A 461,373-nucleotide genomic window follows, 5' to 3' on the forward strand; every position below is an offset into this window, starting at 1 on the left:
ATATCAAGGAAGGCCATTCGGCGCTGGCCAGAGTTAAAGGCTGGTTCAAAGGAAATTTCTGACAGGGCCGCAAGCGCGGTTCAGGAGACGGGGCTTATGTTCGAATTGGTAGATAACGCACCCTCGAGTAGTGCGGTCATCAAAGTAGTCGGTGTTGGTGGTGGCGGCGGTAATGCCGTCAACCATATGGTTGAAAGTAATATTGAAGGCGTTGAATTCATTTGCGCCAATACCGATGCCCAGGCGCTTAAACGCGTATCCGCGAAAACAGTATTACAGCTCGGTGGTGAAATCACTAAAGGGCTAGGCGCTGGTGCTAACCCAGAAGTGGGACGCCAGGCTGCAATGGAAGACCGGGATCGGATTGCCGAGTTATTACAGGGCGCCGATATGGTCTTTATCACTGCCGGTATGGGCGGTGGTACAGGCACCGGTGGTGCTCCCGTGGTTGCTCAGGTGGCCAAGGAGCTAGGCATTCTGACCGTGGCAGTGGTTACACGGCCTTTCCCGTTTGAAGGCCCCAAGCGTATGCGCGCGGCCGAAGAGGGCATGAAAGAGCTCTCTGAGCATGTCGACTCGCTGATCACCATTCCCAATGAAAAGCTGCTTTCCGTATTGGGTAAAAACGCTACGCTACTCACGGCGTTCAGCGCTGCGAATGACGTACTGCTAGGTGCCGTACAGGGTATTGCTGAGCTGATTACCAGCCCCGGCATTATCAACGTCGACTTTGCTGATGTGCGCACCGTTATGTCTGAAATGGGCATGGCAATGATGGGCACAGGTGGTGCTACTGGTGAAAACCGTGCCCGCGAAGCAGCCGAAAAAGCTATCCGCAGCCCGCTGTTGGAGGATATCGATCTGCATGGCGCACGGGGTATTCTGGTCAATATTACTGCTGGCCCGGATCTTTCGATTGGCGAGTTCAACGACGTGGGCGCCACGGTTCAGGAATTTGCGTCGCAAGAAGCCACCATCGTGGTCGGAACTTCCATCGATATGGAAATGTCCGATGAGCTGCGTGTGACAGTTGTTGCCGCCGGCTTGGATGGTAGCAAGTCTTCTAAAGCATCAGCAGCGCGCGAGCCTGTGCGCCGCTCCGCTACGGACTCTTCTGATTACCGCAAGCTGCAGCAGCCGACAGTAATGCGCCAGCAGGCAACCGCTCGTGCAGAAGCGCCTGAACACGCGCCTAAGCCGCGGCCTGAAAAAAGTCGTTCAGCCGATGCTGATGACTATCTGGACATTCCAGCCTTCTTGCGCCGTCAGGCTGATTGATTGTTTCAATCGGTGTCATACTGCCAGCAAACGAGTGTTTTATTGGTTAAAACGCTCGTTTGCTGTTAAAGTGAACACTGTTTGATAACTTCCCTTTCCTTACGGTACTACCGTCATTAGAGTTCGACCACTGCCCATGATCAGACAACGCACCCTACAAAACGTCATCCGCGCCACTGGAGTGGGTCTGCACTCCGGCAAAAAAGTCCATTTGGCTTTGCGTCCGGCGCCGGCAAACACCGGGATTGTGTTTGTTAGAACCGATCTGGATCCCGTGGTACACGTCCCCGCACGTGCTGAGCTTGTCGAAGATACAAAGCTTTGCACTGCGCTTTCGTTTGAAGGCGTTAAAGTGGCAACGGTCGAGCACCTGATGTCTGCATTTGCAGGCTTGGGTATCGACAATGCGTACGTTGACTTAAGTGCGCCTGAAGTTCCAATTATGGACGGTAGTGCCAGCCCGTTTGTGTTCCTGATTCAATCGGCGGGTATCCTCGAGCAGGATGCCCCGAAGAAATTTATCCGCATCAAGCGTCGCGTTGCGGTTAGCGATGGCGATAAAGAAGCCGTTTTTCTTCCGCATCAGGGATTTAAAGTCTCTTTTGCGATTGATTTTGATCATCCGGTATTTGAGCAGCAGAAACAAACGGCCCTGATTGATTTCTCGACCACGTCTTTTGTGAAAGAAGTTTCCCGGGCGCGTACTTTTGGGTTCATGAAGGATTTGGAGTTTTTACGCTCTAATAACCTGGCTCTTGGCGGCAGTCTTGACAATGCAATCGTTGTCGATGATTACCGTATCGTCAACGAGGGCGGACTGCGCTACGAAGACGAGTTTGTAAAACACAAGGTGCTGGATGCTATTGGTGATCTGTATCAGTTGGGCCACAGCCTGATTGGCGAATTCCATGGTGTTAAGTCCGGTCATGCGCTGAACAATCAGCTGTGTCGTGAACTGATGGCGCAGCCCGATGCTTACGAGATTGTGACGTTTGAAGGCGAGAAAGCCGTCGCGCCTATTTCGTACGCGGCACCCGCAATGGCCTGATGGCTTAAGTATTAGCGCTATTTGAATCTGAATGAACGGTTTAGGTTTGATGTGAAGCACCGCTTTGGCGGTGCTTTTGCATTTCTGAGTCTTGTGTTTCTAGGTCTTGTGTTTCTAGGTTTTGTATTTCTAGGTCTAGGTCTAGGGAATAGCGTTATTTTTCTGGCGCGTGAGATGCCAGCCGCTCAAGCGCTTTGCGAAGCGCGGGGTTCTGCATGTCGCTTGCGCACTCCGTCAGGGTTTGACCTGCGCTGGCTGATAGCTTGCGCGTGTTGCGAAGTGGCGCTTCAACCGGGTGTACGGGGCGAACTTTAAAGGTAAAGCCGCTTACGGCTTCAAAACCGGGTAGCTGATGAAGTAGCGTCAATAAACGCCGCTGCTCAAAGCGTAGCCACGTCAGCCAGCTGGCTTGGCCGCTGATAAGGGTCAGGCGACCTTCACGAAAGCCGCCTACAAAAATATGCTGGCGCATTTCTTCAGGCAGATGCGCGCGTAGGTGGCTCTGGGCCTGGTCAATAAGACGAGATTGGCGCATTAACTGGCCAATATCGCCAGACTTGTTTAGCAGGCGGGCGATGGGCTGGGCCTGAGAACGCTTAACCTTTATACTCATACGCTTGAATCCTAGGATAACCCTCTCAATATTACTAAGTAGCCCTGTAAATTTTTTGACGAGCTACTTATCAGCAGAGCCTAACACGCTCAGGAGCCAACCCACAGCATGTCCTCAACGCTTAATGCCTTTTATGCTTCGCCGCGACGTTACCGTCGTTATGGCCTGGCGCGTTGGTGGCTGGCGGGTCTCCTAGTAAGCTGTCTTTTACCCAGTAGTCTAGTGCCTTCTGATGCTTTTCGCGGTACTGAGCGCAGCGTTAGCGTCTGTCTGTGGGTGCCCGCTATTTTACGTGCCCAGTCTCAATGGATCGCCAGAAGGCGACGCGCCTTAAAGCGTTGGCAGCGGCGCATCAAGCAGGTGAGGGTGCTGCGCCACTGCTTGCCTGCGTACCGCTTTATAAAGCGCCAGGTGGCCGCGCGCGATGTGCTTACCCAGCGTGGCCCGCCTGCTTATTTCACGGTTCACTAAAAACGCACTCTATTTGCCTTATATGGAACAGGGCGAAACCCATTGGGTCGCTCATGATGATGTGGATATTTCATGATTAATAATTTGTTACGTAAAGTAGTTGGTTCTAAGAATGACCGTGAAGTAAAGCGCATGCACAAAAACGTTCACGGTGTGAACGCGCTTGAGGCAGAGTTTGAAAAACTGAGTGATGAAGAGCTTCAGGGCAAAACGTCAGAACTACGCCAGCGGCTGAGCAATGGTGAAGCGCTGGATAACCTGCTACCCGACGCCTTTGCAATCGTACGTGAGGCGAGCAAGCGCGTAATGGGGATGCGTCATTTCGATGTGCAGATGGTCGGGGGCATGACCCTGCATCGCGGGCGTATCGCCGAAATGAAAACCGGTGAAGGTAAAACGCTGGTCGCAACGCTTGCGGTTTATCTGAATGCGCTGCCCGCCAAGGGCGTGCACGTTGTGACGGTGAACGACTATCTGGCGCGTCGTGATGCCGAGTGGATGCGTCCATTGTATGAGTTCCTCGGACTCTCCATCGGCGTTATCTTTTCGGGTCAGACGGGTGAAGAGAAGCGCCATGCCTACCGGTGCGATATCACCTACGGCACCAATAACGAGTTTGGTTTTGACTACCTGCGCGACAACATGGCGTTCTCCTTGGAAGACAAGGTGCAGCGTGGCCTGCATTACGCCATTGTCGATGAGGTCGATTCCATCCTGATTGATGAAGCGCGTACGCCGCTGATCATCTCTGGCGCGGTGGATGAAAATACCAATCTTTATAACGTCGCGAATCAGCTCTCTTTGCAGTTAGAGCAAGGCGAGGTGTCAGAAGACGACGATGTGCCTGCTACCGGCGATTTCGTGCTGGATGAAAAGCAGAAACAGGTTGAGCTGACCGAGCAGGGGCATAACAAGGTAGAAGAGCTGATGCAGGCGGAAGGCCTTCTTAAAGAAGGCGAGTCGCTCTATGCGGCTCAAAACCTTAACCTGCTTCAGCATATGCACTCTGCACTACGCGCGCGCTATCTGTATAACCGCGACGTGGACTACATCGTTTCGGAAGATCAGGTGGTCATCGTTGATGAGCATACCGGCCGGACGATGCCGGGCCGCCGCTGGTCTGAAGGCCTGCATCAGGCCGTTGAGGCCAAAGAAGGCGTAACCGTTCAGCGTGAAAGCCAGACGCTGGCATCCACGACCTTCCAGAACTATTTCCGCCTGTATGAAAAACTTGCAGGTATGACCGGTACCGCCGATACCGAAGCGTTCGAATTTCGCCAGATTTACGGCCTTGACGTTATCGTTATTCCGACCAACCGCCCGTTGGCACGGAAGGATCTCAACGATCTGGTCTACCTGAGCGCTGAAGAAAAATACGAAGCGATTATCAAAGATGTTAAGGCCGAAACCGAAGCAGGGCGCCCGGTGTTGGTAGGTACCGCTTCAATTGAAACGTCAGAATATCTTGCCCGCCTGATGAATGATGCAGGTCTCAAGTTCAGCGTTCTGAATGCCAAGCAGCACCAGAGTGAAGCGGAAATTATTGCTCAGGCGGGTCGCCCTGGCGCTATTACGATTGCCACCAATATGGCTGGTCGGGGTACTGACATCATGTTGGGCGGTAACTGGGAGGCGGAAGCAGCCAAACTACAGAACCCAAGCCAAGCCCAGATTGACGCGTTAAAAGCCGAATGGCAACAGCGCCATGACGGCGTGCTGGCAGCCGGTGGTTTGCACGTTATCGGCTCTGAGCGCCATGAATCCCGGCGTATTGATAACCAGCTGCGTGGCCGTGCTGGTCGTCAGGGCGACCCGGGTTCGACTCGCTTCTTCCTGTCGCTGGAAGACAGCTTGATGCGCCTGTTCGGCTCTGATCGCGTCAAACGCCTGATGCAGGCGCTAGGCCTTGAGCGCGGTGAAGCCATCGAGCACAAGATGGTATCTAATGCGGTTGAGCGGGCGCAGAAAAAAGTTGAAGGCCGTAACTTCGATATCCGTAAGCAGCTGCTTGAATATGATGACGTCGCCAACGATCAGCGCCGGGTTATTTACGAACAGCGCAACGAAGTCCTGGCCTCTGACGATATTTCAGAAGCGATCGTGGGGATCCGTGAAGAAGTGATGGAAGACTCCATCAGCGACTTCGTACCACCGCAAAGCCTGGCTGAACAGTGGGATTTGTCTGGCTTGGAAGCGCATCTCAAGGCGGAATTTAACCTGGATGCTCCGGTGGTTGAGTGGGCGGCTGAAGATGAGCGTTTCAGTGAAGAGAAACTGCGCGAACGTCTCCAGACCATGCACCGGGAAGCCTATGCAGCCAAGGTGGATGCAGCCGGGGCTACTCTGATTCGTCGCTTTGAAAAGCAAGTGATGCTGCAGGTTCTGGATACGCGTTGGAAAGAGCATTTGCAGTCTATGGATCACCTGCGCCGTGGTATTCACCTGCGCGGTTATGCCCAGAAAAATCCCAAGCAAGAGTACAAGCGCGAATCCTTTGAGCTGTTTCAGCACTTGCTGACCAATATCAAAGCGGACGTTACCCGTATCTTGAGCCATGTCCAGGTACGCCAGCCTGAAGAGGTCGATGCGCTGGAGCAAAAACGTCGTGAAGAGCTGGCCCGTGAAAAAGCGGCCGCCGCTACCCGTCACGATGACGCTTCATCGAATGAGAATGCAGCCGGAGCGGAAATGAATGGCGTCGATGACAACGACGCTGACATGGATGCACGCCCTGTACGTCGCGAAGGGCCTAAAGTCGGACGTAACGATCCGTGTATTTGCGGCTCAGGTAAGAAGTACAAGCAGTGCTGTGGAAAATTAAGCTAACGAAGCGGGCTGAATAAAGGTAGAGGAGACGATCATGGCGGTGGGTAAAAGTCCCTTTCCGGTGATGCCACCCCTGGCGGGGGTGCGCCTAGGAAGTGCAATGGCGGGTATTAAAAAACCGGGTCGCCGTGACGTGGTGGTGATTGAACTGCCTGAATCAGCTGCGGTGTCCGGTGTCTTTACGCGTAATGCGTTTTGTGCGGCACCCGTAACGGTTGCCAAGGCGCATATCGAGCGCTGCCGCGAGAACGGTCAGTCGCCACGTTATTGGCTGGTGAATACTGGTAATGCGAATGCGGGCACCGGTAAGCAAGGGCTTCAAGATGCCTATGCCAGCTGCAAAGCGCTGGCAGAACAGGCGGGCGTTGCAGAGCATCAGGTGCTGCCTTTCTCAACCGGCGTTATTGGTGAGCCGCTCCCCATGGAGCGGCTGCTGGCGGGCCTGGCCCCTGCGCTTGATTCGAAAGCCGAGGGCAGTCAGGCCTGGCAGCAGGCGGGCGAGGGGATTCTCACCACCGATACCCGCGCTAAAGGTGCAAGCATTACGGTTGACGTGAGTGGCGGCACGATCACTATCAACGGGATCACTAAAGGCTCGGGCATGATCAAGCCGAATATGGCGACCATGCTGGGCTTTGTGGTGACTGATGCGGCGGTTGAGCAATCGTTGCTGGATCGTCTGCTGCGCGAAACCGTGGATGCCTCCTTCAACTGCATTACCGTGGACAGCGATACTTCCACCAACGATGCTTGTCTGCTGGCAGCGACGGGAATGGGCGCTGCAGTTACTAATGATGCGGACATCAAACTGTTTCGCGATGCGCTACAGCAGGTAATGACCACGTTGGCCCAGGCCATCATTCGTGATGGTGAGGGAGCGACGAAGTTTGTCACGCTGCAAGTTGATGGCGCAAAGAGTCGTCAGGAAGCGCTGGATGTGGCATTTACGGTTGCCCATTCACCGCTGGTTAAAACGGCGCTTTATGCGTCTGACGCTAACTGGGGTCGTATATTGGCCGCAGTGGGTCGGGCGCCCGTGGATAATTTTGACGTGAATCGTGTGGTCATTGACTTGGCTGATGTGCGTTTGGTCGAAGATGGCGGTCGGGCAAGCGGCTACACTGAAGAGGCGGGCAGCGCGGTGATGGCACAAGAAGAGATCACTATTCGCATCAGCCTGGGACGTGGTGACGAGAGTGCCACCGTTTGGACCTCGGATCTTTCCCATGACTATGTGACGATTAACGCGGATTATCGTAGCTAAGGTTATCGTAGCTAAGTTCAGTCGAAAGGCTGGATCAGCAGTCGTAAAAGGGCTCACGCAGCGAGTTGGCGCTGGCATTAACTTGCCAGCGCGTACACAGTGGATAAAGACGTAATGAATGTAATGGTAAAACGACGGGTTCATGTCGCGGCAGCTGCCATCGTTAGTGCCGATCAGAAAAAAGTATTGATCGCGCGTCGGCCCTCGAATGTCGATCAGGGCGGTTTATGGGAGTTTCCCGGTGGCAAGCTGGCGCCTTATGAAACGGGTCTTGAAGGGCTTAAGCGCGAGCTGCACGAAGAGCTTGGTGTCGAGATTATTCGCGCCCAGCCTTTGATTCGTATCCACCATGAATATCCTGACAAGCATATTTTGCTGGATGTTTGGCAGGTTCATGAGTTTGCGGGCGAGCCGTTTGGGCGCGAGGGTCAGGCGGTACGCTGGGTGCCGATGGAAGAGCTGGTAAAATATCCGTTCCCTGCTGCCAATCTGCCTATTCTGCGCGCCGTCATGCTCCCCACTGAGTACCTGATTACCAGTGAAGAGGCGGATGAGGCACGGTTTGATGCGTTCCTGGAACGGGCATTGAAAGAAGATAATATTCGTCTTGTGCAGCTACGTGCCAAAGCGCTTGATGAGGCTGCCTACATTGAGCGTGCTGAGCGTGCCTTGCGTATGTGTCGTGAGTATGGCGCCAGTCTGCTGCTTAACGGTGAGCCTGGCTTGCTTGAAAAAGTGGATGCTGACGGTATTCACTTAACCAGCGAGCGGTTAATGCAGCTGGATCGACGTCCTATTTCGGAACAGAAGTGGCTTTCGGCATCGACCCATGATCAGACCCAGCTTTCAAAAGCAGCCGTACTGGGCTGTGATTTTGTTACTTTGTCGCCACTGCGTACAACGCCTTCCCATCCAGAAGTAGCCCCCATTGGCTGGCATGATTTCCAGCAGCTGGTTGAGCGTGCCGGTATGCCGGTCTTTGCGCTGGGCGGCATGACCCGCTTTGATGCAAATCATGCCCGTGCCGTAGGCGCTCAGGGTATCGCCTCGATTCGCGATTTCTGGAAGTAAGCGTTTTTACGTGCTGAGGATAAGTACTTAAGATAAGTACTTAAGACAAGTGCTTAAAATAAGTACTTAAGATTAGTACCGAAGATAAGCGCCAAAAAAACGCCTGCCAGAGTCATCTGGCAGGCGTTTGCTTTATGAGCTTGTTACGAGCCTAATCGCGAAAGCGGCGGGTTAAATCGCTATAGGCATCTATGCGGCGATCACGCAGGTAGGGCCAGATGCGTCGGGTGTTTTCACAGCGTGCCATATCGATAGTGACGACCAGCTGCTCGGCCTCTTCACCTGCATGGGCAAGCAGCTCGCCCTGAGGCCCACAGATAAAGCTTCCACCCCAGAACTGAATGCCGTCACCGACGCCCGAATGGTCGGCCTCAAAGCCAATGCGGTTGGCGACGATTACCGGCAAGCCATTGGCGACACCGTGAGAACGCTGAATCAGCGTCCAGGCATCTTTCTGACGTGTCTGCTCGGCGATATCATCGTTGGGGTCCCAGCCAATGGCCGTGGGGTAAAGCAGCAGGTCGGCACCCGCCAAGGCCATCAGGCGTGCGGCTTCCGGATACCATTGATCCCAGCATACCAATACGCCTAAACGGCCAAGCGATGTATCAATCGGGGTAAACCCCTCTGCACGGCTCGCGTTATGATCACCGGGGGTGAAATAAAACTTTTCATAAAAGCCCGGATCATCGGGAATATGCATTTTACGATACTGACCCACGCGGCCCTTGGCGCGGTCATACACCACGGCGGTGTTGTGATAAAGCCCAGGCGCACGTCGTTCAAACAGTGAACCCACCAGTACGATATCCAGCTCGCGGGCTAACGCTTCCAGGCGCTGGCCGGTCGGCCCATCCAGCGGCTCGGCCAAATCAAACAACGCCGGGTCTTCAAACTGGCAAAAGTAGTGGGTGGCATGCAGCTCCTGAAGCATGACCAGCTGTGCGCCGCGCTTTACTGCATCCCGAATGCCCGCTTCGCTGGCGTCAAGGCTCTGCGCTTTATCGGGCCAGGCAGGCTGCTGAACTATTCCAACCGTTAGGTCAGTTGTCGGCTTTATGGACATCGTAGCTCCTTACTGGTTGGAAGAGGCCGCTGTCAGCGTACCTTTGGGTAGCTGCATGGTTAAGCAGTGCAGGCTGCCATGCTGACGAATAACGCTTGAGCACTCAATGGGGATCAGCGCATGGTCTGGAAACGCATCGGCCAGCGCATTAAGTGCCAAAGTATCTGCTGGATCACCATAGGTGGGTACCAGCACCGCGTCGTTAATAATCAGAAAGTTGGCATAAGTGGCCGGCAGCCGGTGGCCGTCTTCAGGATCAAAGCATGCCTGTGGCCAAGGCAGTGGAACAAGCCGGTATGCTTCGCCGTTACGCTGCCGAAATGCTTTTAACTCCTGCTCCATGGCCTGTAGCGCGGCATAATGCGAGTCTTGTGGATCATCGCAGCGAACATAGGCAATCGTCGTAGGGTTGCAAAAACGCGCCAATGTATCAACGTGGCTATCCGTATCGTCACCTTCGAGGTGGCCGTTGGTTAACCACAGCACGCGGTCGACGCCAAAGTCGTCAGCCAGCAGCGCTTCAACGTCCTGGCGGGTCAAGTGCGGGTTACGGTTAGGGTTGAGTAAGCAGGCCTCAGTGGTTAAAAGCGTGCCTTCGCCATCGGTTTCAATCGCGCCACCTTCCAGCACCATATCGCGTGAAGCAATCGGGCACGCCCAAACGCCAGCATTCGCTAGTGCCTGTGTCAGCTGGTTATCATTGCTGGCCGGAAATTTGCCGCCCCAACCGGTGAAGGTGTAGTCCAGCATTACTGGCTGGCCTTCGTCATCAACCACGCTGATCGGGCCGTGATCGCGTGCCCAGGTATCATCCGTGGGCGCCACTACCAGCAATAGCTTGTGAGCCGGCACGCCGTAGGCATCGAATGTTGTCCGCACCCGTGCGCACGTTGCCTCATCCGGCATGCTGATAACCACCTGCTGATAGCGAACGGTTGCCAGTACAATACGTTCAAGCGTTGCTTCAATGCGCGATAGCAGCGACTCCCAATCGCCATCAGGGCGTGGCCAGGTGAGCTGTAAACCGTCTTGTGGATGCCATTCAGGCAGCAGGCGATAAGTCATGTTAGCCAACGTCGCAGAGCCTCTTGGTAAGATCTTTTGATAAACACAAACGCTCGCCGATTGCGCCAGCGTAAATGGGCGCAATGTAGGGGGTCGCGGGGGAACTTGCAAGCCCTACGTGGTTTAAGGGAACGGGCCTGTATTCTGTCGCTCTAATGGCCGTTTGCACATGCAGTATTGCTAAAAAAACCGTACCATGAGCGCTTATTAATAAGGAATGACGCCATGCTTGATCGTTTGCCTTTCCTGGTGGGGCTGCGCTACGTGCGCGCCAAACGCCGGAATCACTTTATTTCATTTATTTCATTAACATCGATGCTGGGGCTCATGCTGGGGGTGGCGGTGCTCATCCTGGTGTTATCGGTCATGAACGGTTTCGACCACGAACTACGCACGCGCATTTTAGGAATGGTGCCGCATACGAAAATCGAGGCAACCCAAGGGATGGTCGAGTGGGAAGCGCTGGCCGACGAGCTGATCCAGCGCGAGCGCGTCATTGGTGCAGCACCTTATGTTGAGCAGCAGGGTATGTTTTCTGCCGCTGGCCGTAACCAGGGGGCAATGGTCAACGGTATTAACCCTGATTGGGAAGACCAGGTATCCATTATTGGTCAGCATATGCGTCAAGGTGCGCTTGCCGACCTGGTGCCGGGTGAGTGGAATGTGGTGCTTGGCTCAATGCTGGCACGCCAGTTGGGCGTTGGCGTCGGCGATCGTGTAACGCTGCTGGTGCCTGAAGCATCCATTACACCGGCAGGTGTTTTCCCGCGTTTAAAACGCTTTACCGTTAGCGGTATTTTCAGCGTTGGCGCTGATCTTGATGCCAATCTTGCCTACGCCAATATTGAAGATATGCAGACGCTGGCCCGTCTGGGCGATGCGGTAGGTGGCTTGCGCCTGGAGCTTAACGATCTATTTATTGCCGGCAGTGAAACCCAGGCCATCGTTAATGATTTAGGGCCGGGCTACCGCGGTACTGACTGGACGTCCTCGCATGGCAACCTTTTCCAGGCCATTCAAATGGAAAAGCGCATGATTGCGCTGTTGTTAACCGTCATCGTGGCTGTCGCAGCTTTTAATATCGTGTCTACCCTGGTCATGGTGGTCACCGACAAGCGTGCGGATATCGCGATTTTGCGCACCATTGGCGCAACGCCGCGCTCTATCATGGGTATTTTCATCGTTCAAGGATTGGCCATTGGCCTGATGGGGATTGCCATTGGCGTGGCCGTGGGCATTTTGCTGGCGCTGACGATCTCGGATCTGATCGGTTGGTTTGAAGCGGCCTTTGGTATTCAGTTCCTGGATGCAGGCGTTTACTTTATTAGCGACTTGCCATCTCAACTGCAGTGGGACGACGTTCGCAACATTGTATTGGCGGCCTTCGGTCTAACGTTCCTGTCCACGCTGTATCCCGCTTGGCGCGCTGCTCGTGTTCAACCGGCGGATGTTCTGCGCTATGAATAAGGATGCTTGCATGTCTACTACTACGCCGTTAACTGCCGCGTCGTCTACCGCTACGCAAGGCTCAGTGGCGGAGGCTCAGGAGCCGCCCATTATGCTGAATTGCAATAATTTAACACGGGTTTATAGCGAAGGTCCGCAAGACTTAACCGTGCTTGATAAGCTTGAGCTATCCGTGCGTGCCGGTGAGCGTGTGGCGATCGTGGGCAGTTCAGGATCGGGAAAAACGACGCTGCTTAACCTGCTGGGCGGGCTGGATCGACCTAGCGATGGCCAAGTAGTGATCGCGGGCGAACCGCTTTCTACATTAAATGAGGCGGCCTTAGGGAAGTTTCGCAATCGCTATATCGGCTTTGTCTACCAGTTTCACCATCTGCTGGCGGAGTTTACCGCGGTTGAAAATGCAGCATTGCCGCTGATTATTCGCGGTCAATCAAAGAAAACCGCTGAAAAACGTGCAATGCAGATTCTTGAGCGAGTCGGGATGAAAGCGCGGGCCGACCATAAGCCGGGCGAGCTTTCTGGCGGTGAGCGTCAGCGTGTGGCAATTGCCCGCGCGCTGGTGACTGATCCAAGCCTTGTGCTGATGGACGAGCCGACGGGGAATCTGGATCAGACGACCGCCGCGACCATTTTGGCCTTGATGGATGAGTTGGCTAAAGAGAGCGCCTGCGCCTTCGTTATCGTGACCCACGATGTGGGCCTGGCGGCGCATCAGGATAGGGTACTTAAACTGGATGCAGGCAAGCTTATCGAGCAGCCACGCACGCCTTAATCATCGAACTCAGATTCGACCCGCGCCCGACGCCGCTGCCTGTTTTGGCGGCGGCGTTTCCAATTATGAGACACGTGCCAGCGCCAGATAAGGCGAATGCCGACATTGGCCACCAGCGCCAAAACAATGGCCGTAACAAGTGATCCGACCACCAATGGGGGCAAAATATCGTGCATCTGTTCAGCAATCCAGCGCGTTGAAATGCGCGTTGGCGCCTCGCGTACCGGCTCGCCGAGAATAAAGGTGCCCAGCCGATAGTTGCAGTAAAAAATAAGCGGCATGGTGAGGGGGTTGGTGACCCAGACAAGACTTACCGACAGCGCCAGGTTACAGCGGCTAAGTCGTGCACCGATCGCCGCGACCACCATTTGAAAAGGAATGGGCAGCATGGCGCAAAACAAGCCGACGCTAAACGCATTGGCAACGCTTCGACGAGTTAAAAGCCACAACCCCGGGTCAGCAATCAGCGGCGCCATAAAGCGTAGAGATCGCTGCTGCCGTAACATATCGGGTTTAGGCATATAGCGCTGCAGGAAACGGCGCGGCATGTCAGGTACTCTTGCCTATTAGTGCACCCATTATCCATATAGCGTAGTGCTTAGGCTATGCCGAGTGTGTGAAGTTCTTATGCCAAGGAGAGTCGTATGCCGTTGGGCGTTGCGATACCAGCTGCATTGGCGGCCCTGTCAGGCGCTATTATTGCTGGGTTAAGCGGCATGACAGGGCTTATTAATCCTTTAGTAGGCGTTGGGTTGCTGGCTGCGTTGTTGTTAATGGTCTGGCGGCCTCAGGCGACGATATGGGTGTTGATCGGTGGTTGGGTTTTTGTAGGCATTCATCAGGAGTGGGCCAGCCGACTGCCGGCTGGGCTCAATGGTGAAGATGTCGTTGTGGATGCCGCGTTGCTTAGCGTCACCGCATCTGGTGGCTCCCAGCGGCTGCTGCTAAGCGTTAAGGCGTGTGACGCGCCCAGTAATGCGCCTTCTTGCCGTGCGCTCCAAAAAGTACGTGTTACGGCGTATGGCGATAGTGTCTATCAAACCGGAGAGCAGTGGCGCATGACGCTGCGCCTGCGTCCTCCCAGTGGTTTTGCTAATCCTGATGTCTTTGATTTTGAGCAGTGGCTATGGCGAGAGGGCATTCACGCAACGGGGTATGTGCGCCAGGAGCCAGCAGCGGTAAAGCTGGCTGATGCCGGCTTTTCTGTACGCCGAATAGCGCTAGATATATTGGATAACCAGCCTCTGAGCGAACGGACGCGTCGTTGGCTGGCCGCCTTGACGCTCGGTGAGGGCGAGCGGTTAACCCAGGATGACTGGGCGCTACTCAACGCCACGGGCACTACCCACTTAGTGGTGATTTCAGGTTTGCACGTTGGTTTGGTGGCCGGGTTTGCGCTACTCCTGGCGAGAATGGCGTCACGGTTAATGACTCCCACTAACTGGCGGATGCGCGTTTGGCCGTGGTGGGCAGCGGCGGTGGTTACCATTGGGTATGCGTCATTGGCAGGCTTGGCACCCCCAGCGATGCGGGCCATGGTGATGGCGCTGGTGGGCCTCTGGGTGTTGAGTGGACGGCATGCGCCGGGCGTTTGGCAGGCTTGGTGGCTGGCGCTTGGGTTGGTTGTTGTGATCGATCCGCTGTCATTATGGCGCCCTGGGCTCTGGCTTTCATTTCTGGCCGTTGGCTGGCTGATTATTATCTGGCAGGGACGCTCGCGCCCGCAGGGTATTAAAGGCTGGTGCTGGGCACTGCTGCGCTCACAGTTATTGCTGGCTCCGCTAATGGCGGCTGCCGTGCTTATTGCATTTGAACGTATCGCGCCGGCGTCGCCACTTATCAATTTAATCGCCGTGCCCTGGGTCAGTTCTGTGATGGTGCCTTTGGCGCTGTTGGGTTGGATATTCTCGCCGTTACCTTTACTTGGCACAGGCGTGTGGTGGCTGTTTGAGCAGGCGCTGGGCGTTTTTACGCTTTGCTCACCCAGGTAGTGCAACTATGGCCGCTGTGGGAGCCTGACCAGGCACTCATCTATCCTTTAAGCGGTGTGCTTTTATGGCTGGCGCTATGCTGGGGGCTGCCGAGTGTGCCTCTCTGGTTAAGAGGTGGGGCGGTACTACTCACGGTGTTGCTTCCCTGGTGGTCGCCTCAGGAGCCCATACCCAAAGGTAAGCTACGTGTGACTGTGCATGATGTGGGCCAAGGCCAGCTAATTGAGCTGCATAGCCAGCAGTACCGTCTGCTTTACGATACGGGCCCGCGTTTTCAGGCAGGCTTTATGCCGTTACAAACGCTTTGGTCGCCTAACCAGCATTTTGATCAAGTGATCGTAAGCCATGCCGATATCGACCATGCCGGGGGTATTGGAGCGTTGCTTGCAGACCACAGCGTGGCGCACTGGCAAGCACCAGTAGGTGAATCATTACCGGTAACGACCACCGCCTGCGGGCGAGGGCAAGCATGGCAGCGTGATGGCATAACCTATCGCTTTTTATGGCCACCCGCCGGGTCTAATACTTACTCCGCCAATGATCGCTCATGCGTGCTGGAAGTTAGCGTAGGCGAAAAGCGGCTGTTAATTACTGGGGATGTCAGTCGCGATATCGAGCGGCGTTTTCTGCTCGATGTTGATTTGCCCGTCAGCGTATTGGTGGCCGGACATCACGGTAGCCGCACCAGTTCCGGCGTTCAGTTTGTTCAGCATATCGCGCCCGATCACGCTATTTTTAGTGCTGGACGTAACAACCCTTTCCAGCATCCAGTGGATGATGTGGTACGGCGTTTTCGAAAACAAGGCAGCTGTCTGTGGAATACGGGGCACGATGGTGCGCTGCGCTTTTGGCTGCAAAAAGACTATCCAGTGATTATCACGCCCATGCGCCCGCAACCGGATAGCGCTAAGCGGTGTTGATGCGTCTCGCCATAAGGTAGAATTCAGCGCATTGCACACTATTGCCAGGAGCGCGTGTGACTGATTCAGGTTGGGTTCTCTATAAACGGCTGCTGAGCTATGTAAAAACGCATTGGCGAGCCTTTGCTTTAGCGGTCGTCGGGTTTGTGGTTTATGCCGCATCCAGTACGGCGCTTGCGGAAATGATGAAACGCCTCATTGACGGTATTCAAAATCCGGATGCGGCTTTTCGGCTTTTTTTGCCGCTGTTTGTTGTTTTAATGTTTGCCGCGCGCGGGGTGGGTACTTTTTTGAGTACCTATTACATGGCGTATGTAGGACGCTATGTGATTCACACGCTGCGCTGCGACGTATTTGCTCACTTGCTGCATCTGCCAGGGCGCTTTTTTGATCAGCACTCAAGCGGTCATCTCGTTTCCCGAGTGACGTATCATGTCGAGCAGGTGGCTGGGGCGGCAACCAATGCCGTTACCGTTATTCTGCGCGAAGGTCTGTTTGTCGTCGGGTTGATTGGCTATCTGTTCTGGACGAACTGGATGCTGACGCTGCTGTTTTTAGGCGTTACGCCAGTCATCGCCGCGGTCGTAAGCTATGTCAGCAAACGCTTTCGGAGTATCTCCAAGCGAATTCAAAGCTCGATGGGCGATGTCACGCATGTTGCTTCAGAAGGCTTGTCGGGCTATCGGGTTGTGCGCACCCACGGCGCGGAAGATTACGAAAAGCAGCGTTTCAAAAGCGTAAGCGAAGAAAACCGCAAGCAGAGCATGAAAGAGGCCAAGACCCGAGCGATAAGCTCTCCTGTCATTCTGATGCTGGTCGCCATTTCCATGGCGCTGCTGGTGTGGTTGGCCATGTCACCGGCATTAATGGCCGATATGACTCCAGGTGAATTTGTGGCATTTATTACGGCCGCTGCCCTGATGATCAAGCCAGTGCGTCAGCTCACCGAAATTAATAGCGATATTCAAAAGGGGATTGCCGCGGCCTCTGAACTGTTTGGGCTGATGGATTTGGCGCCCGAACAGGATACCGGCACACGCATACCTGGGCGTTTGCGCGGTGAAGTGGCCCTGGAGAACGTTAGCTTTCGCTATGCAGACGAGCAGCCGGGCGTGCTTCACGATATCAATTTACACGTCGCGCCCGGCGAACTGGTGGCGATCGTTGGCCGCTCGGGCAGCGGTAAATCAACACTGGTCAGTCTATTGCCGCGTTTTTATCGCCTCAATGAAGGGCGCATTCTAATTGACGGCGTGAATATTGATGAGTATGCGTTAGGGCCCCTGCGCCAGCAGATTGGCCTGGTCTCACAGCAGGTAACGCTGTTTAACGCCACGATTGCCGAAAATATAGCCTATGGCGCGTCGAATCCTGATCGTCAGGCTATCGAAGCGGCGGCAAAGGCTGCCTATGCCAGTGAGTATATCGAAAAGCTTCCGCAAGGTTATGAAACCGTGGTGGGGGAAAACGGTGTCATGCTGTCTGGCGGCCAGCGGCAGCGTCTGGCGATTGCCCGAGCGATCTTTAAAGATAGCCCGATACTGATTTTGGACGAGGCTACTTCGGCACTCGATACCGAGTCAGAGCGCTATATTCAAAAAGCCCTGGAGCATGTGTGTAAAGGGCGTACCACGCTGGTAATCGCCCATCGGCTATCAACGATTGAGCGCGCTGACCGTATTTTGGTCATGGATCAGGGGCGGATCATCGAGCAGGGTACTCACCAAGCGCTGCTGGAAGCGGGTGGCGCCTATTCGGCCTTGCATCAACTGCAGTTCCAGGAAGCGCCATGACGCTAGCCCAACGCTGGCTTGAAGGGGGCTATCGTAATAGCCCTTGGCTTATCCCGTTACGCCCCTTGGGGGCGCTTTATCGATACATCATGATGCGCCGAGAAGCCGCGTATGCCAGTGGGAAAAAGGCCAGCTGGCGAGCGCCGGTACCGGTGATCGTGGTAGGTAATATCACGCTTGGCGGTACGGGAAAGTCGCCTCTGGTCGCGTGGTTGGGCCGCTGGCTGATGGCACAAGGCTGGTCGCCGGGCATTGTGACCCGCGGCTATGGGGGTAACGCTGAACACTACCCGCTTCACGTTACCCCGGCTACTGACCCGGCACAAAGCGGTGACGAGCCGGTCATGCTTGCCCAGCAAACCGCGCTGCCTGTGGTTGCAGACCCAAAGCGTGCCCGCGGCACGCAGGCGCTGGTGGATATCGGCTGCGATATAATTTTAAGCGATGACGGCTTGCAGCACTTGGCGCTTAAGCGCGATATAGAGCTTGTCGTGATTGACGGCGCACGGGGGCTGGGCAATCAGCGCTGCCTGCCTGCAGGGCCGCTGCGCGAATCACCCCGGCGGTTAGCGCGTGTCGATGGCGTGATCGTGAATGGTGAAATGCGCCACTCACTGCCAATTGATGCAACTTCAATGCAGTTAATGCCGGTCGCTTGGCGGCGCCTGAAAGATGGTGAGCGTTTTCCGCTAACCCCGTTACCCTTTAATCTGCCTGTGTATGGCGTTGCCGGCATTGGCAACCCTGAACGGTTTTTTACCACGCTGCGCGAACTGGGTGTGGAAGGCGAGATGCTGGCGCTTGCAGATCACCAGCGCTTTAGTGAGGCTATATTTTCCCCTGCTAAGCAGCGCCCCGTGGTAATGACCGCCAAAGATGCGGTGAAATGTAAAGAGATTGCCCCGTCCAATAGCTGGGTATTAGAAGTGGAAGCCACGCTTCCGCTAGAATTCGAACACTGGCTGACAGTCAAGCTGTCGGCTTTATCCTGAAGGGGATGCACGCATGGATAAGGAACTGCTGGCGATGTTGGTCTGCCCATTATGTAACGGCAAGCTAAAATACGACCGCGAGTCGCAAGAGTTGCGTTGTCATTACGATGGCCTGGCTTATCCGATACAGGAAGGCATTCCCGTGATGCTGCCTGAAGAAGCCCGGGTAATGGATGCAGATGAAAAGCTGCCAACCTCACCAGGACGCACGGGAGACCTGTAATGGCGTTTCCCACGTTTACGGCCATTGTGCCGGCACGCTTTGGATCGACCCGGCTGCCGGGTAAGCCACTGCTTGATATTGCCGGTGAGCCCATGGTTGCTCACGTATGGCGGCGCGCCTGTCAAAGTCAGGCCAGCCGCGTGGTAGTCGCCACCGATGATGCCCGCATTCGTGACGCTATGCTTGCCTACGGAGCAGAAGTCGTCATGACCCACGCGGATCATGCTTCGGGCACTGACAGGCTGGCTGAAGTTTCCCAAATCCTGGCGTTACATGACGATGAGCTAGTGGTGAACGTGCAGGGCGACGAGCCACTGATCCCCCCTACGTTGATTGATCAGGTAGCGTTACGCTTGGCTGAGGATCCCGAGGCATCTATCGCTACGTTGGCTGAACCGATCAACGATGTTGATTCGCTGTTTAATCCTAACGTGGTCAAAGTAGTGCGCTCCTTGCAGGGTCGCGCGCTGTATTTTTCCCGGGCACCGATTCCCTGGGATCGTGAGCAGTTCAAGCAACCGCCTGCGATGCTTGAAACGGATGCTTGGCTACGCCATATCGGGATTTACGCCTACCGGGCAGGTTTTTTAGCCGCTTATCGTGACTGGCCAGCGTCAGCACTTGAGCAGTTAGAGCAGCTCGAGCAATTGCGTGCGCTACACAATGGTCACTTAATCCAGGTGGCGCTGGCCTGCGAGGTTAATCCTGCCGGGGTCGATACTCAGGAAGATCTGGATCGCGTACGCGCTTTGTTAACGCCGGCTGATTAAGACACTTTTTTAAATACTCTCAACGTACAAGGAAGCGCTGTGTGACGCGGGTACTGTTCGTTTGTTTAGGCAATATTTGTCGTTCGCCCACCGCCGAGGGCGTTTTTCGCCGCGCGCTGGAAGACGCGGGCATGGGTGAGCAGGTAGTGATCGACTCTTGCGGGATAGGCAACTGGCACGTAGGCAAAGCGCCTGATCAGCGGGCGCAGGTGGCAGCCAAGCGCCGGGGCATCGATTTGAGCCCACTATGCGCTCGTCAGTTAACGGCCAGTGATTTTTTAGACTTCGATTACATCTTGGCTATGGATAACGCTAACCTTCAGGCAATGCACGCCTTGAAGCCTGCCGAAAGCCAGGCGTATGTGGGGCTTTTCTTGGACTTCGCAGGTAGGCCAGGTTCAGAAGTGCCGGACCCTTACTACGGTGGTGACCAGGGGTTTGAGGACGTGCTGGATATGATTGAAGCCGCGTCGCATGGCTTGATTCAACATTTAAAAAGTGACTCAGCGTGATAGCTTTAGCCACGCACAGCATTGGTTTTATTGGAGAACGTGTTGATCTCACATCTGCCAATACGCTGCGCCTGCCGTGTATTGCCGACTATTACGCTGAGCCCGCATCGCTTGGCGCCTTACGTCGTACGCTGGCCGCTGCCAAATGTCAGCAATGGCCGGTAACCCTGCTGGGCGGTGGGAGCAACGTATTATTGCCGTCCCGTTTGGCCGGGCTTGCGATACGCCCGGCATTAAACCAATGGTGGCTGACCCGCGATGGTAATGATGTGCTGGTGCATGTGGGGGCGGGCGTTAACTGGCATGCGCTGGTGCTCAATACGGCTGCCCGTGGCCTATGGGGCATCGAAAACCTGGCCCTCATTCCCGGTGACTGTGGTGCAGCGCCGGTGCAGAATATTGGTGCTTATGGCGTTGAACTTGCCGATAGCCTTCAGGCTTTGCAGGTCATGGAACTTGCAACGGGAGAAACTCGCTGGCTCAACAATGCCGACTGTGCGTTTGGCTACCGCGATAGCCTATTTAAAAATGCTTTAAATGGGCGCGTCGTGATTACCCAACTGGTACTGCGGCTTTCCAGGCAGCCTGCGCCTAAGCTTCACTACGGCGATCTTGCCTCGCGTTTATCTAATGCGCCGAGCCCGTTGGATGTCGCCAATGCAGTATCGGCTATCCGACAAGAGAAGCTGCCTGACCCCAAGCAGCTGGCGAACGCAGGCAGTTTTTTTAAAAATCCGATTGTTTCCTCTCAGCAAGCACAGGCGTTACTCGCTTGCTACCCAGACATGCCGCATTTTCCTTTAAGCAATGGTCAAACCAAGCTGGCCGCAGGCTGGTTGATTGATCAGTGTGGTTTAAAAGGCACGCGTGAAGGCGCTTTTGGCGTGCATGAACGCCAAGCGTTAGTGCTGGTGCATCTAGGGGGTGGTGATCGAGAGGGGCTTATGCGCTTTGCTGACTCTCTTGTCGAGCAGGTAAATACGCGTTTTAACGTGTTGCTAGAGCCTGAGCCGCGTCTGATCTAATGCTTTTGATGCATAAAAAAAACCCCGCCGAGGCGGGGTTTTTTGCGCAGTTAGCAAATTACTCTTTGCTAGCCTCTTGTGCTTGCTGCCTACGCAGTTCGCGAGGATCGTTATGCGCACGGCTACGACGACGACGCGGTTTAGGCGTCTCCTCAGCCGTTACTTCGTCTGTGGCCTGAACTTCTGACAGCGGTGCTTTTTCAGCATCGGTGGCATCAGTGATTACGTCCGAAGCCGGATTAATGGCGGGCGCGGTATCTGTCTCAGGTTGGCTTTCATTAGTCTCCTGAGCAGGCATAGCGTCTGCCTGGGCGCTTACCGGTGCAATCTCTTTCGGCTCATCGGCTACGCCGCTTTCAGCAAGCTCCGTAGGGGAGGGAGCCAGCGTTTTATCGGCGTGGCTGTCTGCTTCGTTATCGGCTTCGTTCGCTGTCTCGCTATGAGTCTCGGCGATGGGCTGAGAAATAACGTCTGCGTCGCTGGCTTCAGGAGCAATAGCTTCAGAGGCATAGGCTGGTTTTTCATCCGCCTGTGGCTGAGCATCTGCAGCTATCGGCTCGTCGCCTTTTGCTGCTGTTGCCAGCTCATCGCTTAAACGCTCTTCTACAGCTGATTCTTCAGCAACCGATTTCTCAACAGCAGGCTCTTCAGCAATCAGCGTTTCAGACGCAGACTTTTCTATAGCCAGTTCTTCAGGCTTCGCCTCGCTATGCTTGGTTGCTTCAAGGCTGGTTTCTTCAAAGCCGGGTTCTTTAGAGCTAGTCTCTTCAAGCTTGGTCTCTGCAAGATTAGGCTCTTCAAGGACAGTCTCTTCAGACGGCGTCGTCTCGGACGTTAGCTCTTCAGGCCGAGAGGCTTCAGGCGTAGATACCGCCGTTGAGGTGTTTTCCTCGGCGGGGCTGGCTTCCTGTGCTTTGGCACTTGTGCTTTCGTCAGTCGGCTGAGCATCCGGCAGCTGTGTCGCTGTAGCGCTGGTAAGCGTTTCTTGCGGCGCGTTAGCTTCAGGTGTTACCGGCTCTGCGGCAGCCGTATCAGCGTTTGACGCTTCTTCGGCTGCTTGAGTCTGCAGCTGTAGCTGCTCTGCTTCTGCCTGCGGGTTAACGGCCTGTTTGCGTGAACGACTGCGCGGGTTATTGCGCGTGCGTTTAGGCTTGTCATCCTCTTTCGCTACTGGCTGCTCAGCTTCATTGCGTGCCGCCTCTTTGGCAGGTTTGGCATCGCGCTGAGTGTCGCGTTGGGTATCGCGACGAGGCTCTTTCTGCGCCGCTTTGGGGGCGTCGCGGCTTTCCTCTTTTACCGCAGGCGTGTCTTTCTGGCGGCTGTTCTTGCTGGTGTTATCCTGCGCTTTGGCATCATCTTGCTGCGGGTTGCGACGCCGATTGCGGGTACGGGTAGGGCCGCTACGCTTATCGTTGGCATCGTCACCGGCATTGTTGTTGGTACTGGTATTGGCGCTGGTATTAGCGCTGGTATTTGCATTACGCGACTGGCTATTGCGTTGCTCAGACTTGCTGCTTTCGCTGCGCTCGTTGCGGGCAGGCCTTTGCTTGGTCTCGCTGCCTGGCTGGGCCGCTTTTTGGCTGCTGCGTTCGGCCTGGCGACGAGGTGTCGGTTCTTTTGGCTTGTCCGCGGGCTCTGCGGCACTGCTGTCATCGCTGCCCAGGAGTTTCGCGAAACCGCGAATAAAGCGTCCGATAACGCTCGGCTGCTCTTCCGTGTTGACCACCGGCGCTGCTGCTTTTGCTTTAGGGGCAGGTTCTTCAGTTTGTAGTGACGCCGGGGCCGGTGCGTTATGCGTGACACTTTTAACGGCGGCTTCAGCACGCTGAGTCGGTGGCGCAAAGCTTGGATCTGGCTCTTTGCCTACTTCGGTATCGGTCGATAGCTCGAAGCTTGACAGCGTTTGGGTGTCGTCTTCGTCTAAATGATCATCGCGTAAACGCTGCACGTCGTAGTGAGGCGTATGCATTTCCGGGTTGGGCAGCAGCACAACGCGCACACCTTGGCGTGACTCGATATCGGCCAGTACGCTACGTTTTTCGTTGAGCAGGTAGGTTGCCACCGGCACCGGGAGAATCGCGCGGATCTGCGCACTACGCTCTTTCATGGCTTCTTCTTCGATCAAGCGCATGATCGAGAGTGAAAGCGAGCGTACATCGCGGATAGTGCCCTGACCGTTACAGCGCGGACATACCACGCCGCTGGTTTCACCCAGTGAAGGGCGCAGGCGCTGACGGGACATTTCCATCAGACCAAAGCGTGAAATACGCCCAATCTGTACGCGAGCGCGATCAAGCTTCAAAGCGTCGCGCATGCGATTTTCAACTTCACGCTGATTGCGTGCCGGGCCCATGTCGATAAAGTCGATAACCACCAGGCCGCCGATATCCCGCAGGCGTAGCTGGCGGGCAATTTCATCGGCCGCTTCAGAGTTGGTTTGCAGAGCGGTTTCTTCGATATCGCTGCCGCGGGTTGCCCGGGCGGAGTTGATGTCGATCGAAACCAGCGCTTCGGTGTGGTCGATCACGATCGAGCCGCCAGAGGGGAGTTTTACCTCACGCTGGTAGGCCGTTTCGATCTGTGATTCGATTTGAAAACGCGAGAAAAGCGGCACTTCGTCAGCATAAAGCTTAATTTTCTGCTGGTATGAAGGCATCACCTGGCGGATAAAGCCCAGCGCTTCAGCGTGAATCTCGGGGCTGTCGATCAGCACCTCGCCAATGTCCTGGCGCAGGTAATCACGCATGGCCCGGATAATAACGTTGGATTCACGGTAAATCAGGAACGGGGCAGGCTGCTTGGCAGCTTCAGTGGTGATCGATTCCCATACCTGAGCCAGGTAGTCCAGGTCCCACTGAAGTTCTTCCGGATTACGGCCGATGCCCGCTGTGCGCACGATCAGGCCCATCTTGTCGGGTACGGTGAGCTGGCCCATGGCGTCTTTCAGCTGGGTGCGCTCTTCCCCTTCAATGCGGCGGGAAATACCGCCTGCACGGGGGTTGTTGGGCATCAGCACCAAAAAGCGGCCTGCCAAACTGATAAAGGTGGTAAGCGCTGCGCCTTTATTGCCGCGCTCCTCTTTATCCACCTGCACGATAACTTCCTGGCCCTCTCTTAGTACCTCTTTGATACTTGGGCGACCAGAGACGTCTTTAACGAAGTATTCGCGGGAGATTTCTTTGAGCGGGAGGAAGCCGTGGCGTTCTGCACCAAAGTCCACGAAGGCCGCTTCAAGGGAGGGTTCAACGCGGGTAATTTTGCCGCGGTAAATATTGGCTTTTTTCTGCTCTCGTGCGCCTGATTCAATATCCAGATCGTAAAGGCGTTGTCCATCAACCAGCGCGACCCGAAGCTCTTCGGGTTGGGTCGCATTGATAAGCATCCGTTTCATGTTGTCTCGCATAGCGTTGAGTACCGGCGAACCGCCCAAAGGGGGGACGTAGACGAATCGCAGGTGCTGCGTGCTTGTGCTCGGCGCATGGTTATGCTGACACGGCAAGCCGGGAAGGCATGATCGCCGACCCGGCTGACAGGTTGAGTACGTGGCGGAGGCAGGACATGTTTCGGTGGCTGTCACGTCCATCCGGCCCTGCTGACACCGCCTACACCTAGCATTTATCGATTCGCCAACGCCGGCCACCGGCACAGCGTTGAACTTGTCACCCAGAATTGGCCAATGCCTTGTGACGAAAAGGCGAAGCGGTTCTGAGTGTGGCGTTTTTATTAAGCAATCGCTTGCCGTTTTAGGCTAAGCGTTAGCAAATCTGTCGTCCTTATCTGTCGTACTTGTGAATAAGGGCGGCAGAGTAACTACATTTTTTAATACGTTAAGAATCAGGCAGTGCGTACACTGACGCCGCTTCTTGTGCTCAGGCCTGCGTGTTGGTCGGGCAGGCGCTTAAGCTAAACGCGGCATTAACACTTGTGAAAACAGGAATACTCAACAAGCCTTCCGCGCTTAGCGGGTGAACGATTTGGAATATAACAGTAAAGACAACCACCAGCAATTGACGCAATGCCCTTGGGTCTACGTTAGAATGCCGTTTTTAGCCTAGCATCATCGAGACACAGCAGGAGTGCGCGGCAATGGCCGAAGGGCGTGAAGTACAGTGGGTGGATATCGCCCCGGAACAAGCGGGTCAGAGAATCGATAATTTTTTGATGACTCGCCTGAAAGGTGCTCCTAGAGCGCTGATATACCGCATCGTGCGTAAAGGTGAGGTGCGGGTTAATAAAAAGCGCGTCAAAGTAGATTATCGCCTCCAGGCGGGAGATATGGTGCGTGTGCCACCTTTGCGTCTGGCGCCTCGCGAAGCCGTAAAGGAAGTTAGCGATAATCTGCGTGATGTCTTGGTGGGCAGCGTCATTATGGAAGGCCCTGACTGGATGGTGCTCAACAAGCCTTCCGGGCTTGCCGTGCATGGAGGCAGTGGCGTGAAGATCGGTTTGATCGAGGCGCTGCGTCAAGTGCGTGATGATTTGAGCTTTTTAGAACTCGTTCACCGGCTTGATCGTGATACGTCGGGATGTTTGCTGCTGGCTAAATCTCGCGATGCACTAGTAACGCTCAACGAGTCGTTAAAAAAGCACGGCATGGACAAACGCTATCTGGCATTAGTCAATGGCCGTTGGCCCGCGCGTAAGACCTATGAAAGTGCGCGCCTTGACCGTTTCGATGCGGGTAACGGCGAGCGGCGGGTGCGGGTCGATCCTAACGGCAAAGTATCGCGTACCCATTTCGCCGTTGTTGAAACCTTTGAAAAAGCCACGCTGATTGAAGCTGAGCCGGTCACCGGGCGAACGCACCAGATTCGCGTTCATGCTGCTCATGCCGGGCACGCGCTATTGGGTGATGACAAGTATTCAACGCGCGAAAGTGCTCATTTGACGAAGCACTTGGGGGTTAGTCGCCTATTTCTGCATGCCCGCTCCTTAACATTTCCAGAGCCTACCAACGGCCGCCCGGTGACGGTTAAAGCGCCGCTGCCGGATGTGCTGGAAGACATACTGAAACGCGCACGCCGATAAGGAGCGTTCATGCGCTACGAGCTGATTATTTTTGATTGGGATGGCACCTTGATGGATTCGGTGCCCAAGATTGTTGCCTGCATGCAGGCAGCAGCCCAGGAAGCAGAGTGGGGCGAGCTTGAAGCCGCAGCGGTTGAGGATATTATTGGTTTGGGGCTGCCTGAAGCTATTGCCAAGCTGTGCCCGGGTATTTTACCCGCTCAGGCGGAACGCTTGCGCCAGCGCTATTCGCACCACTTTGTGAGTGGGAATACAACGCCCATGCCGTTTTTTAGTGGTGTTGAGGCGCAAGTAGCGCGCCTGCGTGAGCGCGAGCAGCAGCGTCTGGCTGTGGCTACAGGTAAAAGCCGCCGTGGGCTTGATCGTGTTTTTACCGAAACGGGAAGCGGTGCCTGGTTTCATGCCAGTCGTACCGCTGATGAAACGCGCTCAAAGCCGCACCCTCAAATGCTTAACGAGATACTTGTTGAGCTTGGCGTACCCGTAGAGCGTGCGGTAATGGTGGGCGATACGGAATATGATCTGGAAATGGCGCGGGCCATCGGCATGGACCGTGTGGCGGTAACGTACGGTGTTCATACGCCGGCGCGGTTAGCAGCAAGCCAGCCTAAATGGGTCGCTCATAACGTTGAGGATCTTTTTGGCTGGCTGTATGGATAGATGATGCGACGTTGGGTGGATGGTCAATGACCTGGCGTTCCTAAACTCAAAAAGGATGATGTATGAGTGATGATTGGCGCCGCAGTGATGCTGATGGGGACCAAAGCCCTGCAGATAGGCCCGCGCCTGGTCGATCAGACCATGATCGCTGGACACAGGGCCCTGATGTGGCGGCTTATACAGGTGAGGCTGCTTCGGTGGGTGCCGCAGGCGATGATGCTGAAACGCTGCGTGAGCGGCAGCGACTAGCCCAGGTCGAAATGATGGATCGCTGGATTGGCGGCGTATTGACCGAGCAGCGTCGTTCGCGGCGTTGGAAGCTGTTTTTCCGGTTTATGACACTGTTTCTGATATTAGCGCTAGTCGCGACCGTCGTATATAACGCCTTCTGGGCGTCAGCGGGCGATTCGTCTACCTTGCAGCGTCACCTGGGCGTCGTTGAGGTTAATGGCGTTATTGCCAGTGATGCACCGGCAAATGCCGAGCGGATCATTCAGGGGCTGAATCGCGCCTGGGATTCAGATAATACCGAAGCCGTTGTGCTGCATATCGATAGCCCTGGCGGAAGCCCGGTGCAGTCACAGCGCATTTACGCGGAAATAATGCGTCTGCGTGAACAGGGCGATAAGCCAATATTGGCGGTGATCGAAGATATTGGCGCGAGCGGGGCTTACTATATCGCCTCGGCGGCCGATGAAATTATTGCATCACCGGCGAGCTTGGTGGGCTCCATCGGGGTTATTTATGCAGGGTTTGGCTTTCAGGATGCCATTGGCCGTATCGGTGTTGAGCGCCGCGTAATGACGGCTGGAGAGAACAAAGCCTTTCTGGACCCTTTTCAGCCTTTGGATGATGACGCCGAAGCGTTCTGGCAGGGCGTGCTAACCCAGACCCATCAACAGTTTATTAATGACGTCAGGGCTGGGCGTGGCGATCGTCTAAGCGATCGACCAGAAATTTTCTCGGGCCTGGTATGGAGCGGCGAGCAAGGTCTTGAGTTAGGGCTTGTCGATCAGTTGGGCAGTCTTGAGGAGGTCGCCCGCGCTCATGTCGGTGAAGCAAGCTGGGAAGACTATACGCCGCGTCTTGATCCGTTTGACCGTTTGACGCGACGCTTTGCGCAAGTGGCAGCCAGTGTATTAGGCCTTCAAGCGTCTAACTCACCGCTTCGCTATCAGGCCCAGTAGGTTTGCTATTCAGCGCCAAGCGGGCTGATACCCACTTGGCGCAGCATGCTGCAAAGGGCAATTAGCGGCAGGCCTATCAGTGCATTGGGGTCGCGACCTTCCAAGGCCTCAAATAAGGTGATCCCCAAGCCCTCCATGCGAAAGCTGCCTGCGCTGTCCAGCGGTTGCTCAAGGGCGACGTAGCGCTCGATCTCGCGCTTGCTTAATGAGCGGAAGACTACATCGAAAGGTTCGATGTGGGTGTAGTGACGCTGTTGGTGCGTATCAAGTAGGGCAAGGCCGGTTAAAAAGGTAACCCGCTGGCCTGAAAAGCGTGCCAGGTTGGCGCAGGCGCGTTCCTGTGTATGCGGTTTGCCAAGAATATCGCCTTCAAATACCGCCACCTGATCTGAGCCGATAATATAGTGGTCAGGAAAGCGTTCTGCCACGGCGTTGGCTTTACTGAGTGCGAGGCGGTGCACAAGCGCTTTAGGCGACTCATCAGCGTGCGGCGTTTCGTCGATATCCGGCGAATAACACTGATAGGGAAGCTGCAGGCGATCCAGTAGTTCTCGCCGCCAGCGAGAGCTTGATGCCAATACTAATGACGCGTCTTGGGTAAGCGGCACGCTCTTTCTCCTAAGCCATTGGGAATGAAAAGTGAGTGTAGCTAAACCCGATAGCCGTGCCTAATTTGCAGGTTTGTGCGATAAACCATGAAGAATTATGCTGACAGCTTTGACACCAGCGGGGGGAGTGCCTATCATTGCGCGCCTATGTTGACCTCACAACTCCCCAGCCGGGTTGAGCCTTATAAGCTTGCAGCCCGCCACGAACGACTAGAAGGCTTAGTGGCACTTACTAAGCTGCCACGACTTGCCGAAGAGGCAGGTGACCAAACAGGCGACTGTCATGTTGTCCTGGAATTTGGTGTGGATGCCCAAGGTCGTCGTGAAATTCGTGGCCATTTGCAAGCGACGCTGGCATTGCCCTGTCGTCGCTGCCTGGTGCCGCTAAGTCAAGACGTGTCCAGTGACTTCCTGCTTGGAATGATTACTGACGAAGCCTTGGCCGCCGAGCTGCCTGCCAGCCATGAGCCGGTGCTGGTGGAAAATGAACAGCTGGATCTACTGACGGTTGTTGAGGATGAACTTATCCTCAGCTTGCCGCAGGTGGTCTATCACGAGGAGACTGAATGTCATGTCTCGGCGGAGCAGCTGGTCAGCAAAACAGGCGGCGAGGCGGAAGAAGCGGCGCCCGCCACGAACCCTTTCGCGGTGCTCAATGTCTTGAAAAGCAAAGACGCCTTGAAGGGCAAAAAGTAAGCACCACTTACCCTATATACCTTGGAGTAAACACCCATGGCAGTTCAAAAGAACCGTAAAACTCGTTCCAAGCGCGGCATGCGTCGTAGCCACGATGCGCTGACCGCTCCGACACTGTCTCAGGACAAAGAAACCGGTACTAAGCACCTGCGTCACCACGTAGCTGCCGATGGTTTCTACCGTGGTCGTAAGGTGGTTGAGGTATAAGCCTTAACTGTCCGGTAAAGCGGCCAAATAGAGTGGGTGCCCCGTGCGCCTAGCGATTGATGTGATGGGGGGCGACCAAGGCCCTCGTGCCGTTATCGAAGGCTCTGCAAGAGCAGTGATGGAACATCCTGATCTTGAGCTGACTCTTTTTGGCCCGCGTCAGCAAGTGATTGCTGAGCTTTCACGCTTGCCGCAGCCTCTGGCTGCGGCAACGTCACGTTTAGTGGCAAGCGATGCGCCGTTAAGTATTTCCCAGACATCCAGTGCTGCCTGGGCGCTTCGCCATGGCCAAGCGAGCAGTATGGCCTGTATGCTAAGAAGTCTTAGCCTTGGTGAGGCCGATGCCGGTGTCAGTGCGGGTAATACAGGCGCGTTAGTAGCTCTTGCTCGACGCGAGCTGGGCACGCTTCCTGGAATTTCCCGGCCTGCAATCAGTACCGCGATTCCAGCGCGCCATGGCCGCCGCTGCTATCTGTTGGATCTAGGGGCTAACGTGGATTCGCCGGCGCACCGTCTGGTTGATTTTGCGGTAATGGGGGCTGCAATGGCGCAGTGCGTCGATGACGTAAGGCTGCCCCGCGTCGCGTTGCTCAATGTGGGTGCGGAAGCGACTAAGGGGAGTGCCAGCGTGCGTGAGGCCGACAGGCTCTTACGTGAGTACCCTGACGCCACGGCCTTTACCTATCAAGGGTATGCCGAGGGTGGTGATCTGTTTGATGGTGAGCTTGATGTGGTTGTCTGTGATGGTTTTGTAGGCAATGCGGTGCTTAAAGCGAGCGAAGGTTTGACCCGTATGCTGGTAGAGCGTGTACAGATGGCGTTTGAATCACGCCTGAGTGGACGTCTGGCAAGCCTACTGGCCAAGCCTGTGCTCAGATACCTGAAGCAGGAATTAAATCCTGTGCGTTACAACGGGGCAAGTTTGCTCGGCCTGAAAGGTATCGTGGTGAAAAGCCATGGTGGTACCCAGGCGGATGGTTTCTACTATGCTATCCAGCGTGCGCTAAGCGAGGTGGAGCATAATCTGCCCGCGCGAATCGCCGGCCGCTGGGAGCATCGCTAATGGCGCAGGTGTGAAGCGTATTGGATCTAGGTGCCCGATAACTGAACGTAGGCATCAGAGTAGGGATGTTACTCGACGAGATAATAAAACGTTAGAACGTATTTTGCGGGTTATAGGTAGCAGCAGGATGTGCCCGTAACCGCGCCTATCGCTCAAATGAGCAAATGCCTACAAGAGCAAAGGTGAACGACATGTCTCAACCCCTTGCCCTCATTTTTCCCGGGCAGGGCTCTCAGCAGCTTGGAATGCTGCGAGAGCTAGCCGAGCGCTACAGTGTGGTGGGAACAACATTTGAGGAAGCTTCGGACGCACTCGGGTACGACTTGTGGAAAGTCGTCCAGGAGGGCCCCGAGGCAACGCTAAACGCAACTGCCTGTACGCAGCCTGCGCTGCTTTCTGCTAGTGTTGCGATTTGGCGGGTGTGGCAGGAGCTTGAAGGGCCTCGGCCTACTGTCATGGCCGGGCATAGCCTGGGCGAATATAGCGCCATGGTGTGTGCGGGCGTGATGGGCTTTGCTGAAGGTGTTCAGCTGGTTCGCTTGCGTGGCGAAGCCATGCAGGACGCCGTCCCTGTCGGCGAAGGTGGTATGGCGGCCATTTTGGGGCTTGCTGATGATGCGGTAGAAGCAGCTTGTGCCCATGCTGCACAGGGCGATATTGTTTCCGCTGTTAATTATAATTCGCCTGGTCAGGTCGTCATTGCCGGTAGTAAGGCGGCCGTTGAGCGTGCCATTGTGGCCTGCCAGGAAGCGGGCGCTAAGCGCGCGATGGCGCTACCGGTTTCAGTGCCGTCTCATTGTGAGTTGATGCGCCCGGCGGCCGAGCGGTTGGCGGAGGCTATGCAAAGCGTTGAGTTTCGTGCACCGCGCTATACTGTCGTGCAAAATGTCGATGCGAAGGCGCATGCTGATATTGATACACTGCGCACACGGCTGATTGAGCAGCTCTACCAGCCGGTTCGTTGGTCATCATGTGTTGAAACCATGGTGGCTCAGTCTGTTAATGTGTTTATCGAGTGTGGGCCTGGTAAAGTGTTAACCGGGCTAAATAAACGCATCGCCCGCGGAGCCAAAGGCTTGGCGGTAAATGACCCGGATAGTTTGGATTCAGCGCTTGAGTTGGCTCGTGAAGCACAGGCTAACGGTGCTTAATACGCCGCAATTTTTCGCTATCCTTGCTTTTTTGAGTAATTAAAAAGCAAATAGTTAAAGGCTAAACGTTATGACGCAAGAACGCAGGGTTGCGCTTGTTACTGGTGCCAGTCGTGGTATTGGTCGGGCGATCGCTCATGAGCTGGGTCGCCAGGGCCGTATAGTGATTGGTACCGCGACCAGCGAGGCCGGCGCCCAAAAAATTGATGCTGATTTAAAGCAAAACGGCATTGAAGGCGCTGGTGTTTGTCTGAATGTGACAGACCAGGCGAGCATTGATACAGTGCTCAAAGATATTGCCGAGCGTTTTGAAGCGCCGACGATTCTGGTCAACAATGCAGGAATCACTCGCGATAACCTACTGATGCGCATGAAAGAGGATGAGTGGGATTCGGTAATGGATACCAATCTTAAATCCGTCTATCGTGTAAGCAAGGCCTGTTTGCGCGGTATGACCAAAGCACGGTTTGGGCGTATTGTGTCGATCAGTTCGGTAGTGGCAACCATGGGTAACCTGGGCCAGACTAACTATGCCGCTGCGAAAGCAGGTATGGAAGGCTTTAGCCGTGCGTTGGCTCGTGAGGTGGCTTCACGTGCGATTACCGTTAACGCGGTAGCGCCAGGCTTTATTGCTACCGATATGACCGAAGCGTTGCCAGAAGCTCAGCATGAAATGCTGTTAAAACAGATTCCGCTGGCCCGCTTAGGCGGTCCAGAAGAAATAGCCGCCGCAGTAGGGTTTCTTACCAGTGATGCTGCAGGATACATCACCGGTGAGACGCTACATGTGAACGGCGGCATGAATATGCGTTGATGGCCTTAGGCTTAGCGGTTGCTTCTGCCTAAGGGCGTCTATAAACTACCCCGCAGCTTTTGGCTTGCGGTTTCCAAATAGCTGGTTATCAAAAACGGCTAATGTGAACGACTGGAGTACGTTAATGAGTACTATTGAAGAGCGCGTTAAGAAAGTTGTAGCAGAGCGCCTGAACGTTAAAGAAGAAGACATCCAGAACAGCTCTTCTTTCACTGAAGATCTGGGTGCTGACTCGCTTGACACTGTTGAGCTGGTAATGGCTTTGGAAGAGGAATTCGATACTGAAATTCCTGACGAAGAAGCTGAAAAAATTACCACTGTTCAGGAAGCCATCGACTACGTAAACGCCCACCAGTAAGGGCAAGTTGATGCAGCAAACGAGGGTGTGGTGCTAGCACCCCCCTTAAAAGCCGCCCTTTTAAAGGGCGGCTTTTTTGCTTTGTACTTCACCGTGAACATAACGTTCAATCTCCGTTATACTAGTCACCTAATTTCTGCTGAAAATGACCCGGATGGGTCGAGTCACCATGGATGCCTGGAGGAAAGCTAATGGCGCGAAGAAGGGTAGTGGTAACTGGGTTAGGCCTGGTGACCCCAGTGGGCAATAGCGTGGATGAAACGTGGGCGAATATTACTGCCGGTAAAAGCGGTATCGCGCCCATTGAGCACTTTGATACAAGTAGCTTCAATACACGCTTTGGTGGTTCGGTTAAGAATTTTGATATCAGCCCTTACCTGAACCCCAAAGAAGCCCGCAAGATGGACCTGTTCATTCAGTACGGCATGGCGGCTGGCGCTCAGGCAATACAGGATGCTGGCATTACCTGTACAGAAGAGAATGCCCCGCGTATCGGGGTGGCTATGGGGTCGGGTATCGGTGGCCTGCCCATGATCGAGCATAATCACAATGCGCTTAATAAGGGCGGCGCTCGCCGCGTATCACCTTTTTTCGTGCCTGGCTCCATCATCAACATGATCTCGGGCAATCTGGCGATTCAGCATGGCTTTCAAGGCCCTAATATCGCCATTACGACTGCGTGTACCAGCGGCACGCACAATATTGGCTATAGCGCGCGTACCATCGCCTATGGTGATGCAGATGTCATGATCTGTGGCGGTGCTGAAATGGCGACTACACCGCTTGGCCTGGGAGGTTTCTCGGCCGCCCGAGCGCTTTCAACGCGTAATGATGACCCTGAAGCGGCAAGCCGCCCGTGGGATAAAGATCGCGACGGTTTTGTACTTTCTGATGGTGCCGGTGTGCTGGTGCTTGAAGAGTACGAGCATGCTAAAGCGCGGGGCGCGAATATCTACGCCGAACTTGTCGGGTTTGGCATGAGTGATGATGCCTATCACATGACGGCACCGCCTGAAGATGGTCGCGGGGCTGCGCTTTCCATGAGCAATGCGATTAAAGATGCTCAAATGGATCCTTCCGAGGTGCATTATATCAATGCTCATGGAACCTCCACGGCAGCGGGCGATCTGGCCGAAAGCCGGGCTGTTGAGCGGGTGATGGGCAGCGCTGCTCAGGGTGTGGCGGTAAGCTCCACCAAATCCATGATTGGGCATCTTTTGGGGGCTGCTGGCGCTGTTGAAGCGGTATTCAGCATTCTGGCCATTCGTGATCAGGTAGCACCGCCCACAATTAACCTGGATAACCCCCAGGAAGGCTGCAACCTGGACTATGTACCGCACACTGCGCGTAACATGCGTATTGATGTTGCGTTATCCAATTCGTTTGGGTTTGGCGGCACCAACGGTTCGCTGTTGTTTAAAAAGGTATAACGCAAGATGACCCTGCCTCAGGTGCCGTTTGATGACCGCGGACTGGCGTATGGGGATGGCGTGTTCGAAACGGTGCTACTGCGTCACGGCGAGCCGGTGCTTTGGCCGTATCACATAGCACGGCTGGTGCGTGGATGTCAGTGTCTGGGTATCCCCACTCCCTGCCAGGCGGCGATCGAAGCCACTTGGCAGGGCAAGGCCACGGCACCGCTTGAAGTATTAAAACTGATCGTCACCCGGGGAAGCGGTGGAAGAGGGTATGCGCTACCCGATCCCCCAGCGCCCCGTTTACTAAGCCAGCGGACTGTGTTTGCTCCAATGGTTGAGCGCTGGGAAAATGGGGTAACGGTGCGTGTGTGCCGTTTACGCCTGGGGCATCAACCTGCCTTAGCCGGTATCAAGCATTTAAATCGGCTTGAAAATGTAATGGCGCGTCAGGAATGGCGCGATGCCATGATTGCCGAAGGTTTGCTTGCCGATCAGCAAGGACAGCTGGTTGAAGCGACAAGCATGAATGTGTTCTGGCAACAGCGAGGGCAGGTGTTTACGCCGCCGCTGGATAAATGCGGCGTGGCGGGCACACTGCGTCGCGCGTTAATTGATCAGGGCGCTGTCAGTGAAGCCAGCCTGTCACTTGAATTGCTACCCAGGATGGAGCGCGTTTGGGTGGCTAATTCCGTACAGGGTGTCTGGCCCGTTCACACGTTACTATCGGAAGACAATGTTTGCCTGCAACGCTTTCAGAGCGATAGGCACGACAAGTTTCAAACGCTGGCGCACCGCCTGTTGGGCTATGCGCCAACTCCTATGCAGTAAGCCCTAACTTATTTTGTTGAGGTGAAACGTTGAAACGGTTATTGGCCGCTGTTGGCATTATCCTGGTGTTGGGCGTTGCTGTCGCGGCAGGCAGCTATCTGTATTGGCAAAATCGCCTGGAAGCACCCTTAACGCTCGATGAGCCTGTTCTTTATCAAGTACCCGCCGGTGCTGGCTTTAATCAGGTGGTGGCGCAGTTAGAGTCTCAAGGCATTATTGATGATGCCTGGGCATTTCAATTGCTGGCACGCGTTCATCCAGAGCGCGTTCCGCGTCTTCGCGTGGGTGAGTATCAGCTGACACCCGGGATGAGCGGTCTTGAGATGATCGCGCTGTTAGGCAGTAACAATGTAGTTACCTATGCATTAACGCTTCCCGAAGGGCGCACGTTTAATCAATTGCGTGAGCTGCTCAATAGTGCGCCAAAGCTTGGCCATCAAACGGCCGATATGAGCGATGAAGAGATCATGGCGCTGCTGGACCGTGAAGGCACCTTTCCAGAAGGCTGGTTTTTCCCTGATACATACCGTTATCACCTGGGGATGGACGACGTCGATATTCTGCGTCAAGCGCTTGCACGCATGGAGCGTATTTTAGAGGAAGTGTGGGAATCTCGTGCAGAAGACCTGACCGTTGAGTCGCCTTACGAGGCGCTTATCATGGCATCGCTGATTGAGCGGGAAACCGGGGCGCCTGAAGAGCGGCGTGAAATAGCCGGTGTCTTTAAGCGTCGTATGGAGCAGGGCATGCGCCTGCAAACCGACCCTACCGTGATTTACGGCATGGGCGAGCGCTACGAGGGGCGTATTACCTATGCCGATCTGCGCGAAGCCACGCCTTACAATACCTATGTGATTAATGGTATGCCGCCCACGCCGATTGCCATGCCGGGGCGGGCGTCGCTTGAGGCGGCCGTTAATCCTCTGCCCGGTGATACGCTGTATTTTGTATCGCGTGGCGATGGTACGCACCAATTCTCACGCACGCTGCGTGAGCACAATAATGCGGTTAATCGTTATATTCGCAACCGTTGATTAAGGGATCGCAATGACTAAGCGGGGACGCTTTATTACGCTGGAAGGCGGCGAAGGCGTAGGCAAATCCACCAATATGGCCTTTGTGGTCGCCTCGCTTGAAGCGCAGGGTTTTGAGGTTGTAAGTACGCGGGAGCCAGGTGGTACGCCGCGCGCCGAAGCGATCCGTACGCTCCTGCTCGACCCTGCTCCGCAGGAGCCGTTACATGCCGATGCTGAGCTTTTATTGATGTTTGCCGCGCGTGCCCAGCATCTGGCCGAAAAAATAGTGCCGGCGCTGGAGCGTGGAGCATGGGTCGTGTGCGACCGATTTACTGACGCAACTTTTGCCTATCAGGGGGGCGGGCGAGGCATGTCGGTTGAGCGGATTGCCCAGCTTGAGGCGTTTGTGCAAAAGGGGCTCGCACCTGATCTGACCCTGCTGTTGGACATGCCTTTAACTGCCGCGCAATCACGTCTTGAGTCACGTTTGAATAGTCAAAACGAGCAGCGTGACCGTTTTGAGCAGGAGCGTGGCGAATTTTTCCAGGCTGTTCGCGAAGCCTATCTGGCCCGAGCCGACGCCGAACCGGAGCGCTTTGCGCTGATTGATGCGCATCAGTCACTTGCCAGTGTGCAAGCCGACATTCACGACACGCTCGCCGAACGGATAGCGCTATGGCGTTAACCGGCATACTGCCGTGGCAGGAAGTCACTTGGCGACAGCTGGTGCGCCTGGCGGATGAGGGGCGTATGCCGCATGCGATTTTGCTAAGCGGTGCCCACGGCGTGGGTAAGCAGCAGCTGGCTGAGACACTGATTGCCCGCACGCTATGCGCAAACCCCGATGTGTTGGCATGCGGCCAGTGTCATAGCTGTTCTATGCTTGCATCAGGCTACCATCCTGATCTGCTGCGCGTTTCTCCTGAAGAGGGCAAACGACAGATACGTATTGACCCTATCCGCGACGTTAACCGGTTTGTGTCGCAGACCGCCCAGCAGGGCGGCTATCGCGTGATTGTGATTTCTCCGGCTGAGAGCATGAACATCGCCGCTGCCAATGCGTTGCTGAAAAGCCTCGAAGAACCGGGCGCCAAGACGCTATTTATTCTGCTTTCTGATGTGCCCTCGCGCATGTTGGCGACCATACGTTCGCGTTGTCAGCAGTGGTCATTGCCGAGCGTCGCGTTCGAGGCATCGCGAAGCTGGCTGATTGAAAAACTGGGCAGCCAGGATGAAGCGTATTTTTGGTGGCGTGTGTCGGGTGGTTTGCCGCTTTTGGCGGTTGAGCTGGCTTCGCCTGAAGAGCGGGCATTGCGCCATCAGATACATGACTGTTTTGAGCAACTGGTGCGCGGTGCTGAGCCGGTGTCAGAAGCCGCGCGGCTTGATCGTCAGGCGATTGATGCCATCCTGTGGTACGGTATTGCCTGGCTTGAAGATCTCATTCGGTTGGGTATCTCCGGCGAAGCGGACGTATTACACAACCCCGATTTAGAGCCTCTTTATCGTCAGGCGGTTAAAAATGGCCGTGTTCAGGACTGGTTTCGTTTATTGGACTACGCCCGTGAACAGCGGCGCCTGTTGGCGGTGGGAGCCAACCCCAATCCGCAGCTGGTGCTGGAAGCCTGGCTAGTGCGTTGGGCCGCGCTACTGCGGTCGTAATTTTCTATGGCGCGCGAGGTTGATATGAATGTTCACAAAGCCCTTGCCCTGACCGTGCCCGATATTGCTACGCTATTGTCTGCCTATATGCCGTTTTTAGACCGTGGGGGCATTTTTGTTCCCACCAAAACGCCGTATGCGTTGGGCGATCAGGTCACTTTACTTCTTACTTTGCCGGATGAAAGCGAACGGATCACCGTTTCGGGTGATGTTGTGTGGGTGACACCCAGCGAAGCAGACACCCAGCGTACGCCGGGCATTGGCGTGCATTTTCGCTCACAGGATAATGCTCTGCGCGAGCGTATCGAAACGTTACTGACAGAGGCAAGTTCTACGACTCCCTCGTTTACGCTTTAATATCCTGCCTTATTCTTCTTTATTGTTGCTGAGACGTTCATGTTTGTTGATTCGCACTGTCATTTAGATCGTTTATCTGAACATACCCATGAAGGCGATATAGCCGCCACGCTGAACGCGGCGCGGGCGGCCAACGTCAGTCAGTTTTTAGCGGTTGCGGTTACGCTTGACGATATGCCGGGGCTTGCTGCGATTGCCCGCGAGCATGCTGATGTCGCTATCTCGGCAGGCCTGCATCCGCTGCACAAGCCTGAGCAGGAACCCAGTATCAGCGATATTCAAGAAGCCGCCGAGCGATATGGCGCGGTGGCCATTGGTGAAACCGGGCTGGATTATCACTATCAGGACAGCGTGTCGGCTGATGTGCAGCATGAACGCTTCAAGCGCCACTTGTTGGCCGCGCGGGAGCTTGAACTGCCGGTCATCGTGCATACTCGCGAAGCTAAAGAAGATACGCTCGCCTTATTGCGCGAACACAGTAACCCGCGGGTCGGGGGCGTACTTCACTGCTTTACCGAAGACCTGGATATGGCCCGCGAGGCCGTGCGGCTTGGCTTCTATATCTCGTTGTCAGGTATTATTACCTTCAACAACGCCGCATCACTGCGTGAGCTGGCTCGCCAACTGCCGCTTGATCGCCTATTGATTGAAACCGACAGCCCTTATCTAGCGCCTGTGCCATACCGCGGCAAACCCAATGAGCCTGCCTGGGTGGTCGAGGTGGCGGAGTGTATCGCCAAGGAGCGCGGGGTGAGTGTTGATGAGGTGGCCATGCAGACAACCGCTAATTTCTATCAGCTTTTTAAAGCGGCAGTGCCCGATGCCCCGGCGCATATCAAAGACGCGCTGGCGCAGGCTGGGTTAGTGTCATCACGTTAAACTGTGCAAGCGTAAGGTGGGTGCGATGAATATTGATCGACTACTCCAGCAACGTCAAAGCGCGGCCAGTATTCCGCCTTTAGATCAATGGCAGCCAGCGCTGTCGGGTGATATCAATATTGTGATTCAGGCCGATGGTACCTGGCTGCACGATGGGCAGCCGTTTGCCCGGCCGAATATTGCGCGCCTGTTATCAACGCTTTTGCGCCATGATTCAGACGGTGTTTGCCTGGTAACGCCGGTTGAGCGTTGGCGCGTTCAGGTTGAGGATTTGCCTTTTGTGGCGGTCGAGGCCGATTTCCGTGATGACGTCTGGTGGTTTACCACCCAGTTTGATGATGTCGTACGTTTGGACCAGTCGCACCCTTTATCCATTAGCCAGACGCCGCAGGGCGAGTCGGTGCCGGAAGTCAGCGTCCGTTATGGGCTGGCGGCCAGATTGCATCGCCATGTGTTTTACCAATTGGTTGAGGCCTCCAGCACCCGGGAACTTGCTAACGGTCAGTGTGAGGTGGGTATTTGGAGCGCCGGTGACTGGTATCCGCTAGGCCAGGTGGACGCTATGGATAATGGCTCGCCAAGTGAGGTTTCGTGAAGTTAACCGCTGAGCAGCATGCCGTAGTGCATCATAGCGGTGGTCATGCGCGGGTAGCGGCTGTTGCGGGCGCCGGCAAAACGACCACCATGGCGGCGCGGGTTTTGCATTTGCTTGCCAGCGGTGTAGAGCCAAAACGGGTGCTGGTGCTGATGTTCAACCGCTCGGCGCGCGATGACTTTCATCAGCGCTTGGTCAAGATGGCGCCTGACGGCCAGGTATTGCCCGCCGTGCGCACCTTTCATTCCTTGGGTCACCGGCTTACTCAAAGCCTGTGCCGCTGGGGCGCGCTTGCGCCACGGCGGTTACTCTCGGCTGACTGGCAGCTGGAGCGCTTGCTGCGCCAGGCGAGTATCAATGTACTGCGTGACAGCGTGGAGCGCCGCGATGCGGCGATTGAAGGCGACCGACTGGAGGCCCTGGCGCATTTTTGTAACTTGGTTAAAGCCGAAATGGCCGCGCCTCAAGCGCTTTATGAGCGGCTTAATTACGAGCCCGATACCGATTATTTTCCTGCCGCCTTTGATGAGGCGGAAAAAATGCTCAGTAACGAAGGTCTGATGACCTACGCCGATCTTTTGTATCGGCCGCTACAGGTATTGGAAGCTGACAGTACACTACGCCAGCGGGTCGAAGGCTTTCTGGATCACGTGATTATTGATGAGTATCAGGATATCAACGCCGCTCAGCAACGTCTTTTGGCAGTGCTGGCGGGCAGTACGGCGTCGGTAATGGCGGTAGGTGATGCTAACCAGTGCATTTATGAATGGCGCGGCGCCCGGCCGGATACCATGCTGGAAGACTTTACCGCTACGTTTGGGCAAGCAACCGACTACCCGCTTTCCACGACCTTTCGCCACGGTCACGCGCTGGCACTTACCGCGAACCACGCGATCGTGGCCAATCGGCGGCGTCCTGATCAGCTGTGCTTGGCCGCGCCGCATAACCCGAATACGCGGGTGTCGGTCGGGCAGGGCAATACCGTATTGCTGGATACCTTGATCGACTGGAAAGCGCAGGGCCGCGCCTTTAACCAGGTAAGTCTTCTAGTGCGTAGCTGGGCGCTTTCCGTACCTTTTCAATTGGCGCTTCTCCAGGCGGGCATTCCGTTTCGTCTGCTGCGTGAAGACCGCTTTGTATTTCGTTTGCCGCTGGTGCAGGCATTGGTCGGCTATTTAAAGCTTTCGCGTCGCCCTGAATTACTTCATCAGCCTGAACATCTGCTGCTGTTGCTTTCGCAACCAACACCTTTCGTAGCACGCGATCGGCTACAGCGCTTGGCGTATCAGCTGGCAACTACACAGAACTGGCCAGAGCGGCATGACCCCGTCCTCACGGAGCTAAAGCCATTGCAGCGGCGTACGCTAAAAAAACGCTGGGCTTTATTGTGTGAGCTTCCCAGGTTAAGCGCCTGGCCGCCGGCCAAACTGCTCAGTCATGTAGTGGAAAGTATCGACGCCGAGAAGACCTTAAAACGTGCTGCGGCACGGCGTGATAAAGGCGAAGAGGATGTGCGTCTTCTGGACGTGCTGATCGAGCAGGCGCAAAGCGTTCAAGACCCGGATGCATTTATTGAGCTTTTAGAGCGCCCGGTTGAAAACCAGGCGGGGGGCGTGCTGATTTCAACCGTACACGGCGCCAAAGGGCTGGAGTGGCCGCTGGTTGTGGTGGCTGGCGTCAATGAAGAAGATTTCCCCCACTATAGTCGTGAAACGCCGCTAAGTGATGAGCGCTTGGAAGAGGAGCGACGGCTGTTTTATGTGGCGATTACCCGTGCAGAAGAACAGCTAATAGTGTTGCACGATGGCGGCGCGCATCGCCCCAGCCGCTTTATCGCTGAAAGCGCGTGGCAGGACAGTATGCGTATTGCTGAGTGTCTGGCACAGAATGCGCCTGGCAGTGCTGCACTGAGCGTGGCGTCACCCGCTATTGTTAAGCGCTATCTAGAGCGCTTGGGGCGCGATGATATTACCCTCGCGGTGCCTGAGGTTCGGGAGCCCAAGGCCTCTTATGCGCTGGGCGAGCCCTTTTATCCAGGGCAGCGGCTGCATCATGCGGTATTTGGTGAGGGAGAGATTGCATCTGTTGAGGGTAATCCTGCTGATCCGGTGATTGATGTACGTTTTATCCAGGCAGGACGGCGACGTTTGATTGCTCGCCGTGCACCCATTGAGCGGCTGGAGCCGCCCGCTCAGCCAGCCTGAACGTGTAAGGTTTAGGCTGGCATTTGGGCGTGCTCTAAAGAGCACGTGCGGGTATTACATGTTCGGATAGTTGGGGCCGCCGCCGCCTTCTGGCGCTACCCAGTTGATGTTCTGGGCCGGGTCTTTAATATCACAGGTTTTGCAGTGCACGCAGTTTTGGAAGTTGATCTGAAAGCGTGGTTCGCCCGCCGTATCTTCCACCACTTCATAAACCCCCGCTGGGCAGTAGCGCTGAGCAGGCTCGGCGTACTTGGGCAGGTTTTCCTGGATAGGGATTTTGGGGTCATCAAGGCGCAGATGGCACGGCTGATCCTCTTCGTGGTTGGTGTTGGAGAGAAATACCGAAGAGGGCTTATCAAAAGACAGCTTGCCGTCAGGCTTTGGGTAGTTGATTTTTTCGAACTCAGACGCAAGCTTTAGCGCGCCATGATCGGTAGACGTGTCGTGCACATTGGGTAACTTGCTGCCCAGTAGCTGGTTAACAAAGTTATAGGCGCCGCCGCCCACCGTGCCGTATTTATGAATCGCCGGACCAAAGCTGGCGCTCTCTTTTAGCTCTTGATAGGCCCAACTGGCTTCCCACTTCTCAGTGAAGCTAGTCAGTTCCTGGGCGCCTTCATCGCCGCCTTTAATCGCTTCAAAGACGCTTTCTGCCGCGACCAGCCCTGACTTCATTGCCGTATGCAGGCCCTTGATCTTGGAGAAGTTGAGCGTGCCGGCATCGCAGCCAATCAACAAGCCGCCTGCAAAGGTCATCTTGGGCAAGCAGTTAAACCCACCTTTGGTAATGGCCCGAGCGCCATAAGCCACACGTTTGCCGCCTTCCAGATATTGGCTCAGTGCCGGGTGATGCTTCATGCGCTGAAATTCATCAAACGGCGACAGCCAGGGATTCTGGTAAGACAGATCCATAATCAGGCCAACCACGACCTGCTGGTTTTCAGCGTGATAAAGGAACCAGCCCCCATGAGCATTCTTATCCAAAGGCCAGCCAGAACCATGCACGACCACACCGGGCTCATGCTTGTCGGCGGGCACATCCCACAGCTCTTTCAGGCCAATGCCGTAGTGTTGCGGATCGCGCCCTGAATCAAGAGAGAAGTGCTCGATAAGACGCTTGCCTAAATGGCCACGCGCGCCCTCGGCAAACAGCGTGTACTTGGCACGCAGCTCCATGCCGGGCATATAGCCATCTTTCGGCGTGCCGTCAGCGGCCACACCCATATCGCCAATGATAATTCCGCGTACGGCATCTTCTTCAATAATCACTTCCTGTGCGGCAAAGCCCGGGAAGATTTCAACGCCCAAGCTCTCTGCCTGTTCGGCGAGCCAGCGGCATAGGTTGCCGGCGCTGATCACATAGCGGGTCATTTCGCCGCCGGTATTGTGCATGCTCTTGGGCACTACGGCATTTGGCAGCTTTTGAGCTTTGTGCGCGTCTTTAAGCAGGTAAACATCGTCACGAATGGCGGGGGTGTTTAAGGGAGCGCCACGCTCTTGCCAGTCGGGAAACAGCTCCGCCAGAGCCCGCGGTTCAAAAACAGCGCCGGATAAAATATGTGCACCGACTTCAGAGCCTTTTTCCACAACACAAACGGTTAGCTCCTGTTCGGCTTCATTGGCTTGCTGCATCAGGCGGCAGGCTGCGGAAAGTCCGGACGGACCCGCGCCTACAATCACTACATCAAAGTCCATGACATCGCGTTCAACATTTTCCACCTGGTTTCTCCTTATTCTCATAAGTGCAGTGCCTTATAAAAACACGGCCTTAATTTAAAACGGTCGTTTGCTTCTGGTTATACTCCATGATAGGCATAATACCTGTGTCAGGTCACGCCTACGATGGTAAAACCCGCCTTTCCGGCTAAGTAACCCAAAGGCAGTGCTATTTAGGGCAGTCCTTCGACCATTGCGCTGAGAATGGGTATTGTTGCCACCCAGCAGGCTGTGGCAAATTGATAGGGTTTTTTGATTGCGTACCTATCAAACGCTTGCATGAATTTATCGAGCCTTGCCATTACGTCACCATGGCGAGGCTGACTCTTTTATAAGCGGTGTCCGCTGAGCGGGTGCCGACTTGGGTAAACGGCTTTTGCCACCAGCCAAGCGAGGAACCTATGAAAGTACTCGTCGCGGTTAAACGCGTCATCGATTACAACGTCAAGATCCGCGTTAAAGCGGATCACTCCGACGTGGATCTTACCAACGTCAAAATGGCCATGAATCCCTTCTGCGAAATCGCCGTGGAAGAAGCCGTGCGCCTCAAAGAGAAGGGCGTGGCCACGGAAGTCGTCGCCGTTAGTATTGGCCCCAAGGCTGCTCAGGAACAGCTACGTACCGCACTGGCGCTGGGCGCCGACCGCGCCCTGCATATCGAAACCGATGAACGGGCCGAGTCGCTGGCGGTCGCCAAACTGCTGGCCAAAGTCGTCGATGAAGAGCAGCCGGGGTTGGTGATTCTGGGTAAACAGGCGATCGACACTGACAATAACCAAACCGGCCAGATGCTCGCCGCGCTGACCAACCTGCCTCAGGGCACGTTTGCCTCGGAAGTGGCTGTCGACGGTGACAAGGTCAACGTCACCCGTGAAATCGACGGCGGTCTGCAGACGATTGCGCTGACGCTCCCGGCGATCGTGACTACTGACCTGCGCCTGAACGAGCCGCGCTACGCCAAGCTTCCGGACATCATGAAGGCCAAGAAAAAGCCCATGGACGTCAAGACCCCTGCCGATTATGGCGTCGAAGTGGCGTCCAAGGTCAGCCTGCTCAAGGTGGAATCCCCGGCCGAGCGCAAAGGCGGCATCAAGGTCGCCTCGGTGGACGAACTGATCGATAAACTTAAAAACGAAGCCAAGGTGCTTTAAGAGGAGTCGAACGCATGAGCATTCTGGTACTTGCCGACCTTCATGAAGGCCAGTTGGCGGGCGCAACCGCCCACGTGGTGGCGGCCGCCAAAGCGATCGGTGGCGATATTGATGTGCTGATCGCCGGGGAAGGCGTTCAAGCCGCCGCCGACGCAGCCGCCAAGCTGGACGGCGTCAGCAAAGTGCGCGTGGCGGATAACGCCGTCTACGCCCACCAGCTCGCCGAGCCCATGGGCGCCTTGCTGGTCGAGCTGGCCGGCGACTACACCCACGTATTAGCCAGTGCCTCCACCACGGGCAAAAACGTCCTGCCACGCTTGGCCGCACTGAAAGATGTCAGCCAGCTGTCTGACGTGATCGCCGTGGAAAGCGCGGATACCTTCAAGCGCTCCATCTACGCGGGCAACGCCATCGCCACGGTGAAAAGCGACGATACGATTAAAGTAATGACCGTACGCACCACCGCGTTTGACGCCGTCAGCGACAGCGGTAGCGCCACGCTGGAAGCGGTAGACGTGGTCGTCGAGAACACCCAATCAAGCTTTGTGAAACAAGAACTGGCGCAGTCCGACCGCCCCGAACTCGGCGGTGCCAAGGTGGTGATCTCCGGTGGCCGCGGCATGGGCAACGGCGACAACTTCAAGCTACTCAACGGGATTGCCGACAAACTGGGCGCGGCAGTAGGCGCCTCGCGCGCCGCGGTGGACGCAGGCTTCGTACCCAACGATATGCAGGTTGGTCAAACCGGTAAAATCGTCGCGCCGGATCTGTACATCGCGGTAGGGATCTCCGGCGCCATTCAGCACCTGGCGGGCATGAAGGACTCCAAGGTGATCGTCGCGATCAACAAGGACGACGAAGCGCCGATCTTCCAGGTGGCCGACTACGGCCTGGTAGGCGATCTGTTCGAGATCCTGCCCGAGCTTGAAAGCAAGCTGTAAATCGATGTGCCGGATTGCACTTTAGCTCAGTGATTTCAAGTCGGCTCACTTGTGAGTCGGCTTTTTCATGTGCGTGCATTAGATAAACACGCCGTTGTTAGCTAAAGTACGGGCACGACATGAGAAAACGCCGCCAGGGCGGTTGAAAAAGGTGTCGGTTGGCCGCACCTATTAGTAGTGAACGCAACGAAAGCCACTCAAGGAGATGATAATATGGCACATACACTTCCCGAACTGCCGTACGCTTATGACGCTCTCGAGCCGAATATTGATGCGATGACCATGGAAATCCACCATTCGCGTCATCATCAAACGTACGTAAATAACCTCAACGCTGCACTAGAAGGCACGGGTCTTGAGGACGTTGCGATTGAAGAGCTCGTCTCTAATCTGGATCGCGTACCTGAAGCTAAGCGTCAGGCGGTTATTAACAATGGCGGTGGTCATGCTAACCACTCCATGTTCTGGCAAATGATGTCGCCCAACGGTGGCGGTCAGCCCCAGGGTGATGTTGCAAAAGCCATTGATAGCGAATTGGGTGGCTTGGATACTTTTAAAGAAGAGTTCAAAAAAGCGGCTGTAGGCCGTTTTGGTAGCGGCTGGGCATGGCTCAGCGTCACGCCAGAGAAAAAACTGGTGGTTGAAAATACCCTGAACCAGGATAGCCCGCTGATGCACGGCAACACGCCGCTGCTGGGTCTGGATGTCTGGGAACACGCTTACTACCTGAAGTACCAGAACAAGCGTCCTGATTATATTTCTGCGTTCTTTGACGTGGTTAACTGGGAAGACGTTGAGCGTCGTTACCAGGCAGCTATCGCTTAATTACGCGTTATGTAAGCCAAGATGCCAGCTTTTGGCGTCTACAAGAGACCGCCCCCTTCGTGGGGCGGTTTTTTTATTTCTAGAGGGGATGCTGGGTATGAGCTGTCAATAACCTGTGGATGAAAAAATACCATATATGCTTGAATTGATTTTGTCATAGTCTATATATAGTATGCGTACTGTCTTTAGAGAGGGTGAAGCACTAATGCTGCTCTACCCGAAAAATACCGCTATGAAAAGGAAAAATGACCATGGCAATCCAAATTTATAGCAAGCCTGCTTGTGTTCAGTGCACCGCCACGTATCGCGCTCTGGATAAGCACGGTTTAGAGTATACCGTTATCGATATTACGGCTGAGTCGGGTGCCCAACAAGAAGTAGAAGCCCTTGGCTACCGTCAGCTTCCTGTTGTGGTGGCAGGCGATGACCACTGGTCAGGCTTCCGCCCCGATCGTATTCAAGCATTGGCGTAAATATTTATGTTGGTGGACGCCGCCGCTGAAGCACCAATGGCTGGCAGCCTGGTCTATTTTTCCACCAAGTCAGGTAACACTCATCGTTTTGTACAGAAACTTGGTCTGGCTGCTCAACGGCTTCCGCTTGGGCGTGATGAACCGATGCTACATGTCACTACACCTTACATATTGATCACGCCCACCTATGGGGGCGGAGAAGCAAAAGGCGCAGTGCCAGGGCAAGTGATCCGTTTTCTCAACGATGAACAGAATCGACGCCTTATTTGCGGCGTCATTGCTGCCGGAAACACTAATTTTGGCGAAGCGTATGGCCTGGCTGGACGCGTCATTGCAGAGAAGTGTCAGGTGCCATTGTTATATCGATTTGAATTATTTGGCACCGATGACGACGTCGCCAAGGTCCGCAAAGGAGTAGAAGAGTTTTGGAAACGACAAACCTAGTCACGAAAAACTTGGCTGAACCAAAACGGCCGGCTACGGGAGCCTCCGAGGCGCGTACATTAGATTATCACGCGCTCAACGCGATGCTTAATTTGTACGGTGCCAACGGCGAATTACAGCTGGACAAAGACCGTGAAGCTGCGCGTCAGTATTTCTTGCAGCACGTTAACCAGAACACGGTCTTTTTCCACTCGCTGGAAGAAAAGCTCGACTATCTGATGGAAGAGGGCTACTACGAAGCGGAAATGCTGGGCCAGTACAGTTTCGCCTTTATTAAGGCGCTGTTTGAGCAGGCTTATGCTTACAAATTCCGTTTTCCAAGCTTTCTAGGCGCCTTTAAATACTACACCAGCTATACGCTTAAAACGTTCGATGGCAAGCGTTACCTTGAGCGCTATGAAGACCGCGTCTGCATGGTGGCACTGACCCTGGCCCGTGGTGATGAGGGGCTTGCAAAATCCCTGGTCGATGAAGTGATCAGCGGTCGCTTCCAGCCAGCGACGCCAACGTTTCTTAACTGCGGTAAGCAGCAGCGCGGTGAGTTGGTTTCGTGCTTCCTGTTGCGTATTGAAGACAACATGGAGTCGATCGGCCGCTCGATTAACTCAGCGCTGCAGCTCTCCAAGCGCGGCGGTGGCGTTGCCTTCCTGCTAACCAATATTCGTGAGGCCGGTGCGCCCATCAAGCGCATCGAGAACCAGTCGTCGGGCATTATCCCGATCATGAAACTGCTCGAAGACGCTTTCTCCTACGCCAACCAGCTGGGTGCTCGTCAGGGCGCGGGTGCGGTGTATCTCAACGCGCACCACCCGGATATCCTGCGTTTCCTGGATACCAAGCGTGAAAACGCGGATGAGAAGATCCGTATCAAAACGCTGTCGCTGGGCGTCACCATTCCGGATATTACGTTTGAGCTTGCCAAGCGTAACGACGATATGTACCTGTTCTCGCCCTATGATGTCGAACGCGTTTACGGCGTACCGTTTGGCGATATCAGCGTCACCGAGAAGTACCACGAGATGGTGGCGGACGCGCGTATCCGTAAGCAGAAAATCAATGCGCGCGCGTTCTTCCAGACGCTGGCAGAGCTGCAGTTCGAGTCAGGCTATCCGTACATCATGTTTGAAGATACGGTAAACCGGGCGAACCCGATTGCCGGGCGTATCAATATGAGTAACCTGTGCTCGGAAATTCTGCAGGTGAACACGCCGACAGAATATGACGATGACCTTGGCTATCGCCAAATGGGGCAGGACATTTCCTGTAACCTGGGTTCGATGAACATTGCCAAGGTAATGGATGCCGGCAATATTGGCGAAAGCGTTGAAATTGCGATTCGCGGGTTAACGGCTGTTTCTGAAATGAGCAACCTGAAGAGCGTGCCTTCCATTGCTGAAGGTAACGCCAAATCCCGCGCGATCGGCCTTGGCCAAATGAACCTGCACGGCTACCTGGCGCGCGAGCACATTTACTATGGCTCTGAAGAAGGATTGGACTTCACCAATCTCTACTTCTACTGCATTGCGTTTTACGCCATTCGTGCGTCCAATCGCCTGGCGATTGAGCATAACGATACCTTCGCAGGCTTTGCGGATTCCAAGTACGCAACGGGCGAATTTTTTGATAAGTACGTTGATCAAGAGTGGCTGCCGCGTACCGAGAAAGTCCGTGGACTGTTTGAGCGTAGCAATATTACGCTACCCACTCAGCAGGACTGGCAGGAGCTGAAAGCATCCGTAATGGCGCACGGGCTTTACAACCGCAACTTGCAGGCAGTGCCGCCGACTGGTTCGATTTCGTATATCAATCACTCGACTTCCAGTATCCACCCGGTAGCGGCCAGAATCGAAATTCGTAAAGAGGGCAAGCTGGGGCGTGTTTATTACCCGGCGCCGTTCTTGAACGAGGCCAATTTCGATTACTTCCAGGATGCCTACGAAATTGGTCCTGAGAAGATTATTGATACTTATGCCGAGGCTTCCAAGCACGTAGATCAGGGGCTTTCGCTGACCCTGTTCTTCCCGGATACCGCCACAACGCGTGATATCAATAAGGCGCAAATTTACGCCTGGCGCAAAGGCATTAAAACGCTTTATTACATCCGCCTGCGCCAAAGCGCGCTGGAAGGTACGGAAATTGAAGGCTGCGTTTCCTGCACGCTTTAATCCTTGTGCCTGGGGCTCGCGCCAGCATCTGATATCCGTTTTTACGCGCCGTATATAATACGGCGCTTTTGATGAGAGTTATTTCATGACCACCACGCAACGCTTATCGCGGGTTAATGCGATTAACTGGAACCGCCTTCAGGACGACAAGGATCTTGAAGTGTGGAACCGTCTGACCAGCAACTTTTGGCTGCCGGAAAAAGTACCGCTGTCCAACGATATTCAATCGTGGAATACGCTTACTCAGCAGGAAAAACAGCTGACCATTCGCGTGTTTACCGGATTGACGCTGCTGGATACCATTCAGAGCAGCGTTGGTGCGCCGGTGCTGATGGAAGATGCCCGTACACCTCATGAAGAAGCGGTATATACCAATATCGCGTTTATGGAATCGGTGCATGCGCGTTCGTACAGCTCGATTTTCTCGACGCTGTGTGCCACGCGTGATGTGGATGACGCCTTCCGCTGGAGCGAAGAGAACCCCACGCTTCAGGCCAAGTCAGAGCTGATTCTGGAGCGCTATCGCTCCGATGATCCGCTGATGCGTAAAGTGGCCAGCGTGTTCCTGGAGTCTTTCCTGTTCTACTCCGGCTTCTATCTGCCCATGTACTGGTCAAGCCATGCCAAACTGACCAACACCGCTGATCTTATTCGCCTGATCATTCGTGATGAAGCGGTACACGGCTACTACATTGGCTATAAGTTCCAGCAGGCTTTGGCAGAAGCGACCCCTGAGCGTCAGCAGCAAGTCAAAGATTATGCGTACGAGCTATTGCTTGAGCTCTACGATAACGAAGTGCGCTACACCGAGTCGCTGTATGACGAGGTTGGCCTATCTGAAGATGTGAAGAAATTTCTTCACTACAACGCCAATAAGGCGCTGATGAATCTGGGCTATGAGCCTCTGTTTCCAAGCAGCGTTACCGACGTTGATCCGACGATTATGGCGGCGTTATCACCCAGTGCTAATGAAAACCATGACTTCTTCTCAGGCTCAGGCTCCTCGTATGTCATTGGTAAAGCCATTGCCACAGAAGATGACGACTGGGCGTTCTAATAGCGCTAGCCCGATAAGCGTTAGAGTAAGCGGTAAGGCGTAAGCATAAAAAAGAGGGAAGGGTCATGCCAGATGTAACGCCAACAGCCAGCGTGATGAAAATTGTAGCGGCCGTTGTGAGTGATCCCGATGGTCGCCTGCTGTTGGTGCGTAAACAGGACACGGCTTTCTTTATGCAGCCGGGCGGCAAGATCGACCCGGGCGAAACGGCGTTGGCGGCGCTATGCCGTGAGCTTCAGGAAGAGCTAGGTTTGCATGTTACTGAAGACCAGCTGCTTCCCTTAGGCGTGCAAACGGCACCGGCGGCGAATGAGCCTGGCGTGACTATTGAAGCACAGCTTTATGGGCTGGTGATTGATGAGCCGGTAGAGGCTGCGGCTGAAATAGCGGAAGCCATATGGGTAAGCCGTGAGCAGGCGTGGGAGCTTCCTCTGGCTCCGCTAACCAAAGACTATGTAATGTTGAACGTTTAAAAGTACCAAGCATAAGTGGCTAATTCAGCATTATAACCAGGGCGCCAGTAGGCGCCCTTTTTTATACCCGAAAGAAAGCAAAAAGCGCCTTGATGTGAATGATAAATATTGTCATTTATTGTGATAGTGGTAGGCTAGGCACGCAGAATTTAAACGCAAATCGTTCTTATAACTAATTAGTTTCTAGCGCGGCATTTTGAAGCCCGCTGGGCAGTAACGGAGAGTCGACGTGCTGAACAGGCCTTTCTTTGTCTTGCGTGGGTGCTGCCTAGCCTGCGTGCTAGTCAGCGGTACGCTAATGGCAAGCGATGAAACAGCGGGTCAGGCGGCCCAGAGTGTAGAAGCCCAGCAAACCCAAGCGGCTCTGCAACAGCAAATTGACGCAGCCGATGAAGAAACCCGAGAAGCGCTAGAAGAACTGCGCCGTTTGGAGCGTGAAACGCGCCAAATGAATGCTACAAACGCCTCGTTAAGCGTGCGACTGGCAGAAGAAGCCGAGCGCCAGCAGCGTTTAAGTACCGCGCTGGATACGCTCGAAGAGACCCGTGCCGCGCTACCCCTGATCGAGCAGGATATGCAGGAACAGCTAACCCGCTGGATTGAGCGCGACCTGCCGTTTTTACGCGATGAGCGTTTGGCGCGAGTGACGACTTCTGAAGGGCAGCAGGGCGAAGATACGGTTGAGCGCATCAATAGCTTGCTGGAAGCATGGCGAGCCGAGCTGGACTACGGGCGTGAAATTGATAACTGGCGCGGACGTTTGCAAGGCGCTGAAGGCAGCGTGCGCGAAGTGGACTATTTGCGCGTAGGCCGTATCGGCTTTTATTACCTGACGCCTGATGCACGTGAAGGGGGCGTTTGGGACGCTGCGAGCAGCGAGTGGCAGCCCTTGGATGAAGGCGCGCGACGCGAAGTGCGCAACGGTCTGCGTATCGCGGCCGACCAGCGCACACCGGATCTGCTGCGGTTGCCGCTGTCGATCACCGTTTCAGAACAATCTTTTCAGAACAACAGGGAGGTCAGCCATGCGCCTGAGTAGCCAACGTCTTCAGCGCCTGGGGGGCGCCTGCCTACTGATGGGGCTTCTTGCTGCCAGCAGTGTGTCTTCGGCGCAAAGCGATAGCGTTTCATCACTGCGTGAAGCTCGCCAGGCCGCTGAAATGCGCGACCAGGAACGCTTGGAAAACTTTCTGGAAGACCAGCAGGCATTAAATGCCGCGCTTGAAGACGCCAGGGCGGCCCATCAGTCGGCTGAAGAGCAGCGTGAGGCGCTGCAAACTCAGCAGGCCGAACAGTCTGAGCAGGCCAGTGAATTAACCGCGCGACAAGATGAACAGGGCGAAGCGCTTTCGGGGCTGCTTGCGAACCTTGCCCGGCATAGCACCGAAGTGCGCAACGCGCTAGGCGAAGATAGCTGGTTAACCTTGCGGGATGAAGTGTTGCCACCTCGCTTGGATGATGCCGAAGTACTTGAGCGTACCCAACTGGAAGATGTGGTCGATAGTTTAGCCATACTAACGGCAAAAACCGGTCAGGCTGAGCGTTTGGAGCTGCCGGTAGCCGATGCCAGTGGCACTATTGCGCCGCGTGACGTGGTGCGTTTAGGCGATTTTGCCGCGTTTACCGAAACCGCGCTGCTGCGTCAGGATGGTGATAATGACCACTTGGCTGAAGTGCCGCGTACGCCAGCTGAAATTCAGAATGTTCTCGCGGCTTACCATCAGGGTGACAGTCGGGAGTTCATGATCGACCCCACTCAGGGACCCGTCTTACAGGCGCTTTCCCAGCGTCCAAGTCTCTGGGAGCGTTTCCAGCAAGGCGGATACGTGGGTTACGTGATTGTAGTGCTGGGAGTGTTGGGTCTGCTGGTAGCACTGGTTCAATATATCTATTTAGTACTGCAGAGCGTCCGCGTGCGCCGCCAGCGCCAGTCGCTTGACCAGCTGCAGACGCATAATCCGCTAGGCCGCGTGTTGCTACGCTTTAAGGAGATGGATAAACACCAGACCCCTGAAGCATTGGAAGCGCGCCTGGATGAGGCGGTACTGGCAGAGTTGCCGCGCATTGAACGGGGCCAGCCGATTGTTAAGCTGCTGGCCGCCATTGCGCCGCTGCTGGGTCTGCTGGGTACGGTCACCGGCATGATCGTAACGTTTCAGGCCATCACCGTGTTTGGTACCGGCGACCCGCAGTTAATGGCTGGGGGGATTAGCCAGGCATTGGTCACCACGGTTCTAGGCCTGATTACGGCGGTGCCTTTGCTGTTTGCGCAAACGGCGCTGGCGAGCCGCAGCCGTCATCTAAGCCAAGTGATCGAGGGCGAGGCGAGCGCGACCCTGGCAGATCATTTGGAAGCTCAATCTACTGTTCATGCCACTGCGGTGAATTGATATGCCCACGCTACCTCTCTGGCTTGAACCGGTAGAGCGGCTGGTCGATGCCGGTGGTGCGGTGCTGGTCGTGCTGGCGTTGGTCGCGGTGCTGGTGTTTGGCATGGCGATAGAGCGCTGGTGGTACTACCGCATTACCTGGCGCTCCGCCCGTCGGCAGTTGATTCGCCGCTGGACTGCGCGCAGCGACCACCGCAGCTGGAGCGCGCGTACGCTGCGCCACGTATGGACAGAAGCGCTGGTTGCCAGGCTTCGTCGTCCGCTGCCCTGGTTAAAACTGCTGGTGGCGCTCTGCCCACTATTAGGTCTGTTGGGCACCGTCACCGGCATGATTACCGTCTTTGATAGCCTCTCTATGAGTGATACGCATCAGGCGCGCGCCATGGCCGACGGTGTGGCGCGTGCAACGCTGCCCACGTTGACCGGCATGGCGATTGCAGTGGTGGGGCTATTGTTTATTAGTCGTTTAGAGCACGTGATTCGTCGCGAAGACCAGCGGTTACATGACCGCTTGGCACGTGCCTTGGAGGAGAATGATGCGTAGACGCCGTTCAATGGACGCAAGCGCAGAAAGCAATGAGGTCAATCTGACGCCCATGCTGGACGTGGTGTTCATTATGCTGATCTTCTTTATCGTAACGACCAGTTTCATTAAAGAAAGCGGTATCGAGATTGAACGCCCGGAATCGAGTGCGGCAAGCCCGCGTCCGGAAGCCCAGGTGCTGGTGGCCATTACTCCTGAAGGGGCCGTTTGGGTGGACGGCAAGCCCGTGGATGTTCATCAGGTCGGGCGCGAAGTGGCCGGAATGTTGACAGAGCAGGGGTCTGCCGTTATCCAGGCGGATCGTGAGTCCACCACGGGGCTGTTGATTGAAGTCATGGACCGCTTGAAAGAGGCTGGCGTTGATCAGGTGGCCGTGGCGGCGAGTCGGAGCGCGCCATGATACGTCATACGGTGTCGTTTCTTGTGGGAATTACGTTGGCAGTCGGGCTGTTCTGGCTGCTGGCGCTATTGGTAACACCGCCAGAAAGTGAGCCCGAACAGCCCATAATGACCATGACAATGAACATGGTTGAAGCACCTGAGGTCGCGCCTGAGCAAGAAGCACCTGCACCGCAGCCTGCACAGGCGGCTCCCCAGCAGGCACCACCCCCCATGCCAACGCCTGAGCCTCCTCCGGTAACCGATAGCGCTATTACGTTACCTGAGGTCGAGCTGCCCGAGGTGCCCCTCGAGCCGGTTGAAATGGATAATGAGCTGCCGGAGCTAGCGGAAATTACCCCCGAGCCCACGCCCGAGCCAACGCCGCGGCCAGACCCTGCACCGGAGCCATCGCCTGAGCCGCCAGCTGAACCAGCACCTGCCGCGACGCCCACCGAAGCGCCCGCGCCGCGTGAAGCAGCGCCTGTTGCGGAAGCACCGCCGTCTAATGAGCCGGTGAGTGTAGGCCAGGTAGCGCCCACCAACCGCGTCAACCCCACGTACCCCTCACGCGCACAGCGTCGAGGCATGGAAGGGTTTGTTGAAGTGGAGTTTATTATTCGGCGCGACGGCAGCGTTGATCGCTCCTCCATTCGGGTAACCAATGCTCAGCCGCGGCGCGTATTTGAAGATGCCGCGCAGGATGCGATTGCGCAATGGCAGTTTGCGGGCAGCCAGCAGATACGGCGCGCCACACAACGCATAGAGTTTCAGTTGAGGTAGCGGTATGCAGCGTTTAGCGTGGATTCTAATGTTCAGCGTGTGGGCTTCTGTCGCCCAGGCCAATGCACCGCTGCCTGGCGATATCATCCGTGATCTGAAAGCCCTGCAGGAGCAGCTGGAGGAGGGTGCGGTTGAGGCGGTGGCTGAGCGCGCTTCCTCCCAGGCCCAGCGCTTAAGTGGAGGCAATGCGTCTGATCGCTGGGCGAGCGCGCTCTATCATCAGCTGGTCGCAGGCGCCCTGGCTCGCCAGGATCAGCCCGCCCAGGCGGCCGACCATTTAGCCGCGGCACGCCAAACCAGTGGCGTTGGTACAGACCAAGCGGCGCGCTGGCTGCGTGAAGAAGCCTCGCTGCGCCGCGTGGCGGGCCAAAATGAGCAGGCGATTGGCTTACTAAGCGAGTGGCTGGATAGAGAGCAGGACACCCAGGCGTTATGGCGATTGGTCGGCTTGATGGCGCAAGAGCAGCAGTGGGACGCCGCCGCTGAGCGGCTGGAGCAAGTCATTGGCCAAACGCCAGAGCTCAACGAAAGCCAGCAAGCGCTGGCGCTTGCCGTAATGCGCCATGCCGGGCAGAACGAGCAGGCGCTAAGCTGGCTGGTGGATGGGTTGAACCCTGATAGTGATATAGAAACTTGGCGTCAGGCGGCAGGGCTTGCCCAGCAGGCAGGTCAGGCCGGTGTAGCAGCGGGTCTTTGGGAAATGGCCTGGCAGTTAGGTAAGCTTGAGACGCCAGAAGATCAGTGGCTGCTTATTCAGCTGCATATGGCCGGAGGAACGCCTGCGCGTGCTGCCGAGCATTTAGCTCAAGCGCTGGAAAACGGCGATGTTGAACGCGATGAAAAGACGTTAAGGCTGCTGGCGACGGCTTGGCAGCAGGCCAGGCACGTCGACAATGCGTTAAGCGCGTGGCAGGCCCTGGCCGAACAAACCCAGTCCGCCAAGGATTGGCGTCAGTATGGTCAGTTAGCCTATGCCTGGGGGGATGAAGCCCAGGCCGAGCAGGCATTAGAGCAGGCCTCTAGCCTGGGGGATGAAGAAGCAAGCCAGTGGCTGAGCAGTTTTGACTATTAGAGTAGGTTGCCTGCGCGCAGTGGCGGCAGGCACTAGCTGGCTAAGTAGACGCTTTTAACGTGATCGCAAAATCGCTCCAGGTCGGCGCATGGTCAGACGGGCGCTCCATGCCACGCATTGCGTAATCGATCCCGGCGGCCTGAACGCAGTCGGCTAAAGGCTGCGTCACGAGAATGTAGTCAATACGCAGGCCACGTTTCGGCTCGCGGTCAAAGCCCTTGGAGCGGTAGTCAAACCAGCTGAACCACTCGTTGTTTTCTGGGTGACAAAGGCGGTAGCTGTCGGTGAGGCCCCAGGCTTTAATGCCTTCAAGCCATTCACGCTCAATCGGTTGAAAGCTGGCTTTACCTTCGCGCAGCCAGCGCTTGCGGCTATCTTCGCCAATGCCAATATCCTGATCTTCAGGGGAGATATTAAAATCTCCCATTACTGCCAAGCGCTCGTCAGGACGGTGCTGTTCATCAAGCAGCCGCTTTAATTGGCGATAGAACTGCGCCTTGTGCGGAAATTTGGTGGGGTGCTCGACGTTTTCGCCCTGAGGGAAATATCCGTTCCATACGGTGACCGGCTCGCCGTCATCGGCCAGCAGACGTACCCCGATCATGCGTCGTTGGGCGTCTTCATCATCGTCTGTGAAGCCGTAAAAAACGTCCTGAGGTTTCTGGCGGCACATCAGTGCCACACCGTAATGACCTTTCTGACCATGGTAATAGACGTGGTAACCCATGGCTTCCACATCGGCCAGGGGAAATTCGCTGTCCTGAACTTTGGTTTCCTGCAGGCCAATAACGTCAGGTTGTTGGGTATCAATCAAGGCCTGTAGCTGATGAAGTCGAGCACGAATGCCGTTGATATTGAAAGAAACCAAACGCATTACGATTTATCCTCTGGTTTTTGCTCAGCCCCTTTGTCTGGATGAATCGCAATGTTTTGACCACTTTGCTGGCGGGCCAGTTTTTTAACCGCCTGCAATTTACGCTGCTGCTGCTTTTTTGCTACAAAGCGGCGTGACGGCGCCACCTGATCGGGGTTATCGTGGCGCCACTTTTTGTAATCTTTGCGTCGCCCCGTGCGGATCGTCACCTTGTCGGCCAGCGAACGTGTCTTTTTCTTACGCGTCATGTCGCGCTCCTTACGTCGATTTAAGCCACATTCTAACAGGCTCTGGCCTACCTTCGACAGCAGGACGCGCTCTTAACGCCAACCCCTGATACAATGCGCACTTCGTGATGCCTAATATTCACAGCAATGGACAGATACATAGCCTATGAGCGAGTCGGAACAGACCATAGCATCGGCCCAGAACCGTAAGCCAAAACGCCGCCGTCGGAAACCGCGTCGTCGTCAGTCTAGCTGGGATCTTCGTCAGTTTCAGGTGCCTGCCGTGGCCGGCAAATGGCGCTTCCATGACTTTGATCTGCCGCTACCGCTAATGCGCGCTATCCATGCCCAAGGGTTTGAATACTGCACGCCGATCCAGGCCGAGGCGTTACGCCAAACGCTGCTGGGTGGCGATATTGTCGGTAAAGCGCAGACCGGTACCGGCAAGACCGCAGCGTTTTTAATCTCGGTGCTGGCTTACTTCCTGGAAGAGCCGACGCCTGATGGTCAAAAAGCGGGGGCGCCGCGTGCGCTGATTATTGCGCCTACCCGTGAGCTGGCGCTGCAGATAGAAAAAGATGCCAAAGCGCTAGCCCGCTTCACTCAGTTGAATGTGGCAAGCGTTGTCGGTGGAATGGACTATCAAAAGCAGCGTGAAAGCCTGGGTAAAAAGATCGATATCCTGGTTGCCACCCCGGGCCGCCTGTTGGATTTTCATCAAAAGCGCGATATCGACCTTTCTGAAGTAGAAGTACTGGTGCTGGATGAAGCTGACCGCATGTTGTCGATGGGCTTTATTCCAGACGTGAAGCGTATTATTCGCTACACGCCAAAGACAGAAGAGCGTCAGACGTTCCTGTTTTCGGCAACCTTTACCGACGATATCCTAAACCTGGCCAGTCAGTGGACGCTGAATCCGGCCCACGTTGAGATTGAAGTCACGGTTGAAAACCAGGCCGATATCGATCAGCGCGTTTACCTTGTCTCCGATGACGACAAGCAGCGCCTGCTGGTGAATCTGCTTGAGCAGGAGAGCTTCGAACGCGTCATGGTATTTGGTAATCGCCGTGATTTGGTTCGCAAGCTGGATGATCTGCTTAAGAAAGCCGGCGTCAGCGTTGCCATGCTGTCCGGTGATGTGCCGCAGAGTCAGCGGATCACCACGCTTGAGCGTTTCCGTGAAGGGGAAATTCAAGTGCTGGTAGCCACCGATGTGGCCGGGCGCGGTATTCATATTGAAGACGTAAGCCACGTCATCAACTATACGCTGCCTGAAGACCCGGAAGACTACGTTCACCGTATTGGCCGTACCGGTCGTGCGGGCGCTAAAGGCGTTTCGATCAGCTTTGTGGGTGAAGAAGATGCCTTCTCGCTGCCGGAAATCGAGCGTTATATCAACGACAAGCTTCCCTGCGAGCATCCGCCGGAAGGCATGCTGTAAAGCGCATGCTCGATAATGCCTTAAAAAGCGATATTCAAGACGCCTACCGTCGCGTGGTGGAAAAGCTCGAGCTTACCCCACGCTACGGGCAGCGCCTGATGATTGCCGAAATTGCCCGTACGCTGGGGGATATCGAAAGCGATAGTGAAGGTAAGCGCGTAAGCGACAGCCATGTATGTGTGCTTGAAGCGGGTACCGGCACGGGGAAAACGCTGGCCTACCTGATCGCTGCCTTGCCGATTGCGAAAGCCCGCGGCAAGCGGCTGGTCATTTCGACAGCGACAGTCGCCCTGCAGGAGCAGGTGCTTAACCAGGACCTGCCCGCGCTTGCCAGCCATAGCGGTATTGCCTTTCGTTACGCGCTGGCCAAAGGTCGCGGCCGCTATGTTTGCGTCGCAAAGCTGGATGAGGTGCTGGAAGGCTCTGAACCTAACCCCACGCTTTCGCTATTCGAGCATTCCCTGCAAACCCAAAGCAGTGATTTTACCGTACTGGCCACCGATATGGCGGAAGCCTACGGGCAGGGCGAGTGGGAAGGTGATCGGGATAACTGGCCAGTCGCCATTGAGGATACGCACTGGCGACGGCTTACCGTTGATCATCGCCAATGCACGGGAAGGCGCTGCGGCCATTTTGGCGCCTGCGCCTTTTTTCGCTCGCGGCGTGAACTTGAAAATGCCGACGTCATTGTGGCCAATCATGATCTGGTGCTGGCTGATTTGGCCTTGGGGGGCGGGGCTATTCTGCCCGATCCGGCGGACTGCATTTTTGTCTTCGATGAAGGCCATCACCTGCCCGATAAAGCGCTTTCGCATTTCGCCCATCGATTTGCGGTACACGGCTGTGTACGCTGGTTAAAAACGCTGAAAAGCAGTTTGACGGATCTGCACCAAGCGCTGGCAATACAGCCAACCATCGCGCGTTTGCTGGCGGGTCTGCCAGAGGTGATTCAGGTTCTTGAGCCGGTGCTTGGCGATGTGTTCAGCGTCGGGCATCAGATTGCCGGCCGGCCCAACGGGCTGTCAGATGAAGAAAACACCCTGCAGTCGCGCTTTGAAAAGGGACAGGTGCCCGATGCGCTGCGCGACCAGGCACAGCAACTGCTGGTAATGTTCGCCACGCTTTCGCGGTGTCTGGAGAGTATCAGCGATATTTTGCGTGAGAGTCTTGATCCGGATAAACAGACCGGCCTTGATCGCGAGCAGGCTGAAAGCTGGCTACCGCTAGTGGCCTTACTGCATGGCCGGGCGCTTGAGGCCCATGCGCTATGGCAGGCCTTTAGCGAGCAGGACCCGCCCAACGCGCCGCCCAGCGCCAGGTGGGTAACGCTTAGCCGCGTTGCGGGTGAACCTGAAATCGAATTTTCGGCAAGCCCGGTATCGGCCGCCCATACGCTGGCCAAGCATTTATGGGGGCGCTGCCACGGTGCGGTGGTAACGTCGGCTACGCTTACCGCACTGGGTCGGTTTGAACGGTTGCAGGAGCGGGCGGGGCTGGCAAACCGCTACCGTTATCAGGCGCTGCCTAGCCCGTTCAATTATGCTAATGCGGTACTACGGGTGCCCAAAGAGGCTACCGATCCCAGTGATCGGGAAGCGCATGAAAGCGCTATTGTGCAATTTGTAACGCAACTAGCCGATAAAGAGGCTGCCCTGGTGCTGTTTTCGTCACGGGCGCAGCTGCGCGCCGTGGAAAAGGGCCTGCCAGCGGCTATCAAGGAGCGTGTGCTTGCCCAGGATGCGCTGCCCAAACGGGAGCTCATCACTCAGCACCGCGCGGCGGTTGATAAAGGTAAGGGGAGTATCATTTTCGGGCTGGCAAGCTTTGCCGAAGGTATCGACCTGCCTGGAGATTATCTGACCCACGTGGTGATTACCCGGCTGCCGTTTGCGGTGCCCGATGACCCCGTGGGCGCAACGCTTGCCGAATGGATTGAAAGTCAGGGGGGGAACTCTTTTATGCGGATTAGCGTACCCGATGCTTCCATCAAACTGGTGCAGGCTTGCGGGCGACTCATTCGTAAAGAGAGTGACCACGGGACGATTACGCTGCTTGATAAGCGTGTGATAACTCGCCGCTATGGTCAGGCGCTGTTAGATGCGTTGCCGCCATTTCGAAGAGAAATACACTAACCTTACCCCGCTGCGAGGCTTACTGCAGTGGGGTAAGGCGAGGCATCGTTACGCAGTAATACGCTTGGCTAGCACCGACGCCAGTTTATCGTTCATACGCGTAAAGGCGTCAACGGTGGTGTCCCAGTCGATGCACGCATCGGTAATTGAGACGCCATACTGTAGCTGGCTGAGATCGGCAGGTACTTTTTGACTTCCCCAGCCTATGTTGGACTCAATCATCAGTCCGATAATGGATGTGTTACCTTCCAGTATCTGGTTGGTAACATTTTCCAATACCAGCGGCTGCAGGGCAGGGTCTTTGTTTGAGTTGGCGTGAGAGCAGTCGATCATGATGTTGGCCGAAATGTTGGCTTTTTTCAGCTCTTTTTCTGCCAGGGCGACGCTTACGCTATCGTAGTTGGGTTTGCCGTTACCGCCACGCAGCACGACGTGGCCGTAGGCATTACCCCGGGTGCGGATCACCGATACCTGGCCGGCCTGGTTAATACCCAGGAAGTTGTGCGGGTTGGCAACGGACTGCAGCGCGTTAATGGCAACATCCAGGCTGCCGTCGGTGCCGTTTTTAAAACCGACTGGCGAGGAAAGACCGGAAGCCATTTCGCGGTGGGTTTGCGATTCTGTGGTGCGTGCACCTACCGCAGACCAGCTGATACAGTCTTGAAGGTACTGCGGCGAAATGGGGTCAAGCGCTTCGGTGGCAAGCGGCAAACCAAGCTCAGCCAGATCAACGAGCAGCTTGCGAGCGATGTGCAATCCTTCATCGATCTCAAACGAGTCGTTAAGATGCGGGTCATTGATCAGGCCTTTCCAGCCAACGGTGGTGCGTGGTTTTTCAAAGTAAACACGCATCACGATGTACAGGCTATCACTTACCTGGTCGGCCAGTGTGCGAAGGCGGCGGGCATAATCCAAGGCCGCCTCAACATCATGGATGGAGCAGGGGCCGACCACAACCAATAGGCGGGGGTCTTTGCCATCCAGAATATTTTGGATAGTCTGGCGCCCTTCTATAACCGTGCGTTCAGCGGCGTCGGTAAGAGGAACGGCCTGTTTGAGCGCGTCCGGCGTCGTGAGAACATCCTGAGCGAGGACGTTAAGATTGTGAACCTGCTGTTCTGACATCTAGCTACCTATGCTTGCGCAATGAACGGAAAATGGCACCTACTATGGCGTGTCACGGTGGTAAAAATCAATTATTGAGGAACTTGGCAGCGTTGAACAGTGTCAGCTCCTGGATTTTGCAAGTAGGGGGTAAGCGCTTGATGCGTCGCACAGAACGCGTAACACTTAGCGCTATGAATCATTTATGGGGCATTGTGTATTTAGCCTCTGTCATCACTATCATTAATTAATCCCCAAGGGACACTATGCTGCTTGCTGTGAAGGCCCGCGCAAAGGGGCTAATAGGAATAAGGCTCGACGCACGTCGTACGAGCTGGAGGAGCGTGTGAATGGGCACTCGGGAAACGGACCAACAGCTTGTCGAACGTGCCCAGAAAGGCGATACGCGCGCTTTTGATCTGCTGGTAAAAAAATACCAGCATAAAATTATCGGGTTGATCGGACGTTACGTACATGATCACTCGGAAGTTCAGGACGTGGCGCAAGAGGCATTTATCAAAGCGTACCGCGCGCTGGGTAAATTTCGTGCCGAGAGCGCTTTTTATACCTGGATGTACCGGATCGCCATTAACACGGCTAAAAATCACCTGGTGTCACGTGGTCGCCGCCCGCCCGGTAGCGACCTAGATATTGTCGATGCCGAGATTGTTGATCAAAGCGGTCGGCTGGCCGATGCCGAATCACCGGAAGCCGCCATCGCCCGTGATCAGCTTGAGGCAGCGGTTTATGAGGCGATTGAAAATCTGCCGGATGATCTGCGCACCGCCATTACGCTACGTGAGCTTGACGGCCTGGCGTATGAAGATATTGCCCAGATAATGCAGTGCCCGGTAGGAACCGTGCGCTCACGAATTTTCCGTGCTCGTGAAGCGGTGGATGAACATATCCGGCCTTTGGTGACTACCGCACGGAACAGTCGCGACGATTAATGGTCAATAACAGCAGTGCCCAATAGCATATGTTATATGGTGGAATTTATTGGGTATCTAACGGATTGGTCACAAATAATTACGTTTTTACTTTTTTTGTGAACTGTCTGGAAAGTGGGGCGTCATACAGGCTGACCGCTTTTGATAAGCGGAAGACGATTAGCAGCCGTGACGCTATTTACAGCGGCGCCTTAAGCAACAAGCACTAAAGTAGGATTAACGTCAGTGCTTAATGCAAGGCGAGTTGTTCAGGTCTTAGCCTGTGAAGTTGTTACAGCGGTCACTGCTTATTTGCCGTACTGCGGTAGGACTTCATTTAACACAGTGTGAGGGTGTGAAGTATGAGTCAAAACACACGGGAATCACTTTCAGCATTAATGGATAGCGAAAGTGATGAGCTGGAACTACGCCGAGTGTTGAAGGCACTACCAAATGACGCTGACGCGGCAGATACGTGGCGACGTTACCACTTGGCCCGCAGCATGATGCAGCGTGAACAGGGTGTTGATATTAGCGTTGATTTATCGGCTGGTATCATGTCGCGTCTGCAAGACGAGCCTGCACCGTTGCTTGATGATGCTCAAGAACGCACTCCCATGCGCTCAAACGGTATTTCTTTTGCACGGGGCGCGGGTGTGGCCGCGGCTGTATCTCTGATGGTAATCACCGGTGTGCAGTTCTTTGGTAACGGTAATACCAGTGGTACCGGGGTTAGTACGGGCGGCGACATGGCGGTGACTGCGTCAAATGGCGGTTCCATGGGAGGACAGGTACAGCCGGTAAGCCTGGGCGCTTCTCAGCCTGCCTCCGTGATGTCTGCCAACATGCCGATGTTTGAACCGACACCGTTCAGGCTTACAGGCCAGTCGCAAAGCGGCTTTATGAACGTAAGCGATGCAGGGTTTGATTCGGTAGCCGTACCGCAAACTGCCACTATGCAGCAAAGCACCGCTATCGATGTTGATCAGATAAGGCTTTTACAGTCTTATTTGGAGCAGCACTCTCAAGGTGCCGCTTACGGTAATGGCGACAGCTGGATGCCGTTGATGCGTTCTTCTTCCGTCACTGAGCCGCTGGGTCAGCGTTGATAGCGCTGGCTTAATAAAGGCGACGATCGTTAGTGAAGGAATACCCCGCATGATGGTAACTTGGCGAAGCAGGCTGGTGGCTCTGGGCGCATTAATGAGCGTCAGCCTGTTGCCTTTACAGACGTATGCACAAAGCGATACCCAGAATCTTTGTGTTGATACGTCTGCTGCTGAAACGCCCGCCAGCATTGAGCAGTGGCTCGAACGAAGTTTACAGGCTAGTCACTGCTATACCTTCCAGGCCAGAGCGGTGGCGATTAATTCTATTGATGTGCGTACATTAGCGCTTTCCCATCGCATTCAGGATGGCATCCGCCAGCAGGTGGTGCAGCAACTTGATGGACCTTCCATCAGTGTTGAGCGCCGCTCGCGAGTGGGGCAGCTGGCCTGGAAAGCTAATGGAAGCAATGGCTTTCCTTCGCTAAAAGGTTGGACGGAGCACACGTCAAAAGTTTATGACATTAGTTTGGAAGAGGGCGCGCGTGTTGCAGGGCGGGACGCAGTGCAACTGCGTTTTGAGCCCCATGATAATCAGCGCTATACCCATGAATGGTGGTTAGATAACACCACGGGACTGCTACTTAAGCATGTGCTGAGCGACCCTACCGGACGTATTCTCGAAACCTTTCAGGTAACCCAGCTGCATGAGCCCGAGCGTTACGAGGGGCAGATTGTAGTGGACGCTACACAACCCGCTTCTGAGCCATCTTGGCACGCGGAGTGGCTACCGGAAGGTTTTGTCGCGCAGCCTGTTTCAGCGCAAGGCCAAGAAGCTAATCAGCGCCTGTATAGCGATGGCTTGGCAACGATAAGTATTTTTGCCGAACCCCAGGCGGGCACACAAAATCTCAAGAGCGGCGTTAGCCAAATTGGTGTCTCCTCGATTGCGGTTGAAGCGCATGCCCAAGGTGACTTGCAATGGCAGCTGGTAGGTATTGGCGAAGTTCCCCCGTCCATGCTTCAGCGTATTGTTCATTCGGTCGAATTTGATTAAACGTGACTAACGGTTAATGCCCTTTACTATTAATGTCCTTTACTACAAGTAAATTACGTCAGAGTAATGTGCAGTGATTAAGCCCTCGTGTGATGCTTTAAAGCGCTATGGAAGCGTCGTCGGCTATACCCAACATGGGCTGTTAGTCGATGTATCGGTTAAAGAGGCGTGTCAGCAGTGTGCTCAGGGCCGAGGCTGTGGCATGGGCATACTTGCTCGGCAGCAGCGCCAGCGCATCGAAGTAACCTCTTCTCATCCTGCCCCCTTACTTGGCGAGCGCTATCCGCTGGGTAGCCAAGTAACGCTTTCCCTTGAGCGCTCGGATATAACCCTATTGGCGTTACTCATCTATGCATTACCGCTTGTTATGGCGTTGCTGCTGGCTGGGTGCTTGGCTGCAATAAATGTGGTGGAGTGGGCTGTTCCTGCCAGCTTTTTTGCAACCCTGTTAATCGGAGTGTTAGGTTTAAAATATTTGCTTAGCGGGCGAACGGAACGCTTTCGCCCACGGTTGGTCAGTTAATTGTCCTGCACCTCGCATGAGTTGCATTTCCTTCGTTTGATGTCTGCTTTAGTAGGAGCTCTTGCATGAAGCGCTTGGTTCTCCCCTCGGCACTATGGCTATGCCTGATGGCACTCCTGACAATCGGTCAAAGTGCTTACGCTTATAATTTACCTGATTTCACTGAGCTGGTTGAAGACGCCGCTCCCGGGGTGGTCAATATCTCCACCAGCCGTACTGTCCAGCGCAGTAGCGCTCCTTCCATAGGTGGATTCGGCGGTCAGGAAATCCCGGAAATCTTTCGGCATTTCTTTGGCGATAGTTTTGGCGATAGTTTTCCCACCCCGCCAGGGAGTGGCCAGGGGCGTAGTGAAGAGCGCCAATCGCTGGGTTCCGGGTTTGTGATTAGCGAAGATGGCTACGTCATGACGAATGCCCACGTGGTGCAGGATGCTGATGAAATTCTGGTGCGTTTAAATGACCGTCGTGAGCTTCCTGCAGAACTCATTGGTAGCGATGCGCAAACGGACGTGGCTCTGCTGAAAATTGATGCAACGGACTTGCCCGTTCTGAATCTAGGCAATTCTGATGATTTGAAAGTGGGTGAGTGGGTTGCCGCTATCGGTTCTCCCTTTGGTTTTGACCATTCGGTCACTGCTGGCATTGTGAGTGCAATCAATCGTACGTTGCCGCGCGATGCTTACGTTCCGTTTATTCAAACCGATGTGGCGATAAATCCCGGTAATTCAGGTGGCCCGCTGTTTAATCTGGACGGCGAAGTGGTCGGGATTAACTCGCAAATCTTTACCCGCAGCGGCGGCTTTATGGGGCTTTCGTTTGCGATCCCGATTAATGTGGCCATGGACGTTGCCGACCAGTTGCGCGAAGGCGGCCACGTTGACCGCGGCTGGCTGGGCGTGATGATCCAGCCGGTGTCGCGTGATTTAGCCGAATCGTTTGGTATGGCAAATGCCAGCGGTGCGCTAATTGCCGACCTAGACCCTGAAGGCCCCGCGGCTCAAGGCGGCTTACGCGCAGGCGATGTGATTATTAGCGTAAATGGCGATGAGGTTGATCGTTCAAGCTCGCTACCGCGTTTGATTGGCCGTGTAGCCCCAGGCAGTGAGGTAGAGCTGACCCTGATGCGTGATGGCGAAGAAGTTACCGAAACCGTTGAGCTGGGTCACTGGCCGGATTCCGAAAAGGCCGAGGGCGAGGGCAGCAATAACCAGGTACGCTTAGGGATTTCGGTCGCTGAGCTTGACGATACCGTGCGTGAGCGCTTGAGCATCGATGGAGGTGTTGAAGTTCGCCAGGTTGAGCCAGGTAGCGTTGCCGCACAGGCAGGCCTGCAAGTGGGCGATGTACTGGTAAGCATTGACCACCGGGGTGTGTCATCAGCCGATGAGCTGTTGAGCATTGTTGAAGGACTGCCTAGCGATCGGGCAATTCCACTGCGTATTTACCGTGATGGACGCTCACTGTTTGTCGCTCTGCGCCTGGAATAAGCGCTTTCCTGCCTATTCAGTCCGGCGGTTCTCGCCGGACTGCTGTTCCTATCCCCCGCATATCGCTACAATAGCGCTTATCTTTTTAACGAAAATAGATAAAGCGGCCAAGGGGCCGACTGTTTTCGAGCTTTAAACTCTCGAGGCGGCCATTGTTAAAGCCGCTTGCGTATCACTAAGGCAGAACACTCTCGATGTCCCATGACGTTTCTAGCAGCAAGCTCAAAAACATAAGAAACTTCTCGATTATCGCGCATATTGACCACGGGAAATCGACCCTTTCTGATCGTTTGATCCAAACCTGTGGTGGCCTGACCCAGCGTGAGCTGAAAGAGCAAGTGCTCGACTCCATGGATATTGAGCGCGAGCGCGGCATTACCATTAAAGCGCAGTCAGTGACGCTCGATTACACCGCGGCCGATGGCGAGGTGTATCAGCTCAATTTCATCGATACGCCCGGGCACGTGGATTTCTCCTACGAAGTATCGCGCTCGCTTTATGCCTGCGAAGGGGCGCTGCTGGTTGTGGATGCGGCCCAAGGGGTTGAGGCGCAATCGGTGGCTAACTGCTATACCGCCATCGAGCAGGGCCTGGAAGTGCTGCCCGTCCTCAATAAAATCGATTTACCTCAAGCCGACCCAGACAAGGTAGCGCAAGAAATCGAGGAAATCATTGGCCTTGATGCTACTGACGCCTGTCAGGTGTCAGCCAAAAGCGGTATCGGTATCGATGCCCTGCTTGAGCGTTTGGTTCGGGATATTCCGCCGCCCAAAGGCGACCGGGATGCGCCCCTGCAGGCACTAATCATTGACTCCTGGTTTGATAACTATCTGGGCGTTGTTTCGCTGGTGCGCTTGTTTGACGGCACGCTGCGCAAGGGCGAAAAAATCCGTATCAAGTCAACGGGCCGCGATTGGAACACCACCGAAGTGGGCATTTTCACCCCGCTGCGCAAAGAAACCAACATTCTGCGCGCCGGTGAAGTGGGCTTTATTGTCGCCGGTATTAAAGAGATCCACGGCGCGCCGGTGGGTGACACCATCACCCATACCAAAACGCCCGATGTGCCGCGTCTGCCGGGTTTCCAAAAGGTGAAACCTCAGGTGTATGCCGGTATGTTCCCGGTCAGCGCCGATGATTACGAAGACTTCCGTGATGCGCTTGAAAAGCTCGCGCTCAACGATGCTTCTTTAGAGTATGAACCGGAAAACTCGGATGCCCTGGGCTTTGGTTTCCGCGTTGGTTTCCTCGGCACGCTGCACATGGAAATCATCCAGGAGCGGCTTGAGCGCGAATACGATATTGATCTCATTACCACTGCCCCTACCGTGGTATACGAACTCGCCATGAAAAATGGCGACGTCATCTACGTCTCTAACCCCTCCAAGCTGCCGGATATGGCAGACGTGGATGAAATGCGTGAGCCTATCGTGCGGGCGAGCATTCTGGTGCCGCAGGAGTTCGTGGGCAACGTGATCACCGAGTGTGAGCAACGCCGTGGAACCCAGAAGGACATGCAGTTCCTGGGTAACCAGATCCAGCTGGCCTATGAGCTGCCGATGTCGGAAGTGGTCATGGACTTCTTCGATCGTCTGAAATCCATCTCCCGTGGCTATGCGTCGCTTGAATACAATTTCGAGCGTTTTGAAGAGGCCAAGCTGGTGCGTCTGGATGTACTGATCAACAGCGAAAAGGTAGATGCTCTCGCGGTGATCATTCACCGTGACCACGCCCACAGCCGTGGCCGGTTGCTGGTCGAGAAAATGAAAGAGCTGATTCCGCGTCAGATGTTTGACGTGGCTATTCAGGCGGCCATTGGTGGTCAGGTCGTGGCGCGTTCTACGGTGAAGGCACTGCGTAAGAACGTGACCGCCAAGTGTTATGGCGGCGACGTAAGCCGTAAGAAGAAACTGCTGGAAAAACAGAAAGCCGGTAAAAAGCGGATGAAACAGGTGGGGCGTGTTGAAATTCCCCAGGATGCCTTCCTCGCTGTGCTCAAGGTTAACGACTAGGGAATACGTCCTCTATGGATTTTTCATTACTGCTGGTACTGGCCGTTGCAATTTCAGGTGTCATTTATTTCATTGATGCTGTCTGGTTGCGGCCCAAGCGGCGTGAGCGCCTGGCCAAGGCGGAAGCGGCAACGACCGAAGGCGTGGATGCGCCTACGCGGGATAAACTGCTCAAAGAACCATGGCCTGTAGACTACGCGCGCTCGTTTTTCCCGGTGCTGCTGGTGGTGCTGGTGGTGCGCAGCTTCATTGTCGAGCCGTTCCAGATTCCCTCGGGCTCAATGCGCCCAACTCTGGAGGTTGGTGACTTCATCCTGGTAAACAAGTTTGCCTATGGGCTTCGCCTGCCTGTCGTTCATGACCGTATCCTGGAAGTGGATGATCCTGAGCGCGGCGATGTGATGGTATTCCGCTTTCCCGATGAGCCATCGGTCAACTTCATCAAGCGTGTGGTAGGCCTGCCGGGTGATCTTATCCGCTACGAAGATAAGCAGCTTTATGTGAATGGCGAACCGGTCGCTAAAACGTTGCTGGAAGAAGGTCCCGAAACCGCGCCTCAAGAGCTATTATTGCAAGAGCGGCTAGGTAGCGCGAGCCACGCTATTTATAACAACCCGCGCGACCCAGGGCCGCAAATGCGTGAAGTCGAAGTGCCCGAAGGCCACTACTTCATGATGGGCGATAACCGGGATCACTCCAACGATAGCCGTTACTGGGGATTTGTACCCGAAGAAAATATCGTAGGACGTGCCTTTGCAGTATGGATGCATTGGGATGGCGGTTTGCCAAGCTTTAGCAGTGTGCGAAGCATTGAATGAACAGGTTTAGGTTGGTTTTGATCAATCATGTCACTTTAGTTAACGTCAATGACGTAGGAGCTCTGTGAGTAATTCCTTAAACGCTTTTTGCCGACGAATCGGCCACACCTTTGGCGACGAATCGCTCTTGGAGTTGGCCATGACTCACCGAAGCTACGGTGGGCGTAACAATGAGCGCCTGGAGTTTTTAGGCGACTCGATTGTTAACTTCGTTATCGCAGAAGCTTTGTTTCAGCGTTTCCCTCAGGCGCGCGAAGGGCAGTTGTCGCGCCTTCGCGCTCGTTTGGTGAAAGGCCAGACGCTAGCTGAACTAGCCCGTGAAATGACCTTTGGCGAATGCTTGCGCCTGGGTTCCGGGGAAATGAAAAGCGGAGGGCATCGTCGCGAGTCGATCCTCGCCGATGCGGTTGAAGCGATAATTGGTGCCATTTATCTGGACGCCGGTATGGATGTCGTCCGAGAACGCGTTCTTTCCTGGTACGCCGAGCGGCTAGAGAATATCTCGTTACAAGATACCCAGAAAGATCCTAAAACACGCTTACAAGAGTTTTTGCAATCGCGTCAGGCAGCGCTGCCGCGCTATGAAGTGGTCTCTGTAAAGGGCGAGGCGCATGCCCAGACCTTTACCGTGGAGTGCTACATTGAGCTACTAAGCGAGCATACCACCGGTAAAGGCCCTAGCCGCCGCCATGCTGAACAGCAGGCGGCAGAAGAAGCGCTTTCGTACCTTGAGAAAAAACCAGGAGACAAATCATGAGCCAATCCTGCGGCTTTGTGGCCATCGTCGGACGGCCTAACGTAGGCAAATCAACCCTCATGAATCGAATTCTGGGGCAAAAAATCTCCATTACCTCACGGCGTCCACAAACCACGCGTCACCAGGTAATGGGCATTAAAACGGTTGAAGACACGCAGTTTATCTACGTGGATACGCCCGGCATGCACATCATGTCGAAAGACCGCAATAAAGCCATCAACCGCTTTATGAACCAAGCGGCTACCCAGGCGCTGCGTGATGTCGACTGTGTGGTGTTTATTATCGACCGCACCCGCTGGACCGAGGAAGACCAGGCGGTACTCAAGCGCCTTGAGCACGTTAAAGCGCCGGTGATTCTGGCAGTCAACAAGGTCGATCGTCTGCAGGACAAGGGTGATCTACTCCCCTGGCTTGCAGAAGTGGGTGCGCGGCGAGAGTTTGCAGCCGTTGTGCCTATTTCGGCCAAACACGGCACTCAGGTGGATACGCTGGAAGAGGAAGTGGCCAAGTACCTGCCGGAAAGCGTGCATTTCTTCCCCGAAGACCAGATTACCGACAAGAGCCTGCGCTTTATGGCGGCTGAGCTTGTGCGTGAGAAAGTCATGCGCCAGCTGGGCGACGAGCTGCCATACCAGATGACCGTCGAGATCGAAGAGTTCCGCGAAACCGAGCGCGTCACGCATATCAGCGCGTTGATTCTGGTGGAACGCCAAGGTCAGAAGGTAATTCTGATCGGTGAAAACGGCGACCGGATCAAGAGCATTGGCCGCGAAGCGCGTCTGGATATGGAGCGTGCGCTGGGTACCAAGGTCATGCTTAATATGTGGGTGAAAGTGAAGCGCGGTTGGTCCGATGACGAGCGTGCTTTGAAAAGCCTGGGTTACGATCTCGATTGAGTGTCGCGATGTCAGCGGAGCCCGCCTTCTTACTGCACCGCAAGCCTTATCGTGAAACCAGTGCGTTGGTGGATTTATTAACGCTGAATAATGGCCGCATACGCGCCGTTGCCCATGGCGGGCAGCGGCCGGGGTCGAAGTCACGTCAACGCTTGCAGCCGTTCACGCCACTATTTGTTAGCTGGCGCGGTGAGCGGGATCTCAAGCGACTTACCTTGATGGAGTCGCGGGGGCAGACGGCATTATTGGCGGGTGAGGGCTTGCTATGCGGCCTTTACGCGAATGAAATTGCCACCCGCTTATTGCCGTTAGAGCTCGCCGCAGGCGATGTCTTTGCCTTCTATACGGCGCTGCTTGAAGCGCTTCCTATCCCTTCTGAACGGGCTTTAGCTTTACGCCGCTATGAGTGGGCACTGCTTGAAGCGCTTGAAGCGACGCCGCGTTTTTGTACACCCGACGGTAATCCGCTAGACCCACAGGTTCGCTACCGGTTTGATGCGCAGAGCCGTGCTTTTCTACCCGCAGATAACGGGCTCGAAGCTCGCGCACTGCGCTATGTAGAACAAGGCGACTGGCAGCATGCGGGTCTTGCCAACGTTCTAAAATCCGTTATGCGCGCTGCGCTGGCGCCGCACTTGGGGTCGACCGCTCTGCGCTCTCGGGAGCTTATGGTGGCGCTGGCCCGCCGACGTCAACCATAGTCTACGCTTACGACTTTTCTTGATTGGAGACAGTTATGCATCCTCCTCGCATTCTACTCGGCGTTAATATTGATCATATCGCCACGCTGCGCCAGGCGCGCGGCACCCGCTACCCTGATCCGGTACAGGCCGCTTTACTTGCCGAAGAAGCGGGCGCCGATGGTATTACCGTGCACCTGCGCGAAGACCGCCGCCATATCCAGCCCCGCGATGTGCGGCTATTAGCCGAGATGCTCAATACCCGTATGAACCTGGAAATGGCGGTGACCGAGGAGATGCTTGCGCTGGCCGATGAAGTGCGTCCGGCTCACGTTTGTCTGGTGCCGGAGAAGCGTGAAGAGCTTACGACCGAAGGCGGGCTGGATGTGGTAGGCGGCTTTGACGCTATTGCCAGCGCGTGTGAGCGGCTTAAAAAAGCGGGTTGTGATGTGTCGCTGTTTATCGACCCTGAAGAAGCGCAAATCGATGCGGCCCATCGCGCTGGCGCGCCGACGATTGAGCTGCATACCGGCGCTTATGCCGAAGCCAAACCTGGCAGTGACGTGGCTAATGCAGAGTACGAGCGTTTGACCGCTGCCGCCACGCACGCGGTATCGCTGGGCCTGGTGGTTAACGCGGGACACGGCCTTCACTACCACAACGTAGAAGCGATAGCCGCGCTACCCGGGGTGAATGAGCTAAATATTGGCCATGCCATTATTGCTCGCGCGCTGTTTGTCGGCCTTAAAGAAGCCGTGCAGGAAATGAAGCGGCTGATTATCGCAGGCCAGGAAGCAGGCCTGATGGCCGCGTTGGATGCGCATGACCACGAACACGACCATGATCATGCGCATAACCACCATGAATGCTGCGGTCACTAAACTATGATTGTGGGTATCGGCTCTGATATTGCCCGGGTAGCGCGTTTTACGCAGGCGATGGAGCGCCATGGGCCACGCTTTGCCAAGCGGATTCTGGGGGTTGATGAGTACGCCATCTGGCAGCAGAAGGGCGAGCCGACGGCCTATCTGGCCAAACGGTTCGCCGCTAAAGAAGCCTTTGTAAAAGCGCTAGGGCTGGGTCTTCGCGGCGGTATGCAATGGGGCGATATTCAGGTAATCAACGACGCCCTGGGTAAGCCCCATCTACAGTTAAGTCATGAAGCCAAGCGGCTAATGCAGGCATCGGGTGCCACCACCAGCCACATCACGTTAAGTGATGAAGCCGAGTATGCCGTCGCCTTTGTCATTCTTGAGCGTTAGCCCCACGGGCCAGCATACTACGCTGCGTGCGCAGGCGGGCCATGGCGCTATAAAGCGCTTCCAGCAGGCTTTCAACGTGGCTTAGCCCACTGGTGCGCAGTCGGGTTTCCAGCGTTTCAACCAGCAATGCAAGCTCGGGCGCACCACAGTAACGGCTGGCGCCGTTGAGCCCGTGCACCCAGTCCAGCAGGGCTTCGACATCCTTGCGCGCATAAGCTGCGTGTATTTCTTTTTCGGTTTCATCCAGATTATCAATCAAGCGAATTAGCTGCTCGTAGGCAAGGTGCTTCTTACCTCCGGCAAGCCGTGTGCCCAGTGCCAGATCGACGGCAGGCAGCGCTTCGCTCGTCGGGGAGCTTAGCGAGCTCTCCTGGGAAGTGGCCTGTGTGCTGGCGGGCAGATAAGCTGTAATGTCCAAAAAGCGCTGCAATAGCTGCTGAAGCTGCGTTTCATCAATAGGCTTGATCAGCACATCATCCAGACCCGCCGCCAACCACTGCTGGCGCTCGTTACTTAACGCATGTGCGGTGACCGCGACAATCGGGCAGCGTGACCAGCGATTGCTGATGCGGCGTAGTGCCTGGCTTGTTTGAACACCGTCCATGCCGGGCATGCGGATATCCATAAGCACGATGTCCGCCGTGTGGTTAAGCGCAAAGGCAAGCGCCTCCTGACCACTGGATGCCAGCGTAATGCGTATTTGCTCAGTTTCGAGCATTGCCTTAAGCAGTTCACGGTTAGACGCATTATCGTCAACAATCAGAATATGGATAGCTGAGGCAATAGGCGGTTTTAGCGCGCGCGCCTGGGGAGGGGTAAGTTTTTTCTGCACCGGCTGAAGTAGATGGCGCAACGTGGTGGCGAGCTGTACGCGGGTAAACGGCTTGCACAGCATTTCGCCACCATGAGGGAGTTCCCAAGGGGGTAAGTCAAAGCTTGTGGTATTGGCCAGAATCAGCGCCGGGCAGCCGGCTTGCTCAATCAATTGTTGCCATTCATGTCTTTTCGCAGCTTCAAACTCTTCTTGCTCAAGGCCTAAAATCAGCAGGTCTTCTTCGCCCTTGGCGCTAAACACCATAGGGATAGCGCCCCAGCGCTCCAGTAAATATTCCAATGCATGGCGGGTAGGGATATGCGGCTCATAAAGGCGTATCAGAGGGCTTTCCAGATTTAACTCGGGCAGCCGTTCACCGCTTTGGTTGGCCAACAGGGGCAGGGTAAAGGAGAACGTCGTTCCTTGGCCAAGCTCGCTTTCCACGCTGATCTCACCTCCCATGCGTTCAATCAGCTGGCGGCAGATGGTTAGCCCCAGGCCGCTTCCGCCGAACTGGCGTGAATGGCTGGGTTCCGCTTGGGAGAACGCGCTAAATAGCTGCTGTTGGTGCTCCTCGCTCAGGCCAATGCCGGTATCACTGATGCTGATACGTAGCACCACGTGCTGGCCTTCCTGATTGTCGAGCATCACGCGCACAATCACTTCACCCTCATGGGTAAATTTGAGGGCATTGCCAATCAGGTTGCTAAGCACCTGGTGAATACGCAGCGGGTCGCCGCTAAGCGGCGTGGGCACGTCGTCATAAACCATGGTGACCAGATGCAGGCGCTTACGCTGAGCCTCTGGCGCATGCAGGCCAATTACTTCATCCAGCAGGGGCACGATATCGATATCGACTTCTTCAAGCGTCAGGCGATTGGCCTCAAGCTTGGAGAAATCGAGTACGTCATTGACCAGCATCAGCAGGTTATTGCAGGCGCGGTGAACGTGTTCAAGCCACTCTTTCTGACGGTTATCCAGCGTTGAGCGGCCCAGCAAACGGCAAAAGCCGATAATGCCATTGAGCGGGGTGCGTATTTCATGACTCATATTGGCCAGAAATTCCGACTTAACCGCGTTCGCCCGCAATGCACTACGGTGGGCCAGGTCGAGTTTGATATTTTGCTCTTCAATGGTTTCCATTGATTCTTGCAGTTCGCTGGTTGCCTGCTCGATCTGGGTCTGCATATCACGTTGGGACTGCTGAAAGTGCTCGGTCAAGCTATTTACATGAACCGCTAATTGGTTAAGCTCGCTGGGGCGGGCAGGGGTTAAATACAGCCGATAGTCACCGCGCGACAAGCGGTAGAGCGCTTGATTGGCCTCTTCGATGGGACGTGAGATATAGCGGCTGATGGCGAAGGCGCCTAGAAACAGCAGCAATCCCAGCAGCATGCCCCCCAGGCTTAAACTGGCTAGCAGCTTATAGCGTTCCAGTGTCAGTGGATGAGTGTTTACTTCTGCTTCAAGCCAGCCTGTTCCATTACGGCGGATATCGAACTGGGCGCTGCTGAGAGGTACCAGCAGCCGCCAGATAGTGTCGTCTTCTTCTACCTGCGTTGAGAGCGGTGGCGATAGACGCGGGGAGAGCTTGGTTGAACGCCCCAGTACCAGCAAGCGGTTGCCCTGCTCATCAAAAAGGCTCACCGCATTGAGCCCGTGATGATCCAGCAATTGGCGAGAGAGTCTTTCCAAACGCTCAGAATTCGCCTCTGCCATGGCTACCTGAAAGCTGGGGGCTAGTAATTCACCAGCATCTTGAAGGCGCTGTTTAAGGGCATCACGCTGTGCTGTCTCGCTTTGTATCATCAGCAAAACGGACATCATGGCATAAACCAGTAGCGGAAAACCGAGTAGTGCGAATAGCAGACGCGTGTTCAAAGACATGAAAGAAGCTCGCAATTCAATAAGGTTGCCTGTCATGCGTAAGGCAGCACCGATATAATGCAGCATAACGGTTATGATAAGGAACGTACGATGAATTATCCCACGCTAGAGGATGTTGTAGGCAATACGCCGCTGGTGCGCCTGAAACGGATTACTGCCGGGCGCAACAATACGCTGCTCGCCAAGCTTGAAGGCAATAACCCTGCTGGTTCTGTTAAGGATCGCCCGGCGCTTTCCATGCTCAATGAGGCGGAAGCGCGGGGTGACATTACCCCCGGCGACACGCTTATCGAAGCGACTTCGGGCAATACAGGCATTGCACTTGCCATGGCCGCGGCCATTAAGGGCTACAAAATGGTCCTGATAATGCCTGAAAATTCTTCGGAAGAGCGCAAGCAGGCGATGGCCGCCTATGGCGCCACGCTGATTTCTGCCAGTAAAGCTGGCGGAATGGAAGAAGCCCGGGATATCGCTGACAGCATGATTGCCAAAGGCGAGGGCAAGCCGCTGAATCAGTTTGCCAACCCGGATAACCCGCTGGCGCACTACCGTACCACTGGGCCAGAGTTATGGCAGCAGACCCAGGGGGAGATCACCCATTTCGTCAGCTCCATGGGCACCACGGGCACCATTATGGGCGTCTCGCGGTATCTGAAAGAGCAAAATTCAGCTATTCAGATTGTCGGCCTGCAGCCTGCCGATGGCGCGAGCATCCCGGGTATTCGTCGCTGGCCTGAAGCCTATCTTCCGAGCATCTTTGAAGCGCCACGCGTGGATACCACGCTGGATATTGGCCAGAAAGAGGCCGAAGAGCATATGCGGCGCCTGGCGCGTGAAGAAGGCATTTTTGCTGGGGTATCCTCCGGCGGCAGCCTGGCAGGCGCTTTGCGTATTGCCGAGCAAACCGAAAATGCGGTCATTGTCTTTATTGTCTGTGATCGGGGTGACCGCTACCTCTCAACAGGCTTGTACGCCCCGGAGTTATAAATGGCCATGCTGGGTAAGCGGCGTCCATCGCGTGCTGCGTCAGGAAAGTCAGGGCTTACGCGGACGTCCGCGCCAAAAGCGGCGGTCTCTTCTGAGCACGACTCATTAGTCATTGAACGCTTGGCCCACGATGGCCGGGGCGTTGCTCACAACGCCGCCGGCAAGGCGGTGTTTGTTGACCGCACGCTGCCTGGCGAGCGGGTCGAAGTGGCCGTGCACGTTAACCGTAAACGCTTTGATGAAGCGCATGTAAAAGCATTGCTGAGCCGTTCAGCGCAGCGTGTTGAACCGCCGTGCGGCTATTTTGGCCAGTGCGGCGGCTGCCAGCTGCAGCATATGGATATCGAGACTCAGCGCGTGCATAAGCAGGACGCGCTGCGCGAGCTCTTTGCCCGCCAAGGCATTACATTAGATACTCCCCGTTTGATACATGGCAGCACCGAACACTATCGGCGCCGGGCGCGGCTGGGCGTTAAGGTCGATGGGCAAAATAATGTACTGCTTGGCTTCCGGGCTGCGCATAGCCACCGGCTTATCGATATCAACCAGTGTTACGTGCTGGTCGAACCGCTACAAGCGTTATTGCCTCCTTTACGGGCATTCTTGACCACGCTTGAGGCACCCCGCCAGGTAGGTCATATTGAGCTATTGGCCACCGCGTCTGAATGCGTGCTATTGGTGCGTCAGCTTAAACAACATGCCGGTGATACCGAGCGTTGGCAGCAGTTTGCCGAGCAGCAGGGCATCGCGCTTGGCGCCTGGGTAGGTCGCGAGACAGCTGAGCTGCATTGGTACAGCGCGGAACCCGTGCTTGAAGAAACCTTGCGTATACAGGGCCAGCCGCCGCTACCGCTGACATTTGCACCCGGGGACTTTTTGCAGGTAAACGCTGAAGTCAACCAGCTGATGGTGGCTGAAGTGGTAGCGTGGTTAGCGCCTTCGCCCGGCCAGCGCATCGTGGATCTGTTTGCCGGAATGGGCAATTTCAGCCTGCCGCTGGCAATGGGCGGCGCCCAGGTTCATGCGGTCGAGGGTAGTCCCAGCATGGTGGCGCGGATCAAGACGAACGCAGCTCGTAATCAGCTAGACGTTAGTGCCCAACAGGCTGATTTAAGCGATGATGCGGCGATTAATGGGCTATTAAAAGCCCAGGGCAACCTTGATGCACTGGTGCTGGACCCGCCCCGTAACGGTGCCGAGAGTATATGTCAGGCGCTGGGTCGTTACCCGGTCCCCCGTGTGGCCTATGTTTCTTGCGACCCGGCAACGCTTGCTCGTGATGCGGCGCATCTATTGCATGGAGGATACCGAATCAAGCAAGTGGCAGTGGCGGATATGTTCCTGCACACTGCACATATGGAAACGCTGATGCTGTTCGAGTACGAGGGCTAGCCTGCCCATCGCATCAAGCCACGGTGTTGGCCAGTGTTGGCTAACACCCTGAAGGGATGAAACATAGTCATGGTGAAAGTGCGTGAAGACCAACCGCTGATGGCTAGCGGCAAGGTGGACATACAACAATGGTTAACGCGCCTACAAGAAGATGTGCGCTTACGTGAACCCGAACGCCTTATAGAGGCCTGTGAGCTGGCTGAAAAGCTGGATCGTGAGGCGCCTAATACCCATCGCGTATGGCTATCATCCGGTTCAAGCTTCCGCATGGGGCTTGAAATGGCCGATATCCTGGCCGACCTGAAACTCGACCAGGCAACCTTGGAAGCCGCCGTACTCTATCGCGCCGTGCGCGAAGAGCTGCTCAGCCTGGACGCCGTTACCAAGCGGTTTGGCAGTGAAGTCGCCACCTTGATTGATGGTGTGCTGCAAATGGCGGCCATCAGCTATCCGCTCGCCCCCAATCACGGTATGAGCCAGCATAATCAGCAGGAAAATCTGCGCAAAATGCTGGTCAATATGGTGGGGGACGTTCGCGTTGCGCTGATCAAGATTGCCGAGCGCACCTGTGCGCTACGTCAGGTAAAGGACGCCCCGCTCGAAAAATGCCTGCAGGTGGCGCGGGAAGTGGCCGATATTTACGCGCCGCTCGCTCACCGCTTGGGCATCGGACAGATCAAGTGGGAGCTTGAAGACCTTTCGTTTCGCTATCTGCATGAAGATGAGTATAAAGCGATCGCCAAGCTGCTCGCCGAGAAGCGTCTTGATCGCGAGCGCTACATACATGACGTGGTGGAAACCCTCAAAGGTCTGATGGAAGCGCAGCACATTACCCATCATGACGTGAGCGGCCGGGCCAAGCATATCTATTCGATCTGGCGCAAAATGAAGCGCAAGGGGATCGACTTCTCTGAAGTTCACGACGTCCGTGCAGTGCGTATCCTGGTTCCCGAAGTGACCGACTGCTACACCGTGCTGGGCATTGTCCACTCGCGCTGGCACCACGTGCCAGACGAGTTTGACGACTACATTGCCAACCCCAAGAAAAATGGCTATCAGTCGCTGCACACCGCGGTGGTCGGGCCTGAAAACAAAGTGCTCGAAATCCAGATCCGCACCTTTGCCATGCACGATGACGCCGAGCTTGGGGTATGTGCCCACTGGCGCTACAAAGGCCACGATACCAACGCCAAAAGCCGCAGCTATGAAGAAAAAATCGCCTGGCTGCGTCAGGTTCTGGAATGGCAGGATGAGGTGGGTGGCTTTGGTGATCTTCGCGAAGGGCTCTCAAGCGATGTCGCGCCGGATCGAAATTACGTATTTACACCCGACGGGCACGTTATCGACTTGCCGCGGATTGCCACGCCCATCGATTTTGCCTACCGCGTTCATACCGAAATCGGCCATCGCTGCCGGGGCGCCAAGGTCAATGGTCGCATTGTACCGCTGACTTACAAGCTCAAGTCGGGCCAGCAGGTGGAAATTCTTACCGCCACCAAAGGCGGGCCGAGCCGGGACTGGTTAAACCCCAGCCTGGGCTATGTGCGCACTTCCCGGGCGCGCGCCAAAATTCAGGCATGGTTCAAGCATCAGGCGCGCGATCAAAACCTGGACGAGGGCCGCGCAATCTTTGAGCGGGAAATGCGCCGTCTGGACGTCGATGGGCTGGATCTACCCAAGCTTGCTGATGCGGTCAATTATCAAAACGCTGATGATATGTACGCAGCGATTGGTGCGGGAGATTTACGGATTGGACAGGTGCTGCATCAAGCGCAGCAGCTGTTTGGCGAAACCGACGATCAGGAACAGCTGGAGCGCCTGCTTGCCAAGCCCCGTCGGCTACCCAGTAAAACGCCCAAAAGTGATATCACGGTACTCGGCGTAGGCAATTTAAAAACCAGCATGGCCAACTGCTGTCGGCCGGTTCCGGGCGAGTCGATTGTCGGGTTTATTACCCAAGGGCGAGGAGTGACGGTTCACCGTCAGGATTGCAGCAATATTTTGCAGCTCCGCATGGAAGAACCGCAGCGGATTATAGAAGTGGAGTGGGGCGAACGCGCACATACCCGCTACCCGGTCACCATCGAAATTCAGGCCTGGGACCGTTCCGGTCTACTGCGGGATGTAACGGGCCTGCTGGGCAATGAGAAGGTCAATGTGCTGGCGGTCAATACCCTGACCGACACCAACGAAGGCATCGCGCGCCTGCGGATTACGCTAGAGGTAGATGGTCTTGAGTCACTGGGTCGGCTCTTTTCGCGTATCCAGCAGCTGCCCAATGTGACCGAAGTACGCCGCCTGCGAAACGCAGACCCTAATAAAGACGATCAGCATGGAGGGCGCTGATGCGCTATAACCTGGATGACCTGCTGACGTTGATGCAGGTATTGCGTGACCCTGAACAGGGCTGCCCATGGGATATTCAGCAGGGCTGGGACAGTATTGTGCCGCATACCCTGGAAGAGGCCTACGAGGTTGCCGACGCCATCGAGCGGCGCGCCTTCGATGAGCTGCCGGGCGAGCTTGGCGATCTACTCTTTCAGGTGGTGTATTACGCCCAGTTTGGCGCGGAAGAGCAGCGGTTTGATTTTCACGATATCGTGCATACGCTGACGGCTAAAATGCTGCGCCGTCATCCGCACGTGTTCCCTGAGGGCACGCTTACCTCGCGCCGCCCACCGGGTGTGAGCGCTGAAGAACTACAAACCCTACAGGTTAACCGCCGCTGGGAATCGCTTAAGGAAGAGGAGCGCGCCGAGCGCACCGAGGCGCCTTCTGTCTTGGATGATGTGCCGCATACGCTGCCTGCATTAAGCCGCGCCGCCAAGCTCTCCAAGCGCGCGGCGCGGGTGGGGTTTGACTGGCCCGATGCGCGCGGCGTTATCGATAAAATCCGTGAGGAGCTTGAGGAAGTGGAACAAGCCCTGGCGGAAGGTGATACCCGCCACGCCCAAACGGAAGTAGGGGATCTGCTGTTTGCGGTGACAAATTTAGCCCGAACGCTCGGCGCTGATCCTGAGCAGTGTTTACGCGGTACCAACGCCAAGTTCGAGCGCCGTTTTCGCTATGTGGAGCGCACGTTAAATGCGAGCCAACGTCCGCTAACCGAGGCTTCCCTGGATGAGATGGAAGCCCACTGGCAGGCGGCTAAAGATCAAGAATAAAATTTTTTAACGTTAACCTGATAACGACGCGACCCCGCTAGGAGGCCTTGCCAATGAGTCATGACCTACACGAATCGCTGCGCGATAACGTCCGTATTCTGGGCGATAGCCTGGGGCGTACAATCGCCGACGATCTGGGCCAAGCTTTTGTCGATAAAATAGAAACAATCCGGGCACATGCCAAGCGTGGTCGCCAAGGAGATTCCCTCCAGCAGCGCGAACTTATCGAATATTTACGTAAATTACCTGAGCGTGACCTGCTGCCGGTAACGCGCGCTTTCAACCAGTTTCTAAACTTTGCCAATATTGCCGAGCAGCACTATAGAGCACGCTTTCGGCGCGTGGAAGATTACAAACCTGGCTCACAACCAGCGTTGGATGAGCTACTCGCGCGTGCCCAGCAGGCGGGTAATTCACCGCGTAAGCTGGTGGAAACTCTCGCCAACATGCGTGTCGAGCTGGTACTTACCGCGCATCCAACCGAGGTTATCCGCCGCACGCTGATTCAAAAATATGATGCTATCGATGAGTGTCTGACCGCGATTGAGGGTTCTGAAGGCTACCCCGAGCGCGGCGCTCGCGCCCAGGGGCGCCTCGAAGAGCTTATTAGTCAAGCATGGCATACCGATGAAATTCGTCATGAACGACCTACCCCGGTTGATGAGGCCAAATGGGGCTTTGCGGTCATCGAAAATTCGCTGTGGCAGGCCGTACCGGATTTTCATCGCGACCTGGATAACCTGCTTCTGGAGAATGCCGGCGAGCGCCTGCCTCTGGATGCCGCGCCTATTCGCTATGCATCGTGGATGGGTGGGGACCGCGACGGTAACCCCAATGTGACCGCACGCGTTACTCGCGAAGTCCTTCTGTTAGGGCGCTGGATGGCCGCAGACCTTTACCTGCGCGATTTAGAGCAGCTCAAAACCGAGCTCTCCATGTGGAAGGCAAACAGCGCTTTGAAAGCCGAAGTCGGCGATGTGGCCGAGCCGTATCGCGAACTGCTTAAACGCCTGCTGCTTAAAATGGAATCTACCCGTGACTGGGCCAAGGCCAAGCTGGATGGTCGTAATTATGATGGCGGTCCGATTGTTGAAACCCGCGATCAGATATACGCGCCATTGCTTGCCTGCTATCGCTCGCTTTGCGATGTGGGGCTGGATACCGTCGCCAACGGCTCACTGCTGGATACTCTGCGCCGTGTCGCCGTGTTTGGCGTTACGCTTACCAAGCTGGACCTGCGTCAGGAAGCCAGCCGCCACGCTCAGGTCATCGAAGAGCTCACCAGCACCTTGGGGCTTGGCCACTATGAAGAGTGGGACGAAGCCCAGCGCCAGGCCTTTCTGCTGGAAGAGCTTGCCTCGCGGCGCCCGCTTATTCCGCGCCGCTGGGAGTGCTCCGCTGAGTCCCGTGAGGTGCTGGATACCTTTAAGGTGATCGCTCAGGAACATACTGAAGCGCTCGGCACGTACATTATCTCCATGGCCGCCGAGCCGTCGGACGTACTCACCGTGGCGCTGTTAATGAAAGAAGCTGGTGGTGAGGTCACGCTGCCCATTGCGCCGCTATTTGAAACGCTCAATGACCTGGACCATGCCGGTGACGTAATCGAACAGCTACTGACGCTACCCGGTTATCGGGCGCTGATCGGGGATCGTCAGGAAGTCATGATTGGCTACTCCGACTCCGCCAAAGATGCCGGGCAGTTAGCCGCTGCCTGGGCTCAGTACCGCGCCCAGGAAGCGCTGGTGAATGTTTGTGAGCGGCATGGCGTTGATCTGACCCTGTTCCACGGACGTGGTGGAACCGTGGGCCGTGGGGGCGGCCCGGCACACGCCGCTATCTTGTCGCAACCCCCGGGTTCGGTAAATGGCAGCCTGCGGGTCACTGAGCAGGGCGAGATGATTCGCTTCAAGTTCGGCCAGCCGGACATTGCCCTTCGCTCAATGGAAATTTATGCCTGTGCTGTGCTTGAGGCCACCTTGCTGCCGCCTCCCGCGCCAGAGCCCCATTGGCGCGAAGAGATGGACAAACTCGCCCGCATTGCGCATGCAGGATACGTGGGTATCGTGCGTGAAAACCCGGATTTTGTGCCGTATTTCCGCGCGGTGACGCCGGAAGGCGCGCTGGGGCGTTTGCCGCTCGGCTCGCGTCCCGCCAAGCGACGCCAGGATGGAGGTGTTGAAACGCTACGCGCGATTCCCTGGATATTTGCCTGGACACAGATCCGCTTGATGCTGCCCGCGTGGTTGGGAAGTGGCGAGGCCTTCGCCCGCCGCCTGGAGGAGCCGGGCGGACTGGAAGTGCTTCAGGAGATGCGTACGAACTGGCCGTTTTTTGGCACTTATCTGGACATGCTGGAGATGCTGCTCGCCAAGGCCGACACCGCCATTGCCGCGTACTATGAACACCGCCTGGTCGACGAGCCGTCGCTTAAATTGCTGGGCAAAGAGCTACGCGAACGCTTTGCCCGCCTGGAAGAGGTGCTGTTGAATATTCTGCAGCAGGAAAAGCTGCTTGAGAATACGCCGCTGATTCGTCAGGCGATTGACGTGCGTAACCCCTATATTGACCCGCTGCACGGATTACAGGCCGAGCTTTTACAGCGTAACCGCGATGCCGATGGCGCCATTAGTGCGGATCTTTCGCGCGCGCTAATGGTGACGATGGCCGGTATTGCCGCGGGCTTACGCAATACCGGCTAGGTGCCCAGGCTAGTTGTGCTTATGCCGCCAGCGCCGCTGGCGGCATAAATTAACACTTCAGGAGTCGTCAATGAATCCAGATGCCCAAGCGGTGCTGCAGTTCTGGTTTAACGAACTAACGCCAGCGCAATGGTTTAAAAAAGATCTCGAGATGGATCGGGTAATTGTTACCCGGTTTGCAGAGCTGCACGCCCGAGTTGCTCAGTGTGAATGCTACTCATGGCGCGAGACTCCCCACGGCCGTTTGGCCGAAATTATTGTGCTCGACCAGTTTTCACGCAATATGTACCGCGATAACGCCCGCGCCTTTGGGTATGATGCGTTGGCCTTAGCCCTGGCGCAGGAAGCCGTGGCGGCAGGTGCGGATAATGAGCTAAGCCCCGCAGAGCGTAGCTTTTTGTATATGCCGTATATGCACAGCGAGTCCAAGGCAATTCACGCGCTGGCGCTTAGCCTGTTTGACCAGCCAGGGCTTGAAAACAACCTGGATTTTGAAATTCGCCATAAGGTGATTATTGATCGCTTTGGCCGCTACCCACACCGCAATGCGGTTTTGGGGAGGGCATCAACCGATGAAGAGATCGCCTTTTTAAAACAGCCAGGCTCCTCTTTTTAGCGGTGCTTTTAACTCCTTTTAGCCTTACGGCGTGTTATGTCATTACGAAAATCGACCCGAATCAATAAGTACATCAGTGAAAGCGGCCTTTGCTCGCGCCGAGAGGCGGACCGGTTTGTGGAGCAGGGTAACGTCTGGATCAACGGCCGACGGGCCACCACGGGTGATCAGGTGGTGGCGGGCGACCGGGTAAAAGTGAATGGTCAGGAGATCGAGCCTCAGGAGGAAGAAGACCTGATTCTGATTGCACTCAATAAGCCCGTGGGCATTGTGAGCACCACGGAGTCGAGTGAAAAAGACAACATCGTTGAGTTTGTAAAACATGGCGCGCGTATTTTTCCCATCGGTCGGCTGGATAAAGACTCTCAGGGTCTAATTTTTCTGACCAATAACGGTGATCTGGTTAACAAGATCCTGCGCGCCAACAACAATCACGAAAAAGAGTATCAAGTGACGGTTAATAAGCCGATCACGGATGAATTTGTTGAAGGCATGCAAAAAGGCGTGCCGATTCTGGGGCAGGTGACCAAAAAGTGCAGCGTAGAGAAAGTCTCCACGTTTGCGTTTACGATTACGCTGGTGCAAGGCCTGAACCGCCAGATTCGCCGTATGTGTGAATATTTTGGCTACGAGGTTACTCAGCTAATTCGCACTCGGATCATGAACGTATCGCTTAAAGGGTTAGCGCTAGGGGACTGGCGCGATTTAACGCCCAAAGAGATCGATACGATTATCACGCTTACCGAAGGCTCTGAAGCTACCCCGGCAGCGCCCAAACAGGCTAAACCGAAAGCCAAGCCCCGCACGCAAAACGGCCAAAATGCGCGTCAGGGTAAGCCGGGTGCAAAATCCCACAGCTCTGGTAAACCGGCTAATGGTAAAGCTGCAGCCGGAAAATCAGCTTCGGGTAAAACGCGCTCAAGCGTTAAGGGTAAGCCCGGTGCGGCTGGCAAGGCACATCCCAAGGCAAAAGCCGCCGCGGGGGGTAAACCCGCAGCGGCAGGCAAGCGCAGTGGCAAGCCTACGGGTAAGGCTCGCCCCAGTGCTGGAAAACCCGCTGCACGTGGAAAAGCACCGCGCCCCAAAACAAAACGTTAGGCTTTTTAGGTGCTTGCACGGGCTTTGGTTACAGTTATCCTCAATAAGCAAATGAGGCTTAGAAATCTCAATATTGCTATAAAGCAAAGTTGACGCCCGTACCTTGCCCAAGTATGAGAACGCCAACTAAGGTATTGATACTCGGATATCAATGGAGGACCTTGTGATGGCAAAGCCTGAGCTGCAAGATGCCATAATATATACCCAGGATGGGAGCGTACTAGGCACCGTGTCGGATGCCAGTGCTGAAACGAAACTTGAAATACTCAAATCAGACGGTAGTCGGATCTGGGTAGAGCGAAATGACCTCAGCGAAAATTATGGTCAATTGACGCTTGCCGAAGATTACACGGTTTACTCGGCTGATAGCGTCAATGGCGATTGGACCGAAGGCGACGTAGACGACACGGTCGAAGATACGTTCCCCGCCAGTGATCCGCCCTCATTTACCTTGGGTGATGAAGGCAAAGGGCGTTAACGGAGGCGTTACGCTTAAGTCTTCATACTTCAACACTAAAAAGCTGGGCGTTGCAGACCGCAACCCCAGTTTTTTTATGCAGTTAAGCAATGTCAATCAATCGCTATGCCAGCAAAAAATTGGCAATCAGCTCTTTGCCACCTTCGGTCGCAAAGGATTCCGGATGAAACTGAATGCCGTGAATCGGGTAATCGCGGTGTTTGACCCCCATTAACTCGAATTCGCCGACGGCGTTCCAGCGGCTGCGCTGTTCAAAGTCAGCAGTCTGCAAGCTACCCACCGTGGCGGTCACTTGCAGGCATTCAGGTAGCGAGTCTGCATCGGCAATCAGCGAGTGGTAGCGCATTACCTCTAGCTGGTCGGGTACGCCTTTAAATACCGACTGCTGATCATGGGTGACTGGGCTGATCTTGCCATGCATGGGTAACGGCGCTTTTACCACCTTGCCGCCAAACACATGCACAATGCCCTGCATGCCTAAACAAACGCCCAGTAGGGGGGTGGTTTTACCCAACTCCTTGATTACATCGGCACATACGCCAAAGTAGCGCGGGTCATCGGGCGAGCCGGGACCCGGTGAAATAATAATGCGGTCAGGTGCCATCGCGACAATATCGGCAAACTCAATCTGGTCATTGCGCTCAACGATAATGTCAAAATCGTCAAGCGAGCCGCGGTTTTTTTCCGTAGTGAGAATCTCACCAATGAACTGATAAAGGTTGTAGGTAAACGAATCGTAGTTATCGATGATCAACACTTTCATGCTGGGCTCTCCGAATCCATAAAGGGCGCTAGGGCTTTACGTGTACCCGCGAATTTACGTCGAATCTCTTCATACTCATCGTCTGCGTTACTATCAAACACGTTGCCGCCACAGGTCTGCACATAGGCGTTCTCGCCATTTACAAATACGGTACGAATAGGAATGGCAAAGGTGCAGTCGCCGTTAAACGAAAACTGGCCCACCGCGCCGCCATACGGTCCGCGGCCATCGGTTTCCAGGTCATCGATGATTTTCATGGCTTCAATCTTGGGCGCGCCGGTCAACGTACCGGCCGGGAAGTTGCTGGCCAGTGCGCTAAACATGTCTTCTCCCTCTGCAATAATGCCAACAATTTCGCTAGAGATATGCTGAACGTGGCTAAAACGCTTGATATCCATCAGGCTGCGTACTTTAACGGTACCAAACTGGGCAACCCGGCCAATATCATTACGATGCAGATCAACGATCATATTGTGCTCGGCAATCTCCTTAGGATCGTTAAGCAGCGCCCTCGCCAGCTGGGTATCTTCCTGAGCCGTTTGGCCCCGGGTCGTCGTCCCTGCCAAAGGAAAGGTTTCCATTTCACCCTGGCGTAGACGAAACAGCAGTTCAGGGCTTGCGCCAATCAGCTTCTGCTCACCAAACTTCATGTAGTACATCTGCGGCGAAGGGTTAATCGTTCGCAGCTGATCGTAAAGGGCGACCGTATCGCCCTCTACTCGAAAGCGCTTTTTAAACCCGACCTCACACTGAAACACCTTGCCGTCGATAATATCCTGCTTGACCTTGGCGACCGCCGCGGCGTGTTCTGACTGGCTCATGGTGTCGCCCAGCGAGGTGATTTTCAGTTCGTCGCTCTCGATATCCTCGGCGTCGATAAGTGTTTGCAGAAAATCAAAGCGGCTATGGTCGTAATAGAAGTAGGTTACCTCGCCGGTCATCTTGTCGAGGATAAGCCCATCTTTATAAAGCCCAAAACGAAACGTATCGAAGTCATCATTGGCTTTTAACGAAAGCGTAGGCTCGAAGTATTGCATCGCGTCGTAGCCTAAATAGCCGCTTAGCCCGCCAGCATATTTTCGCGAAATAATATTTTGCGGTATCAGGCTACGCAGCAGGGCATAAGGGTTGTCGCTTGGATAGTGCTCGGTATGGCCGTCGCGGTCTTCAATACTCAGCGTTTGGCCATTCGCGTAAATAGTGTACTCAGGGTCAAAGCCAATAATCGAATGGCGCGCCATATGGCTATCTTCGCCCAGTGACTCCAGCATGTAGCAGGTAGCAAACTGCTTTTCTATCTTCTTGAATAAGGCAAAGAAATCACAGTCCGCCGCGAGCGTGACGTAGTGAGGTTTACGCGGCAGAGTAAACGGGCGCGGGCTGGCCGATGTGGGCATGGATTGGGTGGTCATGGTTCAGCGTTCCAGTAATGGGTAAGAAGTGCCTAACGCGCGTGAACCACGCGAAACGGTCGCAATGCCAACACCTAACATTTCCGCAATCTTGCGGTGGGGAACACCATCACGGAGCAGATTGAAAATTTGCAGCCGTTTGCTGATTTCCAGATATTCTGCTGGCGTTAGCAGATTACTTAGCGCTTCATGCATGGCGTCCGGGCTTTCAATCGCCAATAGATAGGTAATCAATTCGGCGTGGTAGGAATCATGTGAAGACGAGTTGTGTGAAGACATGAGCGCACCGGTAATAGAAAGGCTGTACTAGCGTACTAGTACGATATATTGATCGGCGAGGAAGTCAAGTAATTCCCAGACTTGGAAATAGGGCTGGAAGAAATAGAGCTGGAAGAAATAGGGCTGGCGTTGGGGTTAGCAATAGGGTTGATGGGAAAGCTGGCGGAAAGGCGTTAAATGCTCAACGCTAATGGGTCTTGAGGAAGGTGGTTGTTCGCAGACAGTAATAGATTACTATACCGTCATCTTGATTAAGGGGTACGGCATGACGGCTTATTTTATCCAGGCATTTATCTACCTTCTGGCGGCAGTAATCGCAGTGCCGCTTGCCAAACGGTTTGGCTTGGGGTCGGTGCTGGGATATCTCGTGGCCGGGGTTGCCATTGGGCCGGTTTTTGGACTGGTAGGGCAAGAGACCACCACTATTCAGCACTTTGCCGAATTTGGCGTGGTGATGATGCTTTTTCTGGTCGGTATGGAGCTAGACCCCAAAAGCCTCTGGGCAATGCGGGTCCGTTTGGTAGGGCTTGGCGGGTTGCAAGTCGTGATAACCGCCATTGCGGGTACGGCCATCGCCTGGTGGTTGGGTCTGGTATGGCAAACGGCCTTAACGGTCGGGTTAATTTTTGCGCTTTCCTCCACCGCTATCGTACTGCAATCGTTAAATGAAAAAGGCCTGGCTAAAACCGAGGGCGGGCGTAGCGCTTTTTCGGTGCTGCTATTTCAGGATATTGCCGTTATCCCCATGCTCGCCTTGATTCCGCTGCTGGCGCTGCCGGAATTGATGGGAACCGGTGGCGGTGGAGATGACCACGGCAGTTTCAATCTGGTAACGCATCTTCCCGGCTGGGCCCATGCTCTGGTCGTCATCGGTGCCATTGCCGCGGTTATTGCGGGCGGTTATTACCTGGGCCCGCCGCTGTTTCGCTACGTGGTAGGGGCTGGGCTTCGCGAAGTATTTACCGCCACCGCACTGATGGTGGTGATTGGTATTGCAGCGCTAATGAGCTTGGTGAATTTATCACCCGCGTTAGGCGCATTTTTAGCGGGCGTAGTGCTTGCCAACAGTGAGTTCAAGCATGAGCTGGAAGCCAATATAGAGCCATTTAAAGGGCTTCTATTAGGGCTTTTCTTTATCACCGTGGGCGCCGGGATCAATTTTCAAGTATTGGCGGCCGAGTGGGCCACCGTCGTTGCATTGGGGTTAGCGGTCATCGCGGTTAAAGCCATCGTTTTGCTGGCGCTTGCCTGGCTGTTCAAGATCCGTGGAAGTAACTTTTGGCTGTTTGCGCTGAGCCTGGCCCAGGCCGGTGAATTTGGGTTTGTGTTGCTGACCTACAGCGTACAAAGCAGCGTTATTGCGCCGGATACTGCGCAGATTCTGTCGCTGGTAGTGGCGCTTTCGATGTTTTTGACACCACTTCTCTTTATCGCTTATGACCGACTTGTTCTACCCCGTTACCTGAGCGCGAAAGGGGAGGAGCGCGACGCCGATGATATCGAAGAACAGGCGCCGGTAATCGTTGCTGGGGTAGGACGTTTTGGGCAGATCATCTGCCGTTTACTGCGGGCTAATAATATCCCTATGGTCGTGCTGGATCTTGAGCTTGAGCAGATTGAAAACTCACGCCGGATCAATATCAAAAGCTACTTTGGTGATGCCAGCCGCTCGGATCTTCTGGAACGAGCGGGCATCGAAAGCGCCAGGATGTTGGTGGTGGCCATCGACGATCGCGAGCGCGCGGTGCACATGATCCAGCACGTCAAGCACTATTACCCTAACGTGTGGGTGTTGGCGCGGGCCTTTGATCGCGGGCACGGGTATCAGTTGCGTAAAGCTGGCGCCGATGATGTGGTCAGTGAAACCTACCACTCCGCGCTGGAGCTGGGTGGCCACGCGCTGACGGCCATGGGCGTGCACCCCATGCGGGCGAAGCAGATGACCTGGTCGTTTGTGCAAAACGAAAAAGCCCACGAAGATGAGCTATTTGAAGCCTGGCAAGAGATTGAAGGCGGCATCAGCTTTAGCCCGCGTTACGGTGAGCTGTTTATGAAACTGGAGGAATCACTCAACAGCGCGATGCAGCAAGACTGGCGAGAACCCGAGCGCGCTGATGTCCCTATCTGGACGCCGCCCGATAAAAGTGAGCAGTAGGGTAGGTAAAGAGATTTTAATTGAGCCTCAAAATGAACTAATGCGCTGAGTTGATTGAGCTGGCTTGGCGTTTCTAACTGCGCGATTATTTTCCGGGGGAATTACCCTACTGCTAAGTGATAGGTTCTGGAGCTTACAGGGACGTCTATACCGCCGAACACCCGGTTAGTATCGAAAACTAAAGTCATAGTAGGATATTGACTGGAGTACAGCTAATCTAAGATACATACAGGGCGTCAGATGTCTGCTCTTACGAACATCATATAGGCATAATATCCTTAGTGCTTTTATAGATTGAGTTTAAAAAAACCTAAATCATTTAAAACACCTTCCTTATAATTGATCCATGAAAATAAACGCAGCTTTTAACGATAATTTTGGCATGCGTTTTCCAGTGTTCAGTTTTGCATTGATTACTTTTCTTTTCAATATAGTGATATATTATTCTATAATATTATGTTTTCACATGTACCAATGATTTTTTCAATTTCATCTTTATTTAAGAAAAATGGTGCAGCAAGGTCTTTAATAGTATCTTTTTTCTCATTATTGGAAAGTGAGGCCCAAGAGTTGTTCGCCTTCATTAGGTCTATGTTTGATTTTATAATTTTCAGCTCTCTAGGGCGTGATTTTAAAGTTTCCCTCCATTCTCTCCAGCTATCTGCTTCTTTTTTGTTTCCTTGTTTTTCTAAGATAGCAATAATTTCATCGACAGTTTGATTTGATATTTTTGCTATCTGAGGGCTAACTGCCACATCTGGATCGTTTGGCAATTCTGAAAACTTAGCCTCAAGCAAAGCTCGATGCAAAAACAAAAGTTCAAAATAGCTTTCAAACATCATAATTATTCATCCTTTTAATTTGGATTAGGTCCAGTATATGTCACGCTTTCAATTTGCCGACCAATTCTTAGTGAGCCATGATGAATTAACTCATTAGGTTGAGTGCCAGGTGATAACTGTACACCGTCTCTTAGTTGAAAAGACATCATATGTGTTGCACTTTGGCCTCTTCTACCCATGAAAAGAGCTTGCTGAGCTACCTCAGGTGAGTAATTACCTTCAGTAGTCATAAATACACGATTCCGATTATCTGCTCGTATAACCCCGGATGACATAATTGAAGATAGGTTTTCTTCATTTGTATAGTGGAAGTATGTCTGAGATGGATTTCTTTCATTTAAATCACTAATGCCAGCTGCTGAGAGGCGCACATTGGTTATTTGGTCCGCATCTTGTGCGCTAGAATTATGTCCAAAGATAACAGCTATAGCAGCTGTAGTCGCTGTCACTCCTAAGCCTGCAAGCCATTGCGCTGCTGAAGCGCATGCGGGAGTAACAGCGGGAATCACACATGCGGCCGCTGGATTTAAGCCTAACGGATCCACCGCTCCCATCGGATTCGTCACATACCCATATAAATTCGTCCCACCCTGCAACCCAATCGGATCCTGACTAATATACCGGCCCTGCTGCGGGTCATAGTACCGGTAGCGGTTGTAGTACAGCCCGCTTTCGTCATCATGCCACTGACCCTGAAAGCGAATCGGCTGCGCTGTGCTGCCGCGCTGATGCTTCACTGCCGCCCAATCATCAGGCTGCGCCTGCCATTTCGTTTCGCCATTAGGCGCCACCAGTTGCATGGGCGTACCTAGCGCATCGGTCACAAAAGCACTGAGCGCTTGGCCTTGCTGGGTATCATCAATGCGCAGCATGGGCACAAAACTACCCGGCTCGTAGACAATGGTCGAGCGCTGACTGTCGCTTTCTTCCCGTACGATGCGGTCGCCATCCCAGCCGTAGCGGGTGGTGGCAGTAGTGCCGTTGGTGTGGCGTACGGTTTTGCTGATTCGGCGGCCCAGGCCGTCGTAGCGGTAGGTGGCCTTCGTGGTATGGCCGTAGGCGCTGGTGTGGGTGAGGCTTACCAGGCGGTTGGCACCGTCGTAGCCCATCGTCAGGCGCTCGCCATCCGGTTGTTGCCGCTCGATCATATTACCCGCGCCGTCGTAACGGTAGCGGGTGCCGTTGAGCTGGCCCAGGCGGTTGTCGGAGAGGGCCTGCTGGCCGTCCAGGCGGTTACCGGCGGCGTCTAGCGCGTAGCGGTGGGCCTGGTCGCCGTGCTGGCTGCCGGTGAGGCGACCGGCGGCATCGTAGCTGTAGGCAATTACCTGCGAGTGATCGCCTTGCAGGGCGCGGAAGCTCATCCGGCCCAGGGCATCGTACTGGTACTGCTGGCCGCCGTTGGCCTGCGCGCCGCGTAGGGTGAGGTGATCCAGTTGGCCGAGGTGGGTATAACCACGCTCCAGAATCAGCGGTTGGGTCTGGTCGCCACCGCCGAGGCTGACGCGGCGCTGAGTTTCGCGGTGCAGGGCGTCGGGCTCCAAGGCGATGTCCAGGTTCAGGTCCGGCGCGCTCAGGCCGTGCAGGTGGCCGCTGCCGTAGGTGTGCCAGTTCAGCGCGGGCAAGTCGCCAAACTGGCTTTGCTGCGGCGCGCCGTTGGCGGTGAGGGTGTGGTGTTGCTGCCACTGCCAGGGGCTTCCGCCTTCGAGACCTACGTGGCGCTGCTGTTCGCCGGTCAGCCGTTGAGCGTGGTCGTACTGGAACGTCACTTCGCCATGGTCGTTGGTCACACTCATTAGTTGGCCGTTGGCGCCCCAGCGGTAGTGTTCGCTGCTGGCCGGGGCGTGTTCGGTGGCCGGTAGGTGGCGGGCGGTCAGACGCCCGGCCTGATCGTAGTCGTAGCGCGTGGCCAGCGGCTGGCCGTCCGGGCCGGTGCGGTTAGTTTCGATGCGCTCGACCAACTGGCCCGCTTCATCGTAGCGGTACTGCTGTTCACGGCCGTCGGGGCCGGTTTCGCTGGCCAGGCGGTCCATGTCGTCATAGGCAAAGCGGTAGACGGCACCGTTGCCCAGGGTGAGTTCGTTCAGGCGGCCGATGTCGTCATAGGCGGTATATTGATGGCTGCCGTCAGCCTCGATACGCTGCACCGGGCGGCCGTGGTCGTCAAAGAAGAACTGCTGACGGAAGCCTTGCGGGCCTTCTAGCTCGGCCAGCCGACCTTGCGGGTCATAGTGGTGGTGCCAGTGGGTGCCGTCGGGCTGTTGGGTGGCAATGCGGCGTCCCAATTCGTCGTGCTGGGTGCGGGTGATTTCCCCAAGGGCATTGGTGATGCTGGCGAGAAAACCGTGGCGGTCGTAGGCGTAGGCGGTGCGTTGCTGGGAGCAGTCGATCTGGGCAGTGACCTGGCCCAAGGCGTTCCACTCATGCTGGTGCGTCGCGCCCACCGCATCGGTGACCGTAGTAGGGCGGTCGGGCAGGCGTTCATCGTCATAGGCGAAGGCGGTCGAGCCTTCCGGCCCGGTGATCTCCAGCGGCTGGCCGCGTTCGTTGCGGGTAATCTGCCAGCGCTGGTTCTCGGGGCCTTCTACGCGGGTCGTATCGCCCATAGCGTCGCGCTCGAGGATCCAACGCTGCCCATCCGGCGTGACCTGACCGATCACCTGGCCGTTCTCGTCGCGCTCGATCAGCGTCTCGCGGCCGAGTGGGTCGACCGTGGCGATCTTGCGCCCGGCGCGGTCGTAGCGAAACTCGATGCGCGAGCCGTCGGCACGGGTGTGGGCCGTCCAGCGCTGGCCGGGGCCGCTACCCACGAAGTGATACAGCTCTTCACGGCCCAGGCTGTCGGTGACCTGGGTGTGATCGACGTGATAGGTGTAGCGTCGTGCGAGGCCGCCCGCTTCCTGCTGGCCGACCACGCGGCCGTCCGGGGCGTGGCGGTCCCAGGTGTAGTGGGCTTCCAGGCCGCCGGGCACGCGGTGGGCAGTCAGCATGTGATCCTGCCACTCGAACTCGCGGACTACGTCGCCATGGCGGTGGCGCACGGCGAGCAGGTCACCGGCGGCGCTGAACGAGTAGCGCACTAGCCAGTTGTCCTGAGCGCTGCCGTCGTGGTCCTGAACCAGCTTGACGCCGGTGAGGCGCTGACCGGCATCATCAACTTGTTTGGGCAGCAGGGCGTCGTAGACGAACTGGTAGTGGTGCCCGGCACTGTCGATGGCGCGCACCAACAGGTCATTGTCCCACTGGTACGCCGTGGCATAGCCGTTACGGTCGCGCTCTTCGATCAGCGGCCAGCGGGTGGCCTTCCAGAAACGAGACGATGACCTTGTGGCCGATACGCAGAATGCCCATGCTGCCGTAGCCGCCGCCCGTTCTATGCCGGTATACTCAAGGCTTCTGAGCGCTGGACGCACCCCGTATAGAACTGGAATTTGACACTGTCCCAGATGGCTATCCGCTTCCCGGGGCGCCTGGAACACCACCTCAGTTTATGAGGCTGGCTGACACAGAGTTTTTGAACACTCTCGATAAGGTTGATATGGCCGTGCTCAAACCATAGGTGGCCACTATCGTAGGTTTACCTGTTTATATTAGGTATAGATCGCTGAACTGACTTTACAGCAGAGCACCTTTGCGGTCGCTTTTACGAACTGACCGTGGCTCCTGCTGGTCGAACTTATGCAATCACTGATACACTAAATGTGTTGTGGTTAATATCTAAGCTTACTTTTTTCTGAAGGGCAAACCAACCTGACTGTTAAACCATCTTTGTAATAGAAATATTCTTTGCAACCATCATCCAACTCCCTCATTCCTATATCTTTGGCTCTCATCACCTCTGCCAACCCAACCTTCCCATTTTCATTCCAGTCCATATCTTTCCAAGGGTATCCTTTCATAAGACCTAGCCCTACACTTGCGGAAACGTACACACCAATTAATAAACACAACCCTGCAACATACCATTTCATATCACCACCCAGCCCAAGGCGCGTTTTCAAATCGATTTGGTTCTGCATAGTCAGGGTTTTTACTATAAAAATCCTCTTGCTTTATCAATCCAGCCTCTGAAAGTGATTCGGATAACGAGTTAGGAGTTATATTTATTCCCAAATCATGCCCTAAATCTTCTAACCCTCTTTCTAAGGGATCAGTGCAGTTAAAAACTAACGCATTATAACTACCTTTACCTTGTTGCCATCTAAGTCTACGCTCAAGCTGAGCCTCCTGGCTGGGTGAAAGATCAATAATATATCCTTTGGCATTTCTAAAATCGTTTCTTTCCATATATTCCTGGTGAGGTAAAATAGACATTCCACTAGGTCCCCATGAGTAATTAGTACCATTAATATTGGTAGCAACATGGCCTAACGATGATCCACCCCATCCTACCCCTTCAAATATAATAACTTCTGTTTCTAAACCTTTTGGATCGATAAAAGTAATAGGATTTATTACATACACATACACATACACATACACATACACATACAAATTCGTGCCACCCTGTAGCCCAATCGGATCCTGACTCATATACCGCCCTTGCTGCGGGTCGTAATACCGGTGGCGGTTGTAATAGAGTCGGCTTTCTTCATCGTGCCACTGACCCTGAAAACGAATCGGCTGATCAGTATTCCCACGCTCGTTCTTCACCGCCGCCCAATCATCAGGCTGTGCCTGCCATTGCGTTTCGCCGTTGGCGGCAACCAGTTGCATGGGCGTACCCAGCGCATCCGTGATGAAAGCGCTGAGGATTTGGCCTTGCTGAGTCTCATCGATGCGCAGCATGGGCACGAAACTGTCCGGCTCGTAGACGACCGTGGTGCGCTGACTGTCGCTTTCTTCCCGCACGATGCGGTCGCCGTCCCAGCCGTAGTGGGGAGTGGCAGTAGTGCCGTTGGTGTGGCGCACGGTCTTGTTGATCCGGCGGCCCAGGCCGTCGTAGCGGTAGGCGGCCTCCGTGGTGTGGCCGTAGGCGCTGGTGTGGGTGAGGCTTACCAGGCGATTGGCGCTATCATAACCGAGTGTTAAGCGCTCGCCGTCCGGTTGTTGCCGTTCGATCAGGTTGCCCGCGCCGTCATAACGGTAGCGGGCGCCGTTGTGCTGCGTGACGCGGTTGTCGGTGACCGGCTGCTGGCCGTCGAGGGGGTTACCCGCCGCATCGACGGCGTAGCGGTGGGCCTGGTCGCCGTGCTGGCTGCCGGTGAGGCGGCCGGCGGCATCGTAGCTGTAGGCAATGACTTTGGATTGCTTGCCTTGCAGGGCGCGGAAGCTCATTCGGCCCAGGGCGTCGTACTGGTACTGCTGGCCGCCGTTGGCCTGCGCGCCGCGCAGGGTGAGGTGATCCAACTGGCCGAGGTTCGTATAACCGCGCTCCAGAATCAGCGGTTGGGTCTGTTCGCCACCGTCGAGGCTTATGCGGCGCTGAGTTTCGAGGTGCAGGGCATCGGGCTCCAAGGCGATTTCAAGATTCAGGTCCGGCGCGCTCAGGCGGTGCAGGTGGCCACTGCCGTAGGTGTGCCAGTTCACGCGGGCAGGTCGCCAAACTGGCTTTGCTGCGGCGCGCCGTTGGCGGTGAGGGTGTGATGTTGCTGCTCGCCGACCAGCCGCTGTGCGTTATCGTATTGAAGTGTCACTTCCCCGTGCTCATCGATGACATAAATGAGCTGGCCGTTGGCACCCCAGCAGTACTGCTCAGTACTGGCTGAAAGAGATGCAATATTTTGTTGCGTTCTTAGCCATTACACTCCAGAACCAAACACCTAGTTATCCAAAATATCTAACGCTTTTCCTATCCACTCATTAACAGTCATATGTTCTGATTCTGGTCTAAAATTACCACCAAACTTGTTAAAAGTATTTTGGGGCAATTCTCCATTGTTCATGGTTTCCTTGAGAGCTTGAGCCAGCTGAACTACGGATTCAGTCGACTCGGAATTTGCAAAATCTTCCACTGCGGCTAATGATGAGTCATAGTCATCACGCCAATCTTGATGGAAATATGCGTTGAAAAAATATTCAAATATCTCACTCACGACTCACTCCTAACTTTATGGCTTTGGGAACGATGTATGAACGCGATAACCACTTGGCGACATAGAATCTTTTGCTAAAAGAACAAACGCCCTGTTAGTTAGCTGAGATGCCGTAGCACCTTGAGGAATAACACGCCCTACTTCGTAATCGAGAGTTTCGTCAAGCGGAAGTCTATTTTTAGAGCTTGTCAGCCAATTCTGGATGCTATCACGGTTTCTTGATAACACCTCTCCAGTCGCCCTTTGAGCCGTCTCTAAGTCTGGGTATGTTGAGGAGCCTAAAATATCTGGCTCAGCTTCTAACCTCTGCAGCAATTGTTCGTCAGTCTTTCCTACATGTCGTCTTATGGTATGCCCATCGAGATTCTCATGAAAAATAAGTGTTCCACCAGTTTCACTCTTGATCAAAGAAGTCTCGTTTGAAGCTGAACTATACACCGCCCCGCCGATCATATCCGTTCCGGCAGGCTGATAGCCACCTCCAATTGTATTGTCACCCTGCAATGGCCCGGCAATGGGCAGTCCGCTTGCCCAACCACCCTGTTCAATAATAGGGAGTTCGCTGGGACAGCTAATCTGTTCGCCAATGGGTTGTTCACTGCGGCAGCCACCTGGCTGAAGGCTTGGCCGCTCAGTGGTCCAGCCATGCTGATCAACGATAGGCGTGTCATAGCGTCCCAGGCGTTCGGTAGGTGTATCAGGGCGGCTGGGCCGGTCGATAGGCGTACTAGGGCTGCTCTGGCGGTCGGCAGGCGCAAACACGGTTCCCGTATACAAGGGTCCTTCTGTCGTTCCGTCGCCCATCGGGGTGGGCCACATGCCTAAAACAAATGCCCCCACCGGATTAGTGGCCCACTTCGGAATGGTTACTCGTCCGCCAAGAGCCGCAGCCCCCTCAGCCGCACTTGTTGCTACAGCCGCTCCTGCCAATCCCAATGGATCCACCATTCCCGTCGGGTTAGTCACGTAGCCGTACAGGTTGGTGCCCCCCTTGAGACCTATCGGGTCCTGGCTGATGTACCTTCCCTGTTGCGGGTCGTAGTAGCGGTGGCGGTTGTAGTAAAGTCCGCTCTCTTCGTCGTGCCATTGGCCCTGGAACCGGATTGGCTGAGTAACGTTACGCACCGCGCGTTGGTTTTTGACCGCCGCCCAGTCGTCGGGCTCGGCGAGCCAGCGGGGCTGGCCACTGGGGGTGACCAACTGCATCGGTGTACCCAGCGCATCGGTGATATAGGCGCTGACTGATGGACCTTGCTGGGTATCGTCTATACGCAGCATGGGCACGAAACGGCCCGGTTCGTAGACCACGGTGGTGCGCTGGTTCTCGGTGTCTTCCCGTACGATACGATCACCGTCCCAGCCGTAGTGGGTGGTGGCCGTGGTGCCATCGGTATGGCGTACGGTTTTGCTGATTCGGCGGCCCAGTCCATCGTAGCGGTAGGTGGCCTCCGTGGTATGCCCATAGGGGCTGGTGTGGGTGAGCTGCACCAGCCGGTTGGCGGCATCAAACCCCATGTTCAGACGCTCGCCGTCAGGCTGCTGGCGTTCGATTAGATTGCCTGCACCATCGTAGCGGTAGCGTGCGCCGTTGAGTTGAGTCAGGCGGTTATCAGGCAGCGTCTGTTGATTGCCTTGTGGCTCTAACCGATTGCCCGCCGCATCCACCGAGTAGCGGTGGGCGTGATCGCTATGCTGGCTGCCGATCAAATACCCAGCGGCGTTGTAACGGTAAGCAATTACCTTTTCCGCTGGATTACCTTTCAGGCTGCGGAAACTCATGCGGCCCAGGGCGTCGTACTGGTACTGCTGGCCGCTGCCGTTCTGCGCGCCGTGCAGAGTGAGGTGGTCCAGCTGGCCAAGCTCGGTATAGCCGCGCTCTATAATCAGCGGCTGCGTCTGCTCGCTGCTGCCCAGGCTCAAGCGGCGCTGAGTCTCCCGGTGCAGGGCGTCGGGCGTTAGATCAATCTCCAGATTTAGCTCGGGCGCGCTCATTCCGTGCAGGTGGCCGCTGCCGTAGGTGTGCCAGTTCAGCGCGGGCAGGGCGCCGAACTGACTTTGTTGGGGCGCACCGTTGGCGGTCAGCGTGTGGTGCTGCTGCCACTGCCAGCCGCTGTCACCATCGATACCGACATGGCGCTGATGTTCGACGAGCAGTCGTCGGGTGGGGTCGTAAGCAAACGTGACCTCGCCGTGCTCATTGGTGACGCCCGCCAGTTGGCCGTTGGCACTCCAGCGGTAGTGTTCGTTGCTTGCCGGGGCATGCTCGGTAGCGGGCAAATGACGCGCCGCAAGGCGTCCGGCGGCGTCGTACTCGTAGCGCGTGGCGAGCGGCTGATCGTCCGGGCCGGAGCGGCCGGCTTCGATACGCTCGATCAGTTGGCCCGCTTCATCGTAGCGGTACTGCTGTTCACGGCCATCCGGGCCGGTCTCGCTGGCCAGGCGGTCCATGGCGTCGTAGGTGAAGCGGTAGACGGCGCCGTTGCCCAGGGTCAACTCGCTCAGGCGGCCCACCTCGTCATAGGCGGTGAACTGGTGGCTGCCATCGGCCTCGATGCGCTGGGCCGGGCGGCCATGCTCGTCAAAGAAGAACTGCTGGCGAAAGCCCTGGGGGCCTTCCACTTCGACCAGGCGGCCCTGAGGATCATAATGCTGGTGCCAGTAGAGCCCGTCGGGCTGCTGGGTGGCGGTCCGCCGCCCCATCTCATCGTGCTGGGTGCGGGTGGTCTCGCCCAGGGCGTTGGTGATGCTGGCCAGAAAACCGTGGCGGTCGTAGGTGTACTCGGTGCGCTGCTCGGAGCAGTCGATCTGGGCGGTGACCTGGCCCAAGGCGTTCCACTCGCGCTGGTGTGTGGCGCCCACCGGGTCGGTGACCGTAGTAGGGCGGTCGGGCAGGCGCTCGTCGTCGTAGGCAAACGTGGTCGTGCCTTCCGGCCCGGTGATCTCCAGCGGCTGGCCGCGTTCGTTGCGGGTAATCTGCCAGCGCTGGTTCTCGGGGCCTTCCACGCTGCTCGTATCGCCCATGGCGTTGCGCTCGAGGGTCCAACGCTGCCCATCCGGCGTGACCTGACCGATCACCTGGCCGCTGTCGTCGCGCTCGATCAGCGTTTCGCGGCCCAGCGGGTCGATGGTCGCCACCTTGTGCCCGGCGCGGTCATAGCGGAACTCGATGCGCGAGCCGTCGGCGCGGGTGTGGGCGGTCCAGCGCTTGCCCGGGCCGCTGCCCACGAAGTGGTACGTCTCTTCACGGCCCAGGCTGTCGGTGACCTGGGTATGATCGACGTGATAGGTGTAACGCCGGGCGAGGCCGCCGGCTTCCTGCTGGCCGATGACGCGGCCATCCGGGGCGTGGCGGTCCCAGGTGTAGTGGGCTTCCATACCGCCGGGCACCCGGTGGGCAATCAGCATATGCTCCTGCCACTCGAACTCGCGCACCACTTCGCCATGGCGGTGGCGCACGGCGAGCAGGTCGCCGGCGGCGCTGAACGAGTAGCGCACCAGCCAATCATCCTGAACGCTACCGTCGTGGTCTTGAACCAGCTTGACGCCGGTGAGGCGCTGACCGGCATCATCGGCTTGCCGGGGCAGCAGGGCGTCGTAGACGAACTGGTAGTGGCGCCCGGCGCTGTCGATGGCGCGGGTCAGCAGGCCATTGTCCCACTGGTACGCGGTGGCATAGCCGTTACGGTCGCGCTCGTCGATCAGCGGCCAGCGTGTACCGGCCTCCTCGGGGCGAGCAAACACGTAGTAAAGGCCGCCGGTATCGCTGAGCACGATGCGCGCGGGGTCGTCGCGCAGCGTCTCGTCCAGCGCCTGCCAGCGGAGATCGTCACTCAGCGCGTTGTCTTTAGCTGACGAACCCCCACGGCGTATCCACAGCTGTTCGGTAGGCGAGAAGCGCGCCTGACCGGGGCCGAGGGGGCCAAAGGTGATGGCTCGCCCCTGAGCGTCATGCACGATACATGCGTCATCTTTTAAGGTAATGGCAAGACTTTCGCCAGGCAGCGACCAGCCCTGGCCGAGTACGCCAATCCGTGCGTTGCTGGAAAGGTAGCCCCGGCTGAACACAAAAGGGCGCGGCGCGGGTAACGCAAAATCAGTCTCGGCGGGGAGCAGCTTGGCCCCCAGCAGTGGGTTCACCGGGCTGCCCACGGCGGGTTCGCAGGCGCTACAGTCGTCGGCCAGACCATCGGTGATATCGATGTCCTCCAGAGCCAGCGGGGTGGCCGCGGCAATGTCGCTGCTCAGCAGGGGCGCCTGGTGGGGTTCAAGGGTGACGTCTTCGCTCTCTTCCGGCTCGGCTTCGCCCGGCAGATTCGGCAGCACGATCGCCTGCCCCTGGCCACGCCCGGGGCTGCCACCGGAGTTGATCCTCACCTGTGAACCCACAATGGTCACGCCGCTCGGGTCGAGCTTTATAAAGCTGCCGCCCGCTTTGAGGGTGATCTCCGCCCCGGCCTCGATCACGACCTGGGAACCTGCCTTGTAGTGCACCTCACGACCCGCTTCCAACAGCTGCGAATCGCCGTAGAACTCGTGGCGGGTCTGATCCACCTGAAGGTGATCATCGCCTTTTACCTGGGTAAAGCGGTCGTTATGCACCGTCAGGTGGTCGTCGTTGTGAATCTCGCTTAAACGATTGCGGTGCAGCTTCAGGTGGCTGTCGCGGCGGATCTCTTCGGTGCGGTCGTTGAGCGTGAGCAGTTCCAGGTCTTTCTGGGCGTGCAGCCATATCTGCTCTTCACCGGCTTCGTCCTCGAAGCGTAGCTCGTTGAAGCCCTCGGCCTTGTGGCTCTGGGTGCGGATGACGGTGCGGGTCTTGTTTTCGGGCAGCGGGTAGGGCGGGATGTTCACCGCGTGGTAGGTACGCCCGGTGACCAGGGGTTGATCCGGATCGCCTTCCAGAAACGAGACGATGACCTCATGCCCAATCCGCGGAATCGCCATGCTGCCATAGCCACCGCCAGCCCAGCCTTGGGCCACCCGTATCCAGCAGCTGGCGGTTTCATTGGGCTCGGCGTAGCGGTCCCAGGGGAACTGCACCTTCACCCGGCCGTGTTCATCGCAGTAGATCTCTTCGCCTTCGGGGCCTACCACGAACGCCACCTGCGGTCCGTCCACGCGCGGTTTGGGATTGGGCGTGGGGCGCCAGGTCTGGTCCCGGGGCATCAACTCGACGCTGTTGTGGTAGCGGGTCATCTGTTCGCCCGCTTGATCCGAAGTGGCGCTACCGCGCGCCATGCCGTCTTCTTCCAGCGCCTGGGGCTGCTCGCCGTAATGCACCACGCCGAGTACCTGCCAGTCCTGATTGAGGCTCTCCACGTCGTGGTCGGTCAGGGTGAAGCAGAGGCCCGGGGCCAGTTCGGGCAGGTCGCTCTCGGCCTGGGCTACCAATGCATCGGCGCGCAGGGATTCCAGCCGGTGGCGGGTAAACGGCTTGCCGGAGCCATCTTTCTTGTAGCGGCCCGGGTAATCGAAGTGTTCGTAATCCTCACGCTGAGCGTGCTCGCCTAGCCCTGGCGCCAGGTGCTCGTGCCGCTGGGCGTAGGCCGGGTTTTTAAACGTGTAGTCCTTGAGCATGGCGGACGCCGGGCGTACCCGGTTGACCTGACGCAGCTTACGCAAATGGCGCCGGGGCGGCGTGCCGCCCGCGCGGCCGTGGTAGGTGCGCTCACCCACGCTTGGCAGCACCGCGGTGGCATCGGCAAACACCAGGCGGTGGGCGCCGCCTTCCGCGTTTTCGAACTCATGAAAATAGAAGCAGCCCTCTTCGGCGGCCAGGCGTTCGATAAACGCCAGATCGGTTTCCCGATACTGCACCAGGTACTCTCGCTCGAGCGGGGTACGCGTGGTGGCAAAGCCGATATCCGTCAGGCCACGCTCCTGGGCCAGGGTGGTGATCGCATCATAAGGCTGCGTTTCCTGAAAGATGCGCGAATTGTGGCGCAGGGAAAGCCGCCACAGCGCCGGGCGAATCACTACCTGATAAAAAGAGCGACGGTGGCCTCTGTCGCCTTGGGCGAACTCGCTCACAATGCCATGAATGCGGCGTAGCGGTTCGCCGTCCTGCCAAATAGAGAGGGTGGCAGTTTTATCCAGGCAGTCGGTAGGGGTTAAGTCATGAGCGCGGCTGGCAAACTCGACAGAGAGCGAAAACGGTTCGGAAAGGGCTTCGCGGTGGGTAAAACGTACAACAGCAGTATCATCAGCCCCGGGTAGGGTGAGAGTAAACTGCAGGCCTGTTTTATCCGCCATCGTATCGCTCCTTGAACCGCGTCTGCTAATGAGAAACGCTTAGGGTAGCGGGCTGAGCGGGAAGGGCAACCCTTGGAGGTTAAGAGGCGTTAATCTCTTACAGCGTTGTAAGACATTGCTTACAAAATTATTGGCATCGGCTTACAAAGACGGTGAAAGACTAAAAAATTAGCGTTTTCGCATGTAAGAAATGAGTAACGATTATGGTCAAGCAGCGCAAAGCCTTTGACATACCTTTGACATAGATGTGCTTACGTATCGAGGCAATAACTGCAGAAAGGGAAATGTCTTACACGCAGAAAGATAAGTAATAGCTTATGAAAAGAATGCTAATAGTAATAAGAACCTAAAAAGGCAAATGCAGCGATGCGCTGAGTTGATTGAGGTGGCTTAGCGTCGGTGCATCAACGCGTTCATATTCCAAACGGGTGATCAGCCGGTTAATGGTGACGGTGGCGCCAAAGCCTTGCAGCCAGGCGGTGCCGCCTTCCTCTGCACCTTGAGGCTGGTCGGTATCGCCGCGCCATTCGGTCAGGCCAGACTTAGCATACATACTGAAAGCCCCCATACGGATGCCTGCCACAATGGCACCGCCTAAGCTTAGCGTATCCATGATCATGGGTGACATGCTGGAGGCAATCGGCACTTCTTCGCTTTCGCGGTAGGCAATTTCAGCGCCAATATCTAATTGGGGGAGTTGCCAAGGGCTAAACCCGGCCGTTAAGCGAAAACCGGATGTGTAGGTGTCCAAGCTGCTTAAATCGCTGCCTTCCAGGACCACGCCGTTATCGAGTCGCATAAGCTCGCTCTCCGGCATGGCATAGGCAATGGTTGGCGCCTCATCATTGGCGATAGCGGCGACAACAGTCAGATTTAAACCGATAACACTGTACAGGATAGCGCCAGCCAAGCGTTTCATTGGCGTTCCTCATCCTTGGCTTTAATTATTATCCCCACCAGCATAGCAACTGGCTTTAATTTCTACCAAGTTAATTGCCTGCTGCTTGAGGTTAAAAAGCAGGTTTTTGCCCATTTCCTGAAAGCGCTCACCAAATACCCACTGCGGCGAAAGGATCGGCATCTGGGCGGTTTGCTCTTTATTGCCCTGGCGCTCACGCCACTCCAGGGCGATATCGCTCCAGTCAACACAGTGCTCAAGCGTAAAGCCGCTTTGCTTAAGTTGCTGGGTAAGTGCCGTTTGGCTAAGCAGGTGCGAGTGCGTGGGTTCTGTCGCCCAGGGCACAGGGTAGCGCAGGGCGTCTATGTTAGGCCCGCTCACTACTTCATGCATTACCAGCTGCCCGCCAGGGCGCAAGACCCGGTGACTTTCGGCAAACACCCGGGCGGCGTCAGGCATGTTGAGCAGGCTGTGCTGAAATAAAAGCGCGTCAAAGGTGTTATCTGCAAACGGTAGGGCAGTCGCATCTCCCGTTATCCAGAAAAGCGGCGTTGAGTGGGGTTCGCTCAACGCACTTAGCGCTTTATTGAGTGCATTAAAACGGTGGGTAATGTCCAGGCCGGTCACCTGAAAACCCTGCGCTGCGCCTTGGCGCATTAACCCGCCCAAGCCTGCACCAATATCCAGAACGCGTGGATGAAGGGCTGGGTCAAGCAGCGCGAGCAACCGCGTAGTGGCCGTTACGCCGCCGATATGCAATTGATCAAGCGGGGCCAACTGGTGCAGGGTAGGGCCCGCCGGATAATGGCTGCGAATTTGCGCCAGCACATCGGCATCGCGTAGCCCCTGCTGGTAATGCTCAGCCAAACGCGGTGCGTCTGTCATGACGGTGATTCTGGATTCAACCCCAGCTCTTGAGTGGAAATTTCACGCATCTTGAATTTCTGGATTTTGCCGGTCACCGTCATGGGGAATTCATCGACGAATTTAAAGTAGCGGGGGATCTTGAAGTGGGTGATCTTGCCTTTACAGAACTCACGCAGATCTTCACCGCTAATCTCACCCGCCGTGGCGTTGAGCTTTACCCAGGCAACCAGCTCCTCACCGTATTTCTTGTCGGGCACGCCGGTGACCTGCACATCGGAAATCGCCGGGTGGGTGTACAGAAACTCTTCGATTTCTTTGGGGTAAACGTTTTCACCCCCGCGAATCACCATGTCTTTAATACGTCCGACGATCTGGATATAACCCTCTTCATCCATGGTGGCCAAGTCGCCGGTATGCATCCAGCCGGATTCGTCGATGGCCTCACGCGTGGCCTGCTCGTTGTTCCAGTATTGGAGCATGACGCTATAGCCCCGGGTACACAGCTCGCCGATTTCACCGCGGGGTAAGATGGCGCCATTGCCGGGGTCGACGATTTTGCTCTCCAGGTGCGGCTGGGTACGGCCCACGGTGGAAACCCGCTTTTCAATACTGTCATTTGCGCCCGTTTGGGTAGAAACCGGGCTGGTTTCAGTCATCCCGTAGGCGATCTGGACGCCCTTCATGTTCATCTTGTTGATGACTTGTTTCATGATCTCGGCTGGGCAAATCGAGCCTGCCATGATGCCGGTACGCAGTGAAGAGAGGTCGGTGTTGGCAAACTCGGGGTGATCCAGCTCGGCGATAAACATGGTAGGTACGCCATAAAGCGCAGTGGCTTTTTGCTCGTGTACGGCTTTGAGTACTTTACCGGGATCAAAGCCTTCATCGGGGTAAATCATCGCCGCACCATGGGTCATACAGCCCAGATTACCCATGACCATGCCAAAGCAGTGATAAAGCGGCACAGGAATGACCAGACGATCTTCACTGGTAAAGCCCATGCTTTCAGCCACAAAAAAGCCGTTATTGAGAATATTGTGATGAGAAAGCGTGGCGCCTTTCGGAAAGCCGGTGGTGCCCGAGGTGTATTGAATATTGATCGGGTCGTCAAACTGAAGGGTGCTTTGCAGGTCGTTGACGTCGGTTTGGCTAACCTTGCTCGACTCCTGCATTAAATCTGACCAGCGCCACATGCCGGGATGTTTCTCGCTGCTTAAGTTAATCACGCACTCAAGCTGGGGTAGCTTTAGCGATTTAAGCGCGCCTTCTGCACTGGTTTGAAGCTCCGGCGCCAGCTCATAGAGCATGCCGCGGTAATCGGAGCTTTTGAAACTGTCGGCGCAGACCAAAAAACGCGCGCCGGATTGGTTAAGCGCATACTCAAGTTCATGAGTACGGTAAGCCGGGTTGATGTTGACTAAAATGGCACCAATTTTGGCGGTAGCGAATTGGGTTAATGTCCACTCGCTGCAGTTAGGCGCCCACATACCGACCCGATCACCACACTTCACGCCAATGGCCAGTAACGCGCGGGCGCAGCGGTTTACCTCTTCATGAAGCTCGCGGTAGCGCCAGTGAATATTCTGGTGCAGCACAATCAGGGCATCGTTATCGGGATACTGCGCGGCAATTTGATCGAATTTATCGCCGATAGTCATGCCAAGCAGCGGTTTGTCAGCGGTGCTGCTGGCATAGCTGGGCAGGGCTTTAGATAGGCTGGGGTCATGTAGCGCCATGATGTCTCTCCGTATTTTTATTGTCTGATCGAAAAGGCCGCGTGATGAGGGTTAGCTTGAGCGTGCGCCTCTGGCCAGGGCAACTTTTGAAGTCGGCTTGCGGCCCAGCGCCTGGGTAATCCAATTACCGGTATCCAGCACTGCCTGCAGATCAATTCCCGTTTCAATGCCTAAGCCTTCCAGCAGGTAAAGCACGTCTTCGGTTGCGACGTTACCGGAGGCACCTTTGGCATAAGGGCAGCCGCCCAAGCCGCCGGTCGCTGCATCAATCACGCTGACACCTTCTTGCATGACCGCATAAAGATTGGCGATGGCCATACCATAGGTATCATGAAAATGCGCCGCCAGCCGATCGATCGGCACCTGCCCGGAAACGGCCTCAATCATTCGCTTGGCCGCCAGCGGCGTACCCACTCCAATGGTGTCGCCGAGGGAAATCTCATAGCAGCCCATGTCATAAAGTGCCTTGGCCACCTGAGCGACTTTCTCGGGGGAAATATCGCCTTCATAAGGGCAGCCCAGTACGCAGGAAACGTAGCCACGTACACGCACATCCGCTTCATGGGCGCGCTTGAGCACAGGCTCGAAGCGCTCAAGGGATTCAGCAATCGAGCAGTTGATGTTCTTTTGCGAAAACGCTTCAGAGGCCGCACCAAATACCGCTACTTCATCAACACCTGCGGCCAGCGCATTTTCAAGCCCCTTGAGATTAGGGGTAAGGGCCGAGTAGACCACATTGGGGACACGCGTAATGCCCTGCATTACGTCGGTCGCATCGCCCATTTGCGGTACCCACTTGGGTGATACAAAGCTTGCCGCTTCAATATGGCGGATGCCGGCATTAGCGAGCCGATGAATCAGCTCGATTTTGGTCGCGGTAGGCACCATGGCCCCCGGCTCGTTTTGCAGGCCGTCTCGGGGGGCCATTTCGAACAGGCGTACGCGCTGGGGAAGGCTGGATTGGCGCAGTACCATGGTCAAGCTCCTTATTCGCCTGGGGCGAAGTCGAGTAATACATCACCCTGGCTAACGGTATCGCCTGCCTGAAAGCGGAAACCTTCCACGCGGCCGTTAGTCGGCGCGGTCATGGTGTGTTCCATCTTCATGGCTTCCATGACCATCAGGGGAATGCCTTTTTCAACGCTCGCCCCGGCTTCAACCAGCAGCGCCACCACCGTGCCATGCATGGGAGCGGTAAAGCTCGCCTGCACTTCGTGCTGGCCGTGATCAATCGCATCGATGCGCTGCCAGTAAAGGCGGGTTTCGCCCTGTGGGTCGACCATGATTAACACATTGCCATCGTGCTGGGCCTGCAGGCGGCGGCGATGCCCGTTAAGGGTAATTGCCACGGCATTGCCGATAAGCGGTTGAAGGCTGGCGCTAAAGGTTTGCCCATTAACGGCGTGACCATTAATGGTTAGGTGCCACTCTGGGTCACCCGGGTGTCGTTTGCCTTCCACAACCACTAGGGGGCTTGCATCCTCCGGCGCTTGGGAGTGCTTGGGATCATGCAAGGCAATGCGCACCGTGCGTGGCGCGTTAAGCCGAAAGCCATCGTGGCGATCCCAGGGCGAGTTGCTTTCGCACTCCTGGGTCAACTGGTGTAACGCTAGTAACGCGGCGCTGGCATAGTCTTCAGGCTGATAGTGGTGCGCAGCAAACAGGGTGGCCTCGTGGCGCTCGATAAACCGTGTATCCAGCTCCAGGTTTTTAAAGGCGGGGTGAGTCGCCAGGCGCTGCAAGAAAGCCCGGTTGGTGACCACGCCCTGTATATCGAGGGCCGCTAGCGCGCGGTTAAGCGTGGCCAGGGCTGCGTCACGGTCAATGCCATGCACAATTAGCTTGGCAAGCATGGGGTCGTAGTGCATGGAAACCGTATCACCGCTTTCCACACCGCTATCCAGGCGCACCTGCTCGGCCTTTAAGTCGGTGCCCGCTAAATCGAGCGCAAAGCGAGTCAACTGGCCCGTGGCGGGTAAAAAGTCCTGATCAGGGTCTTCAGCATAAAGGCGTGCTTCAAAGCTATGCCCGGTGATCGTCAATGCTTCCTGTGTGCAAGGCAGCGATTCACCCATTGCCACCCGCAGCTGCCATTCGACCAGATCCTGGCCGGTGATCATTTCAGTCACCGGGTGCTCGACCTGCAGACGGGTGTTCATCTCCATAAAGTAGAACGCCTCGCCTTGGCCTGGCGAAGCATCCAATAGAAACTCAACTGTGCCCGCGCCCACGTAGCCAATTTCCTGAGCGGCACGTACGGCTGCATTACCCATCGCCGCGCGTAGTTCCGGCGTCATGCCCGGGGCGGGGGCTTCTTCGAGGACTTTTTGGTGGCGGCGTTGAATGCTGCAGTCGCGCTCGAACAGGTACACGCCGTGGCCCTGGCGATCACAAAATACCTGTACTTCCACGTGACGTGGCTGCACCAGGTATTTTTCAATCAACATACGATCATCGCCGAAGGCGGCTTTAGACTCGCGGCGACAGCCTTCCAGCGCCGCCTGAAAGGCCTCGCTTTTTTCGACCACGCGCATGCCTTTACCGCCACCACCGGCGCTGGCTTTGAGCATGACCGGGTAACCGATTTTATCGGCCTCGGCCCGGAGCAGGTCATCATCCTGGTTATCGCCGTGGTAGCCCGGCACCAGCGGCACATCCGCGTTGGCCATGCGCGCTTTGGCGGCCGATTTATCCCCCATGGCGGCAATGGCTGACGCGGGCGGCCCGATAAAAGTAATACCCGCTTCTTCGAGCGCTTTTACAAAGGCGCCGTTTTCTGAAAGAAAGCCGTAGCCAGGATGAATGGCGCCACTGCCAGTGCGCTTGGCGGCGTCAATCACCGCTTCGATATTCAAATAGCTTTCGCGCGCAGTGGCGGGACCAATACGAATGGCCTCGTCGGCTTCACGTACGTGGCGGGCGTTGGCGTCGGCATCGGAATACACAGCAACGGTTTTAAGGCCCATAAGGCGTGCCGTGCGCATTACCCGGCAGGCAATTTCACCCCGGTTGGCGATCAGCAACGTATCAAAAGGCGTGGTACGCAGGTTAGATTCAGACGACGTTAGGTGGCTCATGAGCGGCGCTCCTTGGCATTGCCGGATAAAGGCGTTTCAGCCCAGGCGGGGCGACGCTTTTCAAAAAATCCAGCCAGACCTTCCTGGCCTTCCTGGCTAACCCGCAGCTTGGCGATCACCTGACAGGTTTGTTCGCGTGTGGCGTCGGAATCAGGCGACTGGCTGACCGTTTGGAGCAGCGCTTTGGTAGCCTGCTGCGCCTGCGGTGAGCCAGCGAGCAGGGTTTCCAGCATGGCCTCTACCGCGCTATCCAGTGCGCCGTGTTCAACGACCTGATGGGCCAGGCCCAGGCTGAGCGCGGTGGGCGCGTCGATGACTTCAGCGCTCAACGCGTAACGGCGCATCTGGCGCGCCCCGAGTGCTCGGTGTACATAGGGGCTAATGACCGCAGGCGAGAGGCCAATCTTGACTTCTGAAAGGCAGAACCTGGCTTTATCGGAGGCAATAACGATATCGCAGCAGGCGGCCAAGCCTACGGCGCCGCCAAAGGCTGCACCCTGAACCCGGCACAACGTGGGGCAGGGCAGCGTATCCAGGCTGTGCATCAGCGTGGCGAGCTTGCGCGAATCGGCCAGATTGTCTTCAAAATCGTAATCGACCATGCGCTTCATCCAGTTCAAATCCGCGCCCGCTGAGAAGCTATTGCCTTCAGAGCCCAGTACCACCACGCGTACCTCACCGCTTTTAATCTGCGGCTGAAGCTTGTCGAGGTGTTCGTTCAGCTCGGCAATCAACTGGTCATCAAAGGCGTTATGAACGTCCGGACGATTAAGGGTTAAGCGGGCAACACCTGCATCCATGGTTAACGTTGAATTTGTCATGATAGGCCCCTTACATCCGGAACACGCCGAAGCGTGTCTCTTCAATCTCGGCATTCATGGCCGCGGCCAGCGCTAAACCCAGTACATCGCGGGTCTGTAGCGGGTCGATCACGCCGTCATCCCAGAGCCGGGCGCTGGCGTAGTAAGGGTGGCCCTGGTGCTCGTACTGTTCGCGGGTGGGCTGCTTGAAAGCCTCTTCTTCCTCTTTGGTCCACTCGCTACCTTCGCGCTCATACTGCTCGCGCTTAACCTGAGCCAGTACGCCGGCGGCCTGCTCGCCACCCATGACGGAAATACGCGCGTTGGGCCACATGAATAGCATATTAGGATCATAAGCGCGGCCGCACATGCCGTAGTTGCCCGCCCCGAAGCTTCCGCCAATCAGCACGGTGAACTTGGGTACCTTGGCACACGCTACGGCTGTGACCAGCTTGGCGCCATGCTTGGCGATACCTTCATGCTCGTACTTGGAGCCCACCATGAAGCCGGTAATGTTCTGCAGGAAAACCAGCGGAATCTTGCGCTGGGCGCACAGCTCAATAAAGTGGGCGCCTTTGACGGCGCTCTCTGAAAACAGCACGCCGTTATTGGCCACAATACCCACCGGGTGGCCATGAATATGCGCAAATCCGGTGACTAAGGTGTCGCCGTAGTAGCGTTTGAATTCATCAAAATCAGAGCTATCGACGATGCGCCCGATAACTTCGCGAACATCAAAGGGCTTTTTAAGGTCGGTGCCCACAATGCCGTAAAGCTCCAACGGGTCGAGCTTGGGCGGCTCGGGTGCCCGCATGGCAAGCTTGCCGCGCTTTTGCCAGTTCAGGCGCGAGACACAGGCGCGGGCAAGCTGCAGAGCATGCATATCGTTTTCGGCATAATGGTCGGCCACACCGCTGACTTTGGCATGCACATCAGCGCCGCCTAATGCCTCAGCACTGATGCTTTCACCGGTGGCTGCTTTGACGAGCGGCGGGCCGCCCAGAAAGATGGTGCCTTGCTCTTTAACGATGATCGATTCATCGGCCATGGCGGGCACATACGCGCCGCCTGCCGTGCAGGAACCCATCACCACGGCAATTTGCGGAATGCCTTCGGCCGACAGGGTGGCCTGATTATAGAAAATGCGCCCGAAGTGGTCGCGGTCAGGGAAGACTTCATCCTGACGGGGTAGAAAGGCACCGCCAGAATCGACCAGATAAATACACGGCAGGCGATGCTTGCGGGCGATTTCCTGGGCGCGAATATGTTTTTTGACCGTCAGCGGAAAGTAGGTGCCGCCTTTGACCGTAGCATCGTTGGCTACAATCACGCATTCAACGCCTGATACGCGCCCAATGCCGGTCACCACACCGGCGGCCGGTACGTCGCTTTCATACACCTTGTGGGCGGCAAGTGCTGAAAATTCTAGAAAAGGCGAGCCTTCGTCGATCAGGTGATCAATGCGGTCACGCACAAACAGTTTACCTCGGCTCTCATGGCGCTCACGCGATTTGGCGCCGCCACCCTGAGCAACGGCCGCGGTGAGTTCATGTAGCTGGGTAACCACGCCACGCATCGACTGCTCATTGGTCTGAAAGAGCTCGCTGCGCGGATTAATCTGAGTGCTGAGAATGCTCATGGCGCGCCTCTACTTGCTTTCGGTGAAGAGTTCACGGCCAATCAACATCCGCCGAATTTCACTGGTGCCCGCGCCGATTTCATAAAGCTTCGCGTCGCGCAGCAGGCGCCCGGTGGGGTATTCGTTGATATAGCCGTTACCGCCCAACAGCTGAATGGAATCCAGCGCTACCTGGGTGGCTTTCTCGGCACAGTAGAGGATGACGCCGGCGGCATCCTTGCGCGAGGTCTGGTCGCGATCACACGCGGCCGCGACGGCATAAAGATAAGCGCGGCAGGCATTCAGCGTGGTGTACATATCCGCCACTTTGCCCTGCACCAGCTGGAACTCGCCAATCGACTGATTAAACTGTTTGCGCTCATGGATATACGGCATAACGACATCCATGGCGGCCTGCATGATGCCGACCGGCCCTGCGGCCAGCACGGTGCGTTCGTAGTCCAGCCCGCTCATCAATACGCGCACACCTTTGCCTTCTTCGCCCAGCACGTTTTCAACGGGGACCTTGCAATCCTGAAACACCAACTCGCAGGTGTTGGAGCCGCGCATGCCCAGCTTGTCGAGCTTTTGCGCCGTGGAGAACCCCGGCATGCCTTTTTCGATCAAGAAAGTGGTAATACCTTTGGAGCCAGCCTCTGGGTCAGTCTTGGCGTAGACCACCAGCACATCGGCATCGGGGCCGTTGGTGATCCACATTTTGTTTCCGTTTAGAATGTATTTATCGCCGACTTTTTTAGCCCGCAGCTGCATAGAGACTACATCGGAGCCAGCGCCAGGTTCGGACATGGCAAGCGCGCCGACGTGCTCGCCACTGATCAATTTAGGCAGATATTTGGCCTTCTGTTCGGCGGAGGCGTTGCGCTTGATCTGGTTCACACACAGATTGGAGTGCGCACCGTAAGACAGCGCAACCGACGCGCTCGCCCGGGAGATCTCTTCCATGGCGATACAGTGGGCAAGATAACCCATGCCACTGCCGCCATCTTCTTCAGACACGGTGATGCCCAAAAGGCCCATGTCGCCAAACTTCTTCCATAAGTCGTTGGGGAATTCATTATTGCGGTCGATTTCCGCGGCGCGCGGGGCAATTTCGCTGGCGGCGAAGGCATTGACCTGCTCGCGCAGCATGTTCATTTCGTCATCAAGACCGAAATTCAGTTCTGAGTAGAGAGAATGCATGGTCAATCACCTGTTTATTAGAAATTGTTTATTGAAAGATTGTTGGGTAGGGAATGAGGCGCCGCTAAATCTTAAGTAGACGATGAAGCCTAAATGCGTTCTTCATCGGATTGTTTTTCGTGTAGCTCCTCAAGCGCCTGACGGCAGCGAATCTCAGCACTTTCAAGCTCCAGCTGTACCATGGTGATGTCTTTCATCTGCTGTTCAAGCGCTGCCCGGCGCTCGCCGATCTTGTTCAGCATAAGCTGCAGCTGTTTTTCACTACCGCTGCGGGTCTCATCCCAAAGTTCAAATAATTCTCGGATCTCCGCTAGTGAAAGCCCCAGCCGTTTGCCCCGTAGGGTCAATTTAAGCCGTACTCGATCCTTGCTGCTGTAAATGCGTGTTTGGCCCCGCCGTGCCGGGTGAAGCAGTTCCTGATCTTCGTAAAACCGAATGCTACGGGTGGTAACGTCAAACTCGCTGGCCATTTCGCTGATCGAGTAGGTTTTGCTCATGGGTTAATTCTCTTCAAAAGGGGCTGTTCCTATGGAACACTGCTGATGAGGCTAAAACAAGTTTACGTTAACGTAAAGAAGTCATTGCCTAGGCCAATGGTTTAATGAGTTGTTATAACTCTATGTAAAATAGAATTTTATTGTTTTATTAGCATTTAATGTTATTTTTTGTAGACCAAAGTTGTAATTGTAATTGCCTGCTAGAGATTGCTAGTTTGCACTTAAACCTTACGTATAGGTAAAGATGCATTGCCAGCTAACAATAATAACGAACCTACCTCATTAAAGCGGTAAGGAGCTGGTGAAACGTCAGCACGAGAATCGCTCAGCATAAGAACAACAAGAGGCTTATTGCTTTATGAGTGCAGACAGTACTTCCGCAAACAGTACTTCCGAGAACAGTACTTCCACGACCGGTGCTTCTACACAAAGTGCATTGACAACAAGTACTTCGACGACAAGCTCTTCCCAAGCGCCAGTGCTCGAAACGCGAGGGCTGACAAAAGCGTTCCGTGGCTTTACGGCGGTGGATAACGTTAATCTCAGCGTTCAGGAAGGCCATATTCATGCCTTGATCGGGCCTAACGGTGCCGGTAAAACCACCGTATTTAACTTACTCACTAAGTTTCTTCCGCCCACGCGAGGCGAAATTCTGTATCGCGGTAAACCGATTACCGCGCTTAAATCCAACCAGATTGCCCGGCTTGGTTTAGTGCGTTCATTTCAGATTTCCGCGGTGTTTGCCCATATGACGGCGCTTGAGAACGTGCGCGTTGCCCTTCAGCGCCAGCTCGGCACATCCTTTCATTTCTGGAAATCGGAAAAATCCTTGGATCACCTTAACGAGCGTGCCTTGGCACTGCTTGAAGAAGTGGGCCTGCGTGAGTATGCCGACACGTTAACGGTGGAGATGCCTTACGGGCGCAAACGGGCGCTGGAAGTCGCGACGACGCTGGCACTAGACCCGGTGATGATGCTGCTGGATGAGCCAACCCAGGGCATGGGCGCTGAAGACGTTGACCGTATCGTGGCGCTCATCAAACGCGTTTCCAAAGGGCGGACGGTCCTGATGGTCGAACACAACCTGAGCGTAGTAAGCCGCCTATGTGATCAAATCACGGTGCTTGCCCGGGGCGCTGTTCTGGCTGAAGGGGACTATGAAAGCGTGTCGCGTAATCCGCTGGTGCGTGAAGCGTATATGGGCAGCGACGCCGCTGAACAAGAGAGGGCCAGCGCATGAGTATTGCCGATGCAGCAGCCGTTGATACGCAAGCCGCGGCGCCCAGCACTCACGCTAAGCCGCGCGAAATGCTCAGGATAAAAGATCTGCACGCCTTTTATGGCGAATCGCACATTCTTCACGGGGTGAATTTTGACGTAAAGCAGGGTGAGCTTGTCACCCTGTTAGGCCGCAACGGCGCCGGGCGTAGCACCACGCTCAAGGCCATCATGAACATGGTAGGACGGCGAACGGGTTCTATCGTGATCAACGGCCAGGAAACGCTGGCGATGAAGCCCCACCATATTCCTCGCCTGGGTATTGGCTATTGCCCTGAGGAGCGGGGGATTTTCTCAAGCCTGGATGTCCATGAAAACCTGCTGTTACCGCCCACGGTCAGTTCGGGCGGTATGAGCCTGGACGATATTTACGCCATGTTCCCCAATTTATATGAACGGCGCAAAAGCCAGGGAACGCGGCTTTCCGGGGGCGAGCAGCAGATGCTGGCCATGGCACGCATTTTACGTACCGGCGCACGTCTTTTGCTGCTGGATGAAATTACCGAAGGGCTGGCGCCGGTCATCGTGCAAAAACTTGGCGAGGTGTTGGTGCTGCTCAAGGCGCAGGGAATGACCATTGTGCTGGTCGAGCAGAATTTCCGCTTTGCCGCACCGCTTGCCGACCGCCACTTTGTGATGGATCACGGCCAGATAGTAGAAGAGATCAGCGCGGCACAGCTACCTGCGCGGCGCGAGCATCTCAATACGATGTTAGGGGTATAACCAGGTTACGTCGCTACACAACAACAAAGGCTCAAGGGCCAGGAGACGAACATGACGTTAATGAAAAAAACATTGGCTGCCAGCATTGCCGTAGCAGCTGCCTCCAGCATGGCAATGTCGACAGCGCAGGCCGAGATCAGTGACGGCGAAGTGCGAATTGGCTATCTGGCCGATATGTCGGGTACCTACCGTGATCTGGCAGGCCCGGGCGGCTTATCGGCGCTTGAGATGGCGATTGAAGATTTCGGCGGCAGCGTTAATGGCTCGCCCATTGTGGTATTCAGCGCCGACGACCGTAATAGCGCCGACGTCGGTGCCAATACGGTGCGTGAATGGATCGACCAGCGCAACGTGGATATGGTGGCGGGTCTGGTAGCATCCTCGGTCACCATTGCGGTTACCAAAGTGCTTGAAGAGAACAACGGACTGGGCCTTGTATCGGGTTCCGCCGCGTCAAGCGTTACTAACGAGCACTGCACGCCCAATCATATTCACTGGGTTTACGATACATATCCCTTGGCCAACGGTACCGCGAAAGCGGTGGTTGAGCAGGGCGGCGATACCTGGTTCCTGCTCACTGCTGATTACGCCTTCGGCCATGCGCTTGAAGCCGATGTCACAAGCGTAGTGGAAGCCAACGGCGGTCAAATCGTAGGTGGTGTTCGCCATCCGTTCCCGACCAACGATTTCTCCTCTTATATTCTTCAGGCCCAGGGTTCTGGCGCCAAGATTGTCGGCCTGGCCAATGCCGGGGCGGATACGGTTAACGCGATTACCACCGCCAGCCAGTTTGGGTTGACGCAAAGCGGCCAGCAGCTTGCGGGCCTGCTGATATTTTTGAATGACGTGCATGCGCTGGGCCTTGAAGCTACTCAGAACCTGTTGTTAACCACCGGCTGGTACTGGGATATGGACGACCAGGCCCGCGAGTGGTCTGAGCGCTATTTTGAAGAAGTTGGCCGCATGCCCACCATGGTGCAGGCGGGTATCTATTCAAGCACCATGCATTACCTGAAAGCGGTGGAAGCGGCGGGTACCGACGACCCTGAAACCGTACGTGCCCAGATGGCTGAAGAGCCCATCAATGACTTCTTTGCCCGTAACGGCCGCATCCGTGAGGATGGCCGCATGGTGCACGATATGTATCTGGCACAGGTGAAAACCCCGGAAGAGTCCACCGGTGAGTGGGATCTTTACGAAATCCTCAGCACTATTCCTGCCGAAGAAGCTTACCGCCCGCTGTCTGAAAGCCAGTGCAAACTGGTACAGAACTAAGCTCCAGCTTGGTCATTATTAAGCGCTAAGCCATTATTAAGCGTTACCGCTTGGGTCGCCGGGTAAGGCGGCCCAACGCGGCGAGGAGATTCGTTCTATGACGATGATATTCGGTGTGCCCATGGCGGTATTCATGGGGCAGCTCACTCTGGGGCTGGTCAACGGTGCGTTTTACGCGCTGTTAAGCCTAGGGCTTGCCGTCATTTTTGGGCTTTTAAAAATCGTCAACTTTGCGCATGGCGCGCAGTACATGCTGGGCGCATTTGCAGCCCTTTTGGGGTTTCGCTATCTGGGGATTAACTACTGGCTGGCGCTGATTCTGGTGCCGCTGGTGATTGGTGGGCTAGGCATGCTGGTAGAGCGTTTTCTACTACGCCGTATTGCCCATTTGGATCACCTATACGGGCTTTTATTAACCTTCGGGCTGGCGCTTATTTTTGAGGGCACGCTGGTTAACTTCTTTGGCGTTTCAGGTGCCCGCTATGCAACGCCTGAAATACTCCAGGGCGGGTTGAACCTGGGCTTTATGTTCCTGCCTACGTATCGAGCCTGGGTCTTGGTAGCGGCACTCACCATGTGTCTATTTACCTGGTTTATGATCGAGCGCACCCGGCTAGGCGCCTATTTGCGCGCGGGTACTGAGAACTCGCAGCTGATGCAGGCATTCGGAGTCAATGTGCCGCTGTTGATCACCCTTACCTATGGCTTTGGCGTAGGGCTGGCGGCATTTGCCGGTGTATTGGCGGCACCGCTTTATCCGGTTTCGCCGACCATGGGGTCAAGTCTGTTGATTGTGGTGTTTGCCGTGGTCGTTATCGGCGGGATGGGGTCGATTCTGGGCGCTATTCTCACCGGGCTGGGGATGGGCATTATTGAAGGGTTAACCAAGGTCTACTATCCGGAAGCCGCCAATACGGTGATTTTCCTGGTGATGATTTTAGTGCTCATGTTGCGCCCAGCTGGGCTGTTCGGGAAGGAGGCATAGCCATGACCGAATCACACACCTTGAAAGCGCCTTCCGTGGTGGCAAAACGCCAGCGCCGGGCCAATCAGCGTCGCACGCTCTTCTATATTGCACTGATAGTGGTGGGGTTGGTGGCACCGTTTCTGGCTTACCCCGTTTTCTTGATGAAAATACTCTGCTTTGCGCTATTTGCCTGCGCCTTCAACCTGCTGCTGGGTTATGCAGGATTGCTGTCGTTTGGTCATGCGGCGTTTTTGGCCACCGGTGGCTATGTAACGGGGTATTTGCTGGCAAGCTACCCGGGGCTTACTCCTGAGCTTGGAATTATTGCCGGTACGCTAGTGGCAACGCTGCTAGGCGTGCTGTTCGGCGTGTTGTCTATTCGCCGCCAGGGCATCTACTTTGCCATGGTGACGCTGGCGCTGGCGCAACTGATGTTCTTTGTGTTTATCCAGGCACCGTTTACCGGTGGAGAAGATGGCCTGCACGGCGTACCGCGGGGCAATCTGTTTGGGTTTATCAGCCTGAGCAATAACCTGACGATGTACTACTTCGTGTTTGCGGTTTTTCTGTTTGGGTATGCGCTTATCCAGCGCACCGTGCATTCGCCGTTTGGCCAAGTACTTAAAGCTATTCGTGAGAACGAGCCGCGGGCCATTTCGCTGGGTTACAACGTGGATGCCTATAAGCTGGTGGCGTTTGTTATCTCCGCGGCATTGGCGGGGCTTGCCGGTTCAACCAAAACCGTGGTGTTCCAGTTGGCGTCCCTTACCGATGCCCACTGGCATATGTCGGGCGAGGTCATCCTGATGACGCTGTTAGGCGGGGTAGGCACGTTGCTGGGGCCGATCATGGGCGCAGGGCTAGTCGTCAGCTTGCAGCATATTCTGTCCCAGTCACCGCTGGGCAACTGGGTGAGCGTGATGCTGGGGCTAATCTTTGTGGTCTGCGTACTAAGCTTTCGAAGCGGTATCGTAGGGGAGCTTGGCAATATGTATCGCAAAAACTTCAAGTAACTTCAGCCAGCGTAAAGCCGCGCTGTTTTGGTTGAACAGGCCTTTGAATAGGGCGCCCTTGAGGCGCCTTTTTTTATAGCGGTAAATGCGCCGCTCTACACCGAAGGTCGTGGGCGCCAAATGGTTGCGCAGCACAGGTTTAGGCGATAAGTTAACGTAAACGTCAATTACAACGACAACATCTAATGTGTGCGCACATTAGCGGAGATTGGCCATGAACTTTGAGTTGAGTGAAGACCAGGTAGCCTTTGCCGATATGGCGCGAGCCTTCGCCCAAAATGAGCTTGAGCCCCATGCTGCAAAATGGGACGCCGAAGCTATTTTTCCCGTAGACGTTATCCGTAAGGCCGGTGAGCTGGGCTTCTGTTCGCTTTACGCGCCGGAAAGCGTGGGCGGGCTGGGCCTTTCCCGGCTGGATGCCAGCATTATCTTCGAGCAGCTCTCCATGGGCTGTACCTCCACCACAGCCTATCTCACCATTCACAACATGGTGACCTGGATGCTTGCCGATTTCGGCCAGCCCGACGTGGTTGAGCAGTGGGGGGCGAAGCTTGCGACCGGCGAACTGCTCGGCTCTTACTGCTTGACCGAACCCAATGCGGGTTCCGATGCGGCCTCGCTTAAAACCACGGCCAAGCGCGATGGCGAATACTACGTGCTCAATGGCAGCAAGATGTTTATTTCCGGTGCGGGCAGCACCGATTTTCTGGTGGTGATGGCGCGTACCGGCAGTGAGGGCGCTGGTGGCGTTTCCGCGTTTGCCGTGGATGCCAAGTCGGAAGGCATCAGCTACGGGCGCAAAGAGGACAAGATGGGTTGGAACAGTCAGCCTACCCGAATGGTTACCTTTGAAGACGTCCGCGTACCCGCCAACCATCTGCTGGGTAATGAAGGTGATGGCTTCAAGATCGCTATGAAAGGCCTGGATGGCGGGCGGATCAACATCGCCACCTGCTCCATCGGCACAGCGCAGCAGGCGATCAATAAAGCCCGCGAATATATGCTGGAGCGCAAGCAGTTCGGTAAGCGCCTGGCAGAGTTTCAGGCCCTGCAGTTTCGCCTGGCCGATATGGTCACCGAGCTGGTGGCCGCCCGCCAGCTGGTAAGAATGGCCGCGACCAAACTGGATGCCGGCCACGCCGATGCCACCACCTACTGCGCCATGGCGAAACGCTTTGCTACCGATGTGGGCTTTAACGTCTGCGATGAGGCGCTTCAGCTATACGGCGGCAACGGCTATATCAAGGAGTACCCCATGGAGCGCTATGTGCGTGACACGCGGGTACATCGAATTCTGGAAGGCACCAACGAGATAATGCGCCTGATCATTTCCCGCCGAGTGCTCGCCGATAACGCCGCCGAACTATAGATCTACCGGACTATAGTGATAGTCACTGATTACCTATCAAGGATGGTTGAATGAGTAGCGTACTATTTACCGAGCACTCTACCGACGATGGCCATGCGATCGCTGAAATCAAGCTTAACGCCGAGCGCTCGCTGAACGCGTTAACGTTAGACATGATCGAGGCCATTCTGCCCCAAATAGACGCCTGGGAAGCCGACGAGCGTATTGTCGCCATCCTGCTGGATAGCGCTGGCGAGAAAGCCTTTTGCGCGGGCGGCGACGTGGTCAGCCTTTATAAAGCCATTACCGGCCAAGGCGACCCCGACTTCCCGGAGCGGTTTTTCGAGACGGAATACCGCTTGGATTACCGGCTCCACACCTATTCAAAACCGGTTATTTGCTGGGGCAACGGCATCGTGATGGGTGGCGGCATGGGGCTTTTAAATGCCAGCAGCCACCGGGTAGTGACGGAAACCTCCCGCTTAGCCATGCCCGAAGTGACCATTGGCCTGTATCCCGATGTAGGCGCCAGCTGGTTTTTAAACCGCCTGCCGGGCGGTGCCGGGCGGTTTTTGGCCATGACCGGCAGCCAGATTAACGCCCCTGATGCGCTAACCCTGGGCCTGGCCGACCGCTGTATTGCTAGCCATCGCCGCGACGAGCTTATCCAAAAGCTTATGAACGCGACCTGGGGCGCCGGGGAAAATACCGATGCCCACGGCGTAGTTAACCGTGCCCTGCGCGAACTTGAGCAAGCCTCTAAAGGCGATTTCGCGGAGCTGGATACGCCGGTGGGTAATTTCGCCCCGTTGATTCGCGAGTTGATGGATCACGACACCGTTGAGCAGATGGTAGCCGCGCTACTTGCCGTAGAAAGCGACGATAAATGGTTCAACAAAGCGCAAAAGACCCTGGCACACGGCAGCCCGGTTTCCATCAAACTGATCGATGAGCAATTAAAGCGCGCCAAACATATGTCGCTTGCCGAAGTGTTTCAGTCGGAGCTCGCGCTTTCAGTTCAGTGCTGTCGTCATCGCGAGTTCCCGGAAGGCGTACGCGCTTTGCTCGTGGATAAAGACGGCCAGCCCGCCTGGACCTATGCCGATGTAACAGCGGTAGAAGACAGCTTTATCGACGAGCTTTTAGCCTCGCCGTGGCCGGAAAGTCCGCTCGCTGATCTTAAGTGACCCAGACAAAGCAGATGTTCTTGAACGTTAACAACCAACAATAAGGACAATATTATGGCTATCGTGGCATTTATCGGTTTAGGCAATATGGGCGGCCCCATGGCGGCCAACCTGGTCAAGGCCGGTTACACCGTGCGTGCATTCGACCTGTCAGAAGCCGCCTTGGAAACAGCCCAATCACAAGGCTGCGAGGTGGCAAGCTCGGCCCGTGAAGCCGCCGCCGAGGCTGATTTCATTATTTCCATGCTGCCCGCAGGCAAGCATGTAAAAGCGCTGTACGTTGATGGGGATGTGCCGTTGTTTGACGTCGTCCAACCGGGCGCGCTGATTATTGACTGCTCGACCATCGATGCCGATACGGCGCGCAACGTTGCCGATATCGGTGAGAAGCGTGGCATCAGTTTTGTGGATGCGCCGGTGTCCGGTGGGGTAGGCGGTGCTCAGGCAGGCACGCTGACCTTTATTGTAGGCGGCAGTGACGCCCAGTTCGCGAAGGCTAAGCCCGTACTCGATGCAATGGGCAAAAATATCTTCCACGCGGGCGACCACGGTGCGGGGCAGGTGGCTAAAGCGTGCAACAACATGCTGCTATCGGTATTGATGGCGGGCACCTGTGAAGCGATCAATATGGGGGTTAAAAACGGCTTAGACCCCGCCGTGCTGTCTGAAATCATGAAGCAAAGCTCGGGCGGTAACTGGGCGCTAAACGTTTACAACCCCTACCCTGGGGTAATGGAAAACGCCCCTGCGTCAAAAGGCTATCAAGGTGGCTTTCAGGTAGACCTGATGATCAAAGACCTGGGGCTTGCCATGGATGTCAGCCAGCAAAGTGCCGCACCCGTGCCCATGGGCTCTGCCGCCCGTGCGCTGTTCACGCTGCATAAAGCGGGCGGCAACGGCAAGCTCGACTTCTCCAGCCTGATGCAGTTTTATCAGGATAAGAAAGTTGAAGGGTGAAGGGTGAAGGGTGTGGGGCGAAAGATGTTGTAGCGCGTGGTAACGAATCTTGCGAGGCTCGAGCAAATGAGACACCCGCAGCGGCGGCCCGGCGCGAAAGGGCGGCTAAGTCGCCCCACACCTAAACCACCTTTATCTCACGGCGTGATCGGGTAAACTCTTAAAAAAACCAACCAATAAGGAACGTTATGATCACGCTGTGGGGTCGCAATAACTCGACCAACGTTAAAAAAGTCATATGGGTGCTTGAAGAGCTGGCAGTACCTTTCGAGCAAATTCAGGCGGGCCTTCAACACGGGGTCAATAACACCCCGGAATACCTGGCAATGAACCCTAACGGACTGGTGCCGGTATTAAAAGACGACACCACTGACAGCGTGCTTTGGGAATCCAATACCATCATTCGCTACCTGGCCGCGCAATATGGCCAAGACAAGCTCTGGGTAGAAGACCCGGCACAACGCGCCCAGGCAGAAAAATGGATGGACTGGTCAAGCAACACGCTTTCGCCCGCCCACCGGGTGATTTTGATGGGCTATGTAAGAACACCGCCCGAGCAACGTGATAACGCCCAGATCGAAGCGGGTATGCAGAACTGCGAAAAACTGTTTGAACTGCTGGATAACGTACTCGCCAAGCAGACATGGTTCGCCGGTGAGGAGTTTGGCCTGGGTGATATTGCCGTTGCACCGTTTATCTACAATTTATGGAATATAGGCCTAACCTGGCAGCCGCGCCCCCACCTGGAGCGTTGGTATCAGCAGCTAACTGAGCGGCCTGTATTTCGTGATGTAGTAATGATCCCAGTTACCTAAACCGCTTCATCTTTATAGCCGTATCCTCCGCGGGTGCGCTAACGCTTACACCGCGCTACATCAAAGCTCAGAGCAACACGTAGCGCGTGGTAACGAGAAACGAGGCACCCGCAGCGGCGGCCCGGCGCGAAAGGGCGGCGAAGCCGCCCCAAGCCCGAACAAATCTAAAAACCCGCCTCCAACACCGCCAACTCACTATCCAGCCCGCGCAAAACTTCACAATCCACCCCATGCCGCTCGCCACTCTGAATTAACGGCCCCAAAATCGCCCCGCGCTCAGTAAGCCGTTCAGCCTCCACATCCTGCAGCATTGAAGCCTTATTGTTCGCCGTCTTCTCAATAACATCCCAAACCAACGCCAACCACGCACCCAAACCGTTACCCCCTCCAGGCGCTTGAATACCTTCGGCCAACATAATCCCCGCCACTTCCTTTACTACCGCCTCAACGCGGCCTGCGTACGCAGCGCCACGCAGCTCACCGTTACGAATCCCATTCAAAGCAACCAACGGATTAATCGCCGCATTCACCGCCAGCTTCTGCCATAGCCGACTGCGAATATCATCCACCGCCGTGGCCGCAAGCCCCGCTTGAGTAAGCTGATGGGCTAACTGCTGAGCCAACGCACCGTGGCGATTTTCCAGATCCCCCACAAACGTATGCCCACGCCCCGCATGTACCACGCCATTATCACCGGTTAGATAAGCGCCTGCCGTAGTAGTGGCACACAGCACTGGCCCCGGCCAGAGCTCAGTCAGCCTCGGCTGGGCCAAAAAGCCGTTCTGCCACAGCACCAGTGGAGTAGTGGCAGGAATAATGCCCGCCACACTCTCCAACGCCGCTTCAGCAGCCATCGCCTTGGTGGTGATATGCACAAAAGCAGGCGGCGCTGGCGCCTTGGCTAACAGTTGTGAAGTGGTTATCACGTTTAAGTGCTGGCTACGCGGCTCGCCTTCGGGTGTTGTTATTGTTTGCTGCTCAGGCAGTGCACGCCGGCCGACTAATGTGATGTCAGCTAGGGGGTAGAGCGAATGGGCTAACAAGCGGCCGATAGCGCCAGGGCCGAGAATCCAATGTGAGGTCATTTAGTGCCTACTTAGCAGTAGAGTTGTCGCTCAGCTTATCTTGTTTGCTATGAGGAAATGAAGGCGTTAGAAAGACGGCTAATTGCTAATGACGATACTTAAGATTATCTGCTAGCGTTAGAGCCAAGTGGGTTTGGTGAATTTTAGTGAGGATTTGAGCTAAAAGGCTCGCTAAAGTGGGGGCAGGGTAGAGTCGCGTTGTGCTGTGCTAAATGTCCGCTTTCGACCCAAAGCAGACGTTAGAAGGGATCGGGATGGACCCGCAATCGATTCAAAATGGAGGTTCGACGGTCACTGGTATCAGCGAGCTGAATGGTTCAATATGAAACTTTAGGTACACACGGGCGTCCAGATCCAAACATGTAATTTAAATAAGTAAGAATGCCCAGTCAAAAGTGAACTGAGTCAAGTCAGTCTTTCGTGCATTTTCATTTCTTGAAGGTTAAGTTTGTCCGGCATTTTATGATAAAGACCATAATCTCCCTATCAAGACGCTGGCTTGCCAATACCCTCAATAGCATCGTGTCTTGGCTGGAAAGCAAAGACGGCTCTACCGACATGCAATCGAGGTTTGTGGATCTCGCGCCAACTGATGAGGCAGACAAGTCTGGCGTATATTCCGAAGCGATGCTGTTTGCGATGAACAATGCCAAGGTTTCCAACATTGCCCTAACGGGTCCCTATGGCTCTGGTAAAAGCAGCATCATCCAATCCTTCTTGAAGAAATATCGGCGGCCTGCACTTCATATTTCTCTCGCTGCGTTCGTTCCCGAGGCAGTTTCGGGAGGTGAGAAGGTGAGCCGCCAAGAGATTGAGAGAAGTATCCTGCAGCAGATGCTGTATGGTGCTGACGCAAACAAACTTCCGTTGTCGCGGTTCAAAAGAATTCAGTCACCTGGTGTTGGGGCGGTTTTTAAATCTCTTTACATAATGCTTGGAATTCTGGCGATTTGGTATGTGCTTCATCATCGAGAGGGTATCATCAGCGGCACTTTTTTCATTCCGTTCGCGCTCAGTAATGGAGTCAATCTGGGGATCTTCGCGCTCGCAGCAACATTCCTCTGGGTGACTCTGCATCACTTTTATGTCGCGAGCTTCGGTCTGTCACTCAAGAGCATCTCGTTGAAGGACGTTGAGATAAAGCCTGCGCATGATGATCAGGCGTCCATACTGAACCGTCATCTAGATGAAATAATCTACTTCTTTCAATCAACCAATTACGATCTTGTCATCATTGAAGATATAGATCGATTCAACGATGCTGAGATTTTCGTCACACTGCGCGAAATTAATAGCCTCGTGAACGAGAACGCAGGCGTTAAACGCACCATCAGATTCCTCTACGCCCTGCGCGACGACATGTTTGTCAACACCGATCGAACGAAATTCTTTGAGTTCATCATTCCCGTCATACCGATCATCAATACATCAAACTCGATCGACATGGTCTTGGAGCAGGGAAGGAGGCTTGAGCTCGATGAGCGTCTTGATCGTCAGTTTCTGAGAGAGGTTTCACGATACCTGAACGACCTGAGGTTGATTCAGAACATCTTTAATGAATACGCCATTTATATGGCTAATTTGGAAACTGATGGAGAGAATCTGCTCGACGCCAACAAGCTCCTCGCGATCCTGATCTATAAAAACGTCTACCCAAGGGACTTTGAGCAACTGCACCGCGGCGCGGGGACTCTCGCCGAAATATTAAACCTCCAAGACGAGCTCATTGTGCATGGTGAGGCCACGTATAGGACCGAGATCGCGGAACTTGAAAAGCGGCTTGAACTTGCCGAGCGACAGACGCATTCAGACCTGAGAGAGCTGCAGCAAATCTACGCTATGGCTTTAGTTGAGAAGCTCCCAGCGAATGCTGTCAGAGTGTCTATTGATCGGCAAGCATGGATCACACTTCCTCAACTGGTCGGCCACAATGCGTTCGAGCAATTGATTGAGGCTTCGCGCCTATTCCACCGTAACGCCCAGAATCAACAACAGTCGGTCGATGTTTCCCAATTACAAAGCGAGGTGAACTCCCAGAAATCTTACAAGCAACGTAAGGAGGAGGTCGAAAGCAAGGAGGATGATAATAAGAACAATATCTTGCGCCAAATACGCGACCTAAGATCAAAGATCGCAGCGCTTCGCACGACTAAGCTCAACGAGCTTTTGCGTTTGAACGCCAACCGAGTGCAGGAGCTCTTCGGGAACTTTGGGGAAAACGGAGAGCTTGCTCGTTTTCTGATTCTCGAAGGCCATCTCGACGATACCTACTACCAATACACTTCACTCTTTCACTCAGGCCGTTTGTCACCCAATGACAACAAGTTTCTGATCCAGATACGGGCATTCGTCACGCCTGAGCCGGGCTTTCCGATCGACAATCCAAAGGAGGTCATCGCGGCGATGCGAGATGAAGACTTCCGGCAAAGCTATGTCTTGAACGTCAAGCTTGTCGATAGTCTCCTGGATGACCGGAGCCGTTACCTAGCCCAAACGCAGAAGCTTTTCGAGTTTCTCTCGTCCGACTTCGAGAGCTGCGAGGGCTTTTTCGATGCCTATTACACCAGTGGACGGGATATTGAAGGACTCCTTTCGGGACTAGCCAACGCTTGGAAAGGTCTAATTCCAGCTGTCATTGCAAGCCCTAACAATATCTCCCACGTTACCCAGCTGGTCTCGAACCTACCGGAAAATTTGGTCGAAATGCTCACAAAGAATTTTGAGGAATTACCGGAATTTGTTTCGGCGAACCTTCCAGAAGTTCTGTTGAATTCACCCGATCTAGCACCGGAACGTCTTGCATGCCTCGACTTTGAGATCAAAGACTTGGCTGCTATCAAAGAACACTCTGAAATTGTACATTTCATGTTTGAAGAGGGGCTTTTCGAACTCACGATCCCGAACCTGGAATACGTCTACCAAGTGATTTTGGGAGAGAACGATCTCGAGCCACTACGCGAGAGGAACTTTACGACCATACGTTCGAAAAATAACACAACCTTGATAAAGCGGGTCGAACGCGATTTCGACCGCTATCTACATGATATCCTTTTGGGACTTCAGGATAATTCAAAGGAAGATGTCCCCGCTATTCTTGCCGTTGTTCGCCACGACACGCTTGAACAAGACGATCTTCGGGAATTTCTTGGACGGCAGGCGACCTTGCTTCCAACCATAGAGGATGTGCCTGAGAGACTGCACTCGATGCTGTTCCAGTTAGGTAAGATCGAACCAACTTGGATGAACTGTCTTGATTTTATGGAAAGCGAAAAGTTCGAGGAGGAAAGCCTGGTTGGCTATCTTGATCTAAATGTTATCCGCGCGGTTATCCTGCAACATCCCATACCAAGCGACTCGGATTCACTGAAACTGCGTCAGTTTATCATCAATGCAGGTTGTCTTTCTGATGCCGCTTATAAAGACTATGCAAACGCCCTGCCGAAGTCGTTCAATAACCCACCAAAAGGGCTCGAACCCACCAAGCTTCGAATCCTGATAGGTGAAAGGAAAATCATATTCACTAAGGAGAGTCTCGACGCGCTCGCTGACAAAAGGGATTTGCAGGTACTATTCGTCGCGGCCAACATCGAAACCTATTTAATGGATCCAGAGAATTTTGCACTCGATGATGACTTCCGAGAGGAGCTTCTTCATGCTGAAATTGATAATGTAGCCAAACTCGGGATAGTCAAGTTGATGGACCTAGGAGCGCTAGCGGGGTTTCCCGAACGATCAGCACTTATCGGCCCAATTATTAACAATACCAACGCCAACATACCCGAACTTGATAGTAGTAGTGCTCAAGCCTTGATAACACATTCTAGGCCCATGTCGACGCAAATTTCACTCATCAACAAATATCATTCTCTTATGACGGATGACGAAGTGCGTCATGTCTTAGCTAATCTACCGCCACCATTTTCCGAAATAAAAACTGGGTATAAAATTCCGAGACTGGAGAACAATCCCGATAATCGAGATTTGGTCAGTTGGCTTGATTCAAGAAACATTATTTCGTCATGGAGTGAGGGTGGCTTCTTCAATAACGATATCAGAGTGAATCTTTATAGGAGCTGATAAGTGCCTTTAAAAATTCCGCATCTTCTCGACGTCAGCAGTACTTAGCCTGGAGCGTCACACACCAAACGGCAGCTCTGGGCGGAAACAGGAGTAATGATGCATAAGTGCTATCGACCCAAAGCCGTCTTTCATTTTTGTCTAATACGTCAAAAAATACTTAAGGCTTTCTGTTATCTACCATAGCCTCATGCCTCATAATTCTCGCTTTAAATAAGGAAGACTATGGATTCTTTTTTGCATGCCACCTTAGGTACATTTTTTACGCCACGACTTGAAATGCGCCTGTATGATCGCGCAGTGAAATTTACAGCAGATGCAGCTACGAATGAAAATATTCTTACTTATTTTCATGAGCATGTTCATTTATTTCAGGCGCTATTCACGGGATACGGCCATATTCAATGGAGTAGTCATCGACAAGCGACCGGCTACACTGAAAGGAAGTGGCGCGAGTTATGGCCTGCTATGAATGGCCCGCGCCTACCACTTTCAAATTGCAATAGTAACCTTAAGGTCAACTTCGAGTCCTGGAAGATTTATCAGATTTTCATAGAGCAGAACCAGATAGCCCAAGCCAGATATTTTGTTAATACAACCACAAATTTAATTAGCAGTCTTAATCTACTCACCATTAAATTCGAATGTGAAATCAATCCTATAATTGAAACGAATAGTGAGGAAAGAATACTTTGCACAAAAGATATATTAGAGGGACACGCCCACTACCTAGAGCGCTCCTTTGCCATGGCCATATTATCATTTCCTCAGGCAGAGGCTGAAAGCCGTAGAGGATTAAATGAGATATATACTGTAGCTTTCGATTGGTTCATCAAAGAGTGCGGTGCCGAGCGACGTCATATCTTTCCTGTAATTTGTGATCTCGCACTGCAGACTAGCTGGGATCCGGTTGTTCCACGTAATGAACACGAGTGGCAGTCTGCTAATCCATCGTGGAGATTCTATCTTCTCACCAAAGCTTTAGCGTCTCGTCCTGATTTATCACTGGGAAAACACGATACATGGCAGGATCAATATCTTGATTTCTGCAACTCCCTGACTGATCAATGCAGTTTCCAGCGTCTAGAGGTTGTAATATCCGAGCGCTTGAATGCCCTCAAGTTGCTGGAAAGCAACCCAGGTATTTCCCCCTTGCAGCGTAATATGAAAACAGCGATGGAATACAGGCTTAAGATGCCCTGGCTGACAGTAAATCCGACAGAAAGCGATCGTGAACTTGATTTGCTATTCAAGAAGTTTCGCATTCCTGCCGTTCTTATGGAGGGGCGTTTTCAATCGCAAGCACCATTTAAGGAGGAAATCTCTGTAGAGCTAATTGGAGAGTTACACTTCCAAGCATTCGTCGACCAGCTGCTAGGCAATGCATCTCCTCTAGTTAAAGAATCTAATGAATTGGAATGTGGCTTTGCTAGGTATGATATTCCAAATGGTTGCCCCTTCCAGGTCAGCGGCGATTGTATGGGTCGATTTAATCCTAAGAATGGTCTGCCGGTTCCGTTAAACCTTGATGAAAATGGTGTCGTCCAAGGATGCACTTTCGGCGCCATATTTTTTTCATCGGGTGTCAAAGTTGAGGAACTTGATGTGGATTACAGCAAAAAATTTCCTAAGTTTTTTTGAGCGTAGTGACCACTGTTTGAGTCACCCGCTATGGAGCCTGCAAAATTTTTTGCTTCGATGGCACATTCTGATATCAAGGTTATTTCGGACTGCGATGAGCATTTGGTTGATTGGGTTAAATTTCAAAGGAAGGAAAATCAGCCTAAAATACTTGCTAAGTTTGGAGCGGTCGAGATTTTTCTTTTTCACACTACTGTTCGGGCTCAGCTTTTGCAGAATATGCGTAACTATCAGGGATAAGCTCGTAACTAGGGCCTGCAGTCGACTGGTTTTTCGCTGCCGCTCCAAAGCGGCGGTTGGGTCAAGGCTTTATTCAGAACTAACTGAACATCCGCTTTTGGCCGATACCAGAAGCTAGGCAGAAATCCTGCTTAACTTCTATCCAACCTAAATCCCTTGGCTGTTCATACCTCAGGCAATACCGGTAGCCAAAACGCCAAAGCAACCAGCGTTGCCAATAGCACTGGTGGCGTGATCAGCAAGCCGATTTTCATATACTGGCCCCAGCCAATTTCGTATCCCTTGCCTGCTAGCACGTGTAGCCAGAGCAGGATGGCAAGGCTGCTAATCGGGGTGAACTTGGGTCCCAGGTCGCGAAGGGTCGTGGCTCTCGACAGAATAGTGCTGACCCCGCTGCCAGACGTAGACGCAGCTATATCCAATATGTTCGTGTCGGCATCTGTCATGCGAACGTGCCCGCGCGCTCGCTGCTTGCATATTGTGTAGGCCATAACGTGATAAGGGACCTCATACTGTGGCCTAGTTCGAATAGGCTTCTTCGATGGCAATGGAGACTCAATGATGAAAAAGCATTCTTTTCTAGTGGCTTTGATGGTCAGTACATTGGCCTTGACTGGCTGCACAGGGATCAACGCGGTTTCTAGCGATGCTGCTAGCAATGCGTCTTTGGAGAATACCTACTGGAAACTCGTGACAGTAGGTAAGGAGCAGACTGTGGTTAGCGGCGAGGCGCGCGAAGCGCATCTAGTGTTACATACCGAGGGTGCTCGACTGGCGGGCTCCACTGGCTGTAACAACTTGATGGGGTTGTATGAGCAGAAGGGCGACCAGTTGAGTTTCGGCCAGCTGGCCACCACTAGGATGGCTTGCCCTAGTGAGCTAATGGCACTTGAAAGAAACTTTCTCAATGCTCTCAACGACGTTGCCAGCTGGCAAGTTGTGGGTGAAACGCTGACCCTCGACAATGCACAGGGCGAGGAATTAGCCCGTTTTGAGGCTGTGTATCTCTACTGAACAAATATAGTTTTCGTAATTTGGCATGAGCCTGATGCTTGATCAAATTGACTAAACTTTTTGGGTGGTGTGAAGTTATCAGGCGGGGAAATGATTTGAATAGGCTACGTACGCCTTAAAGATAATCAGTTCGCTCTCGCCTCATCCATTGTTCTAAACCAGTAGCGGTTTAGACATTCGGTTTGAAGCTTACCGTTTAAGCTTTTCATAAAGACATCCTAAGTAGGCTTGTCCGGCTGAATAAAGCCCAGGGACACAGCCATTTCTTTACTGCTGAAAAGGCAGTGGTGTTGCCTAACCTCTGCTTGAGCCAGGTTATTCGGTACCCAACCAGCTTGCTTCTTACTCTACCTGCCCGCGCCGCTATGCCCAGCGCATGACGATCCTTGCAATTCTTGCAGAGCTACTATTCTGAGAGAACGGTTCAAACTGGCAATCAGGGCTCAATAGCCCTTACCCGAACACCGCAGATATAAGCAAGGAGCGCGAAATGGCACTGCATCTGAAAAACTTGGAAAATCAAACGGTGATCATCACCGGCGCAACCATGGGCATCGGCCTGGCAACGGCGCGCATGGCCGCCGAGCAGGGCGCACGCCTGGTTCTGGCAGCACGTGACGAGAATACGTTGCGCGAGCTCTGTGACGAAATCAACCTCGCCGGTGGCGAGGCCGTTTACGTCGCGGTGGATGTCGGCGATAAAGCGCAAGTTCAGAGGATAACGCAAACCGCCATTGATACTTTTGGCGGCTTCGATACCTGGATCAACAATGCCGGCGTATCCCTTTTCGGTAACCTGCTGGATATCGACGAGAAGGATTACCACCGCCTGTTCGACACGACTTACTGGGGCGTCGTGTACGGTTCGCTGGAAGCGGCACGCCACCTGAGCAAGCGCCGCGACGGCTACGCCGGTGCGATCATTAACCTCGGCTCAGTCGCTTCGGATCAAGCCATCCCTTATCAGGGCATGTATTCGGCCGCCAAGCATGCCGTCAAGGGCTTCACCGACGCCCTGCGCATGGAACTCGAACATGCTGGCGCGCCCGTTTCGGTCACGTTGATCAAGCCGGCCAGCATCGCTACGCCCTTCGCCGAACACGCCGGCAACGTTATGGATATGGAACCGACCCTGCCACCACCGCTCTACGAACCCCACATCGTCGCGCGCAGCATCCTTTACTGTGCAGAACACTCCCACCGTGACATGTACGTTGGTGGCGGCGGAAAGCTCATGGCCGCGCTAGGACACTGCGCACCACGGTTGATGGACAAAATCATGTCGGCGAAGATCGTCGGACAGCAGCAGACCAACAAGCCGGAACATCGGAGCCACTTCGCACTGCAAGAGGCGGCCACCGATATGCGCGAACGCGCCCCATACCCCCGCCACGTTTTCAAGACCAGCCTGTACAACAATGCCTCGATGCACCCGGTACTGACCACGGCCGTATTGGCTGGCGCATTGATCGGTGTCGTTGCCCTGGCCGGGCGACATTCAAAGCACTGACGGCCGATAGCGCTTCGCTCATTATGTAGCGCTACTAAGTAAGCGATGGCGTTGCATAGCTGCAGGTGGCTGGGGAGCAACTATAGTGCTGCCTAGCCTCTGCCTGAGGCAGGTTATTCGATGCCTGAACAGTTATCTTCTGGCTCTACCTGCCCGCGCCGTTGCATCCAGCGCATCACTATCCAGCACAGCGCTGCCCAGCTCGCCCCGGCCGTCCAGCCAGCAAGCACATCGGTTGGCCAATGGACACCGAGATAGACACGGCTAATGCCCACTAGCAGCGTCAGCAGTATTGCCAGTATTAAAAGATAAGCCTTCAGCCTCAGCGAGGGCTGTACGCGGATGAGTAGCGCGGCCAGGGTGAGGTAGGTCACGGCTGACATCATTGAGTGGCCGCTGGGAAAACTCGCCGTGTAGACCATGGCTTCATGAGACACGAGGTCTGGGCGAGGGCGGTCAAAGCCCATCTTCATAAAGGTGCTGAGTAGTATGCCGCCGGGCACTGCAATCGAGGCAAAGAGTGCCGCGCGATAGCGTCTGGCGAGTAGCAGGTAACCCAAGACGCCCAACATGATAAATACCAGGACGCCGACACCGCCAAGCGCGGTAAAGTCCCGTCCCATTTCCTCGACCCAGCCCGGCCCGATCGGGTCGCTAAGATCTGCGGGATTGCGAAAGGCGAGCAGCAGGCTCTCATCGATGCTCTGGGTGCCCCCTTCGATGACTTCATCAGCCAGCGCGATGAACCCCCAAATACCGCCGGAAAGTATCGCAATGCCTAGCAGCGTTACTAGTTCGTGGCGGCCAAGCCGAGCCAGCAGGGAAACGCTTTGGCGCCTAACGTGGCCAATTTTTTCATGGTGCTTCATTTGCAACTCCTTTGCTTTTATAAGTCACACGCAATGTCGATCCAGCCGGTTCTGAAGCACTGTCGACCCACTGAAAGTCCAGGAGGGAGAGCACACCGATGGCCATGGGCCAAGTTTGGCGCTACAGGATCAGTCCCTGCGATCGAGGGGCATCGGGGTCGTTCACAAGGTCCCCAGGGCATGGTATCTCCGGAGATTGTACGTTAAGTCACGACGTGGCTCAGCTCGACAGCCCTTCGTGACCAGGCACGAAACCGCCTAGCAGGCGGTCGATTTCCTTGGCAGGCATCGGACGGTAGAAGAAGAACCCCTGGATGAGGTCGCAATGCATTTCGCGAAGCAATGACAGCTGTTCGGCGTTCTCGACGCCCTCGGCCACCACCTCCAATCCCAACCGATGACCGATGAAGATGGCGCCCTCCATGATGGCCCTATCCTTCGGCTGTGTGGGAGCATCGTGGATAAAGGAGCGATCGATCTTCAGGGCGGTGACTGGAAAGTGCTTTAGATAGTTCAGGGAGGAATAGCCGGTCCCGAAGTCGTCGATAGCAATGCGAATACCGCGATGATAAAGGCGCCGCAGGTCCTCGAGGACGGTCTCGTCGGCTTCGATCAGGATATTTTCGGTCAATTCGATGCCGATATCCCGCGGACCTAAGCCGTGACGCCGCAGCGAGTCCTCGAAGCTCTTGAGGGCATCGGGACGCACCAGTTGACGACCTGAGATATTGATGTCGATGCGGTGCTCATGAAATCCCTTGGCACGCCATTCCACCTGCTGGCGGCAAACCTCTTCAATGACCCAGTCGCCCAGACGATGGATCACACCGGAACGCTCGGCCAGCGGGATAAACTCGGCAGGCAAGATCGGCGGGCCCTCGGCAGGCTCCCAGCGTATCAAGGCCTCGAGATTCTCTATTCGCCCACTGGCCGCCGAGACCTGGGGCTGGTAGTGGAGGGAGAATTCACCGTTATCCAGGGCTTCCTCGATTCGCGCCGAGAGATAGTGCTGGCGAACCAGCTCATCATGGAGCTTCTGTTGGAAGAAACGTATAGCACCCCGACCATCCAGCTTGGCACGATTCTTGGCAACATCGGCATTACGGATCAATTCGCGTGACGATTCACCATTCTCGGGAAAAAGCGCCACACCCAGGCAGGCCGTAACCTGGCGCTCCCGACCGTCCAGGACGAAAGGTTCCCGAAAGACATTCTGGACATGACGAACGACCCGTCTGATATCGGGGTCCAAGTAGACGCCAGGAAAGGCCAGCACGAACTCATCGCTAGAGACACGGGACACCAGGTCGGTGACTCGCTGGCACTCTCTCAGTCGCCGAGTCAGCTCAATGAGCAGGCGATCGCCCTGATCATAACCAAGGGCATCATTGATCTCGACGAAGTGATCGATGTCCAGGTAGATGGTTGCCAGGCCATTGCCCTGGCGCCGGCAGGAATCCAACAGGCTGTCAAGGTCGACCTCGAAGGTCTGGCGGTTAGGGAGATGGGTGAGCCTGTCGAAACGGGTGGCGAATTCCAGGTCACGGTGGGCGCGCTTTTGGTCGGAAAGATCGACGTCCACGCAGAACATCAAGGGTGAGTCGGTATGCTCATTGAGCATCAGATGCTGCGAAAAGACCGATACCAGTTCGCCGGTTTTGTGCTTGAGCTCGAGTTCATCGGCGGGTATATCGACCCCTTCTTTGACCCAGGCACCATGCGCCTGGATCACCTCGTCACGCATGAAGTCAGGAATGATCAGATCTTCCAGTAATTGTCCCTGGGCTTCCTCAGCGGTATAGCCATAGAGACGAGTGCTACCCTCATTCCAGTAAATCACTCGCCGATGGCGATCATAACCCTGAACCGCCACCTTCGGCAGACTCTCCAGCAGGGCGCGGAATCGCTGCTCACTCTCAAGATATTGGCGGCGTACTAACTCGACTTCTTCCCTGCCAGCATCATGCGAATCGATGCCATCAGTTGAAGGCGTCTTTGACACCTTCAACACGAGCGCACCGGAAAACTCCCTGCGGTTCTCCTTCAGGCGTTTCGAATCTTTGTGATGTCGGGAATCGCTGGCAGTCATGGGATCCACTAAAAGAAAAACACTGTCAAGTGCCGTTATAATGGCAACAATAGGCGCTTTTTTGTAATTATCCTATACCTATTTGTATGAGATAACTTATATATCCGCCATTAACAGTCTGATCCTGTTTTCAAATAAACAACTCTTTTCTGTTACATTTCTTGACATGTCGTTACGAATAATTTCACTTAACTCCTGTTGACCACGTGTATACACCGGCAGCACCGGGCAATTCCGCCCAGTTAACAGGAGAATACCTTTATGAAACTCGATACTCTCAAGCACGGTTTCGACCTCACCTCTATGCCTGTCGATTCACTCGCCGATTATTGGAATCCGGGTGTGGCCGAGGCGCTGAGGCATCAGGATTGGGCAAAAACCGATATTCGGGATCGAATCGATCTGACCGCCTGGCAGGAGTTTACCGCTGACCTGCCGCGCGATCCCTATGTCAACCAGCGGTGGAAGCGGATGTCCTGGCTCGCCCTGAATGATCAGGGCAATGTCGAGGATATGGGCCAATGCCCCATGGCCCAGGGGGGAGCCTTCAACGATGCGGAAAGCATGGCGGATCGTCTGCGGTACTATGATCCGCTGACTCGGGAATTCATGGCACGCCCCGATGTGAAGGCCTTCGTTCGCGCCTGGGCAAGGCTGTGGAGTATCGGTGCGCACGAACCCATTTTGATGCAGATCACCGGGGTTCGCGGAGAAGGCAGCATCGATCCCCTTCAGGGACAGGGAATTCATGCCGATGGCTGCAAGGCCCTGAGCATTCTGGCCATCAATCGGGAAAACGTGGCCGGGGGTGAAAACCACCTCTACGCAGACAAGGCTGGCACGCAACCCTTGGTCGATATCACCCTGGATCCGGGTGATATCCTTCATCTGAGCGATGACCGGCTGTACCACAGTGTCGACGGGATCGAACAGCTCGACAGCGAGGCACCCTTTGAGCGGTTCATCATCATCATCAACAGCCGCTTCGTGGACGACTTTCAGAACCGGATGTTGCGTCGCCACTTCCCGGAAGCGGTCCTCAATGAGAGCTACTAACACTCTTGGTAAATTGAGAACCTAGCAACACCAACGCCCCCGGAACTCCGGGGGCGTCTTGGTAGTGCGCCTAGCCGAACAGAAAGCGGATACGAGGCGTCGAGACGGTTCCGGCGTCGTTATCGAGGACGAGAGCCGAGCCTGCCCCGCTCATGGAGGCTGTCTCGTCGATGAAGGCCCACGTCACTGCCGGGCACCGCTGGGTGGTTGACCTCGATCTGGAAGTCTTCTTCCATCCAACCGAAATCCCTATACAGTTCACCCCGCCGACAACACCGGCAACCAAAGCGCCAAAGCGATCAGCGTCGCCATCAGCACCGGCGGCGTAATCAGTAGGCCAATTTTCATATACTGGCCCCAGCCAATTTTGTAGCCCTTGCCCGCGAGTACGTGTAGCCAAAGCAGAGTGGCTAGGCTGCCAATTGGGGTGAACTTGGGTCCTAGGTCATTACCAATCACGTTCGCGTAAATCATCAATTCCTGCGTTACCGCGGGCACGTTCGCTTGGTCGATCGCCAGCGCACCGACCAGTGTCGAGGGTAGATTATTCATTACCGAGGCGACGATCGCGGATAGAAAGCCGGTGCCTAGTGTGGCGATAAAGTCGCCCTGTTGCGCCAGCCACTCAAGCGCCAACGCGCCATAATTGGTCAGCCCTGCATTGCCTAGCCCGTAGACGACGAGATACATGCCGATTGAGAACAGCACTATCTGCCAGGGGGCGCCGCGTAGCGCATCCGATACGGAGACGATGGCCCCGCGGCCCGCTTGCCACCAGCGCCCGGCAATTGCCATCAGCAGCACGGCGGCTGTTCCCGTCACAAACGCGATGGGAATGCCTAGCGGGGCGGTCACGAAGTAGGCGATAAGCAGCATCGTCAGCAGCGGAAACGCCGCTCTAAATACCAGCGGGTCCTTTATGGCCGAGCGCGGTGGGTCGAGGTTCTCGACAGAATAGTGTTTCGGGATTCGGCGGCCAAACGCTATCCAGAGCACGACCAGTGTGGCCGTTATAGACACCAGGTTCACCGGCACCATGACCGCTGCATAGCGATCAAAGCCAATATCAAAGTAGTTAGCGCTGACGATATTAACGAGGTTAGAGATCACCAAAGGCAGGCTTGCGGTATCCGCGATAAACCCCGTTGCGATGATGAAGGCCAGCGCCGCAGGTGGCTCAAAGTTTAGGCGCAGCAGAATAGCGATCACAATGGGCGTCAGCAGTAGGGCGGCACCGTCATTCGCGAAGAAAGCGGCAATGATAGCGCCGAGTATGACGACCAGCGGGAAAAGTAGATGCCCGCGCCCATTACCCCAGCGCGCCACATGCAGCGCTGCCCAGGCGAAGAACCCCGCCTCATCTAAAATCAGCGAAATAATGATCAGAGCAACGAAGGTAAACGTGGCATCCCAGACGATGCCCCACACCACGCCGATATCAGCCAAATGCACCACACCCACGAGCAGTGCCACTAAAGCGCCGCCCAGTGCGCTCCACCCGATACCCAAACCTTTAGGCTGCCAGATCACCAGAACCAGGGTGACGACAAAAATGGCTAGTGCCAACATGAAATGACCTTACGTCAGTGAGTGTTTTGGTTAACGCGGCGAGAGAGTTCTTCAGCGCTCTCGACACGCTCTGAATAGCGATCGGTAAGATAAGCGGATCTATCTCGCGTCAGCCAAGTGAATTTCACAAGTTCCTCACACACATCAACGAGACGCATATAGAGAGGTGAAGGCTTCATGCGCCCGGCATCGTCAAATTCGGTGAACGCTTTGGGGACAGAGGATTGGTTAGGGATGGTAATCATGCGCATCCAGCGGCCTAGGATTCGCATCTGGTTGACGGCGTTAAAGCTTTGGCTTCCGCCAGACACTTCCATCACCGCCAGCGTTTTGCCCTGAGTAGGGCGAACACCGCCCAGCGATAGCGGTATCCAGTCGATTTGCGTTTTCATAATGCCCGTCATCGCCCCATGGCGTTCGGGGCTGACCCAGAGCATGCCTTCGGACCATTGAGCAAGTTCGCGCAGCTCTTTTACCTTCGGATGGTCGGCTTCTGAGTCGTCTGGCAGCGGTAAGCCCGAAGGATTAAAGGTGCGAACTTCACAGCCGTACCAGCGTAGCAACCGCGCCGCTTCTTCGGACGCCAGGCGTGAAAAAGAGCGTTCGCGCAGAGAACCATAAAGCACCAGAATTCTGGGTGGGTGACGCGGCGCATCTGGTCTGGTCAATGCGTCCACGTCTATTGGCTGTAGCTCATGAGGGGCGATGTTGGGCAGATCATCAAAACTGACAGGTTCGCTCATTGGTGACCGCCCTTAAAATGCACGACATCACCATCTTCCTTGGTAAACGTGGTTACTGGGTTGGCCAACAACTCGAGTACAAGCTCTGATGGCCGGCACAGGCGCGCGCCTTTATCGGTTACCACAATGGGGCGATTGATCAGGATGGGGTGCGCGATCATGGCGTCTATCAGTTGATCATCGCTTAACGCTGGATCATCGAGATTGAGCTCTTCAAAGGGCGTGCCCTTACGGCGCAGTAGCTCTCTAGGGGAAATTGTCATCATCGAAATCAGCTCCACCAGCCGCTCTCGGCTAGGGGGTGTCTTCAGGTATTCGATCACTTGGGGTGCCTCACCTGACGCTTCGATGATGGCTAGCGTATTGCGCGAGGTGCCGCAGGCAGGGTTATGGTAAATCGTCGTTTTCAAAAGGATTATTCCTTCTCTGTATCAAGAGAGCAGTCAGTGAAGGCCGTGAACAGCGGCTCGCAAACCTCGGGGTGGCCTGCACAACAATCGCGAATCAAAAAGCTGAGGGTTTGCTGCATATGTTCTAGATTGGCGCGATAAATAATCGAGCGACTCTGCCGATGAGAATTGACCCATCCCGCTCGTGCAAGCACTGAAAGATGCGTCGACATCGTGTTATGAGGCACAGCTAACTGACGTGCGATTTCCCCAGCAGGCAAGCCTTCGGGCTCATGACGTACCAAAAGCCTGAAGGCTTCGAGACGCGTTTCCTGAGAAAGGGCGCTAAAACTGGCGGTAACGTTTTTTATTTCCATATGTCGAGTATTATGGACATATCCAAAAATAACAATCAAATTCTCTTTTATGTGTTGCCTGGAATGTTAAATATAAGCGTTGATCGTCAGGCGTTGTCGCTGAAGGTCTTGCGCTAACTAATCCCATGGACCGCTTCTTATAAAGGCGGCCTGCTGCTTTCTATCAGTGTATTGGCTTCTATCTAACGCTTTATTGCCAGAGCACAAACGCACTGAGGAGCCCCAGACAATTAGGCTTATCGAGCTGCTTTTTTATATAGCCATTTTTCAAATATCCCGGGCAAGAGTGGCTTAGCGATAAAATAGCCTTGGCCCTCGTCGCAGCCTAGCTCCATAAGGCGGTGGTAGGAGGTATCGTTTTCTATTCCTTCGGCCACCACGCGGTAGCCCAGGTCATGGGCCATTGAGATCATGGAATTAACCAGCGTCTCGGTGCGCGCGTCCTCACCAAGCTCGGTGATAAAGCGGCGATCTATTTTTACGGTGTGGGCAGGAATCTCATGCAGATAGGAGAGGCTACTATAGCCGGTACCAAAATCGTCGATTGCGATCCGTAGGCCTGCTGCGGTTAGCGCTTTTAACTGGTTACTCGCCACTTCCCCCTGGCTAATCATGGCGCTTTCGGTAAGCTCCACTTCTATAGCGGTGCTCGGTAGCCCCATATGCGCCATTTCATCCAGGAGCCGTCTGGCAAAATCCTCTTCCTCAAGATTGGTTGCTGATACATTGACCGAAATCTGAAGTGTTTTCCCAGCCCGATGCCAAGCTGCCGCTTGTCGAATGGCATGACGCAACACCCACTGCGTTAGCGGTTTTATCATGGGCGTATTTTCGATCAATGGAATAAATTCGCCAGGCGATACCTCACCCAGGGTAGGGTGTTTCCAACGCAATAACGCTTCCGCCCCTAAGCACTCTCCGTTCGCAAGCGAGACTCGTGGCTGGAACACTAGATAAAGCTCATTCCCGCTTTCAAGTGCCGGGCCGATGTCGCCCTGTAGGGTAAAGCATCGTTGGTAATGGGCATCCAGATCCCATGAAAAGAGCCCAGCACCTTTTCCTGCCTGACGGGCATCCAGGCAAGCGGCATGAGCGGTTCGCAAGACATCTTCGGCCGTGACTTCGCTCAGACAAAAATGAGCGATGCCCACGGTAGGGCGTACCAATACAGGTATGGCTCGGGTGGTTTCGAGCACGAGAAGCGCTTGGCGTAAACGAGTTGCTTCTTTCAGCAAGTTGGTATCACTCGTTTGGTCCACCAAGTGCACAAATCGACATCCGCCCAGGTCATAGAGCTTCGATTTCGAACTGATAGCCTGCTGCAGGCAACGAGCGGTAATACGTGCCAATTCATCTAGAAAAACGGGGCCCATGGTACGGTGAAGGGTACTTAATTCGCTGGCGTCGACTACCTCGGTAAACAAGGCAACTCTTTGTCCGTTCGGGGCATCTCGCTGCATGTCCTGCAAGTCTTCGGCAAACTGATGACGGTTGGAAAGGCCCGTCAATGGGTCGATCCGGCCGAAAGCATGCTGCAATTCAATCTGTGCCATGACCATGGCGGCCAGATCGTAAAGCGTCGCCTGTTCTTGTTCAGACACCTCACGTGGATGAGTGCCCAGAACGCACATCGCGCCCAATGTATGACCCTCTCGTGTGACTAACGGTGCGCCCGCGTAGAAACGAATGCCCGAGTTCGCTAAATAGCTGTTCCGGTAGCAGTCCGAGGCGAGAAGATCCGGGATGATAAGGAGTTGAGAGGAGTCACAGACATCAGCGCAAGGGGCCGTTTCACGCGGTATTTCCCAATGATCAACGCCTACTCTAGACTTAAACCACTGACGATTCTCATCAGTAAGCGATACGGCTGCGATCGGCAAACCGAAAAGCTGACTGGCCATCCGTGTGATCCGGTCAAAGCTTTCACTGGGCGAGGTGTCCAGCAGATTTAGCTGTCGGAGTGCGAACAAACGATTCTGTTCCTGGGTACTCATTATAAGTTGTATTACCCTGTGGGAAATGTTGATCCTTTGAGTAATGATTATACTAGTCAAATGTAGATATTGTTGATTAATGAAATACATTTCTTATGCTTTTTACATCAAAGGCAGGTGAATAGCTCTGATATCGTGAGCTGCAGGATTTATCCATTAAGCTGGGTCAGAAGGTATTCTACGTGTTGAGCCCTGAGCCCTGAGCCCTGAGCACGGCGGAGCTCAATGGACGCTTGATGACTCTTAGGTCTCCTTCACGAATGTCTCCTCTAAAAGCCCGCTTTTGGCCGAATACTCATAATCAGCCTATCCTGAAAAGTAGCAACCGATACGAAAGTGACCTGTCCGAAATGTAATCAGCATGATCATTTATTCCATGTGATTAGCCAGATTAGCAGCATTGCTTGTGGTTAATTTTTTGACTTAGCTTAAGGTTGGGGATATGGAACAGATATATAATTTATTTGCGGGTATACCATTATGGATTGTTTCAGCTTTAATCTTGGCTGGGTTTGGTATCGCTTGTTGGGCTAAATGGAAATTGATAAATAATAGGCGTAAAGCGACTAGCTTTGAGGCAAGTTCTAGTAGTTCTGAAGTCAAAATATCACTTGAAAAAATCGAGGTTTATGTAGGTGTTGCCGCTGGAATAATTGGGAGTATCAGCGGGTTAATTCAAATAGGTGTTTTCTTTGGTTGGTGGCCAAAGGTGTTGGGATAAAATGAACCGTGGGTTTTGCTAGAAGTAAGCTCCGGTAGATCGCGTCATTAGTCACCGGAGCCTAAAATCATGACATTCTTTCATTCACATTTCTTTGACCAAACCCAAGCGCTACTTTAAAACTCTCTAAAAGTAGCGATGACCAACTAAGCCGCGCTTGTCAGCCCTAATTTCTTTCTACAGTTAAGAGTTAAAATAGCTTAAGAGTTGCAAATTGCGGTATTGGATCATGATCGCCTGTTTGTGGCATATGAAAATGATCGGCATCTTGGGCTTGGCAGTGTTGATGAACGCGATGAACGGCGGCGCCTTAAAGCTTGTTGCACGATTCCTGAACCCTAAGTGGAACCACCGATGCCTATACGTTACCTGTTACGCCTGCTGGTCGTAGTGCAGCTGGTATTTTTGGCAGGCTGTGATGAGACGCCGACAGGGCGCTCTCAACTGGCGCTGGTGCCTCATAACATGATGGCGCAAATGGGCGAAGATGCTTTCGAGCAGCTAATAAACAACCAGCCGATATCACGCGATACGGCCGTTAATGGATTGGTGCAGTGCGTGGCTCAACAGGTGGTCGCCGCCGCTGAAGCAAGCTATCCCGACCTCGATTTTCCTGAAGCCTGGGAAGTCGTCGTGTTTGAAGAGCCTTCACCCAATGCTTTCGCGCTGCCGGGTGGGCGCATTGGTGTACATAGCGGTTTATTGGATGTGGCCGAGACGCCCGCCCAGTTGGCGGCGGTGATCGGACACGAGGTAAGCCATGTGCTGGCTGACCATGGCAATGAACGGCTTACCCAACAGCTAGGCATCAAAGCCGTACTGATGCTGGTGGGATTGATGGGAGAAGGCGATATGGGGCATCAACAATTGATGCAGGCGCTGGGCATCGGTGCTCAACTTGGCATTAGTCTGCCGTTTAGCCGCACCCATGAGGAAGAGGCCGATTTGATGGGATTAGCCATCATGGCTCGTGCCGGGTTCGATCCGCAACACAGTGTGGTGCTTTGGCGCAACATGGCCGCGGCTGGAAGTGGCCAGCCGCCTGAATTTTTGTCTACTCACCCCGCCCACGCCTCTCGTATCAATGCATTACAACAAGGTTTGGAAGAAGCTACAGCTATCTATCAAACGGTCACTCCTGCTGACTGTTGAAGCTAGTCGAAGGCCAGCCAAACAAGATTGATACCGCTTGGAGAAATTTTGGCAGCTTGCTGCCTATTAATGCGCTAATATATATTCCATATACGTTTCATATATGAAAAGGCATTTCATGGGCATCGTAAAAATCAACGATCACCTACACGAAGACATTCGTAAAGCCAGTTCAGTCATGGTGCGCTCGATCAATGCGCAGGCGGAATATTGGATTAAGGTAGGCATGCTGGCCGAAGCCAACCCGGGCATGACCTTCTCTGACATCATGCGCGAGCAGATGAAGCAGGCGGACATTGAGGTAAGGAAGGTGATCGGTGGCTAACGTAGTACTCAAAAATGAACAAGAGCTGACGTTGATGCGCGAAGCCGGGCGTTTGCTCGCGTCTGTATTCAGCTATCTCGATGCACTGATCGTGCCGGGTGCTACCACCATGCAGATCAATGATTGGGCCGAGCGCTATATCGTTGATGAGTTAAAAGCTCGCCCCGCCAGCAAAGGGCAATATGACTATCAATATGTGCTGAATGCGTCTGTGAATCATGTGGTGTGTCATGGCGTTCCTTCTGAAGCGCAGGCGCTTAAATCCGGCGATATTGTTAACGTCGATATCACACTTGAGAAGAATGGGTTTATTGCCGATTCAAGTAAGATGTACCTAGTGGGCGATGTAAAACCCATCGCAAAACGCTTGGTCGATAAAACCTATGAGGCCATGTGGGAAGGCATCCGCACCGTTAAGCCGGGCGCAACGCTTGGCGATGTAGGCCACGCAATTCAGCGGCATGCGGAACAGAACGGCTACTCGGTAGTGCGTGACTACTGTGGCCACGGCATTGGCCGCGAAATGCATGAAGAGCCCGAAGTGCTGCATTACGGCAAGCCGGGTAAAGGGCTGGTATTAAAACAAGGCATGGTGTTTACCATTGAGCCCATGATTAACCAGGGCAAAGCCAAGATAAAAACCAAGAAAGATGGCTGGACGGTAGTGACCAGCGACAAGACATTATCCGCGCAGTGGGAGCATACGGTTGCGGTTACTGCAGAGGGTGTCGAGGTGCTGACGCTGCGTGATGAAGAATGCTCCATGCTGAATATTGATCTTAATTAATTTATATAAATCAAAATTTTATTTGTGTATTATTGTTTTATTTACTGGTTAATAGCAGGTTTTGTAAGAACCTGCTATTAGTTAAAGTATAATTTTAGTTAAAGCTTACCGACTCCAGTCTGTCCAACGATTCCCCATACTGATATGTGAAAGGACGACCATAGGTGGCTGCCAAATTGGTACATCTCTTTTCGAGTCCTGACATGCTGTATTGGTTTACGGAACCGTATTCATGGCGTATTGCTCCTATTGATCCAAAATCAATCTCTAACAGTTGTCTAGTGTCTGTTCCTTCATAGAGCGCTCTAACTGGGTTGACATACTCGTCTCGAACATTGATGAACATAGCTACTTCATCGTTTTCGAAAGCTTCCTGGAGTATCTGGTTATTGGTCGTAATATCGACAGGGATTCCTCTTGACGTATTACTTACATGTAATTTTCTGACGAATATTTGATAAAAATCTTCTTCGGTCTCACCGCCGAGTGTTAATTGTCGAAATGGAAGCTTTGGCTCGACTAGCATGGCCATACTACAACTTGCATGGCTTTCAACCGTTTCACTTCCAGATAAAACGGCGTTAGCACCGTCAAGAAGGCTGTAATCTGTCAGGATTACTGGTTCTTCGATCTCTAGCGTAACAACATATTCTTGTGCTAATGCCTCAATCTCTTCTCTCTCTTCTGACGATATTCTACTCATTTTATCAGGCAGAAGATTAAAGGTTACTTTCAGAGCAGTTTCTTTATTATCAACGATTGATTGTAGATGCTCTTTTAGTGAGGCGATTAAGCTATCATCAGGGCCGCCAAAGAACGGAACTTTGAGCACAATCGAACGCCGAGCTCGTGTGCTGCTTGTTATCTTGATATCTTCTGGATCAATACCATGTTCGGATATTAGTGCGTTTAACTCATTGTGGTAGGCTTGAATGAGTGTATCGTTTGAGTTGTCAATAACATGATGATCGAACGTTAATGTGGCAAGCTCATTGTTACAGCCAACAAGCAAAAGCGATAATGGTATCCAGAGGGAGTTATGTGATAGGCGCATAATGGCATCTTTGTGGAGAATTTCGTTTGATAGATCATTGTAATTTAATTTTAATTATCTTTTAAGTAATGATTTGATTATTTCGAATATTTTTAATACTAACGCTTATCTAAGCCTAATCTAGGTTGATTGACTTTGTTAAATTAGACTAGGAACCAGGATTCCTAATATTCGTATTCTGTCAGCTCTCAAAAGTCCTACACGCTAGTGCAGGGGATAGTGTCTTTATTTTTTCTGCTCTTCAGATTAGGGGGTTACACCTATAGCGCGCTCCAGCTTAATTATTCTAAGATGACGGTAAGGAGTCTCGATATGGTTAGCTATGCTAAATTTCATCATAGAAAAGATTCGTTTAATAATTTTTGTAAGGACATTTCATGTCTAACGATGAGTCATCGCTACTCAAGCTGCATGTAACGCTGGTGGAGAAAATCAACTTTGCCTGCCATCAAAGCGCATTTGCGGTGCTGCGCGACTTGCAGCTCGAAAATCTTGATAAAGAACATGAAAGTGTAGATCTTACCGTCACGCTTGAAGCCTCGCCTGCTTTCTTGAAGCAGAAAACCTGGAAAATTGATCGATTAGCCGCGGGTAGCCTGCTGGAGTTAAAGGATCGAGACCTGGAGTTAGACGGCGGTTTTCTGTTGGGATTAACGGAATCCATGCGCGGGACGGTGACCCTAAGTGTTCGCCAAGGGGAGATGATTCAGGCAACGCATGAAGTGCCCGTAGAATTGCTGGCGTGTAATGAGTGGGGCGGGGCCTCCTATATGCCAGAGCTGTTGGCGGCGTTTTGCACACCCAACGATCCCGCGGTGGACCGGCTACTAGGCCAAGCTAGCCAGATATTGCGCAAAGCGGGTAAGCCTGACGAGATCGATGGTTATCAATCCAACAGCCGTGAGCAGGTATGGCTCATGGCTTCGGCCATTTACACTGCCATCATAAGAATGCAGCTGGGCTATGCGTTTCCACCCTCCAGCTTCGAAAAAAATGGTCAAAAGATTCGTCTGCCCCATCAGATTGAAAGCGCCAAGGTCGCGACCTGTCTGGACACTACCTTGCTATTTGCAGCCGCCCTGGAACAGGCTCAGCTGAATCCGCTGATCGTACTGACGAAAGGGCATGCGCTGGTAGGGCTCTGGTTGGAAAAAGAAGACCTTTCGAGCGTAGTAGTGGATGAAGCAGAAACTCTTCGCCAGCGTATTCCACTTCAAGAACTCATTCTGATCGAGACTACCTTTACCACTCAGCATCCTGCTCCACCTTTTTCCAAAGCGGTCGAAGCTGGAAATAAACAGGTTTCATTGGAGAAGGATCACGAATTTGACGCTGTGGTGGATATTCGTCGAGCGCGAGCCCACCGTATCAACCCCATCAGCTTGACGGCTCATTCAGAGCGGTCTTTTGAAGCGGACGATACGGCTGCCGTTTTCGAACCAGTCTTGGAAGAAGCCCCCCACCTGCCGGCAGCTACTGTATACATGGAGCAGGGGCTGTTTGAAGACACGCCAGGTGGCCGTTTGGAGCGCTGGCAACGTAAGCTGCTGGACCTTTCAGCGCGCAACCCGCTGCTTAACCAGAAACCCAGTAAAAGTAACCTGCAACTGGTATGCGGCGATCCCGGTGCACTGGAAGATGTCTTAGCCACGGGCGCGCGTATTGCCATTGCCCCTTTTCCAAGACTTCAGTCCGAAGGTCAGGATGAAGCTATTCATCGCCAGCGAACAGGCGAAGAGCTCAAGGATGTTTACTCCCGTGATGCGCTTGCCAAAAGGCAAGTGTTGGTAAATCTCACCAAGGAGGAACTGGAAAGACGAACAATAGAAATTTACCGCAAGGCACAAACTTCACTCAAGGAGGGCGGTTCCAACACCTTGTTCTTGGCAGTTGGTTTTCTGTTATGGAAGCCTGCTGATAAAGACAACCGCCGCTACCGCGCGCCGCTGATCCTGCTGCCGGTGTCCCTGGAGCGAAAGTCAGTACGCAGTGGCGTAAAGATAGTTGCCAGTGATGACGAGCCCCGTTTCAATACAACACTATTAGAATTATTAAAAAAGGATTTTGGTGTTGAAATTAAAGGATTATCTGGTGTTCTGCCAGAAGATGAAAGCGGCATCGATGTAGGCTATATCTGGAATCTGGTGCGCCACTCCATTAAAGAAGTGCCTGGGTTTGAGGTAGTGGAAGAGGTTGTGCTTGGGCATTTTTCCTTTGCCAAGTATCTAATGTGGAAAGATTTGACGGACCGCTCCGAGGCCTTAAAAGAAAGCCCGGTAGTGCAGCATCTTCTGGATAGCCCGCGCGAACCCTATGGAAGCGATATTCGTTTTGTAGAAGCAAGGGAGATTGACCGGGAATATACTCCTGCGGATTTATTGACACCCCTTCCCGTGGATTCATCTCAGATGTCGGCTATTGCCACCGCTGACCGAGGTAAAGATTTTGTCATCATCGGGCCGCCGGGTACCGGGAAAAGTCAGACCATCGGCAATCTCATTGCTCATATGTTGGGTAAAGGGAAGAAGGTACTTTTCGTATCTGAAAAGACGGCTGCATTGGACGTTGTGCATCGCCGCTTGCGTGAAGTCGGTCTCGGCCAATTTTGCCTGGAGTTACACTCCAACAAGGCAAAAAAGGCAGATGTATTGGACCAATTACGCACTGCCTGGAATAGTGTTTCCAAGGCATCAGCAAGTGACTGGAAGGCAGAGGGCGAACGATTAAGGGCGTTGCGTGACCGCTTGAATGGGGTAGTAAATACCTTGCATATGCGCCGCCGTAACGGGCTGACAGCGCACTATGCGATGGGCATTAAAATTCGTGATGCAGATTTTGCCGCCAAGGTAAAACTGCGTTGGGCCAATAGCGATGTTCACGATGAGCAACAGCTGGCACAGTTACGCGAATTGGCCGCGCTGTTGGCTGTGCAGGCCAAGGCGGTTGGCAGCTTGGTGGATCACCCCCTAAGTCTTGTTACGCATCACGAGTGGCGGCCTCAGTGGCAAGAAGAGGTGGTCAGCGTCGCCAGACAGCTTCAGGCCAGTGCTGACAAAATGGCTCAAGAAGTGGTAGCGCTGGATAAAGCACTGGGGATCGAACTTGAGGCGGTAAACCTGGCCAAGCTTTCGGCGCTGTCGGAATGTGGTCAGGTATTGCTGGATGCTTACCGTCAACCAGCTTCATTCGCTCTGGAACCTGACGCGCCTGACCGGCTTGATGCGTTGGAAGAAGCAGTCACCCAGCTCAAAAACTATATCGCTACTCAGGCCAAATTAAGCTGTAACTATGCGCCGCTGGCGTGGCAAGCGCTGGATGCCGCTGTGCTTGGCCCGAACTGGGCGGCAGCCAGCGAAACATGGTGGCCGAAACGATGGTTTGCCAAGCGCGCCATCGTAAAGCAAATGCGTGCAGGTGGCGCGCTTGGCACTCCAGACCCGGACAATGACATTCCCTTGCTCATGCAACTGCGCGAAACGGGCGGCCAGATTGATCGTTTGGATGGTGTGTTAAAAGGGCTACGTGGTTGGGATACGTATAACTCTGACCCTGAGGTCATGGCCTCCTTGAAGCTATTGGGGGCTCGCGCCCGTAGTGCGGTCGGCAAACTGGCGGATGATGCCGAGTCGCTGGCGGTACTGCGCGGCAAAATCCGTACGTTGCTATACGATGCCAACGACCTGCTGGCGCCGGAAGCCCCCTTAGGGCGCGTTATCAATGATTTTCAAACGACGTTCGAAGCGTTTACGGCATTAAAAATTCAGTTTGAAGGGTTGATTGGCTCTACACTGGACGAGCATCTAGATGCTCAAGCGCCAGCCTTGGAGACATTAAGCGTTCATTGCCAGCGGATTATCGATAACCACATTTCGCTGAAAGGTTGGTGTGCCTGGATGCGGCGCCGTTCCGAAGCGCTGGACTGCCAGCTTGGCCCTCTGGTCGAGGGTATTGAGCAAGGCCGCGTTGCGGCAGATGAGATTGAGAATGTCTTTGAGGCTGCCTACTGCGCCTGGTGGTCAGCAGCAGTGATTGGCGAAGATGACGTGCTACGAACTTTCTCATCGCCAGAGCACCAGGCCACGATTCAGAATTTCCGCGAGTTGGACACCCACTTCAGCACACTGACCGCCCAATATATTGCCGCCAACTTGTCTGGAGAGATACCTGGTCAGGATGACATTCAGAAAAGCTCATCCTGGGGCGTTTTACGTCACGAGTTGCAGAAAAAAATGCGTCACAAGCCGGTGCGGGAAATGATGGAAACCATTCCCGATGCAATTACCACGCTGGCGCCTTGCTTAATGATGTCACCGCTATCCATCGCTCAGTTCCTTTCTCCTGGACAGGCGTTATTTGACGTGGTGATTTTTGATGAAGCCTCGCAGATTACCGTTTGGGATGCGGTTGGTTCACTGGCGCGTGGTAAGCAGGTCATTGTAGCGGGCGACCCCAAGCAGATGCCTCCGACCAACTTTTTCGGCCGCTCAGATGACGACCCAGATGGTGATGTCGATGGAGAGGGAGATCTCGAAAGTATTCTAGACGAGCTGATGGGGGCCAGTATTCCTCAGCAGGTACTCAACCTGCACTATCGTTCCCGCCGTGAAAGCCTGATTGCATTCTCCAACAACCGCTACTATGACAACTCGCTGGTGACTTTTCCGGCCCCGGTACATCCTGACAAGGGCGTTTCTCTGGTGCGGCCAGAAGGGTTCTATGCCCGCGGCAAGGCTCGCCATAACCAAGGGGAAGCCCAGGCCATTGTGGCCGAGATTGTGCGTCGGCTGACCTCGGAAAGTGAAGCGGTGCGCCGTCAGTCCATTGGGGTCGTGACCTTCAATACCGAGCAGCAGAGCCTGATCGAGGACCTGTTAGACAATGCCCGTAGCGAAGATTCCGACATTGAATGGGCTTTCTCCGATGATGAGTTGGAGCCGGTATTCGTTAAAAATCTGGAAACGGTGCAGGGTGATGAGCGTGATGTAATTTTGTTTAGCATCACTTACGGCCCGGATGAAGCCGGCCACGTTACCATGAACTTCGGCCCGCTGAATCGTAACGGTGGCGAACGTCGATTGAACGTGGCGATGACCCGCGCCCGCTCGGAAATGGTGGTGTTCTCTACTCTGGCTCCGGAACGCATCGACCTATCCCGCACCTCCGCCCGTGCCGTGGCAGATCTTAAGCACTTCCTCGAGTATGCCGAGCGCGGCGCTTCAGCGCTAGGTGCCGCCGCGCATGGATCTATGGGCGATTTCGAATCGCCGTTTGAGATTGCGGTTGCCCGAGCGCTGCAAGAAAAAGGCTGGATAGTCCATCCACAAATCGGTGTATCTGCCTACCGTATCGACATGGGCATTGTTCATCCGGATAAGCCTGGCGTTTACCTTGCCGGGATCGAATGTGACGGCGCCATGTACCACAGTTCTGTTTATGCCCGTGAGCGCGATAAGGTCCGCCAGGGGGTATTGGAAGGCTTGGGTTGGACGCTATTCAGAGTATGGTCAACGGATTGGTGGACGAACAAGACGAAAGCATTGGATATGCTGGATGCGGCTTTGTCGAAACAGTTGGAAAAAGACGCTGTGTCGAAGGATTTCTTAACTGCCAAGTAATTCGCTGCGTGCCAGTCTAAGGGGGAGGGCCGTTGGCCCATCCCCTATCGGCTATAATCTATAATAGGTGGATGATGTAACATATGAGGCGTAAAGATATAGATAAGATTTACTTTATATTTTATTCAGCATGATTTTATTTTCAGTTTGATTTGGAATAGCGTTATTATAAGACAAGAGGAATGTATTTTTTTCGTAATCGCGGTGATAATAGTCATTGCTCATTATTGGCCAAAGATTAATCTATTTTTGGGTTTAGGTGTATTGAACAAAAGGTTATGGTTCTACTGTCATCGTTAGGCAGCTTGATGAGGCTGAAAGAGAAAATTACATAAAGGATTTTAGATAAGATCTTGTATCGGACAATATCTATAAAAATTATGCCAGTGTTAATGAGAGTTAGTCTAGGTCTAAGTAGCTTGCCATAGTAGGAGGGAATGCTTTTCCATTAATAGTGGCTAAATGATGGCTTAGAAATATCTTGATTGATTCAGCGTATAGTCCTCAGTTTAAGAAGTTAAAAGGCACTGTCGGTGTTTGCTGTTTTATTATAATAAGATAGCAAAATAGTGATAGTGTTTTTCATGAGATAATTGGCTAACCAGGAGCCAATCATAAGTTCATTACGCACACACAAAATGGTATACTTAAAAAAATTGATTGTCGATGGCCAGGACACGTTAGCCCTTTATAGTCAATATATGACAGGCGGTGAAGCATTGCGTTGTCTAAAGATCACCGTGCGTTTAATCATGTAAGAGATGCTTTTTTGTCAATGAGTAGTTTTCTTTTTTAATATTCATATTTTGAATATGGATGACTGTTAGTTTTCAGTATTTTTATTTTTCTGTCGCTATGGCGGTTGCTATTTTGATACTGACCAAGAATATAAAGCCGGCGTTGATTTTTCGTGGGCAGGCAATAAGTCGAGTGCGAGGGAAGCCCTCTTCTAGTGATGAAAAGCTTCATATAGGCAATTTGAAATGTGCGAAATGTATAGGTGAGTTGAATGATCACTTGGGCAAATGGTTTGATGTTGACATTGCTATACATAGAGTCGGTATTTAATTCTCTCGATTGATGAATATTTTCTCATTTATTGTCTTTTAAAGAGGCTGTATGAATATTGCTTTGCATCTATTTTTTATTTTTTTTGTTAGTGGAGAGTTAATAGCTTTCTTTTATTGGTCTAAGATTGGTCTTTATTTTTCAAAGAAAAAAATTCTAGGCCAGTTTGATTGCTCTTTAGAGGTGGTAAGAGAACTTTCTGAGGATGAAAAAAACCATTATTACGAAATTTTCGGTGGCATTTTTGTATCGGATTATGTTTATAGTATGGATGTCTGCATAAATCAATTAAAGTATAAGAGAATTACTCGAAATTGGGATACTGTTCATTTTGTTAGATGGTTTCTTGGAAGAGTTAAACTTAATAACGCATCACAAAAATATTTTGAAGGCTTTAAAAATGTTAAAGGGTGTTATAGTTTTGTATTAATGAAAGGGCTTGAGAATGAAGATATTTATGCTGAGATAATTAGTTACCCAAGTGTTAATTCTGGTTTTTGTAGTCACCTGAAGGCTATTATTCCTGTCAATGTGGATATTGAAAATAAGATTATTGATAGCTTAGGAACTGGGATTATATCTAAAAGATATGCTTCGGAAGAGGAAAGAAAGTCTTTATCTTCTCAGATGCAAGTGTTTTTCCCACAAAAATATATGACATTAAGTGCTTTGTTTGGTTTTTCGTCGGTTATGTCTATTCCTATTGTATGGTTAATTAATGATCTTCAATATTTCTATTTCCCTATCGCTATGATGATTATTTTTGTTTTTTTTATTCGCAATATACAATATGCTTGTATTCCTGAAATGCAAATAATTAGCAATATTAACGGTCGTTTTTTATTTAAAAAAGATGGTTTGTATATAGGAGGTGTGAAGTGTTCTCTACCTGAGCATTTGAAAAATAAACATGTAATAGATAAGAGTATGAATAGTTGGATTCAAGCTGAAGTATGTCGTTATAAGTCTGAATATATGTTGCTCTCAATTAATGGATGTGTAATTCATCAGGAAAATGTTAAAGCAAGAAAAGATGTTATTGTTATGTTGCTATTTTCTTTTGGTATAACTGCAGCTTTGATTTTATTGTTATTTTTAATTATTTAAATAGTGAGAATTTTTGATAAAATATCTTGGATTATTGCAAGGAGGATAGTTTTTTTCTATCAAGAGTTAAAAAAGAAATTGTGGTTTGCCGCCCCAAAAAGATGCTGGCGCTGTTTATAATGAGTCCGGGAGGTATATATGGGGCAAGTCGGCTTCGTCGTATAACGTAACGCTATGGTATCGTAGTACTGGTATCAGTTAGTGGTTGGCTGTCTACTTAGCCTGCCCATGACTCTCGCATTAAATTGGACTTGGAAAGAAACTACTGCAAGTTATCAAACGGCCGTGTCAGCTAATTGTTGGCTCCTTGAAGCCCAGCTAAACAAGCTCGATGCCATTTGATAAAATTATGGCAGCTTGTCGTCTATGAATGCGCTAATAACAACCCTCACTTCCAGGCGCAGATCGAGAAGACCCAAATACATCAGTCGATGCAGGACGACCTATGCCAAGAATACCGTTGCTGATCATCGCCTTGTTTTTCTTGTCGGGTGGCATCGCCCATTTTGTCTTAACAGATTTCTTTGTAATGGCGATGCCCGATTATCTGGGCTATCACAAAGAGCTGGTGCTTATCAGCGGTGTTTTTGAACTGCTCGGCGCCATTGGAATCCTGGTTTCCAAAACGCGGTTTCTGGCGGGGTGTGGCTTGATTGCCTTAATTATTGCTGTTTACCCCGCCAACATAAATATGGCGTTACATCCTGAGCAATATCCGAATATACCTGCGCTGCTGTTATATATCCGTTTACCTCTGCAGTTTTTATTTATCTGGTTTGTTTGGTGGACTATCACCCCTGAAAAGCGGCAGGTTGGATACTGGCTATAAGGTTGAATACTGTGCCTTGAGCGGCATAATCAACAATTTAGGCTAAAGAAGATACGATGGAAAAAGTGCTGGTGAGCGCCTGCCTGTTGGGTAGAAAAGTCCGCTATGACGGTCACGCTGTGTCTGTTTCTGAAAGCATACTTGATCAGTGGCGGGCTGAAGGTCGCGTTATTTCGGTGTGCCCCGAGGTTGATGCGGGCATGAGCATTCCCAGGGCGCCGGCAGAAATATTCGCAGGGGATGGTTATGGGGTGTGGGCAGAAGCGGCGGCGGTGGTTGAAGCATCCGGTAGTGATGTGACGGATTATTTTAAAAAAGGCGCCCAGCTGGCCTTGGCGCTATGCCAAAAACATAATATTCGTGTCGCGGTATTAACCGAAAACAGCCCCTCCTGCGGAAGCTCAGCGATATACGATGGCAGCTTTACTGGTCGTAAAATAGCCGGGGCGGGCGTGACGGCAGCGCTCTTGAGAGACAACGGTATTGAAGTGTTTAGCCAATACACGATTGAAAGCGCTAATAACGTATTACACAGCAAGAACCGCTAAAAACAGGATCAATGCCATCGTTAAGAAGCGATGGTGTTGTCATTGTCATTGATAGCGCAGCTGTACCTACAAATACTCCAACACATCAAAGTGATCACACCCAGGCAGCTCAACCAGCTCTGCCTGAACGTTGGCTGCGCGTAGCAGCGCTATAAAATTGTGCCCCTGCTGGTGAAACGCGGGCGGATCATTTTCAGCAATCACTATCTGGCTGGGCGGCAGCTTGGCCAACTCGCCAAATTGCGGGCTTAGTGCTTGTGCCTGCGTTTGGGTTAAACCCAAGGGTTCATTAACGTAGGTGTCGACCAGTGGCGTAAGGTCATAAACGCCGCTAACCAGCACCAGCTTATCAATAGGCACTTTGCCGCTAACAGCTACCCAGTAAGCCAACTGGGCGCCTGCGCTATGGCCACCGAGTGTGATGGACCAGGTTCCACCGTTGTCTTCAAGCGCATGATACGCCGCTTCAAGGCCCTGAACACACTGAGCGATCATGGTATCGATCGTGGTGGTGGGGGCTAAGCCATAGCCAATGGAGGCAAAAGCCATGCCCCGTTCCAGATAGTGTTCGGCCAGAAAATCAGTCGCGGTGTGATCAAGCTCCTGCCAATAGCCGCCGTGAATGAAGACCATCAACGGGCAGGGGCCTTCCCCAGGTGGAATAAACAGGTGCAGACACGCCGCCGGATCATCACCATAGCTCAACGCCATCGGCTGATGGCGGGCTCTTAACGCGTGTCCGGCAGCTGCCTGGCGCGTGAGAGTGGCTTCAAAATCCGTCGCGAAATGACTCGGCGAGTAGGCGAGATCCAGCGTTAGTTCTGTCATCAGCTCTGTCATCAGGTGACGGCGCCACGAACATGAAACTGCGGGTCCTGATATTCGCCGCTTTCGACAACCTCGCGGAAGTGCTGCGCGGCCTGCCAGACATCCTCGTAGCTTAAATACAGCGGGGTGAAGCCGAAGCGCATCAAGCCGGGTTCGCGGTAGTCGCCAATGACGCCACGGGCGATCAGCGCCTGCACAATGGCGTAGCCGTTTTCACCGTCGATCAACGATACCTGGCTGCCACGTTGGCTGGCTGTGGGGGTAATATCTTCGATGCCACGCGCTGCAAAGATATCTTCCAGGCACTCACGGAACAGATTACTCAGGGCGAGGCTTTTATCACGTAGGGCCTGCATATCAACCTCGGCCCACATGCTAAGCGAGGCTTCAAGGGCTGAGTAGATAAGGGCCGAGTGGGTGCCGGTACGAAAGCGAGAGATGTCATTGGCAGGGGTGTAATCGGCCTGAAAAGCGAAAGGCGAGGTATGCCCATGCCAGCCCGAAAGTGGCTGCCAGGTGCTGTCCAGATGATCGCGATGCACGTAAAGAAATGCCGGCGCGCCAGGGCCACCGTTCAAGTACTTATAGGTGCAGCCGACCGCGTAGCGTGCGCCCGCACCGTTAAGGTCGATAGGCAGGGCGCCGGCCGAGTGAGCTAAGTCCCAGATGATCTCGGCGCCATGCTCGTGTACCAGCTGAGTGGTTGCGGCCATATCCCGCAGCTGGCCGGTGCGGTAGTTGACTTGGCTAAGTACCACAACAGCCACGCCATCCAGATGTTCTGCCAGGTTGCCGCCTTCGGGCAAGAAGCGGTGTTCATTGCCACTGACCCGGCAATAGCCCTGGGCAATATAAGCATCAGTGGGGAAGTTGCCGCCTTCGCTGAGTACGATACGCCGTTCATCCTGGCGCTTGTCCAAAATATACCCCAACAACTTGAAGATATTGAGCGTGATATTGTCCGTCACCACCACTTCACCATCCTGGGCACCGATAACCGGGGCCAGAAGGTTGCCCAGACGTTCGGGGGCATCGAACCAGCCCTGGTTCCAGCCTTTGATCAGTTGGGCACGCCACTGGTCCAGCGTGTCATCTACCGCTCTTTTGGCGGCTACCGGCTGAGCACCCAGCGAGTTGCCATCCAGGTAGAGCACGCCCTCGGGCAGGGCAAAGCGGCGTTTGAAATCCGCCAGGGGGTCTTGGCGATCCATTTCACGAACGTTATCCAGGCTCACGCGCATCTTGGTACTCCAGCAAAACGAAAATCGTTACTCATGAAAAAGGGGAAGCGTCATTAGGCATGTGCCCTTAAACCGACGTTCTTACACTCCAGAGTTCGGGGAAGAACTGAAGGTCCAGCGCCTTGACCAGATAATTCACGCCAGACGATCCACCGGTGCCGCGTCGGTAGCCAATAATACGTTCTACCGTTTTCATGTGACTGAACCGCCAGCGCTGGAAGTTGAATTCGACATCCACAAGCTTTTCGGCAAGCTCGTACAAATCCCAGTGCTTTTCACTATTGCGGTAGATCTCCATCCAGGCTGCTTCTACTTCGCTACTCGGCGAGTAGGGGATGCTCCAGTCCCGTTCGATTTTGTCAGCGGGAATGGCAAAACCACGCCGACCAAGCAATTGAAGCACAACATCGTAAATACTGGGTGAGTTAAGCGCTTCGGTCAGTTTTTGATAGTGTCGCGGCTTGGCGCGATGTGCTTCGATCAGCTTGGCGTTCTTGTTGCCCAGCAGAAACTCAATCTCGCGATACTGATAGGACTGAAAGCCTGAACTCTGCCCCAGGCTATCCCGGAAGCTGGCGTAATCGGCCGGGGTCATGGTGACCAGTACTTCCCAGGCTTTGATTAGCTGTTCCTGAATTCGGGATACGCGGCTTAGCATCTTAAAGGCCGGGCTGAGGTTGTCGGCGGCGATATGCTGGGCCGCCGCGTGGGCTTCATGCAGGCAGAGTTTGATCCAGAGCTCCGATACCTGGTGGATGACGATGAAGAGTAATTCATCGTGCTGATCAGACGCCGGGTTCTGGCAAGCCAACAACGGCTCAAGGTCCAGGTACTGGCCGTAGCTGATGTCCTGGTCCCAGTGGATGGCTTCGTTATCGACGCTGTTCTTAGGTGTTGTCATTGTTGATCACGCCTTTTGAGTAGTAAGTGTATGCGCCTGGGCTTCGCCTAGATCCCAGAATACGCCAGCGGCCATTTTTAATCCCTGCTCGACCACGTTTTCAAGCAGGTGCTCGTCGGGCGCGTGCTGATTGCATGAGGGGTAGGAGTGGGGCAGCCATACCGTGGGCAGGTTCAGCGCATCAGAAAAACAGTGGTTGGGAATAGTGCCGCCCAGGTTGGGCAGAATGTGTGCAGGCTGACCCAGGCTTTTCTGCGCGGATTCCGCCACGAAACCGACCCAGGGGTGGCTGGGATCAAGCCGGGTGGCAGCGTAGCCGCCCAGCATCTCAAGCGTGAGATCGGCAAAGCCGTGGGCATCCAGGTGCGCGCGCAGGTTCTCTTCCAATGCCTGCCATGCGGTGCCCTTCACGAATCGCAGCTGCAAGACTGCTTCGGCGTTGGCGGGAATCGCGCCTACCGGCTTGTCCGTTCGGCCTGCGCTCATGCCCAGGATTTCCAGAGTGTTGGTGCCATACAGGCGTTCGCCGTTGGTCAGACCCTTTTCGCCCCAATTTTTGTTAATGGCAGGATCAGTGCTGTCACCGCCTACCGGCAGCTCACGAATCAGCTGGGCGAGTTCTTCGGTAATGGCGGGCGCTTTGAGAAAATCGACCTGAATTCTGCCCTCGTTTGATAACAGTGTGGCGATGGCGTTACACAGCACCACGGCCGGGTTGGTGATCACTCCGCCCCAGTTGCCGGAGTGGCGACCGCCGTTGCCGGTATTTAACCCAAGCTTGAACTGCACCACACCGCGGGAGCCCAAAAACAGCGTGGGCATATCGGCACGGATGCGCGGGCCGTCGGAGGCCAGAAACAGATCCGCCGCAAGGGCTTCTTGATAGGCAAGGCAGGTCTCTTCAAGCCCGGGCGAGCCGATTTCTTCGCTCATCTCGAACAGGATCTTGACGTTGTAGCCAAGCTTGCCATCGCGCGCCTTGATGACCGCTTCAAGCGCTGCGAGGTTAACGCTGTGCTGGCCCTTGTTGTCCGCTGTGCCGCGGCCGTAAACGCGGCCATCAATAAAGGTCAGCGCCCAAGGGTCAATGCCCTCGGCCCAGGTTGCTTCCTGGCCATCGGTGACATCGCCATGACCATAGAGCAGCAGCGTCGAGTAGGCTGGGTCTTCGATGCGCTGGCCTATCAGCAGCGGCGGGCGGCCGGGCTGAGGGTTATCGATGATGTCACAGGCAAACCCCAGCTTGCTTAAAAGCGGCACCATTTCCTGGGTCAGGTAATCGTGCAGCGTGGCTTGACGGGCGGGGTCCTGGCTTACCGTTTTCATGGCTACCCGGCGCGCCAATGTGTTGTAAAAGGTGCCATCGGTCAGTGTGTCAGTGGCCAGTTTTAAGGCGCGTTCGCGTCCTGAAAGTGATTTATCCATTAACTGCCCTTGTCGTTGTCATTGCAGAAAAGCGGTGCGGGAAAATCTCTCACCCAGAGACTAAATCTTGCCGCGCTTTGCTACCATCATTAATATCTCAAATAGTCTTTCTAATTATTGGAAGCCATGTTCACGTTCAACCTGCGCTAATGCCTGCCGGTTGAGCCTGTCATTGATAAGCCATGAGGCAATATGCAGGAACTCAACTTGCGCTATTTTCATAGCGTCGCTAAAACCGGCTCGCTTTCTGCTGCCGCGGAAGAGCTGCACGTTGCCGTCTCGGCGGTGAGCCGCCAGATCACTAATCTTGAGCAGCGCCTGGACCTTAAACTGTTCGATCGCCAGCCCCGGGGTATGCAGCTGACCGAAGCGGGCAGGCTGCTGCAAGCCTATGCGCTGCGTAACCAGCTGGAGGTGGAAAGCGTCATCACCCAGATGCAGGATGTCACTACACGCCAGCAGCGTAAAATCAGCGTTGCCTGCCCCGATGGCATGGCTTGGCACTTTCTACCCAGCGTCATCTCAGGGTTTATCAGCCACTATCCCGATACCCGATTTGATCTACAGGTGGTTGATTCAGTACGCGCTTCAGAGCTTGTAAAAGAAGGAGCGGCGGATATCGCCCTGACGTTCAGCCTCTCGCCGGATATCGGCATCCAGGTGGTTTCCAGCCATAGCGCAGCGATTGGCGCGCTGATGTCACAACATCATCCGCTGGCTGATAGGGAGGCCCTTTACGTGGAAGATCTAAGCCACTATCCGCTGACCATGTCGCTGAACGGCTCGACCATGCGCTATCTATTCGATGTGGCATGCAGCCTGTCGGGCATCAAGGTCCACCCCAGCTTCTCCTGCGATTCACTGGGCGCCACTTACACCATGGTATGCGAGCATCCGAACATGATTGGCCTGTGTAGTGCCGTCGCGGTCAGTGGCAAAACGCACAGTGAAGGCCTGGTGTTGAAACCGCTTCAGGAACCGCAGCTATCGTTAAGAAGCCTTCAGGTACAAGTGATGGCAGAGCGCCATATGCCTGAGCATATCGACGCTTTTTTAACCTTTCTGGAAGCGCGGCTGAAGGCGGCCTGTGTGTAGTGGCGTGCCGCCTTCGCCGTCTGAGTTACCAGTGGCTCTTTAGAAAGGGCCGTAATTGATGCCCACGGCCACCGCCACGAACACGCCACCGGTCACGATCCAGATCGCGACCAGGGGCAGGGCAAACTTGAACCATTCGACGTAAGAGATACGCGCGATGGCAAGGCAGGCCATCAGCGTGCCGGAAAGCGGGGTGATGATATTGGTGACCGCATCACCTAGTTTGAAGGTGATGAAGGTGGCCTGGCGGGTAACTTCCAGCATATCGCCAATCGGCACCATGATCGGCATGACGATCGCCGCCTGGCCGGTGCCGGAAGTGATCAGCCCGTTGAAGACCAGATTGAACACGTAAAGAAGCTCCATCGCGACGATCTTGCCGTGGCCATCCAGCGAGGTAGCCACGCTGTGCACCAGGGTGTCGATAAGCTGAGCCTGTTTCAGCAGCACGATGACTGCCGCCGCCACGCCGACTACCAGCGCACCGTACATCACTTCACCCGCGCCATTCATCAGGCGTTTGATAAAGGCGTTGGGTGAAATTCGCCCGATGAACGCTGTGACGATACCCAGCATGATGAAGGTGGCGGAAAGCTGAGGAATGCCCCAGTCCCGATTGAAGGCGCCGAACAGGAAGAAGCCGATGGCCAGGGGGAACAGTGCCAGCACAAGCTTATGGGTAAGGGTAAAGGTGGGGTAGGCATCCGGTTGGCTATCGTGGCCCGCGCTTTCGAATGCCTCGGCACCCATCACGCTTAAGCTTGGATCTTGCTTGATACGCTTGGCGTAGCGGCAGATGTAAGCGGCGGTAATGGCCAGGAAGACCACAAAGATCGCTCCGCGGTACATGAAGCCTGAAAATAGCGGAAGCTCGGCAATGGTCTGGCCGGTGACGGTCACGGTGGGGTCGAACACGCCGGCGCCAAAACCGGCGTAGGAGCCCAGAAAGATGATCGCGACCCCAACGATAGGATCAAGCTTCATCGAGCGGGCCAGAATCAGACCGATAGGAATAAACGCGATTGCCAGGTTGGCCCCTACGCCCACCGAGGCAAGCGTTGCAAAGGTGGCGCAGTAGACGAAGATAAGCAGGTTCTGCCGACCTTGCGCCAAATTGAGCAAACGGTAGATCCCCGCGCTGATCGCCCCGGTAGACTCGATGACTTTCAGCACGCCACCCACGATCAGGATAAGAAAGACCAGCGTGGACGCCGCCACCAGTCCGTTATGGATGGCGGTGAACAGATCCATGACGTTTAGCGGCGCAGCCTCGATGTAGCGAAAACTGTCGGTGGCCACCTGGGTCAGGCCGTTGGCGGTACTGCGCTCATAGGTGCCAGCAGGAATGATATAGGAGGCCAGCAAGACCAGGATCATGAAGCCGAACAAGATGATAAACACATCCGGCATGGGCAGCTTTTTCTTGACTCGCGTAGCGCCTGCCTCGCCTGGGGTGATCTTTGAGGACATGAGGATCTCCACTTTCAGAGGATTGTCATTTTAATGGTTACGGCTTGCGTAGAGAGGCGTACTCAGGGCGCGTCTTGGCCTGTCATAGTGCCAGATCTTGCGTCGTTAACATGTGTCGTTGCTATGCTCGTTAACGGCTTTGCCATTGTATGGTTGTTTGAAAATCAAGCTACCAAGGAAGCCACAAGCGGACAATTGTAAATAAAACAAATGCGCTTTCTATTTTCGGCAAGGGAGGGCGCTGGGAGACAACATGATAAGAGTCGCTTCAATAAGAAGGATGGCTATGAACGATGCAATAAAGCCGTTCATAGCCAGTTCATGGCCAGTTTATAGTGCCTGCATGGTCGCGTGAAAAAACAGTCTGTGTTCGTCATCAACTAGACGGGGTAAGGAGCTGCCAGGTCTACGGGTTCAATACAGCCGCGCAAGCCTGTGGAACGGTACGTCCTGGGCTCGGATACACCTCAGGACGTGGTGTTGGCGGAAATACATGGCAACCTTCGCCTGCTGGTGGTTCCGGCTGATCAACACACTCGGTGGCACCCGGTGGGCAGCGCAGTCGAACATGCAGGTGTTCATCATGCGAGTGCCAGGGGCGGATCCGACGCAACCACGAGCGGTCGTCCCATTCTCGCTCACACAGGTCGTGCTTGACCGCTCCATCCACGAAGATGCGCGCTACCCGCGGATCCTCCGCAGCAAGTCGAATCAGCGTGGCGTGATTGTCACCCCAACGCTCGTCAAGCTGATTGGTGGCAGGGTCGACTAAAATCGGCTGTTCGAGCCTTTCGCGCTCGCTGCGTTCCAACGGTGGCAGGTCGAGCCGGAACCAGATATCCACGTCTAGCCCACTCTGATGGCTCACATGCCCATACGGCACTGGGCCACCACGTGGCTGAGACATGTCACCCACCAACATAGGGCCGAAGCCAGCTGCACTGACACGCTCTCCGAGCACCTGGATATAATTGATCAGATCCGGATGCCCGTAGTGGCGATTGAGGTCCAGATCCACCGCCTGGTAACCTTCCCCCTCAAGGGGAAGCTGCTCAGCCCCGACTATACAGCCGCCGCCATGATGACCCATGATGCGCGGTTCGCCGGGCAAAGGCTCGGCGATATCCGCCCAATCATCCGCCGCGATGGCGCTGATACTCCAAAAGCCACAGGCGGCGGCAAGGGCAGATAGCCTTGCTTTCATGCTTGACCTGCGTCGTAGAGAGCGAAAATAAAGCATAGCTAAAGCATCCTTGTCATTGATGTGTTCTCAATCAGCGTTGTTGGCGAGCAAGCCACTCAAGCCCTGGGCGGTAAAGCATTTCATGCTCGCCATCAAAGAGCACAAGCTCGGCAGGGCCCGACTGCAGATAGAGCAGTACTGCTGCATCGGCATCATCGAAACCCTTGAAATCGCGCTCGCCATGAGTTGAACGCTCGGCCAGTTCCTCAGGCACTTCGCGGTTCTCTTCAAGCTGATCGATGTGATCCTGCGAGATCCGGTCCTCTTCGGAGGCCAGGTCGTTAAAGGCGTGCAATGCCTGTTCAGGCGGCACGGTATTATCATTTATACCGTGAGCCAGGAGCACTCGAACCTCTCCCGCCACATCAGGAAGGTGGGCACTGACACTGCGCTGGATACATTCTTTCCTGGCTTCGCTACCTTCAGTAGGCTCTCCTCCGCAAGCACTGGCTATCTCCTCGGCGTACTCCTCGCCGCGTTCGGCATTCCATTGATACCAGGTCACCAGGTCATAGACAGGCACCCATGCAGCCACACCTGCAAATACCTCCGGGTGACGACTGGCAAAATGCAGCGCATTCATGGCGCCGCCAGAGTAGCCGAGTAGATAGATCCTCGACTCGTCGATGTTGGCATTGTCACGCGCATACTCAAGCGCATCTTGCATATCAGATATAACCAGATCGGAAGCCGTCGACTCGGGGCGTCCATCATTCTCGCCACGGAAGTCTGGGTGTATGAAGACCCAATCATTGGCTACGGCGAACTCACCTAACGGAATATCGATGTTCTGCAGGTAATGGGTGCTCCAGCTGTGCAGCACTATCAATAGAGGCTTCTCTTCGTCAGAGTCGGAGTCATAGTAGAGAGCCGGCTGACTGGCTTCATCAGCTGAAGACGTGATCTCGATATCTTGAATGTCGGGAATATATTCCTGCCAAACGGCCAGATCGGCATCCCTGGAAGTGCCAGGGAAGTCGCTGACCAGAAGATGCTCGCTTGGATGTTCGAGCGTCACCTCAATAGGGTCTTCAGCTCCCGCCAGGCTTCCCGGCTCTGGCTGTTCCTGAGCGGCAACAGAGTAAGACGTGCCCATCATCGTTATGCCAAGCGTCAATGCCAGCGGCGCTTGGCAGCGATGGCGCCTGGGCAAATGGCCAGTGAATGCCAATGGGTAACAAGGTGAAATGGTTGTGTTTATCTCCATGACGACATCTCCTTGATAGGTCTTTATTCTCTTCTCCCGTCGCCCTTGATATTCATGACACTGGGATCACGGCGTTTTGTTGTTTGGAAAACACGTATTCAGTGCTTTGCTAACAAGGTAGTCGAAAGCGTAGGGGTTGGCCTGCCTGAAGACCGTTCCAAGTACCATCTCAAATGCCATCTCAAGGACCAACGCAGTGTTTGCATGCCCATGAGATGTCTATGAGATGCCCATGAATGCGTTAGTCATGACTCTGCTACTATATTGAATATTCAATTCATTCGTTTGGAGCCACTGATGAGCGACTGGAAACTGGCCGACTTCTCCGTCAACGTCTTGAGTCATGGTGGTTTTGTAGAGGGCAGGTACATAAATGAAGATAAGCAAGCGAACCTTTCGGTGTCATTTGAAACCCCTCGCGACCTTGAGGATATTACCGTTGCAGAACTGGTGCGGCGTTTAGATGAGGCGCGCGAAAACGCCCTTGCAGAAAACTAATTTGCACCAATTTTGAATCCAGCATAACCGTGTGTAAGCTACTTTCGTATAGGCCTGGTCTTGCCAGTTCGCTAGGTCACATCGACTTAATACTTTGATCGCTCTACGATCATTTTTACCACAAGCGCTTAATGATTCAGGAGGGATATGCCCCCTTCATTACTTTTATTCCTGGCCGACACGATATTAGTCGTTCATGTGCTGTTCGTTGTCTTTGTCGTCTTCGGGTTGCTGGCTATTTATGCGGGCTATTTTTTAAGGTGGCAGTGGGTGCGCAACAAAACGTTTCGTATCTTACATTTGTCCGCGATCGGGTATGTGGTGATGCAGTCCTGGTTGGGCGTCGTTTGCCCACTCACCACGTGGGAAATGGCCTTGAGAGCAGAGGCTGGTACAGCAACCTATGCTGGCTCTTTCATTCAGCACTGGTTGCAGCACCTGCTTTACTACACCGCTCCAGAGTGGGTATTCGTTGTAGTATATACGCTGTTCGGCAGCCTGGTAGCTGCCAGCTGGTTGGTTGTGCGGCCCAACCGACGCGTTCGCTGACACGCCTTCGGATGCTTATTTTGGCTTGGCTTTATTTCTGCTAACTCAACTTCCCCTGACTTTTTATTCTCGCTGTCGTTAACCACTTTTTGTTTGAACCGCCCTAACAGTTTGAAATCAATCTGGCGAAGATCAATAGGTACGTTAAGCTGAAAACAATGGTTTAACGCTCAGCTGAAAAGGGGCCTGGGATGGCTAAAAAACCTCAAGGTAGCAGCAGTACGTCTTCTGGCGAACGCGGGGCAAATGCTTCGATTTCGTGTGGCACTGAAAAACTCTTGTTGGCAGCATTGGAGCGCGGAAGTTGCTGTCTTGAAACCGGGCGCTTTCTGATCAGTTATCGTGAAGGACGAGTGGAAGAGGGGATCAAGTCGCTCAAGGCTCAAAACTTTCGGGTGGCCGACGCGCGTGACTTTGCTGACCAAGCCGTCAGTTTGGAAGAAGCTGGTGATGCGGAGGCGATGGTGTTTCCGGAGCTTGGAGTTGCGCTGGTTGGCGGTGATGCCTTACAGCTGCATGGGATGAGTATTAAAGACCCTATCTCGGCGGATAGCCCCATAGAAATTATTGAGCCCGAGTATTTTGCCTTCTCGGAAAATTCAGAGTACCTACGCGGTTTTTTGCGCGCCGCAAGTACGATTGCTCGTGATCTTGGCGCTGATTTTGACCTGGATGAAACCAAAGACAAGCTTGAGCCTGGCGAGCTTGAGGCGACATGGGGGGTGATTCAATGCAACGTTTTACAGAGCCGATGGAGTGGGGCTGGCATTAAAGTGGCTGTGCTGGATACCGGCATGGATCTTGGCCATCCTGACTTTGTGGGCAGAGAGTTTATTACCCGCTCATTCGCCGGTGAGCCGGTTCAGGATATCAATGGTCATGGTACGCACTGTATCGGCACGGCCTGTGGTCCCAAAATGCCTCTTGAAAGCGCGCCGCGCTACGGTATCGCATTCGATTCGCAGGTACTCGTTGGCAAGGTGCTCACCAACTCGGGTAGCAGTACAGGGGCGGGGGTGCTTGCCGGCATGAATTGGGCCATCGCCAATCGCTGCGAAGTCATCTCGATGTCGCTGGGTAGCCAAAGCCCCGTGCAAGCCGCCTACACCCACGCTGGTGCGGCGGCACTGCGTAAAGACTGCCTGATTATTGCCGCTGCAGGAAACTCCTCTACCCACACCGGAGCGCCTGCCAACTCACCTACTATCATGTCGGTTGCATCGATCGACGCTAACTTGAAGCCCTCAAGCTTTTCTAACGCAGGCAAAATCGAAATTGCCGCGCCTGGGGGCGATATTTTTTCATCCTGGCCCCGGCCGGTACATCATAAAACGATTAGCGGAACCAGCATGGCGACGCCCCACGTTGCAGGCTGCGCCGCACTCTGGGCAGAGTCCGATGCCTCGCTGCGGGGTATGAAGCTCTGGCAGCGGTTACTGGATTCTGCAAAGCCCTTACCGTCCTCCGATTCCCGCGTCGGGGCCGGGTTGGTACAAGCACCCTAAATGAGGATGATCAATGCCGACGATAGCGCTTTGGATAATTACTATTTCTGAAGATCAATCGATCAATGAAATAGCCTCGCGCCTTAGCGATGAAGGGCTCACCATTAGAGATGTGCTTGAGGAGATTGGGTGCATTACCGGGTCGGCAGATGATGTTACTGCTGAGCGGCTTAAAAAGGTCAAAGGGGTGGTGGATATCGCTCCGGATATGCAACTCGATATAGGCCCACCCGGTGCTGATAGAACCTGGTAATTGCTCAATGCTTATCTTGAAAGAAGCCGTGAAAGAAGCTCAGGTGCGTCGCATTGAAAGGCCATACCTATAATCGGCTGTTTCGTTTTCATTGGAGAAGTGTCATGGCAACGCCAGCAAAGAATACGGTTTGTCTTTGGTACGATGGTGGCGCAGAAGACGCCGCGCGCTTTTATGCAGATACCTTTCCTGATTCGTTCGTCAGTGCTGTTCACCGCGCACCGGGAGACTTTCCATCCGGTAAGCAAGGGGATGTGTTAACCGTCGAGTTTACCGTGCTGAGCATTCCATGCCTTGGGCTTAACGGTGGGCCTGAATTTACCCATAGCGAGGCGTTTTCTTTTCAGGTCTCAACCAGTGATCAAGATGAAACGGATCGCTATTGGAACGCGATAGTGGGAAATGGCGGGCAGGAAAGCGCGTGCGGCTGGTGTAAAGACAAATGGGGATTGTCCTGGCAAATAACGCCTGCCGCGCTGATTAACGCGATTACCGACCCGGACCCCGCCGCTGCAAAGCGCGCGTTTGAAGCGATGATGAAAATGCGGAAAATCGATATTGCCACCATCGAAGCGGCACTTCACGGTTGAAGTAGATCGTCGATATATTCGCAACAAGCTACCCAATAACAATGCGTTGAGTACAGGGTCAAAACAATGGAGTTAGTTCGCACGATCGTTATTTCTGAATTTTCTGATTTTAATGACCTGAGTGAATTTATCATTGTTATCATTAGGTTGTTGATGGCTGCTTTACTCGGTGGCCTGTTAGGACTTGAGCGTGAGCAGAGTGGTAAATCGGCTGGAATACGTACCCATATGCTTGTGTGCATGGGGGCGGCGGTGTTTGTATTAATTCCGCAGCAAGCAGGCATTTCTGATGCGGACATGAGCCGGGTCATTCAAGGGGTTGTTAGCGGAATTGGCTTTCTATGTGCGGGCAGTATTATCACCCGGAAGAACGACCTGTTTGCGACTGGGCTTACCACCGCGGCTGGCATCTGGTTTACGGCGGCAATAGGAGTCGCCGTTGGCTTCGGGCGTGAGCAAACGGCAGTTTTGTGTACATTGCTGGCTTGGGTAGTGCTTTACGTAGTGCCTTTCTTTTCGCGCTCAATAACCCATAAAAAGCATATACGCCCTAAACCGGGCGGAAATGGTTCTGATATTGAACGAGATTAAGTGGCCACCAAGTAGATAAGTAATATTCATAAGCATTATGACCAGCCATTATTCTTAATCCCGCCACTATTAATTATTGGGCATCCTGAGGCTTACCATAAAGCTGAATTAGCAGTAGGCTTTTATTTCTAAATACAGGATAATTAATAATCATTGTTATTAAGGATCCTGACATGCCTGCTACTAAGACATTAATTTTAACTGCTGCTGGCGTTGTAGTACTCGGGGCAGGAGGATATCTAGGCGCCCAGGCGGTAGTGGGTAATGAGGTCGAGAAAGCGCTCACCAAAACCTTTGCGCAGCTGGATGATTCCGTTTCCTGGTACGCAAGCGATGTAACGATCGATAAATCGTTGTTCAAGACAACGGCGACGGCAACGATCGGTATGGAAGGTATTGAAAACGCCAACGCCCAAGTAATTCTGATGGTGGATCACGGCATTATCAATAGCCCGATTACCGGCACGATTCACCCCAATGAGCAGTTTCTACGCGGAGATATCGACGTTGATCTGGTCGCTACTCGCAGCTCCGTCACGGGACAGCTGACGGCTGGTTCGTTAAGCGGTGTTGAGCTCGATGGTACTCTGCACGACTTGGTAGTGGATCTTGACCTTGAAGGTGAAGAGGTTTGGAAGGTAAACGGTCAGGCGCGTGAGATTGTCGTCAATAACGAGAATGACTCATTTCGGATTGTTTCGCCGCGCTTTGAAAACAACTCCCAGGAAGCGTCTAGTCTGATACATCAACGCCTGGAAATACCCAAAATTGAGTTTTTGGCGCAGGGCATCAATGTTTATATGGATGGCGTTGAGCTAGAAGCCGAGTCTGAATCCGTGGGTGATAGCCAGATCGTCAATTCAGGCGGCCGTTTCAAGGTGGCCGATATTGGCGCCGACGGCACCTCAATGGGTAGCCTGTCACTTGATATGGATGCCAAGAGCTGGGATATGCAAGCATTTCAAGCACTTCAGGAAGCCTATGCACCGCTGCAAGCCATGCGTACAGAGTATGAAGAGACCGGCGTACGCGGCGATGAGCAGGAAGAGCGTGAACTGCTGATCCAGTCTATCGAAAGTGGCTATGATGTACTGATTGCGAGCCCCTCAATCGCGTTCCAGCCGCTGGAAGCACACGTTACGCTGCCTATGCTGGGTATCGATTTTAATCCCCGCATTACGGCGGATATCCGCTTTGATGGTGAAGAACTTTCCAAGGAGGCGCTGTACAGCGCTTTATGGGATAACCGTTTGCCGTTACCCGATCAGCTTCAGGCATCGCAAGATAGGATGAGCACACTGGAGGCACAAGAGTACCTTCAAAATCGCTTGAGCCTGGACATCAGCATAACCACGCCACCTCAGATGGTTCTTTCACTCATTCCCATGCCTTATGCCCTGTTAATCGATCCGGACTTCGAAGAGCAGACGCTGATCTGGCAAGACGGTACCCTGACTGTTAATGGTGAAGAGGTAATGTAAACAAGACTCGAATCATAAGCACTACGCCATATGGAGTGGCGTAGTGCTAATTTGATGACGCTGAAGCGCGGGTAAACAAGTCACACCAAGTAACCAGGAACGAGCCAATATATTCTATTTAAAGGACTAAATATGCGTGTCATTGCCATCGTAAAGTATCTTACGCTTATTGTGGGTCTGGGACTTCTCATTGCCGCTTTCTATCTTTATCAAAGTTCAAGCAGTTTTCTTGATGGGGCCGTCACTACTGAAGGTACGGTAATTGAGCTTGTAAGATCCCGCTCAGAAGACTCGATTACTTACCGACCCGTTGTTCAATTTACGTCCCAGAATAATTCAACCATAGAGTTTCTATCAACGACGGGGAGTAACCCGCCCAGCTATTCGCCAGGCCAGCGCGTTGAGGTTATGTACGACCCGAGTAACCCAGTCGATGCCAAGCTTAAAAGCTTTTTTTCGTTATGGGGGGCGCCGCTTATCGTAGGCGGATTGGGAGCCTTATTTTTCCTAACGGGTATCGCCGGCTTTTTTGTACCCGGATTGCATACGCGTAGTTATAAAGCATTGAAGGATAACGGGCTGCGTATCGATACCCAATATCAGGGCGTTGAGCGTAATTCGGTACTTTCGGTCAATGGAAAACATCCTTATCAGGTGATAACGCAGTGGTTGAATCCCTCTACCATGCAAGTACATGTGTTTAAAAGCCAGAACATCTGGTTTGATCCCTCGCCTTATATCAATACGGATACGATTGCTGTCTTTATTGAGCAGAATGATCCCCAGAAATATCACATGGATATAGAGTTTTTACCTAAACTTGCCAAGTAAAGCCGTCAGGCCGTGATACGTTATCGTTTCTTTTTTTATTAACCACAGGAAGGCTCAATTATGGTTTTAACTATCATTATCGTGGCGATAATAGCGGTGATCGCGTTCTACCTTATCGGTGTGTACAACCGACTTGTCTCACTACGAAACCGTTTTCAAAACGCCTTTGCTCAAATTGAAGTGCAGCTAAAGCGCCGTCACGACTTGATACCTAACCTGGTCGAAACCGCTAAAGGGTATCTCAGCCACGAACGCGAAACGTTGCAGTCGGTCATTGAGGCGCGCAATTCAGCGGCGGCGGGGCTCAAAGCGGCGGCTGCCAACCCAGGGAGCGCCAAAGCGATGGCCGAACTGGGCGGGGCAGAAGGTGCGCTAAGCCAGGCGATGGGCCGGCTTAATGTGGTGATGGAAGCTTATCCAGATCTCAAGGCATCTGAAAACATGCAGCAGCTTTCAGAAGAGCTTACCAGCACCGAAAACAAAGTAGCTTTTGCCCGTCAGGCGTTCAATGACTCTGTCATGCAATACAACACCTACCGCCAAAGCTTTCCCCCGGTGGCCGTGGCTGGCCTGTTGGGGCATGGCGAGGACGCTTCCTTCCTGGAATTCGAGGACAGCGCCCAGATTCAGTCAGCGCCTAAGATTTCATTTTGAGGTCTGCGTGAACCTACAGGGATAGATGTGCATGGATTTCTTTACGGCTCAGGATCATGCTCGGCGTAAAACCGGGCAGCTGGTTGTTTTATTGATAGCGGCGGTAATGACGTTGATAGCGGTTACCACCGTAGTGATCGCAATCGTCGTTCATTTCATGCGAGATGACAGGGGTAGCGTGACCGCGGATAACCTGTTGGCCGCGCTATCCCCAGAACTGGTAGCCGTGGTTGCGCTTGGCGTGGTGGCGTTAGTAGGTCTCGGCGGGCTTTTCAAGCGCTCTCAGCTGCGTCGCGGCGGCGGTAAAGTGGTGGCCGAGGCGCTGGGCGGACGAGAAATCAACCCCGGTACCGAAAACGCTAACGAGCGCCGTATTCTCAACGTGGTGGAAGAGATGGCAATTGCCTCGGGCATGCCGGTGCCACCGGTTTACCTGCTTCAGGAAGCCGGAATCAACGCCTTCGCCGCGGGATATGATACCAGCGATGCCGTGATCGGGATCACTCAGGGGGCGATCAATCACCTTAGCCGTGAGGAGCTACAAGGCGTGGTTGCCCATGAATTCAGCCACATCCTGCATGGCGATATGCGTTTGAATATGCGTTTGATCAGCGTACTTCACGGTGTGCTTCTGATCGGCCTGTTAGGCTATATCCTGCTGCGCAGTACGACGTCGCGTGGGCGATCCGTTCGGCGCAACAATTCAAATGGCAAAGGTGCTGTCGTCGTACTTGCCCTTGGCGTTGCCCTGGCCGTCATCGGCTATGCGGGCACGTTTTTTGGCAACTGGATCAAGGCAGCAGTTAGTCGCCAGCGAGAGTACCTGGCCGATGCCTCTGCCGTTCAATACACGCGTAACCCCAACGGCATCGGCCAAGCGTTAATCAAGATAGGCTCCCATACACAGGGGGCCAGAATCGAGGCCTCCCAAGCGAGCGAATATAGCCACCTATTTTTTGGCCAGGGCATGAAGCTTGGTTTCACTCGTTTATTGGCAACCCATCCGCCCATAGGCAAACGCATCACACGCGTGATGCCAGGCTGGAACGGCGAGTTTAACGCATCGTTCAGTGCGCCTGCTGTTAGCGATGTGGCAAATGCTGGCGATAAGTCAGCGGTTGGTTTTGCAGACATTCCCTCCGTTCACTCCAGCGCAGCAACCATGACCGGTGCCTCGGCCCAGGCCGCAATTGCTTCCATGGGCCAGCCCGGCCCGCGCCATTTAGCTAATGCAAAAGCTACCCTTGATGCGCTACCGGCGCGGATCAGGCGGGCGACTCAGGATCCTTACGCAGTGCGCGCATTAATGTACGCGCTGTTGCTGAGCCAGGATATTGAGGTGCGTAAGCAGCAGTTGGCATCACTTCAGCAGGTAGCCTTACCCGATGTGTATCGTGAAGTCATGAGTCATGCGGGTGAGGTATTAATGCTTAGAGACCCGCTTCGCCTGCCGCTCATGGAATTGGCGTTGCCTGCATTAAAAAATCTATCGGTGGATCAGGCCACGCATTTTCGCCAATGTATGGTAGGGCTGATCAATGCGGATAGTCAGGTTAGCCTGTTTGAATGGACCCTGTATCACTGGCTGGTTCATCATTTGGGCCTAGGCAAGAAAGATAGTGGTGCTGCTGTTCGTAAGCTGAGCGATCTACAGCCAGAGTGCCAGCTGCTGCTCAACGTGCTGGCCAGAGCAGGGCAGAGTGATCCTGACAAGGTAAACGCCGCGCTGGATGCCGCTGAAAAAGAGCTGCCGTTTGCTTTAAGCGCAAAAAGCGAGGTCCCGGATATCAAGTCGCTGGGTCCCGCGGTAAGTCGCTTGCGCCGCTTACGGCCTCAGCAAAAGCCTGCTGTTCTGCAGGCCATGGCGCGCTGTATCGAGCATAGCGAGCAAATAAAACCCGCAGAGGCCGAGCTGTTTCGCGTCATCGCCGATATGCTGGAATGCCCCATGCCGCCGCTATTGATTGAAGAGTGATTAACGAAGTATTGCTCTGTTCTTTTTTCAAAGTGTGAAAAGGTATATCTAAGCAATACCTTAAGGATTAGTGAAGGTGCGGATATCCATAAATTATGGTTTTCGCACCTCCTTACGCGGCTTTTAAGGTAAGCGTGCCATTACGCTGGTTCTTGCATAGAAGCGGATTTCAGCGCTAGCTGCAGTTTATCAACGAGCCGTTCGACATTGCGCCGCGCCTCCACAATCGATTTAGCCAATACCTCTCCACCTTCTTCCTGTCCTTCGATAGCGATGGCGTGAATACGGGTAATACCGACAAACTCCAGTGCTAGGGCAAGGCTTGGTTCCAAATAGTTCATATGCGCCATCTCTTCACCTGGCGCCATATTAATGCCGCCTCTGGCTGTGAGTATGACCGCATGCCTTTCTCGATCAGTAAGCTTGGGAGTGTAACGCTCGTGTGGGTTGGTCTTATCAACACCGACTGTTCGCTCGGCCCTAACAATTTGGTCGACCCATGCCTTGAGTGCGGCAGGCATGCTGAAATTGTATAACGGCGTGCCGATCACCAGAATATCCGCGGCAATCAGCTCATCGACTAGCTGGTCACTTTCTGCCAGCGTCTCCTTCATCCAGGGCTCGCGCTGTTCTTCGGACGTGAAAGCCGACGCGATCCAGTCGTGGCTGACAAAAGAAGGCGGATGTTGGCCTATATCTCGATAGGTGAATGTGTCGTGTGGGCGGCTTAATTGCCACTGGCTAGTAAAGTGTTGGGAAAGTTGACGGCTGTGAGAGCCATGATGATCCGTTCCCGCAATACCGGGGCGGGCGCTGGCGTCGATATGTAGAATATGCGGCATGGGTAGCCTCCTTTTGAGCTGAACTCATCTATGCTTAACAACGGCTTCAGCATAAGACGACGTTTGTAGCGCAACAAACGATCATTTCTAGCGGATATAGATGAGTACAGTTCATTCATGAGCACTCGAAGATTACCTTCGCTTTCGGCACTTCGCGCTTTTGAAGCGGCTGCTCGCCATGAAAGTGCCAAGCAGGCGGCGCTGGAACTTTCAGTTACCGCCACCGCCATTAGCCATCAGGTTCGTGGGCTTGAAGAGGCGTTGGGTATTGCGCTGTTTGTACGCAGACCCAGGCAGCTTGAATTGACGCCGCAAGGCCGAGAGTTACAACAGGTACTTGAATCCTCCTTCGACAATATCAGTAATACCATTGAACGCCTGAGTGCCATGCCTGAGCGGCGGGGCATTACACTTACGACCACGCCGGTGATGGCAGTACGCTGGCTGCTGCCCTGGGTTTGTATACTGCGCGAATCCCATCCAGACATTGATCTGCGTATTCATGCCTCTCACGATCCCGTTGCGCTCGATGGGATAACCGCCGACCTTGCCATTCGCCATGGCGAGGGACGCTGGCCGGGATTGGTTGCCGAGAAGCTGTTTGATACCACCTTGATTCCGGTTTGCAGCCCACAGCTTGCTCAGCAGGCGGGCAAGGATGCATCAAAATACCCGCTGATCCACTTTCGGCCACAGGGCGTATTTATATCGCCTACGGATTGGCCGGGTTACCAGAAGATCGCCCAGATTCCTGGCTTGGATGTCGGCGCAGGGCTTGCGTTCTCTGATGAAAGCCACGCCATTGCAGCGGCAGTAGGTGGTCAAGGTGTGATGCTGATGAGCCGTCAGCTTATCGAAGATGAGTTGGCCGACGGGCGCTTGGTACAACCTTTTGGCCCCGAGCTTGAAGACCGCGCCTTCTTTTTGGTTTATCCGGAAAGCCGCCGCAACGATCCGACGATGCTGGCACTTCGCGACTGGGTGATGGCAGTGCCTGGGAGGCTATCGACGGCGAACTGATAATCCTTGATTTATACCGTTATCTTTTTCGGGTTTTCAATAGACACGCACTGTGCTGGTTTATAGCTCGCAAGACGGGGGGTAGCGAGGGTCAAAAAGTGTGGCGGAAGAGCGTGGGAGTCGAACCCACCAAAGACTGCTGGCAGCCTCTGCCAGATTTGAAGTCTGGCCGCCCCACCGGGGGTCGATCCTCTTCCTTGAGCGTATACCTTTTGCCTAGTTCCAAAGGGCAGTACGGCGAATGCAGCGTTCATCCTGCACCCGGCGCGTAAAACCTATCCTATCAAAGAATTCGAGAATATGAATGGCCAATTTGCGTCCGGTACCGATGCGGTTACGAAATTCTGCGACGCGAATAGTGCCATGTTCGTTCATCAGCTCACGCGCAATATTGGCCAATTCATGTGTCGTAGAGGCTAGGTAAAAGTGGTCCTTACGTACCTGGTAGAGCCTGCCGAGGCGAGCACAGGCGGTCAGCACCTGGCGAACACGCTGTTCGTCGAACCCACTGCTTGCTGCTATATCGCGAACCCTGGGTGGTTGAAAGGGAGCTTTCGCCAGAAGGGGCTCAAGCCGTTGCCAGAGCGCCTCGTCGTGGTCATCAAGCGCTGCGCGATGGCCGGGCAGAGAAATGAAGGGGCCATTGCTATCAAGCTGGCCCGTCTCGATCAGTTGTTTCAGCAGGCTGCGGAAGAGGGGCGCAGGTAGTCGAGGAGCGGCTTGGCGATTTAGTCGCTCGCGCTCGGTACCCAGCATGGCGGGTTCGTTCTGGTGGTTACCGGCGACCACTTGAATAATCCGCGCTCTCAGCGATTCGATGGCTTCCCTTGAGAAAGCTCTAACTTCGCCTTCTGCAGTAAGGACTTGACCTGCGGATGCCTCGAGAAGCGGCGCTAGATCCTGAACGCTGATATTAAGATTACGCGCCATGCCAGTAAGATCCAGGCCTTCGGGATGGAGATCGAGTGCGGCACGCAGCGGTTTATGAAGGTCGTAAGGTGGATTGGTGCTTACGCATTCTGCAAGCGCCGCCAACCAGGCCAGACGCCCGGGCGTGCGCTGGCCGCGACGGGGTGGTTCGCTGTCCAGCGCGATTCCGCCGCCGAGGGTAATATGCCCGCCATGATCACGAATGACAAAGCGATCCCCCAGACAGGCGTGTATCGGGCTGTCACAGACTAGTTGCCCAAGCATGCTTTTGCCTGGTTCGAGTCGTTGCCCTTCGAGTAGTGAGACCCGCCCCATGAGATGGGCTGCCCCTAGATGTATATGGACTGGCGTCCAGTGCTTGAGCAGTGGGGCCGAGTCGAGCAACCTTAGCTGGACGTCGAGTCGCTTGATGGGAGGCGTTTCCAGTGCATCGGCGACAACCCAGTCGCCGCGACGGATGCGGTCCCGTTCCACGCCAGTGCCTGAAAGATTGAGCGCTACGCGGTCACCCTGGTGCGCCTGATCGCTCTCGCGGTGCTGGCGCCGCAGTTGGCGTACTCTGGCCTTATGACCATCGGGTACCAAGCGAACCATATCGCCCTTGGCAATGCGCCCGCTGAGGGCGGTGCCGGTCACCACTAGACCAGCACCCGGCAGCGCAAAGACGCGATCCACACTAAGGCGGAAATGCCCATGAGCAGAGAACTCATGCTGTTGGGCCGCCTGGGACCATAGCGTGTCACGCAGGGCCGCCACGCCTTCACCGCTATGGCTCGAGACGTCATACAGCGGCGCCTTGGCGAGTTGGGTTCCTGCCAGCAACTGAGTGATCTCTTGTCTGACTTCCTGACGCCGTGGTTCGTCGACTCGGTCGATCTTGGTCAATGCCACCACACCGCGGTCGACGCCGAGTAGGTCGAGGATTTGGACATGTTCAATTGTCTGCGGCATTACACCATCGTCGGCGGCTACCACCAGCAGGGCGGTGTCGATGCCAGCACTGCCCGCAAGCATGTTGTGCAGGAACCGATGATGCCCTGGCACGTCAACAAAGCCGAGCTCGACGCCCGGCGCGACTTCGGGGTAAGCGAAACCAGCTTCGATGGTCAACCCGCGTGCTTTTTCCTCCTTGAGACGATCGGTATCGATACCGGTCAGCTGCTGGATCAAAGCGGTCTTGCCATGATCGACATGGCCAGCCGTGCCGATGATCATGGCAAGCCCTCCTGATGCTGGTCTCGGTAGCTCTCGTAGCGCTGCTTCAATATCGAAAATTGTGAAGCGAAGGCGTCGACGTCTTCAGGGCGATATAGACAGCGCAGATCGAGATAGAGGGCACCTTCGTTAATGCGGCCGATAACCGGGCGGGGGAGTTGACGAAACGCTGTCTCGATATGTTTGAGGCACCGCTCCCTGGCGCGGCGGTCACCGTTTAGCGGGCGCCACACCAGCGCGTAGCTCGGCAACCGGTCGACGGGCAGCGAGCCGCTGCCAAGCTGACTGACACAAGGGGCCAAGGTAACGTCAATGTCGTCGAGCAGAGCTTGGGCGGAGGAGAGCAAGCGCTCACCTGTCGCTGCAATGTCGCCGTCAGTTCGCGTCAGCATTGCCAGTGTGGGAATGTCTCGCTGCGGCGCATCGCTGTCACGATAGAGGCGCAGGGTGGCTTCCAGAGCGGCCAGGGTCAGCTTGTCCAGGCGCAGGGCACGTTTTAGTGGGTGGCGCTTGATGGTATCAATAAGGTCACGGCGGCCGACAATGATGCCTGCTTGCGGGCCGCCCAGCAGCTTGTCGCCGCTAAAGGTGACGACATCAGCACCGGCGGAAATTGCCTCGCGAGGTTGTTCTTCATGTGGCAGTCCAAGCGCGGAGAAGTCAGCGAGTGCGCCGCTGCCCAGGTCAACCATGAAGGGGACGCCATGTGCGTGCGCAATACTCGCCAGTTCGCGCTCGGGCACGCTCTTGGTAAAACCAGTGATGGCGTAGTTGGAGGTATGTGCCTTGACGATCAACCCGGTGTTATCGCCCATGGCGGCCTGGAAATCCTTGGCATGGGTTCGGTTGGTAGCGCCTACCTCATGCAGCCGGCAGCCCGCCGCGACCATGATGTCGGGCATGCGAAAGGCCCCACCTATCTCAATCAGCTCGCCGCGTGAAATGACCGCCTCACGGCCATTGGCCAGAGCGCCCAAGGCCAGTAATACTGCGCCAGCGTTGTTGTTGACCACGGTGGCTGCCTCGGCGCCGGTCAGTTCGCAGAGCAGGGGTTCCACCAGGCGGTCACGGTCGCCGCGGCCGCCGCTCTCCAGGTCATACTCAAGCGCCATGGGATGACGGGCGGCTTGAACCATGGCCTCAATGGCGGGCTCGGCAAGTGGCGAGCGGCCGAGGTTGGTATGAATCACCGTGCCGGTCAGGTTAAACACGCTGCGGCTATTGGGCAGCGCCAGCTGCTCCAGACGTTCAAGCACTCGAGCAGTGAGTGTCTCGAGAGACAGGATAGCGGGCTGATGCTCGGCAGCCTCGGAACAACCTGTAAGGCGCGAGCGCTCGCTATCCAGCGTCAGGCGGATGGCCTGCCTGACCAGGCGCCCACCATGGTGCTGCTGGGCTTGCTGTAGAGCGGGATGGGCCAGCAGAGTGTCTACGCCGGGCAGACTGCGTCGAACGTCCATTGTTGTTTTCATATCCTTAAGGTATAGCATGGCCGCGCGCGGGCGGTCCATGGTTGCTCGGGGATGGCCTCATTCACCAACGATGAGCAACGGGTTGAAGCCGCTGCGACGATACTGCTTTTCCTCGGCAAGCAGGAGATCCAGCGCCAGGCTCGCAAGGTCGTCGGCGAGGGGTTCTGCATACGCGTCAAATTCACGTGGCATGATCTTGAGATAGGAATGACAGTCGCCACAGGTCTCGGCCTGAGTAGGGAGCAGGTGCTCGCCGGTCTCGTCCTCAAGGCTAAGGTAGTCAAGCTTGCCACTCTGATCGCAGACACTGCACTTGGAGCGCTCCAGATACCACTGGGTCGCGCATAACCCGCATTGCAGGTAACGCACCCCACTGCGCCTGGAATCGATCTGGATAACGCTCGCCACCGGCAGCGAGCCGCAACAAGGGCAGATCGAACGGGCCTCGGCGGTAGGGCGTTTTGGTGGTTGGGGCAGGGTGCGCGCCAAACGCAGCCAGGCCACTTGCAACGCTGCTGCTATCAAGGGCATCAGCCCCCGGCTTGCTTCGGGGCCGGGGCGTGCCTTGAGCACTTCCTGGGCGAGGCGGTCGATTTCCTCCTTGGGCAACTTACGCAGAGTGTCGAGCAACGGCCGCTGCGCCTCACCGACATGCAAATCGAGGCCATCGAGAAGTGCGGTGAGCTCACTATGAAAATCGATGTCGCGGCAAAGCGCCTGAGTACCCAGCGGCGGCATGCCGTGCTCCAATGCCAGCACAAAGGCGTCCGGCTCGGGCAGCCACGCGGGGGTATTGCGCTCCAATGCTTGCTGCTGTGCTTGAGAGAGCTGTGCCATGAAGGCCAAGAAATCACGCAGCGGTTCGATACGTTCGGAGAGGTCATGCAGGCGCTGCGCACGCTGGGCAAAGTGCTCCTGCTCGGGCAGTACCACGGAAGGGGGGTCGATAACGCCCATCGGGGCATTGCCATATGCGTGATTCACTTGGGCTCCTCTCTTGTCATGCTCGGGTGCTGCTGATTGGACATCTCGTGCTCCCTGTATTCTTTCCCCCTATGTTCTTTCCCCCTGCGCTCTTTGTCCATTTCCTCTTCGTACCATAAGTCATGGTGATGTTTCGCCCAAGGCTTGCTGACCCGGCCGCGAATCATGGCAGTGAACGAACCCTTCACCCAGATACCCGAGTAAATGTGAATGATCAAGGTGATGATCGCGAGAAAGGCCAAATAAGCATGCCCCATGGCGGCCAACCGACGTAGTGTGATGGGGACGGCATCGGCAAAGTAGGGCTGCCAGATGAGCAGGCCAGTCACCAGCAACAACGGCACGCAGAGCACCATGATCCAGTAAACGAGTTTCTGCCCGGCATTATTCTTACCTACCGGCGGCAGGCGCTCGTCATGATTGCTCAGCACGTCCTTGATCTGCTTGAGCCACTGAATGTCATGGCGCTTGATAAGACTCACCTTGAAGAAGCGGATCGCCATGATCGCGAAAAATAGCGCCATGAACAGCCCGATATACGGGTGTAGGATCCGCGTCATGGTCGGGCCGCCGAACAGGCCGGTCAGCGACCAGAAGAAGGGGTGAAAAAAGGGCAGCCCACTGAGCACCAGCATCACGAAGCTGATCGCGATGAGCCAGTGATTGATGCGCGAAAACGCGTCATATCGCAGGATGCCCGGATCGGATTTGGCGCGTGGTTTTGGCTCGCTCATGGCCGTTTCTCCTCGAGCTCCTGGTCACGCTCCTCATCCGCGCGCATCTCTTTCTCCACCTCTTCATCCTCCTCTTCCGGTGTTTCCTTGGGGCCTGCGGCGAGGTAGTGGAAGAACCCGGCAAATGCCGCAAGCCCGATAGCCACCGAGGCCAGCGGCTTGGGTATACCTTTCCAGCCCTCGACCAGCGGGCTGATGCGCGGGTCCTTGGGCAAACCGCTGTAAATCTCCGGTTTGTCGGCATGCTGCAGCACATAGATCACATGAGTGCCACCCACGCCCTGGGGATCATAAATGCCGGCATTCTCAAAGCCGCGCCCCTTGAGAAAATCGGTGCGCGTTTCGGCAAGATCGAGCATGTCCTCCTTGGTGCCGAACATAATCGACCCGGTAGGGCAGGATTTCACACAGGCTGGCTCCAGGCCATGAGAGACACGATCGGAGCACAGCGTGCACTTATAAGCCTTGGAATCCTTTTTTGAAATTCGCGGAACATCAAAAGGGCAGCCAGCGACACAGTAGCCGCAACCGATGCAATGCTCGGAGTTGAAGTCGACGATGCCGTTAGCGTACTGGACGATCGCACCGGGTGCCGGGCACGCCTCAAGGCAGCCCGGTTCGGCGCAGTGCATGCAGTTGTCCTTCCGGATCAGCCACTCCAGGTTGCCTTGCTCGTTTTCGTGCTCGTTGAAGCGCATTACCTGCCAAGAGTCGGGTGTTAGATCGGTCGGGTTGTCGTACTCGCCCACGCATGTCCCTACCTCGTCACGCAGGTCGTTCCACTCGGAGCATGCCACCTGGCATGCCTTGCAACCGATGCAGCGGGATACATCAATCAGCTTGGTGACAGTTTCAACGCCGCCGCTTCGCCTTTGGGGCGAGGGCACCGAGGTCGCTGAGCGGGCGATTATGTTCTGCGAGTTGATTTGTTCTCCACGCATGCTCTCCTCCTTGCGTTATAGCTTGTCGACCCGTACCAGGAACGACTTGAATTCCGGCGTCTGGGTATTGGCGTCACCCACGGATGGCGTCAACGTATTGGTCAGGTGAGCCCGCTTGGTTTCGCCTAAATAACCCCAGTGAATCGGAATACCGATCTGGTGCACCGTCCGTCCCGCTACCTGCAACGGACGGATGCGCTTGGTCACTACCGCCACCGCTTCGATATGGCCGCGCTTAGAGCTGACGCGAACCCGATCGCCTTTGACAATACCCAGTTCGTTGGCCAGGGTTTCGCCAATCTCCACGAATTTTTCCGGCTGGGCGATAGCGTTCAAGCGGTTGTGCATCGTCCAGTAGTGGAAATGTTCGGTGAGGCGGTAGGTGGTCGCCGCATGCGGAAACTCCTCGAAGCTGCCGAAATTGGCCCGATCCTGCTCGAATACCCGCGCCCCTGGATTGTTCTTGGCCAGTGGGTTATTGGGGTGCATCGGGTTGTTGGCGATGGGCGTTTCAAACGGTTCGTAGTGTTCCGGGAAAGGTCCTTCCACCATACGGTCACGGGCAAAGAACTGCCCTCTACCCGTCTGGTTCATGATGAAGGGTCCTTGAGCTTCTGTCGGCGCTGATTCCACCGGGAAGTCGGGAACGTCATTACCCACCCAGCGATTGCCGTTCCACCAGACGACCGCCTTGCGCTCGGCCCACGGTGTGCCGTCGGGACGCGCGCTTGCCCGGTTGTAAAGGATTCGCCTGTTGGCCGGCCACGACCAGGCCCAACCCAGCGTCTGGCCGACGCCGTAGGGGTCGGAGTTGTCGCGGCGGATCATCTGATTGCCTTCATTGGTCCAGCAACCGGCAAAAATCCAGCAGCCGCTCGCCGTGCTGCCATCAGCACGCAGCATGCCGAAGTCTTCGACCTGCTCGCCCGCGCGACAGACAATATTGCGCTGTTCATCAACGACGTCTTCGAGTGCCCAGCCGTTGTATTCCCGGGCCAGCTCGTTGGCGCTTGGCTCTGCCGGGTAGCGATAGGGCCAGCTCAGATTGAGCAGCGCATCCGAAAAGGCGCCACCTTCGTCGCGATACATCTGCTGCATCCGCAAGAAGATGCCCGCCAGAATGGCGGTATCGGGAATCGCTTCGCCCGGGGGCGGTGCCGCTGCCCAGAACCATTGCAGCCAGCGTGAGCTGTTGACGATGGAACCGTCTTCCTCGGCAAACGCGGTGGTCGGCAAGCGGAACACCTCGGTACCGATCTCAGCGGTGTTCACATCGTTGAATTCGCCATGGTTCTTCCAGAACTCGGCGGTTTCGGTTCTCAGTGGGTCAATGACCACCAAGTACTTCAAGCGAGAAAGCGCCGCAGTGGTCTTGGCTTTATGCGGAAAGGCGGCCAGCGGGTTGAACCCTTGGCAAATGTAGCCGTTGATGTCGCCATGGCTCATTCGCTCGAAGGTATGCAGCACGTCATACAGGGTTTCGCTTAGCTTGGGCAGCCAGTCATAGCACCAGTTGTTCGCTTCGGTGGCGGCATCGCCGAACCATGCCTTCATTAGGCTGACATGAAAACGCTCGTAATAGCGCCAGTAGGATACTTCGCCAGGCAGCAGGTCCGGGCGTGAGCGATCAAGGATATAAGCTTCGTAATCCTGCTCATCGGCCTCGGGTAGTGACATGTATCCCGGTAGCAAATCCGAGAGCAGTCCAAGATCGGTCAGCCCCTGGATATTGGAGTGGCCGCGCAAGGCATTGACGCCGCCCCCGCGCATGCCCATGTTGCCAAGCAACAACTGGAGCATCGCCGCGGTGCGAATGATCTGCGAGCCGATCGAGTGCTGCGTCCACCCCAATGCGTAGAGGATCGTCATGGTCTTGTCGTTCACGACGGTCGCGGCGACCATGTCCCAGACGTGCTGAAGCTTGTCGCGGGGCGTACCGCACACCGAAGAGACCACATCAGGGGTATAGCGGCTGAAGTGCACACGCATCAATTGGAACACGCAGCGGGGGTGCGTGAGCGTATCGTCGCGTAGGGCATAGCCTTCGTCGTCGTACTCGTACCGCCAGGTCTCCTTGTCGTATTCGCCATTCTCGGCGTCATAGCCGGTGAACAGGCCATCCTCGAAGCCGAAATCCTCGCGCACGATGAGGCTCGCGTCGGTATAGGCGCGCACATACTCATGATGGATCTGATCGGTTTCGATCAAGTAGCTGATCAGACCGCCCAGAAAAGCGATATCGGTGCCGGTACGAATTTCCGCGTAGTAGTCTGCCACCGCTGCCGTGCGGTTGAAGCGGGGATCGACCACTATCAAGCGGGCATCGTTATGCTCCTTGGCTTCCATCACCCAGCGAAAACCAACAGGGTGCGCCTCGGCGGCATTGCCACCCATGACGAGAATAAGATCAGCGTTGCGGATGTCGACCCAGTGGTTGGTCATGGCACCGCGACCGAATGTTGGGGCAAGACCTGCCACCGTCGGTCCGTGTCAGACGCGTGCCTGGTTGTCGAGTACCACCATGCCAAGGCTGCGGACTATCTTTTGTGTCAGGTAAGCCGTTTCGTTGGTCGAGGCGGACGCCGCCAGCATCCCGGTCGTGGTCCAGTGGTTGACCGTATTGCCTTCCGCGTCCTGATCGACAAAGTTGGCGTCGCGGTCATCTTTCATGTGCCTGGCGATACGTGTCAGCGCGTCGTCCCAACTGATGCGCTTCCACTCATCGGTGCCGGGTTCGCGTACCTGAGGATACTTGAGGCGCGATTCACTCTGGATGTAGTCGAGCAGCCCCGCACCCTTGGGGCACAGCGAGCCGCGACTGACCGGATGATCCGGGTCGCCCTCTACATGGTAAATGCTATCAATACTGTTGATTGCCCCATCGCCGCGGCTATAGAGCAGCACGCCGCAACCCACCGAGCAGTAAGTGCAGTTGCTGCGGGTTATCTTGGCGCCGGTAAGCTTGAACTGGCGGATCGATGCGAGTGCGGGTTCAGGCGCAAAGCCCATCATGGCCATGCTGGAGGTGGCCATGCCGACTGCCCCGAGTTTAAAAAACTGTCTTCGCGTAACCTTCAGAGTCATTTCGGCCTCCTGTCGATTTGTTCTTAATGTCGTAAATCCCTGAAATGACATATCCGTTAAGCATAGTGAGTCTTTTCTTGTTTGGCGAAGTGTCGCGGTGTCATTTAGTCAATGACAAGGTTGCCATCAGTGCTTGCTGATAATGGCTTATTCGGGCGAATCAGACGTACTGGCCTGAGGTTCACCGTCTTCCTGGCGTCCACTGTCCTCTGCACCCAGCGGTTCATCCGGCAAAAGCGCCTCTTCGCGCTCAGGTGTCTCGGTTTCGTAGGCGGACCCAGCATCGGGCTCAGAAGCCTGGGTCTGGAACATGGCATCGCCCCGGGATTGACCACCACCGGTGGTCTCATCCTCCTGATCCATATCCGCTCCGGTAATGCCGCTTGTGGTACCCGCCGTGCCGGTATCTATATTCGGTTTTTCGGGCATTGCGTTGGGAAGAACACCGCTTTCATTCTGAGGAGCTGTCGGCTCGGCGGCCTGGAGCGTTATCATGGAGCCAGCGCCTAGCAAGACAACAAGGAGGGGGAGCGTGCGTTTTATCATGCTTGAACTCCTCGAAGGGGCTAAGTCAAATGGGTCAAGGCCTCTGGGGCTGAGCGCTTCACGTTGGCTGCAACATGCTCAAGCAGTCGCTCCATGCTGACGTCAAATTAAAGGCAACTTTGGCATATCTACTTTCTGTATAGACAGTAGCGCCACTTGGCGCAAGAACATGGGTTAAGAGGTATTCATTCCGCCATCGTTATTTATTTCTTTTTCGGACCGGTACTTTTCCTCTTTGTATAGCTCTTTCTTGGCTTACTCGTACGCTTGGCTGGGCTACCGGTTTCCCCCTGAGCCGTTTGCAGGCTTTGTCTGAGTTTGGCGGCATCGCTGTGGGTGAGTAGTCCGCGCAAGTCGTCCAATAACGCTTGCTGAAAGGCGCCTGTATCATCCTGTTGTTCGGAGATGGCCCGCAGACGCTGCTCCCAAAGTGCCGTGCGCTCCGGCGTGCTGACAGCGCTGGGCAGGGCGGCGATTAACGCGCTCCCCAGCTTGGTGGCGCGCAGGGCTTTTTGCTGGCGCACCAGGTAGCCGCGCTGTACCAGGGTTTCGATAATACCGGCGCGGGTGGCTTCGGTACCCAAGCCATCGGTGTCCCGCAAGGTTTTGCGAACGTTCGGGTCATCCACGTAGCGGCCAATGTTCATCATTGCCTTGATTAAACTGGCATCGGTAAACGGCTCGGGTGGGCGTGTTTCCTTCTCTTCTACGCCTGCACCTAGCGCTTTGCAGCGTTCATTTTGGGTAAGCGGTGGCAGCGGCGGCGCTTCTTCTTTCGTGGTGAAAAGCGGCTTCCAGCCAGGGTCGAGAATGCTTTGGCCACGAGCGCGAAACGCCTCGTTTAACAGAGTGAATTCGGCTTTGACTTCAAAGGTGCGCAGCGGGCGATAGAACTGGGCCATCACGTTGCGCACCACCAACCGAAACACGTGGCCTTCGGTGGCCGAGAGCTGACTGAAATTTGCGGGCTTGCCGGTAGGCGCCAATGCGTGGTGGGCGCCTACCTGCTTGTCGTTCCACGCCTTTGAGCGCAGCGTAAAGTCGGCACCATTCAGCCACTGCTTGAGCGTATCATCATTTTGGCAGGCGCCGGTTAAACTGCGCTGGGCGAGGGCCAGGTGTTCTTCGGGCAGATAGCGACAGTCCGAACGCGGGTAGGTGATCAGCTTGTGCTGCTCGTAAAGGCGTTGGCAAATATCCAGCACCATCTGGGCAGAAAGCCCAAAGCGCCGGGCGGCGTCTACCTGAAGGGCGGAGAGCGAGTAGGGCAGCGGCGGCGCCTGGCGTTTTTCCTGCTGGTCGAGCTGGGTAAGCTGGCCGGTAGCCCCTGGCAATTGGGCCGCCAGCGCATCGGCAGGCGTGCGGTCAATCAAGCGGCCTTGGTCGTCTAAAGGCTGGTGTTCCTTGGGCGCCCACCAGGCGCGTAACTGGCCTTTTGCAACCTGTAAGTCCGCCCAGAGCGGGTAGAACGGGTGAGGCCTGAAATCTCGGATGGCGTTATCGCGACGCACGATCAGCCCGAGTACCGGCGTTTGCACGCGGCCCACGGAAAGCACGCCATCATGGCCCGCCTGGCGGCCGGTGAGCGTCCAGGCACGCGTCAAGTTGATGCCATACAGCCAGTCAGCGCGTGAACGAGCTTGCGCTGCCTGAAAAAGCGGCTGAAATTCTTGGTTGGAGCGCAGTTTGGCGAGCGCGCGACTGACCGCTGGGCGGTTCAAATCGCTGATCAACAGGCGTTGAACCGGGCCGCGGTACTTCAGGTGCTCAATCACTTCCTGCACCAGTAGCTGGCCTTCGCGGTCCGGGTCACCAGCATGAACAACATCAGTGGCCTGCTTGATTAACTTACGAATCACCGCCAGTTGACCACGCGCCTTGGCGCGTGGGGCCAGTTTCCAGGTGCCGGGGATGATGGGCAGGCGGTCCAGCCGCCACTGTTTATCAGCGGGGTCGTAGGCCTCCGGGGGCGCTTGTTCCAGAAGGTGGCCCAAACACCAGGTAACAGTCGTGTCGCCGCAAATAATAGCGCCTTCCTGACGTTTGGCGCTTGCGGGCAATGCGTCGGCAATCGCCCGAGCAAGGCTGGGTTTTTCGGCGATAATCAAGCGCATGCGTGGGAAGCCTTCAGGTGTGTTTGCGGTGCCCTATATTAGCAGAGACATGCCGGACACCAGAAGCTACCCGCCCCGGTGGGGTATTTTGCACACCAAAAGGCGGCTACCTGAGTAGCCGCCTGGGGCGTGCTTGGTAAGAAGCTCTGTCGGGATATTTTAGTTCAGCGCCTTAAAACTTCACTTCGACACCAATACCGTACAGGTCATCACGGGGGCGATCATCAAGACGTACGCGATCGACATTGTATTCGGCGTAGAGTTTGGCGCGCGGCATCACCTGATAGGAAACTCCGAAGACGTATTCATCTACGCGATTGCCTTCGTCCGCTAGGTTATCCTGGCCTTTTTCGTTGTTATAGCCTGCCATTAATAGAAAATCGCCTAGTTGATAAGCGCCGGCCAGTTCGTAGAAGTGGGTTGAGAATTCCTCGTTATCAGCGGCCTGCATGGATTTATAGCCGTTGATGGCACCCACGTAAAGAGAGTTGTAACGGTAGCCTGCGCCAAACCCCCAGCTGGTCATGTCACCAAGCATGGCCGTCGCGCCTTGAAAGCTTTGGCGTTCGTAAGCGGTCACCAAATCCAGGCCGATATCGGTACTGTAACGAGCGGAAAGGCTGTATTGGTAGTTGCGGTCGCCATCGGTGGTTTCACGTGTGCGCCGGTCATCCTCAAATACATAGCTCGCGCGAAGGTCCCAGTTGCCGACATCATAGCCAATGGTCAACTGGTCATCTTTTTTGCTGGCAAAGGGCTTGATGCCATTAATTTTATTGTCGTTGGCAGAAGAGCCAAACAGCTCAAAAATATCGGTAACGTCAATCAACTGACTGGTTGAGCTTTTGGTTCGGCCGATTGCCATTTCCAACTGGTCGAGGTAGCGAAAACCCAGCCAGGCATAGCGCACGTCAATGCTATCGGTCTTAGCATCATTTTCCTCTTCGGCGTTCATCTGCCACTCTAACTTACCCAGCAGATCTATTTCATCTGAGAAGCGATAGCGAAACTGGGTGCCCAGGCGGGCTTTACCATCACCGCCAAAGTTTAAGCGCTTGGTCTTATCCTGCTTGTCGTATTTAAATGCGCCCGCCTCATACTGCACTTTACCGGTAAGGTCGACTCTAAGATCGTCTGCTTTATAGACAGTCGCCGCTTGAGCCGTTTGCATGGCAACGATAGAAACGGCGGTAAATACTAATAAATTCTTCATTTTCCGATCCCTGTATCAAGATTAAGGCAGCAAGAACCCGTTCCTTTAATTCGATAATTAAAGGAGCTGAAACGTCAGTAGCGTTTTTTAGTTAATTAAGATTTTATGCTTGATGATTAAAAGTGGTTTTTTAACAGTTCAACGTTATCTTCAAGTGTGCTGTTTAAAGCAACGCCGCTGTTTTCAAGTTTTTCGGTGTAATAATCTTTAATGCTTTCCCAGGAGTAATAAGGGAATGTGTCTGTAGTGATTGGAAAAGCTATTTCCTGCTCATTGCGCAGCATTTTTATCAGGTGATCGCCATTATTTTCGTAAATAATCCATTGGATATTGGCACCCATAGGCGTTATCTCAGATCCTTTCCATATTTCGGCGACTAGGTCAGGGTTATCTTGGCTTTCATTAGCGCCTGCTATATCCAGATAAGAAGAAAGCGGAATAATCGTTTCTGCATGGGCGAAATTGAAGATGCCGCTAAGGTTATTGTCCTGTAATGCATTGTCAGTTGAGATCAGCAGTTCCTTGACGAGCGGCGCGGCGATGTCCTGCGGAAGGTCGGTGCTGGTTAGCGATGGGCCCTTGGCATAATAGGTTTCCAGTATGTCGAGTTTCTCGTACCAGGCCAGCTGATCCTGGGTGAAGTATTGACCAAAATCGAAGGTGCCCTCCTGGGTTATGTTGGAGGCAATAATGTAAAGCTGATAAAGGTTATTGGCGGCATCTTCAGGGCTTCTCAGTTTGACTCTGCCTTTTTCATCTTCAAAAGCGAGTGTGCCGTCAGACAACGCTTCGTAGAGCTCCTCACCAATAAACTGACTTATGATAGCGTGGGCGAATTCAGCCGTTTTTGGCTGCTGATCCAGATATGCTTCCAGGACTTCTTGCCATTCACCGCCACTTTTATAGGCTTTGTACTGAGTGGCCAGATCGTAGGGCCGAAGATACGGATCACTGCCTTTTGCATACTGCTCGGCGGTAATCGGGGGCGTCTGCTCGCCCAGCGCTACTTTAAGCCCTTCAAGGAAATGGTCGCGGCTTTGCGGCGCACGGTCTTTATAAGTGGCATGTGCCTCAATAGGGCGTCCGCTTTCAAATACGTCGGCAAACTGCTTACCCATGCGTTGGCCAATAGCATTAAGCTCTTCACCTCCTGATAAAGACAGCTCACCGTAAACATCTTTTTCCACTTCCATAAGGCGCGCTATTTGTTGCTGTAACGCTTGGCCAGCATTTGTTAGCTGCTGCTCCCGTTCAGCCAACGCCAGTAGCTCGTTAAGCGTCTTGTCATACTTTGCGCTGGAAAGATGGCGCGAGCCATGTCGTCCCACGTAATTGATAAATACCGGCTGATAGCCTTCAGGGGCGGGCGTATAGCGGGTGGCGACATAGGGATAGGGTGACTTTGTACTGAGGTGCGCATCAATAGCAGCGTCAGGATTAACTTCAGGAGTGTTCTCTGCCAATGCGTTAGAGGAATACAGCCAGGCCGTAGCGGCCAGGGCGGTAAGGCATAGGGAGCGTGGAGCGAAGGCTTGCATGGTTTAGCGTTTCCTTTCTCGGTCATAGGGACATGCCGTTAGCGCAACATGTCAGGTTTTGGGCACAGAGGTGCCCCGTCGCCATGAAATAAGGCGAATTAAAATGATTACTTGGCTGTTTTAGCGGGAGTAGCCGCTAGCCGGGGCGAATGGTGCTACGCCATACGGGCCTGGCAGGTAGCTGGATGATCTGGCTGATATCATTTTCATCCGCCAGCTGCTTAGCGATGCAGACAGCAATTTCCTCAACCGGGTGATGAAAGGTAGTCAGGTCATAGCTTTGCCAGCTGGCCTGCTCGATATTATCGAAGCCCATCACGCAGAGGTCTTGAGGAATATTGAGCTTGAATGTTTGACGGGCCGTATCCAGAAAACCACACGCCAGCAGATCGGTGGTACAGAGCACAGCATCCGGCCGCTGCGAGCGGGCCAGTAACTGCCGGGCGGCTTCCTGCCCCGTGGCGTAGTGGGTAGGACCTGCCCGCACAATAGTGATGGGCAAGCCCGCCTCATTGACTGCCTGGCTAAAGGCTTGCTCACGCGCGACAAGGCTTGGGGTGCAGGCAGTGGATGTCACTAGCCCAAAAGAGCGGCACCCCGAGCGATAAAACAGATCAAAGGCTTCCTGCATCGCCGCTTCATGATCCAGCGTGATATGCACCGGACCGGTAAACTCCTGTCCACGGTTGACCAGCACCACGCGCAGCCCGCTTTGGATACAGGTTTGAACCAGAGATTCAGCTGGAGCGCCTGATAGAACCACGATAGCGCTTGCCCGGTATTTCAGCGCCTGATGTAAAGCGCTTTCTACAGCTTCTTCTTCGCCTGAGGTGTTAATCAGCATGACCGCACGGCCCAACGCCTGGATATGACGACTAACGGCCTCCAGCAGGCTGGATAAAAACGGCGATGACAGGTGATCACCCACCAGGCACACCGGGCGTGAACTCTCCTGGGAAAGACCACGGGCCAGGTGGTTGACGTGATAATTAAGCTCTTTGGCTGCCGCAAGCACCTTTTGGCGCGTTTCTTCGGAAACGCTGGCGCCGTCGGTGAAAGTGCGCGACACGGCGGAACGTGACACACCGGCCAAACGGGCTACTTCTTCCGCACTAGCAAACTTGCGTGAGCTGCTCATCGGGTGCCTCTTGCAACAGCTGTTTTATTTGTCTGGCCGCAATGCGGGCCGCTTCAAATAGCTCCGGTTTGGGCGTTTCAAACCACTCATCCGGGGGCAGCTGCCGTTCCTTGCGAACATGAGCAACCGCGCTTTCAAGCGTAGGGTAACGGTTAGGCAATTCCAGGTGTAAAAACAGGGATACTAGTGTGACCGAACGGCTGCGTCCCCCACGACAGTGCACCAGCACATTACCTTTTTCACGAAGAGGGTAGGAAGGCTTGTCAGGCATAATCTGATCCAGCGCCGCCCTTAAAATGAAATAGGCGGCCAGCATCTGCTCGTGCGGGTTGCCCGGGCCGTCAATCATGCCGATCTTGTAATACCGAAACCTGCCTGGGCCCTGAATTAAACCGTTGGGCGTAGGCGGAAGACTGGTATCCACCAGGTTAATATCCAGGTTGACGGCGCAGTTGATCACCGTGGTAATACCGTTTTCTTCCAACAACGCCGGGCTGCTGGCGGCCTGACTATCGCCAATATAAAGCGCCACGTTACGCCCCGGCAGGCACGGTTCGATCAGGCTCATGGGAGGGCGCGGATAGTGTTTTGTCATGCGATTTCAAGCTCTTCAAGTTGGCTGTAATGAGTAAGTGCGTCAGCGATAAGTGGCGTTGCTGCGAGTACTGCGCCACCGTGCTTTAGCGTACCGGGCAGGGAAAGATAGGGGCGGGTTACACCACCGGCTTCGCTGACTAATAAAAGGCCGGCCAAACTGTCCCACGGGTTCATGTGATGTTCGAGATAGCCGTCGATCCGGCCTTCAGCCACCCAGGCCAAGGCCAGCGCGCCAGAAGCTCCGCGGCGAATATTGGCGCCATGGGATAACAGGGCTGCCTGGGCGTTCAGGTACGTTTGCAGCGCCGTTCGGGTGGACCAGCCCATTTCAATTGTGGCGGTCGTGAAACTATCGGTGGCGGCTACCTGAATCGGCTGGGCGTTTTTATAGGCGCCCTTGCCGCGTTGGGTGAAATAGAGCTCCTCGGTACACGGATTGAAAATGGCACCCAGCTGGGTCTTGCCGCGGTCAACAAAGGCGATGCAGATGCAGAAGTGAGGAATGCCTCTTGCATAGTTGGCGGTGCCATCAATCGGGTCAACGACCCAGATGCCATTACCATTCACCTGCCCGCCGCTCTCCTCACCGCTACTTTCCTCGCCCACAAAAGCATCGCTGGGAAAGTGCTGCTGAATGGAGACTCTGATCTCCTGCTCAATGAAGGTATCGGCCTCGGTCAAGAAATCCTGATGGCCCTTGAGCGTGTAAAGCCCTGGCTTGCGTGTTTCGAAGAGATGGCGTGCTTTCAGGCCAGTGCGGTGAATCAGATCCTTGAGAAATTCAGCGCGGACTTCCAGCTCATGGGGCAGAATCGGCATATCTATCCTTTTATATTGCAACGTGAACGTTGGGTTTTGTTGTTAACGGCGGTAGTTCAACATCCACAGGTCCTGCCAATCCTGGCGGTTTTCCCAGTCATCAATGGCCGTGCGGGGCGAGTAATCAAATAGCTGAGCCTTGAGGGCGCCAATGCCGGAAGGCTCTGTCTCGGGCAGTGATATATCCGAGCGGGTGGAAATCTTGCCATCCTGGGCCTGAGGCGCGATGCCTTCTTCGGTCAGCAGGTAATGCAAAAAAAGCTTGGCGGCGTTAGGGCTTTGGGTACCGCTGGCTATAAGGCCGATGGAGGGATAGGTCCAGCCAATCCATGGGTCCAGTCCTTCGCAAATACCCAGTTTCATGCCGTCAGCATTATCACGAAACTTGGCGGTACTGGTTAAGCCGAGAAAGCTGTCCTGCTGATCCGGGGAGGCAACGGCTTCGGCTGCATTGGAATCTGAATCGGTTAATAGCGGCGCGTTGTTTGCCAGCGCTTTCACCCAGGCGGCGGTAGCGCTCTCTTCAGCATCGGGTAATGGGTGGCCGTAGCGCGCCTCAAAGGCCGCTGCCATCGCTTCATCCCCGTGCTGGGCCATCTGGTTAAACCAGTCCACGTAGGAAGGCTTGCCCAGCGGATCCTGCAACGCTACCCGGCGTTCCCACTCGGGTTCGGTCAACTCCCAGATATTATTGATCGGGCAGTGATCGTGGAGTGCGGTGTTGTAGGTCCAGACATTGGGAGCCATCACAATGGCTAATGGATCGCGGTAGCGCTCATCCACCCGGTCGGCTAGATCAGCAGGGAACCAGTTAACCGCAAAGCCTGTGTCCAGAAGCTGGGCAACGGCTGCCGGGGCGTCTGCCAGAATGGCTACATCGGTTTGAATATTATTGGCTTGCGCCTCGCGGATGATCCTTTCCAGGGTATGGGGCGCTTTTGATTTAACCCCTTCGGCCTGAACGCCATACTGTGCGGAAAAATTGGCTGCCTGTTCAACAATCTTGCCGGTTGAATCGTAGATCGTAATGCCTGGTTCCTGCCGGGCAGCTGCAATTAAAGCATCCAGCTCCGTGGATTCGTTAGCCCAGGCCAAGGGAGCTGAGGCCAGGCTAATGGCAACGGTAAGTCGTGATAAAAGACGCATAACAAACCCTTTTAAACGGCGTGCATATAAGTGGTGGTAGAGACGTTGTTACGGATTATTCCCGCCTGGCCATAACGGGTGTTTTCCAGGCGATGGCCATCGGTATCAAATAGGTGCAAATGCTCAGGCTGTATCTGGCAAAAGGTGTGCTCGCCCGCCTGTACCTGAGGCCTGATCTGGGTAGAAAGCTGCAAGCACTGGCCTTCCGTTTCAAGATCCAGAACCCAGCTGCCACCTGTCGGCATGATGCCTTGTACTTTGGCAGGTAAGGCGTAGGGTGTGGCCGCCTGAGCTAGGTGAATGTCTTCAGGTCGGATGCCGAGCATGTGTGTATCAGGCTGGTTATTGAGACGACTCCCCAGCATGGAGTCAGCGGCAATCTGGTTGATCGGCGGGTTGCCAATAAACTCGGCGACAAAGCGGTTGGCGGGGCGTGCATAGATATCATCGGGGCTGCCTACCTGCTGCAAGTGCCCCTTGCTCATGACGGCGATCGTAGTGGCCAGTGTCATGGCCTCCCACTGGTCGTGGGTGACGAACAGGATGGTGGTATCAAATGCTTGGTGTAGCCGTTTCAGCTCAGCGCGCATTTCCAGGCGCAGTGAGGCGTCGAGATTGGACAGCGGCTCATCCAGCAGCAGTACTTTGGGCTTTAAGACCATCATGCGGGCGAGCGCCACGCGCTGCTGTTGGCCGCCTGATAGCTGAGAAGGGTAGCGCTTGGCATAGCCGGCAATGCCCAGTTTATCCATCACTTCGCCGGTCCGGGTGCGCCGTTCGCGCTCAGAAAGTTTGCGCAGACGCAATCCAAACTCGATATTCTGCTCAACCGTCATGTGGGGCCACAGCGCGTAGCTTTGAAACACTAACCCCAGCCCACGTTTCTCGGGAGACACAAAGCAGCCGTCTGCCGGGGAGTCCATTAGCTGATCGCCGATAAACAGACGCCCCTGGCTCAAGTGCTCAAGGCCCGCGATCATGCGCAGCATCGTAGTCTTTCCGCAGCCCGAAGGGCCAAGCAGGCACATGAAATCACCGCTTTTGATATGCAGGTCGATATTTTGCACGGCGGTGGCCTGGCGGCTGTACTGCTTGGAAATCGCGTCTAACGTGATGGTCGGCATAATTAGCTCTCCAGACCTTGGGCAAGGCCCGTTTTGGTTAATTTCTGAGTCAGAATCGTGCCGCCCCAGGCGAGCATGGCGATCATGAGTACAACGGCGTTGGCGGCTTGGGTGTAGTTGTAATCGACAAGGCGCAGAGAGTAGGTGGTAAGCACTTCGGTAGCTGGCACCGCCAGAATGATGAACAGGCTCACGCCTTTAATTCCCGAGATAAAAGGTAAGACGATACCCACCACCAGCGCGCCTTTTTGAATGGGCACAATGATGCTCCACATGCGCCGTAGCCAAGAAGCGCCTGAAATCTGAGCGGCCTCTTCGGGCTCTTTACCCAGCTGCGTCATGGCTGAGATACCTGCCCGTGAAGCAAAGGGCATCTGGTCGGCAATTAGCGCGAGCATCAGAATCATCGACGTTCCATATAGCGCTGGAACAGGGCCGCGCTGCACGGCAAAAAGGGAAAGCGTGGCGGCTGCAAAGGCAATGCCAGGCACTAGATAAGGCATAAACGTGAGCTGGCGCAGCGAGCTTGCAAGCCAGCGCCAAGGCGTACGCGTCACCACATAGCCCACCAGCAGGCCGAGTAAACCGGCACATATAGAGGCGGTACCCACAATACGCAGGCTATTCCAGGTGGCGGACCAGAACTCAGGGGTTAATAAAATGCCGTTTTTCAAGGCGATCGTATTGAGGTTGGTGCCGATCCAGTAATCCAGGGTGAAGTTATTCAGATGAAAACGCCCTGGAATACGCATGATGGTGGATAGAAAAAGCGTTAATAGCGGAAGCACGACGCCAATGATAAACAGAGAAGCGGCTAGCAACGTGGCGGGAAGGCGCCAAACGCCGAGCGGGCGACGACGTTCCATAGCGCCTTTGCCACCCAGGGTGACAAAGCGGCGCGCTTCACGCATTAGGTAAAGATCAATTGTTAACGTGATACAGCCCAGCACCATGATGGCCCCCGCCAGTACAGAGGCGACACCCGTCTGGCGCGACGAAATAGCTCTGAACAGCGAGGTGGAGAGGGTGTCGTACTGCACCGGCAGGCCGAGAATGTAGGGCACGGCAAACTCGCCCAGCCCATCGGCTAGAATCAGCACCATCGCGGACATCAGCGCAGGTCGCATTAGCGGTAAAATGATACGAAAGGCAACGGTTGAACGGCTGGCGCCCAGAATGCGAGCCGAATCTTCAAGCTGGGAATCCAGGCGGCGTAAGGCGTTGCCAAACAGCAGTATGACCAGCGGAATATAGTGCAGCGCCAGTATGAAAATCATCGGCACGGGACCATAAGCCAGCCAATCGGGCGAGGAGTAGCCCATTGACTCCAGCCAGCCTGGTTGGCCACCCATCGACCGGTTCTTGAATAACGTGGTCCAGGCTAGCGCGAACGTCCACGTAGGGAGCATAAACGGCACAATCAATGCAGTAGCAAACCAGCCTCGGCCCCACAAATTAGTACGGCTTAAAAGCCATGCCATGATACCGCCCACCACCATGGCAATACACATAGCGCCGATGGCCACGCTAAGCGTGTTGAGTAACGGTTGCCAGAACAGCCGCTTTGAAATAGGTGAGGTAAACACGCGTTCAAGGTAGTAAAACGTGAAGCTGCCCTGTTCTGCGCCAATGCGCGTTGAGTCGCCAAAGTTAACGTTAACCGCATCCATTAAAATGGAAATAACTGGCGCCAGGATCAGGTAGCTGAATGTGGTTAATAAGCCTATGCCAAGTAGCGTCGCTGGATTTTTTAGACTGAGCTGTAGTCCCCTTTTACTGGGGAGTGCTGAAGTGATCCACCCAACCATTGGTTTTCCCTCGTTGACACTCTGGATAGCCGAAAGATCGACCGGATTGAGAGGCATTCTAAAGAGGAAAGATGACAGAACGTTGACATTTGCACATAAGTGCAAAATTCTTAGAACATTAGATTAATGATTAATATCAATTGGTTGTATTTTTTATCATATTTTATAAGAAAAAATTAATGAAGATTTTTGCACCTAATTACATACGTAAAATTCTTTCTCGCCAGTGCTATCAACGTTATTGTCAGTAAGCTCAACCGCTGTTACTCACAACGGGTAATCAGGGAATAGGCTACGCTAAAGAGCTATTCATTTTAAAAGGCGGCCATATGCGCGAACGCGGTAGAACACGGAGGTTAATGGGGCTGGGCGCGCGTACGGGCGGTGCGATGCTTAAAACACGTCTGGGCGGTCAGGCAGACTGGCGCGCGCTGGGCGAGGCACTGTTTGAAGGACTTTCCGAGCTGAAAGGCCCGGCCATGAAAATGGCGCAGATGATGTCCCAGTGGGACGACCTGCTGCCGCCGGATTTAGCCGATGAGCTTGCTCGCCTGCAACGCCAGGCCGAACCCATGCCTTGGCCACGTATCCGTGAAGCGCTTGAGTTGCAGTACGGCGATATCGATACGTACTTTACCCAGGTTGAAGAAGCGCCATTTGCCAGCGCCTCCATGGGGCAAGTGCATAAAGCGGTGACCCGTGAAGGCGAAACGGTGGTGCTTAAAGTCCAGTACCCAGGCTTAGCCGACGTGCTGGAGAGTGACCTAAAACAGTTACGGCGCATTATGAGCCTGGGCCGCTGGTTTAAAGTGCCTCAGGCGCGCCTGGATGCACTGTTTGAGGAACTGGCGGCGGGGCTTCGCGATGAGCTGGATTATCAGGCTGAGGCAAACGCTCTGGCGCGTTATCGAGAGCGCTACCAGAGTGATGCGCGGCTTGTAATACCCGAGCCGCTGTTTGAACTCTCGGGCCAGCATGTTTTGGCCATGTCTTACGTACCCGGCACACCGCTACGTGAGCTGGAGAGCGCTGAAGATACCGTACGTCAACAGGTAGCCGCGACGCTTGCCGACTGGATTACCCAGGAGCTCTTCACCTTTGGGGAGCTGCACGCCGACCCGCATGCGGGCAACTTTGCCGCCGATGCGCAGGGGCGTTTGATTATCTACGATTTTGGTGCGGTGATTCCGGTACCGGAAGGTCGGCTTAACGCCATGATTAAGCTACTCGATGCTACCTTGGCCCACGACCCCATGGCCATGGATGAGGCGATGGTCAATATGGGTGGGCGCCAAGGGCAGGGCGCGCCGCTTTCACTGTATCGTGAGGCAGCTGAATGTATTGCCCCGCTGTTTGAGCCCGGCGAGCAGGATTTCAGCGATGTGCGCGTGCATCGCCGCCTGCGCGAGCTTTCGCCCAAGGTGTGGGCAGCGATGGACCGCTTACAGCCGCCCGCCGATACGCTGCTGTTATCGCGAGCGCTAAATGGCCATTACTGGAATCTGGTGCGCCTTAAAGCGCGGCTGGATATGTATGAGCGTATCCAGCCGCTGTTGGCCTGGTCACGCTCACCCACCTGAACGTTCACGCACTAGTCAGTCCTTGCTGATATTCAATCGGTTAGCGCAACGTCTTTAACCAGAATACTAGCGTCTTGTCACTCTCATGCTGCTCGTTAATATCTTTCCAAGCAAAGGTCGTCGCCAAATCAGCACGGCGCTGATAGCCCTGGCTTTGCCAAAAACCATGAAGCGGCCGATAATCTTCCGGCCGCAGAGGGTGCTCTTCAGGGCGCTCAACGGCGCAAAAAGCGGCAGTTTTATACCCTTCACGAGCGGCGTGGGTTTCGCGCTCTACCATAAAAGCTTTGCCTATACCCTGGCCTCGGTAGTCGTGAAGTAATACCGATTCGCCGTAATAGAACACGCTGGAAGCCGCAATGCCGGCTGCTTCAAACGGGCGGCGAAACTCGTTGACTTCATCACTAAGCGGCTGACCTGTAGACGCGCCGACCAGGCGGTCACTATCAAAAGCGAGGACAAACAGGCTTGCTGGGTTTGCCGCGTAGCGGCCCAGGTAATCTGCTTCGTAAGCCAGATTGCCATCGTATAAATAGGGAAAATCGTGAAATACCCGAATGCGCAGCTGCGCAAGAGCCGTCAGGTGGGGCGCAATAGCCTGACCGTGGCAGGTCGTGAGCGTCAGTTCGTTCATCGCGTCTCTTCCACTGGGTAAACGCTGCACATTAACAGCCCCGAGCCGCATCGCCAATCCTCCTGCGTGATGGCCTACGGTCATGCTAAACTATGGCGCTTTTCAAAACGCGCTTTTCAAAAAACAGTGGAGACGGCAATGCTAGCGGTATGGGTCGATCAGCTGCTGGGATTTGCCTCTGGGGCACTCTCGGCAATCAGGCAGCAAGAACACTATCCCGATTTTATGACGTGGGTGCGCGCGGAAGGCGCCACGTCGTTTAACGGCGATGTCGCCACCGCCCAGGCGCTGGCTCCCATTTTATGGTCACAAACACCCTTGGTCCGGCTGGATTTTGCCAGCGAGTCGCTGGCGACACCAGGGCGTAATGAGCCCTGCTGGTGTGACTCCGGACGCAAATACAAGCAGTGCTGCTATCGGGTCGATTTCCCGACGGATATCCCCGAGCAGATGATGTGGATGCTGTCGCTGCGTGAATGGAAAGGCCCGACATTAAAAGCCGCACTTGAAAGCCGCCAGGCGCCGCCTCAGGCGCTACTGGAAGCGGGCCTTATCGCTGCTGAAAGTGGCCAGACCGGGCGCGCCATGCAGATCCTTGAGTCGCTGTTTGATGGCAGCGACTGGTCGCGTCTGCCCGAGCAGGCCGAGCCCGCCTTTGAAATCCTGCTGGATATCTACCAAGAGCGCGGCTTTACCCGCAAACGCGCCGATCTGCTGGATGATGTGATGGAGCGCGGGCCACTGTTTTTACGCGGTGTAGCCCTTGAGCGCCTATGCCTGATGCACTTGGATAACGATGATCTGGATAGCGCTCGGGCCGCCTTTGTTAAAGCCCAGCAGGCGCTGCCTGATTCGCCCACGCTTGCCTACATTGAGGCGATGCTTCTTCTGCATGAAGGCCATGAAGAAGAAGCCAAGGAGCGCGCCAACTTCTGGTATCGGCGCCTGGTTCGCCAGGGCGATCTTGACGAAGAGCAACTGGAGTTCCTGGCCGCCTTGGCAGAGAACCCGGGCGCAACGCTGGCTGATCAACTGCTGAGTGCTGAAGAGGATCTGGCCACGCCATTGGTATCCTTGCAAGCGCTGTTGGCGGCGCTGCCCACGGCGCCCAAGCTGGATGTTAGCGCCGATGCGCAAACGGGTCATTTGCACTACCACTCCAGTGCCCGGGAAGCGACGCTGTTCGCCGCCTGGCATGAGCAGTTTCAGGTTCTGGTGGATGAAGACGTTGCACTAGGCTTTCGCGATGATCCTTGGGGCAATGCGGTTGAGTGGATGTCCGCACTTTGCGCACACCCCGAGTGGCTGGATGCGCCGCATGTAGTGCAGGACCTGACCCTGGCGTTGACTAGCCGGTTTGGCAGCCTACCGTGGATGGCGCCTAGCCTGCTGGAGCCCTTGGCGCTGCGCCTTTCCCGCTGGCTGGAACAGGCCCGTGCTGAAGGCGATGGTAGCCTGTGCTGGGATGATGCCGACAACGCCGTCCTGCTGCGTACGGGCCTTGCCCTGGTCGTGGGGATGGAGCGTGGTGCCCGTCAGCATTCGCGGGAGCTGGCTGAAGAGCTGCTCGCCATCGATCAGGAAGATAGCCTGGGGCTGCGCGAACTGGTACTCGATCAGCTGCTGCGTGATGACCGTAACCAGGAAGCGCTGACGCTGACAGAGCAGCAGGATGACGATGGTTCGCTGGTGCTCGGATTACTAATGGGTCGCACCTTGGCGCTTTTTCGCTTAAATGAGCATGAGGCAGCTGAAGCGGCGCTTAATGAGGTTATCACCCATAACCGCCACGCGCTTGAAATGATCTGTGCGGATAGCCCGCGCCCGGTAATGCCGCATGCAGACGGCCAGGTTGACCCCGGCTCGCGTGCCGAGGCGTGGCAATATCGCACGCTAATGCGCGATCAGTGGAGGACCACGCCGGGCGCACTTGAGTGGCTGGGTAACCACCGCTAAGCCTTTCGTTAGGGTGTAACCTTCAGCCGCGCTTAGCGCGGCTGAGGGACAGGCACCAGCTGCTTGTCCCTACTTATCCAGACGGCCAGAATAATCGCTGGCAGACCCAAGAGCGTTGCGACCACAAAAAACGTGGCATAGCCCTGGGAAGTTACCACCACCCCCCCAAAGCCGCTTAAAAACTTCCCAGGCAGCGTCATCAGCGATGAGAATAACGCATATTGAGTGGCGGTATAGGCGCGTGAGGTAAGGCTTGATAAAAAGGCAATAAATACCGCGCTAGCCAAGCCGTTAGCCAGATTGTCGCCAATGATCGTGATCACCAGCATGGGTACCTGATTACCTATCAGGGCGAGTGCGGCAAACAGTAAATTCGTCAGCATCACAAACCCTGCCCCGATCACCAGCAGCGGGCCAATGCCGTAGCGGGCTACCAGCAAGCCGCCTAAAACGCCGCCGGTAATGCTCATCGCAATCCCAAATATATTGGTCACATTGGCAATAGTGGCCAGAGAAAAGCCCAGGTCGATATATAGCGGGTTAGCCATGGACGCCATCGCCAGATCGCTGATTCTATACACCGCAATAAACACCAGGATCCACAGTGCCTTTACTCCGAAGCGGCGAAAAAAATCGGTAAACGGGCACACGATAGCGCCAATCACCCAGGCACCCAGGCGACGCAATATTTTAGGTTTGCCACGGCTGGCGCGGATAAAGGCGCGCACTTTAGGCTCATGGATTAACTGTACCGAAAGCGAGGCGCGCTTGGGTTCCGGGCGAATCAGCACGGTGAGTACTCCCACGCCGACGAGTGCTGCCATGGTCAGATAAGCCGCATCCCAGGACACGGCCGAGGCGATATAAAGCGCTCCGGCCCCAGCGGCCAGCAGCCCCCCTCGATAGCCAATGATATAGGTGGATGCCATGGCGGCTTGCATATCATCATCGGCAGATTCGATCCGGTAAGCGTCAATGGCAATATCCTGCGTTGCCGAACCAAAGGCTACCAGCAGGGCAAAAATGGCGACTGCTCCCAAATTGCCAACAGGGCTTACGCCTGCCAGACCGACGAGCCCTGCAGCAATCATCCCCTGGGCAAGCAGCATCCAGCCGCGCCGCTGGCCAAAGGCTCGGGTGAGTAGCGGTAGCTCAAGCCTGTCCACCACCGGTGCCCAAAAAAACTTGATCGAGTAGAGCATGCCAATCCAGGCGAAAAACCCAATAGCGGCGACTTCAACACCGTCACTACGTAGCCAGGCGGAAAGCGTAGAGAACACCAGCAAAAAGGGTAGCCCAGCGGAAAAGCCTAAAAACAGCATGGTAATAACAGGTGCCCGGAAATAGATCGCCAGCGCGGCAAGCCAGCTACGCTGGGGCAAAAGGGTGGGCATAGTGTTCAACTCCAGAAAAAGACGTTGGCCTTGGCCAAGTGATAAACTGCATCAATGTTTTATGACAAAGCCGATAGCTTACCGGAGAGGAGTTTTGCATGTCGATCACGGCACACCAGGTCGTTACGTTGCACTACGTGCTTAGCGACATTTTAAGCGATGGAAGCGAGCAAGTACTCGATGATTCTAACGCGCGCGATAAGCCGCTTGAGTACCTGCATGGCCACGACAATATTGTGCCAGGCCTGGAGCAGGCGCTGGCCGGTCTAAAGGTAGGCGATGCGGCCACCGTAACGTTGTCTCCTGCTGACGCCTATGGCATGCGTAATGAAGCGCTGGTGCAGGAAGTGGGGCGTGGCTCGTTTGGCAATGCGGATTTGACGCCCGGCAGCCGTTTTCAGACCGAAGGCGAAGCCGGCCCACAAATTGTCACGGTAGTGGATGTGGTGGGCGACCGCATTACCATTGATACCAATCATCCCCTGGCGGGTCGCACACTCAGCTATCAGGTGAAAATCCTGGATACGCGTGATGCAACACGCGCAGAGCTTGCCAAGGGCCATCCGCTTCCGCCTGGAACCGAGCACAGCAAAGTAGAAGATCGGAAGGTCCTTTAATATTTAAAACTTGATCCAGGTCAGCACTGATTTAGCTAGAGCCCGATAAGATATTAATCAGCTGCTGAGTTAAGGCATTGTTTAAAGATTGTTGAAAGATTGCCTGCTTGGCATTGGGTAATTCGTGTTGTTGTACCGGTTGTACACCGTTTTCTTGGTTAGTAGGTGTTAAGCAGTGGACGTCTTTTTAAAGAGCCCCTCTTTGACTTAATAACTTGCTAAGCCTTTTGTCAGGGGAGGGAGGTTACTTTAGCTAGTAACTTTCCTTTTTTACCGGCCTCTTGGCCGGTTTTTTTTATTCTGAATTTTAAAAGATACCTACCGATTGCTATTGGTTTGGCGAAAGCCCTTTAAAATGCTTTAGCCAGTCCAGCACTTGATGCGAGGGCATAGGCTTTGAAATCCAGTAACCTTGCAGATAATCGCAGCCCATCTTGGATAGAAGGTCCGCTGTTTCGTGATTTTCGACGCCCTCAGCGATGACTTTCAGGCCCAGCCGATGGCCCAGTTCGATGGTCGAGCGTACTATCAATCGATCATCTTCATCGGTATTTAAGCGTAGAATAAAGGACTTGTCGATTTTAAGTTCATTAAACGGCAGGCGCTTTAACTGGGCTAATGACGAGTAGCCAGTTCCAAAGTCATCAATGGCCAGCACAATACCTAGCGCTGAAATCTCTTTTAGAATATTAACGGCCTGACTCATGTCCTGCATGGCAGTGGTTTCAGTAACTTCAATAGCAAGCTGGTCTGGGTCTAAATCATAAGTTTCAAGCAGCTGTTCCAGCTGTTGGGGAAGCTGTGCGTTAGTAATATCACTTGCGGATAAGTTGATCGCAACGGATAAACGTTGCCCGCTTTGATTCCATATATGCAGCTGCTGGCACACATGAACCAGCATCCACTGGCTCAATAGCGAAATATTGCCGGAGCGTTCGGCCAGTTCAATAAATTCATCAGGCCGGATAAGCCCGAGGGTTGGATGATGCCAGCGAATCAGCGCTTCAAAATGCTCGGCTTTTTGACTCTCAAGCGCGGCCTTGGGCTGGTAATCGATCCATAGTTCGTCATGCGTAACGGCGTTTGGCAGGTCATTGATCAGAGTTCGTTTGCGCAGCTGTAGCTTATCAAGCTCCTCGGTATAAAACTCGTACCTGACGGCTTTATCCTGAGCTTGCTGAAGGGCAATGTCGGCTCGTCGAAATAGCTGTTGCACCGAGTTGCCGTCGCTGGGAAAGCTTACGCTGCCTATGGAGCATATGGGTTTAACCGTGGAGAGGTGATTAACCGCAATCGTGTTTGAAAGGTGCTGAATCAGCAGCTCCAACCATGCGCTATTGGATGGGTCGCCTTCATTAATGATTAAAAATTCATTGTTAGTCAGCCGGTACGGATGATGCTGAGGGCTTGAGAAATCACGCAGCCTATCCGCAATGGCGATGAGTACCTGATCACCCACTGAGTAGCCGAAGGTGCTATTGATAGCGCGAAGCTCATGTAGCGCTAAACGCATTATGGTAAACGGCGTCTGCTGGGCAACCAGGTCTTCCAAAGAATCAAACGCGGCTACTTGATTGGGCAGTTGGGTGAGAGGATCACTTCGGGTCTGGAGCAACAGGGTCTTATCGCGCTTTTCAATATCGGCCTGTAAGGCAGTGATCGTTTTGCTGATAAGCCGGGTTTCGGGGTGTCTTTGGACTTGCGATGAAGAGGTAAATCGATAGCCATCGCTTATTTGGCTGGCCGTATGGCTGAGTTTATTAAGCGGTGAACTTAAACGTTTGGATATCCATAGGGCAAAAAGGATCAAGCATGCCGTGGTTAAAAGCGAGCTAAGTATAAGTTCTTTTTTTAACCATCTGTATCTATTCGAAAGCGCTGCCAGCGAATCGAGTAAGACACTAAACAGGTTTGGATAAACGGTTTGTAGGCTTGTATGAGAAGAGCTAGGGGCGAAATAGGGTTCGATTATGAACGCGATGCCGATAGGCAACTGTGACAGAACAATAATCAGTAGAAAAGTTAAAAAGAGGCGCGTTCTAAAGTGCATTCTTCGCTCACTTTTACAGCAGAATTATATTAATAACCATAAAGAAATGATGACGACGTGATGCTTTTTTGAAAGATACCCTTTTTTGCTAATTGATAGCTACCCCAATGGCTTGATTAGCTAATGCCCACCGTCATACGCGCATTTAAGCGCATGGCGGTGGGCATCGTAGTGCTTACCAGGGTTGGTTTACGCTGGCTTTTTCAAGCAGAAAGTCGACGATATGCTCAGCGGGCACCATCGTGGCTTCGCTGTCGCGACGGCCTTTGTACTCAAGCTCGCCGTTATCCAGGCTACGATCACCAATTACCAGGCGATGAGGAACGCCCATTAGCTCCAGGTCAGCAAACTTGACGCCGGGGCGCGTATCGCGATCATCCAGAAGTACGTCCAGGCCAGCGGTGGTTAACGCATGGTAGAGACGCTCTGATTCTTCGCGCACGCGCTGAGACTTGTGTGCATTCATGGGCACCAGCGCTACCTGGAAGGGGGCAATCGCATTGGGCCAGGTAATGCCCGCATCGTCGTGGTTCTGCTCGATAGCAGCGGCCACTACGCGGGTAATACCAATACCGTAGCAACCCATCCACGGATGGCTGGTTTTGCCGCTATCGCCCAGCACGCTTGCATTCATGGCTTCAGAATATTTCTGACCCAGCTGGAATACATGGCCTACCTCGATACCGCGCTTGATGGAAAGCGTGCCTTTACCATCGGGTGACGGATCGCCTTCGATCACCTTACGCAAATCGGCAACTTGGGGCAGCGCAACGTCGCGTTCCCAGTTAATGCCAAAGTAGTGCTTACCATCAATATTCGCGCCCGCGCCGAAGTCACTCATCAAGGCAACGCTGCGGTCAATAATGACCGGCATTTCAAGGCCGATAGGACCTAGAGAGCCAGGGCCTGCGCCTACGGCAGCGCGAATTTCTTCTTCGCTGGCCATCGTGAGCGGCGCCGCTACCTGGGGAAGGTTTTCTGCCTTCACTTCGTTCAGCTCGTGGTCGCCGCGCACCAGCAGCGTAATCAAGCCGCCTTCGGTGGCGTGAACCATCAGCGTTTTAACGGTTTTCTCGATGGGCAGCTTGAACTGCTCAACCAGAGCCGCGATGGTTTTGGCGTTCGGCGTATCCACTACGCGCATTTCTTCACCAGGTGCTGCGCGTTGTACGTCGCTGCCTAACGGCGCCGGTAGGGCTTCGGCTTTTTCCATATTCGCGGCGTAGTCAGACTCATTGGAGAACACGATGTCGTCTTCGCCGGAACTTGCAAGCACATGGAATTCATGGGAGCCGGTGCCACCGATAGAGCCGTTATCGGCAATCACCGGACGGAAATCCAAGCCCAAGCGGGTAAAGATTCGCGTGTAGGCGTCATACATACTTTGGTACGTTTCTTTCAGTGACGCTTCATCCAAGTGAAAGGAGTAGGCATCTTTCATGATGAACTCACGCGAGCGCATTACCCCAAAGCGCGGACGAATTTCGTCACGGAATTTGGTCTGGATTTGGTAGAAGTTGACCGGCAACTGCTTGTAGCTTGCGATCTCTTTACGCACCAGGTCAGTGATCACTTCTTCATGGGTTGGGCCCACGCAGTAGTCGCGCTCGTGACGGTCTTTGACGCGCAGAAGCTCTGGGCCGTACTGCTCCCAGCGGCCGGATTCCTGCCATAGCTCGGCTGGCTGAACGGCGGGCATCAATACTTCCTGGGCGCCAGCACGGTTCATCTCTTCGCGTACAATGGCTTCGACCTTACGCAGCGTACGTAGGCCCAACGGCAGCCACGTATATAAGCCTGACGTGAGGCGACGGATCATCCCAGCACGCAACATTAACTGGTGGCTAATGACTTCGGCGTCGGCCGGGGTTTCTTTTAACGTAGCGATCAATAATTGGCTGGCGCGCATGTGCGGTAAAATTCCTTAATGTTAAAAAAGCCGCTGGCTTAGCGTTGAATGCCAGCATTGTACGTCTTAGCGGCTAAGGCGGCAAAATCAACCAGCCGCCATAGGCGCTGTGCACCGGGAAGTTTGTGTTAATATGGCCGTGATTTTGCGAGCGTTAACGAGCATTATTTCAATAATTCAGCCTCAATGCCCGCTATCGTTTCTGTTTATTAATGAGGGGACCTTCATGCAGCAGACTGTACGCCGTTGGTTAACGGGGGCCGTTGTAGGCGCCTCAATCATCACGCTGAGCGGTTGCGGTACTATGTTTCACCCTGAGCGAAAAGGCCAGTTAAGCGGCCAGATCGATCCGGTTATTGCGGTTGCCAACGGTGTGGGCCTTCTATTTTTTATCGTACCGGGCGTTATTGCCTACGCGGTCGATTTTTCAAATGGCACTATCTATTTGCCAGGCAATAACAGCGCATCTGTCGATGTTCTGCACCTGGATGATACGTTGAATGTGGCGTCACTTGAAAAGCTGCTGTCTGATAAAGCGGGTAAGCCGGTGAGTTTAAAAAGCGAGCTGGTGATGATTGAAGAGATGGACAACCTGGAAGAAGCGCTCGCCATGGTGCGGATGTCAGGCGTAATGGATGAAGAGCGCCTGGCAACCATGTAAATTGCCCAACGGCTGCGTTGCTACACAAAACCCCAGAGACGCTTACGCGTATGGGGTTTTGTCGTTTTATGGGCAGGCTATTTGGCAGCGGTAAGTTTCAGGGTAATCAATCCTGCCACTAAACCCCAGAAAGGCCCGCCAATGCCAAGCAGCGTAATGCCCGAACCCGTCAGCAAAAAGGTGACAATGGCCGCATCGCGGTGACGGCTATCGGCAAAGGCGCTTGCCAAACCTCCGGCAAGCGTACCCAATAGCGCAATGCCTGCCAGGGCAATCACCAGTACGCTGGGGAGCGCATTAAACACCCCGGTCACCGTAGCACCGAAAATCCCCATGATGATATAAAAAACGCCGGCGGCCATACCTGCCGTGTAACGGCGGCGAGGGTCGGCATGAGCATCTGGGCCCATGCAAACCGCAGCGCTGATGGCGGCCATATTGAGGGCGAAACCACCAAAGGGCGCAAGAAGCAGAGAGGCCCCACCGGTCCAGCTGATCAGCGGTGAGCTGTTAGCTTGATAGCCCGCAGCCCGTAATACCGCCATGCCAGGCAGATTCTGCGTTGCCATGGTGATAACAAAAAGCGGAATGCCCACGCCGATTAGTGTGGCAAATGAAAACGCAGGCGTCATAAACACAGGCGTAGTGGGGGACAGCGGAATATCCTGCAGATTGATTTGCCCCTGCAGTATCGCAACCGCTACGCCGGTTAACAGTACGCCAGGCACCGCCAGTGTTGGCCAAAGGCGCCTACCCATTACCCAGGCCGCCAGCATCACCAGCGGCATTAGCCACTGGCTTTCCATTACGTTAAATAGCTCAAGCCCAAAGCGCAGCAAAATACCGGCCAGCATCGCTGCGGCAATGGCGCCGGGAATGTAGCGCATCAAGCGTTCAAAAAGGCCGGTTACTCCGCATAGGGTGATCAATAGCGCCGAGAAAAGAAAAGCCCCGATAGCTTCTTCAAGCGGAATGCCCGGCAAGCTGGTCGCCAGAAAAGCCGCCCCCGGCGTAGACCAGGCGGTAAGCAGCGGCATGCGATAACGCAATGAAAGGCCAAATGATGTAAACCCCATGCCAATACCCAGCGCCCAAAGCCAGGAACTGATTTGCGCGGCAGAGGCGCCGCTGGCTTCGGCTGCCTGAAAGATAATCGCAGCAGAGCTTGTATAGCCAATCGTGACCGCGACAAATCCTGCGGTAACGGTTGAAAGGCTGACATCTTGCCAGAAGGCAGGCCGTTTGGCAGGCGGCTGGGCCTGTTCTATAGCATCATTGTTGGCCGCCATACTGCGCTCCTCTAAGGTGGCTGGGTGTTTATCGATTACTTACCATGATTAAATTGTTCTGTGCGCTATAACGCACAAATGTCACATTATCATTGTGCGTTATGACGCACAATTGGCTTGAGGATTTTGATTAAAATAGATCCTGAAGCTTTATAAGCGCTGAAGCTTGTCCTAAAGCGCTGGATGCATAAACGAGCAAACATTCAAAAAGCTCAGCGATGGCCCGATTAAGCTGCCTGTTTTAAAGAGGGATTAGATAGGTAAAATAGCCAAGCCTTGAGGAGATAATAATGCCTACCCAGCCCCCCGCTATTGCTGAGCATGTTGCCAGTACCGTTAAACGACTGCGTAAAGAGCGTGACTGGAGCCTGGATCGTGCTGCCGGCGAAACCGGAGTAAGTAAAGCGATGCTCGGACAAATCGAGCGCGGTGAATCCAGCCCGACCGTCTCAACGCTCTGGAAAATAGCCAGTGGCTTTCGGGTGTCTTTTTCTACCCTGTTCGATAGCCAGAAACCGGTGCAGGGCGAACTGCGCCGGGATAGCGGGGAGTCGGTATGGGGAGATGACAGCGCGGGCATGCAGGCTCGACTGATTTTCCCTTACGATCCGTTGTTAGGCTTTGAGATGTTCATGATCGAGCTGGCGCCTGGTGCGATCAGTGAGTCAACGCCACATGCCGAGGGCGTGGTAGAACATATTGTAGTGATTGAAGGAGAAATGGAGCTGCGTATTGATGAGCGCTGGCAAACGCTTGGTGTGGGCGAGGGGCTGCGCTTTTTTGCTGACCGCCCCCACGCGATGCGTAATACCGCGACAACACGTTTACGCTTTCATGATGTGATTCACTATTTACCCGGCGCGGCATCCAATGCTTGAGCACGTAACCAGCGGATCTCTTCATCCCAGATTTCAGGCTCGACGGTTTCTAAAATCATGGGGATCCCGCTGATACGTGGTTCCTGCATGATGGTGGTAAACGCCGCCAAGCCAATATTGCCTTTCCCCAAGCTGTGATGGCGGTCTACCCGGCTGGCAAAACCGCTTTTCGCATCGTTTAAATGCATCCCTCGAAGATACTCAAACCCTACAACGCTGCCTAGTTCATCCAGGGTGGCCTGCGTTGCCTCGCGGCTGCGCAAATCATATCCGGCGGCAAACGCGTGGCAGGTATCAATACACACGCCGACGCGAGATTTATCATCGACATGCTGGATAATTTCAGCAAGATGCTCAAAGCGCCAGCCAAGGTTGGTGCCTTGCCCGGCGGTGTTTTCAATCACCGCGGTCACGCCTTGAGTCTGGGCGAGGGCTTCATTGACGGACTCTGCAATGCGCTTTAAACAGTCGCCTTCACTTATCTTGTTCAAGTGACTGCCAGGATGGAAATTCAGCAGCGTTAAACCTAACTGCTCGCAGCGCTGCATTTCATCTAAAAAAGCGTTGCGCGATTTCTGCAGCCCTTCGGCTTCCGGGTGGCCCAGATTAATCAGATAGCTATCGTGGGGCAGAATCTGCTCAGGCTTGAAGCTGTGCTGGCGGCAGGCATCTTGAAATGCCTTGATGGCTTGCTCCGTCAGCGGCTTGCCCTGCCACTGGCGCTGATTTTTGGTAAATAGCGCAAAGGCATTTGCGCCGATCTCAACCGCCCGATGTACCGCCTGATCTGCACCCCCGGCAGCACTTACATGGGCACCTACATACTTCATTGTTATCCCTTACTGTTTGGCTAAGCGTTGATTATCCAGAAAGCGCTGAAAAATAGCAGGTTCATCGGTAATCACGCTAGCAATCCCCCAGCTCCAACGGCTCTGAAAGGCGCTGGGGTCGTTGGCGGTGTAACAAAGGAGCTGGTAACCCGCTTCATGCATGGCGTCGGCCTGGGCGCGTTTCAGGCGGGGCCAGTGCGGATGGATGCTATACGCGTCAACGGCTTCACACTGGGCACGCCACGCTTTGGGCGTGCTGCCAAATAAAACGCCTAGCGCCAGATCCTTTTTAGGTGCAAAGGTACGGCATTGGTGCAGAGCACTAAGGTCGAAGGACGAGATAACCAGACGCTCGGGAGGTAGGGCCCTCAGCACTTCTGGCATGACGCGATCAACCAGCTCAATAGGGTCGCGGCCCTTGTTGACCTTGATTTCCAGGTTGACGCCCATTTCCAGTTCGTTAATAAGTTCGAGCATCGCCTCAAGGCTTGCTATTTTTTCGCCAGCAAAACGATCACTAAACCAACTTCCTACATCTAATGCCTGGGCCTCTGGCCAAGTGAGCCTATTAAGCGCGCCGCGTCCATCCGAGCAGCGCGCTACATCAGCATCGTGCCAGATAACCGGCGTGCCATCACCGAGTAGCTGAACATCAAGCTCTACCCAGCGGGCGCCCGCTTCATAAGCTGCGCGCACGGCGGCAAGGGTGTTTTCTGGGGCAGCTGCGGAGTAACCGCGGTGGGCAATCAGCGTGGGAAGCGTAATAGCGGGATGGGTCATCGTTCGTCCAGAAGCGTTACCGTTTAAAGTGATCTGAGTTTAGCACGAGCCTATGACATCAGCGTGTCACTCAAGCGCGGTCGATGTGAGTAAGCTCAAGGCATTGCTTGATTTCTTAAGCGTGACGCGGTTGGATAACAGCACCTAGTGTTGCCAATAATTAACAAGGAGTTTCGTTTATGTCCAAGCGTATCCAGCTTTCCAAAACAGGTGGTTCCGAGGTGTTGGAGTGGGCCGATACTGAGCCGAAAGCGCCGAGTGCTGGTGAAGTAAGAATTGCCAATAAGGCCGTTGGGCTTAACTTTATCGATATCTATTTCCGTACCGGGCTTTACCCGGCGCCTTCCATGCCAACAGGCCTGGGAACCGAGGGCGCAGGTGTTGTCGACGCTGTTGGCGAGGGCGTGACCCATTTAAAAGAGGGCGACCGGGTAGCCTACGCTCAGGGGCCGTTGGGCGCCTACGCCGAACTGCATACGTTGCCCGCTGCAAAGGTGGTGAAGCTTCCTGACTTTATCGATTTTGAAACGGCCGCCGCCAGCATGCTGAAAGGCCTTACCGTGCAGTACCTTTTACGCCAGACCCATGAGCTAAAAGGTGGCGAGACGATTCTGTTTCATGCCGCTGCGGGTGGGGTGGGTTCTATCGCATGTCAGTGGGCCAAGGCTTTGGGCGTTAAACTGATCGGTACTGTCAGCTCCCAAGAGAAGGCTGATTTAGCCATGGCGAATGGCGCCTGGGCGACGATTAACTATACCGAAGAAGACGTGGTTGAGCGGGTACGCGAACTGACCAACGGCGAGATGTGCGACGTGGTTTACGACTCCGTGGGTAAGGACACCTGGGAGATTTCCCTAAACTGTTTGAAGCCCCGCTCATTAATGGTGAGCTTTGGTAATGCGTCAGGCCCGGTGGATGGCGTGAATATCGGCATTCTCAATCAGAAAGGCTCACTTTTCGTAACGCGCCCCAGCCTCAATGGCTATGCCGATACGCGTGAGCGCCTGGAAATGATGTGTGAAGATTTCTTCAGCATGATTGAAAGCGGCAAAATCAAAATTGACGTTGCTAACCGCTATCCGTTGGCCGACGCTGGCAAGGCGCAGGATGCGCTGCAAAACCGTAAGACGACCGGTTCTACTGTCTTGCTGCCTTAAATCATAGAATCTGAGGATCGGAATCGTTTAAAGCGAAAGGCTTGAGCTGATTCCGATCCTGTTGATAGCACGTGTTTTCTTACAAAAAGCGCTCTCTTCTATGTTCCTTAATTCCACCTTCTATACTTCTTGACCCAATAACCTGATCACCCTTAGGCATAAAAACAAGCCGAGAGCATGAGCCAGTAGGGCAGCTTTCGTTTTATTGCATCTTGTCATCTGCAGGGCCTATACGGTTGTATAAATATCGCCTAATGTGTGAGGGTTATTTGACCGTTAACTTATATTGCGGCTCAAAAAAGCAAGCCGATAGGGTAGTGCGGTCGCCTTGCTCTTATCCAATGGCGGCACAAGGAGGTGATTAGCATGGCGGCGGAAATGATCGGTTTGGCGCCCAGCACGCTGGTGTTTATTGTGTTGGGGTTAACACTCATGGCGTTTGTTTGGGGGCGCTTTCGTTATGACTTGGTGGCCCTAACGGCGCTTTTAGCATCGGTGATGTTAGGCCTTGTGCCTGCTGATTCAGCGTTTGCCGGATTTGGTCACCCTGCAGTGATTACCGTTGCTGCCGTACTGGTGTTAAGCCGGGGTTTTGAGCGTTCTGGCGTCGTGGATATTATCTCTAACCAGGTGCTGAAAGTGGGTGATCGGCTAATCCTCCAGCTGCTGGTGCTGGTGGGTACCGTCGTGGTGCTGTCAGGGATTATGAATAACGTTGGTGCGCTGGCGCTGTTACTGCCGGTCGCCATGCGCCTGGCCCGGGAACATGATACCTCGCCTTCAATACTCCTGATGCCGCTTGCTTTCGGTTCGTTATTGGGCGGCCTCACCACGCTGATTGGCACCCCACCCAACATTATTATTTCTACTTATCGGGGTAATATTACCGGCGAAAATTTTGGCATGTTCAGCTTTTCGCCCGTGGGTATCGCGGTGGCTGGCGCGGGTCTGGCTTTTATTGTACTCATTGGCTGGCGCTTAACGCCAAAACGTAGCGGGCAATCTTCTACCGATGAGATGTTTGATACCGCCAACTACTTGGTAGAGCTAAAAGTCACCAAGGACTCCAAAGCCAACGGCTTGACCCTGCCTCAGCTACGCGATGAGCTTGAGGAGGCTATTCCGGTACTTGCCGTCGTGCGCGACGATAACCGCCGGGCGGGCTACTCTTTTCACGGCATCTTGCAAGAGGGCGATATTCTCTTGCTGGAGGCCGGGCCCGATGAGCTTAAGCTTCTGGAAGATAAAGTGGGTTTAAGCGCTATCGCCGAGCCAGAAGAAGCGCCGGATGAAAGCGATGCGACAACCGATAAAACTGCCGAGGACGAGGCGGAAGGCACAGATGTCCGCCAGCCGGTCAATACCGAAGGGCTACAGCTGATCGAAGCTGTAGTACGTAATGACTCGATGATGAATAACCGCAGCGTCCGACAGCTGCGTTTAAATCAGCAGTTTGGCCTGCATCTGGTGGCCGTCGCCCGGGATGGTAGCCGTTTGAAGCAGCGGCTAAGGGATATCCGCTTTAAAACCGGGGATGTCCTGCTGCTTCAGGGCAGTGAAAATGAGATAAGCGATAGCCTCTCAACACTCGGCTGCCTGCCCCTAGCCAGCCGGGCGCTTAATTTAGGCCAGCCGCGTAAGCTGGCTATCTCTATCGGAATATTTGCCCTGGCGATTGTCGCCATGCTGTTGGACCTGTTGCCTGCTGCCGTGGCGATGAGCAGTGCGGCCGTGGTTTCGCTGCTGATTGGCGTATTACCCCTGCGTGATGGCTATCAGGCAATTGATGGGCCGGTCATCGTATTGCTTGCCGCGATGCTGCCCGTAGGGGAGGCTCTGGAAACTAGCGGCGGGGCCGATATTGTCGCCAATACCTTGCTTACCCTGGGTGCCGAGTGGCCCATCTTTATCTCCTTGATTGGCCTGTTCGTGCTTACCATGCTGCTTTCAAATGTGGTGAATAATGCTGCTGCAGCGCTGCTGATGGCGCCTATTGCGGCGAGCCTGGCGCAGGGCTTTGACGTATCGATCGACCCATTCTTGATGGTGGTGGCCGTGAGTGCCTCGTGTGCCTTCTTGACGCCCATCGGGCATCAGTCCAATACGCTAGTCTTAGGCCCCGGTGGGTATAGCTTTGGCGACTACTGGAAATTAGGGCTGCCGCTTTCGGTCGTTGTGTTAATCGTCGCGTTGCCTGCGATCTTATGGGTGTGGCCGCTATAAGATGTAAACATGCTCTCGGTAAGCGGCCCGGCCTTTCCGCTCTGCACTAGTCAAAGAACTATTTATCAAAGACTATCAGATTTCGAAAATTTTATTACCCTGTTACGCTTAGCGATAATTACAAAGTGAACGGGCCGGGCCTATGAATCAACAATACCGTCAGGATGCGATCGTCGAGCTGGTTCGCCAACACGGCTATATGAGCATTGAGCAGCTGACTGATCACTTCGCTGTAACGCCACAAACCATTCGGCGTGATTTAAATACCTTGGCCAATGAAGGGCGGGCCCGGCGGGTTCATGGGGGCGTGGGTATTGAATCAAGCACCGTGAATACGGCTTACAGCACGCGTAAAACGCTTCATCTGGAAGAAAAGGAGCGTATAGCGCACTGCCTGGCGCAGCACATTCCTAACCATGCATCGCTGTTCATCAATATCGGCACCAGCAATGAGGTGATCGCCCAAGCGTTGCTTGAGCATCAGGGGTTGGAGATCATCACCAACAACCTGAACGTGGCGGCTATTTTGCAGCATAAAGAAGACTTCAACGTGATTATCGCCGGTGGGCAGGTACGCTCTCGGGATGGCGGTATTATTGGTGAAGCCACCATCGATTTTATCAATCAGTTCAAGGTTGATTACGGCATTATTGGCATCAGCGGTATTGATGAAGACGGCTCGCTTCTGGAGTTTGACTACCAGGAAGCACGGGTCGCACAGGCAATCATTGCCAATTCACGGCGGGTGTATCTGGCGGCTGACTATTCCAAATTCCACCGTAATCCGGTGGTGCGGCAGGGGAATTTATCGCAGCTGGACGCGCTGTTTACCGATCGTAAGCCGCCTGAGGCTATTCGACAGCTGCTTTCGCAATATGAAGTCACGCTGCATGTCGCCTAAGCGAGATCGGATAAATTTCCGCCGGTAAAAAACATCGCGTAGCCATAACGCTCAATCGATGGCTACGCTGCTTTCACTCTTCACTCTTCACCCTATCCGCTGTAAGTCTTTGACACGTTTAGGCGCTGGCTGTGGCTAATGTAGTCGAGCTACAACCCGGTGTGCGTCCAATGATGCATTGTTAGTTTACCATCCATCAATCATAGTCAAAGCGTGGCTTAGGTAGGGGGTCGCTATCCCGATTACCTTATCCAAGTCCTGCTACGTAACCATAGTGCTTCAGCATAACCAGGCGCTAAAGGGCGAAGGTCTATAAAGCTTGCGACCGTTCGCAGTCACCGAACCAGGCACTTATCCGGCCTGGCATGAGTAGCAACGTCACCATACGCCATTAGACGACTGCCTATGTGTTAATCGATACGCATACAGCAGCGGATGACCATACCATGAGGTACTGACCATGAACTGCATTGAACTTAGCCAGCAGGCCGACCAGATAGCCAGTACGTTTAGCAAGCTAGATTTGGCTAAACTGGTACTCGCTCTAAAAAGCAACCGTGAGTCGCTTCAGCACGCCGTAGAAGTAATCGATACTATCGATAGCCGAATGGGCTGTACGCTTGATGAAGCCTGGGATGAGGTGCTGGCCGGTGATTCACAGCTGCTTATCATTAATGAAGAGTAGATGAGGGCGTGAAGTTGAGCGCCTGATACTCAGCCCCTTCAGTGTTTGAAGGGGCTTTTTGCTTTTTATAAGCAGCTCTGTATTTCATGAAGTGAATCTTTCAAACTACCGAGATGATTACTGCACTATGCTTGCAGAGCTTCAGGCTGCGCGGTGTTAACGCGATTATCAAAATAGGTGGCGAGCCGTTGTTCGGCCTGTTCGCCAAACAGCACGCGACACGCCTGCTTTAAACCCTCTGACTGGCGCAGCTGCTCCTGGTCAACCACAAGCGATATTTTGGAGCGTCGACGTAGGAAGTCTTCAAGCTCAGTAATCATTTCATGATCGCGTGCATGTTCAAGCTCAACGCGAATATATTCGGTGCCTTCAATCAATAGTGCCCCTTGGCTGGGGTCTTTTTCGATTTGCTCAAGCATGGCGAAGGCTTTATCGGCGTAGCGACGCCATAGGCGTATTGAAAGAGGCTCTGACGACGTTGGCGCGGTCAGCGAGTCAAGATCCATACGTTTTGCCTGCGCCATAAACTGCTGCTTAATCGGCAATGCCGGTTCGCCATACCAGTGAAAATCAGGCTTGGGTAACGTTATGCCAAGCGTAAGCAGTGCATCTGAGATTTCATCGCCCACGTTTAAGCAGTCGGTAAGCTTGCCACCAAAAATACTGATATGCGCGTTATCGGTATTAGTATCTATCACGTGTTTACGCGAAAGCTGCAGAAAATCGCGATCACTACCTTGATCTGACTCCACTGCCAGGGGACGCACGCCGCAACGGGTAGAAATAATATCACTGGGAGTAAGTGGCTTATCCAGCGTTAGCCGCTTATTGATATTATCCAACACAAAATCGATGTCTTCCTGGGTAACCACCGCATCAGGGTGATCCATATGAGTGTCGGTTGTGCCAATGCAGGTCCGGTTGCCCATGGGGATTACAAAAAATAGCCGCCCATCGTCAGCAAAGAAGGCCAATACACGCTTTGAATCCGTCAGCTGGGGCACAATCAGGTGAATGCCCTTGGAGTAGAGGTGCTGATGAGACGTTTGCTCGCCGGTAAGCTCATTGTGATGGTCGACCCAAGGCCCCGCGGCGTTGATCAATACTTTGGCGCGTATTTCAAACGTGCTGCCATCCATTGTATTACGAGCTTTGGTGATCCATACGCCGTCTTTACGTTCAGCACCCAGCGACTCTACATAGTTGGCCGCTGTTGCGCCGAAGTCGAGTGCGTGGCGTATAAAATTGAACACGAACCGTGCATCGTTATCGTGAAGATAGGCGTCAGAATATTCAAACCCACCTACGGAACGATCGATATTGATAATGGGTTCTTCGCGTTTAATATGTTTGGGTGCGAGCAGGCGCGGGCGTTTGGTAAATCCGTTGCCCATTAACCAATAAAGCCATGTGCCTGCCCAGAGATAGCGCGGCGAGTGACGAAAGCCTTTGGTTATCGTGGTAAGAAAACGAATTTCCTGCACCGTAGAAGGGTAGCTCTTGATTAAGTGGTTGCGGCTTTTGCAAAGCTTGCGCACCAAGCCAAAATCATTGCTTTCCATATATTTGATGCCTCCCCATACCAGATTCGAGGAGTGCATGCTGGTGCTGCCCGCGAAGTCGCCACGATCTATCAGTGCGACACGCGCCCCTTTACCAGCCAATGCCGCCGCGCTGGCCGCACCGTTAATACCACCACCAATCACCAGCGCGTCAAAGGTGGTACTCGCTAATTGACTAACGTTTTGTTCGCGCAGCGTCATGGAGGCCTCATTAATGGAGTGGGTAAGCGTAGTAACCAAGGCTAGAAGCGGTTATGTTCATTTGTGAAAGAATATGTGATCGTTTTCGATCTTTCAAGTTTGAAAGTGAACATTAATGGTCCTAAAAGCTGCCTTCATTATGTAGCGATCAATGAAGGTTGCTTTACGCTTAAGGCTTTCTTGTCAATTATGCCTAGTGCAGGGCGGTTGCCCGCCCTGCAGGTGGGTGCTTAGTTACTCCTGGCGCGAGCCAGCCGCCATCCAGGCTTCCATCATTTCTTCGTAAGGTACGGTAGTGCCCTGGGGCATCTCGTCATCAAGTTTTTGTTTCGGCGCGCCTTCGCGGTCTAGCCAGACCTGAGGATCTTCCTCCTCGTTGAGTACCGGCGCGTAGCTATCGAAGACATTGGCACGGGCCAGGCGGTTCATAGTGTTGTCCATTTCCGCTGCCAGCTTGTCCAGGCCTTCCTGGGGCGAGACTTCTCCGCTCATTACCGGCGCCAGGTTTTGCCACCAAAGCGGTGCCATGCGTGGGTAGTCAGGCACGTTGGTTCCGGTGGGTGTCCAGTTGGACTCGTTAGGGCTGCGATAGAATTCCACCAGGCCACCCAGCTTGGGTGCCATTTCGGTCATCTGTTCTGAGAAGATATCAGACTCACGAATAGGCGTTAAACCGTGCATGAGCTTTTCAAGCGATACCGTTTTTGCCACGGTAAACTGGGCGAAAAGCCAGGCAGCTGTGCGGCGGTCTTCAGGCGTCGAGTCGAAGAACGTCCATGCCCCCACGTCCTGATAGCCTACTTTCATGCCCTCTTCCCAATACGGGCCGGTGGGAGACGGTGCCATACGCCATAGTGGATTGCCTTCATCATCGGTTACCGCCACTGACGGGTCGACCATGTCGGCCGTAAAGGTGGTGTACCAGAAGATCTGCTGGGCGATATGCCCCTGCGCAGGTACCGGTCCTGCTTCACCAAAGGTCATGCCTTGAGCTTCAGGTGGCGCGAAATCGCGTAGCCAATCGACCGCTTTTTGCATCGCAAATACCGATGCTGGCGAGTTGGTAGCGCCGCCGCGACTGACGCTGGCGCCTACCGGCTGGCTATCTTCGTTGACGCGAATCCCCCAGTCGTCCACTGGGTTGCCTGACGGGATGCCAGGGCTACCCATGCCTGCCATGGAGAGCCATGAATCGTGGAAGCGCCAGCCTAGTGACGGGTCGCGGCGGCCGTAGTCCATATGACCGTATACCTTTACACCATCGATTTCACCCACATGTTCCGAGAAGAACTCGGCAATGTCTTCATAGGCTGTCCAGTTGGTGGGCACTCCCAGATCGTAGTCATAAATTTCCCGGAACTGTTCCTGCAGATCCTCGCGCTGGAACCAGTCATGGCGGAACCAGTAGAGGTTGGCGAACTGCTGGGTGGGCAGTTGGAACAGGCTGCCATCTGGCCCGGTGCCATACTGCAAGCCAATAAAGTCGTCCAGATCCAGCGTGGGCAGTGTGTAATCTTCCCACTCATTCTCCATCGCTTCAGACAGATTGACCGTCGTGCCATAGCGAATGTGTGTACCGATAGAGTCGGTATCGTTCACAAAACCGTCGTAGATGCTGTTACCCGACTGCATCTGGTTCTGCATGGTATCCACCACATCGCCCTCACCAATGATGTTGTGGGTCACGTTGATACCGGTCAGTTCTTGAAAGACTTCTGCCAGAACCTCACTTTCATATACGTGAGTCGTGAGGCCTTCGGCCACGGTCTGAATATCCATGCCCCGGAAAGGCTCGGCGGCGTTGGCAAACCACATCAGTTCTTCAATCTGCTCTTCACGGCTTAGGGTTGAGTTTTGAAAGTGCTCATCGACTAGGCGTTCGGCGATGGCGCGAGCGTCGTTTTCCTGGGCTGACAGCGCGCCCGAGGCTAGCAGCAGGCTTGCGGCGAGAGTGGTCAGTCTGAATTTGTTGTAATGCTTGTGCATGGTGACCTCGTTTTGTTGTGTTCTTCCCTGATGGCTTGGCCGTCCCTGATACCGATTAAACGCTGGCAGCTAGCCCCAGCGCATTAATACCAACAGCCATATGGCTGATACCGCTAGTGCAATCCAGATGGATAGTGAGGTGAAGCCAATCACACCCAGATGGATAAACGCAGCCGAGAGCAGGCCGATAAACAGCCTGTCCCCGCGCGTGGTGGAAATGGGCAAGAAACCTTTGCGCTCTATGGTGGGTGACAGAATTTCCCATATCGTCATCCCTGCCAGCATGGCCGCAATGGACGAAAAGAATATGGCGGTGGGCATGGTCCATACCATCCAGGACATGGCAAATCTCCTCAGGTACGGCCCAGGGCAAAGCCCTTGGCGATATGGTTACGAACGAAATAGACGACCAAGATGCCGGGGATGATGGTGAGAACCCCGGCGGCTGCCAGGGTGCCCCAGTCGATGCCGGAAGCGGTAGAAGTGCGCGTCATGATCATGCCGATAGGCTGGGCATTGGTCGCGGTTAGCGTGCGGGCCAGCAGAAGCTCCACCCAGGAGAACATAAACAGAAAGAACAGCGTGACACCGATACCCGAGCGGATCATGGGGATGAAAATCTTGACGAAAAAGCGCGGAAAGCTGTAGCCATCGATATAGGCCGTTTCATCAATCTCCTTGGGCACGCTGCTCATGAAACCCTCAAGAATCCAGATCGCCAGCGGGATATTGAACAGACAGTGGGCCAGCGCCACGGCGATATGGGTATCGAACAGGCCTACCGAGTAGTAGAGCTGAAAGTAGGGCAGCAAAAATACCGCAGGCGGGGCCATCAGGTTGGTCAGCAGCCAGAAAAACAGATGTTTGTCGCCAATAAAGGTGAAGCGGCTGAAGGCGTAGGCAGCCGGTAGTGCTACGCAGATAGTGATGAGCATGTTCATCGCCACGTAGAGCATCGAGTTGACGTAGCCCATGTACCAGCTCGAATTGGTAAAGATGCCGATATAGTTATCGAAGGTAAGGTTTTGTGGCCACAGCGTCATTGAGCCGAGAATTTCGCTATTGGTCTGTAGTGACATATTGATCAGCCAGTAGATGGGCAGAATCATCAATATCAGATAGAGGCCAAGCAGGCAGTTGGCACGCCAGCGCGAGCGGGCATTTCGGTTACGCCGCTGGGCGGGCGTTACCTTGCTGAAAATGGTGGTGTACTTTTCGCCGCGCTGAGTATTTTCGAGTTGGTAGCTCATGCTAGGCACCTCCGTGCGGGTGCTTGTCTTTCTGCATGTGCATGATGGTGGTGTAGAACACCCAGCTCACCAGCAGAATGACCAGAAAATAGATCAGCGAGAACGCCGCCGAAGGGCCCAAATCCTGCTGCCCGACCGCCATGGTCGTTAGAGACTGGCTCAAAAAAGTGGTGGCGCTGCCCGGCCCGCCGCCGGTCAGTACAAAGGGCTCGGCGTAGATCATGAACGAGTGCATGAAGCGCAGCAGGACGGCAATCACCAGTACGTTGGTCAGCTTGGGCAACTGGATATAGCGAAACACGGCCCATTTGGAGGCGCGGTCAATGCGTGCGGCCTGGTAGTAGGCTTCGGGAATCGAACGCAGGCCGCTGTAGCAGAGCATCGCGACCAGCGGCGTCCAGTGCCAGACGTCCATCAGAACGATCGTCACCCAGGCATCGCCCGCATTGCGGGTGATGTTGTAGTCAACGCCCAGCTCGCGCAGGCCCCAACCCATCAGGCCGATATCACCCCGGGTAAAGATTTGCCAGATACTGCCCACCACGTTCCAGGGGATGAGCAACGGCAGGGTAATCAAGATCAGTACCGCTGAGGCCTGCCAGCCGCGTTTGGGCATGATCAACGCAATGCCGATTCCCAGCGGAATCTGAATGGCGAGAATAATCAGCGAGAATGAAATCTGGCGAAGAAATGCTGCTTGAAGAGCACTGTCATTGAGCATACTTTCAAACCACTCGGTGCCGGTAAAAAATCTCGCGTTGGGGCCAAGCACATCCTGCACCGAGTAGTTGACCACGGTCATCAGCGGGATGATGGCGGAGAACGCCACCAGTACCAGCATGGGAAGCACCAGCAACCAGGCTCTGTTATTGGGTACCTTGTTATTCATGCTCAGCCTCCACCCGATATTCATCGATATACAGCGCAACGTGGGCATTATCGAAGTGCGCAAACGCCGTTTCACCGACCGGCGGGTGGCCTTCAGGCAGGCGTGCCTTGAAAGGTTGTCCGTTGAGCATGAAGGACAGAAGAGAGTGGGTGCCAAGATCCTGCAAGCTGGCCACTTCAATGGGTATGCTTTCGGTCGTCTGCTGAGAGCTGATAGTGATGAATTCCGGGCGGATACCCAGCTTGATATTGCTGGCGTTCGCGCTGGCTATAGCGCGCTTGAGTAACGCGCTGACCGGTAGGGGCTGTGAGCCGAACATTACCTGATCACCTTGATATTCTACCGCCAGGAAGTTCATGCCGGGGCTGCCAATAAAGTAGCCGACAAAGGTATGCGCGGGGCGTTCAAACAGATCTCGCGGGGTGCCGAACTGAACCACCTGCCCCTCGTACATCACGGCAATTTTATCCGCGAAAGTAGAGGCTTCGAGCTGGTCGTGGGTCACGTAGATCATGGTGATATTGAAGCGCTCGTGAATTTCCTTGAGCTTGCGGCGCAGCTTCCACTTCAACTGCGGGTCGATTACGGTCAGCGGCTCATCAAACAAAATGGCTGTCACATCATCGCGCACCAGCCCGCGACCCATGGAAACTTTCTGCTTCTCATCGGCAGTCAGGTTCTTGGCTTTACGTTTTAACAGCGGGGTAAGGTCCAGAATATCGGCCACTTCGAGTACCTTGGGTTTCACGCGGTGCTCGGGGGTGTTCATGTTACGTAACGGAAAGGCGAGGTTGTCGAATACTGTCATGGTGTCGTAGATCACCGGGAACTGGAACACCTGGGCAATATTGCGCTCTTCAGGAGGCAGCTCATTTACCCGTTGGCCGTCAAACAGCACGTCACCCTCAGAGGGTTCAAGCAGCCCTGAAATGATATTGAGCAGCGTTGACTTGCCACACCCTGAAGGCCCTAACAGCGCATAGGCGCCACCCTGGTGCCAAACGTGATCCATCTGCCGAATGGCGTAATCCGCTGCATGGGTAGGCGTTTTTTCATAGGAGTGTGCAAGGCCTTTAAGGGTGATTTCAGCCATGGGCAGCTCCTCCCTGACGCGCAGGCGTGTGAACGGTATGACCCTGTTTGTTGAAGGCGTAAAGTTGATGGGTAGGGAAGTAGACTTTCAGCGGCTCATTGACGCTGAATTGGTGGATACCTGCCAGATGCAGTACTAGCGGAAAGCGCTCATGGTGAACATGCAAAAAGGTTTCTGAACCACTGATTTCGGCAACGTCTACATGCACATCCAGCGCCAGGTCATCCGCCCTTTGTGGCACCAGGGTGAGATGTGACGCGCGCACGCCAAAGTCGTAATCACCCGGCTCAAGGCGTTTGAGATTGTCATCGCAGGGAAAATGCAGCGTTTGATCAAAGGTGATTTCGGTATCGGTAAGCTGGCCGGGCACAATGTTGATGGGCGGCTCAGAAAACATCTCGGCGCTGAAGCGGCCGTTGGGTTCCCGGTAGACCTGTTCGGTAGGGCCGTACTGAAGCAGCCTGCCTTCATGCAGCACCGCCGTGTTGCCGCCCAGCGCCAGCGCCTCGTTGGGTTCGGTCGTGGCGTATACCGCAATACAGTTGCGCGCCTTGAACAGTTCGCGCAGCTCATCACGCAGTTCTTCACGAAGCTTGTAGTCAAGATTGACCAGCGGTTCATCGAACAGGATTAGATCGGCATCCTTGACCAACGCTCGCCCCATGGCGGTGCGCTGCTGCTGGCCGCCGGAAAGCTCCTCAGGGTAGCGGTTAAGCAGGTGTTCGATATGCAGCATCTCGGCTATTTCGCCCACCCGCTTATCAATTTCGCTTTTGGGATGCTTGGCAAGCTTGAGCGGAGAGGCAATGTTGTCGTAAACGGTGAGGCTGGGGTAGTTGATAAACTGCTGATACACCATGGAAACATTGCGCTTGCGCACGGAGACGTTGGTCACGTCTTTGCCATCCAGGATGATCTTTCCTTGAGTAGGGGGCTCAAGCCCTGCCATAAGACGCATAAGCGTAGTTTTACCCGCTAGCGTACGGCCCAAGAGCACATTGAAGGAGCCCGGCTCAAGCGCCAGGTCTATTCCACTGATATGCGCCACACCGTTAACGATGTGATCAATCTTTTGCAAATGTAAGGACATGCCGATCTCGCAAGCGTCATTGTTATTGGAAATGATCAATTGGGAATGATCATTTGATCGTGCGTGCTGTTGAAAATCGATTAAACGGCGTTGGTTATTAGGTTTTTTGCTTTCGTTTCCGAAAGGCTAGTTGGCCGTTTGTGAACTCGCAACGCGTTTTTGGGCAATCGGGCTACGCTTTTAGGCGTAGATAAAGATAAAAAAACCGGCCCCATGATGGAGCCGGTTGATGACATACGTTTTACGTAAGGCGTTTATTCAGTGCTTTCTGTTTGCTGCTGGTGAATGGGTGTCGCTTTTTTAGCGTTGTGATCAATGAGGGTGTCCTTATTGATGGCAAACGCATCGTAGGCAAAGTCGTCCACCGTCAGCATCTCGAGCACCTGCTTTTCGAATTCGCGCATAAAGACGGTTTCTTCTTCGCTGATCAGGCCCTTTTCGAAGGCGACTTCTACCCGCGCTTCTGGATGAAGCGCCGTCTGTGGAAGCTCGCCCTTGGCATAGGCCTTGTTTACCGTACGATAGATCGCTTCAGCACGGTCATAGTCGACCAGCAATGCATTGTAGCGTGCCAGCGGATTGGGCTGTTCCCCATCATCGGCATCCCAGGTGTTATAAAGCAGCTTGGTGCGCAGCGCGCTATGGGTGGATACTCGTTTGGCGATGTCACGCGCCAAATCATCATGGGGTTTATCCCAACGACGCCCGGTAGGCATGACGACTGCATTAAGCACGCGGCCTAATGCCCGGTTCGGCAGGTTGTCGAAAATCTCAACAAAGGCCTGTTCGGCGCGGTGTAGCAGAAAGCGGCAGCTGTAGTGAAGCAGGGCGTCTTCGCCTTCCACTTTCTCGCCTGTCTGCCACTGCTTAAGCACCATGGAGGCTAAGTAAAGGTTTGAGAGCACATCACCCAAACGGGCTGAAAGCATTTCGCGCTTTTTCAGCGCTGAGCCAAGACTCGCCATTGCGGCGTCGGCGCATAGACCAAATCCGGCGGATAGGCGTGCAATGTCTTGAGCATACGCAGCGGCTGGCCCGTCAAACGGCACGCTTTCCTTACCAAACCCCAGCCCCATGGTAAACGCACGCGCAGCGTTACCGAAAATAAGGCCTGCATGGCTAAAGAAGGCTTTATCAAATGCCTTGATATCATTGGCGTCTTTGGCGGCTAGTTCATCCAGCACGTATGGATGGCAGCGAATCGCACCTTGACCAAAGATCATCAGGTTGCGCGTCATGATGTTGGCGCCTTCCACGGTAATCGCAACCGGGTTGGCACTATAGCCAATACCTAAATAGTTACGCGGGCCGAGGGTAACCGCTTTGCCGCCATGCACATCCATCGCGTCGCTTAACAGCACGCGTTGGAATTCGGTCAGCTGGCTTTTGAGAATAGCCGAGGGAACCGCAGGTTTTTCACCATGATCAATCAGGTTAGCCGTTTGATAAACCGTTGCCTGAGAGATATAGGCCAGAGCGGCCATACGGGCTAACGGCTCTTGAACACCTTCCATTTCGGCCACAGGCACGTTGAACTGGCGGCGAACACGGGTAAAGCCACCGCTCCAGCCCAGCGCATAACGAGCGGTGCCGGTCGCGCCCGAAGGCAGGGTGATACAGCGGCCAATCGATAAGCACTCCACCAGCATGCGCCAGCCCTGGCCAATCATATCTTCACCGCCGATGATGGTATCCAGCGGTACAAAGACATCCACGCCTTTAATCGGGCCATTCATGAACGGGCTGCCGATCGGGTGGTGGCGGCGGCCAATCTCCATGCCTTGGGTGTCGCGCGGGATTAACGCAAGGGTAATGCCGCGGTCTTCTTCATCGCCCAGAAGCTTTTCAGGGTCGAATAAACGGAAGGCCAATCCAACCACAGTGGCAATGGGTGCCAGGGTAATCCAGCGTTTTTCAAACGTCAGGCGTAACCCTAGCGTCTCTTTACCATCGATGATTTGCTTACATACCACACCGGTATCCGGCAGGGACGTAGCATCTGAACCTGCACGTGGGCCTGTCAGACCAAAGCAGGGAATCTCGCGACCATCCGCCAGGCGGGGCAGATAGTGATCTTTTTGTTCCTGAGTGCCGTATTTAAGCAGCAGCTCGCCTGGGCCTAAAGAGTTAGGTACCCCCACAGTAACCATTAGTGTTTCGTTGGCTGAAAGCTTTTGCAATACCATGGATTGGGCTTTGGCCGAGAACCCGAGGCCACCGTACTCCTTGGGAATAATCATCCCAAAGAAGCCTTCTTTTTTCAGGTAGTCCCACAGCTGCTGAGGCAAGTCGGCACGCTCTTGGGCGATATCCCAGGCGTTACACATACCGGCCGCTTTGGCACACTGTATGTCCAAGAAGGCTTGTTCGTCTTCGCGCAGCCCATCATCTGTATAGCTGAGTAGCTTGCTCCACTGGGGCTTGCCAGAAAACAGCTCGCCATCCCATGAGACGCTCCCCGCTTCAAGCGCCGTACGCTCGGTATCCGAAACTTTGGGAGCTACTTTCTTAAAAATATTAAACACACGCGGCGTGAGCCACTGTTTGCGTAGTGAAGGCAGGCCAGCCGCTGCTACGGCAATGGCGCCGATAAGCAGCACCACGCCGATAAACGTGGCATCAACCAGCAGGCCAACCAACCCCAGTATGCCAAGCAGCGTGAGTGCCGCCGAGGCGCCTGCTTCGCGCCGCATGATTATTAGCAGGCCAACCACGGCAAGAATTACAAGTAGTAGGGTGAGCATAGAACGTCTCCATGTATTATTAGGCGCTGTCCGATTATTATCGTTGCTCAGTCTATCGCGTTAACCAGCTGAGTAGGGGCATAAGCGTGAGGTGTATTCGAACAGATGTTTGAATATTGGCAGACCAGCGCCGTTCAGCGCAAGCCACACTGCATTAATACAAGTCACATTTATTAATAGTAGCCTAGTAAAAAAATGCCACGGTCGTAAGCCGTAGCGTTTTGTGAAGTAACCGCACCTTTTTTAAGTACTATTTTAAGTACTGTTTTAAGTACTATTTTTAAGCGCCATTTATACCCGTCTGGCCGGTGTGTCACTGGCGACATGGTAATCGACCTGGGCGGCTGGTAACGGCTCGCGCCCGCGGATGCGGTCAGCGATTTTCTCGGCGAGCATGATCGTCGGAGCGTTCAGGTTGCCGGTGGGGATTACCGGGAACAGCGAGGCATCAACCACCCGTAACCCTTCCAAGCCGTGTACCCGGCCTTGGCCATCCGTTACCGAAAGTACGTCCTCGCCCATTCGGCAACTGCCACAGGGGTGATAGGCCGTTTCAGCATGCTGTTTGATGAATTGATCAAGCGCTTCGTCGGTGTGTATCTCGGCGCCGGGGGCAACCTCACGGCCTCGATATCGATCGAACGCCGGCTGGGCGATAATCTCGCGGGTCAGGCGAATCGCATCGCGAAATTCTTGCCAGTCTTTTGCCTTGGACATGTAATTAAACAAAATGCTGGGCGCGGCGTGAGGATCTTTAGAGGTTAGCTTAATGCGCCCGCGGCTTTCAGAGCGCATGGAACCTACGTGGGCCTGAAATCCATGGGCTTGAACAGCACTTTTGCCGTTATAGCTAATTGCGATGGGTAAAAAGTGGTACTGCAGATTAGGCCACTCTTCTGCATCGCGGCTGCGGATAAACGCACACGCTTCAAATTGGTTGCTGGCACCAATCCCCGTTCCTTTAAATAGCCACTCGGCGCCTATCATGGGCTGGTTGTGCCATTTAAGAGCAGGGTAGAGGGAGATAGGCTCTTTACACTCGTATTGTATGTACATCTCCAAATGATCTTGAAGATTTTCACCTACCCCTGGCAGTGCATGAATTATCTCGATACCTAGCGATTCGAGCAGTTCGGGATTGCCCACGCCTGAGCGCTGCAGAATTTGCGGTGAGGCAATGGCGCCGCCGCACAGCAGTACTTCTCGCCGGGCACGAGCTGTCTGTGCTTTCCCTTTGCGCTCATAGCGCACGCCCTTCGCGCGTTTACCTTCAAACGTAATCACATCGGTAACGGCATGGGTTTTAATGGTCAGGTTGGCGCGCTGCTTGGCGATATCCAGATAGCCCCGCGCGGTGGAGGCGCGCCGCCCGTTAGGCGTAACGAATCGATCCATGGGGCCGAAGCCCTCCTGCTGGTAGCCGTTAACGTCTTTGGTCTCTGGGTAGCCTGCCTGTTTGCCCGCTTCAATAAAGATGCGATAAAGCGGATTGTTACCGTCTTTGGGTGTGATAACGCTGACCGGGCCGTCACCGCCGTGGTAATCGTTCGGGCCAATGTCGCGGGTTTCCGATTTTTTAAAGTAGGGTAGGCAGCTTAAGTAGTCCCAATCTTCCAGGCCGGGCTGCCTGGCCCAGTTATCGTAATCCAGCGCGTTGCCGCGGATGTAGCACATGCCGTTGATCAGTGAAGAGCCGCCCAACCCTTTGCCACGGCCACACTCCATTCGGCGGCCATCCATATAGGGCTCCGGGTCGGTTTCAAACGCCCAGTTGTAGCGCTTTCCCTGGAGTGGAAAGGCAAGTGCTGCGGGCATTTGGGTACGAAAATCGAGCCGATAGTCCGGACCACCGGCTTCCAATAGCAGAACGCTGACATCGCTATCTTCGGTTAAACGTGTGGCCAGTACGTTCCCCGCTGAGCCAGCGCCGATAATGATGTAGTCGAATTCATGCGGTTGCGACATGGTTTTACCTTGATAGTGAGTCGGATAATCTGCGTGTCTGCTGCTTCGCTTTAAAACACCGACTCAAAGGGACCCATCTCGATTTGTACCGACTTGGTCTGGGTATAGTGGTTAAGCGTCTCGATACCGTTTTCACGACCAATACCCGACTCTTTATAGCCGCCAACCGGCATTTCAGAAGGCGATTCACCCCACGTATTGATCCAGCAAATACCCGCTTCCAGCTGATGAATAACGCGGTGAGCACGGTTTAAGCTTTCGCTAAATACGCCGGCCGCCAGGCCATATTGGGTATCGTTGGCGCGACGAATCACTTCGGTCTCATCATCAAAGACCAACACCGACATGACCGGACCGAAAATTTCTTCCTTCACAATGCGCATATCGTCAGTGCAATCGGTAAATACCGTAGGGGCCGCCCAGGCGCCGTTAGCCCAGTGGCCATTCGTCCAATCATCACCCCCGACCAGTACGCGCGCGCCTTGCTGTTTGCCCAGCGCAATGTAGGAAAGCACCTTCTCCTGATGCTCAAAACTGACCAGCGGGCCGAAGTTCACACTGGGATCCATCGGATCGCCCGCTTTGATGCGCTTGACGCGCTCCGTAAGCTTGGCTTCAAACGCATCTTTAACACCGCGCTCGATAAATACACGAGTACCGTTGGTGCAAATTTGGCCGCTGGAGTAGAAGTTAGCCATCATGGCTGCATCGGCGGCGCGATCAAGATCGGCGTCGGCAAAGATGATCAGCGGTGATTTGCCGCCCAGCTCCATCGTCACGTCTTTAAGCGTGGAGCTTGCCGCTGCGGCCATGACTTTTTTGCCGGTACCTGCTTCGCCGGTAAACGACACTTTGGCAATGCCAGGGTGCTCGGTCAGCATCGCGCCTACGCGGCCGTCGCCTTGCACTACGTTGAACACGCCATCGGGCAGGCCTGCTTCGGTAAAAATTTCGGCGAGTTTGATCGCGCTCAGCGGTGTGACTTCGCTGGGTTTAAACACCACCGCATTACCCGCTGCCAGCGCAGGTGCGGCTTTCCAGCAGGCGATTTGAATGGGGTAATTCCAGGCGCCGATAGCGCCAATAACGCCCAGTGGCTCTCGGCGGGTATACACAAACGAGCTTTCCCGCAGCGGGATTTGGCTACCTTCGATGGCGGGTGCTAGCCCTGCGTAATACTCCAGCGCATCAGCGCCGGTCACGATATCAACGCTGGCCGTTTCACTAATCGGCTTGCCGGTACTGCGGGTTTCAAGCTCCGCCAGTTCATCATTGCGCTCGCGGAGCAGGGCAACGGCTCGTAACAAAATACGCGAGCGCTGCATGCCGGTCATGGCGGCCCATTCACGCTGGCCTTTTTGCGCGGCTTTTACTGCCGCGTCAACATCCTGTTGACTTGCTTGGCCAATCGTTGCCAGAAAACTACCGTCATAAGGGTTGGTAACGGTAAAAGTATCGCCTGAGGTAGCGGCGAGCGGGCGACCATTAATATACAGAGGCTGTACGTCTTGAGCGGCCATGTTGGTCTCCTTTAAAAGCTTAATGAGCGAATGCAACATGCTGGCATCCGTGATGCGCTAACAGTTGATCAAGATAGTGGTAGGCAAGGTGGCGAGCTTCGTCGGTATCCAGGCCTTCGGGCGTTAAAGCACCGCGCAGCCATAAACCATCAATCATGGCGGCTAGTCCGCGGGCGGCTTTGCGGGCTTCGGCATGTGGTAACACTCGGCGAAACTGATGGCATAAATTGGCGTACAGGCGCCGATCATTGACGCGCTGCAGGCGTTGAAGCATGGGCTTATGCATGCTGCTGGCCCAGAAGGCGAGCCAGGTTTTGGCGGCAGGGCCAGTCACCTGAGTACGGTCGAAGTTGCCTTCAATAATGGCGCCAATGTGCGCCCTGGGCGAGTTGTCATTCAACGCCATACGGCGCATTGACACGGCGTCAGTAAGGTCGGTCAATATCTGGCGCATGGTGGCTTCCAGCAGGCCATCCTTGCCCCCAAAGTAGTGGCTGATAATCCCCGCCGAAACGCCCGCGTGACTTGCTATTCGCATGATGGTTGCTTCTGCCAACCCTACCTCATCAATGGCCGCCATCGTGGCGTGAATTAACTGCTGGCGGCGTATTGGTTCCATTCCTACCTTGGGCACAGCGATCTCCTAATGACGTTGAATGCCCACCTTGCAACCTAGGGTTAGGCATGATTACCTGTCTATCTTAGCTTTTTTTATTGATCGTTCAATCAATAAAAATTCATGGTACACGGAGCTGGCGTTTAAATAAAAAGCATGCACATTTAAACAACATGTCCATTTAAACAAGTAGAAGGGGAGTGGTAATGAAATACGTCTATTTTTGCGGTTTAAGCGCGCTATTAATGGGATCTGCCGTACCAGCGATTGCTCAGGCGGATGACTGTTCGCGCGTACGTTTTGCAGAAGTTGGCTGGACCGATATTACCGCGACCACAGCTTTGGCAAGTGAAGTATTAGAGGCGCTGGGCTACGAGCCTAGAGTGGATACGGTGTCCGTCCCGATTGCATATGCGGGCATGCGCAACAATGATTTTGATGTCTTTCTAGGTAATTGGATGCCTTCAATGGCGTCCATCAGCGACCCGTATATTGAAAGTGGCGATGTTGAACGCCTGGTTGCCAATCTTAAAGGCGCCAAGTACACATTGGCCGTTCCGCAGTACGTGTACGATGCAGGGGTTACCTCGGTGAATGATTTGGCGGCCCACGCTGATCAATTTAATCATCGTGTACATGGCATTGAAGCCGGTAACGATGGCAATGAGCTCATCCAGCAGATGATTGATGATAACGCTTATGACCTGGGCGATTGGCAGGTCGTGGACTCCAGTGAAGCGGGCATGCTTTCTGAGCTTACTACGCGGGTTCCCAATGAAGAGTGGATGGTCTTCTTGGGGTGGGAGCCGCATCCCATGAATACTAATTTTGAGATGGCCTACTTATCAGGCGCGGATGACTACTTTGGGCCTGACCTGGGTGGCGCCACGGTACACACCAATACGCGCGCCGGGTTTGTCGAAGCATGCCCGAACGTGGGTACGTTACTTGGCAATATGACCTTTACGCTGGAAATGGAAAATCAGTTAATGAGCGCGATTATGGATGATGGCGTTGACCCTCGCGCTGCTGCCAATCGCTATTTAAAAGAGAACGACGATTTATTGGAGACATGGCTTGAAGGTGTGACGACTCTGGAGGGTGAGCCAGCTCTGCCAGCCGTTCAGGCCGCGCTATAAGCAGGTTATCAGCCGATTCAAAGGCAAGCCTGTTTGCGGCTTGCCTTTTGCATCGAGAATAGGCATAATCTGCACCCGCTGATGTCGGAAAGGCTACGTAGCTCAGCTGGTTAGAGCACATCACTCATAATGATGGGGTCCCCTGTTCAAATCAGGGCGTAGCCACCAAACTCAGCGCCGCAGTACACTTTTAGTTCATGTGTATTGCTATGGTGGCCCCTTAGGTCCTCCCGCAACGCTAAACTGCGAACCCCGCCAGGCCCGGAAGGGAGCAACGGTAGTGGTGGCTGCGTGTGCCGGGATGTGGCTTTTGGGGCCGCCTCCATTTCTGCTATACCCCTCCCAGATTGCCGTAAACTTGCCTTAACCTCCATTTGCTCAGTATCAATCGCGCGCATGCATTCTGCTAGAACGTCCCTGGATAAGCGCCGCCGTCGAGTAAAATATTCTGCCCGGTCAGATAGCCCGCGTGTTCGCTGCACATAAACGCACAGAAGGCGCCGAACTCTTCAGCTGTACCGAACCGTCGTGCAGGCACTCCTTGAGCACGCTGCTCGCGTACCTGCTCAATGTCTTGCTGGGTTTTCTCGGCGACGTTTTTGAAGTTGCCGCGTAGGCGATCTGTGTCAAAAGAGCCGGGTAGCAGGTTGTTGATCGTGACATTGCATGAGGCAAGTTGTGGCTGGCGCGCGAGCCCGGCGACGAAGCCGGTCAGCCCGCTGCGTGCACCGTTGGAAAGCCCGAGGATGTCAATGGGGGCTTTCACAGCACCTGACGTGATATTGACCACGCGTCCAAAGCCGTTGGCGGCCATGCGGTCTACCGTCGCCTTGATCAGCGCTATCGGCGTGATCATGTTGGCATCCACGGCCTGTATCCAATCTTCACGATCCCAGTCGCGGAAATCACCGGGTGGTGGCCCGCCGTTGTTATTGATCAGAATATCGACCTGCGGGCAGGCTGCAAGCAGTGCTTCGCGCACTTCTTCATGCCCAATATCGCCGGGTACCGGGCGAACTTCAATTTCAGGGTTCAGTGCCCGTAATGCTTCGGCGGTTTTCTCGAGCACCTCGGCGTTACGCGAGTTGATGGCTAGGTTGACACCTTCTTTGGCGAGCGCTTCAGCACAGCCCCGGCCTAACCCTTTGCTTGCTGCACAAATCACTGCCCAGCGCCCCGTGATTCCCAGATCCATATGTGTGCTCCTTCTTGTTCAATTTGCGGCTTTAACGTAATGAATAGTCACCATTGATCGATAATAGTATGCCAGTAACGAATTTGGCGCTTTATGGGGCAGGGAATAAAACTGAACTGGCTAGATCATGGGCTATGGGCACAGCCAAACCAAACAAATGGCTATGAAGCTGCGGCCTTCTCAATATGCAGATAGAGAGGGTCAAATTCGCCTGCTTGCTGTATTTTGTCCCAGTCAGGTATGGTCATTCGACTTTTCTCAGTGCTGATCAAGCCATCTGAGCGCAGCGCTTGAAAGACTCGGTTCACATGAACCGGTGTCATTCCTGTCGCGTCTGCTATTTCTGCCTGGGTAACGGGCATGTTGAACGTATTGTCCTCAACTAAACCTACCGCCTTTAAGCGCAGCATTAGTTCACAGATGATATGGGCAATGCGAGAGTAAGCTTCGCGCTGGCCTATATTCAAAAGCCATTCACGAAAGAGTGAGGCATGTACAAGCGTTTCACGCCAAAAAACGGCGGTTAAGCGGGGGTGGTGCTCACACAAGTGGTATAAATCCTTGTGCTGAATAAAACCGAGTTTGCAGGGACTGATCGAGGCAATATTAATATCCAGAACCTTCAAATGTAGGCTTTGCAGATCAGGGATATCACCTGGCACATGCAGAGCCATTATCTGGCGTTTGCCTTCGAAAGACACTTTATAGACACACGTAAAACCCTCAACGATCAAGCAGCAGTAGGCCGGTTGATCCCCAACTCTCACAATATCGTGATTAGTTTTGACGTCTTTTGTTTGAACCGGTAGGTCCATGAGCCCTTGTTTTTCCTCGTCGGTGAGAGGAAAAATGCTGTCCAGCTTGCGGATTATCATTTGGTTGGGAGAGTACGGCGCTATGGTCATGTTGGACTCCATAGTTTGCAGAAATGAAGCCACATGCAACATTTACCTGCTCGTGTGCTGATAATGTGAATCTAGCCTTGAGCATGCTGCACATGAAGGGAAATAGCCAGAAATTATCAGTTGTGCAGCCCAATAATCGTAATGTACGTTAAGCAGTTATTTTTAATGTTCTTCTTGGCAAAGTGCTGTATGCAGAATTTAAAGGCCAGATGGCGCTTGTACAAGGCACAGCTGACTGAAGCAGGTAGCTCTTGGCGTTCCTTATTGACTACGCGGGCAGGTAGGAAAACTTCTTATTTTATTCGGCATGACAGCAGAGTTTCTTTGAGATATAGCTACTCAGGCGTTAAAAAATTAAGGGTTAAACATTGGCTGTGGGAATTCTCATTAAGGCAGCCAGTCTGCTCTGCCGACCATGCAGTAAATCTGCCAGCGTGTAATTATCCAAAACGCCCAGAAAAGCCTCTAGCGCATCATTAAGAATTGGTTTTAGGCGGCAAGAAGGAGTGATGACGCAAGCATTGTCGTCCCGAAAACACTCGACGAGCGCCATTTCCTGCTCGGTGTCTCGTATCAACGCTCCTAATCGAATAAGCTCGGGCGCGCGATTGAGCCAAAGCCCGCCATGTTTGCCGCGAATTGCTTTAAGGTATTCTTTTTGATGTAATTCCTGGACAATTTTCATCAAGTGATTGCGCGAGATCGAGAACGTCTCGGCAATTTCCGTAATGGTTGTCCGCTGTTCACCCTTGGTTGCCAGATAAAGCAGCACGCGAATCGAATAATCCGTAAAGCGAGTTAAATGCATAGCAGGCCGAAGGTGGATTAAACGCTGCATTGTACGGCGTTTGTCGGGCGTGGGGAATGTCCTTTCTAACAGCGGGGTCATCAAGGAGCAGCCAGGATGCCGCTCTATATGCCTATTCGTCAGGGGTCGATGATTTTTTTAACCTATGACAGATAAATCGTTAGCAAGGGGGTATAGCATGGACAAACGATATAAACAGTGTTCGTACATATTAGCTGCACGGGAAAGCTGTCTCAGGGAGGTCGTATGAGCTATGACATAGCCCTTAAGCGGGTCTATTCAGCGTTTGAAGAAGATGATGGCGCACGTATATTGGTCGACCGCCTATGGCCACGCGGAAAAGAGCGTGCTTCATTAGCGTTGACCGACTGGTACCGGGATGCAGCGCCATCTTCTGCACTTCGGCGCGATTATCATCAGCAAAAAATTAGCGAGGCCTCCTTTCAAACCCGCTACCGGTTGGAGCTAAAAGAGTCTGCTGACGCGCTATTGCCCCTGATGCGTTACGCCCGGCAAAGCAAACTTACGCTGTTGACCGCCTCGCGCCAACTTGAGCAGTCACATTTGCCTATTCTGCGTGAAGCACTGTTAGACGCTCTTGAAGAGGAAGATCGTAGTGACCGTGAGCCAGCATCTTCACCGTGTTTGTTAAGCCAGCAGAGCGAGATCTAAATATTTGAGTTATTTATGACATTAAAGCGTGGAGTATTCCGCGTGTTTTTACTGGTAGTGTTGACGCTTGGCTTATTGCTGGTGGGCCCCGCGTGGATGCTTGCCAGCGGCATGATTGTGACGGATGCACACTGGTCAACGCTTGATCGCTCCTCATCAGGGTTGGCGCCGCATCCCGATGCATCAGCCGATGCGGTTATACAGGTCTATGCTGCTCATACCTATAATTGGCGTGGCGCTTTTGGCGTTCACCCATGGATCGCAATGAAGAAGCCGGGGGCGTCGCACTATTATATTTATCAAGTAATGAGTTGGCGCCGACCTACGGTTGTCGCTGCGGAGGATATGCCGGATCGTGCCTGGTATGGCAATACACCCTCGCTTTTGGCCGACTATCGTGGGGAGGATGCGGCGGCGCTTATTCCGGCTATTGAGGAAGCGATCGCTCGCTACCCCAGCGCTGAGCAGTATCGAATATGGCCAGGCCCTAATAGCAATACGTTTGTTGCATGGGTCGCTCGCGAAGTCGACGGGTTTGATGTCACGCTGCCGGTGACGGCCGTCGGCAAGGATTACTTGTTTGATACATTGATTGCCCCGGTGCCCAGCGGTACCGGCTACCAGCTTTCGCTGGGCGGTATGGCGGGGCTACTGATAGCGCTTGAAGAAGGTATTGAAATAAATCTGCTGGGGCTATCGGTCGGAATTGACGTTAAGCACCCAGCGCTTAAATTACCGGGCGTGGGGCGTCTAGGCATGCCTGCCAATGTTTTAGGTAATGGTCCTTTCGAAACGCCGTGAATCACTACTAAGAGCCCCACATCTTGATGTTGAATAAGCCTTTTGGTTATTAATTTATTATTTAAGTGCAGCTTTTATACAGCTGCACTTTTTTTGTGCGCTTAGAAAGCTTGATAATAAAAATACACACTGAAAAAATCTTTCTCCTGACTGGAGTATTTTAGAACGCTATGGAAATATATTCCTGATTATGGCTTTCAGGAGAAATAAATTGCTTATTGATCGCTTCGATTTGAAAATTATTGAACAGCTTCAGCGTAATGATAACCTTTCTATTGCCCAGCTTGCAGAAGGCGTAGGGCTTTCGGTCACCCCTTGCTGGCGTCGAATTCAGCGCCTTGAGAAAGAAGGCGTAATCGAAAAAAGAATCGCGGTCCTAAACCCTGAAAAGCTTAATCTTGGCTTGACCGTGTTTGTCATGATTAAAACCGATAAACACAATCAAACCTGGCTGGATGCTTTCAAAGAAGCCGTTCAGTCTTTCCCCGAGGTGATGGAAGTTAATCGGCTAGCGGGAGAGTACGATTATTTGCTTAAGGTCATTACGCGCGATAACCAATCATTTGATGCCTTTTATAAAAGGCTTATCGCTAAAATAGAGCTCAGTAATGTCACATCGTGCTTCTCAATGGAACAGGTCAAAAAAACTACCGAGCTGCCACTCGGCGACGTCATCTGAATGGATTGAATATATTCGTGATGACGTGATTGGCGAAGGAGAGGTTGTCCCTGGGCCATTTGGGCCTCGGTCCCTTGTATACGCTGATTACACGGCATCGGGCCGGGGGCTGGGTATGGTTGAAGAAGCCATGCGACATCAGGTGTTACCGTTTTACGCTAATACCCATACCGAAACCTCCTATACCGGTAAACTCACCACGCAATTTCGTGAAGCAGCCCGCCAGGCGGTAAGGGAGTCAGTAGGCGCTGATGATAATTACGCCGTTATTTTTGCCGGGGCAGGGGCAACTGCTGCGATCAATCGCTGTAGCCATATTCTAGGTCTTCAAACGTCACCTGACTCCTCATCGCATTCCAGACCGGTTGTCTTCGTTGGGCCTTTTGAACACCACTCCAATGACCTTGTATGGCGCGAGTGCGATGTAGACCTGGTACGTATCCCGCTAACCGAAAGCGGCACGCCCTGCCTTGAAACATTAGCGCTACGTCTTGAAGAGTACACTGATCGCGAGACAAAGGTGGCTGCGTTTTCAGCCGCTTCCAATGTCACTGGTATTAAAACAGACGTTGTCGCATTGGCACGCCTGGTTCACCAGTATGAAGGCATTGTGCTGCTCGATTATGCCGCCAGTGGCCCTTATGTAGGCATCAATGTGGCAGGCACTGGCGAGGGCGACCATATCGATGGAATTTTCTTGTCGCCGCATAAATTTGTGGGTGGGCCGGGGAGCTCCGGCATTTTGGTAATCCGCAAAGCGCTATGCCGTAATCCCATACCTTCTGTGGCGGGCGGCGGCACGGTGTCTTATGTGACGGCTCAGCACCATCGCTATGTGACCAACGTTCAGCGGCGTGAAGAGGCCGGTACACCAGGCATCCTGGGCGATATTCGCGCGGGCTTTGCGTTTCGTATTAAAGACCTGGTCGGTGCTGCCAATATTGAGGCGCGCGAAAGTGAGCTGGTCGAGATGGCAATGACGCGTTGGCAAGCTGTCAGCAATATTCATCTATTGGGCTCTTTAACCGCTTCTCGGCTGGCCATCTTTTCATTCAATATAAGCGCGGGTGGTCGTGACATTCATCATAACCTGATTGTCGCCATGCTTAATGACCTGTTTGGTATCCAGGCGCGGGGCGGCTGTTCTTGTGCCGGTCCTTATGGTCATGAGCTGCTCTCAATAGATGAAAAAACGGCAGCTGAGCATGAAGATTTAGTCCAAAAAGGCAGAAGCTTATATCGTCCAGGTTGGGTAAGGCTCGGTTTTAATTTCTTTTTTAGCAAAGAGACCGCTAACTATGTAATATCTGCAGTCGAATTTATTGCCCGCTATGCACCTGTACTGATGAAGCTGTATTCCGTGGATGAAACCAGTGGCGTTTGGCTTGCTCGGCATCAGGGCGTTATTCAGGCGCCGACGAATCTCTTGGATGCGCTTCTGTCGCAAGATACTCGCCAAGAGCCGGACATAATGGCAGAAAAAGACGATTACTTTGCCCAGGCTCAGCAGCTTGTTGAGCAGGCCAAAGTGCTGCCGTTAGAGAGGAATTCTCAGTTTTCAGATGTACCCGTTCGTTGGTTCTGGTGGCCTCATGAAGCGGAGCAGGCTATTCAGGCACAAATCGAGATGACGCAATGACCATGACCCCTTCACTGGCGGGCGCTGGCTTAGAAGCGCTTAATGCCCGCGTTCAATACGACTTGGCATGTTTGAATATTCCACCCGCTAACTGGGTACCTCCCCAGGTGATGGAAGACGGGCAGCCTGTGCATGATGTGGTGATTATTGGCGGCGGGCAGTGCGGCATGGTGGCAGCCTTTGCGCTGCTATCCGGTGGTATCAGCAATATCCGTATTTTCGACCGTAATCCGGCTGGGCTGGAAGGCCCTTGGCTGAACTACGCGCGTATGGAAACCTTGCGCTCTCCTAAAACCCTGCCTGGCCCCAGTTACGGATTTGCATCGCTTACCTTCAGGGCCTGGTATGAAGCACAGTTCGGTAACCCCGCGTGGGAGGCGCTGGATAAAATTCCACGCCCCACCTGGATGGCCTATTTAAGCTGGTACCGCGACGTATTAAAGCTCCCCGTTGAGAATGACGTCAAAGTCGAGCACGTTACGCCCGAAGGTGATTTGTTAAGGCTTGAGCTTTCAGGCGCCGGGGCGCCTAGCAACACCGTGCTTACCCGCAAACTTGTGATGGCGACAGGCCGTGAAGGCACTGGCGCAGCTAAAATTCCGGCATTTGTTAATAACCTGTCCGGCAGCGCCTGGTCGCACTCGGCGGATGAAATCGACTTTGCACGTTTAAAAGACAAGCGGGTAGTGGTGATTGGAGTAGGGGCTTCTGCGGTTGATAATGCAGCCGAGGCGTTAGAGCATGGTGCTCAGGAAGTACGTTTTTTAATTCGCCGCTCGCAGATGCCCACTATCAATAAAATGATGGGCATCGGATCCTTTGGTTTTACCCATGGCTACGCCACGTTACCCGATGAGTGGCGCTGGCAAATTATGCACTACTCGTTTGCCACCCAAACTCCGCCACCCCGCGGATCTACTTTGCGTGTCAGCCGCCATGACAACGCTCATTTCCACTTTGACTGTGGTGTAAAAGCCATGCAAATGGAGGGCGATGAGATTGTTATTGAAACCCGGCAGGGCACCGTGCGCTGTGATTATCTGATTCTGGGCACCGGTTTTGAAATCGACCCCCTGGCTCGCACAGAGCTTTCCGGTTACGCCGACCGTATTCTGCTATGGCGCGATTGCTACCAGCCGCCCGCCGAGCTTAAGAACGACGAGTTAGGTAACTTCCCGTACGTACAACGTGACTTTGCGTTCCAGGAGCGCGAGCCGGGAACGGCGCCCTGGCTGCGCAATATCCACTGCTTTAACTATGGCGCAACCGTGAGCTTAGGCAAGGTCAGTGGCGATATTCCGGGGATCAGTGAGGGCGCAAGCTGGCTAGCTGGTGCAATTGCCGCCAACCTTTACCGGGAAGATGTGGAACGTCACTGGCAACGGCTTGAGCAGTACGACTCACCTGAATTATTAGGCGATGAGTGGCAAGCGACGCCTTTACCTAATACGACTGCTAACGCCTAAGTGGCGTATTGAAAAGCAAGGAATCACCATGACTCATGTATTAGAACAAGCGGCTGATGTGCCCACTACTGGCCCGCTGGCAGATGCGCTGGCTGTGCGCCACAAGCTCATGGATCTGACCCAGGCTTCCTACGAAGCGGCTTTATTGCCGAGTGATGCAGGCCAAGTGCCTGTCGCTATTCGAGTGGCCCTGGCATGTCGTATGGCGCGTATTTGCCAGCAGGCGGGTTTGACCCAGCACTATGCTGATTTATTAGCAGGCTATGGCAGCGATGCGGACCTCTACCAAATTGCCGAGCCTGGCAACAAGCCACCCGCATCTGAAAAGCGCCTGTCTGCCATGGTGACTTATGCCGACTTAGTCACACAACGCCCCCGCGATGCCACGAAAGAAGATATTCAAGCGCTCAAAGAGGCGGGTATTGAAGAAAGCGATATCGTTCGGCTGGCAGGCCTAGTGGCATTTGTTAACTATCAGCTGCGCGTTGCGGCGGTACTAAGCGTGATGGGAAAAGATAAAGTGGGAGAAGCTAAATGAGCCGCGTTATTCATAAGTTTACGTCGCGAATCCCCACCTGGCGCCCCTATATCACGCCTATCGATTTTGATAACGCCACGCCTGCCCAACATGAAGCGCTCAAGGAAACGCCTTCCAATACTAAAATTTCTGACTATGTACTGGTGCTGGCGCACGATCCTGAGTCGCTGCGTATTCGTACCTCGCTGTTTAACGGCATTATGTACGATAAAGGTGGGCTGTCGCGGGATGAGCGTGAGTTAGGCGCGGTGGCTGCCTCCGTGGTCAACCGCTGTATTTACTGTGCGGCCGTTCATGCCCATCGTTATAACAATATCGTAGGCGATGAAAAGGTTATGCAGGATATCTTCCTGCGCGGTAAAGAGGCGGATCTGGAACCTCGCATCAGAGCTATTTTAAAGTTCGCGATGCGCCTTTCTGAATGCCCACCTAACGTGACCGATAGTGATATTCAAAGCTTGCGCGATGTGGGTCTTGAAGATCAGGAAATTGTTGATTTAACGCTATCGACCACATTGTTTGGCTGGGCAAACCGGTTAATGCATACCCTTGGCGAACCTGTTTCTAACCTCTGATTTTTAAGCCCTGACACTGAAAATTAAAAAAAACGCTGACACATTCTAAGGACTCCCCATGATTAAACATACGCTCCCCCGTCTGGCATTGGTAAGCGCTGTATCCTTGTTGATGGCATCCCCGGCACTGGCGCAAACGCTGCGCCTGGGTACCGTGGTGAGTGCGCCACACCCCTGGATTGACGCCGCAGAAGCCTTCAAGGCAGAAGTCGAAGAAGCCACGGATAACCGGATTACGGTGCAAATCTTCCCAGGCGGTCAGTTAGGCAACGACCAGACCATGGTGGATGAGATTCGCATTGGCACCACCGATATGATCATTGGCGGGGTGATGAATGTGGCTCCCTATGTGCCGGATTTCGAAATTTTCAGCCTTAACTATCTGTTCCAGGATATGGATGAGTTCCGTGCAGCAACCGCTCCTGAGTCGGCGGTTTATAGCTATTTTGATCAGGCTATGACCGATGCCAGCGTTGGGCTGAAGCTTTTGAGTTTGACCGGCGGCGGAACGCGTAACCTGAGTACCAATACCGGCCCGGTCGAAGAGCCATCTGATTTACAAGGCGTCAAAATGCGCGTTACTGGCTCGCGCCTTGATGCTGAAACGTGGCAACTTGCGGGTGCATTAACCACGTCGCTTCCCTGGACAGAAATTTATACCGGCTTGCAAACCGGTGTTGTCGGGGCATTTGAGAGTACTATCAGCGGCTATCTTTCAAGCCGTTTATACGAAGTGGCACCATTTCATGCCAAAACCGAACACCAGATCATGATGAGTCATATCTCGATCAGCGAAAACCGCTTCAATCGGTTCTCTGAAGAAGATCAGACCATTATTCAGCAAGCGGCTCAGCATGCCGGGGAATATGGCACTGAGAAAGGAATCGAGTACGACGCTGAGTTCATCAAGCAGTTTGAAGATCTTGGGGTTACGGTAACCGAGGTCGATAAGCAGGCGTTTATCGATCAAGTAGTGCCTCTGCACGATGAATTTGCTGAAGAGCGCGGTTTAACCGACCTGCTCGAGACTATCCGCAGCCTATAACGACTTGGCCAGCATGCCGCTTTCCTTGAACCGCTGAAAAGTGGGGTGGGGAAGCGGCACGTGCCAATAAAAGGACAGACGAATGCGGAAAATCAATGATGTAGTGGAAAAACTCTTGCTGTGTCTAGCGGGGTCTCTGTTTGCCGCTTTTATCCTGACCGTTCTTTACCAAGTGGTTGCGCGAAATTACTTAAAAATCTCTGTTTCCTGGACAGATGAAGTAGCAATGGCTTGTTTTATTTGGGCGGTATTTATTGGCGCCGCGGTTGCCGTGCGTAAGCGCAAGCACTATGTAATCGATATTTTTCCCCCGCAGTTTGTCATTACCCAGCGCGTGCTGCGTCTATTCGGTAGCCTTGCCTGCCTGCCGCTGATTTATGTGCTGGTGGTGCATGGCAACATTCTGGTGGATATGGGATGGAATCGTCGGTCGGTGGCACTGGGAACGCCGATGGCCTATGTATTTGCTGCCTTGCCTGTTGCCGGTATCGCCATGTTCCTATTTTCCATTGAAGTCATTTACGACGATATGGTGGCGCTCCGCAATGGCGGCAAGGTTAAGCGAATGAACGAGGTGGAAGGCTCATGAGCCCACTAATTATTTTGATTGGCAGCTTTTTACTACTGATCGCACTGAGCGTGCCGATTGCCTTTGCTATTGGCTTGGCGTCTATTTTTACTATTTTGGAAATGGGGCTGTCACTGACGTCGGTTGCCAACCAGATGTTTGCCAGCATTAACTCATTTCCGCTTTTAGCCGTCCCGTTTTTTCTGTTGTTGGGCCGCCTGATGAATGATGGTGGGATCACGGACCGCCTGCTCAAATTTGCTGATAGTTCAGTGGGACATGTGCGCGGTGGGCTTGGGCATATTAACGTCATGGTTTCCATGATGTTTGCCAGTCTCTCCGGCTCGGCCGCGGCCGATACGGCAAGCGTTGGCGCCGTGTTGATTCCAGCGATGAAAAAATCGGGTTACCCAGCTCCCTTTGCCGTTGCCTTAACCGCTGCCTCATCGGTATTAGGCGGTATTATTCCGCCTTCGATACTGATGGTTATTTACGGTGCGTTTGGCAATGTATCCGTCGGCGCGCTTTTTCTAGGCGGCGTTCTCCCGGGGATTTTGGTGGGGCTTATGCAAATGGGCTACGTCTACTACATCGCCAAGCGGGAGAATATTAAAGCGACAGGCAAGTTTTCGTTTAAGCAAATGGGGCGCACGGCAGTTGTCGCGGCTCCGCCGATGGCCTTGCCTCTCGTGGTGCTTGGCGGTATTACCACCGGTGTCTTTACCGCGACAGAAGCCGCATCGGTGGCGGTATTGGTTGGCGTGATTCTAGCCGTTGTGTTTTATCGCGCGATTCATTTTAAGCAATTGCCGTCTATTCTGGCAGAGTCAGCGATCTCTTTTTCGCTGCCTATGTTTGCAGTTGCCTCGGCAGGCATTATGGGCTGGTTAATTTCTTATCTGGGCATTGCCCAGGATGTCGCCAACTTCATTTTATCGGTGACTGACCACCGTATTGGCATCATGCTGATGGTGATGCTCTTTATGCTGGTGATCGGGACGGTATTAAGCCCCGTAACGGCCGTTATTATTTTCCTGCCGATTATTCAGAGTATTTGTATCGCCGCGGACATTAATCAAATCCACATGGCATTAGTGGTTATCTTGTCGTTAACCCTGGGCTTGATAACGCCGCCCTATGGCATCTGCTTATTAATCGCCACCCAAATTGGTGAAGTTTCCATGCCACGTGCCTTTATGGCGGTGCTGCCATTGGTGGGTTTAATCATGGCGGTCATTTTGGCGGTTATTCTTCTGCCCAGCGTATTCTTGTTCCTGCCTCAAACGATGTTTCCTAAAGCGTTTTAAGCTTATTCGTTAGGCCCCATGTCGGAAAAAACGGCATGGGGCTTTTTTGTGCTTATAAAAACTGTTTTTAGTAACGAAACCCTCTCTATGTTTTGCAGATACTTTTTTTATATTCTAGTATTCACAGATAGATCACAGGGAGCTGTTATGCAAACAGCCAATGATATTGCTCAAAACAAAGCTGCCGCTGCCTCAGGTTTAAAAGCCGCTGTACGCATTTTGGATAAATGGCGGGCGAGTGGAGAGCAGGGCGAAGCCATACTGCGGGTATCTCACAGTACCTATGCTCGAGCGAGGCGGGGCGATATTGTCGAGATAAAGCTTGATAGCGACCAGCTGACTCGGATCAGCTATCTGCTTAATATTCACGCGGCGCTGCGCATGTTGTTTGAAAACCCGGATAACCTCTATGGGTTCGTCAAAATGGCAAACCACAACCCCTACTTTAACGGACGTACGCCATTGGACGTTATGAGCAGCGGTGACTTTGCCACACTCTACGAAACGTTCAAGCGCATTGATAGCCTGCGAGGCGCGCAATGGTAGCACTCGAAACACTACCCGAGCTGCCCGCTCAGCCAGTCATTGGCTATCGGTTGATTAACAGTAAGTTTCCGCCGATAGATCTGTTTGATGATGTAGCCGATGAAGATGAATTTGCCGCGCTGCATGCGCTTCAGGCGTTAACCAACCCGCGCCTGCAAAATGAAGTGGGTAATCTGGCCCTGTTGCCCGTTAAGGAGATACCGTTTGGCATTCGCGGATGCTCTTACGCCGTGGCACCGTTTACCCACGTAAACCCCAACGGGTCACGCTTCAGTGATGGCGGGTTTGGGGTGTTATATGTGGCCGATAATCTGACGGCCGCGATTGCGGAAGTGAAATATCATCAACAGATTTATTGGGCAAATGTGACAGGCCTACACTTTGAGCGCTTTGTTTTTCGTGGATTGAAGTGTGCATTTAATGAGCGCGGCTGTCGGGACGCAACAGTGCTTAAACGTTCCAATCCGATTTACGCCCCTAATGACTACCGCGCGTCAAGAGCGCTTGGCTGGTCAGTGCGTGAGGCTCAGGCAGGCGGGCTTCGTTATCACTCGGTACGCGAGCCAGAAGCCACGTGCTGGGCGCTCATGACGCCCAGGCAGGTTAGTGATGTGGTTCAGACTACGCATCTGGAAATGATCTGGAACGGTAGTGTCGCGCAGGTTAACCGACTAAGCGCCTATCATCCTGGCGCGTAGCTTTTAGCGTTTGGCATGCTGGTCGATAAAGCGCTGCATGATCGTTAACGTTTCATCACTGACATGATGCTCCATACCTTCGGCATCGATTCGCGCGGTATTGTCATTAACGCCCAGGGCGCGCAAAAAATGCAGGACAATATCATGCCGGGTGCGGGAAATTTCCGCCATTTTTTGGCCTTCCTCCGTTAAAAACAGAGAACGGTAGGGTTTGCTGGTTACCAGTCCAAGCTCGTTAAGGCGTCGGATCATCTTGGAAACCGTTGCCTGGCTTACGCCCATACGGTTGGCAATATCGGCAGCCCGGGCTTCACCTCGATGGCGGATCAAGTCGCCAATCAGCTCGACATAATCTTCGATTAACTCGGTTTCATGGGCATTACGCACGGTTTCATATTGCCGTGTATGTTGACCAACGGGCGGTAATGCATCGCCACAGTTGCTGTTGCTCATACTGGCGGCGGCGTTGGGAAGCGACTGATCGTTATCACTCATTGGTAAACTATATCGAGATGAATGGAAACCCTAATGGGGCATGGTAGCGCATTTTATGGAATAATTGTTAGCCAAGGCTAAACTGTTTGCACAATGCTTTTTTGTTGAGCTAAAGTTGTAATCAAAGCGATCCTGAATGGAGTACGGTATGAGCCAGCGAAAAGCATGGTTAAAAAAAGGCCTATTGCTTGCTGCCGTGAGCAGTATCACAACCGCTCATGCGCAAACGCTCTCACCCCCTATTAATGTTGTCGCCACCTTTTCGGTATTGGGCGATTTAGTTGCCAAGGTAGCGGGCGACGATGCACATGTGTCTGTGCTGACGCCGATAAACGCCGAAGTACATGAGTGGGAATTGACGCCGGATAATTTTGCGGCTCTGGAAGATGCCGATATCGTTTTCTATAACGGCTATCAGCTGGAGCAGTGGATGCGTCAGGTAGAGGCGACCACTCAAGACGACGTTGCCTTGATTCCTGTTGCCGAGGCCTCTGAATACCCGGTCCAGTACATCGCAATTGGCGATATGCAGGGCGATGTAGACCCACACCTGTGGACCGACCCGCGGGCGGCCATCGCTTATGTGCAGGTGATCGCCAGTGAGCTGGAAAGTTTATTGCCTGAACAGGCTGAGGGTATTGAAGCCCGCGCTGAGGCGTTGACGGCAGAGCTGCAGGATCTGCATGCGGAGCTTCAAAAGGCGTTGAGCGATATACCTGAAGAGCGTCGTGTGTTGCTCTCCAGTGAAGCGGCATTTCTGTATTTTTCCGATGCCTATGGTTTTGAGCATGACGGTATCTGGGGGAATAACGCTGAAACAGAAGGCTCACCCCGCCAGCTCATGCGGGTAATCGATATGATCAACGAACGTCAGCCAGCGGCAATCTTCTGGGAAAGCACGATTTCAGACCGCTATGTCTCAAGCCTTGCTGAAGATACGGGTATTCCTGTGGCGGGTCCGCTGTATGTGGATTCGCTAAGCGAGCCAGACGGTGAGGCAGGAGACTATTTTGCAATGTTAAGGCATAACGTTGCGATGTTGCGTCGCGCGTTGGCAACCGAGTAACGCATCATGACAGCAAGCACACTTAGTGCCGTGGCGGCCATTGAAGTGAAAGGCCTGTACGCGGCTTATCAGCGACACACCGTGTTGGAGAACATCGAGCTTGCGTTTCCTAAAGGCAAGTGGACCGCGATTGTTGGGCCAAACGGTGCGGGTAAATCGACGCTTTTTCATGTGTTGACCGGCAGCATGAAACCGTTGCAGGGCAGTGTTAAAGCTTTTGATGAGCCGATCGCCATGCATCGCCGGGCAGGACATATTGCCTATATGGCCCAGAGAGAGGCGATTGAATGGGATTTCCCCGTCTCAGTATGGGAAACCGTCATGGGCGGGCGTTATGGGCATATGCGTCAGGATGCCTTGTGGCGGCGGCTGCTGCCTGCTCGTTGGCACCATGGCAGGCATAGCGAAGCGGTGCGAGACGCACTGATTGCCGTGGATATGCTTGCCTATGCGGACCGGCCGATCGGGGAGCTTTCTGGCGGTCAGAAAAAGCGCGTGCTGTTAGCTCGAGCGCTTGCCCAGCAGGCCAATATTTTACTCCTCGATGAGCCGTTGGCAGGCGTTGATCCGCCTAGCGAAAAGCTTATTCTCTCGGTATTGCGCCGTGAGCGGGAGGCGGGTAATACCGTGATTATGGTCACTCACGATATGCCGGGTGCACGTCGCCATGTGGATCACGTGGTGCTGATCAACCGTTTCGTGAGAGGCACCGGCACGCCGGAAGACATGCTCAGTGAAGCAAAACTGGCGGAGCTTGCGGTTAGCTCAACCGAACAAACCGTCAATGATCGTCAAACGATGCCAGGGGCTGCCTATGGCCCCGCTCAAGGGTAAATAACGTGGTTGATAGTATGTTGGTGATTGAAGCGTTTAGCGACGCTCTAGTAAGCGGATTGATAGCGGCTTTGATGGCCGTGGTTAACCTGTTGCCCAGCAGCGTGTCCGATGCCTTTCAATATGCGTTTATGCAAAGAGCGCTGCTCACATCGGTACTCGTCGGCGCTATTTGTGGAATGCTTTCCTGCTATGTAGTGCTAAAGCGCTGGTCGCTCTTAGGCGATGCCATTTCCCATGCCGTGCTGCCCGGTGTGGCGATTGCGTACTTGCTGGGATGGCCTTTTTTTGTGGGCGCATTTATTACCGGAGCACTGACATCGGTGGGTATCGGGGCGATTGAAAGAAACACGCGGATCAAATCTGACGCCGCAATGGGGCTAATGTTCACCGCCTCGTTTGCCCTGGGGGTGGTGATTATCAGTAAGCTGGCCTCCAGCACCCACCTGATGCATATTCTTTTTGGCAACGTATTGGGCGTTAAGCACTCAGCGCTAATGCTCACTTTTGTTGCCAGCGTCATTGCCATTTTAACGGTGTGGCTCGCGTATCGTCCTTTGCTGCTATACGCCTTTGATCCACAGCAGGCGCAAGCGCTAGGTTTCAATACTCAGATTATTCATTACGGTCTGATTCTTTTACTGACCTTGACGATCGTTGCCAGCCTGGAAACCGTGGGCATTATTCTCGTAGTGGCGATGTTAATTACCCCAGGGGCAACGGCGCATCTGCTAACGGATCGTTTCAAAATAATGCTGCTGATTTCGGTATCTATCGGCATTTGCTCTGCGGTCATCGGGCTTTGGCTATCGGTCGTGTTTAACGTGGCCTCTGGCGGCGCTATTGTGTTGGTGGCGTTTGGCTTCTTCATCATCGCGCTGCTCTTCTCGCCCAAGCAGGGCCTTGTTTCAAGGCAATGGCGCCGTTGGCGAATGGGCTAGCATCGTTTTAAAGAGGCAAGCCGGGAGCGCCTGAAAGTGCTTCAATTTGATGTTTGACGCCAACGGCATCTTCAACATCAAGTTGAAAGGCGATCCCGGTGCCTGAGGTCTCATCGAACTCGCCCACACGGGCGATTGCTTCCAATATATGACGGCTAGTATTTTCTTCCGCCAAAAAGAGCAGCATGTCCCGCTGGGCAGTTATTTCCATGCCGAAAATACCCCGCGCTTTTTCCAGGCCCTCGCCTCGTGCATTATTGATGACGGTAGCTCCCGTGGCGCCGGCGTCACGCGCAGCCTCTAAAAGGGCGTCAGTTCTTTCGTCTTCGACCAGTGCCACAATCAATTTAAAGCGCATTACTATCTCCTTTCGGCATTTGCTGACGTTTTTTCTTATGATGACGAATGGTTACCCACTGTGCGATCTGGGCGTATCCCATCACGCTAATAATGGGAAACAGACAGGCTAGCGCAATCATGCCAAACCCATCCATTAGGGGGCTTCGCCCGGGAATGGAAGAGGCCAAACCAAGACCTAGCGCAGCAATAATGGGCACAGTAATAGTGGACGTAGTGACTCCGCCTGAATCAAAGGCAAGAGGAATAATGGAGCGCGGTGAGCGGAGTGTTTGAAGAATTACCAGCAGGTAAGCCGCAAAGATAAACCAATGCAGCGGCCAGCCCATCACGATTCGCCAGGCGCCTAGCGTAATACCGAGTGCCATACCCAGCGAAACGGCAATACGCAGCATGAGAGGGTTAATCGTTCCGCCGGATATTTCACCTGCCTTAATGGACACTGCAATTAGCGAAGGCTCAGCAAGCGTGGTGCTGGCACCAATCATAAACGCGAATACATAGACCCAAAAGTAATCACGCCAATGTCGCTGTGCGCCTTCTTCAAGCATAGGTAAAAAATCGACGCTGGTTAGCTGGGTGGCCATTAACTCACCCATGGGGAAGAGTGCCTGTTCCAGACCCACTAAAAAAAGCGATAGACCTATCCAGACCATTAAAAAGCCCACAATAACTCGAGACAGACGTTTGATAGGCTTGCGTATCACCCCGTATTGAAAACCAAAGATAACCGCCACTATGGGCAATATATCCATTAGCGTATGCCAGAAAGTGCCTAATAAGCTGTTCATAAGGCCACGCCGGGGAGAAAAGGTAAGCCCATAAGACTAAACAGCAGTACAAAAATAATCGGCATCACCGACGCAAACGCAATCAACCCAAAACCATCCAGCATAGGGCTGCGGCCTTTAATGGAGGATGCCAAACCTACGCCTAGCGCGGTTACCAGCGGTACGGTAATGGTTGATGTAGTAACACCGCCGGAGTCGTAGGCGATACCCACTATTTCTGGAGGCACGAGTAATGTAAGTAGCAGTACGATCACGTAGCCGCTGATAATCATTAAGTGTAGTGGCCAGCCTTTAAAAATCCGCAGCACGCCCAGCACCACGGCACTGCCTACTGATACAGCCACGACCATACGTAAGCTAGATGCAAATACCTGGCGGGCAGCATCGGTTTGATTAATCAGGCCACCTTCGGCGACAACGTTAGCGGCCTGGTTGGCAACGGCAATCAAGGCAGGTTCGGCAATCGTTGAGCCAAAGCCCAATGCAAAGGAAAACAGCAGGAGCCATACAAGGGATCCTTTGGTGACAAATGCACGCGCTAAACTTTCGCCTACCGGAAATAGACCGAACTCAAGCCCTTTGATAAAAAGCGTCAGCCCAATAACAACACATATGAGGCCTGTTAGCAGGTCGGCCAGGGCAAGTGTTGAGGGTAGGGGTTGGCGGAGCACCGCCAACTGAAAAAATGCCATGACCAACACCACCGGGGCCAGGTCACGTAGGCTTTCTCGCATTTGCCGTACAAGCGATACGACTATTTCCATGCTTTATCAGGCCGAGGATAACGCGTTAATGGGAGGTGATAGCAAGAATAGCGATTTTACTCGTATAAAATTTGATCTTGCGCAAGTGCTCGTTATTTAAACTCAGAAGCTGCCAAATAGGGTGCCTAAGGTAATCACGCTGATAAGCGCGACCACGGGTAGCACTATCGTCACCATCGCAACGTTGCCATAAGACTGGCGATGCGTGAGACCACAAATAGCCAGTAGGGTGATTACCGCGCCGGAATGAGGCAGGGTGTCCATACCGCCAGCGGCCAGTGACGCGACGCGGTGCATCAGCTCAGGGTTAATGCCTGCTTCCTGAGCCATGGCTAAATACTCGCTGCCCAGGGTTTGCAACGCAATTGAAAGGCCGCCTGATGAGGATCCGGTAATGCCTGCCAGTACGCTCATGGCCAGCGCCTCGGAAATTAACGGATTATTGGGCGATACGTTAAGCACCGCGTCACGAATAATCGCGAACCCCGCAAGGCCTGCAATCACGGCGCCATAGCCGACTTCTGAAGCGGTATTAAAAATCGGTAACAGCGAGCCCATGACGCCTTTATTGACGGTGTCTTTTAAATCCAGCCAATATTTCCAGCGCGTGATGATCAGCCAGGCCGATGCGCTTAGCAGCGCAATCAGAATCGCCCATAGCCCGGTTTGAGCATCTGGTGATACATTTTCGAAGGCCTCGTTAATAAAGCTTAAATCCAGCGATGGAAAGATGCCGTAGGTAAACAAGGCGTTAAGGCCAATGACCATGATCAGAGGAATCAATGCGAGTGCCAGGGGCATCGTGGTAGGTGTTTCGGCATTGTCTGTGCTTGTTTCACGCTCTTTATGAGTGCCATAGCCTTCGTTATCGGCAGTCGCTTTCCTTACGCGAGATTGTAAATAGGCAGTGCCCAAGCCCAGCATAATAAGCCCTGCAATGATCCCCAAGCCTGGGGCGGCAAAGCTATTGGTTTCAAAAAACGGGATGGGGATCGCATTTTGAATGGCGGGAGTACCAGGCAGAGCTGTCATGGTGAAGGTAAATGATCCCAGTGCGATGCTGGCTGGAATCAAACGCTTGGGTACGTTGGCCTGGCGAAACAGCTCGCGGCTGATGGGATAAATGGCAAACGCCACCACGAACAATGAAACGCCACCATAGGTAAGTACGGCGCAGGCAAGCACCACGGTGAGCACAACGTGGTGGGTGCCCAGCTTGCTGACGATACCGCTGGAGATGGACTGCGCCGCGCCGGAGTCCGCCATCAATTGGCCAAACAGGGCGCCCAGCAAAAAGAGCGGAAAAAACTGCATGACGTAGTTACCCAGCGCCTGCATAAACGTATCGGTATAGATAGGCAGTAAGAAGGCGCCGTCACCGGATAACAGCACTGCAAGCGATGCCATTAGCGGAGCCAGTAAGAGAACCGAGATACCTCGATAAGCCAGGAACATCAATAGCAGCAGGGAAACAGCAATCGCCAACGTACCCATGTTCTTTGCTCCAGAGAAATATAAATTAGTAACCTTAGGAAAACATCAAGGATTGGATACTAGGCAGTATGTTGCAAAGCAGCAATGGAGTATTGACTAAAGTAGTAGTGCCATATGCTAGCGTAGGCTTTCAGAAATAACGCGATGAGTGCTTTTTGTAATCGAGCGATCTGCTAAAATTTGCCCCCTTCGATATTAGGCTGTGTAAGAAACCGCTGGTTCATTAGTGCGCCGCAAGGCGTTCGCTTGCTTTTCGTACACGTCCTGATCACTTTGTCATCGCTCTGGAACTCTTCATGAATGCAGTGATACTTGCAGTGCTCGTCATGGTAGTACTGTCGCTTTTGCGTGTGTCGGTCGTCTTTGCCTTGGTTTTAGGCGCCTTGGTTGGGGGCCTGGTGGGTGGGCTTACGCTTGATCAAACTTTGGAGGCGTTTAACAACGGGGTAGGCGGGGGCGCACAGGTGGCGCTGGCCTATGCCACGCTGGGCGCTTTCGCGGTCGCAATCTCGCGCTCTGGGTTGCCAGACATGCTGGCGAATCGATTGATTACCATGCTGGGCAAAGAGACTACGGTAAAGCATCAGGCACGCGTTAAAATGCTGCTTCTCACTGCCGTGTTACTGGTGGCGATTTCATCGCAAAATGCGATCCCCGTGCATATCGCCTTTATTCCGGTTTTGATTCCGCCGTTGTTAACCGTCATGAATCGCCTCCAGTTAGACCGCCGCGCGGTAGCCTGCGCGCTGACCTTTGGCTTAACCGCGCCTTATATGCTGTTGCCGGTCGGATTTGGGGCTATTTTCCTTAACGACATTCTGCTGGCGAATTTAAACAGCGCAGGCGCGCCCCTGGGCCTGGAAATTACCCGCGCCATGGTGCCGATGGCTATGGCGATACCCGTGGGCGGCATGGCCCTTGGGCTTTTAGTGGCCTTATTCTTTAGCTATCGGGGCAGCCGCGAGTATTCCAGCAAAGACCTGGCGATGAGCAATACACAACACGTGCATACGCCTGCCAAACCGCACAAGTTAGGCTTGATAATGTCAGGTGTGGCGATTGTGGCGGCACTGGGGTTACAGCTTTATAGCGGCTCGATGATCTTAGGCGGTTTGGTTGGTATTGGTTTGCTATCCATCGGCGGGATTTTTAAATGGCGTGAGGCGGACGACCTGTTTACCAGCGGTATGCGGATGATGGCGCTGATCGGTTTTATCATGATCTCGGCGGCTGGCTTTGCCGAAGTAATGAAGTCTACCGGTGATATTGATACCTTGGTTGAGGGAGCTTTTGAGATATTTGGTGATAACCGCGGCGTCGCAGCGCTGGTAATGCTGCTGGTGGGTCTATTCATCACTTTGGGTATCGGCTCTTCTTTTTCAACGATCCCGATTATCGCCGCAATCTTTGTACCCCTGGCTGTGCAGTTTGGATTTTCGCCCTTGGCGACGGTTGTACTGGTTGGAACCGCAGCCGCCCTGGGGGATGCTGGTTCACCCGCTTCTGACTCAACCCTTGGGCCAACGGCTGGCCTGAATGTCGATGGGCAGCATGACCATATATGGGATAGCGTGGTGCCAACCTTCTTGCATTACAACCTGCCGCTGATTGCCTTTGGCTGGTTGGCGGCCATGACGCTTTAATCGTCATGTCGTAGCTACCAAGCAGTGTTAAAAAAGAAGCTCTTAAAAAAGTTTTTTAAAAAAGTTATTAAACAAAATTAGCACTGAAAAGTAACGTCATAAAAAGGGCAGCCAGTGGCTGCCCTTTTTATGTATGCGGTTGTGGCTATTTAGGCAAATGGGCTTCAAAGGCGCTAAGCAATCCACGCAGCAGCGAAAGCTCTTTACGGCTGGGCTGGGCGCGAGAAAAAAGGGCTTGAAGCTGTTCTTCGGTACGCGCATGCGGCTGGGTGAGAAAGCCACTTTGCTGCATTAGGCGGCCCAGATGATCCTGGAAATGCGCAAACTGATCGCGGCTGGGCGGCGTAGCCTCAAGGGGGCGCTGATAGGTAAAGTCGTTTGTATCGCGTTTGCGCCAGGCGCGATGGGTTTCATAGGCCAGGATCTGAACAGCCTGGGAAAGATTTAAAATGCCGTACTCAGGATTGGCCGGGATACTCACTTGGTGGGTACAGCAGCGTATCTCGTCGTTGGTCAAGCCTGAGCGCTCGCGGCCAAATACCAAAGCAACCGGCGCGCTTGTCGCGTTCGAGATGACCTGCTCGGCCATATCATCCGGTTCGTCGAAATGGGGCAGCGGCAGGCTACGTAGCCTCGCGCTGGCACCCACCACTTGCACACAGTCCTGAACAGCCTCTTCCAGGCAGGTCACCACTTGTGCACTTTCTAGAACATCCGTTGCGCCCGCCGCTAACCGCGTTGCTTCTTCATCAGGAAAGCAGCGAGGATTAACCAGTACCAGGTTGGTTAATCCCATGGTTTTCATGGCGCGCGCGGCGGCGCCAATGTTGCCAGGATGAAAGGTTTGCACAAGCACGATGCGAATATTGGAAAGCACGGTAATAACGACCCAAAAGCTGCCTAATAAAGGCGCTGATGGTAGCACGCTTTCATAGTGAGTGGTGTGTGTGAGTCGCTCACGCCGGGCTGCCGCTAAACGACAAAAACCCCGCACAAGGCGGGGTTTTTGATGACGCAAGGCGTCAGAGCGATAGGCTCAGGGGTGCATTACATCATGCCGCCCATGCCTCCCATTCCGCCCATGCCACCCATATCTGGGCCAGCTTCTTTTTCTTCCGGATCATCAGCGATCATGCACTCAGTGGTGATCATCAGACCAGCAACAGAGCCCGCAGACTGCAGTGCAGTACGGGTTACTTTCGCCGGGTCAAGAACACCCATTTCGAACAGGTCGCCGTACTCACCCGTTTGAGCGTTGTAGCCGAAGTTGCCTTCGCCGTCTTTAACACGGTTAATAACTACAGCAGCTTCTTCACCGGCATTGGTAACGATCTGACGCAGCGGAGACTGCATAGCGCGCAGCGCCATGTTGATACCGTGGTTCTGGTCTTCGTTTTCGCCAGTCAAGCCTTGTACTTTGGCCATTACGCGAACCAGTGCGGTACCGCCGCCAGGTACAACGCCTTCTTCTACGGCTGCACGAGTAGAATGCAGCGCGTCTTCAACGCGAGCTTTCTTCTCTTTCATTTCGACTTCGGTAGCAGCACCAACGCGGATAACGGCAACACCGCCTGCCAGTTTGGCAACGCGCTCTTGCAGCTTCTCTTTGTCGTAGTCAGAAGAAGTGTCTTCGATCTGCGCACGGATCTGGTTAACGCGTGCTTCGATATCGTTTTCTACACCAGCGCCATCAATGATGGTGGTATTTTCTTTAGACATCGTCATGCGCTTGGCAGTACCCAGGTGATCCAGGTTCGCTTGCTCAAGTGTCAGGCCGACTTCTTCAGAAATAACGGTACCGTTAGTCAGGATAGCGATATCCTGCAGCATGGCTTTACGACGGTCACCGAAGCCCGGCGCTTTGGCAGCGGCTACTTTAACGATGCCGCGCATGTTGTTTACAACCAACGTTGCTAGCGCTTCGCCTTCGATATCTTCAGCGATGATGGCCAGCGGCTTGCCCTGCTTGGCAACGGCTTCGAGTACCGGCAGCAGTTCACGAATGTTGGAGATCTTCTTATCCACGAGCAGGATGTAAGGATCTTCAAGTTCAACCGCCATGGTGTCCTGATTGGTCACGAAGTAGGGAGAGAGGTAGCCGCGATCAAACTGCATACCTTCAACGACTTCCAGCTCGTCTTCGAAGCCACGACCTTCGTCAACAGTGATAACGCCTTCTTTACCGACTTTTTCCATCGCTTCAGCGATGATTTCACCGATGCGCTTGTCACCGTTGGCAGAAATAGTACCTACCTGAGCGATAGACTTGGTGTCGGTGCAAGGCACGGACATTGCCTGGATTTCTTTAACCGCAGCAGTAACCGCCTGGTCGATACCGCGCTTAAGATCCATTGGGTTCATGCCGGCAGTAACGCCTTTCAGGCCTTCTGCAACAATGGCTTGAGCCAGTACGGTGGCGGTAGTGGTACCGTCGCCTGCGGCGTCAGAAGTCTTAGAAGCAACTTCTTTAACCATTTGTGCGCCCATGTTTTCGAACTTGTCTTTCAGTTCGATCTCTTTGGCAACAGAAACGCCGTCTTTAGTAACGGTCGGCGCACCAAAGGATTTGTCGAGCACAACGTTACGGCCTTTCGGGCCCAGGGTAACTTTTACTGCGTTGGCTAGAACGTCAACGCCACGAGCCATACGTTTGCGTGCGTCATCAGAAAACTTAACTTGTTTAGCTGCCATGTTCGTTACTTCCTAAAATCGAATTATAAAAGGTGAAAGTAAGTAGTCGAGGCGATGATTAGCCTTCAACGACCGCCAGGATGTCGGCTTCGCTCATGATCAAGACTTCTTCGCCGTCGATTTTTTGCTTCTCAACGCCAAAGCCATCTTTGAAAATTACGCTGTCGCCAACTTTAACGTCTAGCGGACGTACTTCGCCGTTATCGAGAATGCGACCGTTGCCTACTGCAAGAACTTCGCCACGTGTGGGCTTTTCTTGTGCATTGCCTGGAAGCACGATGCCACCAGCAGTTTTCTGTTCTTCTTCCACGCGGCGAACTACGACGCGATCGTGCAAAGGACGGATTTTCATGCTCACGTTCTCCTGAGTATCGTCAAGGCCCATAAAGGGCAGATAGCTAAAACAAGATTCTCGAGGACATTCCCACGAGAAATGAAGGTTCACGACCTTCGTTGTTAATGGTGACAACGTAACCGTCGTCACCGAGCCTGTATGCTGGTTCAAAAAGTGGGGGCTTCGGAAGCCCTTTCAAGGGGGTAGCGGTGAAAAAAGCGTCTTTTGTTTGATTTTTTTATGTTAATTGACGCTAGCGGCGCCGGGAGCCATCATCGCGGCTAATAAAATCACCTTCTAGCGGCCCAGCTTCATTAGAAGTATCAGCCTTATCACCATTACGTTCATAAAAGGCGCGTTGCTGGCGATGCGTCTTGTGTTGCTCGCTTTGCCCGCTATAAACACTGGTTTTTAAGCCCAGCCACATTAAGGCTTTATACATAAGCTGACGTGCGTTGGGCAGCAGGCAGGCGATGCCCAGTATGTCGGATAAGAAACCGGGCGCCATCAAGAGGGCGCCACCAAAAATAAGCGCCGCGCCCGTTAGCAGTTCATTGGACGGGATTTCGCCTGCCTGCATACGCTGGCGGGCGCGGGCAAACGTGGATACACCCTCTTTACGAATTAGGTGCAGCCCAATGAAGCCGGTGGCTAAAACAAGCAGCAGGGTAGTGAGTAAGCCTATTTGACTACCGATTGAAAACAGCAGTATGAAATCGAGTAAGGTAAATAATGAGATAAAGACAAGAATAGGCATGACGAGCTCCGTAACAGGCGTAATCGCTCATTATTGTGTCATAAGTGCAAAAAACAAGCGTCTTATCGTATGTTCATCGATTAACGCTAAATGCTTAAGACCTAATTTTTATGTGTCCATGATGCAAGCTGGGCTAGAGTTGTTTTACAAACCAATGGGTAAGGAGAGGGGTATGCAGTTAGCCGATAAAGTTATTGCTATTACGGGAGGTGCACGCGGGCTTGGCTTTTCAGTAGCGCAGCGTTTGGGCGAGCAGGGGGCGGCGCTCGCTCTGCTGGATATGAGTGCTGAAGCATTAGATCGAGCGGTATTAGAGCTTAAGCGCCAAGGGGTTCAAGCAGAAGCGTTTGTCGTGAATGTCGCTGACGAGACCTCGGTCATTACGGCGTTTGAGGATATTGCGAAACGCATGGGGCCTATTAGCGGTTGTGTAAACAATGCAGGTATTACCGATGATGCTTTGCTGGTCAAAGCCAGTGGTGGGCGCATAGAAAAACGCATGTCGTTAGAGACCTGGCAAAAAGTTCTTAACGTGAATTTGACCGGCGTATTTTTATGTGGCCGTGAGGCGGCGACCCAGATCATAGAAGCGGGGCACGAGGGCGTTATCGTTAATATCTCAAGCATTTCACGGGCCGGCAATGCGGGGCAGAGTAACTATGCGGCGGCTAAGGCTGGGGTTCACGCGCTGACGGTGACGTGGGGTAAGGAGCTTGCCCGCTACGGCATTCGCACCGGTACTGTGGCACCGGGGTTTGTCGCAACCGACATGACGGCGACTATGCGTCCAGATATGCTGGAAAGAATCGCGTCTAGCGTGCCTCTAAAGCGCTTGGGAGAGCCCGATGACATTGCCAAAAGTGTCGCGTTTATTTTTGACAACGACTATTTCAGTGCGAGGATTATCGAATGTGACGGCGGCTTGCGGCTGTAATTCTATTTGAAAAAAAGCGCTAAGACCGCGAGCCGGGCTTACGCCCTCGGCTCGCTTTAAGCGTTTTTAAAAACCGGGTCTTTAAAAACCGAGTCTTTAAAAACCAAAGTAGTCACGGTTAATTTCACGCTGGAAGTACATTTCCAGGCGTAGCGTCATCGCCCACCGAGGGTCGTAGCTAACCTCACGTTGAAAGTGCAGTTCTGGAATGACATCGGCAAATAAAATGCCTTTATGGACATCTCGGCGATAACGGGTTTGTAAATAGTAGTTTGTCATGCGCGGGTTGGAGACGCTTTCGCCAAGGGCAATGACTGAGTAACGCAGCGCACTACGCTTATTAAGCCGTTGGTTAAGTTCGGCAATTTCGCTGTACTCAAGCGTATCTTCTTCTTCCCGCCACTGAACGTTAGTGATAAAGCGCAGGTGACGGTTTTCAGAAAGCGGGCGACCAACGTCCCATTCGGTACGCGCTGAATAACCTTCATTATTAAACCACGAAAGGCGGTTAAACGATTCCAGCTGCCAGGGGCCGTCACCGATATCCCAGAGCCGTTCGCTGGTAAAGCGTACATAAGGATCTAGAGGTAGGCGTAAGCGAACACCCGCACCGATCCGGTTACTCCAGTTTTCGCGTTTATCCCGGCTTTCAAGCCAGTCTAGGCCGAATGTCGAATTACGACGGTCGCGCTGGTCATTATACAGGCGGCCCGAGCCTTGATCGGCCAACGTGCCTTGAGATTCTTCCGGGTCGCTTTCAATGACTAGGCGTAAACGCTCTTCGGTAGTGGGTAGGTCGATCCGGTAGCGTACACTGACGTCGCCGCCCACACCATCTCCTTCCATCCAGTCAATCTCTTGACCCAGGCGCAAGTAGGACTCGTTATTAACGGAGTTGTTATAGTGTTCCCCACCAAAAAACGAATCAATGTTGCGTGATGTATTGTCTACCCAATTGCCAACACGGGCACGAAACGGCTCAACTTGCTCTTCGGCCCAATCGGGTAAATCACTATCTTCTTCCTCGGCGTAAGCCTGGGCAGTAATAAGCGTTAACGTGCCCAGGCATAGCAAGGCAAAAAACTGTTTCATGTAATTATCTCGAATGATCGTTTTTTAAAATTATATGAAGCGCTAGCTTAGGCTTAGGAAGCTTTATGTATTTCAATATTCTTTGCCCACTTTAACACGCGTTTGCGATCGCGTCGGCTGTTCATGCGGTGCGTATCGACACTGGAGGGAATAATCTGGCGGACAGGCTCGGCTGTTAGATTCAAATTGAAACACCGTGAAGCGCCGGTCGGCATGTCTTCTGAACCGTAAATAGCAATAACGCGAATCTCGAGCTGTAATTCCTGCTGTTTGATAGCGTCTTCATCCAAGTCCCAGTAGTGGATGAGTCGTTTTATGATCGACTCAAAGGACTGAATATGAATGTAGTCCCCTGAGTTAAGCGGCCCTTGGTGCGTGCGGTAATCTACCTCTTCATCATCATCGCCCTGTTGCTGGTACTCAACGATATCGAGCTGGTAGCTTTGCTCCTTGGTATGCAGAACCGCAACAAGATGCTGAACGTAAATGGCTTCGTTGCTCATATTGCTTACCAGGCAAAGAGCATCCAGGCCTACTCCCTTGCCCCGATTAATAATAATTCGAGGCCGACGTTGGCGCGCGTAGCCGCCATAAAGCAGTTGGGCATAGAAAACCCAAACAAATAAGGTAAGGATGCTGCTAACAGCGGAGATTGCCTGTGCGTGCTCGTTGAGCCATTCCATAATTGAGATCCTTCTCAAGGCAAGGTGCCGAATTGCAAAACACTAACGTTGCTAAAAGGTTAGCAGAAGTTAGCTAAAGGGGGAGGTGATAAATAGGGGTGAAAAAAAGCATAAAAAAATCGGTAAGCATATGCTTACCGATTGATAGGAATATAATAAAAATGAGATAACTAACTAAAATTGGTGCGGATGGGGAGACTCGAACTCCCACACCTTACGGCACTAGAACCTAAATCTAGCGTGTCTACCAATTCCACCACATCCGCAGAAGACGAGGCGTATATTATCAAATTTATGGATAATGTCAACGCTTTAAACAACATAATTGTTAGGCGTTGCTCAGCTAAGGGGATTTATGGGATTGATGAAGGGATGGCAACAGGCACATAGGGGATTGCAAAAAGCCCTGCCGGGATATTGCGCTTTTTGCCTGATGCCCGCCCATGACGGTTTGGGGTGGTGCCGCGACTGTTTGGCTGAGCTGCCCTGGAATACGCTTTGCTGCACACGATGTGGCGAACCACTTCGCCAACCGTCGCAATCGCTATGCGGTCACTGCATGCTTGAACCACCGCCTATCGAGCGCGCCCACGTGAGTCTACTTTATCAGTCTTCGATTAAAGAGCTGATGCATGATTTTAAATTTAATGCATCGCCTCGTGCAGGCATGCTCCTGGTGGAGCTGATGCTTGAAAATATGCCCGATCATTTGGGTTCTGCGCTATTGCCTGTGCCAATGCATCATCAGCGAGCGCGTGAGAGAGGGTTCAATCAGGCGTACTGGCTAGCAGAGCAATTGGCCAGACGAACCGGCCTTGAACTGCTCAATGCTGAATGCCATAAGCTAGTAGCTTCGCAGCGCACGCTAAACCGGCAGGAGCGCGCGGCTAATCTACGCGGAGCCTTTAGCATAAAAGGGCCGCTGCCTGCGCATCTAACCCTGATTGACGATGTCATCACGACCGGGGCTACTATCAATGCGCTGGCACGTGTTGCCCTGAAAGCCGGTGCAACGCGGGTTGATAGCTGGGCCGCTGCCAGAACGCCGCTGGGCAATAGTTGATAAGATAAGCGTTTGGTTACTCAGGAGCGATTTATGTCACATCCTTTCAGTGCACTTTCGCCTGATACGGTCATGTCAGCGGCCGAATCTGTCGATATTTGGCCAGCAGGAGAGCCTTTCGCGCTCAATAGCTATGAAAACCGTGTATTGATGTTTCGTGATGATGAAGCACGAAGCTGGGTGATAAAGTTTTATCGTCCCGAGCGCTGGTCGGATGCCACTATTCAAGAAGAGCATGATTTTTTACAGGAGCTGGATAAAGCGGGTGTGCCGGTAGCGGCACCTTGGCGCAATAGTGAAGGGCAGTCGTTGCATCGCTACGCCGGTTTTCGTTTTACGCTTTTTCGTCAATGTGCAGGCCAGGCACCGGAGCTCGATAACCCCGCGCATCTTTATGCGCTGGGCGAAGTGTTAGGGCGGCTGCATAAAGTAGCACATCGTAAAGCCTTTCAGCATCGCCCTCCACTGGTGCTTGAAAGCGGAATAGAAGATGCCCGCCAGCGGGTCGTTCAAAGCCAGTGGCTGAGTCCATTCCAGCAGCGTGCCTATCAAACGGTGATTGAAAAAATGCAACGGCTGCTTGCATCCAAAACGCTGGATTCAGCTTCGTTGATTCGTTGTCATGGTGATTGCCACTTGGGCAACGTGCTGGGACGGGATGAGCAATTTACCCTGGTTGATTTTGATGACTGCCTGATGGCGCCCGCCATTCAGGACATCTGGATGTTGCTGCCGACCAACGACCCCGACGGCTGGCGAGCACAGCTTAGTGAAATAAGTGAAGGGTATGAGGAGTCGCAGCCGTTTCCTCATGATCAGATGTCGTTGATTGAGCCATTAAGGGCCTATCGGTTGATTCGACATAGTGCCTGGCTGGTGTCGCGCTGGGACGATCCTGCGTTTCCACGGGCTTTTCCCTGGATGGCGGAAAGCGGTTACTGGGATCAGCACATCCGTCAGCTAGAGCAGCAGTGTTTGCAGCTTGAGCGCCCTATGTGGCTGGCTTAAGCATTTATTTAAAAGCTCCAGACAGCTTAAGAGCGGCGTGATTACCGTTTTAAAAGTCGTTGCCCACCTGCCACATATCGATTAGGTGCGTTAAAATAATTCGCTAACGCGTTTTTTAATATTTCTATTAATTTGCATTAGCTTTTTATTGACTTCATATTGCATAACCTATGAATAAAGGGCTTAGGCACTGGTTTAGAATGCTTGACTCGTTGGAGAAATTGCTGCGATGAGCAATTGCCAGCGAGTAGGCAGACACCGTTTTAGTGAGACTTAATATGACCGACGACATCGCCCAGCACTATCGCCAGATTATTACTGCTCTTGGTGAAAATCCTGATCGTGAGGGGCTGCGGGATACGCCTAAGCGTGCAGCTAAAGCCATGCAGTTTTTAAATGCAGGCTATCAGCAATCACTTGAAGAAATTATTAACGGGGCGGTTTTTGAATCCAAGACCGACGAGATGGTGCTGGTTAAAAATATTGAGCTTTATTCAATGTGCGAGCACCACTTATTGCCTTTTATTGGTAAATGTCATATTGCCTATTTACCTGATGGCAAAGTGTTAGGGCTGTCTAAATTTGCGCGTATCGTCGATATGTATGCGCGGCGCATGCAGATTCAGGAAAACCTGACCCGTGAAATTGCCGATGCTGTCCAGCAGGTAACCGGGGCGAAAGGGGTGGCTGTCGTGGTTGAAGCGCGGCATTTGTGCATGATGATGCGCGGCGTAGAAAAGCAGAACTCGAGCATGACTTCATCGGTAATGCTGGGTGGGTTCCGTGATAACCCGGCAACGCGTCAGGAGTTTTTAACGCTGATTAATTAAGTTGGCGTATCCATGGTCAGAGTGGCGATGTTGGTCAAACACTTGGTTAATTGCGCGGTTTCGTCTTAGCATGAAAGCGTAAATATGAGCCCACAGGGCCATCCTTTGGCCAGGAGTCTGTCATGGAAGCGTTAAAAGAGACACAGCTGTATTGCCCCTTTGCCTATATCGACGGCAGCTGGGTAGCCGCTGACAGTGGAGAGCAAATTAACGTTATTAACCCCGCCACAGGTAAGCCGGTGGGGGATATGCCCCGCTTAGGCAAAGCGGAAACTGAGCGTGCAATTGACGCAGCCGACGCCGCTTTACCCGCATGGCGATCATTAACCGCGCAAGAGCGGGCTGATCTTTTACTCAAGTGGCACGATTTAATGCTTGAGCATCAACACGACCTTGCGCTGCTGATGACTTATGAGCAGGGCAAGCCGGTTAAGGAAGCCGAAGGCGAAATTGCCTATGCGGCAAGTTTTCTACGCTGGTTTGCTGAAGAGGCTCGGCGCGTATACGGCGAGACCATCCCTGCCTCCAAGGCAAACCAGCGCATCATGGTCACCAAACAGCCGGTTGGCGTTGTAGGTGCGATTACCCCCTGGAATTTCCCTGCGGCGATGATTACCCGCAAGGCCGGTGCTGCTTTAGCGGCAGGTTGTACTATCGTGGTCAAGCCTGCCAGTCAAACGCCTTTCTCCGCGACAGCACTAGCGCTATTGGCTGAGCGTGCTGGCATACCGCGCGGCGTTTTTAACGTGGTGCCTGGTCGCGCCGGGGAAATTGCCGAAGCGCTCACTCAGTCACCTAAAGTTCGCAAAATTACTTTTACCGGTTCCACCGAAGTGGGCCGAACGCTGATGGCGAAGGCCTCAGAGCATGTACAGAAAATCTCGCTGGAACTCGGTGGTAACGCACCGTTTATTGTCTTCGAGGATGCTGATTTAGATGCCGCCGTTGAAGGTGCGATGGCTGCCAAGTTCCGCAATGCGGGGCAGACCTGTATTTGCACTAACCGCTTTTTAGTTCAGTCCAGCGTCATTAATGCGTTTTGTGAAAAGCTCGCAGTAGCCATGAACAGCGAGCTAAACGTGGGTGATGGCACGCAGCCGAACATTAATATTGGCCCACTGATCGATGAGAATGGGGTCAAAAAAGTCAGTGAACATGTGCAGGACGCGCTTGATAAGGGCGCTGAGCTATTGCTGGGCGGTCATCCTCATCCTTTGGGCGGCAATTTCTTCACGCCTACGCTTATCAGCTTTGCAAAGGAAAACATGAAAGTGGCCCAGGAAGAGACCTTTGGCCCCCTGGCCGCAGTCTTCCCCTTTGATGATGAAGAAACCGCCATTGAAATGGCCAACGACACCCAGTATGGGCTGGCGTCTTACTTCTATTCCCGTGATCTGTCGCGAGTTTGGCGCGTTGCTGAAGCGCTGGAATATGGCATGGTGGGGATCAATACCGGGCTTATTTCCAATGCGTCGGCGCCGTTTGGCGGTGTCAAGGCGTCAGGCCTGGGGCGTGAAGGCGGTCATCAAGGCTTGGAAGAGTATTTGGAAACCAAGTACCTGTGTATTGATCTTGGCTAATAACGGGTAGGGCATTTTAGGTTTGATGCCTACTAAAAAAGCCTCGCAAGCTGTGCTTGCGAGGCTTTTGTCTATCTACCGCATTTATTTCACTACTGTTTAGTGGCGGAAATGGCGCATGCCGGTGAAGACCATGGCAATGCCCGCTTCATTGGCTGCATCAATCACTTCCTGATCGCGCATCGAGCCGCCCGGCTGAATAACGGCGGTAATGCCCGCGGCGGCGGCTGCATCAATACCGTCACGGAACGGGAAGAAAGCGTCAGACGCCATGACTGAACCCGGTACGGACAGGTTTTCATCGGCCGCTTTAATACCCGCAATTTTGGCCGAGTACACGCGGCTCATCTGGCCTGCACCGACACCGATCGTTTGGCCAGCTTTGGCGTAAACAATGGCGTTGGATTTAACGAATTTGGCGACGCGCCATGCGAATGCCAAATCGCGCAGCTCCTGTTCTGAGGGCGCGCGCTCGCTTACCACGGTAAGCTCTTCACGCGTCACCATACCCTGGTCACGCTCTTGTGCCAGCAGGCCACCGTTGACTCGTTTGAAATCAAACGCGGGCTGGGTTTCTCCAGGCCAATGAGCGCTGACATCCAGCAGGCGAACATTTTTCTTCTCGGCGATAATCGCCACGGCTTCATCGCTTACCCCAGGCGCGATAATGACCTCAACAAACTGGCGATCAACAATGGCACGGGCAGTATCGGCTTCAAGCAGCGTATTAAAAGCAATAATGCCGCCAAAGGCGCTGGTGGGGTCGGTCGCAAACGCTTTGTCGTAAGCCTCTAGCGCGGTGGCGCCAATCGCGACGCCGCACGGGTTAGCGTGTTTAACGATCACGCAGGCCGTTTCATCAAACGCTTTCACGCATTCAAAAGCCGCATCGGTATCAGCCACGTTATTGAACGAGAGCGGTTTGCCCTGGAGCATGGAGGCTGTGGCAACGCTGGGCTCCGAGGCGGAAGGGTCAACGTAAAAGGCCGCCTGCTGATGCGGGTTTTCGCCGTAGCGCATGTCCTGCTTTTTATGTAGCTGCAGATTAAACGTGCGCGCAAAGGTCGCGTCGCTCTCATTAACCTTGCGACCTAAATAATCCGCGATAGCGCCGTCATAGCCTGCGGTATGCTCAAAGGCTTTTACCGCAAGGTCAAAACGCGTGGCAGTGCTGACTTGACCATCGTTGTCCGCCAGTTCTGCAAGCACGCGGGCATAGTCTTCGGCGTTAACCACGATGGTGGTGTACGCGTGGTTTTTAGCGCAGGCACGCACCATGGTAGGGCCACCGATATCGATATTCTCGATAGCGTCTTCCAGGCTGCAGTCAGGCTTGGCAACGGTCGCTGCGAATGGATAAAGGTTAACCACGACCATATCAATCGGGGTGATATCGTTTTCAGCCATGACGGCGTCGTCTTGGCCGCGGCGAGCCAGAATGCCGCCATGGATTTTCGGGTGCAGGGTTTTTACCCGCCCGTCCATGATTTCAGGAAAGCCGGTATGTTCGGAAACTTCCGTCACCGCAATGGCATTTTCCTGTAGCAAGCGGAACGTACCGCCTGTAGAAAGCAGCTCGATACCGCGCTCGGATAAGCCGCGGGCAAACTCCACGATGCCGGTTTTATCAGAAACGCTCAAAAGAGCGCGGCGAACAGGGGTAGCAGTACTATCAACCATTAGGGTGCTCATGTGCAGAGTTGGAAATAAAAACAACAACGCCCCATGGTTATGGGGCGTCACCTTCGATAAGTCCGTAAAGCTTGAGTTTTTTACGCAACGTGCCCCGGTTTAATCCGAGTACGTCAGCCGCTCGTGTCTGGTTACCCTCGGTATGTTCCATGACACAGGTGAGCAGTGGCGCTTCTACTTCGGCCATCACCATGGCGTACAGGTCGGTGGCCTGGCTGCCATCGAGATGCTCGAAGTAGCGGCGCATGGCGGTTTCCACGGCCTCTCTTAACGGCTGCGGCGGAACGCTTGCCGCCGGGTCAGCGAGCGTGCCCGCCAGGCGCGAGGATAACTCGCTGGAAAGAAGATCGCGTTCGTTCATGCAGCATGGCTTCCTTTGGCTAGCAGACGCTTGTCAGCATCAAGCGCCATCGCATCATTAATCCAATTAAATTGCGTTTCAGGTAACGTTAACGCATTAAATTGTTGTTTCAATTGGCGGCGTATTGCCTCGCAAAAACGCTGGTCACTTTCGAGATACCAGCCAATATGTTTGCGGGCAATACGCACACCCATTGTGTCTCCGTAAAACGCATGGAGGGCCGCCACATGTGCTAGGAGCACACGGCGACGCTCTTCAAGGCTTGGCAGTGCTAACTGCTCGCCGTGATCCAGATAGTGGGTTATCTGTTTAAAAATCCACGGATTGCCTTGGGCGCCACGTCCCACCATTACCGCATTTGCGCCGGTATAATGGAGGACTTCAGCTGCTTTTTCAGGGCTTGTAATATCACCATTGGCAATCACAGGGATTGAAAGACGCGATTTGATATCGGCAATCGTGTCGTATTCTGCCCAACCAGTATAGCGCTGTTCGCGATGTCGGCCATGAACGGCCAGTGCTTGAATGCCAGCATCTTCTGCAAGCCGAGCAATTCTTACGCCGTTGTTGGATTCAGCACACCAGCCGGTACGAATTTTTAGCGTAACCGGGACCTCAACAGCCTTGACCACGGCATCCAGAATTTCCGCTACTAAGGCTTCATCGCGTAACAGGGCAGAACCTGCTGCCTTATTGCAGACCTTTTTCGCCGGGCAGCCCATATTAATATCAATAATTTGGGCGCCAAGCTCCACATTAAGCCGAGCTGCCTGAGCAAGCATCTCTGCATCGCCGCCCGCAATCTGGACAACACGTGGGTCAGGCTCGCCCTGGTGGTCCATGCGCAGCTGTGATTTGCGAGTATGCCAAAGGCTGGGATCAGCGGTTACCATTTCACCCACCACCCAGCCAGCGCCCAGCTGTCGGCATAGCTGACGAAAGGGGCGATCGGTAACACCGGCCATAGGCGCCAGAATTACCTGATTAGGCAAAGTGTAAGGGCCGATGGCCGTTGATTGTTGCGTGGCTATGGTCATGGACATTGCGCTGCTGGATAAACGAGTAGGTCGTTTCAAGGGGGCGTATGATACGCCTACTCGGGAGTGGAATGAAGGCTGTTTCGCAGATTAACCGGGGCGATGGCCAGTAAGTCGCACCCAACCTTCGCGAATGACGGTCTCATCCATCATCATGCCTTCTGCTTCGTAGGCTTTAATTACGTCTTGGGCCTGGTTGGCAAGAATACCTGATAGCGCCAGAAATCCTTTTGGTGCGACATGGCCTGCAATCGTCGGCGCCAGCTCTACCAAGGGTCCAGCTAAAATGTTCGCGGTGACTACCGGGTAGGGGCCGCCAGTTAACTGCTCGGGGTAATAAAGCGTGAGGTCCTGCTCAGCAATCTGATTGCGCTCGGCATTATCGCGGCTGGCTTGCAGCGCCTGGGGGTCTATATCCGTGCCATCGGCATGGCGTGCGCCAAGCTTGAGTGCCGCAATCGCTAGAATGCCCGAACCACAGCCAATATCCAGCACATTTTTGTCGGCAAGCGTGCCCTCAACCGCTAGCTGATCGAGCCATTCAAGACACAGCGCAGTGGTGGGGTGGGTGCCAGTACCAAAGGCTAGGCCTGGATCCAGAATCAAGTTGACCGCATCGGCTTCAGGTGGGGTGTGCCAGCTGGGAACAATCCAGAGACGCTGTCCCATCTGAAGTGGCGTGAAGTCGTCCATCCATTCACGTTCCCAGTCGCGATCGGCTAACAGCTCATACTCAATCGCCGGGCAGGGCTCGTCAGGCATCTGCTCAGCCCAAGCCGCTGCTATACGCATAAGCATGCTCTCAACGCCTTCAAGATCATCGTACAGGCCGGTTAAGATCGTATCCTGCCATAAAGGCGTGGTGCCGCGCTCAGGCTCGAAAACGGGATCGTCGTGAGCATCCTGAAGCCCAATGGCCGTTGCGCCTTCTTCAAGCAGCAGGTCTTCGAGTAGTTCCGCCTGCTCAGGCGCGACGTGGGCTTTAAGTTGAAGCCAAGGCATGGCGTGTCTCCGCAGTAGAAACAAAAACGGTAACGGGGTGGACTCAGCCACCCCGTTTGGCATCATTATCGGCTAACCATTAAAAATTAGCCGATTTCAAAATTAGCCAGCGAGTTTCTTTTCCAGGTAGTGAATGTTGACACCACCCTGACGGAAATGGCTATCGCGTACCAAGTCTTTCTGCAGATCGATATTGGTCTTTATGCCTTCAACCAGCAGCTCGTCCAGGGCGTTGCGCATGCGCGTCAGCGCCGTCTCGCGGTCAGCGCCCCAGGTGATCAGTTTGCCGATCAGAGAGTCGTAGTGAGGCGGAACGGTATAGCCCGTATAAAGATGCGAGTCCATACGAACGCCCAAGCCGCCCGGCGCATGAAACAGCGTTACTTTACCCGGTGAGGGCATAAAGGTACGCGAATCTTCGGCATTGATCCGGCACTCAAACGCATGGCCGTTAAGCTTTACGTCTTCCTGGCGAATCGACAGCGGCAGGCCAGAGGCAATGCGCAGCTGTTCTTTAACGATATCGACGCCGGTTACCATTTCGGTAACCGGGTGCTCTACCTGAACGCGGGTATTCATTTCGATGAAGAAGAACTTGCCGTCTTCATACAGAAACTCAAACGTACCTGCGCCGCGATAATTGATTTCGATACACGCTTGACGGCAGGCTTCGAGCACATCCGCGCGTGCTTGCGGATCGATGCCGGGGGCAGGTGCTTCTTCCAATACTTTCTGGTGGCGGCGCTGAAGTGAGCAGTCCCGGTCATACAGATGGATAGCGTTGCCCTGGCCATCGGCAAGTACCTGTACTTCCACGTGACGCGGTTTCTCAAGGAATTTCTCCATGTAGACCGTGCCATCACCAAACGCTGCCTGGGCTTCGTTTTGAGTAATGCTGATTGCTTCCAGCAGCTGGTTTTCCGAATGCACTACCCGCATGCCGCGGCCACCGCCGCCAGCGGCTGCCTTGATGATGACCGGGTAGCCAACGCGCTTACCGGCGGCCAGATTCGAAATGTCATCATCGCCAAGCGGGCCGTCAGAGCCGGGAACGGTCGGCACACCGGCTTTCTTCATGGCTTCAATAGCGCTGACTTTGTCGCCCATCAGGCGAATGGTTTCAGCGCGAGGACCAATAAACGCGAAACCGGAACGCTCAACCTGCTCGGCAAAGTTGGCATTTTCAGACAAAAAGCCGTAGCCAGGATGAATCGCGCTTGAGTCGGTGACTTCAGCGGCGCTGATCAGCGCAGGAATATTTAAATAGGATTGGGCCGATGAAGCCGGGCCAATACACACAGCTTCATCCGCCAGGCGCACGTGCATCAGTTCACGGTCGGCCTTAGAGTGTACCGCTACGGTTTTAATGCCCAGTTCTTTACAGGCCCGCAGGATACGTAGGGCTATCTCGCCGCGGTTCGCGATAAGTACCTTGTCCAGCATGGGAGAGTCCACCCGTGTTGATATGAAAGATTAAGCGAGGACGATCATGGGCTGATCAAATTCCACCGGCTCACCATCTTCCACCAGGATGGCTTCAACCACACCGTCGCGATCGGCTTCGATCTGGTTCATCATTTTCATCGCTTCCACGATGCAAACGGTATCACCCTGTTTAACGGTATCGCCCACTTCTACGAAGGATTTGGCGCCGGGCGCCGGGCTACGGTAGAACGTGCCGACCATGGGTGAATTAACGGCTTCGCCGCGGAAGCTTGCGCCCTGAGGCTCGACATCAGCGCCTGGAGCAACGGGTGCCGGGGCAGGTGCGGGAGCTTGTGCCGGGTAGCCGTATTGCGGCATAGGCTGGGGCTGCCAAGTAGCGCCATTAGGATGGCGGCTAATACGTACCGACTCTTCGCCTTCCTGAATTTCGATCTCGCTAATGTTTGATTCTTCGAGTAGTTCGATCAGTTTTTTTACTTTGCGAATATCCATACTGAGCCCCATTAATGTTTTGAAGGTTGCGACCTGGCTACGCTGAACGTAAAGCTTGAAAGTGTGATATTCAGCGCGCAGTAAACCAGTTTAAAAAAACAAGAGAACGCTGCATGTTAGCGAACGTTCCCCCTTCTACAGCTAAAAAATTGAGAATTTAACTAATATGGAAGCGGAGTTTGCCGAAAAAACAAGTGCATGTCCAGCGCTTGTCCAGTGGATAGCTAAGACATTACATCCCCTTAATGCACTAGTCAGCTTAGTCAGCGTTTGGCTAGGAGTGTGCAGTTATTAGCGCGGGCCAATAACTACAAAGGCAAAATCCAGAGGATTATGTTTCTAACTCGATAACCACTGCTTTAATGACGAAAGATGTTCAGCAAGCTCACTGGCAGTGGCTTCCCCCTGAATGCGCGCTGTGCGTATCTCATTGCCTTGATTAAAAAACAGTAGACTTGGCGGGCCAAATAGCTGGTATTGATTTAGCAGCTGTCGGCTCTGCGCGGTGGTATCAGTCACATCGACTGAAATCAGCGTAAAGCCTTCCAGGGCAGCCACAACGCGTGGGTCGGGGTAAACATCACGTTCCATTACCTTGCATGAGATACACCACTCGGCAGTGAAGTGTACAAAAGCGGGTTGGTTGGCATTATCTGCTTGAGTAAGTGCTGACTGCAGTTCGTCCAAGCTATCCACTTCCGCAAATGCGAGCGCGATATTAGCGCTTGCCTCGGACGTGCTTGAGAAGCTTAACGGGCGCAGGGGATTGTTATTGCCCTGGGCTGCGCCCAGTACTAAGGCGACCCCCCAGGCCAGCAGCATCAGCCCTAGCGTTTGCCGGGCACGTGACCAACCTGGTCGCTGGTTTATCGTTAAAGCGCCAAGCACCAGTGCGCTGCCAATAGCCAGGGCCGCCCAAAGTAATAGCCCAATAGGCCCTGCAACCAAGCGCTCGATCATCCAGACCGCGACACCCAGCAGCAACAGGCCAAAGGCGGTTTTAACCCCATTCATCCAGGCGCCTGTGCGGGGTAGCAGCGTTACGCCAAATGTGCCGACGAGTAATAGCGGCAGGCCCATCCCCAGGCCTAAGGCAAACAGTACCGCGCCGCCAATAACGGCATCGCCCGTTGACGAAATGAACACCAGCGCGCCCGCCAAAGGGGCCGTTACACATGGAGATACTACTAAAACGGAAAGTGCCCCCGCTAAAGCCAGCCCGCCAGGGCCGCTTTTTTGGGCGCGTGCCTGCCAAGCATCAATACGGTTAGTGAGCCGTTGTGAAAAGCGCAGTTCGAAAGCGCCAAACATGGCCAGTGCAAATAGCGTAAATAAAACAGCAAACGTAATTAATACCGGTGCCGACTGAAGGCGCGCCTGTAGATTCAGTCCGGCCCCAAAAAGACCCATCAGCACGCCTACGACCGCGTAAGTGGCGGCCATACCCAGTACGTAGCTTGCCGAAAGTACAAAAGCACGCGGTCTGGTCGGTTTCTGGCCTACGATAATAGAGGAAAGAATCGGAATCATGGGTAGCACACAGGGCGTAAACGTAAGACCAAGTCCCGCAAGAAAAAATAGCCCTAATGCCAACGGCAGGCTTGCCTCGCTTAAAAGCGTGCTAAAACGGCTGTCGGCACTTTGTGGTGTGCTTATAGATGGGTTTGAAACAGAACTTGAAGCAGAACTTGAAACAGAACTTGAGAATGAACTGGCCATGTCAGGATCTGACGTGTTGCCAGGCTCTACGCTCCCAGCAGCTTGGCTTGTATTCTCGCTTAGCCACTCAGCATATTGGGCGGGCGGTTCTGATTCAGCCGCCTGAAGGTCTACGCGTTCGGGAGGATAACAAAGCCCGGCATCGGCGCATCCCTGAAAGGTGAGCGCAATATCAATAGGGCCTGAGTAGGCACTTTCCAGAGGCGTTTCAAACACTACCTGATCACGGAACGTGTAAACGTCGCCGAAAAATTCGTCGGTGGTAAATGTGCCTTCCGGCAGAACGGAATCGCCCAGCGTTACCGACGGCGTCTGGCTTTCAACGGCAAACTGGTGCCGGTAAAGGTAGTAGCCCTGGGTAATCTGCATGCCAACATAAAGCGTTTCGCCATCGTGCCAGGCGTTGGGCTGAAACGCCTCCATCACCGGTAAAAACGCCTCTTCACTGCTAGATGAAAACCACTGTGCTTGGGAGGTCAAGGGCAGGCAACAGAGAAGCAAGAGCGAACTTAAGCGGTTGATGGATAACACGATACATCCTTAACGGCGGTGTGACGGGGTAAGCACCTGCATAGATCTCGCGCAGGTAAAGCCGGACACTTTAATAGGGCGGCAGCACGAAAAAAACGTTGGCTTGGCATAATAAGAAGGCCGCCTTGAGGGCGGCCTTCTTAATAGAGACAAAACGCGAGCGTTAGTTCACTTACGCTTTTTGGTAAGCTGCCGCTGATTTCTCAATGGCTTTACGCGCCGCCTCTACGCCTTCCCAGGACTCAACTTTTACCCACTTGCCTTTTTCAAGGTCTTTGTAGTTCTCAAAGAAGTGTGCAATTTGCTGACGCAGTAGCTCAGGCAGGTCAGTGACTTCCTGAATGTCATCATAAAGCGTACTGAGCTTGGGGTGCGGTACGCACACAAGCTTGGCATCTTCGCCCGCTTCATCGGTCATGTTCAGGATGCCGATAGGGCGCGCGCGGATAATGCTGCCTGGCGCTACCGGGTGAGGAGTAACCACCAGCGCGTCCAGCGCATCGCCATCATCAGCCAGTGTGTGCGGAATAAAACCATAGTTGGCGGGGTAAAACATCGGCGTGGCCATGAAGCGGTCAACCAGCAGCGCGCCCATGTCTTTATCGATTTCATATTTGATCGGAGCGTGGTTCGCAGGAATCTCGATCGCCACGTAAATATCGTTCGGCAAATCCTTTCCAGCAGGGATGTTATCGAAGTTCATCGTTGAGTCCTTAAGTCCTTGGGTGATGCAGTGGCTAAGCAATTGATGCGTTGCACGAATAGGCGGGAATTATACGAAGATGACTCTACGATTGCCAATGCAACATAGCGCTAGGGGCGTATCACTGTGCAAGTGCCAGCGGCGATTCACCTTTATCAACCCAAACGTGACGTTAGTTGGGCATCGCATTGAGGTCGTTGCGTGTATTATAGCGGCTGTGAAATTCATGCTGAGCGGTTAGCCAAGGAGGATGAGTGGGGCATGCCCAGTTGCTAATCAGTTATGGTCAAGCGTTTGTGGCTCCTGACAGGCGCTTGCATCGCAGCTCCATGTCGGTGCGTTTCCCTGATGCGCCGATATTGAAAGTTAAAGGGGGCTGCGCGGTTATCAGCGACTCCGTTTCACGCAATACGCTGGCTAAACAGGCGGGCGACCTGAGCGTGCGGGGTTTTTTGGCAGACTACTTTTCCACGCCTGACCACTGGGACACGAAAACATCGGCAACTCGCGTGCTGCGCGCACTGAATAGCTGGTGCTATAGCCAAAGCCAGCATGTAAAAGAGGGTGGCTTTGTTTCCTCCATGTCAGTCATGGTCTTCCGTCAGCGCGAAGCCCATCTGTTTCATATGGGCGATACGTTGGTCTTTCGCCTGCGCGGCGCTGAATTTGAGCAGCTAAGCCGTGATCATGTCACCGACATCGGCGGCTATCACTACCCATCCCGGGCGCTGGGAATGGATGGCAGTGTGGATATTGACTACACCCATCTGGGACTCAAGCAAGGGGATATTTTTCTGTTTACCACGCGGGGTGTGCGCGGCACGCTGCTGCCCTCGGATTATGTGCGCCTGATTCGTCAGGATGCCAGCGACCTGGATGCCGCCTGCGAACGCTTGGCCAGTGAAGCTAAACAGCGTGCCCAGGAGCGTGGCTACGGGGGTGACCAGTTCTGTTTTCAACTGGTGCGTATCGATGAGCTTCCCGAAGAGTCACCGGATGATCCAAGCCTGATTTACGGCGATCTGCCGATTCCGCCCGAGCTTGCCCCCGGTGAGCGTTTAGACGGTCTGGAAGTCATTGACGTGCTGTCACGCAATGCGCAGTCTCGCGTTTACCGGGTGCGGGATGTACATACTGAACGTGAAATGGTCATGAAGGCGCCTAGCCCCGAACTTTCACTGCGTAATGCTTATCTGGAGCATTTTCTACTTCAGCAATGGATCGTTGAACGGGTCAATTCGCCCTTCATTGTAAAAGTGGTGAAGCCTTCAAGGCCGCGGCGCTATCTTTATTATCTAATGCAGCATGTGGAAGGCGAGACGCTTCGCCAGTGGGCCGAAAGGCATCCCCAGGCAAGCCTTGTCCAGCGGCTCGATATTGCCAATCAGCTGGGCAAAGCCGTTCAGGCGCTGCATCACCGGGATATTATCCATCAGCAAATTACCCCGGATAATATCTTGATCGACACGCATGGGAAGCTGATTCTGAACGATTTCAGCGCATGTCATATGCGTGAAGCGGATGGCCACCGTCAATCGGGAGAACTGCTGCGCCAAATCGGTTTTAACGAGCATACCGCACCTGAATATGCACTGGGTGACAGCGTTGGGCGCCGCAGCGATCAGTACTCCCTAGCCTCAACCGTTTACTGGCTGTTGACCGGGGCGTTGCCTTATCAATTCACACCGAACAAGTTACGCAGCCATACGGATCTGGAAGAGCTTAGCTACCGCAGTTCGCGTGCCCAGAATCCAGAAATATCCATTGAGCTGGACGAGGCGTTAAGACGCGCGCTGGATCCTCAGCGGGCGCTGCGCTTTAGGCGTCTGTCGGAGTTTTTACATGCACTTCGCGTACCGCTGGGTCGTCTACCCGCCCGCGAAGAAGCTCGCCCGGAGCCTCGGCGTCATTTCTGGCAGGGGGTCGCTGGCGTATTATTACTACTACTCGTGCTGTCGTGGCTGCTACGTTAGGGCCGCTATATTAAAACGGTTATAAAATAGCTGACCATAAAAAACGGGCGATGAAATAATCATCGCCCGTTTTGGTATACGCTTGGCTTACAGCGTGAAAGTGGGGAGTTTTTGTTCCACTTTGGCAAGCTTGAGCTTAGCCACTTTGGGCAAACCGTTCTCAAACGGCGGGAAGTCTTCACCTTGAATCAGCGGCGAGAGGTAGTCACGACACGCCTGGGTAATCGCAAAACCGCTTTCGCTGATAAAGTCACGCGGCATAAACTTTTCCTGGTTGGCAATCTGCGAAAGCGGTGCGGAAATGACATCCCACTGGTAAGGCGATTGAGAAACACGCCGAATCGCCGGCATCATCGAGTTTTTACCGGCAAGGGCCAGCGTCACGGCTTCACGGCCGACCGCATAGGCCTGTTCAACGTCAGTTTTAGATGCCAGGTGGCGTGCTGCACGCTGTAAATAGTCAGCGACGGCCCAGTGGTACTTATAGCCCAGGTCCTGCTTGATCATACCCGCAAGCGTGGGCGCAACACCGCCCAGCTGGCGATGGCCAAAGGCATCGGTATTACCCGCATCGGCCAGGAAAGTGCCGTCTTCGTAGCGCGCGCCTTCGGATACCACAATCACGCAGTAACCGTTCTGCTTAACGCTTTCCTCGACGCGTGCCATCACCGCTTTACGGTTAAAGGCAATTTCGGGAAAAATAATCAAATGCGGCGGCTCGCCTTCACCTTCCCCGGCAAGCCCGCCTGCGGCGGCGATCCAGCCAGCATGGCGGCCCATCACTTCAAGTACGAATACTTTAGTGGACGTTGCGCACATGGACGCGATATCCAGTGAGGCTTCGCGGGTAGAGGTAGCAATATACTTGGCAACGCTACCAAAGCCCGGGCTGTTATCCGTAATCGGCAGATCGTTATCCACGGTTTTCGGCACGTGGATGGCGGTCAGCGGATAACCCAGTTTTTCAGACAGCTGGGAAATCTTCAGGCAGGTATCGGCACTGTCGCCGCCACCGTTATAGAAGAAGTAGCGAATATCGTGGGCTTTAAAAACCTCGATCAGACGTTCGTACTGCGTGCGGTGCGTGTCAATATCTTTCAGCTTGTAGCGGCAAGAACCGAATGCGCCGCCCGGCGTATGGCGTAGCGCAGCGATCGATTCGTCACTTTCCTGGCTTACATCGATAAGATCTTCAGTCAACGCGCCAATGATGCCGTTATGACCGGCATACACTTTGCCAATTTGCTCGGGCGCCTGACGGCAAGCTTCGATAACGCCACAGGCGCTAGCGTTAATAACGGCGGTAACGCCGCCTGACTGGGCGTAAAAGGCATTATGCTGAGCCATTGAAACGTCTCATCTCTTGAAAAGCGAAAAAGTGGAGCACTCGGAAAGTGTTAAATACGTTCACTACCGGTGCCTCAAGGTGGCGAAGTTTAGCGTAAAGCGATAGTAGCTGCATCCAACGAACGGCTTATTCGCCGTCGTCCAGATCCTGTTCGCGCTGGGCTAAACGCCAGCCGCCCAGATCCTTGTAACGGTTGACCATGGCGCAGAATAACTCCGCAGTACGCTCGGTATCATAGCGTGCAGAGTGCGCCGCTTTATTATCAAATTCGATACCCGCTGCGCGGCAGGCCCGCGCCAGCACCGTCTGCCCATAGACCAAGCCAGCAAGCGTTGCGGTATCAAAACTTGAGAAAGGGTGAAAGGGGTTACGTTTAACGTTGCACCGGTTAGCGGCCGCGTTAAGAAAGCCTTGATCAAAGGCGGCATTATGGCCAACCAAAATCGCCCGAGAGCAGCCGTGGGCCTTTATCGATTTGCGTATGGGCCGGAAAATTTCGCCTAATGCTTCAGACTCACTCAGTGCTACTTGGCGTCGTAATGGGTCATCAAGATTGATGCCGGTAAAATCCAGCGCGGACTGTTCGACATTGGCGCCTTCAAACGGCTTAATATGATAGGCGTAGGTCGCATCAGGCAGCAGGTTACCTTCTGGGTCCATGGTGAGCGTGACGGCTGCAATCTCAAGCACGGCATCACTTTGGGCATTGAAGCCACCCGTTTCTAAATCAATGACAACCGGTAGATAACTACGAAAACGTTGGGCCATTAATTCGCGGGCAATTGCCTCGCTCATGCAGCTCTCCTTAGTAAAGCGAGTAATCGGTCAAAAATGGGCAGCAAGCCGCCTCTTGAATGGTGTGATTCTAGCAGCTTTCTCCCTAAGGCGTCGTTGACGGTATTCGCTGGGCATAGAGAACGCTATACTCAGGGTTTATTTAAACATGCAGCACGCAGTTAGGTGCTGCATTTTCTAGTGAACTTGCTTTCATAAACAAGGAGCAAAGAATGTCCGATGTCAAAAAGGTTGTGCTGGCATATTCAGGCGGCCTGGACACATCCGTAATCGTTAAGTGGTTGCAGGAAACCTACAACTGCGAGGTAGTGACCTTTACTGCCGACATCGGTCAAGGCGAAGAAGTCGAGCCGGCACGTGCTAAGGCCCAGGCGCTGGGTGTTAAAGAAATTTACATCGAAGACCTGCGTGAAGAATTTGTACGCGACTACGTTTTCCCCATGTTCCGTGCCAACACGATCTACGAAGGTGAATACCTGCTGGGTACGTCGATTGCGCGCCCGCTGATCGCCAAGCGCTTGATTGAAATTGCCAATGAAACTGGCGCGGACGCCATTTCTCACGGTGCAACGGGTAAAGGTAATGACCAGGTGCGTTTCGAGCTGGGCGGCTACGCGCTGAAGCCAGGCGTTAAAGTTATTGCGCCGTGGCGCGAATGGGATCTGACTTCACGTGAAAAGCTGATGGCTTACTGCGAAGAGCACAATATCCCGGTCGACTTCTCCAACAAGAAGAAGAAATCACCGTACTCCATGGACGCCAACCTGCTGCATATCTCTTACGAAGGCGGCATTCTGGAAGATCCGTGGGCCGAAGCCGAAGACGATATGTGGCGTTGGAGCGTGTCGCCAGAAGCCGCACCCGATCAGCCTACCTACGTCGAGCTGACGTTTGAGAAAGGCGATATCGTGGCGATCGACGGCGAAGCTCTCAAAGCTCACGAAGTGCTTGAGAAGCTCAACAAGGTGGGCGGCGACAACGGCATTGGTCGCCTGGACATCGTTGAAAACCGCTATGTGGGCATGAAGTCACGTGGCTGCTACGAAACGCCAGGGGGCACCATCATGCTGCGCGCCCACCGGGCAATCGAGTCGCTGACACTTGATCGCGAAGAAGCCCACCTTAAAGATCAGCTAATGCCGAAATACGCAGAAGTGATCTACAACGGTTACTGGTGGAGCCCCGAGCGTCGCATGCTGCAAGCCGCTATCGACGAGACACAGAAAAACGTCTCCGGCGTTGTGCGCATGAAACTCTACAAAGGCAACGCTACCGTAGTAGGACGTAAGTCCGAGCAGTCGTTGTTCGATGAGTCCATCGCGACGTTTGAAGACGACGCCGGTGCTTACAACCAGAAAGACGCGGAAGGCTTTATCAAGCTTAATGCTTTACGCTTACGGATCGCCGCTGGCAAGGGTCGTCAGCAGAGCTAATCCCGTTAAAAGCGGCAGGTTTTCCTGCCGCTTTTTTTATAACGCTAGGAGCCAGCATGTTTAAAAAGCTCTTTTCAGGACTGTTTGGCGGTGAAGGTAACGCAGCCCCTAATGCGGGTGTCAAAGCGGCTGAACCGGTGGAATACAAAGGCTATTTAATTATTTCTCAGCCCGACCAGCAAAGCGGCCAATACCGCGTCAGCGGATGGATCAAGCAGCCAAGCGATAGCGGAGAACCCCGCGAACACCGTTTTGAACGCTCGGATATGCTACCCAGCCGCGATGCCTGTGACGCCATGATGGTGACCAAAGCGCAGCGCTACATTGATGAAGTGGGTGAAGCGATCTTTGAACCCGATCCGCGTCAGGCCAGTCATTAGTTAATAAACGACTGCTTGCTTGAAGGTATGATCAAGTAGTCGCGCTAATTGCTTTCGATGTGTCGCTTTTAGTTAGCATTAGCTGCCTAAAACACTAGCGTTAGGCTGTTGATGCATGAGTATCAATCAGTGCTCGTGCCTGAGCAGCCGCTCTAAGCATTGTATTTGCAGGGAAGTCATTGGGCATAGTGCTTTTCTCTGCGATATTGATATCTCGCAATAGCTCTCCCAGTGGTCCTGCTTGCTTTTTTAATGCATTTTCAATTTTTCTGCCTAGATATATCTCTTCTAGCACTGCTTTTAAATCTATTTCTAAAATAGAAGGCATTAATGAGAATAAACCTGTAATAAAGCTTTCCTGTTCATCAAGATGTCTTTGCTCAGCCACTATTTCGCATGCAAAAGCTCTTGTTAACGCTTTTATTAAGTTTAAGCGGCTAGCGGGACTATTGCTGGCTAACATTAGTATTGAAACAAGTGTTCTAAGTTCTTTTAAACCAATCATTTGCAGGCAGTTAATGAGTTTGGTGGTAGGTTTGGCGGCTCCTTTTTCAGCTGAATTTGCGCGTTTAAATACTGCGCTTAATAAGTAAGGATCTCTTGTAATTAAAGAGCCAATATTTGCTAAGCTAGCTTTCTCACTATAAAGACAGGCCAAAAGCTGCAGCTGATTAGCACGAGAGGCAGTACGTCTAATTGAGCTAGACGACTGAGTTTTTGGCTTTTCGTAGAAATATCCCTGAAAAAGGGTAAAGCCTAAGGATTGACACAGCTTGAATTCACTGTGAGTTTCTACTCGTTCGGCCAATAATGTAAAACCTTGAGACACCAAATCTTTAATTACTTCTTTTTGTATTGGGTTTGAAATGTCAATTTTAATGATATCGCAATAAGGCAATAGTTTTTCATTGCTTTTATCTAATACAAAGTCATCAAGGGCTATCTTGTAACCTTGTTGCTTTAGAAATTTCAAAGATTCGAGCACTTCTTGATTAACAGGTGTATTTTCAAGTACTTCAATAACGATTTGTTGGCTCGGGAGCCCGTGCAAGTCTGGGTTGGTGAGCCATTTATAAGATGCATTTATAAAAAGATGACGTGATCCGCAAAGGTTTTCAAGTCCAATTTCGTAGATAGCAACGGCACATGCTCGTGCGGTTGCTTGAACATCATCATCAATTTCGGCTGAATAGCAGGAGTCGTTCGAACGATACAGTAGTTCATCTGCTATATGCTGTAAGTTGCTGTCAACAATAGGTTGTATAGCAATAGTATAATTGTTGCTATTTTCATTATAAGAATGGTTTTGTTGACTCTGCATCAGATCTTCCGTGAACAACTATTTTTGGGTAAAGGTTAATTAGTAAAAGAATAGCTTAAATGTACTATTTAAAGCTAGTAAGATTAGCAAAATCATGGCAATAGACAGCGTTTATATGTTAACAGCCTCCGAAAGCCTTAACACAAAGCGCGCGCCGTTTAATACCTGGGCATTTTCTACCCAAAGCCTGCCGCCTAAATGCGTCGCGATCGCTCGGCTGATGGGGAGTCCTAAACCGCTGCCTTTTGGGCGTTTACCCGTTGTTTGATCGCCGGACAGCAGTTGATTGAATTTTTCAAACACCTGCTCGCGCTCCTTTTCTTCAATACCCACACCGTTATCTTCAATGCAAAGATAAATATGCTGATTTTGCTTAAAAAGATGCAGTAAAACGCGCGGATCTTCCTGGTTGGCGAACTTGCTGGCGTTATCCAACAAATTGATAATAATTTGTTCCAGACGGTCGGGGTCGCCGATGACTCGGGCGGGCCGTTCATCAATCGCGACGGTAAGACTCACGTTGCGCTCTTCCTGAAGTCGCGCAATGGCTTCAAGGCTATGATCAGCAAGTGCTGCCAAATCTAGCGGCACGGCATTCAGAGGCATGCGACCGCTTTCCAGGCGAGCAAGATCGAGAATTTCATCAATCAGGCGTGATAGGCGCTGGCTCTCTAATACCATTACTTGCAGAAAATGCTGCCGCTTGCTTTCTGGGATGTCCTGATGGCTTGCGAGAATTTCTGCAAACGCACGAATGGAGGTAAGCGGCGTGCGTAGCTCATGACTGACCATGGCCACAAACTCATCTTTTAAGCGGTCAAGCTCACGGAGGCGGTCATTGGCGCTTTGCAAGTCTTGCCCTATGCGCGCTAGCTCGTCTGATTTCTGCTTTAACTGACGGTTATATTCCAGCGTTTGCGTGGTGGTATCCAGCATGCTCAGGATCGATTCAATATCGAGCGCTTCACCTCTTACCACCGAGTTGATCAGTATGCGTGCCGAGGCGTTGCCCAGCGAACCCGCGAGCGCCTGCTCAGCGCGCATAATAACGTCATCCGACGCGGGTAGATGGGGCTGGGTTAATTCAAAATTATGGGTGCGTTTTGAGAAAACCCGCAGGGCAGCCTTAAAGCCCAGGTAGCGAACCAGCAGCTCATACAGCGCACCTTGGGTGGTTTGGCCGCGCTGGAGCGGCGTGGTTTGCAAGTTGGGGTGTAGCGCCTCGGTAAACAATGCCGCCTGGGTTTGTTCAAGCGGGGTGGGGCGCGTAAATAGCGAAATTCCCACTAACAGTCCTACATTGACGAGCATGCTCCACAGGAGTGAATGGCTATAGATATCCCACTCTTCCAATCCAAAAAGCGCATAGGGCGTTAGCCAGCCAACTCCCCACGGGCCATCGGTGAGCAGCGCTGCATCCAGCCAGCCGGATTGAGCAAAACCGGGCAGAAGCAGCGTATAGCCCCAGATTAAAAAGCCGGCGATTAACCCATACATTGCGCCCAGCCGGGTTGCTCCACGCCAATAAAGGCCAATCAGAAGTGCGGGCGCAAACTGTGCCGCGCCGACAAAAGAGACCAGCCCAATAGTAACCAAACTGTAGGTATCGCCAATGAGCGCGTGATAGAGATAGCCAAGTAGTAAAATAAGCACGATGGCTACCCGGCGCACTCTTAGCAGCAATCTGGCAAGGCCTCCGCGGCTATCTGCATGCAGGGCTTTGGAGCGTAATAAAAGTGGCATGATCAATTGGTTGCTGACCATGGTAGAAAGTGCAATGGTTTCGACGATGACCATGCCGGTGGCCGCAGAAAGCCCGCCAATAAAAACCAGAAGGGGAAGGCCTTCGAGCCCTGCAGAAAGCGGTAGCGTAAGCACAAAACTGTCTGGGTCTCCTGCATCGAGTAATAACCCGGCCAGTGCGATGGGGATAACGAATAGATTGATCAGCAGTAAATAAAGGGGAAACAGCCAGCTAGCGCGAGCCAGGTGCTGCTCATCGACATTTTCCACCACCAGCACCTGAAACTGGCGTGGTAAGGTTAAAAACGCTAAAAAGGCCAGAAGTAACATGCCCACCCAGCCGGTTGCTCCACCCGGAACACTCTCCAACTGCATTAATTGGCTTAGCGCAGGCGTTTGGGCAACCTGGGCAAAAAGCGCGCCTGGCCCTTCAAACAGAATGAAAACAACAAAAATGCCCACCGCTAAGAAGGCCACCAGCTTGACCAGTGATTCCAGGGCAATGGCCGCCACCATGCCTTCGTGGCGTTCGCTGGCGTCCAGATGGCGGGTGCCGAATAAAATGATAAATACGGCTAATACGAGGGCTACCCAGAGTGACCGATCCATCCAGAAGCGCTCGTTATACAGGATCGAATCGGCGCTTTGGGGGTAGTTGATCAGCACTGCATGGCTAACCGTAATCGCTTTTAACTGCAGCGCGATATAGGGCGTAATGGTAATCAGCGATATGAGCGCCACTAACGCGCCAAGTCCGACGCTTTTGCCGTAGCGCGCACTAATAAAATCCGCGATGGAGGTCAGCCGCTGGCGCGCGGCAATGCGTACCATCTTGCGGATGATAAATGGTGATAACATCATCGCAAGCGTTGGCCCAAGATAGATAAGCAAAAAGCTTGGACCAAATTGCGCTGCCCGCCCTACGCTGCCGTAAAAGGTCCACGCGGTACAGTAAACCGCAATGGACAGTGCGTAGACGGTCGGCGAATTAATGATAGAGCGACCCTGTTCGGCGCGTCGATCACCCCAGGCCGCCACCAGAAACAGCAGCCCTAAATAACCGAACACCGCACTTAGTATCAGCGCATCCGTTCGCATGATTATCGCCTTGTAGTAGGTTCCATCAGCCACGCGGTCAGGCCAATAATCAAGGCCCAGCTACAAAAAAGATACATCGGTAACCAGCCAATACTTAACGTGGGAAGGCGGTCGATCACCAGTAACAACGGCGGGCAAAAAAGTATTAGTGCCAGAATGACCAGCACCAACAGCCTTTCACGATAGCGTGGGTTTGAAGGCTTCATGAGGCGCTGGCATCCTCTCGGTCAAACGCGCTTGCTTGAAAGTGCAGTAGCTGCTCAAGCGTCGTAATACCGCGCGCTTCCAGGCGGGATAACAGAGCAAACCAGAGCTCCCCGGTTACCCGCGCATCGCCCAGCGCCGTATGGCGCAATCCCGGAGGCAGTGTTAAGCCGTAGCGCTGTACCAGACTATCCAGATCATGGCCGTCGAGTGCTTCATCTAATGCCCGTGAAATTAACAAGGTATCCAACACGGGCATATCGAATAAAACGTTCTTTTGGCTAATAGCGAGCATATCAAAGGCGGCGTTATGAGCGAGCAGCACTGCGTCACCGATGTAGTTACGAAAACGTGCCAGCACGGGCGTTAGGGCTGGCGCATCAATGACATCATTGTCGGTAATCCCGTGGATAGCGGTGCTTGCCGCAGGAATCGGCCGTTGTGGGTTAACGTAGTGATCAAAAACATCGCTGGCTAATAAGCGCCCGTTGACGATACGGCAGGCGCCCAGGCTAATAACCGTATCGCCTCGGCGAAGCTCGAGCCCTGTTGTTTCGGTATCAAAAATAACCAGCTCCAGGCTACGTAAGGGGCGGTTGGCCAAGGCGGCGTCGGGAGGGGGTAAATCGGCAATCCCAAAGTCATGAAATTCAGGGCGGGGAGTAACGACGCGCGGTGCCTCACTTTGCTCAACGGAAGGCAAGGGTAAGCGAAGGCGTGCATGCTGACCGTCGGCGTCCTGGATACTCCATACGTCACTGGCATGCTGACGCAGTACGTCGGCAGCGCTAGGGCTTAGAGGGAGCGCATCCAATATTTGTTGGCGCCATTGGTTAAGTTCGCGTTCGGGTATTGGCGGGCCCAACCATATAAGGTCCAGGTAGGTATGTTTGGAGCTTATAGAGACTTCGCCCTCAAAAATGCTGCTCTTGATATTGTCATTGAGATAGTTCTTAAAATAATCGCTAAGGTGTTTAACCAGCGAGTTAAACAGCGCCATGAGGGCCGGGGCATCGCCTTTAAACCATGCAGGCACCCCAATCGGGGTAATCAAGCGGTGGGCCGGGTCCAGGTAGTCGTCCAACATTTGCCAGAAATCATTGGACCATATGGAGGTAAGACGCTCGCCTTGTTGCTGTATGGCTTCGATAAGCCCGCCAACCCTGGCCACTGTCTCACTCAGGGCGATACTTTCTTCACTCGCCACCTGCTCCAGACGGTGGGCAAGGGAGCCGCTTGTATGATCGTGCTGGCGCAGCTGGCCAAGTGCGTCGGTGGCGGTTACCAGACTTGCCGTATGCTGGCGCAACGGAGTGAGCATTTTCGCAAGCTCTGCACGAACGCCCCTTTCGTTTGCCCAGGCGGCGGTCGCATCGCTACAGGTAATCAGCGTTTCATCCTGGCTTTCAGGCACGCGGCGTATGATCACTTTCAGCCAGCGGTTATCACAGGGCACCAGGAGTTCACGCTGGGTACCATCGGCTGGCAGCTGGCTTAGGGTTTGTTGCAAACTTGCCAGTGGAAACAGCGCTTCCAGCCGCTTACCCAGACCCAGGCTGGGCGTACCAGCAAAAAAGCGCTCAGCTGCCTGGTTAAAAAGCATCAAACGACGGTGTCTATCGTAAAGCAGAAGGGGCGTTTCCAGCACTTGAAGCAAAGCCTCAAGCTCTTTACGAATGCGGGTAGCGCTTTTGGCACCGTCCGCATGGGCTCTATGCAGTCTGCGCCGGTCTGACTGCCAGCTCTCTTGCGCGCGGCGCAAGTCCGGGGCTAGTCCTTTCAGCCAGCCTTGGGGTTGCGAGAAATCTTCAGTATCAGGGTTGGCAACCAAGCGGGCGAGCTGCGCCTGTAGCTGACGCACAGGGCTCAACAGCATGCGTTCAAGCAATAAACCCATTGCAAATATTGTGGCGCCACCTGAAAAACACCCCAGCCAGAGTAACAGCTGATAGACGCCGGTAACTTCCAATTGGCTTTCCAGCCATACGGCAAACAGAGCGCCGCCTAGCAGGCTAAAAGCGCTTAGCAACAACCAGGCGCCAATCAAGCGCTGTCGTTTGGGCAGCCCCTTGGGCGTCATAAGGTTTTCTCAGCCAGCACGGCTTGCACTTGATCGACAAGCGCCTGGGTTGAAAACGGCTTGGTAATGTAGGCGTTAGCGCCCAGTGCAAATCCCTTCTCTCGCTCTACCTCTCGCCCATGGGCCGTGAGCATGATAACCGGAAGTAACGCCGTCGCCGGGCGGCTACGCAGTGCTTCTAACACATCGAACCCGCTAATGCCTGGAAGGCTGATATCCAGTAGCACGACATCTGGCGTATGGGTCGCTACCTGTTCAAGTGCCTGTTCACCGTCGGCTGCACTGGTAACTTCAAACCCTGCCTGCTCCATTAAAAACTCGATCGATAGCACAATGTTCGGTTCGTCATCGACCACCAGCACTTTTGCCATGGAGCCCACCTAATCGGTTGTTATTTAAAATACGCTACACCACTAAGAGTGTAGATAGCCAAGCAGGGTGAGCCAAGACGACCTTGGCCGAATAGAAAGCCAATGCGGACGCCAGCTTACGACTTTTGGGTGAAGAGTGGGGTTTAAAGGAATTTAGACATAGACGTATTCAAGAAGCCGTACCAACATGTAAACAGAAACACCTATTCGTGCCTTGGTTTTAATAAACAACAACAATCATTACCAAAGGAGCCGCGCATATGAGTGCTGTTATCCTGCTATTAGTCGGACTTGGGGCAATGGCTTTAGGGTACTTTCTGTATTCTAAATTTATTGCTCAAAAGATCTATCAGTTAGACCCCGATTTCAAAACACCCGCCCATGAATTTGAAGACGGCATCGACTATGTACCGACCAACCGCTTCGTGCTCTGGGGGCATCACTTCACTTCAGTTGCTGGGGCGGCACCTATCGTAGGGCCTGCTATTGCAGTGATATGGGGTTGGGCACCCGCGTTTTTATGGGTGGTGTTTGGCACCATCTTTTTTGCGGGTGTACACGATTTTGGCGCTATTTGGGCAAGCGTGCGCAATAAAGCCAAATCGGTAGGCGCCTTGACGGGCGATGTGGTGGGTAAGCGGGCCCGCAGCATTTTCATGATCGTGATTTTCCTTGTGCTGCTCATGGTCAATGCCGTGTTTGCCGTGGTAATTGCCGGGTTGATGATGAATTTCCCCAGTGCGGTGGTGCCGGTTTGGGGAGCGATTTTTGTGGCGCTGATCATTGGCCAGCTGATCTATCGGCGGATAATGAGCCTAGCGGTGGTATCTGTAGTAGGCGTTATCGCTCTTTATGCGCTGATTGGCATTGGTCCTATGGTGCCCGTACAAATGCCAGCCGAAGTTGCCGGGATGTCGGGTAATGCGATCTGGATCATAATTCTATTTGGCTATGCGGCCATCGCGTCACTTTTACCGGTATGGATGCTGCTGCAGCCACGCGACTACATCAACGGTTTGCAGCTATTTATCGGCCTGTTGATTCTTTATGGAGCGCTGGTACTGCTTAACCCAACGCTCGTTGCGCCTGCCTTTAATGACAATGTGCCTGCCGGTACGCCTTCGATGATTCCGCTGCTTTTTGTAACGATTGCTTGCGGGGCAATATCAGGCTTTCACGGGTTAGTCTCTTCAGGTACCACTTCCAAACAGCTCAATAAAGAAACCGACGCGCGGTTTGTGGGCTACTTTGGTGCGGTAGGCGAAGGCATGCTGGCGCTAGCGGCTATTCTGGCAGCTACAGCAGGGTTTGCGACATTTGGCGATTGGCAGGCCATGTACAGCGCCTTTGGCCAAGGCGGGGTAAACGCGTTTGTAGAAGGTGGGGCATTTATCATCCATAACGGCCTTGGTCTACCCCAAGCTACCGCGGCGACGCTTTTAACCGTCATGGCGGCGCTGTTTGCGGGCACTACTATGGATACCGGCTTACGTTTGCAGCGCTATATCTTCCAGGAGTGGGGCGATATCTATAACCAGCAATGGATGAAAAAACCTTCGCTTGCAACCGCACTTGCCGTTGGCACCTGCCTCTTACTGGCGTTTGGTGCCGGCGGTGCGAATGGTTCCGGTGGCTTGATTATCTGGCCGCTGTTTGGCACCACCAACCAACTGCTGGCCGGCTTAACGCTCTTGGTGATTACCGTTATGCTGGTGCGCCTGCGGCGCCCCATGTGGTACACCCTGGCGCCTCTGTGCTTCTTACTGGTCATGACCATTCTGGCGCTTCTTATCCAGCTACGTACCTTCTGGAACCAGGGCAACATGTTCCTGTTAGTGCTGGATATTGTGGTGCTGATGGCGGCGATTTTGGTTGCAATGGAGTGTGCCGCAGCGCTTAAACGCTCGCGCGCTGAAATGGCGGCCCAAGGCGACTAAATAAGAGGGCATCATAATGCGCGATGACTCGGATAAGGCGCCGTCATCCAAGCGTGATACGTTGAGGGCCTGGCTAGGACAGGCCCGTTTTTTCACCGAAGAGGTCTATAGCGCGCGCTACCGCGGGGCTATTGCACGGGCGCGCCGTGATGAAGATGACCTGTTCATGCTGTTAGTCTTTTCAGAAATGATGGGAGTACCCAATCCCGCGTCCTATTACACGCTGGAGCTTCAACCGCTGTTGCTTGAGCGTTTTCACGACTGGCATACGCGAATGGGCATGGAGCATTCGCCGCTGGATCATTTTCGCTGCTGCTAACGCGTCATTTCGGGGTTAATACATCCTGAGTAAATGAGCATATAGCTGGGTAGCTAAATGAACTTACCAATAGGTAGCCTATGCAATCAGTTCTCAACCGCCGCTTACTGTGGGTAGGCGGCAAAGGCGGCGTGGGTAAAACAACCGTCGCGGCCTCTTTGGCGATTCTTGCGGCCAGGCGCAATAAGCGCGTACTGGTGGTTTCAACTGATCCCGCGCATAGCCTGGGCGATGTGTTTGATCGCACGTTAGGCGATACGCCGCGCCGTTTGTTGCCGAACCTGGATGCCATGGAAATAGATCCTGATAGTGAGGTTGAAGCGCATTTAAATAGAGTCACCCAACAAATGCGCCGCTTCGCTGCGCCTGAAATGATGCAAGAGCTTGAGCGGCAAATGCGCCTCACGCGTCAGTCCCCCGGCACTCAGGAAGCGGCCCTGCTTGAGCGATTGGCTCGGCTGATTCTGGATGATGACGCACCGTATGATCTGGTAATTATCGATACGGCGCCCACCGGGCATACGCTGCGCCTTTTAACTCTGCCCGAAGCCATGGCAGCCTGGACGGATGGACTGCTGGCGCACAACCGAAAATCGGCTGAGTTAAGCGGGGTGTTAAAGCATCTCACGCCTTCACGCGGGCAGGATGTCGCCACCCCCTTTGACAACCCCACGGAAGATGCACTTTCCGGTCTGGATGAGCGTACTCGCGAAGTGGCAGAAACGCTTATTAATCGGCGACGGCTATTTCACCAGGCTCGGCGGCGTATAGAAGATGCCAAGGCGTGCAGCTTTTTATTTGTGATGACTCCCGAGCGGCTACCCATCCTAGAGACACAGCGAGCCGTCAGCGCTTTGGAAGAGGTTAAGATTAACGTGGCGGGCGTGCTGGTTAATCGAGTGATACCCAGGGAGGCAGATGGTGCCTTTTTGCAGGCCCGACGCGTTCAGGAGGCCACCTATCTTGAGCGCATCGATACGCTGTTTAAGCATCTTCCTCGCCCCACGCTGCCTTGGCTGGCGACCGATGTGCAAGGGATCGACGTGTTAGAATCGCTGGCTGATAAGCTGGAGCATCAGGGTTTTTAATGCCAGGTTTTTAAGACAAGGGTTTTAATGCGCGTTCTACTACTCTCGGCGTACGAAGCGGTAAGTCACCGTTACTGGGCAGACAGTTTAATGGCTAATCTTCCTGAAGTGGCGTGGCAAACGCTGAGTTTACCGCCGCGTCACTTTGCCTGGCGAATCCGCGGTAACCCGCTTAGCTGGTGGCTAAAAGAGCATGAGACGCTCAACCAACCCTATGATGTGGTGCTGGCAACGTCCATGGTGGATCTGGCGACGCTGATCGGGCTTTTCCCCCATTTGGGGCGGGCCAGGAAAATTGTCTATTTTCACGAAAACCAGTTTGCCTACCCGGAGTCCAGCGACCAGATGCCCCAGGTAGAGGCCAAGATGGTAAACCTCTACGCCGCGCTTGCCGCCGATACCGTTGTATTTAACACCGCTTATAATCGCGACTCTTTCTTTACTGGCGTACGCGCATTTCTAAAGAAAATGCCCGAAAACCTGCCTGCCGCAAAGCCCCTTGAAGCATTGTGCTCGCGTGCCCACGTACTGCCCGTGCCGCTTACGCCGATTGGTGAAGCGAACGCTAATGGTTCGATTCCCCAGCGTATTGTGTGGAACCACCGCTGGGAGTACGACAAAAACCCAGACGATTTTTTTAATGTGTTAATCGCCTTGAGTGAGCAAGGCGTTGATTTTGAGCTAGCCGTATTGGGCCAGCGTTTTCGACAAACCCCAGCAATCTTTGATATCGCCCAGGAGAAGCTGGCAGCGCATATAGTGGCTTGGGGGCCGCAGCCGGAGCAGGAATACCGTGAACTCCTGGTGACCGCCGGTATCGTGGTATCAACTACCTGGCATGAATTTCAGGGGCTGGCGATTATGGAAGCCGCCCAGCAGGGGGCTCTGCCGTTAGTGCCGGACAGGCTATGCTTTCCTGAACTATATACTGACAGCTACCGTTACGATGGCACTTCAGAAGGTCTCTATCAGCGGTTACATGCCTGGCTTACTACCCCTGAAACACGCCCCGGTGTTTTAAACACCGAGGCTTGGGCGTGGTCTGCGTGGCGTGAGGCGTATCGTTCGTTGCTTGCACCGGACACTGCAGGCGTTGCGTCAGACGAGTGAGTCAAGGCGCCGCGTTGGCCAGTGAACGACAGCCGTGTGACGGCGCATTTTTTGAGCAAGAACGGGATGCTCGCGACGAATCACCTGCTCGGCAAAGTCAGATAAAAAGCGTGACTTCAACATCGCGCGGGCGCGATCAACGCCGCTATGCTGATAAGGCGTTGAAGCCAGCAGCATAAAGCCGTCATCGGGAATTCTGCCTGCCTGCATATTGGCTTCGATGATGGTGGCAGCGGTGCCGATCGGCTCGGCTAAGTCGGGGCCGTAAGGGCCAATAATGAGTGCGGTATTCGGCAAATGTAAAAAGTCGAACCCACGCCCGATACAAATCGCCCACTCACGATGTTCGATATCCAGTTCACGCTCAACACCGTGCAGATCATTAACGTGAGCCAGATTACCCTCAAGCAGAGGCAGCAAGTCCCGACGCATATCGGCGGGCATGTCGGGGCACACGGCCTGTAGATGAGCGCTCAGGGCTTCGATAGGCTGGCCGACCCATTCGCGAATATCCAGAACCGCGTCATCCTGACCATGAAGTATCAACGCGTCGCTATCAGTTTCAAACCCGCATACCAGCGGGTAGACCTGCTGGTGGTCTTCGCCAAACAGCTGACCCGCCTGGCGGGCAATCGCATAGGCGTGCGCCTTGGCTGCCTGGGTATCGCAACCAAATCCGGCACACCCCCGCGCTTGATTGCCGTGAGAAAAGTGATAGGTAATCAGCAGTAACGTGCCCCGCCCAGCGTTAGCGGCATCAACGACGGTATCGGTGAGTAGCTCACCGAGATACGGCCAGCCTAAATCGAAAATTCCACCAAGGTTGCGAAACGGGGTAATGATACCCAGCGGTGTGCGGGTGGCGTGAGGAATATGGATACGTCCATCCATGCACTTCATGACCACGATGGACGTGGGATGCTGCGCCAGATAGCGCTGACGCGAAAGCCAGGCGCCAGCACTGCAGAAATGTTCTGCGTGCTGGCGGGATAATGCAAATAGAGCGTCGATGCGCTGCTCAATGGGCTGGTTATGTAGCAGAGTAGCCGGCATCGGCATAAGGGCATCCTAATGTAAAAGTAGGCTAGGCGAGTTCGGTTTTATCCGGAAACTCGCACAGGTCTTCGATTATGCAGCTTCCGCAACGCGGTTTGCGCGCAATACATGTATATCTGCCGTGAAGGATAAGCCAGTGATGGGCGTCCTGCCGGAATCCTTTGGGCACATGGCGTATCAGCTTTTGCTCCACCTCGACGACATTCTTACCCTTGGCGATACCGGTACGGTTTGAAACGCGAAAGATATGCGTATCGACCGCAATGGTTGGCTGCCCGAACGCCGTATTTAAAATTACGTTGGCGGTTTTACGCCCCACTCCCGGCAATGCTTCTAACGCACTGCGTGTGTCAGGCACGACGCCGCCGTGCTGGTTAACCAGAATATGGCAGGTCTTCATCAAGTTTTCAGCTTTGGTGTTATAAAGGCCGATCGTCTTGATATGCGCTTTAAGCCCATCGATACCCAGATCGATGATAGCCTGGGGTGTATTGGCAACAGGGTAGAGCCGCGCGGTTGCCTTGTTGACGCCGACATCGGTGGCTTGCGCGGAGAGCAAAACCGCGGCCAGTAACTCGAAAGGCGTGGTCCAGTTGAGTTCAGTGGTGGGGTGAGGATCCGCTGCCTGAAGGCGAGCAAAAATTTCATGGCGCTTTTGGGCATTCATAGCGTGTCTCTACGGTTACTTAATTATGCCGGTGACCCGGACGCGACGTTCTGAGCGCGGAGAGGCCGCTGCAGGTAGGGCGCGGGTGGCGCGGCGCTGGTCCACTAGGTTTTTCAGCGCAATCAGCATACCGGCAACGAAAAAGGCGCCGGGCGGCAGAACAAAAAACAGAAACTGATAATCCTCTACCAGGGTAAGCTGCCAATTGTCCGCGATCGGGCCAAACAGCAACGCCATATCGCTAAACAGCGTGCCTTGACCCAGCAGCTCACGCAGCCCGCCAAGCACCACTAGAACGCTACCAAATCCAATGCCCATCATTAGGCCATCGAGTGCGGCAAGCCCGACCGGCTGGCGGGAGGCAAACGCGTCGGCACGGCCTAAAATGGCACAGTTCGTGACGATCAGCGGAATGAAAATACCCAGCAGCTGATAGAGCGGGTAGGCATAAGCGGCCATTAATAGCTCCGCACAGGTAACAAAGGCGGCGATGATCATGACAAACGCCGGGAGCCGAACGGCGCTGGGTACCTGATGACGCACCAGCGATACGGCGGTACTCGCGCCTACCATCACAAACAGCGTAGCAATGGCTAACCCCAGCGAGTTGACCACGGTCGTGCTGACGGCCAGAAGCGGACACAACCCCAACAGTTGCACCAACGCGGGGTTATTGGCCCACAGGCCTTCATGGGTTAGCTTTTGCCATTGATTCATTGAGAGGGCTCCTCAACGCTAGTGGGTAACGGCGTCTCGGCGACATACTGCAAGGCCGTGTAAACTGCCTGAACGACAGCGCGAGGCGTAATGGTCGCCCCGGTAAATCCATCAAACTGCCCACCGTCTTTTTTAACCGCCCAGGCGCTGGGCGGCAGCTCATCAAGACTTAGCCCGTTAAACCGGGTAATCCAGTTGCTGCGCTGGCGTTCTATCTTATCGCCCAGGCCTGGGGTTTCCTGATGGTAGGTAACCCGCACACCGCTAATGCGCTGCTGCTCATCAATCCCGACTAATAAATCAATTTCACCGCTATAACCCTGACGGGTAATCACCGGTAGAATAATGGCGCGGTGATTGTCACGGCTTATTTGCCAGCCTATAGCGGGTTTGCGGTGGCCTAAGGCATCAGCATCAGGCAGGTCAAATGTACTTTCCAGAAGTTGATCGATCGATGTGTCGACGAAGGCTTGAGGCAGTACCGCCTGCAACTGGCGGTGTTGATAGGCCTGCTGGTGCTGTGTAATGCGTTCAGCCGTCAACGCGCGGGTGACGGCAACGCTGCCCGCGGTAATCAGCGCAAAGATACCGAGCGTGAAAGCCCCGCGCCGCATGGCGCTCAAGGGTATCATCGTGGCACTCCAGGTGCGTCTTTTGAGTGCCCTGTTGGGCGAGGCACCGTGTACAGGTCGAGCAGCGGGACACAAAGGTTCATCAATAGAACGGCAAAGGCCACGGCATCCGGGTAGCCGCCCAGGTTACGAATCACGATAATCAGCACCCCAATACCCGCGCCGTACAGCAACTTGCCGCGCTGGCTGGTCGCGGCGGATACCGGGTCGGTGGCAATAAAGAAAGCCCCAAACAGCGTGGCACCGGTTAATAGATGAAAAACCGGCGATGCAAAGCGGCCAGAGTCGCCCAGATAGAATAGCGCTGCGAGTGCCACCAAACTGCCCAGCAGGGCAACGGGAATATGCCAACTGATAATCCGTTTAATCAGCAGAAGCGCCCCGCCTGAAAGCCAGGCGAGGCTAATCGTGTACCAGGCGGTGAGCGTTTGTTCAGGCAGTGGGTTGCTTGACCAAAACTGTTGGGCAGACAGCTCTTCTGGTTTGTGTTTAAACGCATCCAGTGGCGTGGCACCGCTAAGCGCATCCAGCTGGAAAGTAGGTAACGTGCCCAGGATTTGTGCCCAAAGCGTATCGTTAAGCAGTGGCTGAGGCGGCGCCCATAGTGTCATATAGGTAGGAAACGAGACCAGTAAAAGGGCATAGCCCACCATGGCCGGATTAAACGGGTTATGCCCCAAGCCGCCATAAAGCTGCTTGGCGACCACTACGGCGGCTAGCATACCTACCCCTATTAGCCACCAGGGGCTTGCCGGGGGTAATGAAGCGCCTAGCAGTACACCGGTCAGTAGCGTGCTGGTGTCGGTTAGTGCCGGCGCTATGGGGCGGCTGCGAAGACGCAGCATGCCCGCCTCAAGAAGGACTCCCATTATCGCCGCCAGGGCAATATTGCTGAGCACGCCCAAGCCAAAGTAATACGTCATGGCCATCACGCCGGGCAGCGTGGCTATCACCACCCAGCGCATTAATGACGCCGTTGGCGGGGCCATTAATGGCGAGGAGGCATCATCGACCTGTGAGGCGTGAAACATGCTCATGGGGTGTCCTCAGCGGTAGGCGCTTTAGCGCTTTCACGCGCTTGCGCCAGCTGTAAGTCGGCGGCTTTAAGGTTTTCCTGAGCAGTAGCCAGCAGCGTTTCCAGATCTTCATGAGATTGCTGCGGCTCTTGTTGGGCTGCTCGTGCGAGGATTTTTTCGGCTTTTCTAACCGCTGCCTTGGCCGCCGTTTGAGCAATGCGCAGGCTGCGCAAGTCGACGGGGGGAGCGCTGTTGCTCTCGTTGCTGGCATTGCCATCGGTGGGCTTATTGTGTGCTAACCGGGCCTGGCGACGTGCCTGCTTTTCGGCTTCTTCACGGGCTAAGCGTGCCTGGCGAAACTCGAAGCGATGTTTGGCGTGTTCGGCCTTGGCTGCCTCAATCTTATTGTGACGAAGACGGCTTTTCGATTCGCGGTAATCACCAACCAGCGGTATATGGCTTGGGCACACATAGCTACAGGCGCCACACTCAATGCAGTCAAAAAGATGATAGCGCTCAAGCTTGTCATCTTCCTGGGCACGGGCGTACCAGTGTAACTGCTGAGGAAGAAGCTGGGCTGGGCATACGCTTTCACACGCACCGCAGCGAATACAGGGCGACTCCATCGGCACGGGTGGCAGCTCTTCATGCGTTGCCGCAATCAGGCAATTGGTGGTCTTTGTGATAGGCGTATTAAGCGTTTCAAGTGCGGTGCCCATCATCGGCCCACCCTTGATGACACAGCTGAGCCGGGCGTTATCAAGTCCTAGCTGTTCTAAAAGCGTCTCAATAGACGTGCCCAAACGCACCCAGTAGTTGCCTGGTTGGGCAATGGCTTCTCCGCTTAGTGTTACTATTCGCTCAATCAGCGGTTGGCCATCACGCACCGCATAAAGTGCTGCCAGTAACGTGCCGGGGTTGTGGCAAAGCACCCCGACATCCGCCGGCAGGCCTTGGCTCGGCACCGTGCGATTCAACAGCTTTTTAATTAGCTGTCGCTCGCTACCGCTTGGGTAGCGGGTAGGAATAATCGTTAACGTAACGCTTGCAGGCTGGCTTTGTGATATGGCGCGCTTTAACGCGGCAATGGCCTCGGGTTTATTGTCTTCAATACCGATAACAATCTGCTGGGCGCCGCACAACGAGGCAATTAATTGAGCACCTTCGAGCACTTCGCTTGGGTAGCAGCGCAGAGTTAGGTCATCGGCCGTAATATAGGGTTCGCATTCGGCGGCATTAATCACCAGCGTATCGATAGCGTGGCGCTCAATCACGCGGGCTTTGATATGGGTTGGAAAACCGGCACCGCCTAGCCCAACTACACCGCTTTCGTCCAAACGGGTAAGCAGAACAGACGCATCTGTTGCGCGCCAATCAAGCGGGGGCAGGTTTTGCCGGGTATCCTGACCATCGCTGCCTATTACAATAGTATCGCCATCCACATGGCTAACCGTACCGCTGACCGTTGCGTGAACATCGGCGGATATCAGGCCATCGCGTTTAGCGATCAGGCTACCCGTATGAACGTTATCGCCGAGGCTAACGCAGGGCGTTGCCGGGCGGCCGCTATGCTGCCGTAAGGGGAGCACTACTTGTGCAGGTAGGGGAGCGCGGCGTAGCGGTGATTGGGCCGAGCGAGCTTTGCGCTCGGGAGGATAAACACCGCCTGGGAAATCAAATAGGCGTGCCATCTAGCCCCCTGGTTGTTGGTGTACGGTTGCTGGTATACGGTCGCTTGCAATGACGCTGTGAGCGGGAGAAACAATCGGTTGCCACTGGCTAAGGGGCGTACTCCTGGGAAGCATATCGATACAGTCTACCGGGCAAGGGTCGACGCATAAGTCACAGCCCGTGCACTCATCTTCAATAACGGTATGCATCTGTTTGGCGGCGCCAACAATGGCGTCCACTGGGCATGCCTGAATGCACTTGGTGCATCCGATGCACTCAGCTTCACGGATAAACGCTACCTTCGCTTCGCTGGGGGCGTCCCCATCAAGCGGCTCGGGCTCGCGGCCTAGCAAGTCGGCCAGGGCATGAATGGTTGCCTCGCCGCCAGGCGGGCACTTGTTAAGCGCATCGCCTTCATTAATCGCTTCAGCATAAGGACGGCAGCCTGGGAAGCCGCACTGGCCGCACTGAGTTTGGGGCAGCAGCGCATCAATCTGGTCAACAAGCGGATGCTCGTCGCCCTTGAAGCGCTCGCTAACGGCTCCTAACAGAGCGCCGAAGCCAACCCCTAGGCCAGTGAGTATGCCAATGGCGCTGACAATACCCCAGAGGGAGAACGTATCGCTCATGGTATTGAATTACCCTTGGGTTAAACCGGAAAAACCGAGAAAGGCGAGAGACATCAAGCTGGCGGTAATCATGGCGATAGCGGCACCCCTGAACGGCTTGGGAATATCCGCCCCGGCCAAACGCTCACGCATGGCGGCAAAAAGCACCAGGATCAATGAAAAACCCAGCGCCGCTCCAAGCCCGTAAAGCGTGGTATGGAAAAAGCTTAACTCGCGGTTGAGCGAGAGCAGGGCGACACCCAACACCGCACAGTTGGTCGTGATCAAAGGCAGAAAGATGCCCAGCACTTGATGCAGCAGCGGGCTTAAATGGCGCACCATAATCTCGGTGAACTGCACAACCGCGGCAATCACCACAATAAAGCTGATGGTGCGTAAATAGGTGACGTCCAGCGGCACCAGTAGGCCGTAATACACCACGTAGCTTGCCGCTGACGCGAGGGTAAGCACGAAGGTAGTCGCCAGTGACATGCCCATCGCCGATTCCAGCTTATTGGATACCCCCATAAAAGGGCACAAGCCTAAAAACTGTACTAATACAAAGTTATTGACCAACGCTGTGCTGATCAAAATGATAAATAATTCACTCATAGTGACGTATCGTAGCGGTAAGCAGAAAAATCAGCGTTAGGCGGTGTGAATATCTTGACCTGATGGCGTCCTGCCGCTTTGGCACTGTAAAGCGCTTGATCGGCGGTGCTCATTAATACATTCGGAGAAATATCGGTCCCTTCGTCAAGCGACCCTATACCTACGCTAATAGTAACATAGGGCGCTACGGGCGAGGCCAGGTGAGGCAACGCTAAAGCATCTATTGTGTTATGCAGCAACTGGCCAATATGCTTTGCCTGTTGGGCCGAGGTATTGGGAAGCAATGCGCTAAATTCTTCACCCCCGGTTCGGGCGATTAAAAAATCATGCGTGGTGGCTACTTTTTGCAGCGCCTGGGCGACCTGCTGCAAGCACTGATCGCCTCTTTGATGCCCATAGTGGTCATTGAACAGCTTGAAATGATCGATATCCAGCATCATCACGGCGAGTGGCTGCGATGACGCCTCCATTTCATGAATAGACGCATGAAGGCGCTGGTCGAACAGCCGCCGGTTAGGCAGGCCCGTTAAAGAATCATGCGTTGAGAGTTTTAAAAGCTCAGCATTAAGCTCGCTCTGACGACTTAGCTGTTGCTCAAAGCTTCGCGCCAACATACCAATTTCATCATTACGCCGACAAAGCAATGCAGAGTCCAGGCTGCTGTCTTCGCTTGACGTCTGTTTTGCAAAAACGGCCAGTGCTTTCAGCGGCTTTAAAATCATGCGTTCCATAAGCCAGAGTACAAAGCCAATGACAAACAGCATAAGGCAGGCTGTCCAGATTAACACATAGCGAATGGTGCTTAAGCTTGCCAAGTAATGAGTACGATTCAGCTGAGTGCCTACTAGGATACTAATAGCGGGCACATTTGTAGGCAGTAGATGCTGGGCGTAAATCGTCTCGCCTTCAATGTTGGTTAACGGGATCGCGTCAGAAGTAGGTTGTTGCTCAATAGTGATCGGCAGGCCGGTCACATTTTCCATCTGCACTACCCATTTTTTATCTATTAAACGCACTTTTGCTAACCAGCCGGTGCTTGGGCCACTGCCATCGGTGCGCAAAATCGGCGTGATAGCTACCATGGCAGGCGAGCTAATACCTGGGAAAAGAAAATACTGTTGATCAGGAGTGTTTTCTATTGACTGCCGAATACTGTCAATAAACGGCGCCATCCAGGTGCAGTCATCAACAACGCGCGAACAGGTTGCAAAATGGTGGGTGTCAGGCGCCAAGCCTGAAAGGTAGTAAATCTCGCCATTAACATCGAAAAACGCTATTAGCTGATAGCGCATCTCCTCCATCATTTCAGGGCTGAAGTTAACCTCAGCGTAGCGTGGCTGGTTACCTTGAACGAATAGATAAGTATCGTCCCAGTTTGCCCAATCGCGCGCCTGAGCCAGAAGGTCTTGCTGGGCCAAGACTAGGCCACGCTCAACGCGTTTTAACTCCTGGCTGATAATGCCGCGCTCTTCTTCATGCAACGCCGGAAAAATAAACCATTGGCTCATCACGACTAACGAACATAGAGCGAGCAATAGCACACCACTCAACGCTACTAAAAATTGAAAACGCAGTGATTGAGAGAAGTGCCGGAGCATAAGCAAGCCTGAACGGGTATCGTTGGAGAAGTGTTTTATTTGGAAAAACATAGAAAAGGGGTAGAGCCTGACCAACTCTACCCCCTGTCCATGTCGAAAGCGCGGGCTACATTACACGTTGACCGGGTTCGGCACCAGCATCTGGTGAAAGGAGGTAAATGCCGTCCTTGTTGGCTGAAGCAAGCACCATGCCTTCTGAGAGGCCAAAGCGCATTTTACGCGGTGCGAGGTTAGCAACCATGACGGTAAGACGCCCTTCAAGCGCTTCGGGTGCATAGGAGCTGCGAATGCCGGAGAAAACGTTGCGGGTTTCGCCGCCTAAATCCAGCGTCAATTGCAGCAGCTTGTCGGCGCCCTCTACGTACTGTGCCTTGGTGATGCGGGCAATGCGCAAGTCTACCTTGGCAAAGTCGTCAAAGCTGATTTCGGCAGCAATGGGGTCGTCTGCCAGAGGTCCTTTAGGAGCTTCCTTAAGCTTTTGCTCTTCCACCAGATCCTCCTTTGAGGCTTCAATCATGGCGTCGATTTTGTCGCGTTCTACTCGGGTCATAAGGGGTTTGAATTTCTCCACCTCATGGCTCACCAGTACGCTATGACGACTTTCCCAGTTAAGTGAGTCAAGCTTCAAGAAGGCTTGTGCCTGGGCAGCCATGGTAGGTACCACTGGGGCTAAGTACACCATCAACTGGCGGAAGAGGTTAATGCCTACTGAACAAATCTCGAGCACTTCTTCGTCACGACCGTCCTGCTTGGCAAGCGCCCAGGGTTCTTTGTCGGCGATGTAGGTGTTCGCTTCGTCAGCCAGCTCCATAATTTTGCGCATGGCACGGCTAAACTCACGGGCTTCGAAGTCCGCGGCAATATCGTCACCAGCGGAGATAAACCGAGCAACCATCTGCGGCTCGGCGCAGTGGGCCGAAAGCGTACCGCCACCCAGTTTCTTAACAAACCCAGCACAACGGCTGGCAATATTGACTACTTTACCGACCAAGTCTGAATTAACCCGTGCGGCAAAGTCATCCAGATTGAGGTCCAGGTCATCCACTTTCGAGGTGAGTTTGGCAGCAAAGTAATAACGCAAATATTCAGGGTTAAGATAATCGGCGTAGGTGGCAGCCTTGATAAAGGTACCCCGGGACTTCGACATCTTGGCGCCATCGACGGTTAGAAACCCGTGACAGTTGACGGCCGTAGGTGTGCGCAGATCGGCACCATGCAGCATGGCCGGCCAGAAAAGTGCGTGGAAATAAACGATGTCCTTGCCAATGAAATGATAGACCTCGGCGCTGGAATCCTTTTGCCAGTAGCTATCAAAATCGATGCCTTCACGATCGCATAGATTTTTAAAGCTGGCCAAGTAGCCGATAGGCGCATCAAGCCAAACATAAAAATACTTGCCCGGCGCATCCGGAATTTCAAACCCGAAGTAGGGCGCATCCCGGGAAATATCCCACTCATTAAAACCTGACTCAAACCACTCCATCAGCTTGTTGCGGATTTGCGGCTGCACGTGGCCGTCGTTGATCCATGCCTGCAAAAACTCGGCAAAGTCGGGCAGTTTAAAGAAGTAGTGCGTTGAACTGCGCACTTCTGGAATGGCGCCAGAAATAGCTGAGACCGGGTTGATCAGGTCGGCTGGGGTATAGGTGGCGCCGCATTTTTCGCAGTTATCGCCATACTGGTCGTCGGTGCCACATTTTGGACAGGTACCCTTGATGAAGCGGTCTGCCAGAAACAGGCCTTTTTGAGGATCGTACATCTGCTCGATATCGCGGGTAGCAATATGGCCTTTGTCGCGCAGACGCTTATAGATTAGCTCGCTGAGATGACGGTTCTCATCGGAATGTGTGGAGTGGTAGTTATCAAAGCCCACGCCAAAACGCGAAAAGTCTTCCTGATGATCCCGCGAAACCCGGTCAATCAAGGCTTCTGGTGAGATGCCTTCCTGCTCGGCACGCAGCATGATGGCCGTGCCATGAGCATCGTCGGCGCAAACGTAGTAGCACTGCTGGCCACGGCTTTTCTGAAAACGTACCCAGATATCGGTTTGGATATATTCAAGCAAGTGACCGAGGTGAATAGCTCCATTAGCGTAGGGGAGCGCGCTGGTCACCAGAATGTTGCGCGTGGCAGAGTTAGACATGGTGAATGATAATTCCGATTAGGCAATGACAATAAAACGGCGAAGTTAACCGGCGGCTTGGCCGGTAGCGTAATTAAGTGGCGAAGATGTCAGCAGGTCAGATGAATCAGACGTCTGCATCTTCACTTTTCATGAGGCTAGTACAGCGCTTGCTCTTCTTGAACGACTTCTTTCAAAAGTTCTAAAAACAGCTTGTCGGCCTCTGAATGCTCGGCAGGATCTTCTGGAATATGCACACTGGTAGTGTTCGAAATTTCATTGGCGATCTGTGCCATGACGGCCGGGCTGCTGCCTTCAGTTAACTGCTGGCGAGCGATCACCAGCGACTGTTCAAGAATATTGGGGTCTTGAAGCAGCTTTCGTATAAAACCGCGTAGTTCGTTAATAATACGCGTTTTTTGAATTTCTGATGCAGACATAAAGCTCTCCTTAACGCCGCGCTTGAGCATATTGGCAAGCGCAGCCAGTCAATGCATTGACCATAGCATTTTTTCGTGGAGCGGGCATGGCTCGTCTGGGTTCAAAGCCGGTAGCGCAATCCTATTATTTAAGCGTCAAACGCCCCGCCTTATGTTTAACGGGGTTGGCATACTGTGCTAACCAGTATGGCCGAAGGTTCTCAGGAACGCTCTCCATGCGCGCTTTAAAGCGCTCGCGGTCCTGGCGGGTAATCGTCTTGCGAGCCACTAACTCAGGTGCTTCGCCGAGTGCTTCCAGGGCCAGATAATGGCTTGGATAAAGCCGATAACCGCCGATGACTTGGCGATCAATCTCCGCCGCTACTTCGTCTGGGGTAGCCATATCGGCACCTACCGGGCTACCAAAGCGCAGCTGCACTCTGCCTTTTTCACCGGTGATACCCGCGACAATCGAGCGAATATCTTCAAATTCGCTTTTTGCGTAGCTTCCCTGGTTCGCTATGTCATGCAGCTCCTGGGCCTTTTGCAGGTCACAGGGGTCGTATTCATAGCTAATGGAGACCGGGACGAGTTTAAGCTCAGCCACGGCGTCGCCAAACACCATGTCGCGCTCTGCATTACGCTTGGCCATGATGAGCATCTTGATGATCGCGGGGTCAGTGCGGTCAATGCCGTTTTTGGCACGCCCTTCACGCTGCGCCATCCAGATAGAGTGGTTGTCGTCGGTAATCGAGTGGCGAATATAGGCGGAAAGCTGCTGGTAGGCGGCCAGCATTGCGCGCTTGCCGCGTGCGCTTCTCGGAACGATAAAGCTTTTATTAAGCCGCATCAGATCAGTGACATACGGTTTTTTCAGCAAATTATCGCCGATGGCAATACGCACCGTATCGCGCCCTGCCTGGTAGAGCGCATAGTTAACAAAGGCGGGATCGAGCGATATATCACGGTGGTTACCAATAAACAGATAGGCACTTTCTGGATCGAGCTTATCCAGGCCTGATACTTCGAATGCATCTGTCGTGGTGCGAATCATGCGCTCCATGTAGCTGGCAATGCGCATTTGAAAATCGCGTACCGTCGTGACCCCTTTTACTTCACGCTGTATCGCATTGCTTGCAAGCTTACGCGCAAGCGATGGAACCCAGCGTGCCATGCGGGGCAATCGAAAGCGGGTAAGCGCATCCAGTAGCTCGCTGTCGCGGGCCAGTCGTGCAAGGACATCGGCCACTTCGCTGTCCGTATACGGGCGTATATCTGCCCACGGGTCGGTGGCATTCAGAGCGTTGGTTACGTCGTTGTGTTGAGTCATGCGATCCGTTGGATGATAAACAGTAAAAATCGATTCATTGCAGCGAGATCAAACGTTAGGCATCTGCTGGCGTCGCAGGTTCCTGCTTGTTTTCACCATCCAGCCACTCTATCAGACGAGCAACGTCATCGGATAACGCCTGCGCCATTAAAATAAAGTCGGTTTCAAGCCGGGCCAGGGCGTCATCGCCATCGTCTGCGTGGTCCGCTTCTTCGATCAAGGCATCGCCAAAACGTAGCGATTTAAGCGCGAGGTCGTCATGCAGTACAAAACTTAAGCGACCTTCCAGGCTCATCGCGAGCTTGCTTGCCTGACGCCCACTTTCCAGCAGTTGCTGAATTTCATCGCTATCCAGATCAACCTGACGGGCGCGGAGTACGCCATCATCGCCTTTGGCTTTGAGTTCAACCTGATCACCCAGCTGTAAATCCGCAGGGCGGCTGGCGGGGTCGCCAAGCCAGGTCGTCATCGCGCGGATGGGTAGCGTCTGGGACGATAAAGGCGTTGCTTTAAGGCTGCCCAGTGTCTCACGGAGTAGATCCAGAAGATCTTCAGCTCGGGTGCGGGAGCTTGCGTTAATGCCAATCAAGTGGCGTCGCGTATCCCACCACAGATCAATCTTCTGGCTGCGCACAAAGGCACGCGGAAGAAGCGCTTCGGTTACCTGCTCTTTGAGCGCCGTCTTCTCTTTACGGGTTACCTTGCGGCCTTCACGGGCTTCTATGTCGGCAACCTGCTCATCGACTTCTTCTTTCACCACCGAGGCGGGGAGCAGGCGTTCTTGACGCAATACCGAAAGCAAACGCTGGCCTTGAATCTCGTGGAGCAACTGGCCGCCGCTAAGCCGTCCTGCGGGAGCTGTCCAGCCCAGGCGTCGGGCATCCGCATTGCCCAGCGGTTTGGCTGCGTGAGCTTGTAGCGCATCAGAAAGTGTTGTGCTGTCGAGCTCTGGCGCGCCGTGTAGGCGATATAAATGCAGATGCTTAAACCACATGTCACCGATCCTGTTCAAAAGGTGGCACATTATGTCGAAAGCGGGGCATTCGTGCCAGCACCTTACCGTATAGGTGCTTATTGTATGTGTTTTAAACTTGTGTTTGATTAAGTCCTTGGCTCATCAGCCACATTTTAAGTTAACTGATTCACTAGTTAGAGGAGTTGTCATGTCCATATCGCTCTCTCGCGTTCATCTGCGCGTTCGTGGTTTTCATTTGGATGGTTACGGGCATGTCAACAACGCCCGCTATCTGGAATTTATGGAGGAGGGTCGCTGGGCATTCTTTGACGAACATCCGGCGCTGATTAGCGAGCTTCATGAAGCCGGGCGTGCTTTTGTCGTGGTGAATCTGAATATTGATTACCGCGCGGCGGCAGGGCATGGCGATGATTTAATCGTATTGACGGGTATTGTGGATGTGGGCGAGCGAAGCGCCATTTGCCATCATCGAATTTATCGAGACGATGGTGTACTGATTGCCCAGGCAGACCTCACCTTTGTGCTTCTCGATATGCAGGCCAATAAGGCGGCGACCATCGAAGGCAGCGTGAGTAATGCGCTTAAAGGATTGATACTAACCAAAGACCAGTTTTCGGTATAACAATCAATGCGCGGTACCCGGCTGCCCTTGCTGCGGATGCAGTGGTATGATGTAGCAGTATCTGCGCACCGTCTTACTGTCTAGCAGTAGCGGTATTTAAGCGCTTTCAACTCTCGCAGTGCCAATGCAGTGCAAAGGATCTGACTTTCATGGGTGACATCGCCAGAGAAATCTTGCCCGTCAATATTGAAGACGAGCTCAAACAGTCGTATCTCGACTATGCGATGAGTGTCATTATCGGCCGCGCGCTACCCGATGTGCGTGACGGTCTGAAACCTGTTCACCGGCGTGTGCTGTTTGCCATGCATGAACTGGGTAATGACTGGAATAAACCGTACAAGAAATCGGCGCGTGTTGTCGGCGATGTCATCGGTAAATATCACCCGCATGGTGATAGTGCGGTTTACGACACCATCGTACGGATGGCGCAGCACTTTTCGATGCGCCACGTTCTGGTCGACGGCCAGGGCAACTTCGGTTCGATTGATGGCGATAACGCCGCCGCCATGCGTTATACCGAGGTGCGCATGTCGCGCCTGGCGCATGAGCTGCTGGCGGATCTTGAAAAAGATACCGTCGATTGGGTCGATAACTATGACGGTACCGAACGTATTCCTGCCGTATTACCCACTAAAGTGCCCAACCTGCTGATTAACGGCTCGTCGGGTATTGCGGTAGGCATGGCGACCAATATTCCACCGCACAACATGCGCGAAGTTATCGACGGCTGTTTGGCGTTGATCGATGACTACACGCTGTCGGTGGACGATCTGATGGAGTACATCCCCGGCCCTGATTTCCCCACCGCGGGTATTATCAATGGACGCGCCGGCATTTTAGATGCTTACCGCACTGGGCGTGGGCGCATCTATGTACGTGCCAGCCACACGATCGAGCACCATGATAAGACGGGTCGTGATCACATCATCATTACCGAGCTGCCTTATCAGGTAAACAAAGCGCGCCTGATTGAAAAAATCGCCGAGCTGGTTAAAGAAAAGAAAATCGAAGGCATTGCCGAGCTGCGCGATGAGTCTGATAAAGACGGCTTGCGGGTCGTTATCGAGATTAAACGTGGCGAGTCGGGTGAAGTCGTCGTTAATAATCTCTTTGCCCAGACACAGCTTCAAAACGTGTTTGGTATCAATATGGTGGCCCTTGAAAATGGCCAGCCACGCACGCTGAACCTGAAAGAAATGCTGGAAGCGTTTATTCGTCACCGCCGTGAGGTGGTGACGCGTCGTACGCTGTTTGAGCTTAAGAAAGCGCGTGAGCGCGGGCATATATTGGAAGGCCTGGCGGTTGCCATCTCGAATATTGATGAAATCATCGAGATGATTAAAGCCTCGCCCAATGCCGCTGAAGCCAAAGAGAAGCTGTTGACGAAAACGTGGCAGCCTGGCCAGGTCACCGGGATGCTAGAGCGGGCGGGCGCCACGTCATGCAAGCCCGAAGAGCTGGATGAAAGCTTTGGCCTTAATCCCTCGGCTACCGAATACCGCTTATCACCTGCCCAAGCGCAGGCCATTCTTGAGCTGCGTCTGCATCGCTTAACCGGTCTTGAGACCGAGAAGCTGCTCAATGAATACCTGGCTATTCTGGAAAGAATCGCCGAGCTGACCGAAATCCTTGCCTCGGCCGACCGGTTGATGGAAGTGATTCGCGAAGAACTGCATGCCGTACGTGATCAATATGGTAATGATCGCCGCACTGAAATTCAGGCAAGCCATCTGGATCTATCGATCGAAGACCTGATTGCTGAAGAAGACATGGTGGTTACCGTGTCACGCTCTGGCTACGCCAAAACCCAGCCGCTTTCGGATTATCAAGCGCAGCGGCGTGGTGGGCGCGGCAAGTCGGCAACGTCGATGAAGGACGAGGATGTGATTGAACATCTGCTCGTTGCTTCAACCCACGATACCGTTCTGCTGTTCTCCAACCGCGGTAAAGTGTATTGGCTGAAAGTGTACGAGATGCCGTCCGCTAGCCGCGGCTCGCGCGGCAAGCCCCTGGTCAATATGCTGCCGCTGGAAGAGGGCGAATCGGTTAACGCCATTCTGCCGGTACGTGATTACGATCCGGAGCACTATATCTTCTTCGCGACCGCCAATGGCACCGTGAAGCGGACAAGCCTTGAGCAGTTCTCTCGTCCGCGTAGCGTGGGTCTGATTGCCATCGACCTGGAAGAAGGCGACCGTCTGGTCGGCGCGGCCATTACGTCAGGCTCTGACCATGCCATGCTGCTCTCTTCAAATGGTAAAGCGATCCGTTTTGAAGAAGGCAAGGCGCGGGCAATGGGCCGTACCGCTCGCGGTGTGCGTGGCATGCGTCTGGCGGATGGCGCTGAAGTGATCAGCCTGATCATCCCCAAAAGCCAGCAGATTGACGCGGAAGCCGATGCCGATGTGGTTGCAGAAGGTGTTGAAGAAAGCGTCACTGAAAGCACCCAGGTAGAAGGTCAGATCTACATTCTGACGGCCAGTGAAAATGGTTACGGCAAGCGTACGCGTCTGGAAGAATTCCCGCTGCGTGGGCGTGGCGGTCAAGGTGTTATCGCCATGCAGACCAGTGAGCGCAACGGTTCGCTGGTAGCCGCCATGCAGGTTTATGACAGCGATGAAATGATGCTGATTACAGACCGTGGAACGCTGGTGCGTACACGCGTGGAAGAGGTTTCTACCACTTCGCGTAATACCCAGGGCGTCATGCTGATTCGTCTGGGTAAAGAAGAAAAACTGGTTAAAACCGTGCGTGTTGATGAGCCTGTTGACAGTGAGCTGGAGACACTGGTTGAAGAGGGCGAGCAAGACAACGCGGACGCAAGCGCACAGGACACTGGGACTGATGACACGTCACTATAACTTTTGTGCAGGGCCAGCGGCCCTGCCTGTTGCGGTGCTCGAAAGAGCCCGCAGCGAGCTGGTGGACTATCAAGGACGTGGCTTGTCCGTTATGGAGATGAGCCACCGCAGCGATGAGTTTATCGCTATTGCTGAAAAGGCAGAGGTGGATTTCCGCCAGTTGCTCGGCGTTCCCGAAAATTATAAAGTGCTATTTTTGCAAGGCGGCGCCAGCCTGCAATTTTCCATGCTGCCCATGAACCTGTTGGGTCAGGGTGGCAGTGCTGACTTTATCCAGACAGGCATTTGGGGCAAAAAGGCACTTAACGAAGCCAAGCGGCTGGGCTATGCGTGTCATGTGGCGGGCAGCAGCGAGCCTAACGGGCACGTTGCTGTGCCTGAGCATGATGTACTGCGGGTCAGCAAAGACGCTGCCTATCTGCACTACACCTCCAATGAAACGATTGGTGGTCTGGAGTTTGATTACACGCCGCACATGACACGTGAGGATGGTCAATCCGTGCCGCTAGTGTGCGATATGTCATCCAACATTCTTTCCAAGCCAATTGATGTCTCGGAGTTTGGCGTTATCTACGCCGGAGCACAAAAGAATATAGGCCCTGCGGGATTAACACTGGTGGTGGTGCGTGATGATCTAATAGGCCGCGCTAAGCCGGATATTCCTTCGTTGTTTGATTATCAAATGCTGGCGGAAGCCGGGTCCATGGTGAATACACCGCCAACCTATGCATGGTATTTGGCTGGGCTTGTCTTCGAATGGTTGCGCAATGATATCGGTGGTCTAACGGCTATGGATGCGATCAATCAGCGCAAGTCGGACAAACTCTATGCCGCCATTGAAGCCAGCGATTTTTATAGCAATCCGATTGCTGAGCAGAACCGCTCACGCATGAACGTGCCGTTTGTGCTAGCCGATTCAGCGCTCGATAAGGCCTTTTTGCAAGAAGCGGATCAGGCTGGACTGCTAAATTTAAAAGGCCATCGCAGCGTGGGAGGAATGCGCGCCAGTTTGTACAATGCGGTGCCCGAAGAAGCGGTCGATGCATTGGTGGCTTTTATGGCAGATTTTGAAAAACGAAGGGGCTAACAACTATGTCCGACACGCCGGTCGATTTGGACGAACTGCGGCAGCGTATTGATCAACTGGATGGCGATATTCTACGCCTGATCAGTGAGCGTGCTGACTGCGCCCAGAAAGTCGCTCACGTTAAGCTTGCTCAAGACAAAGATGCGGTGTTTTACCGTCCTGAGCGCGAAGCGCAGGTATTGCGGCGTATTATGGCGCTAAACCAGGGGCCTCTTGATTCTGAAGAGATGGCGCGGCTGTTTCGCGAAATCATGTCGGCGTGTTTGGCTCTTGAGCAGCCCGTCAAAGTGGCTTATTTGGGGCCTGAGGGTACGTTTACCCAGCAGGCAGCCTTAAAGCACTTTGGCGGCAGCGCTATCAGTCTGCCCATGGCGGCCATTGATGAAGTCTTTCGTGAAGTGGAAGCCGGCGCGGTTAACTACGGTGTTGTGCCCGTTGAAAACTCAACAGAAGGCGTGGTAAACCATACGCTCGACACTTTTATGGATTCTTCTATCCATATTTGTGGTGAGGTCGTATTACGTATTCACCATCATCTGTTGATTAGTGATACGACGCGGCGCGATAAGATATCCCGTATCTATTCCCATCCCCAGTCTTTTGGACAGTGCCGCAAGTGGTTGGATGCGCATTATCCGCACGCGGAACGTGTACCGGTGTCGTCTAATGCTGAAGCAGCCAAGCTGGTAAAAACCGAATGGCACAGCGCGGCAATCGCTGGCGACATGGCCGCAAAGCTTTACGGCCTTGAGCGTATTGCCGATAAAATTGAAGACCGACCGGATAATTCGACCCGGTTTTTAATTATCGGTAATCAGCAGGTGCCCATGGCGGGTGACGATAAAACGTCGGTTGTGGTGGCCATGCGTAACTTGCCCGGCGCTCTGCATGATCTGCTAGAGCCTTTCCATCGTCATAAAATTGATTTGACGCGTATTGAAACGCGCCCGTCACGCAGCGGTGTCTGGAATTACGTATTCTTCATCGATTTTAAAGGCCATGCTGATGAGCCTCGAGTCGCTGCCGTGCTGGAAGAAGTCAGGCTGCGTGCCTCTGAACTGCGTGTCTTGGGCTCTTATCCGCAGGGCGTGCTGTGACGGCTACAGTATTACCGGTTAATGGTATGCCTTCATGCCACGAACAGCGCCTGCTGATCGTTGGCTTGGGCTTGATTGGCGGGTCCTTGGCGGCAGCCTTGCGTGCCTCAGGATTTAAGGGCGTGATCACGGCCTGTGATCCAAGCGAAGATGAAATTGCCCGCGGTATCGATATGGGGTTAATCGATACCGGTGGCGTGGCGCTTGCTGAGCAAGTGGCAGGCGCCAGCATGATCGTTATCGCGGTACCTGTGCTGGCAATGGAGTCGGTGATGGCGTCGCTTGCAGACCTGCTCACACATGCTGCTAGCAACGTCGTGCTAACGGATGTGGGCAGTACGAAGGCGACTATCCGTGACTGCGCGGCACGTGTGTTTGGCCGAGTGCCGCCCAATATGGTGTTGGGCCATCCTATAGCAGGCTCAGAAAAGAGCGGTGTAGTGGCGGCGAACCCGGCGCTTTATTTGCATCACAACGTTATTTTGACCCCTGAGCCGGATGTTGATCCAGGTGCTTTGATGCGGGTGCGCGCGTTGTGGCAGGCCTGCGGCGCCAACGTGCTGGAGATGGACGTTGAGCGTCACGATCAGGTGTTGGCGCGGACCAGCCATTTACCCCATCTATTAGCATTTTCATTGGTTGATACGCTTGCCCGCCAGGATGAGCGTCTTGAGATATTTCGATACGCCGCCGGAGGTTTTCGCGACTTTACGCGTATCGCTGGCAGCGACCCGGTGATGTGGCGGGATATCTTTACGGCCAATCGCGAGGCGGTGCTGGCGTCACTGGATGATTTTGAAGCAGGTCTTGCCCGGCTGCGCCAAGCGATTGAGCAGGGCGATAGCGATGCCCTTATTGCGACCTTTGATCGTGCCAGCCATGCACGGCATTACTTTGATACGTTATTGAATAAAACCAGCTATCAAGCGGAATATAATATGCAACCACAAGGTAAGGTAACTTATCGAGTACGGCCAGGCGGCCAGGCTCAAGGCCGTTTGCGCGTACCGGGCGATAAATCCATGTCGCATCGCTCCATTATGCTGGGCGCCCTCGCCGAAGGCGTGACTGAAGTCAAAGGATTTCTTGAGGGTGAAGATAGCCTGGCCACGTTGCAAGCCTTTCGTGAAATGGGCGTGGCGATCGAAGGCCCGCATCAGGGGCGTGTAACGATTCACGGTGTGGGAATGAAGGGCCTTAAAGCACCGGCCGGACCGATTTATGTTGGTAACTCTGGAACCGCCATGCGGCTGTTCGCGGGGCTTTTGGCCGGGCAGGCATTTGATAGTGAGCTTACTGGTGATGAGTCGTTGACCAAGCGTCCCATGGCGCGTGTGGCTGATCCGCTGCGCTTGATGGGTGCTGCTATTGAGACTGCTGAGGGTGGTCGTCCGCCATTAAAAATTAAAGGTGGCACGGCGCTTAAAGGCATTTTCTACGACATGCCCATGGCTAGCGCCCAAGTAAAATCATGCCTTTTATTGGCAGGGCTTTATGCCGAAGGTGAAACCCGCGTGCGCGAACCAGCGCCAACGCGTGATCATACTGAGCGTATGCTTAATGGTTTTGGCTATTCAGTGTCACGCGAAGGGGACACCTGTTGGTTGCAGGGTGGCGGAGCCTTAAGCGCCGGCCCAATTGACGTCCCCTCCGATATTTCATCGGCGACGTTCTTTATGGTGGCTGCAGCGATTACCCCAGGGGCCGATATCACCCTTGAGCATGTAGGTATTAACCCGACCCGTATTGGGGTCATCAATATTCTTACGCTGATGGGCGCCAATCTTGAGCTTCTTAACGAAGCTGAAGTGGGCGGTGAGCCGGTAGCCGACATTCGCATTCGATATGCGCCGCTGAAAGGTATCAATATTCCGGTCGATCAAGTGCCGCTTGCGATTGATGAATTCCCTGCGCTATTTATAGCCGCCGCTAACGCCCAAGGTACAACGCGCTTGCGTGGTGCTGAAGAGCTGCGCGTTAAAGAGTCTGATCGTATTCAGGCCATGGCCGATGGGTTGGCAACTTTAGGCGTTGAGCATACGGTAGTTGAGGATGGTATCGATATCCTGGGTAACGCTGACGCACAAGTGCCAAGCTACGGCGGTGGACGTATTGATAGCTTAGGTGATCATCGTATCGCCATGGCGTTTGCGATTGCTTCACTGCGGGCTAGTGACGACATTATCATTGATGACTGCGCCAATGTGGCAACGTCATTCCCCAGCTTCGTTGAACTGGCTAATAAAATTGGCATGAAGGTTAACGTGGAGGGGCAGCATGACTAAGCGTATCCCTGTTCTGGCCATCGATGGACCCGGTGGGGCAGGTAAGGGAACCATTAGCAGTTTGGTTGCCGAACGTTTGGGCTGGCACTTGCTGGATAGCGGAGCGCTTTATAGGTTAACGGCTACCGCGGCGGTGAAGCACGGCATTGCGCTTGATGACGAAGAGGCGGTTGCAGCATTAGCCGAATCGCTGGATGTAGCGTTCCCCATTGAGGGCGGTAAGCCTCGTACGCTGCTTGAAGGTAATGATGTAAGCCAGTCGATCCGGACCGAAAAAACCGGCGAGTTGGCTTCGCAGGTGGCCGCACTGCCGGCCGTTCGCGCTGCTCTATTGCAGCGTCAGCGAGATTTTCAAAAAGCGCCAGGACTCGTGGCCGATGGCCGCGATATGGGAACCGTGGTATTCACGGATGCGCCATTAAAGATATTTTTAACCGCTAGTGCTGAAGAGCGTGCGCGTCGACGCCATCTTCAGTTGCAGGAAGCGGGCATGGATGCTAGTCTTTCGAGTCTTTTGAAGGAGATTCAGGCACGCGATGCACGCGACACGCAGCGCAGCGTGGCACCTCTCAAGCCGGCAGATGATGCCATTACGCTTGATACCACGCGCCTGAGCATACCGGAAGTGGTTGAACGGCTGACGGAATTGCTTGCCCAGAAAGGGTTAGCATCCGACACCTGATTCTCCCTTGCGGCGTTTTTGGAAAGGTGTCACGACGTGGCAGGGCGGCAGTTCATATGATCGTTCATATCAGTGAGCCCGGTCAGGTCTAACCAGCGCTAACACCTCCAAAAGCAGAGTGACATTAGGCCCGTACTCGCTGGTGGTACGGAGAAGGCATTTATGCCTCAACAACGTTGATCACGTAGGAAAACCATGAGCGAAAGCTTTGCTGAACTGTTTGAACAGTCCCTTAACGACATTAACATGGAGCCAGGCGCTATCGTCGCGGCTCAAGTTGTCGACATCGATGGCGACTGGGTTACCGTCAATGCTGGTCTGAAATCTGAAGGCCAAATTCCGGCGGCACAATTCCGCGATGAAAATGGCGAGTTAAACATCGCTATCGGTGACGACGTTCACGTTGCACTGGAAGCCGTAGAAGATGGCTTCGGTGAAACGCGTCTGTCCCGTGAAAAAGCCAAGCGCGCAGAAGCTTGGAAGATTCTGGAAGCCGCCTTCGAGAAAGACGAAATCATCAAAGGCGTGATCAACGGTAAAGTCAAAGGCGGCTTCACTGTCGACGTCGACTCTATCCGTGCCTTCCTGCCGGGTTCTTTGGTCGACGTACGTCCGGTTCGCGATACTGCGCATTTGGAAAATAAAGAGCTGGACTTTAAAGTCATCAAGCTTGATCCGAAGCGCAATAACGTTGTTGTTTCTCGTCGTGCCGTTCTTGAAGCTGAAAACAGTGCCGAGCGCGAAGCGCTGTTGGCAACGCTTCAGGAAGGCCAGCAGATCAAAGGTATCGTTAAGAACCTGACAGACTACGGCGCGTTCGTAGATCTGGGTGGTGTTGACGGCCTACTGCATATCACCGATATGGCGTGGAAACGCATCAAGCATCCGTCTGAAATCGTTGCTGTTGGCGACGAGATCAACGTTAAAGTGCTTAAGTTTGACCGTGAGCGCAATCGCGTTTCACTGGGTCTGAAGCAATTGGGCGAAGATCCGTGGGTCAACATTAAACAGCGTTACCCGGAAGGCACCAAAGTACATGCTGTGGTCACTAATCTGACCGATTACGGCTGCTTTGCTGAGCTGGAAGAAGGCGTTGAAGGTCTGGTTCACGTTTCTGAAATGGATTGGACCAACAAAAACATCCATCCGTCTAAAGTTGTCCAAGTGGGCGACGATGTTGACGTGATGGTGCTGGATATCGACGAAGAGCGTCGTCGTATTTCTCTGGGTATCAAGCAGTGTACTGCTAACCCGTGGGAAACGTTCAACGCTGAATACAACAAGGGCGACCGTGTTTCAGGTACCATCAAGTCAATCACTGACTTTGGTATCTTTATCGGCCTTGAAGGCGGTATCGATGGTCTGGTTCACCTGTCCGACATTTCCTGGACAGAGACTGGTGAAGAAGCGGTTCGTAACTTCAAGAAAGGCGATGAAGCCGAAGCCGTTATTCTGTCTATCGATCCTGAGCGTGAGCGCATTTCTTTAGGTATCAAGCAAATGGATTCCGATCCTGTTGCTGAATACCTGTCTGTTAACGATAAGGGCAGCATTGTGACTGGCCGTATTGTTGAAGTAGACGCTAAAGAAGCACACGTTGAGCTGGCAACCGATGTTATTGCCATTCTCAAAGCCTCTGAAATCAGTGCTGACCGTGTTGAAGACGCGCGCAATGTACTGAATGAAGGCGACAGCGTTGAAGCACGTATCATCAATGTCGATCGCAAGAGCCGTCAGATCAATCTGTCGATCAAAGCGAAAGAGCAAGACGATACTCGTCAGAACCTGAAGAAACTGCGTGACCAGGAACCCGAAGCTGGTGGTCCGACCACTATCGGTGACCTGATCAAGCAGCAGATGGGCCAAGACTAAGCTATTTAGTCGTTGGTTCTAAGAAGCGCCGCCCTATGGGCGGCGTTTTTTTGTTTGTGAGTTTACTGTTCTCTAGTGATATTGTTTTATTAGATTGACGCTAATAAAAATATTTAAACGTTTATAAAACTACATTAAACGCTTAAAAAAATATTAGTAGTCGAATGAAAACCGGCTAGACTATTGTCAAAGTGTAGTTTTAACGTAATAATGAGCACGCATTCTGAACTAATGGATATTGTGTAGGTCGATTCAATATCTAGTAGATAAACCTGAAGTATAAGGACTCCCCCATGTCACTTTTAAATGAATATATTCAAAAAGAGCAGCAACTTAAGCAGCTTCAAGAAGACTTGCAACGTCTTGAAGGCGATCAGCGTTTAAAAAGCGAGTTGGAATTCAAAGCTAAGCTTGAAGCGCTGATGAACGAATTTGGTAAGCGTGCGGCAGATGTTATTGCACTGTTAGACCCCGCGAATGATCAGCGTGGTGCAAAAGCGGCTGCAGGTAATAATGCTAATCGCCGTAAGCGTCGTCTTAAAATTTACAAAAACCCCAAAACGGGTGAAGTAATTGAGACCCGTGGCGGTAACCACAAAGGATTGCGTAGCTGGAAAGATGAATACGGTGACGAAACTGTTGAGTCTTGGCTGGAAAGCATGGAAGACTAAATAGTAATGATCGGCATTTCTACTAAGAAATGCCGTTTTTGTTTTATCTCTGTTTAACGTTTTAAAAAAGATTTAAACCGTGCGAAGTCCAGCCGCTCATAGCGGTTAATAGACCCGCAAAATTCTTAATTCAGATTGGTGGCGTTGCTACTGCGTTTCTATGCCGCGACCAAAGCTGGTTTTACGTATTGAATGATTGCGTAAACTAGTTGAAATGCTCCGTCTGCATCAGATGATGGGCAACACGACCCGGTAAGCACCATAAGTATTTTCAAGGTATAATCCTATGGCGTTTCTCAGGCAAGACGGTATCGAATCGCTCCCTGGTGCATTTGCTTTGATTGATTAGCAGGTCGGTATGAAAGGGAGGGCTGCGCTGAGCCTCTGCAGCAAGCATTTGGCCTGCCAATGCAGATTGACCAGGTTTGCAAAAAAAGCGTCGCACAAGGCGCTTAATCAGATATTTTGCCGCACTTACCGTAGTCTTTTTGCCTTGATAGCCATCGCTAAATAATTGAGAGTCGTTTGATTGTAAACTACGCTCTTTATTGATGGAGCTGACGTTCAGCCGTAGGCGCTAGGTACGCTAGATGATCCTCAACATCGCTACTGTTGGGTGAGTTTTTACAGCTCGGATTTTTAGCTCGTACCAGCATGTTGAATATTGTTTAGCCGTGCATTTCTGTAGTTACATGCGTTGGCGATGTCGATTTTTTCAGTGCTATGAGCTTTTAATGATTATCTGACGAGCCATAACTGTTGGCGGGTCGGTTCACAATTGCCTATATATTCTTAAGCAAAGTGGTGGTGGGTATTTTCCCTTTCGTTGCTAGGTTATATCCATCTACCTGTAGCACTCTGCATCAACAGATCTGCATCAACAGATCTGCATTGATAGGGTTGCGTGTTATGGCGACTTGAGGGTTGCATTCCATCAAGCAAAAAGTAATTGTTGGATTAACTTTACGCAATTGAGTACAACTTGTGGAAAAATACCTGTCTAACAGGTGCTTCGACCATTTCAAGTAAGGTGTAAATGAAACATCAATGAAATATCACAAAGCTCCAAAACAGTTGGATGAACGTGACAAGCTGCGCAAGTTTCGTGAGTTGGATGATGCATTTGCGCAGGCATTACGTCAGTTGGAAGATCCCAATAGTGGCTTTGATATTCCAACAGGGCCCCCGGTACGCTCTTTGGCCGCGTTAGAAAAAGACGACGCAGATGAACAGCTACAGGTAAGAGATCGTTTGTTCGAGCAGCAGTTGAAAGCGTTAATGAGCGAATACGATCAATCAGACCGGGCATTAAATGAACTGATTTCAACCTTGTTGGAATATGATCTCTGGCCGCAAGATCAGGTACCGGATATTTCTACGCCTTAACCCTTATGTATGTCTGTTGATGGTTCAGCGTTAACCGTCAACAGGCCTTACTGCCGGTAGCGATAAATCCGTAAGCTAGGCAGGTATACATCGTGCTCAAGCTTCTCGTCACGTCTTTTAGCCCGTGTGCGCTCTAAGGGCGGCTGTACGGGAGGCGAGTTAACATGGGGCAGGCGCTGATCAGGGGCGGGAACAAACAGGGGCATGGCAATATTAAGAGCCCGTCGCGAGTGTCCATCAAGTAACGGTTCGGTAAAAAAGAGGTTGGCTCGCATTAAAGGCGCCTGCGCTTGTACTTGTGCCAATATCTCACTGCTGGGAAGGGCAGCCAACTTACGTAGCTGAATGCGTACGTGTGGTGCTTCTGTATCCAGCTGCATCAATTTTTGTTCTGCCTCCTGGACGCTCAGTCGCTTGATCGAGCGGCCGCTACTGTACCAGGCAAGCCGTATGCGCGAGACGGGCGCCTCAGCGATAGGCAGGTGTCGCCAGCACTGCTTAAGATGCAGCCTGGCAAAGCCACTGCGCCGCAGTACATTGTCCACGTGAGGGTGACGTTGCGGTAGGCGGTGTTTAATTTCTCCAAACGCTTTTGGAGAGAGTGCTTTTATTTTTTGAATTAACTCGCTAATCGCCGTTTTAGCATGATTAATTGCGCCTACTGTTTCGATCAGCGGTTCGTCAGCCGCAATCACCCCTACGTAATTACGTGTTTCCCGCCCGTCCTGGCCTTCCTGATGCCACATATCCAGCAGCGCGTGGCGCAGCCAGTCGGAATCAACGGTCGGCTGATGCAGGACCCACGTAGCCGGACGCTGCCGTTCGTAAAGGGCCAGAGCCGTCTCAATAGTGCCAACCAGATGGTCAAATCGATCATCAAGCTCATGCAATAAGCGATATGCGGTTACGTCGGGTTCCTGCATGGCCAATATTTACCTCACCTGATCAACTATCCGTTAAGAAAGAGGCGCATCTTTATCAGCTTGTGCCAACAGGGTGTCTAGATCAGCTTCGTCCATGGCCGATTCGCCTGCGATGCGGTGCGATTCTTCTGCCCACGCGCCAAAATCAATTAACTGACAGCGCTTGCTGCAAAACGGTCGATAGGTGCTTTCAGGTGACCAGGCAACCGCTTTGCCGCATTGTGGGCAGTTAACTTCAAGCGGGGCATCATTGGCGGAATGAGACATAACAAAAAAATCCTAAAATTAAAAAATTAAATCAGCCGTTACGGTAGGCTCTGTCCAAGCGCTCGACTTGTTCCATCAAGTGGGCATGGTTACCACTGTTATCAATCACGTCGTCGGCTTTCGCTAAGCGCTCTTCACGGGAAAGCTGAGCGGCAATAATTGCGTGAACCTGCTTAGCGCTTACCCCGTCGCGGGCGAGCGTGCGTGAAAGCTGCATGTCGATCGGTACATCCACCACGATTGAACGGGCAACCAAAGCATCTTGGCCAGATTCAAAAAGTAGCGGTGAGACGAGTAAAACGTAAGGCGAGTGACCAGATAAATGTGTCAGGTGTTCAATCAGGCGTTCTCTGATTCGAGGATGTGTTACCGCTTCAAGCCACTGGCGTTTGGATGGGTCTTCGAAAATCAGTGAGCGCAGCGTCGCTCTATCAAGCGTGCCATCTGTTTTGGCAACACGCTGACCAAAGTAATTGATGATTGCGCTTAGTGCAGGCTCGCCTGGCTCAACTATCTCCCGGGCGACATCGTCGGCATCGACCCAACCGATACCTAATGATTCAAATGCGCGTGCAACCGTTGACTTCCCTGAACCAATACCACCGGTTAAGCCAATAATCATAGCTGCCCTTCAATACGTTCTTTGAGGCTTTATTTTACGCGCTTTTAAGTGGAAAGTCGGTACCTTCCGATTGATATCCTGACCATAAAAAATGATTGATAGGCCAGGGAGTGGCGCGATGTTGAAATATTAGGGTGAAGAGAGATAGACGGCCATTAGATCGTTACCTACTAACAGGCATACCCATCCCGCAATTGCCAGGAAGGGGCCAAAGGGAAGCGGGGCGCCACGTAAGCGTGGAAAGCTTGCCTGCGCAAGAATGCCGACAATTGCCCCAAGGCCAGCTGAAAGCAGTAACAATAACGGTAAAAATGTCCATCCGAGCCAAGCGCCCAAAGCAGCCAGGAGCTTGAAATCTCCATAACCCATGCCTTCTTTGCCCGTAAGCAGCTTAAACGCCCAAAAAAAACTCCAAAGTATCAGGTAGCCCGCTATGGCGCCTACGACTGCATTAGTCAGTAAGAAGGGCTGAAAAACTAGTTGATATAGCAAGCCGGCCCAGAGTAGTGGCAGTGTCAGAATGTCGGGCAGAAGATACGTGCGAAAATCGATAACCGCGAGTGCTAGAAGCGTCATGCATGCGCCATAAATAAACAGGCTTGAAATGCTAAGTCCATGGAGTAACGTAACGGCCAAGGCAAGCAGGCCGCCCATCAGCTCAATAAGAGGATACTGCGGGCTGATAGTGGTTTGGCAGCTTGCACAACGTCCACGCCGTTTGATCCAGCCAATCAGAGGAAGGTTATCGTGCCAGGCAATGGGTTGTTCACAGCGCGGGCATAGCGAACCAGGCGTTGCCAGATTAAAGCGCGATGAGTGCTCAATAGGCAGCTCAAGTGCAGTGCGTGCTTCATGGCGCCAGTGATGCATTAGCATGACGGGAAGACGGGTAATCACCACATTTAAAAAACTGCCTAGGCAAAGCCCAAGTACAAAGACTGATACGCCAATACCTAATGCCGACGAACTCATAACGTTCCTTGATAGGTCTAAAGAATACTGCCCAGTTCAAATATCGGTAAATACATTGCAACAACGATACCTCCGACTAAAGCCCCAAGCACGATGATAATAAAAGGTTCCATTAAGGAAGTTAGCGCGTCGACATGGTTGTCGACCTGCTCTTCATAATAATCGGCTACGCGCAGAAGCATAGTGTCCAGCGCGCCAGCCTCTTCCCCAATACTTACCATCTGAATCGCTAAGGCGGGGAAGCAGTTGGTCATTCGCATTGAAAAATGCAGCTGTTGACCTGTAGCAACATCCATTTGTGCCTGGCGCACTGCTTGTTCATACACTTTATTACCTGTTGCGCCCGCAGCTGTTTCCAGTCCCTCCACTAATGGAATGCCAGAGGCGAAGGTTGTCGCCAGTGTGCGAGAAAAGCGAGCGACGGCGGCTTTATCGATGATGCTACCGATAATAGGCAAGCGTAAGAGTAAACGATGTAGGTGAAAGACAAGCGTTGGGGACCGCCGTGTTAACCATCTGAGTATGAGCACAGTGGCTAATAGTAGCCCTATCATAGGTAACCAGTACTCTTGAGCAACCATTGATAAATTAACGGTGAATTGGGTAACCGCCGGTAGTTCAGCGCCGAAACTTTGAAACATGCTTTCAAACTGGGGCACTACTTTAACCAGTAATAGCAGCGTAATAACGATACCTGTGAGCATCACGATAGCAGGGTACCAAAGGGCTTTTTTTACGCGGCCTTTGAGTGATTCTACCTTTTCTTTATAAAGCGCGTTGCGTTCGAGCATTTTAGCGAGGGTACCTGACTGCTCGCCTGCATCCACCATATTGATGAATAAGCGATCAAAGTGTTGCGGATGGCGTCGTAAGGAATCCGAAAAACTTGTTCCTGAGGCTACATCATTGGATAGCTTGTGAACCGTGGCAACCAGGGCAGGTTTTTTAAGACTTTCCGCGACTACTCGAAAAGCTTGCAGAAGCGGAATGCCTGCTTGAATCATGGTGGCCATTTGGCGTGAAAAAATCATGATGTCATAAGGTTTTATACGGCCATGGCTACGCAGGCTGCTTTGTTTATGGATACGCCGAACATTAATATTTTGTTTGGTTAGTGTAGCGATGACCTCCGCTTTGCTATAGGCAATGGTTTCTCCACTCAATAAGCGTGCTTGAGGTCCAAGGCCTGTCCACTTCCAGCGATACAGTCGAGGAGAATGCGCCTTACGTCTAGCGATATGTCGGGCCATGCGTTACTCCTTACTGATCCGATTGATTTCCTCAAGACTGGTAATGCCTTGGGTAACGTAATGGAAACCACTCTGACGAAGCCCTGGGTATCCTTCCTTTTTAGCTTGCTGATCAATATCAATAGCCGGTGCATTTTGCATAATAAGTTGCCGGACGGCTTCCGAGACGGGCACGACTTCATAAACGCCGATGCGCCCCTTATAGCCGTGTGTACATTTCTTACAGCCGACAGCGTGATAGAAGGTGGCGTGTTGAATATCAGCGTCCATAAGGCCTTCGCTGTATAACGCTTCGATAGGAATGTCAGCAGGTTCTTTACAGTGGTTACACAGTTTGCGGGCAAGGCGCTGAGCAATAATAAGGCTAACAGAACTTGCGATATTAAACGCTGAAACGCCCATGTTGGATAAGCGAGTTAGTGTCTGTGACGCAGAGTTAGTATGTAGCGTTGAAAGTACCAAGTGCCCCGTCTGTGCTGCTTTCACCGCTATTTCAGCGGTTTCCAAATCGCGTATTTCACCCACCATAACCACGTCAGGATCTTGGCGAAGAAAGGCACGCAACGCATGGGCAAAATCCAGGCCAATTTTAGGCAGAACATTGACCTGATTAATTCCCGGCACTTTGATTTCAACAGGATCTTCAGCAGTACAAATATTGCGTTCTACTTTATTAAGTAGCGTAATGCCCGTATACAGCGAGACCGTTTTACCGCTCCCCGTTGGACCGGTTACCAAAATCATGCCTTGCGGTTGCTTAAGCGCCTGTTCATACAGCGCTCGCTGATCGTCGGTAAAACCCAGCTGGTCAATTCCCAATTGCACGGCAGCAGGATCGAGTAAGCGAAGCACAATTTTCTCACCATACACCGTAGGGAGAGAATTGATGCGCAGCTCTAATGACCGAGCGTCTGACAGTGCCAGTTTAATGGCGCCGTCTTGAGGGAGGCGACGCTCGGAAATATCGAGGCGAGCCATAATTTTTAAGCGGGCGGCGATCTGATGGCGCATCGCTTTGGGTGGCTGGGCGACTTCAATAAGCACACCGTCAATACGAAATCGGATTCGAAAAAGTTGTTCATAGGGCTCGAAATGAATATCCGAGGCACCTCGATCAATAGCGTCCAGAAGCACTTTATTAACCAGTTCAACGACAGGACCGTCATCGACATTCAGTGTTGCATCATCAAGCGTAGCGCTTTCTTGAACGTCAATAGAAGAGGCGTGGCTCACCTCATCATTTGTGCTCTTTAACGCGGCGTAGCGATGATGGTTAAGGTAGCTATCTAGTACAGCTTCTAATTGGTCGAGGGGTGCGAGAATACCCTCAATAGTGATGACATCTAATGCAAATCTTAACTCGTCAAGTTGGCATAGCACGGATGGGCAAAAAACTGCCACGGTCAATTGTCGTTTCTGAAGTGCTAGAGGGAGCACTTTTAATGATTTTAACAGGCGAGAAGGAAATATAGAGGCTTCAGGAAGTGCCTGCAGCTGTACAGCGTCTAAATCGATAACCGGTAAACCGTATTCGTAAGCCGCTGCGGTAGCTGTAGTAATCGAGCCGACTAGCTTTTGTTCAACGACATATTGTAATAACGATATGTCCAATGCTTGGGACGCTATGCCTGCTTTTTCTGCCTGATCATAGCTTAAAAGCTTATTTTTGATTAAACGACTAGCCAGTCCTGAATTCATTGGCAGCTCAAGAAAGTGGTTTTATAAAACACTGATATTATTATGTTTATTGATTTTATGAAGTATAACTAATAACTATGTTCCTATGGTAGAACATCAAAAACAATAATTTTATTAAAAATAATGGTTAATTATTATTTGGTTTGCTTTATTGTTTGGGAGGTGTATTGGAAAGCCTATCAAAGCGCAGCGCCTGAGGTGAGAATTTTAGAGAAAAATTTTTTCTAAGAGATTCAAGGGGGTGAGATGAAAAAATATGCTAACAATATCAGCGGTGTAAGTTCTCAAAGTGGTTTTACTCTTATAGAGCTAATGGTCGTAATTGCCATTATTGGTGTTTTGATGGCGGTAGCGGTGCCTCAATATGGTAATTATCTTGATAGAGCTTCATTAACAGCCTGTGAAGGCGAGCTGGCTTCCTTTCGGAATATAATATTGACTGATTATGCCCTCTCGCAGACAGAAGAAATTGATGCTGACATTTATAATGATTTTGATTTTAATTCCTGTGTCATTGATGCATCGACAGTTAGCAAGGAAGATTTAGCTGCGGCTTTTATGAGCAGTGACCCAGCCCATGACATAGACGATATTAAGACGAATCGCGGCGATAGTGCTGGTAGTATTAACATTAAGGCTGGCAATATTGTGTCTGGAAATTCCTGATATCAGGTTGGTCATAACTTATGATTTTACTTGGATAGGCCTTTTTATTTCCACACTGTCTGCGTATTTCCTCTCTACACTGTAGGCTTCTGTGTCAGGCTGGGAGCTTACGATGAAACATGTTAACTATATGGTCCTATTGGGTGCTTTCGGCTTGCTCCTTGGTGTAAATACCGCATTTGCGCAGCCTGCCCATGCTCCAGCGCATGGAGCACGCGATAACAATGGCCACCATGAACAGCGACATCATAAAGATGCTCGCCCGTCACGTCATGAGCGTAACGATCAGTATGTTGATTTACCACGTGTGAATGAACGCGAACTGATACGTCTATTGCGTGAATTCCACGCACCGGCAACAGATTCATTGCCGCCGGGTATTCAGCGCCAACTTGAACGGGGCAAGCCTTTGCCTCCCGGTATCGCTAAGCGTTTTGATAGGTCAATCGCCACTCGATTACCCAGCTACCCCGGCTATGAGTGGGAATATGTCGGCAACGATGTTGTGTTGATCGAGGCAGCAACGCGGGTAGTGGTTGATATACTGGTTGACGCACTTCGTTAATATTCACGCCCTTACTGCGGGGCGTGACTTAAAAAGTCATAGTGTGTGACTATGCTCTGAAATTTTAGCCATGTGTTTAAAGGACAGAAGAGCATGCATACATTGGAAGAACGTTTGGCGCTAACGATTTCAATCGCTCAAGAAGCGGGGGAACTCATTCGTAAGGCTCGCGCAGAACAGTCGTTCTCGCAACGCTTAAAGGCTGATGAAGAACTGGTCACCGATGTTGACGTAGCGGTAGATCAGCTCATACGGCAACGCCTGAATAGCTCGTTCCCTGGCGAGGCGCTGCTAAGTGAAGAGTTGGCGCCTGAGCGTGCGCTAGATGCTAGCGTTACAAAGCTATGGGTCGTTGATCCCATCGATGGAACGGTCAATTTTGCCCAGGGTTTAAAGCATGTCGCCGTGTCTATTGGTTGGATGGAAGAGGGCGTTGGCAAAGTGGGAGTGGTGCATGCGCCTTTCTTGAATGAAACATTTAGCGCGGCAGAAGGGCTAGGTGCTTTTTGCAACCAGCAGCCTATCCAGGCTGGCAAGGTAAGTTTATTAGCTGAAACACTAGTGGGTACCGGTTTTCCTTATCAGAAAGAGGCGCGCCTAGCTTTGATGCCTCGATTGGGGGCTGTCTTGGCCAAGTGTCGTGACGTCCGACGTAACGGTGCCGCCGCACTTGATTTATGCGATGTCGCTTGTGGCCGTCTGGGTGCTTATTACGAAACGGTTTCGCCCTGGGATTTTGTCGCCGGCTGGGTGATTGCACGTGAGGCTGGCGCTACTGTTGGGCATCTCGTAGCAATTCCTGAAGGCGTGCCTGGCGATCTATACCCCAAGGAGTTGTTGGTAGCTGCACCAGGTGTATACCAGGCGATGGAACGGCTGCTGCTCGATGCCAGTCAGTGATAAGCTCTCAGTTGACAAAGGCAACACCTTGTCATGGCAAATACTTGAAAAGAAAGCGCAAAAAGAGCTTTTCATTTGCCTCGTAAAACGCTAGTATACGCACCGTCTTAAGGCAAATGCCAACGAGACATCGGAGTGTGGCGCAGCTTGGTAGCGCGTTGCAATGGGGTTGCAAAGGTCGCAGGTTCGAATCCTGTCACTCCGACCAATTAAGTAAAAAACGCCGCTTACGGGTTACACCGAGCGGCGTTTTTTTATGCCTTCAAAATCGCCTCAACTACACTGTCATTGTGCGTGGGCGTTATGCACTTCTACTCTTGCTGCTGCAAGAATAAAGCTGGCGCTAACCTCGCTGACGCTCAGCCGCGATACAATATACACCCGGGTACATAATATTTACCGTTTTGAGCACACAAGATGCGTCTGCGCTAATGCTCGACTAAATATGATGGGTAATGAGAATGCCGCATTGCTTAACCCCCGCTTAAAATGTAGCTGAATGGAGGAACACTATATGGACCGCATTTTTGCTTGGGATGATCGTCGTGGCCAGGTGGTTTACCGTATACCCGGCCATACTCATAAGAATGGACGTGAAGATAGCGATCTATCGCCCGTATGGCTGCCCATTGATGCATCTGAATTGCCGGAAGGGGTTAGCGTAGATGACCTGCGAAAAGTCACAGTAGAAGAGTAGAGGCGGGGGCTGTGAGTAAGCACTGATTACGCTACTAATGTGGCTCATCAGTGCTTGTCGCGGTTTATTCGGTCAATATGTCGATAACTTTAACTTCATAATCGTCGTCATGAACGGCAATTACTTTAAGAGTAACGTCTCGCGAAACCTGGTTATACTCATCGCGTGTATCTTTTAAACCATAATTTTCACATTCATCGCCAACCGAGAGGTCTCTGTCAAAATCCGTCTTTGGCAACATTAGAATGTCATCAATCATAATGGACATTGTCTTTCTCCTTGGTGTGCATTATTCCCTATTTTTGTGACCCTACAAGCAAGCTTTGGTTGCACCTATCCGCTAGGTCACGTTTATAAAAAATGCTGTTTTAATACTTATTAATAATTTTTTAAAAAAATAATTAAAAAACCGCCAGCGCCTTAAGCGGACGGTTTATGAATCTAAAGCCTAGCAAAGTACGGATTTACTCTGCCGCTTCATGATCCGCTAATGCCGCAGCAACGGCTTCTTCCCACTGGCCTTCCGTAATGCCCCAATGCTCCATTTCTGCTTGATCTGCGCTGCCCTCGGCTGCGGCGCGAAGCTTTTCAACGGAGCCACTTTCAAAGCAGTGCTTGGCGAATGCTTTTGTTTTGCCATCACGTAATTGATCAATCATTGTCATAACTTTTTCCTTTCCTTGGTAGAGATCGGGACATACATCAGCTAATCCACGGGCTTGTGATCAAAGATGCAAGCCTTAAAAAAACGCCTCTGTCTCGTATATGGACATCGTATAGTGTAGATCGTTTACTGTTTTTTGCTTATGTGCCTTAGGTTTAGGCGCTCAAGTGGCAAGTGATGCATCAATAATAATTTTAGTCGCAATGCCCGCTAGTAGCAGCATAATCAGATTATCGAACCAGCGATGAGGCAATCGCTTGCCCAGTTGGGCTCCCAAAGGCATGCCGATAAGAATAATCGTCAAAGCGATCACGCTGTACAGGGAAAGTTGCGGTGTCAATATGCCAGCACTGAGCAATGCGGGGATTTGTACGCAGGTTATTGAGACAAAAAAGACTGAAATAGAGCCGATAAATACGGGCCTTTCCAGCTGCATTGCATTAAGAAACGTGATGGAGGCGGGAGCCGACATGCCCGCTGCGCCTTGAAGCACGCCACCCAATAAGCCTACCGGAATGACAATGCGTGTGGCCGTCGCATACGGCAAGGCCAAGCGTCGTCTTGTCAGCTTAATAATTAAGTACAAGATGATAGCGCCCGCGACGCCTAACGAGAGTATTTCGGGGGAAAGGGCTACTAGCCCCCAAGTGCCCAAAATAATTCCTAAAGCACCAGCCACTGAAAAAGCTGCCAGAAAGCGAAGAGGTAACAAATGCCGCCGGTACTGCCATACCTGAAGCATATTGCTAAATAAATTAGGTGCGACCAGCACCGCTATAGCGAGCTTGACGTCATAAAGCATTGTCAGCACCGGGACTACCAGTACCGGTACGCCAGAACCAATAGCGCCTTTTACAATACCAGCGGCAAAAAGAGTAAGCAGAGCGATTAACAAGGTTTTGTCCTGGCTTCTAAGCATTACAGCCGTTCTCACGGCTGTAATGCTTAAGGATTATCGCAATAGTGCATTATTTGAGAACGTATTATTTAAGAACGTAGCAAGGTGTATAGGGCTGACCATCCAGCTTCATGCGGCCTTGAGCGACAAACGAGGTAAGTAGCTCATCCAGGCGCTGCATTAGGGCTGGTTCTGCTGTGAGTACAAAGGGGCCATGCGCTTCAATGGCGCGTATTCCCTGCTCTTTAACGTTACCCGCCACGATACCCGAGAACGCCCGACGCAGATTCGCGGCAAGTTCGTGCTTGGGTTGCTGACGGTGCAGAGCAAGCCCAAGCATGGCTTCGTGGGTGGGCTCGAACGTTGCCTGAAAGTCTTGGGCGATGGTCAAACGCCAGTTATAGTAAAAGGCATCCTGCTGGTTACGACGAAATTCCTTGATAGTGTCGATGCCCTGGCGCATTGCTCGGGCTACCGCCACTGGGTCACCGGTAATGATCGTATAATAGCGACGAATGTCCTCGCCCAAGGTATAAACCAGAAACTCATCTATTTTCTGGAAATACGCCGCTGAGTCCGCAGGTCCTGTAAAAATAAGCGGGTAGGGGATCTCGCTGTTATTCGGATGCAGAAGTATGCCGAGTAGATAGAGAATTTCTTCGGCCGTACCCACGCCACCGGGGAAAACGATAATGCCGTGCCCCAGGCGAACAAACGCTTCTAAACGTTTTTCAATGTCGGGCATTACCACCAGCTCATTGACAATGGGGTTCGGCGCTTCGGCGGCAATAATGCCCGGCTCCGAAATTCCTAGATAGCGGCCATCCTTGCGTCTCTGTTTGGCATGGGCAACGTTCGCACCTTTCATGGGCCCTTTCATGGCGCCAGGGCCACAGCCGGTACAAATATCTAAATCGCGTAGCCCTAGGTGATAGCCCACATCTTTTGAGTACTCGTACTCTTCACGAGAAATAGAGTGACCACCCCAGCAAACTACCAGGCTGGGGTCGCGGCCCGGCTTTAAAGTGCCTGCCTTGCGTAAGATATGAAAAACCGCGTTAGTCGTACCTTCTGCAGTGCTAAGGTCAAACCGATTATGGTGCTGAATTTCATTATAGACGTAGACAATATCGCGAATGATAGAGGAGAGATGTTCGCGAATACCGCGGATCATCTGACCATCGACAAAGGCTTCTGCCGGGGCATTGGTCAGCTTTAAGCGAATCCCGCGATCCTGCTGCAGCACTTCTATATCGAAATCCTTGTAAGCCTCAAGAATGGCGACACTATCATCGGTAGGCTGGCCACAATTTAATACCGCAAGCGCACAGCGCCGCAGTAAGTCGTGTAAACCATTTTGCGACGTATTCTGAAGGCGATTGACCTCCTGCTGAGACAATACTTCCAAGCTCCCTTCGGGAGAAATAATGCTAGAGATAGTGGCGCGAGGTGTTATAGGTAAGGTCATTAGTGCATCGTTTCCTGGTCATTTTTCATCTTATCGCATACTACCACGCTATAGCAGAGGGTACAGCGCCACCAGCGTTAACCCTTACTGTGCTACCCTATGCGCAAAATGCGCGCACATGGTGGCTAAAGAAGATGGCGTTTTATTATGTTTAATGCCCTGTATTTTCGGACATTTATTACCCTGGTAGAGACCGGTAGTTTTACCCGAACGGCACACCGCCTGGAAATGACGCAGCCGGGGGTCAGTCAACACGTTCGTAAATTGGAAACGTATCTCGATAAGACGCTGCTGGAACGCAAAGGACGCAGTTTCACGTTAACCGAGTCAGGGCGTCGCGCTTACGATTATGCCTTAAAGTTATTTGCCGAACATGAGCAGTTTCGCCACGGTTTAGATGATGACTCTCTGGATAGCGGCGACTGCCGGATTGCTTCGCCGGGCAGTGTCGGGCTCATGTTTTATCCGTATATTTTAGGGCAGCAGCAAATGCACCCTAATTTAACCGTCAACTATAGCTTTGCCTTTAATCACGAGATTGTGAATGACCTGCTGGAAGGGCGCTACGATATTGGAATTGTCACCGAAGCGGTTAACAATCCTGAGCTTACCTGTACTCTCTGGCATAAAGAGCCTTTATGCCTGGTAGTGCCAGCGGATTTTGCTGGAAATACGCTGTCCGATCTCATGGGGATTGGTTTTCTGAACTATTACGACGGCATTAACCACGCTAATGCGTTGCTGAGAGCTAACTATCCGGATGAGTTTCGATCAATGACGCATTTTCGCCATCAAGGATTCACCAATGAGGTGAGTATGGTGCTGGACGCTGTTGCACGAGGCCTGGGTTTCACGGTGGTATCACTATTGGTGCTTGAAACCTCACCCTGGCAACGTCAGGTAAAGGCGCTGACATTGCCCAATGCGGTTAATGAAGAGCTGTATCTGCTGCGTCGCCGTGACTCTGTGCTGCCTAAACGCTATGAAAAGCTGTTAGACGGCTTTTATAGGCAGCGTATTCAAGAAAGAACGCCTTTGATATCCGAATAAAGCGATCAAAGGCGTTCATTAGCTGCTTACTGGCTTGCCGTAATCTTAGCGGCGATATTCATCGATACTGGGGCAAGAGCAGATAAGCTGGCGATCCCCAAATACATTGTCCACGCGGTTGACCGTTGGCCAGTACTTGGCTCCCATCACCGCCTCTGTCGGAAACGCACCCAGCTGGCGGTCGTAAGGCCGCTCCCACTGGCTGTCCATAATGTCTGCCTGGGTATGCGGAGCATTAACCAACGGGTTGTTCTCCAGCGTCCACTCGCCATTTTCGACACGTTTTATTTCTTCACGAATGGCAATCATGGCATCGCAGAACCGGTCGATTTCGTAAAGGGACTCGGATTCCGTGGGCTCGATCATCAAGGTGCCCGGCACCGGGAATGACATGGTAGGTGCGTGGAAGCCATAGTCCATCAAACGTTTGGCGATATCTTCCTCGCTAATGCCTGACGTAGCCTTAAGCGGGCGAATATCGATGATGCATTCGTGGGCAACGTGTCCGTTGGCTCCACGGTAGAGAATGGGGTAGGACTCCTCCAGGCGCTTGGCGATGTAGTTGGCATTGAGGATGGCTAACTGCGTGGCTTCACGCAGGCCCCGCGCGCCCATCATCTTGATGTAGGCCCACGAGATAGGCAGGATTGACGCGCTGCCAAATGCCGCCCCTGAAACGGCGCCGCTATCAGCGTTAACCCCGTTAATAGGGGTAACCACGTGATTGGAAACATAAGGCGCCAAGTGGGCTTTAACGCCGATGGGCCCCATGCCCGGGCCGCCGCCGCCATGAGGAATGCAAAAGGTTTTATGCAGGTTAAGGTGCGATACGTCGCCTCCGAAATCGCCGGGGCGCGTCAACCCCACCTGGGCATTCATATTGGCACCATCTACATACACCTGAGCGCCGTGCTGGTGTACTACTTCACATACCTTACGCACGTGAGACTCAAAGACGCCGTGAGTAGAGGGGTAGGTGATCATGATCGCCGAAAGCTGGTCGCTGTACTGCGCAGCTTTAGCGGTTAAGTCGTCAATATCAATATTGCCGTTTTGGTCGCACTCAACCACCACGACGTCCATGCCAACCATGGCCGCAGTTGCCGGGTTGGTGCCATGGGCAGAACTTGGGATCAAGCACACAGTCCGGTGTGCTTCACCCTGGGCATCCTGATAGCGACGAATGGCCAGCAAACCCGCATATTCACCCTGAGCACCTGAGTTAGGCTGCATCGAGATATGATCGTAACCGGTGATTTCCACCAGGAACGCAGCAAGTTCATCAATCATCTGATGATAGCCTGCTACCTGGTCGCGAGGCGCGAACGGATGCAGGTGGGCAAACGCAGGCCAGGAAACCGGAATCATTTCACTGGTAGCGTTTAGCTTCATAGTGCAGGAGCCTAACGGAATCATTGCATGAGCAAGCGACAGGTCCTTATTCTCCAGCCGCTTCAGGTAGCGCAACATTTCCGTTTCGCTGCGGTAGCGATTAAACGTGGGGTGGCTCAGGAAATCGCTTTCACGCTGGCAAGCTTCTGGGATGCCTGTTGCGCCTTTGGCAATCGCCTGCTCGTCAAGAGCTGCCACGGAAAGCCCATGCTCGTTGCCCAGCAGCACGTCAAACAGCGTAGCGACATCTTGTGCAGTCGTTGTCTCATCCAGGCTGATGCCCACATCGCCATTGGCGAAATAGTGTAGGTTGATATCGTGGGTCATGGCGCGGCCATGAATTTTACCCGCATCTACCTGCGCTAAGCGCAGCGTATCAAACCAGCTGTCATGCGCTAAGGTGACACCCGCTTGGGTTAAACCTTCGGCTAATAACGTGGTTAAGCGGTGGACGCGTCCGGCGATTTTGCGTAGCCCTTCAGCGCCATGGTAGGTCGCGTAAAAACCTGCGATATTGGCTAAAAGCGCCTGGGCCGTGCAGATGTTTGAAGTGGCCTTTTCACGACGAATATGCTGTTCGCGAGTTTGCATGGCCATGCGCAGCGCCGTGTTGCCCCGGCTATCTTTTGAAACGCCGATAATCCGCCCGGGGATTGAACGTTTGAGCTTGTCAGAGGTAGCAAAGAAAGCAGCGTGTGGGCCACCAAAGCCCATGGGCACACCGAAACGCTGCGAGTTGCCAACCACAATGTCGGCACCTAAAGCGCCGGGCTCTTTGAGAAGCACCAGGCTGAGTAGGTCAGAGGCAACGCAGGTCATGATGTTACGTTCAGCGGCCGCTTTTAACAGGGGCGCTAGATCGCGCACATCACCGCTTGCCGATGGGTATTGGAGCAGCGCACCAAATACATCGTGGTCGGCCAGTGTATCTACCGGGCCTGACACCAGCTCAAACCCGAAAAATGTGGCGCGGGTTTTTACCACGTCCAAGGTTTGCGGGAAGATGTCGTCAGCAACGAAAAAGACGTTTGATTTGCTCTTTTTATTTGCCCGTTTGCATAGCGCCATCGCTTCGGCTGCCGCTGTGGCCTCATCCAGCAAGGAGGCGTTAGCCAGCTCCATACCGGTCAAGTCCATAACGACCTGCTGGAAATTAAGCAGTCCTTCCAGGCGACCCTGAGAGATTTCCGGTTGATAAGGCGTGTAAGCGGTATACCAACCTGGGTTTTCCAGCACGTTACGCTGAATAACCGCCGGCATATAGGTGCCGTAATAGCCCTGGCCAATATAGCTCTTGGCTACACGGTTTTGACGGGCCAGCTGGCTTAGGTATTCCAGTGCTTCTGATTCACTGCTGGGGTCATCCAGATTGAGTTCGCGGCCAAGGCGTATGTCGCTGGGCACGGTTTGCTCAATCAGGTCTTCCATGCGCTGCATATTGAGCACGTTCAACATGGTATCTACGTCGGCGGCGTTAGGGCCATTATGACGTTTGATAAAAGCATCGTGGTCGGCCAGTTCGGCCAAGCGGCGTGTTTCAAAAGGCATGAGAAGATTCCGAGCGTGAAAGAGAAGCTTTGCAGGGGTGTTAAATACAAAGCCTGCCAATTAGGCAGGCTCAGCAAACATAATTAATCGTCAGCGCTTATAGTGGCTTGATAGGCATCTGCATCAAGCAAACCATCCAGGTTTTGGTCGGTCAGGCGGACTTTCATCATCCAGCCGCCTTCATAGGGCGCATCATTAACCGTTTCAGGTGAGTCTTCGAGCGCTTCGTTGACCTCAATGACTTCACCGTTAACCGGCGAGTAGAGATCCGAGGCCGCTTTAACCGATTCGATAACGCCGAATTCTTTACCCTGGCTAAGGGTTTGGCCTACTTCGGGCAGTTCAACAAATACCACATCGCCAAGTGCCTCTTGGGCATGGTCAGTAATACCAATACTGACCGTACCATCTTGATGATCGAGTACCCATTCATGACTTTTGGCGTAACGGAGATTAGCAGGAAGGTTGCTCATGATGATTCCCTTTATGAAACAATTGTCTGGACTGGTGAATACTAGCGCTTGTCGGTCGTCTTGGCGACTGTGAGCCTTCCAGGCAATAAGCGAATTTTTAAGCATGTTAACGTGTTTCTCATCGGAAACAAATTTCTTAAATGCGCCATTGAGGCTAGGAGAGCGCATTTTTTAGCTGCTCATCTGGCTAATAGGCGATGAGGTCTCTTACGCATCTGTCATGTATAAGCAGCATAGGCATGGAAGACCCCTTATAAAATGGTGTAAAACAGTCAGGTTAGGCAGCTAAGGGCTTTGGCTGTTTCGCCCGTGGCTGCGGCAACCCTCAATAGATCTTAAGTATGTGAAGCATCGCTTTCATGCGTTATACCCATGAAAGGGGTTATTCGTGACAGCGCTAGATTTGCTAGACAAAATAAAAGCGAATGTCGATGATTCGACCGCCAAACACTTATAAAACAAGCGAATTAACAGGGTAAGGAGAAACATGTGGAAACTTTGAATAGCCTTTTCGGGGCGATCAATGGGGTGGTTTGGGGCCCATTGATGTTGATCTTACTGTTAGGTGTGGGTATCTATCTGCAAATTGGTCTAAAGTTCTTGCCCATTCGAAAGCTGGGTATGGGCTTCAGTCTGCTTTGGAAGGGGCGTGATGCTAAATCGACCCAGAAAGGCGTGCCTGATAAAGCCGGTCAAGACGGTGAGATTTCGCCTTTTAACGCATTAATGACGGCGCTATCAGCTACGATTGGCACAGGTAACATCGCGGGTGTAGCCACTGCTATCGCCCTAGGTGGCCCTGGCGCCGTATTTTGGATGTGGATTACCGCGCTTGTCGGCATGGCAACCAAGTTTGCTGAAGCGGTACTGGCCGTACGTTACCGGGAAACCGATAGTACCGGCTATCACGTGGGCGGCCCCATGTTCTATATCAAAAATGGCCTGGGAAAAAAATGGCTGTGGCTCGGCGGTCTGTTCGCGTTTTTCGGGGCGGTAGCCGCTTTCGGGATTGGCAATACCGTGCAGTCCAACTCGGTGGCGGATGCCATGGATGCCACGTTTGGTATTCCACACTGGCTGACCGGTGTGGTTATCATGGTGCTAGCCGGGGCCGTTATTCTTGGCGGGATCAAGCGTATTGCTAAGGTAGCCGGTAAGCTGGTGCCCATCATGGGCATTGCATATGTGATTGCCGGGATACTGGTACTGATCGTCAATGCGAGCCAAATCGGTGAAGCGTTCAGCCTGATTTTCTATTATGCCTTTAACCCGATCGCGGCAGCCGGCGGTTTTGCAGGCGCTGCGGTGATGGCCGCTATTCGATTTGGTGTCGCGCGGGGAATTTTCTCCAATGAGGCAGGCTTAGGTAGCGCGCCCATTGCCCATGCGGCCGCCAATACTAAAAACCCTGTGCGCCAGGGTCTTATTGCAATGCTTGGAACGTTCATTGATACCATTATCGTGTGTACGATTACCGCGCTGGTTATCTTGACCTCAACGGTATGGCAAACGGGCGAAGAAGGGGCCTCGCTGACCGCGCTCTCGTTTGACCAGGCGCTTCCCGGCTTTGGTAACCAGATTGTGGCCATTGCCTTGGCTATCTTCGCATTCACGACGATTCTAGGCTGGTCGTTTTATGGCGAGAAGTGTTTCCAATTCTTGTTTGGAACACGCTCGATCATGCTGTATCGCGTCCTGTTTGTACTGGCCATTCCGCTGGGTGCCATCGCGCAGTTGGGCTTTATATGGTTAATGGCGGATACCTTCAACGCCATGATGGCGATTCCCAACTTGATTGCGTTGGCGCTGCTGTCGCCCGTGGTATTCAAGCTGACTAAAGACTACTTTGCCGGTAAAGAGATTTTAGCAGGCGAAGAACTGGATCATGACAAATAAGCCGCGTCTGATATTTGCTCGGCTAGTGCTTACGCAGTAACTGAATCGGGAAGCTATAGCCATGGCTTCCCGTTTCTCGCTTTAACCAAGGAAATTTCATGACTGATCAAAAGCATACGCCACTTCATGCATTGCACCTTAAATTAGGCGCCAAGATGGTGCCTTTTGCCGGGTATGCCATGCCTGTGCAGTACCCGCTGGGTGTTAAAAAAGAGCACGAGCATACGCGCCAGCAGTGTGGATTGTTTGACGTATCGCATATGGGCCAGATTTTGGTGTCAGGACCTGATGTGGCAAGCGCTCTCGAAACGCTTATTCCGGCAGACCTGGTAGGCCTACAAGAAGGCCAGCAGCGCTACGGATTATTTACCAGCACGGACGGCGGGATTATTGATGATTTGATGGCAGTTAACGCTGGTGATCATTTTTATCTGGTAGTTAACGCCGCGTGTAAAGACCAGGATTTAGCACATTTACGTACAAATCTGGGCACCACTCACAAGATTGAGCCGTTAGACCGTGGATTACTGGCGTTGCAAGGACCGCAGGCACACGTCGTTATGCAACGACTCTGCCCAGAAGCGTGCGAGCTGGTGTTTATGCAGCATCAGCGCTTTACCATTGACGGGCACGAGGTTTGGGTGAGCCGCAGTGGCTATACCGGCGAAGACGGGTTTGAGATTTCCATCGCAGCAGATGCTTGTGAAGCATTTGCCGAGCGGTTGCTGGCTGAGCCGGAAGTTGAGGCCATTGGCCTGGGCGCCCGCGATTCGTTGCGTCTGGAAGCCGGGCTGTGTCTTTACGGGCATGATATGGATACTACAACGACGCCTGTGGAAGCCGGGTTGATATGGGCCATTGGCAAGCCTCGTCGTCATGGCGGTGAGCGCCCAGCGGGGTTCCCAGGGGCTGACCTGATTCTTCATCAAGTCGATGCTAAAGATCACTCACGTAAGCGCGTTGGGCTACAGGCCGAAGGCCGGGCACCTATTCGTGAAGGCGCAATACTGCTGGATGCAGCAGGTAATGAAATTGGTGTGGTCACGTCGGGTACATTTGGCCCAAGCGTTGGGATGCCGGTAGCCATGGGCTATGTCAGCCGCGAGTGGGAAAGCCCGGGAAGTAACGTATTTGCGGAAGTTCGTGATAAACAGCTGCCTGTAACCGTGACGCTCATGCCATTTATCAAGCCCGGCTACTTTCGCGGTTAAGCCAGTCTATCGCGGTTCCGTCAATCTATCACGGTTACGCCAATCTATCACGGTTACGCCAATCTATCGTAGCTAACTAAGCCTTACATGGTTAAAAGCGCAAAAGTTTAAGCCAAAAAAAGCCCCGGAATATTTCTGGGGCTTTTCAAGGTTTGCTTGAGTCTCAAACGCCTAACGCAGTACCTGGCGTGGGTCGATAGGCTTACCACCCTGGCGTAGGTCAAACAGCAGATCGTAGCGCTGGCTGTCGTTGCTCTTACCTATTTCGCAAAGCTCATCACCCGCTTTAACCTGCTGGCCTACGGAGACCAGCGTGCGCGAGCAAAGCGCATACACTGTCTGTAGGTTATCCGCATGATGCACGATAACGACTTCACCTAGCTGGCGCATGCCATCGGCAAAGCGTACCTCGCCGGGAGCGACCGACTTTGCACGAGCGCCTGCCTGGGTGGCGAGTAACATTGGTTGCAATGTTCCTCGGCTATCCGTGCCAAAGCGTCGAACCACGCGATAGTCTTCAAGCGGCCAGGGCCAGCGGCGCGCGGAGGCAGGCAATGAAGTAGCCGCCGGTGGGGGCGTTGGGCTTGAGCTTGAAGAAGCTGAGCTGCTGGCTGGTGTACTACGTGGTGCACTGCCGCTAAGCGGTACGCTTACGATTTGGCCCACTCTCAAGGCGGTAGGCGACGTGCCTGCATTGGCACTCTGGATGCGTCCACTAGTCGTGCCAAAGTGGCGGGCGATGCTTGAGTAGGTATCACCGGCGCGAATCTGATAGCGATAAGGGCCGCCTGAGGGAGCACGTTCTTGTTGCGTAGGTATCAGCAAACGCTGCCCAACGGCCAAGCGCCGGGTATTTACCCCCGGATTGAAGCGCTCAAGGCGTTCAAGAGGCACATTGGCGCGGTTAGCCAGTTTTCCAAGGGTATCCCCACGCTGGACTTCCACCCAGTTACCATTGAGTTGGCTGGTGCTATCAGTCGGTATGGCGGTGCGCTGGCTTGAGGAGGGGGAGCCCGCACACCCTGTCAGCAGACTAATCAGTAAACAGGTGCAAAGCCAGCCAGCTAGGCGTGATCGGTTTGGCTGTCCAACAGGGCATCTTTTTCCATCCAAAGTGAATTGATCCATGCGTGGAAGCGTTCCTTGTGCTGCTTTTCTTCGTGGTAATTGGATTCGTGCATCCATTGGGGAATGGCTAATGGGCGTGCGTTTAGCGTGATGGGCGCTTCCTGGCCACATAAAAATCCCCAAAAGGTCGGCGACGGGTTAGCGTAACTGATCGTTACGTCAAGGATACCATTCAATCGATCGCCAAGCAGGCTAAGCACCTGTGCAACCCCGCCCGCTTTAGGGCGTAATAAGTGCTGATAGGGGCTTTGCTGCACATCGCGCTTAACCGCTGTAAATCGGGTGCCCTCAATAAAATTAATAATGGTAATGGGAGCATGGCGCGCTTGCCGACACATTTGCTCTGTAGAGTGCCGATCGATGGTGACCAGCTTAGGCTGTTTGGTAATCTGTTCCCGGCTGTAGCGGCGCATAAAGGGGAATTCAAGCGCCCAAAAGGCAAGCCCCACGATGGGGATCCAGATTAACTGCCGCTTGAGGAAAAAACGCGGCATCGGAATACGCCGATGCAACGCCATCATCAAGATAAAGATATCGGTCCAGCTGCGATGATTGGAGATAACCAGCCACCACTGCTGAGGAGACAAATTATCGGGGACCGAAAAATTTACCTGGGGCTTCAGCCAGTGCTTCATCCACCACAAGTTAACCCCTATCCAGTTGAGCGCTACCGCGCACAGGCCTTTCAGTATCCAGTTCCTATAGCGTCTAACGGGAATAATAACCTTTAAAAAGGTCAGTAAAATAAGCGGTACGCCCCAGAAAAGGGTGTTAAGCGTGAGCAGCAAAATGCTGACGAGACCCTTGAAAATTGCCATACCTGTCCTTCACCCAAACTAATAAATGGCTTTAATGCTAATGGATCAAACTCATACTGCCCAGCACAACCTGTTCTTTCCCGTACTTAAAACGCCTTTCTGTCTCAAGGAAGGCAGGGCGCTTGTACCGTTTCAATCAGTACGGTTTGTAGCGCTTGGGCTGCCACGGATAGTTCTTGATGCGTGATAATTCCCACTTGGCACGAAATACTGGGGGCGGTTAGTGGTACACAGTGCGCGCCAAGTTCATGCATTTGACGAATACACATTGATGGCACTGCGCTAACTCCCAGCCCGTCGGCCACCATGCGTCCTACGGTTGAAAGCTGATGGCTTTCAAAGGCTACGGTTAAGTCAATATGCTGTTGGTTGAGTGCCTGCTCTAACAAGCGGCGTACCATGGAGGGCCGCTGGAGGGTAATAAAGTCATTGTTTAAAAGCTCCGCCCACGTCAGAGAACGTTTGCTTATGAGTGGAGAGCTGGGGGGAAGCACGGCAACGAAATGATCATCAAAAAGCGGTGTGAAGGTCAGGCGATCCGCCCCTTCAGAGGAGAAGATAATGCCCATTTCAACCTGACGGGAGCGTACCATCTCCGTCACTTCTTCGTTGATAACATCATGCACCGTGATATTGATTTTGGGGTATAGATGACGAAACTTTACCATTGCAGCGGGCAATAGATTACAAGCAAATGAGGGCATGGCGGCTACGCTAAGCCTGCCAAGCTGAAGCGTAAACCGCTGGCGCAGGCGTTCTTCGGTATTATCCCATTGGGCGAGCAGATGCTTGGCCAGCGGTAGTAGGGACTCTCCTTCCGGCGTTAAGCGTACGCTTCGCGTGCTGCGGATAAGTAATTTGCCACCTAATGAGGCTTCCAGCCCTTTAATGGCTAAGCTTAAGGCTGGCTGAGAAAGATGCAGGCGTTCACAGGCCTGTGTAAAGCTAAGGGTTTGGGCGACCACCAGAAATGCCCGTAGCTGCTTTACCGTCATACGATTCTCTTTTATAAGTTTTTAAAATTAATTGATAAGAAAAACAAACTTAACAAATATATTAACAGAGACAACACTGAGATTATCGACAAGCGCATTTTACGAACCACCGACAATAATGTGAGGCCGAACAATGGCAGGATTTGATAAGCGTGTAGGTTCCTACGCAGAAGCGATGGAAGGTATTGAAGATGGTATGACCGTATTGGCGGGTGGTTTTGGGCTATGCGGGATTCCGGAAAACCTGATTGCAGAAATTAAGCGCCGAGGAGTCAAAAATCTCACGGTCGCCTCTAACAACTGCGGCGTCGACGGGTTTGGTTTGGGCGTACTGCTGGAAGATCGCCAGATCAGTAAAATATTTGCCTCTTATGTGGGAGAAAACGCGCTCTTTGAGCAGCAGATGCTCAATGACGAAATAGAGGTTATTTTGACTCCGCAGGGTACGCTTGCTGAGAAAATGCGTGCAGGGGGAGCCGGTATTCCGGCTTTTTATACCGCGACGGGCTATGGCACGCCGATTGGTGAAGGCAAGGAAGTACGCGAATTCAACGGGCGCCATTACATTCTGGAAGAAGCGCTGGTGGGTGATTTCGCGATCGTGAAAGGTTGGAAAGCGGACCGCTATGGCAATGTGGTTTACCGTCATACCGCGCAAAACTTTAATCCATTGGCGGCAACTGCGGGGAAAATTACCGTGGTTGAAGTTGAAGAAATTGTAGAGCCAGGTGAGCTTGAGCCTAGTCAGATTCACACGCCGGGAATTTATGTGGATCGAATCATTCAAGGCACGTTCGAGAAGCGCATCGAGAAACGCACGCTGCATAGCTAATCCATTGATGCACAGCGGCTCACTCTATTTTTTTAACGTCCAATAATGAGGTTGCTACCATGGCTTTAACACGAGAACAAATGGCACAGCGTGTCGCGCGCGAGCTTGAAGACGGTTTCTACGTCAATCTGGGTATTGGTATTCCTACCCTGGTAGCCAATTACATTCCTGAAGGAGTAGACGTCATGCTCCAGTCGGAAAACGGCCTATTGGGTATGGGGCGCTTCCCGACCGAGGAAGAGCTCGATGCCGATATGATTAATGCGGGCAAGCAAACCGTAACGGCTCGGCCTGGGGCTGCCATTTTCTCCTCCGCTGAGTCATTTGCCATGATTCGTGGCGGGCACGTTGATTTAACCGTGCTTGGCGCTTTTGAAGTAGATCAGGAAGGCAATATTGCCTCATGGATGGTGCCTGGAAAGCTGATCAAAGGCATGGGCGGCGCCATGGACTTAGTGGCTGGCGCTGAAAATATTATTTGCACCATGACCCACGCGTCCAAACATGGCGAATCCAAGCTACTTGAAAAGTGCACGCTGCCGCTTACTGGCGCCGGGTGCATTAACCGCGTTCTCACCGATTTGGCCTACCTGGAAATTAAGGATGGTGCGTTTGTCCTTAAAGAGCGTGCCCCTGGGGTGAGTGTCGAGGAAATTATCGAGAAGACTGCCGGTAAGCTGGTAGTGCCAGACCACGTGCCGGAAATGACGTTTGCTGATTAAACGCTAGTTTCAAACCTAGGCGGCCTTGAATGGCCGCCTAGGCAATCTCGCAGCGCGCATGGGCTGGTATCAAGAGCTGCGCAACCCGTTCCTGGCCTGCCTCGATATGCTTTTCAGTTAGCGCTAACCCTCCCAAACATAGGCGGTACTCATCGCCTTCACTAAACGTTACCTTTTGCGGCATAGTGGGGTAATAGTAGTGCTCGATCAGCGATGAGAGTGAGAAAACCCCGTTATGAGACTCTTTCAAGCGGGGCATGCCCGATGAAGCTAATTGGCTATTGAGCGTGGCTAAAGAGCTGCCTAGCGTTGCGCAATCGAACCCTGCATGGTGCAAGCGAGGCCCCATGACGGCTATCCAGGCGGCCAGCGGATTGGCCTGTTGAAGCTCTTGGTAAAGCAGCCAGGAAGGCATGGGCCACGGGCGCCCACGGCAGAGTAAATTATGCCCTATGCAATCCTGAGGATGAGATTGATTAATAAGGGCTCCCAGCGCTTCACGCGGCGATTTGGGCAACGTGGCCAGCTGCAGTTCGGATAAGATAAGCCAGCTGCCGTTATCACTGGGAGCGAGAAGGTGAATCAGCAGGCCTTTATCTGCCATGGCATAGTGGTCGACATGGCGGTAGCCCATATGCGCAAGCCGGCTATTCAGGGCGGAGGCAGCAAAAGCGCCATAGTTAAGCGTGACGAGCGTTAAATACTCTGGTGTAGAAGACAGCGGCCAGAGCCTCAAGGCACCAATATCAGGATGCATGTGGATGTAATCAAGCCACAGCTGTTGTATGAATTCATCACGCTGCATGATGCTGTCCTCGCCGCCTAAACAAGCTCTATCAGGAGTAAATGACTTGTTCCTACTCAGTATAGGCAAACGGGTAAGCCGCGTTTTCAACGCGGAGAAGAGGCATATTTAACGCAAAAGTCAGCTTAGCCCGGCGGGGGCTTCATCAAGAGCCACAACGTGAAAGAGTGCTGATGACGGGCCTAGGACGTAAGTAGCTGCTTATCACGCACGAACTGGTCAAATTCGGTAAAGCCGCCCACATGGGTTTGATCGACAAATACCTGAGGAACTGTATGAATAGGCTTACCCGCTGTTTTAGCGATGTCTTCCTTGGTCACACCTTCAGAAGGCATATCGACATAGCGATAGCCCTCTATTTTGCCCGCTGATTCCAGCTGTTCAGCAAGATACTTAGCACGTACGCAAAAAGGACAGGACATTCTGCCAAAAATAACTACAAACATGTAAACGCTCCAATGGTCAGGATAGTAATGGGTATAGTGGCGCATATTGTGGCGTAGCCGCGCCCATTTCGCCAATAGGTGCAGGTAATCGCGGCGATTGGTAGGGTTTTAACCTGGAAAACTCAGGCTTAACAGCGCGTAAGAAGTATGCAGCACGCCGACGTGACTTCTATACTCATGGTGTTTCTCGCTAAGCAGTCTTTTACTTACTGGAAAAGGAAAGCTGAATGACGTCTCAATCAGGTACAACGCCTCGTGTCGCCCTGGTAACAGGTACTAGCAGCGGCATTGGTGCGGCTGTCGTCAAACATTTTTGCGAGTTAGGCTATCAAGTGCTGGCGGTCGACTTCAATCCCGCGGGTAAAGACGTGGCTGATGCTGCTGGCGCGGCTTTTTTTCAAGCGGATTTAACCGATCCTACAGCTTGCCGTGAAGCGGTCAACGATGCTGTAAGGCGTTTTGGCAGCGTGGATGTGCTCGTCAATAACGCCGGTATTCAGCATGTGTCAGCAATTGAGGATTTTCCCGAGGAGAAGTGGCGTCAAATTATTGATCTGATGTTAACGGCACCTTTCCTGCTGGCACAGGCCGCTTGGCCTTATATGCGCAAGGCCGAATGGGGGCGCATTATTAATATTGCCTCAATGCACGCACAGGTAGCCTCACCGGGTAAAGCTGCTTACGTAAGTGCAAAGCACGGGTTGATCGGCTTTACCAAAACGGCAGCGCTGGAGGGCGGCCCTCAAGGAATTACCGCCAATGCGATATGCCCGGCCTATGTAAAAACTCCGCTGGTGGACAATCAGATTGCCGATCAGGCCAAGCTTAATAATATGGATGAGCAGGAAGTTATTGAAAAAATCATGCTCAAAAATGCGGCGGTCAAGCGCTTGATCGAACCTCACGAAGTCGCCCAGATGGTGGCGTACTTGGCATCCGATAGTGCTGGTGCGGTCACCGGGGCAAGTTGGAGTATTGATCTAGGCTGGACAGCCCAGTAACGCTTTCCGTCGTGTTCAGTTAATTGTCTGGAATATCTGAGGATTTATGTGGCTTTATCGCCGTACGGGACGTTTCTGCAGTTTACGCTGCAGCGTACGGCGATGCATGCCTAGCGCACGGGCCGTAGCGGAAATATTACCATCATGCTCTTGCAGCACCTTTTGAATATGCTCCCAGGTGATGCGGTTAATCGAGGGCGGGTTGTCGGCAAGTTCGATATTTGGATCACCCTCCTGATGCTCAAACGAGGCAATAATGTCGTCCGCATCCGCTGGTTTGCATAGGTAGTTAACGGCCCCCAGTTTCATCGCTTCCACCGCAGTGGCAATGCTGGAATAGCCGGTCAAAACCACAATGCGGCAGCTCGGAACAGCGGTTAGCATTTCTGGCAGTAGTTTTAGTCCTGAGCTGTTTTCAAGCTTTAGATCCAGCGTTGCCATCGTGGGTTGGAACTGGGTCGCGACCGCGAGCGCCTGGTCGGCATCGTGCGCTGTCATCACCTCAAAGCCGCGACGAGTAAAAGCCCGGCTTAGGACATGACAGAACATTTCATCATCATCGATAATTAATAGGCGTTGATCTGTCGTTTGCATGATGTCCTCAACATGGTTACTTGAAACTGATTAAAGCGCGTTTTAAATACAATTGCTTAGGCAGGTCTGCGCTTTAACTGGGGGCTGAGCTACGCGGCAGCGTCACTTCTGTCAGGGTGCCGCCTTCGGGGTGATTATACAGGCTGACACCGCCACCAAAGCGGTTGATCGTGGCATGGGTTAAAAACAAACCAATTCCCATGCCTTTACTCTTGGTAGAAATAAACGTGTCACCAAGCTGATCAGCAATGGACATGGCAATGCCCGGCCCGTGATCGCGAATATCGATGACCACGCTCTCTTCCTGCCAGTCCAGACGAACGGCGATACGCTCAGGGTTGGCATCTGCGGCGTTATTCAACAGGTTCATTAACGCCTGATCCAGCGTGGTATCCACCGCAAGCCATGGCCTGCCGCGCTTGTCAGTAATATCAAACTGATGGCTAACATCCGGACGTAAAACCAGCCAGCGCTGCACAACGCCTGTCAGCCACTCTTGGGCATCCAATATTTCCGGCTCTGCCATGCGTTGACGGTCAGAACTGGTAACCAAGTGCTGCAAGCGTGATTTACAGATGTCGACTTGTTGGCGAAGCAGGCGAATATCCTGATGCAAGGTGCCATCGTCGGGCGCTTCTTCCTGCATCTCTTTTAATAAAATGGCCATGGTTGAGAGCGGAGTGCCTAGTTCGTGAGCTGTGCCGGCGGCCTGAGTTGCCACGGCCAGCACCTGCTCGTTACGCAGTGCCGCTTCTCGGGTGCGCGAAAGGGCTTTGTCACGGCTGCGTAGCGCATAGGCCATTTTGTAAATAAAGAAGGTTACCAAGCCCGCAGAGAGACCAAAGTTCAGCCACATTCCCAAAACATGCAGGTTAAGCATCACATCGCTATTGATATGCCCAAGCTGGGGGATCGGATGGTAATAGAACATCAAAAAGCTGTAACCGGCCATGGCACTGCCGGCACAAGCCCAGGCGTGACGCCACGGCAACGTTGCCGCGGCAATGGTAACTGGCACCAGGTAATACGTGATGAACGGGTTGGTTGAGCCGCCTGAAAAGTAGAATAGAAGCGTCAGGCCGGTAATATCCGCTAATAGATGCAGCAGATACTCGATATGCTCAACCGCACGCGGACGACCTAAACGCCACCAGGTGGCAATATTCAAAATTCCCATCGCGATAACGACGCTCACGACCGCGGTGACCGGTAAATTGAACCCTAAAAGCTCAACGCCCACGACGATCGCGAGTAAAAAACCTGTCCAGGTAATGCCACGTACAATCGTCAGGCGAACAAGGTTTCGGTTAGGCGTAGAGAGAGGAAGCGGCAGGGCGGGTTGCATGGGCCACCTATTTCTTGGGCGTTTTAATGCTGTGAATAATAGATTTGATGATTAGGGTCATGACATACGTGAGCCAGCCCGCTGAGGCCAAAAGATTGAACAGCAGCATTTTAGGAGGCAGCCACGTGTTGCCGAACGTGGCTTCCACCATGATATGAAAAAACATCGCCAGTAGAAGTGGCAGAGCCAGGATATGGATCCACATATCCGTGCGCCGCTTGCGAATATGATAGCGACGCAATAGAAAGCGCATGGGGCGATGCGCCCAGCTAAACAAAATGATTGCGCCAACAATGAATAGCGCTGCCAGGGTTGGCTCGGCACTGCCGTTATGGACCGAAATGGAGATTGACCAGGCCAGGCCTAGCCACACCAAACCCTCTATGCTGGCAATGATGTCCGCATAGCGTCGCACGTTTTGCATAAAAAATTGGACCTTAGAACCTCTAAAAGTGCCGTTATAATACGATACTTGGCACACGCTGTGGCAGCGATGAGCAGATTTCTCTCCCAGCCGTATCGCGTATACTGTATTGGCGTTTCTTTCTTTTACCAGCTTAGGACTTGCCGTGGACGTTATTACCCTGACCCGCCCCGATGATTGGCATCTTCATTTACGCGATGGCGAGGCGTTAAGCGCCGTGGTGGGGCATACCGCCGCCCAGATGGGGCGTGCGATTATTATGCCTAACTTAACCCCACCGGTAACGACCACGGCACAGGCACTTGAATACCGCGAGCGTATTCTGGCTGCACTGCCTGAAGGAAGTACGTTTGAGCCGTTGATGACGCTTTATCTAACGGATACTACGCCTCCCGAAGAAATTGAGCGTGCAGCACAAAGCGGCTTTATCAAGGCCGTCAAACTCTACCCTGCTGGCGCTACCACCAATTCGGATTCTGGCGTTACGGATCTGGCCCATTGCGATGAAACTATCGCGATGCTCGCCCAGGTGGGCATGCCGCTGCTAGTGCATGGCGAAGTAACCACCGCTGATATCGATATCTTTGATCGTGAAGCGGTGTTTATTGAACAGGTAATGAAACCACTGCTGGCGCGGCATCCGTCGCTTAAGGTGGTTTTTGAACATATCACCACCCAGCAGGCAGCGGAGTTTGTTGCTGCAGCGCCAGATACGGTTGCCGCGACGATTACCGTCCATCATTTGTTGTTTAACCGCAATAAGATGCTGGTCGGTGGCATTCGCCCACACTATTACTGCCTGCCCATTCTCAAGCGTGAACAGCACCGTCAGGCACTCTTGAAGGCCGCGACCAGCGGTAGCCCAAAGTTCTTTTTGGGCACCGACAGCGCCCCCCATGCGCAGGGCGATAAAGAGTCCAGCTGTGGCTGTGCTGGCGCTTATACGGCACCCGCGGCCATCGAGTTATATGCTAGGGCGTTTGATGAAATGAATGCACTGGATAAGCTTGAAGCGTTTGCCAGCCTCAATGGTCCGCGCTTTTATGGCTTAGCGCCTAACGCCGATAAGATTACTCTGGAGCGTAAAGCCTGGAAAATGCCGGAAAGCTATCCCTATGCCGGAGACAAAAAGATTATTCCGCTACTGGCGGGCGAGTCGCTTGCGTGGTCAATCAAGGCGTAATCTTTCGCTGTATAAAAAAAACGGAGCCAGTGGGCTCCGTTTTTTTGTGGCAGGGCAGAGTGCTTGATTGATCAGCGCTGGCTAAGCCCTAAAAGCATCTCATCCACCATGCGCGATGAGTGTGCGGCCGCCACGTCCAGGAACTCCTCGAAGGATAGGTGGTTATCGTCGTTACCTGGAATATCGGATAGCGCGCGGATGACTACAAACGGACATTGGTAGAGATGACAGGTCTGCGCAATGGCGGCGGCTTCCATTTCCACGGCCAGCATGGAAGGGAATTGCGCTCGGGTTGCTGCTACGCGGGCAGGGTCCGCCATAAAGGCATCGCCCGTCGCAATCAGTCCTTCACGAACGTTAACTTCACCGACCGTTAAAATGGCCTGCCGGGCGATATCGCGCAGCTGAGTGTCCGCCAGATAAGCAGCTGGCATGCCGGGTACTTGGCCAATTTCATAGCCAAATACCACGGCATCTACATCATGATGGCGAACTTCATCTGAAATAATCACGTCGCCAATCTTAAGGTCGCTTGCAAATCCGCCCGCTGAGCCGGTGTTGATAATGGCATCAGGCTGGTGGCGCTCAAGTAAAATAGCCGTACCTACTGCTGCGTTTACCTTGCCAATACCCGATAGCAAAATCACGATTTCCAGCCCGTGGCGTGTACCCGTATGGAATACAAATCCGGCGTGTTCATAGCGTTCGGCGTTGTCGAGTTGTTCGACAAGAATGTTAATTTCCTGCGCCATCGCGCCAATGATACCAATACGCTTCATAGAGTAGATTCCATCGCCCATACGTTAAAAATTAAAGACTTAATATTAAAGATTTAGTATTAACGGCCGGATATTAATGACCGGCTATTAACGATCGAGTATTAAAACATCGTGCGCCTAGGTTTCGGCGTCGTGGCGTTCAGCCGCTTCAAGAGTGTTTTCCAGTAATGTGGCAACGGTCATCGGTCCAACACCGCCAGGTACGGGGGTGATAAAGCTTGCCCGCTCTGCCGCTGCGGCAAAATCCACATCACCGACAAGTGAGCCATCTTCCTGACGGTTAATGCCTACGTCGATTACGATGGCGCCTTCCTTGATCCATTCGCCTTTTACGATGCCAGGTTTGCCTACGGCAACGACCACTAAATCTGCTCGGCTAACATGCGCTTCCAAATCACGCGTAAAACGATGGCAGATAGTCGTGGTACAGCCTGCAAGCATCAGCTCAAGCGCCATAGGACGGCCTACGATATTTGAGGCCCCGACAATGGTTGCATTAAGCCCGCGTACAGAAAGATCGCTCTGCGTGAGCATGGTCATTACCCCTTTGGGCGTGCAGGGGCGTAGAGCCGGCAACCGTTGGGCAAGCCGACCAAGGTTATAGGGGTGAAAGCCATCCACATCTTTGTCAGTGCGGATGCGCTCTAAAATTGGCCCGGCATCCATATGAGCCGGAAGTGGTAGCTGTACCAAAATACCATCAACACGCGGGTCCGCATTAAGCTGGTCAACCAGGCTTTCAAGCGCCTGCTGTGTTGTATCCGCTGGCAGGGCGTGCTGGAACGAGAGGATGCCAGCCTGCTCACAAGCCCGATGCTTATTATTCACATAGACATGAGACGCGGGGTCTTCCCCGACCACAACAACGGCTAGTCCTGGTACACGAGCGCCAGCAAGCTTGCGTGCTGCTATCTTCTCGGCAACGCGTTGGCGGACATGAGCAGCGATGGCTTTTCCATCGATAAGTTGGGCGGTCATTTACAAGGATCCCTGTGAAGGTTGAAACACTTGGCGCTAAAGCAGGTTTGCTTGAGCATTTTCATGGGGGTAATTTTCGCATGCCAGGGCGGCCAGGCAAAGCATCTACATAATCAATCGCATTAAGTGTTGACTTTAAATCTAGAAATAGTAATATATGCCTCGCTTGAGACGGGCAGCGCGGTAAGCGTCAAGAGTGATAAATCGGGATGTAGCGCAGTCTGGTAGCGCGCCTGCTTTGGGAGCAGGATGTCGGGGGTTCGAATCCCTCCATCCCGACCACACTTAACGTGAAAGGTGGTACATTGCTTTTCCAAGCGTGGTTGTGGTCAAGTGCTCATCGGTATTCAGCTTGTTTCGAATGCTTTACGTGCGCCCATAGCTCAACCGGATAGAGCAACGGCCTTCTAAGCCGTAGGTTGCGGGTTCAAGTCCTGCTGGGCGTGCCATTAATAAAGCATTTAAATGGTCAAAGCCGGTTAGGTGATCTAGTCAGTAGTACTATCAATGGTGGATGTAGCTCAGTGGTAGAGCCCCGGATTGTGGCTCCGGTGGTCGTGGGTTCGATCCCCATCATCCACCCCAGTTGATAGAAGCAAGACCCCAGTTTTAGGTTGTGGTGGATGTAGCTCAGTGGTAGAGCCCCGGATTGTGGCTCCGGTGGTCGTGGGTTCGATCCCCATCATCCACCCCATTAACCTCCCTCGTTATTTATCATGTAGTTCTTCTTTTTTTATTTTATCTCCTATCCACTTAATTGTGGTTTTTTGCGTTTTTGCTATACATCATTTTTTAACTCTGTATTCCTTTGCGGTTTGTATTGTTTTCGAATGATTTACTGCGCATATCGACAGCGTTTTCGCCTGTCTATCTCTTGCTATACTTCAATAGCTTTTTTCTATATTAGATGCTGCGCCCTCAATGCCGCTGCTTTTATATGGTTTCTTTGTATGCACCCTGCATGCGCGCACTCAATCATCCCGTTTTGGCTTCTGGGGCCTGTTTATCTTCTTTTATCCTGCCGTATCAGCGCTTGGTAGTGAAGTCATCTGTTATAGCATTTTTAGTAGGTTTAATTTCTGTATTTAATAGTTAAAAGAGATTTTTTGACTATATTAAAGGCTGATGTTTAGTGATATTTTTCAAATGCTTATTAATCTAGTCTTTGCTTATATTAAATACGGATTCTATTTCGAGGGGCATAAAATGATGCGACAAACGGTGGTGTTAGGTGCAGGCATGGTAGGTGTCAGTATCGCGTGGCATCTGCAGCAGCGTGGACATCAGGTAACGCTGGTGGACCGCCGTCAGCCTGGCCGAGAAACCTCGTTTGGTAATGCAGGTATTATTCAGCGTGAGGCGGTGCGCCCCTATGCGTTCCCACGTGACATGAAAACAATCTTAAGCGTGTTGCCTAATCGGCGCGTGGATATCCGTTATCGTGCAGCCGGTATGTTGAACGCTGCCTCTCCGCTATTAAGTTATTGGCATAACTCATCATCCCGGCAGTATAAAAAAATAGTTCCGGAATGGGCTTCCCTGATTCAGCTATGCCTGAAGGCACACGGGCCAATGATTGAAGCGGCAAGTGCTGAGCATTTAGTGCGCCGAGAAGGCTGGCTGGAGATTTACCGTACTCAGGCGCGTCTGGACAAGCGTATTGAAGAAGCTGAAGAGGCGCGTGCGCTCTACGGCGTTCAGTTTGATGTGCTGGATCGTGCGGGTGTTGAGCGTAAAGAGCCTGACCTGGGAAGCGATATTATAGGTGCTATTCACTGGCTGGACCCGTGGACCGTGTCAGATCCTGGCGCTTTGGTGGCCGCTTACGCTGACGATGTGACTAAAAATGGTGGAGAGATTCTCCAGGCGGATATTCAAAAAATTGAGCAGGTAGGTGAGCGTTGGCGAGTGGTTACCCAGGAGCAAACCCTGGAAGCTGATGAGGTGGTGGTGGCGTTAGGGCCTTGGGCGGGCGATTGGATGAAAGGGCTTGGCTATCATTTCCCCACTTTTGTGAAGCGTGGCTATCATATGCACTACGCCACTAAGCCGCCCGCCAAATTAAATAACTGGCTGATGGATGCTGAAGTCGGCTATTTGTTAGCGCCTATGAATGCAGGGGTTCGCCTGACCACGGGTGCTGAATTAGACCGTATGGAATCGCCGGCTGACGAACAGCAGTTGGGCGCTGCAGAAAAAGTAGCCCGGAGCATTTTTCCATTGGATGAGCGACGCGATACGGCTGCCTGGAAGGGCGCGCGGCCCTGTCTGCCGGATATGAAGCCTGTTATAGGTCCAGCGCCACGCCACCCTGGGTTATGGTTGGCCTTTGGCCACGGCCATCAAGGTTTTACTCTTGGCCCGGCTACGGGGCAACTGTTGGCCGATATGATGCAAGGCATGCCTACAGAAATTGATATGGCGCCATTTCGAGCGGACCGCTTTTAATCTCGGTCAGGCGTAATTAAGCGTACCCACAAAGATCGTTTTTGTGACTAGCCCGTATCTTTGCTAGTCTAAAGCGACGTTGTTTTTTGAGGGTAGGGTTTATGGATGTTTCTATAAGCAATACGGTGAGTACGGCGCTTTATATGAACCAAGCGCAAACCGCTGAACAGGCCCAAATGCAGTTGTTCAAACAGGCATTGGATATACAGGCTCAGCAAGTCACAGAAATTATGGCTTCCGCTAATATGGGTGCAGAACCCGGTCTAGCTAAAGATGGCAACGTTGGTACCATGATCAACACATACGCTTAGTTGGATAAACGTTTGATCACTGCTTACGATTATTTTGAAACGCCGACTTGTTCGGCGTTTTTTTATAAGTTTTTTAGAATGTTTTACAGCCGAAGCGACTGGGTGAACGCTAAATTTAATCACTGCGCCGCCATTATATTGTCCCTGAGAACAGCGAATTATTAAAAAGCTAAGTCTTACAAAACTTTTACAAAAGGTGATACGACTGCTACATATGTAGGGTGGGTTTTAAATTATTGCCTGCTATCCAGGCATAAATAGCCAAAAAAGGAATCACTATGAACAAGGAAGCGTTGAAAAAAATTAGTATTTTAGGCGTGGCGCTGGGTTTGACCGCAAGTCCTTTGGCGTTTGCCCAGACCAACACGACTACTGATACAAGTACTAACACCGTTCAGGGAGCAGGTCACGAGTCAGTGTTGGAAAATCAGCCTCGCGGCGCAGCTGCTCCTACTGGCAATAAAGAAGAGTGGGAAAGTGGCGGTGGCGAAGAAGAGGGCCCGGTCGTTGATATCGAAGACAATGCGCGCAGTCATGCAGCCGGCCACGAAGCAATCAATAGCGAACCGCGTGGTCTAGCCGCTTCTACCGGCAATACAGAAGAGTGGCAAGAGGGCGGTGGTGAAGACGAAGGCCCTGTTGTTGAGGCCGATGAGCAAAACCAGACTCATAGTCATGCAGCCGGCCAGGAAACGATCAACAGTGAGCCGCGTGGTACAGCCGCTCCTACAGGTAATACTGAAGAGTGGGAAGAAGGCGGTGGTGAGGAAGAAGGCCCCGTTGTCGAGTAATTGATCTATTATGCCCCGTCTAGGCGGGGCATAACTGCACTGTTTAGTTTCTGCGTTAACACTTCCTTGTGATGAACATGGCACCTGCCCCCTCCTAACGGTACAATCTCGCCCAATTATGCAAACCTCAGTTTGAGTTACTTAAAGCTTCAGTACGAAGCGTAGGTACACAGCTGAGTACAAATTTCTATAGAGGCAAGATGAAAGATACCCAGTTAGCCTATGAGGCGGGGCTTAGACGCACCTTTGCAATCATTTCACACCCGGATGCGGGTAAGACGACGATTACCGAAAAAATGCTGCTATTTGGTAATGCCATCCAGCTGGCCGGCTCGGTAAAGAGTAAACGTAACGACCGCCACGCGACTTCTGACTGGATGAAGATGGAGCAGGAGCGGGGGATCTCGGTAACGACCTCCGTTATGCAGTTCCCCTACGGCGGGCGTATCGTTAACTTGCTTGATACCCCTGGGCACGAAGACTTCTCTGAAGATACCTATCGGACTTTAACGGCCGTTGACTCTGCCTTGATGGTGATTGACGGCGCCAAGGGCGTCGAAGATCGAACTGTTAAGCTGATGGAAGTGTGCCGCCTTCGTACCACGCCCATCCTCACCTTTATCAACAAGATGGATCGTGACATTCGTGACCCTATCGAAGTCATGGATGAAGTCGAGACTGTTCTGAACATCCAATGCGCACCGATGACATGGCCGGTGGGCATGGGTCGCCATTTTAAAGGCGTGTATCACCTGTATAACGATGTGATTCACCTCTATACGCAAGGCCAGGGTAGCCGCATTCCTGAAGATAAGCGGATTGAAGGATTAAATAATCCCGAAGTCGATGCTGTACTCGGTGAGGAGCAGGCAGAAGAGCTGCGTATGGAAGTAGAGCTGGTGCGTGGCGCTTCACATGAATTCGATCTTGAAGCTTACCGTCGCGGCGAACTCACCCCGGTTTACTTCGGTACCGCCATGGGTAACTTTGGCGTACGTGAAATGTTGGACGGCTTTGTAGAGTATGCGCCTGCTCCCCAGCCGCATGAAACTGATGTACGTGAAGTAACTGCGCAGGACGAACGCTTTACCGGGTTTGTATTTAAAATACAGGCCAACATGGACCCTAATCACCGTGATCGCATCGCCTTTTTACGTGTTTGCTCCGGCAAGTACGAGAAAAACATGAAGATGCGCCACGTGCGGATCGGTAAGGACGTCAAGATTGCCGATGCGCTGACGTTCATGGCATCTGACCGCTCGCATGTCGAGGAAGCCTGGCCCGGCGATATTATTGGTTTGCATAACCATGGCACGATTCAGATCGGCGATACCTTTACGGTCGGTGAGGATATGCGCTTTACCGGTATTCCTCACTTTGCCCCTGAGCTCTTCAAGCGTGTACGCCTAAAAGATCCTTTGAAGATGAAGGCTCTTCAGAAAGGTCTGCAGCAGCTCTCGGAAGAGGGTGCCACGCAGGTGTTCATGCCCATGGACAACAATGACCTGATTCTTGGCGCAGTGGGTACGCTCCAGTTTGATGTGGTCGCCCACCGTTTGAAGGAAGAGTACAAGGTCGACTGTTTGTACGAAGGGGTTAATGTGCAAACGGCGCGGTGGATATATTGCGAAGATGCCAAAATGCTGGAAGAGTTTAAGCGTAAAGCCAGCGCCAACCTCGCCATCGATGGCGGTGGCTATTTAACCTATATTGCGCCTACGCGGGTTAATTTACAGATGACCCAAGAGCGTTGGCCGGATATTCGTTTCCAGCCTACTCGCGAGCATTAATCCCCGCGGCTCTCAATGGAATCTGAAATCGGCGAGCCCAGGGAAGGGCTTGCGCTCGCTTTTCTGCAACTTGCTCTCCATCTCTACAAAAGAAGGAGTCGCTGACAATGCTTGTTGATGCACACTGTCATATGGATTTCAGCGTCTTTGATCAAGATCGTGACGCGGTTTTTGCGGCTGCCCATGCTTCTGGGGTCGAGCACTTTGTGGTTCCCGGGACTACGCGGCAATGCTGGTCGCAGGTGTTGGCCCTTGGCAAACGCAACGATGTCAGCGTATGTCTGGGCTTACATCCCTATTTTATGGATCAGCATCGACGAAAAGACGATATTCCTGCGTTGGAGCGAATGCTAAGTGCGAACCCATGGGTATCGGCGATCGGAGAATGCGGTATTGATGCGCGTTTTAAAGATACCTGGGATAAACAGTGGGATCTGTTTGATGATCAGCTGCATCTGGCCAAGCAGCATAAGCTTCCCGTAGTAGTTCACTGCGTACAGGCGAATGATAAGGTTAGCAAGCGTCTGCGCCAGCTGGCGCTTCCCCAGGCAGGGCTCATCCACGCCTTTTCGGGTTCTATTGAGCAGGCCCGCAAGTTTTTAGACCTGGGGTTTGTGTTAGGCCTGGGCGGTGCGGTTACCTATGAGCGCGCCCAGCGGTTACAGCGAATGGTTGCTGCGCTGCCCGACGATGGTTTTGTGTTAGAAACAGATAGCCCCGATATGCCGTTAAGTGGCCATCAGGGCGCGCGTAATGAACCCAAGCGTATTGCTCAGGTGTGTCGCATTGTGGCAGACCTGCGTGGTCAGACTGAGCAGCAAATAGCGGCATGCAGTACTGCGAATGCCGCTCGTTTGTTTAAACTCGCCATCGACTGATATTGGTTCAGCTCTTGATTGCCGCCGCTTGTTGTTCAGGGTCAAGCCGTTCAAGAGGGTAAGGTAATGGCAGCAGGGTAACTGTACTACCTTCCCAGTAAAGCGGCATCGCTTCTTCAATGGCCTTGGTATTCATGACGGCGAGTAATTCCACGCTGTCATTATCTTTTCTAACGCTTGTCACTACTTCGCCCAAGGCTTTATCTACTTCGTTGGTAATACTGGCGCCGACGTCCGGCAATGTATTTGCCTTAAGCTCAGCGTGAACCAAGCGCTTTTTAACTTGTCCACGAAAGTGCGCTCGGGCAACTACTTCTTGACCGGTATAACAGCCTTTCTTAAAACTCACACCGCCTAGTGCCTCCCAGTTAAGCATCTGGGGTAAAAAGTGATCCTGTTGAGCTTCTGTCAGCCAGGCGATGCCGCTGCGAATATCCTCAAGCTGCCAGGCAGCCTTTTGTGCTTCATCGTCGACCACGTTTAGAGAAGACGCATCTGATACACAAAATAGCCAACGGGGCATTTCCCCAGGCACACGGATAACGCTAGTGAGGTTGTTGACACTCTGGGCAAAGGGTTTCTCAGGAAGCGTTAGATCCAGAGAGGTTGCTAACGAGCTTGCATTGTCGCTGGCACCAATAAATGTAACCCCGGTGTCATGTAGTAGTTCGGCGCGGTAGAACGCGGCGAATTTCTTTAAATGGGCCGCCAGCGAGGCAACCAGCGACGTGCTGAGTATCAGTCTGAAGTGTTCAGCATTGAGGCGAAGAAGTTGCCCATTAGCCAGCATTCTGCCTTTAGGTGTGCAAAAGCAGGTAAGTGGCGCAAACTCACCATCGGCTAAGCTCACCTGAGCGCTTGTTTGACCCTGTAGGAATTTTTCAGCATCTGCCCCTTTTACATCCAGTGCTGCCAGGTGACTTAGGCGCACGTTGTCGGTGATCGTAGTGGAGGGGATAACCGTTGCCATATAAACTCCTGGTTTGAAGGTAGCTGATAGTTAAAAGGGTGGTAAGGACGCTAAGCCTCTCAACCTGTGGGCAAAAGACGCTAATTGCAAGGTGTCATTAGCGTGCTAGACTCTTTCTTTTGTATCAGTTTTGCATAGGAATAAGTGAGGAAGATAACGTCATGGCACAGCAATCACTAACTTTTCAAGGCGTAAAAGATGCCGAACAGGTCAACAAGATTACCACGGCGTTGATGATGCTGGATGGTGTCGATAGTGCAGAAGTCGGTCGCCATGGGGCAGACGTGGATGGCCGTGTTAAACGTGAGGCGCTAATCAACGCCGTCGAGAAGTTGAAACTAGGAGTGAAAGTATCCTGATGCATCCGCCTATTACGGTAATCAGCCAGCGTAACCATGCGTTTCGGCAACGTGTTGAAGTCGATAGCCTGGAAGCCTTATATGCCGATGTTCCCGAAGTGGTCGGTGGTGAAGGCAGTGCGCCAGACCCACACGACTATTTTGACATCGCCCTGGGCACCTGTAAGGCGATTACGGTGCAAATGTATGCCAAGCGTAAGCAGTGGCCGCTTACAGCGATTACCGTAACGGTTCAGCGGGATGATAGCCAGGAAGCCAAGGGCACGTACAAGTTGAATGTGGTGCTAACGCTGCATGGTATTACTGACCCGGAGCAGCGGGCCAGGCTTGAGGATATCAGCCATCGCTGTCCCATTCAGCGGCTGATGACTCAGTCAACGATCGATATCACCACGCAAACGGTTTAATTTCCCAGTTAGGAGCGACGATGAGCAAAGAGTTTCGGTTGCAGTCGAAATTTAAGCCTGCCGGTGATCAGCCAAACGCCATTAAAGAGTTGGTCGGCGGCCTGGAGTCAGGTCTTGCCCATCAAACGCTACTGGGGGTAACCGGGTCGGGCAAAACGTTCACTATGGCGAACATAGTGCAGGAACTTCAGCGCCCGACTATCGTGATGGCGCCCAATAAAACGCTAGCGGCGCAGCTTTATGGGGAGTTCAAAGCCTTCTTCCCCGATAACGCCGTTGAGTATTTCGTGTCCTATTACGATTACTATCAGCCTGAGGCCTATGTGCCGTCATCCGATACGTTTATCGAAAAAGATGCCTCTATCAATGATCACATTGAGCAGATGCGCCTTTCGGCCACTAAAGCGTTGCTTGAGCGTCGTGACGCGCTCATTGTGGTATCCGTTTCGGCAATTTACGGGTTGGGTGATCCCGACCAGTATTTAAAGATGCGACTGCACTTTACCCGGGGCGAGTTGATCGATCAGCGAGCTTTCCTGCGCCGCTTGGCGGAGCTTCAGTACACTCGCAACGATATGGATTTTCGTCGCGGTACCTACCGTGTACGTGGCGATGTAATTGATATCTTCCCGGCCGATTCTGATGAAGAAGCGGTGCGTGTTGAGCTGTTTGATAACGAGATCGACACTATTCGCCTGTTCGATCCGTTAACCGGGGATATACGGGGTCAGGTACCGCGTATGACGATTTATCCTAAATCGCACTATGTCACCCCCCGCGAGACCATTATGGGGGCAATCGACTCGATCAAGGCTGAATTGAAAGAGCGCCTTGACTGGATGCGCAAGCACGAGCGCCTGGTAGAAGCGCAGCGCCTCGAGCAGCGTACGCTCTACGATATCGAAATGATGCTTGAGCTGGGTTACTGCAACGGGATCGAGAACTACTCGCGCTATTTATCAGGCCGGGCGCCAGGCGAGCCGCCGCCCACGTTTTTTGACTACCTGCCTGACGATGCGCTGCTGTTTATTGATGAGTCTCACGTCAGCGTGCCACAAGTAGGTGGTATGTATAAAGGCGACCGTTCGCGTAAAGAGACGCTGGTGGAGTACGGTTTCCGGTTGCCCTCGGCGCTGGATAACCGACCCATGAAGTTTGAAGAGTGGGAGTCGATTGTACCTCAGGCAATCTTTGTCTCGGCGACACCGGGTAAATATGAGGCTGAACATGCCAGCCAGGTTGTCGAGCAGGTAGTACGCCCGACGGGGCTTCTGGACCCTGAAATCGAAGTGCGCCCCGCCAGCACCCAGGTAGATGATCTACTCTCCGAGATCGGTCTGCGTACCGCAGTAGGCGAGCGCGTATTGGTGACTACGTTGACCAAACGTATGGCCGAGGATTTAACCGAATATTTCGACGAGCACGGTGTGCGTGTCCGCTACCTGCACTCTGATATCGATACTGTTGAGCGAGTGGAAATTATTCGCGATCTCCGCTTAGGCAAATTCGATGTGCTGGTGGGGATTAACCTGCTTCGTGAGGGGCTGGATATTCCCGAAGTGTCGCTAGTCGCCATTCTTGATGCGGATAAAGAAGGCTTTTTGCGTGCTGAACGCTCACTGATTCAGACTATCGGCCGGGCAGCCCGTAATGCTCACGGCAAGGCTATTTTATACGGGGATCGTATTACCGATTCAATGCGTAAAGCCATCGATGTGACCGAGAGTCGTCGGGCCAAGCAGAAAGCGCATAATGAAAAGCACGGTATTACGCCAACAACCGTTACCCGCTCCGTGGCGGATATACTTGAAGCTGCGCAAACGCCAGGTAAAAAGAACAGCCGCAAGCGTGGTGCTGAGCGCAAGGTGGCCGAGGGCGAAGGCAAGTATGATATCGCCAATATGGGGCCGCATGATTTGCTAGCCGCTATCAGCAAGCTAGAAGATGCCATGTTCGAAGCTGCCCAGAACCTGGAGTTCGAAGAGGCGGCGCGCCTGCGCGACCAAGTGCATCAAATGAAAGAAAAACAGCTGGCGCTAGGGTAGGTTATGCCGGAAGGACCGGAAATACGTCGGGCAGCCGACCGGATTGAAAAGCAGATTGGCGGCCGGGTGATTGATGATGCCTGGTTTGCCTTTCCCGAACTTGCCAAGCAGGCTGATTTGTTGATAGGCACTCAAGTGACTGCCGTGGATACACGGGGCAAAGCCATGCTGATCCGCTTTGCTAATCAGCAGGTGTTGTATTCTCATAATCAGCTGTACGGAGTATGGAAACTTCATCGCGTCGATGAGCCACCTGCCACCAAGCGTTCTTTAAGAGCACGCCTGGAAACCGAGGGCAGGGTGGCCAGCCTGTATAGTGCATCGGATATTTCCCTATGGCAGGAAAGCGAGCTGGAAACACATCCTTTCCTGGCGCGTTTGGGACCTGACCTGTTAAGCCAGCAGGTAACGCCCGAACATGTGCTGGCGCGTTTAACCATGAAGCAATTCTATCGGCGTAGTCTTGGGTCGTTATTGTTAGATCAAGGTCTCGTGGCTGGGTTGGGTAACTACCTGCGCTCGGAAATTTTGTTTTTTGCGCAACTTCACCCCAAACACCGGCCAGCCGATTTAACCAACGCCCAGCAAGTGCAGTTGGCTAAGTTGATCGTGGATATTACCCGCCAGGCTTACCAGCTAGCTGGGGTGACTAATACTGAAGCGTGGATTGAACAAGCCGTTGCTTCAGGTGAATCGCGCCGCCAGTGGCGGTTTGCAGTATTTGATCGTGCTGGACTCTCTTGCCATCGCTGTGGCGATATTATTGAACGTACGATGGTCGGTTCTCGGCGCTTGTATCGTTGCCCCAGCTGCCAGCCATACGTTAAATAAATAGTTATACCGTTATCTTGTAGGGCTGCTTACACCTAAGCCAATACTTATATTGTAGTTATCATTACGCGCGGTAGAGGCTGCCGCTTCAGAGTCAATACGGTATACTCCTTGCACGCTTAAGCGGCTATTCCCATGCATGTTAAAAAAGCCGTAGAAAAGACGAAAACCAAGGAGCTGTTACTCCATGACCGTGATTCGCCAGGACGACGTTATTCAAAGCGTTGCCGATGCTCTTCAGTATATCTCTTACTATCATCCCAAAGATTTCATCGACGCGATGGATGCGGCTTATCAACGGGAACAAAACCCGGCCGCAAAAGATGCTATCGCGCAGATTTTGATTAATTCGAGAATGTGCGCCACCGGCCATCGGCCTATCTGCCAGGATACGGGGATCGTGACTGTGTTCGTTCATGTGGGTATGAACGTTACCTGGGATGCGGACATGAGCCTGGACGACATGGTCAATGAAGGCGTTCGCCGGGCTTACCTATTGCCGGATAACGTGCTGCGCGCGTCTGTTCTGGCAGATCCGGACGGTAAACGTCAGAACACCAAAGATAATACGCCCGCTATTATCCACCACACGCTCGTGCCTGGTGATAAGGTTGATATTCACGTCGCGGCAAAAGGCGGTGGCAGTGAAGCGAAGTCCAAATTCGCCATGCTAAATCCCTCCGATAGCGTCGTTGACTGGGTTATGGAACAGCTTCCCAAAATGGGCGCAGGCTGGTGTCCGCCGGGTATGTTGGGTATTGGTATTGGCGGCACGGCTGAGAAAGCCATGCTACTCGCCAAAGAGGCGCTGCTGGATCCTATCGATATCCTGGATCTACAGGCACGTGGTCCGAGCAATCGGGCAGAAGAGCTGCGTCTTGAGCTGTTTGATAAGGTCAACAAAAGCGGCATTGGTGCACAGGGCTTGGGCGGGCTTACCACGGTGCTGGATATCAAGGTGAAAGATTATCCCACCCACGCCGCTAATAAACCGGTCGCGATCATTCCCAACTGTGCTGCCACTCGCCATGCGCATTTTACGCTTGACGGTTCAGGCCCGGCAGCACTAACGCCGCCTAAGCTTGAAGATTGGCCAGAAATTACTCGTGAAGCGGGGGCTAACGTCAAGCGCGTGAATCTGGATACCGTCACGCCTGAAGAGGTTAAAACCTGGCAGCCGGGCGACACGCTTCTGCTTAACGGCAAGCTGCTGACAGGACGTGATGCTGCCCATAAGCGCATGGTCGATATGATCGCTAAAGGTGAGCCGCTGCCCGTCGATATGAAAGGCCGGTTTATTTACTACGTTGGCCCGGTTGATCCGATTGGTGACGAAGTTGTGGGTCCTGCTGGCCCGACCACGGCAACCCGGATGGATAAGTTCACCCGTACCATGCTCGAAGAGACAGGGCTTTTAGGCATGGTAGGTAAGGCTGAGCGTGGTCTGGAAGCGATCAACGCTATTCGTGATAACGAAGCGGTTTATCTGATGGCGGTAGGTGGCTCGGCATATCTGGTCGCCCAGGCAATCAAGAAATCCCGCGTGGTTGGATTTGAAGATTTAGGCATGGAAGCAATCTACGAGTTTGAAGTCGAAGATATGCCCGTAACGGTTGCCGTGGACAGCCTGGGCACTTCCGTCCACCAAACCGGACCCGCCAAATGGAAGGAGATCATTGCCCAAACCGCATAAAGCAGTCTGTGCTGTGATTGGCTATTAATTCACAGAAGCCCCGTTCATGCGGGGCTTTTGTACATTAACCTCTATAGCCAAAACGCGTTTGATATACCGATATATATAAGGGAGAAGCGGGTATGGCCTCTTGGCTGCTAGGGACAGGCATTATGCTGATACACCTTTTAGGTATTGTGTCGGCCGTGATGGCGTTGATGTCAAGCCGGACATCGCAGGGCGCTGTGGCGTGGATTATCTCCCTTCTTACCTTCCCCTATGTGGCGCTGCCAGCGTATTGGTTTTTTGGGCGCCCGCGCTTTTATGGTTATGTCATGGCCCGTGGCGAACGCGATACCGTGCTTAGGCGTGTATTGGCCCGCTACCAGGAGAGTGCCTTACCCTTTCTGGCGCCGCCTACCAACTCGGATACTCAAGCCGTCGAGCAGTTGGCGATGATGCCGTTAACACGCGGCAATAATGCCACGCTGTTAATTGATGGTGATGCCACCTTTGACAGTCTGTTTGAAGGGATCGACAGGGCAGAGCACTACTTATTGCTGCAGTTTTTTATTGTCCGCGACGATGCCCTGGGGCGCCGCCTGCAAAAGCATCTTGTTGACGCCGCTCGCCGTGGCGTGCGGGTGTACTTTCTTTACGATGAAATCGGCAGCCGTAAGCTGGGCGAAGGTTACCTTAAGGACTTGTCCATTGAGGGAGTAGAGGTCAGCGCTTTTCGTTCATCCAGAGGCCTTAAGCATCGCTTTCAGCTAAATTTCCGCAACCACCGCAAGGTTGCCGTTGTAGATGGTAAGCGTGGGTGGTTAGGTGGGTTCAATGTTGGCATAGAGTACCTGGGGCAGAATCCACGCCATGGCCCATGGCGTGATACACACTTAATGTTGGAAGGGCCTAGCGTGCTAGGCCTGCAGGAAGCTTTCTGGGAAGATTGGCACTGGGCAACAGGCGAGGTGGCCAGCTTAAACTGGCAGGCGGAAAGCCATCCGGATCATGACCAACATGTAGTCATCGTGCCTTCGGGACCGGCAGACAAACAGGACACGGCGAGTCTGTTAATTCAGCAGTTGATACATAGCGCTACGCATCGGCTGTGGGTTACCAGCCCCTATTTCGTACCGGATCAGGGTGTACAGGATGCGCTACGCCTTGCGGCCATGCGCGGTGTGGACGTGCGCGTCATGATCCCCGAGCGGCCAGACCATTTGCTGGTATTTCTATCGGCCTTTGCATTCTTACCAGATATGTTAAAGGCCGGTGTGAAAATATACCGTTATCTTCCTGGTTTTTTACACCAAAAAGTAATCCTTATCGACAATGATGCAGCAACCGTGGGTACAGTAAACTTAGATAACCGCTCGTTTCGATTAAACTTTGAAATTACTGCCTTTATTCCTAACCCGGAATTTGCTGAGAAAGTACACACTATGCTGGAGCAGGATTTAGCCCAGTGCCGGCGTGTCACAATAGATGAAGTACAGCAGCGCCCGTTATGGAAAAAAGTAGTTTCAAGAGCAGCTTATCTCATGTCACCCGTTCAGTAGCTAGGCGCTGTAAACGGTCAAATTACAAAATGTTTGATGGACAAAGGAGTGTTGGGTGAACCTTGAAACAAAATGGCTAGAGGATTTTGTCGCGCTGGCCAATACACGCAGCTTTTCCGCTTCTGCACGCCAGCGGCATGTCACTCAACCTGCGTTCAGCCGACGTATTCGTGCGTTGGAACAGGCTATTGGCGTTACCCTTGTTGATCGCTCTACAACACCGGTAGGGCTCACATCAGAAGGGCAGCTGTTTCTGGTTACCGCACGCAACCTGGTTGAGCAGCTTAATGAGTCCCTGAGCCATCTGCGGGGGTTATCCATCGCGAATGAGGCGCTTGATATCGTAGCGGCCCATTCATTGGCACTCAGCTTTTTTCCTCCCTGGATATCGCGTCTTCAAAAAGGGCTAGGGGAGCTTCCCACACGCTTGGTCGCCATGAACGTCGGGGAAGCTATTCATGTGCTGCGTGAAGGCAACTGCGACCTGATGCTGGCGTATTACGATCCCTTCGCCACGATGCAGCTGGATGCGGAAGTTTTTCCGTCATTTTCGATAGGCAAGGTTAATATGCTGCCTGTTTCACTGCCGGATGAAACGGGTAAACCCTGCTTTTCGCTACAGAGTGATACGTCCATTCCCTATCTGGCTTATACCCAAGGGGCTTTTTTGGGGCGAAGTGTGCGCATGCTGCTGAAAAATGATCCACTGCGTATGAAATTGCGCACGGTTTATGAAACGGCCATGGCAGAAGGGCTAAAGGGCATGGTGCTTCAAGGCATTGGCGCCGCCTGGATTCCTGATTTCTGTATACGTGAAGAGCTCAAAAGCGGCCGTTTGGTAAGAGCGGGCGATGAAAGCTGGGATATTCCGCTTGAGATTCGCCTTTATCGCTGCTCACTCGTACATAAGCCGGGCGTCGAAAAGCTCTGGCGGCAGATGATGAAGCTACCACGTGATTTTTTACAGGCGTAATGGCTATGGCCTGAATTAGGGCCGAGCGCTAAAATCCGCGGGCAGGCCAAGAAAATTCTGAATAATAAAGAAGTGATCTTCAAACAGGCTATCCGGTTCTAGATCCGCCAAGGCGACCCAGCGCGCATGGTCACCGCCTTTAACAGGTTTTAAGCGGGGTAGCTGCTGGTCTGGGCGTAGCGCAAAGTAAAAGGCTTCGGCCAGCGTACGGCCACGCCAGCTGCGGTGCGGCTCGTCAAATAGCCGCTGTCCGCGCAGCGAACCTTTCAGCACTGGCTCAGGGACTTTAAGACGCAGCCGCTCCCTAAGCTCACGCATGCAGGCATCCAGCAACCGCTCATGCGGATTGATAAAGCCCCCCGGCAAGGCGAAGAGGCCTTTGCCGGGCGCTGCCGTGCGGCGCACTAGAAGCACATGGCCCGATTGCACCACAACGGCATTAACAGTGACGAAAATAGGCGGATAAGGTGCTTGCGCCCAGGCTTGGCGATATTGGTCAAGCAACTGCTGCTCTTCGAGTAGCTGATGGTAAGCCTCTCCCTGGCAAAACTCACTGACGCTACTCACTACCCCAGGCGGCAAGTCGTGATAAGCCCCTGTGGTCAGATAGTCACCGGAGGAACCGGGCGACCGGAAAAGTCGTTCACGGATCTGGCTTGCGGAAATCCCCTCAACCAACGGTACGCTGACCGATTCCCACTGTGGGAAAAGCGAAAGATAGTAGCTCGATTGACCACGGCTTGCCCCAATCAAACCGATTCGCGGCAAACGCGCATTGGCTGGAGCCGCCAGATCGCGTACTTTTCTCTGAACATCTCTTACCCATACATCGTCGTTATACAGCGCATCCAGAAGAGGCGTTATTTCCAAGCGCTGGTTATCGGCGTCGTCAAACCCTGAGCGAATCATTGCCTGACGCTCATCAAAGCGCCATGGGTTACGCAATGAACGCGCCTGCCATGCCGAACCAACCAGCACAATAACCTGTCGTGCCTGCTTCAATGCTTCGCGAATAATTGCTAAATGGCCCAGGTGAGGAGGCTGAAAACGGCCAATAAATACCAAACAGTCAAAGGGGTAAGCAGACGTAGAGCTTGTTACGGCGGGAGCCATGTTGCTTCCTTGAACGGTTGGTTGATAAGAAGGCCATTATGGAGGGCTAGATTATAGCGTGCAATGTGATCAGTACTGCGCGCTGCGCCAGCATTCGATATGCTGATAAACTATTACGCATAAAGTAACTATTAAATTACTCAAGGGAATGAATATGATTAAAAGCACCCTCATCTTTTGGTGGAAGGTAGTACAGGATGCAGTAGCGCTATGGCTTGAACGAAATGCGTTTAGCTATGCAGGATCATTGGCTTTTTATACGCTTTTTTCTTTAGCCCCTACGATCATTATTGCCGTAACGGTTATCGGCGTTGTGCTAGGTGAGGATGCTGCACAAGGACAAATTGTTGCTCAGCTGCAAGGCTCTTTAGGAACGGATGTAGCATCAGCAATTGAGGGTGCCGTTGCCCAGTCGCGGATTGAAGAATCGGGTTTACTGCCAACGCTGTTGGGGTTTGGTGCGCTTTTAGTCGGTGCTACCACGGTGTTTGCGCAAATGCAGTTTTCGCTAAACACTATCTGGGGGGTGACGGCGAAACCTACCAGCAATAGCATGTTTATATTCGTCAAAACCAGGCTTCTTTCGCTCACTGTGGTTCTTTCAATCGGTTTTATCTTGCTGGTTTCGTTGGTTTTAGGCGTTGTGGTACGCAGTATGCTGCAAGCCGCTAATGATGTCTTTCCGCTAGCAGGTTATCTTACGACCAGCGTGGAAGCACTAATCTCACTGGCCGTAGTGACACTACTCTTTGCGACCATTTTCAAAGTACTGCCTGATGTCGTCTTGGGCTGGCAGGATGTGTTTATTGGCGCCGTTGTTACTGCCGTACTGTTTACCATTGGGCGCACGCTAATCGCGATTTATCTGGCATATACCGCAACGGCTTCAACTTATGGGGCCGCGGGGTCGGTCGTAATGGTATTGCTATGGGTTTATTACTCATCGCTCATTTTATTATTTGGTGCTGCGTTTACGCGTTCTCTTTTACTGCGTCGGGGCAGAAAGCTGATTCCGCGCAATAGTGCGGTGCTTGTTAAGCACGAGCTGCTGGGTGTTGAGCCGCTAGAGCCTAAAGACCACGTTCACAAAGACCATGTCCACAAAGACCACGTACAAGATACCGGTGAACAGTCATGAAAGCCTGCTGCCTGCGCGCATTTGTTTCAGGAAAAGTACAAGGTGTTGGCTATCGCTACGCCACCAAGGAACAGGCGTTGCAGTCCAAGATAACCGGCCATGCCAAAAACCTGGCTGACGGTCGGGTTGAGGTGCTTATGTGTAGCGATAGCGAAAAAGTTAAGGCGCTTAGTGAGTGGCTTTGGAAGGGGCCCGCGCAAGCGCGGGTAACCCATGTTGAATGCGAGGCAATGGACGCTAGTTCAGTGCCTGAGCACTTCTCAATACATTAATTAACCATTTCACGATTACTTGCCACGCTTCCACTGAGCAATGTTTTCCGCCGTAAGCGCGATAATATTTTGTCGCGCCTCTGGTGTTATCCATGCGTTATGTGGCGTCACAATCAGGTTAAGAGACTCATCTAGCGCGGCTAATAGCGGATGCCCCTCTCTCGGCGGCTCTGTGGGCAGCACATCCACCGCTAATCCTCCAATAGTGCCTTGGCGTAACGCTTCAAGGGCGGCCACTTCATCGATAATGCCACCGCGAGCACAGTTGACGAGTAACAGTGACGGTTTGGCAGCCGCTAAGCGCTTTTGATCAATAAGGTGTTGCGTATCGGCATTTAGCGGGCAGTGCAGGCTGAGAATGTCTGCGTCAGGCAGTAAATCATCCAGCGAGGGGCGTGAATCATTTGCCTCATTGCCAGGGCGTGCTGCAAAGCTTACCTGCATGCCAAACGCTTCTGCCAACCGTGCGACTTCCGTGCCCAGTTCGCCCTGGCCAACCATCACCAGGCGTTTGCCTGCCAGCTGCAGAGTGGGGTGGTCCTGAAGGCAGAAAAAATCACTGCGCTGCCAGGCGCCATTTGCTACTTCCTGCTGGTACTGCGGAAGCCGGTTAGCCAGTGCCAGGATTAACATTAACGTATGCTGGGATACACTGGCCGTGCCATATGCCGTTACATTCTTAACGCTGATATTTTGTGCTTTAGCCGCGTCAAGGTCGATATTGTTAAGCCCAGTGGCCATCACACAAATCAAGCGCAGTGACGGCAGCTGTTTTAAGGTTTCAGCATCTAGCACGACCTTATTTACCAGCGCGATTTGAGCATTGGCCAGGCGCTCTTTTGCCTGCTGAGTGGTGCTTTGATCAAATACTTCAAGATGAGTAACCGCGTCACGGATAGCGCTTAAATCGATCTGGGGTCCAAGACTTTGCGCATCTAACATTACTGCGTTAGGCATTTTATTCTCTCCAGTGAGTGCCGAGGGCTAGTTAACCTTGCTCGGCAGGGGGCACAAAAGGGTATAATATTGTCGCTTTATCAACCGCAGCCTTGGATTTTATCTCGGCAGGCCAAATATTCGCAGCTGGCTGTGTTTATATTCGCCAATATCCTGTCGTCGTTGAGCTTTTCAGGAGTCATCAACATGCCTATCTATGAATATGAGTGCAAGGCCTGCGGCCATCGCATGGAAAAATTACAGAAAATCAGCGCGGACCCGTTAAAAGAGTGTCCTGCGTGCAATCGTAATGACCTTGAGCGGCTCGTATCCGCAGCAGGGTTCCGCCTGGCGGGCGGTGGTTGGTATGAAACCGATTTTAAAACGGGAAGTAAAAAGAACTTAGTCGCCGATGCCAAAGGCGCGGCGGGTAAAGACAGCGCTAAAAGCGACACTACTTCCAAGTCTACAGGCACTGCGGCCTAACTGCGGTTGCCTGGGCCAGCCTGGCCCGCGACACTTTATTTGCCACGAAACAGAACAGGATTTGACATGCGCAGCCATTATTGCGGCCAGCTAAACGAGACATTGGTGGATCAAACGGTCACCGTTTGCGGATGGGTACATCGTCGTCGTGACCACGGTGGGGTTATTTTCCTCGATATGCGTGACCGCGATGGTATCGCTCAGTTTGTGGTAGACCCGGATACTGCCGAAGCGTTTGCAACTGCCGATCGTGCCCGCGGCGAATATGTGCTGCGTATTACGGGTCGTGTCAGACTGCGCCCGGAAGGCACACAGAATCCCAACATGCCCACCGGCATGATTGAGGTGCTGGCCAAAGATGTTGAAGTACTGAACACCGCTGCCACGCCTCCGTTCCAGCTTGACGAGCATGGCAAGGTAGGTGAAGAAGTTCGCCTAAAGCATCGCTATATCGATCTGCGTCGCCCAGACATGATCGAGAAACTGCGTCTGCGTTCGCGTATTTCGCATAACGTTCGTGCGTTCCTGGAAAACCAGGGCTTTTTGGATATCGAAACGCCGATTCTGACGCGCGCAACGCCCGAAGGCGCCCGTGACTACCTGGTACCTAGCCGTACTCATGCGGGCAGCTTCTTTGCACTGCCTCAGTCACCGCAGCTTTTCAAGCAGCTATTAATGGTGGCGGGTTTTGACCGTTACTATCAAATTGCCAAGTGCTTCCGTGACGAAGACCTACGCGCCGATCGTCAGCCTGAATTCACTCAGATTGACATCGAAGCGTCGTTTGTCGAAGAAGATGACATCATGGGCATTACCGAAGCCATGATTCGTCAGCTCTTCCAGGAAGTGCTGAGCGTTGAGCTTCCCGAATTTCCGCGCATGACCTGGCAAGAAGCTATGGATCGCTTTGGTTCAGACAAGCCGGATCTACGTATTCCGCTTGAACTGACCGACGTTGACGATCTGATGAAACAGGTCGATTTCAAAGTTTTCTCTGGCCCTGCCAGTGCTGAAGATGGCCGAGTGGCCGCGCTTAAAGTACCGGGCGGCGCCAAGCTTTCGCGTAAGGAAATCGACGAATATACCAAGTTCGTGGGTATCTACGGCGCGAAAGGGCTTGCCTGGATCAAGGTCAACGAGCGTGCTAAAGGGCTTGAAGGGCTTCAGTCACCTATCGTGAAGTTCATGGAAGATATCGTTGAGGAGCTGCTTGATCGTCTTGGCGCAGAAGATGGCGATATCATCTTCTTCGGTGCCGATAAAACGCGCATCGTCAACGAAGCTATTGGCGCGCTGCGCGTCAAGCTGGGTGCTGATCTTAATCTGTACACCCAGGCTTGGGCGCCGTTGTGGGTAGTCGACTTCCCGATGTTCGAAGCCGATGATAACGGTCGTTTAAGCCCGTTACACCACCCGTTCACTGCACCTTCCTGCTCGCCGGAAGAGCTCAAGGCCGACCCGGCCAAAGCGCTATCGCGTGCTTACGATATGGTGTTGAACGGTACCGAGCTTGGCGGTGGTTCTATTCGTATCCATAATCAAACCATGCAGAGCACTGTGTTTGAAATTCTGGGCATCGGTGAGGAAGAAGCGCAAGAGAAGTTTGGCTTCCTGCTGGACGCGCTTCAATATGGCGCGCCGCCCCATGGCGGCTTGGCATTCGGTCTGGACCGCTTGGTCATGCTGATGGTTGGTGCCAAGACTATCCGTGAAGTTATCGCTTTCCCGAAAACGCAAAGCGCGGCCTGCTTGATGACCGACGCACCGGGTGAGGTTAGCCCTGATCAGCTAAAAGATCTCAATATTCGCTTACGTCAAAAAGCCAAGCCTGAAGTGGCTGGCGAGTAAATCGATAGCCCTTAAGATAGTTCTTGAGATAGCCCTTAAGATGGTTCTTGAAATAGAGCCATTTAAGAGACAGGCTTTCGATCGCAAGCTGACAAAAACACCGACGCCAGAGCGTCGGTGTTTTTGCATCAGCGCTTTTGTCGCCTAGGGCTTTGCCGCATAGCACGAGTAAACGTATATGGACGAAACACGCACTTCGTTACCAGTGCGCATTCTGGGTATTGACCCTGGTTCCCGAATTACCGGTTACGGTGTCATCGATCTGGTCGGGGTGAAGCCCACCTATGTGGCCAGTGGCTGCATTCGCACATCAGACGGGCCGCTGGAGCAGCGTTTGGCGCAGATATATGCGGGGCTAAGCGAAGTGGTGGGTTTATACAAACCGACAGACACCGCGATTGAACGCGTATTTTTGGCTAAAAATGTTGATTCGGCGCTTAAGCTTGGCCAAGCCCGGGGCGCTGCCTTGGTGTGTATGGCAAACCACGGATTAAGCGTGGCGGAATACGCGGCGCGACGCATCAAAGAAGCCGTAACGGGGCATGGTGGTGCGGATAAACTGCAGGTGCAGCATATGGTTACTGCACTATTAAAACTTTCCGCCACGCCGCAAGCCGATGCTGCTGATGCATTAGCTATTGCGTTAACCCACTCCTATACGAGCAATGGGCTTCCCAGCGCTTCTAGTGGGCGAAGCCGGCGTGCCTCAACCGGGCGTTGGCGTCTTTAACCACTACTGGTCACTTGTACAGAGTAGCATTATAGTAAACGCCTGTTTTTACTATCGCGAGCGTATTTATGATCGGACGTCTGAGTGGCTATCTGCTGGAAAAACAACCGCCTTGGATCGTAATTGATGTCCAGGGCGTGGGGTATGAGCTTGAGACCTCAATGAATACGCTCGTCTCGCTACCGGGTTTAGGCGAGAAAACATCGCTTTATACCCACTTAACTATTCGTGACGATGCCCATCTGCTTTACGGGTTTGCGCGTGAGCATGAGCGGGCGCTGTTTCGAGCCCTCATCAAGGTTAACGGCGTTGGCCCTAAACTGGCCCTTGCAATTTTGTCCGGCATGGATGAAGACGCGTTTATGCGCTGTGTTCGTGATGATGACAGCAAGGCGCTGACCAAGCTGCCTGGTGTCGGCAAGAAAACGGCCGAACGGCTTATTATTGAAATGCGCGATCGTTTCCCTGAGTGGGAGCATGGTTCTGATTCGCCACTTCCCCTTGAAGCTACCAACGGGCGACCTACCCGCAATAGCTTGGCCGACGCTGAGTCCGCACTCGTAAGCCTAGGTTATAAGCTAACCGAAGCCAGCAAAATGCTGGCAGACCTTGACCCCAAGCAATCGACAGAAGCCTTGATCAAGGCGGCATTAACACAGCGAATGAACGGCTGAGCTACCCCGTCGTTTTGCAGTAACCCAGAGCCAGCAGATTGTCAGGTATTTAAGACAGTATTCAAGAAGAGCATCTATGTTAGAACATGACCGGTTGATAGCGGCTGAACCAGAGCAGGGAGAAGGGCGAATTGATTATGCCATTCGTCCCAAGCGACTTGATGACTATATCGGCCAGCCGAGGGTGCGCGAGCAGCTTGAAATATTTATTGGCGCGGCCCGGCTTCGCGAAGAGAGTCTCGACCATACTCTGGTGTTTGGCCCACCAGGGCTGGGTAAAACGACGCTTGCCAATATTATCGCTACCGAAATGGGCGTCGGACTCAAGTCAACGTCAGGGCCCGTGCTCGAGCGGGCAGGGGATTTGGCAGCCATGCTGACCAACCTTGAGCCCGGTGATGTTCTGTTTATTGACGAGATTCACCGCTTATCTCCTGCGATTGAAGAAGTGCTCTATCCGGCCATGGAGGATTTCCAGCTCGATATCATGATTGGCGAAGGCCCGGCGGCTCGGTCGATCAAGCTGGACTTGCCTCGTTTTACGCTGGTGGGTGCGACAACCCGGGCAGGGCTTTTGACATCGCCGTTACGCGATCGATTTGGCATCGTTCAACGGCTGGAATTTTATAATCTCGAAGAGCTGACCGAAATCGTCACCCGCTCGGCACGCTTGCTGGGAGTGGAAACCAGCGCTGAGGGAGCTATCGAAATTGCCCGCCGCTCTCGGGGCACGCCGCGTATCGCCAATCGCTTGCTGCGCCGGGTGCGCGACTATGCAGAAATGAAAGGCAACGGCACGGTGGATGTTTCCTTGGCAGATGCTGCGCTGAATATGCTCAACGTGGATCACTATGGCCTGGATCACATGGACAGGCGCCTGCTGCTTGCAATGATTGATAAGTTCGAGGGCGGTCCGGTAGGTGTGGACTCACTCTCCGCGGCCATAGGTGAGGAACGTAATACCATCGAAGACGTTATCGAGCCCTACCTTATCCAGCAAGGCCTAATGATGCGCACGCCCCGCGGGCGTACCGTCACGCGTCAGGCTTGGCTGCATTTTAACCGCGTTCCCAACGAGCATTCTGTGGATATGGAAGGGGAGCGTCGTCCATGAGTATTTCGCGCTCGCTGCCCGTACGTGTTTATATGGAAGATACTGACGCCGGTGGCATTGTCTACTACGTTAACTATCTGAAGTTTATGGAGCGTGCGCGCAGCGAATGGCTACGTGAGCAAGGCCTTGATCAGCAAACGTTACTAGACGAAGGTACGCAGCTAGTGGTATATCGCTTAGCCTGTCACTATGCGAAACCGGCGCGTCTCGATGATGTGGTAGACGTTACAGCACATGTCACCGACATAGGCCGCTGCCGAGTAACGTTTGAGCAACGTGTAATGCGAGGAGAGGAACTCCTTTGCAGTGCGACAGTCGAGATAGCCTGCCTAAGTGCAGAACGCATGCGGCCCAAAGCGTGGCCCGCTGCATTTAAAACAGGTCTACAAACAGCAACCACGGTTTCGTAACCTGGAAACCACTACTTTGTCGGGTATTACCGACTTAATTGATTGATGAGGGCACCTGTGAACGATAACACCATGTCCATCCCGCACCTTATAATGAATGCCAGCGTTGTTGTGCAGCTGGTGATGCTACTACTGGTGGTGGGGTCAATCCTGTCTTGGGTAGTCATCTTTCAGCGCAGTATCGCCTTGCGCCGAGCTAAGCAGGAGTATAACCAGTTCGAAGAGTCGTTCTGGTCAGGTGTCGACTTGAATGAGCTATACCGGGAAATTCCTGCTGATGATCCGCGCCACGGCGCTGAGCATATCTTTCAGGCGGGTTTTCGTGAATTCAATCGCCTGATGCCTAAAACCCGCAACGCCGATACGGTGCTTGAAGGCGTACAGCGTAGTATGCGCGTTGCGTGGTCTCGTGAAGAGGATCGTCTAACACAGCATCTGGTGTTTCTCGCCACGGTCGCATCAGCAAGCCCCTACATTGGCCTCTTCGGCACCGTATGGGGCATCATGGGTTCTTTCCAATCTCTTTCCATGACGCAGCAAGCAACCCTGGCAACGGTCGCGCCCTGGATTGCAGAGGCCTTGATTGCCACCGCCATGGGGCTTTTCGCCGCGATTCCTGCGGTTATTTTCTATAACCGTCTATCCAACAATGCGTCTCGCTTACTCGGTAAATATGAAGACTTCGCCGAAGAGTTTCACGCCATCTTGCATCGTAACCTGCAAGGCCGTGACGGCAAGCCTAGCGCCAGTTAAGGGAGTTCGCCATGCAAGGTCCTTTCAACCGTAGCGGCAAGAATAAACCGATGGGGGAGATTAACGTCGTCCCCTTTATCGACGTTATGTTGGTGCTGCTGGTCATTTTTATGATTACCGCCCCTATGCTGACTCAAGGCGTTCAGGTCGATCTGCCGCAGGTCTCATCGCAGCCGATTGATACCCAGGATAGTGACCCCATCATTATCTCGGTTGATCGCGAAGGCGGGTATTTTATTACCCTGGGCGAAGACTCAACCTCAGTTTCACTTGAGCAGATGTCGGAACGCGTCGGAGCGATTCTACAACGTCGCCCGGGCACGCCTGTCATGGTGCGCGGTGACCGTAACGTGCAGTATGGCCAGATCGTTTTGCTAATGAGCACGCTACAGCGTTCCGGCGTTGAAAATGTAGGATTGCTTTCAGAGCCGCCGCAAGATGGGTAAGGGCAAGACGCAAGTGACCGCTGATACGCCGCGCGACCCGCAGGATGTTGGCTATACGTTACCAACCGTACTCGCGGTGGGCGTGCATTTGGCTATTATTGTTTTTAGTTTCATTAATTGGCCCAGCTCAACGGCAGAACCGGACTCTTCCTCCATCGTGCAAGCAACGTTGGTCAGTACAGAAACCTTTACCGACCAGGCTCAGCAAACAACCGAGCAGCAAGCGGCGATGAATAACGCGACGGAGCCAACGGCCGAGCCTAGCGTAAGCGAGCCCGAGGCAGCTGAGCCGGAACCGGATAACCAGGCGGCCGAACAGCAAGCGGCTGAAGAAGCCGCTCGTCGTGAAGCCGAAGCTCAGGCGCAAGCATTAGAGCAAGCGCAGGAGGCTGCCGAAGCCGAAGCTCAGCGACGCGCTGAGGAAGCCGAACGCCTAGCTCAGGAGCAGGCGGCACAAGCGCAGGCCCGAGAAGCTGAAGCCCAACAGGCTCGTGAACAGGCAGAGGCCCAGGCAGCTGCAGAAGCGCAAGCCGCTGCCGAAGCAGAAGCACAAGCTGCCGCCGAAGCAGAAGCGCAAGCCGCTGCAGAAGCACAAGCCGCCGCCGAAGCAGAAGCGCAAGCCGCTGCCGAAGCAGAAGCCAAAGCTGCCGCCGAAGCAGAAGCCGCGCGTCAACGCGAAGCTGAAGCACAGCGCGAACGTGAGGCGGAAGCTCAACGTGAGCGGGAGGCCGAAGAGCGGCGCGCACGTGAAGAAGCTGAACGTCAACGCCAGGCAGCGGAAGCAGCAGAAGCCGCCATGCAGCGTCAACTAGCCGGTGAAGCGGAGGCCGCGGCAAATGCGCAACAAGCACAGCAGGCTGCCAATAGCTTCATCAATATTGTGCGTCGAGCTGTCGAACAGGCTTGGTTAATACCGCCTGGGGCAAGCGATTCATTGAGTGCTACGCTGCAAATACGTTTGGGCCCATCGGGAGAGCTGCTTGCAGCGTCGATTGCGACATCGAGTGGTGACAGTGCTTTTGATCGGTCTGCTATACAAGCGGTTGAACAGGCTGCACCGTTTGGTGAATTGAGAGATTTGCCTGCGGATCAGCAACGAAACTTACGTCAAATTAATCTGCGATTTACCCCGGGGGATGTTCGCTGATGCAAATACTGAGCAAAGTGTGGTTATTCTGCGCACTGCTGTTAATTAGCAGTATCGCAAATGCAAACGCAAACTTGACCATTGAAATTACGCGAGGCAGCGATCAGGCCTTGCCTATTGGCGTGGTGCCTTTTGCCGGCAATGAGGGGATGTCCGAAGATATCGCTCAGATTATTCAGGACGACTTGGAGCGTAGCGGTCTGTTTGAACCGCTAGAGCGTAGCGCCATGTTTGAAAAGCCCAGCCAAGCCGATGACGTTGAGTTCGGCACCTGGCGTTCGCTCGATGTGCGTTATCTAGTGGTAGGTCGCGCTGAGCAGACAGGCAGTGGCTATCAGCTTCAGTTTGACCTGATGGATATCAGCGGCCAGCGCCGTATGATTGGTGAAAGCGTTACGGCCAATGCCAATGACCTGCGCGGTGCGGCTCACTACATCAGCGACCAGATCTTTGAAGCGATTACCGATATTCGCGGCGCCTTTTCTACCAGCATCGCCTATGTAACGGCTCAAGGGCTTGGCGACAATATGCAGTTTGGTCTCTACGTAGCCGATGCAGATGGTCGTAATAGCCAGCAGGTCTTAACCTCTGATCAGCCCATCATGTCACCTTCCTGGTCGCCCGATGGCCGCAAACTTGCCTATGTTTCCTTTGAGACTGAGCGTCCGGCAATTTATATTCAGGATGTCGCTACTGGCCAGCGTGTAATGGCAACGTCGTTTGATGGTATCAACGGCGCACCGACCTGGTCACCGGATGGTCGTCGTATTGCGATGTCCTTATCCAAAGATGGTCAGCCTGAAATTTACATCATGGATATTGGTAATCGTTCGGTGGAACGTCTCACCAATAGCAACAGCATAGATACCGAGCCCGCTTGGTCGCCCGATGGTCGTAGCCTGCTGTTTACTTCTGATCGCAGTGGTGGCCCGCAGATTTACCAGTATTCGCTAGGCAGCGGCGAGACAAAACGCGTAACGTTTACCGGTAACTACAACGCCCGTGCACGCTATTCTCCGGATGGCGATCAGATATTCTTGGTCCACCGTTCAAGCCGTGGGTACCAAGTGGCTCGCCAGGATTTAGAGGGTGGACGGCTTGTGGTACTAAGTGATTCAACAAGAGATGAATCTCCTAGTGTTGCGCCGAACGGGACCATGGTAATCTTCGCTACCCAACAGGGTAACAACGGGGTGCTGAGTGCCGTTTCTGCCGATGGGCGGTCGTCATTCCGGCTTCCTGCAGCACAAGGCGATGTGCGGGATCCTGCATGGTCGCCGTTTTTAAACTAATGATTAATAGTGTTAATTTCTTTCAGGCAAGGAGTCTGATTATGCAACTTAAACCGTTGGTTCGCTCATTGGCAGTCGCGTTATCTATCGTAGTTATCGCTGGCTGTTCCAGCACCGGCGGAACCCAGGATGGTGATTCTTACGGAAGCCAAGATGGCAGCAGCATGGGTGCAGGCACCTCGGGCGCTGGTACAGGTGGTCAGTATGGTTCTACTACGGGTTCTGGCTCAGGTGCTGGTCAGCAAGCTGATTCTCGTATTCCTGAAGTACGTACCATTTACTTCGATTACGACCGTGACACCATCAAGAGCGAATATGAGTCTGCAGTAATGGCTCATGCGCGTTACCTGCGTGCCAACCCGAATGCACAAGTTGTATTACATGGCCATACCGATGAGCGCGGTACCCGTGAATACAACATGGCTCTGGGCGAGCGTCGTGCGCGTGCCGTTCAGCGTTTCCTGAACATTCAGGGCGTTTCCAACTCGCAAATGAGCGTTGTGAGCTACGGCGAAGAGCGTCCTGCGGCTAGCGGCCAAAGCGAAAGCGCTTACTCCCAGAACCGTCGCGTTGTATTTAATTACTGATACTTTTGGCGTGCCTGAGGGCACGCCGATGTTATCTACGGAGTTGTCATGAATCACAGTCTCAAACGCTATTTTGAGAGGCTGTGCGGTGCGGGAGCCTTAGTGCTCCCGCTGTCCGTATTGCCACTCGCGGCAGTTGCCCAGCAGCCGCTCGTTCAAGATCTTTCTTCGGGTAATTCCAGCGGCTTCTATCAGCAGACCCAGCGCCAGGAATCTACCGGCGGTAATCTTGTACTGTTCAACCAGGTAGAAGAGCACCAGCAGGAAATCCAGCAGCTGCGCGGGCAGATTGAAGAGCTGCGTCACCAGCTTGAGCAGTTGAAGCGTCAATCGCAGCAGCAGTATCTGGATATCGAAGATCGCCTGATGAACAGCGGCCCGACTCAAATTGAGCAGGCAACCCCTCAGGTAGAGCCGGAAGCCGCGCAGGAAGTGGTCAATGCGCCTTCTGCGCGTAACGTCAGCGAAGATGCCCAGGCGGACTATCAGGCGGCGTTTGCTCATGTTCAGGCACGCCGCTTTGACGAAGCCATTAAAGCCTTTGAAGGTTTCGTTACCACTCATGCTGACAGCAGCCTAGCGTCTAACGGCTATTACTGGCTGGGTGAGCTTTATGCCGCCGAAGGTCAGCTAAGTGACGCTGATGCGTCCTTTAGCCGTGTCATTACCGACTTCAGTAGCAGCAGCAAAGTACCTGATGCACTGTATAAACTTGGCTTGGTAAAAGCGCGTCAGGGCGAAGCAGAACGTAGCCGCGAGCTGTTAGAGCAAGTGCGTGATGATTACCCGCAAAGTAGTGCAGCTGGGCTGGCGAGTGATTTTCTTCGTCAGTCGGCTGGGTAACAACGCATTTTAAGTTTGTTAGGACGTATCATGAGCTGCAAAATCGACTATCAAGCATCGCCTGATTTGCTTGAGAACCGCATCATACTGGTAACCGGGGCCGGTGATGGGATTGGCCGTACGGCAGCGTTAAGTTATGCACGCCATGGAGCAACCGTGATTTTACTGGGTCGCACCATCGAAAAGTTAGAGCGGGTTTATGATGAAATAGAAGCGGCGGGGGGACCACAGCCGGCTATTTTTCCGCTTAATTTCGAAGGTGCTACGCTTGATGATTTTCACGATATGGCAAGCACGCTCGATAAGGAATTTGGTCGTCTGGATGGGCTTCTGCATAACGCTGGGCTTCTAGGTCGTATTACACCGTTTGAACAGTATGACCCAGAGTTATGGGAGCAGGTCATGCAGGTCAATATTAACGGACCAATCTGGATGACCCAGGCACTGTTACCCCTGCTTCAGCAGTCGCAGGATGCCTCGGTTATTTTCACGTCATCAAGCGTAGGGCGAAAAGGGCGTGCCTACTGGGGAGCCTACTCGGTTTCTAAGTTTGCGACAGAAGGGTTTGTGGAAGTGCTGGCCGATGAGCTCGAAAGCCAAGCTAATATACGTATCAACACGCTGAACCCTGGGGCCACACGTACGCAAATGCGCCAGAATGCCTACCCTGGTGAAGACCCCGACACCTTGCGTACTCCTGAAGACATCATGCCCACCTATTTATGGTTGATGGGGCCGGCGAGTACTGGTATCAACGGTCAGAAATTCGATGCTCAACCGCCACGCGCATAAACCATGTTGCGCCTAACGGTTAAGCAGATGTTGGCCTTCTTAAGACGTGATGTTGAAGGCGTTTAATGCCTCGACTAGCGTTGAGCACTTTTCAAACCAAAGATCCGCTGGCCACTGACGATAGTCATCCTCTTCGCTAATGTATCCGTAGCCCACCGCAACGGCCGTCATACCGGCGGCTTTTGCGGCCTGCATATCCCGCACATGATCGCCTACATACCAGCACTGATTAGGTGCAACTCCCAAACGGCGTGCTGCCTCCCATAAGGGTTCAGGATCAGGCTTTTTGACACTTAGATCATCCGCGCACAGCAGTGCACCCGGCTCTAGTGCCAAGGCGGCTAATAGCGGCTCGGTATAGCGGCGCGGTTTGTTGGTAACAATGCCCCATAGTCGCTGGTTGCCATGCCACTCAATCAACCATTGATTCAGCGGATCAAATACTTGGCTCTGTACAGCCACGGCTTGCTCATAGGTATCCAGCAGAAACTGACGCGCCGTGTCGTGTTCAGGAGCCCCAAGTTCAAGCCCCAGCGCCAGCGTCACCAGCGCGCTTCCCCCGTTAGAAACCTGTCTGCGAATCTGTTCATAAGGCAGCGGCGCCAGCCCGTGATGCTCGCGCAATACGTTGGTTGCCTGTGCCAAGTCGGGCGCGGTATCGACTAATGTGCCATCAAGATCAAATAGGATGGCCAGTGGTGCAGTGGTCGACATCTATTGGCTCACTTTGCGGCAGTACATCATGTAGTTGACCGAAACATCGTTAGGCACCAGGCGGTAACGGCGGGTAAGGGGGTTATAGGTCAACCCCGTTTGCTCGCGCACTTCTAACCCAACCTGACGCGACCAGGCGGCCATTTCTGAAGGGCGAATAAATTTGGCGTAGTCGTGTGTTCCGCGTGGCAGCAGTTTTAGCACATATTCCGCGCCTAAAATCGCAAAGGCGTAAGACTTGGGCGTACGGTTTAGCGTGGAGAAAAACACATAGCCACCTGGGCGCACCAAGGCGCAGCAAGCACGGATAACCGAGGCAGGGTCGGGCACGTGCTCCAGCATTTCCATGCAGGTCACTACATCGAAATGGCCCGGCTTCTGGGCCGCTAATGCTTCAACGCTAATATGCTGATAGTCCACAGAGACGCCGCTCTCTTCAGCATGTAGCCGGGCCACACCAAGCGGCGCTTCGCCAAGGTCGATACCCGTTACATCAGCACCGCGATGAGCCATGGACTCACTCAAGATGCCGCCGCCACAGCCAACATCAAGTACTTTTTTCCCCGCAAGGCCCGCGCGAGCATCAATGAAGTTCAGGCGCAGTGGATTAATATCATGCAGCGGTTTAAATTCGCTTTTAGGATCCCACCAGCGGCTAGCAAGTGCTTCAAATTTAGCAACTTCCGCTGCATCGACGTTGCCTTGATAGTGGTCAGCAGTGCTATCCTGAGGTGTCGCTTGCATGTGTTTGGCTCCCATAGTCAATCAGCAATGGATGGTTACTTTTTCCATCCAGCCTGGGTGTTGACGTCAAGTGGTGAGTGGTATCCACTCAATCGTTCAGTATTATGGGCATTCTAACCACTCCTGGGTCAGAACGCATGAAAAGGACCATTGTATGAATTTAATGGCGATACTTTCTCGCTTTTCCGTCGCGCAAGGAGTCTGGTAAATGCGAGTATTACTTTATGGCAGCGAGTTGAGTGCTGTGACTGCTGCTGCTGCGTTAGCCTGGGTAGGCCATCAGGTTCAGTGGCTACCCCACGAAAGCGCCCCCTGGGCGGTGCTTTCTCAAGTTGACTGGCTTCGTCGTGAACCTGAATTAATGCCCCATATTGAGCAAGGCCTGGCCGATGGTACGCTGGAACTTATTGATAATATAGCGCAAGCGTCTCCCGCCGATGTTATCTGGCTTGCGCTTTCCCCAAGTCAACGTAATGCAGCCAGTACGCTACTCCAGCAGCCAGAGCTCAACGTTCAGCAAGGCGTCGTTTTAGTCAATAACTCCACGTTCCCGGTAGGCGAAACGGAGCGCTTGGATGATTTGATGCAGGACCAGCATAGCAGTGTTGCCTTACCTGACACGTTGGAAGAAGGTCGCGCCTGGGCTTCTTTCACCCGTCCTACGCGTTGGCTGCTTGGCTGTGACGATGCGCAGGGCGAACATGTGATACGCGAACTCTTGCGCGCTTTTAACCGGCGCCAGGAAGTTTTCCAACCCATGCCGCGCCGGGCAGCCGAACTTACTAAGCTGGCCATTAATGGCATGCTGGCCACGCGTATCAGCTATATGAATGAAATCGCCGGTTTGGCAGACACGCTAGGCGTTGATGTCGAACATGTACGTCAGGGCATGGGCGCCGATACGCGCATCGGTTTTGAATATTTATATCCTGGCTGTGGCTTTGGTGGCCCCAATTTCTCCCGCGACTTAATGCGCTTGGCAGACGTCCAATCCAAAAGCGGACGTTATTCTGCTCTGCTTGAACAAGTCATGGATATCAACGAGCAGAAAAAAGAGACCCTTTTTCGCAAGCTTTGGAGCCACTTTGAAGGCCAGCTTGAGGGTAAAACGGTGGCTATTTGGGGGGCGGCATTTAAACCCGGAACGGCACGTATTGATCACGCCCCCGTATTGACACTTTTAGAAGCACTCTGGGCACAGGGCGTTAAGGTAAAGCTACATGACCCGGCGGCGACTGCGGCTCTGCATCAGGAAGTCGGCTATCGAGAAGATCTGCAAACGTTCGATCAGGATCCTTATGAAGCCTGCGAGGGCGCCGATGTGTTGATGCTGGTGACCGAGTGGAAACCTTACTGGAATCCGGACTGGCATCGGTTGGCCGCGTCGCTCAGTGCTAAGTTAGTGTTAGACGGGCGAAATATTTACGACCCTACATTTGTTGCCAGCTGCGGGTTAAAGTACCGTGGTATTGGTCGTCGCGCCGACCCTACGTCTTTTTGAGGAAACGCCATGCCCAATTCGACGCCTTCTCAGCGAATTGTTCCCGATGTTGACCAGAGCTTGACGGTCCAGCATTTGCGCCACCGTAAAGGGCCAGCCGTGTGGCCATTATGGCTTGGGATATTCCTGCTGTTTGCTTTACTCGCTGCTGCCTCGGTGGGGCTGTGGTTGGAACGTGAGCGTCTTCTATCCGAGCTTCATCGGGTAAGTGGTGAGGTGTCTAATGTTCATGCTCGACTTGAGTCGGGTGACACTGATGTACAAGATACGATAACCTTTGTACAAGCTCAAATGACAACGCTTTTTCAAGAGCAGGAGCAGCTCTCCATTGCCTTGATAAATACCCGTGAAGAACTCTACGGCGTGCTTACTGATAATGAAGATAGGCCTTCAAGTGAAACGATGGCAACGTTTTCACAGCAACTTAGTCAATATCAGGAGCAAGCTGCCTTACGCGACAGTCAACTAGCGGCGCTGAGTAGCTCGCTGGATGCGCTTGAACAGGCAGGCACGACGGGGCGGCAGAACCTTGTTGAAGAAGTCAATTATCTGGAGCAGACCACGACGCAGCAGCTAACCTCAATAGAAGAGCAGTCCAACCAATTGAGCCAAACGTTAGACGAGCGGCTGGATGCCCAGAATGAGGCCATAAATGAACGCTTTAATATGCTAGAAACTGAGCTAAATACGCTACAGTTAGAGTCAGCCTCGGCTAATAATGAAGAAATGGCAGCGTTTGAACAGCAATGGAGCCAACGGCTAGCAGCTCTTGAAAGCGATATACGTCAGATTCGCCAAGCTCAATTAGCATTTAGTGCACAAATAGAAATGCTTCGGTAATAGGTTACGTTACAAAACAGCTCTGAGTCGCTGATTTATAGGGATTTTATGTATGGGAAGACAACGGCGATGGCGTTCTGCCACTCAGGTGGCCTGTTTTATCGCATTACCCCTATGCGCGGCGAGTATGATGCCCGCATGGGCGCTCACTGCTGAGATCAGTGGCGTCGACGGCGACGTTGAGGCGAATGTCAGTGCATATCTTGAAAATATTGATGCCGAACAATATACCGATGTGCGTCTGGAAGCCGAGATACGTAGCCGTACTCAGGAAGCCATGCGTGTCTTTAGTTACTATGAGCCGGATATCAGCATTGAACTTACGCCGCCTATCAGGCTAACGATTGAGCCTGGCCCGCGTGTTGAGATCGAAGTGCTATCGATCAATATCGAAGGCGATGCTAAAGATGATCCGCCTTTTCAAGAAGCCTTGGATAATTTCCCCTTGAGTGAAGGGGAGCCGCTACGTCACGCCCCGTGGGATCGTTTACGTAATCAGTTTGCGGGGCTTGCCATCGAGCGTGGTTATTTTGACTGGGGCTTTACAGATCGACGTATGGAAGTGCGCCCTTATCTGCAAAGTGCCCGACTTTATATGGATTTCGATAGCGGGACCCGTTACCGGTTTGGCAGGGTAAATATTACCGGTAGCCATATCGATCCAGACCGTTTGCAGCAGATGCAAACCTTTGAAGAAAATGATCCCTACCTGGCAGAATCATTGGCCACTTATAATCAGCGCCTTGGGGAAACAGGCTGGTTTAAGTCAGTCACCGTACGCCCACGTTTGGAAACGGCCCAAGAACTTACTATTACCCCTCCAGGGGGCGGTGATCCATGGTTTAGCGAGGCCACTGCCTCTCAACCTCAGCGGCCATTGATCAGCAGCGCAGCTTTATTAAGCGTACTGAACATCAATAAGCGTGACAATACTACGCTACCCATTGATGTAAGCGTTGAGCCTGCCGATCGTCATCAGTTTGAAGTGGGTATTGGCTATGCAACTGATGTAGGTCCTCGCCTACGCTTTAGCTGGCATCAGCCGTGGATTAATAGCTTAGGCCACAGTCTTGATCACGATCTTTATCTCTCCGCGCCCGAGCAGCGCTTCACCGGGGTATATAACATCCCGCTTGAAGACCCACTGCGTGATAGTTACCGGTTGCAGTACGGGGTTCGTAATATCGACGATAGCGACACCCAATCGTTGGAAGGCTCGGTAGAAATTGCTCGCCGCTGGCAGTTTGAAAACGACTGGGTGCAAACGCTGTATTTCCGGACTACCTATGAAGACTTTACCCAAGGCGGAGAGGCTGACGAGGTGTGGCTCTTCTATCCGGGTATTCAGTGGTCGCGCACGCGAACTCGTCCGCAGCGTTTTCCGCTCTGGGGTGACCGTCAGCAGCTCTCCGTTGAATATTCAGACAGAATCTGGGGCTCGGACGCCAAGTTTACGCGTTTAACCGGTGATACTGAGTGGATACGCACCATCAATAACGACAACCGTTTCTCTGCCCGTTTAAGCATTGGTGCGATTGAAACCGACGATTTCTCCAAACTGCCACCTTCACTGCGTTTCTTTGCAGGCGGTGATCGCAGCGTGCGCGGGTACTCCTATGAAAGCCTGTCTCCACGCAATGCCGAAGGCCGGCTACGCGGCGGCCAGCAGATGATTACCTCCAGTCTTGAGTACCAGCGGCGTGTTAGAGAAAACTGGTGGGGAGCCACATTCATCGATACTGGTGATGCCTTCGATAACTGGGGGCCTAATGATTTAAAAACCGGAGCCGGGGTAGGCGTCCGCTGGATATCGCCCGTGGGGCCTATTCGCCTGGACGTAGCGCATCCCTTCGATCATGAAGATGCATTTCGTCTGCATTTCTCCATTGGCCCGGAATTCTAGGAGCACGCTTTGTCCCAGGTTAAGTCTTCCGCGACCACGACGCGCCAGCCATATTCATCGCAACAACGCACAAGGCTGCTGGTGTGGAGTTTGATACGTCTGATTATTTTGCTGCCCTTATGGCTATTAGGTTTAGTTGCGCTTTTACTGGGCGTGGCTTTGTCACCCTGGGGCACGGGATTTTTATTTTCCCAAGGCGAGCAGCGTGGCTATTTTACGTTCGAACATCAGGAGGGCGGACTGCTCGATGAGTTTGAGCTTCAGGGCTTTCGTCTTGACCTTGGCAATATCCATGTCGCAATAGATGATCTGGAATTGGCCTGGTCAGATGGTTGTGTCTTTTCCAGGCGTCTTTGTCTGGATACGCTACATGTCAATGGAGCGGATATTCGACTTGGAGCAAGCGCCGCGGAAGAAGAGCCACCCAAGGATGGCGACCCTTTCAGGCTGCATTTGCCATTTCCGGTTGAGCTTCGCTCTGTCCTATTGAATGACGTTAGGGTTCAACTGGCTGATGGCACGCGCATCAACTGGGCAACCTTTGAAACGTCGGCAACGGCTGAAAATAGCCAGGTGGCATTTGCACCCAGTCGTCTCGAACAGCTGACGGTTTATCTGCCCCCATCACCAGGCGTTCAACTGACTCACGAAGTACAGACCCCACTGCTGGCAGAAGGCATCGATGGTGCCATTCTGCTGACACAGCCTCGCGATGAAACAACGCCGTCAGTATCGCTTGAGGAGCAATTAGCGTCCCGTGAGCGTATCGAACTGCCTGAAATCGCGCTTCCAGTCGATATTGAAGTGAGCGACCTGACGGCTACTGACATCAATCTGATGGGCGCCTTTGAATATCGTATTGAACGTTTGCAGATAGAGCTGAATACTCAGGAAAGCCAAGTAGAAATTTCCTCTTTTGAGGTAACCACCGCCGATGTGCAGGCAAACCTTGTTGCAAACGCAGACTTGAGCGGAAGCTACCCACTCGAAGCCCGCTTGGAAGCCGTATTGCTTTTGCCTGAACTGTTTCCTGAGTTAAACGGTGAGGAACTTGTGCTTGAGCTTTCCGGCTCGCTGGATAATCTGCAGGCCGAGCTGATGGCAGCAGGCATAGTGGCCGCGTCTCTCAATCTTCAGGCAGACGTATTGGCGCCCGATTTGCCTTTCCAAGTACGCTTGCAAAGCGAGCGGCTGCAGTGGCCGCTGGTGGATGAACAAACAGAGGAGGGTGCAAACCCCGCGCAACCCTATGTGGTTGAGGCGGTAGACTTAACGGTTGAAGGCAGCCTGGAGGCTTACAGTGCCGATGTTAGCCTTCAAGCACAGGGGCCTGAATTACCACCGACTCAATTAACGCTCAATGGTGATGGCGACTTTAGTCATTTCCGCTGGACTCCTTTAGTCCTTCAAGTAGGTGAAAATACGCTTCGAAGTGAAGGGCATATCGATTGGTCAACCCCAGACCTTCCCTTCCAGGCACGCGTGCAAAGCGAACGGCTGCAATGGCCTCTCATAGACGAAGCTCAAGAGGCAGGTGGCAGCTCTGTGCCCTATGTCGCTGAAGCCCTCGACCTAACGGTAGAGGGCAGCCTGGATGCCTACCGCGCCGAAGTAACGCTACAGGCTCAAGGGCCGGGATTGCCGCCCACTCAGGTAGCGCTCAATGGCGATGGCGATATTAGTCATTTCCGCTGGGATCCTCTCGCGCTTCAAGTAGAACAAAGCAGCTTGCGCAGCGAAGGGCGTATTGATTGGTCAGATCCGCTGACGATTGATACGCGCATTCGCTTAGACCAGTTCAACCCGGCGCACTTTGTTGATCAAATGAATGGCAGCCTAACGGGGGACATCGATGTAAGCGTCCGCCAGCTAGGCGAGCTTTGGTCGGTGAGCATCGCTAATATCGACATCAATGGCCAGCTGCGTGATTACCCCTTAACGCTTCAGGCAGCCTTGGATGCCAACAGCAATATGGAGGTCGATATCCATGAGCTGTTATTCACTCAGGGCAATAACCGGTTACAGGCTTCAGGCCAGATAAGCCAGCAAGCCATGTCGTTAAACGCTGATATTGCGCTTCGTGAGCTGCGTACTCTTTCTCCCGAACTGGCAGGAACACTTACCGGTAGTGTAAAAGCCACGGGTAGCTTTGAGCAGCCCGAGATTCTTGCCGACCTATCAGGACGCGATCTGCGCTTTGCGGATAACCGGGTAGAGCGATTGGAGCTTGATGCCACGGTACAGGGTCTTGACGATCCACGGCTCAACGTTCAACTGGGTTTGCAGCAAATATTCGCTGGCGGCCAGCGCCTTTCAACAGCGGATCTGAATCTAACGGGGCGTCTTTCTCAGCACCGCCTTGAATTGCGCGTGCAGGGCGAACCCAATAGTTCACTGCAACGCGCGCTACTAGCTCTGGACGGTCGTTTCGATCAACAGCGTCAGCAGTATCAAGGCCGGCTGACGCCCTTGGAAATCGACTCCGAAGCAGGCAATATTCGTCTGGAAGCGCCGCTCGATCTGAGTTACAACCTGGCTAACGGGCAGGCACGCTTGTCGCCTTTCTGTCTACGCCGCGAAGAGGGTGGTCTGGTCTGCTCTCAGGAACCGATCAATGCTTCCCCCGACCAGGGGCGTGCGGTATTAACCGTACGCGAAGTGCCTATGGAGATGCTCGAACCTTTCTTGCCTGACGAGTGGTCGTTCGAGGGCGATACAACAGCGGACATGGTCGTTGATTGGCGCCAAGGCGGCGCACGCTGGCAAGCCGATGTTCAGGTGCTTAGTGAGCTTGCGATTACCGCGATCAACGATTACGGGCAGCCTGTTCAACTGCCGGTTATTAACCTGGATGCAAACCTTCAGGCGAACCAGGCACAGGCGGATACCAACATAGTGCTATCGTTCTCTGAAGCGGGCGATTTAAGGCTTAATCTGTCGCTCAACGACCCGCTTGGACGAGGCACGTTAGATGGCGAGCTGCTAGCCAACAATCTCTCTCTTGCCCCTTATCGTCCTATGGTCGTGAGCATGGATAGTCTTGAGGGTGAACTGAACGGCCGAGTGCAGATTGGCGGCACCACCAGCCAACCAGATTTGCAGGGCACGCTGGCACTACGTGGTTTGCGCGTTCACGGCCCCGATATTCCAGTTGATGTCCGCGATGGCGAGTTAGCCCTCTCGTTTGATGGTGAGCAAGGGACTATTAATGGCTTCGTGGCGGCCGAGCGTGGCCGACTGAACATTACTGGGGACGCCTATTGGCCCGGCGCGGATGACTGGCGGATAGGGATAGACTTGAACGCCACGCAAGAGCCGTTACTGTTGGTACTGCCCCAGTTTGGCCGATTAGAGGCCGCACCGGATATTCGAGTACGCATTACGCCAGAACTACTCCAGGTCCGGGGTAATGTTGACTTGCCCTGGGCGCGGCTCGAGATTGGCTCAAGGTCCTCCTCTGCGATTGAACCCAGCTCGGATGAAATTATTATTACCGAGCGCGAGGATCGTGAAGCTGAAGAAGAAGCCCGGCGCGTGGCTGAAAATGGCGGACCAAGCGCCGCCGATGAGTTAGCTCAAACGGGCATGGAGCTAGATGTTCTCATTACCCTGACGCTGGGCAGCGATATGTTAATTTCTGCCTATGGGCTTGAATCAGGATTAGGCGGCACGCTGGAAATTCGTCAAGACAGCGGTGGACTTCAACTGTTTGGCGAAGTGAATCTTGTCGATGGCCGTTTCCAGGCTTTTGGCCAGGATCTGTTGATCCGCCGCGGTCAGCTACTGTTTAGCGGCCCGCCATCGCTGCCCACGCTTGACTTTGAAGCTATCCGTAACCCGGATGTGACCGAAGACGACGTGATTGCCGGACTACGCGTAACGGGTAGCGCTGAAGAGCCCAACGTGACGATTTTCTCGGAGCCCTCGATGCCTGAAAACCAGGCCTTGTCGTATCTATTAAGAGGGCGGGCATCAGATTCCAGTGGCGGTATGGACAGTGCCCTGACCACAGCCTTGATTGGCATGTCGCTAGGCCGCACGGGGGGAGCTGTCGGCTCCATTGGAGAGGCATTTGGTATTGAAGATCTGGCGCTGGATACGACCGGTGTAGGGGATGACAGTCAGGTAGCCTTGAGTGGTCAACTATCCGATGATCTGCGTATTAGCTATGGAGTGGGAATTTTCTCGCCGATTGCCGAACTAACGTTACGTTATACGCTATGGCGTAATCTATATGTACAGGCTGTGTCAGGTGCTAATCAGGCGGTGGATTTGATTTACACCTTCTCCCGTCGAGGTAACCCTGTAACTTATAAGCAGCAATAGAGAGACTGACATGACGCAATTAAATGATGATAAAGGCGCACAAACAGAGCGCACAACGCCCGTCGAAACCAGTGAACGCCATACTATCAATGGTCACTCACTACATGCGCCTTATCCTGAAAACCACCAAGAAATCGTGCTGGGGATGGGGTGTTTCTGGGGTGTCGAGCGTCTTTTCTGGCAGCAGCCCGGTGTTTACGTTACGGCTGCGGGCTATGCAGGCGGTACTACACAGCATCCCACTTACCAGGAAGTTTGTTCTGGGCGAACAGGGCATGCTGAAGTTGTCCGAGTGATCTATGACCCAAGCAAAGTGACCATTGAAACCTTGCTTCAGGTGTTTTGGGAACAGCACGATCCCACTCAGGGAAATCGTCAGGGCAATGATATTGGCTCGCAGTATCGCTCGGTGATTTATACAACCACCGATGAGCAACTAAACGCAGCGAGGCAGAGCGCAGAAGCTTATCAAAATGCTTTGAGTAAAGTAGGCCGGGGAGCAATCACCACGGAAATCGAACCGCTGGATACGTTCTATTTTGCAGAAACGTACCATCAGCAATATCTCGATAAGAATCCGAACGGCTATTGTGGCTTGAAGGGCACGGGGGTGACTTGCCCTATTGGTGGGTAACCGCTCAAATACAGTCAAATAAAGGCGACTATGCTGCTGAGCCATAGTACTAATTAAACACAGTACTGCTTAGCTATAAGTGCTGCTTAGTCATAGTCGCCTGATGCTTAATCGCCTGACTGTATGCGATCGATACGGTAAAGCGTTTCTACCTGATCTAAACCAGTTACCGTACATTTAAGGTCTTTTACGCGGCCATCGCTTAAACCATAGACCCAGCCGTGCACGGAAATGGACTGGCCACGCTGCCAGGCCCGCTGCAAAATTTTAGTACGGCATAAGCTGTTAACCTGTGCTTTAACGTTGAGCTCGCACATACGGTCAATTTGCTCATCCAGGGGAAGGTGCCCAAGAGTGTTTCGATGTTGGTTATATTGCTCACGCACCGAATGTAGCCAGTAATCAACCACGCCGCACTCACCACCCGTCACTGCCGCTCTGATTCCGCCACAGCCGTAGTGACCAACAATCATGATATGGCTGACTTTAAGTACATCTACGGCATACTGAACGACAGAAAGCGCGTTCATATCAGTATGATGCAAAAGATTGGCAACATTGCGGTGAACAAAAACTTCACCTGGGGGCAAGGCAATAATCTGATTGGCGGGTACCCGGCTATCAGAGCAGCCTATCCATAAATAATCAGGATTTTGCTGATCTGAAAGGCGCTTAAAATACTCGGGATCCTCTTCGCACATGCGTTCAGCCCAGGCACGATTATTGTCGAGAAGCGTCGCAATAGGATCAGACATTGAATCTCCGTTTCGTTACATCGTCAGGTTAAGGCGAAATGCAATAAGTAGACAAGGTTTTAACCTTCTCTACAACTAAGGTCAATAAGCAGGCGCGGCCAAGCGCTTAGCGCGCATGAAAAATTTATAGGAGTAGATAATGGTAGCCGATTCCGAATATGAGTATGACCTGCTAGTGATTGGTGCAGGATCAGGCGGCGTTCGTGCTGCCCGCACTGCGGCTGCGACAGGCGCAAAAGTCGCTATTGTAGAAGACCGTTATCTAGGCGGCACCTGCGTTAACGTAGGCTGTGTCCCCAAGAAACTTTACGCCTATGCGGCACATTTTCACGATAGCTTCGACGACGCCGCAGGATTTGGCTGGAGCCTTTCAGAGCCTGCTACGTTTGACTGGGCCACGTTAAGAGACAATAAAACCAGTGAAATTAAACGCTTAAACGGAATTTATCAACGTATGCTCGAAGGAGCGGACGTAACGCTGTTTAATGCTCGCGCACAACTGGTTGACGGCCATACGGCAGCATTGAAAGATGAAAATGGCGTGACTCATATCACGGCGAATAAGATTTTATTGGCAACGGGCGGTTGGCCATGGGTGCCCGATTTTCCAGGTAAAGAGCACGCGTTGGACTCAAACCAGGTATTTGATTTAGAAACATTTCCAAAACGCTTCCTGGTATTGGGCGGTGGATATATCGCAGTTGAATTTGCCAGTATCTTTAACGGGCTGGGTAGCGAAACCCATTTGATTTACCGTGGCGATCTATTTTTAAAGCAGTTTGACCACGAGGTGCGTGAGTTCACCCGTAACGAAATGGACAAAAAGGGGGTCAACCTCCATTTCAATGCCAATATTGAGCGTATCGAAGCCACGGGCTCCAGCTATAACGTCCACCTGACCACCGGTGAAGTGTTAGAAGTGGATGCGGTACTAGCGGCCACGGGGCGTAAAGCCAACGTTCAGGGCTTAGGCATTGAAGAGTTGGGTATTAGCCTGGATGGCGACGGTAAAATTCCGGTCAATGAGCGCTATGAAACATTAGTGCCTTCCATTTTGGCCCTAGGCGATTTGACGGCTGGCCCGGAGCTAACCCCCGTCGCTCTTGCTGAGGCCATGCAGCTTGTGGACTATCACTTTAAAGATATAAAGCCAATGCCGCTTGATTATGCAACAGTGGCCACTGCCGTATTCTGCCATCCCAATATCGGCACTGTAGGGCTTAGTGAAGAGGCTGCTCGACAGAAGCTTACCAAAATTCGCGTTTATTCCACTGAGTTTCGCGCGATGAAACATACCTTGTCGGGAAGTCAGGAACGCACGCTAATGAAACTTATCGTGGATGACGAAACCGATAGAGTCGTTGGAGCCCATATGGTAGGCGATGAAGCGGGGGAAATTATTCAATGTATCGCCATTGCCGTTAGAGCAGGCCTGACTAAGCAGGACTTTGATTTAACCATTGGTATTCACCCAACCGGTGCTGAAGAGTTCGTCACCTTGAGAACCGTGACACGACACTGACCTTTAAGTGATTAAAAAAAGCGAGCCAATAGGCTCGCTTTTTTTATGCCTCACGTTTTTTAAAACTTAGACTAAACTCATATTGGTCTGTTACGCAGTGTGTCTGGAACGACCAAAAACAGCTAACTATAACCAAAAATTATGGAAAATAGATCGGTGGATAATATGATTTTTGAATTGGTAATAATCAAGTGTTATAATGGGCATCAAATTCGCTACAGCGAAGCATAACTATGAGTACGCCGATACAACCTTTTACACCATCATCTGAGCTTGCACGCCCCACGGTAGCTGATGCAGTCGTAGGCTTTTCCGAGACGCCTCTGTTTATCCGCAAACCGAATGCTGAGGATGGATGGGGAGTATATGAGTTGGTTAAAGCGTGTCCTCCTTTGGACGTTAATTCCGCTTATGCTTACTTATTACTTGCTACACAATTTCGTGATACCTGCGCCGTTGCCACAAATGAAGAGGGCGAAATTGTCGGGTTTGTTTCTGGTTATGTGAAAGACAATGCCCCAGACACTTATTTTCTGTGGCAGGTGGCAGTCGGTGAAAAAGCGCGAGGCACAGGCCTTGCTCGCCGCCTGGTCGAAGCCATCCTGTCACGCCCTGAACTCACTAACGTTCATCATCTGGAAACCACGATTACGCCTGACAACCTAGCATCCTGGGGTTTGTTTCGCCGCTTAGCCGCTCGCTGGCATGCGCCGCTAAACAGCCGTGAATATTTCTCTACCGAGCAATTAGGTGGAGAGCACGACCCGGAGAACCTGGTTCGCATCGGCCCATTTCAGACTGAGCACATTTAATCTGCACAGCCTTTGTATTATCTCGTCACACTTTTGCCAGCTTAATGATCACAAGGAGGTCGCTAATGAAGACTCAAACACTTGAACGTATGGAATCTAATGTTCGTACCTATTCACGTTCATTTCCTGTTGTGTTTACCAAAGCGCAAAATGCTCGTTTAACCGACGAAAACGGTCGCGAATACATCGACTTTTTGGCGGGTGCCGGAACGCTTAACTACGGCCATAACAACCCGCATCTCAAGCAAGCCATGATTGATTACCTGTCTAGCGACGGTGTAGTTCACGGACTGGATATGTGGACGGTAGCTAAGCGGGAATATCTTGAAACGTTAGAAGAGCTCATATTTAAACCGCGCGGGTTGGATTATAAGGTCCACCTACCTGGCCCAACCGGTACGAACGCCGTTGAAGCAGCTATTCGTCTGGCACGTGTTGCCAAGGGTCGCCACAATATTGTGACCTTCACTAACGGTTTCCACGGGGTGACCATGGGGGCATTAGCCACCACAGGTAACCGTAAATTCCGTGAAGCAACCGGCGGCATTCCTACTCAAGGCGCAAGCTTTTTACCCTTTGATGGTTACATGGGTGAGCATGCTGACACGCTTGACTACTTTGAAAAATTACTTGGTGACCAATCGGGTGGCCTGGATATTCCAGCAGGCGTCATTGTTGAAACCGTGCAAGGCGAGGGCGGTATTAACGTGGCAGGTCTGGATTGGTTAAAACGCCTTGAAAGCATTTGCCGTGAACACGATATCCTATTGATCGTGGATGATATCCAGGCAGGCTGTGGCCGTACCGGGAAGTTTTTCAGTTTTGAGCATGCAGGCATCAAACCTGACATCGTGACTAACTCGAAGTCCCTTTCTGGGTTTGGTTTGCCATTTGCCCATGTATTGATACGCCCAGAGCTCGATATGTGGAAGCCGGGGCAATATAACGGCACTTTCCGTGGTTTTAACCTTGCCATGGTAACGGCGACCGCAGCGCTTAAAAAATACTGGTCGAATGATACGTTCGAGCGCGATGTTCAGCGTAAAGCGCGTATTGTCGAGGAGCGTTTCCAGAAACTGGCGACTCTGCTGTCTGAAAACGGTATGCCAGCTACCGAGCGTGGCCGTGGATTGATGCGCGGTATCGACGTTGTCTCGGGTGATCTTGCCGATAAAATCACCAGCGAAGCGTTTGAGAACGGCTTGATTATTGAAACGAGTGGCCAGGGCGGCGAAGTCGTTAAATGTCTTTGCCCATTGACCATTACCGATGAAGACCTGCTTGCAGCGCTGGATATTCTGGAAGCAGCTGTCAAAACGGTTATTAAGGGATAATCTGACGTTGGTCTTGGGTAGCTAAACACCATTAACGATAAACTCAACGGCTGGTACCGCCAGCCGTTCAGGCATGGAGTACACTATGATTGTTCGTAATCTTGAAGAAGCACGTAAAACAGATCGTCTGGTAACTGCTGAAAATGGCAACTGGGACAGCACGCGTCTAGTGCTTGCTGAAGATAACGCGGGTTTTTCTTTTCATGTCACGCGTATTTTTCCAGGCACCGAAACTCATATTCAGTATAAGCACCACTATGAAGCGGTTTTTTGCTACGAAGGCGAAGGTGAAGTAGAAACCCTGGCCGATGGCAAAATTTGGCCCATTAAAGCAGGCGATATATATCTGCTGGATCAGCATGACGAGCACCTACTGCGCGGCAAAGAAAAAGGCATGACCGTTGCCTGCGTATTTACCCCCGCGCTGTCAGGTAAAGAAGTGCACCGCGAAGACGGCTCCTACGCACCAGCGGATGAATAAGCACTGATGCTCAGCCTCTAGTGCTTGGACATGAGTCCTTAAAAAGCAGCCTTGCTCAAGCAGGCTGCTTTTTAATGCCTACGTATCTGGCCTAATTCAGGGATGGCCTTCAACCTAGACACTGAGGATGGACGCATAAAATAGTTGCTTGGAAATCACATGGCTTAGAGCATAGGTGTTTCATAGCATGGATAAAAATTGATTAAGCAGCACACCTGATAAAATCTATTATCTTGCTGATTATATTGAATTAGAGACGATGCTTGCTTAAACCAGTGAGTCTCAAGTAGGCTGCCGGTTCTGTGCGCTTCACAAAGATCTTCCAGGTGTTCGCATAATATATATTATGTTAAATCGGGTAATTGTTAGCGACGAAATATCGGCGCTACGTTGGACAACCGGTCTAGCTTCTCCTTATCATTCCTTTTTACTTTTCAAGGATGTCACTCGTTATGCGCCCAGGTGTTTTGTGGCTGATGGCTGGTTTAGCACTTTTGTTCTCAGGCTGTGCCCTACAGCCGCCAGAATCAAATGAACCACCGCCATTGAGCGAAGCGTCGTTTAATTCGCGAATACTCGAACTGCAAGACACGCTAACGCAGCAATGCGGTGCTAACGCTCAGTATCAAGACCAACAGCTCAGCCAGCAAAAAACCCTGACAGCCGATGTTCGTGAGGTTGGCAGTCTTGTGCGTCTGTTACGCAGCGATATACAAGAGCTTGAAGCTCGCGGCGAAGAGCCAATTGTTATTCGTGAAGAGTGTAATATTGATGAGGCTCTTGAAACCAAGGCCACGCTGGGCCGTAACGAATGGGTCGGTTTACCCAGTATCGGTACCTATTTAAAAGCCCGCGTCGATTCTGGTGCCAACACGTCATCCTTGTCGGCCTCCGAGATTACCCGGTTCGAGCGTGATGGCGAAGATTGGGTACGCTTCAAGCTGGCGCTCAATGACGATGACGTTGTTGTGGAATCACTGCGTGATGAGTGGATTGAAGCGCCTGTCGAGCGTCGTGTGCGTATAGTGCAAGCTTCAGGCGAAGCATCGCGCCCGGTGATCTCCTTATTGATGACGCTTGGCCCCATCCGCGAAAACGTACAATTTACCCTTAACGACCGTACCCATCTGGATTATCCGGTACTGCTGGGTCGTCGTTTCCTGATGGATATTGCGATCATTGATGTGGCGCAAAACTATATTCATGAGCGCCCGGAATTTCCTGGTGGCGAACCCGCTGAGCAAGCCGCTGAAGACGAAGCGGTTGATCAAGACGATACCGAAGAGTAACCGCGCTCCCCCGCCGCTTTTCGCTAAAAGGAATTTTCATGTCCCGGCTTCCGTTTTATATCATTGTAGGTTTCCTTCTGGTGGCAGGTATTGCCACCAGTGTGCATAGGCATATTCAGTTTGAAATTCCTTGGGTACCAGGCGAACAGCGTCAGGTATGGGAAATTGAAGCGGTCATTAACTTCAACGCCCAAAACGGACCGGTACAGGTTGATTTAGCACTGCCATCTCATCAGTCGGGCTATCGGGTTCTCACGGAGAATACTGCGTCTTCAGGCTATGGCTTGGCGTATCAGGCAGACGAACTCGGCCGCCGGGCACAGTGGACCACACGCGATGCAGCGGGTAGCCAGCAGCTTTACTACTCAGTACAGATGTTGGTTTCACCTGATGCCCGACCGCCCGTACAGACACCGCCTGGACTAACATCGGCAACGCCTTGGGAAAGCCCTTACGACTCAGCAGCTAGCCAGCTAATTGATAGAGCGTGGGCGCGCAGCGCTAATAACGCCACGTTTGCGCGTGAGCTTATTCTTGACCTAAACGGCGAGCGTCAGGGTGAAAATGCCCGACTCCTGCTGACTCAAGAAGCCCCTTCAACGCTGATAGTACGCCTGCTCAATCAAGCCGGTGTTCAGGCTCGTGAAGTTAGTGGCTTATTGCTGGAAGATGGTCGCCGCCGGCAAGCCTTGAGCAGCTGGATCCAGGTCTTTGACGAACCTGCAAACCAGTGGGCTATATTCAACCCTTTAACCGGCGAACAAGGCCAGCCTGAAAATTTACTGCTGTGGGAAACCGGTGGCCGCGCGGTACTGGAAGTTGAAGGCGGTACTAACTCGCGCGTGATGTTCTCCATGTTAACGCACTACCAGCCGGCTTCAGCAGCAGTGCGCAACCACTACTCTGACGATACGCTGGTGAATTTTTCTATTCACAGCCTACCGCTTGAAGAACAGGCACTTTTCCAAACCATTCTGTTAATTCCGATTGGTGCGCTGGTGGTGGTGTTCTTGCGCGTATTGGTAGGTATTAAAACATCGGGCACGTTTATGCCGGTGCTTATTGCCCTCGCCTTTATTCAAACGACGCTGCTTACCGGCTTGATTGGCTTCCTGCTTATTGTCGCGGTCGGGTTGATTATTCGTAACTATTTGTCTTATCTGAATCTCTTGCTGGTGGCCAGGGTCTCGGCGGTCATCATAACGGTTATCGCCATTATCTCTATTTTCACCGTATTAGCGTACCGGATGGGCCTAAGTGCCGGGCTTACGGTTACCTTCTTCCCCATGATAATTCTGGCCTGGACCATTGAGCGGATGTCGATTCTCTGGGAAGAAGAAGGCCCCAAACAGGTACTTATTCAAGGGGGCGGCAGCTTATTAACCGCTGTACTAGCCTACCTGGCCATGAATAATCCCTGGGTGCGTCACATCACCTTCAATTTCCTGGGCGTTCAGCTGATTTTAATGGCGCTGATTCTACTGCTGGGTAATTACACCGGCTACCGCTTGTTGGAGCTGCGTCGCTTTAAGCCGATTACCGATGACGAGAAGCCATCATGAGTTGGCTCAAGGACTGGACATGGCCGGGCCGCTTACAGGATAAAGGCATCATCGGCATGAATCGGCGTAATATTCGCTACATCGGCCGCTACAATTCACGCCGCCTTTATCCGCTTGTCGATGACAAACTAAAAACCAAGCTGCTTGCACAGCAGTATGGCATCACCACGCCAGAGCTGATTGGCACCGTGGCCACGCAGTTTGGCGTCAAACATATTGGCGACATGCTAACTGGCCATAACGGGTTTGTGATCAAGCCTGCCAAAGGCAGTGGCGGCAAGGGCATTCTGGTTATCGAAAAAGTCGTCGATAATCAGTTTGTGAAGCCCAGTGGTGCGCAACAGACCCTTGAAGACGTGGAGCGCCATGTTTCCAACATCCTTTCAGGGCTATATTCGCTGGGCGGCTCACCCGATGTGGCGATTATCGAAACGCTGATTAATTTCGAAGAAAGCCTGATGGCCTATACCTACGAAGGCGTGCCGGATATCCGGGTTATCGTATTCAAAGGCTATCCCGTCATGGCAATGATGCGACTATCTACTGCCGCCTCCGACGGTAAAGCCAACCTGCACCAGGGCGCCGTGGGAGTGGGTTTGAATATCGCCACCGGCGAAGCCCTGCGTGGTGTTCAGTTTGACCGCCCCTGCTTTAGCCACCCCGATACAGGTCATGACCTGGCAAGCCTGGTGGTTCCCCAATGGGATACCCTATTAAACCTGGCAGCAGGCTGTTATGAAATGACCGGCCTGGGCTACTTGGGCACGGATATGGTTCTGGATCGTCAGCATGGTCCAATGCTGCTTGAGCTGAATGCGCGACCTGGCCTGGCGATACAAATGACCAATGGAGAAGGCTTGCGCCGCCGGCTTGATCTGATTGAACGTCAGCCTGAAGGAGTCGCCGTTGAAGAACGTGTGGCGTTTGCCCAGCATCACTTTGCGCGTAAAAGTGAGCTGGTAGAAACCTCTGACACAACTCTATCAAGCGCGTAGACTAGAGTGATGACGTTTAATGAGTGCCCCAATGACTGAAGCGAATACGCTACTTCAACAAGCGGAATCACAGTGCCATAGCCGCGGCGTTCGGTTTACCCCGATTCGTCGCCGTGTGCTTGAGCTGATTGCCAATAATGGCGGCGGTTTGAAAGCCTACGACCTGCTGGATCAGCTTTCAACCGAGCATGCGGCCGCTCGCCCACCTACGGTCTATCGCGCGCTTGAATTCTTGATCGACCAGGGATTGGTACATCGCATTGAGTCCCAGAATGCTTACGTGGCGTGTGCCTGCCCTGAGCACATCCATGGGTTCCAGCTGCTCATTTGCCGTAACTGTGGCTATGTTGAAGAGCTGCATTTAGATGAAGTTAGCGATCAGTTGGCAGCGTTTGCCAACCGACAAGGCTTTAGTGTTGAGCGGCAAACAATCGAATTACAGGGCCTTTGCCAGAACTGCCGAGCCAAAAGTGAATAATCTTTATGTCCCGTTTTGATCAACAGCCGACCGATAAGCTATTTAAGGCACTTGAGTCGGCTTCTCCGCAAGATGAGCTGCCTTCCACCGCCACGTTACTTGATGCCGTGCGTTTCAATGCTGATGGATTGCTACCCGCCATCGCCCAGCAGCATGATACGCAAGAAGTGTTAATGATGGCCTGGATGAACCGCGAAGCGCTGGAAGAAACGCTTAATACCCATCGCGTGTGCTACTACTCGCGTTCACGTAAAAAGCTCTGGCGCAAAGGTGAGTCATCAGGACAGCAACAGCATTTAAAATCAGCTGCTCTTGATTGCGATGGCGATACGCTTTTACTGCAGGTAGAACAAACCGGCCCTGCCTGCCATACCGGTCGGCGAAGCTGTTTTTATCTCTCGCTAACGCATGAACACGCCACCATTAATAGCGAGCCGCTTATCAATCCTGATGAGCTTTACGGTAAACAGTAGTGATTTACTGGGCGCGGGCGGCAGGCAGGATCTTACGTCAGCTGATCATTAGCTTAATGGTGGGCACTGTGCGCACCTATCAGTACGTTATCAGCCCACTGCTTGGCCCGCGCTGCAGGTTTTGGCCCAGCTGCTCATCCTACACTATTGAAGCTATCCAGGTTCATGGCCCGCTTAAGGGTGGCTGGATGGCGATCAAACGAATCATCAAATGCCATCCTGGCAATCCCGGCGGCATGGATCCAGTTTCCGGCGGGCGCAGTGAACAGCTTTGCAAAGAGGATGACGAGCAATCGCCGCCTTCCCCTTGTTGTAATCACCACCCTCACCTCTAAGCGTTCCAATTATCCTTGCTGGGCAACCAGGTAAATACGTTCGAGCATGGCATGCAGGCCATTGCTGCGTGTAGGTGACAAGTGTTTATCCAGCCCCAAATCCGCTAGAAAATGCGGCTCCGTGGTGCGGATTTCAGCCGCGGTACGCCCGCTATAAATGCGTAGCAGTACCGCAATAAGCCCAGACACAATGGCCGCATCCGAGGTAGCGTTAAAAATCAGCTGATCGCCTTGAACGTCATGGCGCATCCATACGTTTGACTGGCAGCCCTGTATTTTGAATTCTTCTGTTTTACACTCCTCTGGAAAATCAGGGAGCTGCTTGCCCATATCGATAATGTATTGATAACGATCCATCCAGTTATCAAACATTTCAAAATCTTCGATTAGCTCCTGCTGGGCCTGTTCGGCGCCGGAAGTGCTCATACTCGTTCCTTTTTTACATTCGATTTAAAACGTCACTTTATTATACGGGTTCAACGCACCTTACGTGGAAAGCTTTGCTTTTGAAAATAGCTTTATGGCGTAAGCCGATGGCGCTGCTGTTCACGGTGCCACTCATTATCTTCGGTGTGCAGATAACGCGACGTAGTATCCAGGCGTGCATGGCGGGCGCTTTCGGCCAAGTGGCGTAAACTGATTCCGGCCTGAGCCTGATGGGTAATCGAGGTATGACGCAACCAGTGTGGCGTTGCCTTGCGTAGCGCCGCCACATAAGCAGGCGAGCCGCCTTCGGTTTCAAGTGCATTGGCCGCCTCCATAAACGTATCTCGAATTAGCCGATACAGCTGATTATGGCCAATACTGCGCCGCCCATCCAATGCCCGAACGGCAGGCGTTTCATCCGAATGCACTGGTTTAGCCTCAAGCCCCAATGCCTGCCGCCAATCAGCCAAACATACCTGCATATCATCGGGTAATGGAACACGCGCTAACTTACTACCCTTACCTATCACGGCCCACCACCAGCGCCCTTCTGCCGGATAAAAATCGCCCATTCGCGCATCCGCCATTTCGCTGAGGCGAGGTGCCAGCAAATAAGCAAAGCCGAAAATAAACCGGCGTCTGGCCTGCTCGTACTCAGCGCGCTTTTCACTATTAGCAGGAGCTAAAGGCCTATTAAGCCATTGCCACAACCATTCCCACAGGTCGCGTTCAAGATAGCGCTCAATACGCAACGACTGATTGTTCAAGCGACGGGACTTGTCGCGCATTAGCCGAAATGGGTTGTGATTTACCCACCCTGCTTCCACCAGCCAGCTAAATAGCCCTTGCAAAATAATCAAACTCTGCCGGCGGCTGGCTGGCGATAGCGGCCCGCGAAATGGCCGCCAGTCTGGGTGGTAACGAGGCTTTGAAGGCCCTACCCACTGATTGGCTGGCTGTGGATCTGCTAGAAACGTTTCAAATTGGCGCAGAGTTTCACGATTCATGGCGGTTAGCGGTAGCTGTTGGCTTCTTAGCCAAAGCAGTAGCCGCTCGGCTTCACGGCGGTAACTTTTCCACGTTTGTGGGCTGTCCTGATACTCGGCGAGCCATGCCGCAACGGCTTGAGCATCATCAGTGGCGTCTATCCGCGCCGATGCGACGGGTTGCCCTGCCCCATTTTGCGCTGGAAAAGCCTCATTTTGCTCAATAATTACATCTAATTGAGTCATAACCGGGTGTTTTCCTTAATCAGCAGCGTTAATGAGCACCATGCCGTTTTAAATTCCATGTGTTTATTTTACTAGGGTTATCAGTATGGCGATATGATTCATGAAATTCAAGATAATAAGAGTAATCTTGAATTTATTCATATATTAATAAATATTATTACGTATTACATATAACGTAATTATTGTGTTTGTAAGCAATTACGCAGAAAATAACGTTATTAAGCAGGCTATTCAGGAAGACAAAGAGCATGGCGCGCAGTGGCATTCAGTACAGTGATGTTCAGCAGGCAATTGATACGCTCCTAACCCGAGGTGACACGCCAAGCGTGCAAAGAATCCGTGAGGTATTAGGAACCGGAAGCTTTACTACGATTAGTGAACACTTCCGCCATTGGCGCACCGAACGTGAGCAGAACAGGGATATCCCGCCGCCTAAAGGCGTTCCTGAAGTTGTGGTTAACGTGGCCAGTGAGCTATGGCGTGAAGCGCAGGATGTCGCTAACCAGGCGCTGGCCCACTATCGGGAGGAGGCAAACCGTCAGGTAGAAGAAGCCCAGCAAGCGGCTGTCGATGCCGCCCACCTGGCCGCAAACGCTGAGCAGCGTGAGAGCGCTCTGGCCGACCATCTCCGCCATACAGAGCAGCGCCTGGAAGCACTTAACCGCGAATTTGCCGCGAGCCAGGCAAATGAACAGCATTTGCTAAAAGCTGCTAATGAGGCACGGGCAGAAAGCCAGCAGCTGAAAAAAGCCCACGAAGCACTGCAGCAACACAATGCGACGCTGACTCAGCAGCATGTCGCTGAGTTAAAAGATCAGCAGAGCGCCTGGGAAAAACGCTTGGCTCAAGAAGAACAGCGCAATGAAAACGCCGAGGGAAGGTTAATGACAATGCTGGACGAAGCTCGTCAAGAGCGCGCCCAGGAAGAAAAATCCTCGCAGAAACGTCTGCATCAGAAACAGCAGCGCATTGAGGCGTTAACCGAGGAGCTAAAGCTTAATCGCAACGATCTACTTGAACAGCAGACTCAGGCAACCAAATACGCGCAACAATCAAGAGAGCTTGCGCAGCACATTACGACATTGGAAGAGCGCCTTGCCTCACTAACCCAGCAATTGACTGACGCTCAGGCTAGCCACAAGCAGCAAGCAGAACAGGTAAATATCGAGCGCGAGTGGCAGATTAAAATGGGCCAACAAATGGCCGCACTACAGCAACAGCTTTCTGAACTACCTGCGTCTATAAACGTCAGAGAAAAGCAGCCCAAAAGCGATGAGTAAATTACTTAAAACCTAACGGCCAACCTGAACATTTAAGGCATTTGCGTTGAAATCTAATTTACGCCTTGAGGCATTACCTAGGCTATTTATAGAAAAGGCATTATGTCTAGATCCACTTATCAATGGCCCGTCACTTTTAGAGCCACTCAGCGCGTTGTCGCTCTACGCGACAAGTGATGACTGGCCGGAGCATCACCATGCTGATCAAAATTGCCAAGCCCAGTGATTTGCACGAATCGGAGGTTACTCCTGAGTCGATCTATCTATCGCGCAGACGCTTTATGGGTGGGCTTGCGGGCCTCGGCGCCGGTTTAGCGTTAGCAGGCAATGCCACCGCCCAGGAGCAGCCGTCTGACTATGCCGATGTTCCTGAAGGGGATGCTCCTGAATGGTTCAAGGCCAAACGTGATGCGGCCGAATGGCAAGCTATCGTGCCTAGCGACCCAAGCCAGGACAAAATGGCGCCCTTTGCCGATGCCAGCGGCTATAACAATTTTTTCGAGTTTGGTACCGGCAAAAGCGACCCTGCCCGAAAAGCGGGATCATTGATCACCCAGCCCTGGAGCGTGGTGATTGATGGTGAAGTAAATAACGCCGGACGCTTCGCCCTTGAAGATATCGCCAAGCCATCCCAATTTGAAGAGCGTATTTACCGGCTACGCTGCGTGGAAGCTTGGTCGATGGTCATTCCCTGGCTGGGCATCTCGCTTGCCGACGTTATACAGCGCGCAGAACCAACGTCAAAGGCCAAGTACGTACGTTTTGAAACGCTGGTGGATCCTGAGCAGATGCCGGGTCAGCGCTCCTCTTTTGGCCTGATCGACTGGCCCTATGTGGAGGGTCTACGCCTTGATGAGGCGATGCACCCGCTTAGTTTTCTCGCCATGGGTATGTACGGCCGGGAGCTTCCCAATCAAAACGGTGCACCGCTGCGCCTGGTAGTGCCTTGGAAGTATGGTTTTAAAAGCATCAAGTCGATTGTGCGCATTTCACTGGTTGAGGAGGAGCCGCTTAATTCGTGGCAGCAAATCGCCGCCAATGAATATGGTTTTTATGCCAACGTGAATCCAGAAGTCGATCATCCCCGCTGGAGCCAGGCAACCGAGCGCCGCTTACCTAACAGCCTGTTCAATACCAATATCATCGATACGCGCATGTTCAATGGTTATGGCGATGAAGTAGCCAGCTTATACGCTGACATGGATCTTCGGACCCACTACTAATGCCCATGCCGACTTATTTTATTACGCTATGGCGAGTAGGCGTTTTCATTAGTGCTTTAGTACCCTTGGGCTGGTGGAGCTTGCAGGTTGCCAATAATATGGCGGGCCCAGAACCTGGGCGCTATTTGCTGTTAAATATTGGCCAGGCCGCTTTATGGCTACTGCTGCTCACCTTGACGCTTACACCACTGACCAAGCTGACACGCTGGAAAGGTTTTAGCGTTATCCGCCGTCAGCTGGGCCTTTGGACGCTCGCCTACGCGTTTTTACACCTGATGTGCTATGTACTGTTTATTCTGGGGCTTGACTGGGCCCAGCTAGGCAGTGAAATCATTAAACGACCGTACATCATCGTGGGCATGCTAGCACTGTTAGGCTTAGCCGTCCTTGGCGCCACGTCCAACCGCTGGGCTATGCGCAAACTGGGCAAGCGCTGGAAAACGCTGCATAAGCTTATCTACGTTATATTAGCGCTGGTGCTGCTGCATTTCTTATGGATAGTACGTGCCGATATGCAGGAGTGGTTTTTATACGCCATGGCAGGCGCGCTATTAATGTGCCTAAGGATTCCTGCCATATCACGCATGTTGCCCAAGATACGCCAACGGCTGAAGCACTTCGCATAATTAATCTGTATAGCCAATCTGCTTAAGTAAAAAGGCCACCGCTTGGGTGGCCTTTGTGTAGTTAGCTTAAGTGCATGTTTACATGCTTTAGGTTTTCTCTTGATAGCCTTCATCATCGGTTACTTCCCATGAGCCCTCTTCTGTCCAGGGGTCATTTTCCGGGAACTCCTCTATATTGATCTCCGGCTCTTCGTAATTGGGTTGATAGCGCAAATCATACTGCGCCGCTCGCACCATGGAAATCATCAGGAGTAGCGCAATCAGCAACAGCGGCACCCCGCTCACAATACTCGCCGTTTGCAGGGTTTCAAGGCCGCCCAAAAAGAGTAGCGACATGGGTAATAGTGAAAGCGTGAATGCCCAGAACAGGCGATGCCAACGTGCAGGCTCCTTATCCAGATTCTTTTCCGCAGCGGATGACAGAATATAAGCAATCGAGTCAAACGTCGTCGCGGTGAAAATAGACAGCAGAATCACCACCGCCAAGGTGACCAACCAGGAAAGCGGCAGTTCAGCGAGTACCGCATAGAAAGCCACGTTCGCTGACTGATCGTTCATCAACTGGACGACATCCAGCGTGCCTGATAGCTGCAGATAAAGTCCATAGTTACCCAGAATGATAAAAAACAGCGCGCAGCCTAAGGAACCAAAGAAAATCGAGCCCGCTACCATGGTCTTGATCCGCCGCCCCTTGGAAATACGCGCAATAAACAGACCCACGGTGGGCGCAAACACCAGCCACCATGCCCAGTAAAAAATCGTCCATGCCTGCCGGAAGCCGGTTTCTTCAAAGCCATCAAAGCGGCCAAACGGCTCTGTCCAGGTCGCCATCTGAATCAGGTTGCTGAGCATTAAACCGATCGAGTTGAGCCCTGTATCCAGAATAAATACGGTAGGACCTACCGTAAGCACAAACAGCAGTACCGCCAGGCCGAGCCACATGTTGATATCGGAGAGCATCTCAATGCCCCCTTTCAAGCCCCGCCAGGCACTGATGGCAAATAATGCTGTGGTACCCACCAATACCCCAATCTGACTGACTGAGTTAGGGGTAAAGCCAAACAGGTTGCCTAACCCCTGGTTAATCAGCGGCACCAAAATACCTAATGAGGTCGCTCCACCGCCCAGCATGCCAAAGATAAACAGGATATCGATAATGTTACCCAGCCAACTACGCGCGAGCTTCTCACCCAAAACCGGCCGGATCGCTTCACTGATACGCAGCACCTTGTGCTTACGCACATGGAGGAAGTAGGCCATAGGCAGTGCCGGCACAAGATAAATAGACCAAGCGATAGGCCCCCAGTGGAACATGCCATAGGTAGCCGCCCATGCCGTCGCTTCCTCGGAGAAGGGCTCAACATGAAACGGTGGGTTCTGCAGATAATACATCCACTCGACCATGCCCCAGAAAACCACCGCGCCCCCAATCCCTGCCGCGAACAGCATGGCGCCCCATGAAAATAGCGAGAATTCAGGCTCAGCATCGACATCGCCGAGTTTGATCTGGCCAATATCACTAAACACGATGTAAATCATGAATCCCAGTGACGCGATGCCCATTGTTTGGTAAAGCATGCCCAGGTTTTGAGTGACAAACCCTTGCGCAGCCATTACCCATACGCGGCCCATTTCAGGAAAGATAATTAATGGCAGCGTGACGATTAGCAGCAGGCCTAGTGAGCCAAAAAAGATAGGCTTATGAATATTTGAAAATGCGCGCTGAATATTAATGGTGGTGTCTCCTTGGGAATAGTCGCTTGCCGGGCACCCACCACCGGCATCGAGCTGTACGCTCAATCGACGTCCATGTATAAGGTTTGCTCAATCTTTATTGGATAATTACACGCTTTTGTAAAGCGTGCTAGAAACGCTTTCAACGCAGTAGCTACTGTTGAAAGGCTCCTAAATAAAAATAAAAAAACCCAGCCGAAAGGCTGGGTTTTTGAGGCTATGGCAATATCGTCTAGCGGTAATAAGCGTTGGTGGTATCAGTGTGGTCGGTAACATCACGAATACCGGCGAGCTCTGGAATACGCTCCATCAAGGTTTTTTCAACGCCATCCTTCAAGGTTAAGTCTACTGCCGCGCAACCTTGACAGCCGCCGCCAAAGGCTAGAATGGCCATTTTCTGTTCAGTCAGCTCAATCAGTTTGATTTCGCCGCCATGAGAAGCAAGCCCTGGGTTGATTTCGCTGTACAGCACGTAATTGATACGGTCTTCCAAGGGGCTGTCGGCATTCACCTTGGGCATCTTGGCATTGGGTGCCTTGATAGTCAGCTGCCCACCCATGCGATCGGCGTTAAAATCAACGACGGCTTCTTCTAAAAACGCCAAGCTGTTTTTATCCAGAAAAACGTTGATCTTTTCAAGCTCAAGCTTAACATCGGCGGGTTCTTCTTCACCGGGACGGCAGTATGCCAAGCAGGTTTCTGCATAAGGCGTGCCGGGCTGGGTAATAAAGATACGCACGGCGATCCCCTCAACGTTTTGCTTTTCAAGCAATTCCGCAAGGTACTCCTGGGCGCTGTCGGTAATGTCGATACCGGGTGCTTCGATAGTCGTGGTCATGAGGCTATTTCCCTCCCGTGAACTGTGGCAATACCACTTCACATGTCATTTTCACACTATGGTAAGCAAAACGGCGCGCCGACACAATCCCGACTGTTTTAGTAGGCTATTTAAGCTAAGGCCAGCAAAGGAAACTTCATAGACTGCATTCATAGCTGCCGTGTCTGGCGGCCTTTGGTATCATATTGGCCTGTTTCGTTATCGATACGATAAAACCGACGCCAAATTCGATTAAGACGCTGGAGAATTTCCCCTGTTATGGCCGCTAGTGATTTGAACGTCTCGCTCACCCAACGCCTTGCCCAACGCATTCTCATTCTGGATGGCGGTATGGGGACCATGCTGCAAAATGCCCAGCTGAGCGAGGAAGACTTTCGCAGTGAACGCTTCAGCGACTGGCCGTCGGATTTAAAAGGCAATAATGACCTGCTGGCGCTCACCTGTCCCGACGTGGTCTCGCGTATCCACCGCGACTACCTGGAAGCAGGTGCGGACATTATTGAAACCAATACCTTTAACAGTACGCGCCTTTCACAGGCCGACTACGGCATGGAAGACATTGTTGTCGAGCTTAACCGCGAGTCTGCGCGCTTGGCCCGCGAAGTGTGTGACGCAGTTGCCGCTGAAACCGGCGTGCCGCGTTACGTTGCGGGCGTATTGGGGCCTACTTCACGCACTGCATCGTTATCGCCGGATGTGAACGACCCGTCCAAGCGTAACGTGACCTTTGATGAGCTGCGTGAAAACTATTACGAAGCCGCCCAAGCGCTGATCGACGGCGGCGCTGACCTGATCATGATCGAAACCATCTTCGATACACTCAACGCCAAAGCCGCGATCTATGCGCTTGAAGTGCTGTTTGAGGATCTGGGCAAGCGTCTGCCGGTGATGATTTCAGGCACTATCACCGATGCCTCGGGCCGGACGCTTTCCGGGCAAACGACCGAAGCGTTCTGGAACTCGGTTCGCCATGCGCAGCCGCTGTCAGTGGGCCTGAACTGCGCACTTGGGGCTGAAGAGCTACGCCCTTACCTTGAAGAGCTATCCACCAAAGCCGATACGTTTGTGTCCGCGCACCCTAACGCCGGCCTGCCTAACGAGTTTGGTGAGTATGATCAAACGCCGGAAGAGATGGCGGCGATTGTCAGCGAGTTTGCCGAGAGCGGCCTGGTCAATATTATTGGCGGCTGCTGTGGCTCGACCCCTGAGCATATCCGTGCAATTGCAGATGCGGTGCGCCCTATGGCGCCGCGTCAGATTCCTGAGCGCGGCCCTGCTTGCCGTTTGTCTGGGCTTGAGCCTTTCAATATTGATGCAGCCTCGTTATTCGTTAACGTGGGTGAGCGTACCAACGTTACGGGCTCGGCGCGTTTCAAGCGGCTTATCGTTGAAGAAGATTTCACCACGGCCCTGGAAGTAGCGCTTGAGCAGGTTGAAAGCGGCGCGCAGATCATCGATATCAATATGGATGAGGGCATGCTGGAGTCGCAGGAAGCCATGGTGCGCTTTCTGAACCTGATCGCTGGCGAGCCGGATATTGCTCGCGTGCCGATCATGATCGACTCCTCCAAATGGGACATCATCGAAGCAGGCCTTAAATGCGTACAAGGCAAGGCCGTTGTTAACTCGATTTCCTTAAAAGAAGGCGAAGCGGCGTTTCGTGAGCAGGCCACCAAATGTCGTCGTTTTGGCGCAGCTATCGTGGTCATGGCCTTTGACGAGGATGGCCAGGCCGATACGTTCGCCCGCAAGACTGAAATCTGTGAGCGTGCTTATCGCCTGCTGGTCGATGAAATCGGCTTTCCGGCCGAAGATATTATTTTTGACCCTAACATTTTCGCCATTGCCACGGGCATCGAAGAGCACAACAACTACGCCGTCGATTTTATCGAGGCGTCTCAGTGGATTCATGAAAACCTGCCGCATGCGATGATTTCTGGTGGGGTTTCCAACGTCTCCTTCTCGTTCCGGGGCAATAACCCGGTTCGTGAAGCGATCCACTCCGTGTTTCTGTATCACGCCATCCGTGCGGGTTTGAGCATGGGTATCGTTAACGCCGGGCAGTTGGCGGTATACGACGACTTGCCTGCCGAGCTTCGTGATGCCGTAGAAGACGTTGTGCTGAATAAGCGCAGCGACGGTACCGAGCGCCTGCTCGACCTGGCGGACAAGTACAAGGGCGACGGTAGCGGCCCTGCCAAGAAAGAGGATCTTGAGTGGCGCGGCTGGCCAGTTAACAAGCGTATCGAGCATGCCTTGGTTAAAGGCATCACGGCGTATATTGAAGATGACACCGAAGAGGCCCGTGTTCAGGCCGAGCGTCCTATCGAGGTCATTGAAGGGCCACTGATGGATGGCATGAACGTCGTCGGCGACCTGTTTGGCGCCGGTAAAATGTTCCTGCCCCAGGTAGTGAAGTCCGCGCGGGTCATGAAGCAGGCGGTTGCCTACCTGATCCCGTATATCGAGGCGGAAAAAAGCGAAGGTACCCAGGCCAAGGGCAAAATTGTCATGGCCACGGTTAAAGGTGACGTTCACGATATCGGCAAAAACATCGTTGGCGTCGTGCTGCAGTGTAATAACTATGAAGTTATTGATCTTGGCGTAATGGTGCCTGCCGAGAAAATTCTTCAAGCCGCTATCGACCACAACGCCGATATTATTGGCCTCTCGGGCCTGATTACTCCGTCGCTCGATGAAATGGTCCACGTGGCCAAGGAAATGCAGCGCCGGGGCATGAACCTGCCGCTGCTGATTGGTGGCGCGACGACGTCCAAAGCGCATACCGCAGTCAAAATTGAGCCGCAGTATGAGCACCCGGTCATCTACGTGACCGACGCTTCACGCGCAGTAGGTGTCGCCGGCCGGTTACTCGCTCCGAACCTCAAGACGGCGTATGTCGCAGAAATTCGTGAAGAGTATGTCAAGGTACGTGAGCGTAACGCCAAGCGCCGCCCTAAAGCGGCAGACCTGGATTACACGCAGGCGCGCAAGCGCCGCTTCCGCACTGACTGGAATACCCAGACGCCGGTTGAACCCAAGTTCCTGGGCCTCAAGACGTTTGATAATTATGACCTGGAAGAACTGATCGAGCGTATCGACTGGACGCCCTTCTTCATGAGCTGGCAGTTAGCGGGTAAGTACCCCAAAATTCTTAACGATGAAGTCGTGGGCGAAGCCGCGCGCAACCTGTTTGCCGATGCGCAAGTCATGCTGCGTAAGCTTGTCGATGAGAAGCGCGTTCAGGCCCGGGGCGTTATCGGCCTATGGCCAGCCAACAGTGTGGATGATGACGTTGTTGAAGTGTATGCCGATGAATCGCGTAGCGAAGTCATCGAACGGCTTCACCATATTCGTCAGCAAACCACCAAGGGCCGCGACGGCATCTGCTACAGCCTCGCGGACTTCATTGCACCTAAAGACAGCGGCAAGGCCGACTGGATCGGCGGGTTTGCAGTCACCACAGGGCACGGTGTTGACGAGCTTACCAAGGCCTATGAGGCCGCCGGTGATGACTACAACGCAATTTTGGTTCAGGCACTTACCGACCGTCTGGCGGAAGCCTTTGCCGAGCGCATCCACGAACGGGTGCGTAAAGAGTTCTGGGGCTATGTACCTGAAGAAACGCTGGATAACGACGCGCTGATTGCCGAGAAGTATCAGGGTATCCGCCCTGCGCCCGGCTATCCGGCCTGCCCGGATCACACCGAAAAAGGCACGTTGTTCAAGCTGTTAAACGCCACAGAAAATACCGGCCTTACGCTGACCGAAAGCTACGCCATGTGGCCAGCCGCGGCCGTTGCGGGCTGGTACTTCGCCCACCCGCAGTCAAAGTACTTCTCGACAGGCAAGATCACCCGCGATCAGGTTGAGTCGATTGCCGAGCGTAAGCAGATGCCGTTTGAGGAGATGGAGCGCTGGCTCTCGCCGGTACTCTCTTACGACCCCAGCTAATTTGCTGTTTAAACTCTCATGGCATTAGTGACCCGGCGTCACGGCAAAGTAATGCGCTTAGCGTTACCGATCATGTTGGGCATGCTCTCTCAGAGCATGCTCAATATTATCGATGCGGCACTGGTCGGCCACCTGGGTCAGGTGGCGCTGGCAGGCGTTGGGGTGGGCGGCTACGCCATGTTCATGATGACCGCGCTGGTGTTTGGGCTTTCTTCCAGCGTTCAGTCACAAACATCCCAGCGTCTTGAATCCGGTCGTTATAGAGCCGTTCAGCCGCTGCAGGCAGGCTTGGCAACTGGCATGGCCATTGGCCTGCCTCTCTCGTTGCTTGCCTGGTGGCAAGCGCCTGCCCTACTCAATCTCATTACCCAAACGCCCGATGTTCATAGCGTAGCCGTCGACTACTTCCGCTGGCGCGTGATTGCCCTGACGGCCATTGCTTTAACTCTTTGCTTTCGCGGGTACTGGAACGGCCGCCAACAGACGCAGCTTTATCTACGTATCATCCTCATCGTTCAGGTGTTTAACGTTATCGCCAGCAGCGGGCTGATTTATGGCCTGGCGGGGTTGCCTAAACTCGGGGCTAGCGGCGCGGGCGTAGGCACGACGCTATCGCTATTTCTGGGGCTGTTCATCTGGCTAGGCGTGACGTTTCAACAACGCCGTGATAACGGCTTTTTACAGTGCTCGCTGTCATCCTCAACGCTACGCTCGACGCTTGCGCTGGCGGCCCCGCATTCGCTTCAGCAGGTATGTTTTGCAGGCGGCTACGTAGTACTGTTTTGGTTATTGAGCCGTTTAGGTACCGCAAGCGTTGCCGTGGGCCATGTGCTGGTTAATCTGTCACTTCTACTGATTTTGCCGGGCGTTGGCGTGGGTGTCGCGGCCATGAGCTTAGTAGGTGAAGCTCTGGGGCGTGATGATCAGACGGAGGCCCACCGTTGGGGGTTGGATGCGCTGCGCGTGGCGGGCTTACTGCTGGCGATTCTAGCGCTACCCATGCTGGTAATGCCCGCTCAGGTGCTGGGTATCTTCTTTTCAAGCCATGAACTGATTGCGCTGGGTACGCTGCCCCTACAGATTACCGGCGCGATGATCGTTCTGGATGCCGCCGCCCTCGTGCTTGCCCAGGCGCTTATGGGCGCGGGAGCTCAGCGAACGGTGATGATGTTGACGCTCAGTATGCAGTGGTTAGTGTTTCTTCCCCTTGCATGGTGGGTAGGCGTTGGTTTAGAACAGGGGCTGCTTGGGGTCTGGATAATGCAGCTATTTTACCGGCTTCTAAATTCGATCGGCTTTTTATGGATCTGGCAGCGCCGCCGATGGCCGGCCACCAACGTTTTAAATAGCGTTTAACGATAAAAAGATAATTATATATTCTTTTGTAGAATATGAAACACGCGTTAAGGTGACACTATATTAATGCCCGTCTTGACGTGACCATTTCGCTTTTAGCAGGATCGTGCCACATGTACCGCTATGATATTCACGACCAAACGCTGGTTGATGAGCGTGTTGCTCAGTTTCGCGATCAAATGGATCGCTACTTGGCCGGACGTTTGGGAGAAGAAGAGTTTCGCCCGCTTCGCTTGCAAAACGGCCTTTATATTCAAAGGCATGCGCCGATGCTGCGGATCGCTATCCCGTACGGCATGCTAGCCAGCTACCAGCTGCGCGCCCTGGCGGATATTACTCGCCGGTACGACCGAGGTTATGGCCACTTCACGACCCGCCAAAACCTTCAGCTGAACTGGCCTGCCCAGGAAGACGTGCCGGATATCTTGGCCGAGCTTGCGAAAGTACAGATGCACGCCATTCAAACCAGTGGTAACTGCATCCGTAATACTACCAGCGACCAGTTTGCGGGTATTGCCAACGATGAAGTGGAAGATCCACGCCCCTGGTGCGAGCTTATTCGCCAGTGGTCGACGCTTCACCCTGAATTCGCTTACCTGCCGCGTAAGTTCAAAATTGCCGTGACTGGCGCCGCAAAAGATCGTGCGGCGATTCAGGTACACGATATTGGCCTGCGCTTATGGCGCAACGAGGAAGGCGAGCTGCGCGTTAAAGTACTAGCCGGTGGCGGCCTGGGTCGTACCCCCATGATTGCTGAGGTGGTGCGTGAAGACCTGCCCTGGCAACACCTGCTGACTTACCTTGAAGCCTGTGTCCGCGTTTACAACCAGTTTGGACGCCGAGATAACAAGTTCAAGGCGCGTATCAAGATCCTGGTAAAAGCGCTGGGCATTGAAGAGTATCGCCGTCGCGTCGATGAAGAGTGGGCACATTTAAAAGATGGCCCGCAGACGCTCAATCAGGCAGCGATCGATGTTGCCAAAGGCCACTTCCCCGAGCCGGAACGTCGCCCGGTGGCAGAGAGCGCCGTGGTTAATTTTGAACGCTTGCGCAGCGAAAACCGCAGCTTCGCGCGCTTTGTGACCAATAACGTGACGGATCACAAAGTAGCTGGCTATAAAGCGGTGACGCTGTCGCTCAAGCGGCGTGAACATGCCCCTGGTGATGTCACGGCTGATCAGATGGACGCCGTGGCGGATCTGGCCGATCGCTATAGCTTTAGCGAAATGCGCGTGACTCACGAGCAAAACCTGGTGCTTTCCGATGTTCCCGTCGATGAAATCGAAGCGCTGTGGAACGAGCTCGAAGCGCTGGGCATGGCCAACCCCACCGTGGGCACGCTGAACGATATTATCTGCTGCCCGGGGGGCGACTACTGCAGCTTGGCCAATGCGGTTTCGATTCCTATCGCCCAGGCGCTCCAGGAACGTTTTGAAGATCTGGACTTCCTGTATGATCTGGGGCCGCTGGATCTTAATATTTCAGGCTGCATGAACGCCTGTGGCCACCACCATGTGGGCCATATCGGTATTCTAGGCGTCGACAAGAAAGGCGAAGAGTTTTACCAGATATCGATTGGCGGGAACTCTACCGACGACGTGTCGCTGGGCAAGATTCTAGGCCCTTCCTTCTTCCGCCAGGATGTTCCGGAAGTGGTCGAAAAGGTGCTGCAGGTCTACGTTGCCGAGCGTCACGAAGACGAGCATTTCCTGGACACCTATCGCCGGATTGGCTTGAAACCCTTTAAAGAGCGTGTGTATGCCAAATAACGTGGATACCCCGACTGAAGAAGCACTGGTTCCGGTGCACGTTGATCATCTTCTGCTTGACGGCGAATTAGCGGCTGAGAATGCCTGGTGTGTGTCTTACGATGCCGTTAATCTGCCCGAACAGCGCCCGGCCTTTGTGCCGCTGGCGCTTTGGCAGGCCAACAAGCAGGATGACGAGCTTGCTCCGTTACTCTTGAGCGACACTGAACTTAACGCTGAGCTGGCGGCTGAACTGAATCCGCTGTCCGTCGTGGCGATCGACTTCCCCAGTTTTACCGATGGCCGTGGCTACTCAATCGCCCGCCTGTTGCGTGAGCGCTTTGAGTACGCTGGCGAAGTACGTGCCGTAGGTGATGTATTGGTTGACCAGCTCGACTATATGCGCCGCTGTGGCTTTAACGCCATGGCGCTACGCGATGATCAGCATCCTGAAGATGCGCTGCGCCTGCTAAATTCTTTTAGCGTGCGTTATCAAACGGACGTAGAAGAGCGTCAGGCATTGTTTGAGCGTCGTCTAGCAACCAGCGAGTAACTCAAGACACTCGGCAACACAAAAGGGCAGCTTTCGCTGCCCTTTTTGCTATCTCGGCGTTACAGGAACTGCTTGCGCTTGGTTACAAGCTGAATTATGCGCTGGGCTGTGCAATATAGGCTATGCAAAAAGGACTACATCTACCCCCGCCTTTTCTGCTGGCGCTCACGGTTATTGGCTTTTGCCCGCTCGCTTTTGCGCAGCATCACCCAGGTAGCACCAAGGCCGCCTTCTGAAGGCTGTGCGGATACATAAGCCTGCACTTCATCGAATTGGCTCAGCCATTTGGCTAAATACGAGCGCAGAACGTTGGCGGGGCTATCCAGTTCACGCCCCCGACCGTGAACAATCATTACTGAGCGCAGGTCGTTGGCGTAAGCCTCTTGAATAAAAGGAAACACCATTCTTCGACATTCAGCCAGCGGACGCCGCAGTAAGTGCAGCTGGGCCTGCACGCTATACCCGCCGTGCTTCAGCTTATCGACGACGCCCTGCTGGGTACCCTCACGGCGATATTCAATAGGATCAAAGGGGGGCAGCAAATCGACAAAGTCATCGGATAGAAAGTTACGCTCGCCAATGGCTTCTTCAGCACGTTCCCGCCTGGCAAGCTGTGCTTCGGAGGGGCTTTGCCGACGATTCCCCGCATCGGCACGATTGCTACGCGGCAGCGGTTTTACATCGCCAATAAAGGCTCGGAAATCCATATCATCACGAAGTGGCTGGTTCATTACAGGCTCCTCCGATAAGGTCTAACCATTATCCTAGCAAACCCTGGCGCATTGCTTAAGTAGATTGCTTAAGGCTTGCCTCGATTAAAACCGCGCGCCAAGCTATACGTCCAACGTTTTTAAAGGTTAACCAATGGTCTGGATCAAAAAAGCGATCAGCATAGCGGTTTTATTAGTGTTGGCAGCTGCCACATGGCTGTGGCTTACCATGTTAAGCCCCTGGTTATATTCGCCCCCCGATGACGGACAGACGGTAGAGCAACGCACTCATCAGCTGTTTGTGTATGGAACGCTACGCTATGCAGCTATCCGCTGGATCGTTTTTGGTGGGTCAGGCAACCCCGAAGCCGCCGTACTGGAAGGTTACGAACGTGATGGATTAAACCTAACGCCACAACCCGAGAGTCATGTCGACGGTTTAAAGTTAACCGTCACGCACCAGGAGCTGGCACGGCTCGACCGCTATGAACGTCTGGGAATTCGCTATGAGCGGATCGAAAAGCAGCTGGCGGATGGCAGTAGCGCGTGGGTGTATGTCAGATTATCTGAATTCAGTCATCTGCTTACGTCACCTCCTGCCAGGCAGATAGCTCTGATACCATAAGCACATAAGCGATAGCATTTATTGAGCCCTCTTTCAGGACCAAGGAAATATTATGAGTGACACCACCCCCTACGTATTGGTGCTTTATTACTCTCGCTCAGGGGCCACGGCTGAAATGGCTCGGCAAATGGCGGCGGGTATTGAAAGTATTTCGGGTATACAGGCACGTCTACGTACCGTGCCGCCCGTATCACCCACCTGTGAGGCGGTTGACCCGGAAATTCCTGACGAGGGGGCGGTGTATGTGGAACTCGATGATCTTCGCAATTGCAGCGCACTGGCCCTGGGTAGCCCCACACGATTTGGCAACATGGCTGCTCCTTTAAAATACTTTTTGGATACCACCAGCAGCCTGTGGATGAACGGCGCCCTGGTGGATAAACCCGCCTGCGCGTTCACCTCTACGTCAAGCCTGCATGGCGGCCAGGAAAGTACCCTGCTCACCATGCTGGTGCCCTTACTGCATCACGGTATGGTGTATGCAGGTATTCCTTACAGCGAAACGGCTCTGTTAAGCACTCAGGGGGGCGGAACCCCTTACGGTGCAAGCCACCTAGCAGGTACGCGCAGTGACCGCTCTGTCGATCATCAGGAGCGCGAGCTGTGCGTGGCACAGGGCAAGCGTATAGCCAAGCTCGCCCTGGCCCTGAACGCGATGCGTCAGGAGGCGTCATGAGAGAGTGGCTGGAAGGGGTCGAGCAACGTTACGGGCTGGATACGCTGACACTTCGCTTTCGGCAGTGCGTGCTTCTAAGCTTTGCCATACTGTTATTGCTGGTGATTTACCGGGGCTTTTTAATTCAGGGCGATGCGGTTGATTGGCGCCCTGTGGTCGCCTTTGTACTACCGTTGGTACTTTTCTTACCTTCTATTATTGGCCAACGTGCCCGTGGCCATGCATGGCTCGCCTTTGTGAGTCTTCTGTACTTTACTCAAGGCGTTATGCTGGCCGCCGTGCCTGGGCAAACGGTGCGCGGTGGTGTAGAGGCCTTGGTATCGTTGGCACTGTTTATAGGCTGTATGGGGTATGCGCGCTTTCGTAGTCGGCAACAGCGCCAAGCCAAACGGTAGTATCTGCGCTTGAGCTTTATCTGAAGAGTAGCCAACATAAATAAAATTTAAGGGGAGATCCGCTAATGACCCGCAATATTGCCGACATCCGGCGTGACTACGAAGGTGGGCGGCTTGATGAGGCGCACACAGCCCAGGGGCCATTCGCTCTGTTTGACGAATGGTTCAGCCTTGCCATGGAACAGGAGCCTAAAGACGCCAATGCCATGACGCTGGCGACAGTTGATAGCCAAGGGCGTCCCCACGCACGCGTGGTGTTACTCAAGGGCTTTGACGAGCGTGGCATGGTATTTTTTACCAACTACCATAGCCACAAAGGCAGCGAACTGAGTAACGTTCCGTTTGCCGCCATGACGTTTTGGTGGCCCTCGCTCGCGCGCCAGGTGCGTATCGAAGGCCCGGTTGAGCAGGTTGCGCTCTCAGAGTCGGATGAATACTTTGCCAGTCGCCCGCGCGGCAGCCAGCTGGGCGCGTGGATTGCCACACAAAGCGTTGTGATCCCTGACCGTAACTGGATCGAGGAGCGTCAAAAACGCTTTGAGCAAGCCTATGAGGGCCAGGAAATACCCCGGCCTATTCATTGGGGCGGCTACCGACTCTCCCCCGAGATGATTGAATTCTGGCAGGGACAGCCCAGTCGACTTCACGACCGTATTCGCTTTGAACGCCGCGATGGCGGTGAGTGGGGGCAGTTCCGCCTGGCCCCGTAAAGCTGAATCCAAATAAGATCAGGCCTGCTAACTATGCAGGCCTGATTCACTCTGGCGATGATTACTGAAATAGTTAGTCAGGCAGGCTTTCCAGGCGGTGGCGCTGCCACTCGCTTTCGGGTTCGTTCAAGCGCAGCACGGCATCAATCACCTGTTCTTCCATGTTGTAACGGCATTTGAATCCCAAGTGCTTCATCAGCGCGCGCATGGGATGGTTGTCCACCATGATTTTGCCGATCATTTCGAGCGTGCCAATATGGGTGCAGTAGTCGATCATCTTCTTCATTAGTAAACTGCCAATCCCCAGCCCCTGTAGGTCATCACGGATAATCACTGAAAACTCGGTGCGTATATTGTCAGGGTCGTTCCATACCCGCACGACGCCCAGCATTTGTTTGCTGCCATCGGCGTGCTGATGTTCAGCGATAAACGCCATTTGTCGATCGTAATTGATATGCGACAGTATCGATAAATCGCGCTGGGTCAGATTGGATTTATTGTGAAAGTAGCGAAAACGAATGCTTTCTTCAGAGAGCTGGCGATGAAACGTGGTAATCAACGGCGCATCTTCGGCCCGAATAGGTCGTGCCTCTACCTGCCAACCGTTTTTAAGCGTTACCCATTCGCGTAGCTCCTCTGGGTAAGGCATGATGGCAAAACGCGCCGGGGCGCCTAAATCCAGCGCAAAATCCACGGCGAGCACGCCGTCACGGTTTAGCAGTAACGGATTGATCTCAAGGCCACGCAGATCGACTAAGTCCGAGGCCATCTGAGAGAGCTTGACCAGCAGCTGGCATAACCGCTCGATATCACGTTCAGGCTCTGCTGAGTGCTCGCTAATCAATGATGCCGCGTGAGTTCTACCCACCATGTCGGCGGCCAGGCTCATATTCAATGGCGGCAGCGCCACCTGGCGATCCGCCAGAATATTAACTTTGTAGCCACCAATGCCAAACACGATTAACGGGCCAAAAACCGGATCACGGGTAATACCCGCACAAATCTGCATGGAGTGTTTGCCACGTTGCATGGGCTGAAGGCAATACTCGCGAATGGCGTACTGCGGAAACTTCTCCTGCACTTTGTCACCCAGCTGGCGCATACCCTGGGCAACATGGCTGGGCGTTTCCAGGTCTTGCAGCAGACCTGCGGAAATTTTGTGGGGATGCTTACGGTACCGGTACGGCCGGCAATTACCTTCGTGAATGACTTTGAGGGCCATGGGCCCCTGAATTTGTTGCGCCGCGGTTTCGGCTTCATCTGGATTGGTCAAATAGACGCTTGGCGCCGTTGGAATCCCGTACGCCGCCAACACCTGAGCCGTTTCTGAGTGGGTAAGCGTCTGTCGCCCCTGCTCTTTTGCTTGAGCAATCAGCGCCCGACACTGAGCGCGTATTTCTGGGCTGGTCGAAAACGGCAAGCTTGGGGGAATTTCATGCAGCAAAGCCTGAACACGCTGGTAATCCACCATATGCATAAACGCTTTAACGGCTTTCTCAGGGGAAATATAGGTAGGAATGCCTGCCCTATTACACAGGTGGCGCGCGTTGAGCGCTTCTTTAAGCCCCATCCAGCTTGTGAGCAAGTTACGCCGAAATTGCTTACGATTATCTATCAATGCCTGAGCAGTGACCGCCGAGGGAGCTAGACGTGTCGGGGCGTGAACCACTAGCACGGCATCAACGTTGGTATCGGCTGCGACAATCTCCAGCGCTTCAACAAACCGTTCGGGCGTTGCGTTACCGCCAAGGTCTACCGGATTTTCGCCCGGTTTGCTCATATCGACCTGGCTTTTATGCAGCGCGGCCTGGGTTTCCGGGCTAAATTCTGCAAGCTTACCGCCAGCGCTAATCAACTTATCAATCGCCAGCATTGCCGGGCCCAGTCCGTTGGAAACGATGGCGAGCCGATCGCCGCGCAGCGGTTTCATGCGCGAGAGCGTTTCCAGCGCATCCAGCAGCTCATCGGAATCATCGACCCGCACTACCCCGGCGCGTGCGAACGCCGCATCAAACACCACATCGCGATTGGCAATGCCGGGCGTAGGCGCCATGCCGGAAATATCCGATTGCGGTGTCCGGCCGCTTTTTATCGCCAATACCAAGCGGTTACGGGAAGCATCCCGCACGGAGGTCATAAAGTGCTGGGCATCGGTGATGCGCTCCAGGTGCAACAAGATTGCCTGAGCGGGGGAAAACTGATTGACGTAATCGATCAGATCCGGCAACAGGACATCCACACTATCGCCAACGGTGATTAAATGCGAAAACCCGACATCACGCCCCGCTGCCCAATCAATCATGCCGTTGGCAAGCATGCCTGATTGCCCTAAGTACGCCACGCGGCCTGCTTTAACCGGCTGGCTAGCGTAGGAGGCATTCAGATGTTTGCCCGGCACGATCAATCCCATGCATTCCGGGCCTAGCACGCGGATACCCGAAGCTAGCGCCGCTTTCAGCATCCGCTCACGGATAGAGCCCTTGTTGTCGCTATCGCGGTCCAGATAGGCACCGCCAGAAAGCACAAGCGCGGCTTTAACGCCAAACTGCCCCAAGCGTTTTATTAACCTAGGCACGCCTGCAATCGGAGAGCAGACCACGGCCAAGTCGGGCACTTCGGGTAAATCCGCTACACTGCTGAAACAGGGTACGCCCAATACCTCGTCGTACCCTTTGGGGTTTACCGCCCACAGCGTGCCTTTAAAGCCGCCTTCTTGCAGGTTGCCAAGGACTAGTCCACCCAGCGAGGCTGGTTTTTCAGAGGCACCGAACACCGCCAGCGTGCGAGGTTCAAAGAAATGGTGCAAAAAGCGCGTACTCAAATGTGAGCCTCCTCTGAAATAGATAGCGACGGTGTACGACTTATTGACACTGTCGCGCAAGCCCCGGAGGCGATTAAGGTGGCCTCAATACAATGGAGCGCTTGAATGATTACTGCCTACCTTACCCACCCCGACTGCTCATTGCACCATATGGGGCCTGAGCATCCTGAAAGCCCGCAGCGTCTGGAAGCTATCCGCGCGCGTCTCTCGCTTGCGGGTTTATTACAGCAGACCATGCAAGCCGATGCCAAAGAAGCTAGCCGTGACGCCTTGATCAGAGTACACCCAATCAGGCACCTGGATGCTCTAGATAAGTGTTTGCCGAGTGAGGGGATTGCAGCGCTGGATAGCGAAACCCTGATGAACCCGGATAGCTTAAAGGCTGCGCGGGTAGCTGCAGGTGCCGTTGTTAAAGGCGTTGATCAGGTATTTAAACGTCAGGCAGATAACGTTTTTTGCGCGGTAAGACCCCCAGGCCACCACGCTGAAGCAACGGATGCCATGGGGTTTTGTTTTTACAATAATATCGCCGTAGGTGCTGCGCATGCCCGCGATACTTACGGCGCCAAGCGCATTGCCATACTCGATTTCGATGTTCATCAGTGCAATGGAACGATCGATATTTTTAAAGACCAGCCTGATGTGCTGATCTGCACGAGTTTTCAATATCCGTTCTACCCATGGCGATATCTGCGCAGCGAATGGAAAAATGTCGTCAATACACCTCTGGACGCCGGTACCGAAGGACCCGAATTTCGTCGCCTTATCGAAAGCCAATGGCTACCCGCCCTTCACGCGTTCAAGCCTGATCTGGTGATGATATCCGCCGGGTTCGACGCCCATCGTGATGACCCCATGGGTGATATTTGCCTGGATGATGAAGACTTCTATTGGGTGACCCATCTGGCAATGGAAATTGCTACGTTGTACGCCGATAACCGCGTTGTTTCCGTGCTGGAAGGTGGTTACAACCCCAAATCGCTAGGCAGCGGCGCCGAAGCCCATTTAAAAGCCCTGCTGGGGCTGCCTTTCAAAGAAGGCGATTAATGCATCAGCTAATGCCCTGGGACGCCTTGGCGCTATGGTACTATGGCGATTACTGCTGTTTTTTAACGTGATCCCAATGACCGCCACTTCTGAAGAACATGCTGCGCTGCGTATTGCTTCCGGCAGCAAGCCGTTTGTCGAACCCCTACGCTTGGGTGGGCGGCTTAAACAGATACGTCTTGCTAACCAATGGACGCTTGAAGATGTAAGCCAGCGCACGGGGCTAGCGCGTTCGACGCTTTCAAAAATCGAAAATGATCAGGTCTCGCCTACGTTTAGCGTGGTTCAAAAACTTACCACAGGGCTTAATATCGACCTGCCCCAGCTATTTACGCCACCCAAGCGTGAGCGCTATACCATGGGCCGACGTGATCTTACCCGCAAAGGCAAAGGGCAGCTGCACCCAACCCCTACCTACGAACATGAACTGCTTGGCCATCAGTTGGCGCAAAAGCGCATGATTCCGTTTAAAACCATTGTACGAGCGCGCAGCTTCGAGGAGTACCACCAGTGGGTACGCCACGATGGCGAAGAGTTTTTGATGGTACTTCACGGCGATATCATGCTTTACAGCGAGTTTTATGCCCCTTTGATACTTACCGAAGGCGACAGCATTTATTTTGATAGCGATATGGGCCACGCACTGGTATCCACCAGTGCGGATGACGCCGTAGTACTCTCGGTATGTACTCGAGGCGAGGCGGCTTAAAGGCAGTTAGTTGGCTTGGGCAGCCCGGCAAGGCGTGCAATGCGCTTAGGTGGGCTGCCGGGAAACAGCGTCATCAGGTATATCGACGTGCCCTTTTCCTCACCCAATGCATTCTTGGTAGCTTTAACCAGTGGCCGCATGGCCGGCGCCATTTCATAGCGCTGGTAAAAATCCCGTACAACGTCGATTAATTCCCAATGCTCGTCGGTCAGTACTAGCCCTTCATCTGACGCAAGCAGTTCAGCGACCGATTTCGACCACGCAGACTGTTCAACTAGATATCCTTCAGGATCAAGGCCAATTTTTTTGGATGAATCAAGATAACGGTATATTTTTACATCTGACATATTAATACCATGTCACAGTCTGAAGGTGGTGCTCCGTTAAGGAGACAAAGCCGTTCATATCTACTGTAGGAAATACGTGCGCGTCTACCATCTCGCCAAGCCCCGAGGCAGACACGTCTTCCGCCAGTAAGTAAATACGTGAGTGATAGTCCTGCCAGCCTTCCCAATGTGGTTTTAGTGCCGCCTGTACACCTTCTTCAATCAACAGCACTGCATCTTCGCAGCCAACGGCTTGCTGCATCTGTTGCGCTGCATCGCTACCCGGCGCCTTGGTTAAAATATGCAACATGGTAGGTATTCCGCTAAAAATTAAGTATGTGCGAATATTGCTGCATAAACGCAGACATAGCCTCAGGCTCCAACAGACGCACATTATCACGCAGTGCAGCTGAAGGTACGCCAATGGCCGCCAAAGAGGCCTCAGAGGTCCACAGGTTCTCAATATCGTACATTTCCAGCATATCCATGGTAGGTAAGCTGGCTTTTTGCCCTGGTGCTCCGCTGCCCTGCTCTTTTAACAGCGCCATTATACCCTGCCCCAGAAACAGTAAATCGACAGGTTGGCCAAAAGCGGCGGCCACCAGCGCCGCATCTAGACCCTCGCGGAGCAAATTAGAGCTATAAGGCGCATGCCGAATTATCACCAGCAAATTTTCTGAATCAGTCATTATGCCCTCTTAAGCAAACGTGATGAGCCGATCACAGCGCTTCTGCAAGGTGAGCAGCTGGCCAAGCCCCGTTAATTCAAAAGGTGCTTCCAGATTAAACGATGTTTTGCCGTGGCGCTGCGCTTCTGCTTCGCTTAGAAGCCCGCGCCTGAGGGCTGCAGCAATGCATACATCCAGCGCAACGTTGTGCAAGTGATGGAGCTCAACCCACGCATCACGCAGGTTAAGTTCATCCTGTGGGGGAGTCATAAGAGAAGAGGCGTTATGGACACCTTCGTGATAAAAGAACACCCCTGCCAAACGGTGCCCTTGAGCGATGACTGCTTGAGCAAAGCGCAAAGCAGAGTGAGGTGCTTGACTGGTATACGGCGCACCCATTACCAATAAACCATACTCCATTGCGTTAAATCCGAATCCGGTAGCCAAAAAAAGACAGACCCTACAAGTAGGGTCTGCCCGTTTACTAACCACTAATCGCAATTAGTCGTTGCTCATAATACCCAAGATAGACAGCAGGCTTACAAACAAGTTATAGATAGAGACATACAGCGTCACAGTAGCCAAAATGTAGTTCGTTTCACCGGCGCGGTGAATGATCTCACTGGTCTGGTAAAGAATCGCAGCTGATGCGAACAGAACAAAACCCGCCGATACCATCAATGAAAGTGCCGGGATGTTGAAGATTAAACCAGCGACCATGGCCAGGATCAAAACGATCGCGCCAGCCAGCAGGAAGTTACCCAGGAAGCTGAAATCTTTTTTCGTGGTTAAAGCCACTGCGGAAAGGCCGAAGAACGTAAGGCCTGTCATCGCCAATGCATTCATGATCAGCGCACCGCCGTTAGGCAGCGTTAAATAGGCTGAAATGATCGGGCCTAGGGTAAAGCCCATAAAACCGGTAAAGGCAAACGTTGCCAGTAAGCCAGCAGCTGAGTTAGCCGTTTTATGCACCAGGAACATCAAGCCATAAGCACCAATAAAGAACACAAATATGTTCATTTGTTGGACGCCCATTGCAACGGATGCGCCTGCCATCACTGCGGAGAAAAGCAGTGTCATTGCGAGTAATGCGTAAGTGTTACGTAGCACTTTGTTGGTGCTTACGCTGTTGGCAACACCGCTTGATCGCGTATGTGCCGTGTTCAGGTCGTTATAAGCCATCTCTTAATGCTCCCCAAATAATGTTGCTTACAATAGACCAGCATGCCGTCACCAAGTTCCAGACGCAAGCCCTTATCGTACCGAAACTAAAGTACCCAACCTTTTTCTAACGAAAGGATAGTCAGCTATGCTTATTTTTTCGACTGACGGAGATACTTTGACAATGATTAAAACACTTTCTCTCTCATCTTTGGTACTGACTTGTTACGCCGCAAATGCGTTTGCCTTCTCGCCTATGGGTGAAGATATTGCTTATACAGTTAATGATGAAGCGTTTGAAGGCTATTACGTTTCAGCCGTTAACGAATCAAAAGGCACGGTACTTATTATTCATGACTGGGATGGCGTGGACGATTATGAGCGCCAGCGAGCCGATATGCTGGCCAATGAAGGTTATGACGCGTTTGCTATTGACCTTTTCGGGGCCGGAAATCGCCCCCAGGCAATCGAAGACAAACAAGCGGCTACCAGCCAGCTTTATGAAGACAGAGCGCGAATGCGTGAATTAACCCTGGCAGGCTTAACCCAGGCCCGGGAGCAAGGCGCTGCCGAATCAACCGTATTGCTCGGCTACTGCTTTGGAGGTGCCGTTGCGCTTGAAACAGCCCGCTCTGGCGAGGCGGATGATGTTATAGCCTACTCAAGCTTTCATGGCGGGCTAGCCACGCCTGAAGGGCAAGACTACCCACAAGCCACGCCGCCGATTTTTATTGCGCATGGGGGTGCCGATGAAAGCGTCAGTCTTGAAGAAGTTACTACGCTCATGGAAACGTTAGAAGCAGCTGAAATAGCGTATGAAGTGAATATTTATTCAGGCGCACCCCATGCCTTCAGCGTATTCGGCAGTGACCGCTACCAAGCGCAAGCGGACGAGCGCTCCTGGGCCTCGTTTACTCAATGGCTAAACAGCGTATTTGAATAATGGTATTACAGTAAAGCAACGCCCCACTGGCGATGGTTCTCATCGACAGTGGGGCGTTTTAGCTTTCTATTTCTTCGTCATCATTTTTCGCCGGAGTAACCACTGTACTCGCGGTGTGCCGAATATCCTGCGAGGCGTATAACCTGGCATCAACGACATGCAGTACTGCGAGCTGTATAAAGAGCACTGCAAAACAGATGATAAAACCTTTGATCATGTCGGCTTTCCTGAACCAGGCTGGCGATAGCCAGCCTTTTGCTGAATGCTAGCTCAAAGGTTGCTGAAAGCAATAGCTGCACTAGCCAAATCATGCAATTAAAATAGCGGCCTAACGCTTTTGCTTACTGGTTAAATTCCTCAGTATCGATATCCACTTGCTGCGCCGTGCTATAGCGCTCCCCTGCTATTTGATCAGGCGTCATCATCGAATTAAGCTCACTGAGGAGGTTATTGTCTAGCGTCAGACTATCAGCTGCCAGATTTTCACGCATATGGGCGACTGAGCAAGTCCCGGGGATAGGAACGATATGGCTACCTTGGGCTTTTACCCAGGCCAGTGCCAATTGAGCAGGAGTAACTTCAAGCGATTGGGCAAGTGACTGAAAGCGTAAGAATGTCGATAAGTTCTTCGGCAAATTGTCAGCGTTAAAGCGGGGCATATTAGCCCGCATATCACCTTCGCCAAACACCGTCTCGGCCTGAATAGCACCCGTCAAAAAGCCACGCCCAAGCGGGCTAAATGCCACCAAAGCCACATCAAGCTCTTGGCAGGCATCAATCAGCGCAATTTCAGGGTTACGTGTCCAGAGCGAGTACTCCGACTGCACTGCTGCTATCGAATACTCTTTATGCGCTTTATGAAGAGTCTGTGCTGACACCTCAGATAGCCCCACGCCGCCAATCTTGCCTTCATCGACCAGCTTACCTAACGCGCCGACGCTCTCTTCAACAGGCACGTCGCGGTCTAGCCGGTGCAGGTAATAGATATCGATATGATCGGTCTTTAAACGCGCAAGGCTTTCCTCACACTGTTGGCGCAATATTTCCGGGCGCCCCTTAATGACCCGCTTTCCACTATCAGCCTCAATGGCCAAACCGCACTTACTAGCCAATAACAGTTCTTGGCGTTTATTTTTTAAGGCATTGCCAAGCAGGCGTTCATTAGCCGTGGCGCCATACAGCGTTGCCGTATCAAAATGTCGATATCCCATTTCAAACGCTTCATGCAATGCACGCAGGGCGTCTGCCTCCGGCACTTGCTGGCCATAACCATGAGACAGGTTCATACAACCAAGCCCTATAGTAGGCGAAGACACTTCTTTAAGACGCTTAAAAAACATCGACATAGTCAATCTCTGAAAAGGAAGTTTCTGCCGCATTGTTATGCCGTATAACGGTTAACAATTCAATGCGCTAAGTGGAAAGAACGTCGCTCCACCTGAGGCATTGCCATTAATACAATAGACATATAAAAGCCCCAGGAAATGACCCATGGGGCTGTAGAAGCGCTCTCAGTCTTAGGAAGTATTAACCGGTATGACGCCCTTGAAGCTTATCCAGGAGCCTATCAATCATTCCTACCCCAGGCCCAACGCTCTTATGGAATAGCTCTGAATGAGGCGCGCTAGGATGTGGGCGTGTCGGCGCCAGCTTCTTGGCATTGTCGACCTTCTCACCCAAGTTGATAAGCTCATTACCAGAAATATGGGTGCGTAACTTGGGAAACTGGTCGGATTCTTCATCATTGATGTGATGGCGAAGCTGTTTTTCCATCTCTTTGGTCAGCGTCATAAAAGAAGGATCAGAGGCATCAACGTCCTCTAGCTTTTTCATGACCTTGACCAACTCATCATGCTCTTTCTTGTCGTGCTCAACTTCATCATGGCCATTGGGTATATGTTTTTCCATGGCGGGGTAAACATACATTTCCTCGGCTACCGCATGACGCATCACTTCGGCAATCGCGGTATCTATTAAATCCCGGCGCTGCTTGGGGTCGTTAGTATTTTCTACCTGGGTTAATAACTCCAACATCTCTTGATGATCGGTCGTTAAAATGTTGATAACGTCCAATCCATTGCCTGTAAGGCCTTGCGTGTGGTTATCCATACCTTTCTCTCCCGATAGACCATGAGCCGCCAGCTCCATTTTAAGCTAGCACCGCCGGGTAGTTATTTCCAAGCTCGCAGTCAGACGCCTAATACATGTTAAGAAGTTTTTTAAAATCGACTGGTTAGCTGCAGGCTCGGTACTCAACCCGTGCTTCATAAGCTACGTTATAAAAGGATTAATCAACCGGATTGACAAACCAAGGAGAGGATAATGGCGATGTTTATGGTTTACAGAGCAGTTCAAGAAGGCATTGAAATTGATGCTCAGCCTGAATGGTGGGTAGTAGATATGCGCGACGCTGATCAACGAGATGGTGATTTGGTGCGTAAGCGCTGCGCGACCAAGCCTGAAGCCGATGAAGTAGTGAATGAGCTTAACGAAAAATATGCTGGTTAAGTAGCTACATAGCCTACCCGTTTAGTAACAAAGTAGGCTCCATAAAGACGCTAAAATGAATTTGGTGTCTATCACCGAAGGAACATCCACCAGTCTTAACACAACACGGACTGGTGGACGGTAATAATGCAGAAACAGAACGATGCGACTATTTCTTACCACTTAACGATCTAAGCAGCGACTCAACTTGATGGTCGCCCTCACCTTCATCATCGACCTCCTCTTTTGCTAGTTCTTTCTTATCACCCACCACGGCATTGCAGGAATTGCAGTAGATAGTTTCATTTTCATCGGTATTATCGGGAAAACGGAAATCTTCGCTGCCACACTGGGCACATCGTTTCGGAAATGCCATTTAAAATTACTCCTTGTTGTATGCAGAGCATCATGCCATGCACACCTATAGCTTAGCTGAGAACAAAAATAACTGCGTATAGCCAGCTTGCTGCATATTCAGCTATAAAATTACGCATTTAAGCGCCCTGTACGGCTCAGCTCGTGGAAGTAGGTCCATACAAACAGGTTCTTACAAAGTGGTTCGTATAAACAGGTTCGTACAAACATATCTATGAATGAAACCTTAATGGATCTTCGAGCAGGTCTAGCTCTCTTGCTCGGGATACTGGCTTTGCTTTAATAACGTGGCCAAGTGGGTGCAGTTAAGTGCTAGCGCTTTCGTCGCGCTCTGCGTGGTTTCAGGTGTTTGGTCTAAATCCTTGTAGTCATCCCCCTGCATAGCTTCACCCACCCAATAGGTACAGGCATTCGCAGGTATGGTAAAACCAACGTCGTTCAAGCCCTGGAAGAGTTCGGCGACGATGTGATGAGCACCATCCTCATTACCTACTACCGCCACACCCGCGACACGGCCGTAAGAGACCATTCGTCCCTGATCATCCGTTTCCTCAAGAAAAGCATCAAGCCGTTCAAGTACACGCTGGCAGATGCTCGAGTGATGCCCTAACCAGATGGGGCTACCCAAAATGAATATATCAGCATCCAGAATCTGCTTGCGTATTTTAGGCCACTCGTCTCCCTCACCTTCATCAGATGTCACGCCAGGCTTGATATTGAAATCCGCGGCACGAATCTGCTCACCAACAACACCATGGCGCGCAAGCTCTGCCAATGTCTCGGATATAAGCCGATCACAGGAGGACTCTGCAGGCGATGCTTTAAGCGTACAATTGATAGCCAGAGCTTTTAAAGGCATAGGATTCTCCTTTTACACGTTAAGGGCGTTCATGTTATTGGGCTATGCCGCCTTGTAAATACCGCCTTGCAGATAAAGGCGGCTTCGCCGGCAGGTTTTAATGCTTGCGCAGTTTGGGGGTTATCTGTCGGGCGAACTGTCGAAATGATGCTTTGATCATGCCTATAGCATCCGGATCGCCATGCATTAGCGCCGACATATAGGCTTTTGCCTGTTCGCGTTTGATATGCGGCGGAATTGGCGGAACATCAGGGTCAGTGAGCACCTCCAGCACTACCGGACGGTCGGCACTCAAAGCCAAATCCCAGGCATTCCCCAGCGTCTCAGGGTCGCTGACCTTAATGCCTTTAAGCCCGATGAGTTCGGCATACTCGGCATAGGGAAAGTCGGGAAGATCCTGTGAGGCTTCATATTTCGGATCACCTTCCATCACACGCATTTCCCACGTAACCTGATTAAGGTCCCGATTATTGAGCACCATGACGATCAAGCGCGGGTCAGCCCACTGCTGCCAATACTTGGCAACGGTAATTAGCTCCGAATTACCGTTCATCTGCATGGCGCCATCTCCTACCAGCGCAATAGCCACCCTCTCGGGGTAGGCGAACTTGGCTGCTATCGCGTAGGGGACGCCATTCCCCATAGTGGCAAGCCCACCGGAAAGCGATGCCATCATGCCACGACGCAGTTTGAGATCGCGTGCGTACCAGTTGGCAGCAGAACCGGAATCACTGGTAAGAATGCAATTATCCGGCAGGCGTGGTGACAGCTCCCAGAAAACACGTTGCGGATTGACCGGCTCAGCCGCCGCCATGGCACGCTCCTCAAGCACCTCCTGCCATTGGGCCACGCTCTTTTCAATATCTTCACGCCAGCCACGATCGGTTTTCTGTTCCAAATAGGGTAACAGCGCCTGTAAGGTAGCCGCGCTATCTCCCACTAGGTTTACCTCCATGGGGTAACGCATGCTTACCTGGCGTCCATCAATATCGATTTGCACACCTCGTGCCTGGCCTTCTTCCGGTAAGAATTCCGAATAGGGGAAGCTTGAACCAACCATCAATAGCGTGTCGCAGTTGGTCATCAACTCCCAGCTTGGATTGGTACCCAATAACCCGATAGAGCCGGTAACGAAGGGTAAGTCATCGGGAAGCACTGCAAGCCCCAGCAGCGCTTTAGCAACACCGGCTCCCAGCCTTTCAGCTACCTGGATAACCTCATCGGTCGCATTCAGCGCCCCAGCGCCCACCAGAATCGCTACCCTTTCGCCTTCGTTGAGTACCTGAGCTGCCTGGCGAAGGTCATCGTCATGCGGTATCGTGCGCGGCGTTGAGTAGCCCACGCCCGAATGTACCGTGCCGTGAGCATGAGGAGGCTTTTCAACCGCTGGCTGGGACTGAAGATCATTGGGAATAATGATAACCGTTACGGTACGCTCGGCTAAGGCAATACGTATGGCGCGGTCAACAAGATGGCGAATCTGCGCTGGGCTGGTCGCCATATGCACGAATTCATGAGCCACATCTTTAAATAATGAAACCAGGTCAACTTCCTGCTGGTATTCACCACCCAAGGCAGCGCGCGCCTGCTGACCAACGATAGCGACAACTGGCTGATGATCTTTCTTGGCGTCATAAAGACCATTGAGCAGGTGAATGGCTCCCGGTCCTGATGTCGCGGTACAGACGCCGACCTCTCCGGTAAACTTAGCATGTGCGCACGCCATGAAAGCGGCCATTTCCTCATGGCGGGCCTGCACGAACTCAAACTGGTCACCCGCCCGGTTCAACGCCCCCATGATGCCGTTACTGCCATCTCCCGAATAGCCAAAAATACGTTTAACGCCCCACTCACCTAATCGTTGAACCAGAAAATCACCTACCAGCTGCTTACTCATTCAAGCCTCCATGGCAAAATTTCGCCTTAGATCATCACTTATCTATAAATGTTGACTGGCCTATAGGTATAGATATTGATATCAGATAAGGTCAACTTCATAACGCTCCTTGTTAATTATTGTTATGCGATGCGCGCGTTTCTTAGCATACAAAAAAGCGCTATAAAATTCTTAACGAATAAAAAAAAGATAACAAAAATTACAAATAGAAAGAATAGATAAGCAGACTAATAGCTAATACCAATCAAAGTAATAAAATTAATCTATTAATACGTATCGTTTTTATCCTATGAATACTACAATAAATAAAAATATTTATTTACTGGGAGGTTCCCTTGCTCAGAAACCTCATAAAAAAATTAGAAAATTTCCAACCCTGCACTTCTGAAGAAGTTAAAGCTTTAGAAAGTTATATAACGCCTGTTCGCATCCTTAAAAAATCAGAAGACCTTATACAAGAATCAGATAAGCCTTATGAAGTTAACATTCTGCTTGAGGGCTGGGCCACCCGGTATAAAATCACCGACGCGGGTAAGTATCAGGCACTAAGCTTTTTAATTCCCGGTGATGCCTGTGATGTTCACATTACGCTCATAGACCGGATGGATCATTCAATATGTGCTGTCATTCCCTCAAAATTCACGTCGATTCCTCAGCATAAAATTGAAGAAATGTACGTATCGCACCCCAGGCTTGCACGCGCCTTTTTCTGGTCCATGCTGGTAGATGAATCAACCTTACGTGAATGGATAGTCAATATCGCAAGCCGACAAGCTCACCAGCGCATGGGGCATTTGTTTTGCGAGCTGCTTGTCCGTTCCCGTGCAGCCGGTTTAACCGCTGATCATGGTTTTATTATGCCCCTTACCCAGCAACAAGTTGGCGAAGCTATGGGTATCACACCCGTTCATACGAGTAGAGTTATAAGCAAACTGCGTCAAGAAGGATTGATTACTTGGGAAAATAAATTTCTCAAAATACACGATTGGAATAGAATGAAAGAATTTAGTGATTTTGATGCCAATTATTTACATCTTGAAAAGGCAGACCCAAACTTAACCCAGGACATTTAACCTCGCCTCTGAAAACATTATTATATATTACATAGTTGAATCAAAAATTTAATAATGTAACCAAAATCACTTCAATTTAGCTAAAAGTTATGTAAGCCAAATACCCTATAACAAGAAGCCCGACCAGAGGCCGGGCTTTAACGTAGCATCCTTGTACACATTGCAAGCGTCCTGCCTGCCTATCCTTAGGGAGTCATCCTAACTCTCTATTCCTTGCTGAACTTCCTTGCCCAGTGAGTAAAGATTGCCAGCTTAACTTTGGCTTGTAAGTAACATAGTATAAGTACCAGGGTGATATTACTGATTACTGCACTAAGCTGACATCTAAATGAAAAATGCCAGCCCTAAAGGGCTGGCAACGGTAATAGTTAGGTCACAGGAGGATTAATCACACATCATGCTTATCACCGGTTATTCCATCGGTAAATTTTCGTAGCCCCTTTTCAATGGGATGCTCATCTTCACTGGAATCATCCTCAGCGGATCGAGGCTCCCCTTCATACAGTTCGGCGCCACATGAGCTGCACGGATGGTCATGGGGAACTTCGGCCTCAGCTTCAGGCACATACTCATGACCGCATTTTTGACATGTTATAGGATGTTTCATAGCAGTCCTCCTTACTTAGCATATCCATTAGGTATCGGATAAACAGATAAGTTCAAAGATAATATTAAATGAATAAAAGCTGCAATTCTTAACTTTTGTTTTATTAATCATTAGCTTTCTAAGATTATTGAAAAGTCTAAATACTACTCAAATCATTCCTTGGGCTTAAGAACATTCATACAAAAAATAATTTTATAGAGCATATAGTAGTGGAATATTGCACGCTGAGCTCCCTCAGCATGATGGAGAAAAACCATGATTGCTGTTCACCAAGGTACCGGAGTAGAATTTTCAGCTATTTATCGCCGACTGGTTATTAATCAATTAATTAGACGGCTAGAGCTTCTAGAAGCTGAGAAATACGAGCTAGTGGCTGAAAATAAATTACTCGCCGCTGAAAACGCTAAGTTAAAAATTGAGGTCGCACACCAAGCGAATCAGCTAACCAACTTAAAAATCGTATAGCCTCTCTCAATAAGGCAATATTGTCAGCAGTCTTTAGCTCAAAGCGAACGCCAATCCTTGCCCTGTAGCCGCCCTAATGCACCTTATAAGGCCAAAAGGCACTCGGTGAAAGACCGAGCGCCAAAAAAGCGAGTAGAGTATTTAACCCATCTCGGGTAGCTAGGCTATAGTTTCAAGGTAAACATGCGTGCACATCTCATCATCAAGAACTAGGAGGTTCGTATGAGGAAATGGATCCTGTTGGCGCTTATAAATTGGCTTCGCAAGCCAGCCAATCGTCAGAAAGCCAAGAACGCTTGGAACAAGTACCGGGGAGATAGCACACCAAGACGTTCATCGAATCGGCCGCGCCCCACACCACGCAATTCACCGATGCACCGCTCCGACAACACTTTCGATCACTAAATATTATGCCCCGCCTGGGAAATGGCGGGGTCCTCACTTGGTCCACTGCCTTCAGGCAGAGGAACCTCATCGAGAAACTCAAGAGCGCGTACCGGCATGGCAAATTTGATATCGCGTTTATCCAATTCTTCGAGCAGGGAAAAGTTAATCGCTTGCTGGATATCCATATACACGTTGAAGTCCGCGCTCAACACGAAATAGACGACTTCAAATTTCAACGCGTAATCAGCAAACGCACTTAAATGCGCACGATCGAAGCGGGTCTGATTTATTGACTCGATTACTTGCTTGATCAGCGGCGGGACCTCACGCACCTTATCGATTGGCGTTCGAAACGAGATAGCCATACTGAAAACTACCCGCCGCTCACGCATCCTGCTGTAATTATGCAGGGTTTGCTGGAGCAGTTTGGTATTCGAACAAATGATCTGCTCACCGCTCAAGCTACGGATACGCGTGGTTTTCAGGCCAATATATTCAATCGTTCCGGCAATATCATCGAAGACAATAAAGTTGCCCGTGGTAAACGGCTTATCAACCCCAATTGATGCAGAAGCGAACAAGTCACTCAGCAGTGCCTGCACGGCAAGAGCAATCGCTATTCCCCCAATCCCCAAGCTTGCTACAAACGCGGTAATGTTGATGCCCAGGTTGGCTAGAATCGACAACAGCACAACGGCCCAAAGGATGATGCGAAACGTCAGCGCGACCATAGTCACAGTGAGCTGATTATCCTGGCCAGCCTTGTCACTGATGGTTTCTTCTTTCCATAACGTAATAGCAGCGCCAACCCATAAACCGAACTGCAGCGCCAGCACCAAAAACCATAAATGGCTGACTCGATCTTCCCATTCCGGCCCCAAATCAACGACGGCCAAGCCAATTTGTAAGGCCATCGCGGCAATAAGCAGGCGACTGGTATGCTTGAACACTTCGATACCATAATGGCTCAGGCGCCCTTTCCTGTGTGTTAACCAGCGGGTAAGGCGAGCAATAATTGAGCTCATCAGCATTCGCAGCGCAAAGTAGCTGACAATAGCGATGCCGATGACTAAGACGAAGTTCAAAAAGATAGGTTGAGATACCCACTCTTCCCATGAGCGCCACAAATTCCAATCAAACATGTATCACTCCTTTGTCTGAGGCTCTTATTGCATACGATTGGATTGGCCAACCCGCGTCCGATGTATCATTTCACGCGTTAGCCCCGGCCATAGCCGTGCGCAAACGAAGGCCGTCTTGCGTCCCAAGCGATGGGACAGCACACCGGCAAGCCGTTCGGCATCCCGTACTGGTTGGGTTAAATCGTTAAAGGCCAGGCGTTGGTATGTTCTTGAATCGCCACCAGAAGCGTGAATGTGGGCGGCAAGTAAAGCGGTGTGCAAGGCAATGGCAATTCCATCGCCTGCAAACGATGGGATCACCGCTGCCTGGTCCCCCAGCGAGAACAGGTTGGGCACTGCATCATCGGGTGAATGGATATACCCATAAGGAATCCCGGAGACAGCCAAGGGTTCACACCAGCAGGGCATTAACGTGGCGAGGCGCTGTTTCATATGGGATGAGGTACGGCTAAGCCAGTCGAGTATTCCCAACCAACTACCGCCACAGGCTTTGTATATGTCCTGGCTGATTAAAAAACAGAGATTGACCCTATTTTTTTCTACCGGCTCCAGGCCAGCGTAACCGCCATTGAACAAATGAATTTCAACGGTGTTCCGCCATTGATCCTGATGCAATGCGCTGGGGCTAAAGTGCATCTTAAGGCCAATCATGTTATGGCGATGGGACGCTTTTACATTACGTTTCCAATGGCGCAGTTCATGCTTTCCACTGGCCAGAAACACCGTTTTTGCTGAAAACTCCATGCTGGCTGGCCTTACACTCGACTGGCTACTGGCAACCAATCTCCAGCCATCATCAGTGCGAGATAACTGCTTGACTGCCGTACCTAGCGCAACGTTTGCACCCGCACGTTCAGCCTGCTCTAACAAAGCCGAATCCAGCAGGCGCCGTGAAAGGCTCCATGCAGTAAACGGTAAGTCGAAGATGAGCTCGCTTTCGCCATTATAAAATCGCACATGACGAATAGGCTCAGCCCCTAACGCCGCTATATTCAACCCAAGCTCTTCTAGGTATTGGGCGGCTTCATAGCTGATAAATTCGCCGCAAACTTTATGATGCGGGCCCGGTTTGCGCTCCAGAAGGCGCACCGGCATGCCTTGCCTAGCTAATTTAATCGCCGCTGCCGACCCTGCGGGCCCGCCACCTATGATTACCGTTTCATCGCTCATTGGATCGGTGCTTCCTTGTTACAGGAGACGCACAAGCGGAAAGGAAAAAACCACTGAACTTGCACATTCCCATCAAGCCCCGCTTCATCAATTAGGCGCCGCCAATCGACCACCGTTAAAGCACGTGCCACTGACACAGCGGCGTCATTTCGGATTAATCGATTACGGCTGAAGAGCGCGGTGGCCGCTTTGATAAAATAATAGGGAATGGGATGCCGATGCAGATCGTTAATAAACCACCCTTTACTCGCGTGGCCGTCCATCCAGCGCAGAAAATCCACGATTTGGCTATCGCTAAGGTGATGAGTAAATAATGAAGATATAACGAGATCGATGGGCTCATCGGGTTCGAAAGCAAACACATTTGCAGTTTCATAACGTATAGCAGGAGGCTGCAACCAGGATTCAGCGGACTTTTTTGACCATGGATTCAGGTCAACACCGACCATACGGTAACCGGAATTCGGCGTAACACGAGCAGGCCACTGCTGGGCAATCTGGCGCAGCATGTCCCCACCGCCACTGGCCACATCTAGCACAAAAAGACGTTTATGGTTTTCTACCCAAGGGCGAAGCCATTGCAGGGTGGGACGATAGGCCAGCGTGAGATGATTGATACGCTCAAGGCCTTCAAGGCAATCATGAAATTCTTCAAACGAGATATCGGCATCATCCATGAGTTCCTTCTCATCGCTGCGTTGACTGAAATCCGGCATAGCTTCTTTATCCCTAAAGAACGAATCGCATACTTTCAACCGTAAGGCCAGGGCCAAACGCCATTGCCAAGCCGGGCCCTGATTTTCTTGGGTTATTCAACATCTCCTGAAGCACGAACATGATAGTGGCCGAGGACATATTGCCGAACTTCCTAAGCACCTCTCGCGACTCTATAAGCGCTCGCTCTTCAAGCTCTGCGCCTGCCCTTACGGCATCCAGCACTGTACGCCCACCGGGGTGAATGGCCCAGAGCGCAATATCACTGTGCGTAGCGCCGTCCAGCAGCGTATTCATTACAAGCGGAAGGTTGTTGGCGATGGCACCCGGCACCTTGCCGGATAAGTGCATATCAAAACCTTGGTCGCCGATATGCCAGGTAATTAACGCTTCGGTTTCTGGCAGCACATCCGAGTTAAAACTTTGTATTTCAAGGCCAACTGGATTTGCCGACACGATACTTGCCGCACAGCCGTCAGAAAAAATAGCGAACGATAAAATCTCTTCGAGCGTTCCCGCAGGCTTGAGATGCAACGTGCAGAGTTCAAGGTTGAGCATCAGCACCTTGGCATGTGGCTCCGAGCGAACAATATGCCGAGCCAGCTTGAGCGCGTTGATCGCGGCGTAACAGCCCATAAAGCCAACGGTGGTGCGTTCAATACCCGCAGGCAATCCGTAATGTTTGATCAATTGATAATCCAACCCCGGCGCATAGAAACCAGTGCAGGTTGTGGTAATTAAATGAGTGGTGCCGGTTAGATCAAGCTGGTCTAGGGTTCGCTTTGCCAAAATGAAAGCGAAGCGTTCATAAAATTTCATGCGTGCCTGAGTGCTGGGAAAAGCCTCATTTTGATAAAAACCTGCCGTATCCAGCTTATCGTCATCTTCATGAGGCTGAAGAAACGAATACCTATGCTCTATCTGTGAGCGCTCAGCCATCCGCTGGAACACTTTGACTGAACGCGTATCCGGCAAAAGCCGCGGGGCGTAATCGATAAACTTGCTATGTATATCAAAGTCTGGGACAGCACAGGCAATGCTATTGATATAGGTCGGATTCATTTTTTCTAGCTCCTCACTACCTAGTACTGCTTGAATTTAGGTAAATAAGTTCTATTGATCACTGCGACTATTTTTTGAAGAAATGTAGAAACAAGCGCTCAAAAACTATGCGCGGCTCGACAAAGAAGCCGAGCTTTTAGCTAAAAAAAGAGCTTTTAGAAAACCTAGTTAAAGATGGCTGGTATTGAAACACTCAGTGGTGTTACGCAGCTCTCCAGGCTGCTTAATTAATAAAAGTGATCTATTAATACGTCGTGCTAAGCCAGCGCTGGCATACAAGACTGCTCTTGATGCTTGATAGTAAATAATAAAAATGAGTGCAAGGAGTGACTCTATGTATGCTCCTATTAATCAAGTAGCTATTTACTGGCGCTTCTCACTGCGCCAGACGATGATCGAGCATTCTCAGACACATTCTGGGCACAATAAAAGACCGGTGCATTCTATAGAGGAGGTATTGGGAAAGAAGCGCAGGGCCTAGAAACGAAAAAAGCCCCTGATAAACCAGGGGCTTTTCGAGATAAGTGGCTGATGAGCAGTCTGACAACGGTGTTTTAAATTCAACAACTTATAATGTAGTTATATTTTCACCCAACATCCCACCCAGCATAAATATTGGTGCTTGTGTGCGCTTCGATGCGACGCTATGCACGTCTTTTTGGTGATGTTAGCTTGCTGGCGCTTGATGAGTAAGATCGTGAAAGTTAACGCCTGTGGCTTTAATCACCGCGGTCATAGTTCGTAGTGTTGGGTTGCCCTTGGGGGATAATGCGCGGTAAAGGCTTTCGCGTGATACCTTGGCACGTTCTGCTACCAGCGCCATGCCGCCTTGAGCTTCAACGACATGACGTAGCGCCATTAGGAAGGCTGACTCCCCCCCCTCTTCGTCCAGCTCATCAAACGCTGTTCGCAGGTAGTCCAGAGCCATACCGGGGTCAGTGCGCAGCATCTCAATAACGGCTTCATCATGACTTTTCATGACGTGCTCTCCTTTTGTGGTCGGCCAAAAACGCTTTTGCCTGTTCGATATCAGACTGCTGGCGCTGTTTGGTACCACCTATTAATAACATTACCAAGCGCGCCCCTACCTTGGCGTAGTAAACGCGGTAGCCAGGGCCATAGGTAATGCGTAGCTCCCATACTCCATCACCTACTGTCTTGGTGTCGCCTGCATTACCCGCTGCCAGCCGGTTAAGGCGTGTTAGTACCCGCATAGTGGCTTGACGATCTTTAGCCTTCGTAGCATCCAGCCAGGCTTGAAAAGGGTCATAGCCATCAGCGGTAAGGTAGTGGGTAAGTTCAGTCATATGGCCATTGTAGCTTAAAAGCTACAATCTGGAAAAGATTGTGTGACTTTAAGCGATTGAAAAAAACTCAAACGACAATTGCCTTTTTATTAACGAATCCTTAGTCGCTGATTTTTCAATTTCGCGGGTATGAAAATAAAGCGGTGGGAACGGTGTCCGGTTTTATTGAACCAGAACACTGCTGCCTGCCGATATAAACGGAAACAAGAACGCAGTGCAGGCATTTGGCTCATCCACCAGCTATGGCAAGACCAATACCAAAGCGAGCATCAAGCTAGTGACACCCTTATCAGGCGGGACAGATCCAACGACTGATTAGCCAATGCCCCACGACAACCCAGGAATGGTTCAGCGGTAAGTACGGTTCAGCCCTGCAAGTCCCCCACTCTGACTTCGACAAGCTACGCGCCTCACTTTCTAAGCGATCTGTTAAGTAACCCACGCGCTACCAATTATGACAGGAGGCTTCCATGCAAGTGCTTACTATGGAGCAAGGCACCCCAGAGTGGCTGACGGCGCGGCTAGGTCCTGTCACCAAGTCTGAGCTCAAGGTCTTGCTGGTGAAGGGTAAAGGCCCTGGTGGGTTGAGTGCCGGGGCGAATTACCGGGGAACAGGCCGAGCCGTTTCAAGGCAACGCCCATACCCGCCGTTGGCATACGCTGGAAGGCGTTGCCGTCCGCTCTACTGCGATACCACTGGCGAACCTAAACCATACGAAGTGGGCATCATCCTAAACCACAACGTGGGTTACTCGCCTGACAGCTTGGTAGGCATTAACGGTCTGCTGGAAATCAAAACCAAACTGCCAAAGTTCCAAATCGAGGTGCTGTTGAAGGGAAAAATACCCGAGGAGTACATACCTCAATGCCAGGGTGGCCTATGGGTCAGCGAGCGGGAATGGCTCGACTTTGTGAGCTTTTGGCCTGGCATGCCGCTGTTTATCCAACGCGCTTATCGCGACGAGGTCATGATACGTACCATTGTCGATAGGGTTGAGGCGTTCCATGAAGAAATGGAATAGCGTATTAGCCAAGTGATGGAGGCGTGATTCGACATTCCCATAAATACACCAATCAATTATTTACTATATAGACGCCAGGGAACCCACCCTGGTGTTTTATTTTTTTGGATGCAATCATGACGCCCAGCAAGCTCAAAGTGAGTTAAGTGACTGATATCTAAAATGTCATAACACTGGTAACTAAAACCAGCATAATCACCATGGTAAAAATCGCCAAAGGCCGGATAAGCGTTCAAGTGCTTCCCCGCACCTTGAGTTCATAGCCAATATCCAACCTCGGGGCTAGTGGTTGCTGGCCTTCAAGTCTTGAAAGCATCAACTTGGCTGCCTCGACACCCATTTCGTATCGCGGCACGGTAATGGTCGAAAGCCGTGGGGAAAGGTGCTCACCTAGCGATAGCCCGAGGTAACCGCCAATCGCAATTTCTTCAGGCACACAAATGCCTTGTCGATTAGCTTCCATTAGCGCCCCGGCAGCAAGATTATCGTTAGCAAAATGTAATGCCTCTAAATCAGGACGAGTTTTCAGTGCCTCTAAGAACAAGAGGCGCCCTGCTTCGTAGGATGATGGCTCCTCGCGACGAAATAGCAGATCGAATTCAACTCCCGCTGTCTTCAGTGTCTCCCGGTGACCCTCGAAACGTTGCATGGCCCGATAATCTCGGCTCATACCGGTACCGAGATAGGCGATACGCTTGAAGCCTCGGTCCAGTAGGTGTTGTGCCATACAGGCACCTGCTGCATGGTTATCAACACCGACATTCATATCAATGCACTCATCGCCAAGCTCCATGATTTCGACCACAGGACGACCCCAGTTTTTGAGCCGTAGTGAAGTACGCTCGTGATGGCGAAGCCCCGTCAGGATAACCCCAGAAGGCGAGTAGCCCAGTAATGATTCAATGAGACTAGCCTCTCGATCCAAATCGAAGTCGGTTGACCCCAGCAGCACTTGATACCCAGCCTGCTCAAGGGTCTGCTGAATGCCATGAATCACCTCAATAAAGGTCAAAATAGACAACGATGGCACCACAACCGGAATCATACGCATTCCTGCCGAAGCGAGACCACCTGCAACTAGATTAGGCACATAGCCGAGCTTAGCTACAGCCTGATCTATACGCTCTCGAAGTTTGGCCGACACACTTTCTGGCGTATTGAGTGCACGAGACACGGTAATCGGAGCCACACCGGCCTCGGAAGCCACATCTTGTATCGTTACGCTATCGGTTCCTCGGTGACGACGACGTGATCGCGTTGTAGGGGTCTGTTTCAACATCATCTCCTTAAGTAAAAGCCTTCCTATATTCTTATTCTAAAGGATAGCAAGCGAAATGGTAGCGCTACCAAAAAAACGTGCTAGCTTTTAAAAAGTGGCCTCGCTCCACGCAGATTCATCTCAATGACATAGCTAACACCATTGGAGGCTCAATAACTGAGTCAACGCTAACTCCACTCATACTGAACTTCCGGAGGCGTATACAAAATGACAACAACAACAACAACACGCGGAATCATCCTCGCTAGCCTGGCCAGCTTAGGAATCGCTGCCCAAGCCAGTGCCAACGAGCTCTCAATCGCTATTCACGTTGAGCCATCCGACACTATGTTCAAGGTCGGGGAACGTCTCAAGGAAACTATCGAGTCAGAAACAGACGGAAAGTACACAGTGTCTCTTCTGGGTACAGAAGTCGGTGGAGAGCGTGACCACCTAGAAGGTGCCAGCTTCGGTGAATATTCCATCGCCTTGGGTGGCTCGATGCCAATGACACTTTACGCCCCGGAGTTTGCTTCAGCCGACCTTCCCTTCGTCTATCGCTCTAGCGAAGAAGCCCGGGAAGTCTATGAGGGTGAGACCGGAGAGCTGCTCAACGAACGCTTGATCGCCAGCGGCAACATGCGTTTGGTTGGGCTCTCCCAGCGCAACCCGCGCAATCTGACGTCGAACTTTCCCGTCACCACTCCAGAAGATGTCAGTGGTGTGCGGCTAAGAGTTCCTGAGATAGCACCCTGGATTAAAATATGGGAAGAAGTTGGCGCCCTACCAAGTCCTATCGCGTGGCCTGAAGTTTATACCTCGTTGCAAACTGGTGTGATTGAGATGCAAGAAAACCCAGTCGACTTGATTTACTCAGGCAGACTCTACGATGTGCAGGACCATTTAAACCGAACAGAACATGTATTTTCCTTTTTTCACTGGCTGATGAACGAAGATTTCTATCAGAGCCTGTCTGACGAAGATCGCGATATCATTATGGCCGCGATTGCTGACGCCACCGAGTGGGGCGACGAAACAATCATCAGCGGTCAGGAAGAACTTATCAAAGAGCTTGAATCGCTTGGCATGACCGTCGTTGATAGCGATGTGGACGCCTTCCGCGAGGCAGCCGAGCCCGCGGTTAGGGAAATCATTGAAGATTACCATCCCAGTGTTCGTGAATACGTAAACTCGCTGCTCAATTAAGTCACCAAGGGCGACCCGGCACTATAAGGTCGCCCTTCTCTAGTCAACAAAGTCATTCGACCGGAGGCGCCTGTGACAGCCGCGAACCACGTAAACCGTGCTATTGCTCTTTTCTGGGGACTCCTAACCGCTATTGTCACGACAGCCTTTGCGCTGATGTTGACAATCATGGCTATCCAGGTCATTTCACGATATGCGCTAGGCATACCCGTATCATGGACCGATGAAGCCGCTCGCTATCTCTTCCTGTCCCAGATTTTTCTGGGCTCGGTGCTAGCCCTGCGCTATCAGGAACACATTCGCATCACAGTGGTGACCGATTTGATGGGGCCGCGCGTGCGCAACATTGTGGCAAGCCTTGCCGATATCATTTGCATCGTTGTGCTGCTGATGTTGGCCATTGGCGGATGGAACATGATGGAGAGAACCTCAGGCATTTTAGCTAGTACTTTCCGTTTGAGTTTTTCTTATATCTACCTGATTCAGCTCATATCAGCTTGGATGATGATTGGACTGCTGATAGGTGATCTATATCGACGCATCTTTATCAAGCTGCCCGCCATTCAAAATGACTGGAGTGAATGACTATGGAAGTCTTCGTCATCCTGTTCGTCGGACTGATCGCCCTATTAATGCTAGGAGTGCCCGTCGCCTTTGCCATGATAGGTTCTTCAGCAATGGTGCTGGGATACACGCGTGGCTTTGATGCCATTCCCATGGAGATGATCGCCCAACGTACTCTCTATGGTGTCAACAGTTTTACTTTGCTTGCTATTCCGGCATTTCTGCTCATCGGTCGGCTAATGAACAGCGCCGGTATATCTGATCGCGTTTTCAATATCGCAAGAACGATGGTGGGCCATCTGAAAGGTGGGCTAGGCCATGTCAACGTTGTCGCTAGCATGCTGTTCGCTGGCATGTCGGGCTCTGCCGTTGCGGATGCTGGCGGACTGGGTGCTTTGGAAATCAAGGCTATGGAAGACGATGGTTATCCTACCGGCTTTAGTGCTGCTGTCACGGCGAGTTCGGCCACTATCGGTCCAATTATTCCGCCTAGTATTCCCGCCGTCATCTATGGTGCTCTGGCCAATGCCTCCATCGCTGGCATCTTCCTAGCATCCATTATCCCCGGTCTCTTCATGGGATTAGGCCTAATGGTGATGGTCGCCATCATCTCGCATCGACGTGGTTTTCCTACCCGAGCTCGCGCTCGCTTCCAAGACTTCACAGCGGCGCTACTACGTGGCGTACTGCCGATGCTGACACCGCTCATCATCATCGTGGGAATCCTAAGCGGTGTTTTCACCCCTACAGAGGCTTCAGTGGTTGCCTTGGCCTACTGCTTGTTCATTGCCTTTGTCGTCTATCGCTCTATCAGCTTCCGCGAGTTCGTCAGTATTCTTCGCGCTACTGCCATCGACTCAGCCGCTCTGATGTTAATTATTGCAGGTAGCGCCCTCTACAGCTGGGTGCTGGGGCGTTATCAGGTCACCTCGCTAGTTGCCGAATTTCTTCTTTCAACAGTGACTGACCCACTGGGATTACTGCTGCTGCTGGCTTTGTTCATCCTACTGATTGGCCTGTTCATCGATTCGGTGCCTGCACTGTTCCTGTTAACTCCCCTACTGGTGCCGGTAATAGTGCAATACGGCATCGACCCCATACATTTTGGGGTGGTGATGATTTTTACTCTGATGATCGGCCTTATCACGCCTCCCGTGGGTACTGTGTTGTTTACAGTTCAGAAGATCACCAACCTGCCATTTGGCGTATTGGTGAGAGAAACGATGCCGTTCTATATCCCCCTCTTCATCGTGCTGCTAATCATCATCTGCTTCCCTTCCATCGTCATGTTCCTTCCGAATATTATCTTGAATTAAGGAGACCTAATATGTCAGTCCTCATTACTGGTGGTCTTGGTCACGTGGGTTCCTGGGTCGCCTACTTATTGGCTAAACAGGGGAAGCAGGTAGTTATCTGTGACACAGCTGCCAATCGCTTCGATAGCTTGGGTTTGGATTATCTTGAGGAAGTGCGGGACCTGCTTACTCTCGAATCAGTCGACATCCTCGACTACCACAATATCTTCGAGATTTTCCTACGCCACCGTGATGAACTCGAAGGGGTCATCCACGGCGTATCGGTGATCGCCGGGCCATACTTCCAGGAGCATCCCTTCAAACACTTGTCGATCAATACTATGGGCACCCTCAATGTATACGAAACGTGTCGTATTCTAGGTATTAACAAGGTCGTCAACATGAGTTCGGGGGCCGTCTATGGTGATGCCCCGGGGCCCCAGCACGAAGACACTCCGTACAAGGCTACTGATCTCTATGGCGCCTCGAAGATTTCAGGTGAGCTCTATGGTTTGCAGTACAGCGACACCTTCGGCATGGACATCCGTAATGCCAGGCTCTTTTTCGTCTACGGTCCTGGTAAGCGACCGTCACACATGCACAAAGTCTATCAAGGGTTGTTCGGCCCCCTAGAAGGCCTCACGGACATCCATGCCCCCAATGGTTCTGAACAATCAATGGACTGGACACATGTGCTGGATACTGCCACCGGTATAGTGAAATTATTTGAAAAGCCGCAAGTGACAAATCGCAACTTCAATATTTCTAGCGGGGTGCCAGTCGATCACCTCAGAATCGTTGATGAAGTGGCTAATATCACGGGCAAAAACTCAAACGTCCAACTGGGACCGGGTCCTTTCGTTGCCCGTGGAGCACCCTTAGATATCTCGCGCGCACGTGAGGAGCTCGGCTTCGAACCCCGGTTTACCGATATCCGAGATGGCCTTCTTGACTACTGGCAATGGCTTCAGAATGCTAATCGCCTTCAGTAGCCTTCTACGGTGGGCATCACTCAAAGTAACTCGGTGCCCAACGTAGAACAGTATTTCATCTTGCTTGAGTGTACTGCAGAGACCGTCGCTGCATCATTTAAGAGAGGTCGACTATGAGTGATCGCATTCTGGCCACCTATCTGATCGAAACGCCTTACCCATTAGAGCGTGCTGCTGAAGTAATGGCCGGCGAACAGTCATGTGGCACCTTTACTCGTCTACCCAGTGAGACAGATGCGCTGCGTGAGGCGCATGCGGCCCGCGTCGAGCATATTGAGCCCTTAGAAGCGAGTTACACTCCCTCGCTGCCGATACCTGCGCTGCAGTCAGGCAATGTTCATCCTGTCTACCGACAAGCACGGGTCACCCTATCTTGGCCACTGGCTAACCTAGGTACCTCATTGCCTACCCTGTTTGCGACGGTGGCTGGCAACCTCTTCGAGCTTAAGGAGCTATCGGCACTGAAGTTGCTCGACCTGACTCTGCCAAAGCCATTCGCCGAGGCATACCCTGGGCCGCAGTTTGGTATAGCAGGCACCCGAGAGCTGACAGGCATCACAAAACGACCAATTATTGGCACCATTATCAAGCCAAGCGTGGGGCTGTCACCAAATGCCACTGCGGAGGTGGTAAACCAACTGATAAAAGGTGGGATCGACTTCATTAAAGATGACGAGCTGCAAGCCAACAGCCCTCATAACCCTTTCAAAGAAAGGGTCGACGCAGTGATGCCGCTTATCCGTGAGCATGCCGAACGCAGCGGACATAAGGTAATGTACGCTTTCAACATCACCGGCGAAGCCGATGAAATGCGCGATCATCACGACTATGTAGTCGCTGCTGGTGGCAGCTGTGTGATGGTCGCCCTGAACGCAGTTGGACTCACTGGGGTGAGCCAACTAAGGCGCCACAGCCAAGTAGCACTGCATGGACACCGAGCCGGTTGGGGAATGTTCAGCCGTTCACCACATCTGGGCATGAGTTTCGTGGCTTACCAGAAACTATGGCGCTTGGTGGGAGTCGATCATATCCACGTTAATGGCTTGCGCAATAAGTTCAGCGAGGAGAACGCAAGTGTAATTGCCAGCGCCCGTGCATGCCTGACGCCCATGTTTGATCCGCCGAGCCCCGGTTACGAAGTGATGCCCGTATTCTCTTCCGGTCAGACTGCCGACCAGGCAGCAGATACCTACTCTGCCATCACCAGTACCGATCTAATCTTCTGCGCTGGCGGTGGCATCATGGCGCATCCCGATGGAATCGGCGCTGGTGTCAGGAGTCTTCGTCAGGCTTGGGAGGCCGCCGTGGAGGGCATCGACGTAAATGACTACGCTCGTGAACACACTGAACTAGCGAGGGCCCTGGAGACCTTTCGTCGATGACCCGGATGAATTCTGCCCCACTGATTACTTACTACGGTGACGACCTGACGGGATCCACCGATGCGATGGAAGCTCTCGCAAGTCAAGGCGTGGATACCGTGCTATTCACCACTATCCCTGACGAGGCTAAACTGCAAAGATTTCGCCACTGCCGAGCTATCGGCCTGGCTGGCACAAGCCGCAGTGAGTCGCCGGGTTGGATGAACCACCACCTGACACCATCGTTGATTTGGCTGCGCGATCAGGGCGCAGCTCTATGTCATTACAAAACATGTTCTACTTTCGACAGTGCGCCTCACCTAGGCAGCATAGGCCGCGCCCTTGAGATCGGACACAGTATTTTTGGTCACGATGGCGTACCAATTGTCGTTGGTGCCCCACAACTTCGTCGATATACCTGCTTCGGCCAGCTGTTCGCCGCTGCTCAGGGGGAAATCTACCGTATCGACCGCCATCCGATCATGTCTCGGCATCCAGTAACACCAATGCATGAGGCTGATTTGCGACGCCACCTATCAACACAGACTGCACTCCGCATTGGCCTCATTGACCTTATAACGCTGGCTGATACTCAAATTGACGCTCGTGTAGACAGCATTCGTTTCGATTATGCCGCGCTTCTTTACGATGTACTGGATTCATCGAGCCAGGCGGCAGTGGGACGCCAGCTATGGCGCACCCGCCCCAACAATGGTGGGTTTGTAATCGGTTCCTCCGGGGTCGAGTACGCGCTACTAGCGGAATGGCAACGACTAGGACTGGTGGAAACACCACCGACCTTTTCTGACCCAGAACCCGTGGAACGTATTGCCGTAGTTTCAGGAAGCTGTTCAGAGACTACGGCTCGTCAGATTCGTTACGCCGAGAAACATGGTTTTACCGCCTTGCGGGCAGACGCTACGCGCTTAGCCAATGACACCCTGGCGCGCACCGAGCTCGATGCCGTTCGCTCTCAGGCTCTTACGGCACTCGCTACAGGACGTAGCGTAGTGATCTATACAGCGCTTGGCCCAGATTCCAGTCTGGCATCATTACAGGACAACAGCACTGCACATGCCATCGGCCGACGACTGGGTGGCCTACTCCGCGATCTAGTTCGCGCCGAACAGCTAACCCGAGTTTTGGTAGCCGGTGGCGATACATCAAGCCATGCGATTCAGGAACTTGGTATCCATGCATTAACTACGCTCATGCCGTTACCGCAGACGCCAGGATCCCCACTATGCACCGCTCACAGTAGTGATCCTGACTTCGATGGTCTTCAGGTGGCCTTCAAAGGTGGCCAAGTCGGGGACGATGCTTTTATTGTGCGGATCCGTGACGCCAATATGGGCTGATCAGCTACCGACATATTTCTGGTTTTCTCTCTCCATATCCTATTAAAGGCTAGACTGCCTGATAAACGCAGATTCAGAGCAGCTCTCGCCTAAACACGCAGCCGTCCTCTGTTACATAATCACTTCAATGAAGATACTGGCTCCGGTAGCGTTGAAGTCGTTTTCAGAGATAAGATATTTATAAATATATATGCAGATTAAAAGGAGCTACTTTTATGAGCGGCTCCCATTAGAGGACTTTTTTTGGTAAAGACAGCTAGCGGCCAAAAGCGGTCTTTAGGCGACACTGAATACGCCCTGTTAGCAATTTTTTCGATAGAAAACAGTTCAAAAAACATTTGCAGTGAAGCGTTATCTGAGTCAAATACCGCGATGTTAATGCCATCTGGATTTCTAACACTACAATAGCGCAATCCCAAAACAGGCTGGTCGCCTTCAGTTTTAAATCTAAATCTAAAATATTCAGATACGATTTGGGTTGGCACATATTCAACATGCTCTCTGCCATCCTTTGAAACGGGCAAGGTTAGCTCATTTACAAATGAGCGAAGAAACGAAAGATTCTGTTTAGCATCATATTTTTCAGGCTCAAAAACACTTGGTGCTTTTGGCAGATCAACGAAATCTATAACTTGAATATCTTTTATCAATTTAAACGTAGCAATTGACCATTCAGTCGCATCTGTGATCACTTCTTTTTCAGCTGTATCTTGATCACAAGCTACGTAGAAGTAAGAAATACCAGCTGGATTCATACGACCAGCATTTGCTTTTCCTTTTGGAGGTACACCAATATCAGAAAACTCCGTAAACTCTTCCCCATTTTGGTTGACTCTGACTCGATAAAACTCAGTTCCAGCTGGAATAGTAGCAACAAGGTTTTCCGTATTACAAAGAGATCCAAGAGCATCAAGCATACTTGAAACAGGAATGTAATCAGGCCTACCAGAGGAGTACTCGTCTTCAGGCTCAGACAAAAATAAATATCGCGTTTTATGTAAAACTTGATCCTTAAATGCTGACCAACCATACGATAATGCAGATGAAGGGTTATCAACAGACCAGTCGCTTTTGACATGCGCTACCAAATAAAGACTTGCATCAGAACTTTCGATCAAATCTTCACAAAGCTCATCACACCAACCGGGATCAAATTCCCCAATAATTTCCCACATATTGGTTTCCGGTATTAACCATTCTTTTCAACCCATGGCATGTTCACATCTTGCGCGTCAGCGTAATACTGAAATATTGAGTCATATATGCGCTCCATTACCACATCATATGGTGCGGCAATCATGTCACCTTCTTCATTCTCTTCACCACAATAGGAGCATGAACTTGAACTAAGATTAGCTGCGACTAGACTAGCCAGTGCCTCATCTAGAACACAGTCAGCACATATCGATTTATCGAGTCCATTAAGTTGTGGTGACTCCCACATTGAAATCATTAATTCTGAATGGTACCCCAAACTTTCCTCCTGGTTGCTAACGCCTGAGTTAGGCTCCACCCGCGAGTTTGAGTCCTAACGCAAACGCTCCCGCGACAATGCCTCCCAGAGCTACCAAAACTCCCCAAAGCTGAGCAGGCTTGACCGCATACAGAAGCGTGCCGACGGACATATCGGAGGGATTGATGGTTGCGGCATTCGTAACTTGAGTGGAAGCAACCTTATTCTTCCAGCTAGCGAGAACACCATTGAACTCGTTCGAATGCAGCGATGCTGCTTCAGGTGTGACATTCTGTACGTACCAGTCATAACCTGGTTCTAACAAGCCCTCGCTTCTGATTCCTTCTGCAACAATGACTAGCAAAGGAAGTCCGCGACTGTAGGAAAGTGCGGCCTCAATCTGATTCCAAGGAGTTGGTAGGCTTGTTTCACTCAAAGCAATTTCCTTGGAGCCACCTCTTTTCTCCGTGCCTACGGCGAAGTGAACACGCTCAAGCGCGATTACAACAGTGCCACTACATTTATCTAAAAGCTCTGCAACGGTTTTGAGGGGGGCATCCGAGCTAAATGTGTTGCGGCCCACTGTGTGCGGAATAAGACCCTCGCTGCGAAGGCGATCTTCTACGGCGCGAACGAAGATCTCCTGTTCTTCATTTGAAGTACCGCCGACGCTGACAAATATGTTTAAGTCCGCCATTCACATAACTCCATCTGAGGGGCCTAACTCTCAAGCTCAGCCGTCCGCTTCCAGCGGTCGGCTAGAGCAACTTGTTGGACGTGGATTCAAGCTGCATTCCTATCGAATGCTTCTTTGAGAGCCGCTGCAGAAGGAGGATATACGTCATACCAATCGACTGCGTAGACGTCCTCTCGTCGTGCATCGAACTCTTGCCGATTCATAGGTATGTCTTCGCCTGGCGTCCCTCGCCCCTTTCCAACAACTACCGAAGTTAGCGGTGGCAGATTATTATCATTGCAGTAGTAGGCGATGTGGCCAAGGATTCGATCAAGGACACCCGCCGCCTTCTTCTTGTACATGAGCTTGGACAAGCCCTCATAAGTGAGTGTCTGGCGGTTCGTCGCAGCACCTATAAGGATCTGCCAAGCTTGAACGGCCCTGTCTGGGTGGTTTGAACTGGGGTTAAATCTCTTCACTGATTCTCCGTCCTAGAAATATCTGCCTAACAGGTACTAGATCGCACATCCAATGATTGTATAAACGTGGTGGCACGTTTATCCGACAAATGCAGTCTGAAAACTCCACTCTAAACCATCGATACCCACAAGCACTAATTTTTATTAGGCCGTGTATTCAGATTTCGCGCGCCTATTGCATTTTCCGGTACGTCGGCTTTGGGTCGTTAACAGCCAATAGCCACCACTCATAATTCTTAAGAAGACAGTATCTTAATGAAAAGAGGGTGTCACCTCTCACGAGCGTGCACGCATGCAGCTTTTACTGAATTATGGTTCGAGGGTAAGTAACAAAGAATCAGCAACAAGGGAGTCAGCGTCCAAAATAGTTCAGTTCTGCTCACTGAGAGCCAAAACCAAAGTATGTGCTGGCGTAGGGGCTGGCTAAATTACACGCACAAAAAAGCCGCTGTAATCAGCGGCTTATTCGTAATAGGTGGCGGAGGGACAGGGATTCGAACCCTGGGTAGGTTATTCACCTACGCCGGTTTTCAAGACCGGTGCATTCAACCGCTCTGCCATCCCTCCGGCTTATGGGTGCGTATATTAACAGTATTCCCTTGGAAGTCAACACCTTCTAGCGAAATCAATACAATCGAAGGCCCACATGGGTAATCGTACCCTTCTCCATCTCGCTGACGACCCAGTGAATGCCGTGCCAGTCGACATCATCACCAACGACCGGGTGCCCGCCTACGCGCAGGGCCACGAATTCGGCCAAGGTCATGTCATGCTCGCCGGGGCTTAGCGTTAAGCCGTAGGCTTGGGCGACATCCAGCATCTGTGCACTACCTTCAAGCGTAAAGGTACCGAAGAAGGCTCGCTCCTGCTTGAGCTTGGCATCACCATTAAACAAGCGGTTTAGCGCATGAAGGTCTTCCGTGCGCCCGATCACACAAATGACATCTCCCATTTTTAACCGGGTGCTGCCTTTGGGGTGGAGCATGGCATGGTTGCGAAACAGGGCCGAAATCAGCGCGCCTGAAGGAAAGCGCAGTAGCCGAATAGGGACGTCTTCAAGGTCGCGGTTCTCGACCACATAGACAAACATCTCAAAATCGTTATCCGGCAGGATACCCAGCGGCCCTCGGCGATTGGGCGTCGTGCCTACTGGTACTTCCACCTTTAGCCAACGCGCCATAAGCGTCAGCGAGCCGCCCTGTATCAAGAGCGACATCAATACAACGGCAAAGGCGACATTAAAATAAAGCGAGGCATTCTCTACCCCACCGATAACCGGGAAGATGGCCAATACAATAGGTACTGCCCCTCTTAACCCCACCCAGGCAATAAAGAAGGTTTCCCGCCAGCGGAATTTGAAGAACGGCTTGATCGCGATGAGTACCGCAAGTGGGCGCGCGATAAAAATAAGCGCCAGCGCCACTAAGCCAGCAGGCAACGCCACATCCCACAGTTGGCTAGGCGTCACTAAAAGCCCTAATACCAGAAACAGACCGATTTGGCTTAACCAGGCCAAGCCATCGTGCACGGGGAGAATAAAGTTAAGGTGGCGGCCAGGCTGATTTCCAATCATGAGGCCCGCTAGATAGATCGCTAGAAACCCGCTGCCACCCAGCACGCTGGTTAACCCGAACACGCTAAAGCCCAAGGCCAGCGCCAGCATGGCATAAAGGCCCGGCGCCAAATCCAGCCAGCGCAGCAGTTTTGCGCTTAACCAGCCGCCACCCAGTCCGACAATCAAACCGATACCAAACTGTGAAATAAAGAAGATGAGGGTTTCAACAGGCCCACCCATGTCGCCGACTAATAGCTCAACCAGCATCAAGGTAAGGAAGATGGCCATCGGGTCGTTGGTACCGGACTCAATCTCAAGCGTGGCCCCTACCCGCTCATTGAGATTCACGCCGCGCCCACTTAACATTGAGAAAACGGCGGCGGCATCGGTTGAGCCCACAATCGCGCCTACCAATAGCCCTTGCACCAGGCTTAAATCGAACACCCACATCGCGATCAAGCCCACAATCGCACTGGTTATGAACACCCCGAAGGTGGCAAGCGAAAGCGCTGGTTTAAAACCCACCCGGAATGTTTTAAGCCGCGTGCGCAAGCCACCATCAAGCAGGATCATGGCCAGCGCCAGGTGTCCGATAGTGAAAGCCATCGCGTAATCATCGAAGACGACCCCCAGCACCCCCTCTTCGCCCGCCAGCATGCCCAGGCCCAGGAAGATAAGCAGCAACGGTACACCGACCATTGATGATAGGCGACTCGCTAATATGCTGAGCGCCATTAAAGAACCGCCTACTAAAAAGAACGTATAGATCGCGTCCATGTCTCTCCATCTCTACATCAATGCCGCGCTATTATTACACGCCACCGTTAATTTTACTGCGTCAACTCAGCACGCTAACGCGATAAGGGGCTGGTCATCCACGGATTGACAGGGCTAAACTCCGCCGTCTAGATATCAGGAGTGACCGATTATGTTGCACTGCCTTTCTCGTTATGGGCATTCACGTTTATTCATGGTGACGTTTTGTTTATTGTTCTTATTTTCATCAGCTTACGCAGAGGAAGCCAATACCCAAGATGAACAGCCAGTGCTCTCTTTGGAAAGTGATATTCAGTTCCTTGATACACTTTCGCCACTTACTGACAGCGAAGTAAGCGATGAAGTGCCCGCGGCCGTTCTCTCATTGCCACCGCCACTTGAGCCACCGCCGCTTAAAAGCATCTCGGTAATGCTCGACTGGTATTTAAGCCCACAACATGCCGCCTTGGTGGTCGCCCAAGAGCGCGGCTTATTTACTGCGCAGGGTTTTGATGTGGAACTACAAACGCCCGCCGACCCCACTATCGCTATCAAGCTGCTGGCCGCAGGAGAAGTTGATTTAGCCCTCACGCGCCAGCCGCTTCTACATTTGCTTGCCCATGAGGCTATGCCCATCACGCGTATTGCCACACTGATTGAGACGCCTTTAAACGCCGTGATTGTAAAAGGCGAGGCTCAGCCTGAAAATATAACGCATCTTTCAGGGCTGCATTATGGGTACTCCACCCGGGAAGGTATCGATATTATGCTACCCGAGCTTGTGCCGCGCTCGGTACGTCAGACCGACGCTTTCTTATCTCCGCAAAGCGTATATTTTAATCCGGTCAGCGCATTCGATGAAGGAAACATCGACGCTATTGCCGATGGCTTTTTTCATTTTTTACCTCAACAGCTAGCCGCTAACGGTATTACCACGCACACCGTGCGCTATCATGACTTAGGCATCCCTCGTCATGACGGCCTAATTATCATCGCCAACAGTGATTCGTTGGCGAAACAAGCCAATACATGGTCACGCTTTTTAATTGCCTTGGATGAGGCAAGCGATTGGATCGTGGAAAATCCAAGTCAGGCCTGGCAGCTATTAACGGATGCTCACCCAATACTTGATAACCCCATCAATGCCGACGCCTGGCAGGATATTTTACGCAGAATCGCATTAAGCCCTGCGGCACTGGATACCCGCCGCTATGCAGCGTTTGAAACTTATCTTTTAAAAGAAGGCCTAATCGACGCTGAACTGCCCATCTCTCGTTTAGCCGTTGACCCTCATACCCTTTAATACAGGAGCGCTATGGCCAGTGCGCTGACAGAAATACCGCTAATTTTTATTGACCTGGAAACCACCGGAACTAGCGCAACGCGGGACCGGATTACTGAAATTGTCGCTCTTAAAATCATTAATGGGCACCAGGTAGATAGCTGGTCTAGCTTGATCAATCCTGATATTAGAGTGCCGCCAAATATCAGCCAGCTAACCGGCATCGACGATGACATGCTCGTCGATGCCCCCTGCTTTGAAGACATTGCCGAGTCGCTGCGCGTTTGGCTGGGTGATAACCACCGCTTGGTTGCCCACAATGCACGCTTTGACTATAGCTTTCTGCGTAACGCCTTTAAGCGCGTAGGCATCGAATATCGAACGCCGATTGTCTGCACGCTGCGCCTATCTCGCCGACTGGCTCCGCTGGCGCAACAGCATAATTTAAAAGCCCTGCTTGAACGCTATGACATTATTAACTCGCGCGCGCATCGGGCAAGTAGTGATGTGAACGCGCTATGGTCACTTTGGCAGGCTTGGCAAACGCACTATGCAGACGACACATGGCAAACCGTACTGACTGAGGAGCAACGACACCGCACGTTGCCTGCCCATTTGGATAGCCGTCAGCTGGAAGGGTTACCCGAATCGCCAGGGGTATATTTCTTTTATGGGCATAACCGGCTCCCTCTGTACGTGGGCAAAAGTGTCAATTTGCGCCGCCGGGTATTGAGTCATTTTCAGCGTGACCATCAAGACAACAAAGCGATGCGCCTCGCACAGCAAATTCATCATATTGAGTGGGAAGAAACCGCAGGCGATCTAGGCGCGCAACTGCGTGAAGCCCAGCTGGTTAAGTCGATGATGCCGATTATGAATCGCCAGCTACGCAAACAGCGCAAGCTAACCACCTGGCACTGGCCGTCAGGGGAAAACTACCCCACCCTGGTTAACGGCGACGTGCTGAGCCAACCCACCGACGGGGCGCTCTTCGGGCTTTTTCGCAGTGCCAGAGACGCCAAGGATACGCTGCGTGCAACAGCTGAAGAGCATAAGCTTTGCCTTCAGGTGCTGGGCATTACCAAAGGCAAAGGGCGCTGTTTTGCCCGCCAGTTAGGTAAATGTAACGGCGCCTGTGAAGGTGTGGAGACGTTGCAGGCACATACCCAGCGAGCCCAGTACGCGTTGGCACAGCTGCAGATTAAGGCGTGGCCCTGGGAAGGACGAATCATTATTCAAGAAAAACCCGAGACGGGTGGGAAAAGCGCCTGGCATGTTGTTGATCACTGGTGCTACCTGGGCAGTGCCGATACGTTTAAAAAAGCTCAACGTCTAACCGGCGCCACCCCGGCTTTTGATATTGACAGCTATCGTATTTTAAACCGTTTTTTACGTGCCCCGGAACAGCACGGGCTGACCGTTAAAACCTGTTACTAACCGCTATGGGTAAGAGCGTTTAACGGCAAGCCCACTGGGCCTTATCGTGATGCTCAATAAAAGCTTCAACCGCCTGCTGGAATGCTTCCGGCTGTTCTGCATGCAGCCAATGGCCAGCATTTTTCAGCGTCACAACGCGTGCCCCCGGCAGCACTTCACGCAAAGCGGGCAGCAAATCGTCGGTAACGTAGTGTGATTCGGCGCCACGCAGCACCAGCGTGGGTCCTTCAAAGGGGCCGTCGCCGGCGGGTAGGCCAATTATATTGCCATAGCCACGCTGGATTTCATCAAGCCCGATACGCAGCCCTAAAATGCCTTCCTCGTTCCGGGCTAAATTAGTAGCTAAAAAAAGCCGCGTGGAGCGCGAGTCCACATGTTCCGCCAACAGGTCGTCCGCTTCACGGCGATTTTTAGGCTGCCCTTCTCTAACGCGTTTAAGCGCTGCAAAAACATCATCATGGCCATGCTCATAGACCACCGGCGCAATGTCGCCGACCGTCAGCGTTACCACGCGCTCTGGCGCCAGCCTGGCCAAACTAATAGCGACTTTCCCGCCCATTGAATGGCCCAGCACATGCGCTTGGGTAATAGAAAGCTTATCGAGCAGGGCCAATACATCCTGGCTCATGGTGGCATAGCGCATATCGTCGCTATGCGGTGAGCGGCCGTGATTACGTAAATCTACCGCAATGACACGCCGCGAACGCTGCCAGGCTTTCAAATGGGAACGCCAGTTATCAGCGCTCCCCATTAAGCCATGAATCACCACCAGGGGCGTGGAATCGGGAGCGCCTTCACTGTCCATTTCCAGATAATGAAGATCAACCGTGGCAGCGTCAGTCATATAAACTCCCTAAATATTGATTAAACAACAAACCCGCAGGCCATTATCTCATTACCTATAAGCGCTAAGCCACTCTACTACGCCATACGGGGGGAGAGATCAGTTTGCCCGGTCCAGACCACCAGACGGCGTGAAAGCCAGGCCAGCAGCAGACCGTATAGAGGTAGAAAGAACAGCAGGCTGATAGCGAGTTTTATCACGTAATCAACGGCAGCAATTTCAATCCAATTAGCCGCCATAAACGCGTCGGGGCTGTTATAAAACGCCGTCGAGAAGAAAGCGTAGGTATCGGCAAGGTTTCCCAGCACCGTTGAGCAAACAGGGGCTATCCACCAAGCCAGCTGTCGCAACCGGTCAAACACCTGCACATCCAACAGCTGCCCGATCACATAGGCAAGAAAGCTTGCCAGCGCAATCCGTGCAACAAACAGATTCCATTCACCCAGTGCTTCAATCCCGGCAAAGCTTCCGCGTGGGAACACCACGGAAACCACATAAGAAACCACCAAGGCAGGCAGCATGACCCTTAAAACAATCGCCCGGGCGGCACTTTTACCGAAGAGTCGAACCGTTAAATCAGTGGCTAGAAAAATGAACGGAAAGCTAAACGCTCCCCATGTGGTATGAAAACCAAACAGGGTAAACGGAAGCTGAACAAGGTAATTACTGGCAGCAATAATACCGATATGGAAGGCAACCATTACGAAAAGGCAACGGCGGTACTGCGTATCACTTAATGCAAACATGCAAGATGACCTTTTTTTACAAGCCAAGAGGGGTTAGGGAACCCTCATAAGAAAGCGCATAGCGCTGCTGGGCGCGCATTATACGCTTTCTTAACCGCAATAAAAGCCAGCTGCCCTGCTTAAAGCAGCTCACCTTAGCTCAATCGAGAGGCGTTGCCTTCTCAGCCGTACCGATAGCACGCTCGCACATGGCGGTATGTACCTCATCAAGGCTTGAAGGATCATCAATGGTCGACGGAACCCCAAAAGCCTTACCGTCCGCGATATTGCGCAACAGCTTGCGTAATATTTTGCCCGAACGGGTTTTAGGCAGGCGGTTAACTACAAGAACCTGCTTAAAACAGGCAATAGGACCGATATAGTCGCGCACGCGGGCAATAAGTTCGGCTTCAAGCTTTGCTTCATCACCATTAAAGCCATCTTTAGGGATCACCAGACCAATCGGAATTTGCCCTTTGAGCACATCATGAATGCCGATAACCGCGCATTCAGCTACAGCGGGATGCGCGCCTACGACCTCTTCCAACTCGCCGGTCGATAGCCGATGCCCGGCAACGTTAATAACGTCATCGGTACGCCCCATGATAAACAGGTAGCCGTCTTTATCGAAGTAACCACCGTCGCCGGTCAGGTAATAACCCGGGAAAGCTGCCATGTAGGCGCTATGAAAACGCTGGGGGTCCCGCCAAATACCGCTTAAGCACCCAGGCGGCATGGGCTGCTTGATGACCACACTGCCCTGCTCCATCGGGGCTGCCGGTTCGCCATCACGCCCTAGCACTGCGACATTAAAACCCGGCACAGGGAAGGTTGCAGACCCAGGTTTGATAGGCATTGAATCAAGCCCCGGCTGATTGGCGGCAATCGGCCAGCCGGTTTCGGTCTGCCACCAGTGGTCAATTACCGGCACATCCAGCAGATCATCTAACCAATGAAAGGTAGGAGGGTCAAGCCGCTCGCCTGCGACAAACAGGTGCTTCAAACTGCTGATATCATAACGGGCAAGCAGTTGGGCATCTGGGTCAGCTTTCTTGATCGCCCGGAAAGCCGTAGGCGCGGTAAAGAAGCTTTTAACCTTGTACTCCTCGATGACCCGCCAGAAGCTACCCGCATCGGGCGTATTTACCGGCTTGCCTTCATAAACAACGCTGGTGCAGCCACGCAGTAGCGGTGCATACACAATATAGGAGTGGCCAACCACCCACCCCACATCAGAAGCCGTAAAAAAAACGTCGCCGGGGTTCAGGGCATAAATTGCCTGCATTGAGTACTCAAGCGCCACGGCGTACCCCCCCGTATCACGTACCACCCCTTTGGGCTTACCAGTCGTGCCTGAGGTATACAGAATGTAAAGAGGATCCGTGCTGAGTACCGGAACACATTCAGCAAAAGCGGCCTTGGCAACTATCGCGTCCCAGCAGTGATCAAGTGCCGTCAGCGTTGCCGGGCATATGTCACGCTGATAGACCACGCAGGCATCTGGCTGATGGGCACTTAAGCCAAGCGCCTGATCAATAATCGGCTTGTAGGGGATTACCTTATCCACCTCAATACCACATGAAGCGGCAACCACCACTTTCGGCTCGGCATCTTCTATTCTGACTGCCAGCTCATGCGGGGCGAAGCCGCCAAACACTACTGAATGCACCGCACCTAAGCGTGCACAGGCATACATGGCAACCAGCGCTTCGGGAATCATGGGCATATAGATCACCACACGATCGCCCTTTTCAACGCCCAGCGCGGAAAGCGCCCCGGCGAAATAAGCCACCTGATCACGCAGCTGCTGATAGGTGAGGGTTCGCTTGGACTGGGTGACTGGGGAGTCCCAATAAATCGCTGGTTGGTCAGCTCGGCCATTTTCAACGTGGTAATCAAGCGCGGCATAGCAAAGGTTTATTTCGCCATCGCTGAACCAGCGTGCGTGCTGCTGATCGTCATACGTAAGAATCTGGGTTGGTGGGGTAAACCATGGCAGACGTTGGGCTTGCTCGGCCCAGAACTGCTCGGGCTGTTCGTTCGCTTGCAGGAAAGCTTCTTGGTAGCGGCTCATAACGACCCTATCTTTATTGTAGTAACGAAGCGAGGCACATGGCTGATACTGTATAAAGTAAATTCCGTCTCTACCTTCATACTATGGGCTAGAAGCTCATCCAGGGAGGTTAAAAGCGACTAAAGATGTAGAATTATTTTAAAGACTGTTTCTTGGAATTGTTTTTCAATGCTGTTTTCAAGAACAGTTTTCAAGGGCTGTTTTTAAAAACCGTTTTTAAGTACTGTTCTAGGTACTGCTTTAAGTACTTTTTCAGAATCGTTTCGTTAAAAGCTGGCTCGACGATCGCTTTGATTGTTGACAAATCAGCCAAGACTTACCATTGATTAATCGTTAAACAAAGGCTTGGACAAAACTCGCTAAATTACCGATGATTAAATTAACAATCTTCGCGCCGCGACGATGCCATAATAATTTATAAAAATGCCATTTCTAAAACGCTGCAATGACTACTACCCATTCAGTGTAGGCAAGGAGATCATCATGTCTGCGTCCTCAAGCGCTGCACGTCTGCTTGAAAATAACTGCCAGGCCCTTGAGGCAGGCACTAACCTTTTAAAAGCCTTGGCAAATGAAAAAAGGCTGCAAATTCTATGTCTGCTGGCGGAGAAAGAGCTTTCCGTCACGCAAATCAACCAACAGCTTTCACTTAGCCAATCGGCACTTTCCCAGCATCTAGCGATTTTACGGCGCGATGAACTAGTCAATACCAGGCGGGAGTCACAAACTATCTACTACTCATTGAGCAGCGATAGCGCCAAAGCGATTTTAAACACTTTGGCGCTTCACTATACGGCATGAAAGCCCAGCGTCTGGCTTAGCGGCGCTGCCAGCCCGATGCTTCCAGCATGCTTAGCGCTTTTAGCATGGCGCTTTCGATACCCGCCGATACCGCCAGACCAAATTTCCGGCTGAGGGTTTTCGGCGGCTCAAGCCTAACCCGGTAAACGTTCGCTTCTGCCATGCGCTCGACCAAATAGGCTTCGCTGGTGCCCACGCTATCAATCAACCGGTTCGAGAGCGCTTCACTGCCGTACCATATCTCGCCTGTTGCCAGCGTCTCGATATCCATATCGGGCCGATGTTCGCTGACGTAATCCTTAAACAAACGATGAGTATTTTCCAGATCTTCTAAAAATTTCTCGCGGCCCTCTTTAGTATTTTCCCCGATCACTGTTAGCGTGCGCTTATATTTACCCGCGGTGAGTAGTTCAACATCGATATCATGACGCTTAAGCAGGCGGTGCACGTTAGGTACCTGCGCCACGACGCCAATCGAGCCGATCACCGCAAAGGGTGCAGCCTTAATATGCTGAGCCGTACAGGCCATCATATAGCCCCCGCTCGCCGCCACCTTGTCGATGCAAACGGTAGTCGCAAGCCCCGCGCTTTGTAACCGATCCAACTGAGCTGCTGCCAGTCCGTAGGCGTGGACAAGCCCGCCTGCTGATTCCAAACGCACCACGACTTCGTCACTGGATTCGGCAACAT

The 461,373-nt window shown here is 53.2% G+C and carries 418 protein-coding genes, 9 tRNA genes, 1 other RNA gene and 2 pseudogenes (2 of these 430 cut by a window edge); 241 read left to right on the plus strand and 189 right to left on the minus strand.

Annotated features, from left to right (window positions below):
- The 3 genes from ftsA to lpxC form a co-directional block, all read left to right on the plus strand.
- Window positions 1–62: the final stretch of a cell division protein FtsA gene (gene ftsA / locus D467_RS0101720; RefSeq protein WP_018915779.1), read on the plus strand. 1,228 nt of this gene lie to the left of the window's left edge; 62 of the gene's 1,290 nt are visible here — the last part of the coding sequence; the start codon falls outside the window, past its left edge; it ends in the stop codon at window positions 60–62.
- A gap of 34 nt (window positions 63–96) precedes the next feature.
- On the plus strand, window positions 97–1,278 hold the full coding sequence (gene ftsZ, locus D467_RS0101725; protein WP_018915780.1) for a cell division protein FtsZ: 1,182 nt from the start codon (window positions 97–99) through the stop codon (window positions 1,276–1,278).
- A gap of 136 nt (window positions 1,279–1,414) precedes the next feature.
- On the plus strand, window positions 1,415–2,326 hold the full coding sequence (lpxC, locus tag D467_RS0101730) for a UDP-3-O-acyl-N-acetylglucosamine deacetylase (protein ID WP_018915781.1): 912 nt from the start codon (window positions 1,415–1,417) through the stop codon (window positions 2,324–2,326).
- 154 nt (window positions 2,327–2,480) lie between these two features.
- On the opposite strand, the gene D467_RS0101735 is transcribed toward lpxC, so the two are convergent.
- Window positions 2,481–2,939, minus strand: a complete 459-nt coding sequence (locus tag D467_RS0101735; protein WP_018915782.1) for a DUF721 domain-containing protein — start codon at window positions 2,937–2,939, stop codon at window positions 2,481–2,483.
- 108 nt (window positions 2,940–3,047) lie between these two features.
- On the opposite strand from D467_RS0101735, the gene D467_RS0101740 reads away from it, so the two are divergent.
- From D467_RS0101740 to D467_RS0101755, 4 genes are all read left to right on the plus strand, one after another.
- Window positions 3,048–3,410: a hypothetical protein gene (locus tag D467_RS0101740; RefSeq protein WP_018915783.1), complete on the plus strand. Its 363-nt coding sequence runs from the start codon at window positions 3,048–3,050 to the stop codon at window positions 3,408–3,410.
- Window positions 3,411–3,482: 72 nt separating this feature from the next.
- Window positions 3,483–6,236, plus strand: coding sequence for a preprotein translocase subunit SecA (secA, locus tag D467_RS0101745; protein ID WP_018915784.1), 2,754 nt, complete (start codon window positions 3,483–3,485; stop codon window positions 6,234–6,236).
- A gap of 34 nt (window positions 6,237–6,270) precedes the next feature.
- A complete protein-coding gene (argJ, locus tag D467_RS0101750) occupies window positions 6,271–7,500 on the plus strand; it encodes a bifunctional glutamate N-acetyltransferase/amino-acid acetyltransferase ArgJ (protein WP_018915785.1) in 1,230 nt (409 codons plus the stop codon).
- 114 nt (window positions 7,501–7,614) lie between these two features.
- Window positions 7,615–8,571 (plus strand): Nudix family hydrolase, encoded by a 957-nt coding sequence (locus D467_RS0101755; protein ID WP_244147791.1) that lies wholly within the window; start codon window positions 7,615–7,617, stop codon window positions 8,569–8,571.
- 151 nt (window positions 8,572–8,722) lie between these two features.
- Here D467_RS0101755 and D467_RS0101760 read toward each other — a convergent pair whose 3' ends face one another.
- Together D467_RS0101760 and D467_RS0101765 are read right to left on the minus strand one after the other, a co-directional pair.
- Window positions 8,723–9,637 carry a carbon-nitrogen hydrolase gene (locus D467_RS0101760; RefSeq protein WP_018915787.1) on the minus strand — a complete coding sequence of 305 codons (915 nt, stop codon included), beginning with the start codon at window positions 9,635–9,637 and terminating at the stop codon, window positions 8,723–8,725.
- A 9-nt stretch (window positions 9,638–9,646) separates the two neighbouring features.
- Window positions 9,647–10,702 carry an agmatine deiminase family protein gene (locus D467_RS0101765; protein ID WP_018915788.1) on the minus strand — a complete coding sequence of 352 codons (1,056 nt, stop codon included), beginning with the start codon at window positions 10,700–10,702 and terminating at the stop codon, window positions 9,647–9,649.
- Between the two features lie 225 nt (window positions 10,703–10,927).
- Between D467_RS0101765 and D467_RS0101770 the strand changes: the two genes are divergently transcribed.
- Both D467_RS0101770 and D467_RS0101775 read left to right on the plus strand, forming a co-directional pair.
- On the plus strand, window positions 10,928–12,169 hold the full coding sequence (locus tag D467_RS0101770; protein ID WP_018915789.1) for a lipoprotein-releasing ABC transporter permease subunit: 1,242 nt from the start codon (window positions 10,928–10,930) through the stop codon (window positions 12,167–12,169).
- 10 nt (window positions 12,170–12,179) lie between these two features.
- Window positions 12,180–12,941, plus strand: coding sequence for an ABC transporter ATP-binding protein (locus tag D467_RS0101775; RefSeq protein WP_018915790.1), 762 nt, complete (start codon window positions 12,180–12,182; stop codon window positions 12,939–12,941).
- Here the strand turns inward: D467_RS0101775 and D467_RS0101780 are convergent.
- Window positions 12,938–13,489: a DUF2062 domain-containing protein gene (locus tag D467_RS0101780; protein WP_018915791.1), complete on the minus strand. Its 552-nt coding sequence runs from the start codon at window positions 13,487–13,489 to the stop codon at window positions 12,938–12,940. The genes D467_RS0101775 and D467_RS0101780 overlap by 4 nt on opposite strands.
- Before the next feature lie 96 nt (window positions 13,490–13,585).
- Here D467_RS0101780 and D467_RS20170 point away from each other — a divergent pair, with 96 nt between their 5' ends.
- From D467_RS20170 to murB, 8 genes are read left to right on the plus strand one after another with little or no spacing between them, the layout of a single operon-like run.
- The gene (locus D467_RS20170; protein WP_340139687.1) at window positions 13,586–14,932 is read left to right on the plus strand and encodes a ComEC/Rec2 family competence protein; all 1,347 of its coding nucleotides are present in this window, start codon (window positions 13,586–13,588) and stop codon (window positions 14,930–14,932) included.
- The gene (locus D467_RS20175) at window positions 14,917–15,852 is read left to right on the plus strand and encodes a ComEC/Rec2 family competence protein (protein WP_340139688.1); all 936 of its coding nucleotides are present in this window, start codon (window positions 14,917–14,919) and stop codon (window positions 15,850–15,852) included. Before D467_RS20170 ends, D467_RS20175 begins: the two co-directional genes overlap by 16 nt.
- Before the next feature lie 56 nt (window positions 15,853–15,908).
- The gene (gene msbA, locus D467_RS0101790; RefSeq protein WP_018915792.1) at window positions 15,909–17,645 is read left to right on the plus strand and encodes a lipid A export permease/ATP-binding protein MsbA; all 1,737 of its coding nucleotides are present in this window, start codon (window positions 15,909–15,911) and stop codon (window positions 17,643–17,645) included.
- Window positions 17,642–18,637 (plus strand): tetraacyldisaccharide 4'-kinase, encoded by a 996-nt coding sequence (lpxK, locus tag D467_RS0101795; RefSeq protein ID WP_018915793.1) that lies wholly within the window; start codon window positions 17,642–17,644, stop codon window positions 18,635–18,637. Before msbA ends, lpxK begins: the two co-directional genes overlap by 4 nt.
- Before the next feature lie 13 nt (window positions 18,638–18,650).
- The gene (locus D467_RS0101800; protein WP_018915794.1) at window positions 18,651–18,860 is read left to right on the plus strand and encodes a Trm112 family protein; all 210 of its coding nucleotides are present in this window, start codon (window positions 18,651–18,653) and stop codon (window positions 18,858–18,860) included.
- Window positions 18,860–19,630 carry a 3-deoxy-manno-octulosonate cytidylyltransferase gene (kdsB, locus tag D467_RS0101805; protein ID WP_018915795.1) on the plus strand — a complete coding sequence of 257 codons (771 nt, stop codon included), beginning with the start codon at window positions 18,860–18,862 and terminating at the stop codon, window positions 19,628–19,630. The genes D467_RS0101800 and kdsB overlap by 1 nt, the downstream gene beginning before the upstream one ends.
- A gap of 41 nt (window positions 19,631–19,671) precedes the next feature.
- Window positions 19,672–20,142, plus strand: a complete 471-nt coding sequence (locus D467_RS0101810) for a low molecular weight protein-tyrosine-phosphatase (RefSeq protein ID WP_018915796.1) — start codon at window positions 19,672–19,674, stop codon at window positions 20,140–20,142.
- The gene (gene murB, locus D467_RS0101815; protein ID WP_018915797.1) at window positions 20,139–21,167 is read left to right on the plus strand and encodes a UDP-N-acetylmuramate dehydrogenase; all 1,029 of its coding nucleotides are present in this window, start codon (window positions 20,139–20,141) and stop codon (window positions 21,165–21,167) included. Before D467_RS0101810 ends, murB begins: the two co-directional genes overlap by 4 nt.
- Window positions 21,168–21,225: 58 nt before the next feature.
- Here the strand turns inward: murB and rne are convergent, their stop codons facing one another.
- Entirely contained in the window at window positions 21,226–24,558 is a 3,333-nt protein-coding gene (gene rne / locus D467_RS0101820) for a ribonuclease E (RefSeq protein WP_018915798.1), read from the minus strand.
- Between the two features lie 695 nt (window positions 24,559–25,253).
- On the opposite strand from rne, the gene D467_RS0101825 reads away from it, so the two are divergent.
- From D467_RS0101825 to sppA, 3 genes are all read left to right on the plus strand, one after another.
- A complete protein-coding gene (locus D467_RS0101825) occupies window positions 25,254–26,195 on the plus strand; it encodes an RluA family pseudouridine synthase (RefSeq protein WP_018915799.1) in 942 nt (313 codons plus the stop codon).
- 9 nt (window positions 26,196–26,204) lie between these two features.
- Window positions 26,205–26,855 carry an HAD family hydrolase gene (locus tag D467_RS0101830; protein WP_018915800.1) on the plus strand — a complete coding sequence of 217 codons (651 nt, stop codon included), beginning with the start codon at window positions 26,205–26,207 and terminating at the stop codon, window positions 26,853–26,855.
- A 62-nt stretch (window positions 26,856–26,917) separates the two neighbouring features.
- A complete protein-coding gene (gene sppA / locus D467_RS0101835; protein ID WP_018915801.1) occupies window positions 26,918–28,042 on the plus strand; it encodes a signal peptide peptidase SppA in 1,125 nt (374 codons plus the stop codon).
- Window positions 28,043–28,047: 5 nt separating this feature from the next.
- On the opposite strand, the gene D467_RS0101840 is transcribed toward sppA, so the two are convergent.
- On the minus strand, window positions 28,048–28,650 hold the full coding sequence (locus tag D467_RS0101840; protein WP_018915802.1) for a Maf family protein: 603 nt from the start codon (window positions 28,648–28,650) through the stop codon (window positions 28,048–28,050).
- Between the two features lie 147 nt (window positions 28,651–28,797).
- Between D467_RS0101840 and D467_RS0101845 the strand changes: the two genes are divergently transcribed.
- The 15 genes from D467_RS0101845 (at window position 28,798) to D467_RS0101915 (ending at window position 41,898) form a co-directional block, all read left to right on the plus strand.
- Window positions 28,798–29,346: a YceD family protein gene (locus D467_RS0101845; protein ID WP_018915803.1), complete on the plus strand. Its 549-nt coding sequence runs from the start codon at window positions 28,798–28,800 to the stop codon at window positions 29,344–29,346.
- 36 nt (window positions 29,347–29,382) lie between these two features.
- Window positions 29,383–29,553, plus strand: a complete 171-nt coding sequence (rpmF, locus tag D467_RS0101850; protein WP_018915804.1) for a 50S ribosomal protein L32 — start codon at window positions 29,383–29,385, stop codon at window positions 29,551–29,553.
- A gap of 43 nt (window positions 29,554–29,596) precedes the next feature.
- Window positions 29,597–30,616: a phosphate acyltransferase PlsX gene (gene plsX / locus D467_RS0101855; RefSeq protein ID WP_018915805.1), complete on the plus strand. Its 1,020-nt coding sequence runs from the start codon at window positions 29,597–29,599 to the stop codon at window positions 30,614–30,616.
- 191 nt (window positions 30,617–30,807) lie between these two features.
- The gene (fabD, locus tag D467_RS0101860; protein ID WP_018915806.1) at window positions 30,808–31,767 is read left to right on the plus strand and encodes an ACP S-malonyltransferase; all 960 of its coding nucleotides are present in this window, start codon (window positions 30,808–30,810) and stop codon (window positions 31,765–31,767) included.
- Window positions 31,768–31,837: 70 nt separating this feature from the next.
- Window positions 31,838–32,581, plus strand: a complete 744-nt coding sequence (gene fabG, locus D467_RS0101865; protein ID WP_018915807.1) for a 3-oxoacyl-ACP reductase FabG — start codon at window positions 31,838–31,840, stop codon at window positions 32,579–32,581.
- A 124-nt stretch (window positions 32,582–32,705) separates the two neighbouring features.
- Window positions 32,706–32,939 (plus strand): acyl carrier protein, encoded by a 234-nt coding sequence (gene acpP, locus D467_RS0101870; RefSeq protein ID WP_008956801.1) that lies wholly within the window; start codon window positions 32,706–32,708, stop codon window positions 32,937–32,939.
- A gap of 191 nt (window positions 32,940–33,130) precedes the next feature.
- Window positions 33,131–34,369 (plus strand): beta-ketoacyl-ACP synthase II, encoded by a 1,239-nt coding sequence (gene fabF / locus D467_RS0101875; RefSeq protein WP_018915808.1) that lies wholly within the window; start codon window positions 33,131–33,133, stop codon window positions 34,367–34,369.
- 6 nt (window positions 34,370–34,375) lie between these two features.
- Window positions 34,376–35,185: an aminodeoxychorismate lyase gene (pabC, locus tag D467_RS0101880; RefSeq protein WP_018915809.1), complete on the plus strand. Its 810-nt coding sequence runs from the start codon at window positions 34,376–34,378 to the stop codon at window positions 35,183–35,185.
- A 29-nt stretch (window positions 35,186–35,214) separates the two neighbouring features.
- Window positions 35,215–36,219, plus strand: coding sequence for an endolytic transglycosylase MltG (mltG, locus tag D467_RS0101885; RefSeq protein ID WP_018915810.1), 1,005 nt, complete (start codon window positions 35,215–35,217; stop codon window positions 36,217–36,219).
- Window positions 36,220–36,232: 13 nt separating this feature from the next.
- Entirely contained in the window at window positions 36,233–36,886 is a 654-nt protein-coding gene (tmk, locus tag D467_RS0101890; protein ID WP_018915811.1) for a dTMP kinase, read from the plus strand.
- Window positions 36,877–37,863, plus strand: coding sequence for a DNA polymerase III subunit delta' (locus tag D467_RS0101895; protein ID WP_018915812.1), 987 nt, complete (start codon window positions 36,877–36,879; stop codon window positions 37,861–37,863). Before tmk ends, D467_RS0101895 begins: the two co-directional genes overlap by 10 nt.
- Before the next feature lie 24 nt (window positions 37,864–37,887).
- A complete protein-coding gene (locus D467_RS0101900) occupies window positions 37,888–38,220 on the plus strand; it encodes a PilZ domain-containing protein (RefSeq protein WP_026285566.1) in 333 nt (110 codons plus the stop codon).
- A 39-nt stretch (window positions 38,221–38,259) separates the two neighbouring features.
- Window positions 38,260–39,099, plus strand: a complete 840-nt coding sequence (locus tag D467_RS0101905) for a TatD family hydrolase (protein WP_018915814.1) — start codon at window positions 38,260–38,262, stop codon at window positions 39,097–39,099.
- A gap of 25 nt (window positions 39,100–39,124) precedes the next feature.
- Complete coding sequence (locus D467_RS0101910; RefSeq protein ID WP_018915815.1) at window positions 39,125–39,694, plus strand: DUF1285 domain-containing protein; 570 nt, start codon at window positions 39,125–39,127, stop codon at window positions 39,692–39,694.
- Window positions 39,691–41,898 carry an ATP-dependent helicase gene (locus D467_RS0101915; RefSeq protein ID WP_018915816.1) on the plus strand — a complete coding sequence of 736 codons (2,208 nt, stop codon included), beginning with the start codon at window positions 39,691–39,693 and terminating at the stop codon, window positions 41,896–41,898. The genes D467_RS0101910 and D467_RS0101915 overlap by 4 nt, the downstream gene beginning before the upstream one ends.
- Before the next feature lie 54 nt (window positions 41,899–41,952).
- Here the strand turns inward: D467_RS0101915 and D467_RS0101920 are convergent, their stop codons facing one another.
- Window positions 41,953–43,617, minus strand: a complete 1,665-nt coding sequence (locus tag D467_RS0101920) for an electron transfer flavoprotein-ubiquinone oxidoreductase (protein WP_018915817.1) — start codon at window positions 43,615–43,617, stop codon at window positions 41,953–41,955.
- A gap of 398 nt (window positions 43,618–44,015) precedes the next feature.
- On the opposite strand from D467_RS0101920, the gene D467_RS0101930 reads away from it, so the two are divergent.
- The 14 genes from D467_RS0101930 to D467_RS0101995 all read left to right on the plus strand — a co-directional run bounded on the left by D467_RS0101930 (window position 44,016) and on the right by D467_RS0101995 (window position 56,310).
- Complete coding sequence (locus tag D467_RS0101930; protein WP_018915819.1) at window positions 44,016–44,765, plus strand: electron transfer flavoprotein subunit beta/FixA family protein; 750 nt, start codon at window positions 44,016–44,018, stop codon at window positions 44,763–44,765.
- A 14-nt stretch (window positions 44,766–44,779) separates the two neighbouring features.
- The gene (locus D467_RS0101935; RefSeq protein WP_018915820.1) at window positions 44,780–45,706 is read left to right on the plus strand and encodes an electron transfer flavoprotein subunit alpha/FixB family protein; all 927 of its coding nucleotides are present in this window, start codon (window positions 44,780–44,782) and stop codon (window positions 45,704–45,706) included.
- A gap of 213 nt (window positions 45,707–45,919) precedes the next feature.
- Window positions 45,920–46,531 carry a superoxide dismutase gene (locus tag D467_RS0101940; RefSeq protein ID WP_018915821.1) on the plus strand — a complete coding sequence of 204 codons (612 nt, stop codon included), beginning with the start codon at window positions 45,920–45,922 and terminating at the stop codon, window positions 46,529–46,531.
- Window positions 46,532–46,782: 251 nt separating this feature from the next.
- Window positions 46,783–47,004 carry a glutaredoxin-like protein NrdH gene (gene nrdH, locus D467_RS0101945; RefSeq protein ID WP_018915822.1) on the plus strand — a complete coding sequence of 74 codons (222 nt, stop codon included), beginning with the start codon at window positions 46,783–46,785 and terminating at the stop codon, window positions 47,002–47,004.
- A 6-nt stretch (window positions 47,005–47,010) separates the two neighbouring features.
- Window positions 47,011–47,448: a class Ib ribonucleoside-diphosphate reductase assembly flavoprotein NrdI gene (gene nrdI, locus D467_RS0101950; protein ID WP_018915823.1), complete on the plus strand. Its 438-nt coding sequence runs from the start codon at window positions 47,011–47,013 to the stop codon at window positions 47,446–47,448.
- Entirely contained in the window at window positions 47,430–49,613 is a 2,184-nt protein-coding gene (gene nrdE, locus D467_RS0101955; protein WP_018915824.1) for a class 1b ribonucleoside-diphosphate reductase subunit alpha, read from the plus strand. The genes nrdI and nrdE overlap by 19 nt, the downstream gene beginning before the upstream one ends.
- Before the next feature lie 85 nt (window positions 49,614–49,698).
- Complete coding sequence (gene nrdF / locus D467_RS0101960; protein WP_018915825.1) at window positions 49,699–50,670, plus strand: class 1b ribonucleoside-diphosphate reductase subunit beta; 972 nt, start codon at window positions 49,699–49,701, stop codon at window positions 50,668–50,670.
- 65 nt (window positions 50,671–50,735) lie between these two features.
- Window positions 50,736–51,143: an NUDIX hydrolase gene (locus D467_RS0101965; protein WP_018915826.1), complete on the plus strand. Its 408-nt coding sequence runs from the start codon at window positions 50,736–50,738 to the stop codon at window positions 51,141–51,143.
- A 229-nt stretch (window positions 51,144–51,372) separates the two neighbouring features.
- Window positions 51,373–52,182 carry a DUF3450 family protein gene (locus D467_RS18935; protein ID WP_040459972.1) on the plus strand — a complete coding sequence of 270 codons (810 nt, stop codon included), beginning with the start codon at window positions 51,373–51,375 and terminating at the stop codon, window positions 52,180–52,182.
- On the plus strand, window positions 52,169–53,533 hold the full coding sequence (locus D467_RS0101975; protein WP_018915828.1) for a MotA/TolQ/ExbB proton channel family protein: 1,365 nt from the start codon (window positions 52,169–52,171) through the stop codon (window positions 53,531–53,533). Before D467_RS18935 ends, D467_RS0101975 begins: the two co-directional genes overlap by 14 nt.
- Before the next feature lies 1 nt (window position 53,534).
- Window positions 53,535–54,077, plus strand: coding sequence for a MotA/TolQ/ExbB proton channel family protein (locus D467_RS0101980; RefSeq protein ID WP_018915829.1), 543 nt, complete (start codon window positions 53,535–53,537; stop codon window positions 54,075–54,077).
- Window positions 54,070–54,477 (plus strand): ExbD/TolR family protein, encoded by a 408-nt coding sequence (locus tag D467_RS0101985; RefSeq protein ID WP_018915830.1) that lies wholly within the window; start codon window positions 54,070–54,072, stop codon window positions 54,475–54,477. Before D467_RS0101980 ends, D467_RS0101985 begins: the two co-directional genes overlap by 8 nt.
- Window positions 54,474–55,238, plus strand: a complete 765-nt coding sequence (locus tag D467_RS0101990) for an energy transducer TonB (RefSeq protein ID WP_018915831.1) — start codon at window positions 54,474–54,476, stop codon at window positions 55,236–55,238. The genes D467_RS0101985 and D467_RS0101990 overlap by 4 nt, the downstream gene beginning before the upstream one ends.
- A 4-nt stretch (window positions 55,239–55,242) precedes the next feature.
- A complete protein-coding gene (locus tag D467_RS0101995) occupies window positions 55,243–56,310 on the plus strand; it encodes a tetratricopeptide repeat protein (RefSeq protein WP_018915832.1) in 1,068 nt (355 codons plus the stop codon).
- Between the two features lie 40 nt (window positions 56,311–56,350).
- Here D467_RS0101995 and xthA read toward each other — a convergent pair whose 3' ends face one another.
- Complete coding sequence (gene xthA, locus D467_RS0102000) at window positions 56,351–57,184, minus strand: exodeoxyribonuclease III (protein ID WP_018915833.1); 834 nt, start codon at window positions 57,182–57,184, stop codon at window positions 56,351–56,353.
- Window positions 57,184–57,432 (minus strand): hypothetical protein, encoded by a 249-nt coding sequence (locus tag D467_RS0102005; RefSeq protein ID WP_018915834.1) that lies wholly within the window; start codon window positions 57,430–57,432, stop codon window positions 57,184–57,186. Before D467_RS0102005 ends, xthA begins: the two co-directional genes overlap by 1 nt.
- 145 nt (window positions 57,433–57,577) lie before the next feature.
- On the opposite strand from D467_RS0102005, the gene rhlB reads away from it, so the two are divergent.
- Both rhlB and dinG read left to right on the plus strand, forming a co-directional pair.
- Window positions 57,578–58,852: an ATP-dependent RNA helicase RhlB gene (gene rhlB / locus D467_RS0102010; RefSeq protein ID WP_018915835.1), complete on the plus strand. Its 1,275-nt coding sequence runs from the start codon at window positions 57,578–57,580 to the stop codon at window positions 58,850–58,852.
- Window positions 58,853–58,857: 5 nt separating this feature from the next.
- Window positions 58,858–60,984 (plus strand): ATP-dependent DNA helicase DinG, encoded by a 2,127-nt coding sequence (gene dinG / locus D467_RS0102015; RefSeq protein ID WP_018915836.1) that lies wholly within the window; start codon window positions 58,858–58,860, stop codon window positions 60,982–60,984.
- 48 nt (window positions 60,985–61,032) lie between these two features.
- On the opposite strand, the gene D467_RS0102020 is transcribed toward dinG, so the two are convergent.
- The gene (locus D467_RS0102020; RefSeq protein WP_018915837.1) at window positions 61,033–62,109 is read right to left on the minus strand and encodes a 3-deoxy-7-phosphoheptulonate synthase; all 1,077 of its coding nucleotides are present in this window, start codon (window positions 62,107–62,109) and stop codon (window positions 61,033–61,035) included.
- Between the two features lie 329 nt (window positions 62,110–62,438).
- Between D467_RS0102020 and rpoE the strand changes: the two genes are divergently transcribed.
- The 12 genes from rpoE (at window position 62,439) to acpS (ending at window position 73,555) form a co-directional block, all read left to right on the plus strand.
- Complete coding sequence (gene rpoE / locus D467_RS0102025) at window positions 62,439–63,038, plus strand: RNA polymerase sigma factor RpoE (RefSeq protein WP_018915838.1); 600 nt, start codon at window positions 62,439–62,441, stop codon at window positions 63,036–63,038.
- Between the two features lie 341 nt (window positions 63,039–63,379).
- Window positions 63,380–64,126, plus strand: coding sequence for a sigma-E factor negative regulatory protein (locus D467_RS0102030; RefSeq protein ID WP_026285569.1), 747 nt, complete (start codon window positions 63,380–63,382; stop codon window positions 64,124–64,126).
- A gap of 49 nt (window positions 64,127–64,175) precedes the next feature.
- A complete protein-coding gene (locus D467_RS0102035; protein WP_018915840.1) occupies window positions 64,176–65,120 on the plus strand; it encodes a MucB/RseB C-terminal domain-containing protein in 945 nt (314 codons plus the stop codon).
- Between the two features lie 73 nt (window positions 65,121–65,193).
- Complete coding sequence (locus D467_RS0102040) at window positions 65,194–65,643, plus strand: SoxR reducing system RseC family protein (protein ID WP_018915841.1); 450 nt, start codon at window positions 65,194–65,196, stop codon at window positions 65,641–65,643.
- Window positions 65,644–65,708: 65 nt separating this feature from the next.
- Entirely contained in the window at window positions 65,709–67,130 is a 1,422-nt protein-coding gene (locus tag D467_RS0102045; protein WP_018915842.1) for a DegQ family serine endoprotease, read from the plus strand.
- A gap of 194 nt (window positions 67,131–67,324) precedes the next feature.
- Window positions 67,325–69,142: a translation elongation factor 4 gene (gene lepA, locus D467_RS0102050; protein ID WP_018915843.1), complete on the plus strand. Its 1,818-nt coding sequence runs from the start codon at window positions 67,325–67,327 to the stop codon at window positions 69,140–69,142.
- 14 nt (window positions 69,143–69,156) lie between these two features.
- A complete protein-coding gene (gene lepB / locus D467_RS0102055; protein WP_018915844.1) occupies window positions 69,157–69,960 on the plus strand; it encodes a signal peptidase I in 804 nt (267 codons plus the stop codon).
- Between the two features lie 64 nt (window positions 69,961–70,024).
- Window positions 70,025–70,717: a ribonuclease III gene (rnc, locus tag D467_RS0102060; RefSeq protein ID WP_026285570.1), complete on the plus strand. Its 693-nt coding sequence runs from the start codon at window positions 70,025–70,027 to the stop codon at window positions 70,715–70,717.
- Entirely contained in the window at window positions 70,714–71,613 is a 900-nt protein-coding gene (gene era, locus D467_RS0102065; RefSeq protein WP_018915846.1) for a GTPase Era, read from the plus strand. Before rnc ends, era begins: the two co-directional genes overlap by 4 nt.
- Window positions 71,614–71,621: 8 nt before the next feature.
- Window positions 71,622–72,314 carry a DNA repair protein RecO gene (recO, locus tag D467_RS0102070; RefSeq protein WP_018915847.1) on the plus strand — a complete coding sequence of 231 codons (693 nt, stop codon included), beginning with the start codon at window positions 71,622–71,624 and terminating at the stop codon, window positions 72,312–72,314.
- A 35-nt stretch (window positions 72,315–72,349) separates the two neighbouring features.
- Window positions 72,350–73,174, plus strand: a complete 825-nt coding sequence (gene pdxJ / locus D467_RS0102075) for a pyridoxine 5'-phosphate synthase (protein WP_018915848.1) — start codon at window positions 72,350–72,352, stop codon at window positions 73,172–73,174.
- A 3-nt stretch (window positions 73,175–73,177) separates the two neighbouring features.
- Window positions 73,178–73,555, plus strand: coding sequence for a holo-ACP synthase (gene acpS, locus D467_RS0102080; protein ID WP_018915849.1), 378 nt, complete (start codon window positions 73,178–73,180; stop codon window positions 73,553–73,555).
- On the opposite strand, the gene D467_RS0102085 is transcribed toward acpS, so the two are convergent.
- Window positions 73,539–76,256 (minus strand): ATP-binding protein, encoded by a 2,718-nt coding sequence (locus D467_RS0102085; RefSeq protein WP_040460037.1) that lies wholly within the window; start codon window positions 76,254–76,256, stop codon window positions 73,539–73,541. The genes acpS and D467_RS0102085 overlap by 17 nt on opposite strands.
- Before the next feature lie 90 nt (window positions 76,257–76,346).
- Here D467_RS0102085 and cysM point away from each other — a divergent pair, with 90 nt between their 5' ends.
- From cysM to D467_RS0102125, 8 genes are all read left to right on the plus strand, one after another.
- Window positions 76,347–77,243, plus strand: a complete 897-nt coding sequence (cysM, locus tag D467_RS0102090) for a cysteine synthase CysM (RefSeq protein WP_026285571.1) — start codon at window positions 76,347–76,349, stop codon at window positions 77,241–77,243.
- Entirely contained in the window at window positions 77,244–78,635 is a 1,392-nt protein-coding gene (gene rlmD, locus D467_RS0102095; protein WP_018915852.1) for a 23S rRNA (uracil(1939)-C(5))-methyltransferase RlmD, read from the plus strand. It abuts the gene before it with no gap.
- Window positions 78,636–78,704: 69 nt separating this feature from the next.
- Window positions 78,705–80,981: a GTP diphosphokinase gene (gene relA / locus D467_RS0102100; protein ID WP_018915853.1), complete on the plus strand. Its 2,277-nt coding sequence runs from the start codon at window positions 78,705–78,707 to the stop codon at window positions 80,979–80,981.
- Entirely contained in the window at window positions 80,981–81,799 is an 819-nt protein-coding gene (gene mazG / locus D467_RS0102105) for a nucleoside triphosphate pyrophosphohydrolase (RefSeq protein WP_018915854.1), read from the plus strand. The genes relA and mazG overlap by 1 nt, the downstream gene beginning before the upstream one ends.
- A gap of 53 nt (window positions 81,800–81,852) precedes the next feature.
- On the plus strand, window positions 81,853–84,501 hold the full coding sequence (gene ppc / locus D467_RS0102110; protein ID WP_018915855.1) for a phosphoenolpyruvate carboxylase: 2,649 nt from the start codon (window positions 81,853–81,855) through the stop codon (window positions 84,499–84,501).
- A 70-nt stretch (window positions 84,502–84,571) separates the two neighbouring features.
- Window positions 84,572–85,117 (plus strand): DUF924 family protein, encoded by a 546-nt coding sequence (locus tag D467_RS0102115; protein ID WP_018915856.1) that lies wholly within the window; start codon window positions 84,572–84,574, stop codon window positions 85,115–85,117.
- A 36-nt stretch (window positions 85,118–85,153) separates the two neighbouring features.
- Window positions 85,154–86,215, plus strand: a complete 1,062-nt coding sequence (gene rluF, locus D467_RS0102120) for a 23S rRNA pseudouridine(2604) synthase RluF (protein WP_026285572.1) — start codon at window positions 85,154–85,156, stop codon at window positions 86,213–86,215.
- Window positions 86,216–86,381: 166 nt separating this feature from the next.
- The gene (locus tag D467_RS0102125) at window positions 86,382–86,693 is read left to right on the plus strand and encodes a hypothetical protein (protein ID WP_018915858.1); all 312 of its coding nucleotides are present in this window, start codon (window positions 86,382–86,384) and stop codon (window positions 86,691–86,693) included.
- 103 nt (window positions 86,694–86,796) lie between these two features.
- Here the strand turns inward: D467_RS0102125 and D467_RS0102130 are convergent, their stop codons facing one another.
- From D467_RS0102130 to D467_RS0102140, 3 genes are read right to left on the minus strand one after another with little or no spacing between them, the layout of a single operon-like run.
- The gene (locus tag D467_RS0102130; RefSeq protein ID WP_018915859.1) at window positions 86,797–87,456 is read right to left on the minus strand and encodes an anthranilate synthase component II; all 660 of its coding nucleotides are present in this window, start codon (window positions 87,454–87,456) and stop codon (window positions 86,797–86,799) included.
- Window positions 87,453–88,868, minus strand: a complete 1,416-nt coding sequence (locus tag D467_RS0102135) for an anthranilate synthase component I family protein (RefSeq protein WP_018915860.1) — start codon at window positions 88,866–88,868, stop codon at window positions 87,453–87,455. Before D467_RS0102135 ends, D467_RS0102130 begins: the two co-directional genes overlap by 4 nt.
- A gap of 3 nt (window positions 88,869–88,871) precedes the next feature.
- Window positions 88,872–89,147 (minus strand): Trp family transcriptional regulator, encoded by a 276-nt coding sequence (locus D467_RS0102140; protein ID WP_018915861.1) that lies wholly within the window; start codon window positions 89,145–89,147, stop codon window positions 88,872–88,874.
- Window positions 89,148–89,412: 265 nt separating this feature from the next.
- Here D467_RS0102140 and D467_RS0102145 point away from each other — a divergent pair, with 265 nt between their 5' ends.
- Window positions 89,413–91,302, plus strand: coding sequence for a monovalent cation:proton antiporter-2 (CPA2) family protein (locus D467_RS0102145; RefSeq protein ID WP_018915862.1), 1,890 nt, complete (start codon window positions 89,413–89,415; stop codon window positions 91,300–91,302).
- Between the two features lie 446 nt (window positions 91,303–91,748).
- On the opposite strand, the gene D467_RS0102150 is transcribed toward D467_RS0102145, so the two are convergent.
- Window positions 91,749–92,144 (minus strand): hypothetical protein, encoded by a 396-nt coding sequence (locus tag D467_RS0102150; protein WP_018915863.1) that lies wholly within the window; start codon window positions 92,142–92,144, stop codon window positions 91,749–91,751.
- 14 nt (window positions 92,145–92,158) lie between these two features.
- Entirely contained in the window at window positions 92,159–95,131 is a 2,973-nt protein-coding gene (locus D467_RS19910) for an RHS repeat-associated core domain-containing protein (RefSeq protein ID WP_279614488.1), read from the minus strand.
- Between the two features lie 384 nt (window positions 95,132–95,515).
- Between D467_RS19910 and D467_RS19815 the strand changes: the two are divergent.
- Window positions 95,516–95,635, plus strand: a pseudogene (locus tag D467_RS19815) (IS256 family transposase); the annotation flags it as partial.
- A 216-nt stretch (window positions 95,636–95,851) separates the two neighbouring features.
- On the opposite strand, the gene D467_RS18945 reads toward D467_RS19815, so the two are convergent.
- From D467_RS18945 to D467_RS0102225, 14 genes and pseudogenes are all read right to left on the minus strand, one after another.
- Window positions 95,852–96,112 carry a hypothetical protein gene (locus D467_RS18945; RefSeq protein ID WP_051081699.1) on the minus strand — a complete coding sequence of 87 codons (261 nt, stop codon included), beginning with the start codon at window positions 96,110–96,112 and terminating at the stop codon, window positions 95,852–95,854.
- Window position 96,113: 1 nt separating this feature from the next.
- Window positions 96,114–97,670 carry an RHS repeat-associated core domain-containing protein gene (locus tag D467_RS0102165; protein ID WP_018915866.1) on the minus strand — a complete coding sequence of 519 codons (1,557 nt, stop codon included), beginning with the start codon at window positions 97,668–97,670 and terminating at the stop codon, window positions 96,114–96,116.
- Window positions 97,671–97,903: 233 nt separating this feature from the next.
- On the minus strand, window positions 97,904–98,176 hold the full coding sequence (locus D467_RS0102175) for a contact-dependent growth inhibition system immunity protein (RefSeq protein ID WP_018915868.1): 273 nt from the start codon (window positions 98,174–98,176) through the stop codon (window positions 97,904–97,906).
- A gap of 15 nt (window positions 98,177–98,191) precedes the next feature.
- Entirely contained in the window at window positions 98,192–102,325 is a 4,134-nt protein-coding gene (locus D467_RS19630) for an RNase A-like domain-containing protein (RefSeq protein ID WP_371827757.1), read from the minus strand.
- A gap of 87 nt (window positions 102,326–102,412) precedes the next feature.
- Window positions 102,413–104,428, minus strand: a pseudogene (locus tag D467_RS20040) (type VI secretion system Vgr family protein); the annotation flags it as partial.
- A gap of 346 nt (window positions 104,429–104,774) precedes the next feature.
- The gene (locus D467_RS0102185; RefSeq protein ID WP_018915870.1) at window positions 104,775–105,347 is read right to left on the minus strand and encodes a hypothetical protein; all 573 of its coding nucleotides are present in this window, start codon (window positions 105,345–105,347) and stop codon (window positions 104,775–104,777) included.
- A gap of 21 nt (window positions 105,348–105,368) precedes the next feature.
- Window positions 105,369–106,211, minus strand: a complete 843-nt coding sequence (locus tag D467_RS0102190) for a class I SAM-dependent methyltransferase (RefSeq protein ID WP_018915871.1) — start codon at window positions 106,209–106,211, stop codon at window positions 105,369–105,371.
- Entirely contained in the window at window positions 106,208–107,929 is a 1,722-nt protein-coding gene (locus D467_RS0102195; RefSeq protein WP_018915872.1) for an AMP-binding protein, read from the minus strand. The genes D467_RS0102190 and D467_RS0102195 overlap by 4 nt, the downstream gene beginning before the upstream one ends.
- A 51-nt stretch (window positions 107,930–107,980) precedes the next feature.
- A complete protein-coding gene (locus D467_RS0102200) occupies window positions 107,981–108,904 on the minus strand; it encodes a hydroxymethylglutaryl-CoA lyase (protein WP_018915873.1) in 924 nt (307 codons plus the stop codon).
- Between the two features lie 11 nt (window positions 108,905–108,915).
- Window positions 108,916–111,006, minus strand: coding sequence for an acetyl/propionyl/methylcrotonyl-CoA carboxylase subunit alpha (locus tag D467_RS0102205; RefSeq protein WP_018915874.1), 2,091 nt, complete (start codon window positions 111,004–111,006; stop codon window positions 108,916–108,918).
- Window positions 111,003–111,827 (minus strand): enoyl-CoA hydratase/isomerase family protein, encoded by an 825-nt coding sequence (locus tag D467_RS0102210; protein ID WP_018915875.1) that lies wholly within the window; start codon window positions 111,825–111,827, stop codon window positions 111,003–111,005. Before D467_RS0102210 ends, D467_RS0102205 begins: the two co-directional genes overlap by 4 nt.
- A gap of 10 nt (window positions 111,828–111,837) precedes the next feature.
- On the minus strand, window positions 111,838–113,445 hold the full coding sequence (locus D467_RS0102215) for a carboxyl transferase domain-containing protein (protein ID WP_018915876.1): 1,608 nt from the start codon (window positions 113,443–113,445) through the stop codon (window positions 111,838–111,840).
- A gap of 9 nt (window positions 113,446–113,454) precedes the next feature.
- Complete coding sequence (locus D467_RS0102220) at window positions 113,455–114,624, minus strand: isovaleryl-CoA dehydrogenase (protein ID WP_018915877.1); 1,170 nt, start codon at window positions 114,622–114,624, stop codon at window positions 113,455–113,457.
- Between the two features lie 89 nt (window positions 114,625–114,713).
- A complete protein-coding gene (locus D467_RS0102225) occupies window positions 114,714–115,121 on the minus strand; it encodes a MerR family transcriptional regulator (protein ID WP_018915878.1) in 408 nt (135 codons plus the stop codon).
- Between the two features lie 478 nt (window positions 115,122–115,599).
- Between D467_RS0102225 and D467_RS0102230 the strand changes: the two genes are divergently transcribed.
- The 9 genes from D467_RS0102230 (at window position 115,600) to D467_RS0102270 (ending at window position 124,684) form a co-directional block, all read left to right on the plus strand.
- A complete protein-coding gene (locus tag D467_RS0102230; protein WP_018915879.1) occupies window positions 115,600–116,361 on the plus strand; it encodes an ABC transporter ATP-binding protein in 762 nt (253 codons plus the stop codon).
- A gap of 68 nt (window positions 116,362–116,429) precedes the next feature.
- Entirely contained in the window at window positions 116,430–117,122 is a 693-nt protein-coding gene (locus D467_RS0102235; protein WP_026285574.1) for an ATP-binding cassette domain-containing protein, read from the plus strand.
- Window positions 117,123–117,173: 51 nt separating this feature from the next.
- The gene (locus tag D467_RS0102240; protein ID WP_018915881.1) at window positions 117,174–118,397 is read left to right on the plus strand and encodes an ABC transporter substrate-binding protein; all 1,224 of its coding nucleotides are present in this window, start codon (window positions 117,174–117,176) and stop codon (window positions 118,395–118,397) included.
- Window positions 118,398–118,494: 97 nt separating this feature from the next.
- On the plus strand, window positions 118,495–119,382 hold the full coding sequence (locus D467_RS0102245) for a branched-chain amino acid ABC transporter permease (RefSeq protein WP_018915882.1): 888 nt from the start codon (window positions 118,495–118,497) through the stop codon (window positions 119,380–119,382).
- Window positions 119,383–119,384: 2 nt separating this feature from the next.
- Window positions 119,385–120,377 carry a branched-chain amino acid ABC transporter permease gene (locus D467_RS0102250; protein ID WP_018915883.1) on the plus strand — a complete coding sequence of 331 codons (993 nt, stop codon included), beginning with the start codon at window positions 119,385–119,387 and terminating at the stop codon, window positions 120,375–120,377.
- 214 nt (window positions 120,378–120,591) lie between these two features.
- On the plus strand, window positions 120,592–121,746 hold the full coding sequence (locus tag D467_RS0102255) for an acyl-CoA dehydrogenase family protein (protein WP_018915884.1): 1,155 nt from the start codon (window positions 120,592–120,594) through the stop codon (window positions 121,744–121,746).
- A 50-nt stretch (window positions 121,747–121,796) separates the two neighbouring features.
- Window positions 121,797–122,912, plus strand: a complete 1,116-nt coding sequence (locus D467_RS0102260; protein WP_018915885.1) for an enoyl-CoA hydratase/isomerase family protein — start codon at window positions 121,797–121,799, stop codon at window positions 122,910–122,912.
- A gap of 54 nt (window positions 122,913–122,966) precedes the next feature.
- Window positions 122,967–123,869 carry a 3-hydroxyisobutyrate dehydrogenase gene (gene mmsB / locus D467_RS0102265; protein WP_018915886.1) on the plus strand — a complete coding sequence of 301 codons (903 nt, stop codon included), beginning with the start codon at window positions 122,967–122,969 and terminating at the stop codon, window positions 123,867–123,869.
- A 188-nt stretch (window positions 123,870–124,057) separates the two neighbouring features.
- Window positions 124,058–124,684, plus strand: coding sequence for a glutathione S-transferase family protein (locus D467_RS0102270; protein WP_018915887.1), 627 nt, complete (start codon window positions 124,058–124,060; stop codon window positions 124,682–124,684).
- 164 nt (window positions 124,685–124,848) lie between these two features.
- Here D467_RS0102270 and D467_RS0102275 read toward each other — a convergent pair whose 3' ends face one another.
- Window positions 124,849–125,769, minus strand: coding sequence for a ketopantoate reductase family protein (locus tag D467_RS0102275; RefSeq protein ID WP_018915888.1), 921 nt, complete (start codon window positions 125,767–125,769; stop codon window positions 124,849–124,851).
- A gap of 462 nt (window positions 125,770–126,231) precedes the next feature.
- Between D467_RS0102275 and D467_RS0102280 the strand changes: the two genes are divergently transcribed.
- The gene (locus tag D467_RS0102280) at window positions 126,232–129,846 is read left to right on the plus strand and encodes a YobI family P-loop NTPase (RefSeq protein ID WP_018915889.1); all 3,615 of its coding nucleotides are present in this window, start codon (window positions 126,232–126,234) and stop codon (window positions 129,844–129,846) included.
- 225 nt (window positions 129,847–130,071) lie between these two features.
- Complete coding sequence (locus D467_RS0102285; RefSeq protein WP_018915890.1) at window positions 130,072–131,487, plus strand: hypothetical protein; 1,416 nt, start codon at window positions 130,072–130,074, stop codon at window positions 131,485–131,487.
- 404 nt (window positions 131,488–131,891) lie between these two features.
- On the opposite strand, the gene D467_RS19635 is transcribed toward D467_RS0102285, so the two are convergent.
- Window positions 131,892–132,173, minus strand: coding sequence for an ArsB/NhaD family transporter (locus tag D467_RS19635; protein ID WP_279614484.1), 282 nt, complete (start codon window positions 132,171–132,173; stop codon window positions 131,892–131,894).
- A 112-nt stretch (window positions 132,174–132,285) separates the two neighbouring features.
- Between D467_RS19635 and D467_RS18955 the strand changes: the two genes are divergently transcribed.
- Together D467_RS18955 and D467_RS0102305 are read left to right on the plus strand one after the other, a co-directional pair.
- A complete protein-coding gene (locus D467_RS18955) occupies window positions 132,286–132,741 on the plus strand; it encodes an META domain-containing protein (RefSeq protein ID WP_018915893.1) in 456 nt (151 codons plus the stop codon).
- 490 nt (window positions 132,742–133,231) lie between these two features.
- Window positions 133,232–134,251 carry an SDR family oxidoreductase gene (locus tag D467_RS0102305; protein ID WP_018915894.1) on the plus strand — a complete coding sequence of 340 codons (1,020 nt, stop codon included), beginning with the start codon at window positions 133,232–133,234 and terminating at the stop codon, window positions 134,249–134,251.
- Between the two features lie 113 nt (window positions 134,252–134,364).
- Here D467_RS0102305 and D467_RS0102310 read toward each other — a convergent pair whose 3' ends face one another.
- Together D467_RS0102310 and D467_RS0102315 are read right to left on the minus strand one after the other, a co-directional pair.
- Window positions 134,365–135,120 (minus strand): phosphatase PAP2 family protein, encoded by a 756-nt coding sequence (locus D467_RS0102310; protein ID WP_018915895.1) that lies wholly within the window; start codon window positions 135,118–135,120, stop codon window positions 134,365–134,367.
- Between the two features lie 220 nt (window positions 135,121–135,340).
- Window positions 135,341–137,209: a putative bifunctional diguanylate cyclase/phosphodiesterase gene (locus tag D467_RS0102315; protein WP_244147793.1), complete on the minus strand. Its 1,869-nt coding sequence runs from the start codon at window positions 137,207–137,209 to the stop codon at window positions 135,341–135,343.
- 261 nt (window positions 137,210–137,470) lie between these two features.
- Here D467_RS0102315 and D467_RS0102320 point away from each other — a divergent pair, with 261 nt between their 5' ends.
- Window positions 137,471–138,265 carry a 2OG-Fe dioxygenase family protein gene (locus D467_RS0102320; RefSeq protein ID WP_018915897.1) on the plus strand — a complete coding sequence of 265 codons (795 nt, stop codon included), beginning with the start codon at window positions 137,471–137,473 and terminating at the stop codon, window positions 138,263–138,265.
- Between the two features lie 258 nt (window positions 138,266–138,523).
- Here the strand turns inward: D467_RS0102320 and D467_RS0102325 are convergent, their stop codons facing one another.
- From D467_RS0102325 to D467_RS0102345, 5 genes are all read right to left on the minus strand, one after another.
- Complete coding sequence (locus D467_RS0102325) at window positions 138,524–139,834, minus strand: arsenic transporter (protein WP_018915898.1); 1,311 nt, start codon at window positions 139,832–139,834, stop codon at window positions 138,524–138,526.
- Window positions 139,835–139,848: 14 nt separating this feature from the next.
- On the minus strand, window positions 139,849–140,577 hold the full coding sequence (gene arsH, locus D467_RS0102330; RefSeq protein WP_018915899.1) for an arsenical resistance protein ArsH: 729 nt from the start codon (window positions 140,575–140,577) through the stop codon (window positions 139,849–139,851).
- Complete coding sequence (gene arsC / locus D467_RS0102335; protein WP_018915900.1) at window positions 140,574–140,987, minus strand: arsenate reductase (glutaredoxin); 414 nt, start codon at window positions 140,985–140,987, stop codon at window positions 140,574–140,576. The genes arsH and arsC overlap by 4 nt, the downstream gene beginning before the upstream one ends.
- Before the next feature lie 5 nt (window positions 140,988–140,992).
- Window positions 140,993–141,382, minus strand: a complete 390-nt coding sequence (locus D467_RS0102340) for an ArsR/SmtB family transcription factor (RefSeq protein WP_244147794.1) — start codon at window positions 141,380–141,382, stop codon at window positions 140,993–140,995.
- Between the two features lie 197 nt (window positions 141,383–141,579).
- A complete protein-coding gene (locus tag D467_RS0102345) occupies window positions 141,580–143,337 on the minus strand; it encodes a sensor domain-containing phosphodiesterase (protein WP_018915902.1) in 1,758 nt (585 codons plus the stop codon).
- A 442-nt stretch (window positions 143,338–143,779) separates the two neighbouring features.
- On the opposite strand from D467_RS0102345, the gene D467_RS0102350 reads away from it, so the two are divergent.
- The 4 genes from D467_RS0102350 (at window position 143,780) to map (ending at window position 146,322) form a co-directional block, all read left to right on the plus strand.
- Window positions 143,780–144,058 (plus strand): hypothetical protein, encoded by a 279-nt coding sequence (locus tag D467_RS0102350; RefSeq protein ID WP_018915903.1) that lies wholly within the window; start codon window positions 143,780–143,782, stop codon window positions 144,056–144,058.
- Between the two features lie 354 nt (window positions 144,059–144,412).
- Complete coding sequence (locus D467_RS0102355) at window positions 144,413–145,210, plus strand: M48 family metallopeptidase (protein WP_018915904.1); 798 nt, start codon at window positions 144,413–144,415, stop codon at window positions 145,208–145,210.
- A gap of 118 nt (window positions 145,211–145,328) precedes the next feature.
- Window positions 145,329–145,535 (plus strand): ParD-like family protein, encoded by a 207-nt coding sequence (locus D467_RS0102360; RefSeq protein ID WP_018915905.1) that lies wholly within the window; start codon window positions 145,329–145,331, stop codon window positions 145,533–145,535.
- A complete protein-coding gene (gene map, locus D467_RS0102365) occupies window positions 145,528–146,322 on the plus strand; it encodes a type I methionyl aminopeptidase (RefSeq protein ID WP_018915906.1) in 795 nt (264 codons plus the stop codon). The genes D467_RS0102360 and map overlap by 8 nt, the downstream gene beginning before the upstream one ends.
- Before the next feature lie 94 nt (window positions 146,323–146,416).
- Here map and D467_RS0102370 read toward each other — a convergent pair whose 3' ends face one another.
- The gene (locus D467_RS0102370) at window positions 146,417–147,376 is read right to left on the minus strand and encodes a hypothetical protein (RefSeq protein ID WP_018915907.1); all 960 of its coding nucleotides are present in this window, start codon (window positions 147,374–147,376) and stop codon (window positions 146,417–146,419) included.
- A 377-nt stretch (window positions 147,377–147,753) separates the two neighbouring features.
- Between D467_RS0102370 and proA the strand changes: the two genes are divergently transcribed.
- From proA to D467_RS0102400, 4 genes are all read left to right on the plus strand, one after another.
- Window positions 147,754–152,991 (plus strand): anti-phage protein ProA, encoded by a 5,238-nt coding sequence (proA, locus tag D467_RS0102375; protein WP_018915908.1) that lies wholly within the window; start codon window positions 147,754–147,756, stop codon window positions 152,989–152,991.
- Between the two features lie 1,119 nt (window positions 152,992–154,110).
- Window positions 154,111–155,166 carry a hypothetical protein gene (locus tag D467_RS0102390; protein ID WP_018915910.1) on the plus strand — a complete coding sequence of 352 codons (1,056 nt, stop codon included), beginning with the start codon at window positions 154,111–154,113 and terminating at the stop codon, window positions 155,164–155,166.
- Between the two features lie 445 nt (window positions 155,167–155,611).
- Window positions 155,612–155,995 carry a DoxX family protein gene (locus D467_RS18960; protein ID WP_040459979.1) on the plus strand — a complete coding sequence of 128 codons (384 nt, stop codon included), beginning with the start codon at window positions 155,612–155,614 and terminating at the stop codon, window positions 155,993–155,995.
- A 56-nt stretch (window positions 155,996–156,051) separates the two neighbouring features.
- Entirely contained in the window at window positions 156,052–156,543 is a 492-nt protein-coding gene (locus D467_RS0102400) for a 2-thiouracil desulfurase family protein (protein ID WP_018915912.1), read from the plus strand.
- Window positions 156,544–156,609: 66 nt separating this feature from the next.
- Here the strand turns inward: D467_RS0102400 and D467_RS0102405 are convergent, their stop codons facing one another.
- The 4 genes from D467_RS0102405 to D467_RS0102420 form a co-directional block, all read right to left on the minus strand.
- Complete coding sequence (locus tag D467_RS0102405; RefSeq protein WP_040460050.1) at window positions 156,610–157,371, minus strand: alpha/beta hydrolase; 762 nt, start codon at window positions 157,369–157,371, stop codon at window positions 156,610–156,612.
- A gap of 11 nt (window positions 157,372–157,382) precedes the next feature.
- Window positions 157,383–158,612: a kynureninase gene (gene kynU, locus D467_RS0102410; RefSeq protein WP_018915914.1), complete on the minus strand. Its 1,230-nt coding sequence runs from the start codon at window positions 158,610–158,612 to the stop codon at window positions 157,383–157,385.
- Between the two features lie 67 nt (window positions 158,613–158,679).
- The gene (kynA, locus tag D467_RS0102415; RefSeq protein WP_018915915.1) at window positions 158,680–159,513 is read right to left on the minus strand and encodes a tryptophan 2,3-dioxygenase; all 834 of its coding nucleotides are present in this window, start codon (window positions 159,511–159,513) and stop codon (window positions 158,680–158,682) included.
- Window positions 159,514–159,519: 6 nt separating this feature from the next.
- Window positions 159,520–160,938: a M20 family metallopeptidase gene (locus tag D467_RS0102420; protein ID WP_018915916.1), complete on the minus strand. Its 1,419-nt coding sequence runs from the start codon at window positions 160,936–160,938 to the stop codon at window positions 159,520–159,522.
- A 192-nt stretch (window positions 160,939–161,130) separates the two neighbouring features.
- Between D467_RS0102420 and D467_RS0102425 the strand changes: the two genes are divergently transcribed.
- Window positions 161,131–162,033 (plus strand): LysR family transcriptional regulator, encoded by a 903-nt coding sequence (locus D467_RS0102425; protein ID WP_018915917.1) that lies wholly within the window; start codon window positions 161,131–161,133, stop codon window positions 162,031–162,033.
- A 39-nt stretch (window positions 162,034–162,072) separates the two neighbouring features.
- Here the strand turns inward: D467_RS0102425 and D467_RS0102430 are convergent, their stop codons facing one another.
- From D467_RS0102430 to D467_RS0102440, 3 genes are all read right to left on the minus strand, one after another.
- A complete protein-coding gene (locus D467_RS0102430; RefSeq protein WP_018915918.1) occupies window positions 162,073–163,503 on the minus strand; it encodes a YfcC family protein in 1,431 nt (476 codons plus the stop codon).
- A gap of 406 nt (window positions 163,504–163,909) precedes the next feature.
- Window positions 163,910–164,707: a penicillin-insensitive murein endopeptidase gene (mepA, locus tag D467_RS0102435; RefSeq protein ID WP_026285576.1), complete on the minus strand. Its 798-nt coding sequence runs from the start codon at window positions 164,705–164,707 to the stop codon at window positions 163,910–163,912.
- A 70-nt stretch (window positions 164,708–164,777) separates the two neighbouring features.
- A complete protein-coding gene (locus tag D467_RS0102440; protein ID WP_018915920.1) occupies window positions 164,778–165,953 on the minus strand; it encodes an alpha/beta hydrolase family protein in 1,176 nt (391 codons plus the stop codon).
- Window positions 165,954–166,250: 297 nt separating this feature from the next.
- Between D467_RS0102440 and D467_RS0102445 the strand changes: the two genes are divergently transcribed.
- The 10 genes from D467_RS0102445 to D467_RS0102495 all read left to right on the plus strand — a co-directional run bounded on the left by D467_RS0102445 (window position 166,251) and on the right by D467_RS0102495 (window position 174,880).
- A complete protein-coding gene (locus tag D467_RS0102445) occupies window positions 166,251–166,451 on the plus strand; it encodes a hypothetical protein (protein ID WP_018915921.1) in 201 nt (66 codons plus the stop codon).
- 147 nt (window positions 166,452–166,598) lie between these two features.
- Window positions 166,599–167,000 carry a DUF2784 domain-containing protein gene (locus D467_RS0102450; RefSeq protein WP_018915922.1) on the plus strand — a complete coding sequence of 134 codons (402 nt, stop codon included), beginning with the start codon at window positions 166,599–166,601 and terminating at the stop codon, window positions 166,998–167,000.
- A gap of 191 nt (window positions 167,001–167,191) precedes the next feature.
- The gene (locus D467_RS0102455) at window positions 167,192–168,505 is read left to right on the plus strand and encodes a S8 family serine peptidase (RefSeq protein ID WP_018915923.1); all 1,314 of its coding nucleotides are present in this window, start codon (window positions 167,192–167,194) and stop codon (window positions 168,503–168,505) included.
- Between the two features lie 13 nt (window positions 168,506–168,518).
- Window positions 168,519–168,758: a hypothetical protein gene (locus D467_RS0102460; protein ID WP_018915924.1), complete on the plus strand. Its 240-nt coding sequence runs from the start codon at window positions 168,519–168,521 to the stop codon at window positions 168,756–168,758.
- 104 nt (window positions 168,759–168,862) lie between these two features.
- Window positions 168,863–169,348 carry a VOC family protein gene (locus tag D467_RS0102465; RefSeq protein ID WP_018915925.1) on the plus strand — a complete coding sequence of 162 codons (486 nt, stop codon included), beginning with the start codon at window positions 168,863–168,865 and terminating at the stop codon, window positions 169,346–169,348.
- 66 nt (window positions 169,349–169,414) lie between these two features.
- Window positions 169,415–169,939 (plus strand): MgtC/SapB family protein, encoded by a 525-nt coding sequence (locus D467_RS18965; RefSeq protein WP_018915926.1) that lies wholly within the window; start codon window positions 169,415–169,417, stop codon window positions 169,937–169,939.
- A gap of 173 nt (window positions 169,940–170,112) precedes the next feature.
- Window positions 170,113–171,420, plus strand: coding sequence for a DUF945 family protein (locus D467_RS0102480; protein ID WP_018915927.1), 1,308 nt, complete (start codon window positions 170,113–170,115; stop codon window positions 171,418–171,420).
- Between the two features lie 132 nt (window positions 171,421–171,552).
- Window positions 171,553–172,251, plus strand: coding sequence for a DUF3592 domain-containing protein (locus D467_RS0102485; protein ID WP_018915928.1), 699 nt, complete (start codon window positions 171,553–171,555; stop codon window positions 172,249–172,251).
- Window positions 172,252–172,311: 60 nt separating this feature from the next.
- Entirely contained in the window at window positions 172,312–172,905 is a 594-nt protein-coding gene (locus tag D467_RS0102490) for a LemA family protein (RefSeq protein ID WP_018915929.1), read from the plus strand.
- A 31-nt stretch (window positions 172,906–172,936) separates the two neighbouring features.
- Complete coding sequence (locus D467_RS0102495) at window positions 172,937–174,880, plus strand: M48 family metallopeptidase (protein ID WP_018915930.1); 1,944 nt, start codon at window positions 172,937–172,939, stop codon at window positions 174,878–174,880.
- Between the two features lie 140 nt (window positions 174,881–175,020).
- On the opposite strand, the gene D467_RS0102500 is transcribed toward D467_RS0102495, so the two are convergent.
- On the minus strand, window positions 175,021–175,722 hold the full coding sequence (locus tag D467_RS0102500; RefSeq protein WP_018915931.1) for an FMN-dependent NADH-azoreductase: 702 nt from the start codon (window positions 175,720–175,722) through the stop codon (window positions 175,021–175,023).
- A gap of 117 nt (window positions 175,723–175,839) precedes the next feature.
- Between D467_RS0102500 and D467_RS0102505 the strand changes: the two genes are divergently transcribed.
- Window positions 175,840–176,742, plus strand: coding sequence for a LysR substrate-binding domain-containing protein (locus tag D467_RS0102505; protein WP_018915932.1), 903 nt, complete (start codon window positions 175,840–175,842; stop codon window positions 176,740–176,742).
- A 101-nt stretch (window positions 176,743–176,843) separates the two neighbouring features.
- On the opposite strand, the gene D467_RS0102510 is transcribed toward D467_RS0102505, so the two are convergent.
- The 18 genes from D467_RS0102510 to D467_RS0102595 all read right to left on the minus strand — a co-directional run bounded on the left by D467_RS0102510 (window position 176,844) and on the right by D467_RS0102595 (window position 198,145).
- Window positions 176,844–176,939, minus strand: a tRNA-Sec gene (locus tag D467_RS0102510).
- Between the two features lie 19 nt (window positions 176,940–176,958).
- Window positions 176,959–178,887 (minus strand): selenocysteine-specific translation elongation factor, encoded by a 1,929-nt coding sequence (selB, locus tag D467_RS0102515; RefSeq protein ID WP_018915933.1) that lies wholly within the window; start codon window positions 178,885–178,887, stop codon window positions 176,959–176,961.
- Window positions 178,884–180,347 carry an L-seryl-tRNA(Sec) selenium transferase gene (selA, locus tag D467_RS0102520; RefSeq protein WP_051081704.1) on the minus strand — a complete coding sequence of 488 codons (1,464 nt, stop codon included), beginning with the start codon at window positions 180,345–180,347 and terminating at the stop codon, window positions 178,884–178,886. Before selA ends, selB begins: the two co-directional genes overlap by 4 nt.
- 69 nt (window positions 180,348–180,416) lie before the next feature.
- Window positions 180,417–181,343: a formate dehydrogenase accessory protein FdhE gene (gene fdhE, locus D467_RS0102525; protein ID WP_018915935.1), complete on the minus strand. Its 927-nt coding sequence runs from the start codon at window positions 181,341–181,343 to the stop codon at window positions 180,417–180,419.
- Window positions 181,340–182,077, minus strand: coding sequence for a formate dehydrogenase subunit gamma (locus tag D467_RS0102530; RefSeq protein WP_018915936.1), 738 nt, complete (start codon window positions 182,075–182,077; stop codon window positions 181,340–181,342). Before D467_RS0102530 ends, fdhE begins: the two co-directional genes overlap by 4 nt.
- Window positions 182,074–183,018: a formate dehydrogenase subunit beta gene (gene fdxH / locus D467_RS0102535; protein WP_018915937.1), complete on the minus strand. Its 945-nt coding sequence runs from the start codon at window positions 183,016–183,018 to the stop codon at window positions 182,074–182,076. The genes D467_RS0102530 and fdxH overlap by 4 nt, the downstream gene beginning before the upstream one ends.
- A 15-nt stretch (window positions 183,019–183,033) precedes the next feature.
- Window positions 183,034–185,496: a formate dehydrogenase-N subunit alpha gene (gene fdnG, locus D467_RS0102540; RefSeq protein ID WP_081621219.1), complete on the minus strand. Its 2,463-nt coding sequence runs from the start codon at window positions 185,494–185,496 to the stop codon at window positions 183,034–183,036.
- 12 nt (window positions 185,497–185,508) lie between these two features.
- A complete protein-coding gene (locus D467_RS20230; RefSeq protein WP_018915939.1) occupies window positions 185,509–186,102 on the minus strand; it encodes a molybdopterin-dependent oxidoreductase in 594 nt (197 codons plus the stop codon).
- 147 nt (window positions 186,103–186,249) lie between these two features.
- Window positions 186,250–186,648, minus strand: coding sequence for a hypothetical protein (locus D467_RS0102550; protein ID WP_040459982.1), 399 nt, complete (start codon window positions 186,646–186,648; stop codon window positions 186,250–186,252).
- A gap of 203 nt (window positions 186,649–186,851) precedes the next feature.
- Complete coding sequence (locus tag D467_RS0102555) at window positions 186,852–188,762, minus strand: DNA topoisomerase III (RefSeq protein WP_018915941.1); 1,911 nt, start codon at window positions 188,760–188,762, stop codon at window positions 186,852–186,854.
- Between the two features lie 172 nt (window positions 188,763–188,934).
- Window positions 188,935–189,975, minus strand: a complete 1,041-nt coding sequence (locus D467_RS0102560; protein WP_018915942.1) for a porin — start codon at window positions 189,973–189,975, stop codon at window positions 188,935–188,937.
- Between the two features lie 116 nt (window positions 189,976–190,091).
- Window positions 190,092–191,513 (minus strand): histidine-type phosphatase, encoded by a 1,422-nt coding sequence (locus D467_RS0102565; RefSeq protein ID WP_018915943.1) that lies wholly within the window; start codon window positions 191,511–191,513, stop codon window positions 190,092–190,094.
- Between the two features lie 136 nt (window positions 191,514–191,649).
- Window positions 191,650–192,651, minus strand: a complete 1,002-nt coding sequence (locus D467_RS0102570) for a LacI family DNA-binding transcriptional regulator (RefSeq protein WP_018915944.1) — start codon at window positions 192,649–192,651, stop codon at window positions 191,650–191,652.
- Entirely contained in the window at window positions 192,626–193,246 is a 621-nt protein-coding gene (locus tag D467_RS0102575) for a dual specificity protein phosphatase family protein (protein ID WP_018915945.1), read from the minus strand. The genes D467_RS0102570 and D467_RS0102575 overlap by 26 nt, the downstream gene beginning before the upstream one ends.
- Window positions 193,243–194,067, minus strand: coding sequence for an inositol monophosphatase family protein (locus D467_RS18970; protein ID WP_018915946.1), 825 nt, complete (start codon window positions 194,065–194,067; stop codon window positions 193,243–193,245). The genes D467_RS0102575 and D467_RS18970 overlap by 4 nt, the downstream gene beginning before the upstream one ends.
- Before the next feature lie 42 nt (window positions 194,068–194,109).
- Complete coding sequence (locus D467_RS0102585; protein WP_018915947.1) at window positions 194,110–195,213, minus strand: ABC transporter substrate-binding protein; 1,104 nt, start codon at window positions 195,211–195,213, stop codon at window positions 194,110–194,112.
- Between the two features lie 11 nt (window positions 195,214–195,224).
- Entirely contained in the window at window positions 195,225–196,337 is a 1,113-nt protein-coding gene (locus D467_RS0102590) for an ABC transporter ATP-binding protein (RefSeq protein WP_018915948.1), read from the minus strand.
- Between the two features lie 2 nt (window positions 196,338–196,339).
- Window positions 196,340–198,145, minus strand: coding sequence for an ABC transporter permease (locus tag D467_RS0102595; protein WP_018915949.1), 1,806 nt, complete (start codon window positions 198,143–198,145; stop codon window positions 196,340–196,342).
- 329 nt (window positions 198,146–198,474) lie between these two features.
- Between D467_RS0102595 and D467_RS0102600 the strand changes: the two genes are divergently transcribed.
- Window positions 198,475–199,725: an ABC1 kinase family protein gene (locus tag D467_RS0102600; protein WP_026285579.1), complete on the plus strand. Its 1,251-nt coding sequence runs from the start codon at window positions 198,475–198,477 to the stop codon at window positions 199,723–199,725.
- Between the two features lie 40 nt (window positions 199,726–199,765).
- On the opposite strand, the gene D467_RS0102605 is transcribed toward D467_RS0102600, so the two are convergent.
- A complete protein-coding gene (locus D467_RS0102605; protein WP_018915951.1) occupies window positions 199,766–200,359 on the minus strand; it encodes a GNAT family N-acetyltransferase in 594 nt (197 codons plus the stop codon).
- Window positions 200,360–200,497: 138 nt separating this feature from the next.
- Here D467_RS0102605 and D467_RS0102610 point away from each other — a divergent pair, with 138 nt between their 5' ends.
- Window positions 200,498–202,315, plus strand: coding sequence for an SEC-C domain-containing protein (locus D467_RS0102610; RefSeq protein ID WP_018915952.1), 1,818 nt, complete (start codon window positions 200,498–200,500; stop codon window positions 202,313–202,315).
- 32 nt (window positions 202,316–202,347) lie between these two features.
- Here D467_RS0102610 and D467_RS0102615 read toward each other — a convergent pair whose 3' ends face one another.
- Window positions 202,348–203,709 carry an AmpG family muropeptide MFS transporter gene (locus D467_RS0102615; RefSeq protein ID WP_018915953.1) on the minus strand — a complete coding sequence of 454 codons (1,362 nt, stop codon included), beginning with the start codon at window positions 203,707–203,709 and terminating at the stop codon, window positions 202,348–202,350.
- Between the two features lie 98 nt (window positions 203,710–203,807).
- Here D467_RS0102615 and D467_RS0102620 point away from each other — a divergent pair, with 98 nt between their 5' ends.
- Window positions 203,808–204,326 (plus strand): FKBP-type peptidyl-prolyl cis-trans isomerase, encoded by a 519-nt coding sequence (locus D467_RS0102620; protein WP_018915954.1) that lies wholly within the window; start codon window positions 203,808–203,810, stop codon window positions 204,324–204,326.
- A 328-nt stretch (window positions 204,327–204,654) separates the two neighbouring features.
- Here the strand turns inward: D467_RS0102620 and D467_RS18975 are convergent, their stop codons facing one another.
- Window positions 204,655–206,136, minus strand: a complete 1,482-nt coding sequence (locus D467_RS18975; protein WP_167324147.1) for a putative bifunctional diguanylate cyclase/phosphodiesterase — start codon at window positions 206,134–206,136, stop codon at window positions 204,655–204,657.
- Window positions 206,137–206,551: 415 nt separating this feature from the next.
- Window positions 206,552–208,285, minus strand: coding sequence for a proline--tRNA ligase (locus tag D467_RS0102630; RefSeq protein ID WP_018915956.1), 1,734 nt, complete (start codon window positions 208,283–208,285; stop codon window positions 206,552–206,554).
- A 226-nt stretch (window positions 208,286–208,511) separates the two neighbouring features.
- Between D467_RS0102630 and D467_RS0102635 the strand changes: the two genes are divergently transcribed.
- A complete protein-coding gene (locus D467_RS0102635) occupies window positions 208,512–208,946 on the plus strand; it encodes a hypothetical protein (protein WP_026285580.1) in 435 nt (144 codons plus the stop codon).
- 77 nt (window positions 208,947–209,023) lie between these two features.
- On the opposite strand, the gene D467_RS0102640 is transcribed toward D467_RS0102635, so the two are convergent.
- Complete coding sequence (locus tag D467_RS0102640) at window positions 209,024–210,235, minus strand: benzoate/H(+) symporter BenE family transporter (protein WP_018915958.1); 1,212 nt, start codon at window positions 210,233–210,235, stop codon at window positions 209,024–209,026.
- A gap of 290 nt (window positions 210,236–210,525) precedes the next feature.
- Here D467_RS0102640 and D467_RS0102645 point away from each other — a divergent pair, with 290 nt between their 5' ends.
- On the plus strand, window positions 210,526–211,113 hold the full coding sequence (locus tag D467_RS0102645; RefSeq protein ID WP_018915959.1) for a helix-turn-helix domain-containing protein: 588 nt from the start codon (window positions 210,526–210,528) through the stop codon (window positions 211,111–211,113).
- On the opposite strand, the gene nfo is transcribed toward D467_RS0102645, so the two are convergent.
- Together nfo and D467_RS0102655 are read right to left on the minus strand one after the other, a co-directional pair.
- Window positions 211,083–211,943 carry a deoxyribonuclease IV gene (gene nfo / locus D467_RS0102650; RefSeq protein WP_018915960.1) on the minus strand — a complete coding sequence of 287 codons (861 nt, stop codon included), beginning with the start codon at window positions 211,941–211,943 and terminating at the stop codon, window positions 211,083–211,085. The genes D467_RS0102645 and nfo overlap by 31 nt on opposite strands.
- 9 nt (window positions 211,944–211,952) lie before the next feature.
- Window positions 211,953–212,723 (minus strand): glycerophosphoryl diester phosphodiesterase, encoded by a 771-nt coding sequence (locus D467_RS0102655; protein ID WP_018915961.1) that lies wholly within the window; start codon window positions 212,721–212,723, stop codon window positions 211,953–211,955.
- 179 nt (window positions 212,724–212,902) lie between these two features.
- Here D467_RS0102655 and D467_RS0102660 point away from each other — a divergent pair, with 179 nt between their 5' ends.
- From D467_RS0102660 to D467_RS0102675, 4 genes are all read left to right on the plus strand, one after another.
- Entirely contained in the window at window positions 212,903–213,880 is a 978-nt protein-coding gene (locus tag D467_RS0102660) for an NADPH:quinone reductase (RefSeq protein ID WP_018915962.1), read from the plus strand.
- Between the two features lie 366 nt (window positions 213,881–214,246).
- Window positions 214,247–216,103 (plus strand): SLC13 family permease, encoded by a 1,857-nt coding sequence (locus D467_RS0102665; RefSeq protein WP_018915963.1) that lies wholly within the window; start codon window positions 214,247–214,249, stop codon window positions 216,101–216,103.
- A 142-nt stretch (window positions 216,104–216,245) separates the two neighbouring features.
- Window positions 216,246–217,004, plus strand: coding sequence for a DeoR/GlpR family transcriptional regulator (locus tag D467_RS0102670; protein ID WP_018915964.1), 759 nt, complete (start codon window positions 216,246–216,248; stop codon window positions 217,002–217,004).
- Window positions 217,005–217,464: 460 nt separating this feature from the next.
- Window positions 217,465–217,689 (plus strand): hypothetical protein, encoded by a 225-nt coding sequence (locus D467_RS0102675; RefSeq protein ID WP_018915965.1) that lies wholly within the window; start codon window positions 217,465–217,467, stop codon window positions 217,687–217,689.
- 125 nt (window positions 217,690–217,814) lie between these two features.
- Here the strand turns inward: D467_RS0102675 and D467_RS0102680 are convergent, their stop codons facing one another.
- The 11 genes from D467_RS0102680 to betI all read right to left on the minus strand — a co-directional run bounded on the left by D467_RS0102680 (window position 217,815) and on the right by betI (window position 232,623).
- Window positions 217,815–219,452, minus strand: a complete 1,638-nt coding sequence (locus tag D467_RS0102680) for a glycerol-3-phosphate dehydrogenase/oxidase (RefSeq protein WP_018915966.1) — start codon at window positions 219,450–219,452, stop codon at window positions 217,815–217,817.
- Window positions 219,453–219,686: 234 nt separating this feature from the next.
- Window positions 219,687–221,438, minus strand: coding sequence for an ABC transporter substrate-binding protein (locus D467_RS0102685; RefSeq protein WP_018915967.1), 1,752 nt, complete (start codon window positions 221,436–221,438; stop codon window positions 219,687–219,689).
- Between the two features lie 69 nt (window positions 221,439–221,507).
- Window positions 221,508–221,780, minus strand: a complete 273-nt coding sequence (locus tag D467_RS0102690) for a DUF2160 domain-containing protein (RefSeq protein ID WP_018915968.1) — start codon at window positions 221,778–221,780, stop codon at window positions 221,508–221,510.
- 11 nt (window positions 221,781–221,791) lie between these two features.
- Window positions 221,792–222,688 carry a carbohydrate ABC transporter permease gene (locus D467_RS0102695; RefSeq protein ID WP_018915969.1) on the minus strand — a complete coding sequence of 299 codons (897 nt, stop codon included), beginning with the start codon at window positions 222,686–222,688 and terminating at the stop codon, window positions 221,792–221,794.
- A gap of 1 nt (window position 222,689) precedes the next feature.
- Window positions 222,690–223,577 carry a carbohydrate ABC transporter permease gene (locus D467_RS0102700; protein WP_018915970.1) on the minus strand — a complete coding sequence of 296 codons (888 nt, stop codon included), beginning with the start codon at window positions 223,575–223,577 and terminating at the stop codon, window positions 222,690–222,692.
- Window positions 223,570–224,670 carry an ABC transporter ATP-binding protein gene (locus D467_RS0102705; RefSeq protein ID WP_018915971.1) on the minus strand — a complete coding sequence of 367 codons (1,101 nt, stop codon included), beginning with the start codon at window positions 224,668–224,670 and terminating at the stop codon, window positions 223,570–223,572. The genes D467_RS0102700 and D467_RS0102705 overlap by 8 nt, the downstream gene beginning before the upstream one ends.
- On the minus strand, window positions 224,663–225,760 hold the full coding sequence (locus D467_RS0102710; protein WP_026285581.1) for an ABC transporter ATP-binding protein: 1,098 nt from the start codon (window positions 225,758–225,760) through the stop codon (window positions 224,663–224,665). The genes D467_RS0102705 and D467_RS0102710 overlap by 8 nt, the downstream gene beginning before the upstream one ends.
- A gap of 254 nt (window positions 225,761–226,014) precedes the next feature.
- Complete coding sequence (locus D467_RS0102715) at window positions 226,015–228,504, minus strand: acyl-CoA dehydrogenase (RefSeq protein WP_018915973.1); 2,490 nt, start codon at window positions 228,502–228,504, stop codon at window positions 226,015–226,017.
- A 291-nt stretch (window positions 228,505–228,795) separates the two neighbouring features.
- Complete coding sequence (betA, locus tag D467_RS0102720; protein WP_018915974.1) at window positions 228,796–230,469, minus strand: choline dehydrogenase; 1,674 nt, start codon at window positions 230,467–230,469, stop codon at window positions 228,796–228,798.
- A gap of 50 nt (window positions 230,470–230,519) precedes the next feature.
- Window positions 230,520–231,989, minus strand: coding sequence for a betaine-aldehyde dehydrogenase (betB, locus tag D467_RS0102725; protein WP_018915975.1), 1,470 nt, complete (start codon window positions 231,987–231,989; stop codon window positions 230,520–230,522).
- Window positions 231,990–232,008: 19 nt separating this feature from the next.
- The gene (betI, locus tag D467_RS0102730; RefSeq protein WP_208596455.1) at window positions 232,009–232,623 is read right to left on the minus strand and encodes a transcriptional regulator BetI; all 615 of its coding nucleotides are present in this window, start codon (window positions 232,621–232,623) and stop codon (window positions 232,009–232,011) included.
- A 188-nt stretch (window positions 232,624–232,811) separates the two neighbouring features.
- On the opposite strand from betI, the gene D467_RS0102735 reads away from it, so the two are divergent.
- The 3 genes from D467_RS0102735 to ffs all read left to right on the plus strand — a co-directional run bounded on the left by D467_RS0102735 (window position 232,812) and on the right by ffs (window position 234,060).
- Window positions 232,812–233,744: a choline ABC transporter substrate-binding protein gene (locus D467_RS0102735; protein ID WP_018915977.1), complete on the plus strand. Its 933-nt coding sequence runs from the start codon at window positions 232,812–232,814 to the stop codon at window positions 233,742–233,744.
- Window positions 233,745–233,835: 91 nt separating this feature from the next.
- Window positions 233,836–233,912, plus strand: a tRNA-Met gene (locus tag D467_RS0102740).
- Between the two features lie 51 nt (window positions 233,913–233,963).
- Window positions 233,964–234,060: signal recognition particle sRNA small type (ffs, locus tag D467_RS19640), an RNA gene on the plus strand.
- Between the two features lie 90 nt (window positions 234,061–234,150).
- Here ffs and D467_RS0102745 read toward each other — a convergent pair.
- From D467_RS0102745 to D467_RS0102755, 3 genes are all read right to left on the minus strand, one after another.
- On the minus strand, window positions 234,151–234,939 hold the full coding sequence (locus tag D467_RS0102745) for an SDR family oxidoreductase (protein ID WP_018915978.1): 789 nt from the start codon (window positions 234,937–234,939) through the stop codon (window positions 234,151–234,153).
- A gap of 161 nt (window positions 234,940–235,100) precedes the next feature.
- A complete protein-coding gene (locus D467_RS0102750; protein ID WP_018915979.1) occupies window positions 235,101–235,844 on the minus strand; it encodes a Crp/Fnr family transcriptional regulator in 744 nt (247 codons plus the stop codon).
- A 361-nt stretch (window positions 235,845–236,205) separates the two neighbouring features.
- Window positions 236,206–236,652: an Rrf2 family transcriptional regulator gene (locus D467_RS0102755; RefSeq protein WP_026285582.1), complete on the minus strand. Its 447-nt coding sequence runs from the start codon at window positions 236,650–236,652 to the stop codon at window positions 236,206–236,208.
- Window positions 236,653–236,898: 246 nt separating this feature from the next.
- Between D467_RS0102755 and D467_RS0102760 the strand changes: the two genes are divergently transcribed.
- The 12 genes from D467_RS0102760 to D467_RS0102815 all read left to right on the plus strand — a co-directional run bounded on the left by D467_RS0102760 (window position 236,899) and on the right by D467_RS0102815 (window position 247,186).
- On the plus strand, window positions 236,899–237,324 hold the full coding sequence (locus D467_RS0102760; RefSeq protein WP_018915981.1) for a DUF488 domain-containing protein: 426 nt from the start codon (window positions 236,899–236,901) through the stop codon (window positions 237,322–237,324).
- A 15-nt stretch (window positions 237,325–237,339) separates the two neighbouring features.
- Window positions 237,340–238,125 (plus strand): DUF3750 domain-containing protein, encoded by a 786-nt coding sequence (locus D467_RS0102765; protein WP_040459987.1) that lies wholly within the window; start codon window positions 237,340–237,342, stop codon window positions 238,123–238,125.
- 211 nt (window positions 238,126–238,336) lie between these two features.
- Window positions 238,337–238,804 carry an Lrp/AsnC family transcriptional regulator gene (locus D467_RS0102770; protein WP_018915983.1) on the plus strand — a complete coding sequence of 156 codons (468 nt, stop codon included), beginning with the start codon at window positions 238,337–238,339 and terminating at the stop codon, window positions 238,802–238,804.
- Between the two features lie 25 nt (window positions 238,805–238,829).
- Complete coding sequence (locus D467_RS0102775) at window positions 238,830–240,443, plus strand: aminotransferase class V-fold PLP-dependent enzyme (protein WP_026285584.1); 1,614 nt, start codon at window positions 238,830–238,832, stop codon at window positions 240,441–240,443.
- Complete coding sequence (locus D467_RS0102780; protein ID WP_018915985.1) at window positions 240,440–241,909, plus strand: NAD(P)-binding domain-containing protein; 1,470 nt, start codon at window positions 240,440–240,442, stop codon at window positions 241,907–241,909. The genes D467_RS0102775 and D467_RS0102780 overlap by 4 nt, the downstream gene beginning before the upstream one ends.
- A 28-nt stretch (window positions 241,910–241,937) precedes the next feature.
- Window positions 241,938–242,447 (plus strand): CMD domain-containing protein, encoded by a 510-nt coding sequence (locus D467_RS0102785; RefSeq protein ID WP_018915986.1) that lies wholly within the window; start codon window positions 241,938–241,940, stop codon window positions 242,445–242,447.
- On the plus strand, window positions 242,444–243,022 hold the full coding sequence (locus D467_RS0102790) for a peroxidase-related enzyme (protein WP_018915987.1): 579 nt from the start codon (window positions 242,444–242,446) through the stop codon (window positions 243,020–243,022). The genes D467_RS0102785 and D467_RS0102790 overlap by 4 nt, the downstream gene beginning before the upstream one ends.
- A gap of 58 nt (window positions 243,023–243,080) precedes the next feature.
- A complete protein-coding gene (locus tag D467_RS0102795; protein WP_018915988.1) occupies window positions 243,081–244,067 on the plus strand; it encodes a TRAP transporter substrate-binding protein in 987 nt (328 codons plus the stop codon).
- 82 nt (window positions 244,068–244,149) lie between these two features.
- Entirely contained in the window at window positions 244,150–244,656 is a 507-nt protein-coding gene (locus D467_RS0102800) for a TRAP transporter small permease (protein WP_018915989.1), read from the plus strand.
- Window positions 244,653–245,942, plus strand: coding sequence for a TRAP transporter large permease (locus D467_RS0102805; RefSeq protein ID WP_018915990.1), 1,290 nt, complete (start codon window positions 244,653–244,655; stop codon window positions 245,940–245,942). Before D467_RS0102800 ends, D467_RS0102805 begins: the two co-directional genes overlap by 4 nt.
- Window positions 245,943–246,089: 147 nt before the next feature.
- Window positions 246,090–246,488: an antitoxin Xre-like helix-turn-helix domain-containing protein gene (locus D467_RS0102810; protein ID WP_018915991.1), complete on the plus strand. Its 399-nt coding sequence runs from the start codon at window positions 246,090–246,092 to the stop codon at window positions 246,486–246,488.
- Window positions 246,482–247,186, plus strand: coding sequence for an RES family NAD+ phosphorylase (locus tag D467_RS0102815; RefSeq protein WP_018915992.1), 705 nt, complete (start codon window positions 246,482–246,484; stop codon window positions 247,184–247,186). Before D467_RS0102810 ends, D467_RS0102815 begins: the two co-directional genes overlap by 7 nt.
- Before the next feature lie 3 nt (window positions 247,187–247,189).
- Here the strand turns inward: D467_RS0102815 and mntR are convergent, their stop codons facing one another.
- Entirely contained in the window at window positions 247,190–247,681 is a 492-nt protein-coding gene (gene mntR, locus D467_RS0102820; RefSeq protein ID WP_018915993.1) for a manganese-binding transcriptional regulator MntR, read from the minus strand.
- A gap of 148 nt (window positions 247,682–247,829) precedes the next feature.
- Here mntR and D467_RS0102825 point away from each other — a divergent pair, with 148 nt between their 5' ends.
- From D467_RS0102825 to D467_RS0102835, 3 genes are read left to right on the plus strand one after another with little or no spacing between them, the layout of a single operon-like run.
- Window positions 247,830–248,747, plus strand: a complete 918-nt coding sequence (locus D467_RS0102825) for a metal ABC transporter solute-binding protein, Zn/Mn family (RefSeq protein ID WP_018915994.1) — start codon at window positions 247,830–247,832, stop codon at window positions 248,745–248,747.
- A 6-nt stretch (window positions 248,748–248,753) separates the two neighbouring features.
- A complete protein-coding gene (locus D467_RS0102830; RefSeq protein WP_018915995.1) occupies window positions 248,754–249,581 on the plus strand; it encodes a metal ABC transporter ATP-binding protein in 828 nt (275 codons plus the stop codon).
- Window positions 249,582–249,598: 17 nt separating this feature from the next.
- Window positions 249,599–250,522, plus strand: coding sequence for a metal ABC transporter permease (locus tag D467_RS0102835; protein ID WP_018915996.1), 924 nt, complete (start codon window positions 249,599–249,601; stop codon window positions 250,520–250,522).
- Between the two features lie 7 nt (window positions 250,523–250,529).
- On the opposite strand, the gene D467_RS0102840 is transcribed toward D467_RS0102835, so the two are convergent.
- From D467_RS0102840 to D467_RS0102860, 4 genes are all read right to left on the minus strand, one after another.
- Entirely contained in the window at window positions 250,530–250,880 is a 351-nt protein-coding gene (locus D467_RS0102840) for a P-II family nitrogen regulator (protein WP_018915997.1), read from the minus strand.
- Window positions 250,870–251,670, minus strand: a complete 801-nt coding sequence (gene umpB / locus D467_RS0102845) for a Na,Li,K/H(+) antiporter subunit UmpB (protein ID WP_018915998.1) — start codon at window positions 251,668–251,670, stop codon at window positions 250,870–250,872. The genes D467_RS0102840 and umpB overlap by 11 nt, the downstream gene beginning before the upstream one ends.
- Complete coding sequence (locus D467_RS0102850; protein WP_026285587.1) at window positions 251,667–252,434, minus strand: DUF1538 domain-containing protein; 768 nt, start codon at window positions 252,432–252,434, stop codon at window positions 251,667–251,669. Before D467_RS0102850 ends, umpB begins: the two co-directional genes overlap by 4 nt.
- A 102-nt stretch (window positions 252,435–252,536) precedes the next feature.
- Complete coding sequence (locus D467_RS0102860) at window positions 252,537–253,928, minus strand: GntP family permease (protein WP_018916001.1); 1,392 nt, start codon at window positions 253,926–253,928, stop codon at window positions 252,537–252,539.
- Between the two features lie 296 nt (window positions 253,929–254,224).
- Between D467_RS0102860 and D467_RS0102865 the strand changes: the two genes are divergently transcribed.
- Window positions 254,225–255,571: a Na+/H+ antiporter family protein gene (locus D467_RS0102865; RefSeq protein ID WP_018916002.1), complete on the plus strand. Its 1,347-nt coding sequence runs from the start codon at window positions 254,225–254,227 to the stop codon at window positions 255,569–255,571.
- Between the two features lie 145 nt (window positions 255,572–255,716).
- On the opposite strand, the gene D467_RS0102870 is transcribed toward D467_RS0102865, so the two are convergent.
- From D467_RS0102870 to D467_RS0102885, 4 genes are all read right to left on the minus strand, one after another.
- Window positions 255,717–256,448: an RNA methyltransferase gene (locus D467_RS0102870; RefSeq protein ID WP_026285588.1), complete on the minus strand. Its 732-nt coding sequence runs from the start codon at window positions 256,446–256,448 to the stop codon at window positions 255,717–255,719.
- Between the two features lie 170 nt (window positions 256,449–256,618).
- Window positions 256,619–258,262 carry a chaperonin GroEL gene (gene groL / locus D467_RS0102875; protein WP_018916004.1) on the minus strand — a complete coding sequence of 548 codons (1,644 nt, stop codon included), beginning with the start codon at window positions 258,260–258,262 and terminating at the stop codon, window positions 256,619–256,621.
- 58 nt (window positions 258,263–258,320) lie between these two features.
- Window positions 258,321–258,614 carry a co-chaperone GroES gene (locus D467_RS0102880; protein ID WP_018916005.1) on the minus strand — a complete coding sequence of 98 codons (294 nt, stop codon included), beginning with the start codon at window positions 258,612–258,614 and terminating at the stop codon, window positions 258,321–258,323.
- A 235-nt stretch (window positions 258,615–258,849) separates the two neighbouring features.
- Window positions 258,850–259,353, minus strand: coding sequence for an FxsA family protein (locus D467_RS0102885; RefSeq protein ID WP_018916006.1), 504 nt, complete (start codon window positions 259,351–259,353; stop codon window positions 258,850–258,852).
- 172 nt (window positions 259,354–259,525) lie between these two features.
- Here D467_RS0102885 and D467_RS0102890 point away from each other — a divergent pair, with 172 nt between their 5' ends.
- The gene (locus D467_RS0102890) at window positions 259,526–260,287 is read left to right on the plus strand and encodes an SDR family NAD(P)-dependent oxidoreductase (RefSeq protein WP_018916007.1); all 762 of its coding nucleotides are present in this window, start codon (window positions 259,526–259,528) and stop codon (window positions 260,285–260,287) included.
- 96 nt (window positions 260,288–260,383) lie between these two features.
- Here D467_RS0102890 and D467_RS0102895 read toward each other — a convergent pair whose 3' ends face one another.
- From D467_RS0102895 to D467_RS0102905, 3 genes are all read right to left on the minus strand, one after another.
- Window positions 260,384–261,379, minus strand: a complete 996-nt coding sequence (locus D467_RS0102895) for a hypothetical protein (RefSeq protein WP_018916008.1) — start codon at window positions 261,377–261,379, stop codon at window positions 260,384–260,386.
- Window positions 261,380–261,432: 53 nt separating this feature from the next.
- Window positions 261,433–262,062, minus strand: a complete 630-nt coding sequence (locus D467_RS0102900) for a hypothetical protein (protein WP_018916009.1) — start codon at window positions 262,060–262,062, stop codon at window positions 261,433–261,435.
- A gap of 181 nt (window positions 262,063–262,243) precedes the next feature.
- Window positions 262,244–262,328: transfer RNA gene (locus tag D467_RS0102905), tRNA-Leu, on the minus strand.
- 89 nt (window positions 262,329–262,417) lie between these two features.
- Between D467_RS0102905 and D467_RS18980 the strand changes: the two genes are divergently transcribed.
- From D467_RS18980 to D467_RS0102925, 4 genes are all read left to right on the plus strand, one after another.
- Window positions 262,418–263,125 carry a ComFC family protein gene (locus tag D467_RS18980; RefSeq protein ID WP_155826421.1) on the plus strand — a complete coding sequence of 236 codons (708 nt, stop codon included), beginning with the start codon at window positions 262,418–262,420 and terminating at the stop codon, window positions 263,123–263,125.
- A gap of 33 nt (window positions 263,126–263,158) precedes the next feature.
- Entirely contained in the window at window positions 263,159–264,133 is a 975-nt protein-coding gene (locus D467_RS0102915; RefSeq protein WP_018916011.1) for a serine/threonine protein kinase, read from the plus strand.
- A gap of 278 nt (window positions 264,134–264,411) precedes the next feature.
- Complete coding sequence (gene folE, locus D467_RS0102920; protein ID WP_018916012.1) at window positions 264,412–264,963, plus strand: GTP cyclohydrolase I FolE; 552 nt, start codon at window positions 264,412–264,414, stop codon at window positions 264,961–264,963.
- 122 nt (window positions 264,964–265,085) lie between these two features.
- Window positions 265,086–266,543 carry an NAD-dependent succinate-semialdehyde dehydrogenase gene (locus D467_RS0102925; protein ID WP_018916013.1) on the plus strand — a complete coding sequence of 486 codons (1,458 nt, stop codon included), beginning with the start codon at window positions 265,086–265,088 and terminating at the stop codon, window positions 266,541–266,543.
- A gap of 99 nt (window positions 266,544–266,642) precedes the next feature.
- Here D467_RS0102925 and purH read toward each other — a convergent pair whose 3' ends face one another.
- The 8 genes from purH to ppa all read right to left on the minus strand — a co-directional run bounded on the left by purH (window position 266,643) and on the right by ppa (window position 275,526).
- Window positions 266,643–268,223 carry a bifunctional phosphoribosylaminoimidazolecarboxamide formyltransferase/IMP cyclohydrolase gene (purH, locus tag D467_RS0102930; protein WP_018916014.1) on the minus strand — a complete coding sequence of 527 codons (1,581 nt, stop codon included), beginning with the start codon at window positions 268,221–268,223 and terminating at the stop codon, window positions 266,643–266,645.
- A 49-nt stretch (window positions 268,224–268,272) separates the two neighbouring features.
- Window positions 268,273–268,596 carry a DNA-binding transcriptional regulator Fis gene (gene fis / locus D467_RS0102935; RefSeq protein ID WP_018916015.1) on the minus strand — a complete coding sequence of 108 codons (324 nt, stop codon included), beginning with the start codon at window positions 268,594–268,596 and terminating at the stop codon, window positions 268,273–268,275.
- Entirely contained in the window at window positions 268,593–269,633 is a 1,041-nt protein-coding gene (gene dusB / locus D467_RS18985; RefSeq protein ID WP_018916016.1) for a tRNA dihydrouridine synthase DusB, read from the minus strand. The genes fis and dusB overlap by 4 nt, the downstream gene beginning before the upstream one ends.
- A gap of 90 nt (window positions 269,634–269,723) precedes the next feature.
- Window positions 269,724–270,635: a 50S ribosomal protein L11 methyltransferase gene (prmA, locus tag D467_RS0102945; RefSeq protein WP_018916017.1), complete on the minus strand. Its 912-nt coding sequence runs from the start codon at window positions 270,633–270,635 to the stop codon at window positions 269,724–269,726.
- A gap of 102 nt (window positions 270,636–270,737) precedes the next feature.
- Entirely contained in the window at window positions 270,738–272,078 is a 1,341-nt protein-coding gene (gene accC / locus D467_RS0102950; RefSeq protein ID WP_018916018.1) for an acetyl-CoA carboxylase biotin carboxylase subunit, read from the minus strand.
- 30 nt (window positions 272,079–272,108) lie between these two features.
- Window positions 272,109–272,573, minus strand: a complete 465-nt coding sequence (accB, locus tag D467_RS0102955; protein ID WP_018916019.1) for an acetyl-CoA carboxylase biotin carboxyl carrier protein — start codon at window positions 272,571–272,573, stop codon at window positions 272,109–272,111.
- A gap of 339 nt (window positions 272,574–272,912) precedes the next feature.
- The gene (gene dsbD / locus D467_RS0102960) at window positions 272,913–274,823 is read right to left on the minus strand and encodes a protein-disulfide reductase DsbD (protein ID WP_018916020.1); all 1,911 of its coding nucleotides are present in this window, start codon (window positions 274,821–274,823) and stop codon (window positions 272,913–272,915) included.
- A 172-nt stretch (window positions 274,824–274,995) separates the two neighbouring features.
- Entirely contained in the window at window positions 274,996–275,526 is a 531-nt protein-coding gene (ppa, locus tag D467_RS0102965) for an inorganic diphosphatase (RefSeq protein ID WP_018916021.1), read from the minus strand.
- Between the two features lie 254 nt (window positions 275,527–275,780).
- On the opposite strand from ppa, the gene D467_RS0102970 reads away from it, so the two are divergent.
- Window positions 275,781–277,499: a bifunctional protein-serine/threonine kinase/phosphatase gene (locus tag D467_RS0102970; RefSeq protein ID WP_018916022.1), complete on the plus strand. Its 1,719-nt coding sequence runs from the start codon at window positions 275,781–275,783 to the stop codon at window positions 277,497–277,499.
- An 87-nt stretch (window positions 277,500–277,586) separates the two neighbouring features.
- Here the strand turns inward: D467_RS0102970 and D467_RS0102975 are convergent, their stop codons facing one another.
- Together D467_RS0102975 and rnt are read right to left on the minus strand one after the other, a co-directional pair.
- A complete protein-coding gene (locus tag D467_RS0102975) occupies window positions 277,587–278,846 on the minus strand; it encodes a 6-phosphofructokinase (protein WP_018916023.1) in 1,260 nt (419 codons plus the stop codon).
- A gap of 127 nt (window positions 278,847–278,973) precedes the next feature.
- Entirely contained in the window at window positions 278,974–279,642 is a 669-nt protein-coding gene (gene rnt / locus D467_RS0102980) for a ribonuclease T (protein ID WP_018916024.1), read from the minus strand.
- A gap of 212 nt (window positions 279,643–279,854) precedes the next feature.
- On the opposite strand from rnt, the gene D467_RS0102985 reads away from it, so the two are divergent.
- Both D467_RS0102985 and D467_RS0102990 read left to right on the plus strand, forming a co-directional pair.
- On the plus strand, window positions 279,855–281,075 hold the full coding sequence (locus D467_RS0102985; RefSeq protein WP_018916025.1) for an argininosuccinate synthase: 1,221 nt from the start codon (window positions 279,855–279,857) through the stop codon (window positions 281,073–281,075).
- A 56-nt stretch (window positions 281,076–281,131) separates the two neighbouring features.
- Window positions 281,132–281,455 carry an HlyU family transcriptional regulator gene (locus D467_RS0102990; protein ID WP_018916026.1) on the plus strand — a complete coding sequence of 108 codons (324 nt, stop codon included), beginning with the start codon at window positions 281,132–281,134 and terminating at the stop codon, window positions 281,453–281,455.
- A 100-nt stretch (window positions 281,456–281,555) separates the two neighbouring features.
- Here D467_RS0102990 and D467_RS0102995 read toward each other — a convergent pair whose 3' ends face one another.
- The 5 genes from D467_RS0102995 to D467_RS0103015 all read right to left on the minus strand — a co-directional run bounded on the left by D467_RS0102995 (window position 281,556) and on the right by D467_RS0103015 (window position 288,272).
- Window positions 281,556–282,776: an EAL and HDOD domain-containing protein gene (locus tag D467_RS0102995; protein WP_018916027.1), complete on the minus strand. Its 1,221-nt coding sequence runs from the start codon at window positions 282,774–282,776 to the stop codon at window positions 281,556–281,558.
- 111 nt (window positions 282,777–282,887) lie between these two features.
- The gene (locus D467_RS0103000) at window positions 282,888–285,617 is read right to left on the minus strand and encodes a sensor histidine kinase (RefSeq protein WP_018916028.1); all 2,730 of its coding nucleotides are present in this window, start codon (window positions 285,615–285,617) and stop codon (window positions 282,888–282,890) included.
- A gap of 2 nt (window positions 285,618–285,619) precedes the next feature.
- The gene (locus D467_RS0103005) at window positions 285,620–285,823 is read right to left on the minus strand and encodes a hypothetical protein (RefSeq protein WP_018916029.1); all 204 of its coding nucleotides are present in this window, start codon (window positions 285,821–285,823) and stop codon (window positions 285,620–285,622) included.
- Entirely contained in the window at window positions 285,820–287,901 is a 2,082-nt protein-coding gene (locus D467_RS0103010; protein WP_018916030.1) for a 3'-5' exonuclease, read from the minus strand. Before D467_RS0103010 ends, D467_RS0103005 begins: the two co-directional genes overlap by 4 nt.
- Window positions 287,898–288,272: a response regulator transcription factor gene (locus D467_RS0103015; protein WP_018916031.1), complete on the minus strand. Its 375-nt coding sequence runs from the start codon at window positions 288,270–288,272 to the stop codon at window positions 287,898–287,900. Before D467_RS0103015 ends, D467_RS0103010 begins: the two co-directional genes overlap by 4 nt.
- A 260-nt stretch (window positions 288,273–288,532) precedes the next feature.
- On the opposite strand from D467_RS0103015, the gene D467_RS0103020 reads away from it, so the two are divergent.
- The 4 genes from D467_RS0103020 (at window position 288,533) to D467_RS0103035 (ending at window position 292,726) form a co-directional block, all read left to right on the plus strand.
- Entirely contained in the window at window positions 288,533–290,209 is a 1,677-nt protein-coding gene (locus D467_RS0103020) for a carbon starvation CstA family protein (protein WP_018916032.1), read from the plus strand.
- Between the two features lie 16 nt (window positions 290,210–290,225).
- Window positions 290,226–290,528, plus strand: coding sequence for a cory-CC-star protein (locus tag D467_RS0103025; protein WP_018916033.1), 303 nt, complete (start codon window positions 290,226–290,228; stop codon window positions 290,526–290,528).
- Between the two features lie 80 nt (window positions 290,529–290,608).
- Window positions 290,609–291,616, plus strand: a complete 1,008-nt coding sequence (locus D467_RS0103030; RefSeq protein ID WP_018916034.1) for an ArsA family ATPase — start codon at window positions 290,609–290,611, stop codon at window positions 291,614–291,616.
- Window positions 291,617–291,643: 27 nt separating this feature from the next.
- The gene (locus tag D467_RS0103035; protein WP_018916035.1) at window positions 291,644–292,726 is read left to right on the plus strand and encodes a tRNA-queuosine alpha-mannosyltransferase domain-containing protein; all 1,083 of its coding nucleotides are present in this window, start codon (window positions 291,644–291,646) and stop codon (window positions 292,724–292,726) included.
- On the opposite strand, the gene D467_RS0103040 is transcribed toward D467_RS0103035, so the two are convergent.
- From D467_RS0103040 to D467_RS0103100, 13 genes are all read right to left on the minus strand, one after another.
- Window positions 292,715–293,785 (minus strand): carboxysome shell carbonic anhydrase, encoded by a 1,071-nt coding sequence (locus D467_RS0103040; protein WP_018916036.1) that lies wholly within the window; start codon window positions 293,783–293,785, stop codon window positions 292,715–292,717. The two genes, D467_RS0103035 and D467_RS0103040, sit on opposite strands and share 12 nt — an antisense overlap.
- A gap of 25 nt (window positions 293,786–293,810) precedes the next feature.
- On the minus strand, window positions 293,811–294,449 hold the full coding sequence (nth, locus tag D467_RS0103045; protein ID WP_018916037.1) for an endonuclease III: 639 nt from the start codon (window positions 294,447–294,449) through the stop codon (window positions 293,811–293,813).
- A gap of 15 nt (window positions 294,450–294,464) precedes the next feature.
- A complete protein-coding gene (locus tag D467_RS0103050) occupies window positions 294,465–295,166 on the minus strand; it encodes an electron transport complex subunit E (protein ID WP_018916038.1) in 702 nt (233 codons plus the stop codon).
- Window positions 295,163–295,798, minus strand: a complete 636-nt coding sequence (gene rsxG / locus D467_RS0103055) for an electron transport complex subunit RsxG (RefSeq protein ID WP_018916039.1) — start codon at window positions 295,796–295,798, stop codon at window positions 295,163–295,165. Before rsxG ends, D467_RS0103050 begins: the two co-directional genes overlap by 4 nt.
- Window positions 295,795–296,835 carry an RnfABCDGE type electron transport complex subunit D gene (locus D467_RS0103060; RefSeq protein WP_018916040.1) on the minus strand — a complete coding sequence of 347 codons (1,041 nt, stop codon included), beginning with the start codon at window positions 296,833–296,835 and terminating at the stop codon, window positions 295,795–295,797. The genes rsxG and D467_RS0103060 overlap by 4 nt, the downstream gene beginning before the upstream one ends.
- A complete protein-coding gene (gene rsxC, locus D467_RS0103065) occupies window positions 296,832–298,505 on the minus strand; it encodes an electron transport complex subunit RsxC (RefSeq protein ID WP_018916041.1) in 1,674 nt (557 codons plus the stop codon). Before rsxC ends, D467_RS0103060 begins: the two co-directional genes overlap by 4 nt.
- Window positions 298,506–299,114, minus strand: coding sequence for an electron transport complex subunit RsxB (gene rsxB, locus D467_RS0103070; RefSeq protein WP_018916042.1), 609 nt, complete (start codon window positions 299,112–299,114; stop codon window positions 298,506–298,508). It lies immediately after the preceding gene.
- Window positions 299,115–299,123: 9 nt separating this feature from the next.
- On the minus strand, window positions 299,124–299,705 hold the full coding sequence (gene rsxA / locus D467_RS0103075; RefSeq protein WP_018916043.1) for an electron transport complex subunit RsxA: 582 nt from the start codon (window positions 299,703–299,705) through the stop codon (window positions 299,124–299,126).
- Window positions 299,702–301,303: a sensor domain-containing diguanylate cyclase gene (locus tag D467_RS0103080; protein ID WP_026285590.1), complete on the minus strand. Its 1,602-nt coding sequence runs from the start codon at window positions 301,301–301,303 to the stop codon at window positions 299,702–299,704. The genes rsxA and D467_RS0103080 overlap by 4 nt, the downstream gene beginning before the upstream one ends.
- 106 nt (window positions 301,304–301,409) lie before the next feature.
- A complete protein-coding gene (gene metG, locus D467_RS0103085) occupies window positions 301,410–303,446 on the minus strand; it encodes a methionine--tRNA ligase (RefSeq protein ID WP_018916045.1) in 2,037 nt (678 codons plus the stop codon).
- Between the two features lie 137 nt (window positions 303,447–303,583).
- Window positions 303,584–303,865 carry a hypothetical protein gene (locus D467_RS0103090; RefSeq protein ID WP_018916046.1) on the minus strand — a complete coding sequence of 94 codons (282 nt, stop codon included), beginning with the start codon at window positions 303,863–303,865 and terminating at the stop codon, window positions 303,584–303,586.
- A 124-nt stretch (window positions 303,866–303,989) separates the two neighbouring features.
- Entirely contained in the window at window positions 303,990–305,174 is a 1,185-nt protein-coding gene (locus D467_RS0103095; RefSeq protein WP_018916047.1) for a 1-acyl-sn-glycerol-3-phosphate acyltransferase, read from the minus strand.
- Between the two features lie 55 nt (window positions 305,175–305,229).
- Window positions 305,230–306,168 carry a recombination-associated protein RdgC gene (locus D467_RS0103100; protein ID WP_018916048.1) on the minus strand — a complete coding sequence of 313 codons (939 nt, stop codon included), beginning with the start codon at window positions 306,166–306,168 and terminating at the stop codon, window positions 305,230–305,232.
- A 169-nt stretch (window positions 306,169–306,337) separates the two neighbouring features.
- Between D467_RS0103100 and D467_RS0103105 the strand changes: the two genes are divergently transcribed.
- The 9 genes from D467_RS0103105 to D467_RS0103145 all read left to right on the plus strand — a co-directional run bounded on the left by D467_RS0103105 (window position 306,338) and on the right by D467_RS0103145 (window position 318,713).
- Window positions 306,338–306,772 carry an acyl-CoA thioesterase gene (locus tag D467_RS0103105; protein ID WP_018916049.1) on the plus strand — a complete coding sequence of 145 codons (435 nt, stop codon included), beginning with the start codon at window positions 306,338–306,340 and terminating at the stop codon, window positions 306,770–306,772.
- Window positions 306,773–306,921: 149 nt separating this feature from the next.
- Entirely contained in the window at window positions 306,922–309,633 is a 2,712-nt protein-coding gene (gene gyrA / locus D467_RS0103110) for a DNA gyrase subunit A (RefSeq protein ID WP_018916050.1), read from the plus strand.
- Complete coding sequence (gene serC, locus D467_RS0103115) at window positions 309,617–310,720, plus strand: 3-phosphoserine/phosphohydroxythreonine transaminase (RefSeq protein ID WP_018916051.1); 1,104 nt, start codon at window positions 309,617–309,619, stop codon at window positions 310,718–310,720. The genes gyrA and serC overlap by 17 nt, the downstream gene beginning before the upstream one ends.
- Window positions 310,721–310,725: 5 nt before the next feature.
- A complete protein-coding gene (gene pheA, locus D467_RS0103120; protein WP_018916052.1) occupies window positions 310,726–311,817 on the plus strand; it encodes a prephenate dehydratase in 1,092 nt (363 codons plus the stop codon).
- Between the two features lie 26 nt (window positions 311,818–311,843).
- Window positions 311,844–314,102: a bifunctional prephenate dehydrogenase/3-phosphoshikimate 1-carboxyvinyltransferase gene (locus D467_RS0103125; protein WP_026285591.1), complete on the plus strand. Its 2,259-nt coding sequence runs from the start codon at window positions 311,844–311,846 to the stop codon at window positions 314,100–314,102.
- The gene (cmk, locus tag D467_RS0103130) at window positions 314,095–314,784 is read left to right on the plus strand and encodes a (d)CMP kinase (RefSeq protein ID WP_018916054.1); all 690 of its coding nucleotides are present in this window, start codon (window positions 314,095–314,097) and stop codon (window positions 314,782–314,784) included. Before D467_RS0103125 ends, cmk begins: the two co-directional genes overlap by 8 nt.
- Before the next feature lie 195 nt (window positions 314,785–314,979).
- Window positions 314,980–316,656 carry a 30S ribosomal protein S1 gene (gene rpsA / locus D467_RS0103135; RefSeq protein WP_018916055.1) on the plus strand — a complete coding sequence of 559 codons (1,677 nt, stop codon included), beginning with the start codon at window positions 314,980–314,982 and terminating at the stop codon, window positions 316,654–316,656.
- Between the two features lie 293 nt (window positions 316,657–316,949).
- Window positions 316,950–317,327, plus strand: coding sequence for a histone-like nucleoid-structuring protein, MvaT/MvaU family (locus D467_RS0103140; protein ID WP_018916056.1), 378 nt, complete (start codon window positions 316,950–316,952; stop codon window positions 317,325–317,327).
- 1,047 nt (window positions 317,328–318,374) lie between these two features.
- The gene (locus D467_RS0103145; protein ID WP_018916057.1) at window positions 318,375–318,713 is read left to right on the plus strand and encodes a hypothetical protein; all 339 of its coding nucleotides are present in this window, start codon (window positions 318,375–318,377) and stop codon (window positions 318,711–318,713) included.
- Between the two features lie 47 nt (window positions 318,714–318,760).
- Here D467_RS0103145 and D467_RS0103150 read toward each other — a convergent pair whose 3' ends face one another.
- The 6 genes from D467_RS0103150 to pilB all read right to left on the minus strand — a co-directional run bounded on the left by D467_RS0103150 (window position 318,761) and on the right by pilB (window position 324,445).
- The gene (locus D467_RS0103150; RefSeq protein ID WP_018916058.1) at window positions 318,761–319,636 is read right to left on the minus strand and encodes a hypothetical protein; all 876 of its coding nucleotides are present in this window, start codon (window positions 319,634–319,636) and stop codon (window positions 318,761–318,763) included.
- 33 nt (window positions 319,637–319,669) lie between these two features.
- On the minus strand, window positions 319,670–319,903 hold the full coding sequence (gene yacG / locus D467_RS0103155) for a DNA gyrase inhibitor YacG (RefSeq protein WP_018916059.1): 234 nt from the start codon (window positions 319,901–319,903) through the stop codon (window positions 319,670–319,672).
- Window positions 319,904–319,934: 31 nt separating this feature from the next.
- Window positions 319,935–320,525 (minus strand): dephospho-CoA kinase, encoded by a 591-nt coding sequence (gene coaE, locus D467_RS0103160; protein WP_018916060.1) that lies wholly within the window; start codon window positions 320,523–320,525, stop codon window positions 319,935–319,937.
- Between the two features lie 129 nt (window positions 320,526–320,654).
- Window positions 320,655–321,497, minus strand: a complete 843-nt coding sequence (locus D467_RS0103165; RefSeq protein WP_018916061.1) for a prepilin peptidase — start codon at window positions 321,495–321,497, stop codon at window positions 320,655–320,657.
- A gap of 17 nt (window positions 321,498–321,514) precedes the next feature.
- Window positions 321,515–322,747: a type II secretion system F family protein gene (locus D467_RS0103170; RefSeq protein WP_018916062.1), complete on the minus strand. Its 1,233-nt coding sequence runs from the start codon at window positions 322,745–322,747 to the stop codon at window positions 321,515–321,517.
- A gap of 3 nt (window positions 322,748–322,750) precedes the next feature.
- Window positions 322,751–324,445, minus strand: coding sequence for a type IV-A pilus assembly ATPase PilB (pilB, locus tag D467_RS0103175; RefSeq protein ID WP_018916063.1), 1,695 nt, complete (start codon window positions 324,443–324,445; stop codon window positions 322,751–322,753).
- 246 nt (window positions 324,446–324,691) lie between these two features.
- On the opposite strand from pilB, the gene D467_RS20130 reads away from it, so the two are divergent.
- From D467_RS20130 to D467_RS0103200, 5 genes are all read left to right on the plus strand, one after another.
- Entirely contained in the window at window positions 324,692–325,111 is a 420-nt protein-coding gene (locus tag D467_RS20130; RefSeq protein ID WP_018916064.1) for a pilin, read from the plus strand.
- A gap of 112 nt (window positions 325,112–325,223) precedes the next feature.
- Window positions 325,224–325,676 carry an anti-virulence regulator CigR family protein gene (locus D467_RS0103185; RefSeq protein ID WP_018916065.1) on the plus strand — a complete coding sequence of 151 codons (453 nt, stop codon included), beginning with the start codon at window positions 325,224–325,226 and terminating at the stop codon, window positions 325,674–325,676.
- Window positions 325,677–325,769: 93 nt separating this feature from the next.
- On the plus strand, window positions 325,770–326,576 hold the full coding sequence (locus D467_RS0103190; protein ID WP_018916066.1) for an inositol monophosphatase family protein: 807 nt from the start codon (window positions 325,770–325,772) through the stop codon (window positions 326,574–326,576).
- 131 nt (window positions 326,577–326,707) lie between these two features.
- A tRNA-Pro gene (locus D467_RS0103195) sits at window positions 326,708–326,784 on the plus strand.
- Window positions 326,785–327,090: 306 nt separating this feature from the next.
- Window positions 327,091–327,273, plus strand: a complete 183-nt coding sequence (locus tag D467_RS0103200; RefSeq protein WP_018916067.1) for a hypothetical protein — start codon at window positions 327,091–327,093, stop codon at window positions 327,271–327,273.
- Between the two features lie 64 nt (window positions 327,274–327,337).
- On the opposite strand, the gene D467_RS0103205 is transcribed toward D467_RS0103200, so the two are convergent.
- The 4 genes from D467_RS0103205 to ppnN form a co-directional block, all read right to left on the minus strand.
- The gene (locus tag D467_RS0103205) at window positions 327,338–327,541 is read right to left on the minus strand and encodes a hypothetical protein (protein ID WP_018916068.1); all 204 of its coding nucleotides are present in this window, start codon (window positions 327,539–327,541) and stop codon (window positions 327,338–327,340) included.
- A 196-nt stretch (window positions 327,542–327,737) separates the two neighbouring features.
- On the minus strand, window positions 327,738–327,938 hold the full coding sequence (locus tag D467_RS0103210; protein WP_018916069.1) for a hypothetical protein: 201 nt from the start codon (window positions 327,936–327,938) through the stop codon (window positions 327,738–327,740).
- A 162-nt stretch (window positions 327,939–328,100) separates the two neighbouring features.
- On the minus strand, window positions 328,101–328,856 hold the full coding sequence (locus D467_RS0103215; protein ID WP_018916070.1) for a sulfite exporter TauE/SafE family protein: 756 nt from the start codon (window positions 328,854–328,856) through the stop codon (window positions 328,101–328,103).
- A 64-nt stretch (window positions 328,857–328,920) separates the two neighbouring features.
- A complete protein-coding gene (gene ppnN, locus D467_RS0103220) occupies window positions 328,921–330,303 on the minus strand; it encodes a nucleotide 5'-monophosphate nucleosidase PpnN (protein WP_018916071.1) in 1,383 nt (460 codons plus the stop codon).
- Window positions 330,304–330,450: 147 nt separating this feature from the next.
- Between ppnN and D467_RS0103225 the strand changes: the two genes are divergently transcribed.
- Complete coding sequence (locus D467_RS0103225) at window positions 330,451–331,353, plus strand: LysR family transcriptional regulator (protein WP_018916072.1); 903 nt, start codon at window positions 330,451–330,453, stop codon at window positions 331,351–331,353.
- A 45-nt stretch (window positions 331,354–331,398) separates the two neighbouring features.
- Here the strand turns inward: D467_RS0103225 and gcvP are convergent, their stop codons facing one another.
- Together gcvP and gcvH are read right to left on the minus strand one after the other, a co-directional pair.
- Entirely contained in the window at window positions 331,399–334,293 is a 2,895-nt protein-coding gene (gene gcvP, locus D467_RS0103230; RefSeq protein ID WP_018916073.1) for an aminomethyl-transferring glycine dehydrogenase, read from the minus strand.
- A gap of 83 nt (window positions 334,294–334,376) precedes the next feature.
- Complete coding sequence (gene gcvH / locus D467_RS0103235) at window positions 334,377–334,766, minus strand: glycine cleavage system protein GcvH (RefSeq protein WP_018916074.1); 390 nt, start codon at window positions 334,764–334,766, stop codon at window positions 334,377–334,379.
- Between the two features lie 489 nt (window positions 334,767–335,255).
- On the opposite strand from gcvH, the gene D467_RS0103240 reads away from it, so the two are divergent.
- Window positions 335,256–336,662: an alanine/glycine:cation symporter family protein gene (locus tag D467_RS0103240; protein WP_018916075.1), complete on the plus strand. Its 1,407-nt coding sequence runs from the start codon at window positions 335,256–335,258 to the stop codon at window positions 336,660–336,662.
- Window positions 336,663–336,760: 98 nt separating this feature from the next.
- On the plus strand, window positions 336,761–337,873 hold the full coding sequence (gene gcvT / locus D467_RS0103245) for a glycine cleavage system aminomethyltransferase GcvT (RefSeq protein WP_018916076.1): 1,113 nt from the start codon (window positions 336,761–336,763) through the stop codon (window positions 337,871–337,873).
- Between the two features lie 171 nt (window positions 337,874–338,044).
- Here gcvT and D467_RS0103250 read toward each other — a convergent pair whose 3' ends face one another.
- The 3 genes from D467_RS0103250 to D467_RS0103260 all read right to left on the minus strand — a co-directional run bounded on the left by D467_RS0103250 (window position 338,045) and on the right by D467_RS0103260 (window position 340,814).
- The gene (locus D467_RS0103250; protein ID WP_018916077.1) at window positions 338,045–338,818 is read right to left on the minus strand and encodes a murein hydrolase activator EnvC family protein; all 774 of its coding nucleotides are present in this window, start codon (window positions 338,816–338,818) and stop codon (window positions 338,045–338,047) included.
- A 119-nt stretch (window positions 338,819–338,937) separates the two neighbouring features.
- The gene (gene yihG, locus D467_RS0103255) at window positions 338,938–339,819 is read right to left on the minus strand and encodes a 1-acylglycerol-3-phosphate O-acyltransferase, YihG family (RefSeq protein ID WP_018916078.1); all 882 of its coding nucleotides are present in this window, start codon (window positions 339,817–339,819) and stop codon (window positions 338,938–338,940) included.
- A 104-nt stretch (window positions 339,820–339,923) separates the two neighbouring features.
- Window positions 339,924–340,814 (minus strand): LysR family transcriptional regulator, encoded by an 891-nt coding sequence (locus D467_RS0103260; RefSeq protein ID WP_018916079.1) that lies wholly within the window; start codon window positions 340,812–340,814, stop codon window positions 339,924–339,926.
- Between the two features lie 133 nt (window positions 340,815–340,947).
- Between D467_RS0103260 and D467_RS0103265 the strand changes: the two genes are divergently transcribed.
- Together D467_RS0103265 and D467_RS0103270 are read left to right on the plus strand one after the other, a co-directional pair.
- Window positions 340,948–341,646, plus strand: a complete 699-nt coding sequence (locus D467_RS0103265; protein WP_018916080.1) for a CoA transferase subunit A — start codon at window positions 340,948–340,950, stop codon at window positions 341,644–341,646.
- Window positions 341,647–341,705: 59 nt separating this feature from the next.
- Window positions 341,706–342,368, plus strand: a complete 663-nt coding sequence (locus tag D467_RS0103270; protein ID WP_026285593.1) for a CoA transferase subunit B — start codon at window positions 341,706–341,708, stop codon at window positions 342,366–342,368.
- 37 nt (window positions 342,369–342,405) lie between these two features.
- Here D467_RS0103270 and D467_RS0103275 read toward each other — a convergent pair whose 3' ends face one another.
- On the minus strand, window positions 342,406–343,173 hold the full coding sequence (locus D467_RS0103275; protein ID WP_018916082.1) for a VOC family protein: 768 nt from the start codon (window positions 343,171–343,173) through the stop codon (window positions 342,406–342,408).
- A 182-nt stretch (window positions 343,174–343,355) separates the two neighbouring features.
- The gene (locus tag D467_RS0103280; RefSeq protein WP_018916083.1) at window positions 343,356–343,619 is read right to left on the minus strand and encodes a GrxA family glutaredoxin; all 264 of its coding nucleotides are present in this window, start codon (window positions 343,617–343,619) and stop codon (window positions 343,356–343,358) included.
- A gap of 227 nt (window positions 343,620–343,846) precedes the next feature.
- On the opposite strand from D467_RS0103280, the gene D467_RS0103285 reads away from it, so the two are divergent.
- Complete coding sequence (locus D467_RS0103285; RefSeq protein WP_018916084.1) at window positions 343,847–344,620, plus strand: 3-hydroxybutyrate dehydrogenase; 774 nt, start codon at window positions 343,847–343,849, stop codon at window positions 344,618–344,620.
- A gap of 54 nt (window positions 344,621–344,674) precedes the next feature.
- On the opposite strand, the gene D467_RS0103290 is transcribed toward D467_RS0103285, so the two are convergent.
- The 3 genes from D467_RS0103290 to D467_RS0103300 form a co-directional block, all read right to left on the minus strand.
- Complete coding sequence (locus D467_RS0103290; RefSeq protein WP_018916085.1) at window positions 344,675–345,214, minus strand: response regulator transcription factor; 540 nt, start codon at window positions 345,212–345,214, stop codon at window positions 344,675–344,677.
- Window positions 345,215–345,287: 73 nt separating this feature from the next.
- Window positions 345,288–346,559 (minus strand): ATP-binding protein, encoded by a 1,272-nt coding sequence (locus D467_RS0103295; RefSeq protein ID WP_018916086.1) that lies wholly within the window; start codon window positions 346,557–346,559, stop codon window positions 345,288–345,290.
- Between the two features lie 7 nt (window positions 346,560–346,566).
- A complete protein-coding gene (locus D467_RS0103300; protein WP_018916087.1) occupies window positions 346,567–346,983 on the minus strand; it encodes a hypothetical protein in 417 nt (138 codons plus the stop codon).
- A gap of 145 nt (window positions 346,984–347,128) precedes the next feature.
- Between D467_RS0103300 and pyrC the strand changes: the two genes are divergently transcribed.
- Window positions 347,129–348,166, plus strand: a complete 1,038-nt coding sequence (gene pyrC, locus D467_RS0103305; protein WP_018916088.1) for a dihydroorotase — start codon at window positions 347,129–347,131, stop codon at window positions 348,164–348,166.
- A 71-nt stretch (window positions 348,167–348,237) separates the two neighbouring features.
- Here the strand turns inward: pyrC and mtnN are convergent, their stop codons facing one another.
- A complete protein-coding gene (gene mtnN, locus D467_RS0103310) occupies window positions 348,238–348,945 on the minus strand; it encodes a 5'-methylthioadenosine/S-adenosylhomocysteine nucleosidase (protein ID WP_018916089.1) in 708 nt (235 codons plus the stop codon).
- Between the two features lie 117 nt (window positions 348,946–349,062).
- Window positions 349,063–349,923 carry a bifunctional methylenetetrahydrofolate dehydrogenase/methenyltetrahydrofolate cyclohydrolase FolD gene (gene folD, locus D467_RS0103315; protein WP_018916090.1) on the minus strand — a complete coding sequence of 287 codons (861 nt, stop codon included), beginning with the start codon at window positions 349,921–349,923 and terminating at the stop codon, window positions 349,063–349,065.
- Between the two features lie 205 nt (window positions 349,924–350,128).
- Between folD and D467_RS0103320 the strand changes: the two genes are divergently transcribed.
- From D467_RS0103320 to D467_RS0103360, 9 genes are all read left to right on the plus strand, one after another.
- Window positions 350,129–350,205, plus strand: a tRNA-Pro gene (locus D467_RS0103320).
- Window positions 350,206–350,295: 90 nt separating this feature from the next.
- Window positions 350,296–350,372: transfer RNA gene (locus D467_RS0103325), tRNA-Arg, on the plus strand.
- A gap of 61 nt (window positions 350,373–350,433) precedes the next feature.
- A tRNA-His gene (locus D467_RS0103330) sits at window positions 350,434–350,508 on the plus strand.
- A 34-nt stretch (window positions 350,509–350,542) separates the two neighbouring features.
- Window positions 350,543–350,617, plus strand: a tRNA-His gene (locus D467_RS0103335).
- A gap of 512 nt (window positions 350,618–351,129) precedes the next feature.
- A complete protein-coding gene (locus D467_RS0103340; protein ID WP_026285594.1) occupies window positions 351,130–352,371 on the plus strand; it encodes an NAD(P)/FAD-dependent oxidoreductase in 1,242 nt (413 codons plus the stop codon).
- A 101-nt stretch (window positions 352,372–352,472) separates the two neighbouring features.
- Complete coding sequence (locus D467_RS0103345; protein WP_018916092.1) at window positions 352,473–352,682, plus strand: putative motility protein; 210 nt, start codon at window positions 352,473–352,475, stop codon at window positions 352,680–352,682.
- A 278-nt stretch (window positions 352,683–352,960) separates the two neighbouring features.
- Entirely contained in the window at window positions 352,961–353,473 is a 513-nt protein-coding gene (locus D467_RS18995; RefSeq protein ID WP_018916093.1) for a hypothetical protein, read from the plus strand.
- A gap of 200 nt (window positions 353,474–353,673) precedes the next feature.
- Entirely contained in the window at window positions 353,674–355,263 is a 1,590-nt protein-coding gene (locus tag D467_RS0103355) for a peptide chain release factor 3 (protein WP_018916094.1), read from the plus strand.
- A gap of 107 nt (window positions 355,264–355,370) precedes the next feature.
- Window positions 355,371–356,141 carry a TatD family hydrolase gene (locus D467_RS0103360; RefSeq protein WP_018916095.1) on the plus strand — a complete coding sequence of 257 codons (771 nt, stop codon included), beginning with the start codon at window positions 355,371–355,373 and terminating at the stop codon, window positions 356,139–356,141.
- Window positions 356,142–356,148: 7 nt separating this feature from the next.
- Here the strand turns inward: D467_RS0103360 and ygfZ are convergent, their stop codons facing one another.
- Window positions 356,149–357,111, minus strand: coding sequence for a CAF17-like 4Fe-4S cluster assembly/insertion protein YgfZ (ygfZ, locus tag D467_RS0103365; RefSeq protein WP_018916096.1), 963 nt, complete (start codon window positions 357,109–357,111; stop codon window positions 356,149–356,151).
- Between the two features lie 161 nt (window positions 357,112–357,272).
- Between ygfZ and D467_RS0103370 the strand changes: the two genes are divergently transcribed.
- The 7 genes from D467_RS0103370 (at window position 357,273) to D467_RS0103400 (ending at window position 364,960) form a co-directional block, all read left to right on the plus strand.
- Window positions 357,273–357,470 carry a hypothetical protein gene (locus D467_RS0103370; RefSeq protein WP_018916097.1) on the plus strand — a complete coding sequence of 66 codons (198 nt, stop codon included), beginning with the start codon at window positions 357,273–357,275 and terminating at the stop codon, window positions 357,468–357,470.
- Entirely contained in the window at window positions 357,470–357,877 is a 408-nt protein-coding gene (locus D467_RS0103375; protein ID WP_018916098.1) for an OsmC family protein, read from the plus strand. The genes D467_RS0103370 and D467_RS0103375 overlap by 1 nt, the downstream gene beginning before the upstream one ends.
- 20 nt (window positions 357,878–357,897) lie before the next feature.
- The gene (gene uvrB / locus D467_RS0103380; RefSeq protein WP_018916099.1) at window positions 357,898–359,922 is read left to right on the plus strand and encodes an excinuclease ABC subunit UvrB; all 2,025 of its coding nucleotides are present in this window, start codon (window positions 357,898–357,900) and stop codon (window positions 359,920–359,922) included.
- Between the two features lie 3 nt (window positions 359,923–359,925).
- Window positions 359,926–360,753, plus strand: a complete 828-nt coding sequence (gene nei / locus D467_RS0103385) for an endonuclease VIII (RefSeq protein ID WP_018916100.1) — start codon at window positions 359,926–359,928, stop codon at window positions 360,751–360,753.
- A 187-nt stretch (window positions 360,754–360,940) separates the two neighbouring features.
- The gene (locus D467_RS0103390; RefSeq protein ID WP_018916101.1) at window positions 360,941–362,446 is read left to right on the plus strand and encodes a fumarate hydratase; all 1,506 of its coding nucleotides are present in this window, start codon (window positions 360,941–360,943) and stop codon (window positions 362,444–362,446) included.
- Window positions 362,447–362,568: 122 nt separating this feature from the next.
- The gene (gene cls / locus D467_RS0103395) at window positions 362,569–363,987 is read left to right on the plus strand and encodes a cardiolipin synthase (RefSeq protein WP_018916102.1); all 1,419 of its coding nucleotides are present in this window, start codon (window positions 362,569–362,571) and stop codon (window positions 363,985–363,987) included.
- Between the two features lie 55 nt (window positions 363,988–364,042).
- Window positions 364,043–364,960, plus strand: a complete 918-nt coding sequence (locus D467_RS0103400) for a LysR substrate-binding domain-containing protein (RefSeq protein ID WP_018916103.1) — start codon at window positions 364,043–364,045, stop codon at window positions 364,958–364,960.
- Between the two features lie 15 nt (window positions 364,961–364,975).
- Here D467_RS0103400 and D467_RS0103405 read toward each other — a convergent pair whose 3' ends face one another.
- The gene (locus tag D467_RS0103405; RefSeq protein ID WP_018916104.1) at window positions 364,976–366,073 is read right to left on the minus strand and encodes a bifunctional nicotinamide-nucleotide adenylyltransferase/Nudix hydroxylase; all 1,098 of its coding nucleotides are present in this window, start codon (window positions 366,071–366,073) and stop codon (window positions 364,976–364,978) included.
- 154 nt (window positions 366,074–366,227) lie between these two features.
- Here D467_RS0103405 and D467_RS19000 point away from each other — a divergent pair, with 154 nt between their 5' ends.
- Window positions 366,228–367,211, plus strand: coding sequence for a YihY/virulence factor BrkB family protein (locus tag D467_RS19000; RefSeq protein WP_018916105.1), 984 nt, complete (start codon window positions 366,228–366,230; stop codon window positions 367,209–367,211).
- Window positions 367,208–367,483, plus strand: coding sequence for an acylphosphatase (gene yccX, locus D467_RS0103415; protein WP_018916106.1), 276 nt, complete (start codon window positions 367,208–367,210; stop codon window positions 367,481–367,483). The genes D467_RS19000 and yccX overlap by 4 nt, the downstream gene beginning before the upstream one ends.
- Before the next feature lie 15 nt (window positions 367,484–367,498).
- Here yccX and D467_RS0103420 read toward each other — a convergent pair whose 3' ends face one another.
- Complete coding sequence (locus D467_RS0103420; RefSeq protein WP_018916107.1) at window positions 367,499–368,440, minus strand: D-2-hydroxyacid dehydrogenase; 942 nt, start codon at window positions 368,438–368,440, stop codon at window positions 367,499–367,501.
- Between the two features lie 186 nt (window positions 368,441–368,626).
- On the opposite strand from D467_RS0103420, the gene D467_RS0103425 reads away from it, so the two are divergent.
- The 13 genes from D467_RS0103425 to D467_RS0103485 all read left to right on the plus strand — a co-directional run bounded on the left by D467_RS0103425 (window position 368,627) and on the right by D467_RS0103485 (window position 379,541).
- Entirely contained in the window at window positions 368,627–368,905 is a 279-nt protein-coding gene (locus D467_RS0103425) for an FmdB family zinc ribbon protein (RefSeq protein WP_018916108.1), read from the plus strand.
- 66 nt (window positions 368,906–368,971) lie between these two features.
- Window positions 368,972–370,753 (plus strand): aspartate--tRNA ligase, encoded by a 1,782-nt coding sequence (gene aspS, locus D467_RS0103430; RefSeq protein WP_018916109.1) that lies wholly within the window; start codon window positions 368,972–368,974, stop codon window positions 370,751–370,753.
- Between the two features lie 178 nt (window positions 370,754–370,931).
- The gene (gene ruvC, locus D467_RS0103435; protein WP_018916110.1) at window positions 370,932–371,483 is read left to right on the plus strand and encodes a crossover junction endodeoxyribonuclease RuvC; all 552 of its coding nucleotides are present in this window, start codon (window positions 370,932–370,934) and stop codon (window positions 371,481–371,483) included.
- Between the two features lie 68 nt (window positions 371,484–371,551).
- Window positions 371,552–372,157 carry a Holliday junction branch migration protein RuvA gene (gene ruvA, locus D467_RS0103440; protein WP_018916111.1) on the plus strand — a complete coding sequence of 202 codons (606 nt, stop codon included), beginning with the start codon at window positions 371,552–371,554 and terminating at the stop codon, window positions 372,155–372,157.
- 76 nt (window positions 372,158–372,233) lie between these two features.
- Entirely contained in the window at window positions 372,234–373,271 is a 1,038-nt protein-coding gene (gene ruvB / locus D467_RS0103445) for a Holliday junction branch migration DNA helicase RuvB (protein ID WP_018916112.1), read from the plus strand.
- Window positions 373,268–373,681: a tol-pal system-associated acyl-CoA thioesterase gene (gene ybgC / locus D467_RS19005; RefSeq protein ID WP_018916113.1), complete on the plus strand. Its 414-nt coding sequence runs from the start codon at window positions 373,268–373,270 to the stop codon at window positions 373,679–373,681. Before ruvB ends, ybgC begins: the two co-directional genes overlap by 4 nt.
- 72 nt (window positions 373,682–373,753) lie before the next feature.
- Window positions 373,754–374,434, plus strand: a complete 681-nt coding sequence (gene tolQ, locus D467_RS0103455; protein WP_018916114.1) for a protein TolQ — start codon at window positions 373,754–373,756, stop codon at window positions 374,432–374,434.
- Between the two features lie 11 nt (window positions 374,435–374,445).
- Complete coding sequence (tolR, locus tag D467_RS0103460; protein WP_018916115.1) at window positions 374,446–374,880, plus strand: protein TolR; 435 nt, start codon at window positions 374,446–374,448, stop codon at window positions 374,878–374,880.
- Entirely contained in the window at window positions 374,873–376,027 is a 1,155-nt protein-coding gene (tolA, locus tag D467_RS0103465; RefSeq protein WP_018916116.1) for a cell envelope integrity protein TolA, read from the plus strand. The genes tolR and tolA overlap by 8 nt, the downstream gene beginning before the upstream one ends.
- Window positions 376,027–377,319 carry a Tol-Pal system beta propeller repeat protein TolB gene (tolB, locus tag D467_RS0103470; protein WP_018916117.1) on the plus strand — a complete coding sequence of 431 codons (1,293 nt, stop codon included), beginning with the start codon at window positions 376,027–376,029 and terminating at the stop codon, window positions 377,317–377,319. Before tolA ends, tolB begins: the two co-directional genes overlap by 1 nt.
- Before the next feature lie 41 nt (window positions 377,320–377,360).
- A complete protein-coding gene (pal, locus tag D467_RS0103475) occupies window positions 377,361–377,906 on the plus strand; it encodes a peptidoglycan-associated lipoprotein Pal (protein ID WP_018916118.1) in 546 nt (181 codons plus the stop codon).
- 48 nt (window positions 377,907–377,954) lie between these two features.
- A complete protein-coding gene (gene ybgF, locus D467_RS0103480) occupies window positions 377,955–378,749 on the plus strand; it encodes a tol-pal system protein YbgF (protein WP_018916119.1) in 795 nt (264 codons plus the stop codon).
- Between the two features lie 30 nt (window positions 378,750–378,779).
- Window positions 378,780–379,541: a YciK family oxidoreductase gene (locus tag D467_RS0103485; protein WP_018916120.1), complete on the plus strand. Its 762-nt coding sequence runs from the start codon at window positions 378,780–378,782 to the stop codon at window positions 379,539–379,541.
- 39 nt (window positions 379,542–379,580) lie between these two features.
- On the opposite strand, the gene D467_RS0103490 is transcribed toward D467_RS0103485, so the two are convergent.
- Together D467_RS0103490 and ubiG are read right to left on the minus strand one after the other, a co-directional pair.
- Window positions 379,581–380,255 carry an HAD-IA family hydrolase gene (locus tag D467_RS0103490; protein ID WP_018916121.1) on the minus strand — a complete coding sequence of 225 codons (675 nt, stop codon included), beginning with the start codon at window positions 380,253–380,255 and terminating at the stop codon, window positions 379,581–379,583.
- Window positions 380,256–380,999 carry a bifunctional 2-polyprenyl-6-hydroxyphenol methylase/3-demethylubiquinol 3-O-methyltransferase UbiG gene (gene ubiG, locus D467_RS0103495; RefSeq protein WP_018916122.1) on the minus strand — a complete coding sequence of 248 codons (744 nt, stop codon included), beginning with the start codon at window positions 380,997–380,999 and terminating at the stop codon, window positions 380,256–380,258.
- Between the two features lie 208 nt (window positions 381,000–381,207).
- Between ubiG and D467_RS0103500 the strand changes: the two genes are divergently transcribed.
- Genes D467_RS0103500 through msrA form a run of 5 tightly spaced genes read left to right on the plus strand, consistent with a single transcriptional unit; the run spans window position 381,208 to window position 390,203 of the window.
- Window positions 381,208–382,500 (plus strand): nucleotide sugar dehydrogenase, encoded by a 1,293-nt coding sequence (locus tag D467_RS0103500; protein WP_018916123.1) that lies wholly within the window; start codon window positions 381,208–381,210, stop codon window positions 382,498–382,500.
- Window positions 382,501–382,509: 9 nt separating this feature from the next.
- On the plus strand, window positions 382,510–383,340 hold the full coding sequence (locus D467_RS0103505) for a coiled-coil domain-containing protein (protein ID WP_018916124.1): 831 nt from the start codon (window positions 382,510–382,512) through the stop codon (window positions 383,338–383,340).
- Between the two features lie 52 nt (window positions 383,341–383,392).
- Window positions 383,393–385,243, plus strand: a complete 1,851-nt coding sequence (tamA, locus tag D467_RS0103510; protein WP_026285596.1) for an autotransporter assembly complex protein TamA — start codon at window positions 383,393–383,395, stop codon at window positions 385,241–385,243.
- Between the two features lie 9 nt (window positions 385,244–385,252).
- Window positions 385,253–389,569, plus strand: coding sequence for an autotransporter assembly complex protein TamB (gene tamB / locus D467_RS0103515; protein ID WP_018916126.1), 4,317 nt, complete (start codon window positions 385,253–385,255; stop codon window positions 389,567–389,569).
- A 10-nt stretch (window positions 389,570–389,579) separates the two neighbouring features.
- On the plus strand, window positions 389,580–390,203 hold the full coding sequence (msrA, locus tag D467_RS0103520) for a peptide-methionine (S)-S-oxide reductase MsrA (protein ID WP_018916127.1): 624 nt from the start codon (window positions 389,580–389,582) through the stop codon (window positions 390,201–390,203).
- Window positions 390,204–390,310: 107 nt separating this feature from the next.
- Here msrA and can read toward each other — a convergent pair whose 3' ends face one another.
- Window positions 390,311–390,958, minus strand: coding sequence for a carbonate dehydratase (gene can / locus D467_RS0103525; protein ID WP_018916128.1), 648 nt, complete (start codon window positions 390,956–390,958; stop codon window positions 390,311–390,313).
- A 139-nt stretch (window positions 390,959–391,097) separates the two neighbouring features.
- Here can and gorA point away from each other — a divergent pair, with 139 nt between their 5' ends.
- The 10 genes from gorA (at window position 391,098) to yidD (ending at window position 400,239) form a co-directional block, all read left to right on the plus strand.
- Window positions 391,098–392,480, plus strand: a complete 1,383-nt coding sequence (gorA, locus tag D467_RS0103530; RefSeq protein WP_018916129.1) for a glutathione-disulfide reductase — start codon at window positions 391,098–391,100, stop codon at window positions 392,478–392,480.
- A gap of 233 nt (window positions 392,481–392,713) precedes the next feature.
- Window positions 392,714–393,292: a diaminobutyrate acetyltransferase gene (ectA, locus tag D467_RS0103535; RefSeq protein ID WP_026285597.1), complete on the plus strand. Its 579-nt coding sequence runs from the start codon at window positions 392,714–392,716 to the stop codon at window positions 393,290–393,292.
- A 65-nt stretch (window positions 393,293–393,357) separates the two neighbouring features.
- Window positions 393,358–394,626 carry a diaminobutyrate--2-oxoglutarate transaminase gene (gene ectB, locus D467_RS0103540; protein WP_018916131.1) on the plus strand — a complete coding sequence of 423 codons (1,269 nt, stop codon included), beginning with the start codon at window positions 393,358–393,360 and terminating at the stop codon, window positions 394,624–394,626.
- Window positions 394,627–394,711: 85 nt separating this feature from the next.
- Window positions 394,712–395,107, plus strand: a complete 396-nt coding sequence (locus D467_RS0103545; RefSeq protein ID WP_018916132.1) for an ectoine synthase — start codon at window positions 394,712–394,714, stop codon at window positions 395,105–395,107.
- Window positions 395,108–395,559: 452 nt separating this feature from the next.
- Complete coding sequence (locus D467_RS0103550) at window positions 395,560–396,396, plus strand: ATP-dependent zinc protease family protein (RefSeq protein ID WP_018916133.1); 837 nt, start codon at window positions 395,560–395,562, stop codon at window positions 396,394–396,396.
- A 38-nt stretch (window positions 396,397–396,434) separates the two neighbouring features.
- Window positions 396,435–397,958 carry an inactive transglutaminase family protein gene (locus D467_RS0103555; RefSeq protein ID WP_018916134.1) on the plus strand — a complete coding sequence of 508 codons (1,524 nt, stop codon included), beginning with the start codon at window positions 396,435–396,437 and terminating at the stop codon, window positions 397,956–397,958.
- Window positions 397,955–398,953: an alpha-L-glutamate ligase-like protein gene (locus tag D467_RS0103560; RefSeq protein ID WP_018916135.1), complete on the plus strand. Its 999-nt coding sequence runs from the start codon at window positions 397,955–397,957 to the stop codon at window positions 398,951–398,953. The genes D467_RS0103555 and D467_RS0103560 overlap by 4 nt, the downstream gene beginning before the upstream one ends.
- A gap of 31 nt (window positions 398,954–398,984) precedes the next feature.
- Window positions 398,985–399,431: a Fur family transcriptional regulator gene (locus D467_RS0103565; protein WP_018916136.1), complete on the plus strand. Its 447-nt coding sequence runs from the start codon at window positions 398,985–398,987 to the stop codon at window positions 399,429–399,431.
- Between the two features lie 5 nt (window positions 399,432–399,436).
- On the plus strand, window positions 399,437–399,904 hold the full coding sequence (gene hisI / locus D467_RS0103570; protein ID WP_018916137.1) for a phosphoribosyl-AMP cyclohydrolase: 468 nt from the start codon (window positions 399,437–399,439) through the stop codon (window positions 399,902–399,904).
- 56 nt (window positions 399,905–399,960) lie between these two features.
- On the plus strand, window positions 399,961–400,239 hold the full coding sequence (gene yidD / locus D467_RS0103575) for a membrane protein insertion efficiency factor YidD (RefSeq protein WP_051081705.1): 279 nt from the start codon (window positions 399,961–399,963) through the stop codon (window positions 400,237–400,239).
- 9 nt (window positions 400,240–400,248) lie between these two features.
- On the opposite strand, the gene D467_RS0103580 is transcribed toward yidD, so the two are convergent.
- Both D467_RS0103580 and D467_RS0103585 read right to left on the minus strand, forming a co-directional pair.
- Window positions 400,249–400,665: a SufE family protein gene (locus tag D467_RS0103580; protein ID WP_018916139.1), complete on the minus strand. Its 417-nt coding sequence runs from the start codon at window positions 400,663–400,665 to the stop codon at window positions 400,249–400,251.
- A gap of 92 nt (window positions 400,666–400,757) precedes the next feature.
- A complete protein-coding gene (locus D467_RS0103585; RefSeq protein ID WP_018916140.1) occupies window positions 400,758–401,897 on the minus strand; it encodes a tyrosine-type recombinase/integrase in 1,140 nt (379 codons plus the stop codon).
- A 248-nt stretch (window positions 401,898–402,145) separates the two neighbouring features.
- On the opposite strand from D467_RS0103585, the gene D467_RS0103590 reads away from it, so the two are divergent.
- From D467_RS0103590 to msrQ, 3 genes are all read left to right on the plus strand, one after another.
- Window positions 402,146–403,177 (plus strand): DNA-binding protein, encoded by a 1,032-nt coding sequence (locus D467_RS0103590; protein ID WP_018916141.1) that lies wholly within the window; start codon window positions 402,146–402,148, stop codon window positions 403,175–403,177.
- Window positions 403,178–403,374: 197 nt separating this feature from the next.
- Entirely contained in the window at window positions 403,375–404,400 is a 1,026-nt protein-coding gene (gene msrP, locus D467_RS0103595; protein ID WP_018916142.1) for a protein-methionine-sulfoxide reductase catalytic subunit MsrP, read from the plus strand.
- Window positions 404,400–405,026 carry a protein-methionine-sulfoxide reductase heme-binding subunit MsrQ gene (gene msrQ, locus D467_RS0103600; RefSeq protein WP_018916143.1) on the plus strand — a complete coding sequence of 209 codons (627 nt, stop codon included), beginning with the start codon at window positions 404,400–404,402 and terminating at the stop codon, window positions 405,024–405,026. The genes msrP and msrQ overlap by 1 nt, the downstream gene beginning before the upstream one ends.
- An 87-nt stretch (window positions 405,027–405,113) precedes the next feature.
- Here the strand turns inward: msrQ and D467_RS19010 are convergent, their stop codons facing one another.
- The gene (locus D467_RS19010) at window positions 405,114–406,826 is read right to left on the minus strand and encodes a BCCT family transporter (RefSeq protein ID WP_018916144.1); all 1,713 of its coding nucleotides are present in this window, start codon (window positions 406,824–406,826) and stop codon (window positions 405,114–405,116) included.
- Between the two features lie 166 nt (window positions 406,827–406,992).
- Window positions 406,993–407,598, minus strand: coding sequence for a Fe-S biogenesis protein NfuA (gene nfuA / locus D467_RS0103610; protein WP_018916145.1), 606 nt, complete (start codon window positions 407,596–407,598; stop codon window positions 406,993–406,995).
- Between the two features lie 258 nt (window positions 407,599–407,856).
- On the opposite strand from nfuA, the gene metH reads away from it, so the two are divergent.
- The 4 genes from metH to D467_RS0103630 all read left to right on the plus strand — a co-directional run bounded on the left by metH (window position 407,857) and on the right by D467_RS0103630 (window position 415,209).
- Complete coding sequence (gene metH, locus D467_RS0103615; protein ID WP_018916146.1) at window positions 407,857–411,552, plus strand: methionine synthase; 3,696 nt, start codon at window positions 407,857–407,859, stop codon at window positions 411,550–411,552.
- Window positions 411,553–411,570: 18 nt separating this feature from the next.
- Window positions 411,571–412,908, plus strand: a complete 1,338-nt coding sequence (locus D467_RS0103620; RefSeq protein WP_026285598.1) for an MATE family efflux transporter — start codon at window positions 411,571–411,573, stop codon at window positions 412,906–412,908.
- A gap of 113 nt (window positions 412,909–413,021) precedes the next feature.
- Complete coding sequence (locus D467_RS0103625) at window positions 413,022–414,677, plus strand: nitrite/sulfite reductase (RefSeq protein ID WP_018916148.1); 1,656 nt, start codon at window positions 413,022–413,024, stop codon at window positions 414,675–414,677.
- The gene (locus tag D467_RS0103630) at window positions 414,667–415,209 is read left to right on the plus strand and encodes a DUF934 domain-containing protein (protein ID WP_018916149.1); all 543 of its coding nucleotides are present in this window, start codon (window positions 414,667–414,669) and stop codon (window positions 415,207–415,209) included. The genes D467_RS0103625 and D467_RS0103630 overlap by 11 nt, the downstream gene beginning before the upstream one ends.
- 140 nt (window positions 415,210–415,349) lie before the next feature.
- Here the strand turns inward: D467_RS0103630 and smrA are convergent, their stop codons facing one another.
- Window positions 415,350–415,940 (minus strand): DNA endonuclease SmrA, encoded by a 591-nt coding sequence (smrA, locus tag D467_RS0103635; protein WP_018916150.1) that lies wholly within the window; start codon window positions 415,938–415,940, stop codon window positions 415,350–415,352.
- Between the two features lie 133 nt (window positions 415,941–416,073).
- Here smrA and D467_RS0103640 point away from each other — a divergent pair, with 133 nt between their 5' ends.
- From D467_RS0103640 to pdxH, 4 genes are all read left to right on the plus strand, one after another.
- Window positions 416,074–416,544 (plus strand): gamma-glutamylcyclotransferase family protein, encoded by a 471-nt coding sequence (locus tag D467_RS0103640; RefSeq protein WP_018916151.1) that lies wholly within the window; start codon window positions 416,074–416,076, stop codon window positions 416,542–416,544.
- Window positions 416,545–416,596: 52 nt separating this feature from the next.
- On the plus strand, window positions 416,597–417,220 hold the full coding sequence (gene wrbA, locus D467_RS0103645; protein WP_018916152.1) for an NAD(P)H:quinone oxidoreductase: 624 nt from the start codon (window positions 416,597–416,599) through the stop codon (window positions 417,218–417,220).
- A complete protein-coding gene (locus tag D467_RS0103650; protein ID WP_018916153.1) occupies window positions 417,217–417,615 on the plus strand; it encodes a DUF2069 domain-containing protein in 399 nt (132 codons plus the stop codon). The genes wrbA and D467_RS0103650 overlap by 4 nt, the downstream gene beginning before the upstream one ends.
- Window positions 417,616–417,680: 65 nt before the next feature.
- A complete protein-coding gene (pdxH, locus tag D467_RS0103655) occupies window positions 417,681–418,325 on the plus strand; it encodes a pyridoxamine 5'-phosphate oxidase (protein ID WP_018916154.1) in 645 nt (214 codons plus the stop codon).
- A gap of 73 nt (window positions 418,326–418,398) precedes the next feature.
- On the opposite strand, the gene D467_RS0103660 is transcribed toward pdxH, so the two are convergent.
- Window positions 418,399–421,146 (minus strand): bifunctional acetate--CoA ligase family protein/GNAT family N-acetyltransferase, encoded by a 2,748-nt coding sequence (locus D467_RS0103660; RefSeq protein ID WP_018916155.1) that lies wholly within the window; start codon window positions 421,144–421,146, stop codon window positions 418,399–418,401.
- A 105-nt stretch (window positions 421,147–421,251) separates the two neighbouring features.
- Here D467_RS0103660 and D467_RS0103665 point away from each other — a divergent pair, with 105 nt between their 5' ends.
- On the plus strand, window positions 421,252–422,193 hold the full coding sequence (locus tag D467_RS0103665; RefSeq protein WP_018916156.1) for a histone deacetylase family protein: 942 nt from the start codon (window positions 421,252–421,254) through the stop codon (window positions 422,191–422,193).
- A gap of 76 nt (window positions 422,194–422,269) precedes the next feature.
- Window positions 422,270–422,902, plus strand: a complete 633-nt coding sequence (locus tag D467_RS0103670; RefSeq protein ID WP_026285599.1) for a helix-turn-helix domain-containing protein — start codon at window positions 422,270–422,272, stop codon at window positions 422,900–422,902.
- Here the strand turns inward: D467_RS0103670 and D467_RS0103675 are convergent.
- From D467_RS0103675 to D467_RS0103695, 5 genes are all read right to left on the minus strand, one after another.
- A complete protein-coding gene (locus tag D467_RS0103675) occupies window positions 422,899–423,249 on the minus strand; it encodes a TusE/DsrC/DsvC family sulfur relay protein (protein ID WP_018916158.1) in 351 nt (116 codons plus the stop codon). The two genes, D467_RS0103670 and D467_RS0103675, sit on opposite strands and share 4 nt — an antisense overlap.
- A gap of 1 nt (window position 423,250) precedes the next feature.
- Window positions 423,251–423,538, minus strand: coding sequence for a sulfurtransferase complex subunit TusB (gene tusB, locus D467_RS0103680; RefSeq protein WP_018916159.1), 288 nt, complete (start codon window positions 423,536–423,538; stop codon window positions 423,251–423,253).
- Between the two features lie 13 nt (window positions 423,539–423,551).
- The gene (tusC, locus tag D467_RS0103685) at window positions 423,552–423,917 is read right to left on the minus strand and encodes a sulfurtransferase complex subunit TusC (RefSeq protein WP_018916160.1); all 366 of its coding nucleotides are present in this window, start codon (window positions 423,915–423,917) and stop codon (window positions 423,552–423,554) included.
- A gap of 9 nt (window positions 423,918–423,926) precedes the next feature.
- Window positions 423,927–424,316: a sulfurtransferase complex subunit TusD gene (gene tusD, locus D467_RS0103690; protein WP_018916161.1), complete on the minus strand. Its 390-nt coding sequence runs from the start codon at window positions 424,314–424,316 to the stop codon at window positions 423,927–423,929.
- A gap of 81 nt (window positions 424,317–424,397) precedes the next feature.
- Window positions 424,398–425,078: a Bax inhibitor-1/YccA family protein gene (locus D467_RS0103695; RefSeq protein ID WP_018916162.1), complete on the minus strand. Its 681-nt coding sequence runs from the start codon at window positions 425,076–425,078 to the stop codon at window positions 424,398–424,400.
- Between the two features lie 163 nt (window positions 425,079–425,241).
- Between D467_RS0103695 and D467_RS0103700 the strand changes: the two genes are divergently transcribed.
- Window positions 425,242–426,000, plus strand: coding sequence for a dienelactone hydrolase family protein (locus tag D467_RS0103700; protein ID WP_040460095.1), 759 nt, complete (start codon window positions 425,242–425,244; stop codon window positions 425,998–426,000).
- Window positions 426,001–426,058: 58 nt separating this feature from the next.
- Here the strand turns inward: D467_RS0103700 and D467_RS19915 are convergent, their stop codons facing one another.
- From D467_RS19915 to D467_RS0103715, 3 genes are all read right to left on the minus strand, one after another.
- Entirely contained in the window at window positions 426,059–426,217 is a 159-nt protein-coding gene (locus D467_RS19915; RefSeq protein ID WP_018916164.1) for a hypothetical protein, read from the minus strand.
- 124 nt (window positions 426,218–426,341) lie between these two features.
- On the minus strand, window positions 426,342–427,346 hold the full coding sequence (locus tag D467_RS0103710; protein WP_026285600.1) for an aldo/keto reductase: 1,005 nt from the start codon (window positions 427,344–427,346) through the stop codon (window positions 426,342–426,344).
- 181 nt (window positions 427,347–427,527) lie between these two features.
- Window positions 427,528–428,109 (minus strand): hemerythrin domain-containing protein, encoded by a 582-nt coding sequence (locus tag D467_RS0103715; RefSeq protein ID WP_018916166.1) that lies wholly within the window; start codon window positions 428,107–428,109, stop codon window positions 427,528–427,530.
- A gap of 213 nt (window positions 428,110–428,322) precedes the next feature.
- Here D467_RS0103715 and D467_RS0103720 point away from each other — a divergent pair, with 213 nt between their 5' ends.
- Window positions 428,323–428,508: a hypothetical protein gene (locus D467_RS0103720; RefSeq protein WP_018916167.1), complete on the plus strand. Its 186-nt coding sequence runs from the start codon at window positions 428,323–428,325 to the stop codon at window positions 428,506–428,508.
- Window positions 428,509–428,656: 148 nt separating this feature from the next.
- On the opposite strand, the gene D467_RS0103725 is transcribed toward D467_RS0103720, so the two are convergent.
- From D467_RS0103725 to D467_RS0103735, 3 genes are all read right to left on the minus strand, one after another.
- A complete protein-coding gene (locus D467_RS0103725) occupies window positions 428,657–428,863 on the minus strand; it encodes a hypothetical protein (RefSeq protein ID WP_018916168.1) in 207 nt (68 codons plus the stop codon).
- A 246-nt stretch (window positions 428,864–429,109) separates the two neighbouring features.
- On the minus strand, window positions 429,110–429,721 hold the full coding sequence (locus D467_RS0103730; RefSeq protein WP_018916169.1) for a flavodoxin family protein: 612 nt from the start codon (window positions 429,719–429,721) through the stop codon (window positions 429,110–429,112).
- A 97-nt stretch (window positions 429,722–429,818) separates the two neighbouring features.
- Window positions 429,819–431,618: a thiamine pyrophosphate-requiring protein gene (locus tag D467_RS0103735; protein WP_018916170.1), complete on the minus strand. Its 1,800-nt coding sequence runs from the start codon at window positions 431,616–431,618 to the stop codon at window positions 429,819–429,821.
- Window positions 431,619–431,953: 335 nt separating this feature from the next.
- Between D467_RS0103735 and D467_RS20055 the strand changes: the two genes are divergently transcribed.
- Entirely contained in the window at window positions 431,954–432,691 is a 738-nt protein-coding gene (locus tag D467_RS20055) for a Crp/Fnr family transcriptional regulator (protein ID WP_018916171.1), read from the plus strand.
- A 388-nt stretch (window positions 432,692–433,079) separates the two neighbouring features.
- Here D467_RS20055 and D467_RS0103745 read toward each other — a convergent pair whose 3' ends face one another.
- The gene (locus D467_RS0103745; RefSeq protein WP_018916172.1) at window positions 433,080–433,298 is read right to left on the minus strand and encodes a hypothetical protein; all 219 of its coding nucleotides are present in this window, start codon (window positions 433,296–433,298) and stop codon (window positions 433,080–433,082) included.
- Window positions 433,299–433,553: 255 nt separating this feature from the next.
- On the opposite strand from D467_RS0103745, the gene D467_RS0103750 reads away from it, so the two are divergent.
- On the plus strand, window positions 433,554–433,763 hold the full coding sequence (locus tag D467_RS0103750) for a hypothetical protein (RefSeq protein ID WP_018916173.1): 210 nt from the start codon (window positions 433,554–433,556) through the stop codon (window positions 433,761–433,763).
- Between the two features lie 401 nt (window positions 433,764–434,164).
- Here D467_RS0103750 and D467_RS0103755 read toward each other — a convergent pair whose 3' ends face one another.
- The 6 genes from D467_RS0103755 to D467_RS0103785 form a co-directional block, all read right to left on the minus strand.
- A complete protein-coding gene (locus D467_RS0103755) occupies window positions 434,165–435,292 on the minus strand; it encodes a mechanosensitive ion channel family protein (protein WP_018916174.1) in 1,128 nt (375 codons plus the stop codon).
- 24 nt (window positions 435,293–435,316) lie between these two features.
- Window positions 435,317–436,462 (minus strand): NAD(P)/FAD-dependent oxidoreductase, encoded by a 1,146-nt coding sequence (locus D467_RS0103760; RefSeq protein ID WP_018916175.1) that lies wholly within the window; start codon window positions 436,460–436,462, stop codon window positions 435,317–435,319.
- Window positions 436,459–437,178 carry a methyltransferase domain-containing protein gene (locus D467_RS0103765; RefSeq protein ID WP_018916176.1) on the minus strand — a complete coding sequence of 240 codons (720 nt, stop codon included), beginning with the start codon at window positions 437,176–437,178 and terminating at the stop codon, window positions 436,459–436,461. The genes D467_RS0103760 and D467_RS0103765 overlap by 4 nt, the downstream gene beginning before the upstream one ends.
- Before the next feature lie 13 nt (window positions 437,179–437,191).
- The gene (locus D467_RS0103770) at window positions 437,192–438,238 is read right to left on the minus strand and encodes a type III polyketide synthase (RefSeq protein ID WP_018916177.1); all 1,047 of its coding nucleotides are present in this window, start codon (window positions 438,236–438,238) and stop codon (window positions 437,192–437,194) included.
- Window positions 438,239–438,905: 667 nt separating this feature from the next.
- Window positions 438,906–439,217 (minus strand): addiction module antidote protein, encoded by a 312-nt coding sequence (locus D467_RS0103780; RefSeq protein ID WP_018916179.1) that lies wholly within the window; start codon window positions 439,215–439,217, stop codon window positions 438,906–438,908.
- Complete coding sequence (locus tag D467_RS0103785; RefSeq protein WP_018916180.1) at window positions 439,204–439,545, minus strand: type II toxin-antitoxin system RelE/ParE family toxin; 342 nt, start codon at window positions 439,543–439,545, stop codon at window positions 439,204–439,206. The genes D467_RS0103780 and D467_RS0103785 overlap by 14 nt, the downstream gene beginning before the upstream one ends.
- 470 nt (window positions 439,546–440,015) lie before the next feature.
- Between D467_RS0103785 and D467_RS19015 the strand changes: the two genes are divergently transcribed.
- Complete coding sequence (locus D467_RS19015; protein ID WP_155826422.1) at window positions 440,016–440,567, plus strand: YqaJ viral recombinase family protein; 552 nt, start codon at window positions 440,016–440,018, stop codon at window positions 440,565–440,567.
- Between the two features lie 232 nt (window positions 440,568–440,799).
- On the opposite strand, the gene D467_RS0103795 is transcribed toward D467_RS19015, so the two are convergent.
- Window positions 440,800–441,846: a LacI family DNA-binding transcriptional regulator gene (locus D467_RS0103795; RefSeq protein WP_026285601.1), complete on the minus strand. Its 1,047-nt coding sequence runs from the start codon at window positions 441,844–441,846 to the stop codon at window positions 440,800–440,802.
- A 207-nt stretch (window positions 441,847–442,053) separates the two neighbouring features.
- Here D467_RS0103795 and D467_RS0103800 point away from each other — a divergent pair, with 207 nt between their 5' ends.
- The 6 genes from D467_RS0103800 (at window position 442,054) to D467_RS0103825 (ending at window position 448,601) form a co-directional block, all read left to right on the plus strand.
- Window positions 442,054–443,031: a TRAP transporter substrate-binding protein gene (locus D467_RS0103800; RefSeq protein WP_026285602.1), complete on the plus strand. Its 978-nt coding sequence runs from the start codon at window positions 442,054–442,056 to the stop codon at window positions 443,029–443,031.
- Between the two features lie 72 nt (window positions 443,032–443,103).
- Window positions 443,104–443,616, plus strand: a complete 513-nt coding sequence (locus D467_RS0103805) for a TRAP transporter small permease (RefSeq protein ID WP_018916183.1) — start codon at window positions 443,104–443,106, stop codon at window positions 443,614–443,616.
- 2 nt (window positions 443,617–443,618) lie between these two features.
- Window positions 443,619–444,911: a TRAP transporter large permease gene (locus tag D467_RS0103810; RefSeq protein WP_018916184.1), complete on the plus strand. Its 1,293-nt coding sequence runs from the start codon at window positions 443,619–443,621 to the stop codon at window positions 444,909–444,911.
- Between the two features lie 11 nt (window positions 444,912–444,922).
- Window positions 444,923–445,882 (plus strand): NAD-dependent epimerase/dehydratase family protein, encoded by a 960-nt coding sequence (locus D467_RS0103815; protein WP_018916185.1) that lies wholly within the window; start codon window positions 444,923–444,925, stop codon window positions 445,880–445,882.
- A 113-nt stretch (window positions 445,883–445,995) separates the two neighbouring features.
- Complete coding sequence (locus D467_RS0103820) at window positions 445,996–447,264, plus strand: ribulose-bisphosphate carboxylase large subunit family protein (RefSeq protein WP_018916186.1); 1,269 nt, start codon at window positions 445,996–445,998, stop codon at window positions 447,262–447,264.
- Window positions 447,261–448,601 carry a four-carbon acid sugar kinase family protein gene (locus tag D467_RS0103825; protein ID WP_018916187.1) on the plus strand — a complete coding sequence of 447 codons (1,341 nt, stop codon included), beginning with the start codon at window positions 447,261–447,263 and terminating at the stop codon, window positions 448,599–448,601. Before D467_RS0103820 ends, D467_RS0103825 begins: the two co-directional genes overlap by 4 nt.
- Before the next feature lie 197 nt (window positions 448,602–448,798).
- On the opposite strand, the gene D467_RS19020 is transcribed toward D467_RS0103825, so the two are convergent.
- From D467_RS19020 to D467_RS0103850, 5 genes are all read right to left on the minus strand, one after another.
- The gene (locus D467_RS19020; RefSeq protein ID WP_208596456.1) at window positions 448,799–449,776 is read right to left on the minus strand and encodes an RES family NAD+ phosphorylase; all 978 of its coding nucleotides are present in this window, start codon (window positions 449,774–449,776) and stop codon (window positions 448,799–448,801) included.
- Window positions 449,777–449,790: 14 nt separating this feature from the next.
- A complete protein-coding gene (locus D467_RS20195; protein WP_018916190.1) occupies window positions 449,791–450,054 on the minus strand; it encodes a HEPN-associated N-terminal domain-containing protein in 264 nt (87 codons plus the stop codon).
- Between the two features lie 49 nt (window positions 450,055–450,103).
- Complete coding sequence (locus tag D467_RS0103835; protein WP_018916191.1) at window positions 450,104–450,751, minus strand: hypothetical protein; 648 nt, start codon at window positions 450,749–450,751, stop codon at window positions 450,104–450,106.
- A 934-nt stretch (window positions 450,752–451,685) separates the two neighbouring features.
- Window positions 451,686–451,776 (minus strand) — tRNA-Ser (locus D467_RS0103845).
- Between the two features lie 58 nt (window positions 451,777–451,834).
- Entirely contained in the window at window positions 451,835–453,541 is a 1,707-nt protein-coding gene (locus D467_RS0103850; protein ID WP_018916193.1) for a potassium/proton antiporter, read from the minus strand.
- A gap of 151 nt (window positions 453,542–453,692) precedes the next feature.
- Here D467_RS0103850 and D467_RS0103855 point away from each other — a divergent pair, with 151 nt between their 5' ends.
- Both D467_RS0103855 and D467_RS0103860 read left to right on the plus strand, forming a co-directional pair.
- On the plus strand, window positions 453,693–454,823 hold the full coding sequence (locus tag D467_RS0103855; protein ID WP_018916194.1) for an ABC transporter substrate-binding protein: 1,131 nt from the start codon (window positions 453,693–453,695) through the stop codon (window positions 454,821–454,823).
- Between the two features lie 12 nt (window positions 454,824–454,835).
- Entirely contained in the window at window positions 454,836–456,239 is a 1,404-nt protein-coding gene (locus D467_RS0103860) for an exonuclease domain-containing protein (protein WP_018916195.1), read from the plus strand.
- 19 nt (window positions 456,240–456,258) lie between these two features.
- On the opposite strand, the gene D467_RS0103865 is transcribed toward D467_RS0103860, so the two are convergent.
- From D467_RS0103865 to D467_RS0103875, 3 genes are all read right to left on the minus strand, one after another.
- Entirely contained in the window at window positions 456,259–457,083 is an 825-nt protein-coding gene (locus tag D467_RS0103865) for an alpha/beta fold hydrolase (protein ID WP_018916196.1), read from the minus strand.
- Between the two features lie 77 nt (window positions 457,084–457,160).
- On the minus strand, window positions 457,161–457,829 hold the full coding sequence (locus D467_RS0103870) for a 7-cyano-7-deazaguanine/7-aminomethyl-7-deazaguanine transporter (protein ID WP_018916197.1): 669 nt from the start codon (window positions 457,827–457,829) through the stop codon (window positions 457,161–457,163).
- Between the two features lie 139 nt (window positions 457,830–457,968).
- Entirely contained in the window at window positions 457,969–459,882 is a 1,914-nt protein-coding gene (locus tag D467_RS0103875) for a propionyl-CoA synthetase (RefSeq protein ID WP_018916198.1), read from the minus strand.
- Between the two features lie 483 nt (window positions 459,883–460,365).
- Between D467_RS0103875 and D467_RS0103880 the strand changes: the two genes are divergently transcribed.
- Window positions 460,366–460,683: an ArsR/SmtB family transcription factor gene (locus D467_RS0103880; protein ID WP_018916199.1), complete on the plus strand. Its 318-nt coding sequence runs from the start codon at window positions 460,366–460,368 to the stop codon at window positions 460,681–460,683.
- A 16-nt stretch (window positions 460,684–460,699) separates the two neighbouring features.
- On the opposite strand, the gene sohB is transcribed toward D467_RS0103880, so the two are convergent.
- Window positions 460,700–461,373: the 3' portion of a protease SohB gene (gene sohB, locus D467_RS0103885; RefSeq protein WP_018916200.1), read on the minus strand. Its footprint extends 370 nt past the window's final position; only the last 674 of its 1,044 coding nucleotides appear in the window; its start codon lies beyond the right edge, outside the window; the stop codon is at window positions 460,700–460,702.

Source organism: Vreelandella zhanjiangensis DSM 21076 (assembly GCF_000377665.1).
GTDB classification, from domain to species: Bacteria; Pseudomonadota; Gammaproteobacteria; order Pseudomonadales; family Halomonadaceae; genus Vreelandella; species Vreelandella zhanjiangensis.

Excerpts from the sequence above, each read along its gene's own strand:
- D467_RS0102985 (WP_018916025.1), top strand. The coding sequence starts at position 279,855 with ATGTCCGATGTCAAAAAGGTTGTGCTGGCATATTCAGGCGGCCTGGAC.
- D467_RS0102715 (WP_018915973.1), bottom strand. The coding sequence starts at position 228,504 with ATGCTCACCCTACTACTTGTAATTCTTGCCGTGGTTGGCCTGCTAATA.
- D467_RS0103025 (WP_018916033.1), top strand. The coding sequence starts at position 290,226 with ATGCGCGATGACTCGGATAAGGCGCCGTCATCCAAGCGTGATACGTTG.
- D467_RS0103295 (WP_018916086.1), bottom strand. The coding sequence starts at position 346,559 with ATGCAACCCGCCCTGCCGCTTCCTCTCTCTACGCCTAACCGAAACCTT.
- ruvC (WP_018916110.1), top strand. The coding sequence starts at position 370,932 with ATGGACGAAACACGCACTTCGTTACCAGTGCGCATTCTGGGTATTGAC.
- D467_RS0102675 (WP_018915965.1), top strand. The coding sequence starts at position 217,465 with ATGAACTGCATTGAACTTAGCCAGCAGGCCGACCAGATAGCCAGTACG.
- D467_RS0102990 (WP_018916026.1), top strand. The coding sequence starts at position 281,132 with ATGTTTAAAAAGCTCTTTTCAGGACTGTTTGGCGGTGAAGGTAACGCA.
- D467_RS0103490 (WP_018916121.1), bottom strand. The coding sequence starts at position 380,255 with ATGTCGACCACTGCACCACTGGCCATCCTATTTGATCTTGATGGCACA.
- D467_RS0102590 (WP_018915948.1), bottom strand. The coding sequence starts at position 196,337 with ATGCCGACCATCACGTTAGACGCGATTTCCAAGCAGTACAGCCGCCAG.
- D467_RS0102975 (WP_018916023.1), bottom strand. The coding sequence starts at position 278,846 with ATGGCTCAGCATAATGCCTTTTACGCCCAGTCAGGCGGCGTTACCGCC.
- D467_RS0102835 (WP_018915996.1), top strand. The coding sequence starts at position 249,599 with ATGTTGGTGATTGAAGCGTTTAGCGACGCTCTAGTAAGCGGATTGATA.
- D467_RS0102850 (WP_026285587.1), bottom strand. The coding sequence starts at position 252,434 with ATGGAAATAGTCGTATCGCTTGTACGGCAAATGCGAGAAAGCCTACGT.
- tolB (WP_018916117.1), top strand. The coding sequence starts at position 376,027 with ATGCAAATACTGAGCAAAGTGTGGTTATTCTGCGCACTGCTGTTAATT.
- D467_RS0103715 (WP_018916166.1), bottom strand. The coding sequence starts at position 428,109 with ATGGATAACCACACGCAAGGCCTTACAGGCAATGGATTGGACGTTATC.
- D467_RS19000 (WP_018916105.1), top strand. The coding sequence starts at position 366,228 with ATGATTAAAAGCACCCTCATCTTTTGGTGGAAGGTAGTACAGGATGCA.
- yihG (WP_018916078.1), bottom strand. The coding sequence starts at position 339,819 with ATGGCAATTTTCAAGGGTCTCGTCAGCATTTTGCTGCTCACGCTTAAC.
- D467_RS0102315 (WP_244147793.1), bottom strand. The coding sequence starts at position 137,209 with ATGACTGCCAGCGATTCCCGACATCACAAAGATTCGAAACGCCTGAAG.
- D467_RS0101765 (WP_018915788.1), bottom strand. The coding sequence starts at position 10,702 with ATGACTTATCGCCTGCTGCCTGAATGGCATCCACAAGACGGTTTACAG.
- argJ (WP_018915785.1), top strand. The coding sequence starts at position 6,271 with ATGGCGGTGGGTAAAAGTCCCTTTCCGGTGATGCCACCCCTGGCGGGG.
- nth (WP_018916037.1), bottom strand. The coding sequence starts at position 294,449 with ATGAATGCCCAAAAGCGCCATGAAATTTTTGCTCGCCTTCAGGCAGCG.
- D467_RS0102605 (WP_018915951.1), bottom strand. The coding sequence starts at position 200,359 with ATGAACGAACTGACGCTCACGACCTGCCACGGTCAGGCTATTGCGCCC.
- D467_RS0102450 (WP_018915922.1), top strand. The coding sequence starts at position 166,599 with ATGCCCCCTTCATTACTTTTATTCCTGGCCGACACGATATTAGTCGTT.
- D467_RS0102245 (WP_018915882.1), top strand. The coding sequence starts at position 118,495 with ATGACGATGATATTCGGTGTGCCCATGGCGGTATTCATGGGGCAGCTC.
- D467_RS0102815 (WP_018915992.1), top strand. The coding sequence starts at position 246,482 with ATGGTAGCACTCGAAACACTACCCGAGCTGCCCGCTCAGCCAGTCATT.
- D467_RS19915 (WP_018916164.1), bottom strand. The coding sequence starts at position 426,217 with ATGATCAAAGGTTTTATCATCTGTTTTGCAGTGCTCTTTATACAGCTC.
- D467_RS0102260 (WP_018915885.1), top strand. The coding sequence starts at position 121,797 with ATGAGTAGCGTACTATTTACCGAGCACTCTACCGACGATGGCCATGCG.
- D467_RS0102185 (WP_018915870.1), bottom strand. The coding sequence starts at position 105,347 with ATGAAACGCTTGGCTGGCGCTATCCTGTACAGTGTTATCGGTTTAAAT.
- D467_RS0103485 (WP_018916120.1), top strand. The coding sequence starts at position 378,780 with ATGAGCTGCAAAATCGACTATCAAGCATCGCCTGATTTGCTTGAGAAC.
- D467_RS0103290 (WP_018916085.1), bottom strand. The coding sequence starts at position 345,214 with ATGCAAACGACAGATCAACGCCTATTAATTATCGATGATGATGAAATG.
- rpsA (WP_018916055.1), top strand. The coding sequence starts at position 314,980 with ATGAGCGAAAGCTTTGCTGAACTGTTTGAACAGTCCCTTAACGACATT.
- D467_RS0103625 (WP_018916148.1), top strand. The coding sequence starts at position 413,022 with ATGTACCGCTATGATATTCACGACCAAACGCTGGTTGATGAGCGTGTT.
- D467_RS0102210 (WP_018915875.1), bottom strand. The coding sequence starts at position 111,827 with ATGACAAATTCAACGTTAACCATGGATGCAGGTGTTGCCCGCTTAACC.
- D467_RS0103765 (WP_018916176.1), bottom strand. The coding sequence starts at position 437,178 with ATGCCGGATTTCAGTCAACGCAGCGATGAGAAGGAACTCATGGATGAT.
- kynU (WP_018915914.1), bottom strand. The coding sequence starts at position 158,612 with ATGCGCGTGAGCCTGGATAACGTTCGTGAAATGGATCGCCAAGACCCC.
- selA (WP_051081704.1), bottom strand. The coding sequence starts at position 180,347 with ATGGACGTTCGACGCAGTCTGCCCGGCGTAGACACTCTGCTGGCCCAT.
- cmk (WP_018916054.1), top strand. The coding sequence starts at position 314,095 with ATGACTAAGCGTATCCCTGTTCTGGCCATCGATGGACCCGGTGGGGCA.
- D467_RS0103125 (WP_026285591.1), top strand. The coding sequence starts at position 311,844 with ATGCCTTCATGCCACGAACAGCGCCTGCTGATCGTTGGCTTGGGCTTG.
- D467_RS0103100 (WP_018916048.1), bottom strand. The coding sequence starts at position 306,168 with ATGTGGTTTAAGCATCTGCATTTATATCGCCTACACGGCGCGCCAGAG.
- D467_RS0102225 (WP_018915878.1), bottom strand. The coding sequence starts at position 115,121 with ATGAGCAAAACCTACTCGATCAGCGAAATGGCCAGCGAGTTTGACGTT.
- D467_RS0102275 (WP_018915888.1), bottom strand. The coding sequence starts at position 125,769 with ATGACCTCACATTGGATTCTCGGCCCTGGCGCTATCGGCCGCTTGTTA.
- folE (WP_018916012.1), top strand. The coding sequence starts at position 264,412 with ATGACCGACGACATCGCCCAGCACTATCGCCAGATTATTACTGCTCTT.
- ygfZ (WP_018916096.1), bottom strand. The coding sequence starts at position 357,111 with ATGGCAACGGTTATCCCCTCCACTACGATCACCGACAACGTGCGCCTA.
- D467_RS0101845 (WP_018915803.1), top strand. The coding sequence starts at position 28,798 with ATGTTGACCTCACAACTCCCCAGCCGGGTTGAGCCTTATAAGCTTGCA.
- D467_RS0103870 (WP_018916197.1), bottom strand. The coding sequence starts at position 457,829 with ATGTTTGCATTAAGTGATACGCAGTACCGCCGTTGCCTTTTCGTAATG.
- rpoE (WP_018915838.1), top strand. The coding sequence starts at position 62,439 with ATGGGCACTCGGGAAACGGACCAACAGCTTGTCGAACGTGCCCAGAAA.
- rpmF (WP_018915804.1), top strand. The coding sequence starts at position 29,383 with ATGGCAGTTCAAAAGAACCGTAAAACTCGTTCCAAGCGCGGCATGCGT.
- D467_RS0102690 (WP_018915968.1), bottom strand. The coding sequence starts at position 221,780 with ATGTCCTGGATGGTATGGACCATGCCCACCGCCATATTCTTTTCGTCC.
- folD (WP_018916090.1), bottom strand. The coding sequence starts at position 349,923 with ATGACCGCCCAACTTATCGATGGAAAAGCCATCGCTGCTCATGTCCGC.
- D467_RS0101980 (WP_018915829.1), top strand. The coding sequence starts at position 53,535 with ATGCCCACGCTACCTCTCTGGCTTGAACCGGTAGAGCGGCTGGTCGAT.
- D467_RS0102480 (WP_018915927.1), top strand. The coding sequence starts at position 170,113 with ATGCCTGCTACTAAGACATTAATTTTAACTGCTGCTGGCGTTGTAGTA.
- rsxG (WP_018916039.1), bottom strand. The coding sequence starts at position 295,798 with ATGATACCCTTGAGCGCCATGCGGCGCGGGGCTTTCACGCTCGGTATC.
- D467_RS0103185 (WP_018916065.1), top strand. The coding sequence starts at position 325,224 with ATGAAACATGTTAACTATATGGTCCTATTGGGTGCTTTCGGCTTGCTC.
- D467_RS0102560 (WP_018915942.1), bottom strand. The coding sequence starts at position 189,975 with ATGAAGAATTTATTAGTATTTACCGCCGTTTCTATCGTTGCCATGCAA.
- D467_RS0103500 (WP_018916123.1), top strand. The coding sequence starts at position 381,208 with ATGCGAGTATTACTTTATGGCAGCGAGTTGAGTGCTGTGACTGCTGCT.
- D467_RS0101910 (WP_018915815.1), top strand. The coding sequence starts at position 39,125 with ATGAATATTGATCGACTACTCCAGCAACGTCAAAGCGCGGCCAGTATT.
- D467_RS0103630 (WP_018916149.1), top strand. The coding sequence starts at position 414,667 with ATGCCAAATAACGTGGATACCCCGACTGAAGAAGCACTGGTTCCGGTG.
- fabF (WP_018915808.1), top strand. The coding sequence starts at position 33,131 with ATGGCGCGAAGAAGGGTAGTGGTAACTGGGTTAGGCCTGGTGACCCCA.
- D467_RS0102345 (WP_018915902.1), bottom strand. The coding sequence starts at position 143,337 with ATGAGTACCCAGGAACAGAATCGTTTGTTCGCACTCCGACAGCTAAAT.
- D467_RS0103165 (WP_018916061.1), bottom strand. The coding sequence starts at position 321,497 with ATGAGTTCGTCGGCATTAGGTATTGGCGTATCAGTCTTTGTACTTGGG.
- ectA (WP_026285597.1), top strand. The coding sequence starts at position 392,714 with ATGAGTACGCCGATACAACCTTTTACACCATCATCTGAGCTTGCACGC.
- D467_RS0103640 (WP_018916151.1), top strand. The coding sequence starts at position 416,074 with ATGGTCTGGATCAAAAAAGCGATCAGCATAGCGGTTTTATTAGTGTTG.
- D467_RS0102895 (WP_018916008.1), bottom strand. The coding sequence starts at position 261,379 with ATGAAACAGTTTTTTGCCTTGCTATGCCTGGGCACGTTAACGCTTATT.
- pdxJ (WP_018915848.1), top strand. The coding sequence starts at position 72,350 with ATGCATCCTCCTCGCATTCTACTCGGCGTTAATATTGATCATATCGCC.
- D467_RS0102685 (WP_018915967.1), bottom strand. The coding sequence starts at position 221,438 with ATGCACAAGCATTACAACAAATTCAGACTGACCACTCTCGCCGCAAGC.
- D467_RS0102400 (WP_018915912.1), top strand. The coding sequence starts at position 156,052 with ATGGAAAAAGTGCTGGTGAGCGCCTGCCTGTTGGGTAGAAAAGTCCGC.
- betA (WP_018915974.1), bottom strand. The coding sequence starts at position 230,469 with ATGTCGCAACCGCATGAATTCGACTACATCATTATCGGCGCTGGCTCA.
- D467_RS0102045 (WP_018915842.1), top strand. The coding sequence starts at position 65,709 with ATGAAGCGCTTGGTTCTCCCCTCGGCACTATGGCTATGCCTGATGGCA.
- D467_RS0102020 (WP_018915837.1), bottom strand. The coding sequence starts at position 62,109 with ATGTCAGAACAGCAGGTTCACAATCTTAACGTCCTCGCTCAGGATGTT.
- D467_RS19015 (WP_155826422.1), top strand. The coding sequence starts at position 440,016 with ATGCAAGTGCTTACTATGGAGCAAGGCACCCCAGAGTGGCTGACGGCG.
- gcvT (WP_018916076.1), top strand. The coding sequence starts at position 336,761 with ATGACTGATCAAAAGCATACGCCACTTCATGCATTGCACCTTAAATTA.
- tolQ (WP_018916114.1), top strand. The coding sequence starts at position 373,754 with ATGTCCATCCCGCACCTTATAATGAATGCCAGCGTTGTTGTGCAGCTG.
- D467_RS0103820 (WP_018916186.1), top strand. The coding sequence starts at position 445,996 with ATGAGTGATCGCATTCTGGCCACCTATCTGATCGAAACGCCTTACCCA.
- lpxC (WP_018915781.1), top strand. The coding sequence starts at position 1,415 with ATGATCAGACAACGCACCCTACAAAACGTCATCCGCGCCACTGGAGTG.
- D467_RS0103035 (WP_018916035.1), top strand. The coding sequence starts at position 291,644 with ATGCGCGTTCTACTACTCTCGGCGTACGAAGCGGTAAGTCACCGTTAC.
- sppA (WP_018915801.1), top strand. The coding sequence starts at position 26,918 with ATGAGTGATGATTGGCGCCGCAGTGATGCTGATGGGGACCAAAGCCCT.
- ybgF (WP_018916119.1), top strand. The coding sequence starts at position 377,955 with ATGAATCACAGTCTCAAACGCTATTTTGAGAGGCTGTGCGGTGCGGGA.
- nrdF (WP_018915825.1), top strand. The coding sequence starts at position 49,699 with ATGACCACCACGCAACGCTTATCGCGGGTTAATGCGATTAACTGGAAC.
- D467_RS0103375 (WP_018916098.1), top strand. The coding sequence starts at position 357,470 with ATGCATCCGCCTATTACGGTAATCAGCCAGCGTAACCATGCGTTTCGG.
- yccX (WP_018916106.1), top strand. The coding sequence starts at position 367,208 with ATGAAAGCCTGCTGCCTGCGCGCATTTGTTTCAGGAAAAGTACAAGGT.
- D467_RS0102790 (WP_018915987.1), top strand. The coding sequence starts at position 242,444 with ATGAGCCGCGTTATTCATAAGTTTACGTCGCGAATCCCCACCTGGCGC.
- tusB (WP_018916159.1), bottom strand. The coding sequence starts at position 423,538 with ATGTTGCATATTTTAACCAAGGCGCCGGGTAGCGATGCAGCGCAACAG.
- D467_RS0103200 (WP_018916067.1), top strand. The coding sequence starts at position 327,091 with ATGGACCGCATTTTTGCTTGGGATGATCGTCGTGGCCAGGTGGTTTAC.
- D467_RS0101940 (WP_018915821.1), top strand. The coding sequence starts at position 45,920 with ATGGCACATACACTTCCCGAACTGCCGTACGCTTATGACGCTCTCGAG.
- rluF (WP_026285572.1), top strand. The coding sequence starts at position 85,154 with ATGTCATTACGAAAATCGACCCGAATCAATAAGTACATCAGTGAAAGC.
- D467_RS0101735 (WP_018915782.1), bottom strand. The coding sequence starts at position 2,939 with ATGAGTATAAAGGTTAAGCGTTCTCAGGCCCAGCCCATCGCCCGCCTG.
- acpS (WP_018915849.1), top strand. The coding sequence starts at position 73,178 with ATGATTGTGGGTATCGGCTCTGATATTGCCCGGGTAGCGCGTTTTACG.
- D467_RS0103665 (WP_018916156.1), top strand. The coding sequence starts at position 421,252 with ATGATTACTGCCTACCTTACCCACCCCGACTGCTCATTGCACCATATG.
- D467_RS0102280 (WP_018915889.1), top strand. The coding sequence starts at position 126,232 with ATGATAAAGACCATAATCTCCCTATCAAGACGCTGGCTTGCCAATACC.
- D467_RS0102440 (WP_018915920.1), bottom strand. The coding sequence starts at position 165,953 with ATGGAGATAAACACAACCATTTCACCTTGTTACCCATTGGCATTCACT.
- D467_RS0101900 (WP_026285566.1), top strand. The coding sequence starts at position 37,888 with ATGAATGTTCACAAAGCCCTTGCCCTGACCGTGCCCGATATTGCTACG.
- D467_RS0103710 (WP_026285600.1), bottom strand. The coding sequence starts at position 427,346 with ATGTCGATGTTTTTTAAGCGTCTTAAAGAAGTGTCTTCGCCTACTATA.
- D467_RS0102240 (WP_018915881.1), top strand. The coding sequence starts at position 117,174 with ATGACGTTAATGAAAAAAACATTGGCTGCCAGCATTGCCGTAGCAGCT.
- mtnN (WP_018916089.1), bottom strand. The coding sequence starts at position 348,945 with ATGAAGCGTATTGGTATCATTGGCGCGATGGCGCAGGAAATTAACATT.
- wrbA (WP_018916152.1), top strand. The coding sequence starts at position 416,597 with ATGAGTGACACCACCCCCTACGTATTGGTGCTTTATTACTCTCGCTCA.
- nfo (WP_018915960.1), bottom strand. The coding sequence starts at position 211,943 with ATGAAGTATGTAGGTGCCCATGTAAGTGCTGCCGGGGGTGCAGATCAG.
- D467_RS0102610 (WP_018915952.1), top strand. The coding sequence starts at position 200,498 with ATGCTAGCGGTATGGGTCGATCAGCTGCTGGGATTTGCCTCTGGGGCA.
- msrA (WP_018916127.1), top strand. The coding sequence starts at position 389,580 with ATGACGCAATTAAATGATGATAAAGGCGCACAAACAGAGCGCACAACG.
- D467_RS0103210 (WP_018916069.1), bottom strand. The coding sequence starts at position 327,938 with ATGACAATGATTGATCAATTACGTGATGGCAAAACAAAAGCATTCGCC.
- D467_RS0101825 (WP_018915799.1), top strand. The coding sequence starts at position 25,254 with ATGGCCGAAGGGCGTGAAGTACAGTGGGTGGATATCGCCCCGGAACAA.
- D467_RS0103580 (WP_018916139.1), bottom strand. The coding sequence starts at position 400,665 with ATGAGCACTTCCGGCGCCGAACAGGCCCAGCAGGAGCTAATCGAAGAT.
- D467_RS0101935 (WP_018915820.1), top strand. The coding sequence starts at position 44,780 with ATGAGCATTCTGGTACTTGCCGACCTTCATGAAGGCCAGTTGGCGGGC.
- D467_RS0102035 (WP_018915840.1), top strand. The coding sequence starts at position 64,176 with ATGATGGTAACTTGGCGAAGCAGGCTGGTGGCTCTGGGCGCATTAATG.
- fdxH (WP_018915937.1), bottom strand. The coding sequence starts at position 183,018 with ATGCGTGGAGAACAAATCAACTCGCAGAACATAATCGCCCGCTCAGCG.
- nei (WP_018916100.1), top strand. The coding sequence starts at position 359,926 with ATGCCGGAAGGACCGGAAATACGTCGGGCAGCCGACCGGATTGAAAAG.
- D467_RS0102825 (WP_018915994.1), top strand. The coding sequence starts at position 247,830 with ATGAGCCAGCGAAAAGCATGGTTAAAAAAAGGCCTATTGCTTGCTGCC.
- gorA (WP_018916129.1), top strand. The coding sequence starts at position 391,098 with ATGGTAGCCGATTCCGAATATGAGTATGACCTGCTAGTGATTGGTGCA.
- D467_RS0103585 (WP_018916140.1), bottom strand. The coding sequence starts at position 401,897 with ATGACTCAATTAGATGTAATTATTGAGCAAAATGAGGCTTTTCCAGCG.
- acpP (WP_008956801.1), top strand. The coding sequence starts at position 32,706 with ATGAGTACTATTGAAGAGCGCGTTAAGAAAGTTGTAGCAGAGCGCCTG.
- D467_RS0102575 (WP_018915945.1), bottom strand. The coding sequence starts at position 193,246 with ATGACAAAACACTATCCGCGCCCTCCCATGAGCCTGATCGAACCGTGC.
- kdsB (WP_018915795.1), top strand. The coding sequence starts at position 18,860 with ATGGCGTTTCCCACGTTTACGGCCATTGTGCCGGCACGCTTTGGATCG.
- D467_RS0102595 (WP_018915949.1), bottom strand. The coding sequence starts at position 198,145 with ATGGTTGGGTGGATCACTTCAGCACTCCCCAGTAAAAGGGGACTACAG.
- D467_RS0103005 (WP_018916029.1), bottom strand. The coding sequence starts at position 285,823 with ATGAAGCCTTCAAACCCACGCTATCGTGAAAGGCTGTTGGTGCTGGTC.
- D467_RS0103345 (WP_018916092.1), top strand. The coding sequence starts at position 352,473 with ATGGATGTTTCTATAAGCAATACGGTGAGTACGGCGCTTTATATGAAC.
- D467_RS0103650 (WP_018916153.1), top strand. The coding sequence starts at position 417,217 with ATGAGAGAGTGGCTGGAAGGGGTCGAGCAACGTTACGGGCTGGATACG.
- D467_RS19910 (WP_279614488.1), bottom strand. The coding sequence starts at position 95,131 with ATGCTGACTGCCCACCGCGTGCCCGGCGGCCTGGAAGCCCACTACACC.
- D467_RS0102615 (WP_018915953.1), bottom strand. The coding sequence starts at position 203,709 with ATGCCCACCCTTTTGCCCCAGCGTAGCTGGCTTGCCGCGCTGGCGATC.
- D467_RS0102655 (WP_018915961.1), bottom strand. The coding sequence starts at position 212,723 with ATGACCCATCCCGCTATTACGCTTCCCACGCTGATTGCCCACCGCGGT.
- D467_RS0103040 (WP_018916036.1), bottom strand. The coding sequence starts at position 293,785 with ATGCCGATGCCGGCTACTCTGCTACATAACCAGCCCATTGAGCAGCGC.
- smrA (WP_018916150.1), bottom strand. The coding sequence starts at position 415,940 with ATGAACCAGCCACTTCGTGATGATATGGATTTCCGAGCCTTTATTGGC.
- ppc (WP_018915855.1), top strand. The coding sequence starts at position 81,853 with ATGAGTCATGACCTACACGAATCGCTGCGCGATAACGTCCGTATTCTG.
- tamA (WP_026285596.1), top strand. The coding sequence starts at position 383,393 with ATGGGAAGACAACGGCGATGGCGTTCTGCCACTCAGGTGGCCTGTTTT.
- ppnN (WP_018916071.1), bottom strand. The coding sequence starts at position 330,303 with ATGACCTTACCTATAACACCTCGCGCCACTATCTCTAGCATTATTTCT.
- D467_RS0102630 (WP_018915956.1), bottom strand. The coding sequence starts at position 208,285 with ATGCGCGCCAGCCAATTATTGATCGCTACGTTAAAAGAAACCCCGGCC.
- D467_RS0103700 (WP_040460095.1), top strand. The coding sequence starts at position 425,242 with ATGATTAAAACACTTTCTCTCTCATCTTTGGTACTGACTTGTTACGCC.
- D467_RS0102925 (WP_018916013.1), top strand. The coding sequence starts at position 265,086 with ATGGAAGCGTTAAAAGAGACACAGCTGTATTGCCCCTTTGCCTATATC.
- D467_RS0103390 (WP_018916101.1), top strand. The coding sequence starts at position 360,941 with ATGACCGTGATTCGCCAGGACGACGTTATTCAAAGCGTTGCCGATGCT.
- D467_RS0103865 (WP_018916196.1), bottom strand. The coding sequence starts at position 457,083 with ATGACTGACGCTGCCACGGTTGATCTTCATTATCTGGAAATGGACAGT.
- D467_RS0102310 (WP_018915895.1), bottom strand. The coding sequence starts at position 135,120 with ATGAAGCACCATGAAAAAATTGGCCACGTTAGGCGCCAAAGCGTTTCC.
- D467_RS0103060 (WP_018916040.1), bottom strand. The coding sequence starts at position 296,835 with ATGAGCATGTTTCACGCCTCACAGGTCGATGATGCCTCCTCGCCATTA.
- yacG (WP_018916059.1), bottom strand. The coding sequence starts at position 319,903 with ATGTCTCATTCCGCCAATGATGCCCCGCTTGAAGTTAACTGCCCACAA.
- gcvH (WP_018916074.1), bottom strand. The coding sequence starts at position 334,766 with ATGAGCAACCTTCCTGCTAATCTCCGTTACGCCAAAAGTCATGAATGG.
- D467_RS0103855 (WP_018916194.1), top strand. The coding sequence starts at position 453,693 with ATGTTGCACTGCCTTTCTCGTTATGGGCATTCACGTTTATTCATGGTG.
- D467_RS0103425 (WP_018916108.1), top strand. The coding sequence starts at position 368,627 with ATGCCTATCTATGAATATGAGTGCAAGGCCTGCGGCCATCGCATGGAA.
- coaE (WP_018916060.1), bottom strand. The coding sequence starts at position 320,525 with ATGATTATTGGCTTAACCGGTGGTATTGGTTCAGGGAAGTCAACGGTT.
- gcvP (WP_018916073.1), bottom strand. The coding sequence starts at position 334,293 with ATGCCTTTTGAAACACGCCGCTTGGCCGAACTGGCCGACCACGATGCT.
- D467_RS0102320 (WP_018915897.1), top strand. The coding sequence starts at position 137,471 with ATGAAACTCGATACTCTCAAGCACGGTTTCGACCTCACCTCTATGCCT.
- rlmD (WP_018915852.1), top strand. The coding sequence starts at position 77,244 with ATGGCCATGCTGGGTAAGCGGCGTCCATCGCGTGCTGCGTCAGGAAAG.
- metG (WP_018916045.1), bottom strand. The coding sequence starts at position 303,446 with ATGTCTAACTCTGCCACGCGCAACATTCTGGTGACCAGCGCGCTCCCC.
- D467_RS0103810 (WP_018916184.1), top strand. The coding sequence starts at position 443,619 with ATGGAAGTCTTCGTCATCCTGTTCGTCGGACTGATCGCCCTATTAATG.
- D467_RS0101930 (WP_018915819.1), top strand. The coding sequence starts at position 44,016 with ATGAAAGTACTCGTCGCGGTTAAACGCGTCATCGATTACAACGTCAAG.
- D467_RS0102670 (WP_018915964.1), top strand. The coding sequence starts at position 216,246 with ATGAATCAACAATACCGTCAGGATGCGATCGTCGAGCTGGTTCGCCAA.
- D467_RS0101780 (WP_018915791.1), bottom strand. The coding sequence starts at position 13,489 with ATGCCGCGCCGTTTCCTGCAGCGCTATATGCCTAAACCCGATATGTTA.
- D467_RS0103555 (WP_018916134.1), top strand. The coding sequence starts at position 396,435 with ATGTCCCGGCTTCCGTTTTATATCATTGTAGGTTTCCTTCTGGTGGCA.
- D467_RS0102355 (WP_018915904.1), top strand. The coding sequence starts at position 144,413 with ATGCCTATACGTTACCTGTTACGCCTGCTGGTCGTAGTGCAGCTGGTA.
- D467_RS0102445 (WP_018915921.1), top strand. The coding sequence starts at position 166,251 with ATGAGCGACTGGAAACTGGCCGACTTCTCCGTCAACGTCTTGAGTCAT.
- D467_RS19020 (WP_208596456.1), bottom strand. The coding sequence starts at position 449,776 with ATGTGGGAAATTATTGGGGAATTTGATCCCGGTTGGTGTGATGAGCTT.
- D467_RS0102215 (WP_018915876.1), bottom strand. The coding sequence starts at position 113,445 with ATGAGCATTCTCAGCACTCAGATTAATCCGCGCAGCGAGCTCTTTCAG.
- D467_RS0102255 (WP_018915884.1), top strand. The coding sequence starts at position 120,592 with ATGAACTTTGAGTTGAGTGAAGACCAGGTAGCCTTTGCCGATATGGCG.
- purH (WP_018916014.1), bottom strand. The coding sequence starts at position 268,223 with ATGGTTGATAGTACTGCTACCCCTGTTCGCCGCGCTCTTTTGAGCGTT.
- fabG (WP_018915807.1), top strand. The coding sequence starts at position 31,838 with ATGACGCAAGAACGCAGGGTTGCGCTTGTTACTGGTGCCAGTCGTGGT.
- D467_RS0102460 (WP_018915924.1), top strand. The coding sequence starts at position 168,519 with ATGCCGACGATAGCGCTTTGGATAATTACTATTTCTGAAGATCAATCG.
- D467_RS0103215 (WP_018916070.1), bottom strand. The coding sequence starts at position 328,856 with ATGCTTAGAAGCCAGGACAAAACCTTGTTAATCGCTCTGCTTACTCTT.
- D467_RS0103735 (WP_018916170.1), bottom strand. The coding sequence starts at position 431,618 with ATGAGTAAGCAGCTGGTAGGTGATTTTCTGGTTCAACGATTAGGTGAG.
- tusC (WP_018916160.1), bottom strand. The coding sequence starts at position 423,917 with ATGACTGATTCAGAAAATTTGCTGGTGATAATTCGGCATGCGCCTTAT.
- fis (WP_018916015.1), bottom strand. The coding sequence starts at position 268,596 with ATGAACGAACGCGATCTTCTTTCCAGCGAGTTATCCTCGCGCCTGGCG.
- arsH (WP_018915899.1), bottom strand. The coding sequence starts at position 140,577 with ATGAGCGAACCTGTCAGTTTTGATGATCTGCCCAACATCGCCCCTCAT.
- betB (WP_018915975.1), bottom strand. The coding sequence starts at position 231,989 with ATGGCCGCTCAAGACGTACAGCCTCTGTATATTAATGGTCGCCCGCTC.
- era (WP_018915846.1), top strand. The coding sequence starts at position 70,714 with ATGAGCCAATCCTGCGGCTTTGTGGCCATCGTCGGACGGCCTAACGTA.
- msrQ (WP_018916143.1), top strand. The coding sequence starts at position 404,400 with ATGCCCATGCCGACTTATTTTATTACGCTATGGCGAGTAGGCGTTTTC.
- D467_RS0102425 (WP_018915917.1), top strand. The coding sequence starts at position 161,131 with ATGCAGGAACTCAACTTGCGCTATTTTCATAGCGTCGCTAAAACCGGC.
- D467_RS0103675 (WP_018916158.1), bottom strand. The coding sequence starts at position 423,249 with ATGTCAGATGTAAAAATATACCGTTATCTTGATTCATCCAAAAAAATT.
- D467_RS0103795 (WP_026285601.1), bottom strand. The coding sequence starts at position 441,846 with ATGTTGAAACAGACCCCTACAACGCGATCACGTCGTCGTCACCGAGGA.
- D467_RS0102800 (WP_018915989.1), top strand. The coding sequence starts at position 244,150 with ATGCGGAAAATCAATGATGTAGTGGAAAAACTCTTGCTGTGTCTAGCG.
- D467_RS0103030 (WP_018916034.1), top strand. The coding sequence starts at position 290,609 with ATGCAATCAGTTCTCAACCGCCGCTTACTGTGGGTAGGCGGCAAAGGC.
- D467_RS0102635 (WP_026285580.1), top strand. The coding sequence starts at position 208,512 with ATGCAGCAGACTGTACGCCGTTGGTTAACGGGGGCCGTTGTAGGCGCC.
- accB (WP_018916019.1), bottom strand. The coding sequence starts at position 272,573 with ATGGATATTCGCAAAGTAAAAAAACTGATCGAACTACTCGAAGAATCA.
- D467_RS0102755 (WP_026285582.1), bottom strand. The coding sequence starts at position 236,652 with ATGCATTTAACTCGCTTTACGGATTATTCGATTCGCGTGCTGCTTTAT.
- D467_RS0102915 (WP_018916011.1), top strand. The coding sequence starts at position 263,159 with ATGTCACATCCTTTCAGTGCACTTTCGCCTGATACGGTCATGTCAGCG.
- recO (WP_018915847.1), top strand. The coding sequence starts at position 71,622 with ATGTCAGCGGAGCCCGCCTTCTTACTGCACCGCAAGCCTTATCGTGAA.
- D467_RS0102305 (WP_018915894.1), top strand. The coding sequence starts at position 133,232 with ATGGCACTGCATCTGAAAAACTTGGAAAATCAAACGGTGATCATCACC.
- D467_RS0103370 (WP_018916097.1), top strand. The coding sequence starts at position 357,273 with ATGGCACAGCAATCACTAACTTTTCAAGGCGTAAAAGATGCCGAACAG.
- D467_RS0102190 (WP_018915871.1), bottom strand. The coding sequence starts at position 106,211 with ATGACAGACGCACCGCGTTTGGCTGAGCATTACCAGCAGGGGCTACGC.
- D467_RS0103545 (WP_018916132.1), top strand. The coding sequence starts at position 394,712 with ATGATTGTTCGTAATCTTGAAGAAGCACGTAAAACAGATCGTCTGGTA.
- ruvA (WP_018916111.1), top strand. The coding sequence starts at position 371,552 with ATGATCGGACGTCTGAGTGGCTATCTGCTGGAAAAACAACCGCCTTGG.
- D467_RS0103170 (WP_018916062.1), bottom strand. The coding sequence starts at position 322,747 with ATGGCCCGACATATCGCTAGACGTAAGGCGCATTCTCCTCGACTGTAT.
- lepB (WP_018915844.1), top strand. The coding sequence starts at position 69,157 with ATGGATTTTTCATTACTGCTGGTACTGGCCGTTGCAATTTCAGGTGTC.
- D467_RS19635 (WP_279614484.1), bottom strand. The coding sequence starts at position 132,173 with ATGACAGATGCCGACACGAACATATTGGATATAGCTGCGTCTACGTCT.
- D467_RS0101995 (WP_018915832.1), top strand. The coding sequence starts at position 55,243 with ATGCAGCGTTTAGCGTGGATTCTAATGTTCAGCGTGTGGGCTTCTGTC.
- xthA (WP_018915833.1), bottom strand. The coding sequence starts at position 57,184 with ATGCGTTTGGTTTCTTTCAATATCAACGGCATTCGTGCTCGACTTCAT.
- D467_RS0102125 (WP_018915858.1), top strand. The coding sequence starts at position 86,382 with ATGGCAAAGCCTGAGCTGCAAGATGCCATAATATATACCCAGGATGGG.
- D467_RS0103090 (WP_018916046.1), bottom strand. The coding sequence starts at position 303,865 with ATGTCTGCATCAGAAATTCAAAAAACGCGTATTATTAACGAACTACGC.
- rnt (WP_018916024.1), bottom strand. The coding sequence starts at position 279,642 with ATGAGCGAGGCAATTGCCCGCGAATTAATGGCCCAACGTTTTCGTAGT.
- groL (WP_018916004.1), bottom strand. The coding sequence starts at position 258,262 with ATGGCAGCTAAACAAGTTAAGTTTTCTGATGACGCACGCAAACGTATG.
- D467_RS0102030 (WP_026285569.1), top strand. The coding sequence starts at position 63,380 with ATGAGTCAAAACACACGGGAATCACTTTCAGCATTAATGGATAGCGAA.
- D467_RS0102235 (WP_026285574.1), top strand. The coding sequence starts at position 116,430 with ATGCTCAGGATAAAAGATCTGCACGCCTTTTATGGCGAATCGCACATT.
- D467_RS0102785 (WP_018915986.1), top strand. The coding sequence starts at position 241,938 with ATGACTCATGTATTAGAACAAGCGGCTGATGTGCCCACTACTGGCCCG.
- D467_RS0103850 (WP_018916193.1), bottom strand. The coding sequence starts at position 453,541 with ATGGACGCGATCTATACGTTCTTTTTAGTAGGCGGTTCTTTAATGGCG.
- D467_RS0101985 (WP_018915830.1), top strand. The coding sequence starts at position 54,070 with ATGCGTAGACGCCGTTCAATGGACGCAAGCGCAGAAAGCAATGAGGTC.
- D467_RS0103815 (WP_018916185.1), top strand. The coding sequence starts at position 444,923 with ATGTCAGTCCTCATTACTGGTGGTCTTGGTCACGTGGGTTCCTGGGTC.
- D467_RS0102420 (WP_018915916.1), bottom strand. The coding sequence starts at position 160,938 with ATGGATAAATCACTTTCAGGACGCGAACGCGCCTTAAAACTGGCCACT.
- D467_RS0103225 (WP_018916072.1), top strand. The coding sequence starts at position 330,451 with ATGTTTAATGCCCTGTATTTTCGGACATTTATTACCCTGGTAGAGACC.
- D467_RS0103565 (WP_018916136.1), top strand. The coding sequence starts at position 398,985 with ATGACTGAAGCGAATACGCTACTTCAACAAGCGGAATCACAGTGCCAT.
- D467_RS0102490 (WP_018915929.1), top strand. The coding sequence starts at position 172,312 with ATGGTTTTAACTATCATTATCGTGGCGATAATAGCGGTGATCGCGTTC.
- D467_RS0102550 (WP_040459982.1), bottom strand. The coding sequence starts at position 186,648 with ATGATAAAACGCACGCTCCCCCTCCTTGTTGTCTTGCTAGGCGCTGGC.
- pheA (WP_018916052.1), top strand. The coding sequence starts at position 310,726 with ATGTCCGACACGCCGGTCGATTTGGACGAACTGCGGCAGCGTATTGAT.
- D467_RS0102455 (WP_018915923.1), top strand. The coding sequence starts at position 167,192 with ATGGCTAAAAAACCTCAAGGTAGCAGCAGTACGTCTTCTGGCGAACGC.
- D467_RS0103590 (WP_018916141.1), top strand. The coding sequence starts at position 402,146 with ATGGCGCGCAGTGGCATTCAGTACAGTGATGTTCAGCAGGCAATTGAT.
- rsxB (WP_018916042.1), bottom strand. The coding sequence starts at position 299,114 with ATGAGCGATACGTTCTCCCTCTGGGGTATTGTCAGCGCCATTGGCATA.
- D467_RS0103150 (WP_018916058.1), bottom strand. The coding sequence starts at position 319,636 with ATGCAGGAACCCGACGTAACCGCATATCGCTTATTGCATGAGCTTGAT.
- D467_RS0102830 (WP_018915995.1), top strand. The coding sequence starts at position 248,754 with ATGACAGCAAGCACACTTAGTGCCGTGGCGGCCATTGAAGTGAAAGGC.
- ppa (WP_018916021.1), bottom strand. The coding sequence starts at position 275,526 with ATGAACTTCGATAACATCCCTGCTGGAAAGGATTTGCCGAACGATATT.
- D467_RS0103340 (WP_026285594.1), top strand. The coding sequence starts at position 351,130 with ATGATGCGACAAACGGTGGTGTTAGGTGCAGGCATGGTAGGTGTCAGT.
- umpB (WP_018915998.1), bottom strand. The coding sequence starts at position 251,670 with ATGAACAGCTTATTAGGCACTTTCTGGCATACGCTAATGGATATATTG.
- D467_RS0102750 (WP_018915979.1), bottom strand. The coding sequence starts at position 235,844 with ATGACCATAGCGCCGTACTCTCCCAACCAAATGATAATCCGCAAGCTG.
- selB (WP_018915933.1), bottom strand. The coding sequence starts at position 178,887 with ATGATCATCGGCACGGCTGGCCATGTCGATCATGGCAAGACCGCTTTG.
- D467_RS0102620 (WP_018915954.1), top strand. The coding sequence starts at position 203,808 with ATGTCGATCACGGCACACCAGGTCGTTACGTTGCACTACGTGCTTAGC.
- D467_RS0103015 (WP_018916031.1), bottom strand. The coding sequence starts at position 288,272 with ATGGCAAAAGTGCTGGTGGTCGATGACGAACCGAACATTGTGCTATCG.
- relA (WP_018915853.1), top strand. The coding sequence starts at position 78,705 with ATGGTGAAAGTGCGTGAAGACCAACCGCTGATGGCTAGCGGCAAGGTG.
- D467_RS0102890 (WP_018916007.1), top strand. The coding sequence starts at position 259,526 with ATGCAGTTAGCCGATAAAGTTATTGCTATTACGGGAGGTGCACGCGGG.
- D467_RS0103770 (WP_018916177.1), bottom strand. The coding sequence starts at position 438,238 with ATGAATCCGACCTATATCAATAGCATTGCCTGTGCTGTCCCAGACTTT.
- D467_RS0102370 (WP_018915907.1), bottom strand. The coding sequence starts at position 147,376 with ATGCGCCTATCACATAACTCCCTCTGGATACCATTATCGCTTTTGCTT.
- dinG (WP_018915836.1), top strand. The coding sequence starts at position 58,858 with ATGCTCGATAATGCCTTAAAAAGCGATATTCAAGACGCCTACCGTCGC.
- D467_RS0102270 (WP_018915887.1), top strand. The coding sequence starts at position 124,058 with ATGATCACGCTGTGGGGTCGCAATAACTCGACCAACGTTAAAAAAGTC.
- D467_RS0103560 (WP_018916135.1), top strand. The coding sequence starts at position 397,955 with ATGAGTTGGCTCAAGGACTGGACATGGCCGGGCCGCTTACAGGATAAA.
- D467_RS0103620 (WP_026285598.1), top strand. The coding sequence starts at position 411,571 with ATGGCATTAGTGACCCGGCGTCACGGCAAAGTAATGCGCTTAGCGTTA.
- D467_RS0102680 (WP_018915966.1), bottom strand. The coding sequence starts at position 219,452 with ATGACGCTGCGCGAACAAAACGTTAGTCAATTAGCGAGTACCACCTTT.
- fabD (WP_018915806.1), top strand. The coding sequence starts at position 30,808 with ATGTCTCAACCCCTTGCCCTCATTTTTCCCGGGCAGGGCTCTCAGCAG.
- D467_RS0102150 (WP_018915863.1), bottom strand. The coding sequence starts at position 92,144 with ATGATGTTTGAAAGCTATTTTGAACTTTTGTTTTTGCATCGAGCTTTG.
- mmsB (WP_018915886.1), top strand. The coding sequence starts at position 122,967 with ATGGCTATCGTGGCATTTATCGGTTTAGGCAATATGGGCGGCCCCATG.
- nfuA (WP_018916145.1), bottom strand. The coding sequence starts at position 407,598 with ATGACCACGACTATCGAAGCACCCGGTATCGACATTACCGACAGCGCC.
- D467_RS0103720 (WP_018916167.1), top strand. The coding sequence starts at position 428,323 with ATGGCGATGTTTATGGTTTACAGAGCAGTTCAAGAAGGCATTGAAATT.
- D467_RS0103000 (WP_018916028.1), bottom strand. The coding sequence starts at position 285,617 with ATGCGAACGGATGCGCTGATACTAAGTGCGGTGTTCGGTTATTTAGGG.
- pilB (WP_018916063.1), bottom strand. The coding sequence starts at position 324,445 with ATGAATTCAGGACTGGCTAGTCGTTTAATCAAAAATAAGCTTTTAAGC.
- lepA (WP_018915843.1), top strand. The coding sequence starts at position 67,325 with ATGTCCCATGACGTTTCTAGCAGCAAGCTCAAAAACATAAGAAACTTC.
- D467_RS18960 (WP_040459979.1), top strand. The coding sequence starts at position 155,612 with ATGCCAAGAATACCGTTGCTGATCATCGCCTTGTTTTTCTTGTCGGGT.
- D467_RS0102810 (WP_018915991.1), top strand. The coding sequence starts at position 246,090 with ATGCAAACAGCCAATGATATTGCTCAAAACAAAGCTGCCGCTGCCTCA.
- rsxA (WP_018916043.1), bottom strand. The coding sequence starts at position 299,705 with ATGAGTGAATTATTTATCATTTTGATCAGCACAGCGTTGGTCAATAAC.
- D467_RS0103095 (WP_018916047.1), bottom strand. The coding sequence starts at position 305,174 with ATGACTCAACACAACGACGTAACCAACGCTCTGAATGCCACCGACCCG.
- D467_RS0102405 (WP_040460050.1), bottom strand. The coding sequence starts at position 157,371 with ATGACAGAACTAACGCTGGATCTCGCCTACTCGCCGAGTCATTTCGCG.
- D467_RS0103280 (WP_018916083.1), bottom strand. The coding sequence starts at position 343,619 with ATGTTTGTAGTTATTTTTGGCAGAATGTCCTGTCCTTTTTGCGTACGT.
- D467_RS0101830 (WP_018915800.1), top strand. The coding sequence starts at position 26,205 with ATGCGCTACGAGCTGATTATTTTTGATTGGGATGGCACCTTGATGGAT.
- D467_RS0102465 (WP_018915925.1), top strand. The coding sequence starts at position 168,863 with ATGGCAACGCCAGCAAAGAATACGGTTTGTCTTTGGTACGATGGTGGC.
- D467_RS0103260 (WP_018916079.1), bottom strand. The coding sequence starts at position 340,814 with ATGACGGTAAAGCAGCTACGGGCATTTCTGGTGGTCGCCCAAACCCTT.
- D467_RS0102115 (WP_018915856.1), top strand. The coding sequence starts at position 84,572 with ATGAATCCAGATGCCCAAGCGGTGCTGCAGTTCTGGTTTAACGAACTA.
- D467_RS0103550 (WP_018916133.1), top strand. The coding sequence starts at position 395,560 with ATGCGCCCAGGTGTTTTGTGGCTGATGGCTGGTTTAGCACTTTTGTTC.
- D467_RS20130 (WP_018916064.1), top strand. The coding sequence starts at position 324,692 with ATGAAAAAATATGCTAACAATATCAGCGGTGTAAGTTCTCAAAGTGGT.
- D467_RS18965 (WP_018915926.1), top strand. The coding sequence starts at position 169,415 with ATGGAGTTAGTTCGCACGATCGTTATTTCTGAATTTTCTGATTTTAAT.
- D467_RS18945 (WP_051081699.1), bottom strand. The coding sequence starts at position 96,112 with ATGAAATGGTATGTTGCAGGGTTGTGTTTATTAATTGGTGTGTACGTT.
- D467_RS0102885 (WP_018916006.1), bottom strand. The coding sequence starts at position 259,353 with ATGCCTATTCTTGTCTTTATCTCATTATTTACCTTACTCGATTTCATA.
- D467_RS0102005 (WP_018915834.1), bottom strand. The coding sequence starts at position 57,432 with ATGACGCGTAAGAAAAAGACACGTTCGCTGGCCGACAAGGTGACGATC.
- D467_RS0102135 (WP_018915860.1), bottom strand. The coding sequence starts at position 88,868 with ATGACCACCCAATCCATGCCCACATCGGCCAGCCCGCGCCCGTTTACT.
- D467_RS0102205 (WP_018915874.1), bottom strand. The coding sequence starts at position 111,006 with ATGAGCCACCTAACGTCGTCTGAATCTAACCTGCGTACCACGCCTTTT.
- D467_RS0102860 (WP_018916001.1), bottom strand. The coding sequence starts at position 253,928 with ATGGGTACGTTGGCGATTGCTGTTTCCCTGCTGCTATTGATGTTCCTG.
- D467_RS18995 (WP_018916093.1), top strand. The coding sequence starts at position 352,961 with ATGAACAAGGAAGCGTTGAAAAAAATTAGTATTTTAGGCGTGGCGCTG.
- accC (WP_018916018.1), bottom strand. The coding sequence starts at position 272,078 with ATGCTGGACAAGGTACTTATCGCGAACCGCGGCGAGATAGCCCTACGT.
- D467_RS0102250 (WP_018915883.1), top strand. The coding sequence starts at position 119,385 with ATGACCGAATCACACACCTTGAAAGCGCCTTCCGTGGTGGCAAAACGC.
- D467_RS0103190 (WP_018916066.1), top strand. The coding sequence starts at position 325,770 with ATGCATACATTGGAAGAACGTTTGGCGCTAACGATTTCAATCGCTCAA.
- kynA (WP_018915915.1), bottom strand. The coding sequence starts at position 159,513 with ATGACAACACCTAAGAACAGCGTCGATAACGAAGCCATCCACTGGGAC.
- D467_RS0102640 (WP_018915958.1), bottom strand. The coding sequence starts at position 210,235 with ATGGCGGCCAACAATGATGCTATAGAACAGGCCCAGCCGCCTGCCAAA.
- D467_RS0103050 (WP_018916038.1), bottom strand. The coding sequence starts at position 295,166 with ATGAATCAATGGCAAAAGCTAACCCATGAAGGCCTGTGGGCCAATAAC.
- D467_RS18980 (WP_155826421.1), top strand. The coding sequence starts at position 262,418 with ATGGGATTGATGAAGGGATGGCAACAGGCACATAGGGGATTGCAAAAA.
- mntR (WP_018915993.1), bottom strand. The coding sequence starts at position 247,681 with ATGAGTGATAACGATCAGTCGCTTCCCAACGCCGCCGCCAGTATGAGC.
- D467_RS0102505 (WP_018915932.1), top strand. The coding sequence starts at position 175,840 with ATGAGCACTCGAAGATTACCTTCGCTTTCGGCACTTCGCGCTTTTGAA.
- pal (WP_018916118.1), top strand. The coding sequence starts at position 377,361 with ATGCAACTTAAACCGTTGGTTCGCTCATTGGCAGTCGCGTTATCTATC.
- D467_RS0102780 (WP_018915985.1), top strand. The coding sequence starts at position 240,440 with ATGACCATGACCCCTTCACTGGCGGGCGCTGGCTTAGAAGCGCTTAAT.
- D467_RS0101800 (WP_018915794.1), top strand. The coding sequence starts at position 18,651 with ATGGATAAGGAACTGCTGGCGATGTTGGTCTGCCCATTATGTAACGGC.
- D467_RS0102865 (WP_018916002.1), top strand. The coding sequence starts at position 254,225 with ATGAATGCAGTGATACTTGCAGTGCTCGTCATGGTAGTACTGTCGCTT.
- rne (WP_018915798.1), bottom strand. The coding sequence starts at position 24,558 with ATGAAACGGATGCTTATCAATGCGACCCAACCCGAAGAGCTTCGGGTC.
- D467_RS0102695 (WP_018915969.1), bottom strand. The coding sequence starts at position 222,688 with ATGAGCTACCAACTCGAAAATACTCAGCGCGGCGAAAAGTACACCACC.
- D467_RS0102570 (WP_018915944.1), bottom strand. The coding sequence starts at position 192,651 with ATGAGCAGCTCACGCAAGTTTGCTAGTGCGGAAGAAGTAGCCCGTTTG.
- D467_RS0102530 (WP_018915936.1), bottom strand. The coding sequence starts at position 182,077 with ATGAGCGAGCCAAAACCACGCGCCAAATCCGATCCGGGCATCCTGCGA.
- D467_RS0103080 (WP_026285590.1), bottom strand. The coding sequence starts at position 301,303 with ATGCTCCGGCACTTCTCTCAATCACTGCGTTTTCAATTTTTAGTAGCG.
- D467_RS0101990 (WP_018915831.1), top strand. The coding sequence starts at position 54,474 with ATGATACGTCATACGGTGTCGTTTCTTGTGGGAATTACGTTGGCAGTC.
- D467_RS0103405 (WP_018916104.1), bottom strand. The coding sequence starts at position 366,073 with ATGGCTCCCGCCGTAACAAGCTCTACGTCTGCTTACCCCTTTGACTGT.
- D467_RS0102585 (WP_018915947.1), bottom strand. The coding sequence starts at position 195,213 with ATGCGTCTTTTATCACGACTTACCGTTGCCATTAGCCTGGCCTCAGCT.
- nrdI (WP_018915823.1), top strand. The coding sequence starts at position 47,011 with ATGTTGGTGGACGCCGCCGCTGAAGCACCAATGGCTGGCAGCCTGGTC.
- D467_RS0102130 (WP_018915859.1), bottom strand. The coding sequence starts at position 87,456 with ATGAAAGTGTTGATCATCGATAACTACGATTCGTTTACCTACAACCTT.
- ectB (WP_018916131.1), top strand. The coding sequence starts at position 393,358 with ATGAAGACTCAAACACTTGAACGTATGGAATCTAATGTTCGTACCTAT.
- D467_RS0102660 (WP_018915962.1), top strand. The coding sequence starts at position 212,903 with ATGTCCAAGCGTATCCAGCTTTCCAAAACAGGTGGTTCCGAGGTGTTG.
- D467_RS0102760 (WP_018915981.1), top strand. The coding sequence starts at position 236,899 with ATGAGCTATGACATAGCCCTTAAGCGGGTCTATTCAGCGTTTGAAGAA.
- D467_RS18955 (WP_018915893.1), top strand. The coding sequence starts at position 132,286 with ATGATGAAAAAGCATTCTTTTCTAGTGGCTTTGATGGTCAGTACATTG.
- D467_RS0103800 (WP_026285602.1), top strand. The coding sequence starts at position 442,054 with ATGACAACAACAACAACAACACGCGGAATCATCCTCGCTAGCCTGGCC.
- D467_RS0103420 (WP_018916107.1), bottom strand. The coding sequence starts at position 368,440 with ATGCCTAACGCAGTAATGTTAGATGCGCAAAGTCTTGGACCCCAGATC.
- D467_RS0102085 (WP_040460037.1), bottom strand. The coding sequence starts at position 76,256 with ATGTCTTTGAACACGCGTCTGCTATTCGCACTACTCGGTTTTCCGCTA.
- D467_RS0102485 (WP_018915928.1), top strand. The coding sequence starts at position 171,553 with ATGCGTGTCATTGCCATCGTAAAGTATCTTACGCTTATTGTGGGTCTG.
- D467_RS0102995 (WP_018916027.1), bottom strand. The coding sequence starts at position 282,776 with ATGCAGAGTCAACAAAACCATTCTTATAATGAAAATAGCAACAATTAT.
- pabC (WP_018915809.1), top strand. The coding sequence starts at position 34,376 with ATGACCCTGCCTCAGGTGCCGTTTGATGACCGCGGACTGGCGTATGGG.
- uvrB (WP_018916099.1), top strand. The coding sequence starts at position 357,898 with ATGAGCAAAGAGTTTCGGTTGCAGTCGAAATTTAAGCCTGCCGGTGAT.
- tolA (WP_018916116.1), top strand. The coding sequence starts at position 374,873 with ATGGGTAAGGGCAAGACGCAAGTGACCGCTGATACGCCGCGCGACCCG.
- D467_RS0102735 (WP_018915977.1), top strand. The coding sequence starts at position 232,812 with ATGAAATACGTCTATTTTTGCGGTTTAAGCGCGCTATTAATGGGATCT.
- dusB (WP_018916016.1), bottom strand. The coding sequence starts at position 269,633 with ATGACCATAGCCACGCAACAATCAACGGCCATCGGCCCTTACACTTTG.
- D467_RS0102495 (WP_018915930.1), top strand. The coding sequence starts at position 172,937 with ATGGATTTCTTTACGGCTCAGGATCATGCTCGGCGTAAAACCGGGCAG.
- can (WP_018916128.1), bottom strand. The coding sequence starts at position 390,958 with ATGTCTGATCCTATTGCGACGCTTCTCGACAATAATCGTGCCTGGGCT.
- D467_RS0102555 (WP_018915941.1), bottom strand. The coding sequence starts at position 188,762 with ATGCGCTTGATTATCGCCGAAAAACCCAGCCTTGCTCGGGCGATTGCC.
- ruvB (WP_018916112.1), top strand. The coding sequence starts at position 372,234 with ATGTTAGAACATGACCGGTTGATAGCGGCTGAACCAGAGCAGGGAGAA.
- proA (WP_018915908.1), top strand. The coding sequence starts at position 147,754 with ATGTCTAACGATGAGTCATCGCTACTCAAGCTGCATGTAACGCTGGTG.
- cls (WP_018916102.1), top strand. The coding sequence starts at position 362,569 with ATGGCCTCTTGGCTGCTAGGGACAGGCATTATGCTGATACACCTTTTA.
- mazG (WP_018915854.1), top strand. The coding sequence starts at position 80,981 with ATGCGCTATAACCTGGATGACCTGCTGACGTTGATGCAGGTATTGCGT.
- D467_RS0103825 (WP_018916187.1), top strand. The coding sequence starts at position 447,261 with ATGACCCGGATGAATTCTGCCCCACTGATTACTTACTACGGTGACGAC.
- D467_RS0102200 (WP_018915873.1), bottom strand. The coding sequence starts at position 108,904 with ATGGTACTGCGCCAATCCAGCCTTCCCCAGCGCGTACGCCTGTTCGAA.
- D467_RS0102700 (WP_018915970.1), bottom strand. The coding sequence starts at position 223,577 with ATGAATAACAAGGTACCCAATAACAGAGCCTGGTTGCTGGTGCTTCCC.
- pdxH (WP_018916154.1), top strand. The coding sequence starts at position 417,681 with ATGACCCGCAATATTGCCGACATCCGGCGTGACTACGAAGGTGGGCGG.
- D467_RS0101895 (WP_018915812.1), top strand. The coding sequence starts at position 36,877 with ATGGCGTTAACCGGCATACTGCCGTGGCAGGAAGTCACTTGGCGACAG.
- D467_RS20230 (WP_018915939.1), bottom strand. The coding sequence starts at position 186,102 with ATGACTCTGAAGGTTACGCGAAGACAGTTTTTTAAACTCGGGGCAGTC.
- D467_RS0101760 (WP_018915787.1), bottom strand. The coding sequence starts at position 9,637 with ATGTCCATAAAGCCGACAACTGACCTAACGGTTGGAATAGTTCAGCAG.
- D467_RS0103285 (WP_018916084.1), top strand. The coding sequence starts at position 343,847 with ATGACGTCTCAATCAGGTACAACGCCTCGTGTCGCCCTGGTAACAGGT.
- D467_RS0103205 (WP_018916068.1), bottom strand. The coding sequence starts at position 327,541 with ATGTCCATTATGATTGATGACATTCTAATGTTGCCAAAGACGGATTTT.
- rhlB (WP_018915835.1), top strand. The coding sequence starts at position 57,578 with ATGAGCGAGTCGGAACAGACCATAGCATCGGCCCAGAACCGTAAGCCA.
- D467_RS0102710 (WP_026285581.1), bottom strand. The coding sequence starts at position 225,760 with ATGTCCTTACATTTGCAAAAGATTGATCACATCGTTAACGGTGTGGCG.
- D467_RS0102500 (WP_018915931.1), bottom strand. The coding sequence starts at position 175,722 with ATGCCGCATATTCTACATATCGACGCCAGCGCCCGCCCCGGTATTGCG.
- D467_RS0103725 (WP_018916168.1), bottom strand. The coding sequence starts at position 428,863 with ATGGCATTTCCGAAACGATGTGCCCAGTGTGGCAGCGAAGATTTCCGT.
- secA (WP_018915784.1), top strand. The coding sequence starts at position 3,483 with ATGATTAATAATTTGTTACGTAAAGTAGTTGGTTCTAAGAATGACCGT.
- D467_RS0103355 (WP_018916094.1), top strand. The coding sequence starts at position 353,674 with ATGAAAGATACCCAGTTAGCCTATGAGGCGGGGCTTAGACGCACCTTT.
- lpxK (WP_018915793.1), top strand. The coding sequence starts at position 17,642 with ATGACGCTAGCCCAACGCTGGCTTGAAGGGGGCTATCGTAATAGCCCT.
- D467_RS0102350 (WP_018915903.1), top strand. The coding sequence starts at position 143,780 with ATGGAACAGATATATAATTTATTTGCGGGTATACCATTATGGATTGTT.
- D467_RS0102840 (WP_018915997.1), bottom strand. The coding sequence starts at position 250,880 with ATGCGCTTTAAATTGATTGTGGCACTGGTCGAAGACGAAAGAACTGAC.
- yidD (WP_051081705.1), top strand. The coding sequence starts at position 399,961 with ATGGTGGGCACTGTGCGCACCTATCAGTACGTTATCAGCCCACTGCTT.
- D467_RS0103105 (WP_018916049.1), top strand. The coding sequence starts at position 306,338 with ATGTCCATATCGCTCTCTCGCGTTCATCTGCGCGTTCGTGGTTTTCAT.
- tmk (WP_018915811.1), top strand. The coding sequence starts at position 36,233 with ATGACTAAGCGGGGACGCTTTATTACGCTGGAAGGCGGCGAAGGCGTA.
- D467_RS0102645 (WP_018915959.1), top strand. The coding sequence starts at position 210,526 with ATGCCTACCCAGCCCCCCGCTATTGCTGAGCATGTTGCCAGTACCGTT.
- D467_RS0102805 (WP_018915990.1), top strand. The coding sequence starts at position 244,653 with ATGAGCCCACTAATTATTTTGATTGGCAGCTTTTTACTACTGATCGCA.
- D467_RS0101775 (WP_018915790.1), top strand. The coding sequence starts at position 12,180 with ATGTCTACTACTACGCCGTTAACTGCCGCGTCGTCTACCGCTACGCAA.
- D467_RS0102140 (WP_018915861.1), bottom strand. The coding sequence starts at position 89,147 with ATGTCTTCACACAACTCGTCTTCACATGATTCCTACCACGCCGAATTG.
- D467_RS0103145 (WP_018916057.1), top strand. The coding sequence starts at position 318,375 with ATGAAATATCACAAAGCTCCAAAACAGTTGGATGAACGTGACAAGCTG.
- D467_RS0103360 (WP_018916095.1), top strand. The coding sequence starts at position 355,371 with ATGCTTGTTGATGCACACTGTCATATGGATTTCAGCGTCTTTGATCAA.
- D467_RS0102430 (WP_018915918.1), bottom strand. The coding sequence starts at position 163,503 with ATGTCCTCAAAGATCACCCCAGGCGAGGCAGGCGCTACGCGAGTCAAG.
- D467_RS0103755 (WP_018916174.1), bottom strand. The coding sequence starts at position 435,292 with ATGTTTGATTGGAATTTGTGGCGCTCATGGGAAGAGTGGGTATCTCAA.
- ybgC (WP_018916113.1), top strand. The coding sequence starts at position 373,268 with ATGAGTATTTCGCGCTCGCTGCCCGTACGTGTTTATATGGAAGATACT.
- D467_RS0103745 (WP_018916172.1), bottom strand. The coding sequence starts at position 433,298 with ATGAAACATCCTATAACATGTCAAAAATGCGGTCATGAGTATGTGCCT.
- ftsZ (WP_018915780.1), top strand. The coding sequence starts at position 97 with ATGTTCGAATTGGTAGATAACGCACCCTCGAGTAGTGCGGTCATCAAA.
- D467_RS0103010 (WP_018916030.1), bottom strand. The coding sequence starts at position 287,901 with ATGACGCCCAAGGGGCTGCCCAAACGACAGCGCTTGATTGGCGCCTGG.
- rsxC (WP_018916041.1), bottom strand. The coding sequence starts at position 298,505 with ATGGCACGCCTATTTGATTTCCCAGGCGGTGTTTATCCTCCCGAGCGC.
- D467_RS0103760 (WP_018916175.1), bottom strand. The coding sequence starts at position 436,462 with ATGAGCGATGAAACGGTAATCATAGGTGGCGGGCCCGCAGGGTCGGCA.
- tusD (WP_018916161.1), bottom strand. The coding sequence starts at position 424,316 with ATGGAGTATGGTTTATTGGTAATGGGTGCGCCGTATACCAGTCAAGCA.
- D467_RS0103270 (WP_026285593.1), top strand. The coding sequence starts at position 341,706 with ATGGCTTTAACACGAGAACAAATGGCACAGCGTGTCGCGCGCGAGCTT.
- aspS (WP_018916109.1), top strand. The coding sequence starts at position 368,972 with ATGCGCAGCCATTATTGCGGCCAGCTAAACGAGACATTGGTGGATCAA.
- D467_RS0103875 (WP_018916198.1), bottom strand. The coding sequence starts at position 459,882 with ATGAGCCGCTACCAAGAAGCTTTCCTGCAAGCGAACGAACAGCCCGAG.
- D467_RS0103835 (WP_018916191.1), bottom strand. The coding sequence starts at position 450,751 with ATGGCGGACTTAAACATATTTGTCAGCGTCGGCGGTACTTCAAATGAA.
- gyrA (WP_018916050.1), top strand. The coding sequence starts at position 306,922 with ATGGGTGACATCGCCAGAGAAATCTTGCCCGTCAATATTGAAGACGAG.
- D467_RS0103860 (WP_018916195.1), top strand. The coding sequence starts at position 454,836 with ATGGCCAGTGCGCTGACAGAAATACCGCTAATTTTTATTGACCTGGAA.
- D467_RS0103785 (WP_018916180.1), bottom strand. The coding sequence starts at position 439,545 with ATGACTGAACTTACCCACTACCTTACCGCTGATGGCTATGACCCTTTT.
- D467_RS0102390 (WP_018915910.1), top strand. The coding sequence starts at position 154,111 with ATGAATATTGCTTTGCATCTATTTTTTATTTTTTTTGTTAGTGGAGAG.
- D467_RS0101770 (WP_018915789.1), top strand. The coding sequence starts at position 10,928 with ATGCTTGATCGTTTGCCTTTCCTGGTGGGGCTGCGCTACGTGCGCGCC.
- D467_RS0103140 (WP_018916056.1), top strand. The coding sequence starts at position 316,950 with ATGTCACTTTTAAATGAATATATTCAAAAAGAGCAGCAACTTAAGCAG.
- D467_RS0103275 (WP_018916082.1), bottom strand. The coding sequence starts at position 343,173 with ATGCAGCGTGATGAATTCATACAACAGCTGTGGCTTGATTACATCCAC.
- msrP (WP_018916142.1), top strand. The coding sequence starts at position 403,375 with ATGCTGATCAAAATTGCCAAGCCCAGTGATTTGCACGAATCGGAGGTT.
- D467_RS0101965 (WP_018915826.1), top strand. The coding sequence starts at position 50,736 with ATGCCAGATGTAACGCCAACAGCCAGCGTGATGAAAATTGTAGCGGCC.
- D467_RS20195 (WP_018916190.1), bottom strand. The coding sequence starts at position 450,054 with ATGATTTCAATGTGGGAGTCACCACAACTTAATGGACTCGATAAATCG.
- ubiG (WP_018916122.1), bottom strand. The coding sequence starts at position 380,999 with ATGCAAGCGACACCTCAGGATAGCACTGCTGACCACTATCAAGGCAAC.
- D467_RS0103750 (WP_018916173.1), top strand. The coding sequence starts at position 433,554 with ATGATTGCTGTTCACCAAGGTACCGGAGTAGAATTTTCAGCTATTTAT.
- D467_RS0102705 (WP_018915971.1), bottom strand. The coding sequence starts at position 224,670 with ATGGCTGAAATCACCCTTAAAGGCCTTGCACACTCCTATGAAAAAACG.
- D467_RS0102220 (WP_018915877.1), bottom strand. The coding sequence starts at position 114,624 with ATGCATTCTCTCTACTCAGAACTGAATTTCGGTCTTGATGACGAAATG.
- D467_RS0102195 (WP_018915872.1), bottom strand. The coding sequence starts at position 107,929 with ATGGCGCTACATGACCCCAGCCTATCTAAAGCCCTGCCCAGCTATGCC.
- D467_RS0103670 (WP_026285599.1), top strand. The coding sequence starts at position 422,270 with ATGACCGCCACTTCTGAAGAACATGCTGCGCTGCGTATTGCTTCCGGC.
- D467_RS0102665 (WP_018915963.1), top strand. The coding sequence starts at position 214,247 with ATGGCGGCGGAAATGATCGGTTTGGCGCCCAGCACGCTGGTGTTTATT.
- serC (WP_018916051.1), top strand. The coding sequence starts at position 309,617 with ATGACACGTCACTATAACTTTTGTGCAGGGCCAGCGGCCCTGCCTGTT.
- D467_RS18970 (WP_018915946.1), bottom strand. The coding sequence starts at position 194,067 with ATGCCGATTCTGCCCCATGAGCTGGAAGTCCGCGCTGAATTTCTCAAG.
- D467_RS0103695 (WP_018916162.1), bottom strand. The coding sequence starts at position 425,078 with ATGGCTTATAACGACCTGAACACGGCACATACGCGATCAAGCGGTGTT.
- D467_RS0102360 (WP_018915905.1), top strand. The coding sequence starts at position 145,329 with ATGGGCATCGTAAAAATCAACGATCACCTACACGAAGACATTCGTAAA.
- D467_RS0101755 (WP_244147791.1), top strand. The coding sequence starts at position 7,615 with ATGAATGTAATGGTAAAACGACGGGTTCATGTCGCGGCAGCTGCCATC.
- D467_RS0102285 (WP_018915890.1), top strand. The coding sequence starts at position 130,072 with ATGGATTCTTTTTTGCATGCCACCTTAGGTACATTTTTTACGCCACGA.
- D467_RS0102745 (WP_018915978.1), bottom strand. The coding sequence starts at position 234,939 with ATGGATCTGGGAATCACGGGGCGCTGGGCAGTGATTTGTGCAGCAAGC.
- D467_RS0101905 (WP_018915814.1), top strand. The coding sequence starts at position 38,260 with ATGTTTGTTGATTCGCACTGTCATTTAGATCGTTTATCTGAACATACC.
- D467_RS0103505 (WP_018916124.1), top strand. The coding sequence starts at position 382,510 with ATGCCCAATTCGACGCCTTCTCAGCGAATTGTTCCCGATGTTGACCAG.
- D467_RS0103730 (WP_018916169.1), bottom strand. The coding sequence starts at position 429,721 with ATGCCTTTAAAAGCTCTGGCTATCAATTGTACGCTTAAAGCATCGCCT.
- cysM (WP_026285571.1), top strand. The coding sequence starts at position 76,347 with ATGAATTATCCCACGCTAGAGGATGTTGTAGGCAATACGCCGCTGGTG.
- D467_RS0101740 (WP_018915783.1), top strand. The coding sequence starts at position 3,048 with ATGTCCTCAACGCTTAATGCCTTTTATGCTTCGCCGCGACGTTACCGT.
- D467_RS0102880 (WP_018916005.1), bottom strand. The coding sequence starts at position 258,614 with ATGAAAATCCGTCCTTTGCACGATCGCGTCGTAGTTCGCCGCGTGGAA.
- D467_RS0101975 (WP_018915828.1), top strand. The coding sequence starts at position 52,169 with ATGCGCCTGAGTAGCCAACGTCTTCAGCGCCTGGGGGGCGCCTGCCTA.
- D467_RS0103300 (WP_018916087.1), bottom strand. The coding sequence starts at position 346,983 with ATGCAAAACGTGCGACGCTATGCGGACATCATTGCCAGCATAGAGGGT.
- D467_RS0103880 (WP_018916199.1), top strand. The coding sequence starts at position 460,366 with ATGTCTGCGTCCTCAAGCGCTGCACGTCTGCTTGAAAATAACTGCCAG.
- mepA (WP_026285576.1), bottom strand. The coding sequence starts at position 164,707 with ATGAAAGCAAGGCTATCTGCCCTTGCCGCCGCCTGTGGCTTTTGGAGT.
- hisI (WP_018916137.1), top strand. The coding sequence starts at position 399,437 with ATGTCCCGTTTTGATCAACAGCCGACCGATAAGCTATTTAAGGCACTT.
- D467_RS0103265 (WP_018916080.1), top strand. The coding sequence starts at position 340,948 with ATGGCAGGATTTGATAAGCGTGTAGGTTCCTACGCAGAAGCGATGGAA.
- D467_RS20170 (WP_340139687.1), top strand. The coding sequence starts at position 13,586 with ATGCCGTTGGGCGTTGCGATACCAGCTGCATTGGCGGCCCTGTCAGGC.
- D467_RS0103020 (WP_018916032.1), top strand. The coding sequence starts at position 288,533 with ATGAGTGCTGTTATCCTGCTATTAGTCGGACTTGGGGCAATGGCTTTA.
- D467_RS0102325 (WP_018915898.1), bottom strand. The coding sequence starts at position 139,834 with ATGTTGGCACTAGCCATTTTTGTCGTCACCCTGGTTCTGGTGATCTGG.
- D467_RS0102565 (WP_018915943.1), bottom strand. The coding sequence starts at position 191,513 with ATGCAAGCCTTCGCTCCACGCTCCCTATGCCTTACCGCCCTGGCCGCT.
- tolR (WP_018916115.1), top strand. The coding sequence starts at position 374,446 with ATGCAAGGTCCTTTCAACCGTAGCGGCAAGAATAAACCGATGGGGGAG.
- nrdH (WP_018915822.1), top strand. The coding sequence starts at position 46,783 with ATGGCAATCCAAATTTATAGCAAGCCTGCTTGTGTTCAGTGCACCGCC.
- D467_RS0102600 (WP_026285579.1), top strand. The coding sequence starts at position 198,475 with ATGCGCGAACGCGGTAGAACACGGAGGTTAATGGGGCTGGGCGCGCGT.
- prmA (WP_018916017.1), bottom strand. The coding sequence starts at position 270,635 with ATGCCTTGGCTTCAACTTAAAGCCCACGTCGCGCCTGAGCAGGCGGAA.
- D467_RS0102765 (WP_040459987.1), top strand. The coding sequence starts at position 237,340 with ATGACATTAAAGCGTGGAGTATTCCGCGTGTTTTTACTGGTAGTGTTG.
- D467_RS0103780 (WP_018916179.1), bottom strand. The coding sequence starts at position 439,217 with ATGAAAAGTCATGATGAAGCCGTTATTGAGATGCTGCGCACTGACCCC.
- D467_RS0102900 (WP_018916009.1), bottom strand. The coding sequence starts at position 262,062 with ATGGAATGGCTCAACGAGCACGCACAGGCAATCTCCGCTGTTAGCAGC.
- D467_RS0102795 (WP_018915988.1), top strand. The coding sequence starts at position 243,081 with ATGATTAAACATACGCTCCCCCGTCTGGCATTGGTAAGCGCTGTATCC.
- metH (WP_018916146.1), top strand. The coding sequence starts at position 407,857 with ATGGCCGCTAGTGATTTGAACGTCTCGCTCACCCAACGCCTTGCCCAA.
- D467_RS0102145 (WP_018915862.1), top strand. The coding sequence starts at position 89,413 with ATGACGGCTTATTTTATCCAGGCATTTATCTACCTTCTGGCGGCAGTA.